Annotated in this window: 400 protein-coding genes, 3 tRNA genes and 2 riboswitches (1 of these 405 running past the window's edge); of the genes, 199 read left to right on the top strand and 204 right to left on the bottom strand. The window is 63.2% G+C overall.

Annotation, left to right across the window (positions count from 1 at the left end):
* Positions 1 to 226: 226 nt before the first annotated feature.
* Complete coding sequence (locus EPJ54_RS18000; RefSeq protein ID WP_135213131.1) at positions 227 to 1747, bottom strand: S41 family peptidase; 1521 nt, start codon at positions 1745 to 1747, stop codon at positions 227 to 229.
* A 137-nt stretch (positions 1748 to 1884) separates the two neighbouring features.
* A complete protein-coding gene (locus EPJ54_RS17995) occupies positions 1885 to 3045 on the bottom strand; it encodes a helix-turn-helix domain-containing protein (RefSeq protein WP_135213130.1) in 1161 nt (386 codons plus the stop codon).
* Between the two features lie 583 nt (positions 3046 to 3628).
* Between EPJ54_RS17995 and EPJ54_RS17990 the strand changes: the two genes are divergently transcribed.
* The 11 genes from EPJ54_RS17990 to EPJ54_RS17940 all read left to right on the top strand — a co-directional run bounded on the left by EPJ54_RS17990 (position 3629) and on the right by EPJ54_RS17940 (position 17051).
* Positions 3629 to 4198: an MBL fold metallo-hydrolase gene (locus EPJ54_RS17990; protein WP_167755819.1), complete on the top strand. Its 570-nt coding sequence runs from the start codon at positions 3629 to 3631 to the stop codon at positions 4196 to 4198.
* A complete protein-coding gene (locus EPJ54_RS17985) occupies positions 4199 to 4474 on the top strand; it encodes a hypothetical protein (protein WP_135213128.1) in 276 nt (91 codons plus the stop codon). It begins immediately after the preceding gene.
* A gap of 222 nt (positions 4475 to 4696) precedes the next feature.
* The gene (locus EPJ54_RS17980) at positions 4697 to 6229 is read left to right on the top strand and encodes a carboxylesterase/lipase family protein (protein ID WP_135213127.1); all 1533 of its coding nucleotides are present in this window, start codon (positions 4697 to 4699) and stop codon (positions 6227 to 6229) included.
* 7 nt (positions 6230 to 6236) lie between these two features.
* Positions 6237 to 7010 carry an SDR family NAD(P)-dependent oxidoreductase gene (locus EPJ54_RS17975; RefSeq protein ID WP_135213126.1) on the top strand — a complete coding sequence of 258 codons (774 nt, stop codon included), beginning with the start codon at positions 6237 to 6239 and terminating at the stop codon, positions 7008 to 7010.
* Between the two features lie 148 nt (positions 7011 to 7158).
* Positions 7159 to 9258 (top strand): TonB-dependent receptor, encoded by a 2100-nt coding sequence (locus EPJ54_RS17970; RefSeq protein ID WP_135213125.1) that lies wholly within the window; start codon positions 7159 to 7161, stop codon positions 9256 to 9258.
* Between the two features lie 4 nt (positions 9259 to 9262).
* Positions 9263 to 10666, top strand: a complete 1404-nt coding sequence (locus tag EPJ54_RS17965) for an FAD-binding oxidoreductase (RefSeq protein ID WP_135213124.1) — start codon at positions 9263 to 9265, stop codon at positions 10664 to 10666.
* Between the two features lie 4 nt (positions 10667 to 10670).
* Complete coding sequence (locus tag EPJ54_RS17960; RefSeq protein ID WP_135213123.1) at positions 10671 to 11651, top strand: alpha/beta hydrolase; 981 nt, start codon at positions 10671 to 10673, stop codon at positions 11649 to 11651.
* Positions 11652 to 11717: 66 nt separating this feature from the next.
* A complete protein-coding gene (locus tag EPJ54_RS17955) occupies positions 11718 to 12467 on the top strand; it encodes a helix-turn-helix transcriptional regulator (RefSeq protein WP_135213122.1) in 750 nt (249 codons plus the stop codon).
* A gap of 9 nt (positions 12468 to 12476) precedes the next feature.
* Positions 12477 to 13211, top strand: a complete 735-nt coding sequence (locus EPJ54_RS17950) for a FadR/GntR family transcriptional regulator (protein WP_135213121.1) — start codon at positions 12477 to 12479, stop codon at positions 13209 to 13211.
* Entirely contained in the window at positions 13198 to 14490 is a 1293-nt protein-coding gene (locus EPJ54_RS17945; RefSeq protein WP_135213120.1) for an MFS transporter, read from the top strand. Before EPJ54_RS17950 ends, EPJ54_RS17945 begins: the two co-directional genes overlap by 14 nt.
* Before the next feature lie 641 nt (positions 14491 to 15131).
* Positions 15132 to 17051: an alkaline phosphatase D family protein gene (locus EPJ54_RS17940; protein ID WP_239591017.1), complete on the top strand. Its 1920-nt coding sequence runs from the start codon at positions 15132 to 15134 to the stop codon at positions 17049 to 17051.
* 188 nt (positions 17052 to 17239) lie between these two features.
* Here the strand turns inward: EPJ54_RS17940 and EPJ54_RS17935 are convergent, their stop codons facing one another.
* On the bottom strand, positions 17240 to 17527 hold the full coding sequence (locus EPJ54_RS17935) for a hypothetical protein (protein ID WP_135213118.1): 288 nt from the start codon (positions 17525 to 17527) through the stop codon (positions 17240 to 17242).
* 345 nt (positions 17528 to 17872) lie between these two features.
* On the opposite strand from EPJ54_RS17935, the gene EPJ54_RS17930 reads away from it, so the two are divergent.
* The 5 genes from EPJ54_RS17930 (at position 17873) to EPJ54_RS19950 (ending at position 20619) form a co-directional block, all read left to right on the top strand.
* Positions 17873 to 18151 (top strand): type II toxin-antitoxin system ParD family antitoxin, encoded by a 279-nt coding sequence (locus EPJ54_RS17930; protein ID WP_135213161.1) that lies wholly within the window; start codon positions 17873 to 17875, stop codon positions 18149 to 18151.
* Complete coding sequence (locus tag EPJ54_RS17925) at positions 18148 to 18459, top strand: type II toxin-antitoxin system RelE/ParE family toxin (protein WP_135213117.1); 312 nt, start codon at positions 18148 to 18150, stop codon at positions 18457 to 18459. The genes EPJ54_RS17930 and EPJ54_RS17925 overlap by 4 nt, the downstream gene beginning before the upstream one ends.
* A gap of 149 nt (positions 18460 to 18608) precedes the next feature.
* Positions 18609 to 19163, top strand: coding sequence for a zincin-like metallopeptidase domain-containing protein (locus tag EPJ54_RS17920; RefSeq protein WP_135213116.1), 555 nt, complete (start codon positions 18609 to 18611; stop codon positions 19161 to 19163).
* Positions 19150 to 20034 (top strand): DUF7146 domain-containing protein, encoded by an 885-nt coding sequence (locus EPJ54_RS17915; protein WP_135213115.1) that lies wholly within the window; start codon positions 19150 to 19152, stop codon positions 20032 to 20034. The genes EPJ54_RS17920 and EPJ54_RS17915 overlap by 14 nt, the downstream gene beginning before the upstream one ends.
* 441 nt (positions 20035 to 20475) lie before the next feature.
* On the top strand, positions 20476 to 20619 hold the full coding sequence (locus EPJ54_RS19950) for a hypothetical protein (protein WP_167755818.1): 144 nt from the start codon (positions 20476 to 20478) through the stop codon (positions 20617 to 20619).
* Between the two features lie 85 nt (positions 20620 to 20704).
* On the opposite strand, the gene EPJ54_RS17910 is transcribed toward EPJ54_RS19950, so the two are convergent.
* Entirely contained in the window at positions 20705 to 21415 is a 711-nt protein-coding gene (locus EPJ54_RS17910) for a hypothetical protein (RefSeq protein ID WP_135213114.1), read from the bottom strand.
* A complete protein-coding gene (locus EPJ54_RS17905; protein WP_135213113.1) occupies positions 21412 to 22155 on the bottom strand; it encodes a hypothetical protein in 744 nt (247 codons plus the stop codon). The genes EPJ54_RS17910 and EPJ54_RS17905 overlap by 4 nt, the downstream gene beginning before the upstream one ends.
* A gap of 303 nt (positions 22156 to 22458) precedes the next feature.
* On the opposite strand from EPJ54_RS17905, the gene EPJ54_RS17900 reads away from it, so the two are divergent.
* Entirely contained in the window at positions 22459 to 22863 is a 405-nt protein-coding gene (locus EPJ54_RS17900; protein ID WP_135213112.1) for a helix-turn-helix domain-containing protein, read from the top strand.
* A gap of 2 nt (positions 22864 to 22865) precedes the next feature.
* Here the strand turns inward: EPJ54_RS17900 and EPJ54_RS17895 are convergent, their stop codons facing one another.
* Together EPJ54_RS17895 and EPJ54_RS17890 are read right to left on the bottom strand one after the other, a co-directional pair.
* Positions 22866 to 25517, bottom strand: a complete 2652-nt coding sequence (locus EPJ54_RS17895) for an AAA family ATPase (protein WP_135213111.1) — start codon at positions 25515 to 25517, stop codon at positions 22866 to 22868.
* A 3-nt stretch (positions 25518 to 25520) separates the two neighbouring features.
* Complete coding sequence (locus EPJ54_RS17890; RefSeq protein WP_135213110.1) at positions 25521 to 26255, bottom strand: Crp/Fnr family transcriptional regulator; 735 nt, start codon at positions 26253 to 26255, stop codon at positions 25521 to 25523.
* Positions 26256 to 26381: 126 nt separating this feature from the next.
* On the opposite strand from EPJ54_RS17890, the gene EPJ54_RS17885 reads away from it, so the two are divergent.
* Positions 26382 to 27179: a hypothetical protein gene (locus EPJ54_RS17885; protein WP_135213109.1), complete on the top strand. Its 798-nt coding sequence runs from the start codon at positions 26382 to 26384 to the stop codon at positions 27177 to 27179.
* A 1-nt stretch (position 27180) separates the two neighbouring features.
* On the opposite strand, the gene EPJ54_RS17880 is transcribed toward EPJ54_RS17885, so the two are convergent.
* From EPJ54_RS17880 to EPJ54_RS17870, 4 genes are all read right to left on the bottom strand, one after another.
* Entirely contained in the window at positions 27181 to 27972 is a 792-nt protein-coding gene (locus EPJ54_RS17880) for an SAM-dependent methyltransferase (protein ID WP_135213108.1), read from the bottom strand.
* A gap of 63 nt (positions 27973 to 28035) precedes the next feature.
* Positions 28036 to 28206: a hypothetical protein gene (locus tag EPJ54_RS19945; protein WP_167755817.1), complete on the bottom strand. Its 171-nt coding sequence runs from the start codon at positions 28204 to 28206 to the stop codon at positions 28036 to 28038.
* Complete coding sequence (locus EPJ54_RS20285) at positions 28203 to 29687, bottom strand: flavin monoamine oxidase family protein (RefSeq protein WP_135213107.1); 1485 nt, start codon at positions 29685 to 29687, stop codon at positions 28203 to 28205. Before EPJ54_RS20285 ends, EPJ54_RS19945 begins: the two co-directional genes overlap by 4 nt.
* 94 nt (positions 29688 to 29781) lie before the next feature.
* The gene (locus tag EPJ54_RS17870; protein WP_135213106.1) at positions 29782 to 31017 is read right to left on the bottom strand and encodes an MFS transporter; all 1236 of its coding nucleotides are present in this window, start codon (positions 31015 to 31017) and stop codon (positions 29782 to 29784) included.
* A gap of 158 nt (positions 31018 to 31175) precedes the next feature.
* Between EPJ54_RS17870 and EPJ54_RS17865 the strand changes: the two genes are divergently transcribed.
* The 3 genes from EPJ54_RS17865 to EPJ54_RS17855 all read left to right on the top strand — a co-directional run bounded on the left by EPJ54_RS17865 (position 31176) and on the right by EPJ54_RS17855 (position 32766).
* Positions 31176 to 31427: a hypothetical protein gene (locus tag EPJ54_RS17865; RefSeq protein WP_135213105.1), complete on the top strand. Its 252-nt coding sequence runs from the start codon at positions 31176 to 31178 to the stop codon at positions 31425 to 31427.
* Between the two features lie 125 nt (positions 31428 to 31552).
* On the top strand, positions 31553 to 32164 hold the full coding sequence (locus tag EPJ54_RS17860; protein ID WP_135213104.1) for a thioredoxin domain-containing protein: 612 nt from the start codon (positions 31553 to 31555) through the stop codon (positions 32162 to 32164).
* Positions 32165 to 32271: 107 nt separating this feature from the next.
* Positions 32272 to 32766, top strand: coding sequence for an Lrp/AsnC family transcriptional regulator (locus tag EPJ54_RS17855; protein WP_135213103.1), 495 nt, complete (start codon positions 32272 to 32274; stop codon positions 32764 to 32766).
* On the opposite strand, the gene EPJ54_RS17850 is transcribed toward EPJ54_RS17855, so the two are convergent.
* Positions 32763 to 33638: a C13 family peptidase gene (locus EPJ54_RS17850; protein ID WP_135213102.1), complete on the bottom strand. Its 876-nt coding sequence runs from the start codon at positions 33636 to 33638 to the stop codon at positions 32763 to 32765. The two genes, EPJ54_RS17855 and EPJ54_RS17850, sit on opposite strands and share 4 nt — an antisense overlap.
* Before the next feature lie 107 nt (positions 33639 to 33745).
* Between EPJ54_RS17850 and EPJ54_RS17845 the strand changes: the two genes are divergently transcribed.
* On the top strand, positions 33746 to 35014 hold the full coding sequence (locus EPJ54_RS17845) for a DUF3754 domain-containing protein (protein ID WP_135213101.1): 1269 nt from the start codon (positions 33746 to 33748) through the stop codon (positions 35012 to 35014).
* A 2-nt stretch (positions 35015 to 35016) separates the two neighbouring features.
* Here the strand turns inward: EPJ54_RS17845 and EPJ54_RS17840 are convergent, their stop codons facing one another.
* From EPJ54_RS17840 to EPJ54_RS17825, 5 genes are all read right to left on the bottom strand, one after another.
* Entirely contained in the window at positions 35017 to 36594 is a 1578-nt protein-coding gene (locus EPJ54_RS17840; RefSeq protein ID WP_239591015.1) for a sensor histidine kinase, read from the bottom strand.
* Positions 36595 to 36596: 2 nt separating this feature from the next.
* Positions 36597 to 37301, bottom strand: coding sequence for a response regulator (locus EPJ54_RS17835; RefSeq protein ID WP_135213160.1), 705 nt, complete (start codon positions 37299 to 37301; stop codon positions 36597 to 36599).
* Positions 37302 to 37363: 62 nt separating this feature from the next.
* Positions 37364 to 37525, bottom strand: coding sequence for a hypothetical protein (locus EPJ54_RS19940; RefSeq protein ID WP_167755816.1), 162 nt, complete (start codon positions 37523 to 37525; stop codon positions 37364 to 37366).
* A 150-nt stretch (positions 37526 to 37675) separates the two neighbouring features.
* Positions 37676 to 38836, bottom strand: coding sequence for a CaiB/BaiF CoA transferase family protein (locus EPJ54_RS17830; protein WP_135213099.1), 1161 nt, complete (start codon positions 38834 to 38836; stop codon positions 37676 to 37678).
* On the bottom strand, positions 38836 to 39993 hold the full coding sequence (locus tag EPJ54_RS17825) for an alpha/beta hydrolase family protein (protein WP_135213098.1): 1158 nt from the start codon (positions 39991 to 39993) through the stop codon (positions 38836 to 38838). The genes EPJ54_RS17830 and EPJ54_RS17825 overlap by 1 nt, the downstream gene beginning before the upstream one ends.
* A gap of 112 nt (positions 39994 to 40105) precedes the next feature.
* Here EPJ54_RS17825 and EPJ54_RS17820 point away from each other — a divergent pair, with 112 nt between their 5' ends.
* Positions 40106 to 40789 carry a VOC family protein gene (locus EPJ54_RS17820; protein ID WP_135213097.1) on the top strand — a complete coding sequence of 228 codons (684 nt, stop codon included), beginning with the start codon at positions 40106 to 40108 and terminating at the stop codon, positions 40787 to 40789.
* A 14-nt stretch (positions 40790 to 40803) separates the two neighbouring features.
* On the opposite strand, the gene EPJ54_RS17815 is transcribed toward EPJ54_RS17820, so the two are convergent.
* Positions 40804 to 41991 (bottom strand): glycine C-acetyltransferase, encoded by a 1188-nt coding sequence (locus EPJ54_RS17815; RefSeq protein WP_135213096.1) that lies wholly within the window; start codon positions 41989 to 41991, stop codon positions 40804 to 40806.
* 3 nt (positions 41992 to 41994) lie between these two features.
* Positions 41995 to 43020, bottom strand: coding sequence for an L-threonine 3-dehydrogenase (gene tdh / locus EPJ54_RS17810; RefSeq protein ID WP_135213095.1), 1026 nt, complete (start codon positions 43018 to 43020; stop codon positions 41995 to 41997).
* A gap of 147 nt (positions 43021 to 43167) precedes the next feature.
* Here tdh and EPJ54_RS17805 point away from each other — a divergent pair, with 147 nt between their 5' ends.
* Positions 43168 to 43572 carry an OsmC family protein gene (locus tag EPJ54_RS17805; protein ID WP_135213094.1) on the top strand — a complete coding sequence of 135 codons (405 nt, stop codon included), beginning with the start codon at positions 43168 to 43170 and terminating at the stop codon, positions 43570 to 43572.
* Here the strand turns inward: EPJ54_RS17805 and amaB are convergent.
* Together amaB and EPJ54_RS17795 are read right to left on the bottom strand one after the other, a co-directional pair.
* A complete protein-coding gene (gene amaB, locus EPJ54_RS17800) occupies positions 43569 to 45089 on the bottom strand; it encodes an L-piperidine-6-carboxylate dehydrogenase (protein ID WP_135213093.1) in 1521 nt (506 codons plus the stop codon). The two genes, EPJ54_RS17805 and amaB, sit on opposite strands and share 4 nt — an antisense overlap.
* A 290-nt stretch (positions 45090 to 45379) precedes the next feature.
* The gene (locus EPJ54_RS17795) at positions 45380 to 45718 is read right to left on the bottom strand and encodes a hypothetical protein (RefSeq protein WP_135213092.1); all 339 of its coding nucleotides are present in this window, start codon (positions 45716 to 45718) and stop codon (positions 45380 to 45382) included.
* Between the two features lie 305 nt (positions 45719 to 46023).
* Here EPJ54_RS17795 and EPJ54_RS17790 point away from each other — a divergent pair, with 305 nt between their 5' ends.
* The 5 genes from EPJ54_RS17790 to EPJ54_RS17775 all read left to right on the top strand — a co-directional run bounded on the left by EPJ54_RS17790 (position 46024) and on the right by EPJ54_RS17775 (position 51310).
* Positions 46024 to 48153: a TonB-dependent siderophore receptor gene (locus tag EPJ54_RS17790; protein ID WP_135213091.1), complete on the top strand. Its 2130-nt coding sequence runs from the start codon at positions 46024 to 46026 to the stop codon at positions 48151 to 48153.
* A 17-nt stretch (positions 48154 to 48170) separates the two neighbouring features.
* The gene (locus EPJ54_RS17785; protein WP_135213090.1) at positions 48171 to 48761 is read left to right on the top strand and encodes a hypothetical protein; all 591 of its coding nucleotides are present in this window, start codon (positions 48171 to 48173) and stop codon (positions 48759 to 48761) included.
* Positions 48761 to 50302, top strand: a complete 1542-nt coding sequence (locus tag EPJ54_RS17780) for a PepSY-associated TM helix domain-containing protein (RefSeq protein ID WP_167755815.1) — start codon at positions 48761 to 48763, stop codon at positions 50300 to 50302. Before EPJ54_RS17785 ends, EPJ54_RS17780 begins: the two co-directional genes overlap by 1 nt.
* Before the next feature lie 615 nt (positions 50303 to 50917).
* Positions 50918 to 51094: a hypothetical protein gene (locus EPJ54_RS19935; protein ID WP_167755814.1), complete on the top strand. Its 177-nt coding sequence runs from the start codon at positions 50918 to 50920 to the stop codon at positions 51092 to 51094.
* Between the two features lie 27 nt (positions 51095 to 51121).
* On the top strand, positions 51122 to 51310 hold the full coding sequence (locus tag EPJ54_RS17775; RefSeq protein ID WP_135213088.1) for a hypothetical protein: 189 nt from the start codon (positions 51122 to 51124) through the stop codon (positions 51308 to 51310).
* A 543-nt stretch (positions 51311 to 51853) separates the two neighbouring features.
* On the opposite strand, the gene EPJ54_RS17770 is transcribed toward EPJ54_RS17775, so the two are convergent.
* A tRNA-Ala gene (locus tag EPJ54_RS17770) sits at positions 51854 to 51929 on the bottom strand.
* A gap of 85 nt (positions 51930 to 52014) precedes the next feature.
* The gene (locus tag EPJ54_RS17765) at positions 52015 to 52506 is read right to left on the bottom strand and encodes a TIGR02300 family protein (RefSeq protein ID WP_135213087.1); all 492 of its coding nucleotides are present in this window, start codon (positions 52504 to 52506) and stop codon (positions 52015 to 52017) included.
* Between the two features lie 133 nt (positions 52507 to 52639).
* Here EPJ54_RS17765 and aroA point away from each other — a divergent pair, with 133 nt between their 5' ends.
* Together aroA and EPJ54_RS17755 are read left to right on the top strand one after the other, a co-directional pair.
* Entirely contained in the window at positions 52640 to 53947 is a 1308-nt protein-coding gene (aroA, locus tag EPJ54_RS17760) for a 3-phosphoshikimate 1-carboxyvinyltransferase (RefSeq protein ID WP_135213086.1), read from the top strand.
* Positions 53948 to 54034: 87 nt separating this feature from the next.
* A complete protein-coding gene (locus EPJ54_RS17755; protein WP_135213085.1) occupies positions 54035 to 56323 on the top strand; it encodes an ATP-binding protein in 2289 nt (762 codons plus the stop codon).
* Here the strand turns inward: EPJ54_RS17755 and EPJ54_RS17750 are convergent.
* From EPJ54_RS17750 to EPJ54_RS17740, 3 genes are all read right to left on the bottom strand, one after another.
* Positions 56320 to 57570 (bottom strand): dicarboxylate/amino acid:cation symporter, encoded by a 1251-nt coding sequence (locus EPJ54_RS17750; RefSeq protein WP_135213084.1) that lies wholly within the window; start codon positions 57568 to 57570, stop codon positions 56320 to 56322. The genes EPJ54_RS17755 and EPJ54_RS17750 overlap by 4 nt on opposite strands.
* Before the next feature lie 61 nt (positions 57571 to 57631).
* Positions 57632 to 59134: a flavin-containing monooxygenase gene (locus EPJ54_RS17745; RefSeq protein WP_135213083.1), complete on the bottom strand. Its 1503-nt coding sequence runs from the start codon at positions 59132 to 59134 to the stop codon at positions 57632 to 57634.
* 107 nt (positions 59135 to 59241) lie between these two features.
* On the bottom strand, positions 59242 to 60738 hold the full coding sequence (locus EPJ54_RS17740) for a tetratricopeptide repeat protein (protein WP_135213082.1): 1497 nt from the start codon (positions 60736 to 60738) through the stop codon (positions 59242 to 59244).
* Positions 60739 to 60836: 98 nt separating this feature from the next.
* Between EPJ54_RS17740 and cmk the strand changes: the two genes are divergently transcribed.
* From cmk to EPJ54_RS17725, 3 genes are all read left to right on the top strand, one after another.
* Positions 60837 to 61460, top strand: a complete 624-nt coding sequence (cmk, locus tag EPJ54_RS17735) for a (d)CMP kinase (RefSeq protein ID WP_135213081.1) — start codon at positions 60837 to 60839, stop codon at positions 61458 to 61460.
* A 197-nt stretch (positions 61461 to 61657) separates the two neighbouring features.
* Positions 61658 to 63349, top strand: a complete 1692-nt coding sequence (rpsA, locus tag EPJ54_RS17730; RefSeq protein ID WP_135213080.1) for a 30S ribosomal protein S1 — start codon at positions 61658 to 61660, stop codon at positions 63347 to 63349.
* A 150-nt stretch (positions 63350 to 63499) separates the two neighbouring features.
* Complete coding sequence (locus tag EPJ54_RS17725) at positions 63500 to 63790, top strand: integration host factor subunit beta (protein ID WP_135213079.1); 291 nt, start codon at positions 63500 to 63502, stop codon at positions 63788 to 63790.
* 162 nt (positions 63791 to 63952) lie between these two features.
* Here EPJ54_RS17725 and EPJ54_RS17720 read toward each other — a convergent pair whose 3' ends face one another.
* Complete coding sequence (locus tag EPJ54_RS17720) at positions 63953 to 64561, bottom strand: cytochrome b family protein (protein WP_135213078.1); 609 nt, start codon at positions 64559 to 64561, stop codon at positions 63953 to 63955.
* A 29-nt stretch (positions 64562 to 64590) separates the two neighbouring features.
* Here EPJ54_RS17720 and EPJ54_RS17715 point away from each other — a divergent pair, with 29 nt between their 5' ends.
* Positions 64591 to 65169, top strand: coding sequence for a TetR/AcrR family transcriptional regulator (locus tag EPJ54_RS17715; RefSeq protein WP_135213077.1), 579 nt, complete (start codon positions 64591 to 64593; stop codon positions 65167 to 65169).
* On the opposite strand, the gene EPJ54_RS17710 is transcribed toward EPJ54_RS17715, so the two are convergent.
* Positions 65166 to 66197, bottom strand: a complete 1032-nt coding sequence (locus EPJ54_RS17710) for a hypothetical protein (RefSeq protein WP_135213076.1) — start codon at positions 66195 to 66197, stop codon at positions 65166 to 65168. The genes EPJ54_RS17715 and EPJ54_RS17710 overlap by 4 nt on opposite strands.
* A gap of 126 nt (positions 66198 to 66323) precedes the next feature.
* On the opposite strand from EPJ54_RS17710, the gene mscL reads away from it, so the two are divergent.
* The 6 genes from mscL to EPJ54_RS17680 all read left to right on the top strand — a co-directional run bounded on the left by mscL (position 66324) and on the right by EPJ54_RS17680 (position 71865).
* A complete protein-coding gene (gene mscL, locus EPJ54_RS17705) occupies positions 66324 to 66758 on the top strand; it encodes a large-conductance mechanosensitive channel protein MscL (protein WP_135213075.1) in 435 nt (144 codons plus the stop codon).
* A gap of 43 nt (positions 66759 to 66801) precedes the next feature.
* Positions 66802 to 67434 (top strand): phosphoribosylanthranilate isomerase, encoded by a 633-nt coding sequence (locus EPJ54_RS17700; RefSeq protein ID WP_135213074.1) that lies wholly within the window; start codon positions 66802 to 66804, stop codon positions 67432 to 67434.
* 8 nt (positions 67435 to 67442) lie between these two features.
* Positions 67443 to 68657: a tryptophan synthase subunit beta gene (gene trpB / locus EPJ54_RS17695; RefSeq protein ID WP_135213073.1), complete on the top strand. Its 1215-nt coding sequence runs from the start codon at positions 67443 to 67445 to the stop codon at positions 68655 to 68657.
* A gap of 112 nt (positions 68658 to 68769) precedes the next feature.
* Positions 68770 to 69579: a tryptophan synthase subunit alpha gene (trpA, locus tag EPJ54_RS17690; protein ID WP_135213072.1), complete on the top strand. Its 810-nt coding sequence runs from the start codon at positions 68770 to 68772 to the stop codon at positions 69577 to 69579.
* 13 nt (positions 69580 to 69592) lie between these two features.
* Complete coding sequence (accD, locus tag EPJ54_RS17685) at positions 69593 to 70582, top strand: acetyl-CoA carboxylase, carboxyltransferase subunit beta (RefSeq protein WP_135213071.1); 990 nt, start codon at positions 69593 to 69595, stop codon at positions 70580 to 70582.
* 2 nt (positions 70583 to 70584) lie between these two features.
* The gene (locus EPJ54_RS17680; protein WP_135213070.1) at positions 70585 to 71865 is read left to right on the top strand and encodes a bifunctional folylpolyglutamate synthase/dihydrofolate synthase; all 1281 of its coding nucleotides are present in this window, start codon (positions 70585 to 70587) and stop codon (positions 71863 to 71865) included.
* Here the strand turns inward: EPJ54_RS17680 and trxA are convergent.
* From trxA to tsaE, 6 genes are all read right to left on the bottom strand, one after another.
* Complete coding sequence (gene trxA / locus EPJ54_RS17675; protein WP_135213069.1) at positions 71862 to 72182, bottom strand: thioredoxin TrxA; 321 nt, start codon at positions 72180 to 72182, stop codon at positions 71862 to 71864. The two genes, EPJ54_RS17680 and trxA, sit on opposite strands and share 4 nt — an antisense overlap.
* Positions 72183 to 72245: 63 nt before the next feature.
* Positions 72246 to 75653, bottom strand: a complete 3408-nt coding sequence (addA, locus tag EPJ54_RS17670) for a double-strand break repair helicase AddA (protein WP_135213068.1) — start codon at positions 75651 to 75653, stop codon at positions 72246 to 72248.
* Positions 75653 to 78616, bottom strand: a complete 2964-nt coding sequence (gene addB, locus EPJ54_RS17665) for a double-strand break repair protein AddB (RefSeq protein ID WP_135213067.1) — start codon at positions 78614 to 78616, stop codon at positions 75653 to 75655. The genes addA and addB overlap by 1 nt, the downstream gene beginning before the upstream one ends.
* A complete protein-coding gene (locus EPJ54_RS17660) occupies positions 78613 to 79344 on the bottom strand; it encodes a nucleotidyltransferase family protein (protein WP_239591013.1) in 732 nt (243 codons plus the stop codon). Before EPJ54_RS17660 ends, addB begins: the two co-directional genes overlap by 4 nt.
* Positions 79341 to 80426, bottom strand: a complete 1086-nt coding sequence (locus EPJ54_RS17655) for an aminoglycoside phosphotransferase family protein (protein WP_239591012.1) — start codon at positions 80424 to 80426, stop codon at positions 79341 to 79343. Before EPJ54_RS17655 ends, EPJ54_RS17660 begins: the two co-directional genes overlap by 4 nt.
* Positions 80413 to 80883, bottom strand: a complete 471-nt coding sequence (gene tsaE, locus EPJ54_RS17650; RefSeq protein WP_239591011.1) for a tRNA (adenosine(37)-N6)-threonylcarbamoyltransferase complex ATPase subunit type 1 TsaE — start codon at positions 80881 to 80883, stop codon at positions 80413 to 80415. The genes EPJ54_RS17655 and tsaE overlap by 14 nt, the downstream gene beginning before the upstream one ends.
* A gap of 89 nt (positions 80884 to 80972) precedes the next feature.
* Here tsaE and EPJ54_RS17645 point away from each other — a divergent pair, with 89 nt between their 5' ends.
* Together EPJ54_RS17645 and EPJ54_RS17640 are read left to right on the top strand one after the other, a co-directional pair.
* Positions 80973 to 82208 (top strand): NAD(P)/FAD-dependent oxidoreductase, encoded by a 1236-nt coding sequence (locus EPJ54_RS17645; protein WP_135213066.1) that lies wholly within the window; start codon positions 80973 to 80975, stop codon positions 82206 to 82208.
* Positions 82209 to 82214: 6 nt separating this feature from the next.
* Complete coding sequence (locus EPJ54_RS17640) at positions 82215 to 82535, top strand: 2Fe-2S iron-sulfur cluster-binding protein (RefSeq protein WP_135213065.1); 321 nt, start codon at positions 82215 to 82217, stop codon at positions 82533 to 82535.
* Here the strand turns inward: EPJ54_RS17640 and EPJ54_RS17635 are convergent.
* Positions 82532 to 84112 (bottom strand): methyl-accepting chemotaxis protein, encoded by a 1581-nt coding sequence (locus EPJ54_RS17635; protein ID WP_135213064.1) that lies wholly within the window; start codon positions 84110 to 84112, stop codon positions 82532 to 82534. The two genes, EPJ54_RS17640 and EPJ54_RS17635, sit on opposite strands and share 4 nt — an antisense overlap.
* On the bottom strand, positions 84105 to 84449 hold the full coding sequence (locus EPJ54_RS17630; RefSeq protein WP_135213063.1) for a hypothetical protein: 345 nt from the start codon (positions 84447 to 84449) through the stop codon (positions 84105 to 84107). Before EPJ54_RS17630 ends, EPJ54_RS17635 begins: the two co-directional genes overlap by 8 nt.
* Positions 84450 to 84565: 116 nt before the next feature.
* Here EPJ54_RS17630 and EPJ54_RS17625 point away from each other — a divergent pair, with 116 nt between their 5' ends.
* Positions 84566 to 85960, top strand: coding sequence for a M20/M25/M40 family metallo-hydrolase (locus EPJ54_RS17625; protein ID WP_135213062.1), 1395 nt, complete (start codon positions 84566 to 84568; stop codon positions 85958 to 85960).
* A 15-nt stretch (positions 85961 to 85975) separates the two neighbouring features.
* Here the strand turns inward: EPJ54_RS17625 and EPJ54_RS17620 are convergent, their stop codons facing one another.
* The 3 genes from EPJ54_RS17620 to EPJ54_RS17610 all read right to left on the bottom strand — a co-directional run bounded on the left by EPJ54_RS17620 (position 85976) and on the right by EPJ54_RS17610 (position 89965).
* Positions 85976 to 86341, bottom strand: coding sequence for a hypothetical protein (locus EPJ54_RS17620; protein WP_135213061.1), 366 nt, complete (start codon positions 86339 to 86341; stop codon positions 85976 to 85978).
* Between the two features lie 318 nt (positions 86342 to 86659).
* On the bottom strand, positions 86660 to 89104 hold the full coding sequence (locus EPJ54_RS17615; RefSeq protein WP_135213060.1) for a sensor histidine kinase: 2445 nt from the start codon (positions 89102 to 89104) through the stop codon (positions 86660 to 86662).
* Positions 89105 to 89275: 171 nt separating this feature from the next.
* Complete coding sequence (locus EPJ54_RS17610; RefSeq protein ID WP_135213059.1) at positions 89276 to 89965, bottom strand: energy transducer TonB; 690 nt, start codon at positions 89963 to 89965, stop codon at positions 89276 to 89278.
* 145 nt (positions 89966 to 90110) lie between these two features.
* Here EPJ54_RS17610 and EPJ54_RS17605 point away from each other — a divergent pair, with 145 nt between their 5' ends.
* Complete coding sequence (locus tag EPJ54_RS17605) at positions 90111 to 90464, top strand: c-type cytochrome (RefSeq protein ID WP_135213058.1); 354 nt, start codon at positions 90111 to 90113, stop codon at positions 90462 to 90464.
* Positions 90465 to 90571: 107 nt separating this feature from the next.
* Positions 90572 to 91051, top strand: coding sequence for an Hsp20/alpha crystallin family protein (locus tag EPJ54_RS17600; protein WP_135213057.1), 480 nt, complete (start codon positions 90572 to 90574; stop codon positions 91049 to 91051).
* 105 nt (positions 91052 to 91156) lie between these two features.
* On the opposite strand, the gene EPJ54_RS17595 is transcribed toward EPJ54_RS17600, so the two are convergent.
* Both EPJ54_RS17595 and EPJ54_RS17590 read right to left on the bottom strand, forming a co-directional pair.
* Positions 91157 to 91792, bottom strand: a complete 636-nt coding sequence (locus EPJ54_RS17595; protein WP_135213056.1) for a hypothetical protein — start codon at positions 91790 to 91792, stop codon at positions 91157 to 91159.
* A gap of 98 nt (positions 91793 to 91890) precedes the next feature.
* Positions 91891 to 93051 (bottom strand): S8 family serine peptidase, encoded by a 1161-nt coding sequence (locus EPJ54_RS17590; protein WP_135213055.1) that lies wholly within the window; start codon positions 93049 to 93051, stop codon positions 91891 to 91893.
* Between the two features lie 98 nt (positions 93052 to 93149).
* Here EPJ54_RS17590 and EPJ54_RS17585 point away from each other — a divergent pair, with 98 nt between their 5' ends.
* On the top strand, positions 93150 to 93653 hold the full coding sequence (locus EPJ54_RS17585) for a sigma-70 family RNA polymerase sigma factor (RefSeq protein WP_135213054.1): 504 nt from the start codon (positions 93150 to 93152) through the stop codon (positions 93651 to 93653).
* A complete protein-coding gene (locus EPJ54_RS17580; protein ID WP_135213053.1) occupies positions 93650 to 94339 on the top strand; it encodes an anti-sigma factor family protein in 690 nt (229 codons plus the stop codon). Before EPJ54_RS17585 ends, EPJ54_RS17580 begins: the two co-directional genes overlap by 4 nt.
* Positions 94340 to 94473: 134 nt before the next feature.
* Here EPJ54_RS17580 and ahcY read toward each other — a convergent pair whose 3' ends face one another.
* The 11 genes from ahcY to EPJ54_RS17525 form a co-directional block, all read right to left on the bottom strand.
* A complete protein-coding gene (gene ahcY / locus EPJ54_RS17575) occupies positions 94474 to 95871 on the bottom strand; it encodes an adenosylhomocysteinase (protein WP_135213052.1) in 1398 nt (465 codons plus the stop codon).
* 17 nt (positions 95872 to 95888) lie between these two features.
* A riboswitch (S-adenosyl-L-homocysteine riboswitch) is annotated at positions 95889 to 95968 on the bottom strand.
* A 46-nt stretch (positions 95969 to 96014) separates the two neighbouring features.
* Entirely contained in the window at positions 96015 to 96506 is a 492-nt protein-coding gene (locus EPJ54_RS17570; protein WP_135213051.1) for a hypothetical protein, read from the bottom strand.
* Positions 96507 to 96749: a helix-turn-helix transcriptional regulator gene (locus tag EPJ54_RS17565; RefSeq protein ID WP_275574766.1), complete on the bottom strand. Its 243-nt coding sequence runs from the start codon at positions 96747 to 96749 to the stop codon at positions 96507 to 96509.
* Between the two features lie 112 nt (positions 96750 to 96861).
* Positions 96862 to 98100: a mechanosensitive ion channel gene (locus EPJ54_RS17560; RefSeq protein ID WP_135213050.1), complete on the bottom strand. Its 1239-nt coding sequence runs from the start codon at positions 98098 to 98100 to the stop codon at positions 96862 to 96864.
* A gap of 144 nt (positions 98101 to 98244) precedes the next feature.
* Positions 98245 to 99099 carry an N-acyl homoserine lactonase family protein gene (locus EPJ54_RS17555; protein ID WP_239591009.1) on the bottom strand — a complete coding sequence of 285 codons (855 nt, stop codon included), beginning with the start codon at positions 99097 to 99099 and terminating at the stop codon, positions 98245 to 98247.
* Between the two features lie 52 nt (positions 99100 to 99151).
* Positions 99152 to 99427, bottom strand: a complete 276-nt coding sequence (locus EPJ54_RS17550) for a SemiSWEET family sugar transporter (protein ID WP_135213049.1) — start codon at positions 99425 to 99427, stop codon at positions 99152 to 99154.
* A gap of 18 nt (positions 99428 to 99445) precedes the next feature.
* Positions 99446 to 100246 (bottom strand): thioesterase family protein, encoded by an 801-nt coding sequence (locus EPJ54_RS17545; protein WP_167755813.1) that lies wholly within the window; start codon positions 100244 to 100246, stop codon positions 99446 to 99448.
* 2 nt (positions 100247 to 100248) lie between these two features.
* Complete coding sequence (locus tag EPJ54_RS17540) at positions 100249 to 100524, bottom strand: HPr family phosphocarrier protein (RefSeq protein WP_135213047.1); 276 nt, start codon at positions 100522 to 100524, stop codon at positions 100249 to 100251.
* Positions 100525 to 100549: 25 nt separating this feature from the next.
* A complete protein-coding gene (locus tag EPJ54_RS17535; protein WP_135213046.1) occupies positions 100550 to 100957 on the bottom strand; it encodes a PTS sugar transporter subunit IIA in 408 nt (135 codons plus the stop codon).
* 111 nt (positions 100958 to 101068) lie between these two features.
* On the bottom strand, positions 101069 to 102703 hold the full coding sequence (locus EPJ54_RS17530) for a sensor histidine kinase (protein ID WP_135213045.1): 1635 nt from the start codon (positions 102701 to 102703) through the stop codon (positions 101069 to 101071).
* Positions 102672 to 103370: a response regulator transcription factor gene (locus EPJ54_RS17525; protein WP_135213044.1), complete on the bottom strand. Its 699-nt coding sequence runs from the start codon at positions 103368 to 103370 to the stop codon at positions 102672 to 102674. The genes EPJ54_RS17530 and EPJ54_RS17525 overlap by 32 nt, the downstream gene beginning before the upstream one ends.
* Before the next feature lie 244 nt (positions 103371 to 103614).
* Here EPJ54_RS17525 and EPJ54_RS17520 point away from each other — a divergent pair, with 244 nt between their 5' ends.
* Both EPJ54_RS17520 and EPJ54_RS17515 read left to right on the top strand, forming a co-directional pair.
* Entirely contained in the window at positions 103615 to 104709 is a 1095-nt protein-coding gene (locus tag EPJ54_RS17520; protein ID WP_239591008.1) for a DNA glycosylase AlkZ-like family protein, read from the top strand.
* An 11-nt stretch (positions 104710 to 104720) separates the two neighbouring features.
* The gene (locus tag EPJ54_RS17515; protein WP_135213042.1) at positions 104721 to 105092 is read left to right on the top strand and encodes a hypothetical protein; all 372 of its coding nucleotides are present in this window, start codon (positions 104721 to 104723) and stop codon (positions 105090 to 105092) included.
* Here the strand turns inward: EPJ54_RS17515 and EPJ54_RS17510 are convergent.
* The 4 genes from EPJ54_RS17510 to EPJ54_RS17495 form a co-directional block, all read right to left on the bottom strand.
* Positions 105089 to 105487 (bottom strand): GFA family protein, encoded by a 399-nt coding sequence (locus tag EPJ54_RS17510; protein WP_239591007.1) that lies wholly within the window; start codon positions 105485 to 105487, stop codon positions 105089 to 105091. The two genes, EPJ54_RS17515 and EPJ54_RS17510, sit on opposite strands and share 4 nt — an antisense overlap.
* Positions 105484 to 108363 carry a DNA polymerase I gene (gene polA / locus EPJ54_RS17505; RefSeq protein ID WP_135213041.1) on the bottom strand — a complete coding sequence of 960 codons (2880 nt, stop codon included), beginning with the start codon at positions 108361 to 108363 and terminating at the stop codon, positions 105484 to 105486. Before polA ends, EPJ54_RS17510 begins: the two co-directional genes overlap by 4 nt.
* Before the next feature lie 584 nt (positions 108364 to 108947).
* The gene (locus EPJ54_RS17500) at positions 108948 to 109850 is read right to left on the bottom strand and encodes a DMT family transporter (RefSeq protein ID WP_135213040.1); all 903 of its coding nucleotides are present in this window, start codon (positions 109848 to 109850) and stop codon (positions 108948 to 108950) included.
* A gap of 46 nt (positions 109851 to 109896) precedes the next feature.
* Positions 109897 to 110697 carry an isocitrate lyase/PEP mutase family protein gene (locus tag EPJ54_RS17495; protein WP_135213039.1) on the bottom strand — a complete coding sequence of 267 codons (801 nt, stop codon included), beginning with the start codon at positions 110695 to 110697 and terminating at the stop codon, positions 109897 to 109899.
* A gap of 146 nt (positions 110698 to 110843) precedes the next feature.
* Between EPJ54_RS17495 and EPJ54_RS17490 the strand changes: the two genes are divergently transcribed.
* The gene (locus EPJ54_RS17490; protein ID WP_135213038.1) at positions 110844 to 112838 is read left to right on the top strand and encodes a DUF3857 domain-containing transglutaminase family protein; all 1995 of its coding nucleotides are present in this window, start codon (positions 110844 to 110846) and stop codon (positions 112836 to 112838) included.
* Here EPJ54_RS17490 and EPJ54_RS17485 read toward each other — a convergent pair.
* Positions 112832 to 113062 (bottom strand): zinc-finger domain-containing protein, encoded by a 231-nt coding sequence (locus EPJ54_RS17485; protein WP_135213037.1) that lies wholly within the window; start codon positions 113060 to 113062, stop codon positions 112832 to 112834. The genes EPJ54_RS17490 and EPJ54_RS17485 overlap by 7 nt on opposite strands.
* Positions 113063 to 113161: 99 nt before the next feature.
* On the opposite strand from EPJ54_RS17485, the gene EPJ54_RS17480 reads away from it, so the two are divergent.
* Genes EPJ54_RS17480 through EPJ54_RS17455 form a run of 6 tightly spaced genes read left to right on the top strand, consistent with a single transcriptional unit; the run spans position 113162 to position 116994 of the window.
* Entirely contained in the window at positions 113162 to 114106 is a 945-nt protein-coding gene (locus tag EPJ54_RS17480) for an ABC transporter ATP-binding protein (RefSeq protein ID WP_135213036.1), read from the top strand.
* Entirely contained in the window at positions 114103 to 115086 is a 984-nt protein-coding gene (locus EPJ54_RS17475; protein WP_135213035.1) for an aldo/keto reductase, read from the top strand. Before EPJ54_RS17480 ends, EPJ54_RS17475 begins: the two co-directional genes overlap by 4 nt.
* Positions 115087 to 115093: 7 nt before the next feature.
* On the top strand, positions 115094 to 115300 hold the full coding sequence (locus EPJ54_RS17470; protein WP_135213034.1) for a tautomerase family protein: 207 nt from the start codon (positions 115094 to 115096) through the stop codon (positions 115298 to 115300).
* A complete protein-coding gene (locus EPJ54_RS17465) occupies positions 115297 to 115881 on the top strand; it encodes a phosphorylase family protein (protein WP_135213033.1) in 585 nt (194 codons plus the stop codon). Before EPJ54_RS17470 ends, EPJ54_RS17465 begins: the two co-directional genes overlap by 4 nt.
* Positions 115878 to 116354, top strand: coding sequence for a DMT family transporter (locus tag EPJ54_RS17460; protein WP_135213032.1), 477 nt, complete (start codon positions 115878 to 115880; stop codon positions 116352 to 116354). Before EPJ54_RS17465 ends, EPJ54_RS17460 begins: the two co-directional genes overlap by 4 nt.
* A 19-nt stretch (positions 116355 to 116373) precedes the next feature.
* Entirely contained in the window at positions 116374 to 116994 is a 621-nt protein-coding gene (locus EPJ54_RS17455; protein WP_135213031.1) for an HAD hydrolase-like protein, read from the top strand.
* Here EPJ54_RS17455 and EPJ54_RS17450 read toward each other — a convergent pair.
* The 3 genes from EPJ54_RS17450 to EPJ54_RS20150 all read right to left on the bottom strand — a co-directional run bounded on the left by EPJ54_RS17450 (position 116991) and on the right by EPJ54_RS20150 (position 120021).
* A complete protein-coding gene (locus EPJ54_RS17450; protein ID WP_135213030.1) occupies positions 116991 to 117983 on the bottom strand; it encodes a hypothetical protein in 993 nt (330 codons plus the stop codon). The genes EPJ54_RS17455 and EPJ54_RS17450 overlap by 4 nt on opposite strands.
* Positions 117984 to 118084: 101 nt before the next feature.
* Positions 118085 to 118489 carry an HU family DNA-binding protein gene (locus EPJ54_RS17445; protein ID WP_239591006.1) on the bottom strand — a complete coding sequence of 135 codons (405 nt, stop codon included), beginning with the start codon at positions 118487 to 118489 and terminating at the stop codon, positions 118085 to 118087.
* Between the two features lie 347 nt (positions 118490 to 118836).
* Positions 118837 to 120021, bottom strand: coding sequence for an outer membrane protein assembly factor BamD (locus EPJ54_RS20150; protein WP_239591005.1), 1185 nt, complete (start codon positions 120019 to 120021; stop codon positions 118837 to 118839).
* Between the two features lie 73 nt (positions 120022 to 120094).
* On the opposite strand from EPJ54_RS20150, the gene EPJ54_RS17435 reads away from it, so the two are divergent.
* Positions 120095 to 120775 carry a lysoplasmalogenase family protein gene (locus EPJ54_RS17435; protein WP_135213028.1) on the top strand — a complete coding sequence of 227 codons (681 nt, stop codon included), beginning with the start codon at positions 120095 to 120097 and terminating at the stop codon, positions 120773 to 120775.
* Positions 120776 to 120778: 3 nt separating this feature from the next.
* Here EPJ54_RS17435 and EPJ54_RS17430 read toward each other — a convergent pair whose 3' ends face one another.
* The 3 genes from EPJ54_RS17430 to EPJ54_RS17420 all read right to left on the bottom strand — a co-directional run bounded on the left by EPJ54_RS17430 (position 120779) and on the right by EPJ54_RS17420 (position 123345).
* Complete coding sequence (locus EPJ54_RS17430; RefSeq protein ID WP_239591004.1) at positions 120779 to 121687, bottom strand: alpha/beta fold hydrolase; 909 nt, start codon at positions 121685 to 121687, stop codon at positions 120779 to 120781.
* Between the two features lie 78 nt (positions 121688 to 121765).
* Entirely contained in the window at positions 121766 to 122353 is a 588-nt protein-coding gene (locus EPJ54_RS17425; RefSeq protein WP_135213027.1) for a methyltransferase family protein, read from the bottom strand.
* Positions 122350 to 123345 (bottom strand): NADPH:quinone oxidoreductase family protein, encoded by a 996-nt coding sequence (locus tag EPJ54_RS17420; protein WP_135213026.1) that lies wholly within the window; start codon positions 123343 to 123345, stop codon positions 122350 to 122352. Before EPJ54_RS17420 ends, EPJ54_RS17425 begins: the two co-directional genes overlap by 4 nt.
* Before the next feature lie 85 nt (positions 123346 to 123430).
* Between EPJ54_RS17420 and EPJ54_RS17415 the strand changes: the two genes are divergently transcribed.
* The 5 genes from EPJ54_RS17415 to EPJ54_RS17395 are packed head-to-tail and all read left to right on the top strand — an operon-like array spanning position 123431 to position 125768.
* Positions 123431 to 123718 (top strand): hypothetical protein, encoded by a 288-nt coding sequence (locus tag EPJ54_RS17415; protein ID WP_135213025.1) that lies wholly within the window; start codon positions 123431 to 123433, stop codon positions 123716 to 123718.
* Between the two features lie 34 nt (positions 123719 to 123752).
* Positions 123753 to 124610: an isoaspartyl peptidase/L-asparaginase family protein gene (locus EPJ54_RS17410; RefSeq protein ID WP_135213024.1), complete on the top strand. Its 858-nt coding sequence runs from the start codon at positions 123753 to 123755 to the stop codon at positions 124608 to 124610.
* A gap of 11 nt (positions 124611 to 124621) precedes the next feature.
* Entirely contained in the window at positions 124622 to 124918 is a 297-nt protein-coding gene (locus EPJ54_RS17405; protein ID WP_167755812.1) for an MliC family protein, read from the top strand.
* 17 nt (positions 124919 to 124935) lie between these two features.
* Entirely contained in the window at positions 124936 to 125256 is a 321-nt protein-coding gene (locus EPJ54_RS17400) for a hypothetical protein (protein WP_135213022.1), read from the top strand.
* On the top strand, positions 125256 to 125768 hold the full coding sequence (locus EPJ54_RS17395) for an RNA methyltransferase (RefSeq protein WP_135213021.1): 513 nt from the start codon (positions 125256 to 125258) through the stop codon (positions 125766 to 125768). Before EPJ54_RS17400 ends, EPJ54_RS17395 begins: the two co-directional genes overlap by 1 nt.
* Here the strand turns inward: EPJ54_RS17395 and EPJ54_RS17390 are convergent.
* Positions 125765 to 126001: a DUF805 domain-containing protein gene (locus EPJ54_RS17390; RefSeq protein ID WP_239591003.1), complete on the bottom strand. Its 237-nt coding sequence runs from the start codon at positions 125999 to 126001 to the stop codon at positions 125765 to 125767. The genes EPJ54_RS17395 and EPJ54_RS17390 overlap by 4 nt on opposite strands.
* Before the next feature lie 101 nt (positions 126002 to 126102).
* Here EPJ54_RS17390 and rlmN point away from each other — a divergent pair, with 101 nt between their 5' ends.
* Both rlmN and EPJ54_RS17380 read left to right on the top strand, forming a co-directional pair.
* A complete protein-coding gene (gene rlmN, locus EPJ54_RS17385) occupies positions 126103 to 127263 on the top strand; it encodes a dual-specificity RNA methyltransferase RlmN (protein ID WP_135213020.1) in 1161 nt (386 codons plus the stop codon).
* Positions 127260 to 127772, top strand: a complete 513-nt coding sequence (locus tag EPJ54_RS17380) for a GNAT family N-acetyltransferase (protein ID WP_135213019.1) — start codon at positions 127260 to 127262, stop codon at positions 127770 to 127772. Before rlmN ends, EPJ54_RS17380 begins: the two co-directional genes overlap by 4 nt.
* 160 nt (positions 127773 to 127932) lie before the next feature.
* On the opposite strand, the gene EPJ54_RS17375 is transcribed toward EPJ54_RS17380, so the two are convergent.
* Complete coding sequence (locus tag EPJ54_RS17375; RefSeq protein WP_135213018.1) at positions 127933 to 128202, bottom strand: hypothetical protein; 270 nt, start codon at positions 128200 to 128202, stop codon at positions 127933 to 127935.
* A 39-nt stretch (positions 128203 to 128241) separates the two neighbouring features.
* Complete coding sequence (locus tag EPJ54_RS17370; protein WP_135213017.1) at positions 128242 to 129360, bottom strand: ketoacyl-ACP synthase III; 1119 nt, start codon at positions 129358 to 129360, stop codon at positions 128242 to 128244.
* A gap of 145 nt (positions 129361 to 129505) precedes the next feature.
* Between EPJ54_RS17370 and EPJ54_RS17365 the strand changes: the two genes are divergently transcribed.
* Entirely contained in the window at positions 129506 to 129913 is a 408-nt protein-coding gene (locus EPJ54_RS17365; RefSeq protein ID WP_135213016.1) for a hypothetical protein, read from the top strand.
* Here EPJ54_RS17365 and EPJ54_RS17360 read toward each other — a convergent pair.
* The 3 genes from EPJ54_RS17360 to murI all read right to left on the bottom strand — a co-directional run bounded on the left by EPJ54_RS17360 (position 129910) and on the right by murI (position 134336).
* A complete protein-coding gene (locus EPJ54_RS17360; protein WP_135213015.1) occupies positions 129910 to 131631 on the bottom strand; it encodes a DUF4332 domain-containing protein in 1722 nt (573 codons plus the stop codon). The two genes, EPJ54_RS17365 and EPJ54_RS17360, sit on opposite strands and share 4 nt — an antisense overlap.
* 88 nt (positions 131632 to 131719) lie before the next feature.
* Positions 131720 to 133381: a DUF262 domain-containing protein gene (locus tag EPJ54_RS17355; RefSeq protein ID WP_167755811.1), complete on the bottom strand. Its 1662-nt coding sequence runs from the start codon at positions 133379 to 133381 to the stop codon at positions 131720 to 131722.
* A 124-nt stretch (positions 133382 to 133505) separates the two neighbouring features.
* Positions 133506 to 134336, bottom strand: a complete 831-nt coding sequence (gene murI / locus EPJ54_RS17350) for a glutamate racemase (protein ID WP_135213013.1) — start codon at positions 134334 to 134336, stop codon at positions 133506 to 133508.
* A gap of 221 nt (positions 134337 to 134557) precedes the next feature.
* Between murI and EPJ54_RS17345 the strand changes: the two genes are divergently transcribed.
* From EPJ54_RS17345 to EPJ54_RS17315, 7 genes are all read left to right on the top strand, one after another.
* Entirely contained in the window at positions 134558 to 135508 is a 951-nt protein-coding gene (locus tag EPJ54_RS17345) for an MBL fold metallo-hydrolase (RefSeq protein ID WP_135213012.1), read from the top strand.
* A gap of 105 nt (positions 135509 to 135613) precedes the next feature.
* A complete protein-coding gene (locus EPJ54_RS17340) occupies positions 135614 to 137092 on the top strand; it encodes a DUF1800 domain-containing protein (protein WP_135213011.1) in 1479 nt (492 codons plus the stop codon).
* Between the two features lie 2 nt (positions 137093 to 137094).
* Positions 137095 to 138276 carry a DUF1501 domain-containing protein gene (locus EPJ54_RS17335; RefSeq protein ID WP_239591002.1) on the top strand — a complete coding sequence of 394 codons (1182 nt, stop codon included), beginning with the start codon at positions 137095 to 137097 and terminating at the stop codon, positions 138274 to 138276.
* Between the two features lie 49 nt (positions 138277 to 138325).
* Positions 138326 to 139120: a DUF3108 domain-containing protein gene (locus EPJ54_RS17330; protein WP_135213009.1), complete on the top strand. Its 795-nt coding sequence runs from the start codon at positions 138326 to 138328 to the stop codon at positions 139118 to 139120.
* Positions 139117 to 140373: an RsmB/NOP family class I SAM-dependent RNA methyltransferase gene (locus EPJ54_RS17325; protein WP_239591001.1), complete on the top strand. Its 1257-nt coding sequence runs from the start codon at positions 139117 to 139119 to the stop codon at positions 140371 to 140373. Before EPJ54_RS17330 ends, EPJ54_RS17325 begins: the two co-directional genes overlap by 4 nt.
* 57 nt (positions 140374 to 140430) lie before the next feature.
* Entirely contained in the window at positions 140431 to 141093 is a 663-nt protein-coding gene (gene rpe, locus EPJ54_RS17320) for a ribulose-phosphate 3-epimerase (RefSeq protein WP_135213008.1), read from the top strand.
* 53 nt (positions 141094 to 141146) lie between these two features.
* A complete protein-coding gene (locus EPJ54_RS17315) occupies positions 141147 to 142781 on the top strand; it encodes a heparinase II/III family protein (RefSeq protein WP_167755810.1) in 1635 nt (544 codons plus the stop codon).
* Here the strand turns inward: EPJ54_RS17315 and EPJ54_RS17310 are convergent, their stop codons facing one another.
* Complete coding sequence (locus EPJ54_RS17310) at positions 142782 to 143420, bottom strand: class I SAM-dependent methyltransferase (protein WP_135213006.1); 639 nt, start codon at positions 143418 to 143420, stop codon at positions 142782 to 142784.
* Between the two features lie 155 nt (positions 143421 to 143575).
* Here EPJ54_RS17310 and purH point away from each other — a divergent pair, with 155 nt between their 5' ends.
* Both purH and EPJ54_RS17300 read left to right on the top strand, forming a co-directional pair.
* On the top strand, positions 143576 to 145162 hold the full coding sequence (gene purH / locus EPJ54_RS17305) for a bifunctional phosphoribosylaminoimidazolecarboxamide formyltransferase/IMP cyclohydrolase (RefSeq protein WP_135213005.1): 1587 nt from the start codon (positions 143576 to 143578) through the stop codon (positions 145160 to 145162).
* 26 nt (positions 145163 to 145188) lie between these two features.
* Positions 145189 to 145995, top strand: a complete 807-nt coding sequence (locus EPJ54_RS17300) for a dienelactone hydrolase family protein (protein ID WP_135213004.1) — start codon at positions 145189 to 145191, stop codon at positions 145993 to 145995.
* A 100-nt stretch (positions 145996 to 146095) separates the two neighbouring features.
* On the opposite strand, the gene EPJ54_RS17295 is transcribed toward EPJ54_RS17300, so the two are convergent.
* Positions 146096 to 150967 (bottom strand): NAD-glutamate dehydrogenase, encoded by a 4872-nt coding sequence (locus EPJ54_RS17295; RefSeq protein WP_135213003.1) that lies wholly within the window; start codon positions 150965 to 150967, stop codon positions 146096 to 146098.
* A 456-nt stretch (positions 150968 to 151423) separates the two neighbouring features.
* A complete protein-coding gene (locus tag EPJ54_RS17290; RefSeq protein ID WP_167755809.1) occupies positions 151424 to 152494 on the bottom strand; it encodes an AI-2E family transporter in 1071 nt (356 codons plus the stop codon).
* Positions 152495 to 152568: 74 nt separating this feature from the next.
* On the opposite strand from EPJ54_RS17290, the gene EPJ54_RS17285 reads away from it, so the two are divergent.
* A complete protein-coding gene (locus EPJ54_RS17285; protein ID WP_135213001.1) occupies positions 152569 to 154110 on the top strand; it encodes a helicase HerA-like domain-containing protein in 1542 nt (513 codons plus the stop codon).
* Positions 154110 to 156089: a TonB-dependent receptor gene (locus EPJ54_RS17280; RefSeq protein WP_135213000.1), complete on the top strand. Its 1980-nt coding sequence runs from the start codon at positions 154110 to 154112 to the stop codon at positions 156087 to 156089. The genes EPJ54_RS17285 and EPJ54_RS17280 overlap by 1 nt, the downstream gene beginning before the upstream one ends.
* Here EPJ54_RS17280 and EPJ54_RS17275 read toward each other — a convergent pair.
* Positions 156075 to 156551 (bottom strand): DUF1203 domain-containing protein, encoded by a 477-nt coding sequence (locus tag EPJ54_RS17275; RefSeq protein ID WP_135212999.1) that lies wholly within the window; start codon positions 156549 to 156551, stop codon positions 156075 to 156077. The genes EPJ54_RS17280 and EPJ54_RS17275 overlap by 15 nt on opposite strands.
* A gap of 76 nt (positions 156552 to 156627) precedes the next feature.
* Positions 156628 to 157734: a cell division protein ZapE gene (gene zapE / locus EPJ54_RS17270; protein ID WP_135212998.1), complete on the bottom strand. Its 1107-nt coding sequence runs from the start codon at positions 157732 to 157734 to the stop codon at positions 156628 to 156630.
* Between the two features lie 151 nt (positions 157735 to 157885).
* Here zapE and EPJ54_RS17265 point away from each other — a divergent pair, with 151 nt between their 5' ends.
* Both EPJ54_RS17265 and EPJ54_RS17260 read left to right on the top strand, forming a co-directional pair.
* Complete coding sequence (locus EPJ54_RS17265) at positions 157886 to 158833, top strand: GNAT family N-acetyltransferase (RefSeq protein WP_135212997.1); 948 nt, start codon at positions 157886 to 157888, stop codon at positions 158831 to 158833.
* A gap of 62 nt (positions 158834 to 158895) precedes the next feature.
* Positions 158896 to 160122 carry a tetratricopeptide repeat protein gene (locus tag EPJ54_RS17260; protein WP_135212996.1) on the top strand — a complete coding sequence of 409 codons (1227 nt, stop codon included), beginning with the start codon at positions 158896 to 158898 and terminating at the stop codon, positions 160120 to 160122.
* Here EPJ54_RS17260 and EPJ54_RS17255 read toward each other — a convergent pair.
* The 5 genes from EPJ54_RS17255 to EPJ54_RS17235 all read right to left on the bottom strand — a co-directional run bounded on the left by EPJ54_RS17255 (position 160119) and on the right by EPJ54_RS17235 (position 164854).
* Entirely contained in the window at positions 160119 to 160475 is a 357-nt protein-coding gene (locus EPJ54_RS17255) for a response regulator (RefSeq protein WP_239591000.1), read from the bottom strand. The two genes, EPJ54_RS17260 and EPJ54_RS17255, sit on opposite strands and share 4 nt — an antisense overlap.
* A 2-nt stretch (positions 160476 to 160477) precedes the next feature.
* Complete coding sequence (locus EPJ54_RS17250; protein WP_135212994.1) at positions 160478 to 162013, bottom strand: sensor histidine kinase; 1536 nt, start codon at positions 162011 to 162013, stop codon at positions 160478 to 160480.
* A gap of 61 nt (positions 162014 to 162074) precedes the next feature.
* Positions 162075 to 162857 carry a succinate dehydrogenase iron-sulfur subunit gene (locus EPJ54_RS17245; protein ID WP_135212993.1) on the bottom strand — a complete coding sequence of 261 codons (783 nt, stop codon included), beginning with the start codon at positions 162855 to 162857 and terminating at the stop codon, positions 162075 to 162077.
* 54 nt (positions 162858 to 162911) lie between these two features.
* Positions 162912 to 164336, bottom strand: coding sequence for a cell envelope integrity protein CreD (gene creD / locus EPJ54_RS17240; RefSeq protein ID WP_135212992.1), 1425 nt, complete (start codon positions 164334 to 164336; stop codon positions 162912 to 162914).
* 110 nt (positions 164337 to 164446) lie between these two features.
* The gene (locus EPJ54_RS17235) at positions 164447 to 164854 is read right to left on the bottom strand and encodes a hypothetical protein (RefSeq protein ID WP_135212991.1); all 408 of its coding nucleotides are present in this window, start codon (positions 164852 to 164854) and stop codon (positions 164447 to 164449) included.
* Positions 164855 to 164973: 119 nt separating this feature from the next.
* On the opposite strand from EPJ54_RS17235, the gene EPJ54_RS17230 reads away from it, so the two are divergent.
* A complete protein-coding gene (locus EPJ54_RS17230; protein WP_135212990.1) occupies positions 164974 to 167076 on the top strand; it encodes an AsmA family protein in 2103 nt (700 codons plus the stop codon).
* Here the strand turns inward: EPJ54_RS17230 and EPJ54_RS17225 are convergent.
* Both EPJ54_RS17225 and EPJ54_RS17220 read right to left on the bottom strand, forming a co-directional pair.
* The gene (locus EPJ54_RS17225) at positions 167073 to 168434 is read right to left on the bottom strand and encodes a polysaccharide biosynthesis protein (RefSeq protein WP_167755808.1); all 1362 of its coding nucleotides are present in this window, start codon (positions 168432 to 168434) and stop codon (positions 167073 to 167075) included. The genes EPJ54_RS17230 and EPJ54_RS17225 overlap by 4 nt on opposite strands.
* A gap of 194 nt (positions 168435 to 168628) precedes the next feature.
* Positions 168629 to 169381: an inositol monophosphatase family protein gene (locus EPJ54_RS17220; RefSeq protein WP_167755807.1), complete on the bottom strand. Its 753-nt coding sequence runs from the start codon at positions 169379 to 169381 to the stop codon at positions 168629 to 168631.
* Positions 169382 to 169467: 86 nt separating this feature from the next.
* Here EPJ54_RS17220 and EPJ54_RS17215 point away from each other — a divergent pair, with 86 nt between their 5' ends.
* The 5 genes from EPJ54_RS17215 (at position 169468) to EPJ54_RS17195 (ending at position 172448) form a co-directional block, all read left to right on the top strand.
* The gene (locus EPJ54_RS17215; protein WP_135212987.1) at positions 169468 to 170847 is read left to right on the top strand and encodes a hypothetical protein; all 1380 of its coding nucleotides are present in this window, start codon (positions 169468 to 169470) and stop codon (positions 170845 to 170847) included.
* A 135-nt stretch (positions 170848 to 170982) separates the two neighbouring features.
* On the top strand, positions 170983 to 171231 hold the full coding sequence (locus tag EPJ54_RS17210; protein ID WP_135212986.1) for a hypothetical protein: 249 nt from the start codon (positions 170983 to 170985) through the stop codon (positions 171229 to 171231).
* The gene (locus EPJ54_RS17205) at positions 171215 to 171574 is read left to right on the top strand and encodes a hypothetical protein (protein WP_135212985.1); all 360 of its coding nucleotides are present in this window, start codon (positions 171215 to 171217) and stop codon (positions 171572 to 171574) included. The genes EPJ54_RS17210 and EPJ54_RS17205 overlap by 17 nt, the downstream gene beginning before the upstream one ends.
* Before the next feature lie 126 nt (positions 171575 to 171700).
* Positions 171701 to 172051: a hypothetical protein gene (locus EPJ54_RS17200; protein WP_135212984.1), complete on the top strand. Its 351-nt coding sequence runs from the start codon at positions 171701 to 171703 to the stop codon at positions 172049 to 172051.
* Positions 172052 to 172103: 52 nt separating this feature from the next.
* Positions 172104 to 172448, top strand: a complete 345-nt coding sequence (locus tag EPJ54_RS17195; RefSeq protein ID WP_135212983.1) for a zinc ribbon domain-containing protein YjdM — start codon at positions 172104 to 172106, stop codon at positions 172446 to 172448.
* On the opposite strand, the gene EPJ54_RS17190 is transcribed toward EPJ54_RS17195, so the two are convergent.
* The 4 genes from EPJ54_RS17190 to EPJ54_RS17175 are packed head-to-tail and all read right to left on the bottom strand — an operon-like array spanning position 172445 to position 175282.
* Positions 172445 to 173500 (bottom strand): glycerophosphodiester phosphodiesterase family protein, encoded by a 1056-nt coding sequence (locus EPJ54_RS17190; protein WP_135212982.1) that lies wholly within the window; start codon positions 173498 to 173500, stop codon positions 172445 to 172447. The genes EPJ54_RS17195 and EPJ54_RS17190 overlap by 4 nt on opposite strands.
* A complete protein-coding gene (locus EPJ54_RS17185; protein ID WP_135212981.1) occupies positions 173497 to 173886 on the bottom strand; it encodes a DUF5367 family protein in 390 nt (129 codons plus the stop codon). Before EPJ54_RS17185 ends, EPJ54_RS17190 begins: the two co-directional genes overlap by 4 nt.
* Positions 173883 to 174146 carry a hypothetical protein gene (locus EPJ54_RS17180; RefSeq protein ID WP_135212980.1) on the bottom strand — a complete coding sequence of 88 codons (264 nt, stop codon included), beginning with the start codon at positions 174144 to 174146 and terminating at the stop codon, positions 173883 to 173885. The genes EPJ54_RS17185 and EPJ54_RS17180 overlap by 4 nt, the downstream gene beginning before the upstream one ends.
* Complete coding sequence (locus tag EPJ54_RS17175) at positions 174143 to 175282, bottom strand: acyl-CoA dehydrogenase family protein (protein ID WP_135212979.1); 1140 nt, start codon at positions 175280 to 175282, stop codon at positions 174143 to 174145. Before EPJ54_RS17175 ends, EPJ54_RS17180 begins: the two co-directional genes overlap by 4 nt.
* Before the next feature lie 129 nt (positions 175283 to 175411).
* On the opposite strand from EPJ54_RS17175, the gene EPJ54_RS17170 reads away from it, so the two are divergent.
* The 4 genes from EPJ54_RS17170 (at position 175412) to EPJ54_RS17155 (ending at position 177425) form a co-directional block, all read left to right on the top strand.
* Complete coding sequence (locus tag EPJ54_RS17170; RefSeq protein ID WP_135212978.1) at positions 175412 to 175672, top strand: hypothetical protein; 261 nt, start codon at positions 175412 to 175414, stop codon at positions 175670 to 175672.
* Between the two features lie 70 nt (positions 175673 to 175742).
* Complete coding sequence (locus EPJ54_RS17165) at positions 175743 to 175997, top strand: hypothetical protein (protein WP_135212977.1); 255 nt, start codon at positions 175743 to 175745, stop codon at positions 175995 to 175997.
* Positions 175998 to 176145: 148 nt separating this feature from the next.
* Complete coding sequence (locus EPJ54_RS17160; RefSeq protein WP_135212976.1) at positions 176146 to 177030, top strand: DMT family transporter; 885 nt, start codon at positions 176146 to 176148, stop codon at positions 177028 to 177030.
* The gene (locus EPJ54_RS17155) at positions 177027 to 177425 is read left to right on the top strand and encodes a PaaI family thioesterase (protein ID WP_239590999.1); all 399 of its coding nucleotides are present in this window, start codon (positions 177027 to 177029) and stop codon (positions 177423 to 177425) included. Before EPJ54_RS17160 ends, EPJ54_RS17155 begins: the two co-directional genes overlap by 4 nt.
* Here the strand turns inward: EPJ54_RS17155 and EPJ54_RS17150 are convergent.
* From EPJ54_RS17150 to EPJ54_RS17140, 3 genes are all read right to left on the bottom strand, one after another.
* Positions 177422 to 179422: an elongation factor G gene (locus EPJ54_RS17150; protein WP_135212975.1), complete on the bottom strand. Its 2001-nt coding sequence runs from the start codon at positions 179420 to 179422 to the stop codon at positions 177422 to 177424. The two genes, EPJ54_RS17155 and EPJ54_RS17150, sit on opposite strands and share 4 nt — an antisense overlap.
* 131 nt (positions 179423 to 179553) lie before the next feature.
* The gene (locus EPJ54_RS17145; RefSeq protein ID WP_135212974.1) at positions 179554 to 180063 is read right to left on the bottom strand and encodes a hypothetical protein; all 510 of its coding nucleotides are present in this window, start codon (positions 180061 to 180063) and stop codon (positions 179554 to 179556) included.
* 11 nt (positions 180064 to 180074) lie between these two features.
* On the bottom strand, positions 180075 to 181001 hold the full coding sequence (locus EPJ54_RS17140; protein ID WP_135212973.1) for a pirin family protein: 927 nt from the start codon (positions 180999 to 181001) through the stop codon (positions 180075 to 180077).
* Positions 181002 to 181211: 210 nt separating this feature from the next.
* Here EPJ54_RS17140 and EPJ54_RS17135 point away from each other — a divergent pair, with 210 nt between their 5' ends.
* Positions 181212 to 183146, top strand: a complete 1935-nt coding sequence (locus EPJ54_RS17135; RefSeq protein ID WP_135212972.1) for a methyl-accepting chemotaxis protein — start codon at positions 181212 to 181214, stop codon at positions 183144 to 183146.
* On the opposite strand, the gene EPJ54_RS17130 is transcribed toward EPJ54_RS17135, so the two are convergent.
* Positions 183143 to 183859 carry a phosphatase PAP2 family protein gene (locus EPJ54_RS17130; protein WP_239590998.1) on the bottom strand — a complete coding sequence of 239 codons (717 nt, stop codon included), beginning with the start codon at positions 183857 to 183859 and terminating at the stop codon, positions 183143 to 183145. The two genes, EPJ54_RS17135 and EPJ54_RS17130, sit on opposite strands and share 4 nt — an antisense overlap.
* Before the next feature lie 134 nt (positions 183860 to 183993).
* On the opposite strand from EPJ54_RS17130, the gene EPJ54_RS17125 reads away from it, so the two are divergent.
* Complete coding sequence (locus EPJ54_RS17125) at positions 183994 to 184239, top strand: hypothetical protein (protein WP_135212971.1); 246 nt, start codon at positions 183994 to 183996, stop codon at positions 184237 to 184239.
* A 72-nt stretch (positions 184240 to 184311) separates the two neighbouring features.
* Here EPJ54_RS17125 and clpB read toward each other — a convergent pair whose 3' ends face one another.
* Positions 184312 to 186906, bottom strand: coding sequence for an ATP-dependent chaperone ClpB (clpB, locus tag EPJ54_RS17120; RefSeq protein ID WP_135212970.1), 2595 nt, complete (start codon positions 186904 to 186906; stop codon positions 184312 to 184314).
* A 112-nt stretch (positions 186907 to 187018) separates the two neighbouring features.
* Complete coding sequence (locus EPJ54_RS17115) at positions 187019 to 187864, bottom strand: universal stress protein (protein WP_167755806.1); 846 nt, start codon at positions 187862 to 187864, stop codon at positions 187019 to 187021.
* A gap of 131 nt (positions 187865 to 187995) precedes the next feature.
* Here EPJ54_RS17115 and EPJ54_RS17110 point away from each other — a divergent pair, with 131 nt between their 5' ends.
* The 6 genes from EPJ54_RS17110 to EPJ54_RS17085 all read left to right on the top strand — a co-directional run bounded on the left by EPJ54_RS17110 (position 187996) and on the right by EPJ54_RS17085 (position 193332).
* A complete protein-coding gene (locus EPJ54_RS17110) occupies positions 187996 to 189438 on the top strand; it encodes an NAD-dependent succinate-semialdehyde dehydrogenase (RefSeq protein WP_135212968.1) in 1443 nt (480 codons plus the stop codon).
* Between the two features lie 260 nt (positions 189439 to 189698).
* Complete coding sequence (locus tag EPJ54_RS17105; RefSeq protein WP_135212967.1) at positions 189699 to 189998, top strand: GIY-YIG nuclease family protein; 300 nt, start codon at positions 189699 to 189701, stop codon at positions 189996 to 189998.
* Positions 189999 to 190007: 9 nt separating this feature from the next.
* Positions 190008 to 190907, top strand: coding sequence for a PhzF family phenazine biosynthesis protein (locus EPJ54_RS17100; protein WP_135212966.1), 900 nt, complete (start codon positions 190008 to 190010; stop codon positions 190905 to 190907).
* A 14-nt stretch (positions 190908 to 190921) separates the two neighbouring features.
* Positions 190922 to 191767 (top strand): sterol desaturase family protein, encoded by an 846-nt coding sequence (locus EPJ54_RS17095; RefSeq protein ID WP_167755805.1) that lies wholly within the window; start codon positions 190922 to 190924, stop codon positions 191765 to 191767.
* Between the two features lie 58 nt (positions 191768 to 191825).
* Complete coding sequence (locus EPJ54_RS17090) at positions 191826 to 192929, top strand: aromatic ring-hydroxylating oxygenase subunit alpha (protein WP_239590997.1); 1104 nt, start codon at positions 191826 to 191828, stop codon at positions 192927 to 192929.
* A 145-nt stretch (positions 192930 to 193074) separates the two neighbouring features.
* Positions 193075 to 193332, top strand: a complete 258-nt coding sequence (locus tag EPJ54_RS17085; protein WP_135212963.1) for a YjhX family toxin — start codon at positions 193075 to 193077, stop codon at positions 193330 to 193332.
* Between the two features lie 56 nt (positions 193333 to 193388).
* Here EPJ54_RS17085 and EPJ54_RS17080 read toward each other — a convergent pair whose 3' ends face one another.
* The 3 genes from EPJ54_RS17080 to EPJ54_RS17070 all read right to left on the bottom strand — a co-directional run bounded on the left by EPJ54_RS17080 (position 193389) and on the right by EPJ54_RS17070 (position 194595).
* Positions 193389 to 193574 carry a hypothetical protein gene (locus EPJ54_RS17080; RefSeq protein WP_135212962.1) on the bottom strand — a complete coding sequence of 62 codons (186 nt, stop codon included), beginning with the start codon at positions 193572 to 193574 and terminating at the stop codon, positions 193389 to 193391.
* 194 nt (positions 193575 to 193768) lie between these two features.
* Entirely contained in the window at positions 193769 to 194119 is a 351-nt protein-coding gene (locus tag EPJ54_RS17075; RefSeq protein ID WP_135212961.1) for an MmcQ/YjbR family DNA-binding protein, read from the bottom strand.
* Positions 194120 to 194154: 35 nt separating this feature from the next.
* A complete protein-coding gene (locus EPJ54_RS17070) occupies positions 194155 to 194595 on the bottom strand; it encodes a hypothetical protein (RefSeq protein WP_135212960.1) in 441 nt (146 codons plus the stop codon).
* A gap of 267 nt (positions 194596 to 194862) precedes the next feature.
* Here EPJ54_RS17070 and EPJ54_RS17065 point away from each other — a divergent pair, with 267 nt between their 5' ends.
* The 3 genes from EPJ54_RS17065 (at position 194863) to EPJ54_RS17055 (ending at position 197688) form a co-directional block, all read left to right on the top strand.
* Positions 194863 to 195273: a helix-turn-helix domain-containing protein gene (locus tag EPJ54_RS17065; RefSeq protein WP_135212959.1), complete on the top strand. Its 411-nt coding sequence runs from the start codon at positions 194863 to 194865 to the stop codon at positions 195271 to 195273.
* Between the two features lie 78 nt (positions 195274 to 195351).
* The gene (gene hisN, locus EPJ54_RS17060; RefSeq protein ID WP_135212958.1) at positions 195352 to 196140 is read left to right on the top strand and encodes a histidinol-phosphatase; all 789 of its coding nucleotides are present in this window, start codon (positions 195352 to 195354) and stop codon (positions 196138 to 196140) included.
* 87 nt (positions 196141 to 196227) lie between these two features.
* Positions 196228 to 197688, top strand: a complete 1461-nt coding sequence (locus EPJ54_RS17055; RefSeq protein WP_135212957.1) for a flavin-containing monooxygenase — start codon at positions 196228 to 196230, stop codon at positions 197686 to 197688.
* Here the strand turns inward: EPJ54_RS17055 and EPJ54_RS17050 are convergent.
* Genes EPJ54_RS17050 through EPJ54_RS17035 form a run of 4 tightly spaced genes read right to left on the bottom strand, consistent with a single transcriptional unit; the run spans position 197685 to position 200768 of the window.
* A complete protein-coding gene (locus EPJ54_RS17050) occupies positions 197685 to 198347 on the bottom strand; it encodes a DsbA family oxidoreductase (RefSeq protein WP_135212956.1) in 663 nt (220 codons plus the stop codon). The two genes, EPJ54_RS17055 and EPJ54_RS17050, sit on opposite strands and share 4 nt — an antisense overlap.
* Positions 198347 to 199183 (bottom strand): N-carbamoylputrescine amidase, encoded by an 837-nt coding sequence (aguB, locus tag EPJ54_RS17045; protein ID WP_135212955.1) that lies wholly within the window; start codon positions 199181 to 199183, stop codon positions 198347 to 198349. Before aguB ends, EPJ54_RS17050 begins: the two co-directional genes overlap by 1 nt.
* On the bottom strand, positions 199183 to 199785 hold the full coding sequence (locus EPJ54_RS17040; protein ID WP_135212954.1) for a 2-hydroxychromene-2-carboxylate isomerase: 603 nt from the start codon (positions 199783 to 199785) through the stop codon (positions 199183 to 199185). The genes aguB and EPJ54_RS17040 overlap by 1 nt, the downstream gene beginning before the upstream one ends.
* Positions 199782 to 200768 carry an agmatine deiminase family protein gene (locus tag EPJ54_RS17035; RefSeq protein WP_135212953.1) on the bottom strand — a complete coding sequence of 329 codons (987 nt, stop codon included), beginning with the start codon at positions 200766 to 200768 and terminating at the stop codon, positions 199782 to 199784. Before EPJ54_RS17035 ends, EPJ54_RS17040 begins: the two co-directional genes overlap by 4 nt.
* Positions 200769 to 200895: 127 nt before the next feature.
* Here EPJ54_RS17035 and EPJ54_RS17030 point away from each other — a divergent pair, with 127 nt between their 5' ends.
* The gene (locus tag EPJ54_RS17030) at positions 200896 to 202446 is read left to right on the top strand and encodes an ArnT family glycosyltransferase (protein ID WP_167755804.1); all 1551 of its coding nucleotides are present in this window, start codon (positions 200896 to 200898) and stop codon (positions 202444 to 202446) included.
* Here the strand turns inward: EPJ54_RS17030 and edd are convergent.
* Both edd and zwf read right to left on the bottom strand, forming a co-directional pair.
* Complete coding sequence (gene edd / locus EPJ54_RS17025; protein ID WP_239590996.1) at positions 202443 to 204272, bottom strand: phosphogluconate dehydratase; 1830 nt, start codon at positions 204270 to 204272, stop codon at positions 202443 to 202445. The two genes, EPJ54_RS17030 and edd, sit on opposite strands and share 4 nt — an antisense overlap.
* A complete protein-coding gene (gene zwf / locus EPJ54_RS17020) occupies positions 204272 to 205738 on the bottom strand; it encodes a glucose-6-phosphate dehydrogenase (RefSeq protein WP_135212951.1) in 1467 nt (488 codons plus the stop codon). The genes edd and zwf overlap by 1 nt, the downstream gene beginning before the upstream one ends.
* A 122-nt stretch (positions 205739 to 205860) precedes the next feature.
* Here zwf and EPJ54_RS17015 point away from each other — a divergent pair, with 122 nt between their 5' ends.
* The 5 genes from EPJ54_RS17015 (at position 205861) to eda (ending at position 210153) form a co-directional block, all read left to right on the top strand.
* Positions 205861 to 206934 carry a LacI family DNA-binding transcriptional regulator gene (locus tag EPJ54_RS17015; RefSeq protein WP_135212950.1) on the top strand — a complete coding sequence of 358 codons (1074 nt, stop codon included), beginning with the start codon at positions 205861 to 205863 and terminating at the stop codon, positions 206932 to 206934.
* A gap of 137 nt (positions 206935 to 207071) precedes the next feature.
* Positions 207072 to 207713, top strand: coding sequence for an RpiB/LacA/LacB family sugar-phosphate isomerase (locus tag EPJ54_RS17010; protein ID WP_135212949.1), 642 nt, complete (start codon positions 207072 to 207074; stop codon positions 207711 to 207713).
* Positions 207714 to 207746: 33 nt separating this feature from the next.
* On the top strand, positions 207747 to 208505 hold the full coding sequence (kduD, locus tag EPJ54_RS17005) for a 2-dehydro-3-deoxy-D-gluconate 5-dehydrogenase KduD (RefSeq protein ID WP_135212948.1): 759 nt from the start codon (positions 207747 to 207749) through the stop codon (positions 208503 to 208505).
* Positions 208506 to 208525: 20 nt separating this feature from the next.
* Positions 208526 to 209521: a sugar kinase gene (locus EPJ54_RS17000; RefSeq protein WP_135212947.1), complete on the top strand. Its 996-nt coding sequence runs from the start codon at positions 208526 to 208528 to the stop codon at positions 209519 to 209521.
* Positions 209518 to 210153: a bifunctional 4-hydroxy-2-oxoglutarate aldolase/2-dehydro-3-deoxy-phosphogluconate aldolase gene (eda, locus tag EPJ54_RS16995; protein ID WP_135212946.1), complete on the top strand. Its 636-nt coding sequence runs from the start codon at positions 209518 to 209520 to the stop codon at positions 210151 to 210153. Before EPJ54_RS17000 ends, eda begins: the two co-directional genes overlap by 4 nt.
* Here eda and EPJ54_RS16990 read toward each other — a convergent pair.
* Positions 210150 to 211433, bottom strand: coding sequence for an NAD(P)/FAD-dependent oxidoreductase (locus EPJ54_RS16990; protein WP_135212945.1), 1284 nt, complete (start codon positions 211431 to 211433; stop codon positions 210150 to 210152). The two genes, eda and EPJ54_RS16990, sit on opposite strands and share 4 nt — an antisense overlap.
* A 1-nt stretch (position 211434) precedes the next feature.
* Positions 211435 to 212796 (bottom strand): glutamine synthetase family protein, encoded by a 1362-nt coding sequence (locus tag EPJ54_RS16985; protein ID WP_135212944.1) that lies wholly within the window; start codon positions 212794 to 212796, stop codon positions 211435 to 211437.
* Between the two features lie 295 nt (positions 212797 to 213091).
* On the opposite strand from EPJ54_RS16985, the gene EPJ54_RS16980 reads away from it, so the two are divergent.
* On the top strand, positions 213092 to 213772 hold the full coding sequence (locus EPJ54_RS16980; protein WP_135212943.1) for a GntR family transcriptional regulator: 681 nt from the start codon (positions 213092 to 213094) through the stop codon (positions 213770 to 213772).
* A 110-nt stretch (positions 213773 to 213882) separates the two neighbouring features.
* Here EPJ54_RS16980 and EPJ54_RS16975 read toward each other — a convergent pair whose 3' ends face one another.
* The 8 genes from EPJ54_RS16975 to EPJ54_RS16940 all read right to left on the bottom strand — a co-directional run bounded on the left by EPJ54_RS16975 (position 213883) and on the right by EPJ54_RS16940 (position 223086).
* The gene (locus tag EPJ54_RS16975) at positions 213883 to 215259 is read right to left on the bottom strand and encodes an aspartate aminotransferase family protein (protein ID WP_135212942.1); all 1377 of its coding nucleotides are present in this window, start codon (positions 215257 to 215259) and stop codon (positions 213883 to 213885) included.
* A gap of 33 nt (positions 215260 to 215292) precedes the next feature.
* A complete protein-coding gene (locus EPJ54_RS16970; protein WP_135212941.1) occupies positions 215293 to 216054 on the bottom strand; it encodes a gamma-glutamyl-gamma-aminobutyrate hydrolase family protein in 762 nt (253 codons plus the stop codon).
* Positions 216055 to 216066: 12 nt separating this feature from the next.
* Positions 216067 to 217137 carry an ABC transporter ATP-binding protein gene (locus EPJ54_RS16965; RefSeq protein ID WP_420823048.1) on the bottom strand — a complete coding sequence of 357 codons (1071 nt, stop codon included), beginning with the start codon at positions 217135 to 217137 and terminating at the stop codon, positions 216067 to 216069.
* Between the two features lie 109 nt (positions 217138 to 217246).
* A complete protein-coding gene (locus tag EPJ54_RS16960; protein WP_239590995.1) occupies positions 217247 to 218131 on the bottom strand; it encodes an ABC transporter permease in 885 nt (294 codons plus the stop codon).
* Complete coding sequence (locus EPJ54_RS16955) at positions 218131 to 219036, bottom strand: ABC transporter permease (protein WP_135212939.1); 906 nt, start codon at positions 219034 to 219036, stop codon at positions 218131 to 218133. The genes EPJ54_RS16960 and EPJ54_RS16955 overlap by 1 nt, the downstream gene beginning before the upstream one ends.
* A gap of 158 nt (positions 219037 to 219194) precedes the next feature.
* Entirely contained in the window at positions 219195 to 220301 is a 1107-nt protein-coding gene (locus tag EPJ54_RS16950) for an ABC transporter substrate-binding protein (RefSeq protein WP_135212938.1), read from the bottom strand.
* Between the two features lie 71 nt (positions 220302 to 220372).
* The gene (locus EPJ54_RS16945; RefSeq protein ID WP_135212937.1) at positions 220373 to 221746 is read right to left on the bottom strand and encodes a glutamine synthetase family protein; all 1374 of its coding nucleotides are present in this window, start codon (positions 221744 to 221746) and stop codon (positions 220373 to 220375) included.
* Positions 221743 to 223086 carry a transaminase gene (locus EPJ54_RS16940; protein WP_239590994.1) on the bottom strand — a complete coding sequence of 448 codons (1344 nt, stop codon included), beginning with the start codon at positions 223084 to 223086 and terminating at the stop codon, positions 221743 to 221745. Before EPJ54_RS16940 ends, EPJ54_RS16945 begins: the two co-directional genes overlap by 4 nt.
* 132 nt (positions 223087 to 223218) lie before the next feature.
* On the opposite strand from EPJ54_RS16940, the gene EPJ54_RS16935 reads away from it, so the two are divergent.
* The 5 genes from EPJ54_RS16935 (at position 223219) to EPJ54_RS16915 (ending at position 228292) form a co-directional block, all read left to right on the top strand.
* On the top strand, positions 223219 to 225243 hold the full coding sequence (locus EPJ54_RS16935) for a penicillin acylase family protein (protein ID WP_135212935.1): 2025 nt from the start codon (positions 223219 to 223221) through the stop codon (positions 225241 to 225243).
* Positions 225244 to 225308: 65 nt separating this feature from the next.
* Positions 225309 to 225560 (top strand): HP1242/YdcH family protein, encoded by a 252-nt coding sequence (locus tag EPJ54_RS16930; RefSeq protein WP_135212934.1) that lies wholly within the window; start codon positions 225309 to 225311, stop codon positions 225558 to 225560.
* A gap of 51 nt (positions 225561 to 225611) precedes the next feature.
* Positions 225612 to 226934, top strand: a complete 1323-nt coding sequence (aptA, locus tag EPJ54_RS16925) for an omega-aminotransferase AptA (RefSeq protein ID WP_135212933.1) — start codon at positions 225612 to 225614, stop codon at positions 226932 to 226934.
* Positions 226931 to 227431 (top strand): GNAT family N-acetyltransferase, encoded by a 501-nt coding sequence (locus EPJ54_RS16920; RefSeq protein WP_167755803.1) that lies wholly within the window; start codon positions 226931 to 226933, stop codon positions 227429 to 227431. Before aptA ends, EPJ54_RS16920 begins: the two co-directional genes overlap by 4 nt.
* A gap of 63 nt (positions 227432 to 227494) precedes the next feature.
* The gene (locus EPJ54_RS16915; RefSeq protein ID WP_239590993.1) at positions 227495 to 228292 is read left to right on the top strand and encodes a DUF1295 domain-containing protein; all 798 of its coding nucleotides are present in this window, start codon (positions 227495 to 227497) and stop codon (positions 228290 to 228292) included.
* On the opposite strand, the gene EPJ54_RS16910 is transcribed toward EPJ54_RS16915, so the two are convergent.
* Positions 228285 to 230312 (bottom strand): ATP-dependent helicase, encoded by a 2028-nt coding sequence (locus EPJ54_RS16910; RefSeq protein ID WP_135212931.1) that lies wholly within the window; start codon positions 230310 to 230312, stop codon positions 228285 to 228287. The genes EPJ54_RS16915 and EPJ54_RS16910 overlap by 8 nt on opposite strands.
* 41 nt (positions 230313 to 230353) lie before the next feature.
* Complete coding sequence (locus tag EPJ54_RS16905; RefSeq protein WP_135212930.1) at positions 230354 to 230794, bottom strand: DUF2834 domain-containing protein; 441 nt, start codon at positions 230792 to 230794, stop codon at positions 230354 to 230356.
* A 60-nt stretch (positions 230795 to 230854) separates the two neighbouring features.
* Between EPJ54_RS16905 and EPJ54_RS16900 the strand changes: the two genes are divergently transcribed.
* The gene (locus EPJ54_RS16900; protein WP_135212929.1) at positions 230855 to 232177 is read left to right on the top strand and encodes an MFS transporter; all 1323 of its coding nucleotides are present in this window, start codon (positions 230855 to 230857) and stop codon (positions 232175 to 232177) included.
* A gap of 13 nt (positions 232178 to 232190) precedes the next feature.
* Here the strand turns inward: EPJ54_RS16900 and EPJ54_RS16895 are convergent, their stop codons facing one another.
* Both EPJ54_RS16895 and ald read right to left on the bottom strand, forming a co-directional pair.
* Entirely contained in the window at positions 232191 to 233000 is an 810-nt protein-coding gene (locus EPJ54_RS16895; protein WP_135212928.1) for a hypothetical protein, read from the bottom strand.
* 257 nt (positions 233001 to 233257) lie between these two features.
* Positions 233258 to 234370 carry an alanine dehydrogenase gene (ald, locus tag EPJ54_RS16890; RefSeq protein ID WP_135212927.1) on the bottom strand — a complete coding sequence of 371 codons (1113 nt, stop codon included), beginning with the start codon at positions 234368 to 234370 and terminating at the stop codon, positions 233258 to 233260.
* 119 nt (positions 234371 to 234489) lie between these two features.
* Here ald and EPJ54_RS16885 point away from each other — a divergent pair, with 119 nt between their 5' ends.
* The 5 genes from EPJ54_RS16885 to EPJ54_RS16865 all read left to right on the top strand — a co-directional run bounded on the left by EPJ54_RS16885 (position 234490) and on the right by EPJ54_RS16865 (position 238817).
* Entirely contained in the window at positions 234490 to 234969 is a 480-nt protein-coding gene (locus EPJ54_RS16885; RefSeq protein WP_135212926.1) for an Lrp/AsnC family transcriptional regulator, read from the top strand.
* A 78-nt stretch (positions 234970 to 235047) separates the two neighbouring features.
* Entirely contained in the window at positions 235048 to 236997 is a 1950-nt protein-coding gene (gene acs / locus EPJ54_RS16880) for an acetate--CoA ligase (RefSeq protein WP_167755802.1), read from the top strand.
* Complete coding sequence (locus EPJ54_RS16875; RefSeq protein ID WP_135212925.1) at positions 236994 to 237641, top strand: SMI1/KNR4 family protein; 648 nt, start codon at positions 236994 to 236996, stop codon at positions 237639 to 237641. Before acs ends, EPJ54_RS16875 begins: the two co-directional genes overlap by 4 nt.
* 50 nt (positions 237642 to 237691) lie before the next feature.
* Positions 237692 to 238462: an alpha/beta fold hydrolase gene (locus EPJ54_RS16870; protein ID WP_167755801.1), complete on the top strand. Its 771-nt coding sequence runs from the start codon at positions 237692 to 237694 to the stop codon at positions 238460 to 238462.
* Positions 238463 to 238487: 25 nt separating this feature from the next.
* Positions 238488 to 238817, top strand: a complete 330-nt coding sequence (locus EPJ54_RS16865; RefSeq protein ID WP_135212923.1) for a hypothetical protein — start codon at positions 238488 to 238490, stop codon at positions 238815 to 238817.
* A 4-nt stretch (positions 238818 to 238821) separates the two neighbouring features.
* Here EPJ54_RS16865 and EPJ54_RS16860 read toward each other — a convergent pair whose 3' ends face one another.
* From EPJ54_RS16860 to EPJ54_RS16850, 3 genes are all read right to left on the bottom strand, one after another.
* A complete protein-coding gene (locus EPJ54_RS16860) occupies positions 238822 to 239013 on the bottom strand; it encodes a hypothetical protein (protein WP_135212922.1) in 192 nt (63 codons plus the stop codon).
* Positions 239014 to 239120: 107 nt separating this feature from the next.
* Positions 239121 to 239330, bottom strand: a complete 210-nt coding sequence (locus EPJ54_RS16855; RefSeq protein WP_135212921.1) for a cold-shock protein — start codon at positions 239328 to 239330, stop codon at positions 239121 to 239123.
* Between the two features lie 228 nt (positions 239331 to 239558).
* Positions 239559 to 240167 carry a 1-acyl-sn-glycerol-3-phosphate acyltransferase gene (locus tag EPJ54_RS16850; protein ID WP_135212920.1) on the bottom strand — a complete coding sequence of 203 codons (609 nt, stop codon included), beginning with the start codon at positions 240165 to 240167 and terminating at the stop codon, positions 239559 to 239561.
* Between the two features lie 206 nt (positions 240168 to 240373).
* On the opposite strand from EPJ54_RS16850, the gene EPJ54_RS16845 reads away from it, so the two are divergent.
* Both EPJ54_RS16845 and EPJ54_RS16840 read left to right on the top strand, forming a co-directional pair.
* A complete protein-coding gene (locus EPJ54_RS16845; RefSeq protein ID WP_135212919.1) occupies positions 240374 to 242278 on the top strand; it encodes a tetratricopeptide repeat-containing sulfotransferase family protein in 1905 nt (634 codons plus the stop codon).
* 19 nt (positions 242279 to 242297) lie between these two features.
* Positions 242298 to 244634, top strand: coding sequence for a TonB-dependent receptor (locus EPJ54_RS16840; protein WP_135212918.1), 2337 nt, complete (start codon positions 242298 to 242300; stop codon positions 244632 to 244634).
* Between the two features lie 54 nt (positions 244635 to 244688).
* On the opposite strand, the gene EPJ54_RS16835 is transcribed toward EPJ54_RS16840, so the two are convergent.
* Both EPJ54_RS16835 and EPJ54_RS16830 read right to left on the bottom strand, forming a co-directional pair.
* Positions 244689 to 245207 (bottom strand): GNAT family N-acetyltransferase, encoded by a 519-nt coding sequence (locus EPJ54_RS16835; protein WP_135212917.1) that lies wholly within the window; start codon positions 245205 to 245207, stop codon positions 244689 to 244691.
* Positions 245204 to 246151 carry an aldo/keto reductase gene (locus EPJ54_RS16830; protein ID WP_239590991.1) on the bottom strand — a complete coding sequence of 316 codons (948 nt, stop codon included), beginning with the start codon at positions 246149 to 246151 and terminating at the stop codon, positions 245204 to 245206. The genes EPJ54_RS16835 and EPJ54_RS16830 overlap by 4 nt, the downstream gene beginning before the upstream one ends.
* 68 nt (positions 246152 to 246219) lie before the next feature.
* On the opposite strand from EPJ54_RS16830, the gene EPJ54_RS16825 reads away from it, so the two are divergent.
* Together EPJ54_RS16825 and EPJ54_RS16820 are read left to right on the top strand one after the other, a co-directional pair.
* Complete coding sequence (locus EPJ54_RS16825; RefSeq protein ID WP_135212916.1) at positions 246220 to 246567, top strand: DUF423 domain-containing protein; 348 nt, start codon at positions 246220 to 246222, stop codon at positions 246565 to 246567.
* A 41-nt stretch (positions 246568 to 246608) separates the two neighbouring features.
* Positions 246609 to 247832, top strand: a complete 1224-nt coding sequence (locus EPJ54_RS16820) for a mechanosensitive ion channel family protein (RefSeq protein WP_135212915.1) — start codon at positions 246609 to 246611, stop codon at positions 247830 to 247832.
* Here the strand turns inward: EPJ54_RS16820 and EPJ54_RS19930 are convergent.
* A complete protein-coding gene (locus EPJ54_RS19930) occupies positions 247829 to 247975 on the bottom strand; it encodes a hypothetical protein (RefSeq protein ID WP_167755800.1) in 147 nt (48 codons plus the stop codon). The two genes, EPJ54_RS16820 and EPJ54_RS19930, sit on opposite strands and share 4 nt — an antisense overlap.
* 107 nt (positions 247976 to 248082) lie before the next feature.
* On the opposite strand from EPJ54_RS19930, the gene EPJ54_RS16815 reads away from it, so the two are divergent.
* From EPJ54_RS16815 to EPJ54_RS16790, 6 genes are all read left to right on the top strand, one after another.
* A complete protein-coding gene (locus EPJ54_RS16815; RefSeq protein WP_135212914.1) occupies positions 248083 to 248793 on the top strand; it encodes a hypothetical protein in 711 nt (236 codons plus the stop codon).
* Between the two features lie 241 nt (positions 248794 to 249034).
* Positions 249035 to 250885, top strand: coding sequence for a phosphomethylpyrimidine synthase ThiC (gene thiC, locus EPJ54_RS16810; protein WP_135212913.1), 1851 nt, complete (start codon positions 249035 to 249037; stop codon positions 250883 to 250885).
* A gap of 162 nt (positions 250886 to 251047) precedes the next feature.
* A complete protein-coding gene (locus EPJ54_RS16805; protein ID WP_135212912.1) occupies positions 251048 to 251737 on the top strand; it encodes a hypothetical protein in 690 nt (229 codons plus the stop codon).
* 39 nt (positions 251738 to 251776) lie between these two features.
* On the top strand, positions 251777 to 252082 hold the full coding sequence (locus EPJ54_RS16800; protein WP_135212911.1) for a type II toxin-antitoxin system ParD family antitoxin: 306 nt from the start codon (positions 251777 to 251779) through the stop codon (positions 252080 to 252082).
* On the top strand, positions 252079 to 252432 hold the full coding sequence (locus EPJ54_RS16795) for a type II toxin-antitoxin system RelE/ParE family toxin (RefSeq protein ID WP_135212910.1): 354 nt from the start codon (positions 252079 to 252081) through the stop codon (positions 252430 to 252432). The genes EPJ54_RS16800 and EPJ54_RS16795 overlap by 4 nt, the downstream gene beginning before the upstream one ends.
* Before the next feature lie 10 nt (positions 252433 to 252442).
* Complete coding sequence (locus EPJ54_RS16790) at positions 252443 to 252964, top strand: hypothetical protein (RefSeq protein WP_135212909.1); 522 nt, start codon at positions 252443 to 252445, stop codon at positions 252962 to 252964.
* 132 nt (positions 252965 to 253096) lie between these two features.
* Here EPJ54_RS16790 and EPJ54_RS16785 read toward each other — a convergent pair whose 3' ends face one another.
* The gene (locus EPJ54_RS16785; RefSeq protein WP_239590990.1) at positions 253097 to 253462 is read right to left on the bottom strand and encodes a hypothetical protein; all 366 of its coding nucleotides are present in this window, start codon (positions 253460 to 253462) and stop codon (positions 253097 to 253099) included.
* 176 nt (positions 253463 to 253638) lie between these two features.
* Here EPJ54_RS16785 and EPJ54_RS16780 point away from each other — a divergent pair, with 176 nt between their 5' ends.
* The 3 genes from EPJ54_RS16780 (at position 253639) to EPJ54_RS16770 (ending at position 258014) form a co-directional block, all read left to right on the top strand.
* Entirely contained in the window at positions 253639 to 253923 is a 285-nt protein-coding gene (locus EPJ54_RS16780) for a hypothetical protein (RefSeq protein ID WP_167755799.1), read from the top strand.
* Positions 253924 to 254225: 302 nt separating this feature from the next.
* A complete protein-coding gene (locus EPJ54_RS16775; protein ID WP_135212907.1) occupies positions 254226 to 256175 on the top strand; it encodes an ATP-binding protein in 1950 nt (649 codons plus the stop codon).
* 39 nt (positions 256176 to 256214) lie between these two features.
* On the top strand, positions 256215 to 258014 hold the full coding sequence (locus tag EPJ54_RS16770) for a long-chain-acyl-CoA synthetase (RefSeq protein WP_135212906.1): 1800 nt from the start codon (positions 256215 to 256217) through the stop codon (positions 258012 to 258014).
* On the opposite strand, the gene EPJ54_RS16765 is transcribed toward EPJ54_RS16770, so the two are convergent.
* From EPJ54_RS16765 to efp, 7 genes are all read right to left on the bottom strand, one after another.
* Positions 258011 to 258775, bottom strand: a complete 765-nt coding sequence (locus tag EPJ54_RS16765) for an ABC transporter ATP-binding protein (RefSeq protein ID WP_135212905.1) — start codon at positions 258773 to 258775, stop codon at positions 258011 to 258013. The genes EPJ54_RS16770 and EPJ54_RS16765 overlap by 4 nt on opposite strands.
* Positions 258772 to 259737 carry a FecCD family ABC transporter permease gene (locus tag EPJ54_RS16760; RefSeq protein WP_135212904.1) on the bottom strand — a complete coding sequence of 322 codons (966 nt, stop codon included), beginning with the start codon at positions 259735 to 259737 and terminating at the stop codon, positions 258772 to 258774. The genes EPJ54_RS16765 and EPJ54_RS16760 overlap by 4 nt, the downstream gene beginning before the upstream one ends.
* Positions 259734 to 260540 (bottom strand): ABC transporter substrate-binding protein, encoded by an 807-nt coding sequence (locus tag EPJ54_RS16755; RefSeq protein WP_167755798.1) that lies wholly within the window; start codon positions 260538 to 260540, stop codon positions 259734 to 259736. Before EPJ54_RS16755 ends, EPJ54_RS16760 begins: the two co-directional genes overlap by 4 nt.
* Before the next feature lie 25 nt (positions 260541 to 260565).
* A riboswitch (cobalamin riboswitch) is annotated at positions 260566 to 260744 on the bottom strand.
* A 36-nt stretch (positions 260745 to 260780) separates the two neighbouring features.
* A complete protein-coding gene (gene arsC / locus EPJ54_RS16750; protein WP_135212902.1) occupies positions 260781 to 261134 on the bottom strand; it encodes an arsenate reductase (glutaredoxin) in 354 nt (117 codons plus the stop codon).
* Positions 261134 to 261433 (bottom strand): hypothetical protein, encoded by a 300-nt coding sequence (locus EPJ54_RS16745; protein WP_135212901.1) that lies wholly within the window; start codon positions 261431 to 261433, stop codon positions 261134 to 261136. Before EPJ54_RS16745 ends, arsC begins: the two co-directional genes overlap by 1 nt.
* 27 nt (positions 261434 to 261460) lie before the next feature.
* A complete protein-coding gene (locus EPJ54_RS16740; RefSeq protein WP_420823046.1) occupies positions 261461 to 261919 on the bottom strand; it encodes an AAC(3)-I family aminoglycoside N-acetyltransferase in 459 nt (152 codons plus the stop codon).
* 37 nt (positions 261920 to 261956) lie between these two features.
* A complete protein-coding gene (efp, locus tag EPJ54_RS16735) occupies positions 261957 to 262532 on the bottom strand; it encodes an elongation factor P (RefSeq protein WP_135212900.1) in 576 nt (191 codons plus the stop codon).
* A 145-nt stretch (positions 262533 to 262677) separates the two neighbouring features.
* On the opposite strand from efp, the gene epmA reads away from it, so the two are divergent.
* From epmA to EPJ54_RS16720, 4 genes are read left to right on the top strand one after another with little or no spacing between them, the layout of a single operon-like run.
* The gene (gene epmA, locus EPJ54_RS16730) at positions 262678 to 263601 is read left to right on the top strand and encodes an EF-P lysine aminoacylase EpmA (protein WP_135212899.1); all 924 of its coding nucleotides are present in this window, start codon (positions 262678 to 262680) and stop codon (positions 263599 to 263601) included.
* Positions 263598 to 263978 (top strand): DUF7079 family protein, encoded by a 381-nt coding sequence (locus EPJ54_RS20145; RefSeq protein ID WP_239590989.1) that lies wholly within the window; start codon positions 263598 to 263600, stop codon positions 263976 to 263978. Before epmA ends, EPJ54_RS20145 begins: the two co-directional genes overlap by 4 nt.
* A complete protein-coding gene (locus EPJ54_RS16725) occupies positions 263975 to 264466 on the top strand; it encodes a GNAT family N-acetyltransferase (RefSeq protein ID WP_239590988.1) in 492 nt (163 codons plus the stop codon). The genes EPJ54_RS20145 and EPJ54_RS16725 overlap by 4 nt, the downstream gene beginning before the upstream one ends.
* 2 nt (positions 264467 to 264468) lie before the next feature.
* Positions 264469 to 265461 (top strand): lysine-2,3-aminomutase-like protein, encoded by a 993-nt coding sequence (locus tag EPJ54_RS16720; protein WP_239590987.1) that lies wholly within the window; start codon positions 264469 to 264471, stop codon positions 265459 to 265461.
* Here EPJ54_RS16720 and EPJ54_RS16715 read toward each other — a convergent pair.
* On the bottom strand, positions 265458 to 266648 hold the full coding sequence (locus EPJ54_RS16715; protein WP_167755797.1) for an MFS transporter: 1191 nt from the start codon (positions 266646 to 266648) through the stop codon (positions 265458 to 265460). The genes EPJ54_RS16720 and EPJ54_RS16715 overlap by 4 nt on opposite strands.
* 195 nt (positions 266649 to 266843) lie before the next feature.
* Positions 266844 to 267911, bottom strand: coding sequence for a DUF3298 domain-containing protein (locus tag EPJ54_RS16710; protein ID WP_167755796.1), 1068 nt, complete (start codon positions 267909 to 267911; stop codon positions 266844 to 266846).
* Between the two features lie 123 nt (positions 267912 to 268034).
* Between EPJ54_RS16710 and EPJ54_RS16705 the strand changes: the two genes are divergently transcribed.
* Both EPJ54_RS16705 and EPJ54_RS16700 read left to right on the top strand, forming a co-directional pair.
* Positions 268035 to 269450, top strand: coding sequence for a protein adenylyltransferase SelO (locus EPJ54_RS16705; protein WP_135212894.1), 1416 nt, complete (start codon positions 268035 to 268037; stop codon positions 269448 to 269450).
* A gap of 62 nt (positions 269451 to 269512) precedes the next feature.
* The gene (locus tag EPJ54_RS16700) at positions 269513 to 271570 is read left to right on the top strand and encodes a PhoX family protein (protein WP_167755795.1); all 2058 of its coding nucleotides are present in this window, start codon (positions 269513 to 269515) and stop codon (positions 271568 to 271570) included.
* Here EPJ54_RS16700 and EPJ54_RS16695 read toward each other — a convergent pair.
* From EPJ54_RS16695 to EPJ54_RS16685, 3 genes are all read right to left on the bottom strand, one after another.
* On the bottom strand, positions 271567 to 273399 hold the full coding sequence (locus EPJ54_RS16695) for a RyR domain-containing protein (RefSeq protein ID WP_167755794.1): 1833 nt from the start codon (positions 273397 to 273399) through the stop codon (positions 271567 to 271569). The genes EPJ54_RS16700 and EPJ54_RS16695 overlap by 4 nt on opposite strands.
* An 84-nt stretch (positions 273400 to 273483) precedes the next feature.
* Positions 273484 to 274026, bottom strand: a complete 543-nt coding sequence (locus EPJ54_RS16690) for a glutathione S-transferase family protein (RefSeq protein ID WP_135212891.1) — start codon at positions 274024 to 274026, stop codon at positions 273484 to 273486.
* A 24-nt stretch (positions 274027 to 274050) separates the two neighbouring features.
* Positions 274051 to 274410 (bottom strand): glutathione S-transferase N-terminal domain-containing protein, encoded by a 360-nt coding sequence (locus tag EPJ54_RS16685; protein ID WP_135212890.1) that lies wholly within the window; start codon positions 274408 to 274410, stop codon positions 274051 to 274053.
* Between the two features lie 129 nt (positions 274411 to 274539).
* Here EPJ54_RS16685 and EPJ54_RS16680 point away from each other — a divergent pair.
* The 6 genes from EPJ54_RS16680 to EPJ54_RS16655 all read left to right on the top strand — a co-directional run bounded on the left by EPJ54_RS16680 (position 274540) and on the right by EPJ54_RS16655 (position 278829).
* A tRNA-Arg gene (locus EPJ54_RS16680) sits at positions 274540 to 274616 on the top strand.
* A 52-nt stretch (positions 274617 to 274668) separates the two neighbouring features.
* Positions 274669 to 275064, top strand: coding sequence for a DUF2946 family protein (locus tag EPJ54_RS16675; protein WP_135212889.1), 396 nt, complete (start codon positions 274669 to 274671; stop codon positions 275062 to 275064).
* Positions 275065 to 275153: 89 nt separating this feature from the next.
* Positions 275154 to 277169, top strand: a complete 2016-nt coding sequence (locus tag EPJ54_RS16670; protein WP_135212888.1) for a TonB-dependent receptor family protein — start codon at positions 275154 to 275156, stop codon at positions 277167 to 277169.
* Between the two features lie 16 nt (positions 277170 to 277185).
* Complete coding sequence (locus EPJ54_RS16665; RefSeq protein WP_167755793.1) at positions 277186 to 277668, top strand: copper chaperone PCu(A)C; 483 nt, start codon at positions 277186 to 277188, stop codon at positions 277666 to 277668.
* Positions 277658 to 278299, top strand: a complete 642-nt coding sequence (locus tag EPJ54_RS16660; protein ID WP_135212886.1) for an SCO family protein — start codon at positions 277658 to 277660, stop codon at positions 278297 to 278299. The genes EPJ54_RS16665 and EPJ54_RS16660 overlap by 11 nt, the downstream gene beginning before the upstream one ends.
* Positions 278296 to 278829 (top strand): YcnI family copper-binding membrane protein, encoded by a 534-nt coding sequence (locus tag EPJ54_RS16655; RefSeq protein WP_239590986.1) that lies wholly within the window; start codon positions 278296 to 278298, stop codon positions 278827 to 278829. Before EPJ54_RS16660 ends, EPJ54_RS16655 begins: the two co-directional genes overlap by 4 nt.
* 5 nt (positions 278830 to 278834) lie before the next feature.
* On the opposite strand, the gene EPJ54_RS16650 is transcribed toward EPJ54_RS16655, so the two are convergent.
* Positions 278835 to 279395: a DNA-3-methyladenine glycosylase I gene (locus EPJ54_RS16650; RefSeq protein WP_135212885.1), complete on the bottom strand. Its 561-nt coding sequence runs from the start codon at positions 279393 to 279395 to the stop codon at positions 278835 to 278837.
* A gap of 88 nt (positions 279396 to 279483) precedes the next feature.
* Between EPJ54_RS16650 and EPJ54_RS16645 the strand changes: the two genes are divergently transcribed.
* Genes EPJ54_RS16645 through EPJ54_RS16640 form a run of 3 tightly spaced genes read left to right on the top strand, consistent with a single transcriptional unit; the run spans position 279484 to position 281892 of the window.
* Entirely contained in the window at positions 279484 to 281286 is a 1803-nt protein-coding gene (locus tag EPJ54_RS16645; protein WP_135212884.1) for a gamma-glutamyltransferase family protein, read from the top strand.
* The gene (locus EPJ54_RS20280) at positions 281286 to 281411 is read left to right on the top strand and encodes a hypothetical protein (RefSeq protein WP_275574765.1); all 126 of its coding nucleotides are present in this window, start codon (positions 281286 to 281288) and stop codon (positions 281409 to 281411) included. The genes EPJ54_RS16645 and EPJ54_RS20280 overlap by 1 nt, the downstream gene beginning before the upstream one ends.
* Positions 281389 to 281892, top strand: coding sequence for a thermonuclease family protein (locus EPJ54_RS16640; RefSeq protein ID WP_167755792.1), 504 nt, complete (start codon positions 281389 to 281391; stop codon positions 281890 to 281892). The genes EPJ54_RS20280 and EPJ54_RS16640 overlap by 23 nt, the downstream gene beginning before the upstream one ends.
* A gap of 207 nt (positions 281893 to 282099) precedes the next feature.
* Here EPJ54_RS16640 and EPJ54_RS16635 read toward each other — a convergent pair whose 3' ends face one another.
* From EPJ54_RS16635 to EPJ54_RS16610, 6 genes are all read right to left on the bottom strand, one after another.
* Positions 282100 to 282984, bottom strand: coding sequence for an RNA polymerase factor sigma-32 (locus tag EPJ54_RS16635; protein ID WP_135212882.1), 885 nt, complete (start codon positions 282982 to 282984; stop codon positions 282100 to 282102).
* Between the two features lie 158 nt (positions 282985 to 283142).
* A complete protein-coding gene (locus tag EPJ54_RS16630) occupies positions 283143 to 283670 on the bottom strand; it encodes a CarD family transcriptional regulator (RefSeq protein WP_135212881.1) in 528 nt (175 codons plus the stop codon).
* Positions 283671 to 283905: 235 nt separating this feature from the next.
* Positions 283906 to 284247: a ferredoxin FdxA gene (fdxA, locus tag EPJ54_RS16625; RefSeq protein ID WP_135212880.1), complete on the bottom strand. Its 342-nt coding sequence runs from the start codon at positions 284245 to 284247 to the stop codon at positions 283906 to 283908.
* Between the two features lie 50 nt (positions 284248 to 284297).
* Positions 284298 to 284591, bottom strand: coding sequence for a S4 domain-containing protein (locus EPJ54_RS16620; RefSeq protein WP_135212879.1), 294 nt, complete (start codon positions 284589 to 284591; stop codon positions 284298 to 284300).
* Complete coding sequence (locus EPJ54_RS16615; RefSeq protein WP_135212878.1) at positions 284588 to 287101, bottom strand: helicase-related protein; 2514 nt, start codon at positions 287099 to 287101, stop codon at positions 284588 to 284590. Before EPJ54_RS16615 ends, EPJ54_RS16620 begins: the two co-directional genes overlap by 4 nt.
* 239 nt (positions 287102 to 287340) lie before the next feature.
* The gene (locus EPJ54_RS16610) at positions 287341 to 288138 is read right to left on the bottom strand and encodes a DUF3108 domain-containing protein (protein ID WP_135212877.1); all 798 of its coding nucleotides are present in this window, start codon (positions 288136 to 288138) and stop codon (positions 287341 to 287343) included.
* A 212-nt stretch (positions 288139 to 288350) separates the two neighbouring features.
* On the opposite strand from EPJ54_RS16610, the gene rpmB reads away from it, so the two are divergent.
* Both rpmB and EPJ54_RS16600 read left to right on the top strand, forming a co-directional pair.
* Complete coding sequence (gene rpmB / locus EPJ54_RS16605) at positions 288351 to 288647, top strand: 50S ribosomal protein L28 (protein WP_135212876.1); 297 nt, start codon at positions 288351 to 288353, stop codon at positions 288645 to 288647.
* 134 nt (positions 288648 to 288781) lie between these two features.
* The gene (locus EPJ54_RS16600; RefSeq protein ID WP_338062134.1) at positions 288782 to 289360 is read left to right on the top strand and encodes a site-2 protease family protein; all 579 of its coding nucleotides are present in this window, start codon (positions 288782 to 288784) and stop codon (positions 289358 to 289360) included.
* A gap of 28 nt (positions 289361 to 289388) precedes the next feature.
* On the opposite strand, the gene EPJ54_RS16595 is transcribed toward EPJ54_RS16600, so the two are convergent.
* From EPJ54_RS16595 to EPJ54_RS16575, 5 genes are all read right to left on the bottom strand, one after another.
* Positions 289389 to 289730, bottom strand: a complete 342-nt coding sequence (locus EPJ54_RS16595; protein WP_135212874.1) for a hypothetical protein — start codon at positions 289728 to 289730, stop codon at positions 289389 to 289391.
* Positions 289731 to 289957: 227 nt separating this feature from the next.
* Positions 289958 to 290950, bottom strand: coding sequence for an esterase-like activity of phytase family protein (locus EPJ54_RS16590; protein WP_135212873.1), 993 nt, complete (start codon positions 290948 to 290950; stop codon positions 289958 to 289960).
* Positions 290950 to 292848: a cobaltochelatase subunit CobT gene (cobT, locus tag EPJ54_RS16585; RefSeq protein ID WP_135212872.1), complete on the bottom strand. Its 1899-nt coding sequence runs from the start codon at positions 292846 to 292848 to the stop codon at positions 290950 to 290952. Before cobT ends, EPJ54_RS16590 begins: the two co-directional genes overlap by 1 nt.
* A 27-nt stretch (positions 292849 to 292875) precedes the next feature.
* On the bottom strand, positions 292876 to 293859 hold the full coding sequence (gene cobS / locus EPJ54_RS16580) for a cobaltochelatase subunit CobS (RefSeq protein ID WP_135212871.1): 984 nt from the start codon (positions 293857 to 293859) through the stop codon (positions 292876 to 292878).
* Between the two features lie 89 nt (positions 293860 to 293948).
* Entirely contained in the window at positions 293949 to 294575 is a 627-nt protein-coding gene (locus tag EPJ54_RS16575) for a J domain-containing protein (protein ID WP_135212870.1), read from the bottom strand.
* A gap of 42 nt (positions 294576 to 294617) precedes the next feature.
* On the opposite strand from EPJ54_RS16575, the gene EPJ54_RS16570 reads away from it, so the two are divergent.
* From EPJ54_RS16570 to EPJ54_RS16560, 3 genes are read left to right on the top strand one after another with little or no spacing between them, the layout of a single operon-like run.
* Positions 294618 to 294917, top strand: a complete 300-nt coding sequence (locus EPJ54_RS16570; RefSeq protein WP_135212869.1) for a BolA family protein — start codon at positions 294618 to 294620, stop codon at positions 294915 to 294917.
* A gap of 23 nt (positions 294918 to 294940) precedes the next feature.
* Positions 294941 to 295525 carry a DUF1214 domain-containing protein gene (locus EPJ54_RS16565; protein WP_167755791.1) on the top strand — a complete coding sequence of 195 codons (585 nt, stop codon included), beginning with the start codon at positions 294941 to 294943 and terminating at the stop codon, positions 295523 to 295525.
* Positions 295525 to 296067 carry a DUF1254 domain-containing protein gene (locus EPJ54_RS16560; protein ID WP_135212867.1) on the top strand — a complete coding sequence of 181 codons (543 nt, stop codon included), beginning with the start codon at positions 295525 to 295527 and terminating at the stop codon, positions 296065 to 296067. The genes EPJ54_RS16565 and EPJ54_RS16560 overlap by 1 nt, the downstream gene beginning before the upstream one ends.
* Here the strand turns inward: EPJ54_RS16560 and EPJ54_RS16555 are convergent.
* Positions 296054 to 296482 (bottom strand): MmcB family DNA repair protein, encoded by a 429-nt coding sequence (locus EPJ54_RS16555; protein ID WP_135212866.1) that lies wholly within the window; start codon positions 296480 to 296482, stop codon positions 296054 to 296056. The two genes, EPJ54_RS16560 and EPJ54_RS16555, sit on opposite strands and share 14 nt — an antisense overlap.
* Positions 296483 to 296581: 99 nt before the next feature.
* Here EPJ54_RS16555 and EPJ54_RS16550 point away from each other — a divergent pair, with 99 nt between their 5' ends.
* A complete protein-coding gene (locus EPJ54_RS16550) occupies positions 296582 to 297421 on the top strand; it encodes a hypothetical protein (protein ID WP_135212865.1) in 840 nt (279 codons plus the stop codon).
* A 56-nt stretch (positions 297422 to 297477) separates the two neighbouring features.
* Here EPJ54_RS16550 and EPJ54_RS16545 read toward each other — a convergent pair whose 3' ends face one another.
* On the bottom strand, positions 297478 to 298638 hold the full coding sequence (locus EPJ54_RS16545) for a ferritin-like domain-containing protein (RefSeq protein ID WP_135212864.1): 1161 nt from the start codon (positions 298636 to 298638) through the stop codon (positions 297478 to 297480).
* A 163-nt stretch (positions 298639 to 298801) separates the two neighbouring features.
* On the opposite strand from EPJ54_RS16545, the gene EPJ54_RS16540 reads away from it, so the two are divergent.
* A complete protein-coding gene (locus EPJ54_RS16540) occupies positions 298802 to 299203 on the top strand; it encodes a metallopeptidase family protein (RefSeq protein ID WP_135212863.1) in 402 nt (133 codons plus the stop codon).
* Here the strand turns inward: EPJ54_RS16540 and EPJ54_RS16535 are convergent.
* The 6 genes from EPJ54_RS16535 to EPJ54_RS16510 all read right to left on the bottom strand — a co-directional run bounded on the left by EPJ54_RS16535 (position 299200) and on the right by EPJ54_RS16510 (position 304752).
* Positions 299200 to 299826 (bottom strand): hypothetical protein, encoded by a 627-nt coding sequence (locus tag EPJ54_RS16535; RefSeq protein WP_135212862.1) that lies wholly within the window; start codon positions 299824 to 299826, stop codon positions 299200 to 299202. The two genes, EPJ54_RS16540 and EPJ54_RS16535, sit on opposite strands and share 4 nt — an antisense overlap.
* A 201-nt stretch (positions 299827 to 300027) precedes the next feature.
* Positions 300028 to 300576 (bottom strand): RNA 2',3'-cyclic phosphodiesterase, encoded by a 549-nt coding sequence (gene thpR, locus EPJ54_RS16530; RefSeq protein WP_135212861.1) that lies wholly within the window; start codon positions 300574 to 300576, stop codon positions 300028 to 300030.
* 2 nt (positions 300577 to 300578) lie between these two features.
* On the bottom strand, positions 300579 to 301637 hold the full coding sequence (locus tag EPJ54_RS16525) for an aldo/keto reductase (RefSeq protein WP_135212860.1): 1059 nt from the start codon (positions 301635 to 301637) through the stop codon (positions 300579 to 300581).
* A gap of 398 nt (positions 301638 to 302035) precedes the next feature.
* Positions 302036 to 302485, bottom strand: a complete 450-nt coding sequence (locus tag EPJ54_RS16520) for a c-type cytochrome (protein ID WP_135212859.1) — start codon at positions 302483 to 302485, stop codon at positions 302036 to 302038.
* Between the two features lie 51 nt (positions 302486 to 302536).
* Positions 302537 to 303817, bottom strand: coding sequence for a hypothetical protein (locus tag EPJ54_RS16515; RefSeq protein WP_135212858.1), 1281 nt, complete (start codon positions 303815 to 303817; stop codon positions 302537 to 302539).
* A 71-nt stretch (positions 303818 to 303888) separates the two neighbouring features.
* Positions 303889 to 304752, bottom strand: a complete 864-nt coding sequence (locus EPJ54_RS16510; protein WP_135212857.1) for an MBL fold metallo-hydrolase — start codon at positions 304750 to 304752, stop codon at positions 303889 to 303891.
* Between the two features lie 87 nt (positions 304753 to 304839).
* Here EPJ54_RS16510 and EPJ54_RS16505 point away from each other — a divergent pair, with 87 nt between their 5' ends.
* The 6 genes from EPJ54_RS16505 (at position 304840) to EPJ54_RS16480 (ending at position 309010) form a co-directional block, all read left to right on the top strand.
* Positions 304840 to 305166: an ArsR/SmtB family transcription factor gene (locus tag EPJ54_RS16505; protein WP_135212856.1), complete on the top strand. Its 327-nt coding sequence runs from the start codon at positions 304840 to 304842 to the stop codon at positions 305164 to 305166.
* Positions 305163 to 305696, top strand: coding sequence for a rhodanese-like domain-containing protein (locus EPJ54_RS16500; RefSeq protein WP_239590985.1), 534 nt, complete (start codon positions 305163 to 305165; stop codon positions 305694 to 305696). Before EPJ54_RS16505 ends, EPJ54_RS16500 begins: the two co-directional genes overlap by 4 nt.
* Positions 305697 to 305698: 2 nt before the next feature.
* Positions 305699 to 306469 (top strand): sulfite exporter TauE/SafE family protein, encoded by a 771-nt coding sequence (locus EPJ54_RS16495; protein WP_135213139.1) that lies wholly within the window; start codon positions 305699 to 305701, stop codon positions 306467 to 306469.
* Between the two features lie 9 nt (positions 306470 to 306478).
* Positions 306479 to 306856: a nuclear transport factor 2 family protein gene (locus tag EPJ54_RS16490; RefSeq protein ID WP_135212855.1), complete on the top strand. Its 378-nt coding sequence runs from the start codon at positions 306479 to 306481 to the stop codon at positions 306854 to 306856.
* A 41-nt stretch (positions 306857 to 306897) separates the two neighbouring features.
* On the top strand, positions 306898 to 307383 hold the full coding sequence (locus EPJ54_RS16485; protein ID WP_135213138.1) for a GNAT family N-acetyltransferase: 486 nt from the start codon (positions 306898 to 306900) through the stop codon (positions 307381 to 307383).
* A 322-nt stretch (positions 307384 to 307705) separates the two neighbouring features.
* Positions 307706 to 309010, top strand: coding sequence for a tyrosine-type recombinase/integrase (locus tag EPJ54_RS16480; protein ID WP_135212854.1), 1305 nt, complete (start codon positions 307706 to 307708; stop codon positions 309008 to 309010).
* Positions 309011 to 309420: 410 nt separating this feature from the next.
* Here EPJ54_RS16480 and EPJ54_RS16475 read toward each other — a convergent pair whose 3' ends face one another.
* From EPJ54_RS16475 to EPJ54_RS16405, 15 genes are all read right to left on the bottom strand, one after another.
* Positions 309421 to 310668, bottom strand: coding sequence for a type II toxin-antitoxin system HipA family toxin (locus tag EPJ54_RS16475; RefSeq protein WP_135212853.1), 1248 nt, complete (start codon positions 310666 to 310668; stop codon positions 309421 to 309423).
* Entirely contained in the window at positions 310665 to 310988 is a 324-nt protein-coding gene (locus tag EPJ54_RS16470; RefSeq protein WP_135212852.1) for a helix-turn-helix domain-containing protein, read from the bottom strand. Before EPJ54_RS16470 ends, EPJ54_RS16475 begins: the two co-directional genes overlap by 4 nt.
* Positions 310989 to 311071: 83 nt before the next feature.
* Complete coding sequence (locus EPJ54_RS16465) at positions 311072 to 311674, bottom strand: DUF6088 family protein (protein ID WP_275574764.1); 603 nt, start codon at positions 311672 to 311674, stop codon at positions 311072 to 311074.
* Between the two features lie 103 nt (positions 311675 to 311777).
* Positions 311778 to 312311: a hypothetical protein gene (locus EPJ54_RS16460; protein WP_135212851.1), complete on the bottom strand. Its 534-nt coding sequence runs from the start codon at positions 312309 to 312311 to the stop codon at positions 311778 to 311780.
* Positions 312298 to 313386 (bottom strand): TraB/TrbI/VirB10 family type IV secretion system protein, encoded by a 1089-nt coding sequence (locus EPJ54_RS16455; protein ID WP_135212850.1) that lies wholly within the window; start codon positions 313384 to 313386, stop codon positions 312298 to 312300. The genes EPJ54_RS16460 and EPJ54_RS16455 overlap by 14 nt, the downstream gene beginning before the upstream one ends.
* Complete coding sequence (locus EPJ54_RS16450) at positions 313383 to 314120, bottom strand: TrbG/VirB9 family P-type conjugative transfer protein (protein ID WP_167755790.1); 738 nt, start codon at positions 314118 to 314120, stop codon at positions 313383 to 313385. The genes EPJ54_RS16455 and EPJ54_RS16450 overlap by 4 nt, the downstream gene beginning before the upstream one ends.
* Before the next feature lie 149 nt (positions 314121 to 314269).
* Entirely contained in the window at positions 314270 to 314953 is a 684-nt protein-coding gene (trbF, locus tag EPJ54_RS16445) for a conjugal transfer protein TrbF (RefSeq protein WP_135212848.1), read from the bottom strand.
* Positions 314950 to 316002, bottom strand: coding sequence for a P-type conjugative transfer protein TrbL (trbL, locus tag EPJ54_RS16440; protein ID WP_135212847.1), 1053 nt, complete (start codon positions 316000 to 316002; stop codon positions 314950 to 314952). Before trbL ends, trbF begins: the two co-directional genes overlap by 4 nt.
* 12 nt (positions 316003 to 316014) lie before the next feature.
* Positions 316015 to 316734 (bottom strand): P-type conjugative transfer protein TrbJ, encoded by a 720-nt coding sequence (trbJ, locus tag EPJ54_RS16435; RefSeq protein ID WP_135212846.1) that lies wholly within the window; start codon positions 316732 to 316734, stop codon positions 316015 to 316017.
* Positions 316735 to 316746: 12 nt separating this feature from the next.
* The gene (trbE, locus tag EPJ54_RS16430; protein WP_135212845.1) at positions 316747 to 319206 is read right to left on the bottom strand and encodes a conjugal transfer protein TrbE; all 2460 of its coding nucleotides are present in this window, start codon (positions 319204 to 319206) and stop codon (positions 316747 to 316749) included.
* Positions 319207 to 319218: 12 nt separating this feature from the next.
* Positions 319219 to 319482, bottom strand: a complete 264-nt coding sequence (locus tag EPJ54_RS16425; protein ID WP_135212844.1) for a VirB3 family type IV secretion system protein — start codon at positions 319480 to 319482, stop codon at positions 319219 to 319221.
* A 12-nt stretch (positions 319483 to 319494) separates the two neighbouring features.
* The gene (locus tag EPJ54_RS16420; RefSeq protein WP_135212843.1) at positions 319495 to 319803 is read right to left on the bottom strand and encodes a TrbC/VirB2 family type IV secretion system protein; all 309 of its coding nucleotides are present in this window, start codon (positions 319801 to 319803) and stop codon (positions 319495 to 319497) included.
* On the bottom strand, positions 319800 to 320741 hold the full coding sequence (gene trbB / locus EPJ54_RS16415) for a P-type conjugative transfer ATPase TrbB (RefSeq protein ID WP_135212842.1): 942 nt from the start codon (positions 320739 to 320741) through the stop codon (positions 319800 to 319802). The genes EPJ54_RS16420 and trbB overlap by 4 nt, the downstream gene beginning before the upstream one ends.
* Entirely contained in the window at positions 320738 to 321190 is a 453-nt protein-coding gene (locus tag EPJ54_RS16410) for a hypothetical protein (protein WP_135212841.1), read from the bottom strand. The genes trbB and EPJ54_RS16410 overlap by 4 nt, the downstream gene beginning before the upstream one ends.
* Before the next feature lie 5 nt (positions 321191 to 321195).
* Entirely contained in the window at positions 321196 to 323214 is a 2019-nt protein-coding gene (locus EPJ54_RS16405; RefSeq protein WP_135212840.1) for a type IV secretory system conjugative DNA transfer family protein, read from the bottom strand.
* Positions 323215 to 323460: 246 nt separating this feature from the next.
* Here EPJ54_RS16405 and EPJ54_RS19925 point away from each other — a divergent pair, with 246 nt between their 5' ends.
* The gene (locus EPJ54_RS19925) at positions 323461 to 323619 is read left to right on the top strand and encodes a hypothetical protein (RefSeq protein ID WP_167755789.1); all 159 of its coding nucleotides are present in this window, start codon (positions 323461 to 323463) and stop codon (positions 323617 to 323619) included.
* A gap of 12 nt (positions 323620 to 323631) precedes the next feature.
* On the opposite strand, the gene EPJ54_RS16400 is transcribed toward EPJ54_RS19925, so the two are convergent.
* From EPJ54_RS16400 to EPJ54_RS16385, 4 genes are all read right to left on the bottom strand, one after another.
* Positions 323632 to 324126, bottom strand: a complete 495-nt coding sequence (locus EPJ54_RS16400; protein ID WP_135212839.1) for an SOS response-associated peptidase family protein — start codon at positions 324124 to 324126, stop codon at positions 323632 to 323634.
* A 311-nt stretch (positions 324127 to 324437) separates the two neighbouring features.
* Positions 324438 to 325874 carry an efflux transporter outer membrane subunit gene (locus EPJ54_RS16395; RefSeq protein ID WP_135212838.1) on the bottom strand — a complete coding sequence of 479 codons (1437 nt, stop codon included), beginning with the start codon at positions 325872 to 325874 and terminating at the stop codon, positions 324438 to 324440.
* 3 nt (positions 325875 to 325877) lie between these two features.
* Positions 325878 to 327368: a DHA2 family efflux MFS transporter permease subunit gene (locus EPJ54_RS16390; protein ID WP_135212837.1), complete on the bottom strand. Its 1491-nt coding sequence runs from the start codon at positions 327366 to 327368 to the stop codon at positions 325878 to 325880.
* Positions 327365 to 328468, bottom strand: a complete 1104-nt coding sequence (locus EPJ54_RS16385) for an HlyD family secretion protein (RefSeq protein ID WP_167755788.1) — start codon at positions 328466 to 328468, stop codon at positions 327365 to 327367. The genes EPJ54_RS16390 and EPJ54_RS16385 overlap by 4 nt, the downstream gene beginning before the upstream one ends.
* Before the next feature lie 96 nt (positions 328469 to 328564).
* Between EPJ54_RS16385 and EPJ54_RS16380 the strand changes: the two genes are divergently transcribed.
* Positions 328565 to 329509, top strand: a complete 945-nt coding sequence (locus tag EPJ54_RS16380) for a LysR family transcriptional regulator (RefSeq protein WP_135212835.1) — start codon at positions 328565 to 328567, stop codon at positions 329507 to 329509.
* Positions 329510 to 329802: 293 nt separating this feature from the next.
* Here the strand turns inward: EPJ54_RS16380 and EPJ54_RS16375 are convergent, their stop codons facing one another.
* From EPJ54_RS16375 to EPJ54_RS16360, 4 genes are all read right to left on the bottom strand, one after another.
* Entirely contained in the window at positions 329803 to 330441 is a 639-nt protein-coding gene (locus tag EPJ54_RS16375; RefSeq protein WP_135212834.1) for a TetR/AcrR family transcriptional regulator, read from the bottom strand.
* Positions 330442 to 330673: 232 nt separating this feature from the next.
* Positions 330674 to 332188: a DHA2 family efflux MFS transporter permease subunit gene (locus tag EPJ54_RS16370; RefSeq protein WP_239590981.1), complete on the bottom strand. Its 1515-nt coding sequence runs from the start codon at positions 332186 to 332188 to the stop codon at positions 330674 to 330676.
* A gap of 7 nt (positions 332189 to 332195) precedes the next feature.
* Complete coding sequence (locus EPJ54_RS16365; RefSeq protein WP_135213136.1) at positions 332196 to 333287, bottom strand: HlyD family secretion protein; 1092 nt, start codon at positions 333285 to 333287, stop codon at positions 332196 to 332198.
* A complete protein-coding gene (locus tag EPJ54_RS16360) occupies positions 333287 to 333661 on the bottom strand; it encodes a MarR family winged helix-turn-helix transcriptional regulator (RefSeq protein WP_275574763.1) in 375 nt (124 codons plus the stop codon). The genes EPJ54_RS16365 and EPJ54_RS16360 overlap by 1 nt, the downstream gene beginning before the upstream one ends.
* 185 nt (positions 333662 to 333846) lie before the next feature.
* Between EPJ54_RS16360 and EPJ54_RS16355 the strand changes: the two genes are divergently transcribed.
* Positions 333847 to 334707, top strand: a complete 861-nt coding sequence (locus EPJ54_RS16355) for an alpha/beta fold hydrolase (protein ID WP_135212832.1) — start codon at positions 333847 to 333849, stop codon at positions 334705 to 334707.
* Here the strand turns inward: EPJ54_RS16355 and EPJ54_RS16350 are convergent.
* A complete protein-coding gene (locus tag EPJ54_RS16350) occupies positions 334704 to 335183 on the bottom strand; it encodes a MarR family winged helix-turn-helix transcriptional regulator (RefSeq protein ID WP_167755786.1) in 480 nt (159 codons plus the stop codon). The two genes, EPJ54_RS16355 and EPJ54_RS16350, sit on opposite strands and share 4 nt — an antisense overlap.
* A gap of 120 nt (positions 335184 to 335303) precedes the next feature.
* Between EPJ54_RS16350 and EPJ54_RS16345 the strand changes: the two genes are divergently transcribed.
* Positions 335304 to 337961 (top strand): TonB-dependent receptor, encoded by a 2658-nt coding sequence (locus tag EPJ54_RS16345; protein ID WP_135212830.1) that lies wholly within the window; start codon positions 335304 to 335306, stop codon positions 337959 to 337961.
* Positions 337962 to 338248: 287 nt separating this feature from the next.
* On the opposite strand, the gene EPJ54_RS19920 is transcribed toward EPJ54_RS16345, so the two are convergent.
* Both EPJ54_RS19920 and EPJ54_RS16340 read right to left on the bottom strand, forming a co-directional pair.
* Positions 338249 to 338392 (bottom strand): hypothetical protein, encoded by a 144-nt coding sequence (locus EPJ54_RS19920; protein WP_167755785.1) that lies wholly within the window; start codon positions 338390 to 338392, stop codon positions 338249 to 338251.
* 187 nt (positions 338393 to 338579) lie between these two features.
* Entirely contained in the window at positions 338580 to 339374 is a 795-nt protein-coding gene (locus EPJ54_RS16340) for a hypothetical protein (RefSeq protein ID WP_167755784.1), read from the bottom strand.
* Positions 339375 to 339620: 246 nt separating this feature from the next.
* On the opposite strand from EPJ54_RS16340, the gene EPJ54_RS16335 reads away from it, so the two are divergent.
* The 4 genes from EPJ54_RS16335 to EPJ54_RS16320 all read left to right on the top strand — a co-directional run bounded on the left by EPJ54_RS16335 (position 339621) and on the right by EPJ54_RS16320 (position 341286).
* Positions 339621 to 339935: a single stranded DNA-binding domain-containing protein gene (locus tag EPJ54_RS16335; protein ID WP_135212828.1), complete on the top strand. Its 315-nt coding sequence runs from the start codon at positions 339621 to 339623 to the stop codon at positions 339933 to 339935.
* Positions 339932 to 340237, top strand: a complete 306-nt coding sequence (locus EPJ54_RS16330; RefSeq protein WP_135212827.1) for a hypothetical protein — start codon at positions 339932 to 339934, stop codon at positions 340235 to 340237. The genes EPJ54_RS16335 and EPJ54_RS16330 overlap by 4 nt, the downstream gene beginning before the upstream one ends.
* 72 nt (positions 340238 to 340309) lie before the next feature.
* Positions 340310 to 340711 (top strand): hypothetical protein, encoded by a 402-nt coding sequence (locus EPJ54_RS16325; RefSeq protein ID WP_135212826.1) that lies wholly within the window; start codon positions 340310 to 340312, stop codon positions 340709 to 340711.
* Between the two features lie 143 nt (positions 340712 to 340854).
* On the top strand, positions 340855 to 341286 hold the full coding sequence (locus EPJ54_RS16320; RefSeq protein ID WP_135212825.1) for a GFA family protein: 432 nt from the start codon (positions 340855 to 340857) through the stop codon (positions 341284 to 341286).
* Here EPJ54_RS16320 and EPJ54_RS16315 read toward each other — a convergent pair.
* The 6 genes from EPJ54_RS16315 to EPJ54_RS16290 all read right to left on the bottom strand — a co-directional run bounded on the left by EPJ54_RS16315 (position 341283) and on the right by EPJ54_RS16290 (position 346474).
* Entirely contained in the window at positions 341283 to 341903 is a 621-nt protein-coding gene (locus tag EPJ54_RS16315) for a class I SAM-dependent methyltransferase (protein WP_135212824.1), read from the bottom strand. The genes EPJ54_RS16320 and EPJ54_RS16315 overlap by 4 nt on opposite strands.
* A complete protein-coding gene (locus EPJ54_RS16310) occupies positions 341900 to 342544 on the bottom strand; it encodes a class I SAM-dependent methyltransferase (protein WP_135212823.1) in 645 nt (214 codons plus the stop codon). Before EPJ54_RS16310 ends, EPJ54_RS16315 begins: the two co-directional genes overlap by 4 nt.
* A gap of 59 nt (positions 342545 to 342603) precedes the next feature.
* Positions 342604 to 343821, bottom strand: coding sequence for a sterol desaturase family protein (locus EPJ54_RS16305; RefSeq protein ID WP_167755783.1), 1218 nt, complete (start codon positions 343819 to 343821; stop codon positions 342604 to 342606).
* 53 nt (positions 343822 to 343874) lie between these two features.
* On the bottom strand, positions 343875 to 344918 hold the full coding sequence (locus EPJ54_RS16300; protein WP_135212822.1) for a helix-turn-helix domain-containing protein: 1044 nt from the start codon (positions 344916 to 344918) through the stop codon (positions 343875 to 343877).
* A 125-nt stretch (positions 344919 to 345043) separates the two neighbouring features.
* Positions 345044 to 345676 carry a tyrosine-type recombinase/integrase gene (locus EPJ54_RS16295; protein WP_135212821.1) on the bottom strand — a complete coding sequence of 211 codons (633 nt, stop codon included), beginning with the start codon at positions 345674 to 345676 and terminating at the stop codon, positions 345044 to 345046.
* Positions 345677 to 345979: 303 nt separating this feature from the next.
* Positions 345980 to 346474 carry a hemerythrin domain-containing protein gene (locus tag EPJ54_RS16290; RefSeq protein ID WP_167755782.1) on the bottom strand — a complete coding sequence of 165 codons (495 nt, stop codon included), beginning with the start codon at positions 346472 to 346474 and terminating at the stop codon, positions 345980 to 345982.
* Positions 346475 to 346657: 183 nt separating this feature from the next.
* Here EPJ54_RS16290 and EPJ54_RS16285 point away from each other — a divergent pair, with 183 nt between their 5' ends.
* Positions 346658 to 348880 carry an adenosylcobalamin-dependent ribonucleoside-diphosphate reductase gene (locus tag EPJ54_RS16285; protein WP_135212819.1) on the top strand — a complete coding sequence of 741 codons (2223 nt, stop codon included), beginning with the start codon at positions 346658 to 346660 and terminating at the stop codon, positions 348878 to 348880.
* Position 348881: 1 nt separating this feature from the next.
* On the opposite strand, the gene EPJ54_RS16280 is transcribed toward EPJ54_RS16285, so the two are convergent.
* From EPJ54_RS16280 to EPJ54_RS16240, 9 genes are read right to left on the bottom strand one after another with little or no spacing between them, the layout of a single operon-like run.
* Positions 348882 to 349430 (bottom strand): hemerythrin domain-containing protein, encoded by a 549-nt coding sequence (locus EPJ54_RS16280; protein ID WP_135212818.1) that lies wholly within the window; start codon positions 349428 to 349430, stop codon positions 348882 to 348884.
* Positions 349427 to 349726 (bottom strand): hypothetical protein, encoded by a 300-nt coding sequence (locus tag EPJ54_RS16275; protein WP_135212817.1) that lies wholly within the window; start codon positions 349724 to 349726, stop codon positions 349427 to 349429. Before EPJ54_RS16275 ends, EPJ54_RS16280 begins: the two co-directional genes overlap by 4 nt.
* Positions 349723 to 350595: a peptidylprolyl isomerase gene (locus EPJ54_RS16270; RefSeq protein WP_135212816.1), complete on the bottom strand. Its 873-nt coding sequence runs from the start codon at positions 350593 to 350595 to the stop codon at positions 349723 to 349725. Before EPJ54_RS16270 ends, EPJ54_RS16275 begins: the two co-directional genes overlap by 4 nt.
* Complete coding sequence (gene narI / locus EPJ54_RS16265; RefSeq protein WP_239590980.1) at positions 350592 to 351299, bottom strand: respiratory nitrate reductase subunit gamma; 708 nt, start codon at positions 351297 to 351299, stop codon at positions 350592 to 350594. The genes EPJ54_RS16270 and narI overlap by 4 nt, the downstream gene beginning before the upstream one ends.
* A gap of 6 nt (positions 351300 to 351305) precedes the next feature.
* Positions 351306 to 352508, bottom strand: coding sequence for a hypothetical protein (locus tag EPJ54_RS16260; protein ID WP_135212815.1), 1203 nt, complete (start codon positions 352506 to 352508; stop codon positions 351306 to 351308).
* Positions 352505 to 353182: a nitrate reductase molybdenum cofactor assembly chaperone gene (narJ, locus tag EPJ54_RS16255; protein WP_135212814.1), complete on the bottom strand. Its 678-nt coding sequence runs from the start codon at positions 353180 to 353182 to the stop codon at positions 352505 to 352507. The genes EPJ54_RS16260 and narJ overlap by 4 nt, the downstream gene beginning before the upstream one ends.
* A gap of 2 nt (positions 353183 to 353184) precedes the next feature.
* Complete coding sequence (gene narH, locus EPJ54_RS16250; RefSeq protein ID WP_135212813.1) at positions 353185 to 354705, bottom strand: nitrate reductase subunit beta; 1521 nt, start codon at positions 354703 to 354705, stop codon at positions 353185 to 353187.
* Positions 354705 to 358433, bottom strand: a complete 3729-nt coding sequence (locus EPJ54_RS16245) for a nitrate reductase subunit alpha (RefSeq protein ID WP_135212812.1) — start codon at positions 358431 to 358433, stop codon at positions 354705 to 354707. The genes narH and EPJ54_RS16245 overlap by 1 nt, the downstream gene beginning before the upstream one ends.
* 12 nt (positions 358434 to 358445) lie before the next feature.
* The gene (locus EPJ54_RS16240) at positions 358446 to 361187 is read right to left on the bottom strand and encodes a nitrate/nitrite transporter (RefSeq protein ID WP_239590979.1); all 2742 of its coding nucleotides are present in this window, start codon (positions 361185 to 361187) and stop codon (positions 358446 to 358448) included.
* Between the two features lie 267 nt (positions 361188 to 361454).
* On the opposite strand from EPJ54_RS16240, the gene EPJ54_RS16235 reads away from it, so the two are divergent.
* From EPJ54_RS16235 to EPJ54_RS16135, 20 genes are all read left to right on the top strand, one after another.
* Positions 361455 to 362252, top strand: a complete 798-nt coding sequence (locus EPJ54_RS16235; protein ID WP_135212811.1) for a cyclic nucleotide-binding domain-containing protein — start codon at positions 361455 to 361457, stop codon at positions 362250 to 362252.
* Positions 362245 to 362853 carry a molybdenum cofactor guanylyltransferase gene (gene mobA / locus EPJ54_RS16230; protein ID WP_135212810.1) on the top strand — a complete coding sequence of 203 codons (609 nt, stop codon included), beginning with the start codon at positions 362245 to 362247 and terminating at the stop codon, positions 362851 to 362853. The genes EPJ54_RS16235 and mobA overlap by 8 nt, the downstream gene beginning before the upstream one ends.
* Entirely contained in the window at positions 362850 to 363842 is a 993-nt protein-coding gene (moaA, locus tag EPJ54_RS16225; protein ID WP_135212809.1) for a GTP 3',8-cyclase MoaA, read from the top strand. Before mobA ends, moaA begins: the two co-directional genes overlap by 4 nt.
* Positions 363839 to 364093, top strand: coding sequence for a MoaD/ThiS family protein (locus EPJ54_RS16220; protein ID WP_135212808.1), 255 nt, complete (start codon positions 363839 to 363841; stop codon positions 364091 to 364093). The genes moaA and EPJ54_RS16220 overlap by 4 nt, the downstream gene beginning before the upstream one ends.
* A gap of 3 nt (positions 364094 to 364096) precedes the next feature.
* The gene (locus tag EPJ54_RS16215) at positions 364097 to 364834 is read left to right on the top strand and encodes a sulfite exporter TauE/SafE family protein (RefSeq protein WP_135212807.1); all 738 of its coding nucleotides are present in this window, start codon (positions 364097 to 364099) and stop codon (positions 364832 to 364834) included.
* The gene (locus tag EPJ54_RS16210; RefSeq protein WP_239590978.1) at positions 364831 to 365289 is read left to right on the top strand and encodes a molybdenum cofactor biosynthesis protein MoaE; all 459 of its coding nucleotides are present in this window, start codon (positions 364831 to 364833) and stop codon (positions 365287 to 365289) included. The genes EPJ54_RS16215 and EPJ54_RS16210 overlap by 4 nt, the downstream gene beginning before the upstream one ends.
* Positions 365286 to 365828 carry a molybdenum cofactor biosynthesis protein B gene (gene moaB, locus EPJ54_RS16205; RefSeq protein WP_135212806.1) on the top strand — a complete coding sequence of 181 codons (543 nt, stop codon included), beginning with the start codon at positions 365286 to 365288 and terminating at the stop codon, positions 365826 to 365828. Before EPJ54_RS16210 ends, moaB begins: the two co-directional genes overlap by 4 nt.
* A gap of 2 nt (positions 365829 to 365830) precedes the next feature.
* Complete coding sequence (moaC, locus tag EPJ54_RS16200; RefSeq protein ID WP_239590977.1) at positions 365831 to 366316, top strand: cyclic pyranopterin monophosphate synthase MoaC; 486 nt, start codon at positions 365831 to 365833, stop codon at positions 366314 to 366316.
* Positions 366313 to 367500: a molybdopterin molybdotransferase MoeA gene (locus EPJ54_RS16195; RefSeq protein WP_135212804.1), complete on the top strand. Its 1188-nt coding sequence runs from the start codon at positions 366313 to 366315 to the stop codon at positions 367498 to 367500. The genes moaC and EPJ54_RS16195 overlap by 4 nt, the downstream gene beginning before the upstream one ends.
* Positions 367501 to 367580: 80 nt before the next feature.
* Positions 367581 to 368906 (top strand): oxygen-independent coproporphyrinogen III oxidase, encoded by a 1326-nt coding sequence (gene hemN, locus EPJ54_RS16190; RefSeq protein WP_135212803.1) that lies wholly within the window; start codon positions 367581 to 367583, stop codon positions 368904 to 368906.
* Positions 368907 to 368912: 6 nt separating this feature from the next.
* On the top strand, positions 368913 to 370094 hold the full coding sequence (locus EPJ54_RS16185; protein WP_135212802.1) for an NnrS family protein: 1182 nt from the start codon (positions 368913 to 368915) through the stop codon (positions 370092 to 370094).
* A 54-nt stretch (positions 370095 to 370148) separates the two neighbouring features.
* Positions 370149 to 371312: a 5-demethoxyubiquinol-8 5-hydroxylase UbiM gene (gene ubiM / locus EPJ54_RS16180; protein ID WP_135212801.1), complete on the top strand. Its 1164-nt coding sequence runs from the start codon at positions 370149 to 370151 to the stop codon at positions 371310 to 371312.
* Positions 371313 to 371333: 21 nt separating this feature from the next.
* Positions 371334 to 372866, top strand: a complete 1533-nt coding sequence (locus EPJ54_RS16175) for an acetolactate synthase large subunit (protein ID WP_135212800.1) — start codon at positions 371334 to 371336, stop codon at positions 372864 to 372866.
* The gene (locus EPJ54_RS16170) at positions 372863 to 374242 is read left to right on the top strand and encodes an FAD-binding oxidoreductase (RefSeq protein WP_135212799.1); all 1380 of its coding nucleotides are present in this window, start codon (positions 372863 to 372865) and stop codon (positions 374240 to 374242) included. The genes EPJ54_RS16175 and EPJ54_RS16170 overlap by 4 nt, the downstream gene beginning before the upstream one ends.
* The gene (locus EPJ54_RS16165) at positions 374242 to 374988 is read left to right on the top strand and encodes a carbonic anhydrase (RefSeq protein ID WP_135212798.1); all 747 of its coding nucleotides are present in this window, start codon (positions 374242 to 374244) and stop codon (positions 374986 to 374988) included. Before EPJ54_RS16170 ends, EPJ54_RS16165 begins: the two co-directional genes overlap by 1 nt.
* Before the next feature lie 421 nt (positions 374989 to 375409).
* Positions 375410 to 375778, top strand: a complete 369-nt coding sequence (locus EPJ54_RS16155) for a hypothetical protein (RefSeq protein WP_135212796.1) — start codon at positions 375410 to 375412, stop codon at positions 375776 to 375778.
* Positions 375765 to 376340 (top strand): RNA polymerase sigma factor, encoded by a 576-nt coding sequence (locus EPJ54_RS16150; protein WP_167755781.1) that lies wholly within the window; start codon positions 375765 to 375767, stop codon positions 376338 to 376340. Before EPJ54_RS16155 ends, EPJ54_RS16150 begins: the two co-directional genes overlap by 14 nt.
* Complete coding sequence (locus tag EPJ54_RS16145) at positions 376309 to 377316, top strand: FecR family protein (protein WP_135212794.1); 1008 nt, start codon at positions 376309 to 376311, stop codon at positions 377314 to 377316. Before EPJ54_RS16150 ends, EPJ54_RS16145 begins: the two co-directional genes overlap by 32 nt.
* Positions 377317 to 377419: 103 nt before the next feature.
* A complete protein-coding gene (locus EPJ54_RS16140) occupies positions 377420 to 380359 on the top strand; it encodes a TonB-dependent receptor plug domain-containing protein (RefSeq protein ID WP_135212793.1) in 2940 nt (979 codons plus the stop codon).
* A complete protein-coding gene (locus EPJ54_RS16135) occupies positions 380359 to 382413 on the top strand; it encodes an Atxe2 family lasso peptide isopeptidase (protein WP_135212792.1) in 2055 nt (684 codons plus the stop codon). The genes EPJ54_RS16140 and EPJ54_RS16135 overlap by 1 nt, the downstream gene beginning before the upstream one ends.
* Here EPJ54_RS16135 and EPJ54_RS16130 read toward each other — a convergent pair.
* The 8 genes from EPJ54_RS16130 to EPJ54_RS16100 form a co-directional block, all read right to left on the bottom strand.
* Positions 382402 to 384231: an asparagine synthase-related protein gene (locus tag EPJ54_RS16130; RefSeq protein WP_135212791.1), complete on the bottom strand. Its 1830-nt coding sequence runs from the start codon at positions 384229 to 384231 to the stop codon at positions 382402 to 382404. The genes EPJ54_RS16135 and EPJ54_RS16130 overlap by 12 nt on opposite strands.
* Before the next feature lie 4 nt (positions 384232 to 384235).
* Positions 384236 to 384865, bottom strand: a complete 630-nt coding sequence (locus EPJ54_RS16125; RefSeq protein WP_135212790.1) for a lasso peptide biosynthesis B2 protein — start codon at positions 384863 to 384865, stop codon at positions 384236 to 384238.
* Between the two features lie 52 nt (positions 384866 to 384917).
* Positions 384918 to 385037, bottom strand: a complete 120-nt coding sequence (locus tag EPJ54_RS20480) for a hypothetical protein (RefSeq protein ID WP_420823045.1) — start codon at positions 385035 to 385037, stop codon at positions 384918 to 384920.
* 70 nt (positions 385038 to 385107) lie between these two features.
* Positions 385108 to 385227: a benenodin family lasso peptide gene (locus tag EPJ54_RS16120; protein WP_135212789.1), complete on the bottom strand. Its 120-nt coding sequence runs from the start codon at positions 385225 to 385227 to the stop codon at positions 385108 to 385110.
* A 95-nt stretch (positions 385228 to 385322) separates the two neighbouring features.
* Positions 385323 to 385946 carry a GntR family transcriptional regulator gene (locus EPJ54_RS16115; RefSeq protein WP_135212788.1) on the bottom strand — a complete coding sequence of 208 codons (624 nt, stop codon included), beginning with the start codon at positions 385944 to 385946 and terminating at the stop codon, positions 385323 to 385325.
* A 1-nt stretch (position 385947) separates the two neighbouring features.
* Positions 385948 to 386823 carry a phytanoyl-CoA dioxygenase family protein gene (locus tag EPJ54_RS16110; protein WP_135212787.1) on the bottom strand — a complete coding sequence of 292 codons (876 nt, stop codon included), beginning with the start codon at positions 386821 to 386823 and terminating at the stop codon, positions 385948 to 385950.
* Between the two features lie 15 nt (positions 386824 to 386838).
* Entirely contained in the window at positions 386839 to 387468 is a 630-nt protein-coding gene (locus EPJ54_RS16105) for an acyl-homoserine-lactone synthase (RefSeq protein ID WP_135212786.1), read from the bottom strand.
* A gap of 90 nt (positions 387469 to 387558) precedes the next feature.
* Positions 387559 to 388296 carry a LuxR family transcriptional regulator gene (locus EPJ54_RS16100; protein ID WP_135212785.1) on the bottom strand — a complete coding sequence of 246 codons (738 nt, stop codon included), beginning with the start codon at positions 388294 to 388296 and terminating at the stop codon, positions 387559 to 387561.
* A gap of 292 nt (positions 388297 to 388588) precedes the next feature.
* Between EPJ54_RS16100 and EPJ54_RS16095 the strand changes: the two genes are divergently transcribed.
* The 8 genes from EPJ54_RS16095 to EPJ54_RS16065 all read left to right on the top strand — a co-directional run bounded on the left by EPJ54_RS16095 (position 388589) and on the right by EPJ54_RS16065 (position 395742).
* Positions 388589 to 390475, top strand: coding sequence for a ParB/RepB/Spo0J family partition protein (locus EPJ54_RS16095; RefSeq protein WP_135212784.1), 1887 nt, complete (start codon positions 388589 to 388591; stop codon positions 390473 to 390475).
* Between the two features lie 78 nt (positions 390476 to 390553).
* Positions 390554 to 391456, top strand: a complete 903-nt coding sequence (locus EPJ54_RS16090) for an ArdC family protein (RefSeq protein ID WP_135212783.1) — start codon at positions 390554 to 390556, stop codon at positions 391454 to 391456.
* Positions 391443 to 392327, top strand: a complete 885-nt coding sequence (locus EPJ54_RS16085) for a DUF7146 domain-containing protein (RefSeq protein WP_167755780.1) — start codon at positions 391443 to 391445, stop codon at positions 392325 to 392327. The genes EPJ54_RS16090 and EPJ54_RS16085 overlap by 14 nt, the downstream gene beginning before the upstream one ends.
* Before the next feature lie 305 nt (positions 392328 to 392632).
* The gene (locus tag EPJ54_RS16080; protein ID WP_135212781.1) at positions 392633 to 392977 is read left to right on the top strand and encodes a single-stranded DNA-binding protein; all 345 of its coding nucleotides are present in this window, start codon (positions 392633 to 392635) and stop codon (positions 392975 to 392977) included.
* Positions 392978 to 393057: 80 nt separating this feature from the next.
* Positions 393058 to 393420: a DUF6876 family protein gene (locus tag EPJ54_RS16075; RefSeq protein ID WP_135212780.1), complete on the top strand. Its 363-nt coding sequence runs from the start codon at positions 393058 to 393060 to the stop codon at positions 393418 to 393420.
* Between the two features lie 84 nt (positions 393421 to 393504).
* Positions 393505 to 394011, top strand: a complete 507-nt coding sequence (locus EPJ54_RS16070; RefSeq protein ID WP_135212779.1) for a S26 family signal peptidase — start codon at positions 393505 to 393507, stop codon at positions 394009 to 394011.
* 157 nt (positions 394012 to 394168) lie between these two features.
* A complete protein-coding gene (locus EPJ54_RS20275; RefSeq protein WP_275574762.1) occupies positions 394169 to 394294 on the top strand; it encodes a hypothetical protein in 126 nt (41 codons plus the stop codon).
* Between the two features lie 230 nt (positions 394295 to 394524).
* Positions 394525 to 395742 carry a relaxase/mobilization nuclease domain-containing protein gene (locus EPJ54_RS16065; protein ID WP_135212778.1) on the top strand — a complete coding sequence of 406 codons (1218 nt, stop codon included), beginning with the start codon at positions 394525 to 394527 and terminating at the stop codon, positions 395740 to 395742.
* Between the two features lie 181 nt (positions 395743 to 395923).
* Here the strand turns inward: EPJ54_RS16065 and EPJ54_RS16060 are convergent.
* Positions 395924 to 395998, bottom strand: a tRNA-Val gene (locus tag EPJ54_RS16060).
* Positions 395999 to 396109: 111 nt separating this feature from the next.
* Positions 396110 to 396472, bottom strand: coding sequence for a cell cycle two-component system response regulator CpdR (gene cpdR / locus EPJ54_RS16055; RefSeq protein ID WP_135212777.1), 363 nt, complete (start codon positions 396470 to 396472; stop codon positions 396110 to 396112).
* Positions 396473 to 396617: 145 nt separating this feature from the next.
* Between cpdR and EPJ54_RS16050 the strand changes: the two genes are divergently transcribed.
* From EPJ54_RS16050 to EPJ54_RS16040, 3 genes are all read left to right on the top strand, one after another.
* A complete protein-coding gene (locus EPJ54_RS16050) occupies positions 396618 to 397529 on the top strand; it encodes an N-formylglutamate amidohydrolase (RefSeq protein ID WP_135212776.1) in 912 nt (303 codons plus the stop codon).
* A 362-nt stretch (positions 397530 to 397891) separates the two neighbouring features.
* Positions 397892 to 399733 carry a translational GTPase TypA gene (gene typA / locus EPJ54_RS16045; RefSeq protein WP_135212775.1) on the top strand — a complete coding sequence of 614 codons (1842 nt, stop codon included), beginning with the start codon at positions 397892 to 397894 and terminating at the stop codon, positions 399731 to 399733.
* A 38-nt stretch (positions 399734 to 399771) separates the two neighbouring features.
* Positions 399772 to 399965: the start of a VOC family protein gene (locus EPJ54_RS16040; protein WP_135212774.1), read on the top strand. It continues 259 nt past the right edge of the window; the window shows 194 of its 453 coding nt (coding positions 1–194); the start codon lies at positions 399772 to 399774; the stop codon falls past the right edge of the window.

The following is a 399965-nucleotide window of genomic DNA, read 5'->3' as shown; positions in this document are numbered from 1 at the left end:
ATAGCGGCCTCAGCCTAGGGCGAGCACGCACTACCGGGCGGCGCGAGCCGCCGGGCGATGAACTTCGACGAAAGCCTCCGACACAACAGGAGGGGCCGAAGACCTCTCGGACTTTTTCAACAGCATCCGCCGATAACGGTCACTGGGTGACAAGTGAATGCCCACTACGAACTGCCTAGATGCAACCCATAGGGCGCGGCAATCCGCGCCCTCCGAATTGACCTGATCATCGTTGAGATTCGAGCGCTACTGACAAGGCTCGATCAAAGCGATCGCGGAAGTCGCGCACGGTCTCACGTACCTCCACGTCAGGCGTGACGCCTCCGTCCGGGTCGGGCGAGCGCACATCCATCAGGTTCAACGCCAGCGGCACACGAACGACGATGCCGCTATTGGGCAGAGCCACATTGAAGATTGTCCCGGCGGTCGGACCTTCGGCGCTGCCGCCGCTGCGAGCGCCCACGAGTGTCACACGATCCATGTCGCGAAGTTTGGCGATAGTCATGGTGGCGCCGGACGCATTCGCCGGACCAATCAGCACCGTGACCGATCCCTGGAACGCATAAGGTGCTGGCTGACGCAGCATCAGAACGTCCGGAGCAAGATCGGGACGCAGATCGAAGCGGCCATCGGCCGTAGGCACAAAATTTTCCATTGGCGGATTGAACAGCGCCTCGCGATCGCCCCAGGTGGAGATAAAGCTCGGCAGATCACCGTAGCGCACTGCACGCAGACGAACCGCACGCTGGTAAGTGTATGGCTCGCGCGCCAAGGCATCGAGCAAAGCTAGAGAGGCGTCGTTTGACCCGCCGCCATTTTCGCGCAGATCAACGATTAGACTGCTTGCGCCCACGGCCTGGAGTTCGCGCAGCGCGCGTTCGAACAGCGCGGCCGCATCCGTCGGATTTCGATAATTGACGAAGGTACGCACCGAAAGATAGCCAACGCCATCGTCCAGCATACGCCATTCGGTGGCCTCCGAAAAATTCTCGCGAAAGCCGACGCCGTCATTATCCAAGCGAACCCAGTTGCGAAAGCTGATGGGCGCAAGGCGCACCGTGCGGCGCGGAGCACCCGCTCGGTCTCGAACGGTCAACCTGAACTCAGAGGCAAAGCCGAAAACATAAGGATAGAAGTGATCGAAATCCGCTCCCATCAGATCGCCGTCATCGGCCAGATAGCTGGCGCGAGACCACGTCGTTGCGCCGTCAATTGGTACATAAGCGCCGAGCGTCTCGACTAAATGGCTGACACGGCGTCCATTGATGGAAAGCACCTCCGTCCCCCGCGCCAAGGCGGCCTGATTGGGGTCGGACGACACGACCAGCATACGGCCTTCGACGATGCGAAAACGCAACGGTAAGTGGGTTGGATTGTCGGTGCGCCACGTCTCCATCGCGTCTGTTTGCTCGGCCTTGGTGTGGGTGCAGCGCACCAGCGCCAGTGTAAGCGAGACGCGCCGGTAGAGTTCAGCGTCGGTAATCGGTTCGTCGAGCGAGCGCTCAAGGTCCGAAAACGCCCTGTCCATCGCCTGCCGGGACGTGTACCGGTAAAGACCCGGGTGGATCGTCTCCAAGGCCCGGCGCATGAGGGCAACGTCGGCCCGCGCTGCTTCAGCTGTGAGCATACCCACTGGTGCGGCGGCGACGACAGCGCCTTCCTGCGCATGAACGGGCGGCGCAAGACCGAACGCGCCCCCTATCAACGCCCCCGACGCGAGCGCAACAGACACAAGCAATGACCGCATTTTGCTTTTCTCCTGGCCACCCGATGCGGCGATGAGAAGAGCGATGTCGGAAAGCGTGTCCGGAAGCGCCTCAATAGGCGATAGCCACTCCAATATTTGCAGAGTGAGACGTCTCAACCTACGAAAGCCGCCTCTTTTTACTGTTTGAGACGCGCGGCCTGGCGAAATGCGCTCGGCGTCATCCCGGCAATGTCGGAAAAAACGCGGTTGAAGCTTGCTTTCGACCTGAACCCCACCTCAAAGGCGAGGCTCATCAAATCTCGTGTTTCGGCCTGATCGGCAAGCAGCCGTTTCAGCGCGTCGACCCGGCGGCGGTTGACAAAGTCATGGAATGAAACCCCCAAGCCCTCATTCAACGCCTTCGACACATAGGCTGTGTTGGCGCCCACGGCGCGGGCCATAGAAGCAAGCGACACGTCGGGGTCGCGCCAAAGCTCAAGGCGCTCGATCTCATCGGCCCAGGCCGCGCCCTGCTCGGCCCAATTTCGATCAGCATTCCGCGCTGGCGCATCTGATGTTGCAGCATCCGGCGGCGAAGCATGGGTCATGGACGGATAGACTTGACCGGCGTTTCGCCAACCCTCAACACCGAGATAGATCGCCAGCAGCCCAAACCCTACATACAGCCAAAACTGGTCGAAATAGTCGCGCGCGGGATCGAGCGCGTTGGCGATCGCGAACCCCGCCCAGACCATCGCGACAAGCGCCACCGCGTAGAGCGCATTTCGGATCCAAGTAGGGTCGAAGCGCTCGCCGTCGGCCCGGTTGTTTCGAAGCCATTCCTTGTAGGCCCGATAGCGACGCCAGCTCAGCCAACCATAGGCGCCCAACGAGACAAAGGCCGCAACTGTGAAGAATGGATCGACCAAAGGCTCATGTGCGATCGTGTTCCACCAATTCTTGAACGAGAGCGGCCATGGAAAAATGATCGCCTGCGAGAGAAACTGCGCAGAAAAAGGCGCAAAGTGCCAAAGCCGGTTTTCGCCCAGTCGCCCGCCGGTCAGGGCAAGCGTGTGCCAATAGAACAATGGCCCAAAGATCAGCGTCACATCGAAAGGCGCAAAACTGAGCCAAGGCAATCGATCATAGAGACCGCCATAGCCGATGATGAACGGCGTCATATAGAGCGCCACAGAAAGGATCAGCGCAGCGAGGCAACGGTTTGCCGTCGTATTGTGTGGCGAGAGCGCCAACATGCATGCAAGCACAACGCCTTGGCCGGCGCTCACCAACAATGTGACGTTCAAAACATTGAAATCGAACATTGTCGACAAGCGCCCAGCTTCAGCTTGCGCCATTTCTAGCGTCGCACGCCAAAGGTCAAGAACGCGATCGACGACCGGCCTACTCTCCCGATTGCGGTTAGTCGCTTAGCGCGTGCAGAAACGGCGTGTTCCCGATCAAGGTGCGTGAAGATGAAAACACGTTTTGGTTCGTCGGCGCCAACCAACGTGACATTCTCGATCGAGAAGCCAGTAGGCTCCAACTCCCGATTCACGGACCTGCACTCGATCGGCCCGACGAGACCGGTCGACTCGGTTCGCGAGGGCGGCTCTTGGGTGCATGCCGCCAAAGCAAGCAACGCGCTGGCAAGAAGAACTCTCATTCGTAACCATCCGCATGCTTCGACCGAGAGGGGATAGTGTGAGATACTAGATGCTGCATTAGGCCCTTCCCGCGTTCGTGCCCCACAGCGGACCCCGGCAGATGGTTGATCGCCGATTGAAGCCATTGAGCCATCGCGCACTCAGTCAATACAACCAACGCGACACCCCAGCTATAACCCTGTAGCCTCAATCTCAAATGCGACGCCCCATACTCTTCGCCGCTCTCGGCGCCCTTGCGCTTCTCGCTGCATTAGCGGTCGGCGGGATCTGGCATTTGTTTTACGACAACGGTTCGACCGAGCAGACGTACGCAATCGACCTTGCCGGCATCCGTGCTGAAGCCGGACGTGTGGAGGGCCCGTCGCCCGAGCGCATTGAGGTTGAGATTGTTAGCCACCAAAGTGCGCCTGAGATCGCCATGGTCACTGGCGCAAGTTGGACAGGGGTCGATCTTGTGCGAACAAGCTATCGCCTAGTTTGGGCGAACTCGGATGCCGGAATTATCGATACGACATACGATCGCGCTACCGCGACACAGGCGGACTCATTCGACGACGACGCCTTTTCTCGCATCACGCAAGCCATGCGTTCGGCACGCTTCATCGTCGTCACCCATGAACATTCGGATCATCTTGGTGGTCTCATTTCACTGGCGCGCACGGATCCGTCGATTGCCACGCGCGCGCTCTTGACGCCCGAACAGGTGGCGTCGCCCGAGGATGCAACGCCGCCTTGGTCACCCGATGCGCTTCAGCATTTGAGCCTCGTCCGATACGCGGGCTACCGCGCCATTGCCCCTGGCGTTGTTCTCATCAAAGCGCCTGGGCACACACCCGGTTCATAAATGGTCTATGTCCGTCTCAGCACCGGCCGCGAATACATCTTCATGGGCGACACCGCCTCGATGGAAGCTAACGTCACCACGGGTCACATCCGCTCACGTTTGGTCACCAATTGGATCTCACATGACGATCGCGCCGCGGTTCTCGCGCAAGTCGAAACGCTACGGGTTCTGCAGGCCGACAATCCAGGTTTAGTCCTCGTACCCGGTCACGAGGCCATCGCGATCTCGGCCCTCGTTGAGGGCGGAGCCCTTCACCAAGGTTTCGCGCAGCCATAGCCAAAGGCTCGATGCTGGGCGGCGCGCCCTCACGCGGCGCTCCATCCCAAAAGCCGACTCTGGTTGATCCCCGCTTCATAACGGAAATCGCCGAATGCGGCGCGGCGCGGAGCTCGGGCTGACGTCACCGCAACGGGGTCGCGATAGCGCGGCATCGAACCCGTGCCGATCCGCACAATATCAGGCGTTCAAACGCTCCGCATTCGCTTTAGGGTAGCGTTTATGCCAGAATCTCTGCGTTCCATCCCGACCGCCGATCCGGTGACCGTTCAGACGCCAACTGGCGCGCTGCAAGGTTTGCTGCTCGGCGACGTGCGCCGCTTTCTGGGCGTCTCCTACGCGGCCCCACCTGTCGGCGCTTTGCGTTTTGCACCTCCCGCACGGGTAGCGCCATGGGATGGCGTGCGCGATGCGACCACGCGCGGCTTCATCGCGCCACAACCGGTTCCGACGCCGGCAGAAATGGAAAAGGCCCTTCCGGGCCTCGATATTCAGCCCTTGATCGGCGGCGATCAGGCTCAAGGCGACGACTTCCTCGTGCTCAACATCTGGACGCCCGCCAACCCAAGCGGCGCGCCGGTGATGGTGTTCATTCACGGCGGCGCGTTCACTGGCGGCGCCGGCGCGGCGGACGTGTATGACGGCACGGCGTTCGCGCGCGCCGGAATTGTATACGTCTCCATTAATTATCGCCTGGGCGTCGAGGGGTTCCTGCCAATTCCCGGCGCGCCAACAAACCTTGGCCTCCGCGATCAAATCGCCGCGCTCCGCTGGGTGCAGGACAACATCGCCGTCTTCGGCGGCGATCCGCGCAACGTCACGGCATTCGGCGAATCCGCGGGCGCCATGTCGGTCGCCAATTTGGTTGCTTCGCCGCTGACTAAGGGCCTCTTCCAGCGCGCTATCGTACAAAGCGGCCACGGCGACATGGTGCGGCCGATCCCGGTTGCAGAGCGGCTGGTGAACAAGCTCGCGAAGCTGCTGCGCGTGACGCCAACGATTGAGGGCTTCCGTAGCCGGTCCGTCGCCGAGTGCCTGCAAGCGCAGCGCAAGGTTTCACTGCCAACGGCAAACATCGATCTACGCAATCCGGACAAGCGCGAACCCGCTTTCGGCCTGAGCCGCTTTCTGCCCGTCTACGGCGACGACGTTCTGCCCGAACACCCCATCACTGCGCTGCGCAATGGAATCGGCGCCGACATCGAACTAATCGTCGGCACCAATGCAGAGGAAATGAACCTCTACTTCGTGCCGAGCGGGGTGCGCAAAAAGATCGGCAAATTCCTCGCGAACTTTATCACCAAGCGCGCGGAGCCAAGGGCAACGGAGATTCTCAAGGCCTACGGCATCGACGATCGCACCAAGCGACCGGGCGATGCGTTCACCGAAGCGCTCACGGATCTCGTGTTTCGCCTGCCCGCGCGCCGTTTCGCCGCCGCGCACAAGGGCCGCACGCATGTGTACGACTTCTCTTGGCGATCGACGGCGTACAACGGAGCGCTCGGCGCCTGCCACGCGATCGAGCTGCCGTTTGTATTCAACACGCTTTCGACCGTAGACGGCGACAAGGGCCTCGCGGGCGCCAATCCGCCGCAAGAGCTTGCGAATCGCATGAATAAGATCTGGGTCGATTTCGCCAAGAGCGGCGCGTTGCCGTGGCCCCCCTACGAGGCTTCAACGCGCATCGTTTACGACCCCGCAACCGATAAAGCCGCGCCTGAAGCGCCGCTGGTCGCTGAACGCTTCCTACCCTGAGGACGTGATGTATCTCGAAAAGTTCAAGCTGACGGACCGCGTCGCTGTCGTGACGGGCGGCGCAAGCGGCATCGGACTCTCAACCGCTGAAGCGCTCGCCGAGGCCGGCGCGCGTGTGATCATCGCCGATCGAGACGCCGCCTCGATCGATAAGGCGCGTGGCGCTCTCAGCAAGCTGGGCTATCACATCGACGGAATCGTGATGGATGTCACCGATTCCAAGCGCGTCGCCGAAGTGGCCGACGAGATCGTTGTGCGTGAGGCGCACATCGACATCCTGGTCAACAATGCCGGCATCGCCCGGAGCGAGACGCGCGCCGAAGACGTCGCTGACGAGCACTGGCTTAATGTGCTCGACGTCAACCTGAACGGCGCCTTCTGGTGTGCGCGCGCCTTCGGCAAGCATATGCTCGCGCGCGGTCAAGGTGCGATCGTGAACGTCGGTTCGATGTCGGGCTTCATCGTCAACCGGCCGCAGCCGCAGAGCTATTACAACGCCTCAAAAGCCGCCGTGCACCAGCTCACAAAGTCGCTCGCCGCTGAATGGGCGCCACGGGGCGTACGCGTGAACGCCGTGGCGCCAACCTACATTCGCACCCCACTCAACGAATTCGCCGACAAGACAAGCGAGATGTATCGCCGTTGGATCGACGGCACGCCGATGGGACGGCTGGGCGAGCCCGAAGAGGTCGCGTCGGTGATCCTTTTTCTTGCTTCGGACGCAGCCAGTCTGATGACCGGCAGCATCGTCTTGGCGGACGGCGGCTATTCCTGCTGGTAGGTTGGCGAGCGGCTCGGCCAAGCCTCGGAGCCGCCTGGCACAGCATTGCTGGCTACCAGACCTTTCAGATAGGTCGCACAGGAGCGTAGATTTCGTCCTAACGACGCGGACTCGAAGACATTAGTCCCGCGCTTGGGGAGGAATAAACATGCGGCGCATTCATCAATTACTCGCCGGCGCGGCTCTGGCGTTCGTGACGCCCACCATGGCGGTTGCTCAGGAGGCAGGCGCGAGCGCGGCGAATGACGAGGAAGTCGTGGTCACCGCCCGTAAGCGCGAAGAGCGCCTGCAGGACGTGCCAGTCGCCGTCACCGCGCTTACCGCCGATACGCTAGAGCGCGAACAGATCAACACAGTGCGCGAGGTCGCAGCGCTGTCGCCAGGCCTCAACATCTCGACGGACGCCGTTGGCCGCGCTTTCATGTCGATCCGCGGGGTTGGCACGACCCTCATCGATACGGTTCAGCCGGGCGTCGGCATTTTCGTGGACGGCATCTACCAGCCGAACTCGTCCTATCTGAACAATCCCGTCGTCGATGTCGCACGCATCGAAGTGCTGCGCGGGCCGCAAGGCACGCTGTTCGGCAACAACACATTGGGCGGCGCCATCAGCGTTATCACTCGCGCGCCGACGGATGAATTCACTGGCCGCGTCTCGGCCTCGCTCGCAGACCCGGACAATTATCAAACCTTCGCCGGGAGCGTCAGCGGCCCGCTTGTCGAAGGCGTCCTGCGCGGGCGTCTCGCCGCGAGCTATCACACACATGATGGCTTCTCGACCAACACCATCACCGGCAACGATGCACGCCCGGTAGAGAATGAATCCATCAACGGCACGCTGGCCTGGGACATCTCGTCCGGCGCCGAGTTGACGGTCAATACCTACTTCAACAGCGTCACCGGCTCGCAGACCGCCTATTCCTCCCCCGGCGGACCGACCGACTATGTGCAGGATACAGCCCTCAACGTCGATAGCGTCGCCACATTCGAATACTGGGGCGTCAATCTGCGCGGCGAGTTCGACATCACCAGCCATACGACGATGACCGCCATCGCCGCTTACGACGACAAGTCTGGTGAAGCGGTCGGCGACGCCGACTTCACCAATGTCGATTTCGCCCGCACTCTGCAGGGCAACAACTCGCAAGAGACTTACACTGGCGAACTGCGCTTCGACACCGAATGGGGCGATCGAATGAGCACTTTGATCGGCTTCTTCGCCAACGACTCACAAACGACGAACGCCAACACCCAGCTCATCGTGCCGTTCGTGCTGACCGCCTCGCAGTCGCAGACGATCGAGCAGAACTCGCAGGCCTTCTTCGCCAACATCTTCTACGATCTCACGGCTACGCTCGAGCTCTCCGCGGGAATCCGCTACGATCAACAGGAAGTCACCGCGACGGGCACGGCAGGCAGCTATTCGGCCGAGGAGTGGCAGCCGCGCATGGCCCTGACGCAGCGCTGGAGCGACAATCACATGTCGTACATTTCGATTGCGCGCGGCTTCCGCGGCGGCGGCGCCAACGCGCCAGCCGCGCCGCTTCAATTCTATCAAGGCGACTCGGTCTGGACCTACGAGCTCGGCAACAAGTGGACCAGCGACAACCGCGAATGGACCATCAACGCGGCGCTCTATTACAACGACTACCAGCACTATATCGGCCAGAACTCGCTGACGCCGGCGCCGGGGCCTGTTGCCGTCAACCTCAATACTGGCGATGTCGTGAGCTATGGCGCTGAAATCGAAGCGGCATGGTCGCCGAGCGAGTGGTTCAGCCTCCAAAGCGGCGTCACCTACAATCACGCGCGCATCACCGATGACAGCGAGTTCGAAGCTGTCTTCCCAGGCGGCCTTGCGTCGGACCGCATCCTCTTCCAGCCGGATTGGAATTTCTTTGTCACGCCCACCTTCACCTGGGGCGTCGGCGCCGATGCGGACGTCATCTTCAACACGACGATCAGCTATAAGGGCGATCGGGCTGGCTCGAGTCTCGATCCCACCTTCCAGCCGCAGCTCGAAGGCTATTATCTTGTGAACGCCAACCTGGCCTACCAACGCGATAATTGGGAAATTGCGCTGTGGGGCACGAACCTCACCGACTCCGAATATTACGAGTCCTATCTCGATGACTCGCTGCTGGGCGCCATCTTCGGCCCAGCGGGCCCCATGAACCCGATCACGCGCGATCTCGGCATCATGGGCGAAGGCCGCCGCATCGGCGTCCGCGTCAGCGCGCGGTTCTAGAGCGATGGGCGCGCCTGCACTCAGCGCGCGCGCTCCGCTCGCGCCGGCCTTCGTCGAGGTATTGCGCGGAATCTTCGGAAGCCGGCTCCACCTCGGCGAAGCCATGCGCGCCCAGCACGGCGGCAGCGAAACACACTTCGCCACCGCCTTGCCTGATGCGGTCGTATTCGCGCATTCCACTGAAGAGGTCGTCGCCGCTGTGAAAGCTTGCACGGCAGCCAACGTACCGATCGTTGCGTATGGCGCCGGAACCTCCGTCGAGGGCAACACCACCCCCGTGCGCGGCGGCATCTGTGTCGATCTCTCGGAGATGAACAAAATCCTCGAGGTCAATCCGGACGACTTCGATTGCACCGTGCAAGCCGGCGTCCGGCGCGAAGAGCTCAACATCGCCCTCCGCGACAAGGGGCTCTTCTTCCCAATCGATCCAGGCGCCAACGCCACTATCGGCGGCATGGCCTCCACGCGCGCTTCAGGCACCAACGCCGTGCGCTACGGCACCATGCGCGAAGCGGTTCTCTCCCTCCGTGTCGTCACGCCGGATGGCCGCGATATCCGCACCGCGCGGCGCGCACGCAAAAGCGCGGCGGGTTACGATCTAACGCGCTTGATGATCGGCTCGGAAGGCACGCTCGGCATCATCACCGAGGTGACGCTTCGACTGCACGGTATTCCAGAACAGATCTCCTCTGCGGTCTGCGGCTTCAGTACATTGGCCGGCGCCGTCGATACCGTTGTCCAGGCGATCCAGCTCGGCATTCCCTTGGCGCGCGTCGAAATCCTAGATGACGTGCAGATGCGCGCAGTGAACCAACACGCGAAGCTTGATTATCCAGAACTGACAACGCTCTTCTTTGAATTTCACGGCAGCGAGCATGCGGTCAAAGAACAGATCGCCACGATCGGCGATCTAGCGCGCGAAAATGGCGGCGGTGAATTCCATTGGTCCAACTTGGCCGAAGAACGCGCCAAGCTCTGGAAGGCGCGCCACCAAGCCTTCTACGCCGCCACCGCTATGCGCAAAGGCGCGATCGGTTGGCCGACGGACGTGTGCGTGCCGATCGGGCGGCTGGCCGAATGCATCAACGAGACCAAGAAGGATTTGGAGAAAGCCTCGTTCCCCGCGCCGATCCTCGGTCACGTGGGCGACGGCAATTTCCACGTCATCTTCGTGATTGACCCGAACAATCCAGCCGAGCACCGAGAAGCGGAAGCGCTCAACGAGCGCCTCGTGCAACGGGCGCTCGATATGGACGGCACCTGCACTGGCGAACATGGCATTGGACTCGGCAAGCAGGATTGGCTCGTGCGCGAGCTCGGCGAAGATGGCGTCGACATGATGCGCACGATCAAAAGGGCGCTCGACCCGAAAAACCTGTTCAACCCGGGCAAAATCTTCGCGGAGTAACTTCATGGACACGCGCAAGCTCGTCGATCCCGCACTGCTTCCGGTGCTGGATGTTTTCCCGACGATTGCGCTGACCAGCGAACTTCTGGCGCCGATGCGTGAAGCGGAACGCTTCGCGAAACTACCAATCGTTGCGCCTGCGGAAATCACCGACGCAGTCGCGCAAACAATTCGCAGCGTTCCCGGCCCCGCCGGCGCGCCGGATATCACGCTCACCATCTATCAGCCGCGCAATGCGCCAGGCGCCTTGCCGTGCATCTATCACATCCACGGCGGCGGTTATGTCGGCGGCGCGGCGGGGCAGCTTGAACCGCTGCATCGTCCGGCGGCCTACGACCTCAATTGCGTCATCGTGAGTGTCGACTATCGACTGGCGCCGGAGAATCCCTACCCCGCTGGCATCGAAGATTGCTATGCTGGGCTCGCCTGGACCTTCGCAAACGCTGACGCGCTCGGCATTGATCGCAATCGTATCGGCGTGATGGGCGAAAGCGCAGGCGGCGGCTTGGCCGCAGCACTCGCGCTGCTCGCCCGCGATCGCGGCGAACACCAGCTCGCCTTCCAACATTTGATCTATCCGATGCTCGACGACCGCACTTGTGTCGCCGAGCCAAACCCCGTCGCCGGGGAATTCATCTGGACGGCGCACAACAATCGCTTTGGCTGGACCGCACTCCTCGGTCACGAGCCCGGCCAGGCTGGCGTTTCGCCCTACGCCGCTCCAGCGCGGGCGCCGGACCTATCCGGCTTGCCGCCAGCCTTCATCGCCTGCCCGACCCTGGATCTCTTTATCGACGAGGACATCGCCTATGCGACCCGCCTGTTGCGCGCCGGCACGCCGGTCGAACTCCATGTTTATCCAGGCGGATTCCACGGCTTCGATATTTTCGGCGGCGACGCGCCGATCTCCGCCCGCGCCCGCCGCGACAGCCTCGAAGCTCTGAAAAGCGCACTGCACCACGAGGCCAAAAAACCTATCAGATAGGTTCTTGCCATACCTATCTGAAAGGTGCAGACTGTCCTCAACAACCAGAATAACTGGGTGAGGAACATGCGCGAATTCGTCGAAGTCTCAGCGGAGATGACGCTGCTTCTGGGTGCTGGTCCGCTCGGTGGCGTGCCGATGCCGCCCAATTACATCGCGCTTGCCTTCGACGCGGACAGCGATGCGCCTTCGATCGCATTCGATCTGTCACCGAGTCTTGCTTCGCTATCTAACGAGACACGACTGACATTGGTGATTGAACGCGCCGCTTTCCTTCGCGTCGGCGGCGTCATGCCGACAGGTGTTGAGTTTCACCTCCCCTCCGCCTTGCGCGCAATTGTGCGCTCCATTCGCGAAGCCGAACTGAGCGGGGAAACGCTGACAATCTATCGCCTCGGCAAGAGCATCGAACTGCTGTGCGAAACCATCCAATTGCTTGCGGGCGACGAATTGTTGCCGCTCACCGGTGAAGGGGCGCTCTCACTTGAAGACACACGTCGTGTCGTCGCCGCGCGCCGCATCATTGATGAGCGCTGGAACGAGAAGCTCACGCTCGACACCATCGCACGCGCTTGCGGACTCAACCGCGCAAAACTCACGCGCGGCTTCCGCGATATGTTCAAGTGCAGTATCGCCGAAGCGATCGCCGAACAGCGCCTCAGCCGAGCCAAGCGCATGTTGCTCACGACGAACCTGCCGGTGTCGTCCATTGGCTACGAAAACGGCTATCTCAACAATGCGAGCTTTGCGCGCGCATTTGGGCGCCGCTTCGGCGTCTCGCCCTCTGATTTACGCGCGTGCGCAGCCGCGGCGTAAGGAGCACCGATGTCGATCCCCACCACATCCTTGCGTGCAAGCGAAGGCAACTCGCTCGTTCAATCCGCGATGAACGCGGTCACTGACTACATCCGCGACCATCGTTTGCGTGTTGGCGACACGCTGCCTGGCGAAGGCCATTTCGCGGAAGTGCTCGATGTCAGCCGCGCGGTGATGCGCGAAGCGTTCGGCGCGCTCGCAGCGCTCAGGGTCATCAATGTGGGCAATGGTCGAAAGCCTCGTGTTGGCGCACTCGATGGGTCCGTGATCGCCACCTCATTGCAACACGCTGTCTCCACCGCGCAAATCACGGTGCCGGATGTATGGGACGTGCGCCGCACCATTGAACAGCGCACCGCCGCCCTCGCCGCGACAGCACGCACGGACGCCCAAGCCGCACGCATCGTTGCGCTCGCTGAAGCGATGGCCACTGACAAAGACGATCTCGCCAAACGCACGGCCCACGATATCGCGTTTCACAACACCATCGCCGAAGCGAGCCACAACGCCCTCTTCATCCAGATCGTTGCTTCGTTTGCACCCTTGATGGAAGTGGCGGTGCCGACGGCGTGGAGCACGCGCATCGCCAAGAGCCGCAGGCAAGTGATGATTGATCGCCACCGCGCCGTCGCGGCCGCGATACTGAAGCGGGATCCGGACGCCGCGGCGGTCGCTATGGCGCTACACTTCGACGACGCCATCGGCGATCTCTTGAAAGCCGAGGCCAACAATGGCGCAGATTGACGTCGTCGTCGCCGATGGCGGCGTAACCGCCCCCGCCAAACGGACCCGCGTGCTGACGTCGCTGCTTCTGCTCGCAACCACCATCGCCAGCGCCTCGGCGATGCGCACTGTGTTCAGCCCCGTGCAAGAGGTCGCCGCCACCGACCTGCACCTCAACGATTTTCAGATGAGCCTGCTGCAGGGGCTCGCGATTTCCATCCCGATCGGCCTTCTCGCCATCCCTGTCGGCCGCATGACCGACCGCGGCAATCGCGCCAATCTCCTCTTCAGCCTCGCCATGCTCTGGACGATCGGCACTGCGCTTAGCGTTTTCGCCACGGAGTTCTGGCAGATTTTCGCGGCGCGCATGCTCGCCGGCATTGGCGCCTTCTCTTCGCTCACGGTTGCAATCTCACTGGCGGCTGACCTGAGTTCGCCGTCGACACGCGGCCGTTCGCTGATGCTGCTTTCGCTCGGCAACATGGTGGGCGCCGCCGCCGCCTTCGCCTTCGGCGGAGCGCTTCTCGGCTATTACGCAAACGCAGCCCCGCTCATCGAAGGCCTTTCGCCTTGGCGCAATGTGCTCCTGGTTTTTGCTGGCGTCAGCCTCGTCCTCTCGCTGCTGTTGCTGACACTGCGTGAACCCACACGGCGGGAAATCAGCGAATCCAACCCCGCGCTCTCCGTGGCCTTGCGCGAATTGTGGGAAAGGCGCGGCCTGCTTGCACCGCTCTTTCTTGGTCAAGTCACAGTGGTGATGGCTGACGCTGCCGCAAGCATTTGGGCAGCACCCGTGCTGGAACGTCATTACAATCTCACGCCCGAGCAATTTGGCGGCTGGATGGGCCTCGTCATCCTGGGTTCAGGCGTGATCGGCGCGCTCGTTGGCGGCTTTGCCGCCGACTTCGGGCACAAGAGCAAAATCAAGGGCGGTATCTTGATCGGCGCAGTTATCGCCGCCGCACTGTCCATCCCAGGCGCATTCTTTCCCTTGATGTCGGATGCAGCAGGTTTTGCCTGGCTGCTACTCTTGCTGCTGACGTGCGGTGCGATCACCGGCCTCGTCACCGCCGCCGCCATCGCCGTGCTCGTCCCCAACGAAATCCGCGGCGTATGCCTCGGCGCCTTCATCGTCGTCGGCGCGATCATCGGCTTTGGCGCCGCGCCAACCATGGTGACACTGATCGGAGACGCAATCGGCGGCCCGGACGCACTGCGCTACGGCCTCGCCTATTGCGGCGCAGCCACCAGCATCGCCGCCACACTCGGCTTCGCCACGGCTCTGATCAAAGCGCGCTAATGGGCGCTGCGCTCTCGGCAGTCTGCCTTCCGCCCGATGAAGCGCGCCCCGGTGAATCCGAAGGCTCCCCTTTGAGACGACAGCGCCTGATGAATAGACGCTCGCTATTTAGCGGGTGCTGGCACGCCCCACTGAAGCGCCTCGCATCGCTTGGGTCCTCTGCGAACATTGCTGGCCTTCATGCTATTTGCGGTAGCTAGAATTTGGGCGCCTCGGCCCTCGCCGAGCGCGCTTGCGTCGCGTGCCGCGATGGAGCCGCACGCCTGCGTGCGTCTCCACCCTTCGGGCTTTGATCGCTGGCGCGCGCTTGCCCTCAGCGACTTCAGGTGATGAAGGGGAGCGAAATCCCAATAAGGGCCCTTCCGGCTTGAACGCCGTAAACCGGACGCCAGCCGTCTGCTGATCGGCGAAACCGGTCGCCTATCCCCTCCGCTCTGTCGATCTTCGATTGCTCCTCAGCGCGCGAGGGGAGGTCCTACAAGACGCGATCATGTGGAGAGAGATCAATGGGCGCAGCATCGACACGCCGAACGCTAATGAAGCAGGCGGCCGCTCTGGGCGCTGCGCTTGCTTTCGGCCAAAGCTGCGCGCACGCCCCGTCGGGGCCCCGCGTCGAACGGCGGGCCCTCTACCCTCAAGGCGTGGCTTCAGGCGACCCGGCGCCCGATAGCGTCATCTTGTGGACGCGCCGTGAGCCGGACGAAGGCGTGAGCGCGCATCGCCTTGTCGTCGAGATTGCCAGCGATGAGGCGTTCTCCCGAGTCGTAGCGCGTGGCGATGTAGAGGTGAGTGCGGCCACCGACTGGACCTGCCGCTTCCTAGCCGCAGGCCTGCGGCCCGCGCGCGAATATTGGTATCGCTTCGTCGACGAGGCGGGAAATATGAGCCGCGTCGGCCGCACGCTCACCGCGCCAGCGGAGAATGACGATCGCCCAGTGCGCTTTGCGTTCGTGAGTTGCCAGGACCCGACCATCGGCGCGCTCAACGCTTATCGGCGGATGATCTACGAAGACGTGCGCCGTCCGCGCGCTGAGCAACTCGGTTTTGTGCTGCACTTGGGCGACTTTGTCTATGAAATTGTAAAATATCCAGAAGATGCACCAGATGGACGAGATCGCGGCCGTCGCCTTCGCGAGCTTTTCCGATATCCGAACGGCAAGAAGGTGCGCAACTTTCACTTCCCGACCGATCTTGGCGATTATCGAACCATCTATCGCGCCTATCTCACAGATCCCGACTTACAGGATGCGCGCGCACGTTGGCCGTTCGTGCCGGTGTGGGACAATCATGAATTCTCGTGGAATGGCTTCCAAAGCCAGTCGCAAATCTTCAACGATCCGCCAGAGCCGGCGCAAAATCTGAAGGTCGCGGCCAGCCAAGCCTGGTACGAATACCAGCCCGCGCGCGTCGTCAAACCAAGCGCGGGCGATGCGTTCGAGGCGCCCGCCGTGACGGACACGCCATTGTCAGATTTTGACGGGCGCGGCCTCAGTCGCGAGCCTAACAATCTCGTAGCCATCCACGCACTGCGAATTCACCGCGCATTTCGCTATGGCCGGAACGCTGAACTGATCCTCACCGACAACCGCTCCTACAAGGCGGGACCAAACCCGCAAAACACTTGGTTCGAAATGAGCATGCCGCCCAACATGCTGCCAGAAACGGCGCTCGACATCATTGACCAGGGCCGCGAGTACAATAACGGCGCGCCCCCTGCGACCATCCGCTTCGGGGCCGAGGAAATTCCAAACGAGTGTGTCAGCGCCACGCCGGACGGCTATTTAGGGCTTGATCAAATCGCCTGGTTCAAGGATCGCCTGCGCGCCTCATCCGCACCGTGGAAGATATGGGGTCATTCCTTGGGCACGCTCACTTTGCGCGCCGATCCGCAGAATTTGCCTGCGCCGCTCAATGAGCGTTGGCCCGACGATGATTACGCCGTTTTCAACGCAGGTTACGCTGTCGAGCATGGCGAGATTTTCGACATGGTCCGCCAAGAAGGCGTCACCGGCTTTGCAATCGTCGCCGGCGACAAGCATTCGTTTTGGGCAGGCTATCCTTGCAAGACATTGCCGCCACGCCCCTTCGACCCCGTCGGCGTGGAATTCATCACCGGATCGATCACGGCCCAAGGTCACGCCGAAGTGGTCGCCAACGGTATGCGCCGAGATCATCCCTACCGCGCGCTCTACATCCGTGACATGCCCGATGGCGCAACGCAGTGCGCGACCAACATGACGATCCTACACGGTGTGCGCTCTTCGCTCATGCTTCAGGAGACTGGCGATGTCGCCGCTGCCCGCGCCGTGCGAAATCCGGATGTCTCGCCGAACCTCAAATTCGCCGATTATGGCGGATATGGTTACGCCACCGTGCGCGCTTCGCTGGATGCGTTGGAGACTGAGTTCGTCTGCATTCCGACGCCGTTTGAACGCGCCGAAACAGTAGACGGCGGCCCGCTACGCTACCGCGTCGTGCACCGCGTCGCGCACTGGGCGCGGGGTGAGCGGCCGCAGTTACAGCAAGAAGTGGTTGAGGGGGACGTCGAGCTTTCGATTTGAACTTCGAAACTGGGCTAGATAGTGATGGGCTCCGCAGTCCTCTCATGACCACTTGGCGCGACTGTCGGTCGACCGCGGGATCCCAGAAACAGAAGTAAGCGAGATGGTTCTCAACAACAGACCTTCACTACAAGTGTCCTGAAGATCCACGGTGCTACATGTGTGGTTGGGAATGATGCGGCGCTGATCTACTTACCGCTCACTAGGCGGACCTGCGACACGCCCGGCATAACCTCTAGTCGCCACCTGAGCGTTTCGCCCTGGCGCGCATTCATGCCGCGGGCATTGACGCGTAAACGCATGCGCTCGCCTACCACCTCTGAAGCAATCGATGTCACCTTTGCCCGAGCGGTCGCGAGCAAATTTAGCACCCGTACGACAATGCCGAGGTCCGGTGCGCATTCCACATCGATGATGTGATGCCGCGCCCCGCGATCCTGGGGTTCATGGGTTAGGCGCGTAGTGTCGTGACGCATGTGGCTCTCCTAGAGTGCCAGACACGCGTATTTGATCCCGCGGGCCTGGTTGGGCACGGGTGGGTAAATCTAACGCTGTTGAAAATAACGCGCGCTATCACCGTCCCGCAGGGACGATAATAATGCTGGCGATCTGGGGCCGGATGGCGCGCGTCATGCGGTTTGTTTAGTGCATCCATACGCGAAAGGAAAGTGGCCTCGCCTCCCCGCTAGCGCGCCACGCGAGCTGCGTGATCCCAATAACAGCCCTCCACGATGCGGCGCCGCAAAGCGGACGTGAGCGCTGAAATCGGGCCGAACTTGACATTTTTCTTAGTAGGATTAAATCCTACTGGCGAGGACATTATGCGATCCACAAAGCAGCTAAGCGTCACCCTCCCCAACGAGATGGCCAAGGAAGTCGCTCACAAGGTCGCTACTGGCGAATACGCAAGCGAAAGTGAGGTCATTCGCGACGGTCTTCGAGCATTGCAAGCCCGCGACAAAGCGATCGAACACTGGCTCCGTGGCGAAGTCGCAGCGACGTATGATCGGATGAAGGCAGATCCCAGTCGCGCGCGCTCAAGCGCGGATGTTAAGGCGTCGCTGGCTCGTGTTCACAAGCGCAACTCCAAACGAACATGAGCCGGCCGAAAGAGGTCGTCTTCTCTCCTGAAGCGGAAGCGCAGATCATCGCGCTTTACGAATATATCGCGGCCAACGCTTCTCCAACCATTGCCGAGAGCTACACCGGCGCAATCGTTGAGCGTTGCGAAAGGCTCGGCGCAACGCCCCTCGCTGGCGCCGCACGGGACGATATCCGACGAGGTCTGAGAATGACCTTCTTCCGCAGACGCGTCGCGATTGCCTATTCGGCGCTCCCGAAGGTAGTTACCGTTCTCGGCATTTTCTACGGCGGTCAGGACTACGAGAGCCTTTTGCGCGAAGATTAAACGAGGCGCAGACGTCGGGAAAATCCCAATAACGGTCCTAAGCGTTTGCCCGCCGCAAAGCGGAAGTCGGATTTCCGAAAGCCATCCACTACGGACAACTCCATTCCCGATACGGCCTAGGGCAGCGCGGCCCAGCGCCAGGCGAGACAATGGCGCGCTTCCTCAAATCCTACATTGTCTTCAACGCCAACCAGATCGAGGGACTGCCCTCGCACTTTCATCCCGCACCAATCTTCGACGCCGCCTCGGCTGCCGGCGCGCATGAGGCCTGGTTTCAGCGTCTGGACATCGAGCGCACCCTCTCGCGCGACATCGCCTGCTACATCCCAAGCCGCGACATGATCGCCATGCCGCCGATCGCCGCCTTCGATTCCTTGGACGCCTACGCTGCGACCTTGAACCATGAATGCGTGCACGCCACCGCCGCTCCCCACCGTGTCGGCCGCGATCTCTCCAAGCGCTTTGATCGTGCAGCTTACGTCGTCGAGGAATTGATCGCCGAAATCGGCGCAGCCATTCTGGGCGCGCATTTAGGCATGCCGCCCGGTCACATCGCAGATCATTCCGCCTATATTGAAAGCTGGATGAAAGTGCTCGAGCACGACAAACGCGCGTTTTTGTTTGCTGCAGCGCAAGCGCAGAACGCCCTCGATTGGCTGGTGGACAAAAGCCCCGCGCCGGAGGAAATCCATGTCGCGGCTTAAGCGCATCGTCGACGCCATGGGCGGTCAGCTTATGGACGGCGGACGCCGAGCCCTGATCCGCGGTCCTGGGCATGGGGCCGCGGATCGCTCTGTCTCTCTCTTAGAGACCGAAGATGGCCGCGTGCTCATCCATTGTTTCTCACCGCGTGACGATTGGCGCGCCGTGCGAGCTGAACTCGCCGACCTTGGTCTTCTTGAAGAAGACCGCGATCAGCATGAAGATTCATCCGAACAGATTGTGCGCGTCCATTCTGAGCCGCGTGACGAAGAGCGCATGGCGCGCGTGACCCGGCTTTGGGCTGAATCGCAGCCCATCGCCGGCACGGTGGCCGAGCGCTATCTGCGCGCCCGCGCCATCGAGGGCGAATTGCCCGGCCCTGACGTGCTGCGCTTTCACCCGCGTATGACAAGCCTTGATGATCGTCTTCGACGACCAGCGCTTATGAGCGCGCTCGTCGATGCGGACGGGGCGCTGCAAGGCGTGCAAGTCACGCTGCTGACGGCGCATGGCGCCGGCAAGGCGCCGGTCGCGACGCCGCGCCGGACCATCGGGCGCCTGATGGGCCATTATGTGCGCATTGACGCGCCTGGCCACACGCTGGTGATCGCCGAAGGTCTAGAGACCGCATTGTCGGCGCGCCGCGCGCTCGCCGCCGGCGCATGGGCCTTCCTCAGCGCAGAGAATTTGGCCCAGTTTGAACCCCCGCCAGTCATCGACCGATTGATTATCGCGGCTGACAGAGACGCTGCCGGTAAAGCCGTTGCAGCACGCGTGCTGCAACGCGTGGCGGGCGCGATTGCGTGCGAAATCGCTTTGGCCCCCGACGGCTTTGGCGATTGGAACGATTGGGCTCGCGCGCTCGGCGCTTAAGCGGCTAGGCGCGCGTTGGGGCCACGCCGCATGCAGCACAGCCTGACGCAGCGCGCGAGCAATCCGCTTGATGAGCCCGCACTGATTTCCGCCTACCCTCCGTCGCAGAACAAGATGCGTCGCCCGACGCCCGCCCGAAATGCTGGATCATCGCCGGCTCGCGTCTCTAAGGTGAGGCTGCCTAGTTTTCAGCGGGCGCTAAGGTTCGGCTCACTCCTCTCGCGCGTCATCTCGCCCACGCCGTCGCCAATCCGCCCGGCCCCGCGTCGTCCCGACAAGTCCAAAATCGTTTCCCCGCGCGCGCTGAGCGCGCGTCGCTTTGCGACCCTACGGGCGCGGGCCCCACCATTTTGAACTTGCACGCCGCCGCTGCTGGGCTGGGCGCGGGAGCGCCGTCGCGGGCGATCTCCCGCGCGCCCTAGAGCCAGCAGGAGCTACCCCATGATAAACCAAGTCATCCTCACCGGAATTCTCGTCAACGATCCAAAGACGCGCCGAATCGAACATGGCGGCGCCAGCCACGACATCGTCTCGCTCTGGCTTGAAGCGCCGAGCGGTCATAAGCGCCTAGCGCCGAGGCTGTGAGGAAGCGGCCAATCAAGTCGCGTCAAACGCCGAAGCGCCCGCGCCTCAACGCTGAGCGCGTCGCACGAGAGGTGATGTGCGCTGCTCAAACCGTGTCAGCGACGTTCGCGTCCAGCCACAAGCGTTTCTCATCCTCGCTCAGGCTGGAACTCTCGATGGCTTGGGCAAAACTCTGCGTGGGACTTCGTCGCCTAAAAAACGCAAGCACGCCGCGCTCTATGTCCACCGGCGCACCACGAACAGCGCCCTGAAGAATTTGTATCAGCGCTTTTTTTGAGTGCGCTCCGCTTTGCTCCGCGCCCACATTTCGCACCACGATTTCGCTCATAAGCTCAAAGCATCGGAGCGGAATATCCTCGGCGGGCTGAATGCATCTTCGATCGAGCTTGCTCATGATCGCCCTATCCAGTCCGCAAGCGCGCGCAAAGCGCGCTTCATCCAAACCAAAGTTTCGCAAAATTGCCGATAAGCGCAGCGGCCCGTCGGCTCCGACTTGATCCGTGCAATGTCTTTGGGTGAGCAGCGCCAGAGCCTGGGCCAAGCCTCGCGCGCACACGCTTTGCCGGCGATTGTCTAATTCTTCGCTCGTTTCTTCGGGCGCATCGCCGCCGCCGAACTCCATCTGCTCGCGCCATGTTTCGAAAAATTCGTAGAATTCCTTTCTCCAACGGGGATGGTCTTGGCACAATTGAGAGAGTCGCGCGGGCGTTGGCTCATCGTCGAGAATGACGATTTCGCTCAAAATGTCTTCTAGCAGAAGCTCTTCCAATCGGGCGTCGCGTTCTGATCGCATCATGCTTCTCCGAGCGCGTGTTTGACTTGTGAGGACGCGATCGCGATCCAAGCGTGAATCTGACGCTTGGACATGTTGAAGCGCGCCACGAGATTAGGCTGTCCGGCCTTTTCACTCTGCACGGGCCAGCCGCGCAATTTGTGCAGAATGAACGCCTCCCGGTGACGGCGATCCTTGATTGCCTTCAAGACGCGCCGCAACTGGATGGGCGCTGTCTCTTCGTGCGCATGGACAAGAGCATGGGGATCGGCGATGTCGCTTGCGGCGTCGCCGCCCTCCCGGCTCTGAGCGAAATCCTTCGGTCGCGGCCGATCACGGCGCTTGGACACTTCGCGAAGGGTCAATTGCTTGATGACGCGGGCGGCGTTGATCTCGAGGAATTCCGCCGTGCTGGTGGGTTCGGCGGCCAAGAGCAGCGCCACAAGGCGTGTCACCACGGCGGCTTCAATTTCCTCGCCGTCTGCGAGTGAAAAGCCTTTCGACCATCGCGCGATTATCTTATAGGAGCGCGCCAGGATCATCTCGACGAATTGGCCGCACGCGCCGTGATCGCCCGCAACCGCTCTTTGGCGCGCCAAATAGACCAGGGCCTCCAGACCCAATTGGCTCCAATCGCGGCCCTCCAATCGCCAAACCGCATCCATCTGTGCGGCGAGGGCGGCTTGGATTTGCCCTTCAACCGCAGCCGGACGCCGATAAGGCGCGCCCGTCTTTGTGCGATGTGTAAGCGCAGCGAGCGCCATTAGCCGTCCTTCATGCAAATCCAAGCAGCCCCAGGACGGTTAAAGACAATCGGTCCTGAAAGTGTGCGGTGCGCCATTAGAAAATGTGCGATCCGGAAAAATCAGGACGACGTCTAATTGTGATTTGTGGGCCTTATGCGCCGCTTCGGCGCCGCGCTTGTGTTGCAGAACGGGGGGCGCTGGATCTGGGATTGGCGCCGCTCTTGTTCACCGCCGCCAGCCTGACCCATTTTGTGGCCCGCCTGGATTGCTCAACGCCTGCGCGCATGACAAAGATCGACGATGACCAGGAAAGAGAGCGGCATGGCCAAATCGGCCTCCACCAGCCCGCGCACAGCCACCCGCGTCGATATCGAATTGGGCGCGCGGATTCGCGCCCGCCGTAGCGAACGAAAAATGTCGCAAGAACAATTGGCCGCCGCGATCGGGGTCACCTTCCAGCAGGTTCAAAAGTACGAGAAGGGCGTCAATCGCGTAGCCGCGAGTACACTCGTCGATATAAGCGACGCCTTGGATATAGCGGCCGGCGAGCTTTTGCCTTCAGCGATCGCGCGCGCGGATTCCAGCGTGCTCGCCAGCGACGACTTGATCGAGCTCACGCGGATCTTCTCGGGTCTCGATGGCGAAGGACGCGCCACTCTGCTCAATGTTGGACGCGCCCTGCACCGCGACGCCAAACGCGCAATCGCCAAGCGATCAAAAGCTTAAAGTCAAAGCTGCAACACCCGTCGGGCCCCTTCCTCCAAGAGCACCTGACCGCCCCGACCATCGTCGCCCGCGCGTGGCGGCGTCTTGGTCAATTGCGCGAACCTTGCGCTCAATTCGCCCAAGTCCGCGCCAGCCAGAACCTCGCGCAATCTCTCCGCCGCCTGATCGTCGCCAATTTCCATCTCAACCTGCAAAAGCGCCAACAATGCGCGCGCCACCAAAGGCTTTGAGCGCAATTCCAAGGCCACCCGCACCGCCGTCAACAATTCTGCTTTCGCACGCGCACTGTCGCCGGCGACGTGGGCGGCAAGGGCAAGCTCAATAGCTGCATAGCAACCGCCGCGCCGATCCCCCAGGGTCCCAGCCAAAAGCTGCGCCTCATCGAAAAAGGCATGCGCACGCGCCCGATCTCTGGCCAAATTGGCGACGGCGCCCATACGCAGCAAAAGACGCGTGCGGAATGCGGGATGTTCAATCAAGGCGTCGAGTTCAAGCGCGCGCTGAAAGTTGATCTCCGCTTGCTTATGGCGACCTTGGGCCAAGAGGGCCTCGCCGGCAAAGAAGTGGGTGTGGATCATAGCGACCGGGTGGGCATGCGCATCATTAAGCGCGTCCACCAAGATTTGGCCGACGGCGGCCGCATGCCCACGCGCCAAAGCGAGCGCGGCCATAGACATGATTGTATAATGCGCGCCGATGCGATCATGAAGATCGCGCCTTATTGGCAGCGCCGCAGCGTAAAACTCTTCCGCTTCATCGAAATCGCCGCGCGCATGCGCTAGATTGCCCAGCGCATGCAATCCGTGTGCGCGCGTCAAGGCGTCAGAACTGGCGCTCGCCGCGGCCGCCAGCTTTTGAGCGGCCTCTCCCTCATGGGCGTGCACCAAACAATTGGCGCGCAAAGCGGATATGTAGAAACCCAATTCGCCCTCGGCGTCTCGCGCCGCGAACAATGAAGCGCCTTCTTTGAAGAGGCCTGCAAAGGCGCACCAATAGAAGAGTCGCTCGCCGGCCGCTTGCAATTTCGGCTCCGGCCAAAAGCGACGCGCCAACATCCACGCTGCTTCCACCTCTGCAATCGGCACATGTCCTTCCCCACGCGGGCGCGGCGCCAGCATGGGCGCTGAGAGAAAATATTCCGCATGGGCTTGGGCGGTATCGAAATTCGCCGTCTTCGCCTCGGCCATTTCAGCCAAGAGCGGATGCAAGATGAAACAGCGCTCCGCCGCCCTCTCCACCAATCCGCTTTCCTCAAACTTGATCAATTCGCCAAGTTCGACGCCCGCCACTTCGGCGGCCGCCGCGGCGGAGAAAGCGGTGCGAAAGATTGAGAGACGGCCGATTTTGTCGCGCACATCAGGCGACAGAGCCGCCCAAGTGTCTGCGAAGATAAAGCCAAATTCGCCCCGATGCTGCGCCAAGCGCTCCACCACCGCATCCAATGGCAAATAACGCAACCACGCTGCGCTCAGTTGCAGCGCCAACGGCAGACCGCCAAGCGCGTCGCATAATCGGGCGAACAAAGACGCCGTTCGGTCGTCAGCTTCAAGGCTTGCGCCGGCGTGTGCGGCTTCGCGCGCGAACAAGCCATAGGCGGCGTTCTCGGCCAGCGCCTCCCTTCCCGGCCCAGGGGCGGCGAGTCCTTTCACACGCAAGCGCGTATGGGCAATTTCCAAGGGCCAGCGGCTGGCGCAAACTGCATGGACGTGACGGTGCGTCGCAAGGAACTCGCCGAACGCAGTCAAGGCGTCAGGGCTTGCGCGCTCAACGTTGTCGAGCACCAGAAGTCGGGGCCGAACCCGCAGGGCCTCGCTAATCGCCTCCGCGGTCAAGGCGGCGCCTAACGCTGGAAGATTCAGCGCACGCGCGAGCGCCCCGATCAGATCTTCCCCGTCGTGCAGCGATGCAAGCGGTAGATATAAGACGGGTTGGGTCTGGCTGAACTGATAGGCCGCTTCTTGCACCAAACGGGTTTTGCCGACGCCCGCTGGTCCCACCACATTGATAATGCGCCCCCCCTCGGGCGCTGCGATAAGTTCTGCTAATCGCGCCAATTCTTGCGCGCGCCCGAGCAATGGCGCCATGGGTTTTGGCAAATTCGCGTGCGCCGCCGCTTGGCGGCGCACGCGCGTGAAAGGAGCGCCCCGCAAAGCCTCGTGATCAAGGCCAAAGATTTGCACGGGCGCTTCCACGCCCTTCAACAAGACCGCACCGAGGTCGACGAAGCGCGTGTGCGCCGGCGCGCCATAGGCGCTCACCGCTTCGACACTCGCCACGATCTGACCACCCGCGGCGCAATCGGCGATACGCGCCACACGATTGGCCGCGATGCGCTCGGCAATCGCCCCCGCCCCCTCTGACGTCGCCGAGGCGCTCGCATGCACGCCCACACGCACGCGCAAGCCTTCAGTCAATGGCCACGCTTCACGTGCGAAAGCCAGTTGCAGATCGAGCGCGCACGCTAGGGGATCTCCCGTCTCGAAGATGGCGAAAACGCTGTCGCCGACATGGTCATGAATGAACCCGCCATGGGCGGCGATCAATTCCGCAAAAATGGCGTCGTGGCGACGCATGGCGGCCTGCATCGCAAATCCAGCGCGCTCCCATTTTTGCGTGCTGCCGTCGATGTCGGAGAAGAGGTATCCGCGTTGCACAGGTTACTCAAAACCGGTCTGCGGCGACGATCCCGCGCGCTTGGCGAACATGTCGGTCAGACGCGCCATGTCGACGATGAGAATGCCGGCGCGCTCGATCAGGAGCACCCCCTCGCGTTCAAGATAGTTTAATTCAAGCGTTACAGCCTCGCGTCGGGCCCCGATCATTTCGGCGAACTCCGCGTGGGTGGGCGCCGGGGCAATAGTTGCTGCATTCAGGCCGGTGCGCACCGCCAAACGCAACAATTGACCATAAAGGCGAAAGCGCATTTCAAGCGCGGCCAACTCATAGACCCGTTCGGTGAGATGAACGACGCTGCGCGCCAGATCAACAGCGAGGGCGGCGGCGAACCCTGCTTGGGTCTGCAGCAGGCGCTGGAAAATCGTTTCGCCAAGCGCGCCGACAACAACATCGCCGGTCGCCACCAATGTCACGCTGCGCCGAGCGCCCGTAAGCGGCGCCAACTCGCCAAAATGCGCGCCAGCCTGCAAACGCCGCACACGCACGCCGCGCCCAATGGGGCTATCAAGCCGCGCCTCAAGCTCGCCTTCACTCAAGATGTAGAATTCTCGCGATTGGTCGAGATGAGAAAGAATTTGCGCCCCAGGCTCGAAGGCGCTCCATACAATCTCGCTGGCGATCACCGCAATCGCGTCGGCATCGAGCGCTGAAAACACGCCGATTGCACCCAGCCGGCGCGCGCTCTCTTGCGCTTGGAAACGCACACGCCGGCTCACGCGTCATACCCCTTCGTCGCGAACGTCGCAGATTGCGTCGGTTATAATGTGTAATATCGCACATGGCGAGCCTGAGCGCCCTGCGCCAGACACTGGATCAGTGTTTGACAAAGCAGGCGCACGCTCATGAATGCCCTCGTCACCCATGCGCCCTTCAGCTTGCGCCAGGATAAGCCGGTGCGACACGTATTGGAGGCGCTGGAATCCTGCCGCTGCGCAATCCAGGCCGAGGCTTTGGCAATCGCCTACACTGAGGGGCAAGATCAATGGCGCATCGCCTGTGCGGGGCCAAGCGCTGACGCGCTGGCCCAAGCTTTCCATGACGCCATGTCAGGCCCCCTGCAACAGCACCCCAAGCTCCGTCTCCACCCGCTTGGCGGGCTTGAGCGCAGCTTCCTCATCGCCTGGTCAACGCGCGTAAGCTCTGCGGCTTTTGACGCGCTCGCGCCCTTCGCCGCCCTCGCGCTGCAACAGGAGCGCGACCGGATCGCAGCGCTCACCTACCCGTTCATGATGTTGGACGCGCTGCCCTTCGCGGCGCTGCTCGTGGACCGTAACCTGGAGATCAAATCGGCCAATGCGCGCGCACGAACCTTGTTGGACCGACGCTTGAGTCTGTGGTCCGATCGCGAGCGTCTTACCTTTGCTGAAGACCGCGACGCGCAAAGCATCGCCGATTGTATGGATCGTGCATTCAATTCAGGCGATGGCGCCCGGCCTGCGCTGACGCGACTGCGCGACGGCGCCCAGCCCTACCCCGTCGCCGTGCTTGCCGCTGGGACCCATGGCCTCATCATCATTGTCGATCGCGAAGACGATATGCGCGCGCTGTGGCGTGGCATGATGGAATTGGACGCAGCCGAATTGCATCTGGCGAGCGCCATTCTCGCCGCCCGCGAACTTGGCGCAGTGTTCGGATCGTAGGTCAGCAATTGTCCTCAGCGAGCAGGCGCTTCATCAAACGGGCGCGGGAAGTTGACAATGCAGGACCACGCAGCGCCGGCACATAGAGCGTCGTTTCTTGGGCAAACTGGGCGCGCTCCAAATTCGCAAGCGTAAGCTTCTCGATACGCGCGGACTCGTCCATACGCACAGCCGCCTCATAAAGTATAATTTCGTGGCTTGGCGGATAGATCTCCATGAGGGCCGCCGCCAAGGCGCGGATGGCGCCAAGGCGAGAGTTAAAACCCGACAGCGCCGCCTCATCGACCACAATGGGTTGCCAAAGCACGAGCGGCGCGGTGGCGTCGATCTGGCGCGCGTGCACGAAGAAGTCGCGCGCCTCGTAAGATTGCAGCCCGCTCTGGCCTGGATCGACGCCAAGATCAGCGAAGAGACAATCTTCGGCCGACACGCCTGGCAACATCACCACGAGGAGCCCCTCTTCAGCAGCGCGTCCACACGCAATATGAGAGGGCGACACAAACACCCCGGGATGGCCGTAAAACGCCGCACAAACCCGTAAGCCCCGCCGCACCGGCGCCAGCATGGCCTCAGCCATGGCCGCATAAGCGTCAAGCCGTGTGGCGCGACCGGCATAGAAATCTTGAAGCGAGAGGGTTCGGCCATTGAGCTCGCGCACCCAAGCCAGCATGTCAGCCTCGCCCGCTTGCACGAATACAATGTCGGCAGCGATAAGCGCGGCGCGCGCTTCCAACGTGCATTGGCCCGGATGCAGGCCAAGCCCCGCGATAATCAGACAACCTTCTTGCGTCATTCCGTTTGCCTCATTGAAGAAAGGGGGCGGCGCCGACCCAGTGAGGGCCGACGCCGAGGGGCTTTAGACGTGCGTGATCAGCGCGTGCACGATCTTCGGCTGAGGCGCGCCAGCGTGCACAATCTTAGGCGCTGGCAGCGCATCAGCAGAGCGTACGCGCCGCGCCGCACCGACTCGGCGCAAATGGGCGGCGCGCGCAAACGGGTCCATCGCCATGATGTGGGGGCTTGTCATGAGATATTCCTTTCTCGTGAAATCTCGAACGTGGTGTGTTCACGCAGCCAATGCGGCCGCGTCATGCCGAAATGCCGTTCGAGAACCATTTCGGCGGAACTCAATGCGCCTTCCACCCAGCCTTGCGGGGCCGCAAACGCCTCGCCGCAAATGAAGAGCGCTTTATCGGGATCAGGACGCATGATGCGCACCCGCGTCGTCGCCGCGTCGGCGCCGACCGACCAGGCGTGCCAGGCAGCACCTTCACCTCTACGCGACCACTCAATCCACCAGGAGGCGACAGGCGCGCCGAGCCTCTGGCCGAGAGCCCACTCGAGCTCTCGCTGCGCTGCAACGATCGCCTCTGGACTGGCCGGGGCGTCGCTGGCGCCCGCAAAGCTCGCCCAAAAGTGCGCGTTCTCCCCGTCGGCAAAAATCGTGAATAATTGTGCGCCCGATGGGTTGGCTTCACTCAAGACCAGCGCGAGCGGCGCGTCCGCAGAGAATGTGTGGATGACCCGCGCCGCGCCTGCGTCCGAACGCGATGACTGCTCAAACAGTAAAACAAGCTTGCTTGCCTCGATGGCGGCGACATCTGCGCACGCCGACGCCACATGAGAGGCGAATACTTGATCGTCAAACTCAAGCGCCTTCAGCGCAGCTGGCGGGCATGTGAGGATGACGATTTCGGCGTCGAACACTTCGCGCGCCCCGCAATCACGACGGATCGTCAGTTGAAAGCCCGTCCCGTGCGTCGTGACGCGCTCAAGCGTGCTCGAAAAATGATAGACATCGCCGGCCGCGGTCTCAGCGTACAGACGTGCGCCAAGCGCTGAAAACCCGCCCGTCAAGGCAAAATGCGTTTGTCCGGGTCGCATCTCCCACAGCAAGGTAAAAATCGCGCCCGCCGCTTGGGTGGCGGCGACACAAGAGCGAAGCCCAAGGCAATCGCGCACAAAGGCGCAAGCCTCTGGAGGAAGCTTGGCCGCAACCAATGGCCAAAAGCCCCATTGCGACAATGCACGGCCATCGACGACACAATTTTGCAGGTACCGGAGGAGCGCATCGTCATCGCGCCAGTATCGCGCAAAGTCGGGCGCGACCACGCCGACCAATGTGAGTAGAAGAGCATAGGCGTCGCCGACGGCGCCTTCGTCCCCAAGACCGTAGCGTGAACGCACAACTGCCTGATCGGCGCCGTCGGAACGTGCGCCGCGCAAGGCAAAGCCCGCGCGCACGAACGCGAGCTCATGGCGCTTCAAGCCCAAATGCGCGCAAAGCCCACTGACATGTGGGTGGGCGTCGCTGAAACTTAGCGCGCCCAACGCGACCTCGGCTCCGAGCACACCGATTTGACGATCATGCATGCGCCCGCCGACGCGTGCGCGCGCCTCAAACACACGCACATTCTGAAAGCCCGCCTCTTGCAGACGATAGGCGAGATAGAGCCCGCTTACGCCGGCGCCGATGATGGCGATGGATTGATTGCGATCGACGCGCATAAGGTGTCTCCGTTGAAGAGAAGACGCCAATGCATCAGGTGTGCGGCCAAGACATGCATGCCGACACTCGCATTAGTGCGGGCGATGACGCACCCTATTGGCCGCTGTTGCGCACCTCGGGCGCCTTAAGTCGCGCGCTCGCAAACAACGCGACGCCCGCCAGCGAACAAAGGATCGCGGCGAGATAGAAGAAGGCGCGATAATCGCCAAAGGTGTCGTGCATGCGCCCAGCAATAACGCCGCCCAATGCCACGAACACAGCAAAGATCAGACTGAGCGCGCCTGAGATCACGCCGAAATGCGCCACGCCAAAATAGCGTGCGGTGAAAAACCCAAGGAAGTCGCTTTCAGCACTCTGCGCGCAAGCGATCAGCGCAAGCGCAACGATGATCGCCAATGCTGGCGCTTGGGGCCAAGCCAACCCAAGGCATCCCAACACAGCCGCCAGAAACGCCGTAAGCCCAAGCCAGCCCGGCTCCATGACATCGAGCAAGGCTCCCACCGTCACGCGCGCAACGATCATCACCACGCCCAGCAGGCTGCCGAGCCAGGCGGCGCGCATGGGATCAAAGCCGCTCTCGGTGAGGAAAGGTTGCGTGTGCGCGCTTACCCCCACCAACGCACACCCGCCCGATGCAAAGCAGAGCGCAAGCAACCAAAAGCGGGCGTCGCCCAAGGCGCGCGCTAGAGCGCCCCATTTCGACGCGCCAGAGGAGGCTTCGGTTTGGCGCGGCGGCGCGGCCTTGCGCAAGAGCACAAAGCTGATGGCGCCGATCATCAACGCAAGTCCTGCAAGCATGTAATAGCCCGCGCGCCAGCCAAAGCTCGCAATCACGTATTGGGTAAGCGGCAGCATCAAAGCCGCCAAAGCCGTCGAGCCGCTGAGGCAAATCGACAGCGCAAGCCCTCGCGTCTTGGTGAAATGGGCCACCACGACCCTGGAATAGATGAGCGGCGATGTCGCTGGCGCTGCAATCAAGGCGACAAAGCCAAGGATGGCGAGATAGCGCCAAAGCTCGCCGTTCATGGTAGCCAGGGCGACATAAGCGCAGGCAAATCCGATTGCGCCTACGCCCACAAAAATATGAGCGCCGATCCGATCGGCCGCGACGCCAATGAGCGGCGCCATCAATCCCATGCCCAAGAGAATAAAACTCGAAAGCGCGATGTCGCCGCGTCGCCATAGAAAGGCCGCCTCAAGCGGCGCGATGAAGAGCCCGCCCAACAGCACAAACATCGCGACCCCGCCGCCCCAGCCCAAGGTGGCCCCAACAAGTATCCCGATCTGCCGCAGCCGCCCTGCTCCAGCCTGCGCCTCGATGTGATTCATGCCCCGCCCAAACTTGATTGCGGCCGCCCTCGCCAGCCTTGAGGTCCTCGAACGGCCTCAACATACCGCAATGTTAAATATCGCACATGGAAAGCCCGGACGAGGTGTTTTCTAGTCGCGATGGTCCACTTGCTCGGGCCGCCGCTCAGAAATTCGCCATGACCGACACGCCCGCCTCCACCCACGTTTCAGCGCCGATCGAAATCGGCGCTGAGTTGATGTCTCACCCCCCTCACTCACGGGAAACTCTGGTCGGTGTGGTGGGTCTGGTGCGCGCGGCGCAGGCGGCCGCGGATCTCTTGGTCCAGCGCGATTCACTCACGTTTTTAGAGCTCACTGATGCGCTGGCGGAAGCTGAGATCAGCGCATTGCGCTTGATGGCTGAAGAAACGCAGATCTCGAGCTGTTGATTGCGCCGGCTAAGCTGGCGCTTCATAACGCCGAGGTCGGGAGTTCAATTCTCCCCCCCCACCACCATTCCTTTCCCCGGTGGCGCCACAATCGACGCGCATGCAGCGCGTTCGGGAGGGAAAGCATGCTAGATCGGCGTACCTTTACGATTGGCGCAGGCGCACTGGCGCTTACAGCAGGCGCGGCGTGGGCGCAGAATTCGGACGAGATGTTCACATTGGGCGCGGCGAACGCGCCGCTACATCTGGTCGAGTACGCTTCGGCCACCTGCCCCCATTGCGCGCATTTCCATGAGACCAATTGGGCGCGGTTGAAGAGCGGCTACATCGACACTGGCCGCGTGCGTTACACGCTGCGCGAAATGGTGACGCCGCCGCCGCCCGTGGCCGTCGCGATGTTTCAGGTCGCGCGCTGCAATGGCGCGGACGCTGCCGAATATTATCGCCGCCTCGGCATCCTGTTCGAGCGCCAGCGCGCCATCCTCTCCAGCGGCTCGATGGCTGGCGTGCGCGACGCGCTGTTTGCCGTCGGTGCGGAATGGGGCCTTAGCAACGAGCAGATCTGGGCCTCGATCACCGACCAGGCGGGCGCCGCGCGCGTGGGCCGATCGATCCAGGAGGCCTCAGCGCGCGGCGTGAACTCGACCCCGACCTTCTACCTGAACGACCAGCACCTAGCCGACCCCACCTTCCTCACCCCGGATGGGATGGCCGCCATTTTGGACGCCGCCGGCTAAAATCGGCAAAATCGTTTCCTCCAAGGGCAGGTATTGGCTTGCTTGAGGGCAAAATCGCCTCCATTCTTGGGGTCAATTATCCCAGCGCAAGGCTGCGGGAGGAAACATTGTCCGAAGAGTTGGACGCGGTCGATGCCCGCATCCTGGATTTGCTGCAGCGGGACGCCAGCCTATCCATCGCAGAAATCGCTGAAAAAGTTGGCCTTTCATCGTCGCCGGCATGGCGGAGGATCGAGCGGCTGAAAAAGGCCGGGGTGATCCAGAAGCAGGTCACCCTGCTCGATCAAGAAAAGCTCGGTTTCAACTTCGAGGTCATGGCCTCGGTGAAGCTGCAATTGCCCTCGCGCGAGAACCTCGAAAAGTTCGAGAACGCCGTGAAGGAATGGCCGGAGGTGGTCGATTGCGCCACCGTCACCGGCGCCGTCGATTACATGATGCGGATCGTGACGCGCGACATGCACGCGTATGATGATTTCCTGCGCGACAAGATGCTGGCGCTTGGCTTGGTCTCAGACGTGCAATCACGCATCGTCATGCGTGTCTCAAAGCGTACGACGGCGGCGCCGCTTGAGCTTGTGCTCGGCGATCTGAAAGAAGGTTAGCGCGCGGCGCGTTCCGCGCGGCGCAGCATATCAGCAGCGCGCGCACCGACATGGCGTTGCGGGTTCGAGGCTGGCGTCAGACGCTGCTCGCGCTCCCAACGCTCAATCAGCACCTTGGCGCGATCAAACGCTTCGAGAAGCGACTCGCCATTGCGCAGATTGTGGCTGAACAAGGCGTCGCCGAAGAAGGTCCAATCACGCTGCGGCTGACAACCAAATGACGACCGATCGTGCTGCGCGGCAGTAAGGATGATCGTGTTGTCGTCCATCAAAGGCGCAATAAACGCGCCGCTAAAGCAGGCCGAGACGATTATCACGCGATTCCGGATGCCGGCGGCGTTGAGCATGTCACGCAAATGCGTCGGTCGCATCGAGGCGCCAAGGCGATTGTGTTCGCGGAGCGCGATCGAACCATCGGGCGAACCATGTGACGTCAGGAACAACACGACCAGATCTTCATTCGGATCAATGGTCGCGCCGATCTGGCCGATCGCGGCGGAGAAATTGTCCGGGGTCGCGGCCGGATAATTGCGCGCGCCCTGTCCGCCCGCGCTCAAGACGATGGAGCGCCCCTGCGCCGCTTCACCGAAATGCGCGCCAAGAATTTCCGCCGCTTGCGTCGTCTCGCGCTCGAAGACCGCGTCGCTCCAGAAGCCGGCGCTGATCATGTACACATCGAGCTGGCCCGGACGCTGCGCCGCGAGGCCATTCAGGGAATCGCCCATGAGCTTGGCCAGACGCGCGGCTTCCGCCGGCGGCGCCGCGAGCTCGATGACGCCAAACTGCCCGTTGAACGGATCGCGCTGCTGCTGTGCATAAGCCGGCGCCGAAAGCGCCAAGACCGCAGCAATCAACATCCAGAAACGGGCCATGCATCAGCTCCCTTCGCGAACCGGGCGAGCATTCCGCATCCGGCGCTTCCCCGCAATCCCGACCAGCCGGATAGCGCGGCGGCGCCCGCTGGGCTAGCACTGGGCGCATGTACGAGGGGACCAATCCATCGAGCCGCCGGGACGGCTTCATCGCCGCGCGCAAGGGCCAATTGGCCGAAGCGATAGCCGCCGACCCTGACTTGCCTGCGGGCGATTCCGCTGTTTTACCAGACCTGTTCCGTCTGCTCGGCGCATACCTGCACCACGAATCGCACGAGCACCTCGACGAATTGAAGGCGCTCTATTTTCCGCTCGACCCTGACGCCGCGCCATCGCTGCGCGACACCAGCTCCGGCGCGTTCGATACGTTCGAAGCCGCTTTCATCGAAGCGCTCGGCCGCGCGAACTTTGTCGAGATCGATCCCGACACGGTGCAAACCCGCGAAGCGACCAAGCGGCTGACAGGGCTGGCGATCAAGCCGTCACACGCCGGCATTCGCCGCATCCGCTATTTCGCGCGCGGCGCACGCAGCGAGACCATCGAGGTGAAATCCTGGTTCGGCCTGCGCAAGCATGCGATCGAAACGCAAGTCATGAACGATGTCGTGGTGCTCGTGGGCTTCAAGGCGAGTGACGAGATCGAGCGGACGGATCGTAAAGCGTTCGCGGCGACGCGGAGGGGCGTGCGGCCGGGCGCTGCGCTGATGAAGCATTTCCGAAATGTGGCGTCGCCCGAATTGGTGACACTGCATCCGGGCGCGCGGCCCTCGATGCGCCCGCGCGATCAAGTGTTCTTGGCCGCACCCGCGGTGGCGACGGGCGTGCCGGTGCTGCTCAATCTTTGGCCAGCGATCACCGTGCTGTTCGCTGTGATTGCCGCCTATTTCGGCGCGCAAGGCGTGATCGAGGAAAACGAATTGAAGCGCGCGATTGCGGCGATGTCCGGCTTGATCGCGGTGGGCGCCTTCATCATGCGCCAGCGCCTGAAATATGAAGCGACGACGTTGCGCTATCAAAAGCGCCTCGCCGACACCGTCTATTTCCGCAACCTCGCCAACAATGCCGGCGTACTCGATCTTCTGGTGGGCGCCGGCGAGGATCAGGACGCCAAGGAAGCGATCCTCGCCTACGGCCTCCTCCGCCGAGCTCAACGTCCGCTCGCGAAAGGCGAGATCGACAATTTCGCCGAAGATTATCTGCGCGAGCGCTTCAACCTCGAAATCGATTTCGAAATCCACGACGCGCTAAACAAGTTAGAGCGACTGGGCCTCGTCACGCGCGAAGGCGAAACCTATACGCCGATCGCGCCTGAGGAAGCACTGCGCAAAGTGGATGCAGCATGGGACGGCCTCTTCAGCTTTTCAGCGCGGCGCTAGGTCTAGGCGGTCTGCGCGATCGGCAGCCTGACCATGAATATCGCCCCGACTTCGCTCTCCTCAAGCGTGATGTCGCCGCCGTGGGCGCGGAGCAGTGCGCGGACGATGCCGAGGCCCATGCCGGTGCCGCCTTCGACACGGCGTGTGGTGAAGAAGGGATCGAAGATGCGATCGCGGTTGCCGGGCGAGACGCCAGCGCCATTGTCAGCGACGCGCACATAGAGCGTGCCGCCCTCTTCGTGTGCGCTGATGCTGACTTGAGTTGCGCCGTGACGAGCGGAATTGTCGAGCAAATGGCCGAAGACGATTTGCGCATTGTCGGCGGCCATCGCCATCGCAGGCGTTTCACTTGCGTTGAAGGCGATGTCCAGATGCTCGAAGCGCTCACGCAGCGCCGGCTCGATCTCGGCCAGGAGCGCCGCGCCGCCCGTCGTCGGATTATCGGCGCGCGCCATTTCGCGCAGGCGATCGAGCAAGGCACTGATCCGATCAGTATCGGCGAGAAGATTGGAAAGGAAGCGCTCGCGCTGTTCAGGCGTCATCGCGCTTTCGGAATCGCGGATGAGTTCGGCTGCACCGCGGATGGCCGTGAGCGGTGATTTGAGTTCGTGCGACACGTGATTAGCGAAGCCGGAGAGATAGGCCGAGCGATCCGAGAGCCGCTTCGCCATCGTCATGAAGCTCTCGGCGAGACTGGCCAATTCGCGCGTGCCGTTGCGCTTGAGCGGGCCGATGGCGTCGGCGCGCCCAGCGGTGATGTCTTCCGCCTTTGCGGCAAGCTCGCGCATTGGCCGCGCGATCGTGCGCACGAACACAAAGCCGATGGCGCTCGCGACAGCGAGCGCCAGGATCACGGCGGCAAAGACTTTGCTTTGCTCGCGATAAAGTGCGCGCAGGATGTTGTCGGGCGTGCGCGAGAGGAACACCACGCCGCGCACATGATTGTCGACGAACACCGGCATCGCCACGAAGACACGGATCTTGGTGCCGCGGCTGATCGAATAGATCGGCGGCGGTTCGCTGAGTTCATCGCGCACCCGCATGATGGCGCTAAAGCGCCCCTGCATCGCTTCGCGCACCTCCTCCATGTGCGCGAAGGAAAGACCCAGATCGCCGCGCCCGCCTATGGCTGTTCCGTTGGCGTCGAGCAAGCGGAAGCCCGCGAGTGTGGTGCGCTGCGTCGCTTCGGTAATCTCAGTAAGCTCGCGGCCTATCTCGAATGCCTGCGCGTTCGATTCAATCGTCGCCTGCGCTGCTTCAGGTCGCGCGCGCAGAATGGGCGACGATGCAAGATCGAGCGACGGCAGAATCGGCGTGTAGCGGCCGTCGATGGCGATGGAGGGATCATGCGGTGGACGTGGCGCGCCGATCGGAAACGCCTCCGGCGCATGCTCGATCTCACGCGCATAAACGGCTGACAGCATCGCCGCTTGGGCGATCAGCTCGGATTCGGTCTGCCGCACCAATTGGTTTTCGAACACGCGGAAGAAGAGCAAGCCGACGAGTGGCAGCACGAGCACGCTGGCGATCACGGCTGCGGTGATCACGCCGATACTGGGCCGCCATTTCTCTTGCGTCACGTTCAGGCCTTGGTGAGGTCGCCGAGGCGGAATCCTACGCCATGAACGGTTTCAATCACAGAGGCGCACCCCAGTGCGGCGAACTTCGCGCGGATGTTTCTAACGTGGCTGTCGATGGTGCGGTCCGAGACGTGGACATTGTCCGCATAAGCGGTGTCCATGATCTGATCGCGGTTAAAGACGACGCCTGGCCGCTGCGCCAGCATGCGCACGATGGCGAATTCGAGCGCTGTGAGCGCGACGGGCTGGCCGCCATATTCCGCCTGGAAGCGTGGCGGATCGAGCGTCAGCGCGCCGTGGCGCAGCACGTTGTGGTCCGCCGGCTGCGGCGCTGGCGCGCTGCGCTTCACGCGATTGAGGATGGCGCTCACGCGCGCCACCAGCTCGCGCGGACTGAACGGCTTGGTGACGTAATCATCGCCGCCAAGTTCGAGGCCGACAATGCGGTCGATCTCGTCGCTGCGCGCGGAGAGGAAGAGGATTGGTGTGTCGCCATGACGGCGAATGCGGCGGCAGACTTCGAGCCCGTCCATTTCCGGCATGCCGATATCGAGCACGACAAGATCGGGCGGCGCGGCTTCAAGCTTGGACAACGCCTCGGCGCCATCCTGCGCGGTCACGGCGTTCATGCCGGCTTTTTCAAGCGCGTAGCAGATCACGTCGCGGATGTGCGGATCGTCGTCGACGACAAGGATACGATAGACCATGCGCTCGCTTTCGCGGGCGATGATAGGCGGCTGCGGCAGCACCGTCACCATGGGGGCAGCCCCTAGAACAGGTCGTCGAAACGGCCAACGCGCGGGGTGGGGCGCTGCGGCTCGGGCTCGGCGTGGCCGGGATGGCGCGCAGGCTCAGCCGGACGCCAGCTTTCGCCGATCGTATCGGGGCGCGACGGAATGGGCTGCGGCCTGCTGGAGGAAATTTTGTCCATAAGCGCCACCCTGCCCCAAGCGGGCGCAGCGTGTGTGGCGCGCCCGCGCAGGGCCGCCACAGCTTTCGTGCAGATTTTGTGCAGGGGCGCCTAAGAACCGCTGGACACACAGAGGCGGACTTGGCGGGGGATCGCGTGCAAAGGCTGAGATTAACCACCCATGCCAAGCCAACGCTGCAGGATTTCGCGGGTGTCTTGCCCCACGTCGCGCGGCGCGGGGCGGCGGATGCAGCCGGGGGTTTCCGAGAGCTTCGGGAAGATGCCCTGCATCGTCGTGGGGCCGAGCACGGGATCATTCACGGTGACCAGTGCGTTGCGCGCGGCGAAGTGCGGATCGTTGAGCATGTCTTCGGCGTCGTAGATGCGGCCGGCCGGTACGGACGCTTCAATCATCTTGGCCTCGAGTTCGGCGATCGTGAGCGTTGACGTCCACGCCGCGATTTCCGCGTCGATCTCTTCCATCCGCGCGCCACGCGCTAAATGCGTTGCATAGCGCTCGTCGCGCGCCAGCTCCGGCCGCCCCATTACGTCGCACAGGCGCAAAAAAATTGCGTCCTGATTTGCGCCGATCAGATATTCGCCGTCCTTGCACGGATACACATTCGACGGCGCAATCCCAGCGATGGTTGAGCCGCTGCGTTTGCGCTTCCATCCATTGACCTGAAATTCCGGCACCATGGATTCCATGACCTGCAGAACGGATTCATAGAGCGCACTATCTACAATCTGGCCGCGCCCCGTTTGGTTGCGATGATGCAGCGCCGCGAGCGCGCCCATGCAGCCGTATGTCGCTGCCAATGAATCGCCGATCGACACGCCCATGCGCGCGGGCGGTTGGTCCGGATAACCGACAATGCCGCGCCATCCGCCCATCGCTTCACCGACGCCGCCAAAGCCCGCGCGCTGCGCGTAAGGCCCATCCTGGCCGTAGCCGGAAATGCGCACGACGATGAGCTTAGGATTGGCCGCGCACAAATCTTTCGGGTCGAGATTCCAACGCTCCAACGTACCGGGGCGAAAATTCTCGATGAGAATGTCAGCGGCGTGGATGAGCTGGCGCGCGGTCTCTTGACCTTCCGCGGAGCGCAGATCAAGCGCGACTGAGTATTTGTTGCGCGCGATCACGCGCCATGCGGTCGGCGTGCCGCCCTGGCCCCAATTGCGCATAGGGTCACCTTCGCCGGGCGGTTCGATCTTGGCGATCTCGGCGCCCATGTCGCCAAGCAGCTGGCCACAGAATGGGCCGGCGATCAGCTGTCCCATCTCGACGACGCGGATGCCGGCGAGCGGGCCAGCGGTGTCCTCCGTCATTACACAAACCCTCGCGCATCGAGCCACGCGCCAATTGCGCCGACGGCTTTCGGCAACAGATCGCGGCGTTCGATGTAATAATGGTCGGCATCCTTGATGTGGACGATTTCTTTGTCCGCCGAGGCTAGCGCCGCGAACAAGCGCGCCGCGTGGCTTGGCGTGCAAGCAAGGTCAGCCGTGTTGTTCACGACAAGCGCGGGACAGGTTACGCGCGCGGCGTTGCGCTCGCCATGCGCGCGGCTTTCATCATAGCTCCATTGCGACAGCCAGGAGCGGAGCGTGGTGAAACGGCCAAGGCCGACAGGACCATCGTTAGCGATTTTCGGATCGCCCAGATAGCAGGTGTACGGCTTGCGGTCGGAGGGATCTTGCGTCGGATCGGTCCACCGCACGTCGCACATCGTGCCTTGCACGACAAAGCAGCGTTCTGCATCCGGTCCGCCGCTCGCCTTCAATCGCGCAAGCTCGGCTTTGGCCCACGCTGTGATGCGCCGATTGCGCGCGATCTGCGCTTCGCGGAAGCGCGCGACAAAGGCCGCGTCATAGGGCGGCTGCGCGGGGCAATCGGGATCATAAATGTTCAGCCCCCGATCGCGTTCAAATGGACGCGCTTCGTCCATGATCGAAGGATCGAGCCATTCGGTCATCGTCACCGAGCGGCTCAGATGCGCCGCCAGCAAGAGCACGCCATCCGCTGGCTGCAGCTTGGCGTCGTGCAAGCCGACATAATCGCCAGCGGGCGTTTCATCGATCGTCGGCTGCGTCGCTTGATCCTGATAGAACAGCGACAGCGAGCCGCCGCCGGACCAACCGCCGAGCACGACCTTGCCATAGCCGAAGCGCTGCTTCAGATCGGCGACGCACGCGCCGAGATCGAGCAGGCACTTTTCCATAATCAACGCAGTGTCATTGCCGCGATAACGCGGATTGCAATAGATCACGTGCCGCCCCGCCGCCGCGAGCGCGCTCACCAGCGGTAGAAACGATCCCCCGCCGATCGGGTGCGAGAACAGGATGACAGTCTTGGATTCACCGGCGACCGGGCGAACGCGCATACATTCGACAAACACCTGCCCGGACGGCCCGCCATACACTTCCTTGAGCCGGCTCGTGTCCGCATGAACAAAGCCGTACGGCTCGCGAACGACACTCGTCATCGGCCTCTCCCTTGGTCAGTATTGCGCCCGTGCGCCTTTGGCGGCAACCTCATTGATCTGAAAGTGGCGCAGTCGCCGCCACGGAAGGCAATAAGCAAGACGGGACACGCCGATGACCCAACCAAACGGCATTCATCACGTCGCTTTCATGGCGGCCGACATCAAGAAGCACATCGCGTTCTTCTCCGATGTCGTGGGCTGCCCGCTGGTCGCACTGTTTGACATGCACGGCGTGCCAGGCGGTCTGCACGCCTTCTTGCGCTTGAGCGAGACGAGTTATTTCTCGATCGTGCAATTGCCCGACGTCGACAAAATTCCGATCCAGCTTGGCGTGACGCACGCCGGGCGCGGCGAGAAGCCGTCAGCGGCCGGTACGTTGCAGCACATCGCATTTGGCGTCGGCAGCGAAGATGCATTGATCGCGATGCGCGACCGCATTCGCGGCAATGGCGTCAACGTGATCGGCCCACTCGATCACGGCTTCTGCAAATCGATCTATTTCGCCGGCCCCGACCACATGACGCTGGAAGTCGCGACGCCTGTGCGCGGGTCAATTGATCCGAAGCGCTGGATTGATCCGTCCGTGCTGGAGCGCGCGGGCATCTCGGCGGCAGAAGCCGAACGCTTCAAAGCGCCCGCGCCCTATTCAGGCCCAAGCCCCGCGCCGCAACCTGCTTACGATCCAAGCAAGCCGCACATGCCGTACCCGCTTGAGCAATATAAGCAGATGCTCGCGACGCCGGATGAGATCATCACCAAGGTGGCGTCGTATGTGGAGCCGCCGGTACCGGCTTAGGGCGAAGTTGGCCGTCAGCCGATTCGCTTCGCAGCGCTTGCGAATGCGGCCACCGCGCGGTCGATCTCTTCGCGTGTGTGCGCGGCGGAGACTTGGGTGCGGATGCGAGCTTTGCCTTTGGGCACGACGGGATACGAGAACGCGATCACGTAGACGCCGTCTTGCAGCAATGCTTCGGCGAGCGCGCCGGCCTTCTTCGCGTCGTAAAGCATGACGGGGATGATGGCGTGCTCGCCCGGCAGTAGATCGAAGCCGGCTTGCGTCAGGCCTTCGCGGAAGCGGCGCATGTTGTCACGCAGCTGCGCGCGGAGATCGTCGCCACTTGCTGCGATCTCTACCGCCTTGCGCGCGCCTGAGACAATTGAAGGCGGCACGGTGTTGGAGAAAAGATACGGGCGCGAGCGCTGGCGGAGGATTTCGATGATTTCCTTTTTGCCGCTGGTGAAGCCGCCGCTGGCGCCGCCGAGCGCTTTGCCGAGCGTGCTCGTGAGGACGTCGATCCGATCGATGCAATTGCAGTGCTCAGCTGTGCCGCGTCCACCTGGGCCGACAATACCGGTCGAGTGGCTGTCATCGACATGGACAAGCGCGTTGTAGCGCTCGGCCAGATCGCAAATCTTATCGAGCTGGGCGATCACGCCGTCCATCGAGAAGACGCCGTCGGTTGAGATCAGCTTGAAGCGCGCGCCTGCAGCGTCGGCGGCTTTGAGCTGTGCTTCGAGATCGGCGAGATCGTTGTTCTTGTAGCGATAACGCTGCGCCTTGCAGAGACGGATGCCGTCGATGATCGAGGCGTGGTTCAATTCATCCGAGATGATCGCATCTTCAGCGCCAAGCAGCGTCTCGAACAAGCCGCCATTTGCGTCGAAGCATGAGGGATAGAGGATCGTGTCCTCCATCTTCAGCCAGGCCGAAAGCTCCGCCTCGAGCGCCTTGTGGTTTTGCTGTGTGCCGCAGATGAAGCGCACCGAGGCCATGCCATAGCCCCAACGCTCCAAGCCCTCGCGCGCCGCGGCTTGCACGCGTTTGTCTTGCGCGAGGCCCAGATAATTGTTGGCGCAGAGATTGAGCAGGTGTTGGCCGGAGGCGACCTCCACCTCGGAACCTTGCGGCGTCGCGATAATGCGCTCGTTTTTGTAGAAGCCGGCCTCGCGAATGCCGTCAAGCTCATTCTGCAAATGCTTTTGAAACGCGCCGTACATGGCTCAATCCCAATTCAGAATGATCTTGCCGGACTTGCCCGCGATCATGGTCTCGAAGCCCTCTTCGAATTCTTGATACGGCAGGCGATGCGTGATGATAGGCGAAAGATCGAGGCCCGATTGGATCATCACGCTCATCTTGTACCAGGTCTCGAAGATTTCGCGGCCGTAGATACCTTTGATCGTCAGCATGTTGAAGACGACCTTATTCCAATCGACCTGCATATCGCCCGACGGAATGCCTAGCATCGAAATCTTCGCGCCGTGGCTCATATTGTCGATCATGTCTTTCAGCGCATTTGGCGCGCCGGACATTTCAAGGCCGACATCAAAACCCTCGGTCATGCCGAGATCTTTCTGCACGTCGCTCAAGGTTTCGCGCGAGACGTTCACTGTGCGCGTGGCGCCGAGCTTCTTGGCCAGCTCCAGACGATAGTCGTTTACGTCGGTAATCACGACGTGACGCGCGCCGACGTGTTTGGCGATTGCCGCGGCCATCGCGCCGATGGGACCAGCGCCCGTGATCAGCACGTCTTCGCCGATCATATCCCATTGCAGAGCCGTGTGCGTGGCATTGCCGAAGGGATCGAAGATGGCAGCGATGTCGAGATCGATGCCGTCAGCATGGTGCCAGACATTGGCGTTCGGGATGACGATGTATTCGGCAAAGGCGCCATCGCGATTGACGCCGACGCCGCTCGTGTGCGGACAGAGGTGGCGACGGCCGGCCATGCAATTGCGGCAGCGGCCGCAGACGATGTGGCCCTCGCCGGAGACGATCATGCCGGGCTTATAATCGTTGACGTTCTCGCCGACCTCGACGATCTCGCCGACGAATTCGTGGCCAGCCGTCATCGGCACCGGGATCGTCTTCTGCGCCCACTCGTCCCACTTATAGATGTGCACATCCGTGCCGCAGATCGCAGTGCGCTTGACGCGGATTTTCACATCGTTCGGGCCGGCTTCAGGCTCCGGCACGTCTTCCAGCCACAAGCCCTTTTTGGCTTCGCGTTTGACCAACGCCTTCATTTGGTATGCCTCGGCAAATAAGGAGATTTCTTGCCCCTCCCGTAGCGCCAAGCCCCCCGCTTTACAACCGCGCCAGAGCGCTTAACTGCGTGTTCAAGACAAGCGGGCGGTTGCGAACTTTGCGCCTGCGAAACTGGAGACGGATCGATGGCTGGCGCTCACGTGCGCGCGAAACTGGGCGCGCCGAATTACCGGGTGGAGATCAACGCCAACGAACATGCGCTCGTCGCAGATGAACCGCCGGAGCTTGGCGGCGGCGATGCCGGACCCTCGCCGTTTGCACTGGTGCTCTCGGGCTTGAGCGGCTGCACACTGATCACGCTGAAGATGTACGCCGACCGCAAAGCCATGCCGGTGACAGGCATCGAGGTCGAACTGCGCCTCCACGCGGGCGATCCGAAACGCCGCATTGAGCGCCACGTCGATGTCAGCGGCCCGCTCAGCCTCGAGCAGATCGCGCGCTTGCGCGAAATCGTGGAACGCACGCCCGTCACACTCGCGCTCATGCACGGCTTTGATATCGAGACAACGCTGGACGGCGGTACGGCTTAGTCGAGATCGAATTTGACGCCCTGCGCCAGCGGCAGGGTGCGCCCGTAATTGATCGCGTTGGTTTGGCGGCGCATGTAGGCTTTCCAGGAGTCCGAGCCGCTTTCACGGCCGCCGCCGGTTTCCTTCTCGCCGCCGAACGCGCCGCCGATTTCGGCGCCGGATGTGCCCATGTTCACATTGGCGATGCCGCAATCAGAGCCGGCGGTGGAGAGGAATTGCTCCACCTCGCGCATGTCTGTCGCAAAGATCGATGACGACAATCCCTGCGGCACGTCGTTCTGTAGCCCGATAGCCTCGTCGAGCGTGCGATACTTCAACACGTAGAGAATGGGCGCGAAGGTTTCCTCGCGCATGCACGGCGCTTGCGTGTCCATCTCTACCAAGGCTGGCCGGACATAGAACGATTGATCGCCGTTCACATGGACACGCGCGCCGCCATGCACGCGCCCGCCAGCGCCGCGCGCAGCGTCGAGCGCCCTTTTCATGGCGTCGAAAGCGGCTCCATCGATCAACGGCCCGACGAGCGCATCGGAAGACAACGGATCGCCGACGCTGATCCGTTCATAGACGCCAATGAGTTTCGGCACGAGCTGATCATAGACAGATTCATGTACGATCAGACGGCGCAGCGTGGTGCAACGCTGACCTGCCGTGCCCATCGCGCCGAAAGCCACCGCGCGCAGTGTGAGATCAAGGTCGGCCGAGGGCGTGACGATCGAGGCGTTGTTGCCGCCGAGTTCGAGAATGGTGCGACCGAAACGCTGCGCCACGCGCGCACAGACGTCGCGCCCCATGCGTGTTGATCCCGTTGCCGAGATCACCGGCACGCGCGGATCGTCCACCAACACTTCGCCCAGCGCGCGGCCGCCGATAAGAACGCTTGAAAGGCCAGACGGCGCGTCGGCGCCGAAGCGTTCAATCACACGATTCACGAGCGCACTCACGGCCAGCGCTGTCAGCGGACTCTTCTCCGACGGCTTCCACACCACGCTGTCGCCGCACACGAAAGCAAGCGCAGCATTCCAGCTCCACACCGCGACCGGAAAGTTGAAGGCGGAGATCACGCCGACGGGCCCGATCGGATGCCATTGCTCGGTGATGCGATGGTCGCCACGCTCCGAGGGTATGCACAGGCCATAGAGTTGACGCGAGAGACCGACGGCGAAGTCGCAGATGTCGATCATCTCCTGCAGTTCGCCCCAGCCCTCGGAAAGCACTTTGCCAACCTCGATCGAAACGAGCCGCCCGAGCGCGTCCTTGTGCGCGCGCAGCTCTTCGCCAAGCAGTCGCACAAACTCACCGCGTCGCGGCGCAGGCACAGAGCGCCAAGCCAAGAAAGCCTGATGCGCTGCCGCGATCTGCGCGCGCGCCTCTTCGACGTTCGTCTCGCGAACGTGCGCGAGCACCTCGCCATTCACTGGCGAGCGCACAACAAGCGCACCGCCGTCGAGTGCGGCTTCGTCAACGCCTAAGCTATGGAGAATTTTGCGCGCCTCGGCGCGGAGAGCGAGTGTCATCGGAGCGCTTTAGCGAGCGGGGCCGATTTTGCCGAGACCTTAACCGACGAATTCTAGACCTTCAGACCAGCTGAGAGCGGTCCCACACGGGACAAGCGCCGGCGCCCGCGTAGAGCGAGGCTCTACGCGGTCCGTGGCGTCGTTGAAGATGCCGGCTAGGAGCCGGCGATCGGGTCAGGAGAAATCCGCGCTACGCACTTCTGGCATGGCGAGCGTGCGCAGTGCTTCGGCGACGCAGGGGCGCGTGAGTATCTGTTGCAGACGCGTGAGGGGACGGGCGAGTTGTGGGCTCAAGACGCGCGCGAGTTCATCGAGGTTGTCGAGCGCGTACATGAAGAGCCGAAGCGCGTGCGCAGGTCGCGATGGCGCAGACATTTGCGCAGAACAGAGCCGCGCGCGGCGCGCACAGCGCGTTGCGGACGTGCATTTGTGTGCAGGCCGGGGCGCGGGTTTTGTTGCAAAAGCCCTGATGCGCGCAGATGTGGCTTGTCGGCGAGTGCGCGCATCAAAATGAGATTGCCGATATAGCGCGCGAAGCGATTGGCGTCGCACAGCGGATAGCGCGTGCGCATGTGACGGCGCGAGACCCGGCGCTCGGCGAACATCACCGCACTCAACCACACAAGCATCAGCCTGCCCCAGGCGATAAGCCTGGCGCAGCGATGTGCTGTCAGCGGGGTTGCGGGGATGTGTTTCATGCGCGGGAGTGTAGGCGCAGCGCGCGAGTGTAGGATGGATTCGGGCGCGGGCGTAGGAAACGCTGGCGTTTAAACGTGCCGGCTGTGGGATAAGCCGCGCCCGAAACCCAGCGGTACTCCAGAAAATTGAGCGCGATCAAAAAGAAGGCCCAACATCCTCGCTACATTTTTGCTATTGCGACTGACTCGCATTCGTGATTAGTGGCCGCCAAATTCGGGGCCTTGGGGACATCGACATGGGTTTGAGAAGCATTTTGCTGACCGGCGCGGCGGTCATGTGCGTTGCCGGGCCAGGTTACGCACAGGAAGCTGCCGACGGTGACGATATCGTGGTGGTCGGCCGCTATACGGTCGATGAGCAGATCGATACCGCCACCGGCCTCGGCCTTACGGTGCGCGAGACGCCGCAATCGGTCACCGTCGTGACGCAGCAACGCATCACCGACCAAAATCTCCAAACCATCGCCGATGTCGTGCGCAACACGGCGGGCGTGTCGATGGTTGAAGTCGATGATGTGCGCAACGTGTTCAACGCACGCGGCTTCGAAATCACCAATTACCAAATCGACGGCGTGCCGCTCTCGTGGAGCTTGGCCGGCGACGCAGCTGAAACACTTGCTGATGTTTCGATCTTCGAACGCGTGGAGTTCGTGCGCGGCGCGACAGGCTTGCTCACGGGCGCAGGCGACCCGTCCGCCTCGATCAATCTCGTACGCAAGCACGCGGACGCGCGCGATCTAGAGGCGTATATTCGCGGCTCGTTCGGCAGTTGGGAAAATCGCCAGATCGAAGCCGACGTGGCCAGCGCACTCAACGCAAGCGGCTCGATCCGTGGGCGGTTCGTCGCCAAATACGAAGAAGGCGAATCTTACATCGATCTCTTTAATTTCGATAAGACCGTCTTCTATGGCGTCATAGAAGCGGACGTGACAGACGCCACCACAGTGCGAGTCGGCGCCAGTCAGCAAACCAACAATCCAACAGCGCCGCTCTGGGGGGCATTGCCGACCTTCTACACCAATGGCGAACTCACCAATCTGCCGCGCTCACAAAGCACTTCGGCGAACTGGGCCTATTGGGACACGCAAAACACCAATTATTTCGCCAACATCGACCACGAATTCGCGAATGGTTGGCGCCTGACTTTCAATTACAACCGCCTGATCAACGGCGCAGAAACCGAAATCCTTTACCTCTACGGCGCCATCGATGAGGCCACGGGCGTTGGTCTCGCGACCTGGCCCTACAAGAGCGACGGCGAGAGCGTTCAAGACAGTTTCGACATTCAACTGCGCGGTGACTATACGCTCTTTGGCCGCGTGCATGAATTCACCGTCGGCGCACTGCACTCCCAGCAAGACGCCGACACCCACGCCTTCGCCGCCACCGGCCCGAACGCGTTCCTGCCGGCGACGAGCCTTTACACGTGGGACGGCGCTTTCCCGCGTCCTGAATTCTCGACAGCAGGCACACACGATCAGGCGATCGAAACCGAGCAGAGCGGATATTTCGCCGCGACCCGCATCAATGCGACCGATGCGCTGAGCGTCATCGCCGGCGCCCGCGTCTCGTCATGGGAGCGCTCGGGCACGGAATACGGCGTCATGCAGAATTACAGCGCGGATGATGTCGTCATCCCCTATCTCGGCGTGCTGTATAATTTGACGCCGACGCATCGGCTCTATGCCAGCTACACGGAGATCTTCCAGCCGCAGAATCTGCGCACGGAAACGGGCGCGACGCTCGATCCGATCGTGGGCCAAGCCTACGAGATCGGCCTGAAGAGCGCATTCTTGAACGACGCGCTGCAAACCTCCTTCGCCATCTTCAGCATCACGCAGGACGGCTTAGGTCAACCCACCGGCGGCGCCATCCCTGGCACCAACCCGCCGGAATTCGCCTATCGCGCCGCCGAAGGCGCGACCAGCGAAGGCCTCGAGTTCGAGGTGCTCGGCCGCGTCACCGAGAATTGGAACGTGAGCTTGGGCTACAGCCAGTTTGAGATCGAGGACGCCAGCGGCGGCGAGGTCAACACGGACCAAGCCCGCCAAAGCTTCACGCTCTTCACCACGTACAGCTTCGACGGCGCACTCGACGGCCTCACGCTGGGCGGCGGCGCGACGTGGCGCAGCTACGCCTACACCAACGCCACCAACCCGGTGACTTTGGCTCCGACGCGGATCGAGCAAGATGAATACGCCCTCGTCAACCTGATGGCGCGTTACGATCTCACCGATCAAGTGTCGGTGCAGGCCAACGCCGATAACGTGTTTGACGAAACCTATTACAGCCAGATCCGCTATTTCAGCCAATATCGCTACGGCGCACCGCGCAATTACACCGTCGCTTTGACGTATCGGTTCTAGGCACAAACAGGCGGCGCATGGACATTGCTTTGCAGATTTTGGGGATGATGGTTCAGGTCGCTGGGCTTGCGATCCTCTATTTGCACTGGCGCGCAAAGCGCGGGCTTGGCGGTGCGGTGTTGGTCGCGGGCTGGGCGCTGATCGCGCTCGGCGCACTGCCATGGCTGATGCATGTCTCGATTGAGCGCGGGCTCGCCCTTGCGATGCTCGCGCCGATGGCGGCGGGATTGTTCCTGCTGGCGCCCGACGCGCTTGCGCGTGTCGGCAATAGCGCGACACCCAAGAAAGCGCGCGCCGCGCAAGAGTCGCTTGAAGCCGAGAGCACCTCCCCCGGCCGGTTGAGCCGAAACGTCGCGCGCTGGATCGGCGCGCTCATCGCAGCGCCAGCTTTGGCGTTGGCGGCGATGGCGGCGTGGCAGGCGTTCGTGCCAGGGGTGAACGCTGATCGCTTTGCCTTCAGCATTTTCGCGCTCATGATCGTGTGGACGGCGGCCACGCTCTGGCTGCTCGCAACCATGCGCCCATGGCGCGCGACGCTCGTCACCACATTCGCGGCGTTCGTGCTCGGCGGCGGGGCGTATCTTTTTGTTTTGGGCGGAGCAGCTTGATGGCCGGCGCACAAAAACCGATCTGGCCGCGCATGCCGTCTGGCTTTGTCAAAGGCCAATTGCTGGCGCACAAATTGCTCGGCTTGGCGCTGGCGTCGGTGATGTATCTCGTCTGTATCACCGGCGCGATCGCTGTATTCTACGCCGAGTTCGAGCGCTGGGAGCGGCCGGGCGCGCCGGAAATGGCGCAAGCCTCGCCGGAGGCCGTCGGCCGCGCTGTCGCCTACGTGCGCCAACACATTGCAGAAACTGGCGCTGCGCCGACGGATGTGTACGTCATCACGCCGGGCGCGGAGATGCCACGCCTCGTCATCGATTACGAAGAGGACGTGCTCGCCTTCGATGCAAACGGCGCCTATGCCGGGCCCGGCGCGCACGAACTCACGCACTTTCTCACCGAACTGCACTATGCGCTGCACCTGCCCTGGCAGATCGGCTTCATAGTCATTGGCGTGCTGGGCGTGTTGTTGGTCGCGCTGATCGTGGGCGGCGCGTTGGCGCTGCCGCGCATGTTTCGTGACGCCTTCACGCTGCGCCTCGATGGCGGCCGCCGCCTCTCGCGTGTCGATATTCACAATCGTTTGGCCGTGTGGGGCTTGCCGTTCCATTTCTTGGTTGCGGCGTCCGGTGCGGTGATGGGGCTCGCGCTCGTGGCGATGAGCGTGGCGGGCCCGATGATGTTCGGCGGCGACAGCGCGCGCGCCATGGGCGAGATGTACGGCGACCCTGCCGCGATCGCGGCGCAGGCGCGTGAAGCGGGTGCGCCGGCAAACACGCTCCCCGAAGCGCAGATTGTGGCCGCGCTGGAAACGCTCGCGCGCGAACGCCCAGACAATCCGCCGATCTATATGGCGCTCAATCAATTCGGCACGTCCGACGAGATTGTCTCGATCGGCGCCGGCCATCGCGATCGCTTGATCTATAGCGAGACCTATCGCTTCGACAGCGCCGGCGGCTTGATGAGCGCGGATGGCTACGCCGAAGGCGATGCTGGGCGCCAAGTGCTGGCCAGCATGTTCCGTATTCACGCGGGCGCCTTTGGCGGTTTGGCAGTGAAGCTTCTCTACCTGGCGTTTGGGCTGGCGCTCAGTTTCATCTGCACGACGGGCGTCGATATCTGGCTTGCGAAAGCCGCCGCGCGTGGCCGCGAACATCCCCGCATTCAATCGGCCTGGACGAGCTTCGTGTGGGCGACACCCGCCATGCTCGCACTCGCCAGCACGCTCTACATCCTGTGGACTGTGCCGGCCGAGCCTGTGTTCTGGGCGGGTCTGCTGTTGCTGAGCCTCGCCGGCGTTTGGATTCCGCAACGCGTTGTGCACTGGCTTGCACCGTTCGTGACTGGCATCCTGACGCTGGCGCTTCCGATCGCCCACATCGCGCGCTTCGGCGCCGATGCGTTGTCGCCGGCGGGAATTTGGATGAATGCGAGTCTTGCCTTGAGTGCGGTGTTTCTCATCGCACTCGGCGCCCGTAACCGCGCGCGCGGCGCATCCCCGCTCGCGCTTGCGCAAGGCGTGCCCGCGCCCGCCGATGCGTGAGTGGGGCGGCGTTGCGCCAAAGCATTGATTCACCGTGCCCGACATGGCGCATCGCAAATCTGGCGACACCTTCTCCAAGATTTGAGCAAACACGTCCGAACGCTCATCCTGGCCGAGCTTGAAGCGTGCTTCTTGGCGGCCGACCCGGATTGGTCAACGCCGCTTCGCAGAAGGCTGAGGGCAGCGCACCCCATGTGTGGACGACGCCTTGCTGGCAAGGAAAATCTCTAATCATGCTCGGCGGCAGGTAACGCCCATGTGTCCGGCCTGTTTGTGCGGCGCGAACACCGCTGGCCTTCATGCCGTCGCCTACAGCTGGACTAAGGGCGCGTCGCCTCCGCTCAGGCTCCACGCAGGACTTCGCCGCCGAGAAGCAACCACGCTTGCCCCACTCCTGTCTCGCCCCGTCGTCCGGGCTTGCGGTCGTACCGGCGCGAGTGGCGCACATGGCCAAACGTCCCGCACATCCGTCACAAGGGGGCGTGCGGTATGCAGGCCAGCACGAGCGCATCAGCGACCAAGAACTGTGGGACACGGTGCAAACGCTACGGGCGAAAATGCGCGGCAAGGGGCGCATGCTTCATCGGCAAGGTGTTTGACTCACTGAACAATCCAATGAGCCCCAGCACCGTGTTGAAGACCAAGGTGCGCTATCGCTTCTACGTCACCCGAAAGCACGGGCTTGAAGGCCCGCGAGGCGCTGTGCATCGGGCGCCGATGGCCGAATATAAGGCGGCGGTCGTGGAAATCGTCACCCCTCGCCTCGCCCCGAGTTGGGAGCCTGACACGTGAGAACGGTCGGTAGAGGCCGTTCAGCGGGTGCGAATCTTCCCAACCGAGTTGCTGATCGAAGCGGCGGCAGAGGCTTTGGGCGGGGAAGCCGAGGCCGAGCCGGTCACGCTGCGCTGCCCGGACGCCTTCGAGCGGCCGCGGAATTCAACCGCCCTGATCCGGGCCGGCGCGCCGCTCTCCGCCAAATGGATCGTTCACTGGTGCGCGCCGTGGTGATGGCGCGGTCCTGGGTGAAGCGCCTGGAAGCAGGTCGCCGATCTCGATAAAAGCTCTGGCGCGCAACGAGGGTCTTTGCATCCTGCACACCGCCAAGCTCTTGCCGCTGGCATTTTTGGCGCTGGATCTGGTGGCGCAAATCTTGGAAGGGCGTCAGCCGCGCACGCTGACGCTCACGGCGTTGATTTCTGAACCACTGCCGCTCGATTGGAGCGCGCAACGCGAACGCTTTACCACAGCGCACGAGGCGCCTTCGCGACATCACCAATGCGCATGTGTGTGCGGCGTCTTGTTTGCGCTGTACGGATTCGTATGCATTCACTGCACAAAGCGATCGCGTGTATGCGCCTCACTGCATCAACACGTACACACGATGAAGCAGACGTGCGCGAAGAGCTAACTAATCCCAAACGGCGAGAGATAGGCCGCGCAAACGCGCAGATTGGTGAGCGCTTCGCGCCGCTCTCTCGTTGGCCGGCGCGACAAGACAGCGCCAAGTGTCCGGATTGAGAAAAATCCCTGCAAATACAGGAGCGCAGAAGGTGGTGGACCCTAGCGGGATCGAACCGCTGACCTCCTGCATGCCATGCAGGCGCTCTCCCAGCTGAGCTAAGGGCCCATCGTCGCTGGCGCTTCGACACGCGAAGCCCCCGGACTCAAGGAAGCGCGGAAACTAGCCCCCGCGCTTAATTCGTCAAGCAGCCTTATCGGTTGCTATCGTCGTCATCGCCACCCGGGACGCCAAGTTCGTCCTCATCGAATTCTTCTTCGTCGTCGATCAGCGGCACGGTGTCGTCGTCAGCGTCAGCGACATCTTCGCCGTCATCTTCCGAGAAGCCTTCCGGCAGATCGTCGTCGCCGCCCTTGGCGGTGTCGTCGGCGTCGTCGTCGTCGCTGTCGAGCGTAGCGACTTCGACCTCTTCGGAATCGAGCGCCTCGGTCTCTTCGGCCTCTTCGTCCTCATCCTCGTCGTCGCCGCTCTTGTTCTTCTTAGCGTCGACTTCATCCTCATCGTCCTCGAGGGCCGGGTCGTGCGCGGCTACGCGGCCGCGGCTGCGACGCGCGCGGAGGCCCTCTTCGGCGGGGTCGAAAGCGGTGGTGCATTTCGGGCAGACGGCCGGACGCTTACGCAGGTCGTAAAATCGCGCGCCGCAATTGGGGCAGACTTGCTTGTCGCCCAAGTCGGTCTTGGCCAAACGCCTCTCCATTCGCCTTTTCGCCAGAGATTCCACACCCCTGACGCGGGGCGCTCGCTTGCCACCGTCCGGCGCGCCTGTCAAAAGCTTTGTCGTTCCCTTTTCAGTCTCCCCGCAGAGAGGGCTTTCTCCCATGCGTCTCAGGGCGCGTTCCGTACGCCTGCTCAATGGCCAAGTCCGCCCGCCGAGCGACAAATCCATCTCCCATCGGGCGTTGATTTTCGGGGCTTTGGCCACCGGCAAGACCGAGGTGACGGCGCTTTTGGAGGCGGCCGACGTGCTCAACACGGCCGAGGCCGTGCGTCAGCTTGGGGCGAACGCCGAGCAAATCGAGCCGGGCCGCTGGCTGGTCACGGGCGCCGGCGGCTTCCGCCAACCGGCCGAGACCATCGATTGCGGCAATTCCGGCACCGCGGCCCGCCTGCTCTTGGGGGCGGTCGCCGGTTACAAGCTGAGCGCCCGTTTCGACGGCGACCAATCTTTGCGCAAGCGGCCGATGAACCGGGTCGTCGCCCCGCTCTCGCAGATGGGCGCACGGTTTGACGGGGTGGAAAACCGCCTGCCGCTGATCGTGCATGGCGGCCAGCTCAAGGGCATCACCTACCGCTCGCCGGTGTCATCGGCGCAGATTAAGTCAGCCGTGCTGTTGGCCGGCTTGCGCGCCGAGGGCGAGACCGTGCTGATCGAGCCGGAGCGCTCGCGTGACCATACCGAACGCATGCTGGGCGTCTTCGGCGCCAATATCGACACGGTCGAAATCGAAGGCAGCCTTTGCCCGCGCGTCCGCGCCAGCGAGCTTAAGGCGGCGAACGTCTATGTGCCGGCCGATCCATCGTCAGCGGCTTTCCCAGTGGCGGCGGCTTTGATCACCGGCAAGTCTGAAGTGCGCGTGCAGGACGTGCTGATCAATCCGTTGCGGCTTGGGCTCTATGAGACGCTGCTCGAAATGGGCGCCAAGCTGCGCTTTGAAGAACGCCGCGATCCAATCGGCGAGCCGATCGCCGACATCGTCGTCAGCGGCAGCGAATTGGTGGGCGTGACGCCGCCGCCGAAGCGCGCGCCCTCGATGATCGACGAATTCCCGATCCTATCGGTGATCGCCGCCTTCGCCGACGGCGAGACACGCATCACCGGCGCAGCCGAGCTGCGGGTGAAGGAAAGCGACCGCATCACACTCATGGTCGAAGGCCTGCGCGCGTGCAGCGTCGAGGTGGAGGAGCTCTCGGACGGCCTGATCGTGCGTGGACGCGGGCGGAAGAGCGTCCGCGGTGGCGCGCAAATCCGCACCATGGGCGATCACCGCGTGGCCATGTCGTTCCTGGTCATGGGCTTGGCGTCGAAAGAGCCGATCGTAGTCGACGAGGCCGACATGATCGCCACCTCCTTCCCCGGCTTCACCGATTTCATGCGCAGCCTGGGCGCCGACATCGCGCCAGCGTGAGCGTGTAGTAAATCTCAATTTTACCTAATGATTAGGGCGCTCCCTTAACGCCCGTTCGGCATCATCGCCTGAAAACAGGTGGGGCTGATGCTGGCCAATATGATGCGCACGCTGCGAGCGTGCGCGCTCGTCGTTTGCTTTGCGGGTGCGGCGCACGCGCAGGAAAGCGCGGACTGGGTTGTCCGCGGCGAAGCGCTGGCGCGCCGGATCGAAGCCGGCAATCTTTTCATAACGCCAGGCGTCCGCAGCGCACGGGAGGCCGAGGCGGCGCGACTGCGGGGCGACGCGCGGCTTCAAGCACTCTACGATCTCGCCTCCGACGATTATGTCGCGTCCGATGCCGAATCCGCGGTGCACTCGCTGCGCGCCCTCGAAGAGGAAGCCAACGCGCAGAACAGCCGCCGCTTCAGCGCGATGGCGGGCGTGCTCCGCGCCTATGCGCCGGCGCTTGATGGCGATTACGTCGCCGCGCGCCGCAACCTCGAACAATTGATGCCAAACGTGCAGGACCCGCTGGTCCGCGCCGCCGGCGAGCGTTTGCATTCGTACGCGCTCACCGATCTTGGCCTCTTCGGCAACGCGGTCGAAGCGGCGCGCGCCGGTTTGGTCGGCCTACCTGACACGCCGGCCACCCGCACGCTGCGCTCCGGTCTGCACGACGCGTTGGCCTACAACGCCACCAGCATCGGCGATTATCGCACAGCGCTGCAGCATCTCCAGACCACTGTCGAACTCGACACTGAGAGCGGCAAACCGGTCGATGGCTCTGTGATTGTCAACAATCTGGCCGGTATGTTCGCCGAAGCGGGCGCGCACGACGAAGCTCTACGCCTTGCCGCCATTCATCGCCGCATCGCCGAACGCGGCGGTCAGCAATCCGACATCTTCTTCACGAGTCTGCTCTGCGCGCGCGTGAACTTCCTTGCGTCGAACTACCAGGCCGCTTTGCGCTGCGCCGAGACTGGCCGCGCGATCACCAGCGCGCCGCCGGAGTACATGAGCCGGCTTCTGGTTTACCACGTGCACGCGCTCGCCCGCTTGCAGCGCTCAGACGAAGCACGTCAAGCGTTCGATAGCGTGCGTGCGCTCGCCACCTCGCGCGGCGACCCCTATCTCACCGAACAGCTCGACATGATCGAGCCGGAAGTGCTCGCCGCCGAAGGTCGGCACGTGGAAGCGTTCTCCGTGCTGCTTCGCGCGCATGAAGCCGCGGAGGCGCTCTCGCGCACGCGCTTCAATGACGGCGTTCGCGAAGTGCGCGCCAATCTGGAAAGCGAAGTCGCGGCCGCCGAACAACGCGCCGAAGCGCAGGCCATGCGGTCCGAAATCCAGTCGCAGGCGCTGCAATTGATGACGCTGGCGATCATGCTTGGCGGCGCACTCTTTGCGGGCCTCCTCGTGATTGCGCTGCTGATCTATCGCAGCCGCCGCTCGATGCTGCACCTCGTGGGCCGCGCCGAGGAAATTCTCGCCAGTCGCGGCGACAAAGCCGAAATCGCCGCCAACGATCGCAAGCGCGAGCGTCCGACGGAACGCTTGCGCAACATTATGGACGAAATCGAGCGCCGCGACGTGGCGTTGAAGCAAGCCTTCAACGAACTCGACACGGCGCGTGTCGCGGCCGAGGAAGCCAACATCGCCAAATCGCAATTCCTGGCCACCATGAGCCATGAGCTGCGTACGCCGCTCAACGCCATTATCGGCTACGGCGAAATGCTGATGGAATCGGCTGACGATCGCGGCGATGCCGCCGATCGTGGCGATCTGGAGAAAATCCACGGCGCGGCGCATCGCCTGCTCGCCATGATCAATGACGTGCTCGATCTGTCGAAGATCGAAGCGGGCGGCGCGGCGCTGGCGATCGAGGCCGTCAATCTCAACGCGCTTGCGCAAGAGGTCGTCGCCACCGTCGCGCCGACTGCGGCCGCGAACGGCAATTCCATCTCGCTGGACATACCGGCGCAATTGGGCAGCGCCGACACAGATGGCTTCAAGCTCAGCCAATGCTTGCTGAACCTGATGGCCAACGCGGCGAAGTTCACCAAGCACGGCCAGATCAAATTGCGCGCGCGCCGCGAAGATAGCGACGGCGCGTCATGGGTTGTGTTCGAAGTGCTCGACACCGGCATCGGCATTTCGCCAGAGGCGCAGGCCCGGTTGTTCCAGCCGTTCGTGCAGGCTGATGCGAGCACGACGCGCGCATACGGCGGCACCGGGCTTGGCCTCGCCATCACGCGCCGCCTCGCGCGGATGATGGGCGGCGACGTCACGCTGAAGAGCGCGCCAGGCCAAGGGTCCGCGTTTACGCTGCGTATCCCCGCGCGCGCGCCACAGAACGTGGCCAACGACACGAGCGTTCAGTTCGAAGCCGCCTAAGCGGCGCTTTCCTCGCGCTTTTCGTTGCGTGACAGGATTGTCGTCGCCGCGAGATCGCCGGTGACGTTGCCGAGCGTGCGGAAGATGTCCGGAATGATCTCGACCGCGATGAGGATGCCCAGCAATTCCGTCGGCACGCCCATCGCCAAGCAGATCGGCGCGATTGAGGCGATGAACGACACCTGCCCCGGCAAACCGACGGCTGCGATCGATACGGCGTACGCGACCACCAAACCGACGCCGATTTGCATCAAGGTCGGCTCGATGCCGTAGAGGTGGGCGCAGAAATAGACGACGGCCAAATTCGCCACAGGGCTGGTGAAGCGAAACACGGCGACCGCGAGCGGCAGCACGACGTCCGCAATGCGCGCCGGGATTCCCAACCCACGCAGCGCCGCATCCAGCATCGCCGGCAACGACGCGAGCGACGATTGCGTCGACACCGCGATTGCCCACACGGGTGCTGCGGCCGCCGTGAAACGCCCGATCGGCTGTCGACCCCAGGTGATCGCGAGCAGATACGCGACGATCGTGATGCCCAGCGTCGCGGCGGATACGATGATCACGTATTGCGTCAGCACGCCCGCAGCTTCGAAGCCGGCGCGCAATCCAACGCCGGTCGCCAACGCGAATACGCCGAAGGGCCCCGCGATCAGCACCCAGCGCACGATCACGATCATCGCTTCCGACACGGCGCGAAAGAACGTCACGATCGGGTCGCGCAAGCCCGCATCGAGCTTCGTCACGGCGAAGCCGAAGAAGATCGAGAACACGACGACTTGCAGCACAGCGTCTTCCGCCGCCGCCGTCACCGGATTGGAGGGCGCAAGCCCTTGCAGCCAGGATACGAACGTGGGCGGCTCGGTGATGGTCACCGCATTGCCGCCGACACTGGCCACAAATGCTTCCGCCACCGCGCGATCTACGGGCCAGAGTTCGAGCATGCCGAGCGTCGCGGCTGTGGTGAACGCGCCCGCGAGAAAGATCAGAAAGGTGAAGAGCACCACGGCGCGCGCCACCAGACCGCCGGTCTTGGTCGTGTCCGCCACCGAAGCGACGCCGACGATCAGAAGCGACACCACAAGCGGCACGACCGTCATGCGTAACGTATTCAGCCAAAGCCCGCCGAACGCCTCGATCACCTCAACGGCGCTCACCACAGTCGGATTGCCACTCGCCTTGGCCAGCTCTCCGACAATGATGCCGGCAATCAGGCCTGCGAGTACGAGTAAGCTGATACGTTTCAAGCGCGCCCCCGGCGAAGTCCGCTAGCGTGGTAGCTTACGCTTCGAGCGCGCGCTAGCGCGGTCAGGCCACGGGTTCCGCGCGCGCGGGCCGCGCGCTCGCTTCGACGGCAGTCGGCTTCTTCTTGAACTCCAGCACGCCATCCTCCAGCGCGCCGTACCGCAGATCCATCATGTCGTGCATATAGGATTGGTTCTGCTTCCAGGGCGCTGTTGTGGTTTGCTTCGGCAAGAGATGCTTGGCGCGCTGGAAATAGCCGGACGAGAAATCAACGAACGGCTTTTCTTCGACGTGCTCAAGCGTCATCCGCGGCGTCGCTTGGTCCAGCTTATAGTCATCAAGATAATTGATCAGGCGGCAGGCATATTCGCTGATCAAATCGGCACGCAGCGTCCAGGACGCATTGGTGTAGCCGAACACCGAAACCAAGTTCGGCACATCGGAGAACATCGCGCCTTTGTAAGCGTAAGTCTTGCCGGTATCGACCTTCTCGCCGTCGACCACCAATTCCGTGCCGCCCATCATTTGAAGATTGAGGCCGGTGGCGGTGACGATGATGTCCGCTTCCAGCTCCTGGCCGGATTTCAGCTTGATGCCCTTCTCCGTGAAGCGGTCGATGTGATCGGTGACGACGGAAGCTTTGCCTTCCTTGATCGCCACGAACATGTCGTTGTCCGGCACGAGGCAAAGGCGCTCTTCCCACGGATTGTAGCGCGGCGTGAAATGCGTATCGAGGTCGTAGTCCGGCCCGAGTTGCTCACGCAGCAGCCCGAGCAAGCGCTCTTTCGTCTTCGCCGGCCGCGCGCGCGCCAAACGGAAGAAGAGCTGCTGGAACACGACTTTGCGGAAACGCGTGATGTCGTACGCGACGCTCTCCGGCAGCACGCGGCGCAGCCAATTCGCCGCCGCATCCTCGGCCGGTTGCGACACCATGTAGGTCGGCGAGCGCTGCAGCATCGTGACGTGCGCGGCTTTGTCGGTGAGCGACGGCACCAAGGTCACCGCCGTCGCGCCGGAGCCGATCACGATGACGCGCTTGCCGGCATAATCCAAATTCTCCGGCCAATGCTGGGGATGGATGAGCTGGCCTTTGAAATCACCGACGCCCTCGAAATTCGGCGTAAAGCCTTCGTCATATCGATAATAGCCGGCGCACATCATCACGAACTTCGCGGTGAAATTCTTGCGCTCGCCGTTCTGCTCGGCCTCGATCGACCATCGGCCGTTTTGCGTCGACCACGACGCGCGCTTCACCTGATGGCCAAAGCGAATGTGCTCATCGATGCCATTCTCGCGCGCCGTCTCATTCACGTATTTGCGGATCGAAGGCCCATCGGCGATCGCCTTCTGCTCGGTCCACGGTTTGAAGGCGTAACCCAGCGTGTACATATCGCTGTCGGAGCGAATGCCGGGGTAGCGGAACAGATCCCACGTCCCGCCGATCGCCTCGCGCCCTTCGAGAATAACATAGCTCTTGCCGGGGCACTTCTTCTGCAGGTGGTAAGCCGCACCGATGCCGCTTAAGCCAGCGCCCACGATCAGGACGTCGAAATGTTCGCTGGCCATCTGCTGGCGCTCCCTATGTGGTCTTTCTAGGTAGTAAATCGTGACGCGCCGTCACTCGCAAGTTTGACACGCGTCAACGTAGATTCTCTGAGCAGCCGCAAGCGCGCTTAGAAATCACCCCAATACACGCCCCGTAACGGCACCTGCTCTACGCGCCCGACAGCTTCGATGGCTGCGCGCACGTCTGCGCGATCACGCACCATTTCCAGGCGCTGACGTAGGATGTCTTCGCGGGGAAACACGGCGTCTGAGCGCTCTGGGTAGTCCTGCAGCGCAAGCAGGGCGTCCGCTCGTGATTCTTCGTCTGCAAGGCGACGAATGTAGGCCGCTGCGGCCCCCTCAATGTCATTCACGCAAAGAAGCGCGCGCGCGGCGGCGGCCCGATTGTCAGCTTCGTGTTCGCGGACGAAGGCAAGCGCCTCATCGCGCAAACGGCGATTGCCCGTTTGATCTGCTGCGCAAACCCGCACCGACGCCACCCACATATCGCCGTAGGGCGAGGCTCGTCCGGTTGTCCGCAGAACCTCCAAAGCGTCAGCGCCCCGACCCTCCGATTCAAGCATGGATGCGAAGTTGATGACTTGGCTCACGCTCCATTCGCCATTCTCGCCAACGGCGATTGAGAGGCCAAACGTCTCACGTGCTTCAGCAGCGCGGCCAAGGTCATAATAGACGTAAGCAAGTTCGTTCAGCGCCCAGTTCAGCTGCTCTTCGATGTCGGAATAGACGGATGGGCCGTCAGCCGATTGCGCACGTTTTATGTGGCGATCGAGCAAAGCTCGAGCCTCTTCGAAGCGGCCGAGAGCACGAAGCGCCTGCCCCAACTCCACCACTAAGGCCAGTTTGCGGGCGTCGGCCGTTTGAGCGCGCTGCGCGCGCTCAAGGTCAGCTTCAGCGGCGGCCAGGACATCTAGCCGGCCCTGAAACGCCTCGGTGCGCAACGCATCAAATGTACGATCAACACGCATCGTCATGATGAGACGTGGTGAGGTGATCGTTTCAAGTCTAACTGACGCGCGCTCGTTCATCCCAGCCCGGAGAAGAAGACGCGCATGATCCATGCGGAGGTAATCATCGTTGGGGTTTTCGGGCGGCAGATAATTGGTGCGAGCCAGTATGTCATGGACACGCAACGCAGCAGCGTCGTCTTCATCGAGCTTCTTGGCAGCGCGAATAACGCCCCACGCAAGACGCGATGGCAATTCCGACAGTGCGCGCTGATTGTTCTCTGACAGCGCTAAGAACGAGTCGACCGTGAGTTGATCGTCCTCGAACGACATTCCAATATATGTGAGCAGAAGGTCGGTCCACGGCGCTCCAAGCTCGCCAGCGGCCCGCGCCGCCTCCACCGCGGCCCTTTGATCGCGCAATTCCCAGGCGCATCGCACAATCTCACGCAAAAAATCCGCGCGCGCCGACTCAGGCAGCGTGGAGAAGTCTGTACTGCGCCAAAACTCGCGCGCAGCGGGCAGAGCGACTTCGCACTGCCCTTCCTGCAGCATTTGGCCGTACAGCGTGCGGGCTCGCGAAAGAGCATACTCATTGGCGGAGGCGCCGGTCGCTGCCGCCCACAGCACCATCACCCCAAGAATCCAGCCGCGCATCCCCCCTCCATCGCACAACCCGAGGTCACGATAGCGCAGACCCAGACAATCGGAAGCGCTGACTTCCCACCGCTCCCGTTCGCACATAAACCGCCTGCATGATTATCGCCGTCGATGGACCTACTGCTTCCGGCAAGGGCACCGTCGCCAAACATCTGGCCGCCCGGTATGGGCTGAAGCTTCTGGACACCGGCACGCTCTACCGCGCCGTGGGTTTGGCCGTGCTCGACGTGGGCGGCGATCCCGCCGACGAGGCCGCAGCGCTCGCCGCCGCCCAAGCGCTCAATCTGGCCGCGATCGACCAGGACCGCATCCGCTCCAGCGCCGCCGGCGCCGCGGCCTCCAAAGTGGCCGCCCAGCCCGCCGTGCGCGCCGCCCTGCTCAAAGCCCAACGCGATTTTGCCGCCGACCCGGCCGGCGTCGTGCTCGACGGCCGCGACATCGGCACCATCATTTGCCCCGACGCCGACGTGAAGCTCTTTGTCACCGCCTCGCTCGAAGCCCGCACCACGCGACGGCTGGCCGAGCTTCAAGCTCGCGGCGAGACGCTCGATTTCGAGACGCTCAAAACCCAAATCCAAGAACGAGACGCCCGCGACATGGGCCGCACCGACGCCCCCCTCCGCCAAGCCCCGGACGCGCATCTGCTGGATACGACGGAACTCAATGTTGAAGAGGCGGCGGAGGCAGCCTCCCGCATCGTGGATGCCGCGCGCCGGTGATGCGCCGCCCCCAGCGCCCCCACTTGCTGCCCAGGCCCACGACGCCTATAGAGCCCGCACGACCCAGGGCCTAAGCGGCCCTCGGGCCGTTTGGCGTTGCCAAGCTAAACCCACCCAGAGGACGGCCGCATGGTGCAGCCGAGACCGCCGGAGCCAACCGGTCGGCCCTTTTTGATTGTATCGGAGTAAGTACACGTATGGCGGTAGAAGCCCTCAATCCGAGCCGTGATGATTTCGCGGCTCTCCTCTCTGAAAGCCTCGGTTCGCGCGGCATGGTCGAAGGCCGGGTGATCCCGGCGACCGTTGTCGCAATCGAGCACGACTTCGTAGTCGTCGATATTGGCCTCAAGACCGAAGGCCGTATCCCTCTCCGTGAATTCCTCGTCGACGACGGCGCGGGCCAACCGAAGCCCGGCGACATTGTCGAAGTTTATCTCGACCGCATCGAGAACGCGCTCGGCGACGCTGTCGTCAGCCGTGAGAAGGCGCGCCGTGAAGAAGCTTGGACGCGTCTCGAAAAGTCGTTCGCCGCTGGCGACGCCGTGAACGGCGCGCTCGTTGGCCGCGTGAAGGGCGGCTTCACCGTCGACCTCGGCGGCGCCAACGCGTTCTTGCCGGGTTCGCAAGTGGACATTCGTCCGGTCCGCGACGTCGGCCCGCTGATGAACATCGTGCAGCCGTTCGCGATCCTGAAAATGGACCGTCAGCGCGGCAACATCGTCGTCTCGCGTCGCGCCGTGCTCGAAGAGAGCCGCGCTTCGGAACGCGCTGAAATCGTCGGTCAATTGAAGGAAGGCGAAATCCGCGAAGGTGTTGTGAAGAACATCACCGATTACGGCGCCTTCGTTGATCTCGGCGGCATCGACGGGCTGCTGCACGTCACCGACATGAGCTGGAAGCGCGTCAACCACCCGAGCCAAGTGCTCAACGTGGGCGACACGGTGAAAGTCCAGATCGTGAAGATCAATCCGGACACGCAGCGCATCTCGCTCGGCATGAAGCAGCTGCTGACCGATCCGTGGGATGGCGTGGACGCCAAGTACCCGGCTGGCGGCAAGTTCACCGGCCGCGTCACGAACATCACCGACTACGGCGCTTTCGTTGAACTCGAAGCCGGCGTTGAAGGTCTGGTGCACGTCAGCGAAATGAGCTGGACCAAGAAGAACCTGCACCCGTCGAAGATCCTGAGCACGTCTCAGGAAGTCGACGTGCAAGTGCTCGACGTGGACGGCGAAAAGCGCCGCATCTCGCTCGGCATCAAGCAAGTGCAAGCCAATCCGTGGGACGCGTTCATCGCCGAACACCCGGTTGGTTCGGTGATCGAAGGCGAAGTGAAGAACGTGACCGAGTTCGGTCTATTCGTCGGCCTGACGCCGGAGCTGGACGGCATGGTCCACCTCTCTGACATCGCGTGGGACGCCCAAGGCGAAGAAGCCCTCACCCGCTTCAACAAGGGTGATGTGGTTCAAGCCAAGGTGCTCGACGTCGACGTCGAAAAGGAGCGCATCTCGCTCGGCATCAAGCAAGTCGCCAACGACCCAATCTCGGATTCCGAGTTCAAGCGCGGCCAGATCATCACTGTCGAAGTGGTGGACGTGGCCACGGGCGGCATCGAAGTCGCCTTCGGCGAAGGCAATGCCGCACGCAGCTTCATCCGCAAGTCGGACCTGTCGCGCGATCGCCAGGAGCAGCGCGCTGACCGCTTCTCCAAGGGCGACCGTATCGACGCCATGGTCACCGGCTTCGACCGCGCGAGCCGCAAGGTCTCGCTGTCGGTCAAGGCGATGGAATTGGCCGACGAGAAGGAAGCAATCGCGCAGTTCGGCTCGTCCGACAGCGGCGCTTCGCTCGGCGACATCCTCGGCGCGGCTTTGAAGAACAAGCAATAAGCGACTACCGGCATCAATTATGTCAAGAAGGCCCGGCGCGGACCCCGCGTCGGGCCTTTTCTTTCAAAGTTTCAAGTCGATGGACGGTTGACGCCGGCGCTTCCAGACGGCTCTATCTGGGCAGGACGGGCAATAGGGGAACCACCGGCCATGCTGCGCTCGGAATTGGTCGCCAAGCTTCAAGAAGAAATGGCGCCGCTCAAGGCCGCCGAAATCGAGCACGCCGTGGACGTGGTGCTCGATGAAATCTCGACCGCGCTCGCCCAAGACGGTCGCGTCGAGCTGCGCGGCTTCGGCGCATTCTCCGTGCGCAAGCGCGACGCCCGCACCGGCCGCAACCCACGCACGGGCGATGCCGTGAAAGTCGCCGCCAAGAAAGTGCCCTTCTTCAAACCCGGCAAAGAGCTGCGCCTCAAAGTGAATGGCGGCGAAGAGCCGTAGGCTCAACACCCATTCCCGGATTGGCGCGCAGCGACAAGTCCGGGACCCATAAACTCTACGAGCTGAAATTTACGCGCGCGTGTCGATCGTACGTGTGCTGCCGCCGTCTTGGTTTATGGGTCTCGGGCTCGATGCTTTGCATCGCCGCGGGAATGGGTGGAGTCAGGATACGGCCCGCTGCGGCGCACGCTTCTTCATCCAAACAAACACCTTCAGCGCAGCGGCGCTTCCCAAAAGCGTGAGCGCAGGGATCGCGAGCCAGGGCTTCTCGTCCAGCCGCCCCAAATATGAAACCGTGAACACGATCGCGATGGCGAGGCCGCCGAACGTGTGCAGCATCTTCCAATTGCGCGGGCCAAGCTTACGCACGGACCAATCGTTCGACGTCAGCGCCATCGCAGCGATCAACACATAGGTGAAGCCGCCGCCATAGATGGTCTTCGCACTCGGCTGCGCCGCAAACACGCACACCGCAATCAGCAGCGCCGCGAAATGCACGAAATGCGCGGCGGCGAAGCTCAAGCCAATCGCGCGCCGCCTGCGCAGCATCACGCTCCGCCAGCCACCGGGCCAGAGCGTCGCCAACGCGGACGCGGACCACGCCAGGACGAAGATCGGAAATGAGAAGCGCGCCGTGTAGCGCGCCGCTGCGCCCGCGCCGTCCGCGTTCCAGCCGCCATACTCGGCATAGCCATAAGCGACGACGCCCAGCACAGCTAAAGTGGCCAGGCCGATAGTCGTGGGCGTGGAGAAGGAGCGAGCGCTTGTCATACTGAGAGTATGAAGATCATACTCGAAGTATGACGTCAACGGGAAATCGCGAACGCCTGGTCGCCGCTGCGCGCAAGCTCTTCAGCGCGCGCGGCTTTGCCGATGTGTCGGTGGATGAAATCGCCGCCGCCGCCGGGCTCACCAAGGGCGCGGTCTATTATCAGTTCGCCGACAAAACCGACCTCTTCCGCGCCGCCTGCGAAAGCGTGCTCGACGACATCATGGCGCACGTCACCAAGGAAACGATGGGCCATGTGGCTCACCTCGCCGACGAGATCGTCACCGGCGGCGACATCCTATTCGATGCCTACGAGAGCAAAGACGCGCGCCGCCTCCTGCTGATGGACGGGCCCTCGGTGCTGGGCCACGTCGAATGGACGGCGATGCAAGAGAAATTGCGCATCGGCCTAGGTGAGCATGCGCTCGGCCATCTCGCCGATGACGGGCTCATCCCCAAACGCATGATCCCGATGCTCGCGCATCTGCTCTTTGGCGCGTTCACGCAAGGCGCGCTGCAGATTGCGACGTCCGACGATCCCGCCAACGCCAGCAAACAGGCCCGCGCCGCCTATAAGAGACTAGCGCAAGGCCTGCTCGCGAAAGTCTAGCGCCTCTGGCGCGCCAGCATTTCGTCCTGCTGCTGGACGATCCGCTCCCAGGTTTGCGCATTCGATCGGAAGGATTCTAGCTGGCTGCGCGCCAGCGACTCGAAATCCGCCTGGTGCTGCGGCAGATAGAAATAGCTGGCCACAGGCTTGCGCGACGCCACCTCAAGGAAGCGCTCGTGCCCCGCCACCGCAGCTTGCGCGGACGCGAGGTTGTCGCGCGACGTGGCGCCATTGGTGATCTGCATCAACTGCACGCGCGCCACGTCCCAATACGCGAACGGCATGTCCGGATCGATGGCGCGCGCTTCGTCATAAAGCGCAAAGGCCTCTTCGTTCGATTCCATATTGCGCGCGGCGATCACCAGCATGGCCGCGTCGCGCCGCGAACGGCCAACTTCAATCATCTGCGCCATCAGCTGATCGCGCGTCAGACTCATCCGGCCCGCGTTGAAATAGAGTTCTGCGGCGTCGAGCTTGTTCGGCGTATGGCGGCCATAGAGCTCCTGAATGGAATCCCACGCAGCGGCATTGTCGCGCCGCACCATGTTGTAGATCCAAGCATTGCGGAAAAAGTCCGCCGCTGAGCGCGGATTGCGCACCAATTCCGCCGAGGACGTCACATCACGAATGGCGGTGGCGTCTTCGCGGATCGCGCTGACATCTTCTTGGATCAAGCCAAGTTGCGTGCCGATCCGTTCAGTTGCCGTTGTGCCTTGGCCGGCCAGCAGCAACAGCACGACGCCCACGCTGGCAAACAGCATGACCCGAAACGCATCGCACTCGCGACACTGGATCGCTTCTTCCTGCACGGCCGCTTCCGCGCCGGCGGGAACCTTGCTCACCTGGCCCAAGCAGAACCATGAGAGCAGGCCCGCAAGGCCAACAGCCGGCCAGACCAAGATTTGCGGCGAGGCGATATTGCCGAGAAAGCTCGCGAAATCGCCGGCCAGCGAAACGATGCCGCCGACGACAACGAAAAGCGGCCCGCGCTCAGGCCAAATCACACGCCACAGCGTTCCAAAGTTCATGTGCTAGCCCCTTCCATCGTCCCGCGCACAATGTCCGGATGCAGGGCGAGCCTGTCAACTTTTGCGAGGCTGGAAACTTACGGCGAAGCCTGTCATGCAATCGGCGGAACAAAGCGGAGTTTGCTTATGTCGGTGTTCAAAGAGTTCCGTGAGTTCGCGCTCAAGGGCAACGTGGTCGATCTCGCCGTCGGGGTGATCATCGGCGCCGCATTCGGCACGATCGTCTCTTCGCTCGTCGACGACATCGTCATGCCGCCGATTGGCTTGCTGCTCGCGGGCATCGACTTCTCGACGCTGAAGCTCGTGCTGAAAGAAGCAACGGCCGCCGTCGGCGCGGAGGGCGCGGCAAACCACGTTCCTGCGGCGCCAGAAGTTGCGATCAACTACGGCAAGTTCATCAATTCCGCGATCAAGTTCGCGATCGTCGCTTGGGTGCTCTTCCTCGTTGTGAAAGGCATGAATGCGATGAAGCGCAAGGAAGAAGCCAAGCCCGCGCCCGTCGCCGAAACACCGCCGGACATCAAGCTACTCACGGAAATCCGCGATCTGCTGAAGAAGTAAGTCGCATTGCGCGGCGTTCGCGCCGCGCCTACCTCTCTCGTCCATGGCTGAATCCAAAATCTGCGGCATCACCAGCGCCGACGCGTTGGACGCGGCGCTGGCGGGCGGCGCGCGGTATGTCGGCCTCGTGTTCTTCCCGAAGAGCCCGCGCCACGTGGCGATGGCGCATGCGGCGGCGTTGGCGCGGCGGGTGAAGGGGCGTGCGGACGTAGTCGCCGTTACCGTGGACGCTGACGACGAGCTGTTGGCCGAGATCGCCGAAAAAGTGCGCCCCGACTGGGTCCAGGCCCACGGTGACGAGAGCCCGGCCAGGACAGCCCAGCTGCGCCAATTCGCCCAGCGCGGCGTGATCAAGGCCCTCGGGATCGCCCGAACGGACGACCTGGCCCAGGCAGCCGCCTTCGAGCCGGCGGCTGAAATGCTCTTGTTCGACGCCAAAGCGCCTCCAGGCGGGCTTCCAGGCGGCAATGCGCTGGCGTTTGATTGGGCAATCCTGGCCGGGCGGCGCTTTGGCCGGCCTTGGTTCTTGTCTGGCGGGCTCAATCCGGAGAACGTGGCAGAGGCGATTGCAGCTTCGGGCGCCAGCCTTGTGGACGTGTCCTCTGGCGTGGAAAGCGCCCCCGGCCTAAAGGACCCGAACAAAATCGCCCAATTCTTGGCGGCAGCCCGAGCCTAAGCTACCCGATGGACGCGAGACGTAACTGGCAGGACTTGCCCGACGCTGATGGCCGCTTCGGCCAATATGGCGGGCGCTTCGTGGCCGAAACCCTGATGCCGCTGATCCTCGACCTGGAGCGCGCCTATCGCGAAGCCCAGGCCGACCCGGCGTTCGCCGCGACGATGGCGGATTTCTGGACCCATTATGTGGGCCGCCCGTCGCCGCTCTATTTCGCTGAGCGCATGACCGCGCATTTCGGCGGCGCGAAGATTTACTTCAAACGCGACGAGCTCAATCACACCGGCGCGCATAAGATCAACAATTGCCTCGGCCAAGTGCTGCTCGCGCTGCGCATGGGCAAGACGCGCATCATCGCCGAAACCGGCGCCGGCCAACACGGTGTCGCCACCGCCACCATTTGCGCGCGCCTGGGCCTGCCCTGCGTCGTGTTCATGGGCGCGACCGACATCGAGCGCCAGAAGCCCAACGTCTTCCGCATGAAGCTGCTCGGCGCCGAAGTGCGCCCCGTCACCAGCGGAAACGCCACGCTGAAAGACGCAATGAACGAAGCGCTGCGCGATTGGGTCACCAACGTGCACGACACGTTCTATTGCATCGGCACCGCCGCCGGCCCGCACCCGTATCCAGAAATGGTGCGCGACTTCCAAAGCGTGATCGGTCGCGAAGCGCGCGCGCAAATGCTCGAACGCGAAGGCCGTCTGCCGGACGCGGTGATGGCGTGCATAGGCGGCGGCTCCAACGCGATCGGCCTCTTCCATCCGTTCCTCAACGACGAGAGTGTGAAGCTCTATGGCGTCGAAGCGGCGGGCTTCGGTCTCGACGTTTACAACAAGCACGCGGCGGCGATTAATGGCGGCAAGCCCGGCGTGCTGCACGGCAACCGCACCTATCTTTTGCAAGACGAAGACGGCCAGATTCTCGAAGGCCATTCGATCAGCGCCGGTCTCGACTATCCCGGCGTCGGCCCCGAACACTCCTATCTCGCCGACATCGGCCGCGCGAAATATCTAAGCTGCACTGACGACGAAGCGCTCGAAGCCTTCAAACTCTGCGCCCGTCTCGAAGGCATCCTGCCCGCGCTCGAACCTTCGCACGCTTTGGCGCGCGTCGGCGAAGTCGCGCAAGAGATCGGCAAAGGCGGCCTCCTCATCCTGAACCTCTGCGGCCGCGGCGACAAAGACGTGTTCACCGTAGCGGATGCGCTTGGGGTGAAGATATGAGCGGCGCTCACTCATCTTCCCCCGCTTGCGGGGGAAGTGGAACGCGGCGCAGCCGCGAGACGAAGGGGGACGTTGCCCACGCCCCCTCCCCTCGTAAGCGGGTGAGGATTTGATGACCCGCCTCTCCACCCGCTTCGCATCGCTCAAGCGCGAGGGCCGCGCTGGCCTCGTCGCCTACATCATGGCGAGCGATCCTGATCATGAGACCTGCTTTGAAATCCTGCGCGGGCTACCCGCCGCAGGCGCGGACGTGATCGAGCTTGGCTTTCCCTTCTCCGATCCGATGGCTGACGGCGTTTCGATCCAACTCGCCGCACAACGCGCGCTGAAAGCGGGCGGCTCTCTGCGCAAGACGCTCGATCTCGCGCTCCGCTTCCGCGCCGAGGATCAAACCACGCCGCTCATCCTGATGGGCTACGCCAATCCCGTTGAGCAAATGAGCTACGAATTGTTCTCGCGCGAAATGACGAACGCCGGCGCCGATGGCGCCATCATCGTCGACCTGCCGCCGGAAGAAGATTCCCCGCTCCGCGCCGCTTTCGCGCCCAATGATCTCTCGATCATCCGCCTGGCCACGCCGACCACCGACGATAACCGTTTAACCAATGTGCTCGAAGGCGCCTCCGGATTCCTGTATTATGTCTCCGTCGCAGGCGTCACAGGCGCGAACGCAGCGACATCCGAAGACGTGCGCGCCGCGGTGGAGCGCATCAAGCGCGCCACGGAATTACCCATCGCCGTGGGCTTCGGCGTGCGCACACCGGAAGCGGCGCGCGCCATCGCCCAAGACGCTGACGCCGTCGTCGTCGGTTCGGCGTTTGTTGATGAAATCGCGGCTGGCGGCTCTGAGCAAGCCGTCGAACGCGTCTTGCGCAAAGTGAAACAGCTGAGCGAAGCTGTCCGCACTGCGCGCGGGCAATAAAAGGGACACCCGCATGAACTGGCTGTCAAATTTCGCGCGACCGGGCCTCGCCAAGAAAAAGGGCGACGAGGAAAAGCGCGACACGCCGGACAATCTCTGGATCAAGGACCCGCTGAGCGGCGAATTGATCTATCGCTCGGAGCTGGAAGCCTCCGATTGGGTGACGCCCTCGGGCTTCCATATGCGCATCGGCCCCGACGCGCGCTTCAAGCAAATGTTCGACGACCAAGCCTGGCAGACGATCCTGTTGCCAAAGGTCGCCGCCGATCCGCTGAAATTCAAAGACGATAAAAAATACGTCGACCGCTTGAAGAGCGCGCGCGCCAAAGTCGGCCGCGAAGATTGCATGGCCGCTGGCTATGGCCGCATCGGCGGCGCGCATGCTGTCGTGCTGGTGCAAGATTTCGAATTCATGGGCGGCTCGCTCGGCATGGCCGCCGGCGAGGGCTTCGTCACTGCCGCTGAAGCCGCCGTGCGCCGCAAAGCCGCGATGATCATGGTTACGTCCTCCGGCGGCGCGCGCATGCAGGAAGGCATACTCTCGCTGATGCAGATGCCGCGCACGACGCTGGCAATCCAAATGCTGCGCGAAGCAGGCCTGCCTTACATCGTCGTGCTCGCCGACCCGACCACGGGCGGCGTCACCGCGTCGTACGCGATGCTTGGCGACGTGCATCTCGCTGAGCCCGGCGCTTTGATCGGCTTCGCTGGCCCGCGCGTGATCGAACAAACCATCCGTCAGAAATTGCCGGAAGGATTCCAGCGCTCGGAATATCTGCTCGACAAAGGCATGGTCGATCTCGTCGTCGATCGCCGCCAACTGAAGGCGACGATCGCCACGCTGCTCTCGGTGCTGATGCACAAGAATGCAGCCAAGCAAGGCGATAGTGGCGAGACGTTTGAGCTGACTGACATCGCGGCGGCGGATGAAGAAGCCGATGCGCCGCGCAGCGGTAAGCGTAAGCCGAGCGCGAAGACAGTGCGCGCGAAGGCGGCGGAGTAAACTTGCGCGATTCCGCGCTTGAGCACTTCGACGCGCTCTTCGGCCCAGAATTCGGCCACGGCAAAGCGCTCGATCTTGCGCCGCTGCGCGCGACGCTCGCCGCCCTCGGCAATCCGCAAAGCAAGCTGCCGCCGATCATCCACGTCGCCGGCACCAACGGCAAAGGCTCCACCATCGCCTTCATGCGCGCCATCGCCGAAGCGGCGGGCCTGCGCGTGCACACCTACACGAAGCCGCATCTCTTCAAGCTGAACGAGCGCTTCGTGGTCTCGGGTGCGCCCGCAAGCGAAGAAGCGCTCATTCTTGCCGCCGAGCACATCGCCGCAATCTCCCGCGACCTCACCCAATTCGACGCGCAGGTCGCCGCCGCCTTCCTGCTCTTCAGCGAAACGCCTGCCGACCTCGTTCTGCTCGAAACGGGTATGGGCGGGCGCGATGATTCGACCAATGTCGTGACGCCCGCGCTCAGCGCGATCACGCCCATCGATCTCGATCACCAAGACGTTCTCGGCGCCACACTCACCGAAATCGCCACGCACAAAGCCGGCATCATCAAACCGAACACACCCGCCATCATCGCGCGTCAACCCGATGAAGCCTGCGACATCCTCGTAGCGCACGCCGCACACGTTAACGCGCCACTCCTGCAGCACGGCCAAGATTGGGACGCTTACGCTAATGCCGGCCGCCTCGTCGTGCAGACCGAAACCCGCGCGCTCGATCTGCCGCTGCCCGCGCTCGCCGGCGCGCATCAAATCGAAAACGCCGGCCTCGCCTGCGCCGCGCTCATGCGCTGGCGCCCCGATCTTTCTCACGACGCATTCGCAAAAGGCATCGCCGACGCCACATGGCCGGCGCGCTTGCAGCCACTCACACGCGGCGCTCTCAGCGCACCGATCCGCGCGATTGGCGGCGAAGTATGGGTTGATGGCGGCCACAATGCGCACGCGGGCGTCGCGCTTTCCTACGCGATGCAAGACATGAAAGCCCGACGCGGCGGCAAGAACATCGCCATCGTCGGTCTGCGCAAGCGCAAGGACGCGACACTTTTCATCGCCGCTCTCGCACGCTTCGCCGATCACATCATCGCCGTGCCGCTCGCGGACGATCACGTCTCGACGAACGAACTCGCAGCCCTTGGCGACAAGCTTGGAATCGACAGCACCACGGCGCCATCCCTCGCCATCGCCATGCAAAACGCGGCGCAGTTGCCTGCGCCGCGTGTGTTGATCTGCGGATCGTTTGTGCTGGCCGCCGAAGCTCTAGCGGCAGAGAACGCTTAGACGCTCTCGTTCAGCCATTCGACGATCTTCGACTTCGGCATCGCGCCAACTTTCGTGGCCGCGACCTTGCCATCCTTGAACACCATCAATGTCGGGATGCCGCGCACGCCGTACTTGCCCGGCGTCATCGGATTATCGTCGATGTTCAGCTTCACGACCTGAACGCGATCGCCCATCTCGGCGGCGATCTCTTCAAGTGCGGGGCCAATTTGCTTACACGGGCCGCACCATTCCGCCCAGAAATCGACAAGCACAGGCGTGCCAGACTTCAGCACATCGGCGTCGAAACTATCGTCGGTAATCTTGGTGGTCGCCACGTAAGAATCTCCTGCTTGGACAGCGGAATCGTGCACCGGATGTAGGTGGGAAGTCTTAAGGTTTCAACCGGCGGCGAAATTCGCGAAAACAGCATCCAAACGATCTTCCGGCAGGTCCATCAAATACGGCGCTTCCGTCCAAAGCAAGGCGCAAGACACGGCCTTTGCTGGGAAAATCTTGCGCAAAACGGCGCGATAGAGCGCAAGTTGTAAGACGTAAGCATCGGGCGCCGCGGCCGGATCGGTGGGCGCCGGGCGATCGGTTTTGAAGTCGAGCACGAGCACGCGCGAATCTTCCACGACGATGCGGTCCACAATACCGCGCACCGGCTTGCCCGCCGCGTCGCCGACGATTGGCGCTTCGGCGCGGCTGTTCGGCCCGAACACCGGCGCGAAGCGCTTATCCGCCGCGACGCGCATCGCCTCGCGCGCAAACTCCGCGGCCTCGGCATCATCGACGCCCTGCCGCGCCAGCCACGCCAACGCCGCCGCTTCGCGCCGCGCTTCCTCGATCTCGGGCAGACGTTGCAGCAGGCCGTGGATCATCTGCCCGCGCCGAAACCTTTTCTGCCCATCGCCGCGCGGCGAAAACAAAGCCGGGTTCACGCGCGCCACACGCGACGGCGCGGCAATCTCCACACGCTTGCCACCCGGCGCAGGCGTGCGCGCCCAAACTGGCAGCACGGATTCAACACACGGCGCTATTGTCTGCGCATCAGCAAACAGCGGCTTGCCATAGCGCAAACCTTCACCGAACGGCGTCTCAAAAGCTTCAGCGCCAAGCTTGGATAAACCTTCCTGCACAGCAGCCCGCCAGCTTTCCGGCGCTTCACCAAGCTTCGCGTTGCCGAATTGCGTGCCACACACGATCAGCCGATCGCGCGCGCGCGTCATCGCCACATAGAGCAAGCGCCAATGCTCGCCCAACATGCGCACTTCATGCGCAGCGCGCGCACCGGCAACAGCGCGATCATCGTCCTTGCCTCGGAACGACACGAACGGCCCATCCTCGTCATCGAAGATCAAGCCATTGTCTGGCGCATCGGCGACGTCGCCGGTCGCGTCCGGCAAAATCACCACCGGCGCCTCAAGCCCCTTGGCGCCGTGCACCGTCATCACGCGCACCGCGCCCGTCTCGGCCTCCAGCTCGCGCTTTACCTGCCCCGCGTCGAGCTCAATATCATACAAGAAGCGCTGCAAAGTCGGCGCAACGTGCCCCGCGGGCTTCAACGCACGCTGCAACAATTCTTCCAACGGATCGCGCGTCTCCGGCCCCAGCCGCGCAAACACGCGCGCCCAGCCAGACGGCCCGCCGCCCTGCTGCGTCTCCAGCGCCCAGCTCAGAAACGCAAACGCATCCGCGCCTTTGCGTGCGATCAACTCCGTGACGAAGGCACGCGCGGCGGCATACTTTTCTTCCGTGCTCGCCATTAAGCGATCGATCAGCCGCTCGCCCTTGTCGCGGCCGTACGCCAGCGGAAACAGATCCGCGTCGTCATCAACGAGATTGCACCACGGCCCCTTCAGCACGCACGCCAACGCCAAATCGTCGGCCGGATCGAGCGCGACTTGCATCAGCGCCAAACAATCCTCGACCGCCAATTCATCGCGCAACACCATGCGGTCGGCGCCCGCCACCGGCAGGCCCGTACGCTTGAACGCTTTAATCAGTTCGCGGAACATGGCGCCGCGCGTGCGCACCAGCGCCAACACGTCGCCCGCACGCACCGGTCGCAACGCACCCTTGTCCCAGACGGCTTCGCGCGTCTCGATCATCGTCTTGACGCGCTGCGCGATCGCTTTGGCGAGGATCGCGTGCACGCTGGCGCCGGTCTCGACATCCTGCGGCGCGTCCCAAGGCTTGGCGTCCGCCACGATTGGACGCGGCGTCCATGGCCACACTTCAACGACGCCGCTTTCCTTGGCACGCGCCGCCAAATGCTTGATCTCGTCATGCGCGCCAGGATTGCCAGCAACAAGCGGCTTGCCGGCCATCGTCGCGTCCACCGCCTCCAGCACTTCGGGCGCCGTGCGGAACGACGTGCGCAATTCCGGCGCGACGAACAGCATTTCCGCCCTATGCGCGCGCCGCGACAGCTCTTGCGCTTCATTCAAGAAGCGGCGCGGATCGGCGCCTTGGAACGCGTAAATGCTCTGCTTGGGATCGCCGACCGCAAAGATCGTGCGCGGCATCTCACGCGCGCCTGCGCCAGCGAAGAATTCATCCTGCAGCGGCGCGATCAGATTCCATTGCGTGGGACTCGTGTCCTGCCCTTCATCGATCAGAATGTGATCCAAGCCACCGTCAAGCTTGTAGAGCACCCAAGGCGCGGCCTCGGAGCGCTGCAACAGCGCCTGCGCGTGTTCGATCAGATCGTCGAAATCGAGCGCGCCGGCGCGCTTCTTCGCGTCGGCATACGCTTGGTCGAGTTTCAGCGCGAGCGCAAGCGCGGCGATCGAATCTTCCGCACGCTCGATCGCATTCAAACGATCTCGTGCATCTGCCGTTGCCTCGGACAGCTCACGCACAAGAGGCTCAAGCCAAGGATGCGCCTTCTGCGTCGGCTTCGTCGCGAAACTCGCACGCAGCGCGCCGTCGCCGGTCAGCGCCAGCGCGAAACAGCCGGCCATCGCGCCCGCATGATCGTTGCGCTCCACGCACGCCAGCACTGCGCGTAGGCGCTCCCCAGTCGCGACATCTTGCGTGCTGCCCTCGGCCAGCTTCGTCGCCGCTTCGCGCAGATCATTCCAGCGCCACGGCCGTAAGAACTCGCGGATGAAATCTTCCGCGCTCTGGGTGACGCCGTGCCGGTCGCGCAGGGATTGCTGTGCGAACAACTCGCCCTGGTAGCGTTGCGCGTAATTGTGAAACTCGCCGCGGCGCAATGCCAAGCGATCGAGCAAACCTTCCAATGCCTCGCCATGCAGCCGCGCCGCGAAACGCCGGAACGCCTCGCGCGGCGCATCAGGCGCCAAGGCCGCATCCGCACGCGCTTGCCCCAACAACGCCGCCGCGCGCGCTTCGTCGGCAATGTCAAAGCCCGGCGACACGCCAGCTTCCAATGGGAAGCGCGCCAACACGCGTTCACAGAAGGCGTGAATGGTTTGAATCTTCAAACCGCCCGGCGTTTCCAGCGCCTGTGCGAACAGAGCGCGCGCTTGACCGAGATTGGCGTCTGGCGCCCCGAGCTTCGCCAGCTCCGTTGCGAGCGTTTTGTCGTCGGCGACGCACCAACCGCCGAGGCGTTCGAATAGTCGGCGCTGCATCTCAGCGGCCGCGGCCTTCGTGTAGGTGATGCAGAGAAACGCGGATGGCTTTGAACCCTCGAGCAGCAATCGCGCGATGCGATCGACCAGCACCTTTGTCTTGCCAGATCCTGCGTTCGCGGTGACGAACACGGAGTATGACGGGTTCGCCGCCAAGCCCTGGCTGGCGTTCGCTTCTTGTAGGGCGTCAAGCGGGGCGTTCATTACTCATCGCCCTTTTCGTCGGCCCATTCCTTGCGCCGCGCGAGATGATCATACTCCGCATACGGCTTGATGAATTGCACGCGCGGCTTGGAAAGAAACGCTTGGGCTTCGTCCGCATAACGCGCGAGCAAACCGCGCAACGAAGAGAGCGCCTTCTCGCCGGCTTCATGCGGGCTATCCTCGAGACTGACCGCGCGTGGCGTGGGATCGGAATTGCCGAAACGCCAATAGATCAGTTCGGTGACGTCAGCGCGCGGCACGACGATCCCGCGCGCTTCATCTTTAAAGACGCCCCGCGCGAGCATTGCCGCTTCGAGCAAAAGCTGTGGCGACAAGCCCGTACTGACTTGCTTGTCGGTCGGCGGCGCACCTGTTTTGAAATCGAGGATCGCGGCGTGCCCTGCGCCAATCTCGATGCGATCCGCGATGCCACGCAATTCTACGCCATCGACGTCCATCTTGCCGAAGACTTCGCGAAACACGGTTGCGTTGCGCGCGCGTCGTTCATCGAACCACGCGATCAACGCCGCGACCGATACGCCTAGGCGCTCCCGCTCAGCCGCGCGGCGTTCGGGTGAAATGCCGTGCAAGCGCAGCGCCTCATCCAGCAGCCACGTGAGCTTCGCGGGATCGTCGCCATCCTCAAACTTCTCGATCGCCGCATGCACGGCTGTGCCGCGCTCGGCGGGCCCTGCCGGCGCACCGATCGGCAGGAGATGATCCAGCTTTAAAATCCGCCGCGCATAGACTGCATATGGATCGCGGATCAACGTCTCCACCGTCGTCACGCTCACTTGCGTCAAGCGCTTGCCGGCCGGTGGACGTGGCTTGGGCGGCTTTGCGGGATTAATCGCGGCGGGTTTATCGAGTGCGCGGGCGTACTCGATAAACTCGTTGGCCGATTGCAGCTCCGCTTGCGCGCCCTGCACCAACGTCTTCAAACGCCACAGCCAGCGTGACGCGAGCGTCGGCGACCCGTCGCGCCGCAGGGCGCGCGACAGCACCACGTTCGGCGCGTTGGCGAGCTGCGCGAAATCGTGCGCGGCCAAGCCAATGCGCGCATCGACGGACAGCAAGCCCAATTTCGCCCGCATCGCGCGCGAGAGGAACGGGTCTTCGCCGGGCGGCGCCGGCCACACGCCCTCGTTCAGGCCGGCCAGGATCATCAAATCGCGCCGCTGCAATCGCGCTTCGAGCAGCCCCCAAATCGCCACGCGCGCATCGCCGCTGGTTTGCAGCGGCGGCACTTCGCGACCATCCATCAAGCGCAACATCACGCGCGGCGCCGCGTGCGCTTCCATCTCGCCAAGTTCGCCGCCATGCTCGTTCGCTTCGCGCAATAGCGTCGCCACCGCTTCGCCGTCGCGGCCTTGCCAGACGTCGAACGCTGTTAGCTTCTCGGCCGATTGCGTGAGTGCGTCGGCAAACTCGGCGAGCGAGACTTGGCGATGCGACATCAGCTCGGTGAGCGGCTTCAACGCTGCAGCGACCATCTCCACAATGCCGCGCGCGCCGTCCCACGCTTTGATCTCAACGCGCTGATCGAGCGTCGCGAGTTCACCGAGTGAATCATAACGGCGCGGCCCGCGCAGACCCTTGTGCTCCAGCACCGTCAACGCCGCCGCGTCTCGCGCCAAGCCGACACGCGGATGCTTCAGCAACGCCGCCAGCGCCACCGGCTCGCCGGGATCGCGCGCCAACTCGCAGAGCAACGCCACCAAGCGCCCTGCATCAGTCTCGCGCAGCGGCAGGCCATGCGAGACGTTCGGCTCAATACCCCAGCGCGCGAGCTTAGATTCGATCCGCCGCGCCAAAGCCGCATCCGGCGTCACGATGGCCGCACTGCCGTCCGGCTTCTCCAGCGCCTCGCGCACCAGAAGCGCGATCGCCATCGCTTCTTCGTCTTCGGTCGCGGCTTCGAGCAGGCGCAAACCGCTCGCGCCTTCACGCACGAAATCCGTGCCGCCAGCCGCATCCAAGCGCGCAAGCCAATCCGCTGTCTTCTCCGCCGGCGCTAGAGCTTCGCGCATCAACACACGCCGTGCGCGGCCGCGTTCATCCTCCAGGCGCAACAGCGGCACGGCATCGCGCTCCACGCCAAGCGCCGACAGCGTCGCCTTCAACGCGTGTTGCGGATGCTGATCGCCGACCATGCGCCACGAGCTGTCATCCAGATCGACATCGATCCCCGGCAGCACGACCACGCCGCGCGGCAAGCGCGACACCACGCGCATCAGCTCCCGCGTCGTCGCGATCGAGCCAGTCGAACCCGCGATGATCACAGGCCGCGTCGGCGGCTTGGCTTTCCAGCGCGCCGCGAGCGCACGACGCAACGCCGCGCCATGCTCGACCGGATCGCTTTGGCCGCGCTCCTTCAGATGCTCCGGCCAAAAGGTGGCAATGATATCGAGGAACGCGGCGGAGCTTTGCCAATGCCGCGCAAGTTCGATCTCTTCGACCAGCTTCGGCAGCTTCTTCCAATCGACGTGATCCACAGTCGAGGCGCTGTCGAGTAGCTTGCCCAGCTCATCGGCCAGCGCCAAAGCGCGCGCTGGATCTTCGACGCCGTTCTCGGACTTGTCGCGCGCGCGGATCAACGCGGCGAGTTGCATGCGCCGCTGCAGCTTGTTGATCGGCGGCAGAATATCGTCCGCGATCGGATCGGCGCCCCAAACGTCCGGATCGTCGTCGGCGTACGGATCGTTCAACGGGCGCATCGCCGGTAACAACGCCGCGCCGCCCAAACGCTTAGCGAAGGCGTCAATCAGCCCACGCGCGGCGCGGCGGTTCGGCAGCAGCACCAGCGCATCGGCCAGCGCGAACGGATCGCGCTCCGGCGAGAGTTCGGCGACCAATGCGTCCGCCAACACATCGAGAAATGGCGCCGACGCGGGCGCACAGCGCAGGCGCGGCGCTGGGCCGCCGAACAAAGGTTCGGGCAGCCCGAGCGAGAGCATGCTCATGGACTTGGCGCCGCCGCCGCCGTCAATCGCGCTTCAGCCTGTTCGCGCGCTTCGGGATCGCCGACATGCATCCAATAGCCGCCAAGCGGCGCGCCGTGCAGCCGCCCTTCGCTCGCCAATCTGCGCCACACGCGCGTGAACGAGAACGGTTCAAGCGGTTCGTCATCGACAATGCGCGGATCGATAATCTGCGCGCCAATATACGCCCACGGCGCACTTGGACGCTGATCACGGAACGCAAGCGCGCCTGCATCGTCCATCACGAAATCACCGGCGCCTTCGTAGCCGAGCTGCTCATCCATCGCCGCCAACATCAGGCGCGCGCCCATGCGTGAGGCGTCGAAACCAGCACACAAACGCGCGACCGCCGAACCGTTCGGCTCCTCCCAAACGCTATCGATATTGCAGACGATGATTAGATCGTCGCCAAGCAAAGGCCGCGCCTGGCGCACGCCGCCGCCGGTTTCCATCAGCTGCGCACGCTCGTCGGAGATCACGATCTCGATGTCGGTGCGGCGCTTCACATGCGCTTCGAGCAAATCGGCGAACGCATGCACGTTCACGACCGCGCGTTTCACGCCGGCGCCGATCAGCCGATCGAGCACATGATCGATGAGCGCGCGACCGCGCACATGCACTAGAGCCTTCGGCCGATCATTGGTCAGCGGCCGCATGCGGGTGCCAAGGCCAGCGGCGAGCACCATGGCAGTGTGCGGTGTGGCGCTCACGCGGCTTTCTCCAGATAAGGACGCGCCACGCTCTCGACGAAATCGCGCGTGTCTTCGAGTGCGGGATGCTGCAGCGTGCGCGCCAGATGGCCCCACTCGCGCGGCATGAAGGAGAGATAACGCTGTTTGCCGTCACGACCTGCAAGGCGCGAGAAGACGCCCAGGATGCGCATCGCGTTGATCGCACCGAGCACCGCCAGCTCGCGACGGAAATCGGCGTCGTTCGCGCCCGTCGCGTCGAGATACGCGCGGATCGCGGCTTCGTGCGCCGCAGGGCTCACGTCGCGCCGCGCATCATGCAACAGCATCGCGAAATCCCACGCGCGCCAACCGCGTACCGCGTCCTGGAAATCCAACAGGCCGACGCGTTGCAAGCCGTAGCGCTCCGGCAGCCAGAGTAGATTTTCCGCATGATAATCGCGGATCGTGAACGCGCGCGGAAAACCCAGCGCTTTCACGATCAGATTGTCGCGCACCTGCTCCCAACGCGCGCGCGCCGCATCGTCGATGCGCACGTCTGCCGCGCGCGGGAGCCATTCGACGAACAGATCCGCGTTCACTTCCAGAGCGAGCGCGTCGTAATCGAGCAACGGCCAAGAAGCGCCGCCCGCACCCTCCAACTTCGACGGCGGGCGCGCTGCATGCACGTGCGCAAGCACGCGCGCAGCTTCTTGATAGAGCGCGATCTCGTCGACACCGTCAGGGATGACGTTGGCGTAGAGCCCGTCGCCCAAATCCTCGATCACGGCGTAACCGGCGTCGCAATCGGCGCCATAAATACGCGGCGGCGCTAGGCCCAGGCTTTCGAGATACGCGGCGACCGCAACGAAGGCTTCCACGCGCGAAGCCGCCAGGCGCGAGGTCGCGTTCCAACCCATGGTGCGGCGCTCGGCTGGCGTGGCGCCCGGCGGGCACGGCGCGCTTTCCGCACTCTTCGGCGCATCCATCAGGATCGCGCGACGATGTGGCAGCGTCAGGCGCTCATAGCGGCGCGTTGAGGCATCGCCTGCGAGCGGCACGCGCTCGGCGTCGGCGAAACCAGTCTCGCCAAGCAATTTCGCCAGCGCTTCAGATCGTTCCAAGCTTCTCTCTCCAAGCGCCATGCGCATTGAGCTTCGCCGTACGCCCTTCGTCTGCCGGCGTGAGTGCAATGTCGAGCCGATCGCGTGGCAGCTGCGCGCCCAGGCGCTCTGGCCATTCGATCAGACACGCGGCGTAAGCGAATGCGTCCTCCAGCCCTAGCTCCCAGGCGTCGTCCGGTTGCTTCAGTCGATAGAGGTCCACATGCCAGAGTTCGCCGCGCGGGCCATCATAGGTCTGCACTAAGGTATAGGTGGGGCTGGGCGCGTCTTCCGCCGCGCCCGTCCAGGCTTCGATCGCCCCGCGGGAGAGCGTGGTCTTGCCGGCGCCCAGATTGCCGAACAGGCAAACCACGTCGCCCGGCCCTATCCTTTCGCCTAGGCGTCGCCCGAGCGCGACCGTCGCCGCCGCGTCGGGCAGCGCGATTTCTCGCGAATCAACAAGGTTCTGGGCGGTCACGGCGGCGGATGCTGGCCTAGCGGCAGCGCGGCATCAAGGGCGCCTTGCGCAAGCCGCGCAGAGGCCGCAAAAGCTAAGCCGCTGTGACTATGAACGAAATCAAACGCGTTATCATCATCGGCGCCGGCCAGGCCGGCGGCGAGACGGCTCAACGCCTGCGCCAAGGCGGCTTCGCGGGCGACATTACGCTCATCGGCGAAGAGCCGTACGCGCCTTACCAGCGCCCGCCGCTGTCGAAGAAATACCTCGCCGGCGAGCTGGATATGGATCGGCTGCTGCTGCGCCCGGCCAGCGTCTATGGCGAAGAGAACATCGCGCTGCTGACGTCGCTGAAAGCGGTCTGGATAGATCGCGCCAGCAAGAAGGTGCGCGTCGAGGGCGGGCGCGAATTGAGCTACGACGCGCTTGTCCTGGCGACAGGCTCGCGGCCACGCAAGCTACCGCTCGCGGGCGCCGACCTTGCTGGCGTGTTCACGCTGCGCACAGCCGCTGACATCGATGCGATGAAGCCGCATTTCGTGCAGGGCAAAAAGCTCGTCGTCATTGGCGCGGGCTATATCGGCCTGGAAGCCGCCGCTGTCGCGCGCCAGCTGGGACTCGACGTCACCGTGGTGGAAACCGCCGTCCGGCCGCTCGCACGCGTGACCAGCCCCGAGGTCGCTGGCTTCTTCCTGGATGAACACACGCGCCAAGGCGTGCGCTTCGTGCTTGGCGGCCAGCCGGCTCTGATCAAAGGCAGCGATCACGTGACCGCCGTCGGCCTCACCGACGGCACAGAGATTCCGGCCGATATCGTGCTCGCCGGCATCGGTGTGAATCCCGAAATGACGCTCGCATCGCAATGCGGGCTCACCACCGAAAACGGCGTCATCACCGACGCCCAATGCCGCACGTCCGATCCGAACATCTTCGCCATCGGCGATTGCGCCGCGCGCCCGATCAGCTTTTTTGACAATCGTCTATGCCGGCTCGAAAGCGTGCATAACGCGATCGAAGGCGCGAAGATCGTGGCGGCTGCGATTACCGGCGGCAAACCGCCCGCCCTTGAGGCGCCATGGTTCTGGTCGGATCAATATGATCTCAAACTGCAGATCGCCGGTCTTTTTAACGGCTATGATCACATCGTCTTCCGTGGCGTCATGACTGACCGCGCCTTCGCGGCGTTCTATTATCAGGGCGAAAAATTGATCGCGGTCGATGCGGTCAACAAGCCGGCCGAGTATTTGGGGGCGAAGATGCTGATCCAGACGGGGCGTTCGCTGCCGCGGGACGTCATCGCCGACGAGACAAGGCCAATGAAAGAATTGGTCGCAAGCGCGAAATAGGGAATCATGCCGAAGATCACTTACATCGAGCACTCCGGTAAGGAGCATGTTGTCGACGCGCCGAACGGCCAGACCGTGATGGAAGCGGCGGTGAAGCACGCGGTGCCTGGCATCGACGCCGATTGCGGCGGCGCCTGCGCTTGCGCCACCTGCCACGTCTATGTCGATGCGGCCTGGGCCGATAAGACGGGCGAAGCCGGCTCGATGGAGCAATCCATGCTCGACTTCGCCAACGACGTTGAGCCGACCTCGCGCCTCTCCTGCCAAATCAAAATCAGCGACGCCCTCGACGGCCTCGTGGTGCGGCTACCAAAGAGCCAGCACTAAGCGCTGCGGCGGAGCGGTTCGTCGGCAATCCGGAAGCGGCCGACTTTTTGCGCGAGGCCGGCGGCTTCATCCGAGAGCGCGTGGCTGGCGGCGGCGGATTGCTCGACCATGGCCGCATTGCTTTGCGTGACGCGATCCATCTCATCGACGGCGGCGTTGACCTGCACCAGGCCTGACGATTGCTGCGCGATCGATTCAGCGATGTCCTGCACGAGCGTGTCGATCTGACCGACGCTAGAGGCGATGCGCGTGAGCGCCTCACCCGTCTGGCCCACGAGACCGACGCCGGTGTCGACCAGGCCTTCTGAATTCTGAATGAGCTCCTTGATATCGCGCGCGGCGCTGGCGGAGCGCTGCGCGAGTGCGCGAACTTCCGTGGCGACGACGGCGAAGCCACGGCCCGCCTCACCGGCACGCGCAGCTTCAACACCGGCATTGAGCGCGAGCAAATTGGTTTGGAAGGCGATCTCATCGATCACGCCGATGATCTGGCTGATCTGTTTGGACGAGCCTTCGATCGCGCGCATGGCTTCGATCGCATCGGCGACGACGGCGCCGCTCTTGTCCGCATCGCTGCGCGCCGCACCCATGGCGTCGGCGACCTTCTTGGCGTTGTCAGCCGTGCGGCGGACGTTCACCGTGATCTCATCGAGCGCGGCTGAGGATTCTTCCAGGCTGGCCGCCTGGCTTTCGGTACGACGCGACATCTCGTCAGTGGCTTGGCTGATGTCGCCAGCGCCGGAGCGCATCGTATCCACGGCGCCGCTCAGATCGGCCATCGTCTCTCTGAGCTGGCGCAAAGCGGCGTTGAAATCGCCACGGAGCTTTTCGTAGCCGGACGGGAAGGCGCTGGTGATCTGGGCGGTGAGGTCACCTTGCGCAAGGCGCTCGAGCCCGCTGGCGAGGCGCGCGACGACATCGGCCTGTTCATCCTCGATGCGCTTCTGCAGCGCCGCGCGTTCAGCGGCGGCGTGTTGTTCCGCGATGCGGGCGCTGGCTTCGGCGGCTTGCGCTTTGTTGGCTTCGGCACGCGCGGCTTCGGCGCGCTCCAGCGTCTCGGCGGTGGCGGCGAACATGCCACTGATATTGTGAGCGACGCCCATTAGGATCACGGCTTCAACAATAAGGATCACGGCGTGCACGACAACGCGCCAGAAATCGCCGCCGCCCGGAAACACCGCGGCCGGGATGAGGAAGTTCAGCGTGAGGTGATGCACGGCGACAACGCCGGCGCCCGCGAGGATCGCGCGCCAGTCGCAGAAGATCGTGAGCACCGCGAGCGCTGCGAAATAGGTCATGTGCATATCGATCTGCCAGGCGTGGCCGGCATGGGCTGCGACCAGCAACGAAACTTGCGCCATGAGTGCTGCGGACGCAGTGAGCCGCCCGGCTTCGCCGCCGCCGAAGCGCATGACCAAGCTGGCGAAACCCGCGACGCACGTCGCAGCAATGGCGAGGCCGAGCCACGCGTCGCCCAGGAAAAAAGCGGCCGCCCCAATGGTCGGCACGAACAGCCAATTGGCGGCGCTGACGAGTTTCGCGCCGAAGACGCGCTGATCGGCAAGGGTCTTAAACATCTCTTTGATCCTCGGCGCAGAGACCGGTGAGACTTGGGTTGAGTTGCAGAAGCGCGCCGGCTGCGTTGAGGCGCGCGGGCAATTGGTCATCGTCAGCGACGACGATCACGATGTTGCGGGCGCCGCCGATGGCGGTGACGGCGCCAGCGTCGGACGCCGCTTCGAACACGCGCGCCGGCGACCACCAGGGTGGAAATACCGCCGCGACTTGGCGCGGCGTGCGCGGGCCGACTTCAAACGCCACGGCCGCGCCGAGGCTGGCGAAGGTCAGCGCCAACGCAGGCGCAAACGTAAGCAAGAGCTTACGCGCGGACGCGACGGGGGCGGAACCAGACATGGTGAATTCCATGCCCTGCGCGCGGTTAATCTCGCGTTGTTCCTGATGGACCCAATTTGGGTCGCGGATTGAACCTTGGTCAGAACTTGTTCATTCATGACCTGACGGAGGGGTTCATGCGGGCTTGGGTTTTGGCGGCCGCGGTCGCGTTTGTGGGATTTGGCGCGCGCGCGGAGGCGCAAGAGCTGACGCCTGAGCGCGCGGCGTTTCGCGCGATCTATGAAGAGCTCGTCGAGATCGACACCTCGCCGAGCACGGGCTCGTGCACGCGGGCGGCGGAAGCCATGCTCGTGCATCTGCGCAATGCCGGTTTCTCCGAGGCCGATGCGCAGGTGATCGTGCCGGACGGCGCGCCGGGCGACGGCAATCTCGTTGCGCAAATTCGCGGCACGTCGCGCCAGCGCGCGCTGCTCCTGCTGGCGCATATCGATGTAGTTGATGCGCGGCGCGAGGATTGGGAGCGCGATCCGTTCACGCTCTACGAAGAGAACGGCTTCTTCTACGGGCGCGGCACGGCGGACGACAAGGCGATGGCGGCGGTGTTCGTCGACATGCTGGTGCGCATGCGCCGCGAGAATTATCGCCCGCGACGCACCATCCGCATGGCGCTGACCTGCGGCGAGGAAACCTCGAACCGCGTCAATGGCGTCGATTATCTGCTGCGCAATCATCGCCAATGGCTGCAAGCCGATTTCGCGATCAACGAAGGCGCGGGCGGCATCCTGGGCGCGAACGGCCCGGTGGCGCTCAATGTTCAAGCCGGTGAAAAAATCCACCAAGTGATGACGCTCACGGTCACCAATCCGGGCGGCCATTCTTCGCGGCCCGTGCCCGACAACGCGATCTATCGCCTGAGCAATGGGCTGACGCGGCTGGCCGCGTATCAATTCCCAGTCGAACTCAATCCGGTGACGCGCGCCTTCTTCGAGCGCATGGCGCCGATCGTGGGCGGTGAGATGGGTACGGCCATGAGTGCGCTTGCGCGCAATCCGAATGATGCGGCGGCCGCGGCGCGCGTCGCGCAAGATCCGAGCTTCAATGCGATGATGCGCACGACGTGCGTCGCCACGGAGCTCGACGCGGGCCACGCCGCCAACGCGCTGCCGCAACGCGCAATGGCGACGCTCTCGTGCCGTGTGTTGCAGGGCCATACGCCGGAGGAAGTGCAAGCCGAGCTGCAACGCGCTGTTGGTGATGCGCAAATCGAGGTCGGCATCGTGCGTCGCCGCGATGGATCGAGCCCGCCGGCGCTGACGCGCGAGATCATGGGCCCAGTCGAGCGTGCCGCCGCACGGCTTTGGCCGAACACGCCGATCGTGCCGACGATGACTGTCGGCGCCACGGACGGTCGCTTCCTCAACAATGCCGGCATCCCGACCTACGGCATGAGCGGTATGTTCTCGCTGCCCGGCGAAGGCAACGCACACGGCCTCAACGAAAAGATCCGCGTGCAATCGGTGTTCGAAGGGCGGGAGTTTCTGGAGAGCATCGTGCGGGATTATGCGCGGTGAGTAGCGCTCCCCTCCTCACGCAGTGGGGAGGGGCGGGGGTGGGGATGGCGTCGCCAACACCAGATGCATGGGCCCGCCGCGAAGTTTGCGTGTCAGCTGTGCGATGTAGCGTTCGGCATGATTGAACACATGCAGCGCATGCAGGATGCGCACGTAGAAGCTCGCATTGCGCTTACGGAAGCTGCGCGCGAGCAGGCGCGGGTGGGCTTTGTGAGCGCGCACGCCGTGGGCGATGTAGAGCTGCGCGCGCACGTTAAAGCGTTGGCGCGAGAGTGCGACGCAGATGAGATGCGCGTGGACGAAGCGCTCGCATTTGCTGATCACGCGTTCGAGGCTTTTTGAGCGATGCGCGTTTGTGCCCAGGCGCAGAACGAGCATCACGGCCCAGCAGCCACAGGAAGAGCGAGCGCTGTTGGCGCTCGAGATCCTCTCTGGTCAGGGTGGAGTGGGCGATGTGTTTCATGCGCGGGAGTGTGCGCGCGGTTTGAACTCGGTCGGATAGATTTTTTGCCGTTCGGACCGCGGGCTTCCAGCCGGCACGGTGGAAGGCCAAGGCACTCAACGGTTTTGCTTTGTCCAAAATGAAGATGCCGGCTGGAAGCCGGCGGTCCGAGGTGTGGGATAGAGGCGCGCTCTATCCTCGCTTTGACGGAGCTATCCCCGCCCCTGCCCCTCCCCGCGCGCGGGGAGGGATGCGTGTTAAGCCGCGCGTTGCTTTACGCCGGGCTGCACTGGCGGCGGGCCGGCGGCGGGGGCGGTAGCGGGCAGGTGGCACGTGACGGTGACGCCGCGGCCTGGCTCGCTTTGCAGTGCGACCCAACCGCCGTGCATTTCCACGAATGAGCGCACGAGGGCGAGGCCGAGGCCCGCGCCGCGACGATCGCCGGATTGGAAGCTGTCAAACGCGCGCGCTTGTTGATCGAAGCCCATGCCTTTGCCGGTGTCGGCGACGGTGAGGCGCACGATGCCGTCGAGGCGTTCGGCGGACACTGTGATCGTGTCGCCGCGCTCGGTATGGCGCAGCGCGTTCGAGAGCAGATTCACGATCACTTGCGTGATGCGCTTTTGATCGGCTTCGATGTCGCCGATCGAGGGATCGCATTTGATGCGGATCGGCACTTCGGTGTCACGCGCTTTCGAGGCGGCCATCTGCACGGATTCACTGATCGTGTCGTAGATGTTCACGGGGCCGAGATCGAGCTGCACATTGCCGGCTTCGACCATCGCCACATCGAGAATGTTGTCGATCAGTTTGGAGAGATTGCCGGCGGCGTCGATGATCGAGCCCACCTGCTCGACCTGGCGATCATTGAGCGGGCCGAACACGCGATGCTGCAACAGCTCGGCGTTGCCGAGAATGGCCTGCAGTGGATTGCGCAGCTGGTAGGACACGTTCTCGACGAATTGGCCCTTGAGCTTGTCCGCTTGCTCGAACGCTTCCGCGCGCTCGCGCAGCGCTTCTTCCACGCGGCGATCGGCGGTGATGTCCTGGAAGGCCACGAGCGTTGCGCCGTCCGGCAGCGGACGGGTCAGGAATTTCAGCACCGTCTCGTCGCTGCGGCGCATTTCGGCGCGATACTCAGTGCGCGCTTCCGGCGACGGGTCCGTGATGCGCGCGCGCACCTGCGCCCACATCGCCTTGTCGTGGAAGAGCGGCTGGCAGAGTTCCACCACGCGATCGAACGGCATTTCAGGCTGCAGCTGATCGGCTTCGAGCTTCCACACCGATTGGAACGCGGCGTTGGACAGCTTCAAGCGCCCATCGAGACCAAACACGACGACAGCTTCATGCAGCTTGTCGAGTGCGGCCTTCTGCGTTTGCAGCAGCGCGTCGTACGAGCTCTTCAGCGATACTTCGTTGGTGATGTCGGAGAAAATCAGCAGCATGCCGCCGTTCGGGTGACGCTGGCGCGCGATGCGGAACATGCGGCTGTCCGGCAACACCCAAAAATCTTGCGGCAGATCGTTGTGCTCTTGGTAGAGCGCCAGTTCGCGCGCGCGCCATTCGGCGTAATTCGCGTGCGCCGGCAGCTTGCGCTTCTCTTTGAGATAATCGAGCCACGCCGCGTGCGCGGGGCGATCCTGCAGGAAGCCCGCATCGAGATTCCACATCCGCTCGAAGGCGAGATTGTGAAACACGAGGCGCTTTTGCGCATCGAATACGGCGATGCCTTCGGCGAGGAAGTTCAAAGTCTCGTCGTGCGCGCGCTGTTGGCGGGCGATCTGATCGCGCGCGGCTTCTTGTTCGGTGACGTCGATCGCCATGCCGGCGGCGCCGCCGGCGACGGGCGACACGCGCAGACGGAACGTGCGCAGCTCGCCGCCGCGCACGACGACGGAGCGGGTTTCTTCAACCGCTTCGCCGGTCTCGATGGCTTTGCGCGCAAGTTCGACGGCGCCTTGGTCAAGCTGAAGATTGCGCGCGAGCGCTTGGTCGAGCGATTTGGCTTCAAGTGCCGCCAGATATTCCGGATTCGCCCATTCGAGCTTCATCGCGCCATTGACGCGCCAGGCCATGAACGGGGCGCCATTCCACATTTCGAGGAAGGCGGCCGGATCGCGCGCGATAACTTCGTGGCCGATGCCGATGCGACCGCCGGCTGCGCCCTCTTCGACGCCGCGAACGCTGGCATCCATGATCCAAGCGACAGCGCGCGCGCCCGCGGTGCGGCCGTCGACTTCGACGAAGACGCCATCCGGCGTGGAAATTTTGAGCGAGAACGCGGCGCCCTCACGGCGCAAACGCGTCAGCGCGGGCGACAGACGCGTGGCCGCGCCCGTAGCGTCGGTCGCGTCGAAAACGGAGAGCCCTTGCAGGATGCGCACGGCGGGCGATGCAGCGACCGCCGCGTCCGAGAAACGCAGCAGGCTCGCGAGCGCGAGCGGGCTGCCGTAAATGCGTGGCGCGCCCCAATCGCCGTCGGCGTCGGCGGTGATGTCTTCCCAGATCAGCACCACGCCCGGGTGCGCGCCGAAAATCGCGTCCGCCCAGGCGACTTTGTCCTCAAGTTCGCGCGCGCGCTTCTTCCACGCGTCGACGCCGCCGCGCGCGCCATCGGTCACGCGCATCGCCCAGATGAGCGACGCAATCGCGATCGACGCGGAGCCGCCCGCCACCAGCAGGCTTGCGAATTCGCCGTCCAATACCGACCCCAATTCCATCTTAGCGGCGAAACGAATCGCCGGACCCCGCAGGCATCATCCCGCAGGGACGCAGCCAGGGAAACGCCGCAGGCTGCGCGCAAGCGTTAACAACAGCTTAAATTGGTGAACGCGCGGTTAAGTTAAGAAAGTTCAATGCGTTAACGCGCGGGGTCAGCCGGTGCGGCGGAATTTTTCCACAGCTTGCTGGGCCGCCTGTAAAGTCGGGCGGAGTTTGCGGGCGCGTCGGCCCTGCTCTTTCAACTTCGCGGCGCCCGAAATGCGGAACACGAACGGGATGCGATAGCTCGCGCCGTAACGGACATGAACGTCGAATTTGGGCTGGAAGCGTACGTGTTCCAGGGCTTCGCGGGCGGCATCATAGAAGACATCGGACGGCCAAGCATCGACGCAGGAAATGTTCTTGGCGCGGCCCTCGGCGCTGACTTCGAATTCGGCGATGGCGACGCCCTCGACACCCATGCGCCGCGCCAGCTTCGGATAGCGCGCGCGCAATGGCCCGACGACTTCCCACGGCATCGCGTCGTCATCTTGATCCACCGTGGTTTCCGGCGCGCGCCAGACGACGCACATCGGCCCGCCCGGCAGGCGTTGGCGCATACGCTCCATTTCGCGCCGCCCCGCCCGCCATTCGCGGACGCGTTCGAGCAGATTGAAGAGCACGAGCACGAGACCCAGCACCGCGCCGCCGGAGGCGGTCAGCGCCAGGCCGCTATTCCAGCCGTGCTCGCGTAGCGCCGCGGACAAGGCCAGGTGAAGCAGCACAACGAAAACAAACAGCCCGCCATAGACCAAGGCTCTGGTGGTCAGCACCGAAACTGTGCGTTGGGCCCAAACCAGCATGGCGGCGGCATCTCCTCGCGAGGGCCGTTTACTTGCACGCCTCGGATGACAGGTTCAATGCGCCCAAGGGCGCCAAGCTTGGGATAGTTGCGTTCGATCAAGGCCAGCGCGCGCCGGGGCGCGATGCTTCAAGCGGGAGAAGGCCATGAGACATGTGAGCTTCGTGATCGTCGCGCTGGCGCTGGGCGGATGCGCGAGCTGTTTGGCCGAGCCTGCGCCGAGGCGTGCGGAGACGCCGAGCGTTGAATCCGGCCGGCATCTGGCGGAGCTGAATTGCGCAACCTGCCACGCCATCGGCGCGACGGGCGAAAGCCGCCACCCGATGGCGCCGCCCTTCCGCACGCTTTCACGCGACTATCCCGTCACTGCGCTGGAAGAAGCGTTCGCCGAAGGTATTCTCGTCGGCCATCCTGACATGCCGGAGTTTCGCTTGGCGCCAGCGCAGATCGACGATCTGCTCGCGTACATTGAAAGCGTGCAAGAACGGCGCGGCGGTTGAGGCAACGCAATGTCTTGAAGCGCGCTAAGCGTTTTCTAAATGCGTGCGCATGAGGGCCGGCGTGAACGGTCGCGCCGACCCACCGCACAAATGGTAAGGAGCATGCGATGACTGACCTCGTACCGGGGCGTCGCTTCCGCGCGCCCGACCGGCCCAGCGATGTGAGCCCGTTCTTCGCGCTGCAGCGGGAGATGAACCGCCTCTTCGACGATACGTTCAACGGGTTTGGGCTTGCGCCGTTTACGCGCGAGCAGAACAGCTTTGGCTTTCCGTCCGTTGAACTCACGGAGACCGACAAGGAATTGAAGGTCACGGCCGAGCTTGCCGGCCTCGATGAGAAAGACATCGAGATCAACATCCAGGACGACGTGCTGACACTACGCGGTGAAAAACACACCGAAACGGACGATAAGGAGCGCCGCTATAGCGAACGCTTCTATGGCCGCTTCGAACGCCGCATGGCTTTGCCGGCGCAAGTCGATGAAGACCGCGCCAAAGCAAGCTTCAAGAACGGCGTGCTGACGGTGACGTTGCCAAAGCTGGAAACGACGAAGCCGACCACGAAGCGGATTCAGATCGGCAAATGAACGCAGGCGAAGGCGCCGTTGGGTGGGGGCAACGGCGCCTTGCTTAGGCGAGCGGCGACGCGTTTGGGCGGGGGAGTAAGCGCCGCCGCTCTTTCGATCGACGCGTCAGTCCGGAGTACTGGTGACGGTATCGTCGGCCGAATCTGTGTCGCCCGAAGCTGCGGGCGCATCGCTCGCTTGCGTGCGGCCGGCCGAGGCCGAGCCATTGGCGCTTACGCCACCCGTCGCAGAGACGTTGGGTGATACACTTTGCGCGCGCTCGACGGCGCCTTGGGCTGCGCCACGGGTGCGGTTGGCGGCGGTGCGCGTCGTGGTCGTGGCGCTATTCACCGTCGGGCCCGGGTCGATCATAGCGCTGCCCGAGCCTTCGGCAGAGCCATTGCCTTGCGCCGACAGCGGCCCGGCGCTCAACGCGCCATCGAGCGCGCCGCCGCCGCCCGCATCAACGCTGCGCGGCTGGCTCGCGTGTTCCTCAGCAGCGCGTGCGGCGCGGCGGGCTTCACGAGCGGCGCGACGCGTTTCGCGTTCAGCGCGTTGGGTGGCGCGATCGACGACGCCTGTATCGGCACTCAGATCGCCGGCGCCGCTGACGGAGCCGCCGATTGAGCCCGTGGTGTTGTTGATCGTGCCGCCGAGGCCGCCGCCAACGGAACCGCCGCCGCCAAGAATTTGCGCGGACGCGGGCGCGGCGCAGAGCATCGCGGCAAGGGCAGTCGTGGCGATCAGAAGTTTCGTCTTCATGATGGTGTCTCCTTCGGGTTGGCGCCGTGCTGAAGGCCGGCTTCGAAGAGACAACGAACGGGAACCTGCGTTTCTTCCAAAATTCTTCGAGAATGCTTTCAGGGCGCAGCGATGAGGCCGTAACCATACACATCGTCACGCCCGCGCGCGCCGAGATCACGCGCTTGGGTGCGCATCGCGTTCACCACGTTTTGCGCGTTCGTCACGTTGGGCGCAGCGAGTTGTGTGGCAAGACGCGCGGCGATGATAGGTGCGGCATACGAGGTTCCACGTGTGCGCCCGTGCACGCCGAGCGCTGCGAAATCCACCTGTGCGCCCCGCCCTGCTTCAATGAGCACACGATCACGCGCATCAACGCCGGTGACACCAACGACGCCCTCGTATGACGCAGGAAAAAGCGGCGCTGCGGCCGGGCCGTCATTGCCAACAGCGGCGACGATAATGAAGCCGCGCGCGACCATGCGCGCGATCACGGCTTCCACCACGCGATTGCGTGGGCCGACGAGACTCACATTGATCACGGCGACGTTCTCTTGCGCGAGCCAGCCCAGGGCGCGCGCCAACGCCGAAGAGGCGCCGCCGGTTGGCGCGCCTCCGAAGATGTCCGCGGCATAGATGCGCGCGCCCGGCGCTGCGCTACTTATGAGGGCTGCGACATTGGTTCCGTGGGGGCCGACGACCGGGGCATTGCTCGCGAACGCGCGTTGCGCGGCGACATTGGCGCCGACGCCGCTATCGATCAGGCCGACGCGTGGGCCCGCGGAAGCGGCGCCACTCTGCGCGAACGTCGGCAGCGTAAGCGCCGCGCCGCTTTCGAGATGGAGGTGGTCGAAATCATACGTGCCGTTTGGAACGGTTTCGCGCAGGCGCCGCAGTGCGCGGCGCGTCGACATACCCTGCGGCGTACGCAGCGTGACCATGCTGGTCGCCTCATCGATCGGGTCGGTGCGGACGATTTCGAACCCTTGCGCGCGCGCCGCCTCGAGCGCGGTATTGCTCATGCCGAGCGCGAGGATTTGGCTGCGGACGATCGGCTGGCCGGCCGGATCGGCTTCCAGCTCGCGGCGATGCGTGCGCAGGAGATCGCGGATCTGCAGGCGTCGGACATCTTGTAGTGGGCGCTCCAGCGTGTCGCGGGTCCGGCCCAGCACCTCGCCCACCGCTGGGACCTCTGGCAGCGGCACGCCCAATTGCGCCCGCGCGGCGGGAGCCGCGGCCAGGGCGCTGATCAGGAACAAAAGGGCGAAAGCACGCTTCATGTTCGCAGAACGATTGACCCTGTTATTTTCGTCCCTTCCACTATGAAGCGATTTTCCGCGGAAGAAACCGCCCGTCCCAGTCGTTTGATCCAGTGAAGATGACGAGCGCCGCCGACCAAACCCGCTCAGACATCGTTGCGATGTTGCCGCGCCTGCGGCGCTTCGCACGCGCCCTCACGGGGCAAATGGCGGACGCGGACGACATCGTACAGATCGCGGTGGAGCGCGCCTTGATGCGGATGGATCAATATCAGACCGGCACGCGGCTGGATTCGTGGCTCTTTAGCATTGTGCGCAATGCGTGGATCGACGAAGCGCGCTCACGGACGCGGCGCGGCAAGGTGTTCGCACCGGCCGAGCTCGGCGAACAGGTCGGCAATGATGGCGAGGCCGAGATGCACGCCAAGTTGGAAGCCGACGATGTTTGGAGCGCGATGCGCAAGCTGCCGGACGAGCAGCGCGAGGCGGTGGCGCTCGTGTGTGTGGAGGGTCTCGCCTATCGCGAAGCCGCCGACGCACTGGGTGTGCCGATCGGCACGCTGACCAGCCGCTTGGCGCGCGGACGCGAGGCGCTGCAGGTCATGTTAGGAGGCGCGTCATGAGCGTCGACGATGAAAGATTGATGGCGTTCGCCGATGGCGAATTGAGCGGTGCGGAACGCGCCGAGGTGGAGGCCGCGCTCGCCCAGGATGCGAGCCTGCGCGAGAAGCTGGCGGCGCATCAGCGTTTGCGAACACGGCTTTCGTCGGCGTTTGATGGCGTGCTGGATGAGCCGGTGCCGGCCTCGTTGCTGGCGGCGGCGCCGCGCATGGCCGAGGTGGTGAATTTGGCCGAGCGGCGCGCGACGCGCTGGTCGGTGCGTGAATGGAGCGCGATGGCGGCGAGTGTTGTGCTTGGGCTGTTCGTGGGCGTTGGCGTGATGAACACGCAAGCGCCGCTAATTGCGCCAAGCGAGGGCGGCTTGATTGCACGCGGCGCGCTGGCGGACGCATTGCAGACGCAGCTGGCTTCGGATGAGGCCGGCGCTGTGCGGATCGGCTTAAGCTTCCGCGATGCGGACGGCCGCTATTGCCGCACGTTCGATCTCACCGAGGGCGGCACAGCTGGCCTGGCGTGCCGCGAAGGAGATGCTTGGAACGTGGCGATGACCGTCGCTGGCGCGGGCGGCGGCGAAGTGCGCCAAGCGGCGGCGTCAGAGCAAATCTTGAGCGCCGTCGATGCGATAATCGTCGGGGAGCCGCTCGATGCGGCCGGCGAAACGCAAGCACGCGACGCGGGCTGGGAATAAGCGCGCGCCGCACGCCTCGTCATTCCGGGGCTTCGCGAAGCGAAGAGCCCGGAATCCAGGGCAAACAACGGAGCGGCCGCCCTGGATTCCGGGTTCGCTCTTGCTGCGCAAGACCGCCCCGGAATGACGAAGACTTAGTAGCGATAATGGTCCGGCTTGAACGGGCCTTCGGTGGAGACGCCGATATAATCGGCTTGGCCCTTCGACATTTTCGTCAATTTGGCGCCGAGCTTTTCGAGGTGGAGGAAGGCCACCTTTTCATCGAGGTGCTTCGGCAGCGTATAGACTTCGTTCTTGTATGCCTTGCCGTTGGTCCAGAGTTCGATCTGCGCCAGCGTTTGGTTCGTGAACGAGGCGGACATGACGAAGCTCGGGTGGCCAGTGGCGTTGCCGAGGTTCACGAGGCGGCCTTCGGACAGAAGAATGATCTTCTTGCCGTCCGGGAATTCCACGTGGTGGACTTGCGGCTTGATCTCGTCCCACTTGAAATTCTTCAGACCAGCAACCTGAATTTCGGCGTCGAAGTGGCCGATATTGCAGACGATGGCGTTGTTTTTCATCGCCCGCATGTGATCGACGGTGATGACGTCTTTGTTGCCGGTTGCGGTGACGAAGATGTCGGCGGTGGGCGCCGCATCTTCCATGGTCACGACCTGGTAGCCTTCCATCGCCGCCTGCAACGCGCAGATCGGATCGACTTCCGTGACCATCACGCGCGCGCCGCCTTGGCGCAGCGACGCGGCAGAGCCTTTACCCACATCGCCGTAACCAGCAACAACCGCGACCTTGCCCGAGAGCATGACGTCCGTGCCGCGGCGGATCGCGTCGACCAGCGATTCACGGCAGCCATAGAGGTTGTCGAACTTCGACTTGGTGACGCTGTCGTTCACGTTGATGGCCGGGAACGGCAGTTCGCCCTTCTTGGCCATTTCGTAGAGGCGGTGCACGCCTGTGGTCGTCTCTTCCGAGACGCCCTTCACGCTGTTGCGGATGGCCGAATAGAAGCCCGGCTTTTCCTTGCAATACTTCTTGATCATCGCGAAGAGCGCTTGCTCTTCTTCGTTCGAATGATGTTCAAGGAAGTCTTGGTCCTGCTCCGCCTTCGGGCCGAGCACGCAGAGCAAGGTGGCGTCGCCGCCGTCGTCGAGGATCATGTTGGCGTATTCGCCGTTCGGCCATTCGAAGATGCGGTGGGCGTAGTCCCAATATTCTTCGAGCGTCTCGCCCTTCACCGCGAACACCGGCGTGCCCTTGGCGGCGATCGCGGCGGCGGCGTGGTCTTGTGTCGAGAAGATGTTGCACGAGGCCCAGCGCACTTCGGCGCCGAGCGCTTGCAGCGTCTCGATCAGCACCGCGGTTTGGATGGTCATGTGCAGCGATCCGGCGATGCGCGCGCCCTTCAGCGGCTGCTTCGGGCCATATTCGGCGCGAATAGCCATGAGGCCCGGCATTTCGGTTTCGGCGATTTCGATTTCCTTGCGGCCCCAGGCGGCAAGGCTCAGGTCCTTTACGACGTAATCTGTTGCGCTCATCGCGCGCCCTCCTTCGAAAGCGGCGAGCGTCGTTTTCCAAGTGGGAAACCCGTCGAGCCTGGCGGCAAAGCTTGCCGTCGCAACGCTCCTCGGCGGGCGGCAGGGAAATAGCAAAGCCCGCCCGCCGTTGCAAATGCGTGAGGTTAATCCTCCAGCGGCGGCTCCTGCTCCCATGCCAAAAACGCGGCCGGCAAAGTGAGGCTGAGGATAATCGCACCCCAGAACAACGCGTTCCAGTGCTCTGGCGTGACCGGCGCCCAGAGATCGAAACGATCGATGAAATCCAAGCGCAGGTTCATGTACAAAAGCCCGAGGGCCACCAAAGAGGCGAAAAGCGAAAACGCGCGGTAGGTTGCGCGATTACGCTGCGCCAGTTCCCGCTCATCAAGCTTGGCGTCCGGTTCCTGCGCTTGGCGTTGGAAACTCGAGCCCGCGAGGATCGCAAAGGCGAGCATCGCGAACGCGACCATCAGCAGGCCGACAATGCTCGTGATTGGCAATTCATCGCCCGCATCGGGCCCGAGCTGAAGAATGCAGCCAATCGGATAAAGCGTGTAAAGCGCGATAAACAGGCCGCGAGCGAGCCGCGGCGACATGGCGCTGCCCATCGGGCGACGACGCGTGCGGACGTACATTCAATCCTCTCCCTTGTTGCGCATGCTCTGCGCCAAGCTCGGAAACGGCTTTAGCGAGAACACCATCTCGACGGGCGCGCTAAAGACGCCCGCGATCTTCAGGGCCAACTCGACAGAGGGGGCGTAATCGCCGCGTTCGAGGTAGCCAACGGTCTGTGGGTTCACGCCAATTGCCTCAGCCAAGTCCTTGCGACTCATGCCGTGCTCTGCGCGGAAAACTGATATTCTATTGTGTATTGCCATTGTTATATTGTCTATACACAACCCTTTATTGGATGTCAACTACGATGGCGACCAATGGAAAAGGGCCGCCCATCAGGGACGGCCCTTTGTTTTCATTCGGAGTTTTGAGTGGTTAGCGGCCAGACCAGCGGTCCAGCAGTTTCTTGGCCGCATCCCGCCCACCGATCCCGAAGGCAATGGCGACAGCCACGGCGACGGACCCGAGGATCAAGCCGAAGGCCAGGACGATGATGTCGTTGGCCAAGCCCATGAAGCGCAGGCCGACCGCCGTCGCCAAGGCGATGACGCCCCAGCGCACCAAGGTCGAGATGATCTCCGACGAGGGCTTGCCTTCCTTGGCGGAGGCCGCCGCTAGGATGTTGGCCAGCAAGATGCCAAGCGCGATGATGACGGCGCCGAACAGCACGCGCGTCGCCAAGGTCAGCACTTCGGCCAGCATCGCCGCCATCGCGCCAAACTCCAGCATGCGCGCCGCCTCGACTGCGGCGAACAACACGATGCCGATCAGCACCGCGAGGCCGATCATGCGCGACGGCGGGAACGCGCTGAAGCGTGCCGTGTCGACGCCCGGCGTCAGATCCATGCGCTCACGGCCGACACGCACCGGCTCAGCGTTCGCGATGGAATTGATGATGTCGTCGAAGCCGATCGATTTCAGGCCCTCTTCCGTCAGCGTCATCACCCAGCGGCCGATGACGTAGGCAATGAAGATGATGAGTGCTGCGCCGATCACGCGTGGGATCGTCATCAGGATGTTGTTGAGCATCGCCGTGGCTGGATCGGAGATGGCGCTGATGTCGAGGATATCGAGCGCCGCGATCGCCACGGGAATGATAATCAAAGTGAAGGTGAGGATGCCCAGCAGACGTGCGAGACCGGGGCCGCGCGGCGTGTGCGTGAGGCCGGCGTCGACCAGGCGCCGATCGAGCTCCATTGCTTCGACCGCGGCTTCGACCATGCGGCGCACGATCGTCGCCAACACGAAGCCGATGAAGAAGATGAGCGCTGCGCCGACGACGGCCGGCAGATAATTCAGGAAGCCGCGCACCATGTCATAGAGCGGTGTGACCACGGCTTCGAGACGCAGCACCGTAAGCGCGGCCATGAAGCCCAAGAGCCAAACCAGCCAATAGCCGACTTCGCCGACGCGCTCGCCGACATCGACCATCGGCTTTGCAGTCGATGGGCTTGCACCATCGCGGCGCGCAAAGAACGGCAGGCGATCGACACCTTTCGCGATCGTCCATTTCACGGCTTTCGCCGCGAAATGCGCGACGATCAGAATAATGATCGCGCCGCCAATGCGGAGCACCCAATCCTGGGCGACCGCGTAATCAATGGTCATCGGCATGAGCAGCCCTCCTCACGAGGCCATGTTCAAAGATCGCTTAGTGTTCGGGCTGAAAGTGCGGAATGCAAAGGTTTTGCACGCGCGAGGCGTGCTTTCGCGTTGTTGCGACTGCGAAAAGCACGCCCTTGTCTGCGTTAATGCGCCTTAGTTGAGCGCGGCCGGGAACACTGGCAGCGCCTCGAAATCCTCCGCCACATGCTGGCGCACGATGCGTGCGCCCGTTTCGGCGGCGAGTGCTTCGATCTTATCCATCGAGGCGAGCGTTTGCGCGCGGTCGACGTTGAACGCCGGCACCAAACGGCGCTCGCGGCTTTCGCTCATGTGCCACATATCGCCGGTGAGCAGAACGGGGCCGGAATTTGGCAAGCGCACGAGCAAGATATTGTGGCCGGGCGTGTGGCCGGGCGTTTGGATGATGGTGACTGAACCGTCGCCAAAGACGTCGGTGTCGCCGTCGCCTTCAAGCGTGCGCGTCGGCGCGTTCTCGATCGGCGCGATCAGCGCAAATTCTTCAGCAGCGCGCGCTTCCTGCCGGAACATCCAAGTGCGCTCGTCCGCGTCCAGCAGCCAGGTGGAGCTGGTGAACAGAGCAGCGTTGCCGACGTGATCGAAATGGCTGTGCGAGATCGAGACGAACTCGATGTCGGCGGGCGTCAACTGCAATTGCGCGAGTTGATCGGCGAGGCGATTGGTGACGCGCAGCGTAAATGGCCCGTTGACGACACGGCCCTCCGGCGCATCGGCGACGCCGTCGGGCAACCCCGCATCCCACAACAGATCGCCATCGGGGTGACGGATGAGGAAGCACGGATCGACGACTTCGCGCGCTTGCCCATTGAGCGAACCATCATCGGCGAACATGCCCGCATCGCTGATCGAGATACGGCCGCAATCGAGCGCATGGAGCTGCACCGCAGGCGCTTCCGGCGTTTGCTGCTGCGGCTGGCCGCACGCGGCGAGTGCTGCGAGCGCTACAAATGCGAGCAAAGTCTTTTTCATGTTGGCTCTCTCCCCTTCATGTCCCGCCATGTGAGGGCACGAAGGGCAAGGGTCAAGCAGAAGGCTTCGGACGACGCGAAAGTTTCAAGATCAAGACGAGTGCTGCGAGCGATGCAGCGACGACGTTCCAAAGAATGATTGAAGGCGCGCCGCGGCACATTCCATACGCGGCCCAGAGCACCGCACCTGAAAGCACCATCGCATAGGTCAAACTGGAGACGCCGTTCGCGTCGCGATCGCGAATGATCTTGAACGCCTGCGGCGCAAACGCGAATGCGCCAATGAAGCCCGCGATCAGACCAAGCACTTCAACGGAATCGGATTGCATAAAAACTCCGCGCGAAGATCAACCGCGATGGATAGCGAGTTGTTCGGTTGTGGCGAGCAGCGCGCCTTGCGGGCTCCAGAAGGTGGCGGAATGATCCCAGAAGCCGCCCTCGATGCGTCGGCCGCGCGCTTCGGTGAGCACGTAGCCTTCGCCCACGGCTTCGATCTCTTCCATTTTGGCGTGGAAATAGACGGTCATTGACAGCGTCGTCGATGGCACGAAGCGTTGCGCAACGTAAAACACGCGCGGTGGCACGAAATCGGCGAGAAAGGCGAGCGAGGCGATGTCTAGCTTCTGACCCGCGGCGATGCGTGACCAGAACAGCGAGCGTTCGGGATTGTCACCTTGAAACGGCGCGCCCTCGATCCAGCGGGCTTCGAGTTCATCGCCGAACGGCGCCGGCGGCGTGAAGCGGATGAGACCAGGCGTATCCGGATTAAGTGCGGCCGGCATGGTGGAAGCCGTGTGCGCCTGCGGATCAGGACGGAGTTCGCCCGCCGTGATCATGGCGTGCGCGCAGACGATGTCATTCTGGATCATCTCCGCTTGCCAATAGGAGACGCTGCGGCCTTCACGCATCGGCGTCGCGCGCACGAGCACGGGGCCTGTGGCGACGGCGTTGAAGAAATGCGCCACGAGCGCACGCGGATAATGTGTGGGTTTGGCTTCGCCCATCACCGCCTTCAGCATCGCCGCCGCAACCCAACCGCCGAACTGGCGCTCTGCGCCGTTGCTGAAATGCGGATCGGCTTCACCGCGCCAGCGATGGGCTTCGTCACGCGCCAGCGTGATGCGCTCGGCGAAATAGGGCGCGGTCAAATCTATTCTTCTTCGTGGAATTTCGCGGCGATCAGCGCTTCGAGCGCATCAAGGGCCTGTTCGGCGTCGGGGCCTTTGGCTTCGATCTCGATTTCCGAGCCGATGCCGGCGCCGAGCATCATCAAGTCCATCAGCGAGCGCGCGTCGGCTTCTTCGCCCTCACGGCGCACCAGGATCACGGTGTCCTCGTAGCCAAGCGCGAGTTCCGCGACCTTGCGCGAGGCGCGCGCATGCAGGCCACGAATGTTCGTGATCGGTACGATGCGCTTCAGCCCCATCCCCAGGCCTTATTCTTCTTTGTTGTTAGGCCGGGCCGCCGGCCAGTTCCACGGAGGCGACACGAATGTAGCGCCGGCCAGCATCTTGCGCGGCGAGTGCGGCTTCGGGAAGCTTCATTTTATCGCGCACTTCAGCGAGCTTGATCAACATCGGCAAATTCACGCCGGCGATCACTTCGATCTTCACTTGATTGATCACCGAGATGGCGAGGTTCGACGGCGTGCCGCCGAACATATCGGTGAGGATCACGACGCCGTCGCCGCGCTCCACGGCGCGCACAGCGTCGAGAATATCGGCGCGGCGTTCTTCCATATCGTCGTCGGGGCCAATGGCCACGGCGCGCATTTGGTCTTGTGGTCCAAGTACGTGCTCAGCCGCGGCGACGAATTCGTCAGCCAAGCGACCGTGCGACACCACGACGACGCCGATCATTCCCTACTCCCGCCACCCACCCGGTGGACTCGCGTAAAGGTCGGCAACAATACCCTTTCGCGGTTGCGAGAAAAGCCAAACCCGCACAGCCGACGCAGTTTTCGACGAGCGTTAGTGACGCGGCGAGCCGGCCAGCGGGAATTCAACTATCAGGCGAGCGCCGCGCACGCCATGGACCCCGCCGCCGATGTTCTCAGCCCTGATGGCGCCGCCATGCGCTGTAACAATCTGGCGGGCGATGGAGAGGCCGAGGCCGGAACTGCCGCCGAACGCCGTGCCTTTGGGGCGCTGGGTGTAGAAACGCTGGAAAATGGTCTCGAGGTTTTCCGGCGGAATGCCGGGCCCCTCGTCCTCGACCATCGCGCGCACGACCTGGCCGTCCTTGGTTTTCACCACCGCGACCGAGACCGCCACCGTGCCGCCCTCGGGGCTGAACGAGCGGGCGTTGTCGATCAGATTGCGGAACACTTGGCCGAGCGGACCGGCTTGGCCGATCACCAAAGCGCCGTCTGGCCGAGCGCCCTTGAACACCACATGAGCATGCGAGGTCTCGCCGGGCGGCGTCTCGTAGGCGCGCGCGATCTCAAACAGAAGCGTGCCGAGATCGACTTGGCCGAGATCGCCGCGCGCGGTTTCGGCTTCGATGCGGCTGGCGCGGGCGATATCGGTGATCAGGCGATCGAGACGCACCACGTCCTGCGCGACGATGCTGAGCATCTGGCTTTGTTGCTCTGGCGATTGCGCCGAACGTGCCGACGCCACAGCCGAGCGAATCGAGGCGAGCGGGTTCTTGATCTCGTGGCTGACGTCGGCGGCAAAGCGCTCGTTGGCGTCAATACGATCCGCCAGCGCGTCGGTCATTTGTTCGAGCGAATGGCTGAGCGCGCCGATTTCATCCTTGCGCTTGCTGATCTCTGGCAAAGCCAGACGCGTCGAGCCGGTGAGGCGCAAGCTGTCGGCGGCGGCGGAAAGCCGGCGTAGCGGGCCGGCGATGAAGAGCGCCAGCAGCAGCGACGACAAGAAGATCACCACCGTGGCGCCGACCACGAACGGGATCATGCTCGCGCGCTCGGCGACGAGGATGCGCTCCACGTCAGCACTTTCCAGCGTCACGACGCCGAGCACGGCTTGCACGCGGCGCAACGGCAGCGTCACCGAGACAACGCGCTCGCCCTTCTCGTTCAGCCGTTCGCCGCGCGAAATTTCACCGCGCAGACCACGCGCGAGCTCTTCTTCTGTGGTGATGCTGGGCCGCCAGGGCGTGATGCGCAAATATTCCACACGCCGCGCAGCGTTCTCGATACGCGCGCCGATCGTACTTTCCTCGCCAACCGCCAAGGGTTGTTCTTCAAGCCGATCATAGATCACGTCCGTATCGGCGATGACACGACCATCCTCGGCAAACACGCGCACACGTGGTCCGCCAGCGCCTGGTCGACCGCCCTCAGCTATCGGCGGCAACAAACGGCGCAGCACTTCGCGGACAGCCGATTCATTGATGTAGGGGTACGGATCGCCCTGCACCGTGCCGGTTTCGATCAGCAGATTGGTGATCAGCTCGCCTTGCGTGCGCAGATTGCGGAATTGCGCGTCGGTGAGGCCGGCGCGCATTTCCGTAAGCAGGAGCACGCCGATCACCAGAATGGCGAGACCGGCGAAATTCCAGATGAAGATGATCTGCGCGATCCTGGAGCTCAGGACCGCGCGGAGACCTTCACGCTTCGTTGTATCTGTAGCCGACGCCATAGAGGGTTTCGATCGCGTCGAAGGTGTCGTCGATGTCGCGGAATTTCTTGCGGAGTCGTTTGATGTGGCTGTCGATGGTGCGGTCGTCGACATAGACTTGGTCGTCATAGGCAGCGTCCATCAGCTGATCGCGGCTCTTCACATAGCCGGGGCGCTGAGCAAGCGCTTGCAGGATCAAAAACTCGGTGACGGTGAGGCGAACTTGTTCGCCCTTCCACGTGCACGCGTGACGGTTGGGATCGAGCGTCAGCTCGCCACGCACGATCGGCTTCTTGTCGCCTACCGCTTCCGCACCCGGCGCGCCCGCACGCGTGCGACGCAGCAGCGCCTTCACGCGCTCGTTCAACAGACGCTGCGAGAAGGGTTTGGTGATGTAATCGTCGGCGCCGACGTTGAAGCCGACGACCTCGTCCATCTCATCGTCCTTCGAGGTGAGGAAAATGACCGGCAGGTTAGAGCCCTGGCGCAGACGGCGCAGCACTTCAACGCCGTCCATACGCGGCATCTTGATATCGAGGATGGCGATATCCGGCGGCGTTTCGGAGAGCGCGGCAAGCGCTGTCGCGCCGTCCGTATAGGTGCGGACGATGTAGCCCTCGCCTTCAAAGAAGACTTTCAGGGAAGCGAGGATGTTCTCGTCGTCATCGACAAGGGCGATCGTTGCCATAGGGGAGCCGGACTTTCCTAACCTAACCGTAATAAAGCAATAATGGCAGTCTTAGACGCCATTGTGGCGGAGATAAACTGGAGGGGCGCCTATTCCAGCCTCAAAGCGCCGCATCACCTAGTTTTGTTTCGCCGCGCTGGATAGCCTTTCCCCAACAAAGATGGGGAGGATTGCCGGTGGGCTGGCGGGTCGCCTTAGCGGCGCTTTTCAATCCGGCGCCGCGCCCGGCGCAAGCTTGAGCAAAGTGACCCGACCCTCCCCCACCATCTCGGCGCTTCGCCATTATGCGGTGACGCGGACCCTGTTCGCGCCCACGACTCTGGCGCGGGCCATCGACAAACTGGGTTTCGTCCAAGCTGATCCCATCCGTGCGCCCGCGCGCGCCCAAGACCTCACTCTGCGCCATCGGGTCCGAGACTATCGCGCGGGTGATTTGGAGCGTGCGTATCCGCGCCTCGCGATCGAAGAAGACTTCTTCGTCAATTACGGCTTCGTGCCCCGCAAAGTTCACGCGCTCATGCACCCGCGCACAGCGCGTAAGGCCTGGCCGAACTCGCGACGCGACAAAGCAGACGCTGTGCTCGAATTCGTACGCGCCCAGGGCGTCGCGCACCCACGTGACGTGGACGCCCACTTCCAGCACGGAAAAGCGCGCAATTGGTTCGGCGGGTCCAGCAACGCCAGCACCCAATTGCTGGACGAAATGCACTATCGCGGTCTGGTGCGCATCGCGGCGCGACAAGGCGGCGTTCGACTCTATGCCGCGCGCGAGATCACGCCGCCGCCAATTGATGTGCAACGCGCGATGGATGCGCTGGTCAGCGTGATCGTAAAAAAATATGCGCCCCTGCCCGAGCGCTCGCTCGCGGAATTGATTGCGAGGCTGCGCGGCGGCGCACCGCAATGGGCCAATCAGACGCGCGCCGCGCTTGATCGTGCACGTGCATTTTATCCATCGACCGAAATTGATGGCGTTCGTTGGTTCTGGCCCACGAAGGACTCGCCGTTCGCGACTACGGCGCGCGACAGCCCCGAAAGTGTGTGTCTTCTTGCACCCTTCGATCCGCTCGTTTGGGATCGTCGCCGTTTCGAATTGTTTTGGGGGTGGGCCTATCGGTTCGAAGCGTATGTACCCTCCACGAAACGCGTACGCGGGTACTACGCTTTGCCCCTGCTATGGCGCGACGAAGTGATCGGTTGGGGCAACCTGTCGATGATCGACAACCGACTCAACGCCGAATTGGGCTATGTGAAGGGTGCGCCGCCGCGCGGCGCGGCTTTCAAGCGCGCGCTTGATGACGAGCTTCAACGCTTTGAGCAATTTCTCGGTCGCAACTAAGGAGTGAGCAGATGGGCTGGCGGGTGCTGTTCGCCTTGGCGGCGCTTTATAATCTGGTGGTTGGGGGGACGATGCTGGCGACGCCGTCGGCGCTTGCGCCGCAGCTTGGCGTCGAAGGCCCCGGCGCCCCGTTCGCGCTGATGATGTCAGGCTTGCTGATCGCGATGTTCGGCGTCGGTTACGCGCTGGTGGCGCGCGATCCGGCGGGCAATCGCGGCATCGTTTGGATCGGCATGATCGGCAAAATCGGTGCGGCGGCTTTGGGGACGATCCAATACCAAGCCGGCATCGTGCCGTTTTCGACCTTCGCACTCGGCATGGGCGATCTGGTGTTCGTGGCGCTGTTTGCGTTCTTCCTCTGGCGCGGGCCGCGACCGGCTTAGTCGTCGTAGCGACTGTTTTGAAAATTCGGCAGGCCGTCGCCGAACTTCACCCAGGCGAGATCGTGACTGAGCCAGGAATGATGCGTCGGCGGGGAGGCATTCGGATCGTCGAGCGTTGCGGTGGCGACATCGAGGAATGAATCATCGTCGTCGCGCGCGTAGGTGAGCTGCGCGCCGCATAGGCTGCAGAATTGGCGCGAGATCCCCGGCGATGATGCGTAGTGCGCGGGCTTGCCTTTGGTGATGGCGAAAGCGTCGGGATCGACGCTGACCCAGGCGACCACAAGCGCGCCGCTGACACGCCGGCACGTGGCGCAATGACAGATCATGCTGCCCATCGGCGCGGCGGAAAGCGCATAACGGATCGCGCCACAATGACAGCCGCCGGTGATCAATGCGCCGCTCCCCACGTCGCGCCCGCTTTTGCTTCCACTGTGAGCGGCACACTGAGCACAGCCGCCGGCTCAGGTGCGGCTTCCATCACGGTTTTCGCGAGCTTGCAGAGGGCGTCGGCTTCTTCTTTCGGCGCTTCGAACACAAGTTCGTCGTGCACTTGGAGCAGCATGCGCGCGTGCAAGCCGCTGCGCGCGAGGGCGTCGGGGAGGCGCACCATCGCGCGGCGGATGATGTCGGCGGCAGCGCCCTGGAGCGGTGCGTTGATCGATTGGCGCTCGCCGAAGGCGCGTTCTTGGGCGTTCTTCGATTGCACGCCTTTGACCCAGATGCGGCGGCCGAAAATGGTTTTCACATAGCCATTGGCGCGCGCGAACGTCTTTGTGGTTTCCATGTAATCGCGGATGCCGGGGAAGCGTTCGAAATAGCGCTTGATATAGGCGCCCGCTTCCTCGCGGCCGATGCCGAGATTGCGCGCGAGGCCGAAGGCGGAAATGCCGTAGATGATACCGAAATTGATCGCCTTGGCGTTGTTGCGGATTTCCTTCGGCATGCCTTCAACGGGCACGCCGAACATCTCCGACGCGGTGCGCGCGTGAATATCGACGCCATCCGCGAAGGCTTGCTTCAGCTGTGGGATGTCAGCGACGTGCGCGAGCAAGCGGAGTTCGATCTGCGAATAATCGGCGCTGATCAGCACATTGCCCTTCTCGGCGATGAACGCCTCGCGAATGCGGCGGCCTTCTTCGGTGCGGATCGGGATGTTCTGCAGGTTCGGATCGTTGGAGGAGAGACGACCCGTTGTCGTGGAGGCGAGCGCGTAGCTTGTGTGCACGCGGCCAGTTTGCGGATTAATCGCTTGGCCGAGCGCTTCGGTGTAAGTGCTGCGCAGCTTGGAGAGTTGGCGCCATTCGAGCACTTTGGCGGGGAGTTCGTGCTGCTCGGCGAGGTCTTCGAGGATGGTCGCGTCGGTGGACCAGGCGCCGGTTTTGGTTTTCGAACCGCCTTGCAGCTTTAGTTCATCGAACAGAATTTCGCCGAGTTGCTTCGGCGAACCCAGATTGAATTCCTTGCCGGCGAAACCATACGCCTCCTGCTCATATTGCAGCATACGTTGTGCGAAATCGCCGGAGAGACGCGAGAGCATGTGCGGATCAATCTTGATCCCCTCGCGCTCCATCGACGCCAGCACCGGCGGCAGCGGGCGCTCGAGTGTTTCGTACACGGTGACGAGCCGTTCGCTGGCGAGTTGCGGCTTGAGTTTGCGCCACAAACGGAGCGCAGCATCCGCATGTTCGGCCGAATAGAGCGCTGCTTTCTCGACGGGTGCAGCCTCGAAGCCGATCTGCGCTTTGCCTTTGCCGATAACGTCCGCGAGTGACGCCACTTGATGGCCGAGATGCTTTTCGATCAGCGACGCCTTGTCGTGATCGTCGAGCCCGCCGAACAGCGCGTAGGAGATCAGCATCGGATCGTCGTAGGGCGCGAGGGTGATGCCGTGCTTGGCGAAAAGCGCGATATCCCATTTGATGTTGAGGCCGATCTTTTGGACTGACGCGTCCTCCAGCAACGGCTTCAACGCGGCAAGCACCGACGGCAGTGCGATTTGCGGGCCGCTATCGCCAGCCGCCGCGCCTGGATCGGGCTGTTCGGCGGCGAACAATTCACCGGCGCGCGGATCGGCGCCGCGATGGCCAAGCGGGATGTAGACCGCGTCATTGGCAGCGAGGGAGAGTGAGATGCCAACGAGATGCGCACGTGCGGCGTCGAACGAATCCGCTTCGGTGTCGAGCCCGATCGCGCCAGCTTTGCGCGCGCGCGCGATATAGGCTTCAAGCGTCGGCAAATCGCGGACGATTTTGTACCCGTCGCGTTTGAACTGGGTCTCAACTTGTTCGAGCACCGGACCACTGCCCGCTGTCGTCACAGCACTTTGCGGCGCGCTGGCGCCCGCCGCGTACTGCGCGACGATCTGGATACCCTTCTCTTTCGCATAGTGTTCGCGCACGCGGCGGGCGAGCGTACGGAATTCCATCGTGTCGAGGAAGGTGAGCAGCATCGAAGGATCGGGATCGCGGACGGCGAAGGCCTCCCACTTCTCTTCGACCTCGACATCATCTTTCAAAGTGACCAGCTCACGCGAAAGCCGGATTTGATCGGCGAAATTGATCAGCGTCTCGCGGCGCTTCTGCTGCTTGATCTCGCCTGCGCGTTCGAGGATGGCGTCGAGCGAGCCGAATGTATTGATGAGTTCAGCCGCTGTCTTCGGGCCAATGCCGGGCGCGCCGGGGACGTTGTCGGTGCTGTCCCCGATCAGGGCTTGCGCGTCGATGACCCTATCCGGCGTGACGCCGAATTTTTCCATCACCGCTTCAGGACCGAGCGCGCGGTTCTTCATCGGATCGTAGAGCTGGATTTGGCCGTCCACGATCAGCTGCATCAAATCCTTATCAGAGGAGACGATCTTCACCTGCGCGCCGGTCGCTGCCGCTTGGCGCGCGTAGGTGGCGATGAGATCGTCCGCTTCGAAGCCGCCCATTTCGATGCAGGGCAGATTGAACGCGCGCGTCGCGTCGCGGATCAGCGGAAATTGCGGCACCAAATCTTCAGGCGCCGGCGGGCGATGCGCTTTGTATTCGGGATAGAGCTTGTTGCGGAACGTGATCTCACTCTTGTCGAAGATGACGGCGAGGTGCGTCGGCGCCTCGCTCCCCTTCATCTCCTCCAGGAACTTCCACAGCATGTTGCAAAAGCCCGCGACGGCGCCAACCGAGAGCCCGTCGCTCGCCCGCGTCAGCGGCGGCAGCGCGTGATAGGCGCGGAAAATGTAGCCGGAGCCGTCAATGAGGAAGAGCCGGGGCGATGTACTTTTAGCCATGCCCCTATCTAGGCATTTCCCGTGTTTGAGCCACCCCTGAATCGGCGCAGCACGTCGCATCGAGACGGCAGACCGTGCGAACGTCAGCGCGCGCGGCGAGCGCGACACAGGTCAGCTCGGCCGCGCTAAGCGAGCCCGGCTCGCGATCTGGATACCGCAGCGCGGCGCTCAGAGGCGTATCACCATGCAGATTGAGCGCGCGCATCTCACATTGCGAAAGATAGGGCTGCGATAGGCCAAAAAGCCAAACCAGCGCGTGCCGCCACTCATGTAGTAGCAGCCAGCGTCCAAGCCGGCCCCTTCGCAAGAATCTCGATAAACAGAGAGTTCAATATCGTGCTGATCCTGTATCGCCCAAGGCGATCCTGAATAGCCAGGCGGATACGGCTCGTGTGCGCTACATTGCGCGCTCGCAGGCAAAGCCGCGTAATTTGCATCGGATTGTTCCAAAACTGGCCGCGCCGCGAGCCAAAGCACAGAGGCCGACATGAAGACAATCGCGCCTGTCAAAGCCAAGGCGGCAATGCAGATTCGGACAACCCAGGACCACCTCTCATGAGCTTAATGCCGGTTTCGGATCGTCTCTAGTCCGGCAGCGGCGGGGCGCGTTTCTTGGCGAGCATGGATTCGCGGATGGTGATGAAAAGCGTCGAGCCGATGACGATGGCGGCGCCAACGATGGTCCAGATGTCGAGCAATTCGTGGAAGATGAGCAAGCCCGACAAGGCGGCCATCGGCAGGCGGGTGTAGTCCATCAAGGCCATGAGCGAGGCGTCGCCCGCAGTGAGCCCGCGCGTAAAGCAGGTTTGCGCCAAAACGCCGGACACGGCGAGCAAAAGAAAGATGCCCGCATCGCCCCAGCCGGGCATTGTCCAACCGAACAATGCCAGCGGCAGTCCGAGCACGGTCGTGGCTGCATTCATCCAGAGCACGAGCGATAATGTCGAATGATCGCGCGACAAGTCTTTGATGGTGACGACCGAATAGGCCATCAGCAGCGCCGATGTGAGCGCGGCGAGTGAGGCTAGAGTGAATTGCATCTCCGTCGGCCGCGTCATCACCAGCACGCCGATGAAACCGACAATGAGCGCGCCTTGGCGCCACGGCCCTACCTTTTCGCCCAACAAGAGCATCGCCAGCAGGACGACAAAGAGCGCGCGTGCGAATGAGAGCGATTGCGCGGTGGCGAGCGGTAGATTGGCGAAGGCGTAAAACGCCAGCAGCACGCCGATGGCTGAGCCGATGCAGCGCCGCGCCATCACCCAAGGCCGGGGCGTCGCCCAAGCGCTCGGCCCCGAGCGGAGCACCGCCGGCAAGAGCAACACGACACCAGCGGCGCAGCGGAAGAACACCATCTGCGACTCGGCGTAGCCCTGCTGCGCCAGATGCTTGATGCAGGCGGTCATGATCGTGAAGCAGGCCGCGGACGCCAGCATCCACAACACGCCCCGCATGTTTCCAGAGAGTGTGACGCGCGCGGCTGTCATGAGCGCGGCTTTGGTGCGCGCCGCCGCCCCGCGCGTCAAGGCCGAGCTAGGCGCCGAACAGTTTGTTGTAGTTGAGCTGCTCGCCCCGGCGCGGCCAGAGCGTTTCGGACGAGCCTGACGCTAGGAAATCGACCGTAGCAGCGCGCAGACCTTCCATCGCAGCGGCGAAGGTCGAGGTGCCAGCGCTCAGGCGCTTCACGCCGAGCGCTTTGAGCTTGGCGGCGTCCGGCAAGCGAGGCCACGCGATGACGTTAAGCAGCATGCCGCAGCGTTCAGCGATGGTCGCGATCTCGCTTTCAATCACCACGCCGGGCGCGAACAGACCGCTGGCGCCGGCGTTCTTGAGCGCGGCAGCGCGGCGCAGGGTTTCCTCAACCGCTTGCTTGGCGGGCACGAGCTGCTTCAAGTACACGTCCGTCCGCGCATTGATATAAAGATCGATACCCGCCCGCACCGCCGCTTCGCGCGCGGCTTCGATTTTGCGCACGTGCAGATCATGCGCGGCCGCGCCGTCTTCGAGATTGATACCGACCGCGCCGGCGTTGATCAGCGCCGTGACGTTTTCGGCGACGTGCTTTGGATCGTCGGTATAGCCGCCTTCGGCGTCGGTGCTGATCGGCACGCTGACGCTCCGGGCGATGTCCTCGATCACGGTGACGAGCTTAGCGATCGGGAAACGATTGCCGTCCGCATAGCCGTGCGCCCAGGCGACGGCGGCGCTCGATGTGGCGATGGCTTTAGCGCCGTGCTCCTGCGTGAGCCGCGCGGACGCTGCATCCCAGGCATTGGGCAACACGAGAAAGTCTTGGTGCAGGGCGTGGAAAGCGGCGGCTTGAGCTTGGCTCATGTGGGGCGTCTCCTCTGCCGCTCACATAGGGATGACGCGCCGCGGGCGCCCGCCAAATTCGGACACTAGCTTTTTCTTCATGTTCCGCCGCCCGCGCACGTTGTCCGGCTTTCGGGGCCGGGCTAAGCCGGTAGCCGAGGTGGGGAATGGATCAACAAACAATTGGCTACCGGGAAATCACGCCCGGCGCACGGGTGGCGCCGCCGGCGGATTGGGTGGACCTCGCGCCCTATACGGTGCCGCAGACCGCTAACCCGCATTTCATCGCGCAAGGCGTTTGCGTCCTCTTGGACGATTCCCAGATCGACCTGGCGGGCGAGGATCGCGCCTGGTTTTATCGCCGCGCCGAATTGGTGACCGCGCCTGCGGGCGCCGAGCGCGTGGCGCAATTCAGCGTCAATTTCGATCCAGCGTTTGAGCGCGTCGATGTACACTCGATCGCGGTAATCCGCGGCGGCCAACGCATTGAGCATACCGCCACCGCCTTCTTCGAAGTGCTGCGCCGCGAGCGCAACATGGAGCGGCTACAGTTCGACGGCCGCCTCACGGTGCATTTCACCATTCCCGACGTCCGCCAGGGCGACGTGGTGGAAACCTCTTACACGCTGTTCGGCCAACGCAAGTCGCTGCTGGGCAAGCACGGCGCCTTCATTGGCCTGGAGTGGGGCGTGGGCATCGTTGAAGTGCGGCTGCGCCAGCGCACGCCGAAGGATCGCGTGGTGTTCGAACGCGCGTTCAACAACGCGCCGGTCGGCGAGCAGACCGAAGCGGACGGCGTAATCGATCGCCGCTGGCGCATGCTCGAGCGGCCAGGCATTCGCGGCGAAGCGCTGACGCCGCCTTGGACAATCCAGACGGCGGCGCTGCAGCTCTCGGAATGGCGCGATTGGGCCGAGGTCGCAGATGCCTTCACCCCGCTTTACGCGCATGAAGGCCCGCTGCCGGACGAGGTCGAGCAGGAAATCGCGCGCATCCAAGCGACGGAGACCACGCCGGAAGGTCGTGCGGCGGCCGTGCTGCGCTTTGCGCAGGGTGCGGTGCGTTATCTCGCGATCTCGATGGGCGAAGGCGGCTACACGCCGCGCTCACTCGCCGACGTGTGCGCAGCGCGTTACGGCGATTGCAAGGACAAATCGAAGCTCTTCACGCAAATGGCGTTGCGCTTGGGCCTCGACGCCTGCCCTGCGCTCGTCAACACGTTCGACGGCTACGCGCTGGATGAGCGCCTCCCCTCCGCGCAAATGTTCGACCATTGCGTTGTGCGCTTGGCGATCGGCAAAAAAGTGTATTGGCTCGACGCGACGCGCCAAGTGCAAGCGAGCCCGCTCGACAAGCTCACGCAATGCTATTTCGGCTGGGCGCTGCCGATGCGTGCGGGCGTGACGGCGCTGGAGCGCATGCCCGATCCGAACCTGCCGCACCTCGTGGAATCCTACGAGAACGTGCAGCTGCGTGCGTTCGACGAACCCGTGCGCTACGAGTGGAAGACGATTTATCGCGACGCGCGCGCCGAAGCGATCCGCGAGCAATTCGCGCGTGAAGGCGCTGTGAGCGTGTTCAAGGCCTATGCCGAAGACGTGCAGCGCACCTGGCCGAAGGCGCAAGTCGTCAGCCAAGACATCATCGAAGACGATGTCGTCAACAACACCTTCACCGTGCGCGAAGTGTACGACATCCACGACGCTTGGACGCCGGCAGGGCCTGCGGCGCACAATTTCGCGACGCGTGATCTCGCTATCGCCGGCTCGCTGCTGCCGCTCGATCCAGGCGATCGCAAATATCCGATTTATCTGGGCCAGCCCGGCAAACGCACGCGCCATGTCGAAGTGCGGACGATGAAGCAACATGAGGGCGGCTGGACGCGCGATCAGCGCGCGTCAACGCTGCTGCACTCGGACGAGATGAAGGTGAAGGACGGCGGCAAGCTCCTGGTGATCGACCAGGTGCTCGACATCAAAGCGCTGACGCTGCCGGCAAAGGAAGCCGAGGCTTACCGCAAAGTTGTCGCCAATCTCAGCAACAATGAATTGGTCGTGACCGAAACCGATCTGAAAGCCGGCAACAAGCTCAGTGTCTGGACGCTGATCGGCTGGCTCATCGCCGGCATCATCGTGCTCTACTCGTTTGTCAGTCGTCAGTGACCGTCAGCGCCGTCGGCCAGGACAAAGCGGCGGTCGCAATAGAGGCATTCGACGAAATGCTCTTCGCCCATGTCGTAGAACACGACCGGGTGGCCGAGCGCGCCGCCGCCGCCATCGCACTTCACGCGCTTCGAGGTGACCGTGATCACTTCCGGCGCGGGTAGCGCATCCGGGTCGCCGGGTGTCGCGGAATCGGTGCGCGGATTATGCTGGAGCTTACTCATTTATCGGCCGGCGGGTTGAAGCGGATTACCGGGGCACGTACCTAGAGCGCATCGCGCGTCCGCGCAATGCGACCTCCCGGCCAAGGCACACAAGCACACATGCTCGCACCCTCAACGCCGCCCGAATACGCTATCGAAGCGCGCGGCCTCGATAAAACCTACGGGGCCCAGGGTAAGGGCAAACCGACCCACGCTTTGAAGGCCGTCGATCTGGCCATACCGCGCGGCTCGTTCTTCGGCCTGCTGGGGCCGAACGGCGCCGGGAAGTCGACCTTCATCAACATCCTGGGCGGGCTGGTGAAGAAGTCGGGCGGCGCGGCCTCGATCTGGGGCCATGACATCGAAGCCGATCCGATGAATGCGCGCGGCGCCATCGGCATCGTTCCGCAAGAATTGAACATGGACCCGTTCTTCTCCCCCGCCGAGGCGCTGGAGATTCAGGCCGGCTATTACGGCGTGCCCAAGAGTGAGCGGCGCACGGAAGAGATTCTGAAGGCCGTCGGGCTTTGGGAAAAGCGCGACGCGTATGCGCGCACTTTGTCCGGCGGCATGAAGCGGCGCCTGCTGGTGGCGAAGGCGATGGTGCATGCGCCGCCGGTGCTGGTGCTGGATGAGCCGACCGCCGGCGTTGACGTCGATCTGCGTCGCCAGCTTTGGGAATACGTGCGTTCGTTGCACGCCAGCGGCGTGACCATCGTGTTGACCACGCACTATCTCGAAGAAGCCCAGGAGCTCTGCGATACGATCGCCATCATCAACCACGGCAACGTCATCGCCTGCGAGCCGACGCACAAGCTGATCTCGCGGCTGGATCGGAAGACGCTGGTGGTCACGCCGCGCGAGGCGATCGCGCTGCCGATCACGGGCTTTGAAGACGTCACGTTTGCCATGCGCCCGAGCGGTGCGCTGGCCGTGACCTACAGCACCGGCGCCCATTCTGTGGAAGAAATGCTCGACCGCGTGCGCAAAGCCGGCATCGCGATCAAAGATCTCTCGATCGAAGAACCGGATCTCGAAGACGTGTTCGTGGAGCTAACAGCATGAAATACGTCAATCTCGGCAAGAGTGGCCTCAAAGTTTCGCGCATCTGCCTCGGTACGATGGCGTACGCGGACGGCGCGGGCGGCGGGCATCCCTGGGCGCTGAACGAAGAGGCGTCGCAGCCCTTCTACAAGCTCGCCTTTGAAGCCGGCATCAATTTCTTCGACACCGCCAACGTCTATTCATTCGGTACGAGTGAGGAATTTCTCGGCCGCGCCGTGAAGAAATACGCCAAGCGCGAAGAAGTGGTGATCGCCACGAAAGTGCATGGCGAGATGCGTCCCGGCGATCCGAACGGCAAAGGCCTGTCGCGCAAAGCCATCTTCACCGAGATCGATCACAGCCTACGCCGCCTCGGCACAGATTATATCGACCTCTACCAAATTCATCGCCTCGATCCCGAAACGCCGATCGAGGAGACGCTGGAAGCGTTGAACGATGTCGTGAAGGCCGGCAAAGCGCGCTATATCGGCGCCTCCTCCATGTTCGCTTGGCAATTCATGCAAGCGCTGGCGCTGCAAAGCGCCAATGGTTGGGCGCGCTTCATCTCGATGCAGAACCACGTGAACCTGCTCTATCGCGAAGAAGAGCGCGAAATGCTGCCGCTCTGCATCGACCAAGGCATTGGCGTCATCCCGTGGTCGCCGCTCGCGCGTGGGCGGCTGACACGTCCTTACGGCGACACGACCGAACGCAGCGAGACCGACAAGTTCGGTACGTTCCTTTATCGCAAGACGGTCGAGAGCGATAAACAAGTGATCGATCGCGTTGGTGAGATTGCCGAAGCACGCGGCCTGCGGCGCGCGCAAATCGCGCTCGCGTGGTTGTTGGCGAAGCCGGGAATCACCGCGCCGATCGTCGGCGCAACGAAGCCTGCGCAATTAGAAGATTCGATCGCCGCTCTCGACGTCACGCTCAGCGCCGAAGAGATTAAGCGGCTCGAAGAGCCCTACGTGCCGCACGAAATTTCCGGTCACACCTGAGGATGATATGCCTTACGTCAACATAAAGATCACCAAGACTGGCGCGACGGCCGAGCAAAAGGCCGAGCTGATCAAGGGCGCGACAGAATTGCTGCAGCGCGTGCTCAACAAGAACCCCGCCACCACTGTCGTCGTGATCGATGAAGTCGAGACCGACAATTGGGGCGTGGGTGGCGAAACGGTCACCGCACGCAATGCTAAAGCGTCGCGATGAACCCGCGCCCGCTGATCGCGATGGCGCTCGCGGTTGAAAGCGAAGGATTGATCGAAGCCGCCGGCTTTGACGTCGTTTACACCGGGCTCGGCAAGATCAACGCCGCCTACGGCCTGATGAAAGCGCTGACGGACGCAAAGGTGCGCGAGGTAACTTATCCCTACGTGCTCAATCTCGGCTCTGCTGGAAGCCATGAATTCGCACGCGGCGTGTTGGTGGAAGCTGATCGCTTCGCACAGCGTGATATGGACGTGACGGGGCTTGGCTTTGCGCTAGGCGCGACGCCGTTTGAAGACGTGCCCGCGACGCTCGAAATGCGGCGACGCTTCCCTCATTTGGCGAGCGCAACATGCGGCGCCGGCGATTCATTCCTGCAGGGGCAATCGCCCATTCCGTGCGGGCTGGTCGATATGGAAGCTTACGCCTACGCGAAGGTCTGCGCGCTTGAGGGCATAGCGTTCGCGTGTGTGAAATTCGTCACCGATGGCGCCGATGACGCCTCTCACCAAGATTGGCAAAAGCACGTGACGGACGCGCCGCACGCGTTCGCGCCGCTGCTCAAGGATTATTGCGCAACATGAATACGCAAACGCTCGCCTTCTACGCCGCACTTTCCATCGTCGCGGGCGTGCTGATCCCGATCATGGCGGCGTTGAGCGGCGCAATGGGGCGGACGTTCGACAATCCGCAAGTCGCTGCGCTGATCGTTGTCGGCGGCGCGTTTGCGATGGTGGCGGCGTTCACGATCGCTACGGGTGGCGCGGCGTTCGATTGGCGCTTGCTGAAGAGCGCGACGCCGCTGCAACTCGTCGCCGGCTTTGGCATGGCGTTTTATTTGCTCTCGGTCACTTTCCTCGCGCCGCGCTTTGGCGTCGGCAATGCAGTGATGCTGGTGGTGGCTGGCCAGATCGCCTCCTCCGCCATGATCGACCATTTCGGCCTGTTCGGCGCGCCGCATAAGCCGATCGATCTGATGCGCGCAGCGGGCTTGGCGATCATGGTCGTCGGCGTCGTCATCGCGCAGATGGCCGCGAACCGGCCGGCTGTGAATTAGAAATTCCCAACGCCTCATCATGCGCTATCAGCTCTTCATCTTCGATTTCGACGGCACTCTGGCCGACAGCGGGCCTTGGATGTTCGAGGCGATGAACAAGGTGGCGGCGCGGTTTGGATTGCGCCAGCTCAGCCGCGAACGGATCGAGGAGTTACGCGGTAAGGACAATCGCACGATCATGCGCGAGGTCGGCGTGAGCTTGTGGCGGCTGCCACAGATCGCGACCTATGTACGCCGACTGGCTGACGAGGCGCCACCGCCGCCCCTGTTCGACGGCGTGCCCGAGATGTTGCGGACGCTGCATGACGCGGGCGCCAAGCTGGCGATCGTGAGTTCCAATTCTGAAATAACGATCCGACGCGCCTTAGGCGCGGAGAACGCGGCATTGATCTCGCGCTTTGCCTGCAATGCGTCGATGTTCGGCAAGGCTTCGAAGTTTCGCGAAGCGCTCAAGCGGACTGGCGTGAGCGCCGCGCACGCCATAACGATTGGCGATGAGACGCGCGATATCGAGGCGTCGCGAAAGGCCAAGATCGCCTGCGGCGCGGTCGCTTGGGGCTATGCGACGCCGGCTCTCCTGCGCGCGCATGCGCCAGATCACCTATTCGACACGCCCGCAGAAATTGCCGCACTCGTCTAGCGCAACGCGCGCTCCAGCATGGCGGGCAGTGTCTCAGCACCATCGCCGAAGGCGTGGCGGCGCCAGCGCGGGCCGGCGATGCGATCAAGCGCGAGGGCGAGCGCGATGCCTTCATTCTGCGACCACCAGCGGCCACGTCGCGCAAAATGCGCCATCGCGATCTCTTCGGAGATGTCGCCGCCATTTGGATCTATCAGCCAACGATAGCCGGCCCATTGACCGGCGCCTTCAAGCGTCAGCCAGATGTACTCGGCTTCGCTGAGATAGGCGTCGTCACCCACGAACCAACGCGTGTGGCGCGCGTGCATGAGCGCCAGCGCCTCGCCTGCATATTGGCGGGCGCCAGCCCGATCCGGTGCGGCGGCGGCTTGGAACAACAAATCTGTTTCGCGCGCGATCGACGCTTCGAACGCCGGATCATCGCCAAAGCGATATTGGATCGTGTCGTCGTTGAAATCCTCGGGGAGCTGATTGAACTCGACCAATGCACTCATGCGCGCGCCATAGGTGTCAACCTGGGCCAGGTGCGCGCCTTCGTGCAGCAACACGGCGACCATCATGGTCTCGAGCCCCAGCGCGTCATTGCGCACGCCAGCCGCCTCCCAGAGGCTCGGCGTGGACATGACGAAGAAATCGTCATCCCCGCCGGCATCGGCGAACGAGGTGACGCTGGCTGGCATTTTATCGCCATTGGGCAGCTCGATCTCGCCATCATGCGGCGTGGCCGTCCAGATGATGGCGTCGAGACTTTCGGCGGTGAGCGCATTGGGGCTGACCAGGACGCAGGCTTCATCAAAGAACACGGTGTCGAAGGCTTGGCTGACCTTGGCGCCGGTGATGGCGTCTGCGCTGTAGCGCCAGGCGCCGAGCGCACGATTGATCCAGGCGCGATCGGCGGCGGAGACATCGCACGCAGCGGGTTCAGCGCGCGCGCCGGACCCGACAAGCGCCGAAGCGGCCAAAGCTGCTGCAATCAGGATTGCCCGCACGCGCGCTTCTCCACTCCACGAAAAACGGCCGGCGCTTCGTAGCACGCCGGCCGTCTCGACAACCCGAAAGGGTCATTTCAATTTGCGTCGTCGCGCCGCCCTTAGCGGGCGACAGCGGCCTTCATCACGGCCGACTGGCGGAACGCCAGCTTCTTCGACGCCTTGATCTTCACCGGCTCACCCGTTTGCGGGTTGCGGCCCATGCGGGCCTTGCGGGCGCGGATCATGATCATGCCGATGTCGCCGATCTTAACCTTGGCGCCCTTCATGACGTAGGCCTTCACGACGTCGAGGTAGCCTTCGGTCAGCGCCTTGGCTTCCGACTTCTTCACGCCGAGGTGGTCGGCGACCGTTTGCAACAGGGCCGACGCGGTGACCGTCTTGCCGGCCGTCGCGGTGACCTTCACGGCCTTCGGCGCCGGCGCAGCGGCCTTCTTCGCCTTCTTGGCCGGGGCCTTCTTCGCAGGCGCCTTCTTCGCGGCCTTCTTCACAACTTTCTTCGCCATTTGCATTCCTCTCTGAAAAGGTTGTCGTGCGTTAAACTCAACGAAATCGCCGATAATGCGCGGTTCTAATGACCTCTACTCACCGGCGACGTCCCGAGTGATGACACTCAAATCTTGATGGAGCGTGACTACGCTTCCCCACAAGTGCGTCAAAAACCCCTGTTTTTCGGGCTTTTTGCACGTCTGCGCGGATTCCCTGACACGCCCCCCTCTGAGTCGCAATGCAAAAAAGCTGATTTACCGGGGTTTTGGCCGTTCGCGACGCAGCGCCGCAGGCGCAGTGTTGCGCGAAAACCCAGGTTTCCGCGCGAAACCGCGCTGCTTTGGCACGCTCACCTCTCCGACGATCAAGGTTCGTTCGTCGTGATTCCAGTGCTGTGCGGATCCGTTTGCTGCGCCGGTGGCGGTGGAGGTGGAGGAGCTGGTGGTGGTGGTGGTGGTGGTGGTGGTGGTGGTGGTGGTGGTGGCGGTGGTGGCGGCGGTGGCGCAGCGGGCGGCGACGGCGGTGCTGGCGGTGGCGTCACAGGCGGACGCGGGCGCGGCGGATTGTTGCCGTGTTGTGGCGGTGGCGGCGGTGGGTTCGTGTTTGGCGGAGGTGGAGGCGGTGGCGTAACTGGCGGTGGTTGCGGAGGCGGATTGTTCTGCGTTTCCTGCAATTGGCGAATACGGCGACGCGCATCGTCGCGATAGCGACCGTCGCGCTGGTTGCTCAGATAGAATTCGTAGGAATCGATCGTGTCGCGGCGTGTGGCGCGATCCCAAGCGTTCCGATCCTCGGCGCGGAGATAATAGATGCGCTGTTCCGCATCGTAACGGTGCACACCATCGGAATAATCACGCAGATAATCCTCGTACTCGCGAATGCTGTCGCGACGGCGCGCTTGATCCCAAGCGGCATCGTCCAGGAAGCGGAAATGATCGAGCGCGCGACGGGCTTCGATCGCATAGGGCGAGCGCGGATAAGCGCGCAGGAAATCGGCATAGCCGCCGGGCGCATTGAGCCGGCGCGCGCGAATCCAAGCGCCTTCGTCCGTGTTCCAGAGATAATTGAGCCGCGCCTGCGCCTCCTCGGCGTTCGCGCCGCTCGGCCATGCATTGAGAAAGCCTTCATAGGCCTCGATCCGGTCGATGCGCGCCGCTTCCGCCCATGCTGCGCGCTCCGCAGCGGCTAAACGCGGCGCCGCCAGTGCTGCGCGACGGGCTTCGGCACGGCCGGCGTCCAGGCCCCAAGCATAGAGCGAGAGATAATTCTCGTAGGCCGCCTCGGTGTCGATCTGCGACGCGCGGGCCCACGCTTCACGCTCCTGCGCCATCAAGGCCGCCACGCGCGCACGGGCGCCTTCGGCGTTCGGCCATGTGCTGTAGGTGCGGAGATATTCTTCGTAGGCGAAGGGCGAATCTTGGCGTTGGGCGTTGAGCCAGGCCTGCGCCTCAAGTTCTTCCGGCGTCGTCGGCGGCGTGGCGCACGCGGCCAAGAGCGCGGCGACCGAAGCCGCGGCCAACATTTTTATGCGCCAAAGTGGAGACGCCATCACTACCCCCTATGCCCTCAATTCAATGTAACATCGCTCTACCTGAACGGCGATAGAATCGAAGGGCCATTTGATGGGTATGGAATTTGGTCCGGCGTTTTGGGGGCTCGCCGCTTTAGGCACGGCCGCGGCGATCGCGTACGGCACATATTTTCTGAACCGACCGCATGGCTGGTTGCGGGCCAGCGTGAAGACGCTGTTCATGGCGGCGTTCGCAGGCGCACTCCAGGTCGCAGGCGCGCCGGCGCCTTTGATCTTGGCGGTGATCGCGTCGGCGTTCGGCGATTTCTTCCTGGCGTTCGACAAGAAATGGCTGCTGCCGTTCGGCATCCTCTCCTTCCTGATCGCGCAATTGCTTTACGTGCTGATCTTCGGCGCGGTGTGGTTCTTCTCGGGCGACAATGCCCCCCTGCTGCCGCGCTACATTGCGATGGCTCTCGTGATCGCGACAGCGATTGGGTTCTTGATCTGGATGGCGCCGAAGCTGGGCTGGATGGCGCTGGGCGTCGTGCCCTATGCCCTGGCGATCACTTTGATGGGCGTCGCGGCCATGTGGTTGCCTTGGCCGGGTTGGCCCGCGATGATCGGCGCGCTGAGCTTCCTGGTGAGCGACTTTGTGCTCGCGGCGGAGCTTTTCCGCTTGCCGCCAGATTCACCGGCGCGACGTGTCACCGCGCCGGTGGTGTGGTGGACCTACGCCGCTGCGCAAATCCTGATCATCTGGGGCGTGCTGCGCCTGGCGCAGACGATGTGAGCGTCACTCGGCGAGGAAGGTGCGTACTTCGCCCATGAAGCGATCGAATTGATCGATCATGATGAAATGGTAGCTCTCTTCAATCTTCACGATCCGCGCTTGCGGCACGCCTGCGTATGAGATGCGCATGTACGCATCGTATTGCTCGGGTGTGATCGGCGCTTGCGGCGGGATGACGTAAAGCACCGTCATGGGTTGTGTGATGTTGCCAAGCTCTGGGCGCAGATCGGTGACGATCAATTCGTGGAACGCGTTGGCGATGGTGGGCACGTTGCTGGTGCGGGCATGTTCGATGATGGCCGGGCGTGCGGCTTCGGTGCGAACCATGCCGTCGATGGTCTGGCGGGTTTGCTCCGACACCACGCCTTGCGGCGACAAGCGCATGATCGTGCGGATTTGATCCGCCATCGGCGTCACACTTTCGGCCGTGGCATTCGCGCCGCCGAACATGGCGCCCATGAACGGAAACATGTCGACGACCATCAGCTTGCCGACCAGATCGGAATGGCGCGCCGTGAGCATCATCCCCATCGTGCCGCCCATCGAATGGCCGATCACGGCCGGACGCTGCAGGCCTTCTTCGCGAATGTAGCGCGCGATCTCTTCGGCAACGGGCGCCGCCACCGGGCCATCGCCATTGGCCCCGACCGGTGCGCCGGCAAAGCCGTTCACTTGCACCATGTGCACGCGATAACCGTCGCCCAACGCCGCGACGGTCGTGTTCCAGACTTCGCGCGAAGAGCTGAGACCCGGGATGAAGATCACATCGCGGCCTTCGCCTTGTGTGGTGATGCTGATGCGCTCGGAGGTAAAGCCGGCGGACGGCGCGTCTGACGCGGCTGGTGTGCTCGCACAAGCGGCCAGCATGGAAGCGGCCATCACAAGGCCAGCCAAAAAACCGCGTCGTTTCATTCTAAATCTCCGAGATCGGGTTCGACCTAAGCGGCGCGCGCCATCATGGCAACCCGCTCCCTCCTATCCGCCGCCGCTTCAGCGCTCGGATGCGGCCGGCGAAATTTTTGTGAATGGCAAAAGCATCGGCACGCGACGGCGGTAAGCAGCGTATGCACCGTCGCCCAGATCGCGGCGCAAGAACCGCTCTTCCAACTTTGCGCGCAGCGACACGCCGGCGATCAGCACGAGCGCACCCGCGATCGCCTCGATGCGCCCGCGTTCCGCCGCTGTCGCCATCGCCGCAAGCAGAAGCCCCGCATACACGGGATGGCGCACGATGCCGTAAGGGCCGGTATCGACGATGCGATGGGCTTCAGTCGGCGCGGAAGTGCTCGACCATAAGGGGCCGAGATGCAGCCGCGCGGCCCATGTGAACAAGAGCCCCGCAGCCACGAGTGCAAACATCGCCCAGCCCAGAGCGGCGGGCGTCGTCCACAACACTGCGAAGCCGACGGGATAATAAGACGCGATCAGCATCACGAGCGCGGCGAGCGTCAGCACCCGGCTGGGGCTTTCGGCGCCGAGATCGTGATGCGACGCAGTGCGCGCGCTCCATCCCGCGGCCATGACCCATGTGACCAACCACAGGAGCCATGCCGCGACGATGGCCGCGCCCGCACTCATTCCATCGTCACCACGAGCTTGCCCGTGGCGGTGCGATCCATCAGTGCGCGAATGGCTTTGCCGCCTTCGGCCAAAGGGAAACGCGCCGAGATGCGCGGCTTGATTTTGCCGTCGGCATAGAGCTTGAACAATTCCTGCATGTTCGCCGCGTGGCCCTTGGGATCACGCGCAACCGCAGCCCCCCAGAACACGCCAACGATCGACGAGCTCTTCAAGAGCGTGAGATTGAGCGGCGGCGTTGGGATGCCGGCCGGGAAGCCGATCACGAGATAGCGGCCCTCCCAATTCATCGCGCGCAGAGCCGGCTCGCAATAATCGCCGCCGACCGCGTCATAGACGATGTCGGCGCCGCCGCCGGTGGCTTTCTTGAACGCCTCTGCGAGGTCCTTGCCCTGCTGCTTCGACATGCCGGAGGCCGGATAGATCACCGTCTCGTCGGCGCCGACGCTCTTGGCGAACGCGGCCTTCTCCTCGGTCGATACCGCGCCGACGACTTTCGCGCCCATCGCCTTCGCGAGTTCGATTGCCGCGACGCCGACACCGCCCGCGGCGCCGAGCACAAGTACGGTCTCGCCGGCCTTGAGTGCGCCGCGATCTTTCAGCGCGTAATACGAGGTGCCGTAGGTGAGCACGAAGGCGCTCGCTTCATCGAACGGCATGCCTTCTGGAATTGGCGAGGTGCGATCAGCCGGCGCCTTCACTTTCTCCGCATAACCGCCCCAGCCGATCGAGCCGATCACGCGGTCGCCGACTTTTACGCGCGTCACGCCCTCACCGACGCTTTCGACAATGCCGGCGATCTCGCCACCCGGCGCAAACGGGCGCTCGGGTTTGAATTGGTATTTGTCTTCGATGATCAGCGCGTCTGGGAAGTTCGTACCGGCGGCCTTCACCGCGATCACGACTTCGCCCGGCCCGGCGACGGGATCGGGCAGCTCGGTCAGTTCCAGGCTTTCCGGCGGACCAACTTGTTTGCTCAGCAGCGCTTTCATCGTGACTCCCTCGCGGCCGGGCTCGGCCGACGTCGTACGTACAATTCTTCTAGCCGGCTTGGCGCCGAGGGTACAAACTAGCGCTATGACGCGGCGTGGCTACTTCATCCGTTTGGCATTTTCGGTCGTCATCGACCTCTTTGACCTGACCTTGGGGCGCATCCCCATTTTTGGCACGGTCACGGAGGGCGTCGGCACGGTGGTGTTGTTCGCCATGTGGGGGCCGGCTGGCCTCGTGAACCTCTGGGAAATGGTCGACTTCACCGACCAGGCCGATGGTTTCATTCCTACCGCCACTTTGGTCGCGCTTTATGTCGGTTGGCGCGAGGGGCGTCTGACGGGAAAAACCCAGCTGCCCGCCGAGCGCCCATAGCGCAAATTCCGTGGAGGCAGGCTATAGAGCCGCCATGAACGGAAACTGGGCCATCGCGCTACATGGCGGCGCCGGCGCGATCGCAGAACGCGCCTATCAGCAGGAAGAAGAACATATGGCCGCCCTGCTCGATCGGGGCGCGGCCATGCTCGCCAAAGGCATGTGCGCGCTCGACGTGGTCGTGGCGATGGCCGGCGCGCTGGAAGCGAGCGGCTTGCACGTCGCCGGCAAGGGCGCTGCGCCGAACGCGGCCGGTGTCGTGGAGCTTGATGCATCGGTGATGGATGGCGCGACGCGCGCGGCGGGCGCGGTGGCGGCGTTGCGCGGCTTTATCTCGCCCGTGCGCGTGGCGCGCGGGGTGATGGAGAATACATCACACGTGCTGCTGGTCGGCGATGGCGCCTCGGCGTTTGCCGGCGAACAAAGCTTCGAGCGTGTGGACGACCCGAAGAGCTATTACGTTCCGGCTGAGAGCGGCTTGCCGGGCGCTGGCACCATCGGCGCGGTGGCTTTGGATACGAGCGGCAAGCTGGCGGCGGCGACCTCGACGGGCGGCTTGCATGGCAAGATGCCCGGCCGCGTCGGCGATACGCCGATCATTGGCGCCGGCTGCTGGGCCGATCAACGTGCGGCCGTCTCCTGCACCGGGCTTGGCGAATATTTCATGCGCGTGAACGCCGCCGCCGATGTATCAGCGCGTATCGCCTACGCTGGCCAAACGCTGGAAAGCGCTGCGGCGGCTGTGATCGAGGACGTGCGCGGCCTGGGCGGCTATGGCGGATTGATCGCGGTGGACGCGGCCGGCAATGTCACCGCGCCGTTCGCCAGCCAAGGCATGAAGCGCGGGCTCGCCAATGCGCGCGGCTTGCGTGAAGTGAAGACGTTTAGATGAGAGGTCCCGCCATGAAGAAACTTGTTCTGGGCGTTGCGCTGCTTGCGCTCGCGGCCTGCGCCAGCACTGGTCGCGCGGGCGGCCCGCGTACGGATTGGCGTTGCACGGGCGGCGCGGCGTTCTCGGTGCGGTTTGATGGCAATTCGGCGGAAGTGTTCGCAGGCGGGCAACTTTACAATCTGCCCGTCGCGCAATCTGGCTCCGGCGCGCGCTATTCGAACGGCAGCGTCGAATATTGGGAACACCAGGGCGAAGCCACGCTGAACGGCGCGGCTGGCGGGCCCTACACGAATTGCCGCCACGGCTAACACGGAGAGAAACTCCAATGCGGAAGATCATTGTGCTCGGCGCGGCGTTGCTGACGCTCGCCGCCTGCCAAAGCGCGCAGAGTTTGAGCGAGGGCGAACGCCTGAATTGGCGCTGCGCCAACGATAAGGCGTTCAGCCTACGCTTCGCGGCGGGCGCCGCGGAAGTGTACGCTGGCGGCGAAACGCACCGTCTGCCGCAAATGGGCGAAGGCGCGTATTCGAACGGCACCGTGATTTATACCGAAGCCGGCGGCGGCGCATCGCTCACCGGCGTGCATGACGGCCCGTACGAAAATTGCCAACGCCGCCGCGGCGATTGGTGGCTCAGGCTCTGGTAATGCGCGGCTATTTCGGGATTGGGGCTGAGGGCATTTCGAAGCCGATGAATGTGGGCGCGCTGATGCGCACGGCGCATGCGTTTGGCGCGAGCTTCTTCTTTACGATCGACGCGCATCCGAAAGTGCGTGAGGCCTACAATAGCGACACGTCACGCAGCTTCGATCACGTGCCCTATTATACGTGGGACAATTTGGAAGCGATGCGGCTGCCGAAAGGCTGCGCGCTGGTTGGCGTTGAGCTGACGGATGACGCCGTGGAGCTGCCGCGGTTTCAGCATCCGCAGGCGGCTGCTTATGTGTTGGGCCAGGAGCGCGGCTCGCTCTCGCCGGAGCTGGTGAAACGCTGCGCCCACATTGTGCAGATCCCGACCAAGTTTTGCTTGAATGTCGGCCTCGCCGGCGCGCTCGTCATGTATGATCGCCTGCTCGCGCATGGCGGCTACCCCGCCCGCCCGATCATGCCAGGCGGGCCTCCGCCAGAGATGACGGAGGCCCTACGCGTGAAGCGTTAGGATTGGGCTTTCTTGAGCGCCGGCCAGTCCGCGAACGCGAACCAGATGATGACGATGAAGTTCACGATCGGCACGAGCAGCAGAAGCGAAAGCCAGCCCGAGAAGCCGGCCTTCGAGAAGATTTTCCAATAGAGGAAAATGAAGAAGACGATGACGGCGAGCCAGACCAGGCCCATCGCGCCCATTATGCCGGCCATCGCGGCCGTCGGATCGCCGCTGCTATAATCATTCATGGTTTTGCTCCCTCCCTCATGGGAGCCGGAACCTAAACCTGCAAAAACATGGCCCGCAAGGGTTACCGCGCCCGCTCACGAGAGGGTTAGGGATTGCGGCGATGCAGCATCATCCCCATAACGCCGCCATGAGCGTTGCTCTGCCCTCTCTCGCCGGGCTTTCCAAGCCGGCTTTGGCTGAAAAGCTTGTCGCCATTGGCGTCGAGCCGAAGAAGGCGCGCATGCGCGCCGAACAGCTGTGGCGTTGGATTTACCATTATGGCGTCACCGATTTCGCGGCGATGACCAATGTCGCCAAGGAATTGCGCGCAACGCTCGCGGAGCACTACACGCTCGCGCGCCCGGAAATCGTCACCCAGCAGATCAGCACCGACGGCACGCGCAAATGGCTGATCCGTTTGGGGCCGGGCACCGAAGCGGAAGCCGTGTTCATTCCGGGCGTCGGCAAGGCGGGTGCGCTCTGCGTATCGAGCCAAGTCGGCTGCACGCTGAATTGCACCTTCTGCCACACCGGCACGCAAAAGCTGGTGCGCAATCTGACCGCCGCCGAGATCGTCACGCAGGCGATGATCGCGCGCGATGCGCTCGGCGAATGGCCGACGCAAGAGCGCCCGCTCAATGACGGCGACCGTGAGCTCACGAACATTGTGTTCATGGGCATGGGCGAGCCGCTCTACAATTTGGACAATGTCGCTGAAGCGATCGACACGATCTCGGACGGCGATGGCATCTCGATCGGTCGCCGCCGCATCACGGTATCGACGGCGGGCGTCACGCCGAAGATCAAAGAACTCGGTGAGCGCACCGGCGCGATGCTGGCGATCTCGCTGCACGCGACGAATGACGAGCTGCGCAATCAGCTCGTGCCGCTGAACAAGAAATACAATCTCGAAGAACTCTTCGCCGCGATCCGCTCGTATCCAAGCCTCGGCAACGCCAAGCGCGTGACGTTCGAATACGTGATGCTGAAGGGCGTGAACGATTCACTGCCCGAGGCGAAGGCGCTGGTGAAGCTGCTCGCTGGCGTGCCGGCGAAGATCAATCTGATCCCTTTCAATCCGTGGCCCGGCACGAATTACGAATGCTCGGATTGGGCGACGATCGAAGCGTTCGCCGAAGTGCTGAACCGCGCCGGCTATTCCTCACCGATCCGCACCCCGCGCGGCCGCGATATTCTCGCCGCCTGCGGCCAGTTGCGTAGTGAGAGCATCAAACAACGCGCCAGCGAACGATTGAAGGCCGAAGCAGAAGCCGCGCAATGAGCGCGCCAAGACTTGAAAGGCCGGGCATCGTGCTCCGTGCGCTTGAGCTTGGCGACGCCGACGCGCTATTCGCTGCGCATGGCGACGAACGCACACACCATTATTGGTCAAGTCCCGCGCATAAAAGCGTGGAAGAGACCGCGACCTATATTCAGGGCACGCTCGACATCGCCGGCGCGCATGCCTGGGCGATCACAACAGATGGCGGCCAGGCGCTCGGACGGATTGGATTGTTCGTGGAGCGTGAAGGCGTCGGCGAGATCGGCATCATCCTGCGCCCGGATGCGGCGGGGCGTGGCTTCGCTTCGAAAGCGCTCAATCTTGTCGTCGCTTATGGTTTCGAAACGCTCGATCTCCACCGCATCGCCGCCGACATCGATCCTGACAATACGGCATCACTCAACCTCTTCCTGCGCAACGGCTTCGAACGCGAGGGCTTGCTGCGCGGCAATTGGAAGACGCACATCGGCATCCGCGACACCGTGATGCTCGCCAAATTGCGCGGCTGATTAGGGCGCTGTCGCCGGCGCCTGATCTGGCGTTGGCGTGCATTGCGAATGCACCGCCATGCAAGCACTGCCGCCACGCGCGCGACATCCGCCAATCGCCGTGCGCACCGCGTCGTCCTGCCCGTGCGCCCACGCCAAACCGCGTGCGCGTTCCGGCCGGCTAATCGCAATCGCCGCGCGCAAGCAGCACGTTCGAGCGCAGACGCAGCGCGTCGTTCTGCGCGTCGAGATCGATGGATTCATTGAGCGCCATGAGCGCCGCAGCTTGATCGCCACTTTGATAGGCGGCTTCAGCTTGGGCGAAGAGCTCGCGCGCACGCGCCCGATCAACGTCGCTCGGCCCAGGCCAAATGCCCAGCAACACCAGCGCCAACACGCCGCAAGCGATAAGCACCAAGGCGCCTGCCGCGAGCTTCAGCCAAATGCTCATGGCCTCCCCCGAGCCCACAAAACCCTAAATTGCAGGCCCTTACATTTGCTCGATGAAGGTCAAGCCGTGCAGGCCGGCTTTCGAGGTGTCCCGATGTTTGCGCGCGCGGATGTCTTGCACCATGTCGAGCGCGCTTTTCTTTACGGGTGGAAGCTCGGCATCGCTCAGCGCCAGCGGCGTGACGCGATCGCCCCAACGCACCAAATGCGCACACACCGTGAGACCCGCGCCGAAGGCCGGCATCAACACCAGCGCGCCCGGTTTCATACGGCCCTCTTCCAGCGATTCAGCAAGGGCGACGGGCACGGTCGCTGCGCTCATATTGCCGTAGCGCTGCACGGTGAGCATCACCTTCTCCATCGGGATGCCGCTGCGGCTGACGACCGCGTCGATGATGCGCAGATTGGCTTGGTGCGGCACGACGAGATCGATGTCGTCTGGCGTGACGCCGCACTTCTTCATCACCGCTTGGCTGGCCTGCACCATGCCCTGCACCGCGCGCTTGAAGATTTCCTGGCCGTCGAAATCCCATTCGGTGTCGCCCGAAGTGACGCCGCGATTGGTGTAGGCCGTGCCCATGCCGCGTACGCGCAGCGTTTGGCGCGCATCAGCGAGGCAGCCGAGCTCTTCGCCGAGGATGCCTTCTTGCTTATCCGTCGCCTGCAGCACAACAGCGGCGCAGCCGTCACCAAACAGAACCGCGACGTTGCGATTGTCCCAATCCATGAAGGGCGAGATGAGTTCGACGCCGATCACGATGGCGGTCTTTGCAACGCCGGTGCGGATCATCGCAGTTGCGGCGGTTAAGCTGTAGAGAAAGCTCGTGCACGCCGTGTTCAAATCCATCGACGCGGCTTTGGTCGCGCCGATGGCGACTTGTACGCCCGAAGCGCAATTCGGCACCTGCTCGTCATTGGAGCACGAGCCATAGATGATGAGATCGACTTGCCCGCCCTCGATGCCGGCGCAGGCCAATGCGCGCTTGGCGGCGATCACGGCCATCTCGGTGGCGGAGACGTGACTGACGCGCCGCTCCTTCATGCCGGTGCGGCTGACGATCCATTCGTCGTTGGTGTCGAGAAACTTTGAGAGGTCTTCGTTGGTGAGCGTGGCCGGCGGCATGCATTTGCCCCAGCCCGTTATCGCGGCGTAAGTCATTGGTCGCCTTTGTTCTGCTGCCGCATCGCTAGCAAGCCCCGACCCCGCCGTCACGCGCTCTGACGCAGCCAAACCACGCTGCAGCGCAGCGAAACCGGGATTTTCGGCCCAAGCCGGCCTTTCCGACTCATGCTAAGCGCGGGCCATGCAAGCTGTCGCTCAGGCCACCTCGATTGTTCTCTCCGGCGCCGCGCTGGGTTGGATCATCCTGTTTTCGTTCGTGCTCTCTCCGGTTGCGTTCAAAACCTTTGACGCGGGCCGGGCCGAGCGGATCGTGAAAATGGTGATGAATTCCGGGCACGGGATTTTGGGTCTGATCGCGTTTGCGGCAGGCGGGGCCGGATTTCTCTCCGGCGCGATTGCGGGCGGTTCGGTTGCGGCTGTCGGCGGCGCGTTCGCCTTCATGTGCAAGTTCGCGCTGGCGCCGCGCGAAGACAAGCCGATCAAAGGCCACCGCGTGGTGAAGACGGCGCGCATCGTCGCCTCCGGCCTAACGGCCTTCATCATGCCTGTGATGTTCGCCGCAATCGTGCTGACGATGCTGGGGATCTAGGCCGCAACCGTCGCGCTAGTGTTCTGCAACGCACGGCGCGCGCGCTCGATCCAAGTGGCGATGTCGTCTTCGGTTGGCGCGGGCGCTGTGCCCCAGGCGCGCTGACCTTCATCTGTCAAGCCCCAACGCGCGACGCCGTCGCACAGCTCGGTCGCATCCATCTCAATCAGGTCATGTGCATCGCGTACGCCACACGCGACGAGCGCTTGCGCTTCGCGTGATTTGAGACCGGGCACGGTGCATGCCAGCAACGCTTGGCTCTGCCAATCGCGGATCATTTGCGCCGAGATGTGGCGCGCGTCGATTTGCTTCGACGCTTCGTCCGCTTTGGCGGCGATCAGATCGGCGATGGTCCGCACCCCGACAGCTTCAAGGCGCTTGGCTGTCTTCGGGCCGATCGACGGCGCTTGCACGACGGGCGCATTTTGGTTGAGCGTAAAGCGCGGCAGCGATTTTTCCTGTTTCGCCCGCGGCGCGCCGACAGGCAGCTCACGCGGCACGATTACTTCCTTTGCAGGCTTCGGCGCGGGCGTTGGCGTTTCCACTACTACAATAGGTGCTGCCGGCTCTACCGGCTCGGCGACAGGCGCGACGGCCGCAAGCTTCGGAGCCTTTTCAGCCTTGGGCTTCGGTGCGGGCGCTGACTCCACTTGCGGCGCCGGCGTCGCAACGGCGACGGGTTTTGGCTTGGGCGCAGGTTTCGGTGCGGGCTTCGGCGCAGACTTTGCCCTCCCACGCGCGGGTGCGCCTTCACCGGTTTGGGCGCCAATCTCGCGCGGCCATTTCGCGTCCAGCGATGACAGCGGCGTCTTGCTCACTTCGGCGGCGTAAAGCGCGCGCACGACCTTGTCGTCTTCGCCGAGCGTGTTGCGCACTTTGCCGGTGCGGCGGAATTCTTCGTATTGCGCTTCGACTTCTTTGCGCGCCGCCGCATCGTCCATCAGCTTGAGCACGGCTTGGATCGGCGCTTCCAACGCGAGGAAAAACGCTTGCAGCGCCCCGCCCACTTTCGGCGGCGCAACGGCGGCTTCTTCGAAGGCGCGATCTAGAATGCGCGAAAAGCCAACGGCCGCATGCCCAACGAGCTTGGCGATCGTGTCCTTCAATTCTTGATCGAGACCTGCCGGCGGATCCTTCACGCCTTTCGCGAGGTCGTAATGATCGATCACCAATTCGTAGTGGGGGTTCGACGCCTTCGCGCCGGCCAGCACCATCTCGGCCAGCCATTTGTCGCCTGACGGCACAGCCACATCAGGATAGCCGCCGAGATCGCGCTCAAGAATTTGCTGGAAGGTCTTGTACGATTTCGAGAAGCTCCACTCGACCGCGCGGTGGATGACGCCCTCTTCTTCCGTTTGGTGCGTGTGGAACGGTTGGATCGGGTCGGCGTAATAATGGCTCATCACGCCGGCCGACCACGCGGCCTGCCGCCAGTCCTTCGCGGCGAGCGCGCGCACTGTGCGGCGATACCATTCTTCGCACGCCTCAACCGCGCCGCCCCAATTGCCGTCGCGCACGTGAAGCACGTGGTTTTTGAAGTCCTTGAACACTTCGTCAGGCGCCTTCGCGCCTTTGAGATATTCGTCGTGGTAGTGGAGCAAGAGGTTGCGCCAATCCTCGGCCGCCGGCGCGCGCAGATGGCGCAGCGCGTCCACCGCGATGCGATGGTGGTTGGATCGGCAGCGGGTCGCGAAAACGACCGCGTACAGCAACGACATAGAGAGCGCCCCTCGCCCCAGGCATGAATGCGAGGTTAAAAATTGGCGCGGGTTTGGTTAGCGAGTGGTTAAGGCGGTGCGGCCCGCTTCAGTCGTCCGCGCGCACCAGGCCCCAATCCTCGCATAGGATGCGCACCAGCTCTTCGTGGCGGTGCTCGATCACGTCGAGCGTCCATTCATCGACATTGGCGATGGATTTGGTCAGCGCATGGATTGGCGCGCCTGGCCAATTGAAAAGAATGCGCTTCTTCTCCGGGAACGGCTTGTTGTCGGCCACCTTGTTCTGCTCGTAGGTGATCAGGGTCAAATTGCCCAGCAAATGGCAGAGTTCGCCGCGCAGCGCCGAGTCCGGGAAGCGCTCGTTCCACCAATTGGTGCCGCTCTTGGGCATGATGTGTTCGACGGTGGCGTCGTCCGTCATGGTCAGCACGCTGCCGCCCGGCATCGCCGCTTCGACCCGGATCAGCAGCAGGCGACGCTGGCGGTCGCGCTTGCGCGAGCGATTGAGCGTCGCGATGAATTTCAGATGCTCGGCGTGGCTAAGTTCAAGCGCGCCCTTCTCGCCATGGAGCTGCTTGTCGTCGCCCACGCCTTTAACAGCACGCTCGTAGCGCTTTTCCTGCACCCGGTTGTCGATGACGCCGAGTTCGCAGGCGAAGGCGTAGCGATCAAGCGCTTGGAAGAATTTGCGCGCGCGTTCGTGCTCGCTGGCGTGCTCGGCCAGAAACGCGATCGCGGCAGGCGCCCAATCCCATTCCTCGACCTGCTTCATCATCTTCACGCGCCGGTTTACCTCGGCGCTGTACGGGCCGACATCGATCGAGCCGGTGAAGACGGCGCGCAGCGCCTCGGCATAACGCGGCAGCTGATCGAACAGGAACGTGCGCACGCCGCCGGCGCGGTCCACCGCCGTGCGGAACGCCGCGAGATCGCCCGGCGAAAGCAGCGGCTCGCCCGTGAGCAGAAACGGCATCATGTAGAGCAATTTCGCGAAATTCTCGCGCTCGAACATATCCTCGATCTGCTCCCATTTGCGGGCGGCAGCTTCGGCCTCGGCGTTGGAGAGCTTCGAGTTTTCGAGGAGATCGCTCTTGATGATGTCGGCATGCGAGAGCGGCGAGCCGCGCTTGTTGAGCGTGTTGAACACGGTCTGCGCGCAGCCGCGCTCGTCCGCATCGACCACGTTCAGCGTGCAGGCGCGGGCGACGTAGGAGATGAAGGCGTCGAGTTCGCGGTCATCCAAGCGCGCGAGTTCGCTTTCGATGGTGCGCGCGGCGCCGACGAGCAAATCCTTTGAATCGATGCCGATCTCAGCGTGCTGCGCCAGCGCCGACATCTGGCCCGGCTCCTGCACATAACCGCGATAAAAATTCGCATCTTCTTCACGCAGGAAAAGCCTAGGCTGGTCGCCATCCATGATAAGCGCCTGGTAGTGCCGCGCGCGCCCCGGCAAGCGATCGCGCACGTACGCAATAATCATGGTCAGCGTGGAAAGACGCTGCTGACCGTCGGAAATCTCAAGCTTGCCGGCGTTCTTCACCAGCACGATCTGGCCGATGAAATAGAATGAGGCGCGGCGCTGATAGGCGCGCCACAAATCCTGGATCAGCTGGCGCACTTCGCGCTCGCCCCAGGTATAGGGGCGCTGATAGCGCGGCACTTTAAGCGCGGCTTTGCGCGTCAACACCGAGGCCAGATTTAAAATCTGCGAACTGAGCCCCAGCGGTGTGTCGCCGAACGCGTGCGTCATGCTCTTCCCCGCCCCGATCATGCTTGTCGTTGGCGCATCGTTACTAGCTCGACACGATCGTGCAATGCGTCGTGCCGATGCTCACAGCGCAGGTCGCGCAACAGTCGCTGAAACGACACGCATTTCAGACCGATGCAAAATCGGAAAGCAGCTGCACGTCGAAATGCGGCGCGCCGGAAACCGCGGCGGCAGCGGTAAAGCCGCGTGCTTGGAATGCCGGGAACAATTCGCTCGCGGCGGCGGCGTCCGTGAACGCGGCGCGATGCGTGCGCGCTTGTCCGGGACTGGAGATCAGGACATTGGCGACGCGGCGCGCGATCGCTTCGCCGCTGTCGAGCCAGACGCACGACCGCGGCGCTGCGGCGGCAAGCTCCTGCGCCAGGAGCGGAAAGTGCGTGCAGGCAAGTGCGACGACATCGATCTCACCACCGCCCGGCGCGCCAAACAGCCCTTCCATCGCCTCTGTGATCGCAGCTTCGCCCGAAGGCTCGCCGCGCAATTTGCTCTCGGCCGCTTCCACGAGCGCTGACGAGCCGAACCGCACCACCCTCTTATCGGGCGCGAATTGGGTGATGAGGTCGTTGGTATAGGCGCGGCGAACCGTGGCCGGCGTTGCGAGCAAGCCGATGACGCCCGTGCGGGTGAGCGCGGCCGCGGGCTTGATCGGCGGGACGACACCCACCACCGGGATCGCCAGCGCGCTGCGCACGGCATCGAGCACAATGGTGGAGGCCGTGTTGCACGCCACAACCACAAGCTCCGGCGCCCATTGCTCCACCATCCGCGTCAGCAAAGCCGGCACGCGCGCGCGCAATTCGGCGTCGGACTTTAGCCCGTAGGGCAGCCACGCATTGTCGGCGACGTAGTCCAATTCGAGCGCATGGCCCGACGCCGCGATCGCGTCGAGCACGGAGAGCCCGCCGACGCCAGAGTCGAACACCAAAACGCGCTTCATCGCGTTAACCATTTAGGCCGAACGCCATAATCCGAGCGCGTTAACCAATATGATGATTTTCTCATGTTTTTTGCATTCGTTTCGGCGCTTGTGAGCACGCAGCACATAGCTGTGGAAACCACTCCTTAACCGAGTTTGCGCGACTCATACTTTGGGTTAGTGACGCTGGATGGGGTTAACGTCAACGCGCCGCGGCGCGCGTTTGAACGGGGTCGGAAATCATGAACGCGATCGGCAAATCATCTGCGATCTTCGTGACGCTTTCGGGTTTGTTTTGGGGCGGCTGGATTGTCGGCTCGCAAACGCCTGAGGGTCAGGAAGCCATCGCGCGCGCCTACGCTGCCTATGAGGAGCAGCAGGCTACAGCGAACGAAAATCTCTTCGACACGACAGCGCTACGCGCCATCGTCTGCGGCGACCCGACATCGGTCGAGCAAAAGCCCTGCTTGGCGGTTGTGGCTGCGGGCCGTCTCTTCATCGTCGACGCCGGCACGGGCGCTGCGTCCTCGCTGAGCCGCCGCAACATCCCGATGGATCGTTTGGGCGCAGTGCTGCTAACAGACGCTGACATGCCCCAAGTCGCGGATTTGGCCGCCGTCTACAACGCAGCCTCGCGCAATGGCGGCGCGGTGCTGCCGGTCTACGGCCCAGCCGAAACGCAACGCCTGGTCGACGGCTTGAATCAAGCTGGCGGCTTCGATGGCGCCAGCAGCGGCCTGCAAGCCTGGGGCCCGTCGCCGGAGCCAGGTCGCTCAGTGATCGTGTTCGAGGCTGACGGCTTGGTCGTCTCCGCCTTCACGACGCAAGAGGACGCGTTCAGCGGCCGCGTCGCCTATCGCTTCGATTATCGCGGTCGTTCGATCGTGGTCGGCGGTGACGGCCAGGTGGCCGGTGCGGCCGCCGCGCGCGACGCCGACGTCGTGCTGCAAAATGCCACCAGCGAGCGCCACGCGACGATGAACGGCCCGGCCACTGCGGCACAGATCGCAGCGCAAGCCAGCGCCTCCAACACCGGCATGGTCGTACTCACCGGCGCCGACACACCGATCGCGGCGCAGATGCAAGTGGCCGAAGCCCGCGCCACGGGCTTTGACGACGTGCAATCCGCACGCGTCGGCATGATGGTCGAGCTGCCGCTCGAAAACATGGAGATCAACGTCCGCCCGCTCTGAGCCGGCGCGACATTCGAAGTTCCAAAGGGGAGCCCAACGGCTCCCCTTTTTCTTTGCGACGGATGCGGGCGGGTTTTGCGTTAGACTGAGATCGGAGAGGCGCCTATGCCCGATCTCAATCTCGCGGTCATCGCCGCGCACCGCTTCGGCTTCGGCCCACGCCCCGGCGAATTGCGCGCCATCGCGGGCGACCCGCGCGGCTGGGTGAAGAGCCAATTGAGCCAGCCCACGTCGTTGCCGGCGCAAATCGCGGCGCTGCCGCCGGCGGAGGACGATCTGCTTGCGTTTGGCCGCTGGCTCGCGCGCCGCCGGCTCAACGGCGGCAACGCCGCGCGCATTGAAGAGCGCGCCGAGCGCCAGGGCGTGACGCAAGAAGAATTGCGCCGACTTTCGGTCGAAGAGGATTTCGTCGAGAATTTTCGCGAACGCGCTACCCGCGCTGTCGCGGCACGGCTCGAAGCCGCAATCACCAGCGAGCGCCCCGTGCACGAGCGGCTGGTGCATTTCTGGTCGAACCATTTCACGGTCTCGACGGCGAAGCCCGCCGCGATCGCTTTGCCGCCCTCGTTCGAGAAGGACGCGATCCGCCCGCACGTGAGCGGCAAGTTTGCTGACATGCTGCGCGCGTCGAGCAAACATCCCGGCATGATTGTCTATCTCGACAATTGGCTCTCAATCGGCCCGAACAGCCGCGCTGCGCAAAATCCGCGTCGCGCGCGACGACTCCCCGGCGGCGGCAGACCGACCGGGATCAACGAAAACCTCGCTCGCGAAATCCTTGAATTGCACACGCTCGGCGTCAATGGCGGCTACGGCCAAGCGGACGTACAGGCGCTCGCCGCCATCATCACCGGCTGGACGTACGAACGCGCGCGGCTGCGTGATTACGTGAGCGACGCACAAGGCGAGCGAAACGGCGCGCAACTCTTCGAGTTTGACGCCGACGCGCACGAACCTGGGCCGAAGACATTGCTAGGCCGCACCTACGCGCAGGAAGGCGTGGCGCAAGGCGAAGCGGCGTTGAACGATCTGGCGCGCCACCCCGCCACCGCGCACTTCATCGCCACGAAACTCTGCCGCCATTACATCGCCGATACGCCGCCCGAAGCGGCAGTCGCGCGTGTGGCGCGCACGTTTCAGCAAAGCGACGGCGATCTGCGCGAGACCATGGAAGAGTTGGTCGATAGCTCCGAGGCTTGGGACACGCCGCTCGCGAAATTCAAGCGGCCGGAAGAATACGCGATCACCCTGCTGCGCGCCGTCAACGCGCGCGAATTGCCGCCGGGCGCCGGCATCGCTGCGCTCGCGGCCATGGGCCAACGCCCCTATTCAGCGCCCGGGCCGGATGGTTGGGCCGATAGCGCCGACGCCTGGCTCACCGCCGACCTCGTCTGGAAGCGCCTCGAATTTGCGCAAGCGTTCTCCACGCGGATCGCGCGGGCGGACGTGAACCCAATCGACCTCGGCGACGCCTGCCTTGGGCCGGCGATGAGCGACGAGACTCGCACCGCCATCATGCGCGCCGAAAGCCCGGCGCAAGGCTTGGCGCTTCTGTTCGGCGCGCCGGAAATGCAACGGAGATGAGCATGCTGAACCGTCGCACGCTTCTGGCTGGCGCCGCCGGCGCCGGCGCACTCTCCTTCCCCGCGTTCGCTTTTGGCCAAGCGCAAGCGACAGACAAGCGCCTGTTGGTCGTCGTGCTGCGCGGCGGGCTCGACGGGCTCTCGGCCATCGCGCCGATTGGCGATCCCGCTTATGCAGGCTTGCGCGGTCGCCTAGCGATCGCGCGCAGTGCGGCGCTGCCGCTCGACAGCACGTTCGCGCTGCATCCCAATCTCAGCAAAATGCACGCGCTCTATCGCGCCGGCGAGTTGCTGCCGATCCATGCTTGCGCCACCGCCTATCGCGAGCGTTCGCATTTCGATGCGCAGAATGTGTTGGAAACCGGCGGCGTGCGCCCGTTCGCGCGCACGGAAGGCTGGCTCAACAAGGCGCTCGGCGCACTGCCCCGCTCGCGTCCAGAAATGGGCATGGCGCTTTCGGCGCAAGCGCCCTTGATCCTGCGCGGGCCGACGCCGGTTTCCACCTGGTCACCCTCCACACTGCCCGACGTGAACACCGACACTATGGCGCGCATGCTGGCGCTCTACGAAGCGCGCGATCCCGCGCTCGCCAACGCGCTCGAATCCGCCATGAGCGCGAACGCCGTGGCGATGGAATCCGGCGCAGGCGACATGAACCGTGTCGGCCCACGCGCCATCACGCCGCTCGCGCAGATCGCGGCGCGCTTCCTGAAAGATGAGAACGGCCCAATCGCGGCCGTCATGGATGTCGGCGGTTGGGATACGCATGCGAACCAAGGCTTGGAGCAAGGGCCACTCGCCCGCGGCCTCACCTCGCTCGACGACGGCCTCGACGCCTTCAAAACCGAAATGGGCCCAGCGTGGGCGAACACCATGGTGATCATCGCCACCGAATTCGGCCGCACCGCTGCACCCAACGGCGCCAATGGCACCGATCACGGCACGGGCGCCGCGGCGTTTCTTGCCGGTGGCGCCGTGCGCGGCGGGCGTGTGCTGGCCGATTGGCCGGGGCTTTCGCGCGGCGCACTCTATGAAGAGCGCGATCTCCGCCCAACCACGGATCTGCGCGCCGTGTTCAAAGGCGTGCTCGCCGACCATCTGCGCGTGGCGAGCACCGCACTCGAACGCGACGCCTTCCCCGATAGTGCAGCCGCGCGCGCCATGCAGGGCCTGATTAGCGCCTGATCTGCCAGCCGGTGATGGACTCGCAGCGCTCCCCCACTAAGGTCGGCGCATGCGTCTCATCCTCTCTGCCCTTGCCGCATTGTTCATGTTCGCAACGCCCGCGGCGGCTGAGCGCTTTGTGTTGCGCTACGAGGGCGTTGGACTTGGTGTGGTGCCGCTAGGCGGCATTACAGTAGACGCCGATGTGCGCGAGGATGGCTACGATGTCGCCGCCTCCATGCAATCGAGTGGCTTCATCAATGTGTTCGAGCGCACGGCGATTGAAGCTTCTGCATCGGGCGACATCCGCAACGGCGCGGTGTTCTGGCGGCGCTATGATCTGGATCATCATTACAGCCAAAAGCGCAGGCAGATCGGCATGCAGGTTGGCGATGGCGGCGCGGTGATCGCGGAGATCACTCCGAACTATCGGCTCTGGGGCCAGCCGGCGACGAATGACGAGCAACGCCGCCTCTCGCGCGATCCGCTTTCTTCGATGGTGGCGATGTCGATCGATGTCGGCCAAACCCGGCGCTGCACCGGCGCCTACCCCACGTTCGACGGCCGCTTCCACTATCTGCTGGAACTGGCCGGCGGTGAGATCGATCGCTTCGATGACGCGGGCTACCAGGGCGATGTGCTGAAATGCTCCCTCGCCTACATCGCCGTGGCCGGGTATGAGCCCCGCGATGCTGGTCGCACCCGTATTCCGCATGGCGAGGTTTGGTTCGCTTTGATGCCCGACACGTCCTTCGCGCCGGTCGTGCGCATCGCCACGCCCTGGCCGCGCCGCTCCGTGATCCGCCTCACTGAATTCCGCAGCGCGCGTGTGGACGTGCAATACACGAACGCGCCCACACCTTGAGCGCCCGCCGCGCCGCCACTGACTTGCTCGTCGCCGTGATGGATCGCGGCCGCGCGCTTGAAGACGCGATGGCTGAGACGCCAAGCTTCAATGCACTCGAAGGCCGTGATCGCGCCTTTGCGCGCGCGCTCGTGACGGCGGGCCTGCGCCGCCTTGGCAGCGTCGACACTGTGCTCTCGGAATTCCTGCAACGGCCGCTGCCCGATAGCGCCGAGCACGCGCGCGCGCTGCTGCATCTGGGCGCCACGCAATTGCTCGTCCTCGGCACGCCCGCGCACGCCGCGGTCGGCGAGACGGTGGAGACAGCGAACCACATGCGCGAGGCGCGCGGCTTTGCGAAACTGATGAACGCTGTGCTGCGCAAGGTCGCCGGCAATGGCGCCGAGATTCTCGCGTCGCTGCCGCCGGGCGCCGATCTGCCGGCCTGGCTCTATACACGCTGGCGCGCGACCTATGGCGAAGCGGCGCCGCGTATCGCGCAAGTGCTCGCGCGCGAAGCGCCGCTCGACATCAGCGTGAGGGAAGACGCAGCAGGCTGGGCCGGGAAGCTCGGCGGCGTGCTGACGCCAACGGGCACCGTGCGGCTCACTGATCCCGCGCCGATCGACACCCTGCCCGGCTTTGATGAGGGCGCGTGGTGGGTGCAGGATGCGGCGGCGGCGCTGCCTGCGAAGCTGCTGGGCGATGTGCGCGGCAAACGCGTGCTCGATCTCTGCGCCGCGCCCGGTGGCAAGACGCTGCAGCTGGCGGCCGCTGGCGCTCACGTGACCGCGGTGGATAAGTCAGAGGCGCGCTTGAAGCGCCTGCGCGAAAATCTGGCGCGCACCAAGCTCAAAGCCGAGGTGATCTGCGCCGACGCGCTCGAATTCCGCGCCGAGCCGTTCGACGCTGTGCTGCTCGACGCGCCCTGCACGTCCACCGGCACGCTCCGCCGGCACCCAGATGTCGCCTGGCTGCGCCGGCCCACCGACGTGCGCGCTTTGGCGGAGCTACAGGCGAAGCTTGTGGCCGCCAGCGCCAAGCTGTTGAAGCCCGGCGCGCCGCTGCTCTACGCCGTCTGCTCGCTGGAGCCGGAGGAAGGCCCTGGAATCGTTGCGGAAGCGCTACGCAATGGCTGGCGCCGCAACGCACTGACCAGCGAAATTCCCGCCGAATTCATCACCGCCGACGGCGACATGCGCACGCATCCGGGCTTTTGGCCCGAGCTTGGCGGCCTCGACGGCTTCTACGCCGCCCGTTTGCTACGCACTTAATCCACAAGGGAACCAGCTCGCCTTGCGCCCAGGCGCCGGCGCGGGGTACGACACATCATGACGCGCACGCTCATTGCACCTTCGATCCTTGCAGCGGATTTTTCCAAATTGGGCGAGGAAGTTCGCGCGGCGGAGGCCGCCGGCGCCGACATGATCCATGTCGACGTGATGGACGGCCACTTCGTACCGAACATATCGATTGGCCCAAGCGTGGTGAAATCGATCCGCCCAAACTCGAAACTGCCGTTCGACGTGCATTTGATGATCGCGCCGGTCGATCCCTACATCCAAGCGTTCCGCGACGCGGGGGCCGACATCATCACCGTGCATCCCGAAGCCGGCCCGCACGTGCACCGCACGCTGCAAGCTATCAAGGCGACGGGCGCGAAGGCGGGCATCTCGCTCAATCCGGGCACGCCGACGGAAGGCATCGATCCGGTGATTGATCTTATCGACCTGGTGCTGGTGATGAGCGTGAACCCTGGCTTCGGCGGGCAGAGCTTTATCGAAACCGCGCTGCCGAAGATCGAGAAACTGCGAAAGAAGATCGACGCCACCGGTCGCGACATCATTCTCGAAGTCGACGGCGGCGTGAACGCCAAGACCGCGCCGCGCGTGATCGCCGCTGGCGCCACAGCGCTTGTCGCGGGCACCGCTGTTTATGGCGGCGATCCGAGCGCTTACGCTGACAACATCGCGCGCTTGAGAGCGCCGGCCTGAGCGCCATGAACGCTCCGGTTTCCCCTCCCCGCCGGCCGGTGAGGCCGATCCCGGTGAGCGACATCTGGCGCGCGAACCCGTTTCACCGCATGCGCTTGGGCGACATCAATGCGCCCGACCGCATCAATCAATGGGGCGACGATCCGCGCGTGGGCGATGCCGAACGCGGACGCGAACTTGGTCGCGGCCAATGGCGCATCGCCGCTGAACGCATGGCTGGCGAACACGCCCTGCCGTGGCGCGCGCCGCATCCGTCACGACATTTCACAGCGCGGCTGCATTCGTTTTCGTGGCTGATCGATCTGGCGTCCATCGGCGCCTCCGCGAATGGACGCATCGCGGATCTCATCGATTCCTGGATCGCGGATTTCGGCGAATGGGACGAACTCGCTTGGGATCCTGAGCTTACCGCCGAGCGCTTGTTTGCGTGGCTCTGTTGGGGCCGGCCTGCGTTTGAGATGGGCGCGCCGGAGCAACGCGCTGCGCTGATGCGCTCCGCTGCGCGGCAAGCGCGCATGCTGATGCTGGCGCAAAGCGAATTGAACGAGCGCCATCTGGGTTCAATCAAAGCTGGCGCTGCGCTGATCCTCGCCGGCGCCGCTGGTTTTCCCGATGCGATCCGCCTCGCCGAGCAAGGCGAGGAAATGCTGATTGAGGCGTGCGCCAAGCAATTCTTCTCCGATGGCGGTCACCTCTCGCGCTCGCCCGAAGCCTTGGCCGATGCGCTTTGCGACATGGTCACGGCGTGCGAGATGCTGGAAGACCCGCCGCAGCTCGTGCGCGACACGATGCCGAAGCTCGCCAACATGCTGCGCATGTTGCGCTTGGGCGATGGCGGGCTCGCGTGCTTCCACGGCGGCTCGGAAGATTCCGCTGCTTCGGTTGACGCCGTGCTCGCGCGCGTAGGCGGAGAGCCGCGCAATTTTCAGTTCGCGACGCATACCGGCTATCAGCGCCTCGAAGCCGGGCCATTGCGCGTGATCTTCGATGTCGGCACGGCGCCGCCGCTCGCGTATTCCGAGCGTGCGCATGCTAGCGCACTTTCGTTTGAGCTTTCGAGCGAGAACGAGCGGATCATCGTCAATGTCGGCGCGACGCGCGAATTGGAGCCGGCCGCGCGCATGGCCGCGCGCGTTACCAACGCGCACTCCACACTCGTGCTCGCAGATTCGCTTTCCGCAGCACTCGAAGAACCACGCCGCGGCAAGGGCCCCTCGCGGATCTCCGGCCCCACGCTCGATGACGTGCGCCGCTCGTCCGACGAGAGCGGCATCACCGTGCAGGGCCGTCATGACGGCTATCGCGACAAATTTGGCCTGCTGCATCGGCGCTATCTCTTCATCGACCACGACGGCAAAAACCTGCGCGGCATCGACGAAATGATCCGCCCGGTGAAGCTCAAGGGTCCGACCTGGAAGAAGGATATTCCCTACGTCGCGCGCTTCCATCTGCACCCGGACGTGCGCGCCAAACTGGTCGAACACCAAATGGCGCTGCTGGAAACGCGGAACGGCCAACGCTGGCGCCTGCGCACCGACGCGCCGGAAATCAGCATCGAACCATCCATCTATTGGGGCGGCCCCGCCCCGCGCGAGAGCACGCAAATCGTGCTCACCGGCGCAGCAGACCCCATGGGCCACGGCCTCGCCCCACCCAACCGTATCCGCTGGGCGCTGGCGCGGGCGTAGTCACATCTTCCGCGCGACGATGAACGGCCGCACGTCCTTGCCTTTCGTGCCATGCCGTGCGCGCTCGATGATCTCAAAGCCCGCATCACTGATTGCGCGCTCCAATTCGTCGGCGGAGAAGAACGCCACATAGGGCGCTTTGCCGAAAGCTTGCATAAGCGGCACCAGCAAACGGATAGCGGGATTCATCTCCGCAAGGCACGGCGTCTTGGAGATAAGCAAGCCCCTTGGCTTGAGCAGACGATGCACGCCGCGCAAGGCAGCGTCCCGCGCAGCTACGAGGTGGAGCACATTGAAGCCGAGCCCGACATCAAACGCCGCTTCGGGAAATTTCGAGGCGTCCGGCGTGGCGACTTCAAACGAGACGTTCGCCACGCCCTCCGTCGCCGCCTTCGCGCGCGCAATGGAGATCATCTCGCTGGAGATGTCGGTCGCCGTCAGGTGGCCAACAGAGGGCGCGAGCCTGAGCGCGGTGGTGCCCGTGCCGCAGCCAAATTCAAACGCGGAATCGCTCGGCTTCAGATAGCGGCGCGTCTCCTCAAGTGTCCGCTCATAGCCCGCCATATCCGCGATCGGATCCTTGGCGTATTTGCGCGCAATGCGGTCCCAAAAACGTGCGGCTTTATTGGCCTGCGGCATGTCGCGTCTCCCTGGGCGCGCCTCTAGCACACCCCGAAGCGTCGCCCTTATGAAATCGCGCGCCAGACCGGCAGCCCGTCGCATTGACCACACGGCGAGTCGAGGCCATGCACAGCCCAACAAATTCGTCACATTAACGGCCGAAAGGTCCCACCATGACCAACATTCTCCCCATCAAGCGCGCCCTTATTTCGGTGTCGGACAAGACTGGCCTGATCGATCACGCCAAGGCGCTCTCGGGCCTGGGCGCAGCGCTCATCTCCACCGGCGGCACCAAGAAGGCGATCGCCGATGCGGGGCTGAGGGTCGATGACGTCAGCGCTGTCACCGGTTTTCCGGAAATGATGGATGGCAGGGTGAAGACGCTGCACCCGAAAGTGCATGGCGGCTTGCTGGCGCTGCGCGACAATGCCGAGCACGCCGGCGCCATGAAAGAGCACGGCATCGAAGCGTTCGACGTGCTCTACGTGAACCTCTATCCGTTTGAAGAGACGGTCGCGCGCGGCGCCGATTTCGACACCTGCATTGAGAACATCGACATTGGCGGCCCAGCGATGATCCGAGCCGCCGCAAAGAATTACGGCTTCATCGCCGTCGCCACCGATGCGGACGACATGGCCGCGATCCTCGAAGAAGCGAAAACGCATGGCGGCACCACGCTCGCGCTGCGCAAGAAGCTCGCGGCGAAAGCCTTCTCTCGCACCGGCGCGTATGACGCGGCGATTTCGTCTTGGTATGCGGATCAGCTTGGCGAGACCACGCCCATTTGGCGCTCGCTCGGCGGCAAGCTGAAGCAAACCTTGCGCTATGGCGAAAACCCGCACCAGCATGCGGCGTTCTACACAACGGCCGAGCAACGCTTCGGCGTCGCCACGGCCAAGCAGCTGCAAGGCAAAGAACTCAGCTACAATAACCTCAACGACACCGACGCTGCGTTCGAATTGGTTTCCGAGTTTGATCCCAGCGAAAGTGCCGCTGTCGCCATCATCAAGCACGCCAATCCATGCGGCGTGGCGACGGGCGGCAGTCTGCTCGAAGCATATCAGCGCGCGCTGGAATGCGATTCCACGTCGGCGTTCGGCGGCATCGTCGCGCTCAACCGCCGCTTGGACAAAGCGGCTGCGGAAGCGATCGCCGATATCTTCACCGAAGTCGTGATCGCGCCGGAAGCGGATGAAGATGCGGTCGCGGTGTTCGCGAAGAAGAAGAACCTTCGCTTGCTCGTCACCGGCGGTCTGCCTGATCCGGCCACACCGGGCTTGTCGATCAAGACCATCGCTGGTGGCTTCCTTGCACAAAACCGCGACAATGGCCGAATCAAAGCCGCCGACCTTAAATTCGTCACGAAGAAGCAGCCGACTGACGCCCAAGTGCGCGACATGATCTTCGCGTTCAAGGTGGCCAAGCACGTGAAGTCGAACGCGATCATCTATGTGAAGGACGCCGCCACTGTCGGCGTCGGCGCGGGCCAAATGAGCCGCGTGGATTCCGCGCGCGTGGCGCGCTTGAAGGCAGAGGATGTCGCCCACGCCAATGGCTGGCGCGAACCGAAGACGATCGGTTCGGTCTGCGCGTCCGACGCATTCTTCCCCTTCCCCGACGGCTTGCTGCAAGCCGTGCAAGCGGGCTCGACGGCGGTGATCCAGCCGGGCGGTTCGATCCGCGACGACGAAGTGATCAAGGCCGCCGACGAAGCCGAGATCGCGATGGCCTTCACCGGCATGCGCCATTTCCGGCACTGACGCGCATGCGGCCTTGTTTGCGCCGTATGAGTTTGGGCATCATCGCGCTGATATGGGCGCTGATGGGTGCAAGCATGCCGGCCGCCGCCGAGACATTGCAGGATCGCGTTGAGCTGCTGGCGCCGCATTTCAGCGTGACCCGGCCCGAGGGCGACGGCCCGTTTCCGGTTCTGATCATGCTGCATGGCTGCGGCGGGCCGCGTCCGTTTCTGGATCACACCGCCGAGGCCGCAATGCGGGCGGGTGCTGCCGTGATCAATGTCGATTCATATCGGCCGCGCCGCATCAGCCGTGTTTCTGCGCTAGCGACCGTCTGCACCGGTGCACGGCTGCAAGGCCGCGAACGCGCCGGCGATCTTTACGCGGCGATGGCCTGGGCGCGTCAGCAAAGCTGGGCGGATCGCACGCGCCTCTCCGCGATCGGCTGGAGCCACGGCGCCTGGACCATCATGGATGCGCTTGCGCTGCGCTCCGGCGCTGAGATGCAACGCGCAACGGGGCTAGAAGATCTGCCCGATGAACCGCTTGAAGGCTTGAGCGCCGCGCTGATCGTTTATCCCTACACAGGCATCGGCTCGTTCGCCGGACGTCGCGAGTGGCGGCTTGCGCCGCGCAGCACGGCGATCATTGCGCAGCACGATTATATCGTCGGCCAAACGCGCAGCGCACTGGAGCGGCAGCGCCTGCGCAGCCCTTCGCTTGATCTGGTCCTCTTCGAAGGCGCCACGCACGCCTTCGAAGACCCGCAAGCCAGCGACCCGCGCGTGCGCTACAATCCCGCTGCAACCGCGCGCGAGCACACCATGATCCGCGATATGATCGCAGCGATGTAGCGCTTCGGACCGCCGGCTTCCAGCCGGCACTCCGTTTCAACGTGCACCAACGGCGCTGGATTGAACAAAGATGCCGGCTGGAAGTCGGCCGTCCGATGTTTTAGCGTACCGCGCTTGTGAGTGCGTTGAACTCGGCTGAGATCAGCATCAGCTTCGCAAACGTCCACGGCCCTTGCGCGTTCAGCTCGGCAAACGCCGCATGCGCACGCATCGCCGGCTGACCAAGCGAGCCCAGCCATTGCTTAGCCGCCTGCGCCACCGACGCAGCATCCGCTTGCTTGGGCGCACCGATCGCCTTCGCGGCGGCTTCAGCCAGCTTCAACTGCATCTCGCCGAAATCGTCAGCGGCGCGACGCACCACCAATCGATCCCAGTGCTGATCGAGGCGCATGTTCATCGCCGCATCTCGCAGCGCGTCGAGGCCAAGCTCGGCGCCGATCACGCAATGCAACGTCGACGCCGGATGGATCGGCCAAGACGCCCGCCGCGCCAGATCGGCCACGTCGAGCGAGAGCGTGAGCGGCGAAAGAAGTGCAGCCTCCTCCGCCAGATCAGCCGGTGCGCCGAGATCGAGCAGGCTCTTGCGACGCGTATCGACGCGCTGCTGTTCGATCGCGGAAAGGTCATCGAGCAACGTCTTGCGCTGCGCTTCGACCGGCTCGCGATAGAGCTTCACCACGTCGAGGATCGACGGCGGATTGTCGCGATCGAAGCCGCCATTGCGGGCCAGATAGATCGTGCCACGGCGAAGTGCGCCACCAACACGTTGGTGCAACGCGATTTGCGCGGCAGCCGGCGCCTTGTTGTCCAGCGCGTTGATGCGATCGACCAAGGGTTCGAGATCGAAGATGCGGCGCGTGGCTTCAAACGCGCGCGCCACCGTGACAGCGTCGGCGCGCGAAATATCGCGAATGCGATCCACGAAGGACGGCCCGGCGCGGTTGACGACGTCATCGGCCCATTTGGTAGCGATGATTTCGCGTCGCAGACGGTGTGTCTGCATTTGCGGCTCGAACCTCCAGAGTTCTTTCGGGAAGTACGCTTTGAGCGGCTCCCTGAACGCCGGATCGTTCGGCGCGTCAGACGCCACGATCGCATCGAATAGATCGATCTTGGCATAGGCGACCAGCTTCGCGAGTTCGGGGCGTGTCAGCCCCTGCTTGGCGGCGCGAAGCGAGGCGATGTCAGCCGTCAGCGGCAAACCCTCGACGCGGCGCGAGAGTTTGCCTGCGGCCTCTAGGCGCTGAATGAAGCGCTCGTGGCTATCGAGATCGGCCGCGGCGCTGGTTTGCGCGATGCTGATGGCGCCGGTTTGGTTGTAATTGTCTTCCAGCACCAGCGCACCGACTTCGTCGGTCATCGATTCAAGCAATTTGTCACGTGCATCGGCTTTCAGCGCGCCACTGCGGATCGCATCGCCCAAGAGGATCTTGATGTTGACCTCGTGATCCGACGTATCGACGCCGGCGCTATTGTCGATCGCGTCCGTGTTGATGCGCCCCCCATTGCGTGCGAACGCGATGCGGCCCTTCTGCGTGACGCCAAGGTTCGCGCCTTCGCCGATCACCTGCGCGCGCACATCTTCGCCATCGACACGGATCGCGTCATTGGCTTTGTCGCCGACCTCGGCATGACCTTCGCTGCGCGCCTTGATGTAATTACCGATGCCGCCGAACCAGAGCAGCTCGCATTGGCTGAGCAACAGCGCGTGCATCAATTCCGTGGGCGTCACGGACGGCTTATCGATGCCTGTGAGCGCGGCGATCTCGGGCGAAATGTCGATCGCCTTCAGGCTGCGCGAGAACACGCCGCCGCCCTTGGAAATCAGCGCCTTGTTATAATCCTGCCAGGACGTGCGCGGCGTATCGAACAGGCGCTTGCGCTCCACCCACGTCGCTTCAACATCGGCCGGATTCGGATCTATGAAGATATCGCGGTGATCGAACGCGGCGAGCAATTTGATCTTGCGCGACAGCAACATGCCGTTGCCGAACACGTCGCCCGACATGTCGCCGACGCCGATGACGGTGAATTCTTGCGTGTGGATGTCCTTGCCGATTTCGCGGAAGTGACGCTTCACCGCTTCCCACGCGCCCTTGGCGGTGATGCCCATCGCTTTGTGGTCGTAGCCAACCGAGCCGCCCGACGCGAACGCGTCGCCCAGCCAATGGCCGTATTCGGCGCTAACACCGTTGGCGATGTCGGAGAAGGTCGCGGTGCCTTTGTCGGCGGCGACGACGAGGTAAGCGTCATCGCTATCCCAGCGCACCACTTTTTCCGGCGCCTTCACGCCTTCGCCGACAATGTTGTCGGTGATGTCAAGCAAGCCGCGCAGGAACGTCTTGTAGGCTTCGACGCCCGCCTCTTGAAAGCCAGGCGCGCCGCGTGCGGGCAGGCGCTTCGGGAAGAAGCCGCCCTTCGCGCCGACCGGCACGATGATGGCGTTCTTCACTTGCTGCGCTTTGACGAGATCGAGCACTTCGGTGCGGAAATCGTCGCGGCGATCGGACCAGCGCAAGCCGCCGCGCGCCACTGGGCCGAAGCGCAGATGCACACCTTCGACCTGCGGGCTGGCGACCCAGATTTCTCGGTACGGTTTCGGCGCCGGCAATTCGGCAACGGCGTGGCTGTCGATCTTGAACGACATATACGCCTTCGGCTGCCCATCGGCGCCCGGTTGATAATAATTCGTGCGGCGGGTCGCTTTCACGAGCTGCGCTATACGGCGCAGCGCACGATCCTCATCCAAGCTGACGACTTCGTTCAGCGCCGCTTCGATCAGGAATTCGAGTTTCGAGCTGCGTGACTCGCGCGTCTCCATCGTCTCCGGCAAATTCGGATCGAAGCGCGCTTTGAAGAACGCGAGGATAAGCGCTGCGATCTTCGTGTTGTTGGCGAGCGCCTGCTCTTGTACCGCTTGCGTCGGATCAAGGCCGGTTTGTTGGCGATAGCGCGCCAAAGCCCGCACGAGCGCCGCTTCGCGCCATGAGCACGGCAGCGCCAGGATCAGACGGTTGAAGCCGTCATTCTCGGCCTTACCCGTCCAGATAGCAGCGAAGGCTTCTTCGAATTGCTTGCCGGCGCGGGCGAGATCGATCGGCTTGCCATCGGCGGAGCGCGTTTCGATGTCGTGCACATGGATGCGTTGGCCTGGATGCAGCGCATCGGCCTTCAGCTGCAGCTCGAAATTCACTTCCGAGTCGACGAAGAGGCCCATGTTCTCAAGGATCGGCACCGTGGCCGAAAGCGCCAACACATCGCCGCGCGCATAGAATTTGCAGCGCATCGTGTTTTCGGCGTCGTCGGCAAGGCGATAGGCGCGCGCGCGGATGATCTCGTCATCGCCCGCCGTCAAAATCTGCGCCGTGTCGATCAAAGCCTCGTTGACCGGATAACGCTCGCGGTAGGCCGCCGTGAACGCGCCATCGAAGCGGCTCTCGACTTGCTCGCGCGCGGCGGCGCTGAACAAGTCTGTGCGCAACAGCGCGTCGTTGAACGCATCGTCCCAGGTGTGTGTGAGCGCCGCCACCTCGACATCGAGCGCCTGGGCATCCGGATCGGCGCGCGTCTTGTCGATGTCGCCAATCACGAACAGCACGCGCGCGAGTTGGCCTTCGCCGAGTTGCGGCTGGAAACTTTCGACCACGCCGCCATAGCGCCGCGCGATCGCCTCGCCGACACGCTCGCGCAGTTCGGAATTGAAGCGATCTTTTGGAATGTAAGCGAGCGCCGTGGCGAAGCGGTTGAAGCGATCGCGGCGGGTGAACACGCGGGCGCGCGGGCGATCGAGCAAATGCAGAATGCCACGCGAGATGGCGAGCAGATCCTCGCGCGACATCTGCCAGAGCTCTTCGCGCGGATAATATTCGATGATCTTGCGCAGTGTCTTCGAATTGTGACCGCCGGCCGCGAAACCTGCCTGCTCCATCACCCATTCAGCCTTGCGGCGCAGGATCGGAATATTGCGCGTCGGCTCGGTGAAGCTCTCGCTGGTGAAGAGGCCCACGAAGCGCACTTCGCCAATCGCCTCGCCCTTGTCGTTGTAGCGCTTCACGCTCACGAAATCGGCGGTGGTGCGGCGGTGCACGCGCGCGCGGATCGTGGATTTCGACACGACAAGCGGCGTGGGCTCATCCATCAGCCGGCGCAATTCCGGCGTCAGCATCATCGGCTCGGCGGAGCTGCGCAGCACATAAAGCTCAAGATCGCGCAGCACGCCGAGGCACGTCGCAGAAAGGATTTCCGGCTCATCGGCCTTGTAGCTGCCGTCCGGCAGACGCTGATATTTATAATCTCGAGACCCGAGGAAGGTGAATTTGTCGGCCGCGAGCCAGCGCAACAGAGCCACCGATTCCGCGACCTCTTCAGCCGGCGCATTGGTTCGCGCGCCTTCAAGTTCCTCCGCGCATTCCAGCATACGCTGGCGCATGCCTTGGAAATCTTTCACCGCCGCGCGCACGTCGCCCAACGAGGCGCGCACCCCGTCATGCAGCGCCTTCGCGCGCTGCGGTGAGAGGCGCGGCAGGTGCACTTGAATGAGTGACTCACGGCCCTGCCCGCTCGGCGCCGGCGCTAAGGGGTGGAACATGGCGAGGGCGGCGATGCCTTGGTCGGCCAATTCGCCCATCACCGAGTCAACGAGGAACGGCATGTCCGGGCCGACGATCTCGAGAATATCGCGATCGAGCGCGCGACCGCCGGCGCCGATGCCGGGGCGAATGCGTGTCGATTGCTGCTCCGGCGTCCGCTCACCACGCCAAAGCCAGAATTCGTGCGCCAGAGCTGCGAGATCGGCGAGCGTCAGATCGCCCAATTCGTCGGCGGAGGCGTCATCATAGAGCCCACGGAGGAAAGCTTCGGCGGCCGGATCAATGACACCGTTGACACGAAAGGCCGGCCAAGGGCCCTGGGTTGCGGTTGAAATGAATTGGTCGGCGGTTTGCGGAAGTTCCGCACGCGCAGCGGCGTCCATGAAGCGTTTCCTGAGAGCGGTTCGCGCCGCAATTCGAACAGGCGCGAAGCACGCGTTAGATTTTGGCGCGAACCTAGCCTCCCCAGCGGCAGGCGCAACAGCGGTACGGCCAATCTTCGACCGCAAAGTCGGCCAAGCGGCCTGCGCTAGCGCATGGCCGGATCACATCAGCGCGATTTCGAAAATTGGCGGCGCCGTCGGACGGGGACAAGCTGTCCGACGGCGCCTGCAGGCCTCGCAGCAGGCTGGGTGGGGGACGCACGCGGAGGCCTGGTCCTGTGGACGGTCACGGTCCGCGTGAATGAAGCCCCCCGCTTGAGCCCACGCATTACGGATCGATACGTCGAATGACGTTCGAGCGCGCGCCGGTGCAAGTGTCGTTAGTAGCTAGAAACGTCCCAAGCCCCGGCGACGTTCGTAACAAAATCGATACATGCTTGCCGCCGATTCGCAAGATCAATTTGATCCGGACTCGGCGCTTCTTGGCATCTCTGCGTCGGGTGTCGGTTTTCCGTCTGCGGACAGCAGAATGGCGATCCATTTCGTCGTTGGAAATTGCGCCAATACAATCATCAACATCACCGTGAGCGGCGCTGCGAGAAACGCGCCAACGATGCCCCACACCAAGCCCCAAATCGCCAGTGCAAGCAGAACGACGACTGCAGAAAGATTTAATGACTCTCCCGTCATGCGCGGCTGAATGAAATTGCCGATGACGAATTGCCAAACGCTAACCCCGGCAAAAACCGCGACTACAGGTCCGAGTGTGGGAAATTGTACAAGCGCGACGGCTGTCGTCAGGACAACAGCGGCGATTGAGCCGATGGTTGGAATGTAGTTGAGAAAGAATATCAGGAACGACCAAAACAGCGCGTTCTCAAGACCAATGATGGTCAGCGTCGTGAACGTGAGTCCGGTGATGATCAGGCTCATCACTGTCTGAACCCAAAGATAGCGCTCCATTGAAAGGCGAATGCGCGCGATCACGTCACGCGCCGCCTCGCGCTTCCCTTTGCCACGGAAGATCAGATCGAGCTTGTCTGACATAACGCCCGCGGCTGGAAACAGGAAGGCCAGGAAGATCAGCGTGAAGATCGTGCTGGAGACGAGGTTCTGCAGGCTCTCGCCGATCTCGCCCGCGAGCCGCGCCGGATCGAGATTGGCGATCAAATCGCGCACCGTCGGCGAACGCCCCGGCACGCCGAGCGCTTCATGTGCTTGGCTGAGCACCTGGTTGAGCCGGAATTCGTAGCGCGTTTGATCGGCCAGGATGGCCGCAACATTGTTGACCACGACAACGCCAACGAAGGCGATGATGCCCAGCACGATGATGATCGCTGCCGGCAGCGCGACCCAGCGCGGCGTAAACGGGATGCGCTTGTCCAAGGTCTCGGCCAGTCCGTCGATCGCGAGCCAGAGGATGAGCGCCATTGCGAACTGGGAGAGCGGCTCGCGCAGAAAGTAGAGGCCGGCAGCCATGACGCCCGCCGCAATTATCCACAGCGCGCCCCGTTGCGACAAATCCATCTGCCTCTCCTGCCCGGCTTGCGCCATAAACACCCGATGCGCCAAGCTGTTGCGCGAAGCAAGGAGCCCGACGAATGGCGGCAAACATCGAGATCGGCGCGTCCCCCGAGGGGGTGCAGAGCATGGCTCTGAAGCGCGCCAACCGCCACGGCCTGATTGCCGGCGCCACGGGAACCGGCAAGACCGTTACGTTGCAGGTGTTGGCCGAGGCGTTCGCGCGCGAGGGCGTCAACGTCCTCGCCGCCGACATCAAGGGCGACCTTTCCGGCTGCGCCGCGAATGGCGATCCGGCCCCGGCGTGGGCCACAGCACGCGCCGCGGAAATCAATCTGCCGCTGACGCCCGAAGCGATGCCGGCGGTGTTCTGGGACGTCTATGGCGAACTCGGCCACCCCGTCCGCACCACGGTGACGGAAATGGGCCCGGTGCTGATGGGCCGCGTGTTGGAGGCGACCGACGCGCAAGCCGGCGCGCTGACCATCGCCTTTCGTATCGCCGACGATTGGATCAAGGCCGGCAAGAACGAGGGCCTGCTGCTCGATCTCAACGATCTGCGGGCGCTGCTCACGTATCTCTCGGAAAACGCGGACGAGATCGGCAAGCAATACGGCCTCGTCACCCCGCAATCGATCGCCGCCCTCCAGCGCAAATTGTTGCAGCTTGAGATGGACGGCGCCGACCATTTCTTCGGCGAGCCCGCGTTCAAGCTCGAAGAGCTGCTGCGCACGCGCGAAGACGGCAAAGGCACGATCAACATCCTCGCCTCCGAGCGCCTGGTGCAGAGCCCGCGTCTCTATTCCGCGTTCCTGCTCTGGCTGATGAGCGAGCTTTGGGAAGAGCTGCCGGAAGTCGGCGATCAGGATAAGCCGAAGCTCGTCTTCTTCTTTGACGAAGCGCACCTACTCTTCCGCGATGCACCGAAGGAATTGGTCAATCGCGTCGAGCAAGTCGTGCGCTTGATCCGCTCCAAGGGTGTCGGCATCTATTTTGTCACGCAATCGCCGGCCGACGTGCCGGAGATCGTACTCTCCCAACTCGGCAACCGCTTCCAGCACGCGCTGCGCGCATACACGCCAAGCGACCAGAAAGCCCTGCGCGCGGCAGCGCAGAGCTTCCGCGCGAATGAAAACGTCGATGTCGCGAAAGAAATTCAGGAATTGAACGTCGGCGAAGCGTTGGTCTCGACGCTCGACGAAAAAGGTGCGCCAACGCCCGTCGCGCGCACGAAAATCCGCCCGCCGAATTCCCATGTCGGCCCGATCTTGCTAGCCGAACGCCAAGCCATGATGCGCGCCAACACGGCCGGCCGCGCCTACGAAACAGCGGTCGACCGCGAAAGCGCGCACGAAATCCTTGGCCGCCGCGCCCAACAAGCCGCCGAAGCCACAGCGCGCGAAGAAGAACGTGAGGCGCGCGAGAAAGAAGCCGCGCGCGCCTCGCGCAGCACAGGCTCCCGCTCCAGCAGCGGCACGTCACGCGCCAAATCCACACGCAGCTCCGGCTCGCGCACCACCGCCGTCGAGCGCCAAACCGGCCGCGTCGCCAGCGGCATGATGAACACACTCGTCCGCGAACTCATGCGCGGCATACTCGGCACGCCACGCCGGCGGCGTTGATGGACGCCGCAAGCGAAGAGATCATCGTCGTCACCGCACCGCGCTTACCGGAAGCGGCGGGTGAGCAAGTGTATTCGACGCTGCCGATCGATCCCCGTGCGGTGGAGGATGCCGTGCGTTTGGATCGCGCGCTCGCGGTCGCGCCGGCGGCCAATCTCTTTCGCCGCAACGATAGCGGCGCGGCGAACCCTACAGTGCAGGGCTTGTCGCTGCGCGCAATTGGCCCCTCTGGCGCGGGCCGCGCGCTTGTCACGCTCGATGGCGTGCCACAGCACGATCCGTTTGGCGGCTGGGTGATTTGGGGCGGTTTGCCACCCGAATTAATCGAGCGCGCCAACATCATTCGTGGCGCCGGCGCTGGGCCTTATGGCGCGGGCGCGTTGACCGGCGTCGTCGCGCTGGACGAACGCAGTTCACAAGGCTTCTCGCTCCGCGCCGAACATGGCGACCGCGATTACACGCGCACCGGCGGCGTAGGCGTCGCCAATGGCGATGCGTTCAACGCGCTCCTCGCCGCAAGCGTTGAGCATGACGACGGCTGGATTCCCACACGCGAAGGCCGCGGCGCCGCCGATACGCCGCTCGCACGCGACGCCATGAGCGGCGCTGTGCGGGTGCAGCGCATGCAGGACAATGCGCTCATCTCCGCACGCCTTTCCGCTTACGGTGAAGAACGCAGCTCCGGCTTGGTCGGCGCAAACTCAACAGCCGATGGACTCGCCGCCAGCCTCACGCTTGTCGCCCAACCAAGCGCCGATGCGCCGGGATGGCGCCTGCAAGCGTGGGCGCGCGAGAGCGACATGAGCAACAGCTTCGTCAGCGTGGCGCCTGGCCGCAACGCAACAACCCCGGCTTCCGTGCAAGACGAAACGCCTGCGTTTGGCTGGGGCGCGAACGCGGCGCTGCGCTGGAGCAATGCCGAAATCGGCTTCGACGTGCGCGCCGCCGATGGCGAAACGCGCGAGCGTTTTAATTATAGCGGCGGCACGTTCCTGCGCTCTCGCATCGCCGGCGGCGAAACTCTGAGCGCTGGCGCGTATGCCGAGGGCTGGCGCAGCTATGGCGACACGCTCGTCTCAGGCGGCGTTCGACTGGATTGGTGGCAGGCGAGCGAAGGTCAACGGCTTGAGCGTTTGATCTCCACGGGTGCGCCGACGCTCGATGTCGAAGCCGAAGATCAAGAAATCTGGGCGCCCAATGCGCGCGTTGGCGTGCGCCACGATTTCGGCGCGCACTACGCCCGCGCCGCCGCATACGCCGGCTTTCGCCCACCGACGCTCAACGAGCTCCACCGCCCCTTCCGCGTTGGAAATGACATCACGGAATCGAACACGTCGCTGGAGCCGGAACATCTCTATGGCCTCGACGCCACGTTCGGCGATGACAATGGCGATGTCGCGTGGAGCGTAGGCGTGTTCGCTGTGCGCCTGGTCGATCCAATCACCAATGTCACGCTCGGCGTCGGCCCCGGCACATTTCCGCCCGGTGTGTTCGTGCCCGCGGGGGGCGTATATCGGCAGCGCCAAAACACTGGCCACATCAATGCATTCGGCGTCGAAGCCGACGCGCGCGGCGCGCTAAGCGATGTGCTCTCCTGGCGCGCCGCGCTCTCTTACACGGACGCCGAGGTCAACGGCGGCGATGATGCGCCACAACTCACCGGCCTCCGCCCCGCGCAAGCGCCGAAATGGAGCGCCACAACAGGCCTCGCGTGGCGCCCCTGGGCGAGCGGTGAGTTTAGCGCCGACGCGCGCTACGAAAGCGCCCGCTTCGATGATGATCTGAACACACGCCGCCTCGGCGAAGCGCTGACGCTTGATCTACGCTTCGAGCAAGACATCACGCCCCACGCGAGCGCCTTCATCGCGCTCGACAACGCGCTCGATGCCGAAATCGAAACCGGAGCGACGGCGGACGGCGTCACACTTTACGGCGCGCCGCAAGCCGCGCGGATTGGAATTCGCCTAACTGGCCGCTGAGGCGCGATCAACACGGTATTGGAAGCAACCGAACTTCGACCTGATGTGCACGTACGCGACCGATGGGTCGCTCAAGATCGACTCGCATACGTCCTTCAGATCGCCGCCGCGCACGATCTGTCCGGTTTCGTAGCGAATCCAATCGTCAGCATCGTATCCGCGAACCGCCGCAGGATCGAGAAAGTGGAACCATGCCGGCAAGCCCGCGCCTTCGAACCGCACGCATGTTTCGTTGTGCAGAAAGATGGGGCCGGTCTCCGCATAAGGCTGCGCACAGGGAAAGGGACGACAATTGAGCACCAGCTTGTCGGCGCCCGGCGTAATGAGCTGGAGGCAGTGCCGGCACGGATTGGCTGCGCCCTCAGCGACGCGCGCTAGGGGCGCTTGTCCGTTCGCATCAAAGCCGTCGTTACGAAGTTGATCAAATTCCGCCGTTGGAATTCCGCTCACACGCAAATTCATGACATCCTCCTACCGCGTGGGAGAAGGTCACGGATTCCATTTCGGAGCGCGCCGCTTTCGGACTTGGCGCCAGAAACTAATCCACGATCCCGCTTTTCCATTCCGCATCGCGACGCGGCAGCGCGAGGTAGCTTTCGCTGCGCATTTCCATTAGGCGCGAGGCGGTGCGTTCGAACTCGAAGCTCTGATCGCCCGCCGGGTACAACGTTTGCGGCGGCGCGTCCGCGGAGGCCACGAGCTTCACTTTTGCTTCATAGAGCGCATCGATCAACGTGCGAAAGCGCGCCGCTTCTTCGCGCATTGAGGGCGAGAGCTTTGGGATGTTCTCCAGCAGCACGGTGTGGAAGCGCTCGGCGATTTCTAGATAGTCCGCCGCACCCAACGGCCGCGCGCAGAGTTCTTCAAAGGTGAAGCGCGCCACGCCGGCCGCCTCGCGCTCCACCTTCAGCGCGCGCCCGCCGACATCGAGCATCACCGATTGCGGCGCCGCACCCAGCGTTAAACGCTCCCACGCGCGATCCATGGATTCTTCGGCAGCCGGTCCAAGCGGCGCGTAATAGACGGGCGCCGCCATTAAGCGCTCAAGCCGATAGTCGCGCGGCCCGGCGACGGAGATCACGTCGAGCTTCTGCTTCAATTGCTCAATGAACGGCAAGAAGAGCTGGCGATTGAGGCCGTTCTTGTAGAGCTCATCCGGCGGCCGGTTCGAGGTGGCGACGATAGTGACGCCGCTTTCGAACAAGCGCTCGAACAAGCGGCCCAAGATCATGGCGTCGGCAATGTCGGTGACTTGCACTTCATCGAAGCACAAAAGCTGCGCGCTATCGGAGACGCGTTTGGCCGCCTGCGCGATCAATTGATCTTGGCCCGCGCCGGCCGCACGCGCGTCGCGCATCGCGGCGTGCTGGTCGAGCATGAATTCATGGAAGTGCACGCGCCGCTTCTTCTTCACCGGCGCCGTTTCGAAGAAAAGATCGAGCAACAGCGACTTGCCGCGCCCGACCGGGCCCCAAAGATACAGCCCACGCGGGGCAGCGCCCTTGCTGAACCAGGCGTCCGGATTCCAGCGCTTCAGCGCCTCGGCCAGCGCGTCCAGACGCTCGGCGGCGCGGGCCTGGTCCGGATCGGGCACGAGATCGCCCGCTTCGAGGCGCCGGCGGTACGCGGCAAGCGGCGATGACATCGAGACTCAGTACTCCGGCGGCGGCAGCCGCTTTAGAACCGGCCCAGGCGGGCCAACGCAAGTGCTGGACGGCTCTTTTCGCCGCCCGCGCCGCATGCTTCCCTGCCGGTAGCAGCGCCGACTCGGAAACGAGCGCTGGGGGCGGAGCCCGATGACGCAGATAGACGCCACGATAACGACCCAGCCGGCGCGCGCAGTCGCGCCCGCCAAGCATATCGTCGACGTGCTGATTGAAGAGCGTGCGCCGAAGCTTTCGTCAGGGCCGATCTGGCCGGTCGTGCGCCCGCCACTGTTCACGATCCTGAACTACCAAAAAGCCGTGCGCATGGCCGACATGATCGCGCCAATGGCCGGGGCGGAGGCGTTGGAATCGATCTCCCAGCTCTTGTCGGTGAAGCTTGATGTCAGCGGCTTGGAACGCGTACCGCGCGATGGCGCGTTCATCGTGCTGGCCAATCACCCGACGGGCATCACAGACGGCATTGCGCTTTACGATGCACTCAAGGGCCCCCGGCCGGATGTGATGTTCTACGCGAACTCGGATGCGCAGCGCGTGTGTCCGCGTTTCGATGACGTGCTGATCCCGGTCGAATGGGTGCTGGCCAAGCGCACACGTGAACGTACGCGCGTGACGCTGAAGATGACGGATGAAGCGTTCGCGCAAAATCGTCCGCTGGCGATCTTCCCGGCAGGGCGACTCGCGCGCATTCGCGACGACGGCAAGCTCACCGATCCGGAATGGATGCCGACCGCGATCAGCCTCGCGCGCAAATATGAGCTGCCGATCCTGCCCGTGCACATGAGTGGGCCCTACTCGTTTTGGTTTCACACCTTCTCGAAATTCTCGGCCGAACTGCGCGACATCACGCTGTTTCACGAGCTGCTCAACAAGCAGGGCAAAACGTACAAGCTCACCTTCGGCCCACTCATCCCCGCCGAGCAAGCGGTGGGTGACGGCGTCTCGATCACGCGGCGCATCAAGCATTATGTGGAGCGCGAACTCGAACACGCGCCGGACAAGCCCTTCGATCCGGGCGGCCCAGAATGCGCCTGGCGCGATCCCCCGCCCGCGCAACCAATTGTGAAAACTTCGCCATAGACGCCGGTCACGGCGCAGCGCAGGATACTCTGCGAGGGACGGGTATCGGATGGGAGTGAGCCATGCGCGCCCGTATTTTGGCGCTCGGATTGTGGGTGGGACTAACGGCGACGAGCATCGCCATCCCTTACATTCCGCCGCCGCAACCAGTGTATGAAGCGCCCATCGATCGCGCCCTGGCGAATGTCAGCGCAATGGAGGGTGTCGATCCCGCGCAACGCGAGCGCCTGCTGGGCCGGCTCAACCTTCTCGCTTACGCGCGCGACAACGCGCCTTTCACCTACATGCGCGAGAACGACAATTTCGTCGAAGCTGGCAGCATGCTCTGCCGTGACGTGCAGCCGATGGGCCCACCCATGGAGGAAGAGGAGCGCGAGTTCGGCCCGAACGATCGCTGCGCCGCGTACAATTTTCATCTGGGCCCACAAACCGAAACGCCGGCCAACGCGCCGCAAAATCCGAGCGCCGGCGCGCGTGCGCGGCTGGAAGCGGCGCGGGGCCATTATGCGCGTGCGTTGGAAATCGACCGGACCAATCTGCGCGCGCGATTGGGCTACGCTTATGTGCTCGATCGCCTTGGCCGCACCAATGATGCGCGCCGCGAATTGCGTCACATTTTGAAGCGCGGTCTGTCACGCTTGGCTGGCCCGCAATCGGAATGGGAAGATCACGCGGTGCTCACCGAAACCGCGGCGCACCTGGCGCACCTCGCGACCTCGCACAGCGATCGCGCACGTATGGATCGCTTGCGCCAGCGTTTGGAAGCGAGCCAGCCGATCATTTACGTGACGCCTGTCGTCGTGCCGCTCGCGGATCGCCCATTCGAGCGCTTGGTCGACAACGGTTCGCGCGTCGCATTCGATTTCGCAGGCACGGGCGATGCGCGCGCGCAAGGCTGGCTGACGCCGGATGCGGCGTGGCTGGTGTGGGATCCCGAATGGCGCGGCGAAGTGCGCTCAGGCTTCGACATGATCGGCCAGCGCACCTGGAGCGTGTTCTGGAGCGATGGCTTCGAGGCGCTGCGCGCGCTGGACGATGATCGCAACGGGGAACTCACCGGCGCCGAACTCGGCGGGTTGGCGCTCTGGCGCGACGAAAACCGTAACGGTGTCAGCGATCCGGGCGAAGTGATGCCGGCCAACGTGCACGGCGTGACGGCGCTTTCCGTGCGCGGCGAGACCACGCGGCCGGGCCTGATGACGGCGCCGAACGGCGTGCGGTTTGAGAATGGCCACACGCGGCCGCTCTATGATTGGACACCGGGGCTCGGGAACGCGCCAGTGAGCTAAGCGCGCACTTCCGCGATTGCCGCCGCAAGCTGATGCGGCTCGAACGGTTTGGGCAGCACGCGCACGCTCTTCCACGCCTCATCGACGCCGCCGGAGCCATAGCCCGTCGCGAAAATGAAGGGCACGCCGCGGGCACGCAGCGTTTCAGCGATCGGGTACGTGTGTGTGCCGTTGAGATTGAGATCGAGGATGGCGAAATCGATCGCCGAGTCTTGTGCGAGCTTCAGCGCCTGCTCGACACGGCCGCTGACGGCCACGACCTCGTGCCCCAAATCGTTCAACACATCTTCGATGAGCATCGCCACCAGCGCCTCATCCTCAACGATCAGAAATTTCAGCTGAGCCCCCGCCAAATCTAGCTTTCCCATTGATACACAAGCCGACGCTCCACCGGCGTCGAGATGAATGCTTCCACGCCTTCAGGCCGATACTCGATCCGCGCCTCGCCGTTCAGCTCGAACGCCAGATTGCGCTCGATCAGCCGTGAGCCAAAGCCCGCGCGCGTCGGCGGCGACACAGGCGGGCCGCCGCTCTCGCACCACGCAAGCTGCAGCATGTCGGCGCCGCTCTCGCCGCCAACGTCCCACTTCAGTGTGACGCGACCGCTTTCGTTGGAAAGCGCGCCGTACTTTGCAGCATTGGTCGCTAATTCATGCAGCGCGATCGACAACGCCAGCGCCTGCTTCGGCGTGAGCCGCACCACCGGGCCGCCCACCTCAACGCGCGCGCCGGCCGCGAACGCTTTCAGCGCGCGCTCGACTACTTCGCGCAGATAGGCGCCTTCCCAATTCTCAGCCGTTAGCAAATCATGGGCACGAGCCAGCGCGGTGAGCCGTGCATCGATCAAAGGTCGCGCATCGGCGCTGCGTTCGGTTGTCCGCAAGGTTTGCATCACCAAGGATTGCACCGTCGCCAGCGTGTTTTTTACGCGATGGTTCAGCTCATTGATGAGCAATTGCCGCTGTTCGTCGGCGCGCTTGCGTTCGCTGATGTCGCGCGCGATTTTCGAGGCGCCGACGATGCGACCGCTCGCATCCTTCACCGGCGAAACTGTGAGAGAAATATGGATGCGCTCGCCGTTTTTGCGCACACGCTCGGTTTCAAAGTGCTCCAACCGCTCGCCGCGCGAGACGCGCGCAATAATGCCGGGCTCTTCATGATGCAGCTCAGGTGGAATGAGCGTCAGCACAGAGCGACCGATGACCTCGTCCGGCGCGTAGCCGAACAAACGCTCGGCGCCCTTATTCCAGCTATTGATGATTCCGCTCAAATCTTTCGAGATGATCGCATCGCTCGAATTCTCGACGATCGATTTCAGCAATTGGCCTGTCTGATCGACGCGCGCACGCAGCGCGCGCGCAATGTCCCGCTCCAGATAGAAGCCGACCTGATGCGCGATCGTGTGCGCGACATCCAATTCTTCCGCGCTGAAATTATGCGGCGCATCGTGATAGACCATGAATTTGCCGGCGACGCCGCCATGCGCCATCAGCGGCACGAACGCCATCGCGCATATGCCCTCTTCGCGCACCGCCGCCTTCAGTGCCGGCGTTTCATCCGACGCCTCGATATCGCAGAGCGTGATCGGCTCAGGCTGCGGCTCGCCTTGTCGCCAGGGCGTGTGCCCGGAAACCGCGTCGCGGTAGCGCAGCGAAAGCCCACGCGAGGCCACGAAGCTCAGTTGCCCGCGTTCGTCGAACAAAAGAATGGATGCCCGGTCGCAGCCCAGCGCTTGGAAGATCGCGTCCAGCGCCGCTTCGTAAGCTTGCTGGGATGTCGCCGAACGAAACAGGCGATCGGTCAGGCGGAAAAAAACCTGCGCGGCGATGGTCGATGGCGGAGCGTCGTCGCCTTCCTTATCCACCGCATCCGCCACCAACGACTCCCGCACGCCTTGCGCCGAAGCCCGTCAACGCCGCAGACGGGAACTTTGTTCCCGCCCATGTGCGGACCTAAACCTTGCGCTCCACCATCGCCTTTTTGATCTCGGCGATGGCCTTGGCCGGGTTCAGACCCTTGGGGCAGACCTGGGCGCAATTCATGATCGTGTGGCAGCGATAGAGCTTGAACGGGTCTTCAAGCGCATCGAGGCGCTCGCCCTGGTGCTCGTCGCGGCTGTCGGCGATCCAGCGATAGGCTTGCAGCAGCGCCGCCGGGCCCATGAAGCGGTCGCTATTCCACCAATAGGACGGGCACGAGGTCGAGCAGCAGGCGCACAGGATGCACTCGTACAAGCCGTCGAGCTTGGTGCGCTCTTCTGGGCTTTGGCGCCATTCGGCGTCCGGCTCGGGCGTCTCGGTTTGCAGATAGGGTTGGATCGCGGCGTATTGCGCGGTGAAGTTCGTCAGATCCGGCACCAGGTCCTTCAACACCGGCTGGTGCGGCAGCGGCGAGATCGTGATCGCGCCGGCTGGATATTCATCCATGCCCTTGGTGCAGGCCAGCGTGTTGCGGCCGCCGATGTTCATGGCGCAGGAGCCGCAGACACCTTCGCGGCACGAGCGGCGGAAGGTCAAAGTCGGGTCGATGTCGTTTTTGATCGAGATCAGCGCGTCGAGCACCATAGGCCCGCAGCTATCCAAATCGACCTGGTAGATGTCCCAGCGCGGATTTTCGCCCGTCTCGGGATCGTAGCGGTAAATCTTGAACTCCCGCGTGCGCTTGGCCCCCTTTGGGGTCTCGTGGCGCTTGCCGGTTTTGACCTTGGAATTCTTGGGTAGTGTGAGTTCGACCATGGCGGGCGCGAACCTGACGAGCGCCGCAGCGCCCGTCAAGCACGCGAAATGCCCCTATTCCGTCGTCGATCCGGCAGGAGCCGCCCGGCCGTACCAATCGATGCGGCGTGTGGCGATCATGGTGGCGGCAATGACCGCGAAGGCGACCACGGAGCCGGCCAGGAGGGCGAAATCCTCCAAGGTCATCAGCACGTACATGGCGCCGTAGAGACCGCTGAGCCCCAAGAGCGCCTTGAAGCCCACGGCCGCGGAGCGGAAGGACGCCCCAGCGTAATAGGAGAGCAGCAGCACGGTGGCTGCGGCGGCAATGGTGAAGGCCTGGGTGAAGCCGATGATCTCGGTGATCGAGAGCAGCAGCAGGTAGAAGACGCACTGCGCCAGGCCGACCAGGATGTATTGGGCGGCGTGGGCCTTCTTGCCGCTGACGGCCTCGAATACGAGCGTCGCCAGGAAGACGATGCCGATGAACATGATGCCGTATTCGATGGCGCGGCGGACACCCTGGTAGATGTCGTCGGCGGCGACGAAACTCACGGCCATGTCGTGATTGGCGATGTCGCCCAGATTGAACGAGGTCAGATTGGCCGCTTTCGGCATGTTGCGCGCCACGAACGGCACGCGCCATTGCGCATTGAAGCCCTCGCCCGTCAGCTCCACGCCTTGGTTGGTTTGGAAATAGCCTTGCGCGCGAGTGGCCGTGGCGTCGCCGGCGATGGTGACGGCGGTGTCCTGTGCGAAGGCGGCGACGGCAAAGCGCTGCGCCCCGCCCAGCACGATGCGCGTGTCGACCACGAACGGCTCCGGCGCATCACCCAATGGCGCGGGCGCGGCGAAGGCTTGCAGCGAACGGAACGCCTGCGCCGGCGGCGAAGCGCTGTAGTCCCACTGCCCTGCCGCAATGGCGGCTTGGCCGAAGTCGAAATCCGAGGTCGGCTCCAAGGTGGCGGTGTCGCCATTGGCGAAGCGCAGTTCGGCGGCGTCGCGAATGGTGCGGCTGTCGCCGACGAACATCACCAATTGCGCCTGCGCCCAATCGAACGTGTAGGACGGATCGAGCCCTTCGAGCGCGGCGGCGGGATCGAACTCCGCATGGAAATTCGTCGTCGCGTCGAAGGAATCGGCGCGATAAATGCCGAGACGCCGCTGCGAGACAGCCAGCTGTGAGTCCGCCGTGCCGTTCTGTGCGAACACGATGTAGCGGCCGCGTTCGATGCTGGTTGAAACTTGGCCTTCCGTTGTGGTGACCTCAATCGTGCGGCGATACGGCACCACCAGCATCGGCCCGCCGATCACTTGCTGACCGCCCGCCTGCGCGCCGATCTCGGCCGTGACTTGGCGAGCCCGCTGTTCGCGGCCCTCCATCAAAGCGCCGACCGTCATTAGCGGAATGCCCATCGCGAGCACGAGCGCGCAGACGAGCAAGAGTTTAAGGCCCAACGATCCGCGCGGGATCAGGCCGGATATGGGATTGGAGGTCATGCATTCTCCCCGAGTGACAAACGCCGATGCTTTGAGCGCATCGCGGGCACTGCGCGGGGAGCCCCGCCCGATTTATCGCTCAGGCGCTTGGGAGATTTTGTGCAGAGCCCCTATGGGTCCATTTCAATGACGACCGCGTTCGGCGGCGGCACCCAATCTTCCTCGGGCGCAGCAGGCGGCGTCGATGTGAACGCGATCACAAACGCCGCCGCACCCGCAAGCGCGCAACCGAACGACCACAGAAGCGCAAACCAATCATAGCTCGCGTTGGTCTTCGCTGAGTCTTGGCCGCGCGCGATGCTCGCTTGCCGGCGCGCCTCGATCAGAAAGAAGCCGATCAGAAACACGAAGGGCAGCGCAAAACCCCACGGCGCAACCGTAAGCATCCAGGGCCGCAGGAAAAGTCCGAGCGAGCCGATGACAAGCCCGCCCAGCACCAGAAATTCCATGATGGCTTGGCCGCGATCGCCGAGGCTTGCGCGCAAGCGCCGCCGCCGCGCGCCCAATTCAGCGAACATTGCAGAGAAGAATCCACCCATGCCTGGGAAATAGCCCAAGGCGGCGGAACCGCCTAGGGCGCGGTACGTCTCGATTTTGTCGTGCGGGAACACTAGGTTGTGATCGAAGAGGACGTTTCATGGCGCTCAGCATCAAGGCCCTCAATCTGAAGACGATCGGCATCGCCGTTGGCGCGCTCGTAGCGCTGCTCGTGCTGGCGGTGGTGATTTTCTTCGTTTTCTTCCCGAAAGATTTGGCCGCCGCCGAAGCCGAGCGCCGCATCGAGGAAGCCACCGGCCGAGATCTCACGCTTGGCGACGATATCCAGATCACCTTCTGGCCCGCGCTCGGCTTTTCCGTGAATGACGCGATGCTCTCCAATCCCGAAGACTTCCCCTCCGACGAAGCCTTCCTCGCCGCCAATCGCATCGTGTTCGCCGTGAAGGTGATGCCTCTGCTGCGCGGCGCGATCGAGGTGAAGGAATTGATCCTCGATGGCGCCGAAGTGCGACTCCGCGCCGAGGATGACGCAGCCGCCAACAACAATTGGACCTTCCCGACCGAAAACAATTCCCAGCAGGAAAACACGCTCGAAGATCTGCGCCTCGATGATGTGCGCATGATCGACAGCATGATCTCGTTCCAAGGCGCCGAGGGCGAGCCGCTGGTGTTGCAAGACGTCGATGCGAGCCTGGCGCTGCAATCGCTCGATCTACCGGCGCAGCTGCAAGCCGCGTTCGATTATCGCAACCAGCGCATCAACCTTGAGAGCAATATCGGCCTGCCGCGCGCCGTGTTGGAGCAAGGCGAAACGCCCTTCTCCGCCGCTGTACGCTCCGATCCCCTGCAAGCCAATTTCGAAGGCGTGTTCCATTCGGCCACCGGCGCGCTGACCGGCGGCGTCGACGCGAGCGGCAATTCACTGCGCGCGCTGATGGCTTGGATAGGCACGCCGATGGCGGCCGGCGGCGGCTTCGGCCCGTTCAATGTCGAAGGCCAGATGGCTCATGAAGGCCAGCAAACGGCGCTCACCGACGCCACACTGCGCCTGGACGATATCAACGCCAACGGCAGTCTTACGCTGATCACGCAAGAGAGCGGCCGCTTGCGCGTCAATGGCGCGCTCAGCTCCGCCGCGATCGATCTCAACACCTACCTCCCACCGCCGGCGCAAGCCGGCCAAGAAGGCGTCGAGGTCGACACCGCCTGGAGCACATCGCCGCTCGATCTCTCCGGCCTGCGCGCGCTCGATGCGGATTTGCAGCTCAATCTTGGCTCGCTGCGCTTCCAGCGCATGAGCTTTGCCGATGTGGCGCTGGCGCTGCGCGTCGCCAATGGCGCCGCCGACGCCCGACTCACCCGCATTTCCATGTATGATGGCGGCGGCACGGCGCGCTTGATCGCCGATGGCTCGGGCGCGACGCCGCGCATCGCGTTCGAGATTGATGCGCAAAACGTCCAAGCCGAAACACTGCTGCGCGACGCGATCGGCTTCGACAAGATCGTCGGCCGTGGCCGCCTCCGCGCTTCGCTCGTCGGCACGGGAACATCGCAAGCAGCGCTCATGCGCTCGCTGCACGGCAACGCCTCGTTCAATTTCAATGACGGCCAATGGAAGGGCGTGAACCTCGCGCAGATCGCGCGCACGGTGCAATCAGCGCTCACGGGCCAGGCCGCGGGCGAAGGCTCGTCCACCGATTTCGCCGAGCTCTCGGCGACATTCGCTGTCGCCGATGGCGTAATGGCCACCAACGACATGCGCATGCTCAATCCCTATGTGCGGCTCGAAGGCAGCGGCTTGGTCAATATCGGCGCGCAAACCATCGACATGCGCATCGCGCCGCGCGCCGTGAACAACGCTCAAGGCCAAGGCGGCGACGCTAGCGTCGCAGGCCTCGGCGTGCCGTTCCGCATCAGCGGGCCGTGGTCGCGCGTGAGCTTCCGCCCCGCACTCGAAGAAGTGGTGCAAAACCAATTGCGCGACATCCTCTCGCGCCAAGAGCAAGGCAGTCCGCTCGCAACGCTCGGCGAAGCCCTGTTCGGCCGCACGCCCGCCGCGACCACGCCGCCGGCAACGGAAACGCCAGCGTCCAGCGACGGCGAAACGCCCGCCGCTGAAACGCCTGCGCAAACGCCGGCTCAACAAGAGCCAACGCGCTCAACCAATCCGCTCGAAGAAATCCTCCGCCGCGCCCGCGAACAACGCGAGCAAAAGCAGACGACGCCAGCGCCGACGCCTTAAGCGAGTTTGAGTTCGGTTTCGGCCGTCTCGGCCACAGTCGCCACTGCGGCGAACAATTCGGCGGTCAGTTCGACCTCTGCGCCCTCGCGCGCGAGGAGCGTTAGGCGCTCCATCAGTTCATGCAGTTCGCCCAGACCACGCGGTGGCGATTGCGCAGCGATCAGGCCATCGGCTGGGCCGGCTTCTTCGGCTTCGTCGGACGCGATCAGGCTCTCGTGCAGCTTCTCACCCGGGCGCAAGCCGGTGAAGACGATGCTGACGTCTTCGTCCGGCCGCTGACCGGAGAGCCGGATCGTCTCGCGCGCCAATTCCACGATCGAAAGCGCTTCGCCCATGTCGATCGTGAGCACCGCGCCACGGCGCTCGTCCGCGAAACTCGCGGCGGCCGCGTGTAACAGCGCGTCCGCTGCTTGCGGGATCGAGATAAAATAGCGCGTGACCTGCGGATCGGTGACCGTGAGCGGGCCGCCCATGGCGAGCTGCTTCTCAAAGATCGGCGCAACGGAGCCGGCCGAGCCCAACACATTGCCCAGACGCACGGGGATGGCGCGGCGCGGGCCACGGCGATCGAGCGACTGGCAATACATTTCGCCCAGGCGCTTCGAAGCGCCCATCACGCCGGAGGGATCAACCGCCTTGTCGGTCGACAAGAACACAAGCTCCGCATCCACCAGTTGCGCCGCTTCCGCGACATTGCGCAGACCGTTCACATTGGTGAGCACACCTTCACTTGGGAAGGCTTCGACAAGCGGCACCTGCTTCAGCGCCGCCGCGTGGAAAACGATCTGGGGCCGCTCGCGTGTGAACCAACGACGCACCGAAGCGGCATCGCGCACGTCCGCCATAACAATGCGCGCATCGCGCAATTCGTTACCGATGCGGAAGAGATTGTATTCGGAGCTATCGAGCAGCGTGAGTTGCGCCGGATTGCAAACCGCCAATCGGCGCGCGAGCTCCGAGCCGATCGAGCCGCCGCCGCCTGTGATCAACACACGCTTGCCGGCAAACGTGTTGGCGATGCGGGCGGCGTCGATATCCGCCAGCGAGCCGCCGATCAGATCGCGAAGCGCCAGTGGCCTCAGCAGCCCACCTTCGATCAATTCGATGCGCATCCGCGCGTTGGCGGCTTTGTGCAGCAAATCACGCGACAACGCGGCTGAGCGCGGTGGCTCAGCCAGCACAAGTGTTTGGCACCCTAAAGCGTCAGTATTCAGCGCATCCCAGGCGGGAAGTCTTGCTATCAGCTGCGGTTCAACTTCGCCGGGGCCGATAACGACCGCGCCGTGCAAAGTCATTCCGCGGGCGCGCCAAATATCGCGCGCGGACCAAGCGTCACGCACGGCGGAGGCGGAACCCATTATGATCGCCGCTAGCGTCATCCCCTCGCTCGCCGACCCAAAACCGACCAACACCCTCTCGCCGAATCAAACCGCCCTGTCCACCGCATGCTTCAGCAGAGGTTGTAACGATTCCCTGATCGAACGCGGCTGTACAGTCTTTCCGTCGAAAAACTTGCGCATGCCCACGAAATCGCCATGCGTTGAGCTGGGGATTAGTCCGGCAATGTGACACGTGCGTTACATGCGGCCACTTCGAGTGGACGGTCGAGACGACCACCGCTGATACGGAACTCTCCGCCCGCCGCCTTCACCAATGCGCAACCGGCGGCCACGTCCCAAATCATGGAACCTGATTCACGGTACGCTTCGGCGCGTCCGGCCGCGACATACGCCAGCGCAGAGGCAGCCGAGCCGATCATCCGCACTTTACGCCATGTTTTCAGACGCTCTTCGAACAGAAGCATCGATTCTGGCGTCGCGCGCGACGGAACTCCAGTCTGCAAAATGCCGCTCGACGGCGCGTCGATCTGCGACACGCGCATCGGTGCGCCGTTCAGCCAGGCGCCTTCGCCGACGATGCCGGTGAAGCGCTCGTTTAGAGCAAAGCAATCGACGACGCCCAGGATGGGCTGGCCATTATCGAGCAATGCGATCGAAACCGCGCAATGCGGATAGTCGCGCAAATAATTGACGCTGCCGTCAAGTGGATCGACCGCCCAGATAAAGCGATCGCCGCGCTCGGTCGCGCGCACCCAGCCGGCCTCCTCCGAGATCACGGCATAGGGCGAGGCTTTCTCCAAAGCGGCGAGGATCAAGGCTTCAGCATGCTTGTCAGCGTCGATTTTGACCTCGCGGCCCTCCTCGGCGGCGACCACGCTCCAGGCGGTGCGATGGGTCTTCAAAGCGGCGCCTGCCTCGATGGCGGCGGCTACGGCGATAGCCAAGAGATCGCGTAAATCGCTCAAGATGTGCTCCCGATGGCGTGATAGCGCCCCCGCTGCTCTTGGAGAAGCGCCGGTTCCGCGCTTTAGTGCCGCCCCGGGAGCGGGCGATGGACGGCGGCGGGCAAGCCAGGGCCAATGAGCGCGCGGCCAAACCGCCGCAAGGCTTCAGCACTTCGGCGCTGGAGAAGCGGCTCCATCTCCGCAAACGCGCCCGCGAGGACGCCGCCCACAATTCCCCGCGCCACGATGCCGAGGATCTTTCTAGCGCCGAGCGCGCCGTATTGGAGGCGGTCGCCGCCGAACGCGCGCATGTCGATCAAGCCCGCAACGAAGCGAGGGCTGAAGCGGAACGTCGCTTACGCGCACTTGCGCCAACGCCACAGGATTTCGCCGGCCCAGCACTCGATGCGCGGCTGGCGCTGAAACAAGCCGCCGGCCGCGTCGGCCATGATTGGGGCGAGGCCGCCGACCGCGCTGCGCAAGCGCGCGCCGATCTCGATGCATTCAAGAAGGCCAACCAATTGCGCCGCGGCGCCGTCTATCCGAGTTCGACGCTGTTGCAGGCGGGGCTGCTGTTGTGTGCTGCGGTGTTCGAAGCTTTGTTCAGCGCCGCACTCTTCGCCGAGGACGATGCGCGCGGCTTGCTGGGCGACGCCATCACCGCGATTGGGCTCTCCGGCGCAAACGTCACGCTCGGCTATCTCGCGGGCTTTTTGGGCCTGCGTTACCTGCAGCACATCAAGCTGCCGATCAAAGTGTTGGGCGGATTCGCGTTCGCGCTGTTCACCGCGCTGGCGTTGATGCTCAATCTCTTCGCCGCCGATTGGCGCGATCAGATGGCGGCGATGGCCGGGCGCGAAGTGGACTTGGGCTCCGGTGCGAGCTTCCGTTTCTGGTCGCTGCTGCAATTGGATTCACCGCAAGCCATTATCCTGTTGATGCTCGGCGCCGGCGTCTGGGTGTTCGCCACGCGCAAAGGCTATTCCGGCTTCGACGATCCCTATCCAGATTTCGGCAAGATGGACCGCGCGGCCCAGGACGCCGCGCATGCACTCTCCGATCTCCGCGCCGAAGCGCGACGTGAGCTGGAGGCGCCGATCGAGGCCGCGAAAATCGCGCTGGCCGCGCGGCTCGAAAAAATGCGCGCCGAGTACGAGGCGATGAGCAAAGCCTTCGACACCGCCGCGCTCAAAATGGAGACGCTGGATTCCAAAGCGCGCGCGCTTGATGAGGCCGCAGCCGGCGCGATCCACATCTATCGCCAAGAAAACGCCGCCGTCCGCACCACGCCGGCGCCGCCCTATTTCAGCGTGCCGCCACCCATCGTCGGCCCCTCGCTCGATGCGCTGGGCCCCTCGGCGTCGATGATCGACGATGCGCGTGCGCGCCTTGAAGAGGCGCAGAAGCAATCGACGCAGGCGTTGGAAGGCCTGCTGCGCGATCTCGAAGACGCCGCTGCACGTCTCGACGCGGGCGCGGCCGCATGAGACGCGGGCGCGGCGTGGGCGGTCGCAACGTGCTGGGCGTCGTGCCCATCATCGCGGCGATGCTGGTGTTGGGGGCTTGGGCGCGGCGACGTTTTTCCTGCGCCCCCACCGACGGACGAAGAAACGCTCTGCCGCATGGACGCACCACTTCAAGCGCACACGATCGTGCTGGTGGATTCCACCGATCGTTTTGAGGCGCGCCATCGCCGCAAATTGCGCGCTGTGCTGGCACGAGAACGCGCGCGGCTTGGCCAATATGATCGCCTCACGATCATGCGACTCAATGTGCGCCGACCGCAGGAGCCCGCGATCCTCTTTTCGCGCTGCCTGCCGCGCCCGCCCGAGCAAACCAATCCGCTGTTTGAGAATGCGCGCATGGCGTAGCAGCGTTGGGACGACGATTTCGCCGGCGCGCTCGATAGCGCGTTGTGCTCGGCGCAATCGGGCGGGCCTGCGCGCCTCGCCGATCATCACCAGCCTACGCGCCGTCGCCGCCGATCCTGATTTCGGCGCCGAAATACCGAGCCGTCGTCTCGTGCTGATGTCCGACCTGCTGGAGCACGATCCGCAAGGCTATTCGCTCCACGCCGAAGGCGCCGCGTTCAGCGCGTGGCGTGCGTCTTCTCCACAAGGCCCGCGGGATTTCGCGCGCGTCGATGTGCGCATCGTGCCGATTGATCGCCCGGATCACGCGGAACGCCAATCCGTTGCGCTTGCGGAATTTTAGCCAGAGTTATTCGACGCTTCTGATGTCCAAACCGTAAGCTTCGATCCCGCGCCCTAACGCCTAGCCTTCGTACCGCGCCGACTCATATTAGAGTCACATTCGGGTAGGCGTTCCTGGAGGGCATGGGTGAGCACGAACACGTTTTCTTGGCAGGGCGGCACGGGCCGTTGGTACGAGTTCGAGATCGTGCGCGCGCAACGCGCGTGGGAGCCCGTGGGCGGAATCTATATGTTCGTGAAGCCGCAAGAGCAGCAGCAAGATTGGGGCGGCCCAATTTCGCTGTTCGTCGCCAAGACCGATGATTTCTCCACCACGCTGGCGCGCCACGATATGTGGCAGGCGGCGCAAAATCTCGGCGCGAAGGAAATTCACATCCTCGTGGTGAAAGACCCGCAGACGCGTGAACGCGTCGAGAAGGACGTGCTCGAAGCGCAAGCACCGATCCTCAACCGCAACATGCTGCGCCGTGTCGCTTAAGCGGACCACACGCCACATTCCAAAGTGCTGACTCGGGCGGTAGGAGCTTTTCATGAGCACCCTGCCGCCTTGCCCGAATTGCGCGTCCGTACTCACCTATGAAGACCCGCCGCTCTTCATTTGCCCTGAGTGCGCGCATGAATGGTCGGCCGAAAGCACAGCTAATGCCGCGCAGGATGGCGACGCCGTTATCCGCGACGCAAATGGCCAAGTGCTCGCGGATGGCGATACCGTCGTCGTGATCAAGGACCTCAAGGTCAAAGGCGCGTCACAAGCGCTCAAGGTCGGCACCAAGGTCAAGAACATCCGCCTAGTCGGCGGCGATCACGACATCGATTGCCGCATCGACGGCTTCGGCGCGATGAAGCTCAAATCCGAATTCGTGCGTAAAGTTTAGCCGCGCGCGGCGACCGCCGCCGCCGGATCGTCGCTGAACACGCCATCGACACCTACCGCGATGAAAGCGCGGATCTCGCGTTCGACGTCGCCGCGCATGGCGAGGTAGGGGGGCGAGCTTGCGTCGCCGGCGCGCATGTCGTTGGCCAAGAAATAATTCTCCGGCCTGAATGTCCACGGATGCACGACGAGGTTCGCCGCATGCGCACGCGTCACAAGATCGGTGGGCGCCAGCATGAGATTTTCCGCGCTCCGCGGGATCACGAGCGACTTCTCAGGGCCGAGACCGCGCGCGTACTCGGCGACGCGGCGTAGGCCGTCATCGCTCAGCATCTGCGCATAAGTGAGATCGCGCCGATCCCACGGTCCGCCTTCGGACGACACAAGCTGCACGCACTGCCAGCGGAGCGACGACATCTGCGCCAGCAGCGGCAGCGGCCAAATCTCAAAGCATTGCACGAACAGGCGATCGGCGACGCGTTGCCCACCGGCCTCGCGTACGGCGGCGATGAAAGCAGGCACAGGATCAAGCCCCTGCTCGCGCAGGAAGGTCGGGTGCTTCAATTCAGGATAGGCGCCGACATTGTGCTCAGCCGCAAGCGCCAGCACTTCGACAAACGTCGGGATTTGCTCCTGGCCATTATAGGCGGTGTTGGCTTGGCGGAGTTGCGGGATGCGCTCGATGCAACGCAGCGTCTTCAGCTCGGCCAGCGTGAAATCTTCCACCCACCAGCCGGTCGCGGTGACGCCATCGACCACCTTCTCCTTGCGGCGGTCGGCAAACTCAGCTTGCTGCGCCACATCGGTCGTGCCGGAGATTTCGTTCTCGTGACGGCAGACGAGCACGCCGTCGCGTGTCATCACCAAATCCGGCTCGATGAAATCGGCGCCCTGCGCAATCGCCAGACGATACGCCGCCAACGTGTGCTCCGGCCGAAACGCGCTGGCGCCACGATGCGCGATCACGATGGGCCGCGTGTGCGTGGTCGATTCACTCATGCTCGCGCATCCCGCCAGCGTCGCCGCGCCCAACACCACATCGCGCCGCCTCATACGCGCTCATCCTGCGGCGCAAGCTTCGTCGTCCACAGCCCCATGAACAGGATCGACGCGCCGAACAGCAGCGACCATGCGCCAAACGTGGCGTCCAGCGTGGCGTCAAGATTCGGGAAGGCGGTTGGAAATTCGTGCGTGAGGAAGCCGTTGAGCATCAGCACAGGAAGCGTCAAGCCGATTGCGGCTTCACCTTCGTCACCGCGCGCCTCACCCAAAAGCTTGAGCGCCACCAGCGCGCACACCACGCCGACAACCGGCGCTGAGAGAAACGTGATCAGCCGCAAGCCTTCGTCCGGCAGGAAGAAATATTGGCCGCCCAACCGAAACGCCGCTGCGATCGCAAGCCACAGCAAAAAGCCCAATCCCATTGCGCGCATAATCATGATTGCGTGTCTCCACCTGCGCCCAGCGCCATCAAGAGGTCGACGACCTTGGCCAGCTTTTCGTCCGAAACAGGGCAGCCGATCGCTTCGGCCGCCGTGACACGGAGATAGTCGGCGACCATCTCGCGCGGCTTGCGCTCAATCAAGAGACGCAAGACCGACGGCACGTAATCATCATATTCGTCGGCAGGTACGCCACATCCGATCGGGTCCCAATCCTCCCAGAGGATTTTCCGGACCGACCGGAAATCGACGCTCATCCCCGCAACATTTCACGCGAGATGATGACGCGCATGATCTCGTTGGTGCCTTCGAGAATCCGGTGCACGCGAAGATCGCGGACGATGCGTTCGACTTCGTAATCGGCCAGATAGCCGTAACCGCCATGTAGCTGCAGTGCTTGGTCGGCGACTTTGAACGCGGTGTCGGTCACGAAGCGCTTGGCCATCGCGCAATACTTGGAGGCGTCCGGCGCCTTCGCATCGAGCTTACGCGCCGCCGCATACAGGAGCGCGCGCGCGGCGGCGAGTTCGGTTTCCATATCAGCCAGCACGAATTGCGTGTTCTGAAAATCGGCGATGGGTTTGCCGAATTGCTTGCGCTCTTTCACATATTGCAGCGCACGATCCAAAGCGTCCTGCGCGCCACCCAAGGCGCAGGCCGCGATATTCAAGCGCCCGCCATCGAGGCCCTTCATCGCGTATTTGAAACCCTCGCCTTCGGGACCGACGCGATTGTCGACTGACACGCAGCAATCTTCGAAATTCACGATCGCAGTCGGTTGCGCGCGCCAACCCATCTTGTCTTCAGCTTTTCCGAACGAGAGGCCCTTCGCGCCATTCTCGACCAGCAGCGTCGACACGCCCTTCGGCCCGTCATCGCCGGTGCGGCACATCAGAACGTAAAGATCGGAAAAGCCCGCTCCCGAGATGAACGCCTTCGAGCCGTTGACGACGTATTGGGAATTGCCGTCCGGCTTCGCTGTCGTGCGCAACGCAGCAGCGTCCGAACCCGAACCCGGCTCGGTCAAACAATAGGACGCGATCGTTTGCATCGTCGTCAGCTTCGGCAGCCAATGCGCGCGTTGTTCGGCGCTGGCGAAGCTGTCGATCATCCACGAGCACATATTGTGGATCGACAAGAACGCCGCCGTCGAAATGCACCCGCGCGACAGCTCTTCAAAGATCAAAGCCGCATCGAGCCGCGTGAGCCCCGAGCCGCCGTGCTCCTCGCCGACATAAATGCCGGCAAAGCCCAGCCCTGCGAGTTCCTGCAGCACGCCGCGATCGAGGCCCTCCTCTTCCCAGCGGGCTGCGTTCGGACGCAATTTTTCTTGCGCAAAGGCGCGCGCGGTTTCGACAATAAGTTGTTGGTCTTCCGTAAGTTCGGCGGACATTGTTCCCTCGTTTGCTCGCCTTATAGCCCTCCATTGCCGCAATTCCAGCGTTCCTGGGCAGGAACCGTCCACATCCTCAGGTGTTTGAGTGTGCCGCCCGGCGCTCGGGGGCGCGAAATGGAGACGATTATGCGTAAGACTATCGCCACGGCGATTGCGGCGGCCGCGATGCTGAGCTTGGCCGCGTGCGGTGAGAACAACGCGGAGCAATCCGGCGAAAATCTCGATTCCGCCATCGAAGAAGCGACGCAAGGCAACGAAAACCTTGGCGACGGCCCGCTCGAACAGGCTGGCGAGTCGATAGATGAAGCCACCGGCAACGAACAGAACAACGATCTCGGCGATGCCGTGAACGACGCCACGGACGGCGACGCCAGCACCAATCCGTAGGAACCGTGTTCTGAACAACACGTTCACTCAGTTGGCGGCGCACGCCGTCGGAGACCAACAGGAGACACCAATGTTGAAGTCCTTGCTGGCCGCCACCGCGGCGGCTGCGTTGCTGAGCGTCGCCGCGTGCGGCCAAGGCGCCAATGAAGAAGCGGGCGAAGCGGCTGACACCGCCTACGAACAATCCACCACTGGCTCCACCGATCTGGGCCAAGGCCCGATGGAAGAAGCCGGCGAAGCCATCGATGAAACGACGGAAGGCGCGCCGTCGGGCACGACGCCGACAGCGCCGCCGGCTGAATCGCCACCCGCCACGACCCCGTAACGCGATCCTCGATTGCGTTGCAGCAACGCCCTTCGCGCCCTCGGTGCGGAGGGCGTTTTCGTTTGTCCGGCGTGCAATCCCCTACATCGAATAGCGATTGCCGCCGCGCGCAGGCTGCGCCACAACCCCCGGCCCTTGGGGAGTCACGATGTTCAGCCGCTTGCCGCCAGCGCTTGTGTTGACAGGCGCCATCGTCGCCGGTTCGGCGATGGACGCGACGATCAAGTTTCTGTCGATGACCAACCATGTTCTGTTGGTCGCATTCGGTCGCTATTTGTTTGGCGCGCTGTTCTCATTCGCGATTTGGCAGCGCGCCGGCATGCCGGTGATTACCAAAGAGATGTGGCGCGCACATGGGCTACGCGGCTTCGTCATCGCGGCGTGCGCGGTGCTCTTCTTCTGGTCACTGAGCATTTTGCCGCTCGCCGAAGCAGTGACGCTCTCCTTCATCTATCCGCTGCTCGCGCCTTTCGTAGCGGCTGTGATCCTGAAGGAGCGCATTCGGGCGTCGAGCCTGATTTGCGCGCTTGTCGGGTTCGCTGGCGTCATCATCGCGATGCAGGGCGCGCCAGGCACCGCCGACTCGCCGCAGCATGCGATTGGCGTGACTGCTGTTCTGGTCTCCGCCGCCTTCTTCTCCATTGCGATGGTGCTACTGCGCGAGCGCGCGCAGAAGGATGGCGCCCCGATCGTTGGGCTCATGACGAGCTTTATCCCTGGGGTAATCCTTCTCATTCCCACCATCGCGTTCGCGACGCCGCCAACCTTGAGCGACTGGCCGTTCTTCTTCCAGCTCGGCGCGTTGGCGGCGGTGTTCATGTATCTGATGGCGCAAGCGTACGCGCGCGCCGAAGCGCAACAGCTCGCGCCGATCCACTACACCGAACTGTTGTGGGCCAGCGTGATCGGCTACATCATTTTCCGCGAAACGCCACGCCCAGAGATTTACGCGGGCGCAGCCCTCATCGTCGCCGCGTGCTTGTACGCAGCTTATGACGAGCGCCGGCTGACGCGCCTGAAGGAGCAGACATGAGCAATCTCGCCGCCACCATGCCGTTCGCGACTTTGATGGGCGTGGAGATCGAGGACGCGACGCCGGATCGCGTCGTTGGCGCGCTCCTCGTGCGCGACGATCTCTGCACCGCCGGCGGCATTCTACACGGCGGCGCGATCATGGCGTTCGCGGATTCGTTGGGCGCCATCGGCGGCTTTCTCTCACTACCCGAAGGCGCAATCGGCACGACGACGCTGGAGAGCAAGACGAATTTTCTCGGCGGCGCCAAAGCGGGCAAAATTGTGCGCGGCGAGACGACGCCTTTGCATCGCGGCAAGCGCATGAGCGTGTGGCAAACCAAGATCACCAGCGAAGACGGCAAAACCGTCGCGCTGGTGATCCAAACGCAGATGGCGCTGTTCGCGGGCGGCTAAGCCGCCGCGTGCTGCGCCCGTTTCGCGACATCATCGGCACGACGCCCCGTCAGCTCGACCATGTGATCGAACTCCGCTTCGTACGTCGCCAAGCCTTGCGTCATTGAGCGCAGCTCGATGATGAAATTCTGCCGCTCCGAATGCGGCAGATACGCTTCGACCTTATCCCAACCAGGCCAGCCTTCGCGCGGCTCGAAGCCGAGGATCTGGCCGTTGTGCGACGACACCGCCGAATTGATTTTCGGCGTACCGGCGCTCGGCGTGTAGATCGTGAGCTTCTCGACCGGCTCCAGGATCACGGAATCGCATTCGGCCAGCGCTTCGCTCATGCCGAGGCGGCCGGCCATCTGGAACGCAAGCTCGCTTGAATCCACCGAATGGAACGAACCGTCGATCAGCGTGACTTGCACATCGACGACCGGGAACCCTTTCGGTCCCTTCGCCATCGCGTCCTTTACGCCTGCTTCCACCGCCGGAATCCACTGACGCGGAATGGCGCCGCCCGTGATCTTATCGACAAACTCAAAGCCCGAGCCGCGCGGCAGCGGCTTCACTTGGATCACGCAATCGCCGAACTGGCCGTGACCGCCCGTCTGCTTCTTGTGCCGCCCGCGCTTTTCGGCGCTACGGCGAATGCTCTCCTGATACGGCGTGCTCGGCCGTTGTGCGGAGACTTCCACGCCGAAACGCGCCTTCAATCGGTCCAGCACCGTGCGCAGATGCGGCTCGCCTTGGCCCTGCAGCAGAATCTCGTGCGTCGTTTGATCGTGCACAACCGCCAGGCCGGAATCTTCCTCGACCAATTTCTGCAGCGCGCCGGAGAGACGCACATCGTCTTTCCGATCCTTGGTGGCGATCGCCAGCTGATAGACCGGGAAACGCTTCTCGAAGGGCATCTTGATCTTCGCCGCCGGCGCGCCCGCGCCCAGCATGTCCCCGGCCGCCACTGGATCGAGCTTGCCGATCGCGATGACATCGCCTTCGCGCGCATCGCTGATCTTCTTGGTCTGCCCGTTATTCACGGAAAAGAGCGCGCCCGGTCGCTGTTGCGACCCATCGCTCAGCGTGATCTGCGTGCTGTCCGCCAACGCGCCGCCAAACACGCGCGCATACGCAAGCTTGCCGGCCTGCCCTGCGTGCGAGATTTTCATCACGTATGCGCCGGCGCCGTTCAGCCCCAAGCGCGCGGCCGCATGTTGCGGCTCCGGCGTGTCATGGCGCAATGCTTTCAGCAGCCGGCGAATGCCCGCGCCCTGCGCGGTGGCGCCAAAGAATACTGGCGCAATCAACCCTTCGCGCGTCTCGCGCACAAGATCGGCGAACACAACATCCTGATCCGGCGTCACATCCGACAGCAGGCTTTCCATCAGTTCGTCATCAAAGTCAGCAAGCTGTTCGAGCATGTGAAACCGCGCTTCGGTTTCGCGCTCGGCCAGGTCCGCCGGAATATCGATGCGCTGCGACGGCTTGCCCTGCTGATAGAGAAACGCCCGCTCCATCGCGAGATCCACGAAACCCGAGACGTGATCGTCTTTCCAGATCGGAATCTGCCGCGCCACCAAAGGCAATGCACTCACGCCTTGCAGCACTTCCAACAAATCGCGGATACGCCCGCGCGCGGTGTCGATCTTGTTGATGAACAGCGCGTGCGGAACTTTCAGCTGTTCGATCGCTTTCAAGAAGGGTTGCAACAGCACGGCTTTGTCTGGATCAGGATCGGCGACGACGATCGCTATGTCGGCGGCGGGTAAAGCGAAATCCGCGTCGGCCAGAAAGTCGACAGCGCCGGGCGCGTCGATGAGCGCGTAATGGTCGCCCATATAGTCGATGGCGGTGAAGCCGGTTTCAGTGGATTGGCCGGCGGCGTTCGGGACTGCGCCCGAACCGCCCGAGGCGGCCGATGCCAGAGCTTGGATCAACGCCGTCTTGCCCGCCCCGGTCGGACCGACGACGGCGATTGCCCTCACGTTGTGATTGCTCGATTTATGCGCAGCCATGGCGCTGCCTCCCTTTCGGTTCGGGCGGCGCCCCATGCGCGGATTGTGCGGCGGGCGCCGCTTCTCGCTTATGGCGGCCTGTCGAGGCCGTGCATTCACTGTTTCACGAACAGAACGAGGCGCCAAGCGCCTTAGGTCGGCCACACCAGATCAAATCTTTTGCCGGCTGGTGCAGCCATCCATTCCTTCGCAAACGCGGCAATGCGCGCGCGGATTGAAGCGATCGTTTCGTCATTGAGCGCAGGGCACGGCACGAACGAATGCGCGCACGCGACGGACGCGATTTCGCGAAACGTCTCGTTGTCCGCTGGCGCGCCCCAGAAATCCGCTTCGAAACATTCGACGACGCGCTCGGCTTGGATCAGCTCGACGATATCCGCAGACGGAATTTCCGCGCGCGATGCGCTCGCGTGCCCGCCTGCTTTCGCAATCTCCTGAATATCGCCAGGCGCCACGCCCTCCGCGATCATGCCCCAGAAGCCGCGTTTGAGACCCAGCGCCTGTTCGACAGCCAGATGCACGAAGTCGTGAGGGATCGGCCCCTTCTTTGGAAACTCAAAGCGGGACGCGCTGATACCTGCGCCAGCGATCTCGACCGTGTCCTGTGTGGCGCCTTTGGTGAGGCTGATTGTGAGAGCCATTGGTAAGCGCTTCAGTGATCCGGCAGCGGGATGAATTCCTTGTCGTCGCCCGGCACGGTCCCGAATTTACCGGCTTTCCAATCTTCCTTGGCCTGCTCGATCCGGTCCTTACGGGACGACACGAAATTCCACCACATGTGGCGCGGGCCGTCGAGCGAGGCGCCGCCGAGCAGCATGAAGCGCGCCGGACTGTTGGCTTTGATCGTAATGCGGTCGCCGGGTTTGAACACCAGCAAGCGACCGGCTTGAAACTTATCGCTCGCGATCTCGATTTCACCTTCTGTGATGTATAGCCCGCGCTCCTCATATTCCGGATCGAGCGGCAGCGTGGCGCCTGCGCCCAATTTGACGTCGGCGTAAAACAAATCTGAAAGCACAGCCGCAGGCGAGCGCTGGCCATAAAGCACGCCCGCGATGAGCCGGACACTCTTGCCCTCGCCCTCGATCACCGGCAGTTCGGCCTTGCCGTAATGGGCAAAAGTCGGCTCGCTCTCTTCCTTGTCCGCCGGCAGCGCCACCCAGGCCTGCAAGCCAAACAGCGGATGAGCGCCCGCGCGCACGTCCGGGGCCGTGCGCTCCGAATGCGCGATGCCGCGCCCTGCGCTCATCCAATTCAGATCGCCCGGCCGGATCGCCTGCGACGACCCTAATGTATCGCGGTGATAAATCTCGCCGGCATAGAGATACGTGACCGTCGCCAGATTTATGTGCGGGTGCGGACGCACGTCAACGCCCTTGCCGGCCGCGAACTCGGCCGGCCCCATCTGATCGAGAAACACGAACGGGCCGATCATGCGCCGCTCGATTGCCGGTAACGCGCGCCGCACTTCGAATCCGCCGAGGTCTTTCGCACGCGGTACGATCACAGTTTCAAGGAAAGCGCAGGCGCTCACGTCGCCGCTTGCAGGATCGATATCGTCGCCAGGTCGTATGCTCATGCCGCTCACTCTATTCCGTTCGACATAGAGAGCAACGCAAATGCAGCGTGTTTTGTTTGTCCTTGTTTAATCTGGATTTCCCAGGTCTTGCCGCAACTGCATTTCGCGAAAACTTCGCAGCCGCATTATGACCTAGTTAAACCGCATACCGCATTCCTTCCCCCCGAACGCGCGGCAATCTCCGCCGCATCACGCTTTGGGGGCAATGCCGTGTCGCTCGATAATTTGAAAATCTCGCGGAAGCTGATCATCGCTTTCGCCCTGCTGATCATCACATCCGTGGCCGCCAGCACCTTAGTGTTCCTCGGCCTGAACGACCTTGAGTCCAAGATCGCACAAGTCGATGCGGTCAACGAACGCACTTTGATGGTGCAAGGCGCCTACACACAATTGGTCGAGCAACAATCGGTCATGAGGGGCTACGCGATGGATGGCGACGCCTCCCGCTTAGAAGACTCCGCCAATTACGCGCAGGTGTTCGACGAGCGCATCACAGCCTTCCGCGACGCGACGCTCAATCCCGAACAACGCGAACGCGCTGAGCGTCTGATCGGCATGGTCGCCGAATTCCGCGCCACCATCGACCAGGGCGTGGCGCTCGTGGCGAACCCAGCCACCCGCGCCCAAGGCGCTGACATCATCTCAGGCGCGCGCCTGGGCGACATGCGCACGCTCGTGCAAGAAATCGTCACGACGCAGGAAGAAATGCTTGTCCTGCGCGGCGAAGAGCAGCAAGCGGCCGTTGCCGCCGAAAAGATGGTCTTACTCATAGGTGGCGCGCTGACCGTTATTATCGCCTTCGCGATGGGTTGGCTGCTGTCGCGCTCAATCGCCACGCCAGTCACGCAGATGACCGCAACGATGGGCAAGCTCGCCGCTGGCGACAACAATGTCGATATCCCGGGCGTGGGCCGTAAGGACGAAATCGGCGACATGGCCGCCGCGGTCCAAGGGTTCAAGGACGCCGCGATCGAAAAGATCCGCATGGAAGGCGAAGCCGCCGCGCAACGCGCCGCCGCCGAAGCCGAACGTGCGCGTAACGAAGAAGCGCAGAAGAAGTCCGCCGCCGAGCAAGCCATCGTCGTCAGCGGCCTGGCTGACGGCCTGACGCAACTCTCGAGCGGCAACCTCACCTATCGCATCACCCGCGACTTCCCGGGCGAGTACAAGAAGCTGCAAGACGACTTCAACGACGCCATGAGCCAACTCATGGAAACGATGAAGGTCATCAGCGCAGCATCACAAGGCATCCGTTCGGGCGCGGGCGAAATGAGCGGCGCCGCCGACGATCTCTCCAAGCGCACCGAGCAACAAGCGGCGTCCTTGGAAGAAACCGCGGCCGCCCTCGATGAAATCACCGCCACGGTGAAGCGCGCGGCTGACGGCTCACGCCAAGCGCACGCTGCAGCCGCCAATGCCCGAACCGACGCGGAAGAAGGCGGCGAAGTGATGCGCGGCGCGATCGCCGCCATGCAGGCGATCGAACAAAGCTCCTCTCAGATCGCCCAGATCATCGGCGTGATCGACGAGATCGCCTTCCAAACCAACCTCCTCGCCTTGAACGCCGGCGTCGAAGCTGCGCGCGCGGGCGATGCGGGCCGCGGCTTTGCGGTCGTCGCCTCCGAAGTGCGCGCTCTGGCGCAACGCTCGGCGGAAGCGGCCAAGGAGATTAAGGGCCTTATCTCGAAGAGCACCGAGCAAGTCGAAAGCGGCGCCAAGCTCGTCGGCGATACGGGAGCATCGCTCCAACGCATCATCGGCCGCGTGGCCGAGATCAACGAACTCGTTCGCGAGATCGCCTCGTCCGCCGAAGAGCAAGCCGTAGGCTTGAGCCAAGTGAACACAGCCGTGAACCAGATGGACCAGGGCACGCAGCAAAACGCGGCCATGGTTGAGGAAAGCACGGCGGCCAGCCACGCGCTGGCGCACGAAGCGCGCGAACTCGCCAACCTCGTGGCCAAGTTCAACATCGGCAACGAGCCGCTGGTGGAAACCTACAAGAAGCCAGCAGCGTCCAAGCCGGCTGCGAAGCCCGCCGCTGCACGCCCTGCCGCTGTGAAGCCGGCGACGCCCGCCCCGGCACGCGCACCGGCCATGTCCGGCAACAACGCACTCGCCCCGTCAGCGGATTGGGAAGAGTTCTAAGAAGCGGACGTCTCCGTCCGACGCGAAAGCCAAGTGGCGATGCTCCAACAGAGCATCGCCCAGGCCGCGCCTAAGCACCAACCGGCCATCACATCCGTCGGCCAGTGCACACCCAGATAGATGCGGCTCACGCCGATCAGCAGCGTCACCAAGATCGCGGCGCCTAAAATATAGCCGCGCAAGCGCCGCTTCTCCTGCGTGTGCGCCAGCAACGCCCCAAGCGTGAGATAGGTCACCGCCGACAGCATCGCGTGCCCGCTCGGAAAACTCATGCTCGTGGTCTCCACCACATGCGCGACAAGATCAGGCCGCGGACGATTGAAGCCCAGCTTCAAGCCTTCGCTGATCGCCGTACCGCCAAGCGTAGCAACCAGCAGCATCAGCGCGCCGCCCCATTTGCGCTGCACTGCAAGGTATCCGCACGCCAGCAGCGCCACCAGCGCGAGCACAGCAAAGCCGCCAAGCGCCGTAATGTCGGCGACGGATTGCTCGAACCATGCAGGCCCAATCGGGTCAGCCGGATCGCTCGCACGCAACGCTAACAACAAGCGCGTATCAAACGCGCGCGTATCGCCCTCACCGACATCGTCAGCAATTTCAGCGAACGCGAGCAATAACAAGGCGATGCCAAGCATTCCCGCGATCGGCGCGATATCGCGCTGCGCCAGAGCAAGCCAAGTGCGCGGATTGAGATACGAGCGTGCAGGTTCCATCGGAGGTGGAGAGCGCGTCACCTCGAAAAAGGTTCCCATGCACGCGCGAAATAAATTCGTTTAACGCGAGGCACGCGCGCGTTAGGTTTCGGACGCCGCAACCACAAGCAGCGGCTCTGGTGGAGGAACCCCTTATGAGAATTCTACTCGCCATCGCCGCTGCCGCGGCTCTGGGTCTGGCTGGGTGCAGCCAAGCTGAAACCGATCAAGCCGGCGCCGACGCCGAACAAGCCGCAAGCGAAGCGGGCGCAGCCCTCGAAGAAGGCACGGACGCTGTGGGCGACGCTGCGAACGAAGCCGGCGAAGCGGTTGAAGGCGCTGTCAATGACGCCGCGACCGAAGTCGAGCACGCGACGGACGACAATCCGGCGACGAACTAAGTTTCGCTGACGCGAAAAGAGAACGGGCGGAGCTTCGCGGCTCCGCCCATTTTGTTTTTAAGCCGCTTGTTTTTAAGCCGCCGCCTTCTCGCTGGCGCCGTTGAACAGGAAATCATTCCCGTCGAACGTCACGGCGACACGGTCGCCATCCTTGATGCGGCCTTCCAGAATAAGCCGCGCAAGCGGGTCTTGCAGATCCTTCTGGATCACACGCTTCAGCGGACGCGCACCCCAAGCCGGATCATAGCCACGCTTGGCCAACTCGCTCTTCGCACGCGGGTCGAGATCGAGCGTCATCGTGCGCGCGGCTAGCAGCCTTTCCAGCCGCTTCAGCTGCACATCGACAATCGCACTCATCTGCGCGCGCTCCAAGCGCTTGAACAGAATGATCTCATCGATCCGGTTCAAGAATTCCGGGCGGAAGCGCGCACGAATCTCACCCATGACCAAATCGCGCACGTCATCGACATCGGCGCCGTCCGGCTGTTCGGCCAAGAATTGCGCGCCTGCGTTCGACGTCATGATCAGGATGACGTTCTTGAAATCGACCGTGCGGCCCTGGCCATCGGTCAGGCGGCCATCGTCGAGCACTTGCAGCAGGACGTTGAACACGTCCGGGTGCGCCTTCTCGATCTCATCGAACAGCACGACCTGATATGGCCGGCGACGCACGGCTTCCGTCAGCGCACCGCCCTCTTCGTAGCCAACATAGCCCGGAGGCGCGCCGATCAAACGCGCGACCGAATGCTTCTCCATGTATTCCGACATATCGACGCGCGTCAGCGCGCTTTCGTCGTCAAACAGGAATTCAGCGAGCGCCTTGGTGAGTTCGGTTTTGCCGACGCCCGTTGGGCCCAAGAACATGAACGAGCCGATCGGCCGGTTCGGGTCCTGCAAGCCCGCACGCGCACGCCGCACAGCGTCGGCGACAGCGCGCAACGCCGGCTCCTGGCCGATCACCCGCTTGCGCAGCTGATCTTCCATCGCCAGCAGCTTGGCCTTCTCGCCCTCGAGCATTTTCTCGACCGGCACGCCGGTCCAGCGCGAGACAACCGCCGCAATCGCTTCGGCGTCCACGACTTCTTTCACGAGCCCGCCGCCTTCGCCGCCCGCCTTCTCAGCGTCAGTGATTTGCTTTTCCAACTGCGGAATGCGCCCGTATTTGAGCTCCGACGCGCGCGCGAGATTGCCGCTGCGCACCGCTTGCTCGTACTCGGTCTGCAGCTTTTCCAGCTCTTCCTTCGACTTAGATGTGACCTGGAGCTTCTGCTTTTCAGCCGACCACCGCGCCGTCAACTCCGCCGAGCGCGTGTCGATCTGCGCGATTTCCGCTTCGAGTTTGGTGACGCGATCTTTCGAGCCGGCGTCCTTCTCTTTCTTCAGCGCTTCGAGCTCGATCTTCAGCTGCAGCGCCCGGCGATCCAATTCGTCCAGCTCTTCCGGCTTGGAATCGACTTGCATACGCAGGCGCGACGCCGCTTCGTCCATCAAATCGATGGCTTTATCCGGCAAGAAGCGATCGGTGATGTAGCGATGCGAAAGCTGCGCTGAGGCGACGATCGCGGCGTCCGAGATGCGCACGCCGTGGTGCTGCTCGTAGCGATCCTTCAGGCCGCGCAGAATCGAGATCGAATCCTCGACGCTTGGCTCATCGACAAACACCGGTTGGAAACGCCGCGCGAGCGCCGCGTCCTTCTCCACGTGCTTGCGATATTCATCGAGCGTGGTCGCGCCGACACAATGCAACTCGCCGCGCGCCAGAGCCGGCTTCAAGAGGTTCGACGCATCCATCGCGCCATCGGCTTTGCCAGCGCCGACCAGCGTGTGCATTTCATCGATGAACAGGATGATGCCGCCTTCGGCCGCCGTGACCTCGTTCAGCACCGCCTTCAAGCGCTCTTCGAACTCGCCACGGAATTTCGCGCCAGCGATGAGCGCGCCCATGTCGAGCGCGAGCAATTTCTTGTGTTTCAAGCTTTCCGGCACGTCGCCATTGATGATGCGCAGCGCCAAGCCTTCCGCAATCGCCGTCTTGCCCACGCCCGGCTCGCCGATCAGCACCGGATTGTTCTTGGTGCGGCGACTCAGCACTTGGATCGTGCGGCGAATTTCTTCGTCGCGGCCGATGACCGGATCGAGCTTGCCCTTCTTGGCGTCCTCGGTGAGATCGCGCGCGTATTTCTTCAGCGCGTCGTATTGATCTTCCGCCGACGAGGATTGCGCCGTGCGGCCTTTGCGCAGCTCAGCGATCGCGGCTTCGAGCTTTTGCGGCGTGAGCCCGGCTTTCTTCAAAATCTCCGAGGCTTTGCCATCGGCAATCGCCAAGCCGAACAGCAAACGCTCCGCCGTAACATAAGAATCGCCCGCCTTTGTCGCGGCTTGATCCGCAGCGTCCAGCGCACGCGTGAACGACGTCGCCGCATACATGCGATCGCCCCCGCCCTGCACTTTCGGCAAGGATTGCACGGCCTTGTCGGCCTCGTCCGCCGCCTGGCGTGCATTGGCGCCCGCGCTCGTTAGCAGGCTCGCCGCGAGACCTTCGCGGTCATCGAGCAGCGCTTTCAGAAGGTGTTGTGTTTCGAGCTGTTGGTTCTGCTCGCGGATCGCGATTGTCTGCGCCGCCTGCACGAATCCACGCGCACGCTCGGTGAGCTTTTCCATATCCATGTCCGACCCCTAAGGCGTCCCATGTCGATCGCCCGAAGCACGACCAACACACTGTTGTGCCTCTGACGTAGGTGTGGCCCGAATGGCACACAAGGGCCGGCGGGCCGGATTTTTAATGGGCCATCAGCAGCGGAATTGTTGCTGTGCGCAACAGATCGCGCGTCGCGCCGCCGAACACCAATTCGCGCAGCCGCGAGTGTGCATAGCCGCCCATGACGACCAGATCAGCGTCGAGCGCCTGCGCTTCCTCCAGGATCGCCAGCGACGCCGAGCGGCCCATTGAATCCACATTCCGCACTTCCGCCGGCAGGCCGCGCCGCGACAAATGGCCGGCGATATTCGCGCCCGGCTGATCGCCGTGGCCGAACATTTTCGGCTTCGCGTCCACAGTGATCACTGTGACCTTGTCGGCCTTGTCCAAAATCGATTGCGCTTCGGAGAGCGCGCGCGTCGCCTCACGGCTGGCGTCCCACGCCACGACCACGCGCTTGCCAATCGTGCCGCCCTTCCAATTGGGCGGCGCGATCAAGGCCGGGCGGCCCGAGTGAAACAGCACGCCCTCGATAATCTCTTCGCGCAATTCGACGCCCGTGCCTTCGGTCGGCCGCGTCATCACCGCGACATCGGCGTAGCGCGCGTGCACGGCGGCCACGCGGCCCAGGTCGCGCGACAGCGCCTCCGCATTGCGCAGCTCGCACGCCTTCTCGAATTGCTTCAGCCGCGCCTCGACCTTCTTGCGCTCGACGTCCGCCTCCTTGCGCGCGCGGCTCAAAAGCTCGGCCCACACGCCGGCGACCACGGTCGGTTCATAAGCCAGCGGCTCATCCGGCAGCGGCGTCAGGAAGGCGGCGGCGAGGTGGCAATCGGAGCATTGCTGCGCCAGCGCTTCGGCCAGCTTCAACGCCGGCTCGTCCGCTTCGGCCTCAGAGACGATGACCAGGATGTCTTTCCAGCTCATGGCGGTTCTCCGTACCTCCATCATACGCCGTGCGCGCGTGTCGCGCCACAATTCCGGCCCATGTTGAGCCACGGGGCTTGCGGCGGCGTTGAGGCTGCGCAATCTCCCGTTCAGATTCAAGGAACACCAGAATGAGCCCCACGTTCCGCTCCGACGCTTATATCGACGGCAAATGGCGCGCCTCCGCCAAGCGCTTCGACGTGTTCAATCCAGCCAACCAAGAGGTCATCGCGCACGTCCCGGATTTCGGCGCGGCCGAGACCGAGGAAGCGGTCGCCGCGGCGCATCGCGCCTTTCCGGCTTGGGCGGCGAAAGCGGCCAAGGAGCGCGCCGCGATCATGCGCGCCTGGTTCGATCTGATGATGGGCGACCTCGATCGCCTCGCGCGCCTCATCTCGCTCGAGGGCGGCAAGCCAATCGCCGAAGCCAAGGGTGAAGCGGCCTATGGCGCCTCATTCGTCGAATGGTTTGGCGAAGAGGCCAAGCGCGCCTACGGGCGCACTATCCCCTCCACCACGGCGACGCGGCGCTATGTGACCATCCGCCAGCCGATCGGCGTCAGCGCTGCGATCACGCCGTGGAATTTCCCGCTCGCGATGATCACGCGCAAAGCCGCGCCCGCGCTCGCCGCCGGCTGCACCTTCGTGGTGAAGCCGCCGTCGCAAACGCCGCTGACAGCTCTGGCGCTGGCTGAGCTTGCGGAGAAGGCCGGCATCCCGGCTGGCGTGTTCAACGTCGTCACCACGCACGATCACACCGCCGATGTCGGCAAGGTGCTCTGCGAAAGCCCGCTCGTGCGCAAATTCTCCTTCACCGGCTCAACCGGCATCGGCAAGAAGCTCGGCGCCGCGTGCGTGGCGTCCACCGTGAAGAAGGTCTCGCTCGAACTCGGCGGCAACGCGCCGCTGCTCGTCTTTGCCGACGCCGACCTCGACCTCGCCGTCAAAGGCGCGATCGCGTCCAAGTTCCGCAACGCCGGCCAAACCTGCGTCTGCGCCAACCGCATTCTGGTTGAAGATTCGGTCTACGACGCGTTCTCGACGAAGATGACCGAAGCCGTCGCGAAGCTCAAAGTTGGCCCGGGCGATTCCGATGGTGTCGAAATCGGGCCCTTGATCGATCAAACGGCGATCGAAAAAGTAGAGCAGATGGTCGGCGAAGCTTTGGCATCGGGCGCGGTCGCGCTCACCGGCGGCAAGAAGCATGCGGCCGGCGCGCAATTCTTCACCCCGACCGTGCTTGCCAACGTCACCCGCGAGATGCGCGTGAACCAGGAAGAAATCTTTGGCCCCGTCGCGCCCTTGATCCGCTTCAAGGATGAAGACGAGGCCGTCGCAATCGCCAACGACACGCCGTTTGGCTTGGCCGCCTATTTATTCACCAAGGACGTCAATCGCGCCTGGCGTGTGGCTGAGCGCATCGAAGCCGGCATGGTCTCGATCAATGACGGCATCTTCTCCAACGAAGTCATCCCGTTCGGCGGCGTCAAAGAAAGCGGCCTCGGCCGCGAAGGCGGCGTCGAGGGTTTGGACGAATATCTGGAAACCAAGTTCGTAAACTTCGGCGGGTTCTAGATGGTTAGAAACGAGACGCTTGATCGAATTTGCACAGCCGCGATAATTTTCGGCTTTCTGAATTTCATGGCTTTTTGGCTGATCGCCGTGACTATCGGTGGCGACGCGATCAATGGTCAGATGACCGACGGCCGCTTCTATTTGTACAACCACGGGGTACTGACCGAAGTTTCCGAGCCCGTTTTTCGATACAGTTACGCTCATGCGATTAGCGTCTGGGTGACACTTCCTGTTTCTGTCCTGGCTGGGTTGATTCAGCGGTGGGGTCGCAGGGTGTGACGCGCGCGGAGTGCGGCTTCGTCTACGTCCTCGGCTCCGCTCGCGGCGACGACCGGCGCACCTATGTCGGCTGGTGCGTTGATCTCGACCAACGGCTGAATGCCCACAATGCCGGCCACGGCGCGCGCTCCACGCGGGGGCGCGCTTGGGTGCTGCTCTACGCCGAACGCTTCTCAACTCGCCGCGAAGCCATGAGCCGCGAGGTCTCGCTGAAACGTGACCGAAAGTTTCGCGCGACCCTAGCGCTTTTGTTGCAGGCGGAGACGACGGCTCTGGGTTAGAACAGCGCGATGCAGCTCCCCTTCGCCACCTACGACGTCTTCACCGACACACCCTTCGCCGGCAATCCGCTTGCAGTCGTCTTCGATGCTGACGGCTTAAGCGACGCGCAGATGCAAACCATCGCGCGCGAATTCAATCTTTCCGAGACCATCTTTGTGCGTAGCGCCGAATACGCGCAACACGCCGCCAGCGTGCGTATCTTCACGCCGACCAAAGAACTCCCCTTCGCCGGCCATCCCACGATCGGCTGCGCTATCGCTTTGGCGGAGCGAAACCGCAACGGCGACAACCCACGCGATCTGCTGCTCGTGCTCGAAGAGCGCGTCGGCCCAGTGCGTTGCGGCGTGAAGCTCGCCACCGATGGTGCAAGCTTCGCCGAATTCACAGCACCCAAACTCTCCGCCCAAGCCGGCGCCGATCCAAGCATCGAGGTCGCCGCAAAAGCGCTCGGCCTTGCACCAAGCGACATCGGCTTCGACAAGCACACGCCCTCGCTCTTCTCTGCCGGCGTACCTTTCGCGATGGCGCCGGTCGCCAGCCTCGACGCATTGCGACGCGCACATCTCATTGACGCGAAATCCTCCTTCACGCTCGGCGCAACGGAAGTCTTCGTTTACACGCGCGCCGAACCGAACGCCGCGCATTCGTTCCGCGCGCGCATGTTCGCACCCGAGATCGGCATCGTCGAAGATCCCGCCACGGGCGGCGCAGCGGCCGCGTTCGCGGGCGCACTGGCGCGCTTTGAGCCGCTCGGCGAAGGCTGGACAACGCTGCCCATTCTGCAAGGCGTCGAAATGGGCCGGCCGTCGCTGATTGGGCTAGAAGTGAACATCGAAAACGGCGCACTCGCGGGCGCGCGCATCGCCGGCAAGGCGGTAAAAATTAGCGAAGGCGTGCTATTCGTCTGACGAGGGCGATAGAAGTGAACACGTTCTTAACAGACAGCGCTGCCGCCTTGTGGGCGGCATCGAGCAATTTGATCGCACCAGCGATCGTGTTCGCGCTGATCGCACTCGCCATTCGCGGCTTCGCGTCACTGAAAACCGCGCGAGACGCTGCGCACGAGGTGCGCTTCAACATCGCCGCGTTCGTGCTCGACATCGTGTTCGTCACGCCGATCATCGTGCTAGCGATCAACGCCGTGCACCTGACACTACAGAGCAATCACCTCATTCTGCCGCTGGCGCAAACCTGGGCAGCCTTACCGGCGGTGCTCGTTCTCTTCATCGCCATCTTCCTCGGCGATTTCGTCGCCTATTGGCGCCATCGTCTCGAACACACCGATGCGCTCTGGCCGAGCCATGTGATGCACCACAGCGACACGGCGATGACGTGGACGACGGGCCTGCGCTTTCACCCGATCAATCGCCTCACCACGTCTTTGATCGACACCACGTTTCTCGCGCTGCTCGGCCTCCCGACCTGGGTTTTGGTGCTCAACAATCTTGTGCGCCACCACTATGGCCTCTTCATCCACATGGATCTGCCGTGGACCTACGGCCCGCTCGGCCGGGTCTTCGTGTCGCCCGCCATGCACCGCTGGCACCATATCCGCGACGCCAACGGCGCCGGCGTGAATTTCGCCACGGTGTTTTCGGTGTTCGACCAAGCCTGGGGCACCTATCACGTGCCCGGGCCCTGCAATGTCCCGCTCGGCGTGCGCGAGAACATCGGCGCCGGCCTCGTGGCGCAATTGCTCTGGCCGTTCAAAGTGGTGTGGCGTGCGCTCACCCCCGAACGCCGCGTAACGGCTGCCAATTCGGACTAAATCACGCCGCCTTTGTGCTTTGCGCGACTGGCGCTAGCATGGGCGCATGCCGACCCCGATGTCCCTGCCTGCCTGGCTCTATACCGACCCGCGCTTCTTTGAATTGGAGCGCGAGAAGGTGTTTCGCCAAGCGTGGCACATCATGGGCCACATCAACGACGCGCCGAACACTGGTGATTACTTAACTCTAGATATCCTCGGCGAACGCGTCGTCACCGTGCGCGGCGAGGATGGCAAACTGCGCAGCTTCCACAATGTTTGCCGCCACCGCGCCGGCAAGATCGCCACCGAAGCGCGTGGCGCCTGCGGTCATCGCCTCGTCTGCCCCTATCATGCCTGGAGCTACAAGCTCGACGGCAGCTTCGCCGGCGCGCCGAAATGGCAGGGCTTCGATGGGCTCGATGCGAAAGGGCTCGGCCTCAAGCCCGTCGATCAAGAGATCGCGTTCGGCTTCATCTTTGTACGCTTTGCGCAAGGCCTGCCCAGCGTCGCCGAGATGATGGCGCCCTATGCGGACGAACTCGCGGCGTTCGAACTGGAAAAACTCGTGCCCAATGGCCGCGTCACGCTGCGCCCGCGTCCGGTGAATTGGAAAAACGTCGGCGATAATTATTCCGACGGCATGCACATCCCGGTCGCGCATCCCGGACTTTCGCGCCTGCTCGCAGGCACTTACAAAATCGAAGCCAAGGAATGGATCGACAAAATGTGGGGCGAGATCACCGAAACCCCGTCGAACCATTGGCCCGAACGCCAATATCAGAAACTGCTCGGCACGTTCGATCACATCCCGGCCGAACGCCGCCGTTTGTGGGCGTATTACAAACTCTGGCCCAACGTCGCGTTCGACATCTACCCGGACCAGGTCGATTTCATGCAATTCATCCCGGTCTCGGCCGGCCAAACGATGATCCGTGAAATCGCCTACGTGCACCCGAATGCGAGCCGCGAAATGAACGCGGCGCGCTATCTGAACTGGCGCATCAATCGCCAAGTCAACGCCGAGGACACGGTGCTGATCGAAGGCGTGCAGCAAGGCATGGAAAGCTCCAGCTACACGACAGGCCCGCTCTCCGAGAGCGAAGTTTGCCTCATCTCGTTCGGCAACCGCATGCGGTCGCTGATCCCGGAAGCGAACCTCGACGCGGCGCCTGCCGCTTGACCTTGCGCGCTTAAAGCGCCAAACACCGCCCGCCTATGACGACCGAGATTGCATGACGCTGCGGGCCGCGTGAGCAACGCCAGCCCGCTCTGAACCGCGCCAAACGCGGCGCGAACACGCACGTTCAGATCAGGCGATCTTTCCAGTGAACATTTCAAAGTACGAGCAGCGCACGCTGCACGCGCTCGCCCAAGGCGGGTGCATCCATCATTATAAAAACGACAAGGGCGATATCATCGCGATCGATTGCCTCAACCGCGACGGTTGGCGGCTGAATGATTGCACGCTCGAAATCTTCAAGAAACTGCGCCGGCGTCGTTTCATCCGGAGTGAAAACGGCGGCCCCTATCGCATTTCCCGCGATGGTTTGGCCGCCGTGCGCGCGCAATTGGATAACCGGTGAAGCTCCAAGGCGCCGGGCCAGATGGTCCGGCGTCGCTTCCCCAGCGTCGCCTGCGCCTAGAGCGCATATTGCGGCGGGCCGAACGCGGCCAGCGCCTTGTCCTCGTCCTTGGCCAGTTCGAACGACGAACAGCACCGCGCGCAAAACGCAACGTCGCCGACGATCGTGCGGAACGTGGAGCGTCGACGCTGCAACGGCGTCGAACAGGTTGGGCAAGGCTCGCCAATTTTCTTTTCGAGCATTGGACTTCTCCGAGCACCGAAAGGCTGCGCTTGATTGCTAAACAAAACCTTTCAGCGCGTTCACATGCACCTCAACGCGAGGGGATGCGGCTGGGCTCCACGCCGGATGCGTTCACACCCCGATGTGATGGGCCCCGCAGCCACATCAGGAAGGCTGCGCTGCTTCGCGGCGATCGCAAACTCTATCGGATGGCCTAGCTGCGTTTGGCTGTGCGCTTTGCCTTTTTCGGCGCAGGTTTTGCCAAAGCGTGGGCAGCTTTGAGCGCGGAAAGGAAAGTCGCTTCGTCCGCGGCTTTCAGGTCACACACAGTGATTCCCTTCCGGCCCCAACCGCCGCCCATCACGGAAAACATGTCCGGCGCCTGCTCGCAGAAGAATTCCTGCGTCGCCACGTCGAACATGAGATTCACCGCCTGCGCGTCGGGCGGCACGGTGGCGAAGATCTTGCGCGTGGTGCGGAAGGCCGGGCGATCGACGTGCACCACCTCGCTCGCGCCTTCGAGCGCCAGCGCGAGTTTACGGGCACGAGCCTTAGTGATCGCCATGCCGGCAGCGTGCCACGCCGCCGCCCAGCGTCAAACTAGTTCGCGGCAGGCGCGGCCACGACCACGCCACGGCGCCATTCCTCACGACGCGCGTTCACCTCGTTGCGGACGCTTACGCCCGGCTGACAGGTGTAGCGGATCTCGCGCATCTGGTCGGCGCCCGTCACTTCGGTCGCGCCGCAGCCGATCTGGTTAAGCACGGCGTTCGCGGCCGCCCCCCAAGTAAGAATGCCCGGCGATTGATCCCCGGCGCGCACCGTCATGTTCTGCGCCAGCATCTGGCCAAGCGGCCGCGGCTCGCCCCGTTGCACCAGCACCGTCGGCTGGCTCTCGTGAAACCATATCTGATACCGCTCGCGCCCCACCATCACGTCGGCGTCGGACCAACCGGCCGGATAAGTCAGCAAGCTTTGCGTTGAAGCGCAGCCGCTCACCACAAGGGTCGCCGCAATCAACAGAGTTCGAATTCGCATCATAATGTCCCACAATCTAACGATCGCCACCCTAAGGGCGAACGTGCGCCTCGCGAGGCGATGCAATGACGAAAAAGAGGCGCGCCGCGTTCACCAAATCGCCGGCGCCATTTCGGTGCGAAACTCACCTCACGCGCGCAAATGAGCGTGGTTGAGCGTGTGTGAACGGGGCGCCACGCGCCCAAAAGCTGTGGCGCAAGCCTTGCTGATCCCCCCTTCGCAGAAAAGGCGGGCCCAATGGGGGAACCGCCGCGAATAAGGGCGCTACTCATGGCTAACGCCATTGACCTCCATGTCGGCAAGCGGCTTCGCCGCCGTCGCCGGCTCCTGGGCCTCACCCAACAACAATTGGCTGAGTCCATTGGCATCCGCTTCCAGCAGATCCAAAAATACGAATGCGGCGCCAACCGCGTGACCGCGAGCCGTCTGTACGAACTCGCCGTCGCGCTGAACGTGCCGGTGAACTACTTCTTCGAAGGCCTGCAGGCCGCTGCTGCTCCGGCGACGCCGGGCGCGCCGGGCGCACCTGCCAACGATCGCGATTTGATCGCGGCCGATGTGCTTTCACAGAAAGAAACGCTTGAGCTGATCCGCGCGTACTACAAGCTCGGCGAGCGTCCGCGTCGCCGCCTGCTCGATCTCGCGAAGGCGCTGCAAGACGAAACCACCGACGCGGCCTAATCCGCTAGAGCGGATTGGGACCAGGGGAATCGGGCTCGCCTATGGCGGGCCCGTTTTCGTTGTGCTTGAAGGAACGCGATGACCGCGCACGACATCCCCCGCCTTCTCGCTTTCGCCGACATGTTGGCCGACGCGGCGCGCGGCGCGATCCTGCCGTTCTTTCGCAATGCGCACTCGATCGACCACAAAGGCGGTGACCGCTTCGATCCCGTCACCGACGCTGACAAAGCCGCCGAAGCCGCCATGCGCGCTTTAATCGAGCGCGACTTTCCCGATCACGCCATCCTTGGCGAAGAATATGGCGAGCGCGCCGGCGCGAGCGGCTATCAATGGGTGCTCGATCCGATCGACGGCACGCGCGCCTTCATCTCGGGGCTTACGTCCTGGGGCGTGCTGATCGGCCTCTATTACGAAGGCCGCCCGCTGATCGGCATCATGGATCAGCCCTATCTGGACGAGCGCTATCGCGGCTGGAACGACGGCGCGAACGTCACCGCGCGCGGGCAAACACAAGCGATCAAAACCCGCCCTTGCGCCAGCCTCGCCCAAGCGCTCGCCTCCACCACCGATCCCTATCTCTTCAGCGGCGCTGAAGCCGAAGCCTTCGCGCGCGTGCGCAAAGCCACGAAGCTCACGCGCTATGGCTATGATTGCTACGCCTATTCCATGGTCGCGGCTGGCTACCTCGATTGTGTCGTGGAAAGCGGCTTGAAGCCGTTCGACATCGCGGCCCTCATCCCGATCATTCGCGGCGCCGGCGGCGATGTCGTGTCCTGGCGCGGCGGCGATGCCGCCCAAGGCGGTCAAGTGCTGGCCGTGGGTGACGTCGCGCTGAAGCCCGCCCTATTGGAAATGCTAGGCGCCTAACGCCGGGCCGGCGCCCCAACGGCACGGATGCGCCGCCGATAGCTTCGTACTAGGCTCCCGCAAAACAGAACAAACGGGAGGAAGCGCATGCGCGTAGCGATCATCGGCGCGGGTCTTGGCGGGCTTTGCGCGGCGATTCAGCTGAAGCAGGCCGGCTACACCGACATCACCATCCTGGAAAAATCCGACGGCGTCGGCGGCACTTGGCGCGACAATCTTTATCCCGGCTGCGCCTGCGACGTGCCGGTCGCGCTTTACCAATTCTCATTCGCGCCGACGCCAAAATGGAGCCACCTTTACGCACGCGGCCCAGAAATTCGTGAATACGCCAACGATCTCTGCGATTGGTTCCAACTCCACCCGCACCTGAAGCTCAACGAAGAGCCGATCAGAGCCGTGTGGGACGATGCGAAATCTTCGTGGGCGCTCACCACGCGCACTGGCGCCACGTACGAAGCAGATGTGATCGTTTCCGCGCTCGGCCAACTCAACCGCCCGCAATGGCCGAACATTCCCGGTCGCGACACGTTCAAGGGCGCCTCGATGCATTCGGCGCGCTGGGATCAGAGCGTGAGCCTCAAAGGCAAGCGCGTCCTCTGCATCGGCTCAGCCGCCAGCGCCGTGCAGCTCATTCCAGAGGTGGCGAAGGAAGCCGCGCACCTCACCGTCTTTCAGCGCACGCCGAACTGGTGCATCCCGCGCATGGATCAGGCCATCACCGACGAAGACAAGGTCCTGATGATGACCAATCCCGAGATCGCAATGAAGCTCGGCGCCATGACGCGCGAATTGATCTATGAGCGTGCCGATCATTTCTTTTGGCAGGCGTTCGAATGGACGCCCGAAGGCCGCGCCGCCCTCACCCGCCAATCGCTCGACCACCTCGCTGCGCAAATCCCGAACGAAACCCTCCGTAAGAAACTCACGCCGGACTATCCGATCGGCTGCAAGCGCGTGCTGATCGTGGATGATTTCTATCCGGCTTTGATGCGCGATAATGTTGAACTCGTCACCGAACGCATCGACCGCATCAGCGAGAACGGCGTCGTCACCAAGGATGGCGTCACACACGAAGGCGATGTCATCATCTACGCCACGGGGTTCGAGACCACCGATTGGCATTGGTCGCTTGATATGTATGGCCGTGGCGGCGTGCATTTGAGCGAAGCCTGGAAAGATGGCCCACAAGCCTATCTCGGCCTGCTCACCGCCGGCTTCCCCAATATGTTCATGCTCTACGGCCCCAACACCAACCTCGCGCACAATTCGATCACCTTCATGATCGAGCGCCAGGTCGAGTACATCGTCAAAACGCTCGCCGCCACGCGCGCGCAAAACGCCCGCTCCGTCACCGTGCGCGACGACGCGCAAGCGCGCTTCAACGCAGGCCTACAAGAGAGGCTCGCGAAAACCGTTTGGGCCGATCCGCACTGCGCGTCGTGGTATAAAAACGCCGCCGGCCGCATCACCCAAAACTGGGGCTCGCACACGCGCGATTACGCGAAGGCGACGGCCGAGCCGGTGTTGGCGGATTTGGAGCTGCGTTAGCTTGCTTCGCGCCCAGTGCCTGCGACGATCTCGCGGATCGCTTGTTCGAACACTTGTGGCGGCTGGCCGCCTTGGATCAGCCAGCGTTCGTTGAAGATCACCGATGGCACGGCTTGAATGCCGTTGCGCCGCCATTGTTCTTCCTCGGCGCGCACCTCAGCTGCGAATTCGTCCGACGCCAAAATCTGGCGCGCGCGTGCGGGATCGAGGCCCGCTTCCGCCACAGCATCCGCCAGCGCATCCGCATCATTCGTCGGCCGCTGATCGGTGAAGTTCGACTTAAACAGCGCTTCCTTCAGCGCGAGCTGCTTGCCTTCAAGCCCCGCCCAATGCAGCAGCCGGTGCGCGTCGAATGTATTCCAGATGCGGCTCTCCGGCCCGTAATTGAACGTAAAGCCAAGCTGCGCGCCGCTGTCCTTGATCGCTTGGCGCGAGGCGGCCGAACGCTCCGGCGAGGCGCCGTATTTCCTCTGAATGTGCTCGGTCGTGTTCTCGCCTTCCGGCGCCATGTTCGGATTGAGCTCGAACGGCTGGAAGCGGATCTCCGCCTTCACCTGATCGCCCACCGCATCCAGCGCCTGCAACAAAGACCGCAAGCCCACCACACACCAAGGGCACGCCACGTCAGAGACGAAATCGATGCGAAGGGTTTGGGTCATTACCGATAAAACTCCGTCCGCCGGTCGCGGAAGAAACCCCAAGCGGCGCGGTGGCGGTCGAGGAAATCGCGTTCGAATTCGTGCACGAGCACGCCTTCGTCTTCGCGCTCGAAGCTTTGCACCAGATCGCCGCGATGATCGGCGATGAAGCTGGAGCCGTAGAATTTCTGCCCGCTCGCTTCCGTGCCGATGCGATTGCTCGCCACTACCGGGATCACGTTCGACACGGCATGGCCTTGCATCGCGCGCCGCCACGGATCGCGCGTGTCGAGCGAGCTATCGTGAGGCTCGCTGCCGATCGCAGTCGGGTAGAACAACACTTCCGCGCCTTGGATCGCCATCGCGCGCGCGCACTCGGGAAACCATTGATCCCAGCAAATGCCCACACCGATGCGGCCGAACGCGGTGTCCCAAACTTTGAAGCCGGTATCGCCGGGGCGGAAATAATATTTCTCCTGATAGCCGGGGCCGTCAGGAATGTGGCTCTTGCGATACACGCCGAGCTGCTTGCCATCCGCATCCAGGATGACGATCGAATTGTAATAGAGCGGCCCGTCGCGCTCGAAGATCGAGACCGGCACGACGACGCCCAGCTCCTTCGCCACAGGCGCCATCGCGACAACACACGGGTGCGTCGCCGCCTCGTGCGCCGTGCCGAACCATTTCTCTTCCTGCGTCGTGCAGAAATACGGGCCCTGATAGAGCTCCGACGGCAGGATCACTTGCGCGCCCTTGCCTGCCGCTTCGCGCACGAAGCGTTCGGTCTTTTCGATATTGGCTTTCAGGTCTTCGCCGTAGCTGGTTTGGATCGCGGCGACTTTAATCGTACGTGGCATTAGAGATGTCCCTGAACCGCCCAATCGAGCGCGGCTTCCAAGCGGTCATTGCCCCAGAACAATTCCTTGTCGGCGGTCACGAACGTTGGCGCGCCGAATATGCCGAGCGCCTGCGCTTCTTCGGTAGACACACGCAAAGCCGTTTTCACGTCATCGCTCTGCGCCAATTCCACCATCGCCGCGTCGAGCCCGGCGCGGCGGAGCGCTTCTGCTGCCGTCAACGGGTCCGAAATGGTGCGGCCTTCGCCGAATTCAAGTTGATAGACCGCCTGCGCAAAGCGCGCGCGCAGCGGGCCCTCTAACGCCGCCGCGATGCGCGCGCAGAGCAAGCCGTTCTGTGGGAACGGATTCGGCATCGTGAACGGCAGATCGAGCGCAGCGCAGGTGCGTTCCAAATCACGCACCATGTATTTGCCCTTGGTCGGGTAGATGTTGAACGGCGAGTCCTGCCAACCCTGCGAGGCGAACACCGGCCCCAGCAAGAACGGGCGCCATTCCACGACAACGCCGCGCGCCTTCGCCGCCGCCTCGATGCGCATCGCCGCAGGATAGGAATAGGTTGAGGCGAACTCGAACCAGAATTGGATCACAGGCGTGCTCATGCCGGCTCCTGTTGCGTGATGCAGTGGAACGAGCCGCCGCCGGTGAGAATGGCGTGCGACGAAAGCCCCACGACTTTGCGGCCTGGGAAGAGCGGCGCGAGCGCGTTCACGGCGTCGTCGCCACTGCCCGAATAGATCGGCACCACCACTGTCGAATTCCCGATCAGGAAATTCATATGGCTCGCCGGCACCGGATCGTCGTCTTCATCGACGACAATGCCCGGTGACGGAATGCGGATCACTTCAAGCTTGCGGCCCGCAGCGTCCGTCATCGCCGCCAACGACATCGCGATCTCTTCCAGCACCTCGAAGTTCGGGTCTTCGCGCCCGAACGGCGCTTGGCACACGACCTTACCCGGCGCAACAAAGCGCGCGAGATTGTCGATGTGGCCGTCGGTGTGGTCGTTCTCCAAACCTTCATCGAGCCACAATATTTTTGTCACACCGAGCGCCTTCTTTAGCGCGACCTCGGCGCCTTCCTCCGTCCAGTGCGAATTGCGGTTCGGATTGAGCAGGCATTGGCGCGTCGTCATCAGCGTGCCTTCGCCGTCCATCTCGATGGCGCCGCCTTCCAGAATGAAGTCGTGCTGCTTGAAGCCCGCGCCGGCCAGCAACGCCACGCGCGCGCCGACTTCATCGTCGTGCGGCAATTGATACTTGCCGCCCCAGCCATTGAACTTGAAGCCAAGCGCTTTGCCGTCCGCCGTGAAAATCGGCCCCGTGTCGCGAAACCAGATGTCGCCGAACGCGCCCGGAATGATTTCCGCATTCTGGCCGAGCGCGAGCTTTGCCGTCGCTTCCGCTTCGCGCCCATGCGCCAGCACGCGCATCTTGTCGCCCTTACCGCCATCGGCGAGCGCGCGGATCATCGCCGCGACCTCGGCGCGTGCGGGCTCCAAATCTTCTCCCCAAAGATCGGCGGCGGAGGGCCAGGCCGTCCAGATCGCTTTGTGGGGCTGCCATTCGGCTGGAATCGTCGTCATGGCCGCTCCTTAGCGCATGCAAACGACGCCAGATAGGCGTTTGCGGCCCGCGCGCAAGATGCGCCGCGCTTCTGGCGCCCTCCGCCCCGTTCGGCTAAGACCCAGGCGGGGAAATTCCGAGACGCTTATGACGCCGTTCCAGGCCGCCTTCGACCGCGCGAGCCTCGCCTTCGCAGCCGTGCTGATCGCGATGACCGCGATCCGTATCAATCTGCTCTTTCTGAACCCCGTCGGCCTGGGCGTCGACGAAGCGCAATATTGGGCGTGGTCGCGCAGCATCGAGTGGGGCTATTTCACCAAGCCGCCGATGATCGCCTGGGTGATCGGCGCGACGACCGCGATTTTCGGCGACGTCGAATGGGCCGTTCGCCTTGGCGCGCCGCTCGCACACGCCATCGCCGCCACCGCGCTCTATCTGCTCGGCCGCTCGACGCATGGCGCGTGGCCCGGCTTCTGGGCCGGCTTCAGCTGGCTGATGCTGCCTGGCGTCTTCTTCTCGTCGAGTCTCATCTCAACCGACGCATTGCTCCTGCCGCTGTGGAGCGTTGCACTCTTCGCGATGTGGCGCTTGATGAACACGCGCGCGATGATCTGGGCGATCGTGGTCGGCGTGTTCGTCGGCCTCGGCGTGCTCGCGAAATACGCGATGCTCTATTTCATAGTCTGCACCGCGCTCGCAGCACTTTGGCTCGAGCCGATGCGCCAAGCTTTGGCGCAAGGCCGCGCCTGGGTCGCGGGCCTGATCGCCGCTGTGATCGTGGCGCCGAATGTCTATTGGAACGTGCAGAACGGCTTCGCCACCGCGCGCCACACCGCGTCGAACGCGAGCCTCAACCTCGACGATATGTTCCATTTCGACGAGCTGTTCGAGTTCATCTTCGGCCAAGCGGCCGTGCTCGGCCCGCTCATCTTCTTTGCTCTGATCTGGCTGATCTGGCGCACCATTCGGCGTAGCGACACCAATTCGGTCGAAGACAAATTCCTCTTCGCCTACATCCTGCCACCCTTCGTCTTCATCTCGATCATCGCTTTCATCTCGCGCTCGAATGCAAACTGGGCGGCTGTGGCGTATCCCGCGATCGTGGTGTGGCTGACGGGCGTTCTCTTCGCCACGCGCAACGGCCGCGTCGTGCTCTTCAACGCGATCGCCATCAATATGGCGCTTGGCATTTTTGTGGCCGGCATATTTGCGTTCAACCCGGCGCAAGCCACGCAATTCAAGAACATCCGCAATGCGCTCGGCTGGTCGGAAACCGCAGCGGCAATCGCCGAACGCGCCAGCGTCGCGCCGGGCGAGCCGCCCTTCACCGCCATCATGGTCGATGACCGCGATCTCTATTTCGAGCTGAATTATCATTGGCGTGATCTACGCCGCGACGGCGTGCCGCTGCCGCCGCTGCGCATGTGGCTGCTGCACGGTGAAGCTGAAAACTCCGCCGAACAGCGCGACCCGATGCGACCGGAAGAAGGCGCGCGCGTGCTCGTCGTGCACCAACGCGCCGCGTACATTCCCTTCGTGGCTGGCGATTTCACCGTGTTCCGCACGGTGGAGCATCTCTCCGTGCCGCTTGGCGGCGGGCGCAATCGCGATCTTGAAATCTCGGTCGGCGAGGGCTTTGCGCCCGTGGTGCGCGACGAAGCGTTCCGCGAACGCGTGATGCGCCGCGACGACGATTAGATCGGATCGTAGTCCGGAAACGCTGAGCCGCCGCGCTCTGCCGAGCATGCGTTATGACGGAAGAGCGCGAACAGCTCACGCCCCATGCCGCGCGCATTGGCGGCGAGATTGAGCTGCGACGGCGCTCGCTCGCGCCAATCCGCTGGCGCCAACACCTCAAGCGCGCCCGCCTCGCCATCCACGCGGATCAGATCGCCGTCGCGCACTTTCGCGATCGGCCCGCCTTCCGCCGCTTCCGGCGTCACGTGGATCGCCGACAGCACCTTGCCGCTGGCGCCCGACAAGCGACCGTCCGTCACCAGCGCCACCTTGAAGCCGCGGTCCTGCAGCGCACCGATCAGCGGCATCAGCTTGTGCAGCTCCGGCATGCCATTGGCGCGCGGGCCTTGCCCACACACCACCAGCACACAATCGCGATCCAGATCGCCGCGCTTGAAAGCCGCCTGCACGTCCGCCTGTGAATCGAACACCAAAGCCGGCGCTTCCACCACGCGCTTGTCTTCCGCCACCGCGGACACCTTCACGCACGCACGCCCCAAGCCGCCCGCCATCAAGCGCAAACCGCCATCAGCCGAGAACGGCTTACGCACGCCGCGTAACACGCTTTCATCGCCGCTCACCGCCGGCGCATCGCGCCAGCTCAGCGTTTCACCAGCGAGGAATGGCTCTTGCGCGTATGCAGCCAAACTCCCGCCGCCCACGGTCACGATATCGCCATGCAATAAGCCCGCATCGAGCAATTCGCGCACCAGAAACGCCATGCCACCCGCATCGTGGAAATGGTTCACGTCGGCCGAGCCGTTCGGATAGATGCGCGCCAGCAGCGGTGTGACGTGCGACAGCTCCTCAAAATCGTCCCAATTGATCTCGATGCCCGCCGCCAGCGCGATTGCCGGCAGATGGATGAAATGATTGGTCGACCCGCCTGTCGCCATCAGGCCGATCATGGCGTTGACGATCGCCTTCTCGTCCACGACGCGCCCGATCGGGCGATAATCGCTTCCAAGCCCCGTGATCTCCGCCGCGCGCTTCGTCGCCGCAATCGTCAGCGCATCGCGCAACGGATTGTTCGGCGGCACGAATGCAGCGCTGGGCATGTGCAAGCCCATCATCTCCATCATCATCTGATTGGAGTTGGCTGTGCCGTAGAACGTGCACGTGCCCGGCGCGTGATAGCTCTCCGCCTCGGCTTTCAACAATTCTTCGCGGCCAATCTTGCCTTCCGCAAATAGCTGACGCCGCGCCGCCTTCTCCTTGTTCGGCAAACCGGATGGCATTGGTCCGGACGGCACGAGGATCGCCGGCAACCACGGAAAGCGCAGCGCACCGATCAGCAAGCCCGGCACGATCTTGTCGCAAATCCCCAAGAGCAGCGCCGCGTCAAACGTCGCGTGTGAGAGCGACACCGCAGTGCTCAGCGCGATTGCATCGCGCGAGAACAGTGAAAGCTCCATGCCCTCGAAGCCCTGCGTGACGCCATCGCACATCGCCGGCACCCCGCCGGCAACTTGCGCCACCGCGCCCGCTTCGCGGGCCGCTTTACGGATCACATCAGGAAAACGCTCATACGGCGCATGCGCCGAGAGCATGTCGTTGTACGCGGTCACGATCCCAATCGACGGCCATTTGCCGCCGAGCAATTGGATTTTATCTTGCACGGCGCATCCGGCCGACGTGTGCGCCTGGTTGGCTTCCGCCAATTTCACCCGCGCCGGCCTGGTCGGATCATACGCATCGATCAGATCAAGATAATGCCGCCGCCGCTTCGCGCTGCGTTGCGCGATGCGTTCGGTGACTTGGGCGATTGTGCTGTTGAGCGCTGCCATCAATCCGGATCCCACCACGCGCGGCCGTCGCGATCCATCAGCAGCGCCGATTGCGTTGGCCCATTGGAACCCGCAGCGTACGGATAGGGCTCCGCGCCGTTCGCGTCCCACGCCGCCAACAATTCATCCGCCCATTTCCAGGCCGCGTCGACTTCATCGCGGCGCATGAAGAGTGCGAGATTGCCGCGCACCACATCCATCAGCAGCCGCTCATACGCATCCGGGTAACGCACGCCGAAGGCATCCTCGAACGTCAGATCAAGGGGCGCCGCCTTAATGCGCAAACCCCCCGGCCCCGGCTCCTTCATATTGAGCCACAGACGCACGCCTTCATCCGGCTGGATGCGCAACACGAGCCTATTCGGCACGCCCGCATTCGCGCCAAAGATCGGCACCGGCGTATCCTTGAACTGCACCACGATCTCGGAACGGCGTGCACTCATGCGTTTGCCGGTGCGCAGATAGAATGGCACGCCAGCCCAGCGCCAATTGTCCACCTGCGCCTTGATCGCCACGAACGTCTCGGTACGCGACGGCTTGCCGACTTCATCCGCGTACGCCGGCGCAGGCTTCCCATCCACCAAGCCAGCGCGATATTGGCCGCGCACTGTTTTGCCCGCGACATCCATAGGCCCAATACGGCGCAACGCCGAAAGCACCTTCAGCTTCTCGGTGCGGATTGCATCCGCATCCATCGAGTTCGGCGATTCCAGCGCCACCAAGCACAGAAGCTGCAGCAAATGGTTCTGCACCATGTCGCGCAGCGCGCCGGACTTATCGTAATAGTCCGCGCGACCTTCGACGCCGAGTTCTTCCGCCACCGTGATCTGCACGTGATCGATGTGCTCACGCGACCACACAGGCTCCACCATCATATTGGCGAAGCGCAACACGAGCAGATTCTGCACCGTCTCCTTGCCGAGGTAATGGTCGATGCGGAACGTGCGCTGTTCATCGAACACGCGGCCCACGCCGTCATTGATCGCGCGTGACGACGCCAAATCGCGGCCGATCGGCTTTTCCAGCACGATGCGCGAATTGGCCGTCGCTAAGCCTGTCTCCTGCAGTCGTTCAGCAATGGTCACAAACAGCGACGGCGCGGTGGAGAGATAGAAGATGCGGACATTGCCATTGCCGTTCGCCAGCAAATCCTTCAGCGCCGCCCATTGCTCCGCCGGCGCGCTCGCATCGACGCGCGCGTATTCCACGTGCCGGACGAAATCCTCGCACTTGCCCTCATCCACACACGCGTTCGGTGAGAACTTGCCCCGGCTCTCGCGCACCATGTTGCGGAAGCTCTCGGTGTCGAGGTCAGATCGCGCCACGCCGATAATCCGCGATTGCGCCGGGATCTGCCCGTCCAGGAACCGGTGCAACAAAGCCGGAAAGAGTTTTCGCAGCGAGAGATCGCCCGTGGCGCCGAAAACGACCAGATCGAACGGGGGGACGGGGATGAACTCTGCCATGCGCTCTCAAACTAGTGTTCGCGCGCCGGCGCAAACAGGGCGCCAACGCTTTGTCTATATGTCATTGTCCCGCGACAATTACATTGCCAATCCGCGCCCGCGGCGCCTAAGGTCCGCGCACAATGGCTGATGACGATAAAACGCCCCCGCGACGCGGCCTGGGCGGGGAAAAGAAACCCACGATCAACGATGTCGCGCGCCTTGCCGGCGTCTCGAAGAAGACGGTCTCGCGCGTCATCAACCAATCGCCGTTCGTCAAAGAAGAGACGCGCGAGAACATCAACCGCATCATCGCTGAGATCGGTTTCTCGCCCGATCCGCAAGCGCGCGGCCTCGCCTTCCGCCGCTCGTTCCTGATCGGCCTCGTCTATGACAACCCGAACCCGCAATATGTCGTGAACATGCAGCTCGGCATGCTCGATGCGATGCGTGGCTCCGGCTACGAACTTGTCGTGCATCCGTGCAATCGAGGAAATCCCACGTTTCTCGCGGATTTTCGCCGCTTTATCGAACGCCAAAAACTCTCCGGCGTGGTGCTGACGCCATCCGTCTCGGAAGATGATCGCGTCAAAACTATCCTCGATGAAGTCGGCTGCGCCTATATCCGCATCGCCTCGGTGCCGGTGGACGAACCCCAGCACATCATCGTCTCGAACGACCGCCAAGGCGGCCGCGCCGCCGCGCGCCATCTGGCCGAACTCGGCCATACCCGTATTGGCTTCATCTCCGGCCCGCCCAGCTTCCGCTCCTCGCACGAACGCCACGGCGGCTTCGTCGAAGAGCTCAAGGATCGCGGCCTGAAGCTGGATGAGGACAACATCATCCAGGGCGCCTACACGTTCGAGACCGGCCTCTCCTGCGGCGCGGAATTGCTGAAGCGCTCGCCCCGCCCGACCGCCATCTTCGCCGCCAACGACGAAATGGCAGCCGGCGTGCTCCATGCCATCCGCCGCGCCGGGCTGACCTGCCCGAACGACGTCTCGGTGGTGGGTTTCGACGACTTCCAAATCGCCTCCTCCGTCTGGCCGCCGCTGACCACAGTGCGCACGCCCACCCGCGAAATCGGCCGCATGGCCGCCGAAAAGCTGATCGGCTTCTCCGAGGCCGACGAGGACGAGACCCCCGCCCGCGAAGCCGCCCCCGCCACTTCGCCCGCCCTGGTCGTCCGCGACTCCACCGGACCCGCACCACGCTGAGCGCGGGCCGGAAAAGCCGCTTGAATCGGATTCTGACACCGGTTACCAAGAAGATCAAATTGCTCTCACGCGGCGGCGACCTCGCGTACCGTCTGACCAAGCCAGCCCTGAAGCTCTAAGCCAAACAGGATCAGCCCATGAAAATCGCGCTCATCATCGAAAACAGCCAAGCCGCCAAAAGCAGCATCGTGCACGACGCGCTGAAATCGGTCGCTGAGCCGCTCGGCCACCAAGTCCATCACTACGGAATGTACACCGCCGAGGACAAAGCCTCGCTCACCTACGTGATGAACGGCTTGCTCGCCGGCATCCTCATCAATTCAAAGGCCGCCGACTTCGTCGTCACCGGCTGCGGCACTGGTATGGGCACGATGCTCGCGGCCAATTCCATGCCGGGCGTGTTCTGCGGTCTCATCATTGACCCGACCGACGCGTTCCTGTTTGGCCAAATCAATGACGGCAACGCCATCGCCATGCCGTACGCCAAAGGCTTCGGCTGGGCCGCCGAACTCAATCTGCAAGATTGCTATCGCAAGCTCTTCGACGGCGAGCGCGGCCTCGGCTACCCGAAAGAGCGCGCGCAGATCATGGCGAAGAACCGCGGCATCCTGAAAGAGGTGAAAGCCGCGTCGTGCAAGGACATGCTGACGGTGCTGAAGTCGGTTGACCAAGAGCTGCTGAAGTCAGCGATTGCCGGCGAGCGCTTCGAAGAACTCTTCTTCGCCAATGCGCAAGACACGGCCATCGCCGATTATTTGCGCCGCGTGCGCGCTTCGTAAGCGGTCCGCGAATAAGAACAATCCGAGGGAGCCATGAGCGCCAACCTGTTCAGCCTCGCCGGCAAAACCGCGATCGTCACCGGCGGCAATGTTGGCCTCGGCCAAGCCATCGCGCTGGCGTTGGCGGAGGCTGGCGCCGACATCGTCTCCACAAGCCGCCGCCCGGCCGAGGAAACCGGCGCAAAGGTGAAAGCGCTCGGCCGCCGCTTCGTTTCGATCGAAGCCGATCTCTCCTCCACCGCGCCCATCGCCGGCATCGTCGAGCGCACGGTCTCCGAGTTCGGCAAAGTCGACATCCTTGTGAACAACGCCGGCATCATCCGCCGTAACGATTCCGTCGACTTCACGGAGGAAGATTGGGACGCGGTGATCGACACCAATCTCAAATCCGCGTTCTTCCTCGCGCAAGCCGTCGGCCGTCACATGATCAGCCAAGGCCACGGCAAGATCATCAACATCGCCTCGATGCTCTCCTTCCAAGGCGGCATCCGCGTGCCCTCGTACACGGCCAGCAAAAGCGGCCTCGCCGGCATCACCAAATTGCTCGCCTGCGAATGGGCCGGCAAAGGCGTGAACGTGAACGCGATCGCGCCCGGCTACATGAGCACCGACAACACCGAGGCGCTGCGCGCGGACCCAAAACGCAACGCACAAATCCTCGACCGCATCCCGGCCGGCCGCTGGGGTGAATCGAGCGACATGGGCGGTGCGGCTGTGTTCCTGGCCAGCGCCGCGTCAGATTACGTGCACGGCGCCATTATCCCGGTGGACGGGGGCTGGCTCGCGCGCTGAGCCGGCATTAAGAGGATCACGTGACCCGCTTCGTTTGTTTCGGCGAATTGCTTATTCGCCTGTCGCCGCCCGGCCGCGAATTGCTGCTGCAAACGCCGCAGCTCTCGACCCATTACGGCGGCGCCGAGGCCAATGTCGCGATTTCGCTCGCGCGGCTCGGTCATGATGCGCGCATGGTCAGCGTCGTGCCCGACAATGCACTCGCGCAAGGCGCACTCGGCGAACTCCGCCGCTACGGCGTCGACACAAGCGCCGTGCAAAATGGCGCGGGTCGTATGGGCCTCTACTTTATGACGGCCGGCGCCGGCCAACGTCCGTCCGATGTGCTTTACGATCGCGCGCAATCCGCATTCGCGCTCGCCGCACCCGATGCGATTGATTGGAAAGCCGCGCTCGGCGGCGCCGATTGGCTGCACGTTTCCGGCGTCACGCCCGCCGTCAGCGCCAACGCGGCGGAAGCCGCACTGCGCGCTGTGAAGGCCGCGCGTTCGTATGGCGTTAAAGTCTCGTTCGACGCCAATTTCCGCGCCAAGCTTTGGGAAGTGCGCGGCGACGATCCGCGCCCGACCTTGAATGCACTCTTCGCCGAAGCCGATCTCATGTTCGCCAACGCGCGCGACATCACGCTCGTCACCGGCGACAAATGTGGTAGCGACGATGAAGCCGCGAAAATCGCCTTCGCGCGCTATCCAAACTTGCAACGTGTCGCCGCCACGGAGCGCAAGATTGTCAGCTCCGATCACCATGAACTCTGCGGTCTGATGTTCACCCGCTCTGGCGCCACGCGCACAAAAAACAACGAAATCACCGGCATCGTCGATCGCATCGGCGGCGGCGACGCCTTTGCTGCTGGCCTGCTACACGGCCTCGCGAACGGCGCCGACGATCAAAACATGCTCGACTTTGCCGTCGCTGCCGCGTGCCTCAAGCACACCATTGCTGGCGATTTCAATCTCGCCAGCGAAGCCGACGTGATCTTCCACCTTTCCGCCTCAGGATCGGATGTGCGCCGATGAGCGAGAAGCTGACGTCCGCCCACGTGATGTCGCTGACGCCGGTTCTGCCGGTGGTTACGATCGAGGATGTCGGCCATGCCGAACCGCTCGCGCGCGTTCTGCTCGCCAGCGGCATCAACACGATCGAGATCACGCTGCGCACGCCGGCGGCGCTCGGCGCCATTCGCGCGGTTGCGGACGCTGCGCCCGAGATGATCGTCGGCGCCGGCACAGTGCTCAGCGAAGATGATCTCAAGGCCGCGATCGATGCCGGCGCGCGCTACGCGCTCTCGCCCGGCGGCACCAAGAAATTGATGAAGGCGGCGGAGCACGCATCGATCCCGTTCATTCCCGGCGTCGCCACGGCCAGCGAAACCATGCGCGGCCTCGAACTCGGCTACACGCATTTCAAATTCTTCCCGGCCGAACAACTCGGCGGCGTCGCCGCCATCAAAGGCATCGGCGCGCCGCTGCCCGCCGCGCGCTTCTGCCCGACGGGTTCGATCACGCTCGAAAAAGCGCCAGCCTATCTCGCGCTCAACAATGTACTCTGCGTCGGCGGCTCGTGGATCGCGCCGAATGACAAGATCAAAGCCGGTGATTGGGCGGCGATCGAAGAGGCAGCAAAGAAAGCCGTGGCGCTAAAGCGCTAAAGCCGGTCGCGCAGCGCGTACCAGAGCATGCCCAGCACATAGAGCGGCGAGCGCAACGCCGCGCCACCCGGAAATTCCGGCGGCGCGAGGCCTGCCAGCACATCGAAACGCTCGGCCGTACCCGCCATCGCTTCAGCGAGCACCTTGCCCGTCAGTGCTGGCAGCAACACGCCCAACCCCGAATAGCCGTGCGCGAAGAAGAGATCGCCCGTGCGCCCAATGTGCGGCAGCCGCGACATGGTGATCGACACCAGACCGCCCCATGCATAATCAATGCGCGCATTGCAGAGTTGGGGGAACACTTTGAGCATGTGCCCCCGTGCGAACGCGGCCATGTCTGCTGGCGGTTCCGGCGTGTAACGCTCGCCGCCGCCAAAGATCAGGCGATTGTCCGCGCTCATGCGGAAATAGTTCACGACGAAGCGGCTGTCGCTCACGGCCAAATCATCGGCGATAAGTTCGCGCGCATTCGCCAGCGGCTCTGTCGCCACCAAATAATTCGCCACTGGCATGATGCGCTTGGCGACGCGCGGCTCCAGACCGCCCAGCAACGCATCGCACGCCAACACGCCATAGCGCGCCCGAACGACGCCCGATTCCGTGCGCGCGACAACGCCGTTGGTCGTTTCCAACGACACAGCGCGCGAGTCTTCATGCAACACAACGCCAGCGCCGCGCCCCGCCTCGGCCAATCCCAGTGCATAGTTCAGCGGATGCACATGCCCGCCGCACTCATCGAGAAAGCCGCCATGAAAGCCCGGCGCGTTGAGCTTCGCGCGCGCTTCGTCCGCGTTCAGCACATGCGCATTCGGATAAGCCATCACGCGCGCCAGCACGTCCGCCTCTTCGCGCATCCAGCTTAAGTCGGCAGGCTTCGCAGCGACCGTCAAATGCCCGTTCACGCGCAGATCGCAGGCGATGTTGTGTTTGGTAATGCGCTCGACGCTGAGATTTCGCGCCTCCATCGCCATGTCGAACAGCGTGCGCGCCTTCGCTTCGCCATAGCGTGCGACGAGATCGGCGGCGCTCTTGCGCCAACCGGGGATCATCTGCCCGCCATTGCGGCCCGACGCGCCCCAGCCGATACGACCGGCCTCCAACACGATCACCGAGAAGCCGCGCTCGATCGAGTTCAGCGCCGCATGCAAGCCGGTGAAGCCACCGCCGATGACCACGACATCAGCGTGCGCTTCGCCTTCAAGCTTCGGCGCTCGTGCGAACGGATTGGCGGTCGCCGCATAATACGACCGCTCCATGCCGAGGCCGGAATTGAAGCTCATTTCAAACCTTGAGCAGCAAGTGGTCGCGTTCCCAGGACGAAATCACGCCCTCGAAATTGCTGAGCTCATGCGCCTTGATCATCTGGAACGCCGTGCAGAAATGCTCGCCCAGCAATTCGATCACCGGCTGGCACGTCTTGAAGCGATCGAGCCCTTCGCTCAGCGTGCGCGGCAGGGTGCGCGCCCATTTGTACGCGCTGCCCTGCACCATCTCGTTCGGCGCGATCTTGTCGCGAATGCCGATATAGCCGCACACCAGCACCGCCGCGATCGCCAGATACGGGTTCGCGTCCGCACCCGGCAGGCGGTTCTCGATGCGACGATTTTCCGGTCGCGAAATCGGCACGCGCAGACCGCACGAGCGATTGTCGTAACCCCATTGCAGATTGATCGGCGCGGAAAAATCCGGCCGCATCCGGCGGAACGAATTCACGTTCGGCGCAAACAGCGGCGTCACATCGCCCAGGTATTTCTGTAAGCCGCCGACGAAGTGTCGGAACATATCGGTGTTGCCATCGACGCCTTCCGCCTTCTCGACGCCGAACAGATTATTGCCCTTCTTCGCGTCCACTACTGAGACATGCAGGTGCATCGCCGAGCCTGGCTGGTTCTCCATGGGCTTGGCCATAAACGTCGCATAGACGCCATGCTTCAGCGCGACCTGGCGCACGATGCGCTTAAACACCAACACCTGATCCGAAACGTGCACCGGATCGCCGTGATTGAAATTGATCTCGAGCTGCGCGGTGCCGCTTTCGTGGATCATCGTATCGAGATGCAGCGACGCGGCTTCCGCATGCTCATAAATCGTCTCGATCAGATCTTCGTATTCGGTGATTGCTTCCAAGCCATAGGGCTGCGGCGACGTTTCCGAACGCCCTGAGCGCCCTGCCGGCGGCATCAACGGCAAATCCGGATCGGTGTTCACCTGCGTTAGATAGAATTCCAATTCCGGCGCCACCATCGGCCGGAGCCCCAACTTCTCATACAGCTCGACCACGCGCTTCAGCACATAACGCGGCGCGATATCGTAGGGCTCGCCGCTGGTGTGATACGCGTCGGCGAACACGAACGCTGTCGGCGTTTTGTAACCGGGCGCCACGCAGAGCGTTTCGAGATCGGGGCGCAACACGACGTCCGGGTCCTGCATCGACAATGCTTCATCCGCGTCGTCGGCATACTCGCCCGTCACCGTGAGCAGATAAATGCTCGACGGAATCCGCAACGAACCATCGCGCTCGCTCTGCAGGAATTTCTGCGCCGGGAACACCTTGCCCCGCACCACGCTGTTGAGATCGGGCACGAGGCATTCCACCTCGGCGATGCCGCGTTCCTTGATCCAATTGGCGAAACTCTTTTCCATATATCACACTTCGGTTTGCAGGCGTGCACGCGCAAACGCGCCGGAATGGCGCGCGAAAACCGCACATGAATTTCTTTCAAACGAGCGCGGCGCGATTAAGTGCGTGCAGCGGAGAGCCACTCGCAGGCCACGCCCATCGGCCCTCTGACGAAGGCTGCGGGAGCGCATAAGTCACCTGATGTCTCAGTATGCTGGGGCGCCCAATGGCAAGTCAAGCCAACGCACAGATGGATTGAGCGACATTCGCCTGACGTTTTTCCGTGCTTTTCAAGGCGCCATCTGGTTAAGCTTCAGAATGGACCGCGAACTCGAAGACGCCGAAGAGGGCCTCAATACGGCCGTTTACGCTGAATTGCGGACGCGTCTCGTGACCGGCCGCATGGCGCCGGGACATGAACTTTCCACGCGCGGCATTGCCGCCGAATTGGGCGTGAGCCAAACCCCGGTGCGCGATGCGTTGTCACGATTGTCGGCCGAAGGCGCGGTCTCCATTCGCTCCAAGCGCCGCGTGCGTGTGCCGCCGATGACGAGTGAGCGGTTCGAAGATTTGCTGCGTTGCCGCTTGATGTTGGAGCCGGAAGCCGCAGCGCTCGCACTGCCGCATCTTGATGCAGCGCACATCGCGCGTTTGCGCGAAATCGATGCCGCGCTCGACGCGGCAATCACCAGTGGCGATACTGACGCGTACATGAAGACCAATCACGATTTCCACTTCACGCTCTATCGCGCCACCGGTCGGCGGACGATGACGCAATTGATCGAAACGCTCTGGCTGCAATTCGGCCCATTCATGCGCGTCGTGCACGGCCGCGTCAGCGGCGCACATTTGAACGACAGCCACCAAGCCGCCATCCGCGCCGTCGAAGCGCGCGACGCCAGCGCACTCCGCACCGCCATCGCCGCCGACATCTCCGACGGCATGGGCCTAATCGGCCGGAATGGTTTGGCCACGACGCACGAAGCGCTCACCGCGTAACCGCTCACCCGTTTAAGGGGGAGCTGTCGCGTAAGCGACTGAGAGGGCTTGGCGGCACGTCCCCCTCCCCGTCGCTTCGCTCCGGACCTCCCCCGCAGGCGGGGGAGGAGCTAAAGCGCGCGCAATTCGGGCTCAGCCTCACGCAGCGATCGTCCGATAATGTCGATCATCCGATCGATCTCGGCTTTGGTGATGATCAGCGGCGGGCACATCACGATCGAGTCGCGGATGCCGCGCACCATCAGGCCGTTCTTGATGCAATGATCGCGCACGATCGGCCCAGCCTTGCCCTCTTCGCCGGTGAAGCGCTCGTTCGTACCCTTCTTCGACACGATCTCAACCGCGCCAATCAGACCAAGCGAACGCACTTCACCAACGATCGGATCATCCGCGATGCGCTTTAGCGCTTCGGCGAAATACGGGCCGATGTCGTTCTTCACGCGCCCGACCAAACCTTCGCGCTCGATGATCTCGATATTCTTCAGCGCCACCGCCGCCGCCACCGGATGGCCAGAATAGGTGTAGCCGTGAATGAAATCGCCGCCCTTCTCGCGCAGCACCTCGACGATCTTGTGCGACACGCCGACCGCCGAAATCGGCAGATAGCCTGACGACAAGCCCTTCGCCATCGGCACGAGATCGGGCGTCACGCCGAAATGCTGGAAGCCGAACCACTCGCCCAGGCGGCCAAAGCCGCAGATCACCTCGTCCACGACCAGCAGGATGCCGTACTTTTTGCAGATCGCATCGACGCGCTTCCAATAGGACTTCGCCGGAATGATCACCCCGCCCGCGCCCTGCACAGGCTCACCGATGAACGCGGCGACATTCTCCGGGCCTACTTTAAGGATGCGATCCTCGATCTCCTGCGCCGCGCGCGCCGCAAATACCTCTTCGTCTTCGCCGAAACCTTCGCCGAACTTGTACGGCTGCATCACATGCTCGACGCCGGGGATCGGCAGATCGCCGATGGCATGCATCAGCTTCATGCCGCCGAGGCTCACGCCGGCAACCGTAGAACCATGATAGGCATTCCAGCGGCTAATGAAGACGTTGCGCTTCGGCTGGCCCAACGACTTCCAATAATGGCGCACCATGCGGAACACGGTGTCGTTCGCTTCCGAGCCTGACGAATTGAAGAACACATGCTTCAGATCGCCGCCGAGCTTCTCCGCAAGCTTTGCCGCGAGCAGCACGGTTGGCGGCGTCGCCGTCTTGAAGAACGTATTGTAGAAAGGCAGCTCGCGCATTTGCTGCGTCGCCGTTTCCACTAATTCTTCCCGGCCATAGCCGACATTCACGCACCAGAGGCCAGCCATGCCGTCGAGCAGCGCGTTGCCGTCGCCGTCATAGATGGTCGAGCCTTCGGCGCGCGTGATGATGCGGCTGCCACCAAGGCTGACGATCTCGGCGTAGTTTGCCTGCGCCGGCAGATGGTGTTCGATGTCGAGACGACGCAGTTCAGGAATATTATAATTGCGGGCCATGAGTTTCCTCGATCGTATGTTCTTGTTGGCGCGTTAAGCGCTGAGTTTGTCGCCGCGCAGCGCGCGGCCGAGCAATTGGAAGAAAACCTGGCTCTGCGGGTTTTCGTTGGCTTTCCACTCCGGGTGCCATTGCACTGCGAGCACCGGAGCGCCGTTCACCTGCGTCGATATCGCTTCGACGACGCCATCCGGCGCGACGGCTTCCACCTTCAAGCCAGATCCGAGTTTATCAACGCCCTGATAGTGCACGCTGACAATATCGATCTCGTCTTCCTTGTAGGCATTGTGCAGCACTCCACCCTCGATGAGCCTTACTGGGTGAATATGCTCGAAGAATTCGCTGAAGCTTTTGTCGTCGGGCGCGTGGTGCGGAATGAGCTCGGGATGCTCGGCCATGTCACGGCGCAGCGTGCCGCCGAACGCGACATTCAATTCCTGAAAGCCGCGACAAATGCCGAACACAGGCTTGCCAGCCTCGAGCATCGCCTCGATCAAACGCGCCGTCATCTCGTCGCGGTCCGGGTCGAAGGGACCGGGCGCGTCGTCCACCAATTCGCCATAACGCTTGGGGTCAAGGTTCGACGGCGTGCCCGTGAGCAACAAGCCATCAAGCCGCGTCGCCACCTCTTTCGCATGCATCAAGCCCGGCATCGCCGGCACGAGTAGGCCCGCCGCATCAGCGTAGGTGAGCGCGGAGACAAGATAACGCGTCATCACCGCTTGCGCGGCCTGTCCCTCGACATCGCGGTTGCAGGAAATGACGCCCAGAACGGGACGTTGTTGGTCGCTGTGCATGATCACTTCGCTTTAGGACAGCAGCACCGCCGGCGAGCACGCGTGCCACGCCAACCATACCGGCTCATCCCAGGTGAAATCTTCCTGGTCGTAGCGCGTCAAATTCGAGCGGAACGTCTTCACGCGCCGCCCGCTTTCGAGCTCCACTTCATATATGGTCTCGCTACCGAGGTAGACGATGTCGCGGATGATGCCGCCAACCACGTTGGTGCCGGCCGGCGCGTCTTCCATCTTCATGCCGGAGACGCCCGCTTCGCGCTTGTGCATCTCGATTTTCTCGGGCCGCAGCGCCACCCACACAGTCGAGCCGCGCGCGCCCGTCACGCCATGATCGAGATAAACCGGCGCCGTCAGCTCCGGCACCTGCACCAGAGCATGACCTGGCTCGTCTTCCGCCAATGTGCCTTCGAACATATTCACGCTGCCGACGAAGTCCGCGACGAAACGCGAGTTCGGGAATTCATAGAGATCGGCGGGCGTGGCCACCTGCGTCAGCACGCCGCGATTCATCACGGCGCAGCGTGTGGCGATAGCGAGCGCTTCGTCCTGATCGTGCGTCACCATAATGAAGGTGATGCCCACCTTCTCTTGCAGGCTCGTCAGCTCCGAGCGCATCTGATCGCGCAATTTGGCGTCGAGCGCTGAGAGCGGTTCGTCCAGCAGCAGCACGCGGGGCCGCTTCACCAGCGCACGCGCCAGAGCCACGCGCTGCCGCTGACCACCCGAAAGCTGATCCGGCATCCGCGCGCCCAAGCCGCCGAGCTTCACCAGCTCCAGCGCCTCTTCGACGCGCGTTTTGATCTCGCCGCCCGGCACGCCATCCATCTTCAGGCCGTAGGCGACGTTGTCGGCCACCTTCATGTGCGGAAACACGGCATAGGATTGAAACACCATGTTCACCGGCCGCTTGTTCGGCGGCAGCGCTGCCACATCCTTGCCGTCGATGAGCACGCGGCCTTCGGTCGGCGTCTCGAACCCGGCCAGCATGCGCAGCAATGTGGTCTTGCCGCAGCCGGACGGACCGAGCAGTGCGAAAAACTCGCCCTCGCGAATTTCTAGATTCACATTGTCAACCGCGACCATCTTGCCGAAGCGCTTGGTGATGCCTTCGAACTTGATGATGGCGTTCTCTTTGATGTGCGGCGCGGCCTTCGGCGCGGGGGCGTTAGAGTGCGCAATATCGGTCATTGCATCAAGCCTTCTGATCCGCGGGCGCCTTGTTCTGCATTTGCAGACCAATCGCCGTGAGAACCACAGTGAGAACAATCAGGATCGTCGAGGCGGCGTTGACCTCGGGCGTCACCGAGAAGCGCAGCATCGAATAGACCTTCACCGGGAACGTGATCGTGTCCGGCCCAGCGGTGAAGAAGGTGATGACGAAATCGTCCAGCGACAAGGTGAAGGCCAGCAATGCGCCTGCAATCAGGCCGGGCTGCATATGCGGCACCAACACGTCCCAGAACGTGCGCCATTCGCTCGCGCCCAAATCCTTGGCCGCCTCCTCCAGCTCGCGATTGAAGGACGCCAGCCGCGCCCGCACCACCGTCGCCACGAACGGGAACGCAAACGAGATGTGCGCAATCGTAATGGCGCCCAAATTCAACGGCCACGGCAAACCCATCGGCCACGGGAAAACGCGGGCGAAGAACACCAGCATCGCCACGCCCATGCAGATTTCCGGCACCACGATTGGCAGCGCCATGCCGCCTTCGACGGCCGTCTTCCCCGGAAAGCGGAAGCGCCACAGCATCACGGCCGCCAACGCGCCAAGGATCACAGAGAAGATCGTGGTGAAGAAGGCAATCGTCAGCGAATTCACGAACGCCTGGATCAGCGAGTCGTTCTGAAACACTTTCTCGTAATATTTGAGCGTGAAGCCGTTCCACACGATATTGCGGCGGCTGTCGTTGAAGCTGAACACCATCAGCGTGATCAGCGGCAAATAGAGAAACAGCAACGTCGCGCCGACGATCACGCGCAGCGGCCATTGCCGCATATATTCGAGCGGCCCCGGCTTTTCCCTTTTTGGACGCGCAAGCTTGGGCGTCGGCATCGAGGTGAGCGCTTCGTCGGCCATTACGCTCTCCGATCCGAACGACGCTGCATCATCGCCTGCACGAAGATCGCGATCACCGTGAGATACATGAGCAGGAAGGAAAGTGCGGCGCCAAACGGCCAATCATTGGCCCGCTTGAATTGCCGCTCGATCACGTTGGCGATCATCTGACTATCGGTGCCGCCCAACAGGTCCGGCGTCAGATACGAGCCAAGCGCTGGAATGAAAGTGATCAGCACGCCCGACGCGATCCCCGGCCCCGCCAACGGCACGACGACAGACCAGATTGTGCGGAAATGCCCAGCGCCCAGATCGAGGCTCGCTTCCATCAGCGAACGATCCATGCGGTCGAGCGCGGAATAGAGCGGCAGCACCATGAACGGCAGGTGCACATAGACGAGGCCGACGATGACCGCGAAATTATTATAGAGCAACGTCAGCGGCTCGAATTCACCGAGCGGCTGCATGCCCACCATCGTCATCAGCGATGAGGTATTGTTCCAGAACCATTCGAGCGTGAAATTCACGTAGCCCTGCTCGCGCAGCACGGCGATCAGCGCGAACGTCCGGATCAAAAGATTGGTCCAGAACGGCAGCATGATCAGCAGCAGCAGCCATGCTTTCAACTTCGGCGATGCGAACGCGATCGCCAACGCCACCGGGAAGCCAATCACCAAACACAGCAGCGTCGTAGCACCCGCGATGATGATGCTCTTCCAGAAAATCTGCAGATAGAGAGGTTCAAGCGCGCGCGCGTAATTCGCGAACGTGCCTGTCAGATCGATGGTGACGGGACCAGTGTTCTCGCCAAACGAGTACGCCCAGATCACCGCGAGCGGCACGAGGAAAAACAAGAACAGCCAAGCGATCGGCGGGATGGCAATCGCCGCGAACGCCGCTTTCGCGTTTTTCCAAGACTGCTCCATACGCTCCCTCGCTTGGCCTTCTCCCCTTGTGGGAGAAGGTGTCATCGCGAAGCGATGACGGATGAGGGGCACCGGCTCATCCGGCAGGCGCCGCGCCTGCACCCCTCACCCGGCGCTTCGCGTCACCCTCTCCCACAAGGGGAGAGGGTCGAAACGCATCACGCCGCGTTGATGCGCGTGAAGATTTCTTCGTACTGACGTGACTTATCGTCACCTTCGAACGCGCCGTATTCGCTGACGGCCATCACTTCGGCCGGCGGGAAGATCACGCGATTGCTTTGATATTCAGGCCCCATCAAAGCTGCGACCGCCGCGTTCGGCGTCGGGTACTGAATTTCTTCGGTAATCTTTTTGCCGGCTTCGGCGTCGAGCAGATAATTGATGAAAGCATGCGCGTCATCAACGTGCGGCGCGCCCGTCGGGATGCACAAGCAATCCGAATTGATCAACGTGCCTTCCGTGGGCACCACGAAGTCAAACGCCTCGCCGCCGGGGCCAGCCATCAGCTGCGCGATGTCGCCATTGTATTCGAGCACGATGTCCACTTCGCCCGCGGCCAGCAAATCCTGACCATCGTCTTCGTGGAACGCTTTGATATGCGGCTTCTGGCGGATCAGCATTTGCTCGATCTCAGCCAGCATCGCGTCCGGAATGCCATTGACCGAATGGCCCTTGTATTTCGCGCACAGACGGATGAGGTCCGCCGATTCCGAGAGCAGCGCGAGGCGCTGCGAGAATTGCGGGCTGTCGAACAGATAGCGCCAGGAATTCGGCACGAAACCGGCCGGCATGCGGTCCTTGCGATAGGCGATGCCGAGCACGAGCCAGGTATAAGGCATCGAATAGCGACGGCCCGGATCGAACGCGGCGTCTTGGAATTCCGGCAGCAAATTCGCCATGTTCGGGATCTTCGAATGATCCAATTCCATCAGCATCTGCGCTTGGCTCATGCGCGTCACGAATTCGTTCGACGGCACGATCACGTCAAAGCCCGGATTGCCCGCACGCAAACGTGCGAACAATTCGTCGTTCGTTGCGAACAAGCTCATCTCGACGCGCGCACCAGCAGCGGCCTGGAAATCTTCCAACGTCGTTGGGCCGATATACGTATCCCAATTGTAGAAGTTCACGACGCGCTCGGAGCCGCCGCCTTGGCGGCCGCACGCCGAAAGCCCGCCCGCAAACGAGATGCCGATCGCGGCGGCGCCGAATTGCTGAAGTAGCGAGCGGCGCGAGGCGCCTCGGATGTACTTACCCTTCGACATGGAACTGCCCTTTCCTGATCCTGCGCCACCCTAACGAGCGGCCCCCCCGTGATTGCGACCACAGCTAGCCGCTAACAAGCACGCAAATACCAGTCATAATCAACATCTGTGATCACGCTTTGGAAGCGTTCTTGCTCCGTGCGCTTTACGATGGCGTACATGCGCACAAAACGGTCACCCAGATAACCCTTGAGCACCGCCGAATCCGCGAAGCGATCGACCGCCGCGAACCAATTTGTCGGTATCCGCTCGCCGCCTTCCGATTGCGCGTAGCCGTCGCCGACGATCGCGGGGCCTGGATCAATCTTGTTGGTGATCCCGTGATGCACCGCAGCAAGCAATGCTGCGAGTGCGAGCGTCGGATGCGCATCGGCGCCGGCGACGCGGTGCTCGATGTGACGCGTGTTCGGCGCACCGGCCGGTACGCGGAACGATACGGTGCGATTGTTGACGCCCCATGTCGGCGCGACCGGCGCGTATGAGTTCGCCTTGAAGCGGCGATACGAATTCGCATTCGGCGCATAGATCGCCATCGAATCCGCGAGCAACGCTTTCATGCCGCCAACGGCGTGCGCCAACACTGGCTCGCCTTCCGGTTTGTCGGACGCGAACACGTTCTTGCCGGCCTTATCATTGACGCTGACGTGCAAATGCATGCCCGAGCCCGCGAGATCGGCGAACGGTTTCGCCATGAACGTCGCTTCGCAGCCGTGGCGCAGTGCAACACCCTTGGCCGCACGCTTATAGAGCACCGCATCATCGCCCGCGCGCTGCGCATCGGCGTGGTGCTTCAACGTCAATTCCAATTGGCCCGGCGCATATTCGCTGATCGCGCCTTCAAGCGGCACGCCCATCGCGTCGGCCGCGGCCCAAAGCTCGCGCAGGAAAGGCGCCGCCTCCTCCACTTCGCGCAGGCCATAGACTTGATGCTGCGTCGGCCGATCGCCCGTCAGCGGCGAGGGCGGCAATTGAATTTTGCCATTCGCGGTGCGCCGCGCATCGACCAGATAATATTCCAGCTCGCACGCCACCACCGGCACGAGCCCATCGGCAGCGAAGCGATCGATCACGCGTTGCAGCACATGGCGCGGGTCGAGATCGTGCGGCTTGCCGTCAAGCTCGTACATCGACACCGGCACTTGCCCGACGTCCGGGCCCAACCACGGCGCGGGCGTCAAGCGCCCCGCAATCGGCCGCGCCACACGATCGGCGTCGCCATCCTCCCACACCAAGCCGGTCGCTTCGACGTCCTGGCCGGTAATATCGTTCACCAGGATCGAGCCCGGCAGGAAGCGCCCCTGCGCATACACAGCCTCGATCTCGTGACGGCGCAGGCGCTTGCCGCGCGGCACGCCCGCCATGTTCGTGAAGAACACTTCGAAGAATTGGATCTCGGGATGGGCGTCGAGGAAGGCTTTGACTTCCTTCGGATCGGCAATGCTCATGTAGCGCTTTCTTGGGAATATGCAGACGCGAAGCTATCGACCGCCGCGACGAGGCGGTCAATCTGTGCGCTGGTCGTCGCAGGGCAGACCAGCATCATCATGTGAAACGGCGCGATCAACACGCCGCGATTGATCAGATACAAATGGAGCGCATGGTTCAGCTCATGCTGCGCTAACGCTGGCCGCATCTCGGCTGCGTTTTTTGGCGGAACTGAAGCAAACACGATTTCAATTCGCGCGCCTTGATGAATCACGCACCAAGGCAGATCGTGCTTCTTGATAACGGCCCAAAGCGCCTCACCCAGTTCAAAGCCGTTCCGCGTCATCGTCTCGTATGCTTCCGGCGTCGCCAATTCGCGCAAAGTTGCGCCGATGGCCGCGATTCCCATCGCGTTGCCAGATAGCGTCGTGCCAATTCCGGAGCGACCTGAGCTGCGTGGAACGGCGGCTATCTTCTCAGCCAACTCCGATGTGACACCCCAGACAGCCGCGGGAAAACCTCCCGCTATCGCCTTGCCGACGACTAACGCATCCGGTGTCAAGCCGCGCTCTTTGGCAGCCCCCGCCCAACCAACCGATAACGTATGGGTTTCGTCTATAATCAGCAGCGCGCCGGCCTTCTTCGCCAACGCCTGCGCGCGCTTCCAGAAATTCTCTTCCGGCAGGATCATGCCGCAATTGGTCATCGCCGGCTCGGCCAACACCGCTGCCACATCGCCCTGCGCCAACGCCGCTTCCAGCGCGCCTATGTCATTGAACGGCACCGCGCGCGTCGTGCGCGTGATGTCGAGCGCTTGACCTACGAGCCCCGCATCAGAGCGCGTCCGCCCATGTCGCAGCTCGACGAAGCAATCCTCGACCATGCCGTGATAACAGCCATCGAACACGACGATCACCGGCTTCTTCGTCACCGCCCGCGCCCAACGGATCAAAGCGCGGTTCGCATCGGACGCTGAAAGCGTCGTCTGCCAAAACGGCAGCCCAAAACGCTCAGCCAACAGTGCGCCAACTTCAGCCGCCTCTTCCGTTGGCAACATAAAGGTCGCGCCGCGCGCCGCTTGTGCCGCCACTGCGCGCGCAATCTCCGGCCGCGCATGGCCAAACATGCCCGGCGTGTCGCCGAGGCAAAAATCGTCATACGTGTTGCCGTCGATATCGGTGAGCGTGGCTCCCTCGCCGCGCGCCGCGACGATCGCGGCGGGTGCGGCCCAATCCTTCATCCAATGGAATGGCGCGCCAAACAGCCAATGCGCCTCCAAAGCGCCGGCCTCGGCCACGCTCTTCGCGTGCGTGTCGCGAAAGCGCGCCTCCTCGCGTGCAATGATCCCGGCCAAGCCCATAAACGCCTCTACCATCCCTAAAAGCGCCGATCCAGTCTGTGATCACAAGCCTATCTGGACTATCGAAGTAGTCACGCCGCCGCGCTTGCGGCCCTGATCGGGTCCAGCCACAGTGCGCGCTTGGGGGAAAACATGAAACGCATCGCGGCGCTGCTCGTCACACTCGCGTTCGCGGCCTGCGCACCCGCGCCCGCCGCCCCCAACGTCACCTATAACCCCACCATCACGCGCGACGCCTACGGCGTACCCAGCGTGCATGGCGCCACTGACGCCGAAGCCGCTTACGGCCTCGCTTACGCCCACGCCGAGGACAATTTCGCCACCATCCAGCTCGTCATCCTCGCCGCACGCGGTCGCCTTGGCGCCCATCTCGGCGAAGAGGGCGCGCGCGGCGACTTCCTTTGGCATCTGATCGACGTCGAAGGCGCGGTCCAAGCCGGCTACGAGCGCGATCTCTCACCCGAGTTCCGCGATATCATCGAAGCCTACGCCGCCGGCCTCAACGCCTACGCCGCCGAGCATCCTGACGAAGTGCTGCCCGGCGCGCGCAACGTCACCGGCCGCGACGTCGCCGCGGGCTCAGCGCTCACCGTGCCGTTGTTCTGGGGCTTCGAACGCACGCTCGGCCTCGTTGCTGACGAGAGCGCGCATCCGTGCGCCGCTGAACAAGCGCAAGCGCCCTCGATCGATTGGGGCTCCAACGCCTTCGCCGTCGCGCCCTCGCGTTCAGACGACGGCCACACCAGACTCATCGTCAATTCGCACCAACCTTGGGCCGGCCCCGTCGCCTGGTATGAAGCGGGTGTTTCCAGCGACACTGGCTGGCGCATGCATGGCGGCCTCTTTCCCGGCGCGCCCTTCCCCGTGCTCGGCACGAACGGCCATCTGGGCTTTGCCGCCACGGTCAATCTGCCGGACCTCGCCGACATCTACCAACTCACCACCGACGACGCGCATCGCGATCAATATTTCTTCGACGGCGCATGGCGTCGCTTTGAGACGCGCACGATCTGGCTCTGGGTGAAGATGGGCTGGTTCACCATCCCCGTGCCGCGCACTTTGCGTTATTCCGTACACGGCCCCGCCTTCGAAACCGCCGATGGTTGGGTCGCGGTGCGCTACGCCGCCGCCGGCGAAATCCGCGCGATGGAGCAATTCTATCGTATGGGCCGCGCCGAGAATTATCAGCAATGGCGCGAAGCGATGGCGATGCGCGCCATCCCTTCGTTCAATTTCATGTACGCCGACGCCACCGGCCGCATTGGCTATCTCTACAACGCCGCGATGCCCAACCGCGCGCCCGATCAGGATTGGTCCGGCTGCCTCCCCGGCGACGTCAGCGCCAACGTCTGGGCCCACGACGATCTGATCAATGTGCCCGAATTGATTGATCCAAGCTCCGGCTGGATCGCCAGCACCAACGGCGCGCCGTGGTATTCGACTGATGAGGCCGCCAACATTCAGCCCTCAGACTTCCCGGACGCTGCGCCCTTCATCGAAACCTACATCACCAATCGCGGCTATCGCGCCGTCGAAATCCTCTCGCCGCTGCGCACGATCAGCGACACACAATTGCTCGCCGCGAAATTCGATCTTGTCTCCAGCGAGCGCTCGCGGACCGTCGAGATGGTCAACACCATCCTTGCGGCAAACGCAGCCAACGATTCCGAACTGGCCGAGATTCAAGCCCTGCTGCGCAGCTGGGATCGCCGCGCCGCCAATGATAGCCCCGCCGCCGCGCTCGTCGGCCTAAGCTTCATCCCGATTTACAACGCGCGCCGCGAGGGCCGCCCGCTGCCGGACGCGCTCGAAAGCGTGCGCGTCGCCGCCACGCATCTGCGCACCCATTTCGGCCGCATCGATCCCCCGCTCGGCGAGGTGCTGCGCTTGCGCCGCGGCGACGTCGATCTCCCGCTCGAGGGCGCGCCCGACACATTGCGCGCGCTGCGCTGGGCCGAAGAGCCCGACGGCCGCCTCAACGCCGATTTCGGCGACGGCTTCATGATGGTGATGGATTGGGCGCCCGATGGCGCACTCTCCACGCGCGTCATCCATCAATGGGGCGCCAGCGAACACCCCGAGAGCCCGCATTACAACGACCAGAGCGAGATGTTCGCCGGCTACCAATGGCGCACGCTCGACCTCGACGGCCGCTGAGTTTGCTTCGCCTCAAAACGGCGCATCGCCCGATCCGCTAGCGTGCCCCTCCGAATGGAGGATGCATGCAAGTCGAACATCTGGACCAAGCCCTGGCTGAAGAATTCGCCGGCCACGGCGAAACCATCCACAAGCTCAAGATCGCCGATCCGCACTTCAAAACGCTGATGGAAAAGAACCACCAGCTTTGGACCCAAATCCAGAACATCCAAAACGGCCTGACGCCCGCCTCCGACGTCACGCTTGAGACGCTGGAGAAGCAGCGCCTGCATCTGCTGGACGAAATTGCAGCATGTGTGCGCAAAGCCGAAGTCTGATCTGCTGTCACACCCCTTGCGGTCGGGCGCGGCGCGGTCGCACAATAGCGCATGCCTGATACACCGCGCCCGAACTCGCTCGAATCTTTCTGGATGCCGTTTACGCCGAACAAGGCGTTCAAGGCGGACCCGCGTTTGGTCGCGCGCGCGGAGGGCATGTATTACTACACGCCGGACGGCCGCCAAGTGCTCGACGGCACGGCCGGCCTCTGGTGCTCCGCGGCCGGCCACGGCCGCAAGCAGATCACCGAAGCCATCCAACGCGCCGCCGCCGAACTCGACTTCGCGCCGACCTTCAACATCGCGCACCCGACCGCGTTCGAGTTCGCAAATCGTCTCAGCGAAATCCTGCCCGACGGCATGGATCGCATCCACTTCACCAATTCCGGCTCCGAGAGCGCCGACACCGCGTTGAAGATCGCGCTCGCCTATCAAAAGGCGCGCGGCAAGCCCGGCAAGTATCGTCTGATCGGTCGCGAGCGCGCCTATCACGGCGTCAATTTCGGCGGCATCAGCGTTGGCGGCATCGTGCGCAATCGTATGGGCTTTGGCCCGATGGTCGGCGGCGTCGACCACCTGCCGCATACGCTCGACATCGCGCGCAACGCCTTCTCGCGCGGCGAGCCTCCGCATGGCGTTGAATTCGCCGATGCGCTCGAACGCCTCGTGCAATTGCATGACGCAAGCACGATCGCCGCTGTCATCGTCGAACCCGTCGCCGGCTCCACCGGCGTGATCATGCCGCCCAAGGGCTATCTGAAGCGCCTGCGCGAGCTCTGCGACAAGCACGACATTCTGCTCATCTTCGACGAGGTCATCACCGGCTTCGGCCGCTTGGGCGCGCCGTTCGCGTCGCAATATTTCGACGTGAAGCCCGACATCATCACGATGGCGAAGGCGATCTCGAACGCGGCCGTGCCGATGGGCGCCGTCGCCTGCTCGCGCGAAATCTACGACACCATCCTGGCCAATTCCGAAACGCCGATCGAGCTCTTTCACGGCTACACCACGAGCGGCCACCCGCTCGCTTGCGCCGCCGCCCTCGCCACGCTCAACGTCTTCCGCGACGAACAACTCTTCGAGCGCGCCCGCGATCTCTCGCCCTATTGGGAAGAGGCGATGCATTCGCTGCGCGACGCGCCGCACGTGATCGACATCCGCAATCTGGGCCTCATCGGCGGCGTCGAACTCGCCCCGCGCCCCGGCGCACCCACGCAACGCGCGCTCGAAGTCTTCCGCTACGCCTTCGACAAAGGCGTCCTCATCCGCTGCACCAGCGACATCCTCGCCTTCTCCCCGCCGCTCATCGTGGAGAAGCACCAGATCGATCAAATCGTCGACGTGGTGCGCGAAGCACTGAAGACAGTGGCGTGATCGAACTCGTTGAAGACGCCGGGGCACTCGCACGCCTCGCGCCCGACGACATCGCGCGTCTTACAGACTCCGCCACCGCCGCCACCTTTTACGCCGCGTCGCTCAGCGACGAACAGATCGCCGCCAACAAGCGCATCATCACGATCAGCACCGCTTCCTGCGCAGCCGCCGCCGCGAACCCACACCAAGCCTTCATCGCCGCTTTCGACCACGACCGCCTCGCCGGCTTTGTCATCTCCACCCGCCACGCGGAAAACGACCGCGAACTCGATTGGCTCATGGTGCACCCCGATTTCCACGGCACGGCGGTCTCTCGCTTGCTCATGGAGCGCGGCATCGCTTGGCTCGGCGCCGATCAGCCGATGTGGCTCAACGTCATCGCCTTCAACCACCGCGCCATTCGCTTCTACGAGAAATTCGGCTTCGCCATCGACGCAGCAGCCCGCACGCATCATCTCGTCCCCCACGTCATCATGCGCCGGCCAGCGATTGCCTAGCGACGCCAATTTCTATTAGCTTCGCACTCGCGCGCGCCGCAGAGCGCGGCCCGGAGGCGACGCGTGAATCTCATCCTCGACATCCTCGCCACAAACCTCGCCATCTCAGCGGCGTTCTTCGCCGCGCTCTGGCTCATCAGCATTCGCCTCAAAGACCCGAGCTTCATCGATTCATGGTGGGCGCTGGGGGTGATCGTGTTGAGTTGGAGCACGTACGCCCAACTCGACGCGCCCGGCCCGCATGCGACGGCGCTGATGTTTCTCAGCACCGCGTGGGCGGTGCGGCTTGGCGTGTACCTGCTCTGGCGTTGGGGCAAGCACGGCAGGGATCGCCGCTACGAAAAACTCGCCGAACGCGCGCGCGCCAAGCACGGCTTGAACTTCGCGATGTTCGCATTGCTTTGGGTGTTCGCTCCACAATTGCTGTTGCAATTTTTCATGGCGCTGCCCGCCATGCTCGGCCAAATCCCCGCAACGCAAACCTTTGGCGCACTCGCCACCACCGGCCTCTGGCTCGCCATCTTCGGCATCCTCTACGAAGCCATCGCCGACGCGCAGCTCGCGCATTTCAAATCGCAGAGCGAGAATAGCGGCAAGGTGATGGATCGCGGTCTCTGGCGTTACTCACGCCACCCGAATTATTTCGCCGAGATGGTGACGTGGTGGGGCTTATGGCTCATCGCGCTCGATGCCGGCATGGGCCTCTGGAGCATCGCCGGCCCGATCCTGCTCACGTATCTCCTGACGCGCGTCAGCGGCGCACCCACCACCGAACCGCATCTCGCACGCACCAGGCCCGAATACGAAGCATACAAGAAACGCACCAGCGCGTTCTTCCCGCTTCCGCCAAAATCTAGCTAAACCGCCCGCGCGCTTTCGCGGCGAGATCGATCTTCGGCAACGGCCCGCGCGGGTACGGCGCTGTGCTATGCGTTTCGCTTTGCTGCGCCCACGCCTTCTGCTCAAACTTATCCAGCACCTTGCTCGGAATAAACCGCGAGCGATTGGCATAGACGTGCTTATCGCCGCCCTTGCTTTGCTGCGTGTGATAGAAACGCTGCGGCGTGATCAGGTGCAGATTGTCCTTCGCACGCGTCATTGCCACATAGAGCAGCCGCCGCTCCTCCTCCAATTCCGCGTTCGAGCCCGCGCCAAGATCAGACGGCATACATCCATCGACGACGTTCAGCACAAACACGTTCTTCCATTCCTGACCTTTGGCCGAATGGATCGTGGAGAGGATGAGATAATCGTCGTCTTTCAACGCCGGCCCGCTTTCGTCGCTGGTTGAGTTCGGCGGATCGAGCGTGAGATCGGTGAGAAAGCTTTGCCGCGCCGCGAACGTGGCGCCGATGCGTTGCAGCTGCTCGATGTCGGCCTTGCGCACGCGCGCGTCCTCGTAATGCTCCTGCATCAGCGGCTCATACCAGCGCGCGACCAGATCGAGATCGGCCGGCCACGCCGTCGCGCGCGTGAGTTCGCCCAGCATATCCTTCAGCGCGCCCCACGCTTCGCTTGCGCCCGCTGGCGGCGCGGTGTTGCGCACCGCGCCATAGGCGCCGCTTTCATCCATCGCGTCGAGAATACGCGCCGCTTTCGCTGGCCCCACGCCCGGCACCAGCTGCAACGTGCGGAAGCCCGCCAAGCGATCGCCGCCATTCTGCGCCCAACGCAGGATCGCAAGAAAATCCTTCACATGCGCGGCGTCGAGAAATTTGAGCCCGCCGAATTTCACGAACGGAATATCGCGCTTGGCCAGCTCCAGCTCCACAGGCGCGGAGAAATCCGCGGCGCGGAAAAGTACGGCCTGGCTCTTCAGATCAAGCCCGCGCTCGCGCGCTTCCAGCACGTGCTGGGCCACATAAGCCGCCTGCGCCGCCTCGTCGCGCACACTCACCAAATAGGGCGCGCCGCCGCCGCTACGCGTGGTGCGCAGATTTTTCGTGAAGCGCTCGCTCGCCAGGTCAATCACCGCGTTCGACGCTTCGAGGATCGGCCCGGTCGAACGATAATTCTGCTCCAACGTTACCAGCTGCGCGGGCGGCGTGAACGCCTTCGGAAAATCCAGAATGTTGCGCACGTCTGCGGCGCGGAACGAATAGATCGATTGCGCGTCATCGCCGACGACGGTGACGCCGCGCCCATCCGGCTTCATCGCCATCAGGATGCGCGCCTGCAATTTGTTGGTGTCCTGATATTCGTCGACCATCACATGATCGAAGCGCGCGCCCACCTCTTGCGCCAATGCCGGCTCTTGCATCGCCTCGGCCCAGAGCCAAAGCAGATCGTCGTAATCCAACACGTTCTGCTTTTGCTTGGCTTCCACATAGGCCGCGAACAGCGTCTTCAGCTCCGCTTCCCATTCGCGGCACCACGGAAACGCCGCAGCCAACGCATCGCTCACGGTTTCGTCCGCGTTCACGACGCGCGAATAGATGGCGAGGCACGTGCCCTTCATCGGAAAGCGCTTCGCGCCCGTCGCCACGCCAAGCTCTTGTCGCACCATGCCCATCAGGTCTGCGCTATCGGTGCGATCATGGATCGTGAATTCGGGATCAAGCCCGATCACCGGCGCCAATTCGCGCAACAGCCGCGCGCCGATGGCGTGAAACGTGCCCGCCCACGGAATCCGCACATCGCCAGCCATCATTTTGCCGACGCGCGCGATCATTTCGCTGGCCGCGCGACGCGAGAACGTGAGCAACAAAATTCGCGACGGATCGGCGCCGTTCGCCACTAAATGCGCCACGCGATGCGACAGCGTCTTGGTTTTCCCCGAGCCAGCGCCCGCGATCACGAGCAACGGCGCCAAGCCATGCTCCACCGCCGCGCGCTGCGCTTCGTTCAATTCATCCAAAGCCGACGCACTGATTCGCGACATCGAAACAGGCTGCCGTGTTTCGCCTTTGTTCGCAACGCGGCCTAGCTCAACACAAACCAGCTAAATCCAGCGATCGCAGCGGTAACGACAAGTATCCCCGCGACGTCCACCGCCTTCAGCGTCCATGCCCCGCCGAGCTCTGGCGTCTTCGCGATCCGCAATTCGCGCGCGATCATGAAGAGCGGAAACGTCACGCTGATCGCGACCATGAATCCCAACACAATGTAGAGCCACACGAAGCGCACGCCCAAGCGTCGCGCTTCGATGAACATGAACGCTACTGCCGCAAGCAGCAGGAGCAAGAGATCCACCGTGATCGAACGGCTCGCCGGATTGACGCGCGTCGCATTCAAAAAGGCGAGGCCCGCATCGCCGGTCTGATCCGGACCAAAATACGCAAGGTTCTGGCTCCACGTCGCGACCAGCGCCACGACAGCGATCAATGCATAAAAGCCAGTCAACCAGCGCTGCTGTTGCGTCATGGCGTTCCTCCCGCGCCGCGCAGCATGAGCTTGCTTCGTGGAACCGGCAAGCTAAAGGCTATGGCCAAACAGGGGGCAGCCATCACCACGACCGCCATCAACACGCCGCACACGCGCCGCGTGCTCACCGCCAGCCTCGTCGGCACCGCGGTCGAGTTCTACGATTTCTACATTTACGCGACGGCCGCCGCCCTCGTGTTTGGGCCACTCTTTTTTCCGTCGGACTCCCCGTCCGCGCAGCTCATGTCCAGCTACGCCACGTTCGCCATCGCCTTTATCGCGCGACCCGTGGGCGCTGTGTTCTTCGGCCATTTTGGCGACCGCATCGGGCGCAAATCCACGCTCGTCGCCTCGCTTATGCTGATGGGCGGCGCCACCTTTGCGATCGCGTTTCTGCCGACCTACGCGCAAGTCGGCTGGATCGCGCCGTTCTTACTTTGCGTGCTGCGCTTCGGCCAAGGCTTCGGCCTCGGCGGCGAATGGGGCGGCGCGGCTTTGCTCGCGGTTGAGAATGCACCGCCTGGCTGGAAAGCGCGCTTCGGCATGTTTCCGCAATTGGGCGCGCCTGTTGGCTTCCTTGCCGCGAACGGCTTCTTCCTGTTGCTCGGTCTTTTCCTCACGCAAGAACAATTCACGACCTGGGGCTGGCGCATTCCATTTTTGGCGAGTGCAGCGCTTGTGATCATCGGCCTCTGGGTGCGCTTGAAACTCACGGAAACGCCGGAATTCAAAGAAGCGCTTGAGAAGGCGCCGCCGCCGCACGCGCCGCTTGGCGAAGTGTTGGTGAAGCATTGGCCGCAAGTGCTCGGCGGCACGCTCGGCGCTGTCGCCTGCTTCGCCACTTATTATGTCGCGACCGCGTTTGCGCTCGGCTACGGCGTCGGCACGCTCGGCTATTCGCGCGAGACGTTCCTGATCGTGCAGCTCATCGCCATTCTCTTCTTGGCCATCGGCATCATCTGGGCCGGCGTGTGGGCCGACAAATCCAACCCGCGCACAGTGCTGATGACAGGCTGCGTGCTTACCGTACTCGCCAGCTTTGCGCTCGCGCCTTTGATGGGCTCGGGCTCATTGCTGTTGATCGGACTTTTCCTCGCGCTCGCGCAATTGCTCATGGGCTTCGTCTATGGCCCGCTCGGCGCTTGGCTGCCCGGCCTCTTCCCCGCGCGCGTGCGCTACACGGGCGCCAGCATCGCCTTCAATGTCGGCGGCATTCTCGGCGGCGGTCTGACGCCGTTGATCTCTGCTCAACTCGTGGAGCTGGGCGGACTCACCTATGTCGGCTTCTACCTCGGCGCCGCAACGGGCTTAAGCTTCCTCGCGCTGCTCTTCCTGCGCCAACGCAAACAGGAAGATGCTCCAACGCTGACGCCTGCGGTCTGATGCAACAGTGCGCTCAGGACGGGCAAGCCTCATCGCTCCTATCGGGATCGCGCGCCCAACCCGACACACCATTGGCGCGGGTGAGCTGAAGCCAGAAACCTTCCTGCGGATGGCGAGTCGCCGGCGGCTGATCCCAACGCACGACGACGTCATCAGGACTAAAGTCCGACATTTCACCGCGCCGCCAGAGCCCGACATACCCTTCGCCTTGGTAGGCCAGCTGGTAGATCACCTCGCCCGCTTCAAAGCGGTCGGTTGTTTCCAGCACGATCCCGCGCAGCGGCGCGGCGCGCAATCGGTATTCACCTGGCTGGACGCACGCACCGATAGAGACCGCGCCTATGATTCGCGAGGATGCATCGGGCTCCGCATAGAGAGGCCTCGCGACATTGAGCTGGATCGGCGGCGGCGTGCAGGTTTCGTCGAGGCAGTCGTTCGTCGCCTCGAACCCGCCCTCGTAGATGGGTTCAGGCGGCGGGATGTCTGGGCCGATCACGCGCGGATGCGTAAGCGCTGGGCTCCAACGCAAGGCCGGCGCGTCCGGCGCGATCGCCCATTTGTGGCAGAGCGGGCGCCCGTCCGAGGAGGCCTGCCCCAAACCACCAAAACAGGAATCGTCGCGAAAGCACTGCGCTTCGCGTCTAGCATAAGCTGGCGCCCAACTCCCATCGTACAGGTTTTGTACAAAGCACCGCGCCTGCGCCGCCTCTTCAGCCGTTGGCGCCTGCATCTCTGGCAGGATGACCTCAGGCTCCGCAATTGGCGCGCATGCGGACAGCGCCAAAGCGCCAAGCATCGAAGACAAAAGCGCGCGTAGTTTCATCCCGCCCCCCCAAGCCTAAGGCATGGGCGCGAGGAATCGCATCCTTGTCAACGCGAAGCGCGCGACGATTCTCCCAGGTCTTGAACCCGGCCTCGCTCCTCCTCGATGGAGGAGCTATCAGCGCGCAGCGGTGACTGAGGAGGTGTGGCCAATGGTCTAGACCAGTGAGCCTCCCGAGGCACATTCGTGACCACCGAGCACGAACCTCCTCCGCCGCTGCGCGGCGCCTCCTCCATCGAGGAGGAGGCTGGTCGTGCTTAGCCCAACCAATCCGGCCGCTTGAACGGCTTGCCGAGATCGCGCGCCACCGCTTCGTGCGTGATCGCGCCTTCATAGACGTTGAGGCCGTTCGCCAAATGCGGATCGTCCTGCAGCGCCTTCTTGTAGCCCTTGTTGGCCAGCGCCAGCGCAAACGGCAGCGTCGCATTGTTGAGTGCAAACGCCGACGTCCGTGACACCGCGCCTGGCATGTTGGCGACGCAATAATGCACGATGCCGTCGACCACGAAGGTCGGTTCGGAGTGTGTCGTCGGCTTCGAGGTCTCGAAGCAGCCGCCTTGGTCGATCGAAATATCGACCAGCACCGAGCCCGGACGCATCGTCTTCAACATCTCGCGCGTGATCAGCTTGGGCGCGGCAGCGCCCGCCACCAGCACGGCGCCGACGACGACGTCCGCTTCCTTGATCGCTTCGGCGATCGCGGCGCTCGTTGAATACACCGTCTCCAAACGGCCGTTGAACTCGCGGTCGAGTTCTTCCAGACGCGCCGGGTTCTTATCGAACACCTGCACGCGCGCGCGCATGCCCACCGCGATCTGCGCGGCGTTGTAGCCGGAGACGCCGGCGCCCAGGATCAAAACGCTCGCCGGCTGCACGCCCGGCACGCCGCCCATCAACACACCGCGCCCGCCATGCGCCTTCTCCAAGAAGTACGCGCCAACTTGGATCGACATGCGGCCCGCGACTTCCGACATCGGCTTCAGCAGCGGCAAACGCCCATCGCGATCCGTCACCGTCTCATACGCGATGCAGGTCGCGCCCGATTTCATCAGACCCGCCGCCTGCTCCGGGTCCGGCGCTAGGTGGAGATACGTGAACAGCAGGTGGTGCGGCTTCAGCCGCGCGATCTCGACTGCCTGCGGCTCCTTCACCTTCACGATCATGTCGGCTTGCTCAAACACGGCGTCCGCGTTCGGCAGGATCTTCACGCCGACCTTCTCGTACACGCTATCCGGCGCTCCGATGCCTTCACCGGCTTTGGTCTCCAGAAATACCTCATGCCCGGCGCGCACCAATTCGGCCGCGCTCTCCGGCGTCAGGCCGACGCGATATTCATGGACCTTGATTTCCTTCGGGCAGCCGACGCGCATGGGAATTTCTCCGCGAGAATGGGATTTTGACGCTCAAATATCCCATTTCTCGTGCACTTTCTTCCAAATACCGCTATTTTGAGGGCTCCACACGCCAATTTTCGAGCGCCAAACGCCAAATGTCGGAAAAATCTCCCAGCCGGCTCGACGCCTTCGACCAGAAGATCCTATTCGAGCTCGAGCGCGACGGCATGATGACCGCTGCGACCCTGGCCGAACGCGTCGGCCTTTCCCCCTCAGCGTGCCATCGGCGCGTCAAAGCACTCGAGGCTTTGGGCGTGATCGAAGGCTACGCCGCGATCCTTTCAGAAAACGCATTAGGCCGCAGCGCCACCGTGTTCGTCGCGGTGACGCTGGAGAATCAAAAGCAAGAAACGATGGCCGCCTTCGAACGCGCCGTCGCCAAATGCCGCGAGGTGCAAGACTGCCATCTGATGACCGGCGAGAGCGATTACCTCCTCCGCATCGTCATCGCCGACGACGACCGCTACGAGCGCGTGCACCAAGAAACGCTCTCGCGTCTGCCCGGCGTGCGCCGCCTCGTCAGCAATTTCACCATCCGCACCGTTTTCCGCCGCGCCGCAAGTGTGGCGCACTAATCGGTGTAGGCGCTTGAAACGCCGCGCTGCATCGCGACAATCGCCCCCAACTTCAAAGCCTCCCGAGGAAGCGCGCCCATGTCCGATCCCATCGTCATCCCCGTCCCCAAGGAATGGGCCGAGCGCGCTTACGTGGATGACGTCAAATACCGCGCCATGCACGCGTCAGCCTCGAACGATCCGGAAGCCTTCTGGGGCGTGCACGGTCAGCGCCTCGATTGGATCAAGCCGTATACGAAGGTGAAAGACACGAGCTTCAACGAAGCCGACTTCCACATCCGCTGGTACGAAGACGGCATCCTCAACGTCTCCGCAAATTGCATCGACCGCCATCTCGCGACGCGCGGCGATCAAACCGCGATCATCTGGGAAGGCGACGACCCCAGCCAATCGCGCCACATCACCTATCGCGAGCTGCACGCCGAAGTCTGCAAATTCGCCAACGTGCTCAAAGCGCGCGGCGTCACCAAAGGCGACCGCGTCACCATCTATATGCCGATGATCCCGGAGGCGGCGTATGCGATGCTCGCCTGCGCGCGCATCGGCGCCATTCATTCGGTCGTGTTCGGCGGCTTCTCGCCTGAAAGCCTCGCCAGCCGCATCAAGGATTGTGATTCGCGCTGCGTGATCACCGCCGATGAAGGCGTACGCGGCGGCAAGGTCATTCCACTGAAGCACAACGTCGATGAAGCGCTGACGCACGCGCACACGCCGACCGACGTGAACACGGTCATCGTCGTAAACCGCACCGGCGCCGGCGTGCCGATGACGGAAGGCCGCGACGTCGTCTATGAAGACGCCGCCGCCAACGTCAGCGCCGAGTGCCCGCCCGAGCCGATGAGCGCGGAAGATCCGCTCTTCATCCTCTATACGTCCGGCTCAACGGGCAAACCCAAAGGCGTGCTGCACACGACCGGCGGCTATCTCGTCTATGCGTCGATGACGCATCAATACGTGTTCGATTATCACGACGGCGACATTTATTGGTGCACCGCCGACGTGGGTTGGGTCACCGGCCATTCCTACATCGTCTATGGCCCACTCGCGAACGGTGCGACCACGCTCATCTTCGAAGGCGTGCCGAACTACCCGACCAATTCGCGCTTCTGGGACGTGATCGACAAGCACAAGGTCAACACCTTCTACACCGCGCCCACCGCCATCCGCGCGCTGATGCGCGACGGCGAAGAGCCGGTGAAGCGCACCTCGCGCGCAAGCTTGCGCCTCATCGGCACGGTCGGCGAGCCAATCAATCCCGAAGCCTGGCTCTGGTATTATCGCACGGTCGGTGACTCACGCTGCCCCGTGGTCGATACCTGGTGGCAAACCGAAACGGGTGCGGCCCTCATCACCAACCTACCCGGCGCCACAGCGATGAAGCCCGGCAGCGCCACACGCCCCTTCTTCGGCATCAAGCCCGCGCTCGTCGACGACAAAGGCAATTTCCTCGAGGGCGCCACAAGCGGCAATCTCGTGTTGCTCGATTCATGGCCGGGCCAGATGCGCACCGTCTATGGCGATCATCAGCGCTTCTTCGACACCTATTTCCGCACTTATCCCGGCACGTATTTCACCGGCGACGGCTGCCGTCGCGACGAGGATGGCTATTACTGGATCACCGGCCGCGTCGATGACGTGCTGAACGTCAGCGGCCATCGCATCGGCACCGCCGAAATCGAAAGCGCGCTCGTCGCGGACACGAAAGTCGCCGAAGCAGCCGTCGTCGGCTATCCGCACGACATCAAGGGCCAAGGCATCTATTGCTTCGTCACCTTGAAGCAAGGCGTCGAGCCGAGCGACGATCTCAAACGCGAACTCGTCCAATACGTCCGCCGCGAAATCGGCCCAACGGCGACGCCCGACATCATCCAATGGGCCCCCGGTCTGCCCAAAACCCGCAGCGGCAAAATCATGCGCCGTATCCTGCGCAAGATCGCCGAAAACGAACTCAGCAATCTCGGCGACACCAGCACGCTGGCGGACCCAAGCGTGGTCGATGATCTCGTGCGTAATCGGGTGAGCGGGTGAGCGAACCTATCGCCGAGAGCTTCGCGCGCATTCTGCGCTGGGCCGATTCCAATCTCCCTTTGCTGCGTGACTCACTACGTCCACCCGCAGGCGAGCGTGAGATCGCTGCACTCGAAGCACTGATCGGCCAAACTCTGCCGCAAGATGTGCGCGACCTCTATCGCCTTGCTGACGGGCAGATCCCGTTTCAATTCGGACGCACGCCGCACTATCCCGGCTTCTTCGTGAGCCTGCCGTTCAATCCGATAGAAATCGTCATCCGCCATTGGCAATTCGCGCGCGAGCTGGAAGCCGATGATCTCGGCGGCGAGGAATTTCCAAGTTCTTTCCCGCCTGGCGCCGTCAAAATCCAAGAGACCAATCGCGCCTGGATTCCCATCTCCGACGACGCCGGCGGCAATCACATCGCCATCGATCTCGATCCCGGCCCGACAGGCAATATCGGCCAGATCATCATCACCGGCACGGACGAACAAGAACGCGTCCGAATCGCTTCATCGCTCAGCGCTTTCCTGCATTGGGTCGCAGGCGAGTTCGAAGCCGGGCACTTCGCCGGCAACGGCGAAGAATGGCGCTGGCGCAACGAAGGCCATCTCCACGACGGCCTACGCACCTATCTGAAAGCCGGCGGCCAGATCGGCTAGCGCACCCGCCGCTCCGGCGCATCAGCCGCATTGCCGATGACGTTCGCCTGATGCACCGCTCGGAGATGGATTTTGTCTATTGTCACGGCCTGCCTGGCGCGCCGACAGAATTACGCGCCTTGGCGCCGGCAGAGCACCTGCGCGGCGCGCGGCTTCTCGACCGGCTGACACAACAGCCCGCCGCCTATGCTGACCGCGTGTGCAGCGGCTTCGACGCGCTCAATACCTCAGAGCCTATCGATGTCGTCGGATTTTCGCTTGGCGCCATGGCCGCGACGCACATCGCAGCCTATCGACCAACGTTGGTGCGCACGCTTGTGCTGATCTCGCCGGCGGCGCCGCTGGAGCTTGGCGATTTCCTTCCTACGATGGCCGGACGACCCGTCTTCGAAGCTGCGCGGCGCGGCGCCCTTTCATTGGGGTTGCTCAGCAGCATCCAATCGATCTTGGCGTCCCTCGCGCCTGACTTGATGCTCAAAACCATGTTCGCCACCAGCAACGCGGCGGAGCGCGATCTGTTGGCCAATCCGGCATACTCCGCGATGGCCCTTGAGGCGCTCAAGCGATGCCTCGGCGCGCAACAAGCCGCCTATCGCGCAGAATTGGAAACGTATGTGCGCCCCTGGGCGCATGTTCTCGACGCAGTGAAGTGCCAGACAGAAATCTGGCAAGGCGATGAAGACACTTGGACACCGACCGACATGGCCCGTGCAATGGCAACGCGCTTGCAGTCGCGCGCCACGCTCAACATCCTCGAAGGCTTGGGGCACTACACAACATTGCAGGCTGCGCTGCGATCGCGCTCAATGGCTAGCTTGTGACGGCGAGCCACGCTAATCCCCTCGCATGGCGCGCGCGAAGAACCCCACTGAATTTGAGATCAAGGTCGAGGGCGAGTTCTATATCTGGCGCCTACAGCGCACGCCGCAATGGTCCAACAATCCCACGCAATGCCACGGCAAGGCGATCGCCGTGCGTCACAAGGAAGGGCAGCGCGAAGCCATCATAGAATTTCCGGCCGGGCCCCCGCCGAAATTCGGCGCACCGCCTTTGAAGCCGTCGCAGATTCCGACGTCACTCGTGACGCGCGCCATCCTTTCCGCCATCGCTGCCGGTTGGGATCCCATGTCCCGCGGAAAACCCGTGCCCATCGTCGTCGACGAGACCGGCGCTTGAGCCCTCAAGCCGCCGCGAGATGCATTTCGTCGATCACGCGCTCAAATTTTTCCAGATCGCCTTTGATCCGGTAGAGCGTCGGGCCATCGCCGTTCGGCATGGCGGCGACGATGTGATAGGCGCCCTCGGGAAAGCGATAGCGCTTGGAAACCGCGACAGAGACACTTTGGCCAATCGTAAAAAGCGGGGCGTTCATCGCGACTCCTGATGTGATTCAAAACACGAGGCGGGCCGGCCCAAGCCGACCCGCCTCGCAAAAGATAAAACGTATGCGCCAAAGCTCACGCCAAAGCGCAAAGCGCTTTAGGCGGCCACGAGTTGGCCTGCCGACATCTTGCCGCTGCGGCTGTCTTTTTCGCTTTCGAAGCCAATCTTCTGGCCTTCAGTCAGCGAGGACCAGCCAGCGCGTTCGACGGCTGAAATGTGGACGAAAACGTCCGGGCCGCCATTGTCCGGCTGGATGAAACCAAAGCCCTTTTGGCCATTAAACCACTTCACGGTGCCGATAGTCATGAGAGTACCTTACGTATAACAAAATTCGCGCAGCGCAGATGCGCTACGTGACCAAGCTCGAGAATGGCGAAGGGTAGGTCCGGGGGCCGCGCTATGCTCAAAGAGCTGCGCAGACAAAGGAAAAACCGAACCAAGTACGAATTCGATGAGCCTGCATAGGCTGAAAGCGCGCCAATAGCAACGCAATTCGCTGCGCACGGCATTCTACGCACCCGGATCAGCGCTTTACTAAGCTGCGAATTTCTCCGCATGCTTGCCTTTCACGCCGACATAATGCGCGCGGATGAGCGCCAAGTCCGCCGCGTAGTCTCCGCTCGGCTCGATCACCGCCGCCAAGCTCACGGTCTTCGTTCCATAATCCAACACGCTGATCACCAGCGGCACGCCGGCGCCGTGGGCGATGTGATAGAAGCCGCTCTTCCATTCGCGCGCCAGAGTGCGCGTGCCTTCGGGCGGGATCGCCAGGATCAGCCGCGCGCGCCGCGCAAACGCTTCACGCATCACGTTGACGACATCGTTGCTCTGCGAGCGATCGATCGGCACGCAGCCCATCGCCTTCAACACCCAACCGAATGGGCCTTGCGTCAAACTCTTCTTGCCCATCCAGGCGAGCTTCACGCGATAGAAGCCGGCCGTCGCCAACATATTGAGCCCGTCCCAATTCGACGTATGGGGCGCCGCCACCAACACGGCCTTGTCCACACCCGGCCAATCGCCGCGCACCTTCCAACCGGCGAGCGTGAGATACGCGGAAGACAGCCAACGCACGATTTCCGAGCCCAAGCCGCTGTAAGGCGCCGGGCGTGCGGTTGATCCATCGATCAGAGTCTCACTCATGGCGCCCGCCTACACGAACGCGCAGCAATGGTCGATTGCCGCCCCGTAATGCCGGCGACACTTCCCTTAGCAGATGCGGCGCCGCCTGCTCGCGAAACGGGCGTCGGCGCCACAAGCGTCGACTTTCGGCGCTTCACATCGCTGACACATTGACAGGTTCCAGCGGCGCAGCGCTGACTGTGATGGCACTTGAAGAGGGAGGCCGAATGTCGGCCATGACCGGGGACCAGCTGGGCACAGCGGACGCCGCTTTGGCGAACGCGATGCGTTTGCTGCGTCCCCGCCCTGACCTTGCGGCAGAGCAAGCGCGCGAAATCATCGCCGTCACGCCGCGATACGGTCGCGCGCATTTCGCGTTGGGCTTGGCGCTCGCCGCGCAGGGCGATCATGTCGCCGCAATCGCCGCGCTTCGTCACGCTACGGCGCTGGAGCCAAAGCTGAGCGCGGCTTGGCGCACGCTCGGCGACCAGCTCACGATCCTCGACGACAATACCGGCGCCGACGCCGCCTACGCGCAATCGATCCGCGCCAGCGTAACCGATCCGCGCTTGATGGAAGCCGCGCGCGCGCTTTGCGAGAACAAGCTTTCGATCGCCGAGCACACCTTGCGCACGCATCTCAAAGCGCACCCAACCGATGTCGCCGCCATCCGCATGCTGGCGGAGGTGGCCGCGCGCCTCGGCCGCCTGGAAGATTCTGAGAAGTTGCTCCGCCGCGCACTTGAGCTTGCGCCCAGCTTCCTTGCCGCGCGCCACAATTACGCGCTCGTGCTGCACCGCCAGACCAAAGCGCCGGAAGCGCTCGCGCAGATCGATCTGCTGCTCGCCGCCGAGCCGGACAATCCAAGCTATCGCTTCCTGCAAGCTTCCGCGCTCACCCGCATCGGCGAATACGACCGCGCCATCGAGATTTACGAAGCCGTGCTCGAACGCCACGGCTCAAACGCGCGCGGCTGGATGAGCTTGGGCCACGCCCGCAAGACCGCCGGCTACACCCAACCCAGTATCGACGCGTACCAAAGCGCCATCGAACACGCGCCGTCTTTTGGCGAGGCCTATTGGAGCCTCGCCAACATGAAGACCTATCGCTTCTCTGAAGCGATGATCGCGCAAATGGAAGCGCAGCTGCAACGCGAGGACATCTCGTCGGAAGACCGCTTCCACCTGCATTACGCGCTCGGCAAAGCTTGCGAGGACGCGGCCGATTATGCGGCCTCGTTCCGCCATTACGATCTCGGCGCCAAGCTCCGTCGCGACGCGATCAGCTACAGCGCTGACGACACGACGACTTTCACCGATCGCCAAATCGCCTTTTTCACGCCGCAGCGCCTCGCCGCGCACGCTGGCCAAGGCCATCCCACCCGCGATCCGATCTTCGTCGTCGGCCTGCCGCGCGCCGGCTCGACTTTGATCGAACAAATTCTCTCCAGCCATTCCGCCGTCGAAGGCACGATGGAATTGCCGGACATCATCGCCATCGCCAAACGCATCGGCGGCGGCCATCTGCACGGCGCTTCCTACCCCGATGCGCTCGCCAGCTTCACGCCAGAGCAATTCCACGCGCTCGGCCAAGAATATCTCGATCGCACCCGTGTCCAGCGCAAAACCGATCGGCCGTCCTTCATCGACAAGATGCCGAACAATTTTCAGCACGTCGGCTTCATCCATATGATCTTGCCGAACGCCAAGATCATCGACGCCCGCCGTCACCCGATCGGCAATTGCTTCTCAGCCTTCAAGCAGCATTTCGCGCGCGGCCAAACCTTCAGCTACGATCTCGATGATCTGGGCCGCTATTATTGCGATTATGTGCGCCTGATGGCGCATATGGATGCCACGCTGCCCAGCCGAATCCATCGCGTGCAATACGAAGACTTGATCGCCGATCCCGAAACCCAGATCCGGCGTCTGCTCGAGTATTGCGGCCTACCCTTCGAGGCGGCCTGCATGTCCTTTCACACCAACACGCGCGCCGTCCGCACGGCGTCATCCGAACAAGTGCGCCAACCCATCTACGGCGACGCCGTCGAGCAATGGCGCAATTACGAGACTTGGCTTGAGCCGCTGAAAGCAGCGCTGAAGCCGGTGCTGGACGGGGGTCCAGGAGTCTAGGTCGAGCGAGGGGTAAGAGATGAGTACGAAAAGACGCGGGCTCTCCCGCAAAATGGCGTTCAACACGTTGTTGCTCGCAACAACCGCAATCGGCGCCGCCTTCACCACGCCCGCGCTCGCGCAGGATTCAGAAGGCGGGCTCGACGACATCATCATCACCGGCACCAAGCGCGAGGAAAACCTCCAAGACGTGCCGATCAGCGTGCAGGCGCTCGGCGAAGAGCGCTTAGAGCAACTCGGCATCACCGATTTCGCCGATTACGCTCAGCACCTGCCGACGCTCTCGTACGCGGCCAGCTACGGCCCCGGCTACAATCGCCCGTTCATGCGCGGCGTCGCCAGCGGCGAAAACGGCAACCATTCGGGTTCGATGCCGAGCGTCGGCACCTATCTCGACGAACAGCCGATCACCACAATCGTCGGCAATCTCGATCTGCGTCTCTACGATATCTCGCGCGTCGAAGTGCTCGCCGGGCCGCAAGGCACGCTCTATGGCGCAAGCTCGCAAGCCGGCACCGTGCGCATCATCACCAATCGCCCCGATACGTCGGGCTTCAGCGCCTCGTATGACCTCGAAGTCAACACGATGCCCGAAGGCGATTGGGGCCAATCGGTTGCGGGCTACGTGAACATTCCGCTGGGTGACCGCGCCGCTGTGCGTATCGTCGCCTGGCAGGAGCATGCGGGCGGCTACATCGACAACGTCGAAGGCACGCGCCTCTATCCGGAATCCGGCGTGCTCGACGAAAACTCTGACGTCGCCGAAGACGATTACAACGACGTCGACACGATCGGCGCGCGCGTCGCACTCGGCATCGACCTCAACGAGAATTGGACCATCACGCCGCAGATCATGGGTCAGGCCCAGGAATCCAACGGCATCTTCGCCGAGCAGCAATCGCAGGGCGATCTCGAAGTGATGCACTGGTTCCCGGAATGGAATGAGGACACCTGGATCCAGGGCGCGCTGACGGTCGAAGGCCAGATCAGCAATTTCGACATCACCTTCGCCGCCTCACGCCTCGAACGCGATGTCGATAGCAATCAGGACTACGCCGATTACGGCTATTTCTACGACACGTATCTGGGCTCCGGCGCCTACTTCACGGACAGCGCCTTCAACGTGATCAATCCCGCGCAACAAGTCGAAGGCCGGGACAGCTACAATCGCGACACCTACGAATTGCGCATGGCGTCGCCTGCGGAAAATCCGCTGCGCTTCATCCTCGGCGCCTTCTACCAGCACTCCGAGCACCGCATCCACCAGCGTTACATCATCGAAGACTTTAACGATGCGCACGAGGTGACCGGCTGGCCGGATACGATCTGGCTCACCGAGCAATTGCGCACAGACGAAGAAACCGCGCTGTTCGGCGAAGTCGCCTTCGACTTCACGCCGAACCTCACAGCCACGCTCGGCATGCGCGCGTTCCAGACCGAAAACTCGCTTCGCGGCTATTTCGGTTTCAACGACACGTTCGCCGCCTTCTACGGCCTCGCCCCAGATTATCCGGGTGAACAGACCTGCATCGGCCCCGCCAGCGTCGGCAACGAGCCCTGCACCAATCTCGATAAGTCGACTGAAGAGGACGGCGAACTCTATCGCGCCAACCTCACCTATCGGATCGACGACGATCGCATGATCTATGCGACCTACTCGGAAGGCTTCCGTCCTGGCGGCATCAACCGCCGCGGCACGCTGCCGCCCTATGCCTCCGATTTCCTCGACAATTACGAGATCGGCTGGAAAACCGAATGGGCCAATGGCCGCTTGCGCTGGAATGGCGCGGCGTTCCTCGAAGTCTGGGAAGATTTCCAATTCGCGTTCCTGGGCCTCAATGGTCTGACCGAGATCCAAAACGCCGGCGATGCGGAAATCCGTGGCGTCGAAACCGATCTCACCTGGGCGCCGACGGACAATCTCACCATCAACGCCGCCGCCACTTGGCTCGACAGCGAACTCACCAGCGCTGATATCGCCGACACGGTGTCGGGTACGGCGCTACCTGTCGCGCCAGAGCTCAAGCTCGATTTCGGCGCGCGCTACGAGTTTCCATTCTTCTCGTGGCAGGGCTTCGCGCAGGGCAACGCGTCTTATGTGGGCGAACGCTCCGTCGATATCCGCCAAACCGAAGCGGGCCTCATCGGCACGCTGCCGGAATATTGGCTGGTCGATGTGTCGGTCGGCTTCGAGGCCGAGAATTACAATCTCAGCCTCTTCATCGACAATCTGTTCGACGAGCGCGCCATCACCGGCCGCTACACCGAATGCGCCATCACCACCTGCTTCGGCGAACAATACGACGTCGTCGCTCGTCCAATGATGATCGGGTTGCGTTTCGGGCAGAGCTTCTAAGCTTTGCACTGAGCAAAAAGCCAAAGGGCCTCGTGAAAGCGGGGCCCTTTTTCTTTAGAGCTCCAACCGCATCGCGCAGCGCCGTTCGGCCGGTAGACCATGCGCGATCTCGTTGGCCAAAATGCCGCGCAGCCGTTCGCACAGCGCTTCGTCTTCAAGCACGCGAAATCCCGATTGCGCATAGAATGGCGCGTTCCACACGACGTCGCGGAACGTCGTCAGCGTCACGGCCGGCGTACGCCGCGAGCACGCTGTCTCAATCACCGTGTTCAGCAAGGCGCGACCAAGCCCGTGCCCCTGCTCACCACGCTCCACCGCCATCTGCCAGATATGCATCGCCTCCGGCAGCGTCTCCACCGCGATGAAGCCAACAATGCGCGCCTCCTTCACCGCCACCCACACGCCGCCCGCTTCGATCAGCGGCGCGTGCTGCTCGGCGCTCATCACCGCATCATCGGCGATCCAGGCCAAGTCCGGCACAGCGCGAAACGCCTCGCCGGACGAGCGCTCGATGTCCGGCAAGAATTGCGTATCCTCCAACGTGGCGGCGCGTATCCAGGTGTGCGCGCTCATGCACTCGCCGCGTCAAGCGCCGCCACATCTTCCGCGCTCAAACTCAGACGCAACGCGCCCATCAGCTCCGTCAGCTGCGCCACGCTCGTCGCCGACGCGATCGGCGCGGCGATCGCGGGCTTGGCCATGATCCAAGCAAGCGCAACTTGCGCCGGCGTTGCGCCATGCTTCGCGCTCACCGCATCGAGCGCCGCCAACACCGCCGGGCCTTTGCCAGCCGCATATTTATCCATGCGCCCAGAGCTCGCGCGCGCGCTCTTCGCATTGTCCGCAGCGCTACGATACTTGCCCGTCAGATACCCGCTCGCCAGCCCGTAATACGGCGTGATCGACACGCCCTCGCGCACGCACAACGGCACAAGCTCGGCTTCGATCTCGCGGTTCATCAGATTGTATTCCGGCTGATGCGCCACAAAGCGCACGCCACGCCGCGCGCCTTCTTCCAAGCCTTCGGCAAACCGCGCCGGCTTGAAGTTCGACGCACCCGCGGTGCGCACCTTGCCCGCGCGCACCAATTCCTCCAGCGCGCCGACATATTCGTCCGCCGACGTCGCCTCGTCGTCGCGATGCAGCCAATAGAGATCGATCGTCTCGATCCCTAAACGCCTCAACGAGCCTTCGCACGCCTCGATGATGTTCTTGCGCGAGATGCCCAATTGCTTCGGCCACATGCCGACCTTGGTGCCGATCACGACACGATCGCGCTTGCCACTGCGCTTCAACCAAGCGCCCAGCAGGTGCTCGCTCTCGCCGCCCTCGTGACCAGGGACCCAAGCCGAATACACATCCGCCGTATCGATCGCATCGCCGCCTTGATCCACGAACGCATCGAGGATCGAAAACGATGTCGTCTCATCCGCCGTCCAGCCCAACACGTTGCCGCCGAACATCAGCGGCGTGATCTTCAAACCAGAGCGGCCGAGTTCGCGTTTCTGCTGCATCATGTCGCTCCTCAGCGCGGCTGGACGCACGCGCCTGCAATGTCGAGAATGCATGCAATTTAGGACCGCCCATGCGCCTGCTCAACATCTTCGCCGCACTTTCCGGCGCGCTCGCGCTGATCATGCTGGTCATGGTCGCGCATTTCTTGCCGCTGACGCCGGAGAATGCCGAACGCATCCAGCTGGGCGCCTTCATCCAGCTCTTCGCCGCCGCTGCCGGCCTCGCCATCGCCAATCGCGCCGCGCGGCTCAATCTTATCGCCGGCGCCATGATCCTTGGCGGCTCTGCGATCTTCTCCGGCACGCTCTACGCACTCGCCATCACGGAGAGCCGCAGCTTCGTCATGCTCGCGCCCGTCGGCGGGATCACGCTCATTTTAGGCTGGATCGCGCTCGCGTTTGCAAAACCTGGCGCATGAAGCCTCGAAATCGGCGGCGCGCGCTCTAATATCGCGCCAACATGATTCAAGCACCGACACTCCCTACGACGCCGCCGAGTACCGAACCCGCGGCTCCCGCCGCACCTGCTTCCGCCACCGTCGACACTCTCATCGCGCACGCACAGGATTTCCTCAGCGGCTTGTTCGCGCTCGATCCCGAGCAAGCCCTGATCCGCGCCGGGCTCACCTTCCTCACCATCCTCGGCGGCGCGCTGCTCGTGTGGGGCCTGCGCACATTGCTGAAAGCGCTCACCGAACGCGTCGCGCCGGAACACGCTGCTGATCCGAACAAGAAGCGCGTGCCGATCGGCCGCTGGACCATCCGCATCGCCCGCTTTGCCATCGGCGTCGCGGTGGTGCTGGCCATTCTGCGCATCTGGGGCTTCGATTACGCGGACCTGCGCGAAGGCCCGCTCGGCGCCGTTTTCGGCATCGCCACGCGCGTTGCGCTCATCCTGTTCGTGAGCTTCGCCGCGATCGAAGTGCTCAACCTCGCCATCGCCAACATCTTCGCGCGTATCGCCAAGCGCGCCCGCAACGCCCGCCGCGCCGCACAAGTGCGCACGCTCGCGCCGTTGCTGAGCGGCATCATCACTACGCTCTTCGTGCTGATCGCGGCGATGATGACGCTCTCGGAATTCGGCGTCGAGATCGGCCCGCTCATTGCCGGCGCCGGCATCGTCGGCCTTGCCGTGGGCTTCGGCGCGCAGACCTTGGTGAAGGACTTCCTCACCGGCATCTTTCTGATTGTCGAAGATACTGTTTCGATCGGCGACATCATCGGCATCGGCGAGTTCGGCGGCGTCGTGGAGGACATGTCCCTCCGCACCATCAAGCTGCGCGATTTCGACGGCACGCTGCACGTCTTTCCGTACAGCGAGGCGCAAGTCATCCACAACCGCACCAAGAGCTTCTCGTTCGCCGTGTTCAATCTCTCCGTCGACTATTCGGCCGACATTCCGCGCGCCATCGATGTGATGAAGGAAACCGGCGCCGCGTTGCGTGCCGATCCCGATTTCGCTTCGCTCATCATCGACGATATCGAGGTGGTCGGCGTCGATCAGCTCGCCGATTCCGCCGTCGTTCTCAAAGCGCGCATCAAGACGCACCCGGCCAAGCAATGGGCGGTGCAACGCGAATACCTGAAGCGCGTGAAAGCAGCGTTCGACGCGGCCGGCGTGGTCATCCCGTTCCCGACGCTGAAGCTCATTCCGCCGGACGGGCCAGCGCGCGAGCGCGACTAAGCCTCTGGGGGCGTGTCCTCGCGTTCGCGCTTCAGCGCCGCCAGATCGCGCTGCACTTGGCCCAGCCGATCAAGCACGGTCCACAGGCCGACGCCCAACGCGACCAGCAGGACGAGAATGGTGAGTTCGGCCGGTGTCGGCATCTGGGGCGCTCCGCGGCCAAGATGATGACGGAGATTGTGGCGCGTAAGGGGCGCCGCGACGCCCTGCGTCACTGGCGCGCGCCGCCGGCCCGCGCCAAAATGCGCTCATGCGCACTCTGACCATCGACGCTCGCTTCAACGGCCCGCCCAATTCCGGCAATGGCGGCTATGTCTGCGGACTCCTGGCGCGCGACATCGACGGCCCCGCCGAAGCCGCGCTCCGTGTCCCGCCGCCGCTCAACACGCCGCTGACACTCAGCCGCGACGGCGCCCGCGTTCTCATGCATGACGGCGACACACTGATCGGCGAAGCCAAGCCCACCACGCTCGATCTCGAAGCGGCCCCCGCGCCCAGCCTCGCCGACGCGCGCGACGCAGCCAAACGCTACGCCGGCCTGCATCACGCCTTTCCGACCTGCTTCGTCTGCGGCGCCTCGCGCGCCAAGCACGACGGCCTCGACATTTTCACCGGCAAGCTCCGCGATCGCGACATGGTCGCCTGCACCTGGAGTCCGGCCGCCGATCTCGCCGGCACGGACGGCTGCGTCGCGCCTGAATTCATCCACGCCGCACTCGATTGCCCAGGCTATTGGGCCTTGCCGGGCGCCGGCGAAGTCGTCGCCGTGCTCGCGCGCTTCAGCGTCAGCATCGACGCGCCCCTGCCGCGCATCGGCGAAGAACTCATCGTCGCCGCCTGGCCCCTCTCCAGCGACGGCCGCAAATACAAAGCCGCCAGCGCGCTCTACGATGCCAACGCCGCCGTGCTCGCCCGCGCCGAAGCGCTCTGGATCGAACTGAAGGAACCGCCGCCGCGTTGATTTGCAAAGCGCGCGCCGGCGGCTTACACCACGCGCACATATCCCGGGGGGCCGCGCAGCGCGCGCTCAGGAAAAGTGGACCCGGTTTTCCGTCCGAGCGCGCGCTCACTTTGAAGTGGGTCGCATTCCGGGCGGGCCGGTTTCCACTCCGCCTGAATGCGACCAGCGGCTGAGATTGAGCAATTCCGCTCTGACCCGTCGAACCTGAACCGGTTAGCACCGGCGGAGGGAGGAGCGCTTTATGAATAAGCCCGAAAACCAAGCCGCGTTCGCACCACAAGTGACGACCGGCCCGCTCATCGGCTCGCGCAAAGTGTATGCGGCCGGCTGCGCGCATCCTGATCTGCGCGTGCCGTTCCGCGAAGTCGCGGTGCATCCGACGGCGAACGAACCGCCCGTCACCATCTACGATCCCAGCGGCCCCTATACTGATCCCGACGCGATCATCGACATCAATGCAGGCCTCGCCCGCACCCGCGCGGCATGGGTGAAAGCGCGCGGCGATGTCGAGGAGATCGACGGTCGCGAAGTGAAGCCGGAGGACAACGGCAACGTCTCAACGGAAAAGCTCACGCCGCCGTTCCCGAAGCAGCCCCGCGTGCTGCGCGCGAAGGCGGGCCAAGCCGTCACGCAGCTTGAATACGCGCGCCGCGGAATCATCACGCCGGAGATGGAATTCGTCGCCATCCGCGAAAACATGCGCCGCGAAGCGACGCAGCCCTTCATTCGCGACGGTGAGGATTTCGGCGCCTCCATCCCCGATTTCGTCACACCGGAATTCGTGCGCCAAGAAATCGCGCGCGGCCGCGCTATCATCCCGGCCAACATCAATCATTCCGAACTCGAGCCGATGATCATCGGCCGCAACTTCCTCGTGAAGATCAACGCCAATATCGGCAATTCCGCCGTCACCTCATCGATGGCGGAAGAAGTCGACAAGCTCGTCTGGGCCATCCGCCACGGCGCCGACACGGTGATGGACCTCTCCACCGGGCGCAACATCCACAACATCCGCGACTGGATCGTCCGCAATTCGCCCGTCCCAATCGGCACCGTGCCGCTCTATCAAGCGCTCGAAAAAGTCGGCGGCGTCGCCGAAGACCTCAGCTGGGAAATCTATCGCGACACGCTCATCGAGCAGGCCGAACAAGGCGTCGACTATTTCACCGTCCACGCCGGCGTGCGCCTGCCCTTCATCCATCTCACCGCCAAGCGCGTCACCGGCATCGTCTCGCGCGGCGGCTCGATCATGGCCAAGTGGTGCCTCAGCCATCACAAAGAGAGCTTCCTCTACACGCACTTCGCCGAGATCTGCGAAATCATGCGCGCCTACGACGTGAGCTTCTCACTCGGCGACGGCCTGCGCCCCGGCTCCATCGCCGACGCCAACGACGCAGCCCAATTTGCCGAACTCGAAACCCTCGGCGAACTCACCAAGATCGCCTGGGCGCACGGCGTGCAAACCATGATCGAAGGCCCCGGCCACGTGCCGATGCACAAGATCAAAGAGAACATGGACAAGCAGCTCGAAGTCTGCGGCGAGGCGCCCTTCTACACGCTCGGGCCCCTGACCACCGACATCGCGCCCGGCTACGACCACATCACGTCTGCGATCGGCGCGGCCATGATCGGCTGGTTCGGCACGGCGATGCTCTGCTACGTCACGCCGAAGGAGCATCTTGGCTTGCCCGATCGCGACGACGTCAAAGTCGGCGTCATCACCTACAAGCTCGCCGCGCACGCCGCCGACCTCGCCAAAGGCCATCCCTACGCGCGCACCCGCGACGACGCGCTCTCCCGCGCGCGCTTCGAATTCCGCTGGGAAGACCAATTCAATCTCAGCCTAGACCCCGACACCGCCCGCCAATATCACGACGAAACCCTGCCCAAAGACGCGCACAAAACCGCGCACTTCTGCTCCATGTGTGGGCCTAAGTTTTGCTCGATGAAGATCACGCAGGACGTCCGTGATTACGCCGCGAAAAAAGAAGAAGCCGAACGCGGCATGGAAGAGATGAGCGCGAAGTTCAAAGAGGTTGGGAGCGAGATTTACGTGCATCCGACGGGCGAAAAGCGCGAAGCGATCGACTAGCGCGATCGCCCCCTCTCCCGCAGTGCGGGAGAGGGTTGGGATAAGAGACGGCGCAGGCATTTACAGATTGGAGCACCGTGCTCCCACCCATTTCTCGCCGGCAAGGTCGGTAAGGTGAAAGCGCGGCTGGCTAGGCCATCATCTGATTGTAATACTGCACTGATGAGTGAGCGAGTAGCAAAAGGGAAAGCCATCGCCGAAAGGCTGCGTGACGAGGCGAAGGCCGCCACCCGATCTTGGACTTTGGTTGAGGCATTCAATGGCCGCGATGAAAAACATCGCGAAGAGTTGCGTCGTTCTTTGGATCGGCTGGGCCTAGGGACGACCACCAATGTCGTGCTTCGATCTTTAGTGAGGGATACCCTCGCTTCCCTTTTCAGAATTTCAGACGACGCTGGCGATAAAGCTGATCGTCAAACTTTCTGTGCACTCGTGCCGCTCATTGAAGATTCAACCGTCGTCGCCGCATTGGAAGACGACGCTCGTACCCCTCAATTTCTTGAGCGTGAAAACGTGGCGCTCGTCCAGAGGTCAATAGCCCATATTAGGGAATGCGTTCCGGCCCGTTGGAAGCAAGGACCACCCACAAACTCAACACTCTTTGATCTGCGCCAAAAGCTGCGGCCAGTTCGTGATGCATTACTCTCGCACGCTCTGGATTACGCAAATATTCAGCAGGCCACCTTTGGCGAGACCAGAGATTTTTTGCGGATCACGAACGAACTGGAAGCCTCCGCCTCGGCCGCGTTTCATTGTCTGTCCGAACCGCTGCAGGCGCGTTGGGACAGTTCATTGGCACATGCCCATCGGTTTTGGGACGTCGTTGAATTGGGAGCAAAAGGGGCGGGTTGAGCCCTTGCCAATCTTTGCCAACTGCCCCATCCTCCCCTCATGGCCACGCGCAATATCAACCTCACGGACGAGCTGGACGAGTTCGTCACCGCCCAGATCAAGACGGGCCAGTATCAGAACGCGTCCGAGGTGATGCGCGCCGGCCTGCGCCTGCTCTACGCGCAGCAAGAGGAGCGCGCCTTCAAGCTCGCCGCGCTGAAGGTCGCGATCCAAGAAGGCATCGATTCCGGGCCTGGTATTGAGATCGACGATGTCGACGCCTTCTTCGACCAGATGATGGACGAGATTGACGCTGAGGTTTCGGCGGAAGAAGCCGCCGCAGCGGCGCGCACGCCCGCTGAATGAGAAAACTGATCGTCAAGCCGCGCGCGCTCTCTGAGCAGCGGCAGACGTTGCAGTATTCGCGTCGCAAATTCGGCACACGCGCCGCGCGCGCCTACGAAGCGCTTATCCGTCGCGCCTTCCAGCTGCTACGCGCCGATCCCGCGCGCGCCGGGGTTAGGCAACTCGAAGAGCTTGGATCAGACTTTTCGCTCTTCCACCTCCGCCACGCCCGAACACACGGCGCAGCGCCCAAGCACGCGCGCCACATCATCGTCTTCACCTATGATGACATGACACTCACCATTCTCCGCGTGCTCCACGATTCAATGGACATCGCCGAGCGCGTTGGCGACGATGCAAACGAAGCATAAGGGGCAAACCATGCGCGCCGCGCTCATTCTCGCAACCGCGATCCTGCTCGCCGCCTGCGCGCCCGAAGCGCCAGCGCCAGCCGAAACACCATCAGCGGAAATCGCCGACGCAAACGCGCCCGCCCCCAATTACGCGCTCCTCTCCATCGCGCCGCAAACCGGTACGTGGTCGTTTCAGGCGGACGGCGCCACGCACGCGGCGGGCTTTGGCGCGCCGGAGAGCGAGTATCAGCTCGTGCTCATCTGCAATCACGGCAGCGGCGCCGTCACGCTCACCAGCGCGCACGAGCTCGCGCCCGATCAAGCGACCACGCTCAATCTCATCACGCTCGACGCCAACCGCGCGCTGCCGGCGCAAAGCTTCAACGAAGGCCTGCCCAGCGTCACCGCCGAACTCGCGGGCGACCAAGCGCGCGACATCGCCACGCTGCTCACCGCGCCGCAAGCCAATATCGGCATCGACGTCGCCGGGGAAGTTCACGTGTATCCGTGGAGCGCCGAAATCGCGCAGGCGTTAGAGGGTTGCCGCTAACTCACCCCTCCTCACGCAGTGGGGAGGGGCAGGAGTGGGGACAGCTCCGTCACCAAAGATCGCGCGCAAACGCATCCACCGCGCAATCCCCTCCCTAACCCTCCCCGCTTTCGCGAGGAGGGAATCGCGCACTCAGCGCACCGCATTCCAATTGAACAGAAAATTCCGGTGCTCGGCCCAGGTCTGTCCTTCGACATGATCGCCGACGAGACACGCGGCTGAGTGATACGGACCGACGCCGTCTGTCGTGCGGAAGCTCACGCACGTGCGGCCGCGATCGGTGCGCCAGCGGCCAGCTTGAATTTCGCTTTCATAGAACGAACCCGTCACCGTGCCATCGGCATGAAGCGCAAGCTGCATCGGCCGCGTGTAGGGCGTGCCTGGCTCGGTCGAGAGATCGACGACCCAATCGCCGTCCAATCGCGGCGGCGTCTGCGCCTGCGCCGCGCATGCGCCCAAAGCCAACGCCAAAATCAATCCCGCTGCCCGCATCATCATGCTCCCCAATATGAGCCTGATACGCGCGACACGCGCCGCTAGCTCACCCCTCCTCGCGCAGCGGGGAGGGGCAGGGGTGGGGACAGCGCGATCATCAAAGATCGCGCACAGCCGCATCCACCGCGCCATCCCCTCCCTAACCCTCCCCGCTTTCGCGAGGAGGGAATCTTGACTCTATGCGCCCCCCCCCCGACCTATCTTTCATGCTGGATGCCAAACCCGCACCGACAACACACGCGCCGCCGGCCCGACGCTGGCGCAATTTTTATCGCGTCTATCACGTGCTCAGCCTCTACCGACTCGGCACAATTTTTCCCGGCGTGCATGGCGGGCCAGACGTCTTCCCGTCGAAAGAGATCGCCGAAGAGCGCGCCCATTCCTTCATTCGCGCGATCAATCCGCCCGGTCGCTATTTCATGGAATTCGCCGGCGCGTTTCCTGAGGACGATGCTGCGAATTAGCGCGCCCCGATTCAAGCTGATCGCCTCGAAATCGCCCCAAGTGCGAAACGCGCCCGCAACATCGCTGCAAACAGCGATGCGTACACCCCTGCGCGTCATCAGACGGAGGGATACATGAGCGGCCAAGCCTATTTGATCACATTGTTTTTAGCGATCCTGCCCGCGTTCGCGGCGCTCCAGGGCGCAATCGCCTAAGTTCCCGAATTGCCGCGCGGCGACGCGCCCCCTAAAGTCCGGCCGCGAGGTCGGATTTTTTGCAATTTTTTCAAAGTTTACGTTCGAACGCGTTGATCGCGGCCGCCTTGGCGTTGCCGATCGTTCTGCTCGTCGTGCTGCAGATCGTGCTCACGCTCGATCGCGAGCGGCAGGACGTCGAAAACTTTGCACTCGGACGCGCCGAACGCATCATGGCGCTGGCCGATGCGCAGGTGCAATCCGATGTCGCCGTGATGCGCGTCTTGGCCACGGCCGAGATGCTCGAAGCGCACAATTGGCCGCTGGCCTATGCGCGCGTGCGCGAAGTCGCTTCGCTCAACCCACATTGGCGCAACGTGATCATCGCCGATCGCAGCACCAACGAAGACGTGCTCAGCCTATGGCGGCCGTATTCCAGCGACGGCGCTCCGCTCGACGCCGCACTCGTCGAACAGGAGACCATCGTCCGCGAAGGTCGCGGCTGCCCGTGCCTCTATCTGTACCAGCCCATCGGCGCCGATGGCCGCTACGAACTCATCGTCGCGATCGCGCCGGAGACGATGCGGGATCTGTTGATGCGGCATTTGCCGGAAAACTCGATCGCCGCCATGGTCGACCGCGACGGCGATTTCATCGCCCGCAGCCAACAGCAAGACGAACGCGTCGCAACGCCGGCCACTGAATTTGTCCGCAACGCCGTGGCCAGCGGCGAACCCTCCGGTATCTACGAGGGCGTCACCTACGAAGGCTTCCGCAATCACAGCGCCTTCGTCGTCTCGCCCCTCACCGGCTGGTCAACCCACGTCGCGATCGCATCCGCCCTGATCGAACGCCCACGCGCCTATTCGAACGCCGCGATCATCGCCGGCATCGTGCTCGCCCTGATCCTCGCCGGCGGCGTCATCGCCTGGGCGCTCCGCGATATCGCGCAACGTCGCCTGGCCGAACAACGTATGGCGCAAACGCAGAAGCTCGAGGCCATCGGTCAACTCACCGGCGGCGTCGCGCACGATTTCAACAATCTGCTCACCGTCATCATCGGCGGCCTCAACATGCTGCTGAAGCGCATCGAGGATCCCAAGCAACGCGAAATCGCCGAACACATGCTCGACGCGGCCAAACGCGGCGATAAGCTCACCAAGCAATTGCTCGCCTTCTCGCGGGGCAAACGCATGGAGCTTGTGTCGATCGATCTCCACCAATTGGCGCCGGGCATGGAAGAATTGCTCCGCCGTTCCGTCGGCGCGGACGTAACGATCGCGTTCGATCTCGCGGCCGATGCGCGCTGGGTGCGGTCTGATGCAAACCAGCTCGAGCTCGCCATCCTCAACATGGTCATCAATGCACGCGACGCGATGCCCGATGGCGGGCGCATCATAATTTCAACACGTCCGTCGGTTACGCGTGACGACTTCATCGAGCTCTCCGTCACAGACACAGGCCTTGGCATGTCGCCGGACGTGGTCGAGCGCGCGATGGAACCGTTCTTCACGACAAAGCCCGCTGGCAAGGGCACCGGCCTCGGCCTCGCGCAAGTGTTCGGCGCCGCGCGCCAATCCGGCGGCGATGTCGAGATCGACAGCGCACCGGAGCGCGGCACCACGATCCGCCTGCTGCTGCCGCAAATCGAAGCGCCGCGCGAAACAAGCGCCGCCAGCGAAGCGCCCGCGGCGCCCACCCCACGCGGCAACGGGCAGAAGGTCTTGGTCGTGGACGACGAGGCCGGTGTGTTGGAGTTCGTGTCGCATGCGCTCCGCGACGCTGGCTTCTCGGTGCGTGAAGCGGCCGATCCTGGTGCAGCGTTGCGCATCGTGGAGAGCGAACAGATCGATTTGCTGGTCACCGATTATTCGATGCCAGCGATGACAGGCTTGGAGTTGGCCGAGCGCAGTAGCTCCAAACAGCCGGACATGCGCTTGCTCATCATATCCGGCTGGGCTGATGCGGAAGCGCTGGAAAAATCCGCCGCGCGCCCAGGGCTGCTGCGCAAGCCGTTTGACGAACACGCGCTGCTCGACGCCGTGCGTGCGGCATTTGAGCGGCATGAGGTTTCTTAAGGGCGCGAACACTATTATCTATCGCAGCGGAGGCGATGGATGAGTTTGACGGGTGTGATCAGGCGCGAATGGCGGTTCTTGCAGGGCGTGTCGCGCACGCTTTGGTCCGTGCGCGAGATCAAGCCTGACTCGAAAGTGCTCGTCTGCGACGATTTCGAACGCGCGGTCGATGAATTCGCCGACCACACCGCGATGGTTTTCGAGGGCGAACGCTACACGTACCGCCAGCTCGATGCGCTCGCCAATCGCTTCGCCGCATGGGGCGATGGCCTGGGTCTGAAGCACGGCGACACCGTCGCGCTCTTGTTGCCGAACCGAGCTGAATACATCCCGGCCTGGATGGGCCTCGCCAAAATCGGCGTCGCCACTGCGCTGATCAACAACAACTTGACGGGCGCCGCGCTCGCCCACTGCCTCTCGATTTCGAACGCCGATCACGTGATCACCGACACCGAGAGCCTGGAGGCGATCGATACGATGCGCGCCGTACTCGCGCGTCCGCTGACCTATTGGTCCATCGACGCGACCGGCCCGCTCGAAGACGGCCGCCGCGCGCTCGATCTCAAAGAACCGCGCCTCGCACCCGAGCGCCCACTCGCTTCGCACCGTCTTGGTCTCACCGCGAACGACGTAGCGCTTTACATCTTCACGTCGGGCACCACCGGCATGCCGAAGGCCGCGAAGATCACACACATGCGGGCGCAACTCTACATGCGCAGCTTTGCGGCCGCGACCAACGCCCATGCCGCCGACAACATCTATTGCGTTCTCCCGCTCTATCACGCGACGGGCGGTCTCTGCGGTGTTGGCGCGGCTTTGCTGAAAGGCGGCACGGTCGTGCTGCGCCGCAAGTTCTCGACAACGCATTTCTGGGACGACGTCGCCGACAACAATTGTACGATGTTCGTCTACATCGGCGAACTCTGCCGTTACCTCGTCAACGCTGAAGAGCATCCGAAAGAGCGCGCGCATCGTCTGCGCTTGGGTTTCGGCAATGGCTTGCGCCCTGAGGTTTGGGCAGAGTTTCAGCAGCGCTTCAACGTACCGCGCATTCTGGAGTTCTACGGCTCGACCGAAGGCAACGTGTCGATGTTCAATTTCGACGGTCACGCCGGCGCAATTGGGCGTGTGCCGCCCTATCTGCAGCGCAATTTCGCCGTGCGCTTGGTGAAATTCGACGTCGAAGCCGAGATGCCGGTCCGCGACGAAAACGGCATGTGCGTGCTCGCCGATTTGGGCGAACCAGGCGAGGCTGTTGGCCTCATCAAGAACGACGCGCGCCACAATTATACCGGCTACGCGGACAAAGCCGCGTCCGAGAAAAAGATCCTGCGTGACGTGATCGAGAAAGGCGATGCGTGGTTCCGCACCGGTGACCTCATGCGCCAAGACAAGGACGGCTATTTCTATTTCGTCGATCGCATCGGCGACACGTTCCGTTGGAAGGGCGAAAACGTCTCGACCACTGAAGTCGCGCAAGTGATCGCGCGGTATCGCGGCGTCGATGAAGTGAACGTCTATGGTGTCGGCGTCGGTAAACTCGACGGTCGCGCCGGCATGGCCGCGATCACGCCGGGCGAAGGTTTTGAGCTAGGCGGCTTACGCGGATTCCTCGCGCGCGAATTGCCAGCCTATGCGCGGCCGATCTTCATTCGCATTCAGCCTGCGATCGAAACGACGGGGACGTTCAAGTATCGCAAGGTGGATCTCGTGCGCGACGGCTTCGATCCGCACAAATGCGAGCATGAAATCTGGTTCGACCACCCTGAGCGGCACGAATACGTGCGCGTGACGCCAGAGCTGTACGACCAGATTCAGGCCGGCGCGTTCAAGCTTTAGCGAAACACAGCGGCGAACGTATCGCCAATCCGTTCCAATTTTCCCGGCCGGCCATACGCGACTTCCAACGCATCGCGCGTTAGCGCCTTTTCCGGCTCGCCTTCTGCCAACATGCGACCCTCGTGCATCAGCACAACGCGATGCGCGGCGCTGGCCGCAAGTGCGATGTCATGTGTCGAAAACACAACAGCGCCGTCGGTCTTCGCATGCGTGCGCAGAATGTCGGCCACGGCGAGAGCTTGCGCCGGATCGAGCCCTGCCGTTGGTTCGTCCAACAACAACAGCGGCGCATGTTGCGCCAAAGCACGCGCCAGATGCGCTCGCGCCTTCTCGCCGCCGGAGATTTCATCCATGCCGCGCTTGCGTAGAGCTTGCAGTCCGCATGCTTCGATCGCTGCATCGACGGCGGCTTGATCGTTTGCGCTCAAACGATCCGGCGCAGCGCCATGCGCGAAGCGGCCGAGTGCTACAAGCGCCTCGACACTGATCGGCCAGATCGATTGCGGGCGTTGCGGGAGATAGGCGACCTGGAGTGCACGTTCGCGGTTCGTGAGCCTTGTCGGATCACCGCCGCCAAGAGATCGCACGCCTTCAGCGGGCACGAGGCCAAGCGCCGAACGCATGAGTGTCGTCTTGCCGGCGCCATTCGGCCCGAGCAGCGCGATGACTTCACCTGGACGCACGTTGAGCGATACGCCCTTCAGTGCATGCGTCGCGCGAAGTTTCACGCTGACCTTGTCGAGTTCGAGCAGCGCGCTCATATATCGCCTCCTCGTGACGCGAGCCGCGCGGCGATCAGCGCAAACACCGGCCCACCGATGAGGGCTGCTGCGACGCCGAGTTTGAGTTCAGTGTCGGTCGGCGACAAACGCACTGCGATGTCGGCGCAAACCAACATCGCGCCGCCGGCCAGCGCGCTAGGCAACAACAAGCGCGCCGGATCGTGCCCCGCGACGGCCCGTACAAAGTGCGGTGCGGCAATGCCGACGAAACCGATAATGCCGGCGACCGCGGTCGCGCCACCGGTGCACGCGGCAGCGCCAAGTACGACGAGCGTGCGCGTGCGCATGATATTGGCGCCGATCGCGGCGGCGGATTCTTCGCCGAGCGTCAGCGCTTGAAGGCCACGCGCCGCGGCGAAAATGAGACCGGCGCCTACGATAGTAAGAAAGCTCACGAGCGCGACGTGCTCATAGGAGCGCGCCTCGACGGAGCCGAGAGTCCAATTCACGAGATCAGCGAGCGCGCCGGGATTTGGTGCGAGATTCAAGGCCAGTGCGATAAGGCCGCCGGCGAAGCTGGAAAGGCCCACGCCAATCAACGCCAAACTCGCCGGCCCACGCGCGGCCCAACCGAGCGCGACGACGATGAGCGACGCGCCGAGTGCGAACAGCACGGCAAGCACCGGCGCAAAATTGGCAAAGCCAAACGCAAACGCAATAACAGCGCCCAGAGCTGCGAAGCCGGAAAGGCCGAGCACACCGGCATCCGCGAGCGGGTTGCGAAGCAAACCTTGAAGCGCTGCGCCGGCAAGACCGAGCGCTGCGCCGACGAACCAAGCGGTCATCGCGCGCGGGAGGCGGATGTCCCAGACGATGGTCCGCGTCGCCTCATCGGAAGCGAACGGATTGGCGAGCGGCGTCGGCCCGAGCCAAAGCGCTGCAAAAAATGCGGCGAGGCTGAGTGCCATCAGCGCGAGATTGGTACGTAGAGAAGCACTCATGGCGCACGCAACGCAGCTGCAATCGCCTCAGCCGCATCGATCGCGTACCAAGCCTCGCATGAGATCGATGCCGCGGGCAGATCAATTGTACGCGCGTCAGCCAGCGCGCGCTGAACAGCTGGGTGGCGCGCTGGCGACCAGGCGTTTACGGCGCTGCGGCCGGTGTCGAAGAAGCCGAGTGCAATCAGAGCTGGTGGCGCCGTGATCATGCTTTCGAGCGGCAGCACGGTCCAACTCGCATCGGTTCGCACGTTACGACCGCCGGCCTGTGTGATGACATCATCCATCAAAACGCCCGATCCAGGCACGCCGCCGTAGGACGAGAGATACATCACCGCCTGACGTTCGCGCGGCGCGTTGGCGCGTAAGCGCGCAAGACGAATATCGAGATCGCGCGCGATGGCTTGACCGCGTTCGGCATGGCCAAGAGTGCGCGCCGCATCGACGACGTCTTCGCGCGCTTGCGCGAATGTTGGCGTGTCGCCGACCTGAAGAACCGGAATGCCGAAGCGCGCATAGACCTGCTCGGCGTCCCACGGCCCGCCCCAATTGCGCACCACGAGATCGGGCCGCAGCGCGAGCACTTCTTCAAGGGTGCCGCGAGTTTGGCGAATACCCTGCGCGCGAGCGCGAAAATAGGAATCGTCGCGCTGCGAGCCGCGAGAGAGCGCTGTGATCTGATCGCGATCCGCGAGTGCGAGCACGAATTGGTCGGCGCAATAATCGAGCGACACGATACGCTGCGGCTCAGCCCACGCGGGCGACGCACAGACAAGCGCTAACGCGCAGAGAACCCAACGCACACAACCTCCTTCGGCCCCATCCCGGACCAAGAGTTTCGCGTCGGCAGGTCTTCTGGCTTCGCGGGTCGTTGTTCTTTGGCCCCTTCCCGCTTGCGCAGTGGATTGGCCTCGAACTCGCCGCTTACAGCTGCGGGCGCAGCCGCGGATTTGCACCGCGTTCCCTTTTGATCCCCCGGAAAGGGAACCGACGTGATTGGCTTACAGGAGGAAGATGCCGGCTGGAAGCCGGCGGTCCGAAGGTTAGAGGATTTCTTGCACGCGTTCTTTTGGGCGTGCGAGCAACGTGCCCTTCGCCGTGACGACGAATGGGCGTTCCACGAGAATGGGATGCTCGACCATCGCATTGATCAGCCTAGCGTCGCTCACTTTCGGGTCGAGCAAACCAAGCTCCTCCGCTTCGGCGGCTTTGGTCCGGAGCGCTTGGCGGGCAGTGAGACCAGCGGCGGCGAAGAGCTCTTTGAGCTGCTTCTTGGTCCAGCCAGCGTTCAGGTATTCGACGACTTCTGGCTTGTAGCCAGCGGCTTCGATCATCGCAAGCACCTGGCGCGAGGTGGAGCATTTCGGGTTGTGATAGATGGTCGCCTTCTTCGCCATCAATAGTCCTCCTCGTCTTCATCGCTCATCGGGAAGAACGAGAAATTGTCGTCGATGTCGATGGGCTCCGCGACCTGTTCGACCTCTTCGAACACGATACGCGGTTGCAGATCGCTCCAATCGCCGGGCGGCGGTTGCAGATCTTCATCTTCGAACAGAAGCTCGGAGCACAACGCTTCGGCTTCGCCTTGCGTCGGTGCTTCGACATAGCGCGTCGTGTAGAAACCGACGATCTCGACATTGTTGTCGAGGATGACCGGAAAATCCTCACCGCAAGCGAACAGGCGAAACCAAGCCATTTGTGTTTCTCGTAGAGCTGACGGCGCCTATTTAGCCGGATCGATGTCGAAGTGCATCACGTCTTCGCGGCGGCCGAGTTTGGTGTAGAGCGCGATCGCGGGCTCATCGCCATAATCGGCCTGGACGTAGAGCACCCAGGCGCCGCGCTCGGCCGCAATTTCGCGCAGGCGTTTGATCAACGCGGTAGCGACCCCACGGCGGCGATGCGTTTCGGCGACGGCGAGGTCGTAGATATAGATCTCGCTGCGCGCCTGTTCGAACTTTACCAGTTCATACGCCACCAGCGCGCCGACGATCTCGCCCTGCTCGATCGCGACAAGTGGGAACACGGTGTCGTTGCGCAGCAGCGCTTCGACATAAGCATCGCTCGGCGGCGCGGTGGCATAGCTGTCCGGGTCTTCGAACACGGCTGCGAACAGCGCGTTCATCGCGCGAAACCGCGCGATTTCGCCACTTTGCAAACGCTCAACGCTGAAACTCATCATCCGCCTCCAGCCGCTCCGGCCCAAAGGCGGAGCGCGATCAATCCTTCGCGCGCTCGACGTACGAGCCGTCTTCAGTCGAAATGACGACACGCGTGCCGGCGTCGATGTGCGGCGGCACCATGGTCTTGACGCCGATATCGAGCATGGCCGGCTTGTACGACGACGACGCCGTTTGGCCTTTCACCACCGGTTCGGTGGTTTCGATTGTGGCCACGATGCGCGGCGGCAATTCGATCGACAGCGCTTGGCCTTCGTACATGGTCAGATCGACCACCATTTCCGGCTGCAGGTACGCGATGGAATCGCCCACCATGTCCCGCGAGAGGTGCACCTGGTCGTAGTTCGACGGATTCATGAACACGAGACCAGCGTCGCCGTCGTCATAGAGGTACGTGTGCTTGACCTGCTCGACGAAGGCCTTCTCCAGGCCGTCCGTCGTTTTATAGACGGCCGTCGTCTTCACGCCGTCGATGATGCGACGCATGACGATCGTGGTCGTGGGCGTGCCCTTGCCTGGACGGAAGGTTTCGTGGCTCATGACGACATAGAGCTTGCCGTCTTCGTGCTCGAGCACGTTGCCTTTGCGGACGTCGCTGGCGATGACCTTAACCACGTAAACCTCACTTGCCGCCGGGTCGCCCGGGGCGCTCTCTCATGTCAAAAGGACCGGAATTGGCCGCCTCTCTAGCTGGGTTTGCCGCCCTGGCCAAGCCGGGGCAGGCGCCCGTAAACCTCGATTTCGCGAGTAAAACTCAGAAATGACCATACCTTCCCCCTTCTGGGACCGGGCTCGGCATCAGGACCGCCAGGGCTTCCTGCATAAGCGGGCGGCGATCCTGCGCGCTGTGCGGGAATGGTTCTGGGCGCAGGGCTTCGTGGAGGTGGAGCCGACGATGCTGACGCTGTCGCCCGGCGCGGAGACGCATATCGATGCGTTCGAGGTGGACGGCCGATACCTCCACACCTCCCCCGAATTCGCGATGAAGAAGCTCCTGGCGGCCGGCGAGAAGAACATCTTCTTTCTGGGCAAGACCTGGCGGCGCGGTGAGACCGGGCCGCTGCACGCGCCTGAGTTCACAATGATCGAATGGTATCGCGCGGGCGCGCCGTACGAGGCGATCATGGACGATTGCGTGGAGGTCGTGCGCGTGGCGGCGAAGGCGGCAGGCGCGTCGGTCTTCGACTGGGCCAAGCGCAGCTGCGATCCGTTCACGGCGGCGGAGCGGCTGACGGTGCATGACGCGTTCGAACAACTCTCGCCGGTGCCGATGCCGGATAATGGCGATGCGTTCTCGGCCGCGCTTGTGCAACACATCGAGCCGCAACTCGGCGACGGCGCACTTACGTTGCTGACGGAGTATCCGATCCGCGAGGCCGCACTGGCTCGCCGTTCACCGCGCGATGCGAGCGTGGCTGAGCGGTTTGAGCTTTATGCGTGTGGTGTGGAGCTTGCCAACGGTTTCGGCGAACTCACCGATCCAGTCGAACAACGCAAACGCCTGATTGAAGCGATGGACGAAAAGCAGAAGCGCTACGGCGCGCGTTGGCCGATCGACGAGGATTTTCTGGCAGCACTTGCGCACATGCCGCCCGCGAGCGGTGTTGCGCTGGGCTTCGATCGCCTAGTGATGCTGGCAACGGGCGCGCGGCACATCAACGATGTGTTGTGGACGCCGGGATGAAAACACCTTTCACCGAGGCCGAGATCACACGTCGAAAACCGGTTTGGATCGGGCTGTCTGATGTTTTTCTCGATACGGATGTCAGCCTTTTCGATGCGCGACTTTCAAAGACGCTAAAGGAATCTGGTTTCGACGCGGACGAAGTCGAAAAGATACTTCGAGAGGAGGTTGGCCCTGTATTTTTCACCAATCTAACGGTCGTGGCAGGCGAATGGGCCGGGTGGCCGGATGAATGGATCGTCAGCGAAGTCACCAAGTATCTGTCGAAGACCGAGGTCTTGCGCATCGCGCAAAAGCTTCGCAGCAAACCCGTGGTGGACCAATTGGTGAAGTCCGACTGGCTACGCGTGAAAACACTCACTTGGGGCGCCACGTGATCCGCTCTGCCACCGAACGCGACTACCCCGCGATCCGCCAGATCATCCGTCATGCGTTCAATCAGGACGATGAAGCGAATCTGGTCGATCAGCTGCGCGCCGATGGCGAGGCGCTGGTAGAACTCGTTTCGGCGACGGACATCGCGTTGCAGGGCCATATCCTCTACTCGCCGCTCAAAATCGAACGCGACGGCGAGATTTTATCAGCGGCGGCGTTGGCGCCGGTTTCCGTCCTTCCGGCCTTCCAACGAGCCGGGCTAGGCAAGGCGCTGATCGAAGCCGGCAACGCCGCCTGCGCTGATCTTGGCCTGTCGGCGATCATTGTTTTGGGCCATCCGGACTATTATCCACGCTTCGGCTTCTCGGCGGCGGCGGCGGAATCACTGCAAGCTCCGTTCTCGGGTCCGGCCTTTATGGCGCTAGAGCTTCGGCCCGATGCGCTGAAAGCCGGTGGTCGCGTGCGATACGCGAAGGCTTTCGGAGTTTAGTTTTGAGCGCCAAACCGAAACCCGATCCGCTCGACCAGGTGGCCGCGCGTTACGCCGTGGCGATTACGCCGGCGATGGACGCGCTGATCGATCCGACAAATCCAGACGACCCCATCGCCGCACAATTCCGCCCGGACGCGCGCGAACTCGAAATCGCGCCCGACGAATTGAGCGATCCGATTGGCGATGAGCCACATACGCCGGTGAAAGGCGTGGTGCACCGCTATCCCGATCGTTGCTTGCTTAAGCTGGTGCATGTCTGCCCGGTCTATTGTCGCTTCTGCTTTCGCCGCGAGATGGTCGGCCCTCAAGGTGACGGCACGCTGAGCGGCGTGGAGCTCGATGCGGCGCTGGCGTACATCGAAAGCCAGCCCGGCATCTGGGAGGTGATCCTCACTGGTGGCGATCCATTCCTGCTTTCGGCGCGCCGCGTGCGCGAAATCACCGAACGGCTAGCCGCGATCGCGCATGTGAAGATCATCCGCTGGCACACTCGCATACCTGCCGTTGATCCGCTGCGGGTGACGCCGGATTTGGTGGCGGCGCTGCGCGCTGCGGGCGCGACCACGTATGTCGTGCTGCACACTAATCATGTGCGTGAGTTGACCGACCAAGCGCGCGCAGCGATTGCGCGGATCGTCGATGCTGGCGTGCCGATGCTGTCGCAAACGGTGCTGCTGAAAGGCGTCAACGATAGTGTTGAGGCGCTGGAGGATCTGATGCGCGGTTTGGTCGAAGCGCGGGTGAAGCCGTATTATTTGCACCATCTCGATAGGGCGCAGGGCACGTCGCATTTCCGTTGTTCGATCGAACGCGGGCAAGAGCTGGTGCAAGAGCTGCATCAGCGCGCCTCCGGCGTGGCGCAGCCGACTTACGTTCTGGATATTCCCGGCGGTCACGGCAAAGCGCCGCTGGCGAGCCCAAGTTTGCGCGACGATGGCGAAGCGTACGAAGTACGCGATCGCGACGGCGTTTGGCGCAAATACAGCGATTAATTGCTACCGACGACTTCCTTCGCCGGCTCGCCAAGCGCCACGAACAAAGCACAGAGGATCAGCACCGCGCCCGCGACGAATGGTGCACCGGAACTATAAGCGTCGAACAACGCCCCCGCGCCCAACGGTCCAGCTACACGGCCAAGTGCACCGGCAGATTGCGACAAACCCATCACCGCGCCGCGTTCGTGCTCCGAAGCTTGCGCCGCGATTAGAGAATTGAGCGCAGGCGTCGCCAAGCCAAGACCGATAACCAGCGCGATCAGCGATGCAGCCGTGGTCGAAACCTCGTGCGAAACCGCAAGCCCGCCAAGGCCGGCGGCGAAAAGCGCCAAGCCAATAAACAACGTCATGCGCTCACCCAGCGCGCGCGATGCAGCGCCTGCGCCGCCGCCCTGCAACAGCACCGCGCCGAGGCCGAGCGACGCCAACGTCCAACCGACTTCGCGCGGCCCCCAACCAAGTTCAGCATCGGCCCACAGGCCAAACACCGTCTCCATCAGGGCCTGAGCTGCGATCATCAAAAACATCACCGCGACGAAGCGCGTGAGCGCAGGCCGCGAGACCAGCATTTGCATCCGCCGCGGGCGATCAACACCAGCGGGCAAACGCGCCTCAGCCGGCAGTGTTTCGCGGAAAAACAATAGCGCCGTAAGCGTCGCCAGCGCACCGAGGCCGGCGCTTGCGTAGCAGACGCGCGCGAAGCCTTCGCGGCTCGGTTCGTCGCCGATCAAGAACGCGCCAAGCGCCGGGCCCGCGATAAAGCCAAAGCCCACCGCCGCGCCGAGCAAGCCCATGTTACGCGCACGCGTTTTGTCGTTGGCGAGATCAGCCGCCGCCGCGAACGCCGCACCGACATTGCCGGCCATCAGCCCACCGAACAGCCGCGCGGCGCCAAGCTCTTCCACGCTGCGCGCTTGCGCGATCCAGATGTACGAAAGCACGCCGCCGATAAGGCCCGCGATCAGAATAGGTTTGCGGCCAACGCGATCACTCAATCGGCCCCAGAATGGCGACGAGATGAGCTGGCCCAGCGAGTACGCGCCCATCGCGATCGTGGTCAGTGTCGGCGTCGCGCCGATCTCGAGCGCCAGGAACGGGAAGATCGGCAAAAACACGCCGAAGCCCGTCATGCCGATCAGCACGACGCCGACAAGGGCGACCAGAGAGCCGTGCGCTGATTTCATCCGACGCTGATAGCGCATCGCTCTGCGTCAAGGCAGCGCGACATACTACCCATTCCCGGATGCGCGCAGCGCAGTCCGGGATCCATAGACACAGACTTGCAAAGCTTTCGCACCAATAGCGGCCACTCACATATCGCCCGTGTTTATGGGTCCCGGGCTCGCGGCCATGCCGCGCCTCGGGAATGGGTGCGGCGCTTATGCGCTTGGCCGGATCGGCGCGGGTGCTGCGGGGTTCAGATATTGGCGCAGATCCGCCCAAGGGATCACGACTTCCGTGCCGCCCATGACGTACGGCGCGCCGAACGAATAGGGCGGGAAGAGCAACGTCAGGCCCTGCTCCGTGATCAGCCACAGATGCGGCTTGGTCGCGCTCTCCTGCACGTCGCGCTCGGGCGGCACGAAGCCGTCTTCGCGATATTGCCGCGAGATTTCAGCCACGGCGCGCTGCGTTAGGAAGCGCTCCCAGCCCGTGCCCGCGCGGAAAACGTCGGTCGCGGCAAGCGCGCGGCCTTCGTTCATGAGCACAGTGACAGCCTTCGACGTGTTGTTGCCGTGTGCGGCGCCCAACGTGTCGTTCGACATATCGAAGCGCACCGAAATGAGCTCGGGGCCGGCATACGCAATGCGATAATCGACGACCTCGTTGGTCGCGTCTTCGAGCCGGAATTGCGGCGACTGCGCGACGAGCTCGTTGAAGCGCTGGATGGCCGGCGTTTGCTGACCGTCGATGCGCGGGAAGCGGATGTCGCGCAGCACGGCAGGCGGCGCATCATCGCCAAGCCCAGTGGCCGAGGCGACCTCCGCCGTCACCGGCGTCGCATCGACCAATTCCATGCGCTGGAAGGTATAGCCGCCGATGTCCTGCACCGCGTTCTGCGCATCTTCCAAGCGCGCGCGATATTCGGATTCGAGACAGGCTTGTTGCTCAGCCGTCGGTTCGGCCTCGGGATCGATGATGCCGCAGGCGATGCGCTGCGCTTCGCGCCAGCGGGTTTGGTTCTGCACCAGCATCTGCGCGCCAGCGTCCGAAACATTGGCTGACGCAGCGACAATGGCTTCGCGGACATTGCCATCAAGGCTGGACAGGGTCTGGTTTTCGCAGACGTGCTGGGCGAACTCGCCGCGCCCTTCGGCGCACACGTCGAGGGCCGCCGAGATGCGCTCGGCAGAGCTTTGATCGGTCTTGTCTTCGCCGCTACGGTCACCACAGGCGACCAGTGCGAGAAGAACAAGAGATGCGCCGGCAAACCGGACTCCGCGCATCGTTTTGTCCTCGTTTCTACGCGTCCCCGACGCAAACCAGTGCCACAGAAGAAAGGCGCCGTCACGACCCGTCGCGCGTTGCGGCGGCATGACGCGCAGCGTTCGCGCGCCTAGATACAAATCATGCCTGTGACCGCCTCCTATCGCCCCGATCCCCTATTCTCGAAACTGGGGCCGGAATTCGCCGATCCGGTGGCTCCGTCACGATTTCCCCAGCATATTTTGCGGCGCCGCAACCAAGCTTGGGCGGCGCGCGTGGGGCTGGGCGAACTCACGGAGGCGGAATGGGAAGCGCATTTTGGGCGCTTTGAGCCGCTGCCGGGGAACATGAGCGAGCCCTTGGCCATGCGCTACCACGGCCATCAATTCCGCAATTACAATCCGGAGATCGGCGACGGACGCGGCTTTCTCTTCGCACAATTGCGTGACAGCGGCGGCCGCCTGCTCGACCTGGCGACCAAGGGCTCGGGGCAGACGCCGTATTCGCGCTTTGGCGACGGACGGCTCACGCTCAAAGGCGGCGTGCGCGAGGTGCTGGCGGCGGAGATGCTCGAGGCGTTGGGCGTCTATACGTCGAAGGCGTTTTCACTATTTGAGACTGGCGAGCAGCTCACGCGTGGCGATGAGCCTTCGCCCACGCGTTCGTCCGTACTGGTGCGACTCTCGCACAGCCACATCCGCTTCGGCACGTTTCAGCGGCTCGCCTTCTTTGAGCGCCCCGATCTGATGCACCAACTGATCGAGCACGCGGTCGCAGCTTATTATCCGCGCCACATCAATCTCGATGCGGAAGCACGCGCCGCGGCGTTGTTCGGCGAGATCGTGGAGGCGAATGCGCGGCTGGCGGCGAGCTGGATGGCGGCGGGCTTCGTGCACGGCGTGCTCAACACCGACAATCTCAACATCATGGGCGAGAGTTTCGATTACGGCCCGTGGCGTTTCGTGCCGACAAGCCAACCTGGATTCACGGCGGCGTATTTCGATGAGAGCGGGCTCTATGCGTTTGGCCGTCAACCCGAAGCCGTATCATGGGCGCTAGCGCAACTCGGTGGTGCGCTAACGCTGGCGTGTTCGCAGAGCGCACTGGAGACCGAGCTCGCACGCTTCGGCCCGGCCTATGGGGAAGCTCTGCGCCATGCGATGTTCGAACGGCTCGATCTCGTGCTCGGCGATCACAATGCCGATCTCGCCTTCCTGCAGACGATGCTCGATTGGATGACAGAGAGCCAGGTCGGTTGGGATCAATTCTTCCATGATTGGGTCGGCGGCGAAGCCAGTGCGGCGCGCGCCAAGGACAGCCCGGAAGCCATGCGGTACAATGAGGCCGCGTTCGCGCCGATCCGCGCGGGGCTGGAGGCGCGCACCGGCGGCGGCGCGCGCGATTACCGCTTACGCCCCTATTTCCAACGGCCAGATCCCGTCAGCCTCGTCATCGATGAGGTGGAGAAGGTGTGGGCGCCGATTGCGCAGGACGATGATTGGACGCTGTTCGACGCGAAACTTCGTCACATCCACGAGCTTCGGGACGCTGTTGCATAGGCTGTCATCGGAGTGTCGCACGGCCGCTTTAGGGCTCGCGCGATTCCAGACGGGAGATGCGGGTGAGCCGTTCCAAGCACATCAACGAATTGATCGCCTCGCGCCGCGCGCTGCTGGGCGGCATGGTCGGTCTGCCGCTGCTGAATCTCGCCGGGTGCGCCACGGCCACCCAGGGCGGCGACGCTGCTTCGGGGTCGGCGAGCGCGAACTTCACCAGCGTGCCGCCGACGAACGCAGACACGGTATCGCTGCCGCCCGGCTATAGCTGGCGCAAATTGATCGCGTGGGGCGACGCGTTGTTCGACACGGTGTCGCCCGTGTTCGATCCGAACACGCTGACGCGCGCCGAGCAAGAGCAACGCTTCGGCCAGAACAACGACATGCTGGCGCTGTTCGCCGCCGAGTACGCATTCCCGCCGCCGCGCAATCAGGATCGCATGATCCTCTGCGCCAACAACGAATACACGTCGTCGTCACTCGCTTTCCCTGGCGTACGCACGCCGAGCGAATTCACGGCCGAGCAAGTGGCCGCACTTTATGCCGCCGTCGGCGTCAGCGTTGTGGAAGTCGAGCGTACAGGCCAAGGCTGGCACGCGTTGCGCAATCCCGCACCCGGCCAAGGCCGTAACCGCCGCATCACGCCGTTTACGCCGGTCACCTTCTCCGGCCCTGCCGCGAACCATCCCTGGATCGCGCAAGGCGCCGCGGTGACGAACGAAGCCGAACCCGGTGCGCCGGCCAACACGGTGGCGTGCGGCACAGGCGCGAATTGCGCTGGCGGTTTGACGCCGTGGGGCACGTATCTAACGGCGGAAGAAAATTTCGACGGCTTGTTCGTCGGCTCCGATCGCGCGCAGGCGATGCGCGATGCGCGTCAAGACGATTCCTATGCGCTCGATTCCGCGTCCTTCGGCTATCCGAGCTATTACGAACCCTTCTCGTCCTCACTGGCGCCGCGCCAATTCCAGGTCTCTGAGAACCCCTACGGGCCGTCGCTCTATGGCTGGGTGGTCGAGATCGATCCATATGATCCGAACTCGACGCCAAAGAAGCGCACAGCGCTTGGCCGCAAGAAGCAGGAATGCGCCACCACCGCGCTGACACGCGACGGCCGCGTCGCCGTCTATATGGGCGACGATCAGCGCAACGAGTACGTCTACAAATTCGTGACCGACGGGCGCTTCAATCCGAGCGATCGCGCGGCGAACATGGATTTGCTCGACCACGGCAAACTCTATTGCGCGCAATTCCACGAAGACGGCGGCGTGTGGCTGCACATCACGGCAGAAGCGGCGAACGCCGCTGCCGCGGCGCAAGATTCACCGATCCGCTTCCGCGATCAAGGCGACGTGCTGATGCGCGTGCGCGAAGCTGCGCGCCTCATGGGCGCCACGCCAATGGATCGCCCGGAGGATGTGGAAGCTGTTTGCGATGCCAACTGGCGCGGCCTTGGCCCGGTGCTGATTGCATGCACCAACAATAGCGAACGCGGCTTCGAACGTCCTGGCAATCCGCGCCGCGAAAGCGAGCGTCCCAACAGTGCGCAAAGCAATCTGGCTGGCCACGTCCTGCGCATCGATGAAGCCGGGGGCGATTGCGGCGCCGAACGCTTCACCTGGGACATATTCGCCATGGGCGGCGATCCGAATGCCGAGACTCTGACCACGACCACGCGCGGCGGCATGCCCGCGCACATCTCGACGAAGATCGATGGCGTCGAGACGGTGAGCGGCGACAAGTTCGCCTGCCCCGACAATCTCTTCATCGATTCCACGCACCGCGTTTGGATCGCGACCGACGGCAATGACGGCGTGTTCGCCGATTGCAACGACACGATCATGGTGGCGCCGGGCCAAGCCGAAGGCCCACGTCCGATCAAGCGCTTCCTCGTCGGGCCGCCCGGCGCGGAAATCTGCGGGCCGTTGATGACACCAGACGAACGCGCCTTCTTGTGCGCCATTCAGCATCCGGGCGCGAACGATGTCGCTGGCGCTGAGTTTTCAGTATCACGCTGGTCGGGCGCCCCGGTGCCGTCACACTTCCCGGACGGCGGCGAGTCCTGGCCGCGCTCTGCGGTCGTGGTGATCACCCGCGACGATGGCGGCCGCATCGGTGATTAAGCGCGCGGCACGAAGCCTTCCTTGTGTAAGAGGCGCGCGACGTTCATCGCTGCGCGCACTTGTACCGCATCGTTGTTCTTATCGGCCTCGGTGAGCGCATCCCACGGGATGAGCTTGTTGTGCGCCATGAGATCGTTGTTGCGGGCTTCGCCCTCAAGCGTAGGCCGCCAACCTGACATCAAACGCTCCGCCATCCAGCGATCATGCTCGCGTTTGGCCATGCGCTCCTGCAGATCATCCGGCACGGTGGGCGACGTATCGCCTTTCAGACCATCCTCCTTGGTCGCAGGCCGCCAACCAGCGTCCCAGACTTTGGTCATCGCAGCATCCGAAACGGCGCGATTTGCCGCGCGATAGGTTTCCAGCACGTCGGACCAGTCGCGCGTGGCCGCTTGCAGCTCCTTCATGCTCATCTCGTCGCGTTCGCCGAGACCTTTCTGATAATGCTCGTGCGCAATAGCGGCGCCGCGATCGAGCCAGCCATCGAGAATACGCGCGCGCGTCGCATTGATCTGATGCGAGCCGAACGCTTGCAGATAGGCGTCGAACTCCTCGGTGTCGTCGCCCTTGGCGTATTGCTGCGAGAATTCGGACTGGCTCGATTCGCGCATGAAGATCGGCACAGGCCAGCGCAGGCGATGATTGCAGGCACGCTTGAGCGCGATCGCCAGATGGATGTTGCCCGGATCGGAGCCGATTGAGACGACGAGCGCCGTCGGCTTGCCGCGGGCTTGCTCAACTTTGTCGAGCACGTCGTGCCCGATCGATTCCGCATCCCAATCAAACGACATGAAGCTGATATCCGCGCTCCAGATGTGCGGGTGCGCGAAGGCTTCGCGGTGGCGGGCGCGGAAGCCGGCTTCGGCGATGTCGGCATTTTGCGTCAGCACGGTGAGGCGCGGCGCTTCGAAATGCGCCGACCAGAGGCTCATCAGCACGCGTTCCGCCACGGCCTCGGCGCCGCCGTCAAAACCGAAGAACACGACATGCACACGGTCCTGGCCGAATTGTTGCGCAAGGCCGAGCACAGTTTGGCTTTGCGTTTGGATCAAAGCACGCGCGGACATCTCCTCCAGCGAAAACGGCTTCGGATCGATGTTCATGACCGCCTTGCCGGAGCGCATTTGTGCCGAACGCATCTCGCGCGCTTCCTTCAGCAACATCGCAGAACGCGTCGCCACGTGCACGCCGATCGGCGGCTTGCGCTTCGAGGCGCCAACAAGGCGACGCACCGCCGCTTCGATTTGCAGATTCGCGGTATCGTCCGGCTCGAACGCGACAACATGCGCGGCGTAATGAGCGCGCGCGGTGCGTAACGTTTCCAAATGCGTCGCGTCGCCTTCCAACACAATCACGCCTTTGCGGCGTAGCCCGAGCGCGGTTTCATCTGGCAACGCCTGTGCAATCAGGATCACGGCGTCTTTGTGCTTGCGGCAATCGAGCGCGAGCGAAAGTGCAGCCGGACTATCACCGGCGATCACGACATGGTGCTTGGCGCCGAGATTGAAGATGCGCGCGAGTGAACGCCCAAGCTGACCGGAGAACGCGAACAACAAGCCGACAGCGGGCGCGGCGATCGCCGCGAAGCGCACGAGTTCTAGAAGCGGCGCTTCGGCGTCGAAGTATTTATCCCACATCGAGACGGCGCTCAGCGTGCGATAGATCGCTTCAAGCGCGCCCTCGCCACGCCAAAGGTAAAGTCCTCCGCCAATCCAGATCAGCGAGAGCAGAAAAACGACGCCCCAGCGCATCGCCCCGGCGCGAGTGTGTGAAATAGCCGTCAGCCAAGCGGCCGCCCGCGAACGGGTGTTGGCGTAGGTATGGGCCATGACGCGTCTCCCCCGGCTCCCCAGCCGCGCCATGATGCGGCGACGGACGGCTCCGGTCTAGCGCGAAGGGGGCCTCAAGGCCGACTACGCCGCCGGCGACACCCAAAAACCTGCGCGCGGAAAGTGGACAATGACCTCGCCCGCGCCCTCCGCCTGGCGGCGCACCGCTACTTCCTGTGGAGACACAAACGTAATCTCGCCGACCACCGGATTGCGCCCATAATCGTCGGGCATCACCGAGACGCGCATGCCCGGCGCCAAGCCTTGCCCATCATTGCCGAACGAGCCCGCTGGCATCTCCGGCGTCGCACGTGCAGCAATGTCGAACGCCGCTTCCGCACTCATGTCCCTGGGATTGCCGTGACCGAAGGCGGCCATCCTTTGCTTCCACGCAAGCAGATGCGGCATCCCTGCCGTCAGTTGCGCAAAGGCGCCCGGATCGCCGCCCTGCAAGAACCAGATGCTGAGATAGGCGGCGAGGTCCGCCGCAGTGACGTGCGCGGCAAACAGAAACTGGCCCGCAGTCGCCAGTTGCGATTCAACGATGTCCGCGTTCGCGCGCCATTGCCCCGCCATGAGTGGCGCGGCGGCTTTGAGCGCGTTGACGTCGAACGGACGTCCGGACAATTGCTCGCGGTCCTTGATGAAGTCCTACGGCACGCTCTCGCCACGCGCGCCAAATACGATCGCGACGGTCGCTGCGAACCACGCACGCTCGGCCCAATTGCGCATCGCCCACACGGCGCCGGATGCTTGCGCCGACGTCAGCGGCGGATCGGGAAAGCGTCGATCGATCTCGCGCAAGATCACGCCCGTGTCGCAATAAATGTCGGCCCCGATCTGCATCACCGGAATGCGGCGATACCCGCCCGTGAGCGGCGTGAGGTACGGCCGCGGCATGATGTTCGGCTGCTCAACGCGCCGCCAAGCTAGCCCTTTGACGCCAAAAGCGGTGCGCACGATCTCGGCGTACGGCGAGGTTGCATATTGGTGCAGAACGATTTCGGCCATACGCAAGCCTAGCGCGCCGCGCTAATCCGGCAACGGCGCCCAAACGGAAACGGCGCAGGCGCACGCCCTTCTGTGGCGGGCGCACCGCATTGCCTTTGCGTGATGTTTTACTTAGGCATGCGGCCACGCGGCCCCGTAGCTCAGCTGGATAGAGCAGGTCCGTCCTAAGGACACGGTCGGGAGTTCGAATCTCTCCGGGGTCGCCATGCGGCGCTGCGCCGCCGCGCGCTTCACTCGAATATGGACTAGATGCGGCGCATGAACGGGGGCGGCATACTTCGGCGCTTGCGGACGGCGGGGCTTACGCTCGCGCTGTTTGCGCTGACGTTTAAGGCGCTGCTGCCGCCGGGCTTCATGCTCGACACGAGCGGCGAGCGCATTGCGATTGCGCTCTGCAACGGCGGCGCGGCATTCTTCGACACCACTACCGGAGAGATCAGCCACGAGCGCGATGGCGCGCCGTCCGATAACACCAGCCAGCATTGCCCGTTCGCCTTCGTTGGCGCTCCAACGTTGACCGACACTGTGGGCGCAGTCGCACCCGCGTCACGCTTTGCCATTGCCACAAACGCGGCGCCTGCGCGCCAAGCGATCGGCGTCCACGATGCGACCGGCCCGCCGCTGCCCGCACGCGGCCCTCCTCTTCACGCCTAAGCACACTCGCGGCCCGCTGTTTCAACCGTGCGGCCTCATCTGCGTTCGACGGCGCCGCAAGCGCGCCGCGTAAACTTAGGCTATGGATTATGAAAATCTCTCTCCCGCTCTGCGTGAGCGCGCTCGCGCTTATGCCGGGCATGGCGCTGGCTGAAAGCGCCGACAACGAAACCATCATCGTCACCGCGCGTCCGAATCCGGAAGACCCGCCCGTGGTCGCGGCGGCGCGCGACGATCTCTCGCGTACGCCGGGCGCCGTCTCCGTCGTCGCCAATGAAAGCTATGAAACGCGCGCCGCGACGGGATTGACCGATTTGCTGCGCGACGTGCCCGGCGTGCTGGCGCAACGGCGTTACGGTGAGGAATCGCGTTTCTCGATCCGCGGCTCGGGCCTAGATCAAAGCTACCACCAGCGCGGCGTGTTGTTTGCGCAGGACGGCGTGCCATTCGCCGACGCCGACGGCTTCTCGGACTTCCAGAAGCTAGATCCCCTGACCGCACGGTACGCCGAAGTTTATCGCGGCGGCAACGCGCTGCGCTTTGGCGGTGCGCAATTGGGTGGCGCGGTGAACCTGGTCACGCCGACGGGGCGGACGGCGCAATCAGAGAATTTACTTCGCGCCGAAGCAGGATCGTTTGGCTTTGCGCGCGCATCAGGCCAGATCGCGCGCACGTGGGGCGATTGGGATGCGTTCGCGGCGCTCACGGCGATGCAGGGCGACGGCTATCGCGAGCATGCCCAGCAAGATCAATTGCGCGGCACGTTCAATCTCGGCCGTAGCTTTGGCGAAGACCGCGAAGTGCGGCTCATCGTTTATGGCGCCGACATCAATCAGGACGTGCCCGGCACGCTGACGCTTGTGCAAGCGCTGACCAATCCCGAAGCGGCGAGTGGCGCGGCGGCGGCGTTCGACTGGCAACGCGATCAAGAAGTATTCCGCACCAGTTTGCAGACGCGCTGGCGCTTCAATGATGCGCTGCTGTTTGAAGGCGGACTCTACGCGACGACGACCGATCTCTATCACCCGATCTCGCTGTTGATTGATCAACAGATCGTAACACAAGGCGTGTTTGGGCGTTTCGATTGGCAGGGCGAGATCGCCGGCCGTCGCGCCGATTTGTATTGGGGGGCCTCGTATCGTCAGGGCCATGTCGATCAGATTCTCGGCCCGGTGATGTTTCCCATCGCGGGCGACAGCCGGCGTGAGGCGACGGGGATGGAGCTCTTTGCCGAGGGTCGTCTCTTCGTGACAGATGCGCTCGCGCTTGTGGCCGGCGGCTCATATGGCCGCTTCACGCGCGATTATGATGACCGCCTGAACGCCGCGAACAATGACTCGCTTGACGACGGTTGGTTCGCGCCGCGCATTGGCTTGCTTTGGGAAGGTGAGAGCGGTGTGCAAGTGTACGCCAATATCACCAATTCGGTGGAGCCGCCGCATTACGGCGCACTGGTGCAGGCGCCCTATCCCGGCTTCGTGCCGGTGGAACCGCAAGAGGCGTGGACAGGCGAGATCGGCACGCGCGGCCGCACTGACGCATTCGTGTGGGACATCACGCTCTATCGCGCGGAGCTAGAGAACGAACTCCTGAGCTTCAATCCGGCAACAGGCGTGCCGGCTGCCTTCTTCAATGCTGATGAGACGGTGCACCAGGGCATCGAGTTTGCGCTCGATTGGGAAATCGCCGCCGATTGGGTGCTGCGCCAGAGCTATACCTACTCAGACTTCTTCTTCGACGGAGATCCAATCTACGGCGACAATCAAATCCCGGTCGCGCCCGAACATCAGTACCGCGCCACGCTGCGCTACACGCACCCGGCGGGCTGGTTCGTCGCGCCAAGCGTCGAGTGGCGACCGAGCGATACGTGGGTCGATTACGCCAACACCTTGCAAGCGCCCGGCTACACGATCTGGTCGCTCAATGCGGGTTGGGATTTCGACACTGGCGTCACGCTCTTCATCGATGCGCGCAATCTAACCGACGAGGCCTACGTACCGGAATTCGGCGCAATCGTCGATGCCAGCGCCATCGGCGCCAACACGGCTGTCTTCTATCCCGGCGAAGGCCGCGCCGCGTACGGCGGCGTTTCGTATCGCTTCTAATCAGGAGAACACACTCATGTTCCCGCAAAAAATCCGTGTCGTCGCCGCCAGCATCATGCTGGCGGCGCTCGCCCTGGCGCCGGAGAGCGCCGCGCAACAGCGCGTCGGCGCGATCACAATCGAAGATCCTTGGGTGGCGACGACCAATCCCGGCGCCGAAGTCGCTGGCGGTTACGTCACATTGCGCAATGCCGGCCCGCAACCCGATCGCTTGATCTCGGCGGATAGCACGCGCGCCGCCCGCGTCGAGCTGCATGAGATGAATATGGACAATGGCGTCATGCGGATGCGCCAGGTCGAAGGCATCGACGTGCCCGCGGGCGGCGTTGCGACGCTGCGCCCGGGCGGCCTGCACATCATGTTCTTCGACATCGATGCGCAATTCCAAGAGGGCCAGCGTATTCCGGTCGTGCTGCACTTCGAGCGCGCCGGTGATGTGCGCGTGGACTTCGTCGCGCGGCCCCGCCTCGCGCCAGGGGCGCACAATCATGAACACTGACGCGCGCCGCCAATTCCGCTGGACGGACTGGCCTGTCCTCTTGCTAGCTGGCCTTGTCGGAGTGCTGGCGGTCCTCGTGGTGCTTTACGTCGTCACGAAGCCCGGCGCGCCACCGCAGGAGAACGCGTACGCAGCCTTCGCGCGCGACATCGATGATGTCGCGCTCGTCGGCGCCGACGGCGCGGAGCTGCGTTGGGGCGATCTCAACGGCAAACCACGGCTTGTATTTTTCGGCTTCACGCGATGCGCGGAAATCTGCCCCACTACAGTCGCCGAACTCAGCGCCGCCATCGATGCGCTGGGCCCGGACGCAGCGGATGTCGAGGTGACGTTCATCAGCGTTGATCCCGAGCGAGATACGCCCGAGGTGCTCGCCGCTTATTTCTTGAGCTTTGGCCCGCGCTTCCACGGCTATACCGGCGAGCGTGCGGAGATCGACCGGATCGTGCGCGCATTCCGGGTGTTTTACGAGCACGTCCCTACGGACGGCGGCGACTACACCGTCAATCACACCGCGATCACCTATCTGGTGACCGCCGACGGCGAGGTGGTCGACATTATCGGTTATGGCAACCCCCACGACCGCACCATCGCGCAATTGCGCGCCTTCCTCAATTCACGGAGAGCATGATGCTACGCTCCTTCGCGGCCGGCTGCGTGCTGGCGATCGCCCTCACATCTTCAGCCTATGCACACGTCGTATTTGCTGAGCCGGAAGCGGCGCCAAATTCCTATTACGCCGGCTTTCTGCGCGTCAGCCATGGTTGCGGCGCGTCGCCTACGCGGTCCGTGCGCGTCGAGATTCCCGCGGGGATCAACATCGCGCGACCACAGCCGAAACCCGGCTGGACGCTTGAGATCGAACGCGCACCCTTGGCCGCGCCGATCGCCTCCGAGAGCGGCCCAATAACAGAGCGCGTCACCGCCATCACATGGCGCGGTGAATTGCCCGCCGATCAGTTCGAGCAATTCGGCATCATGATGCGCCTGCCCAATCAAAGTGGGCCGCTTCATTTCCCAGTGATCCAAACCTGCGCCGATGGCGAGCAACGCTGGGAGCAAATCCCTGCCGCCGGCGCCGCTTGGCATTCCGTGCCCCGACCCGCGCCCGTGCTCACACTGCAAGCGCCGCAGGCGGACGAACACGCGGGACATCACTAGTCAGCTCACACCTCCTTGCGGCGGAAGCAGTGCGCGGCGTGATCATTCACCATGCCAACAGCCTGCATCCACGCATAGACGATCGTTGGCCCGACGAATTTGAAGCCGCGCTTTTTGAGATCTTTGGAGATGTCTTCCGAGAGTGGCGTGCTCGCGGGCACAGTCTTGCCGTCGCCCTTCAGCACTTTGCCTTCAGTGAACGACCAACAATAGTCTGCGAAATCCTCGCCGCCCTTTTGCATGTCGAGATAGATCTGCGCCGCGGTGATCGTCGCTTCGATTTTGGCGCGTGAGCGGATGATGCCGGGATCGGCGAGCAGTCGCTCGATGTCCTTCTCATTGAAGCGCGCGACCTTGGCGGGATCGAAACCTTTGAAGGCTTTACGAAAAGCTTCGCGCTTGCGCAGCACCGTGATCCAGGACAATCCGGCCTGGAACCCTTCCAGCATGAGCATTTCCCAGAGCATGCGGCCGTCATGCTGCGGCACGCCCCATTCTTCGTCGTGATAGGCGACGTAGAGCGGGTCTTCGCCCGGCCAGCGGCAGCGTTGTTTGGCTTTGCTCATGCTCTCCCCCGCCACCTCGACGGAATGTCGTTGCGCCAGCTACACTTTGGTTGTTTGAGTGCCAACACAAGACCTTAGGGAGATCGCGATGCGGGTTGGGACGCCGCGTGCGCTTATGGGCGCGCTTTTGAGTTTGACGCTGTGGGCCACCAGCGCAAGCGCGCAAGATACGCCGGCGCGCGATCCCAATTTCGGGCGCGGCGAGCGCGTGTCGGGCCTGCCCTTTGCGACGCGTTCGCCCGTCGTTGCGCCGCACGGCGCGGCCGCAACGGCGCACCCGCTGGCGACGCAAACCGCGATCGACGTGCTGCGCAATGGCGGCACCGCGATCGATGCGGCGATTGCCGCCAACGCGATGCTTGGCTTGGTCGAGCCCACCGGCAACGGCATTGGCGGCGACATCTTCGTCATCGTCTGGGATCCGCGCACGCAGCGTCTCCATGGCTACAATGGCTCGGGGCGCACACCGCGCGGCATGTCGCTGGCCGAGATGCGCCGCGAAGCGCGCCGGCGTGGCAACCCGAACGCGGTGCCAAGCTTCGGCGCGGCGAGCGTCAGCGTGCCTGGCACGGTTGATGGCTGGTTCGCGCTGCACGAACGCTTCGGCCGCACGCCCATGGCCGACTTGCTGGCGCCAACAATCCGCTACGCCCGCGAAGGCGCGCCGATCCCGCAGACCATCGCGATGTATTGGGCGAACAATCGCCGGCGCTTGGAGGCTGAGTTCACGGCAAGACGCCTGCAAGAAATCACGAACGCACGCAGCACCTATTTCTGCCAAGACAATTGCGCGCCGATGCGCGCGATGCCGGACGGGCATGGTCTCTTTGCCAATCCCGACCTCGCCAACACGCTCGAACTCATCGCCCGCGATGGCCGCGACGCCTATTATCGCGGCCCGATCGCGCGCACGATCGATAGCTACATGCGCCGCATCGGCGGCTGGTTGCGTTATGACGACCTCGCGCGGCACGAAGGCGAATGGGTCGATCCGATCTGCACGCCGTATCGCCACGTTGACGTGTGCGAATTGCCGCCGAACTCACAAGGCGTCGTAGCGCTGCAAACTCTGCGCCTACTTGAGGCGTTCAATCTGCGCGAAATGGGTTTCCTCTCCCCGGACTCACTGCATACGCAGATCGAAGCCACGCGCCTCGCCTTCGCCGACCGCGCGCAATTCTATGGCGACCCCGCCTTCACACACTTCGACACTCGGCGACTACTTACGGATGAATACACCGCCCAACGTCGCGCGATGATCTCCAATGATCGCGCCATGCCGCCGCCGCCACACGCGGAGCTGCGTATCGATGGCGACACAACTTACCTCACCATCGCCGATTCCGACGGCATGATGGTGTCGCTGATCCAATCCAATTATCGCGGCATGGGCTCCGGCCTCGTACCGGATGGTTTGGGATTCATGCTTCAGGACCGCGCCGAATTGTTCTCGCTGCAGAGCGGGCATCCGAATGTGTACGCACCGGGCCGTCGCCCCTTCCAAACGATTATCCCCGCGTTTGCACTGCGCGATGGTCAGCCCTGGCTTTCGTTCGGCGTGATGGGCGGTGACATGCAGCCGCAAGGTCATGTGCAGATCATCGTCAACCTGATCGACTACGACATGGATTTGCAGGCCGCCGGCGATGCGGCGCGCTATCGTTTCTACGGCGGTGCGGAACCAACTGGCGATCAGCCGGACGGCGTTGGCTTCGTTGCGATGGAAAACGGCGTGCCGCCGGAAGTACGCGCCGAACTCGAACGCCGCGGCCATCGCATTCGACCGGCCGACGGTTCATTCGGCGGCTACCAAGCCATCATGCGCCATCCGAACGGCGTGTATGAAGCCGCCACCGAGATGCGCAAAGATGGCAGCGCGGCGGGCTATTGATGCGCCCTCTGCTCTTCGCAACATTGCTCACGCTCGCCGCCTGCGGACCGCAGATCGGCGATCTGGAGCGCGGCGAGGAAGCGCGCGTCGTGCGCACCTATAGTGGCGACACGCTGGAGCGATAACGGCTTGCGCGTGTTCCTGGCCGAGATCGACGCACCGCGCGGCGAAGAAGACTACGCCGCGCAGGCGCAAGGCGAACTCGAAGCACGAGCACTACATCGCGAGGTGCTACTGGCCTATGGCGGCACGCGGCGTTGGGCTGGCCGCGCGCGCGAGGACGGCACGACCAACGAAGCGGCAATCGCGCATGTGTTCGTGAAGAGCGAGGGTGGGCGCTGGTTTTGGCTGCAGCACGAATTGGTGTCGCGCGGCGCGGCGTTCGTAAGACCGCGACCAGATAATCATGCGCGCGCTGAAGAATTGATCGCGCTCGAAGCGCAAGCACGCGACGCCGAGCGCGGCATGTGGGCGCGACGCGCGTATCGGCCGCTGAGCGTACGCGCGGCGACCGAACAAGCGCTGGCGGCAAACGCGAGTTGTTTGCGCGGCGCGGCGCCCCATCGCGTGCTCGAAGGCCGCGGCGCGGAGGCGCGTGTGCTTTAGAGCCGTGCGGCGCTGACCATGGAAGGCTCTAACGCGGAAGCGCCGTTTACCTGGTCGTGTTCGGCAAAAATTTCGGCGCATGGGATGGGCCAGCGCTTTCGTCGCTCACCGGCGCGCGGGTGCGAGCGCACGGGCCGTTGGGGTGTACCGCGAAGCGCCGCAGCTCTGCTTAGAGCACGGTTCACAGCTCGAAGTGCTAACGGAAGATCAGCCGACGTAACCGGCCGCCACTGGATCGCCGACGCGCGCGATCAAAGCGCGACGAAGCTTCTCAAGCGCATTGCCCTCGATCTGACGCACGCGCTCCTTCGAGATGCCCAGGCGTTCGCCAAGCGCTTCGAGCGTCACGGCTTCTTCCTCAAGCTTGCGCTCACGGATGATTAAGCGCTCGCGATCGGACAGATCGCTCATCGCGGCGTGCACCAGAGCGGAGCGCGCGATGCTGTCGTGCGCGTCCATCACTTCGGCTTCAGGGCCCGCCGCGTCGTCGGCGAGCATGTCTTGCCACTCACCTTCGCCGTCTTCCGCGAGCGGGGCGTTGAGCGAGCGATCCGGCGAGGACAGACGCGCGGCCATGTTGTCGACCTCATGCTCGGCGACGCCCAGCTGATGCGCCACACGCGCGCGCGATTCAGAGCTCATGGCGCTGTCGCTGATGTCGCCAATGCGGGCGCGCAAACGCCGGAGGTTGAAGAAGAGCGCCTTTTGCGCCGACGTCGTGCCGGTGCGCACAATCGACCAATTGCGCAGCACGAAATCCTGCATCGCCGAGCGTATCCACCACGACGCGTACGTGGAGAACCGCACCTCGCGCTCCGGTTCAAAGCGCGCGGCCGCTTGCATCAGGCCAACATTGCCCTCCTGCACCAGATCGCTCATTGGCAGGCCATAATGGCGGAATCGCGAAGCCATCGCGACGACGAGGCGCAAGTATGCCGTAATCAATTCATGCAGGGCGCGCTCATCGCCTTCATCACGCCAGCGCCGCGCGAGTTCGCGTTCGTGATCGGCCGCGAGCAAGGGCGCACGCATAGCCGTTCGGAGGTAGCGCTGAGCGCCGCGTTGCAGCTCGGATGTTTCAGAGACCGCCATGTTTAATACTACGTCCGAGCCTGTGTCAGGTTTTGTTCAGGGACGTCGCAAGACGACCAATGCCCATCACGAACGCGTGAGGAGGGCTCTGGGCGCCAAAACAAAAGGCCGGGCTTATGGGGCCCGGCCTTGGTTCGATCTGAAAGTTCCGTGACGCTTTAGGCGGCCGCGGCCTGTTTCTTCGAGGCCAGCGAGGCCGTCACCTTCTGCACAGCGTCATCGCGGCTGACCTTTTCCACAGCCGCGAGCTCCCGGGCCATACGATCCAGGGCGCTCTCGTAGAGTTGGCGTTCGGAATAGGATTGCTCAGGCTGGTCCGACGCGCGGTGCAGGTCGCGCACGACTTCCGCGATCGAGACGAGGTCGCCCGAGTTGATCTTGGCCTCATATTCCTGGGCGCGGCGCGACCACATGGTGCGCTTAATCCGGGCGCGGCCCTGCAGCGTCTTCATGGCCTGATCGACCACGGCGCCAGAGGCCAGCGGGCGCATGCCGCAGGATTTGGCCTTCGTCGTCGGGACGCGGAGGGTCATTTTGTCTTGTTCGAAGGAGATAACGAAAACGTCGAGATCGATGCCGGCCACGGATTGCTTTTCCACGCCCATGACCCGGCCAACGCCGTGCGCCGGATAGACGATATGGTCGCCAGGACGGAAAGCAATTGAAGGTGTGGCGGTCATGGTCATCAAGAGCTCCTGGTCCCAACACAAATTTTGGCAGCCAAAGCTTTCCGCAAACGTCATCCGCGACAGACACAGCAAAGCGGACGGTTCGCCCCGCCCGCGACTTTCCGTGCCTGTGCGCAATCAAATGAGCGCTATGGATTGATCCAGCTGTGGCGCGCTAACCGCGCCGAATTCCGATTGTTGAGAGTATATAACACAAAATTCGGCGGATTTGAAGCGGCCTTACTGTGGCAAGTTATTCGCCACGTCCGGGAGCCGGATTAAAGTATTTCTCGAATTTACCCTTTTCGTCCTTCATGGCCTCACGGTCTTCAGGGGGCGTGCCCTTCACCGTAATGTTCGGCCATATCTTGGCGTACTCGGTGTTTATCTTGAGCCACTTGCCATCCGGCTCATCTTGGCTGTCCGGCTTGATCGCGTCGATGGGGCATTCCGGCTCGCAGACGCCGCAATCGATGCATTCGTCCGGGTGTATGACGAGAAAGTTCTCGCCCTCATAGAAGCAATCGACGGGGCAGACCTCGACGCAGTCCATGTATTTGCAACGCACGCATGCGTCGGTGACGATGTAAGTCATGTCGGCCCAGTTCCGCTCCGGGGTTCAGATGGCTAAAGGGCGCGTAAGCGTCAACCCACGGACTCTGCGTCAAGTTCAGCGTAAAGCTGCCTTGCCTCAGCGGATGGCCCGCGCCGCGCGCCAATCCCCTCCACCCGCACAGCGATCAGGCGCCCGCGTTGAGGGAACACGAGCGCATCACCCGGCGTGACCTCGACCGACGGTTTTTCGATCCGCCGCGCCATGCCGCCGTGCACCAGCCGCACCCCGCCCTCGCTGATCAGGCGCGCGGCGGCAGCCCGCGTTTTGGCGAAGCGGGCGCGATGCAGCCAAAGATCCACGCGTTGCCGTAGCTCGACACTCATGCGCGACGCTTCCGGCGACGCGGCGGCTGATCGGACGCCGGCAAGAGATTCGCCAGTTCGGCGAAGGCGTTGTCTGCGGGTGGCGGACGTGGGCGCGGCGGTTTGCGCTGGCGCTGACCGAGCACCCAGCGGCGCGCCGCCCCCTCTTCAGCTGACGCTTGCTTATAACCGAGGGAGCCCAGGATCACCGGCAGTTCGCGCACCGGCCGACCGACGAGCCGCGCCAGCGCACCGTCGGCGGGCGGCGGTTCTGCGACCAACGCATCGGCCAAGCGCTCGATAATATCGAAGCGCACCGCAATACGTCCGCACGCGCGATAGCCGGCGGCGGCGCATTCACCCCATTGCCGATGGCGATCGAGTTGCACACTCAGCGCACCTGGCCTCGCGACGAACACGCTGCGCGGCTCACCGGGATGCGTCGCATGCCACAGGATCGCGAGCGTTTGTGCGGCATGCGGCTTCAGCAGCGACGGCATGAAGATGTTGTGCCGCCCCACGCGCACGCCGGCCTTCGCCAACGCCGCTACCGATTGATCGCTCACATGCGCGATGTCTTCTTTGGCGCGATCGAGCGCGCCGGCATTTTCGATCAGGCGAAACGCAAGTCCCCGCGCGTCTGACGGCAGCTCGCCATCGCGCCACGCCGCTTCGAGCTGCACTAGTGGTCTCAGATCGTGCGCCACCATCTGCGCCAGCCAAAGCTCCAGCCGCTCGTGCGCGGCGCTGCGTTCTTGCGGCGAGGCATCCGCGGCGCCCACGAGTTCAAGACGCGGTTTCAACACCGATTGGCGTGGCATGAGACGAGCAATCACCGCACCATCAACGCGCACGCGGCCATCGCGTTGCAGAACGATCTCAGAATTCGCCGCCGCCGCGATCCGCGCCAAGCGCCGCGCAACTTCGGGCCGCAGCGCGCGCATCGCAGCATTGCGCAACGCGCGGCCTTCGACGCCCCCTGTCGCACGCGGGTCGGGTCGGAATTCCAGACCTTCAAGCTGACCGACGAAATGGCCCTCGACGGTGACTTCGCCCTCTTCCGAAACGCCCGCGAGCATCTGATCTTCGCGCTTCAGCCCCTTCAGTAGCGCGCTGGTGCGGCGATCGATGAAGCGCTGCGTCAGCGCCGCGTGCAGCGCATCGGAAAGTCGATCCTCAACCTCGCGCGTGCGCCCGCGCCAAAACTCCGCATCATCCAGCCAATCGGCGCGGTTAGCGGCATAGGTCCAGGTGCGGACATGCGCGAGCCGCGCTTGCAGCGCATCGAGATCGCCGTCGGGCCGATTGAGCTTCTCGATCTCCGCTTCGGCCCATTCCGCCGGAATGCGGCCTTTGCCGGAAAGAATGTAGTTCGCGATGCGGCCCACCAGTGTCGCATGCTCGTCGGGCGTCGCCTTGCGGAAATCCGGCAGCTGGCACGCTTCCCACAGACGCCGCACATCAGCGACACCGTTGATGCGATCCATCAGATCGTCATCGCCCGCCAAGCGCAGCAGCACGCCTTCATCATCGGCGCCGCGGACGCGCACCAAACCCGGCTGCTCCGACGGCTGCGTCAGCGTCGCGATCAGGCGCTCCACGCTCTCGAAGTTCAGCTTGTCGTTGCGCCATTGCACGGCGACCACCGGCTCGAACTCATGTGCTTCGACGCGCTCGACGATATCTTCGTCAAACGGCGCGCATTCGCCGGTTTCGCCGAACGCGCCGTCGCGCATGTAGCGACCGGCGCGACCTGCGATTTGCGCAATCTCATCCGGCCGTAGATCGCGCCAGGAATGGCCGTCGAACTTGCGGCGCGAGGCGAACGCGACGTGGTCGACATCCATATTCAGGCCCATGCCAATCGCATCGGTGGCGACAAGGAAATCCACCTCGCCGCTCTGATAGAGCTCGACCTGCGCATTGCGCGTACGCGGGCTGAGCGCGCCCATCACCACCGCCGCCCCGCCGCGATGCCGGCGCAGCAATTCGGCGATCGCGTAAACCTCCTCCGCCGAGAACGCGACCAAAGCCGAGCGCTTCGGCAGCTTCGTGATCTTGCGATAGCCCGCATAGGTCAGCGTCGACATGCGCTCGCGCCGGCCGAGCTCCGCGTCTGGCAAAAGCTTGCGGATCATCGGCCGCATCGTCTCGGCGCCCAACAGCATGGTCTCGCCGAAGCCGCGCAGATTGAGCATGCGATCCGTGAAGACGTGGCCGCGGTCGAAATCGGTGGCGACCTGGATTTCGTCGATGGCGACGAATTCGACCGCCTTATCCAGCGGCATCGCCTCCACGGTGCAGACGAAATAGCGCGCCGTCTCCGGGACGATCTTTTCCTCGCCCGTAATCAAGGCAGCCAGCGCCTCGCCCTTTGCCGCGACCACCTTGTCGTACACCTCGCGCGCCAGCAGGCGCAGCGGCAGGCCGATCATGCCGCTGACGTGGCCGAGCATCCGCTCGATCGCGAGGTGGGTTTTGCCGGTGTTGGTGGGGCCGAGGACCGCCTTCACGCGGGCGCGTGCGCTCATCAACGGACGATGGGCGGCGGAGGCAGCGATTTCAAGGCGAGCGCAAATACTCGGCTACCGAAAACGCAAGAGAAGAAATCAAGAACGAATCAGTCGCGAATCAGTTGATTTGATTCGTTGGCTGTCTGTTCACGGCCATATCTTGTGGTTAAGACTTAAGTAACACACAAGACTGGTTCAGCGCATGAAAATGGCCGCCGACATCTCTGCCGGCGGACTTCATTTCAAAACCGAAGCGATTAGCGCAGGCGCGTGCCGTTGAAGGTCAGCCGGCGCGCTTCGAGGCGGACAACGCCAACGCCATCCGTCGGCATCTCGATCGTGACCGGGGCCCACATGCCGCTGTCGGTGCGGGCGAACAGGAAGGTCAGGGTCGAGGCCTCCTGGGGGTCGCTGAAACCGGCGATCGGGCGGAATTGGACGCGGCAACGCACGCCCGGCCCCTGATACGCTCGAGAATTGATGGTCACATTGCCATTCGGCGTCATCACGAAGTCGAAACGCGAGCGGCCGTCCATATAGACGCGGAGCGTCTGCGCGCACGGATCGCCGGAGGTCGTGACCATCGCGGCGATGGCCGTGATCTGGTCGATCACGTTGCGGCGCTGTTCGGCCGTAGCCGGCGGATCGCCCATGTTCGGGCGGCCAGGCGTGGCGGTCGTCACCACGTCGTTCGCGCTAAAGGCTGCGCGGATCAGACGGCCATTCGGGCGATCGTCACGGCGGCGGCCGCCCTGGTGCTCGTAAGAAACCGTCCGCAGCGTGCCGTCCGCCGCGACCGTGCCGCTGACATTGTAGCGGTAATCCTGGCTGCGCTGGAGCGCGGCGCCCACCCAGCCCTTCATTTCGCGGGTGGCGCTGGCAGTGTAGGTCGCGCCCGTCTGGTTGAAGCGGTAATTGAAGTCGCCGGCCTCGATGCCGCGGGCGATCACGGCGTAGGATCCTTCAAAGGTGCGGTTGCCTGTCTGCGCCGCCGCCGGGTCGGCCAAAGCCGCCACGCCAAGCACGGCCACGAGGCCTTTGAGCCAATTCTTCATCGCTAAACCCACCTTTGGACGGTCCTGCCGCGCGTGCCAACTCTTACCGGGTGCATACTGATCCAGTCATGAACCAAATCGGGCGGTTTCATGGAGCGCGGCTCAACCCTGCCCGGAATGAGCCTTTAGTTCTGCGCCGTCCTTGACCCCGGCTGGGCCTTCGCGTATCCGTCCGCGCTTCAATTTTCCCTCTGAGCAGAGAGCGCGTACCAATGTCCCGCCGTTGCGAACTGTCCGGCGTCAATCGCCAGATTGGCCACAAGGTCAGCCACTCCAACATCAAGACCAAGCGCGAGTTCCAACCGAACTTGGTGGACGTGACGTTGGCGAGCGAGGCGCTCGGCCAGAACTTCAAGCTGCGCATCACGGCGGCCGCACTCCGCACCGTCGATCACCGCGGCGGCCTCGACCAATTCCTGCTCAAGGCCGACGAAGCCGAACTCTCCACGCGCGCCGCGAAGATCCGCCGCGACCTGAAGAAGAAGCTCGCGGAAACCGCTGCAGCTTGAGGTGGACGCGTGACAGCGTCCATGTCGGCGCCGTCTTTGGCACTCCGATCTTAGTCAAAATTCGGCATGGCTACTAGCACCACTCATATTGGCTATGGCCATATGGGCAGGAAGTACACGCGAGCTCGCGATTAATTTGGCGACCGCGCCGCGCGCACGAACTGGCTCATGCGCAAACGGCGAAAGCGTTTGGGCTCCCCGTTCGCCACATCGCACTCACTTGGTTCGGCGGATTTGCGGAGTTTTGGGTGGCGCCGCAAAGCCGTTGGCGTGAGGCGGCGATTGCATTTGCGGGGCCTGCCGCGAACCTGTTCTTAGCCGCCCTGACCTTCGCGGTCATCGAAGCACTCTTCACTCCGCAGCCAGCGATGCTCATGGAGCAGGGCGGCATCTTTTATCTCTGGTACGATCCGCAATATCGCGCGCCCGCAGTGCAGGCCGCGCTTCAGAAGCTCGCCTATTTCAACCTCGGGATCGGATTGTTTAATCTGCTGCCAGGATTGCCATTTGATGGCGGCCATATCTTGCGCGCGCTGTTGAGCGCTCGCATCAGCCGCGGACGCGCAAGCTGGATCGCAGCTTGGGCAGGCGTCGTGTTTGGCGTTGCCACCATTGCCCTCGCCTTCGTGATCGAGAGTTTGTGGATGGTCGCGATCGGCGTGTTTGTCGTGATGTCCGCTTGGGCGGAGAGGCGCCGCCTTCGCTACGACTAAAGCATTGTTCCGCGCACCGAGACGGTACTTACGGCTGCGGATCTGGCAAATTCTCCGCGCACCATGAGGCTGCGGCTTCGCGTTCGGCCGCGGGATTGGCGCTGAGCGGGTTAACGGAGCTGGCGACGAGTTGAGCGGCTTCTTCGACGCTGTAGCCCTGATCGATGGTGAGGCTCGCCTCCCAACGCATCGCGTTGTCATCAGCGCCGGCGAGACGCGAATAGACGACGCATTCGGCCGCGCGTTGCGCTTCATCCGCGGGGGGGAAGCCCTCGGGCAACACGGACGCGATGTCCGCCTCAGGCTGGTCGCTCGATGGCTGACCACAGGCGGCGAGCGCCATGATGGCGATGACGAGAACGCTGCGCATAGAAATCTCCAACCGAGCTGTTGAGACACGCTAGGCGCCGATGGCGGCGCGCGTCCACTCATGCGGCCAAAAGTGTTGCGCTTCCCTCCCCGCGTGCGGGGAGGGGCAGGGGTGGGGATAGCTCGGCGCCCGATGATGTGCGCGCGTATTGCCGCTGCACGAACTGACGACGGAGCCGTCCCCACCCCTGCCCCTCCCCACTTCGTGAGGAGGGGTGCGGGCCGCGCTCACTCCACCAGATCGAACGCCAGCAACAACGTGCGTTGGCGCGCGCTGAAATTGTCGTCGGAAACGACATAAAGCCGCACGCCGCCATCGGGCGCCCGCACTGCGGCAACGCCTTCAAAATTATCCACCGCGAGCGGTGGTGTGATTTCAGCCAACAGCTCGACGCCCGGCAGCGCCTCGCCGCTTGCATCGAGCGATGCTTCGGCAAAGCGCGTGACGCGCGCGCGAGCGCCGATGATCGGCGCATAGAAGCGCTCGAGCACCACGAAACCGCCATCCGGCAAATGATCGAGGCTGGTCAGCGCAAAGCCATCGCTCAGCGGATAATTGACGCGCTGCGGCGCGGGCGATGACGCATCGAGCGGCGCGACCCAAAGCGGCGTGCTGCGGCGGTTAAGCCCCTCCGCGCCCACCAGCAAGGCGCCCTCACTCGTCACCGCCAGCGCTTCGAGGCCAACATTGCGGCGCAAGCGCGACGTCTCCGCCAGACGCGGCCCACGTTGCGCCGCGCCGAACGGGCCATCGCGATTGAGATCATAAATCAGCATGCGCGGGCGCTGCTCGAAGCTCACCGCAAAGCGCCCATCGGGCAATTGCGCGAGCCCTTCGGAATCGCCGGCTGCCTTGTTCTCGAACGGCAAGCCATCCTCGTCGCGCATCAAAGCAATGCGCGCATCGCTCAAGCCAACAAGCGCGCCCGCTTCGTCCAGATTGAGTTGCGCTTCGAACCAGCGCCCATCATCCGTGATCGCTACAAGCCGGCCATCTTCCAGCACCTCAAGACCGGAAAGCCCACCAAACACATCGTCTGGCGAGACTTGCAGATGCAAGCCGCCGCGAAAGCGCAATTGGCCAACGCTTTCCGCGCCGAACTCAATCTGCGTCACGTTGAGATCGAGCCTGCGCCATTGCTCCGCGATCGGCGCGTCCGCGGCGGATGGCGAACAGGCGGCGAGCGCAAACGCCGCCGCACACGCCCATGCGCGCCACATCAGGCCATCGTCCGGGTGCGTTCGCGCGCTTCACGTGGCGAGCGCGGCGCAACCTTCTCGACCCCCGTCGCCTCTTCGAACAATTCGGCGAGCTTTTCCGTCATGACGCCGCCGAGCTGCTCGGCGTCGGTGATTGTGACGGCGCGGCGATAATAGCGCGTGACATCGTGGCCGATGCCGATGGCGATCAGCTCGATCGGCGAACGCGTTTCGATCCATTGGATCACGGTGCGCAGATGGCGCTCGAGATAATTGCCTGGATTGGCCGAGAGCGTGCTGTCGTCCACCGGCGCGCCATCGGAGATCACCATCAAAATGCGGCGCTGTTCTTGGCGGCCGATCAAGCGATCATGCGCCCACATCAAGGCTTCGCCGTCGATGTTCTCTTTCAGCAGGCCTTCGCGCATCATCAGGCCGAGATTGCGCCGCGCGCGCCGCCACGGCGCATCCGCGCTTTTGTAAATCACGTGGCGCAAATCGTTGAGTCGGCCCGGCTGCGGCGGCCGGCCGGCGCCCAGCCAATCTTCCTTCGAACGCCCGCCCTTCCAGGCGCGCGTGGTGAAGCCGAGGATTTCCACCTTCACGCCGCAACGCTCTAGCGTGCGCGCGAGAATATCGGCGCAGAGCGCGGCCACCATGATCGGGCGGCCACGCATCGAGCCTGAATTGTCGAGAAGCAGCGTGACCACCGTATCCTTGAACGGCATGTCCTCTTCTTGCTTGAACGACAGCGCCGACATCGGATCGATGATCACACGCGTCAGGCGTGCGCTATCCAGCACGCCCTCTTCCAGATCGAAGCTCCACGAGCGGTTCTGCTGCGCCAGCAATTTGCGCTGCAAGCGATTGGCCAAGCGGCCGACAATGCTCTGCAGCGGCTTCAGCTGCTGATCGAGATACGAGCGCAACCGAGCCAACTCTTCGGCGTCGCATAGCTCTTCAGCCGTGATCTGCTCGTCATGCGCGCGCGTGAAGACTTTGTAGTTCGCATTCGGATCTTCGGCATTGTCGCGCGTCCTCGGCCGGATCGGCTTTTCGCCTTGCTCCTCCTGTTCGGAATCCTGCGTGTCCTCCGCATCCATATCCGTGTCCACGGAAATGGTGCGATCGGTGTCGCTATCGATCTCGCCGTCGATCATTTCGAGATCCGCAGGCGATTCTTGCTCTTGCTCGTCGTCGCCGTCGGAATCGTCGCTTTGCGGCGGCGGTGGTTCGTCGGCCTTCGACTCGGTCGTGTCGTCGTTCTTGCTTTCCTCGGCCGTGAGCTCGTCGCCGAGGCCGAGATCGGTGAGCACGTCCTTCATCAGCTTCGCGAACGCCGGCTGATCGTCCGCCACCGCGCCAAGCTTATCGAGCGCTGCGCCCGCGTCGCGCTCGATGTCGCCGCGCCACGCATCCACCATCGCCTTCGCGTTCGCCGGCGGCGCTAAGCCGGTCAGCCGCTCGCGCACCATCAGCGCCACAGCGTCCGCCAGCGGCGCACTTGATTTATCCGTGAGCCGCGACGCGCCCTTTCGCTCGAGCTGATCGGTGAGCGAGGCGGTCAGATTGTTCGACACGCCTTTCATCGCGTTCGCGCCCAGCGCCTGAATGCGCATGTCTTCGACCGCATCGAACACCGCGCGCGCATCCGCGCCTTGCGGGCGATTGCGCACGTGCTGGAGCGCGTCGTGGTGCGCGAGCTTAAGCGCCAGCGCATCGGCTTGGCCGCGAATGCGTTCGGCCTCGGGATCGGAGACTACGCGCGGCGGATGCGGCAGAACGATCTTGCCGGGACTGAGGCGCGGGCCTTCCGCGCCAAACGTCACCTCAAGCTCCTCCTCCGCGCCCGCCAACGCACGCGTCGACTGCGCCAGCACGCGCTTGAACAGCTCCGTCGGGGTTTCCTTGTGGGACATGCGTCCTCTATCGCGCGCGAACGCGAATTAAGCCACCTTCACCCGCGTCGCCGCCTCCGGCAGATCCGCCCCGAACGCGCGTTGATAGAACTCCGCCACGGTCGGCCGTTCCAATTCATCGCACTTGTTCAGGAACGTCATCCGGAATGCGAGGCCCACATCGCCGAAGATCTCGGCGTTTTGCGCCCAGGTGATCACGGTGCGCGGACTCATGACGGTGGAGACATCGCCGTTCATGAACGCGTTGCGCGTCATGTCGGCGACGCGGACCATCGCCATGATCGTGCGCTTGCCTTCGGCATTGTTGTAGCTCGGCGCCTTCGCCAGCACGATCTCAGCTTCGACATCGTGCTCGAGATAATTGAGCACGGTGACGACAGACCAACGGTCCATCTGCGCTTGGTTGATTTGTTGCGTGCCGTGATAGAGCCCGGTCGTGTCGCCCAAGCCGATCGTGTTCGTGGTCGCGAACAGACGGAAGAACGGATTGGCGGTGATGACGCGGTTCTGATCGAGCAGCGTGAGCTTGCCGCTCGATTCCAGCACGCGCTGGATCACGAACATCACGTCCGGGCGGCCAGCGTCATATTCATCGAAGCAGATCGCAACCGGCCGCTGCAGCGCCCACGGCAACATGCCTTCGCGAAACTCGGTGATCTGCTTGCCGTCCTTCAGCACAATCGCGTCCTTACCGACGAGATCGATACGGGAGACGTGGCTGTCGAGGTTCACGCGCACCATCGGCCAGTTGAGGCGCGCCGCCACCTGCTCGACGTGCGTCGACTTCCCCGTGCCGTGATAGCCCTGCACCATGACACGGCGATTGAAGGCAAAGCCGGCGAGGATCGCGAGCGTGGTTTGCGGGTCGAAGCGATAGGCCTCGTCCACCTCGGGCACATATTCCGTGCGCTTCGAAAAGGCCGGGATTTTCATGTCGCTATCGACGCCGAAATCGCGGGCCGAGACCTGCTTATCGGGCTTTGCGGAAAGGAGATCGTCGGCAGTGCTCATATCGTCTCTTATCGTTCTGGCGCGGCCAGCTTACCGCGCCGCAGCATGGCGGGAAAGGCGGCGAAATGACGATTGGCTTGACCTAGGGGTCAGACCAGACCAGCGGATTTGAGCACCTGATAGCCCTTGATCACGCGCTGGAGCTGCTCCTCGGCGCCACGGTCGCCGCCGTTGGAGTCCGGGTGCCAGCGTTTGACCAATTCGGCGTATTTCGCGCGGATGGTCGCTGCGTCAGCCCCCTCGTCCAGGGAGAGCGCCTCAAAGGCCAAGGTTTGGAGGCGGGTCAGCCTGCGGCGCGGCTTGGCGGCGGCTGGCGCGCTCGTGTTGGCGCCTTCGCTGAACATCCCGAACGGGTCGTGGCTTTGGCCGGCGCGGAAGCCGCGCATGGCCGCCGAATGCTTGTCGAGCCGGCCGGAGCGGAATGTCCAGGTTGGGCGATGGCCGATTTCCTCGCGCGCCTGATACTCAGCCCACTGGCCTTCGTTCATGCCGGCGAAGTAATTCCAGCGCTTATTGTAGTCCGAGGCGTGCGCCGCGCAGAAATGCCAAAACTGGCCTTCAAGGTCGCGGCCTTTCGGCGCTGGGTGGAGTCCAGGCCTGCGGCATCCTACATGATCACAGGCGCGCTCGCTCGGCGCGCGCTCCGCCGTTTCCGCGCTAGGTTTCTTGACGCGGATATCGACGAATTTCGGCTTATATTCGAACGCGCCTGACATGGATCGTTGAGTATGGGCGCCAAGGGTTAAGCGGACAAGGAATTGACAGACACCAAATCGCATCTTTCGCGCGCCGACCGCATCGAAAAGCTGTTGGCAGCGCAATTCGCGCCACACGAATTCGTGTTGGAGGACGACAGTCGCAAGCACGCCGGGCACGCGGGCGCGCGGCCGGGCGGCGAAACGCATTACCGCCTGCGGCTCGTCTCAGTGGCGTTCGCCGGACTTTCGCGCGTCGCGCGTCAACGCTTGGTGTACGACGCGCTTCGTGAAGAATTCGACACGGGCTTGCACGCGCTCTCGCTCGACCTCAAAACGCCAGAAGAGGTTGCGGGCGCGTAAACGCAATCCGGGGGTGACACGTGGTGGGGCGCATATTCGCGTGGGCGGCGGCGATACTGATCGGCGTGGTGCTGGGCGCTGCGAGCGCCTGGGGCGCGCTTGAGATCGGCCGCACCAATTTCGCTGAACAATACGGCGCCTGGCATTTCAATCACGCTGCGGGCTCGACGGCGGCTGGCCCGTATAGCCGTGCTGTGATCGCACGCGACGGCTTGTTGGCGCTGAGCGCGCGCGAGGCGCTCTACTTTACGATTTTCACCGACGACCAAGGCCGCCCGCTCAGCGAAAGCTGCGTCTATGAGATGACTGGCCGCGATCTCGACGCGCGCTGGTGGTCGGTGACGCTTTATGCCGACGATAGCTTCCTGGCGATGAACAACGACCATGCGCATTCGGTCGACGCCTCGCGCATCTCCTACAGCGCCGACGGCTATTGGCGCACGCGCATCTCGCCGGTGAAAGGCGATGCGATCAATTGGGTCTCGTCGCGCGCGGCGCGGCGCGGGTTTTCGCTGACGCTTCGGGTTTACAACCCACAGCGCGATTTCCGGCCCAGCGCTGACTCGCTGCCGCAACTCACTACGCTCTCGTGCGCGGGAGGAGCGTGATGGGCGGCGAGCATTTACGCAAATACGTTTGGGCGGTGCTGATCAGCGCGGTGCTGACGCATGTCGCGATCATCTATGCGGTCCCGAATGTTCTGATGAACGTCGCGATCTCGCGGCTGAGCGATATGGGACTCAATCGCTGGCAAGTGGCGCCGCGCGTGACTGAACAATCGCGCACCATCGTGCGCCCCTCGCCCGACTTCGCGTACTCGGCCTGCACCTATGATCTGTCGCGCGGGCCGCTTGTGATCAGCGCGGCGCCTTGGCGGGAGTATTGGTCGCTTTCGCTCTATGCCGACAACAGCGACAATTTCTTCGTCATCGACGATCGCGAAGCGCACTACGGCGCGGAGATCACATTGGTGCAACGCGGACGTGCCCATCCCGAGGGCGCACCGATGGTGGTGGAAAGCCCGAGCGCGCGCGGCATCGCTTTGATCCGCCGCCTTGCGCCAACACCAGAAGAATACAGCGCCGCCGCGCAGGTCGCGCGCGAAGACGTGTGTGCGAGTGCGGCCTCGCTCGCCGCTACAGGCCGGTAAGCCGCATCGCCGCGATACGCGCAAAGAGCAGTGTCACCGCTTTGCGCCGCGCGCCTGCGAGCGGACGCGTTGGGCTCTCACGCAAAATCGCGCCGCCAAAACCGTCAGCGACGATGAGGCCGACATCTTCTGGGATGAGATCGCGCGGAAAGTCTTCGGTGACGCCAAAGAAAAAGCGATCGCAATACTCAACGTAATCCGGCCATTTTGAATCAACGGCGAAATCGGCGAGGCATGATTTCGTCTCAATGATCCAGATCTCACCGCTCGCCGTCAGCGCCATTACATCGGCGCGTCGCCCGTTGGCCAATGGCACTTCCAACACCGACACAAGCCCATGATCGGCAAGCAAACGCGTCACGCCGCGCGCAAGCGCGAGCGTCGTGTCAAGCCGGGAAAGCGGCAGCGCGTCCATGCGCACATTTTGGCGCCGGCCGCGCGTGGGAACAAGCGCGACCGGAACATGCGCCGCAGCGTGCGCGTTCGCCGCGGGTCAAACGGAAGGACATATTCCATGCGCAAGTTGAGCTTCCTCGCCGCCGCAGCGGCGGCTGCTTTGCTGGCTGGCTGCGGCTTCGGCGCGCCGGCCTATCCTGAATTCTCCGAAACATCGTATCGCATCGAAGGCCGCACTGCGTCGCTCGATACCGGCGCCACCACACAGACGGTGATCTATCGCGACGGCCCGAAAATGCGTGTGGAAGCAACGCTACCTACCTACGGCCAAGCCACGATCGTGTTCGATGAAAGCACCAATGCCGCCTATGTGCTGAACCCCACCGGCGCTGTGCCGACAACGCCAGTTCCCACCGCGCAACCGAGCGCCGCGCCAGCGGCCGCGCCAACAACAACGCAGCCTGCGCCAACCAATCCGGCAGCTGGCGCACCAGCTGCTCCTCCAGCCGCCGCGCCCGCGCCGCAAGTGATCGGCGTCGCCGTTCGCATTCAAGACGCCGACGCGCCGCAGCCGCTTGAAACCGCGTGGGCCGCACTTGGCGCTGACAACGCGCGCTCAACCGGTCGCTGCGAAGTCGCTGGTGAAGAAGGCCATGAATGGACGCCGCGCGAAGCCCCCGCGCCTGGTGTAGAGCGTACGGCGTGCATCACAAGCGACGGCATCGTGTTGCGGGTGCGTGAAAATGAGCGTGTGCTCTGGGAAGCGACATCGCTGCAACGTGGCGAGCAAGACGTCGCACTGTTCGGCGTGCCGGCCGGCTATCAGCTGATCGATCCGCAAGCAGTTGCGGAGCAAGTCGGCGAAAACCTGCAACAGCTCGACAGCGTTACCGGCGCCACGACCGCGCCAGCTGCGCCCACCCCCGCCCCGCAACCCGCGCCCGATCCGCGCGGCTGATCACAAAACAAAACGCCCCGCCAGTCGGCGGGGCGTTTCAGTTCGGGAAAATGTTTTTATTCAGCGGCGACCGCGGCGGCCTTCACGTCGTCGAGCGCGCCGGTGTTGATGCCGAAATTGATCGTCTTCAGATATTGAATGCCTTCGTCAGCGATCGCATCGCCGACCATCTCTTCGCCTTCAGCCTTGAACTCTTCGAAGTTCACGTAGGTGGCGTAGAACGGCGCAGTGCGATCCGTGATGATGCCGGCGTTCCAGAGCGTCTTCACCAGCACGCGGAAGATGTTGGTCGCTTCCTTCATGTGCTCGCGACGCTCTTCGTCGGTCGCGACCGCTTGGAAGCCTTCCATGACCTTTTGCGGATCGAGGCCGAATTGCTCGTAAATCGCCGTCATTTGGTGCGGCGCGACGAGATTGAACAGCAGCGTCTGGAAGCAATGCGCGGCCCAGTTCTCGACGATCTCGTGCTCTTCCTTCGACAGTTTCGGGATCGTGCGGTCAGCCCAGATCTTCCCGAACTTGTGGTGAAAGGCTTCGTCCGTCATGACGAGCTGCGTCAGCTTCTTCGCCAGCGGATCGTTCCATTCCTTGAAGATCGTCGCGAAGGCGCCCATGGCGAGACCTTCGACCAGCATCTGCATGCCAATAATCTTCTTATAGACTTCCGGCGCGTGCACGATCTCTTGCAGCAAGCCGGCAAGGACTGCGCCGCACGGCAGCGGCGAACCCCAACGGGCGATAATGTATTTCGCGAACGCCGTGACGTGACGGCCTTCTTCGCGCGTTTGGTTGGCGGCGTATTCTTGCGCGCCCGGATCGCGCAGAACATGGCAGAGCGAGGCCGAAAGATTCAGCGCGCCTTGCTCACCGTGCAGGATCGCCGACATCTGCCAACGCGCCATCTGGCTCTTGAAGCGGATGCGCTCGGCCGGCTTGTCGGCGAAGAAGTTAGTTACGTAATCGGTCTGCAGCGCCGGGATCATGTGATCGGGCACGAAGTCCGTGGTGTCCGCGTCGAAATCATCGTTGAAATCGATATATTTCTTGTCGAGCGGATCCCAGAAATGGTCGTGGGTCGCTGAGATGATCTTGTCGAAGGCCGACGAGCGATTGAGGTGCCGCGTCATGTCCAACATGGCGGCGAAATCGGTCGGCGCGACCGCGTCGTACACTTCGTCTTTGGTGATCTGGCGAATTGGAGCGGCGGAATCGGCCATCGCGTCGTCTCTCCCGGTTGCGGCCGCACGCACGCGGCCATCGTTTTAAAGGTTGCACGATACAGGCGAATTTGATCTCGATCAAGAAAAATGACGCCGCCGTCAACTTGCCTCACCGATTTTTTTCCGTGGGCGGCCGGGCCACCCCATATAAACGCCCACGATGAACCCGCTTTTGCCCCCTTCCCTCGACGATTTGGAGCGCATGGCGCAGCGCGCCTGGGCGGCGCTGCCAGCTGAATTCCGGGCGCTGGCGGGGGACGTCATTTTCCGGATCGAGGACTTTGCGGACGAGCAGACCCTGGCCGACGTCGGCCTCGGAGACCCACTCGAGCTGACCGGTCTCTATTCAGGCCCAGACCTCACCGAGCGCTCGATCATGGACCCATCGCCCAGCGCGCCGATGGTCATGCTCTATCGCCAAGCCATTCTGTTCGAATGGGTCTCACACGGCGATGTGCCGTTGGACGAATTGGTCGAGCACGTGCTGGTGCACGAGATCGGCCACCATTTCGGCCTCAGCGACGACGATATGGACGCGCTTTCCGAGCAGGCCGACAATTAGCGCCGCACGCGCTGCAGGCGACTTTCCGGAATAGCGTCGCGGCTGCTCATGCCGAGCGATTGCGAGCAATAATCTTCCGGCGAGTCCAATTGCGGACGCATCGGATCGCGCTCGTACACCGCCTGCACCGACGAGACGCAGCGATCCCACGCGCGGATATCTTCGTTGCGTTGCTCGCGTGAGCGGAAATCGCCATCGGGCGCACGCACTTGTTCGCGCGCTTCGCCCGGCACCACGATGTCGTCGTCATCCGAACGCGGACGCGGCGGCGGCGTAGTGGACACCGGCACGCGCACCTCAGGCGCAGCGACCGGCGGCGCGGTCGGCGTCGGCGCGGGCGTGGGCGCGACTTGCGGCGGCGTGGTGAGTGCGGCTGAGCGTTGCGGCGGCGCCACTGCGGCGGGCGGTGTAGTCAGCGTCGGGCGCGGATCGGCGGCAGGCGCGACAACCGGGCCCGCATTGGCTTGCGGCGGCTGCAGTTCAACGCTGCGGACAGGCGGCGGCGCGGCGCGTTCAGCAGATGCGGCTTGCGGCGCGCGCGACGCGTTGCGGCCAGCGGATTCGATGTTGGCGCAGGCGCCCAGCGCCACCAAGCTCACCGCCATCACCAAACGTCCGAACATGCGCTGCTCCCTCAGATCTCAATCCTACCTAGGGCCGAAAGCGCCTGCCGCCTAGTGAACTCTGCGCGCGCATGCCGGCATCGCAAAGCGCACGCGCGCCGCGAACATCATGACAACGCCTCCATGTTCCGCGGCAGGTCTCACTCAGCATTTCGCCGAAACCGCGACAAGGTCTCGCTCGTCGGGTTTGGGCAGGCAAACTTATCCGCGCAACGGGTACTGGGCCTCGAGCCTATAAAGGCTCGGCGCCAATTTGCGTGTGAAGCTCGAATAAAGCCCGAAGCTCTCTACCCGAAAGGGCGGCGTCTCAAATAAGGCAAGGCGCTGTTCGAAGGATTGCACGCGATCGAGCGGCGCATTGTTGAGGTACGCCATCGTCACGTGCGGCTTGAACGCGTGCGCGTCCGGTTTGAGCTTCGCCCGCCGCGCCGCACGCTCACAATCGGCGGCTAGTTTTTTCAACGGCTCGCTTGCTGTCACGCCCATCCATAACGCATGCGGATCGGCGCCGCCGAACGTGCCGGCGCCCTTCAGCGCAATCTCGAACGGCGCATGGTTCTCCGCGATCGCCGAGAGTTCGCCATCGATATCGTCGGCGACGGGCTCGGCGACTTCGCCGAAGAAACGCAGCGTGACGTGAAGATTTTCGCGCGGCCGCCACTTGGCGCCGCCTATGCCCTTCTGCAGCGGCAAAAGGCGTTCGGCGATGTGGTCAGGAATGTCGAAGGCGGCGAAAAGACGAAGACTCATATTTAGGGGCAAGGATCGGGATGGCTTGCATGCAACGCGTTGACGCGCGTTTCCATGTCGTCGGTCCAGGTTACATCGAAAGCGGCGAGGTCTTCTTCCAGTTGGCGCACGGTGCTGGCGCCAATAATCGTGCTGGTCACCCACGGGCGCGTGTCGACAAATTTGAGCGCAAGCTGCACTGGCGTGACGCCAAACTCACGCGCGGCCTTCACATACGCCACGGTCATCTCTTCCGCGCCAGGGCCTTCGTAACGCTGCAGACGATTATAGAGTTTGCCGCGCGAGCCTTCAGGCTTTGCCCCACCGAGATATTTGCCAGTAAGCACGCCCTGCGCCAGCGGCGAATACGCCAGCAAGCCCACCTGCTCGCGCAGCGCCACCTCCGCCAAGCCGCCGGTTTCAAAACGGCGATTGAGCAAATGGTACGCGTTCTGGATCGACGCCATGCGCGGCAGACCACGCGCGTCGCTCTCAGCCAGATAGCGCATCACACCCCACGGACTCTCGTTCGACACGCCGATCGCACGGATGTTCCCTTTGTCGATGTGACGGCCAAGCGCCTCGAGAATGTCGCCGAAGGCGATGAAGTCTTGCGGATAGTCTTTGTACATTTGAAAGCCGAAGCCGCGATAGAGGCGATCCGGCCAATGCACTTGGTAGAGATCGAGATAATCCGTCTGCAGACGCTTCAAGCTCTGCTCGACGGCGTAGTCGATCTGCGCGCGCGAGACGCGCACTTGGCCATCTTCGAGACGCTCTTCCGGCCTGATCCATTTCATGTCGCGCGTGCGGCCCGCCACCTTTGACGCGAGCACGATCTTGTCGCGCCCGCCGCGCGCCTTGAGCCACGCGCCGATCACACGCTCGGTATTGCCTTGCGTCTCCGCTTTCGGCGGGCTCGAATACATTTCCGCCGTGTCGAAAAAATTCACGCCGCGCGCCAACGCCAGATCCATCTGCGCGAAGGCGTCGCTCTCAGGCGTCTGATCGCCGAACGTCATGGTGCCGAGACAAATCGACGACACTTTCACGCCAGTGCGGCCAAGTTCACGAAGCTGCATGTGATCCCCTCTTCACTGAGGAGATAGGAACAGCGCGGTTGATCGCGCCAGAGCAAAAAAACGCATAAAGAAAGGAAAAATCGCGCATCGCCTGGCGTTGCCGATTTGTTCGCTCATACATCACCATACGCTGAAACGTCGCCTGACGCCGGCCGACCTCGACTGGCCCGCATTCCCTGCAGCACCATTGCTGCGCGCGGTACTTTTTCGTCGAACGGGAAGACAACTTGGCGCGCGCCGTGGCCCTGGTGTTGTGTGCTGCAAGAGCTATTGCAACGGGAACCGGCAACGGCGCCGATGTCTTCCGACACGCATAGGCAACACCCAACACGCACGCGCGTCAAGCTTCATTGCGTTCACGATTTCATGTCAGCGTTACGCGCGTTACGCGCGGAACGTCATTCGCCCGGCGGCGTTGTCGCCGTCGCTTCGCCCGCAACGGGCAGCGTCGCGATATACGCCGTGATCGCGCGCGCATCGTCGTCGTTCAAACGATACGCAGGCATCGGCGGCAGCGGACGCGAACCATCCGGGCGCACGCCCGTCTGCAAGAACGCCGCGAACTGCTCTTGCGTGAAGTGACTGGGAATACCCGCGAGCGGCGGCGCGACCGGCGCCCACGGCATCGGCATGGTCGGCGCAAAGCCGAGCGTCGCGCCTTGCAAGGATTGCGTCATGTCTGGACCTTGCGGGGTCATCGGCGTGTGACAATCGTTGCAGCCGCCGATCGCGGTCACGAGATATTCGCCGCGCGCGACGATCTGCTCTTCGGTCAATTCCGCAGGCGCTTGCTGCGCGCACGCGCCCAACGCCGCTAGCGCCAAGGCGCTGATCACAAACTTACGCATATCCTCTCCCCAGAGTTGCTGGTCGCTGCTTTACCGTCATTCGGGCGCAGATCAAGATGGCGGCGGGCTGGGCGGCGTGACGCCGGGCAAAAATTCCGACGCCCGCGCATTCGGAATGATCACCAGCACATCGAAGCTCGCGATCAGCTGGCGCGCATCGGCCGAGAGATGCGCCCAGCGCCGCGGACGAAGTTTCCAGGCGCGCAAATCGAACACCGTGATCTCATCGGCGCTCACGTAAGGCGCAAGGAACGACCAGCTTTCGTTGAACCCTTCATCACACGGCGTTGGCGGGCCGGCAAAACCAGCCGTCGCGCCGCCTGGTCCGCACGCGGCGTAGATCGAGAGTGACTGGCCGCCACTTTGAATGGCGAGTTCATTGACAAAGCCGCCGAGCCCCTGCGCCATCGTCGGCGTGGGGCCGCGATACATGTGATAGCCGCCGAACTTCAGCAGCACGCGCGGCGGCGCGCCGTCCGCACGTTCCGCTGCGCGATAGTGCGCGAGGAAGTTTTGCTTCATCAGCGTCTCCCGTTCGACATTCGCGAACCAGGATTCGCCGCTGCCGCCGCTGAACGGGCGATAGATACGCTGCGATTGGATCATCGCATCGACAAGTTCCGCGAAGCGCGCATCGCGTCGATGCGTAAGACGCGCGCGCAATGCTTCAAGCGGCGCCGTTTCTGATTGGCCGAGCCAGCTCAGATTCCCGCGCGCCGCATCCGCCAGCTGCGCCGCCATCGCGCGCGCTTCTGGATCGCGAGCATTGGTCGCAATCTCTGTGAGCAGCCAGGGCGTTGCGCCGAGGAACACTTGGTCCAAGCCCCACAAAGCCGGCTCACGACGCGCGCGCGACGTATCCACGATCGTATCGGCGAATTGCGCTTCGGCGTCCCAGCTGAAGAACGGCGCGACCACGGCGCCGCCGCGCGGTTCGATGAAGCGCGCCCACGCAGCGCTATCGCCCGCGCGCAGTTCGCGCTCCATCGCTTCCGCCACCCACGGATCGACCTCGATGGCGGCGTAGTTGAAGCCGACCGCATTGAGATCGCGCCAATAGGCTTCGGCGAATTGGGCGATGCCGGCATTGCCGTGCTCTTCGCCAATCGCAACGAATTGGGATTCAGCACCAAGCGTGCGCAGAAGGTCGGCCCCGGCGCCTGTGAGGCGGCCATTCTCCAACCGCGCGGTGCTGCGCGAATGTTCGATCAGCGCCGGCAACAATGTCTGCGGCTCGGCGCCTTGTGGCGCGGGCGGCGGAGGTGTTGGCGGTTCAGCAAACGCAACGCCCGTTGCAAACGCCAGCGCGGCCAGACTTACGGCAAATTTCATGAGGCTCCCTCCCGTTCTTATCGAGAGGGATGCACGCGCCGACGGCTTTGGATGCCGCCCAAGCGCGATTTTCAGAGCGCGTCGAGCGGCAGCTTCAAATAGCGGACGCCATTTTCTTCCGCCGGCGGCAATTCGCCGGCCTGAATGTTCACCTGGATCGACGGCAGGATCAGCGCCGGCATCTCCAGCGTCTTATCGCGCGCCTCGCGCATGGCGACATATTGATCCTCGCTCACGCCATCGCGCAGATGCACGTTCTGCTTCTCCGCCGCGATCGTCGTTTCCCATGCATAGACGTCGCGTTCTGGCGCCTTGTAGTCGTGACACAAGAACACCCGCGTGCTCTCGGGCAAAGCGAGCAGTTTGTTGATCGACCGATAGAGCGTGCGCGCATCGCCACCTGGAAAATCGCAACGCGCTGTCCCATAATCCGGCATGAAGAGCGTGTCGCCGACGAACACCGCGTCGCCGACGAGATAGCTCACGCACGCAGGCGTGTGCCCCGGCGTGTGCAACACCTTGATCTCAAGCTCACCGAGCTTCAACACCTCGCCATCGCGTACAAGGCGATCGAACGGGCGGCCATCCGCTGTCACGTAGCCAAGATTGAAGACGCCCTTAAATACTTTCTGCACGGTCTTGATGTGCTCACCGATGAGGATCGGCGCGCCAGTCGCTTGCTTGAGGAACGGCGCCGCTGAGAGGTGATCCGCGTGCGCGTGGGTCTCGAGCAGATACTCGACCTTCACGCCCTCGGCGCGCACCGCATCGAGAAGCGCCTGCGCCGAAAGCGTGCTGGTGCGACCCGACTTTTGATCGAAATCCAGCACGCTATCGATGATGGCCGCCGCCTTCGTGGCGGGGTCCCACACCAGATAGCTCACCGTGAACGTGGGCTCGTGGAAAAAGGCGCGAACTTGCGGGCTAGCGGCCATGGCTGGACTCCATCTGTAACTCGATCTTGCGCTTATATTAGCATTCGCTATATTAGCTTCAACTGATATATGGTCGCACCGATGGCAATGGCTGATCTATCCCCCAAACAATTCGCCGCCAAGGCTGGAGAGGCGGCGGCGCTCCTCAAGGCGCTGGCGCACGAAGCCCGGCTGATGGTGCTCTGCCAACTCGTCGAAGGCGAGCATTCGGCGGGCGCGCTGCAGGAGATGTCCGGCCTTTCGCAATCGGCGCTCTCGCAACACCTCGCGCGACTGCGTGAGGATGGCCTGGTCGACACGCGCCGCGAGGCGCAGACCATCTATTACAGCCTCGCCGACGATAAAGCCGCGCGCGTGCTGGAAACTCTTGCGTCCATCTATTGCCCCCCAAATAAGAAGAGGTCTCCCAGGTGAGTACGCTTAAACCCATCGACGCACGCGCTTTGAAGCAAAAGCTCGACAGCGGCGACGCCATCCTGATCGATGTCCGCGAGACGGACGAACACGCGCGCGAGCACGTGATTGGCGCGCGCCTGGCGCCGCTCAGCTCCATCGACTCCCACGATTTCGACCGCGACCACGGCAAGATCGCCGTGTTTCACTGCCGCTCAGGTATGCGCACCCAAGCCAACGCGGCCACCCTGCTCGGGCGCGGCTTCCGCGAAGCCTATTATCTCGACGGCGGCATCGAGGCGTGGAAAAGCGCCGGCTACCCGGTGCACACCAACGCCAAGGCGCCGCTGGAGATCATGCGGCAGGTGCAGATCATCGCTGGCGGCCTCGTCGTCACGGGCGTCGCACTCGGCCTGCTCGTACACCCTGGCTTCTTTGCGCTCTCCGCCTTCATGGGCGGCGGTCTCTTCTTCGCAGGCGCAACAGGCTGGTGCGGTTTGGCGTTGCTGCTGAAGACGATGCCGTGGAATCGGCCCACCGCTAATCCATAGTGATCGAACTTGCTGACATTCTGGCCGTGATCAGCGGCGCACTGGTTGGGCTGGTGCTGGCGCTGATCGGCGGCGGCGGCTCGATCCTGGCGACGCCGGCGTTGCTCTACGTTGTCGGCGTCTCCAATCCGCACATGGCGATCGGCACCAGCGCGCTCGCCGTCTCGATCAACGCGTTCGCCAACCTCATTCCACACGCGCGACGCGGCAATGTGAAATGGCGCTGCGCGGCCGTTTTCGCGGGCTCCGGCGTTGCCGGCGCGGCGCTGGGCGCTTCGATCGGCAAGCTGACCGACGCGAAAATCCTGCTGCCGCTCTTCGCGCTCGCCATGATCGTGATCGGGATCTTGATGCTGCGACCGCGCAAGAGCGAGGGCGACAGCGACGTCGTGCTCAGTCGCGAGAACGCGCCAAAGCTGATGGGCTACGGCCTCGCCGCCGGCGCTGTCTCCGGCTTCTTCGGCATTGGCGGCGGCTTCCTCATCGTGCCAGGCCTCATCGCCGCCAGCGGCATGAGCATGATCCAAGCCGTCGGCTCGTCGCTCTTCTCGGTCGGCACGTTCGGCGCGACCACCGCCGCCACCTATGCGCTCGACGGCCTGGTCGACTGGCGCGTCGCCGGGCTCTTCATTTTTGGCGGCGTCGTCGGCGGCATGATGGGCGCGGGCCTTGCCGAGCATCTGGCCAAACAGCGCGGCATGCTGCAGCGCGTCTTCGCCGGCGTGGTGTTCGTCGTCGCGATCTATATGCTCTACCGGTCCTTCACTGGTTAGGAGCCGCCCATGAGTGCGTTGGAAAAATGGTACGCCTACGCCAAGAGCCACGACACAAAGGCGCTGTGGGATTTGCTGGCGCCGGACGCCGTGTTTGAAAGCCCCGTCGTGCACACGCCGCAACGCGGCCGCGAGATCACCTTCAAATATCTCGACAGCGCGCTCAAAGTGCTCGGCGGCGACGGCTTCCGCTACATCGGCGAATGGAAAAGCGCCAACGGCGCCGTTCTTGAATTCGAGCGCGAGATCGATGGCATCCGCATCAATGGAATCGACATGATCAGCTGGAACGACGACGGCCAGATCACGCATTTCAAAGTGATGATCCGCCCGCTGAAGGCGATCAATCTGCTGCATCAACTCATGGGCGCGCAGCTGCAGAAGTGACGCTCCAGCTCCGCATCGCCACCCCCGCTGACGATCCGGCAATGCGCGTGCTGATGAACCGCGCCATCGCTGAATTGCTGAGGCCCTATTTGCCGCCCGAAGGCGTCGCCGCGTGCTTCGAAGTGATGGGCATCGATACGCAGATCATTGCCGACAACACCTATTTCGTCGTCACCGAACACGACGCAATCGTCGGCTGCGGCGGTTGGAGCCGGCGCGCCACGCTCTTCGGCGGTGACCACACCAAAGGCCGCGACGCAGCCCTGCTCGATCCCACACGCGATTCCGCCCGCGTGCGCGCGATGTATACAGACCCCGCGCACGTCCGTCGCGGCATCGGCCGCATGATCCTCGACGCATGCGAAGCCGCCGCTCGCGCCGAAGGTTTCACAAACGTCGAACTCGCCGCCACCCTCGCGGGCGAACCGCTCTATCGCGCGTATGGTTTTGAGTTAATCGAGCCGATCACGTCACGCATAAGCACCGGCGTTGAAGTGCCGTTGCTACGGATGGGAAAACGAATTTAGCCGACGCCAGCAGTCGCCGCGGGTCAGAAAATGGTGGGCGCGACAGGGATCGAACCTGTGACCCCTACGATGTCAATCGCAATTTTGCCGTTTCACACTGCTTCAGCTTCGTTCTACCTGGTATTGGCACGACTACGCATTTTCCCTTATATTTAGCGGGAAAACGTCGATTGAGACGACATGAGACGGAGGACCGCCGCACCGCCCCAGCGCACCGGATTCGCTACCGCGCCGCTACCAAATCGAGGGCTTCGTGACCCTCGGCGCAAAAACGAAAAAAATCGACCGATTTGGTAGCCGTCCGGAAGCGACTTGGAAGCGGATGCGGGTCGGCAGCGAAGGCGATATGGTTCGCAAGAGCGCTTCAGCCAACAAGCCCTTCACTGACTTACGCGTGCGCGCGCTGGTCAAGGGCCCACCACGCGATCATTTGGATGGCGCGACGCCTGGCCTGTTCTTGCGGGTCGGAAAGCGCAGCGCCAGTTGGTCATTGCTCTATCGCGTGACCGGCCATGGCGGCGAGAGCGAATCAGGACACAAGACCAAGGGGCCGATGCGACGGATACATATTGGCGACTACCCGCATGTCAGCCTCGCCGCCGCACGCGTGAAAGCCCACTCGCTTATGCAGATCGCCGAGGGCGGCGAAGATCCCAAACGAGAAGCGACGCGAACCACCAGCAGCTCAAGGACGCTTGCGTGGTTGGTCGATCAATATGTCGAGCAATACGCCACGAAGGCGCTCGCTTCGGGGCAAGTCGGCGGCTGGGTGCTGAAGCGGCATTGGACCCCCCACTTCGGAAAGCGCGCCTACGCCTCGATCACCCGCTCAGAACTAACCGAACGGCTCAAGCTCATCGCTGCATCGCCAGATCACGGCCCTGGCGCAGCCCTTGAGGCCCGGCGCTGGATCATGGGTCTCTATAGCTGGGCGATCAAAGAGGAGCTGGTCGCTCACAATCCGGCCGTTGGCCTGATTGGCCGCGAAGGCCTTCGACAGAGACCTGAAGATCTGCGGCCGCGCGAACGTGTGCTGGCAATCGATGAAGCGCGCGCAGTCTACAAAGCCACATTCAAAATGCCCGCCCCATGGGGCGAGCTTGCGCGTGTGCTGCTGCTGTCGCTATCGCGGCTCAGCGAGTTTTCGAAGGCCGAACGAGGATGGTTTGACCGTGCCGGCCGAAACCTCGAGGTCCCGGGTACGGGCCACAAAAATCGGCACCCAAAAACGATCCCGCTAACAGATCTGACTTTTGTGATCCTCGAACAGAGGCCCGTCGGCGAGAGCGGTCCGTATCTCTTCTCGACCACGGACGGGGAGAAACCCACCTATAGCTTCGCCGACAATTACGCGAACAAGCTTCGAGAACTCACGGCCGTCGAACTGGGGCGCGAGCTGCCGCATTTCACGCTGCATGACTTTCGCCGGTCTGGCTCAACTCATTTGACCGGATTGGGCGTGAACGAAGAAGTCGTCGAAATGCTGCTAGGCCACAAGATTAAAGGCGTACGCGGCATCTATATGAAGCACAAATTCCTTGAAGAGCGACGCAACGCGCTGCGCCTATGGGAAAGCATCCTGACCGCGCCGACCCCTGCCGTTGATATCAAGCATCGTGCGCAGTGAGGGACATCGCCCCGGTGATGGCGTGCAATCTCACCGTTGGAAAGCGGCAAGATCGTAATCGTGCTTCTACCAAGCATCGAAGAGGTCATCGCAATTTTACTTACGTCATCAGTTTGCGGGCATGCCAAGCTGCTTGGTAACCAACGGCAATCGGCAAACGCCTGGGGATTCCCCATTGGCCTGCAATGGGGAGACGATTGGCGCTGCCCATTGAACTACCCATTGGGGACAACCAACTTCGAACAGCGGCCACTTGGCTCGGCGACGCCAGAGCTGCGAAACAGACCCGTCACATACTTCCCCTGCTGCCGATCAAGCCCGCTCACGCCATCGTGTCAGCGATTGTCATGCCTGCACTCTTCCGCTTGCGGTGTTGAGCACTGATCGGCTTCATCGCCGTGCTGTCAGAATCAAAATGTCTCCAAGACACGCGCATGCGCTTGCGCAACTAGTTTTCTTGACACAGCACTCACGCCAGCGCTCTTGGCCACCGCCTCCCAATCGGATATCGCGGCGCGTACTTCATCGATCGCAGCGGTCGTCTGCTTGTCGGACAGGCCGTGGCGTTTCGCGAGGTTCTCGATATGGGCTCGCGTTGGCCTGCGCCCCTCTCCTTCGACATCGAGATAGTGCTCGCCGCCGGGACCAGCGGCATAGGTCAGATCATAGGCCGGCGCTAATCGCCAATCGCCCGACTCATCCATCAAGAATGCGTGCTGGCGCGTGTGGTCGTCGCGATTGTGCGCAAGAACATTGAACACCATGCGCCGGAACGCGGCCGCAACGTCATCCGCTCGACGCGTGATAGCGCGCGTGGCCCGCAGCAGGGTATCGTAGCTCGACGGTGTTTGCGGCGGAGATTCGATCGCGCCCGACAGGGAGAGCATGTGGAGGCGCGCGCCCGGTTGCGGCCGATCAAAGCGACGCGTCGCAAAATAGCCCGGCCCCTTCTTCGATGCGATGAGCTTGTGTTCGGGGACATCGATGCCCGCCGCACGCGCCATGGATGCGTAGGCGTATTCGAGCGGCCCGATATCAATGGGATCCTCGGGCGCGCGAAATTTTACGATCCAAGCGGTGTGGCCCGGCGCTATCTCACCCGATCCAACGGAAACATTGCCCGCATCGTCAAAACCTACATGAACTTTGGGCCGCGCGCCGCCCGAGCCGCCGGCGAGCTTCGCCAAAGTTTCAGCGAGGTCTCCATCGTCGCCACTCAAGATCAATGCTGCTTCATCCGCCAGCGCATCGAGGTCGAGCGTCTCAACCTCGTCGCTTGGCGTTGTCGCCGGCTCAAATACGAGCGCGCCCCTGCCGGTCTCGCCGACAAGCGCGAGTTGCTCAGCAGCGGTCAGCGAGGCGATGTCAACGTCAAGCTTGGCGACGCGTTTGCGCATTACGAGATAGCCCCAACCTTCGGGCAATGCGTCGGCCAAGAAACCGTGCAGGCCGTTGAAGTTCCGTGTGCGCGCCGCGTGAAGTCCGGGCTCCGGCGGATAGTAGAGCCCCGCCGGATTAAGCGTGCTCGCTATGAGCTCCGACGACCATTCAAGTTGTCCGAGAGAGTCACTCATGGCGAGGCGCCCAACCGGCAAGCGCGAACGCGTCACGTTGAATTCAAGCGCGATGTTGAGAGGTGCGCCGCGAGGCAGTCTCATGGTCGCTTCGCCTTGCGGGCACGCGCGCGCTGAGGACGCTTGAGTTCGACGGCCTCACGCTGCTGCTGCAGCAACTCATCCATGCTGCGCGCGGGAGGCAGAGGGAAAAGATCGCCAAGTCTGTCCTCGCACCGCAGCGCGATCGCGACGTTGATCAGACTTTCGATCGTACCCTGCCCCTCCGTCTCCATCCGCCTTAAAGTCCGCACCCCAATTCCGGCGCGGCGAGCCGCCTCCTGCTGGGAGTAGTTAAAGGCGACCCGGCGGGCGCGAATGGCCTCGCCCAGGTCGCTCAGAAGCTCCGCAGGAACCTTCAACATGGGGTCAAATATGGCCCATTATCTGCCGAATGTCAACTCAAGAGGCCATATTTGGCCGGTAACCAGCCCGGCGACGCTACCCTTCAGGCAGCCAACGCGACACGATTCCGCAAGATCGCGCGCGCAGGTCCAAGCGCCCACACGGGCAGGCGCCGCAGATTGGCGACGAGCGCGGATGTCGCCGCATCGGAGGCGGTTCGCGCAATCTTCGCGGCCGCTTCATCGAGGTCGAACCCGCTGTCGCGCGCCCAAGCCAAAGCCTGCACGATCACGGCCGCATCTGTATTGAGAAGCGGCGCGAGCTTTGCGCCGCTGGGCCGAAACTTGACCCGCAAGCCCCCCACCGTGCGGTCGCCAAGCTTTCGGCTGGCCATGTAGGCGGGCCGCGACAGCACGGCTGTGGTGAGCCCCAGAGCATTGGCCGCCGCCAAATTGTCGGGAGCGGCGGTCGCGCCGACGCGGCGGGCGGCGGCGGCGGCGACGTCATCGGCGGCGGCAGGCGCATCGCCGCCCAAAAGCTTGCTTTGGCGCGGCCAATCATAGAGCCCTCGCCCCACCCGGCGCAGGGTTTTGGCTTTAACCAGGCGCGACAACGCCTGGTCGACCGCGGCCCGAGCGCCAAGGTCCACAAAGTCGGCTGGAGTAAAGATCATACCCCCTCGACCATGACCCCGCACGCGCCTCATTATTTTCGCTGGTAAATCCATTATTTATCTGTCTTACAGGCACCCTCTTGTGTCAGAAATAAATTGATTTTTTCTGACATTGCAAGAGCGTGTTTCCACCCACTTAGAGCCGCCCCGCCGGCTGGCGCGGGCGGTGGCGCAGAGCCAGGAGCAACCATTTCAGCTGAACCCGATCGAAGCGGCGCACCGCGGCGTCCTCCATCACGCTGGAGCCAGCCATTCGGACGCCGGGGACAAGACCCTCGCGCAGACGCCGCGCCACCGTCGCGCGCGACACGCCGAACAGGCCTTGGATGTCCTTGTACGTGAACCAGAGCTGGGATGGCGGCAGCGCTTCGAGCGCCGCGGCGACACTCTCATGCGCTTCGTCCGAATAGGCAGGCATGTCACCCACGCAAAGCACGCGCGATGGCCGCTCATCGATCACCCGCGCACCGGCGCGATTCAAAGCGGGCCTTGCCGCGATAGGTTTGACCGGCGCCTGCAGCTTGATCTCGGCGGGCGGCGCAAGCTCTTCAGTGAGCTCCGCATCAAACAATGAGAGCTGCCTTGACCGCGCACTTTCCTTGGCGCGGTCGCGCGCGCGGCGCCCCGGCGCGGAATCACCCTCGATGGCGTCGCGCTCACCCGCCACCATCTCGGTTCTCACGATAAGGACGAAGGCCGATGTCGCGCATGACCAGCACGCGCACGGGCGCGCCGGCGCGCACACGCAAGGTTGGACGCACCGAGAGTTCGCGCTCGACAAGCCTGTCGCCCGTGCGCGCCGCTTCCTGCGCCGCCGCGTCGCCCAAGCTCTGCGACAACGACGAGCCGTCATCCTCATCCTCGGCATTGTTGGCAACGATGCTAATGATAGCCGAGAGCGCAATGGCGCCGGCGAGACGGTCGAAGTGATTATCCGTTCTGTCGCGAAGCCCCGCCGCGCCCCCGGGATCGGCGCCCTGCATGTTTTGAAGATTGATGCTCCAGCCATTCGGCAGGATGAGCCGATTCCAGACCAAAACGAGCCGGCGATCGCCATAGGCGACGGCATTGTCGTACGTGCCGATGAGCCTGGAGCCCTGCGGGATGAGAAGGTGCGCGCCGGAGACCGTGTCGAAGACAGGCGCGGTCACCTGCGCGATGACCCGCCCCGGCGCATCTGAGTTCAGCTCCGTTGAGAGCGCGGCGGCGATAACGGAGCCTGCCATGATCTCATAACGCGAGCGCGGCGGCAGAAGCCGCGAAGGCAAACGATCGGCTTCTTCGCTTTCGCGCGCGCCTCCGGCTGACGGGTTGAACAGAATAGGCGCTGCGCGCGCGATGTCCTGGGGCTCGGGTTCAGAAGCGGCCGGCGCAGGCGCTCGCTGCGCCTCCTCACCTGACCACATTGCATCTGTTGGCGGCGCCAGCACATCATCCGAATAGGCGCCCTCACCGCCTCCATCCTCGGAGAATCCGGCGCCCAAATCAGCGCTCGCATAATCGGCCGGCGCGCTTTGGATCGTTTCTGGCGGACCGCCCGCTGTGGCCTGCGCATCAGCCTCGCGCCCAAATCTATTGGGCTGGGCACTCAGCCCAAACAGTAACGCCGCGGAAACAATTGCAGTCAGAGTGACCGCGCCGCCCAGCAGCACTTTGCGTGAGAGCCGCTTCGGCGACGGCGGGCGCGCGCGGATCGAAAGATCGGGTTGCGGCGCGGGCGCGTCCGGTTGAACCGCCGCGCTCATGGCCGGCCCCGCCGCGGACGCCGATGCGAAGCGATCGATTCGACTCGCTCGATGCCTACGATTTGCGGGGCGCGCACGCCCAAGCGCAGTTCCGCGCGATCAAATACGCGATCGACGATATAGCGCCGCCCATTGATACGATAATTGACGAGTTCGGCGCCCTCGCTGGTGATGACGAAAAGCGGCGGCAGTTCGCCTGCCTCGGTCGCCTCAGCAAATTCGATCCAGGTGCGGCGTCCATCGTCGAACACACGCAATGGCGTCCAAGCCGGGCGCACACCACGCAGAACGCGCACGCGGTAGTCGAAATTGAGCGCGCCTCCTTGCGTGTGCGCTGATTGCTCAGCGTCCGGATAGCACCAGGCGATCTCGGCCGAATAAGCATCGCCCGCTTGCGAGACGGCTTCGACCAAATAGGTGCGCCGATCCGTGACCAGCACGATATTGGTGCGTAAGCCGGCCGCTGCAGGCTTGACGAGAAGGAGAGTGCGCAACCCAAGCGAACCTTCGGCGATGGCTTCACTCACCTGCCAACGCGATGTGTCGCCCGCCGCGATGGTGTTGAGTGTCTCCCCCTCCTCCAACAGGATCGTGGAAATGAAGTTCGGGTTGGCGACGAGCTCGAAGATGGCGCCTGGCGCATAGGTGTAAACGTAGCGTGCGGCCTCAAAGCCCTCGCGCTCTGGCCGCTGCCGTGCGCCGCTATTGGCCTCGACCCAGGCTTGTCCGGACACCCGCGCCCTGCGCTCAGGCGCGGATTGCGGCGCCAATGTCAGAGGACGGCAACTTGCCACATTCTCGTCCGCGGCCGCGTCTTCCTGCGCGAAGGCTGCCGAATGGAATAACAGGAGAGCGCCGCAGATGCTCACGGATACAAGAGTTCTCATCGCACCCGGCTCCATGAGAAATCGGAGATCAAGAGACCCAGCGGATTGACCGCAATGTCATCGGCATTGCGCGGCGGCCGTGTCGTCACGGTGAAAACGCCGCTATAAGCCTCCCCGGCATTCGAGCCCGAGCCGTTGGTGCTGCGCTCAATCCAGCTCACTTCGTAGGAATTGTCCGAGCGCGCGATGATGGAGCGAATGTGGACCGTGCGTCCGACACGTCCGAGCGAGAGGAACGGATCGTCCTGGCGCGCGATCTCGGTCAGTTGCGCCGCGGCCTGCGGCGTCAGGAACCTGTACGCTTCAAGCCAATTCTCGCGCAGCACCACGCCATCAGTTGGCAGCGAGCGCACGAGGCGCACGAATCGTCCGATATGATACGCGGTCTGCGCTTCGTTTGGCGTCCAATGGCGCTCGGCCGCGCGCACGCTCAAGACCTGTCCCTGCGGATCGACCTCAACGACATGCACATAGGTGCGCTGCTGCAGCGCGATCGCGGTAGCGCCAATCATTGCGAGCGCTGTGGCGCCCAAAGCAGCAAACGCAATGCGCCGCCAGCTCCGCGCCGACAGAACCGCGCTGCCCATGCGCGCATCCCATTCCGCCTGCGCGCGGCGATACGGCGTGTCCGCAGGCTCTGGGGCAAAATTCTTCACCGGCGCTCTGAATGGAAAGCTCATGGTTTGCCTCCACTTCCGGGCGGCGAGCTTGGCCGTGCGCGCATGCCCGCATAATTGATCGGCGGTTGCGGCTGGGCGCGGCCGCCGCCACCGCCACCTCCACCACCGCGCCCGCCGCTGCGGCCAGGTCGGCGCGCGCCGCCTGCCAATGCGCGGCCACCTGCCACGAGGGCACCGGCGCCCTTGACGGCGCCCCAACCGGCGAGCGCCGTTGCGCCGACGGCGCGCACGGCGGCGCCTTGGCCTGCCCGCATCGCGTCGGCGCCGGAGAGATGCGGCTGGCCCTGCACGACTTCCGTTGCGAGATTGGGCGCGAACCAGGCGAGCGACATCACGGTCAGCCCGAACAGCATCACGTTAAGCGCCCCGCCCTCATCCAGGGTGAGTGTTGCGGGCAAGCTGTCGACGAAGGTCACCGAGATCGACGCGACGAAGGCGAGCACAAAGAGGCGCACGGCCGAGCCGACCACCCAGCCGATCGGACGCTCGGCGACCCAGGAAGTGCCGCTGAAAACGCCCCATGGCAGCGCGACGAAAGCCGCGAGCGCGCCGAGCTTGAACGCAATAAGCGCCACGAACACTTGCAGCGCGAGAAGAAAGAAGCCGAGCATCGCAGTGAAGGCGGCGACATAAATCGCGATGAGCGGACCGAAATCGGTGATGATGTTCATGCCCTCGCCCAATGCAGAGGTGCGGCCGAACATTTCGACGCCGATCTCGGCGACACGTCCTGGATTGTGCAGATCGGCCATGGAGATGCCGTCGCCGCCGGCTTTGAGGCCCAGCATCGCGCCCGATTGATTTATCGCGGTCGAGAGCGCGTCCCAATTGTTGATGAGAAACGCAAAGAGCCCGACGAACAGAACCTTCCGGAAGAAGGCTGCCATCGGCGCTTCCTGCGCCAACGCCCATTGCGCGCCAGCCAGCGTAATCGAGATGATGATGAGCGCGTTCAACACGAAGGCGATGTCGCCAGCGATCAGGCCGAAGCCCGAATCCGCGACCGCGAGGAAGCGATCGAGGAAGCCATTGAGGGTTTGCGGCTCCATCGCGGCTGGTCCTCAGAAAGCGCTGCGCGCGGGATCGGGCGCCGTGCGCCGTTCAGCCGGAAATGCGCGCCGGCGGATTTCTTCCGCGCGTTGTTCGCGTGCGAGCCGCTCCATGCGTTCGGTTTGCAGCGCCCGGCCTTGAGCGACGAGCAGCGCATGGATTTCCGTGAGCTGACTGGCCTGTACGCCCAGCAATTGATTGCCGGCCTGGATGGCGCCGGTTTGTCCTTCAGCGTCCGATGACGAGCGCATGGCGCGGTCGATCTGGCCTTGCGCACTTTCAATCGATGCGGTGGCGCGCGCTTCGGCTTCCATGGCGCGGCGAATGCTGGCGCGGCTTTCATCAAGCCAGCGATCCGATCGGCCCAGCACATCAGCAAGATCGTACTCTTCCCAGGTTTCGGGATAGAGCGTGCGCAAATCCTCCCCGAGAGCTTCCGCCTCGAAGGCGAGGCCCTCGACGCGCGTGAATAAGGCGCGCGCTTCACCAATGGAGCGGGTGAGCTCCGGCGAGAGTTGAAGCGGGTTTTGGCGCAGCATCGCGGCCGCCTGCTCGATTTGAGACACTTGGTTTCTGAGCTGCTCGACCATGTGCGAGACCTGGGTAATGCTCTGCGCAAGATTGGCGGGATCGATGACTAACCATTGGGCATGCGCCGGACGCGCTGGCGCGCTCGCCAGCATGAGTGCGAGAGCGAGAGCGCCGACCATCTTGAATTTCGGCAAGGCCATGACGTCGTCCTCCTATTCCGCCGCGACCGCATCGGTGCGTGTTGCGAGCGCATCGGCGGCTGCCACAAACCGGCGCGCCGCGTCGGCAGCCGCGCCCTGCCCGCGCGCTTCCAGCCAGGCGGCGAGAAAGGCGCGGCCCGGCGCACGCGCCAACACTTCATCGATTTTGGCATGGTCTTCGGGCTTCGAAGCCGAGACGAAGGCGAGCGCCGCGGGACCTAGGCCCAATTCAAACAGACGCGCGCCGTCCCGGCTCACGACATAATAATCGCGCTTCGGTGTTGCGTTGGCGACCAGCGCGATCTGGCGGCTGTTGAGACCAAGCGCTTCATAGAAGGCGCGCGAGCGCGGTTCGCGGGCGCGATCGTTCGGCAGATAGATTCGCGTGAGGCACGCCTCGATGATGGTGGAAGCAATCGGGCTTGCTTCGACGTCCGCCAATTCCTGGCTCGCGAAGACGACGGCGACATTGCGTTTCCTGAGCGTCTTCAGCCATTCCTGAATTTGAGCGGCGAAGAAGGCGTCGCGAAGGAAGAGCCAGGCCTCGTCCAGAATGAGCAAGGTCGGGCGTCCGTCGAAGCGGGCTTCAAGCACGTGAAAGAGCGCGGCCAGGACAATTCCGGCGGCCTCGCCCCGGCGCATCAATGCGTTCATTTCGAATGCCTGCACGCGGGCTTGCGCCAGCGTCGTGCATTCATGGTCGAGGATGCGCCCAAATGGGCCTGCATACGTGAAGGGCAAAAGTGCTGCACGCGCCGATGCGTCCTGCAGCAGCGCCGCGTAGAGTGTGAGTGTGCGGTCTTCCGGCGCGCGTTGGCCCAGGAGTTCAAGCACGCGCCAGAGTTCGCGCTTGAGTTCGGGCGTGAGCGTGATGCGGGCGCTGGCGAGAATTCCCGCGATCCAGTCGAGCGCCCAGGCGCGTTCGCCCGGATCATCGGCGCCTTCGAGCGGCTTCAAGCCGAGGGCGCCTTCCTCGCCCAGATCGAAGAAGTCGCCGCCTAGTCCAAGCACCGTCGCCCGGACCGAGCGCTCCTTATCGAAAATGAAGACCTGCGCGTTTTCGTAGCGCAGCCATTGCGCGGCCAGTGTGGCGAGCAGCACCGACTTGCCGGCGCCGGTCGGCCCGACAACAAGCGTGTGCCCAACATCGCCGACGTGGGTTGAGAGCCGAAACGGCGTTGCGCCATCGGTAGCAGTGAGCATGAGCGGCGGCGCGTTGAGATGGCCGTTGCGTTCGGGGCCTGCCCATACCGCCGAGAGCGGCAAAAGGTGCGCAAGACTTGGCGTCAGGATGATCGGGCGGCGTGCATCGGCGTAGGCTTGCCCAGGCAAGCTGCCGAGCCAGGCTTCCACGGCGTTGACCCCTTCGACCTCGGTAACAAAGCCCATGCCGTCGGTCACTTGGACGACGCGTTCGATACTTTCCTTCAGCGCCTCCTCGCTCTCCTCGGCAAGCGTGACGGTGAGCGTGGTAAAGCCCGCCGCGACCGCGTCTGCGCCAAGCTCCTGCAGGGCCGCATCGGCGTCATCAGCTTGATTGGACGCGTCGTTGTCGAAGAGCGCCGATTCCTCCCTGAACAAAGCCTCGCGCAATAACGTCATGATGCCCTTGCGCTTGGAGAACCAGCGTTTGCGAATCTTTTCGATTTCGCGGCGGGCCTCTTCGCGATCGAGCGGCAAGAACCGCGTCACCCAGCGATAGCTCATCGGCAGGCGGTTGAGCGCGTCCAGAAGCCCAGGCTCGGTCTCGCTGACATAGGCGCGCACCGATACGATCGCGAGATGGCTGCGGCCGAGCTTAGGCTTCAAGCCGCCGATCAATTCCGTGTCGCTGATCAGGCTGTCGATATGGAAGGGCGTGTTCGGGACAGCGACCCGATGCGGCGTGTCGGAGACGCAATCGTGCAGATAGGTGAGCGTCTCTTCATCGGTAAGCCAGCGCGCCTCAGGCGCCACAGTCTCCAGTAGATTGAGCAGCGCGTCGGTCTCGGCTTCGAAAAGCGCAAGCATGCGCCGATAATCGACGCCCTGCGCCGGCGCCTCGCCGCCTTCGAAAAGCACGCTCTCAAGTTGGCCCTGGCGCTCCGCCGGCGGCAGCCAGGTGAGCGTGAAGAAATAGCGGCTCTCAAACCGCGCGCCCGCGCATTCAAACACGGCGCGTCGCTCTTCATCGATCAGCCACGAGAGCGCATCGGGCCATTGCGCTTCGGGATAACCGGGGGCCGGCGAGCGGCGCGCTTCGACATGGAGACACCAGCCCGAGCCGAAACGCCGCAACGCATTGTTGAGGCGCGCACTCACTCCCATCAATTCCGACGGCGTCGAGGAATCGAGGTCGGGGCCGCGGAACTGAAGCGTGCGCTGAAAGGCGCCGTCCTTGTTCAAGACGATGCCGGGCGCGACAAGGCCCGCCCAAGGCAGATAATCGCTGAGACGCGCGGCCCTGTTCTTATAGGGACGGAGGTCAAGCATAACGCGCCTCCATCAGCTCGAAAAATAGATCGGCTTGGCGAGATGGCGCGGCCAGGTTTCAAGAAACCAGGGATCGCGCGCGGCCGCCCACGCCGCGCTCGCCTGCAGCACCATCCAGAGTGGCGCGCCGATCAAAGGCTGCTGCAAACCAAAAGCGATCGCCGCGCAGAGCGTGCCATTGAGAATAGCGAAGCCGCGCGGCACGCCCGCCATCAGAATAGGACGTGTGAGCGACGTCCGCAGCGGCATGACATAGTTTTCCGGAAGCTCATCCATAACCGGCGCTCCTCAGATCAACGCGCCGCCGGCGAAGCCGAAGAAGGTGAGTCCCCAGCTCACGGCGGCGAACATGATGGCGATGCCAAGACCCGCCCAAGCGAGCTTGCGCACCCCGCCGCCGCCTTCGGAGAAAGCGATGGTGACGCCTGCAATGACGATGGCGATGACGCCGGCGGCGCGCGCCACCGGGCCGGTGATCGAATCCACCACCTGCTCAAGCGGACCTTCCCAGGGCATGCCGGACCCGGCGGCGTACGCCGGCGCGGCGATGCTCATCGTGACCACGGCGGCGGCGAACATCCATGCGTGCTTTCTCATCGCGCCCTCCTCTTGGATTGCTTCAAGTCGACGATGTCAGTGATGGCTCGTCCGCGTTCGGTGCGTGCGATGAAGACGACCATGTCGATCGCCGCTTCGATCAGTCGCTTGGCTGGTTGCGCGCGCGCCTCCATGCAGAGATCCTCAAGCCGCGTCAGCGCGTCCGCTGCTGAATTGGCGTGAAGCGTCAAGAGACCGCCGGGATGTCCGGTATTCCACGCCTTCAAAACTTCGAGCGCTGCGCCATCGCGCACTTCGCCGACGACGATCCGGTCGGGGCGAAGGCGTAACGTCATCTGCACCAGGTCACGCATACCGACCGCCGGCGCGCTGACCTTGGTCAGCAATTGGACCACGTTCGAACCGGCGCATTGGAGCTCGGCGGTGTCTTCGAGAATGACAACGCGCGATTGGTTGAAGCCGGGCTCGGCCAGGAGCGCGTTGAGCAACGTCGTCTTGCCCGAACCCGTGCCGCCGGCGACGACGATATTGCTTTTCTCCGCAACGGCCTTGGCAAGGCGGTCGGCTGCAGATTGGGCCGCAATGCCGTCGCGCACATAATCTTCGAGCCGATAGATAAGGCGCGGCCGCTTGCGGATGGCGAGGACCGGCGCGCGCGTCAGCGGGGGGAGCATGGCCTGCACGCGCGCCGCGGTCTCGGGCAGGATCGCGGCGAGCTGGGGCCGGTCCTCGCCAATGGAGAGTCCGGCCTCATGCGCGATGAGGCGGATCGCCGTCTCGCGATCATGTGCGGACAAAATGTGTGGGGTGCGCTCCAAACCGCGCCCGATGCGATCGATCCAGACGACGCCATCTTCATTGACGAGCGCCTCGACCACATCATCGGCTTCAAGTGCTGCGGCGACGCCCCGGCCCAGAGCGCGCTCCAAAGCGGAACGCCGGCGCAAGCTGCCTATCGACTGGATGGCTGCAGTCATGGGCCCTGCTCCATGACCACCGGCCTTGCATTATCGCCGTCAGGATGCAGCGCTGGCGTCACCAATTCGCGCGAGGCGACGGATTTGCCTGGCGCGAGGCCTTGGGCGACATAATCGAGAAAACGCTCGAAGCGCGCATCGGCGCTGGCGGCAGCACTTTCCTCGATGCTTGGATCAATCGGCGGATTGTGCTCAAGCCACACCCGCACGAACAAAAGCAAGACCTCTTTCATGATGAGCGCCTCACCGATCGCCTTATCGAGCCGTGCATCGGTGCGCATGCGCTCGCGCTCTGCGGTGTTCGTCGTCTCAGGGCTCCGCTTGTCGAAGCGCGCTTTCACCGCATCCGCGATGAGGCTCGATTCCGAGCAATGCCGCTCCTTGGCGATGGCCGAAATGCGCTCTTCGAGTGCTGGCGGCAGATACACGGTGATGCCGGAACGGGGCATGCGCGTCAGATCCCCTTTGAACGACGGCGCGCGGTCGTGTCAGACGCCGCCTCGAACAAGCTTGATGATTGCGCGTGGGGCATGGCGTTCGCACCGCGGCCGGGCGGCGGCAGGATCTCCCCGTCAAGCCCGCGAAACCCAGCAAGCGCTCGTTCGGAAATGCTTGGGCTCTTCACCGCGGCTTGCTCGAAGAGATCAGGCTGGGCTTTGAGCCCCTCCTTGGCGAGCGCGGGTTTGGACCGCGCAGCAGCGGGCGGCGTTTTGGGGATGAAGCCGAGAGCGCGCACCGTCTGCCAATCATGTGCAACGCTCAAAATCGGGCGTTCGCCTGAAGCCGGACGTAGGCGCGCGCGAAAGACGCGCTCTTGATCAAACTTGAGCTTCTTCGCGCGAATGGGTTTGGCGCCCGAGACAAACATCAATTGCTCGTCGCGCGGCAACGCCCGCACTTGCGCCGCCGTGATCAGCGGGCGGCGTTCCTCGCGCATCGTGAGCGTGCGGCGTCCCCAACCCAGCAGAGGGCGCGGCGTGCGCTCGGTCAGGCTTTCGCGCAGCTCCCATACCTCGCCCGCCATCTTCGAGATGCGCTCGCTGGTGTCGTCATCACTGGCCGCGAACGCAGTGACGATGTGGCAATTGTCGAGAATGACGTTTTCGCGGCCGTAAGCCTTGGTGATGTGATTGAGCGATTGGCAGACGAGCGAGGCCTTCAGGCCATAGCCCGCCATTGCGCCCATCATCACTTCGAAGAAAGGCATACGCCCGAGCATCGGAAACTCGTCGAGCAGCAGCAGCAGGCGATGACGCTTGAGGCGTCCCTGCGCATCGTGCGTCTGGCTCTCCATCAGCGCGCGCGCGAACTGATTGATGATGAGGCGCATCAGCGGCGTCAGCCGCAGCGCATCCGATGGCGGTGGCTGCAGATAGAGCGTGACCGGGCGGTCGCCGCACATGAGGTCGCCGATGCGAAAATCGGAAGACGCGGTCTTCGCCGCCACGATCTCGTCGGCGAAGAGGCCAAAGAACGATTCTGCCGTCGCCTTGATGCCCGATTGCATGCGTTCTTCGCCGGCGAGGAAGCTTTCGGCGGCGTGTAGCACTGCGGGATGGATTTCGGGCGCGCCGGTGGTGGGCGAGATGCGGTGATACACAGACTTCATCTCGAGCGCGGTCGCATCGAGATCGCGCAGCTTCTCGCGCACAACGGCAAGCGTCTTGCGTTGCGGCGGCTCGACATAAAGCACGTGCAGGATAAGGCCGACGAGGACGTGTTTGGCCGAGCGATCCCAGAAATCCTGGTGACGGCCGTCTCCTGCGGGATCGACGAGGATTTCAACGATGTTCTGGACATCACGCACTTCATTGGGGCCGCGCCGCACTTCAAACAGAGGGTTGAAGCTCGCCGAGTCCGCGCGCGTCGGCGCAAAGCGCAGCACCGGTCCTATCGTTTCGCGAAAGCCCGCCGTGCCGGGAAAGCCGTGGCGTTCGTCGCCGTCGGCGAGTTCGCCCTTGATGTCGAGCACCAGCGCCGAGTGCGGCCACGCGAGCAAAGTCGGCACGACGTGCCCCCTACCCTTGCCGGAGCGCGAGGCGCCGATCAGCAACTGGTGTTCAGGACCGTCAAAGCAGAGCACTTCGCCATCGAGCTTGCCGAGGACGGCGCCGGCGCGGGCGAAAAGTCCGCAGGCGGCCGCATCATCGAACCCGCCCCACGCGCCATCGGCGAACGGCTTCATTGCGTGATCGCGGCGCATGATCAGAGCAGCAGCGATGCAGGCGAAAACGAAACCGCCGAGCGCTATGAGCTGCGCCGCCGCGAAGGGCCGTGGAAACGCCTCGCTCCAGCGCGCGCTCCACTCGAAAACACACCAAGGCGGATAAAGCCTTGCGCCTCCGATAGAGATCGCAGGCGTGCCCAATGCTGGTTGATGGCCGAAGGTGTCGGCGATGAACGATGAGGCCCAGACGCACGCAGCGACACTGATCGCACTTCCCGCGCCCATCGCTGCCCAACGCTGCTGCATCGAAACGCTCCGGAGATATCGTCTGGTTCGAGTTGACGATCTCAGGTGGAAGCAGATGCTCTTGCGGCCCCGGGCTCAACGGGTCCCGCGGGACCTCTTGATCAAGAAGATGCTTTGTGATCCGAGCATGACAAAATCGCGCGTTTGGCGAAGTACGAAGGCGCTTCGCGCCAAAGAGGCAACGACGGAGGAACTAAGGATATGTTCGGTGGGACGTCGAATGTCGCGCTCGCGTAGAGTGCGATCGTGAGTGAGTATTGCGATCCTCGCCAACCACGACCGGAGATGCCGCCAAGGCGCAACACGCACCAGCGCCAATCGACTTTGTCGATGGCGATGGAAGCGCTCGGCGGCGGCCTGGTCATCGCCATGATCGTGATGGGCATCGCGCGGTTGATCACATGATCTGCGGCGCGCTCACTTGAGATAGCCGCTCGCATATTGCGCCACTTCGTCAGCCGATACGATTTCCAGTGCGTCTCTCGCCAATACGCGCGCCTGGATCGCTTCAATGTCCGCAACGGGCGCTTGAAGCCATTCTCTCTGTTCGGCCTCCCTGCCCAGAATGACCGGCGTCGCCTTGGCGTGGACCGGCCGCACCAATTCGTTGGGCTCCGTGGTGAGAAAGCTGAAGATGCGTCCGATATGGGACTCGTTCTTGGAGCCGTAATCGCCTTCCCATTGGCGCCAGATGCCGGCGAAATAGACAAGATCGCGATCAATCGGCGCAAACCAGCGGATCTGCTTTTTCCCTTTCGGCGAGGCGTCTTCGTATTCGCTGAAGGCCGTGAACGGAACGAGGCAGCGATGGGCAGGGCCTAGAAGCGGTCGCCAGTGCGGACTCTTCACATTGCGGATATTGGTGACTGGCGCCCCCCCGAATTGCGGCGGACCGGGTAAACCTCTGCGCATGTTGGACCATTGACGCTCGCAGTTCTTGTCGAGCTTGAGGATGGGACCGAGACTCTTCGGAAACACTTCAAGCACCGCGTTGCCAAGGCCACGATGATGTTTCGGCAATCAGACGCGCTAGGACCTGTTCCCGCACGACGCTGGTGTGGAGCGTGAATTCTCACCGCGCTTTGCGGGCCAGCTCCATTATGAGCACATCAGTCACGGTCAGATTTTGGACGAGGGCGCAACCAGGGTCTCGACTATCTCGGCGTGCCCCTGCTCTATCGCTTCGACACGGACTCTGCAGAATAAGCCGCGGTGACCGAGGCTCAACCGCCCTCTGCGCGCCAATCGCTCGCCGTTGCGACAAAGAGCGCGGCGATGTCGCGGCGCAATTGGGCATTTGCCTGGATCAGGCCCAGCCGCGCGCGCTGCGACTGACGTTGCGCGTCGATCACCTGCAGCAGCGTGCCCGCGCCATTTTCGTAAGCAAGCTCCGCGAGACGCGCATTCTCAGCCGCCGCGGCCGCAGCGCGGATTTGCGCTTGCACCAGTTCCTGGTCCTGCGCCACAGCCTGCAGCAAGTCCGACACCTGCACGAAGGCGTTGAGCACAGTCTGCTCGTAGCGGGCCATCGCTTCGACCTGCGAGGCTTGCGCGCCGCGCCGCTGAGCGCGCAGCGCGCCGCCATGAAACAGCGGTCCAGTCAAGGACGGGCCAAGCGACCAGCCTGCGCTCTCATAGTTGAACAGCGTTTCGGGTTCAAGCGAAGCGACGCTGAAGGCCGCCCCCAACGAGATGCGGGGATAGAGCGCGGCGGTTGCGACGCCGATATCGGCTGTAGCGGCGTGCAAATCCGCCTCAGCGGCAAGTATGTCGGGGCGCGCGCGTACGAGCTCGGATGGCAAAGACACCGGAATGCGCTCCGGGATGTTCATTGCCTCGAGCGTAAGCTCCGGCGCCGCCCATTCGCTCGGCGCGTGTCCCAGCAACGCCGCCAAGGCGTGACGCGCTTGTGCAAGCTGGATCCGCAGCGGAGGCAAGCGCGCTTCGTCCTCGGCGAGCTGCGCTGCCGCGGCGGTCTCGGCCGAAGCCGGCGCGCCGCCCGCGGCGATCGATCGGCGGATCATCTCGATCACGCGTCGATCATCGGCGACGATCCCTTCGGCCGCCGACAACTGTGCTTGCAGCGAGCCAATGTCCACGGCGCGCGTGACCACCTGCCCGCTCAGCGACAGGTACGCCGCGTCGGTGCGGCGGGCCTGCGCCTCGGCGCGCGCGGCTGCGCTTTCGATGCGCCGGCGCTGCCCGCCGAACACGTCGAGATCGAACGCCGCGCTCGCACCGACCGAATAGAGTGAGATTGTGGGGCTCGGAAATCCTTCGATGCCAAAGGCGGCCGTATTGACACGCTCGCGTTCGGCGCCCGCGCTGTAATCGATCTGCGGGGCTGCGCCGCCGCGCGCGGCGCTAAGGACAGCTTGCGCACGCGCCAGCGCCGCGTCGGCGGCGGCGAGCGTCCTGTTCTGGCGGAGCGCTTGCTCGACGAGTCGGTCGATGTCCGTGGAGGCGAAACTGCGCCACCATTCACGCGCGACCTCATTGCTCGGAGTCAAGGCAACCAGAGTGGGCGCAGGTAGATCGCCCGTCATGGCGTAATTGGCCGCGGGCGGCGGGGCCGGGCGCTCGTAGTCCGGGCCGACGGTGATGCATGCCGATGTCATGGCGGCGCCGACAAGCATGGCGGGGAAACGGATTCTCTTCATCGATCAGACCACTATTCTTTTTGTCCGCATCAGCAGAACCAGCGGCGCGAGCGCCACACACATCCAGAACAACAGATGAAAGGCGTCGATATAAGCGACCATCGCCGCCTGCCGCGCGATCGCCTGCATCATGGCGGCCAGCGCGCGCACGCTCGCGAAATCAACGGCGCCGGCGGCGATTGGATTATCCGGCGTCACATGTTCGACGAGCTGCGACTGCACGATCTTGGTGTTGTAGATTTGCAGCGCGCCCACAAACGAAATGCCGATGCTGCTGCCGACGTTACGGACGAGCGTGAACAGCGAAGCAGCCTGCGTTCTCAGCTGAGGAGCGATTGTGGTGAACGCGAGCGCCGACATGGGCACAAAGATGAGGCCAAGGCCCAAGCCCTGCAGCAAACCCGAGATCAGCACCAAGCCCTCGTCCATCTGAAGCGAAAAGCGCGACATCTCGGCGTACGACCAACCGGTAAGCGCCAAGCCGGCCAGGACGATTAATCTCTGGTCGATGCGACCGTGCAAGCGCCCGACAAGGACCATCGACAAAAGCGTGCCCACCCCACGCGGCAACTGAACAACGCCGCTATGCAGGACAGGATAACCCAAGAGGCTTTGAAGCAAAGTGGGCAACACCGCCATGCCGGCGAACATCAGCATGCCGATGAAGAAGATCATGATGCTGGCCGTCAAGAAATTGCGGTCGACCCATATCTGGCGATCGAAGATCGCCTTGCGCGCCGTGAAGGTGTGAACAAAAAACAGATAAAAGCCGAGTAGACCCAGCCCGAATTCGATCCAGATTTCGCTCGAAGCGAACCATTCCTGACGCGGTCCGCGATCGAGCATCAGCTGCAGACCGATCAGGCCGACCGCGAGCGCCCCAAATCCAAATGCGTCGAACTTGTGGATTTCCACTTCCTCGTGTTTCGGCAGCGCGGCGGCGACCATGAAAAAGGCCACGGTCGCTAGGGGCACGTTGATAAAGAAGACCCATCGCCAAGTCAGGTTTTCGGCGAGCCAGCCGCCGAGCACAGGCCCGATGATCGGTCCCAACACCGCGCCGATGCCCCATAACGCCATTGCTTGGCCGTGGCGCTGCGGAGGATTGATGTCGAGCAAGATCGCCTGCGACATCGGAATGAAGACGGCGCCGAAGGCGCCCTGGGCCAAACGGAAGAGCACGAGTTCGACGATGCCGGTCGCCAACCCGCACAGCATTCCCGACACCGTAAAACCGACGATCGAGGCGAGCAGCAGATGGCGGCGGCCAAACTTCTGTTCCAGCCAACCGAGCGCCGGCGTCACAACCGCGCCCGCCAGAATGAACGAGGTCAGCACCCAGCTGATCTCGTCCTGCGCGGCGCCAGTGCTCGCCCTGATCTGAGGCAGCACCACATTGGCGATGGTCGAGGCGACCGTGGACAGGATCGTCGCCAGGATCAGCGCGAACGTGATGGCGCTGCGCTGCGCTTCGCCAATCGAGCTTTCGGTCACCGCGCTCGCCCGCGCAACGCGTCTCCGTGATCGCGGGTGTTCACGTCCACGCGCGCGCTCAGACCCATGGCGAACGCAGCATCAGGCGGCGCTTCGTCGAAAGCGATGCGGACGCTCAGGCGTTGTACGACGCGCACCCAATTGCCGGTCGCGTTCTCGGCCGGCAGCACTGCGAAGCTGGAGCCCGTGCCCGGGGAAAAGCTCTCGACATGACCGCGAAACGCTTCGCCTGGGAAAGCGTCAATTCGAATGCGCACCGGCTGACCCGGGCGCAGGTTCTCAATCTGATTTTCCTTGAATGCCGCCTCGATCCAGGGTTCGCCAGAGACAACATAAAAAAGGGTCTGGGCGGGCTGGACGTAAGCGCCGAGCTGCACCTGACTTATGCGCGCGACAACGCCGTCAGCCGGCGCCTTGATCTCTGTGTCGGCCAGATCGCTGCGCGCGTCTTCAAGGGCGGCAAGGGCCTGCATGACCAAGGGATGAGAATCAATGTGGGCGCGCGGGTCGCCGCCGAGATTGGCCAAAGCGATCGCCTCGCCTTCAGTCGCGGCCGCGGCTTGACGGGCGGTCACGTCGGCCTGGACACGAGCGCCATCGAGATCCTGGCGCGACACCACCCCTGCCCTGAACAGGTTCTCCTGCCGTCTGGCTTCCGCCCTGGCGTGGGCGGCCGTGGCTTGTGCGGCGCGCCTGCCCGCGATCGCTTCCTGATAGGTCGCACGCAAGGCCGACACCTGAAGCCGGGCCGCCGCCAAGCGCGCTTCGGCCGTGGTGACGGCCCGCTGGAAATCACCTTGGTCGAGCCGGACCAACGGATCGCCGGCGCGCACGGGCTGATTGTCGCTGACAAGTATTTCGACAACGCGGCCACGCACGCTGGCGCTGATCGGCGCCCGGGCGGCAGTCACGGTTGCGTTGTCGGTGCTGACCGCGCCTGCAGACGCCAGCAGCCAGACCGCCACCGCCGCCAACACCAGAACCGGGGCGCCAACCATCAACAAAAGCCGGCGCCGGTCGGCGGTTCGCATCCGCCGTATTGCTTCGCTGGCGAAACTGCGCACGCGCGCCGTTGCCGTATTGGCGAACGAGCCATCCATCCGATTTGTCCTCGCGCGGGCGGCCCCGCGTTCACATCGATCGCACAGATAGGTTGACATCTATTGTGAGCAAAATGGTATTTATGCACACGCAAAATGAACAACGCTCAATTTAGCGCTCTCGACCTTAATCTGCTCAAAGTGCTGATGGCGCTGCTGGCGCGGCGCAGCGTAACGGCCGCCGCCTCCGACCTCGCACTTAGCCCTTCGGCCGTCAGCCATGCGCTCAACCGCCTGCGAACGGCGCTTGACGATCCCTTGTTCGAGCGCCGGGCCGGCGGTCTTGTTCCCACCGCATACGCCATCGACGTCGGCAGGCGCGCGGGCCCTGCGCTCGAGCAGATGCGCGCCGCCGTCGCAAAAACCGCCTTTGACGCGTCTAGCGCAGAGCGCGAGTTTGTCATCGCCGCCGGCACCTATGCAGCTTCAGTGCTGTTGCCGCACGCGCTCGCGCGCATTCATGCGGCAGCGCCTGGGGTGACCCTTCGCGTCAAGCGCATCGACGCCCACTACGTCGACGATGTCGAACAGCGGCGCGTTGACCTTGCCCTCGGCGTGCCGAAGCTTACGCACCGAAGTGTGCAATGGCGCCCATTGCTGGCGGACGGCGTCGCGTGGGCGGCGCGGCGCAACCATCCGTTCATGCGCGAGCCGGTGACAGCGCAGATGCTGGCAGGAGCACGCCATGTCGTTCTCGACCGTTTCCAGTCATTGCTCAGCGCCGAATCGGATGCACCATCGCCTCTGCCGGACGTAGGCGCCCAACTCAGCGCCGCGTATTCAGCCGTCATCGCATCCGGACGCGGCCTGGCGCCGGTGGCGATTGTCTCGGACATGGGCCAGGCGATCGATCTTGTGCGCAGCTCCGACTTCGTCACCCTGACGATGCGCAAGTTCGCGCTGGCGCAGCGTCTGCCCGACCTCGCCGTGCTTGAGCCACCCCACCGTGGAGCGGATTTCGAGATCGGCGCTGCTTATCATCCGGCCCGGCTGCATGATGGCGGCCTCAGCTGGCTGCTCGAGACCGTGGCTGGACAATGACGTCTCGCGCCGCGCTGGCAAAGGCGCTGTCGGCCGCGTGAACGTGCGCCGCGATAGACGGCATGGGAGCGGGCTCCCCGCCTCTCGAGTCAAGTTCGCAGAAGCGGAATTCAGAGCTTCTCCCGCCAGCACCGCGCCCGCTCGGGCCGTCACTCCAACGTGCGCCGGAAGCGCGCCAGCGCGAGCGCGCCGACGACGACAAGAATGATCGATAAACGGGCGAGATCGCCGCCGATGTCCGCAAGACCGGGCTTGCGCCCATCAGGAGCTGCAGGACGTCAATGGCGCAAGGCTCAGCCTCTCGTGACGGCGCCATTGAGCAGAAGCGATACCGCGGCGCGGACGTGCAGGGCGACCTCCGCGTCGCTCAGATCATAGCCGTCATCGAGAATGGCGCGGTACTGATGCGGGCCGCGCACGAGCGCGAAGAAGGCGAGCGCCGCAGCATCAGCATCTGAGAACGCCACCCGCTCGATCCCCGCGCGCGCGCGCAAATACTCCGCCACGGTCTCGGCGACCCGGTTGGGACCAACGCGCAGGCATTCCTTCGCCGCCTCGGGAAACTCGGCGCTGGCGGCGCAGATCATCCGGAAGAACCGGCGCGACTGAATCGTAAGCGCTTGGCGCAAATAATGCTCGCCGATCCGCCGCAGGCCATCGCCAAGACCAAGGCTGTGATCGACCACAGGGCAAAGTGCGGAGGCAAAGCGCGCGTTGCACTCCTCGAGCACCGCCAGGAACAGGCCCTCCTTGCTGCCGAACTGCGTGTAGAGAGTCGCCAAAGAACCGCCAGCTTCGTTCACGATGGCGTTGACATTGACCCCGGCATAGCCGCGCTCGCAGAAGACGTTGACAGCGGTCTCGAGGAACACCCGCCGACGCACAATCCCTCGATCGGTGTGGTGCTGTGGTGGAGAGGCGCGCTCGGGCATCGACCTTTTCCTCTAAGATTCGACATTACCGCCGACCGCGCGCAGGCGCGAGCGCAATCCCTGGCTTAAGGGCTCTAGCGCCCCCCCCCTGGCGAGAGCGCGCGAGGGGCCATCGCGCCCGGGCGTCGGCCACGACGCGAGCAGCGGTGACGCGCACGGGGCCGGCCGCGCCGAAGATGGCGCACCCGACGCCAGCCATGCCGCGGCGACTGCGCCCGAGAGCGCAGCTGCTCTATTCCATGGCATGAACCGCTCCGCCCTGGGACGCTGCGCGCGCAGGCCGCATGAGGAAGGCGATCGGCATCGCCAATATAGTCAGCAGCATGATCAGATGAAAATCGCTGACATAGGCGACCATGGCGGCTTGGCGCGCCACTTCTGGGGTCCAGGCGGCGAGCTGTTCGGGCGTGGCTGCGGCAGCGCCCAGCACCGGATTGTCTGCTCTCAGATTCTGTACAAGTTCGGAATATGAAGCCTGCCAGTTGATCAAGAAGATGGCCTGCATCACCGAGATGCCCAAAGCAGAGCCGATGTTGCGCACAAGCGTGGTGATCGCCGCGCCGTCCGTGCGCAATGCCCCAGGCACGGTTGAGAAGGCCAGGGTATTTGAGGGGATGAAGACAAAGCCCAGGCCAATGCCCTGAATGAGGCTCGACCAGATGATCAAATGCGAATCCATATCGAGATTGAAATGCGTCATCTGCCAGGCGGCGATGGCGTTGAGGCCAAAGCCGAACGCCATGAGCCAGCGGGAATCGAGCAAGCGCATCAGGCGGCTAATAACCACCATTGCGGCGAACATGCCGATCCCGCGCGGCATGGTGACCAGCCCCACTTCGATCACCGGATAGCCCATCAAGTTCTGCATCATGGGCGGCAGCAGAGCGAGCGAGGCGAACATAAGCATGCCGACGACAAACGTCGCGAGCGCGCCGACGACGAAGTTGCGATCGCCCAGCAGCCGCCGATCGAAGAACGGACGCTCCGCCGTCAGCGTGTGCAGGGCGAACATGTAGAGGCCAGATAGAGCGATGGCGGCTTCGATTCTGATCTCCCAGGACTGTAACCAATCTTCGCCTGGACCTCGATCAAGCATCAGCTGAAGCGCGGCGACGAACAAAGACAAGGTGGCGAACCCCGTGAAGTCGAAGCGCGGCGGTTGCAGCTTAGGCGCCTTGGGCAGGAAGGCGTAAACCCCGAGAAAGGCCAACACCCCAAGCGGCAGGTTGATCAGAAAGATCCAGCGCCAGCCCGAGTTCTCAGTGATAAAACCGCCGAGCGCCGGACCGATAATCGGCCCAAGCACGATCCCCGCGCCAAATACCGACATCGCCTGGGCGTGCTTGTGAGGTGGATTGATGTCGAACAGGATCGCTTGCGAGAGCGGGATGAACGACGCCCCGCCTATGCCCTGCAGCACGCGAAAGGCGATCATCTGCTCCAAGTTCTGCGCCAGGCCGCAGGCGATCGAGGCGCCGACGAAGACGATGATGGAAACCAGCATCAGACGCCGTCGCCCGATGCGCACGGCCAGCCAGCCGACCAGCGGCGTCATCAGCGCCTGCGCCACAATGAAGGAGGTGAGCACCCAGGTAATCTGATCGATGCCCGCCGAGAGCCCGCCTTGCATGTGGGGCAGCGCCACGTTTGCGATCGTGCTGTCGATGGTGAACATCGATGCAGCCAGCATGATCGACGCGGTGAGCGGCCCGCGCCGGACGCTGCCCGGATGCATAGGCTCGGACATAGGTTCTCTAACGCCCGCGCAGTCGATCAGGGATGGAACGTGTATCGACCCGCGCGTGCGCGCTGAGCCCGGCGCGCAGCACAAGATCGGCGGGCGGGTCCACCAAGGTGAGGCGCACCGGAACACGTTGCACCACTTTCACCCAGTTGCCCGTGGCGTTTTGGGCAGGCAGCGGCGAGAACACGGCGCCTGTGCCCGGGCTGAAACTGACGACGCGCGCTTCGTACTCTCGCCCACCGAACGTGTCGATGCGCACGCGCGCGCGTTGGCCGATCTGCATGCGGCCGATTTGATTTTCCTTGAAGTTAGCCTCGATCCATGGCTCGCCAGCGACGAGCCAGAACAAGGTCTGCCCCGCATTGACGAAGGTCCCAACCTGTACCTGGTCTACACGCGTCACCACCCCGTCCTGAGGGGCGATGACTTCGGTGTAGGAGAGCGCAAGTCTTGCCCGCTCCAGTCTCGCGGCGGCTTCCCGGACAGCCGGATGCTGATCGACATCGATGTTCGGATCGCCGCCGAGGTTCGCAAGCGCCGCGCCTAGCGCTTGTTCAGCGGCTAGGCGCTCCGCTTGGGCTTGCTCCAACGCGTGCTGGGCCGCCTCGACATCTTGCTGAGATCGAATCCCCTCCTGCCCTAACGCGCGGGTGCGTCTCAATTCCGCCTGGGCGAAGCCGACGCTTTCGCGGCGCGCTCTCAGATTGGCTTGTTGCGAATGGAATTCGGCCCTGAGCGTGAGGGCGCGCGCACGCGCCGAGGCCAATGCCGCTTCGTATTGCGCGACGTCCGCCGCAGGATTGGCCCGATCAAGACGAAACAACACTTGGCCGGCGTGCACCTGTTGATTTTCAATCACGCGCATGTCGACGATTCGCCCGGTGATGCTGGTGCTGATCGGCACCCGCGCAGCCTGCACGTAGGCGTTTTCGGTCTCTTGGAACCGCCCCCCCGTCACCATCATGAAAAGCAATACGACCAGCCCCGCCGCGGGCACGCCGTATATGACCAACAGCCGGGTCCTACCGGTCATCCGCGCCCGCAAACGCGCAATCAAGTTTGGCGCCGCCTCTTCGGCGTCCGCTGGCGCTTGGGCGTCCATCACGATGCGTCCGCGGATTCGCTGATCATGATCGCGGCCCGTTCGCGTAAGCGGTCGAGCAGGCTTCGCAGCGCTTCGATCTCGTCGTCGGAGAAAGCGACGCTGAGTTCATCTTCAAACTCGCGCACCATGTTCAGCAGCGGGGCGACTTCGGCGTGCATGCGCGCCGACAAAAACACCCGCCTGCGGCGTGCGTCGGACACATCTCGACGCCTCTCGATATGGCCGGCTGCTTCGAGTTGATCCAGAATCTGGCCGACGCCAGCCCGCGTCAGTTCCAGGAGTTGGGCCAACTCGGTCTGACTGAGCCCATCCTCGCGATAAAGATAAGCAAGCACGCGCCAACTCGAGCCACGCAAACCAGCGCCTCGCATGCACCGGCCTAACGCCCCGCGCATAAGCCGGGTGGCGTCGGCTAGGGCAAAGCCCACACCCGCCCATCGCGTTGGGACCAAGTCGACCTCACGTTGGACCCGCGCGCGCATGATCTTGCCTTGCCATCCTGAATTTTGTAAAGCACTTTACTATAACCCTGTTTCCAAAAGAAGCGCTTAACGCCATGGGCCCCGAAAATCTTCGCTTCGCCGTCGCGGAGGGCGTTCAGTTGCTGGGCGACTGCCGAGGGAGCGGCGTACGCGGAACGATCCTACTCGCCCACGGCGCGGGCCAAACGCGGCATGCCTGGGCGGGCACGGCGACCCGCCTTGCCGGGCAAGGCTGGCGGGTCATTTCACTCGACTTGCGGGGGCATGGAGACAGCGATTGGCCAGCAGACGGAAACTATCGCCTCACTGCGTTCGCGGATGATCTCGCAAAGGTCGCCCAAACCCTTGCCGAAAATGCACCACGCCCGCATCTCGTGGGCGCCTCGCTCGGCGGCTTGGCGGGGCTGATGGTGGAAACCCATGTTGCGCCGGGCGTTTTCGCATCGCTCACGCTGGTCGACATAGTCCCGCAGATGGACCCCCGCGGCGTCGAACGCATCATGGCGTTTATGACCCAAAATGCTGATGCCGGATTTGCGAGTGTCGAGCAGGCAAGCGCGCTGATATCCGCTTATCTGCCGCATCGACCGAAACCGCGCGACCTCAGCGGCTTATCCAAGAACCTGCGCCTAGGCGGCGACGGTCGCTATCGCTGGCATTGGGATCCGCGATTTGTCGCAAGCGTTCGCGAAACAAGACAGGAGCATAATCTCGAAGAATTCGAGCAGAAACTCGCAGGACTCTCGCTTCCGTTGCACCTTGTCCGTGGGCGCATGAGCGAACTCGTGCCTGAAGACGCCGTTCGATCTTTCCTCGCTGCCGCGCCTAACGCCCATTTCACCGACATCGCAGACGCCGGCCATATGGTCGCTGGCGATCGCAATGATGCCTTCTGCGATGCCGTGGCGGAGTTTCTGTCAAGGCTCGGAGGTTAATCGCTCCCGGGACCGCCTTTGCGCGCCGCGCCCGGAAGCGTCCCAAGGTGATCGCGCAAGCGACCAACCAGATTAGCCAATAGCGCCAAATCCTTCTCGTTGAAGATTGCAAAGCACTCCGTCTCAATTGCGTATGAGGCACGCATGAGTTCCCCGACCGTCTCATGCGCCTGCGGACTTAAATAGACCCCCCAAGAGCGTCGATCCGCAGGATCGGAACGACGTTCAACGAAGCCGCCGGCTTCCAGCCGGTCGATCATCTGGCCGATGGCGGATCGGCTCACTTCCAACAGATCTGCGAGCTTGGTCTGCGTCAGTCCGTCTTCGCGATAAAGATAAGCGAGCACGCGCCAGCTTGCGCCGCTTAACCCCTTTGCGCTCAAGCGCGCATCATAGATTGTCCGCAGCAGCCGCGTCACGTCCGCCAGCGCAAAACCCAACAACGCCTGTGGCGACAAAGCCTCATGCTTGGACACGCGCGCCTTGGCGCCGGATCTAGCGCTTGCCGGGCGTCGCGACATATGTAAACTGCATCATTGTAAAGCTCTTTAATAACCTCGGACGCAAGTGCGAACCGGGGACGAGGGGGGATTGCAATGAGAACAAAGTCAACACTCGCGCTCTTGTCAGGCGTGTCGCTCGCCGCAATAGGCGTATTCAGCCCGGCATTCGCGCAAGACGAACCCGAAACGTCCGAGGAGATCGTCGTCACGGCAACTGGTCGGGCCGCCGCCATCCAAGACGTCCCGCTCGGCGTCACCGCCGTGAGCGGCGAACAACTCACCAATGCCGGCGTCCAGGAATTGCGCGACGTCACACAGCTTGCGCCGTCGTTCCAACTCGGCACCGGCCAATCAATCGCGGCCAGCACCGCGCGCATCCGGGGCATCGGCACGGGCGGCGACAATGTCGGGTTCGAGTCGGCTGTCGGCATCTTCATAGACGGGGTCTATCGCGCGCGCGCGGGTGCGGCGCTCGCCGATTTGCCGGACGTGGAGCGCATCGAAGTGTTGCGCGGACCGCAGGGAACCCTGTTTGGGCGCAATACCTCCGCCGGCGCGATCAGCGTTGTGTCCGCTGGCCCGGATTTCGAGCCCGGTATGTATATCGAAGGCATGTTCGGCCTCGACGATCTGGAAGAAGCTGGGCTTCGCACCGGCGTCAACATCGCGGCGAGTGACAGTTTAGCCTTCAGGCTGGACGGCGCGATTAGAGCCCGGTCTGGATATATCACGGACCTCATTTCAGGCGACGACCTCAACACCCGCGACCGCTGGACAGCGCGCGGGCAAATGGAATGGGACATCAGCCCTGATGCAAGCTTGCGCGTCATCATTGACGCTGCAGAATCCGACGAGGTTTGCTGCGGCGTGACCCCCTTCCTCTACGGGTCGACCCAAGCCGCAGTGACAGCAATCGTGGGGCCCGCCGGCACGCCGGCGATCAATCCCGAGGGGCGCTTCATGACCGTGACCGGCGCGTTGCCGGGGCTGCCGTCCTTGGGTCCCGGCTTGCCGGCGCAACCGCAAACAGAAGCACGCGACTTTTCAGACGTCACCGAGGATCTGGGTTTCTCCGCCCAGCTCGACTGGGACGTTGGCGGCATGAACTTGACCTCGATTACCGCATATCGCGACTGGCAGCAAACGCGCGGGCAAGATATCGACTTCAACCTGATCGACATCGCCTATCGCGACGGCGTGGAAGTCGGCGTTGAGAACTTCACCCAGGAATTCCGTCTGCAAGGCGAAGCGGGGCGTCTCAACTGGCTCGCGGGCCTGTTCTACTCAGACGAGACCGTCACCAACAACGACCGCATCCGTATTGGCGCGCACGCAAATCTCTTCGCCAACGCCCTGGCCCAAGGCGGCACGGCTCCTCTTGCCGCCATTGGCGGCCCGGCGGGCGGGTGCCAGTTGTTCGACTCCGGCGCGCCGAACGCAGAGCCAGACTCAATTCCGTCATTCTTTTATTGCGTCAGCGACAATCCGGCGACACCAGTGGTGTTCGACCCGAACCCGGCCCTCGCGAACTTCTATCTACAGGGCAACGTAGCTGGGGCGGGCCAGCAGCGCGACGATTGGCAGGCCGATACTCAGAGCTGGTCAATCTTTACGCACAATGAAGTCGATTTGAGCGATCGGCTCGTGCTCACGCTCGGCGGACGCTACACCTCCGAAACCAAGGACGTCACCGCCGATCTTTTGTCTGTGTCGCCTGCGTGCGATGCATTACGCGCTATTGAGATCGGCACCGACCCGTTCTTCGGCGGAGCGGCGGACGGCGTTGGCTTCATCGAGGTGCTGCAATCCACCGCAAGCGCGGGCGGCTTGATGAATATTGCGTGCAGCCCAGCCGTGAACCCAATGGCCAACGGACATTGGGAAGGATCGTCCGAGGAGAACGAATTCAGCGGCACCATCTCGCTTGCCTACCATCTCTCGGACGACGTGATGCTCTATGGCGGCTATTCGCGCGGCTATAAAGCCGGTGGCTATAATCTCGACCGCCAAGGCATGGCGCTGCGTCCTGACACAACCAGCGCGGCCACGCTGAACATCGAGCAGACCCACTTCGATCCCGAGTTCACGGACGCCTACGAGATCGGATTAAAGTCAACGGTCCTTGGCGGCACGACGACCCTCAATCTCTCAGCCTTCTATCAGCAAATCCACGATTACCAGCTGAACGCGTTCAACGGCTTCAATTTCATCACCCGCAACGTGCCGGAGGTAATCAGCCAAGGCGCTGAGCTCGAGCTGTCGTCGTCGCCTATGGAAGGCCTCACGATCAGCGGCGGCGTGAGTTACATCGACGCGTTCTTCGACAGCGAGGTCCGCTTCAATCCGCTGACGGCGGGGCTCGGCGCCAGCGATCCAAACGCCGTGTTCAGCGGCGACCCGCTTGCGCTCTCGCCGGAATGGACCGCCACCGCAGCAATCGCTTACGAAATGCCGTTAGGCAATGATATGCGCGCGCTGTTCTATCTGGATGGCCGCTGGAACAGCGAGTACCGCACACAGACGCTCGGCCGTGATCCGCTTGGACGCACCGACAATCAAGCCTATGCGGTGTTTAACGGTCGAATTGGCCTCGGCCCTGAGGACGAACGCTGGTCGGTGGAATTCTGGGGGCGCAACCTCGCCGACGAATTCTATTATGTCGGCGCATTTCAGGCGACGCTGCAGAATACCTACGTCATCTATCCCAGCGAACCGCAAACCTACGGGGTCACGCTGCGGGCGCGCTACTAATAATAAGAAACTCCTCCCCTCATCAGTCGCCTCCCGCGGCTGGTACACGACGCGGATGCGCCCTCCCAGGCCCCGCGGTCGCTTCAAGCCCCGGTTCCTTTGTGGACCGGGGTCTTTTTTCACCATCCAACCGGCGCCGGAGGCGGTCAAGCCGCCGGGAGTACATTTGCGCTGCTTCGGCCACGACGGTTCAATCGAGGCGGAAGCGGGGATCGTCGTCTTCGGGCTTGGGCGGAAGCGGAATGGTGGGGCGGGGCTTGCCGTGATGGCTGGAGACCCAATGGCCCTCAAGGCGGTGTGGGGATGTCGTGGCGCTTGCAGAGCTTTTTGAGGCCGACATCGGAGAGGCCAAGCTCAGCAGCGAGCTTGTTTAAGGGCTTCGACCAGATGAGCTGGTGGAGCTCTGTCCTGGTGAAGGCATGGGAAGGCATGGGTCTCTGGAGAGAGACGCTTGGGGAAGATGGATTGAGCAGCGGGAGGGAGAATTATTTGGGCGTCGCCCGCTTCGCGGGCCGCGCTCTTGTCGCTTCGCGATCGAGCCGCGCGCGTGATGAAAGAGAAGCGCGTCTCGACCCTCCGGGCGGCGATCGCTGACGCGCCTCTGCGGTCGCTCGTGAGCTAGTTCGGATGCTGTTGCTGTTCGGCGGTTGGTGGCGGCAGCGATGAAACATCGACCGTCGATGACGAGACCTGCGGAACGACCTTTGACGGCTCAAACGTGGAAATGCGCCGTAGCGCCTGATTCACTTTCACGAGCAGTTCAAACGAGGCATCGGCGCCCTTCGACACTGCGGACTTCGCATCAGAGATCGTTTTGAATGCCTCAAAGCAATCATTGAGAGCACCCGAGGTCCTGATTTTCGCCCACCAATCAGAGCTGCGCCACGTTGAATTCGAAATCGAATTGCGCGTAGCACCATGGAGCAGTTCAAGCGCCTGCTGCACCTTAGGCTCGGCTTGAGCCCACGCCGTGTCGATGAAATCCTTCTTCGAGGCTGCGTCCTCGTAAATGTTGAGAGAGCCATCGTTTTGGAAGAAGCCGAGCTGCATGAGCTGATAGCGGCTGATGTTACGAAGCTGCCGCTTTGACTCCTCGGCGCTATCGACAAGTTGCGCTTTGATCCCGTCATAGGCTTCCTGCGCGGAGGCTGCGGCATCCTCGAGCGAGCGCAAGCGGCCGGCGAACAGCAAGGGTAGCAGGACCGTCGCCCACGCGGCGCCCAGCAAGAAGATGAACTGCGCCAAAATCGTCGCTTGGGCATCGGACAGATTATTCCAGTATGGCACCAGCCAGTTCGATAAAACGAAACCCTGAACGCCGACATAGATAAGCGCACCCGTGATACCCGTCAGCACTAGGGCTAGCAGGATTAGGCCGACCGGCGCGCGCCGTTTGAATTTTGTCTCCGCCATGCCCCACCTCCTTTGAGAGGTTAGGTCGGAATACGCCGCGCGTTCAACCGGAATCGATTGAACGACCGCGAGCGCTAGCCACCCGCTCCTACCCTCGTCGCACGCGGTCGGGCGCACGCAAGGCCAAGCCTTCGGGCGCGCTGCGCGCGCGCCTTGCGCACGCCCTCTTCCCGCGTGCGCGCACGATTTGCGTCGCGGGAGGTCTCGCGGCGCGCTGCCGGCGCGATCCGGTCCGAGCTTGCTTCAATGCTTCATTTTGACCTCACCGGCTCGATCGGCTGTGTGCTGACGACCGCGCCCGATGAGCTGACGCTCGCGATCTCGTCTGTCGTGAACCGCGACGGCGCAGCGCCGCGCATTGCCTGGATCTTGTGCGTTGCGCGCGAGCCGCTGCTCCGAGCAACAATCCTGCAGCATTTGCGGGAGGGCGATCTCGTCCGCATCGAGGGCGAAATCGAACAGCGGCGGCGCCAGGTCGGCGACCTTGCGTTTCATAGCGTCGGCTTCATCGCGCAATCGATTGAGCGGCTGCCACCTCCTGACGAGGGGGACGCAACGTGACGCGGCTCTATCTGACCCGGCGCGAATACGATGCCCTGTTCGATGCTCAAGGCGGAAAGTGCTGCGTGAGAGGCTGTAACGCGCGCACAGACCTGATCGCCGAGCACTCCACACCAAACGCGCTGAATCCTGGAAAGCCGGACCAATTGATGTGCGTAGCCTGCCACAAGGTAAAAACGCTGAGGGACGTGAAGGCGATCGCCAAGGTGAAGCGCCTCAATGCTCAGACGATGAGCCAATATGAGCGACGCAGGAAGTTTGGATCACGGCTACGCGGACGGCGTTTCGAGAAGCGCGACTGATCTTGCGCCCGGCGTCAAGAGGTCCAGCGGGACCTATTGCTTATCTCGCCCTCCTGGAACGTCTATCCATGCATGTCGGCGCTGGCGCTCCCTCTTCTGGCCTTCGTGCTTGCTTGGCTCGTCTACACGGTCACGACCTATGCGCTTCCGTGCCTTGCTGGGTTGGCGGCTGCGCGATACGCGTTCGAAACGGGTTCGGGATTGTTTGGGGCGTGCGTCGTCTTTGGTCTGACGGCGATAACGGTGTTCGGCCTCATCCGCTGGCTCTTTGCCGTTGTCGAGCACCCTACTGCCCGAATCATGCTCTCGACCGCGTTTGTCACGCCCGCCGTGTTGAGCAGCTATTTCTTTCTTGAAAGTCTGAGCGCCGGGCACATTCCATCGGAAACATGGAGGCAGGCGCTCTGCGTACTCGGAGCAAGCATTGCGGGGCTAGCGGCGTTTGGGAAGCTGGCTGCGCCGGAGCAGGCGTGAACCGTCAGGAGCATCCCACAAGCAGAAATCAGCGCCTTCTCACCACAAAGCGGAAGGCCGCCTTCCGCTAAGCGCGTCAAGCCGACATCCGCGCCTAGCGAGCGGGCCGAATATCAATACGATGCGATCAATCGGAGCGCGCCATGGCCGAAATCTATGAGGGTCGCTGTTTGTGCGGCGACATTCACTTCAAGGCGACCGGGAAGCCCAAATGGGTGCTCTGGTGTCACTGCCAGAGCTGCAGGCGCCATAGTGGCGCGCCGGCTTCTGTGTTCGTTGCCTTCGCGGACGATGCCGTTTCGCTCACAAGCGGCGTGATCGCAAAATTTGAATCGTCGCCCGGCGTCGAGCGCGGTTTTTGTGCGCGTTGTGGCTCCACGCTTACCTGCAGCAATCCGAAATTGCCGGGCGAGACGCACTTCCACATCGGCGCGTTCGAACGCGCCGATGAGCTGACGCCGACGGGCTCGTTTTTTGCTGAAGAGCGCGTGCCGTGGTTCGACACACGCTCCGGCCCTTTCGACGGGCTTTCCGCACTGGCGCAAGTCGCCTTGAAACGCGAGCGACGAGATTAAGCCGCGCGTGCGGCGACCCAAAAATTGTAGCCCGCCCATTTCGGTGATTTCGGCAGGTACATCGTGTCGAGCTGCTCGATCCTGAAGCCCGCCGCTGCGATGAGCGCCGGAATGTCGCGCGACAGGTGACAGCCGCCGCCGACGACTTTCCATATCGGCTCGATGCGCCTCTGCCAGCGTTGCACGCCTTGGTCAGGCGAGAGGCCGTGTTCGCAGAACAACAATCGTCCATTAGGCTTCAAGGCCTGACGCGCGCTCTCAAGGGCGCTCACAGCGCCAGGGATAGTGCAGAGTGAATACGTCACCAGCACGGTGTCGACGCTCTGGGGGCCGAGCGACATGTTCTCCGCCGTCTCCGTCAAGATCTCCACGTCGAACGGCGCGCTCTTCACGCGGTCCCTCGCGCGCTTGACCATGCCTGGCGACGGCTCCAGTGCATAAAGCTTGCGCACCTTGGCGGCGTCATAGTGCGGCAGGTTGAGGCCCGCGCCGAATCCCAGCTCCAGCACCACGCCTTCAGCAGCCGGCACGATCTTCTGGCGTTGCTTTTCGATCGGTGAACACGAGCATGCGCTCGTCACAAATGCTGGAAGCAGAAAGCGCTCGTAGAGGTTCATGAGGCGCTGGGTCCTTTGCGGCTGAAAAGATGATAGCGAAACGCCTGTTCGGCGCCCCACGGCGTCAGATGGATTTCGCCATGCGTTTCCATCAGCTGAAACGCATCACCCAGAAGTTTCGAGAGACTGGCGGCATCGTGCTGGACAATCTCCAGTCCGCTGCACTTGGCCGGGCCGCCCGGCGCGAACCCGGCGATGATCGCCCAACCGTCGCTTTCGAGCGCAACGCGTAGCGTTTCAGCATAGGCCGCTTGCGCCGCGGGCTCGGTCAGAAAATGGAGAACCGCGCGATCATGCCAGAGCCGGCGCTTGCGCGCTGGCCGCCACGTGGTCACGTCGTGGACAAGCCATTCGACGCGTTCTGCTTTGGCGCCGAGCCTCGCCTTAGCCTGGTCAAGACCCGGAGCCGCAATGTCCAGGACGCTGACATCGTGATAGCCGCGGTCAAGGAGATGATCGACGAGCGTTGAAGCGCCGCCGCCGACATCAACGATCGGCGCATCGAGGCCGACGCCTGTGCGCGCGATCAGCTTCAGCGAAAGCGTAGGCTCTTGCTGGCGCCAGCTCACGTCTTCGGCGCGCTTTTCAGTATAGACGCGATCCCAGTGTGCGCCTTGTGCGGGAGCGTGCGGATCCGTCATTGCCTGTCCTTCTTCGCGAACTGCAACAAACTTGGGCGCTGAATTATCCTCGTGCAATGTCATGGCCGAGGGATCGAGTCTAAGCGGCGCCATATTTGGGTCTGGCAGAACGGACCCGCACAGCCGCGCAAGCGCAGGATGTCGCCGTCCAAGTTGATCGTGCCACGATAGGTGCGCCCGTCCTCAGGATTGCTGACGCTCCCCTCGCGCCAGGCGCCGCGCTCGAAAACAAAGTCACGTAGGATCATCGTCCCGATAGCGCCGCCGCCAGCGTCCGTTGGATCCCAAACCCAGATCAAGCGGCCGCACAGGCGCGATGCATTCGCGCACGGCGCAAGACGAACCACGCCGCCCAGTCCAGGCGTCGCCCAATCATCATGGATGCGCTCCTGCGCCCGCGCGTCGGTGGCGCTGAGGACAAGAGCGATCGCGAGCGCGGCCGCGCCTGATTTGACGGCGGACGCCTTCAGCGCGCACACGCGGCGCGTCGCTGCTTCGAAGCGCGCATAATAGTCCGGGTGTTCTGTGCCCATGAGACGGTCCCACCACGTGAAATAGAGCCCAAAATTCCAGCGCGCCTCTCCATGATGGAGATCGTGGTGGGTGACCGTGGTGAGGAAATCGAAAAGCGGCTTGCCCCGCGCATTGGCTGGGAAGAGTTCGTAACCGCAATGGCCCATCGTGTTGCGCACGATCTGGTGCAGCATGAAGAAGCCGACCACGGCCCATTCTGTCGGCACGACGACCATCCAGATCGGCACGAAGAGCGCCTGTATGGCCGCTTCCGCGATATCAAAGCTGTAGGCCGTGAACGGAGAAGGATTGTGCGACTTGTGGTGGCGACGGTGAAAAGTCCGAAAGAGCCGCGGATCATGCACCAGGCGATGGGTCCAATAGAAATACGCATCGTGGCCAATCACCATCAGAACGAACGAGGCAATGGCCCAGCCCCAACCCCAGTTCGTGGCCAGCGCCGGACCCGGCAGGTACCCTGCCCGCTCGACCATGAAGAGCAGCGCGCCAATTGTGGAGAAGACGGCAAGCGAGCGCAGCGAGATCATAAACTCCAACGCCAGCTGACGCGCGGGCGGCTTCTCGGTTCGGATTTTGCGGCTGGCGAGCAAAGCGCCGAGCAGCACCCACACGACGAGCCAAAAGCCGATCGCGAACATCGCGTATTGGGAAAGATCGTGGGTTAAGCTGCGCTGCCAGCGGTCGGCGAAAGCGATGAGATCGGCGATCATGTAATCCTCCTCGATGGAGGCCAGCATCGTCATGGAACGGGGGCTTGCGTCTCGCCAGGGCCGAAAAACACCGGCCAGTTTCAAAATCAGCCAGGATTTTCCGGAATCGGAGAGCCTTGTCCAAGCTGAATTTTCCGCCACTCGCTCGGCGTTTGACCGGTTGCTTCCTTGAAGGCGCGGTTGAAGGGACCCAGCGAAGCAAAACCCAGATCGAAGGCAATCGCCGAAACCGGTGTTCGCGCATCGGCGGGATCGGCGAGCCGCTGTTTGGCTGCCCCGATCCGATAAACGTTCACGAAGGCGACGAAATTGCGGTGACCGAGCTGGTCGTTGATCAAGCGGCGCAGGCGATGCTCGGGCACGCCGATCTCTTCGGCGAGCGCGCCGATCGTCAGGCCTTCGCGCCGCCAGGCGGCGCCCTGGATCATGACTTCCTCCAGCCGATCAAGGATGTGCTGGTCGCCGGCGTCCAGCCGAGCTGACGGCGTCTCAGCCGGCCTCGCCGCACCAAAGAGCGCGGGCTGGGCCTGGAGGAAAACGGCGGCGCCCGCCGTGCAGAATATGGCGAGCGCGCAGGCGCCGAGCAGCTCATACCAATCGGCCTCGACCCCAAAGGCTTCGCCGATCTCAAAGCCGGCGAGCACGACGACGAAGAGCGTTACCGCGCCCAGGAAGGGCCCTCTCAGCCGCCGACGCGCCTCGACCAAATCACCGCGCCAGCTGCGTACAATGACAAAGAGTGCGTGTGCCGCGAATGCGACCTCGATCAAATTGTGAATGATCCAAACGCCAGGCTGGAGATTTCTGGGTCCGAGCCAGCCGAACAGACCGAGCAGCGTCAGTCCGGCGTACGGCGCCAATGTCGTGGCCGAGATTTCGCGATCATCGAACAGCGCCACTATAAAGAGCCAGAACAGACCGCTGCCGCCCAAGGCGAGGAAATGAACGATTGGCTCAAGCGAGCCGATCGCGAGGCGGGATTCGGCAGACGATTGCAGCGTGTACGCAAGAACCGACACGGAGAAGAGTACGCCAGCCAAGCGCGCGGAATGCCCTTTGCCCGCGCGCCATAACCCGGCTGCCGTTGCAATCAGCGCGCCAATGGCGACGCCGCGTAAAATCAGCTCCATGTCATCGCCCTTTGATCTTGGGACTCCCGACGGGCCCAGCGAATGCAATGGCAGGGAGCTGCGCGGCAAATCAAGCCGTCAACCGAGACGCATCAACCTAGACGTCTCGTGAGAGATGCCGCAAGCTAGACGTCGATGCTCTCAGCGATGGCCAAAGCATCCTCCACCTCGACGCCCAAGTATCGCACAGTGCTGTCGAGCTTTGTGTGACCTAGGAGCAGTTGCACGGCTCGGATGTTGCCCGTCTTTCGATAGATCAACGCCGCTTTCGTTCGTCGCAACGAGTGCGTACCGTACGCAGAGGGCACAAGCCCGATCGCAGCGATCCATTCATCGACGAGTCGACCATATTGGCGCGTCGTCATCGGGTGGGCTCGATCCACGCGACTTGGGAAGAGCCAGTCATTCCCCTTCAAGTCTTTGCCACGCACCCAGGCCGCGATCGACGCGCGCGCCTGCTCGGTGATTTCGAATTGGACCGGGGCGCCGGTTTTGCGCTGCGACACGAGGGCCCGTGTACGCACCTGGTCGGCTTGCATCACGTCTTCGACGCGGAGATGCACCAGATCACATCCGCGCAGCTTGCTATCAATCGCGAGATTGAAAAGCGCCAAGTCGCGCACGCGATTTGAGATTTGAAGCCGCACGCGGATTGCCCAAACTTCGCGCGGCTTGAGCGGCGGCTTTTGGCCCGTCACCTTGCCTTTGTTCCAGGGCACAAATGGCTTGTGCGATTGTCCGAGAGTTTGAGTCTCCATGATTGTCCTCCTTCATTGGAGGACTGGAATAGCGGCGCTTATGCGACGGCGAGTTCAAGCGGATACACCCGTACTCGCGCCTACAGATTGATCCCAGTTCCCGACTCTAGCACGCAACGCTCCCATAGCGAACGCGAGCGCCCACGGCGCCGCCACAACCGCGCAAAAAAAAATGGCGGCCGCGGGTGCGGCCGCCAAGCTAGGGAGAGACGGCGCCCGCCATGACCAAGCTGGCGCAGCCACGCGCGCACAATGCACTCACCTCGACGATCGCCCAATGACAAACATCAAGGCGCCGATCCGCTATTCAAACATCGGAAACAACACTTCATTCTCTAGCGCGATATGCGCCCGCAGGTCCTCATGGAGCTTGGCGCACCCCGCATAGAGCGCACGCCACGTGCCGCAGGCGTCTTCTGGCGGCAAAAACGCGTTCGTGCGCGCGCTCAATTCTTCCAGATGACGTTCGTGCCCCTCATGCTCCATACGCATGCGCCGCATCGCGAACGGCGCGCAACCTCCGCCACCCGCGAGCAAGGTCGGAAACAGCACTTGCTCCTCCCTGCTCATGTGATCCTCCAAGTCGCTCAACATGGCGACGAGAAACGCCGTTAGACCATGCGGCGCGGTCGGATGCGTCGCGTGCACAGCTTCTACTTTGCGCGCAAGATTACAGAGTTCGGGCAGTTCGCGGCGATGCGTGGCGTGATATCTTTCTCGGATGAAGGGAATGAGCGTCTGCGGCGTCCTCGGTGTGGTGTCCGCGCTGGCGCATTCATCAATCGTGTCGAACGTCATCGCATTACTCCTTGCGGCGATCATCTAGCGCGCGGCCCACTGGCCAGGTTTGATGAACATCAATGCGCGTATTGATCCAAAGCAACATCTGCGCTGCGTTGTCGCGACCTTGTGTAATTTACCTCCGCCTTACCTTCGACTCATGGAGACTGACGTACGATCACGAATGACTGGAGCAAGGACATGCCTTTTGACGCCGCCATTTCCGCCGAAATCTGGAACGCGAAATATCGCTTCCGCCCCGATGGAGACGGCGGCGACGAAAGCGTCGAGGCGACATGGGCGCGCGTCGCTGCTGCGATTGCCGAGGCAGAACCCTCGCGCGCACGCCGCTATTGGCGCGAGCAATTCGAGGATGCACTGAGTGATTTCAAGTTTCTGCCCGCAGGCCGCATCATCGCCGGCGCTGGCACCGGGCGCGCCGTCACCTTGTTCAATTGCTTTGTCATGGGCGCGATCCCTGACAATCTTGACGGCATCTTCGAGCATTTGCGCGAGGCCGCGCTCACCATGCAGCAAGGCGGCGGCGTGGGCATGGATTTTTCCACCATCCGCCCCACGGGCGCCCCGGTGCGCGGCGTCGGCGCCCAGGCTTCTGGCCCGCTCTCTTTCATGGATGCGTGGGATGCGATGTGCCGGACGGTGATGTCCGCAGGCCAACGCCGCGGGGCCATGATGGGCTGCCTGCGCATAGACCACCCAGACATCGAAGCCTTCATCGACGCCAAGCGCGATCCAGCACGGCTGCGCAATTTCAACATCTCGGCGCTCGTCACGAACGATTTCATGGCGGCCCTGGCCGCCGATCAGGATTGGCCGCTTCAGTTCAATGGTCAGATTTACAAGACGGTGCGCGCGCGCGATCTTTGGGCGCGCCTCATGCGCTCCACCTATGACGCCGCCGAACCCGGCGTCATCTTCATCGACCGCGTGAATGCGGAAAACAATCTCGCCTATTGCGAGACCGTCTCGGCGACGAATCCCTGCGGTGAACAGCCTCTCCCGCCCTATGGCGCGTGCTTGCTCGGGTCGATCAATCTATCGCGCCTCGTGCGCCGCCCCTTCGATGTGGAGGCGGAGATCGATCTCGAAGAATTGGAACGGCTCACCACGACATCGGTCCGCTTCCTCGACAACGTGATCGACGTCTCGCGCTATCCGCTGCGCGAACAAGAACAGGAGGCCAAGGCCAAGCGGCGCATCGGGCTTGGCGTCACCGGCCTGGCCGACGCGCTCATCTTCTGCAATGCGCGCTATGGCGGCGCGGACGGTGTGGCGCTGACAGAGAAATGGCTGAGCGCCATCCGAACAGCCGCTTATCGCGCCTCCGCACTGCTCGCTGCCGAGAAAGGCGCTTTTCCGGCGTATGATTCAGCAATCCTTGATCGGCCGACACTCGCCTCGCTCGACGCGGAGACCCGCTTGCTGATTGCCGAGCACGGCTTGCGCAACGGCTGCCTGACCACAATCGCGCCCACCGGCACGATCTCCCTCTTGGCCGGCAACACATCCTCCGGGATCGAGCCTGTATTCGCCTTCTCCTACCAGCGCCGCGTACGCCAACCGGACAATTCATTCATTGAAGAACCGGTGCAGGACTATGCGTTGACGATGTGGCGGCGCACGCATGGCGAAGCCACGCCGCCGGAGCACAGTTTCGTTAGCGCACAAACACTGACGCCGGCGGACCACCTCGCCATGCAGGCCACGGCACAGCGCTTCATAGACAGCTCGATCTCCAAGACGGTGAATTGCCCCGAGGACATTCCGTTCGAGGAGTTCGCCGATATCTACGCGCGGGCCTTCGATCTGGGCTGCAAAGGCTGCACCACGTATCGGCCGAACGCCGTCACAGGCTCCATCCTCTCCGTTGAAAAGCCAGCTCAGCAAACGCCAGCCACGGCGCCGCCGCTGCCGCTGACAGCGCGGCCGGAAACCTTGATCGGCTCCACCTACAAGATCAGATGGCCCGAGAGCGAGCATGCGCTTTACGTCACCATCAACGATCTCGACGAAGGCGGCGTGCGCCGACCCTTCGAGATTTTCATCAACTCCAAGAACATGGAGCACTATGCCTGGACGCTCGCGCTCACACGCATGATCTCCGCCGTCTTCCGGCGTGGCGGAGATGTGTCGTTCGTAGCCGAAGAACTCAAAGCCGTGTTCGATCCGCGTGGCGGCGCTTGGCTGCATGGGCGCTACGTGCCCTCTTTGCTCGCTGCAATCGGCGACGTCATCCAGCGTCACCTGGATAGCGACACCATCGCCGCGCCGGTCACAGCGACCGATCCAGCGCCGGTCGCCAAATCGCGTCCGCGTTTCTGCCCGAAATGCAACGCCGCCGCCCTTGTCCGCGCCGAAGGCTGCGACAAGTGCCTGGATTGCGGTTACTCGAAATGTTCGTGACCTATTCGTCCGTCGCCGCCACCCGGCGGCGACGGGCGATCAATCTGGCGCTCAGGAAGCGCAGATCTGCGGCGCTGAACCGCCGCCGGGCGAGCGGCACGATGACGGCGTTCTCAAGCGTGAGGTGCTGCATCTCGTGATGCGCGAACGCCCGTAGCGCCTCAGGACCGCCTTCAATGGCGTGCGGCGGCTTGCGTACAATCAGGCAAGCGTTCAGCACGTCGCGCGCGCGGGTGGAGAGCGCTTTGTCCTCCGCATGCTCCTCGGTCAGCCGATCCAGGACTTCGTCCACCTGGTCTTCGGGCAGGCAGCGTTTACGAAGCAGAGGGAAAACGTCTTCCTCTTCATCAATCACATGCAGCGTGAGGTCGAAGCGGATGAAGTCGAGCAGACCGGTGATGCGCGCGGCGTCGAAATCCTCCATCATCGCCAGGCGCTCAAGCGCCCTGCACATGCGACGGTGGTTGAGATGCTCCGCCAGAAGAAACTCAATCGGGTCGTGCGGCGTAACGGCGCGTGCGCCGTCATCGGGTTCGGCGCCAGCGTTCATGCGGAGCCCTCCAATTGAAGCCTGAACGCGGTCATTCGCGCCAGGCACGCAGCACCCGGATCGGGCGCATCCCGGATCGCTGACACCAAGCTAGCCCACGTTTCCTCGTCCGCCTCAGCTAGAAAATCGGCCACCGCCACGCGGACGAATTCCGAGAGCGATTCATCGCGTCGACCAGCTTCATCGCGCATGCGCGCGGCCAATACCGGGTCGTGCGCGTTCAGCCAGACGCCGAGTTCGGCACTCGAACGTCGGCCGAGCGCCAGCAGATCGCCAAGCTGGAGCGTATTTGTCATGCAGCGCCCAACGACAGATCAAGGCCTTCAATTTCGGCATGCTTTGCGAGCTCAGCGACATAGCGCGCCGAGGCGGACACCATGGCGCGCTCGCGCAGGCGCGCCCGAATGGCGGGCTCCACCGCATCGAATGGCAAAAGCTGCGCTGGCGCATGGCGATCGAGACGCACGATGTGCCAGCCGTGGCGGGTGCGCACGGGCGCTGCGGCCACCTCGCCTTCTCGAAGCGCAAGCAGAACGCGCTCCATGTCTTGCGCGATATCGCCAACCGCCAATTGACCGAGAGCGCCGCCACCAGCCCCTGTGGAGCAATTGGAGTGCGCACGCGCGAGCTCGGCGAAATCTCCGCCTTGCTGAATCTGACGACGCAGGGCCACCGCCTTACCGTGCGCAGCCACCCATGCCTCGGCGCCTGCTTGCTCCGGCGCACATAGAATATGCGAAGCCTCGTAAATCTCCATCGTGGTGAAGCTCTGGGGCGAGGTCGCGTAGACACGCCGACATTCCTCAACTGTCGGCTCGCGCGGCGATGCTTCCAATTCGAGAACCTGGCGCACAAGCGCCTCTTGCGAGGTCTCTTCCCGGTTGGCGTCATCGCGAGATGGCGTCGCCTCAAGCCCAAGCGCCGCCGCACGCTGCAAGAGCAATTCCCGGATCACGAGCGCGCGCGCCGCAGCTGCCCGCGCTTCAGGACCGGACGAGGCGCGGTGGTTTTGCGTTTCAAAGGCAATGTCGGCTTCGCTGATTGCGACACCATTGACGAACACCGGCGGCGCGTTGCGTGTCCGTTTGGCCGCTGGCGCGGGGCCATGTCCGCACCCGCCGAACGCTTCTTGCGGCTCCTTGGCCTGGATGAGCGTGTGTTTCATCGTGCGCTCCGCGCCGCGAGCTTCTTGGAGCGCACGATCTGCCAGCCGCGTCGGTTGAGATACCAGATCGGCGCCGACAGCATGTGCACCAGCCGCGTGAATGGAAACACGAGCAGGATCGTGAGCCCGAGCGTCAGGTGCGCCTTGAATATCCAATGCGCGTCAGCAACGTAGTTGGCGGCGCCGGGTTGGAAGGTGAAGATGCCTTGCGCCCAGTGCATGAATTTCACCATCTCCTCGCCGTCACGGTGCTCTAGCGAAATCGGAATGGTCGCAAGGCCTAGGCACAATTGCATCAGCAGGATCGCCAGGATCGCGGTGTCGCCGAAGCTTGAATTGGCGCGGATACGCGGGTCGAACAGGCGCCGGTGCAGCAGCAGAAGGCCGCCAGCGAGGCAAAACACGCCCGCGACACCACCCGCCACGATGGCGAGCATTTGCTTGGCGCCATGGGTCACGCCCAGCGCCTCCCACACGACAAGCGGCGTCAGCAAGCCCACGAAATGACCTGCGAAGATCGCCAGGATGCCCAGGTGAAACAATATCGAGCCGAGCACCAATTGCCTGCGCCGCAACAATTGCGATGAGCCCGTGCGCCACGTGTATTGCTCGCGGTCAAACCGTAGGATCGAGCCGATCACAAGTACGGCGAGCGCGATGTAGGGATAATAGCCGAAGACCGCTTGATTGAGCCAATCCATCATCAAACCTCAGAGCCTATACTCAAGCGCGAGCCAAAACTTGGTGCGATCCGCAAAACGCGGATCTTGCCCATGAAACACCGCCGCCTTCGCCTCAAGCGACAGGTGCGCATTGAACGACATGCGCGCGGAGGCGTCCCATTCATCGCCGAACGCCGTGTCACCGGCATCGTCAGCGAAGTCATGGTAGGCGATGCTGAGGGTCACCGGCTGCTCACCCGGCCAAGCCGGTGTCGTGAAGCCCGCATTGGCGTAGAGATCACGGATACCGTCGGGCGGTGTGGTCAAGAACACGTCGGCCCAGCCCTGAAAGGCATGCAGCGTCGCGAGCGGCGTTGCGAAGCCGCGCGTGTCGTCGCCTTCGAGGCGCTCGCCGCCGAGCGTGACGTTCCACGATCCGCGGCGCAGGCCGAATTCCGCGAGTTGGTACCCCAGATTGAAGTCGGCGTTATTGTCGCCGTATTCGCTCTGTGTCGCGGCTTCGAGCGCGAGGCGTGGGCGATACGCGCCGGCCTCCCATTCGTGCTGCCAGCGCGCGCCATAGGTCTGGCTCGATTGCGCGGGGGCCTCCGCGAAATCCAGCGCCAGCGCGTAGGCGCTGAGCTGGCCCAGCGGCAAGCTGATATCGGCTCGCGCGATGTGCGAGTCGCTGTCCCACTCGCCTTGCGCGCTGTCGTCGCCGAAAATACGGCGCACTCGGTCGATATAGATGTAGGTCAGCGTCGTGTTCTCGAACACGCGACCCCAAACACGGACGGCGTCGAAGGTTTGCTCGTTCTGGCGGAAGCCGACATTGCCGACGAAGCGGGCGTTGCCGAGCACAATGCGCTGGCGACCAAGCACGGCGCTGCGTCCATGGGCGCCGGACCATGCGAGTTGAAGGCGATTGAGTTCAAACGCTTCCGGATCGGCGACGACAGGATAGGTCGTGTGACCGTTCACGGTGTCGTTGAAATCGTCGGTGATCTGAGCGACGCCTTCGAGCTCGGCGAGCGCCCGCCAGCCGCGCCACGCGTGCGTTTCATAACCCAAGCGCACCCGCGCGGTGAGCGCCTCGGCGTCATCCAAGCCATCCTGGGATACGCTTTCGTAGCGCAGCCGCGAATCGAAGATCCAATCGTCCTGATCCGGCGGCGTTTGCGCATGCGCCCAGGACGCAGTTAGCGAAACACAGGCCGCAAAGACGGAAAGAGAAGGCACGCTCCATCTCATGCTGCGCTCTCCTTCATGCGCCCGAGCAACGCCTCGGCTTTAGGACAGCCCACTTGATCCGGGCCGAACGTCACCTGTTCTTCGGCCCATGCCTTATCGAGCGCTTCGAGATCATCCGGATTGTCGTCTGGCTCCTGCAACAGCGCCTTGACGGCTTCCGGGTTGCGGTCCGCCTCGACGACGGCAACCAGCACATCGAACACACGCGCATAGATGGATTGGCGCTTGTTCAGACGTTCGCGCAGCGCCTCCAGCACGTGCGCCGCTTGCCCCAGAAGCGCCGCCGCTTCGGCTTGCGGCTGCGTTGAGAGAAACTCCAGGAACACCGGCAAGTGATCCGGCAATTCCTTTGCGGTCAGCTCCAGGCCATGCGCCGAATAGAGGTTCAGCAACTCCACCATCGCCTGGCCGCGATCGCGGCTTTCCCCGTGCACGTGCTCGTAGAGCTGCAGCGAAAGCGAACGGGTGCGATCGAACAAATCGACGTAGCGCGCTTGCGCCTCGTAGAGGTCGTCGCGCGAAAGCTCGAAGGCGAGCGGCGTCAGGTCGCGCACGAGTTTGCGCGGCGCGATCTTCTCCGCCGCCAGCGTTTCCAACACCGCCGGCATCAGCGCCGCGTTGTCGGTTGTGGGATAGCTCAGCAGGATTGCGAACGCACGATAGGTATTGGCCATGCTCACGCCTCCATCGGGTTCTTGGCTTTGCTGTTCTTCGTTGGACCGAAGAGACCCAGCTCCGTGCGCCCGCCTGACGCCTGGTTGCCGAAGCTGAAGCCGCATGACCCGCGCAGCTGGTAGGCGTCTTCGGCGCCTTCGCGATGCGTGGTGGGGATGACGAAGCGATCTTCGTAATTGGCAATGGCCATGATCTGATACATCTCGTCAATGGCGGCGGCCGTCAGCCCGACGCGTTCGGCGACGCCATGATCGATTACGCCGTCGATCGTCTTGGCCCGCATGTAGGAGCGCATGGCGAGCATACGCTCGAGCGCGGTGACGACCGGCGCCTCTTCACCAGCCGTCAGCATGTTGGCGAGGTACTTCACCGGAATCCGCAAGGAGCGGACGTCCGGCATCACGCCGTCATGCTCGATCGCGCCCATCGCCGCCGCCGATTGGATCGGTGAAAGCGGCGGTACGTACCAGACCATTGGCAGCGTGCGATATTCCGGATGGAGCGGGAAGGCGACCTTCCACTCCATCGCCATCTTATAGACCGGGCTGCGACGCGCCGCCTCGATCCACGCTTCCGGCACGCCATCGGCGCGCGCTTGTGCGATCACCGCCGGATCGTGCGGATTAAGGAAGACGCCGAGTTGGGCGTCGTAGAGATCCTTTTCGTCGACGCTCGCCGCCTGCTCGATGCGATCGGCATCATAGAGGATCACGCCAAGGTAGCGAATACGGCCGACGCAGGTTTCCGAGCACACGGTCGGCTGCCCGACTTCGATGCGCGGATAGCAGAACGTGCACTTCTCGGATTTGCCGCTCGACCAATTGTAATAGATTTTCTTGTAGGGGCACGCCGACACGCACATGCGCCAGCCGCGGCACTTGTCCTGATCGATCAGAACGATGCCGTCTTCCTCGCGCTTGTAGATCGCGCCCGAAGGACACGCCGCCACGCAGGTTGGATTGAGGCAGTGCTCGCACAGACGCGGCAGGTACATCATGAAAGTGTTTTCGAACTGCCCGTAGATATCCTTTTGGACGTTCTCGAAATTGGCGTCCTTTGAGCGCTTCTCGAACTCACCGCCAAGAATCTCCTCCCAATTGGGACCCCATTCGATCTTTTCCATGCGCTGGCCGCTGATCTGTGAGCGCGGCCGCGCGGTTGGAAACGCCTGCATTTCCGGGGCTGTTTGCAGATGCGCGTAGTCGAAATCGAACGGCTCGTAATAATCGTCGATCTCGGGCAGATCGGGGTTGGCGAAGATTTTCGCCAGAATACGCCATTTCGGCCCCATCTTCGGCTGCAGCTTGCCGCCACGCGTCCGTTCCCAGCCGCCATTCCAACGCTTCTGGTTTTCCCATTCGCGCGGATAGCCGACACCCGGCTTGGTTTCGACGTTGTTGAACCAGGCGTATTCAACGCCTTCGCGGCTGGTCCAGACGTTCTTGCAGGTGACGGAGCAGGTGTGGCAGCCGATGCACTTATCGAGATTGAGCACCATGCCGATTTGAGCGCGAACTTTCATCAGCGGCTCCCCTTCGCGGCGAGCGGCTGTTCCAGCCAATCGACCTTCTTCATTTTGCGGATGATGACGAACTCGTCGCGATTGGCGCCGACGGTGCCGTAATAATTGAAGCCATAGGCCAGCTGCGCGTAACCGCCGATCATGTGCGTGGGCTTCAGCACCGTGCGCGTCACCGAATTGTGGATGCCGCCGCGTTGACCGGTCAGCTCAGAGCCGGGTGTGTTCACGATCTTCTCTTGCGCGTGATACATGAGGGTCATCCCCTCTTTCACACGTTGCGAAACCACTGCGCGCGCCGTGAGCGCACCATTGGCGTTGAAGACCTCGATCCAATCATTATCGACGATGCCGGCGCGCTGGGCGTCCTTTTCGGAAATCCAAACCACTGGTCCGCCGCGATTGAGCGTCAGCATCAGGAGATTATCGGTATAGGTCGAGTGGATGCCCCATTTCTGGTGCGGCGTGATGAAGTTGAGCACAATCTCCAACTCGCCGTTCGAGCGCTTGTTGTGCAGTGGCGCGACCGTCTTCAGATCGACCGGCGGCTTATAAACACATAATTGCTCGCCGAACGCGCGCATCCAGAGGTGATCCTGGTAGAGCTGCTGGCGACCCGTCAGCGTGCGCCACGGGATCAGCTCATGCACGTTGGTGTAGCCGGCGTTGTAGCAGACCTTCTCGCTCTCAAGGCCTGACCAAATCGGCGACGAGATGATCTTGCGCGGCTGGGCGACGACATCGCGGAAGCGGATTTTTTCGTCTTCCTTGGGCAGAGCCAGATGCGTGTGATCGCGACCCGTCTGCTTGCCGAGGGAATCCCAGGATTTGACGGCGACTTCGCCGTTCGTCTCCGGCGCCAGCATGAGAATGGTCTCGCAAGCGTCGATCTCGGTTTCGATCTTCGCCAAGCCTTTGGTCGGCCCATCCAGCACCTCGCCATTGAGATGCTTCAGCAGCTCCACCTCGTGCTCGGTATTCCAGCCGATGCCTTTGCCGCCATTACCCACCTTCGTCATCAATGGGCCAAGCGCGGTGAAGCGGCGATAGAGATTGGGGTAGTCGCGCTCGACGATGCTGATCTGTGGTCCGGTTTTTCCGGGGACCAGATCGCATTCGCCTTTCCACCAATCCTGCACGTCAAACGGCTGCGCCAGTTCGGCGGCGCTGTCGTGCTGGATCGGGGTGAGCACCACATCCTTCTCGACGCCCAGCACTTCGGGGCAGACATCGGAGAACGCCTTTGCGATCGCCTTGAAGATTTCCCAATCCGGCTTTGCCTCCCATACTGGATCCACGGCGGCGGTCAGCGGGTGGATGAAGGGGTGCATGTCCGACGTGTTGAGATCGTTCTTTTCGTACCAGGTCGCGGTCGGCAGCACGATGTCACTGTAAACGGCCGTCGTGGACATGCGGAAATCGATGGTGACGAGGAGATCGAGCTTTCCCTCTGGCGCTTCATCGCGCCATTTCACGTCAACGGGTTTGCGGCGCCCGGTGTCGCCAAGATCCTTGCCAAGCACGCCGTTCGACGTGCCGAGCAGATGCTTCAAGAAATATTCATGGCCCTTGCCAGAGGAGCCCAGCAGATTGGAGCGCCACACGAACATATTGCGCGGCCAATTGTCGGGGTGGTCGGGGTCCATGCAGCTCATTTCGAGCCGTTTCGAGGCAAGCTCACGCGCCACATATTCGCGCGCGTCACCGCCGGATTTCTCCGCCGCCTTGGCCACATCGAGCGAGTTGGACTTGAGCGCCGGCGCCGAGGGCAGCCAGCCCATGCGCTCGGCCTTGGCGTTGTAGTCAATAAAGGTCTGACCCCAATCGCCTTCCGGCGCCGTGGGCGAGAGGATTTCCTTCACGTCGAGCGTCTCATAGCGCCATTGATCAGTGTGCGCGTAGAAGAAGCTGGTGGAATTCTGCTGCCGGGGCGGCCTGATCCAATCGAGCGCGAACGCGAGCGGCGCCCAGCCCGTTTGCGGGCGCAGCTTTTCCTGACCCACATAATGCGACCAGCCGCCGCCGGATTGGCCGATGCAGCCGCACATCGCGAGGAGATTGATCACCCCGCGATAATTCATGTCCATATGATACCAATGGTTCATCGCCGCACCGATGATCACCATCGACTTGCCATTCGTCTTTTCGGCATTGGCGGCGAAGCCGCGCGCCACGGCGATGATTTGGTCGCGCGGTACGGTGGTGACCTGCTCGGCCCAAGCCGGCGTGTACGGTTCCATGTCGTCGTAGCTCGCTGGCATGTGCTCGCCGCCGAAGCCTTGATCAACGCCATAATTGGCCATGAAGAGATCATAGACAGAGGCGATCAGAGTCTCACCGTCCTTCAGCGTCATGCGCTTCACCGGTACGCGGCGCATCAAGGTGTCGGGGTGATCGGTGGAAGCAAATCCGTTCGACGCCGTGTTGGCGAAGTACGGAAACAGCACCTCCGCGACATCATCGTGCGCGCCTTTCATGCCCACCCGCAATTTGACGTCGGCGTTGTTGGCGTCCTTCTCTTCAAGGTTCCACTTGCCCTGCTCGCCCCAACGGAAGCCGATCGAGCCCGTCGGTACGACTGGCGCGCCGCTGGACTCATCAATGCCAACAGTCTTCCAGTCCGGATTGTTGGCTTGGCCCAAGCCGTCGGCGAAATCCGACGCACGCAGCAAGCGCTCCGGCACGTAGCGGTCGCCCTGTTTCACCAGCCGCACCAGAAGCGGCATGTCGGTGTAGCGGCGCACGTAATCCTTGAAGTACGGCACCTCGCGGTCGCGATGGAACTCAGTGAGCACAACGTGGCCCATCGCCATCGCCAACGCCGCGTCCGTGCCTTGCTTCACTGAAATCCAGAGATCGGCGAATTTCGAGGCTTCCGAATAGTCCGGACAAATGACGACGGACTTCGCGCCCTTGTAGCGCACCTCGGTATAGAAGTGCGCGTCGGGCGTGCGCGTCTGCGGGACGTTTGAGCCCCACACCAGGATGAATCCCGAATTGTACCAATCCGCCGATTCAGGGACGTCAGTTTGTTCGCCCCAGGTTTGGGGGCTCGCCGGCGGCAGATCGCAATACCAATCGTAGAACGAGCCGCAGACGCCGCCGAGCAGCTGCAGATAGCGCGCGCCGGCGGCATACGAGATCATTGACATCGCTGGGATTGGCGAAAAGCCGAATACGCGATCCGGTCCGTGCTTCTTCACAGTGTAAGCGTTCGCGGCGCCGATGAGTTCAGTGACCTCATCCCATGTCGAGCGCACAAGGCCGCCGCCGCCGCGCAGCGCCGTGTAGTGCTTGCGTTTTTTTTTGTCTTCGACGATCGAAGCCCAGGCCTGCACCGGCGATTTGGATTTGCGCGCCTCGCGCCACAATTTCAGCAAACGCCCGCGCACGAGCGGGTACTTCACCCGATTGCCCGAATAGAGATACCACGAATACGACGCGCCCCGCGCGCAGCCGCGCGGTTCGTGGTTCGGCAGATCGGGACGCGTACGCGGATAATCGGTCTGCTGCGTTTCCCAAGTGACGATGCCGCCCTTGACGTAAATCTTCCAGGAACACGATCCGGTGCAATTCACGCCGTGCGTGGAGCGCACGATCTTGTCGTGCTGCCAGCGGCGTCGATACGCCTCCTCCCATGAACGATCCTCGTCGTTCATGACGCCGTGACCCTTGGAATAGAGCTCTGTCTTGCGCGTGAAGAAGGCCAGGCGGTCTAAAGTGTGGCTCATGCTCTTCCCCTCTTAGCTCGCTGCTTTCGCCGCATCGGACGGCGCGCCGCGTTTGTTTTCGACATCGAATAGGAGCCCGCCCGGTCGCGCATAGACGAACCAAGTGATGGCCAGGCACGACACGTAGAAAATCAGGAAGCCGACGAGCGCGGCGCTGGCGCTGCCCGTCTCCGCAATCGAGAACCCGAAGCTCTTTGGAATAAAGAAGGCCCCATAGGCGGCGATCGCCGAAGTGAAGCCTGTGATCGCCGCCGATTCCTTCTCGGCTTGCTTCAATTGATCCGGCGCGGGGGTTTGGGGTGACAGACGCGCGATCTCCTTGCGCATGATCGCGGGGATCATCTGGAAGGTCGACGCATTGCCCACGCCACTGGCGAAGAACAGCAGCATGAAACAGGCGAAGAAACCGGTGAAGGCGCCAGGCTGATCCTTCGCGCCCAGGAAATAGATCACACCGATCGTGCCCAGCATCATCAGCGCGAACACTGCAAGCGTGACGCGCGCCCCGCCGAAGCGATCAGCGACCCAACCCGTGAACGAGCGCGAAAGCGCGCCAACCAGCGGGCCGAGGAAGGCGATCTGCAACACGTTTACCTCTGGGAATTGTGTGCTGGTCAGCAACGGGAACGCGGCAGAGAAGCCGATGAACGAACCGAATGTGCCCGTGTAGAGCCAGCACATGATCCAGTTCTGCTTGCGTGTGAAAATTACCGATTGCTCGGCGAATGACGCCTTCGCGGTCGAGAGATCGTTCATGCCGAACCACGCCATGAAGGCCGACGCGACAATGAACGGGACCCAGATGAAGCCGGCGTTCTGCATGAACAAAGTGTCGCCGGCGCTGGTCGCCTGGCCCGCCCCGCCAAAGCTGCCGAACACAGCCATGGTAATGGCGATCGGCACCAAGAATTGCATCGCACTGACGCCTAGATTGCCGAGACCGGCATTTAGCGCGAGCGCATTGCCCTTTTCATTGCGGGGGAAGAAGAAGCCGATGTTTGACATCGAGCTTGCGAAATTCCCACCACCCAGGCCGCACAGGAGCGCGAGGCCCAGCATGATCCAGTACGGCGTTTCCGGGTTTTGCACGGCAAAGCCGATGCCAAGCGCCGGCGCCAGCAAGGACCAAGTTGTCAACGTCGTCCACAGGCGACCGCCGAACACTGGCACCATAAAGGAATAGAAAATGCGCAGCGTCGCGCCCGAAAGGCCGGGCAGCGCGGCGAGCCAGAAGAGTTGATCGGTTGAGTAATCGAAGCCAATCAATGGCAGCTTCGCCACAACCACGGACCACACCATCCACACGGCGAACGACAAGAACAGCGACGGGATCGAGAGCCAGAGATTGCGGCTGGCGATCTTGCGCCCGCTCTCGTTCCAGAACACCGGATCCTCGGGACGCCAGTCGGCGATGAGACCCGGCGCCGTCGGCTTGTGCTTGGCCGGCTCGTGGATCGGCTGCATTTCCGGGAATTGCGGCAGACTCTCGAGTTGCTTGCCGACCGCCTCGCGCTCCATCTGACGGATCGCAAAGTGCATCCAGAGCAGCGAACCCGACACGATAAAGAACAGCAGCATGAAGCAACTGGTCCAGATACCGGTAAGATCATTCAGCACACCGAACGCGATCGGCAGAACAAAGCCGCCAAGCCCGCCGATCATGCCGACCAGACCGCCGACCGAGCCCATGTCTTTCGGATAATAGACCGGAATGTGTTTGAAGACCGCGGCCTTGCCCAGGCTCATGAAGAAACCGAGCACAAACACCAGCACCGTGAACGCAACGAGGCCGGTCTCGAGTCTGAAGGCGATTGGCCCCTCGATGCCGTCGATGACATAGCTCGTGGGCGGATAGGAAAGCAGAAACGTCGTCGCGATTCCAACCAGAAAGGTCCAATACATGACCTGCCGCGCGCCGACTTTGTCTGAAAGCACGCCGCCATAAACACGGAAGAGCGAAGCCGGCACGGAGAATGCCGCCGCGACCATGCCGGCTGTCTTTAGGTCAAGGTGATAAACGCCAACGAGATAGCGCGGCAGCCACAGGGCCAACGCAACGAACGCGCCGAACACAAAGAAATAATAGAGCGAGAAGCGCCAGACCTGGACGTTTTTCAGCGGTGCGAATTGCTCGGCCATGCTGCGCGGCTTCACGCCCTTGGCGCGGCGTGCGGCAAGTTCGGGATCGTCCTTCGTAAACAAGAAGAAGAGCGCGGCGATCGCAACAAGCCCAGCGGCCCAAATCTGGGCCACAGCCTGCCAGCCCATGGCCAGCAACACGAACGGTGCGAGAAATTTCGTGACCGCAGCGCCGACATTGCCGGCGCCGAAGATGCCAAGCGCCGTCCCTTGCTTGGCCGATGCATAAAACTTCGAAACGTACGTTACGCCTACCGCGAACGTGCCGCCCGCGATGCCCACGCCAAGCGCGGCGATCAGGAATTGTGGGTAGGTTTGAGCGTAGGAGAGCAGAAAGGTGGCGAGCGCCGCAGCGAGCATCACCAGCGGAAAGACGACCCGGCCGCCATATTGATCAGTCCAGACACCCAGAAATAGCCGAATGATCGAGCCCGTCAGAATGGGCGTACCGATCAGTAGTCCGAACTGCGTTTCGGTAAGTCCGAGATCTTGCTCGATCTGCACGCCGATAATCGAGAAGATTGTCCATACTGCAAAGCTGGCGGTGAAAGCGAGCGTGCTCAGCCACAAGGCCCCGCCAGCGCCCGCGCTTTCTCTTACGTCTTGTCCCACCATGAATTCGGCCCCTGCACGCGTGGTGATGCGCATGCAGAAAGAGGCAAATTGGATCGGAAGCGTTTGATGTGGATCAAGCGTCCCGCCTTCCTACAGAGATTTTTCCAGCGCTGACCTTTTCACTTGATCATTGTCGGGGCTCTATCGCGAAAAATATCAAGCCAAGTCCGCAGGATACGCGACAAAGTACGCAGACTTGATTTCCATCAATTCGCGATTGCATGATCTGCGTCATCACTTGCCACGCTGCACTCGGGAGGTTGAGGCGTGCGCACAAGCGATGTCGAACGCGTAAAGGGCTTGCCGCTCTTCGCTGATGCGGCGCCGGAGACGCTGCGCGTCGCAACCGCTGGCGCGCATTTGCAGCGCTTCCCCGCCAATACGATGCTGCTGCTCGAGGGCGATCCGGTTGATTTTCTTTACGTACTGCTCGATGGCCAAGTCGAACTGCACGGCACTTGGAATGACCGCGAGACGACGTTGGCGATCTTGCGTCCGGTCTCAACCTTTATCCTTGCGGCCGTTGTGCTCGACGCTGAAGCGCTGATGTCGGCGCGCACACTTGATCGCTGCGAAATCCTCATGATCCCCGGCGATGCGATCCGCACCGCGATGCGCCTCGACCCGCGATTCGCGATGGCCGTCTCGCGCGATTTGGCGGGATGCTATCGGGGGTTGGTTCGCAACATCAAGAACCACAAGCTCCGCAACAGCACGGAGCGTCTCGCGAACTATCTGCTGCAGCTCCGCGCGGCCGACAATTCAGGCGGCGTGGTCCGTCTGCATCACGAGAAACGCATTCTTGCTTCGCTGCTTGGCATGACGCCGGAAAATCTCTCGCGCGCGTTCGCCGCGCTGCAGCGTCATGGCGTCAGCGTCCACGGCGCCGTTGTCACGCTCGGCAATATTGGCGCGCTTGAGGCCTTGGCCAAGCCTGATCCTTTGATTGACAATCACGCCCCGCGCATCGGCGACATCATTGCCGACGCCGACGCCGAGATCTGGTCGTCGGAATGGTACAAAACCACCGGCCCTGGGGCTGAGGCGGCCAAACGACATGGATAGGCTTTGCCCTCTTTCTCTCAGCACGGGCGGACTCCTGCTCGCGGGCGGACGCTCCAGCCGCTTTGGGGCCGAAAAAGCCGTTGCGCCCTTTGGCGGCCGCTTGATGATGGATGCAGTGCTCACGCGCTTCAGCGCCCTCGCCGCATGCGCGGTAAGTGCTCGTCCCAATTCGCCAACAGCAGCCCATGCGCAATCACTTGACCTTGAGATCTTGCACGATGAGCCCGATGCGCCGGCCGGTCCGCTTGCCGGCATCGCCGCCGGCCTAGCTTGGGCGAAGACCGCCAATTTCAAAGTGCTGGCGACCGCACCCTGCGACGCCCCTTTGCTGCCGCCGGATCTCTTCCCCGTGTTGCTGGCGTCTATCGGAAATGCGCCGGCTGCGTTCGCCGTGACAGACGCGGGCGAACACCCGCTTTGCGCGGTGTGGCGTGTCGAGATGGCCGACTACATTGCTGCGGAATTTGTCGACGGTCGACATCCTCCGGTACGTGCGCTCCTCGCTGACCATCGGGCCCGACGCGTTCACTTCAAAGATGTGCGCGCGTTTGCCAACGCCAACACACGCGATGCACTTGAGGCGCTGGAGCGCGCAGCATGAGGCCGCTTGTCGATCCCTTCGGGCGCACGATCTCCTATCTGCGCGTTTCAGTGACGGATCGTTGTGACCTGCGCTGCATCTATTGCATGAGCGAGCGCATGCGCTTTCTTCCGCGCAAGGATCTGCTTTCGATTGACGAGCTTGATCGGCTGTGCGCCGCCTTTGTCGCGCGTGGGGTGCGACGACTCCGCTTTACCGGCGGCGAGCCCTTGGTTCGGCGCGGCTTTTTGGACCTTCTTGAAGCGGTGTCGCGTCATCTGGGCCAAGGGCTTGATGAAATCACGCTCACCACGAATGGCGTTCAACTTGCTGACTTCGCACAAGACTTGGCGCGCATCGGCGTCAAGCGCGTGAACGTGTCGGTCGACTCATTCGATCGCGAGACATTCGCCCGCATTGCCCGGCGCGATCGCCTCGGCGACGTGCTCGGCGGTATCGAAGCCGCGGTCGCGGCGGGGCTGAAGGTCAAGATCAACACGGTCGCGCTTAAGCACGACAACGCGCATGAAATTCCGGACCTCATCCAATGGGCCCACGCGCGGGGCCACGACATCACCTTGATCGAAACCATGCCGCTCGGCGAGATCGACGAAGATCGTACCGACCAATTCCTCTCGCTTGCACGTGTGCGCGAAGATCTCGCCTCCTATTGGCGCCTCACCGACTTGCCGGATCGCACGGGCGGCCCGGCGCGCTACGTCCGCGTCGAAGAAACAGGCGGCCGCTTGGGGTTCATCACCCCACTCACGCACAATTTTTGCGAGGGATGTTCGCGGGTCCGTCTGACTTGTACGGGACGGCTCTATCTTTGCCTCGGCCACGAAACAGCGGCGGATTTGCGTGCGCCGCTCCGCGACGACGCCTCCGACGTTTCACTGCAGGCCGCGATCGACGCCGCGATCGCTCTGCGCCCCAAGGGGCATGATTTCCAGATTGAACGTCTGCGGACGCCGGCGACGGAGCGCCATATGTCGGTGACGGGCGGATGACGCGCATCTTGTTCTTCGGTCGCCTCCGCGACCTTGCCGGCTATGCCGAGCGCGATTTGGAAATACCCGATACCGTCGCTACGGTCACGGATTTGCGCGCCCTGCTCAGTGCGGACGATCCCGAACTGGGTGACGCCATCGCCGCGCGCGGCGTCCGCGTCGCGGTCGATCAGAGCTTCTGCCTCAACGAACTGGCCTCCGTGCGCGATGCGCGTGAAATCGCCTTTATGTCACCGCTGAGCGGAGGCTGAGCCATGGGCGAGAGCATGATCCTCTATCTCGCCCTGGCCATAGCGTCGGCGGCGGCCCTCTATTCCTCCGTCGGTCACGGCGGCGCCTCCGCCTATATCGCGCTCATGGCGTTAGCGGGCCTGGCGCCTGACGACGTGCGACCAGCCGCGCTCGTCCTCAATATCGTTGTAGCCGGCCTCGGCGCATTCCGCTTCATCCGCGCCGGCCGCTTTGACTGGCGCGTCTTCTGGCCGTTCGCAATTGCAGCCATACCGGCCGCATTTCTTGCCGGACGCATTGATGTGCCGGAGCACATCTATCGCCCACTGCTCGCGTTCGCCCTCGCCGCGGCGGCTTTGCGCTATCTCGTCTGGCCCCAGATTGACGCCGTCAAGCCGAGTGCGCCGCCATCACCGCTCGTCGCGCTCCCCGTCGGCGCCGCTCTAGGCGCGCTCGCCGGCCTCACCGGCATTGGCGGGGGCGTCTATCTCTCGCCGCTGCTTGTGTTCGCCGGATGGGCCGATCCCCAACGCGCCACTGGCATCGCCGCATGTTTCATCGTTGTTAATTCGCTGGCGGGTCTTGCCGGTCGCGCGTCTTTGTTTGCGACTCTGCCCAGTTTTCTGCCTTGGCTTGTCGGCGCAGCGAGCATTGGCGCCTTGATCGGCACAACGTGGAGCCTGAGGGGCTTAAACCAAGCGGGCGTCCTGCGCGTTCTCGGACTCGTGCTCGGCATTGCCGCGGCGGCGCTCATCGCATGATGCATGTTGTCGTCACCGCCGAACCATTCGCGCCCGCCCACGAGGTCGCGCGCTTCGCTGCAGTGCGAAGCGATCAATGTGGCGCATTAGCGAGCTTCGTCGGCTATTGCCGGGGCCACGCGGGCGAGAGCTCTGTGACCGCACTTGAGCTGGAGCACTATCCTGGCTTCACCGAAGGTGAGATCGAGCGGCTCGCCCAGCAGGTGGGCGCCAAGCACGCGCTTGATGCACTCCTGGTCATCCACCGGGTCGGAATTATTCCCGCGGGTGAAGCGATTGTGCTTGTCGCGGCGCAGAGCGCCCATCGCGCCAACACCTTCGCCGCCGTTGAAGAAATGATGGATTATCTCAAGACCGACGCGCCGCTCTGGAAACGCGAATCTGGACCGGACGGCGCGCGCTGGATCGAACCCACAAACGAAGATTACGCACGCCGTCAGGAGCATGGCGCATGAGCCCGCACGCTTGCCGCATTGATGAAAACCTTCCCTTCAAGCCGGTGCATGTCGCCGTCCTGACGATTTCCGATACACGCGATATCGAAAGCGACACCTCAGGCGCGTTGCTGGCCGAACTCGCGCAGCGCGATGGACACCGCATAGGCGCGCGCGCGTTGGTGCGCGACGATGTCGGTGAAATTCGCGCCCAGGTAAGCGCCTGGCTCCAAGACCCGCACATCGATGTGATCGTCTCCACAGGCGGCACGGGCCTCACCGGGCGCGATGTCACACCAGAGGCGCTACGCCCCCTCTTCGAGAAAGAGATCGATGGGTTTTCAGTCATCTGGCACATGCTGAGCTATCAAGGCGTCGGCCTCTCCACGCTCCAGTCGCGGGCGTGCGCTGGTGTGGCCAAAGGAAAATTCATCTTTGCTCTCCCCGGCTCTAACGGCGCCTGCCGCGATGGTTGGGAGAAGATCATCCGCTGGCAATTGGATAGCCGCCACACGCCCTGCAACATGGTCGAGATCATGCCACGCCTGCTGGAACGATGACGATGAACGACCGCCTCACCCACCTTGATGCCGAAGGCCGTGCGCGCATGGTCGATGTCGGCGACAAGCCCGCCACTGTGCGCGAGGCTGTCGCACAAGGTCACATCCGCATGGCGAACGCGACCTTGCAGCGCGCCATGAGTGGCGACACGCCTAAGGGCGATGTCCGCGCGATCGCCGAAATCGCCGGCGTCATGGCAGGCAAACGCACCGCAGACCTCATCCCGCTGTGCCACCCCATCGCGCTTTCGAGCCTGAAGGTCGACGTAGCGCCAGATGAGAAGGCGCCAGGCTTTCTTGTGACGGCCCGCGCGAGAACAACCGGTCAAACCGGCGTTGAGATGGAAGCGCTCACCGCGGTTTCGGTCGCGTGCCTCACGCTCTACGACATGCTCAAGGCGATCGATCGCGGCATGGTCATCGAAGGCGTCGGCTTGATCGAAAAGCACGGCGGCGCCAGCGGCTCTTACGTGCGCGACGCATCATGATTGGCGTAGCCCAAGCCCAAGCCCTCATGCTCGCCGCCGCCAATCCGGTGGAGACCGAACAAGTTCCCTTACGATCGGCGCGCGGACGAACGCTCCGCGAAGATATTGTCGCCGCCCGCGCCCAACCACCGTTTCGCGCCTCGGCGATGGACGGCTATGCCCTCCGCGCCGCAGACACACCGGGCGTCTTGCGCATGATCGGCGAAACCAGCGCCGGCCGCGCACTTGATCGCGCGCTCAACCCCGGCGAATGCGCGCGCATCTTTACTGGGGCGCCGCTTCCGGATGGCGCCGATTGTGTGCTGATCCAAGAGGACGCTGTTCGCGACGGCGATCAGGTAACATCGCCGCCAATCGCAGCAGGGCGCCACGTACGCGATGCCGGTGTGGATTTCGAAATCGGCGACGTACTGCTCCGCACCGGCCGTCTCATGGACGCCGCCGCCATTGCGCTGGCGGCGGCGGCTGGACGCGCGTCGCTCCAGGTCGCGCGCGCGCCGAAGGTGGCTGTCTTGAGCGGCGGCAATGAGATAGTCCCTCCAGGCACGCTCCCGGCGCCTGACCAAATCTTTGACTCCATGAGTTACGGCATCGCTGCTCTTGCCGAAAGCTGGGGCGCCGGCGCCGACACGCGCGCTCCGTTCCGCGACGACGCCAGCGCAATCGCCACGTCCGTCGGACAATCCATCGATACGCACGATCTTACGATCATCGTCGGCGGCGCCTCGGTGGGCGACCATGATCACGCGCGCCCTGCTTTGCGGCGGCTTGGCGCGGAATTCCTGTTTGAGAAGGTCGCGCTGCGACCCGGAAAGCCGACCTGGTTTGCGCGCATTGGCGAAAAGCTCGTGCTCGGGCTGCCGGGCAATCCGGCGTCCGCCTTTGTCTGCGCCCGCTTGTTCTTGCGGCCGCTCCTCGACCAGCTTTGCGGACGCGATCCGACAGCGTCGATGCGCGCCACAAGCGCACGCACCCGGACGCCTCTGGCGACAAACGGTCCACGCGCGACTTATCTGCGCGCGCATGTCGAAGCTGACGCCAGCGGACAGCTCTGGGCGCGCGCGCCACACAATCAGGATTCATCGCTGATCTCTGTATTCGCAGGCGCCAATGCGTTGATCGTACGTGCGTCGGACGCACCGGCGGCGCCGGAGAGCGCGCTCGTCGACTTGATCTACCTCTGACTACTTCTGTGCGCTTGCGCCGCATCGGCGCTTGACCAACGTCAATCGTCTCCGCGCCATCCCGCGTGATGATCACTACTATGGATCCGCATCTCCTCCCCTACGCGGAACGTCAAGCGCCGCGTTACACCTCATATCCCAGCGCGCCACATTTCAGCGCGGATGTCGATGGCGCGCTCTATCAGTCCTGGCTTGGCGCCTTGCCTGAGAGAGCCGCTCTCTCGCTTTACTTGCACATCCCCTATTGCAAGCAGCTCTGCTGGTATTGCGGCTGCAATACCTACCTCACGCGCGGTGGCGACATTCCCGATTTCGTCACGACGCTGATGACCGAGATTGATCTCGTCGCCTCCGCGATCGGCTCGCACAATGTGAGCGAGATCCATTGGGGCGGTGGTACGCCAAACATCCTTTCTCCGGATGAATTTCTGCGGTTGCAGCATCATCTGGATTTTTGGTTCGATCTGGCGCCGAACTTGTCACACGCTATTGAACTTGATCCCCGTCATATCACGCGCGCGCTGGCGGCCAGCTATATTCAAGCGGGCGTTAATCGCGTCTCGCTCGGCGTTCAGGACCTCAACCCGCATGTGCAAATGGCGATGGGCCGGGTTCAGCCGCAGGCGCAGGTCGCTGAAGCCGTCGCTATACTCCGTGGGGCGGGCATCACGGACCTCAGCTTCGATCTCATGTATGGTTTGCCCCATCAAACCGTTCAGGATGTCGCCCACACGATCCGTCTTGCGGCAGACTTGGCGCCCAATCGCATCGCTCTGTTCGGCTACGCGCATGTGCCTTGGTTCAAGCGCCGCCAGCGCCTGATCGACGCCGACGCCTTGCCAGATGCTGAGGCGCGCTTCGAACAGGCGGAGCTCGCGCGCACCCTTTTGTGCGATCTCGGCTACGAGAGCATCGGCTTGGACCATTTCGCCAAGCCGGAGGACCCACTGGCCAAAGCGGCGCACGCCCGCACGCTCCATCGCAACTTTCAGGGCTACGTTCCAAGCAGTGCGGACGCCCTGATCGGCTTCGGTCCCTCCGCGATTTCGCGCCTGCGCGAGGGCTACGCGCAAAACATCCCCGCAGTGCGAACGTGGGCTCGGGTTGTGGAGTCCGGTCGCTTGCCGACCGTGCGCGGTCACACGCAGAGCGCCGACGATGCGCGCCGCGAGGCCATTATTGAATCGCTCATGTGCGACTTAGAAGTCGATCTTGCGCCGTTTGGCGGCGCCGCCGCCTTTACCGCCTCCCTCACCGCGCTCGCGCCGCTTGCATTGGACGGGCTGGTCGAGATCAACGGCGATATCATTCGCGTGCCGACAAATATGCGAGCGTTTTGCAGGCTCGTCGCCTCCGCGTTTGACGCCTACGCCAATGCCGGCACGCAACATTCAAAGGCAATCTAAGACGCGATGACAAGCACCGCGGAACGCTATCGCACCTATCAAGGGCCGGCTCTCTTCAGCATGGGCTTTCGCCCGTTCTTTCTGCTCGCGGCTTTGTGGGCGGCGATCGCCGTTCCGATTTGGGTGGCGGCGTTTAGCGGCTGGCTGCCTGCGGAGCATTTCAATCGCGACTGGCACGCCCACGAAATGGTGTTCGGCTATTTGAGCGGCGTGATTGCCGGCTTCTTGCTGACAGCCGTGCCGAATTGGACCGGAAGGCTGCCAGTCACGGGCGCGCCGCTCATGGGGCTGGTTACGCTCTGGTGCGCGGGCCGTGTCGCCATGCTGGCGCCTGACTTCGCTTTGGCGCCCGTATTCGACGCATCGTTTCTGTTTGTGTTCGCGCTGGTGATCGCGCGTGAGATTATCGCTGGGCGCAATGTGCGTAACATCCCGGTGCTAGCGCTCCTCTGCGTGCTCGCAACCGCCAACCTGCTCTCACATCTGGGGTCATTCGATCCTGATTTGGCGCTCCTTGGCGAGCGCATCGGCATTGGCGTGGTCTCGATGTTGGTGGCGCTGATCGGCGGACGCATCGTGCCGAGTTTTACCCGCAATTGGATGGCCAAACAGCGTATGGCGCCCGAGCCCGTAGCGTCATCGCGGTTTGATGCGATTGCGCTTGGCGTGGCGGCCATCGCACTTAGCCTCTGGGCGGCGATGCCGACGCACTTTGCTACAGGGCTCATGCTCACACTGGCGGGCGTGCTTCATTTGGCGCGGCTTGCGCGCTGGCAAGGCTGGCGCACGCACGCTGAACCCTTGGTGCTCGTGCTGCATGTGGGCTATCTCTGGCTCTGCCTGGGCTTGCTGTTGAGCGGCATGGCTATTTTGCCGCTTGGCGTCGTGCCTGCGGCGAGCGGGCTGCACGCCCTAACCGCCGGCGCCTTCGGCGTCATGACGCTTGCGGTCATGACGCGCGCCAGCTTGGGGCACACTGGCCAGCCGCTCACGGCCGGCCCGCGCATCAGCGCCATTTATTGGCTGGTCAATCTGGGCGCTGCCTTGCGCGTCGTCTCCCCGTTTTTCCCTGACATGTACGCGCCCATGCTCGCCGCATCAGCGTTCGCGTGGAGCGGCGCGTTCGTTTGGTTCGTCGCTGTCTATGCGCCGCTCTTGCTGCGCCGCCGCGTGACAATCTCCCGGTGAAATCATCTTGCGCCATCTCAAAACCAGCGCGACCTCGAACGGTATGAGAAAGCCATGAATGAGTATGATCTCATCATCGTCGGCGCCGGGCCGGCCGGCCAGAGCCTGGCGGCGCGTCTCGCACAAGCGCCCTTGCGGATCGCCTTGATCGACGGTGAGTCAAAAGCCACGCTGGCGGCGCCAGCCTATGACGGACGCGAAATCGCACTCACGCAAACCTCGATTGCACGCCTGAAGCAACTTGGCGCCTGGGAGCGTCTGGCGGAAGCAGAGGTCGCCCCACTTACGCGCGCGGAGGTACTGAACGGCCAATCGCCCTACGTGCTGAGCTTTGCCGATCAACCCGGAAACGCGCTTGGTGCCCTTGCGCCAAATTCCGCCATCCGGCGCGCCTTGTTTCACACGATCGCCGGCCAAGAGAATTGCGACTTTCACACCGGCCGCGCGGCGACACTTGACGCGATTGACGCGAAGGGCGCGCAGGTGCGTCTCGCGGACGGCGCCATCATCCGTGGTAAAATGGTCGTCGCCGCCGATACGCGTTTTTCCTTGCTCAGGAAGGGCCAGGGCATCAGCGCGCACATGCTCGACTTTGGCCGCACCATGCTGGTGTGCCGCGTACAGCATGCCCAGCCGCAGAACGGCGTCGCCACTGAATGGTTCGGCCACGGTCAGACGGTCGCCATGCTGCCGCTCCGTGGCGATCAGTCGTCCTTTGTGCTGACGCTCAGCGCCCACGCCATGCAAAGCGTGATGGCGCTATCTGACGTGGATTTCGCGCGCGATGTCGAGCGGCGCACCCAAGCGCGCTGGGGCGAAATCACGCTCACAAGCAGGCGCCACGCCTATCCGCTGGTGGCCGTCTATGCCAGCCGCTTCGTCGGGCGCCGCTTCGCTCTCATCGGCGACGCCGCCGTCGGCATGCACCCTGTCACGGCGCATGGCTTCAATTTTGGTCTTCGCAGCGCCTACGCGCTCGGAGACGAAATCATGCGCGCGTTGAAGGCAGGCCGCGACATCGCCGACCCGCGAGGCTTAGCACGGTATGAGCGCGGGCATCGCCGCGCCACGCTTCCCCTTTACGCCGCCACCAATGCGATTGCGCAGCTCTACAGCGACGAACGACCATTTGCGCGGGTCGCACGCACGGCGGGCTTGCGTCTGATGAACCTTGCACCAGGCGCGCGCCGCCTCGTCGAGGCGAGTTTGCGCCATTAAGAGCGCCCCAGGGAGAGACACATGAAGGCAGCGCAAAGATTGCTCGAATTGGCGGCGCAAGAAGGCGTGCGCGCCTGCTTCGCCAATCCCGGCACTTCGGAGATGCACCTCGTCGCCGCGCTCGATGCAGCACCTTCCATTCGCCCAGTGCTTTGCTTGTTCGAAGGCGTCGCCACGGGGGCGGCAGACGGGTACGGCCGCATGACACAAACGCTGGCGCTTACGCTGCTGCACTTAGGTCCAGGCCTCGGCAACGGCTTTGCCAATCTGCACAACGCCTATCGCGCGCGCACGCCCATCGTCTCACTCGTCGGCGAACACGCGACCTACCACCGCGCCAACGACCCACCGCTCGCCAGCGACATTGCCGCGATCGCGCGACCTGTGTCCGCATGGCTTGAGACGGCCGGGTCGGCCAAGGACTTAGTGCGCTGCGGACGCGATGCGATCGCCGCAGCGAAGCGATTGGGTCCGGCGACAATCATCCTACCAGCGGACGTAGCCTGGAGCGACGACGAGCCGGATGTGCCTTCGCCCGTAGCGGACATTGAGCCTCAAAATGGCGTGTGGGTGGAATCCGCGGCGCGCGCCCTTGGCCCGCGCACCCTGCTCTTGCTGGGCGGGCGCCACCTCACCGCTAGCGCCTGCGACGCAGCACAGCGCATCGCGGCGGCAACCGGCGCGCTGGCGCTGATCGAGACCTTCCCCGCACGCGTACGTCGAGAGGGCGCCGGTGCAGACTTAAAGCGCTTGCCCTATCTCAGCGAAATGGCGGCGGCCACGCTGGCACACATCGATACCCTGATCCTTGCCGGCGCCGCTTATCCAGTGGCGTTCTTCGCACTACCGGGACGACCCTTGCGTCTCGCGCCAGACGGCGCACGCGTAATTGAACTCGCGGCGGCCGGCGCCAATCCAGAGACGGCGCTGCTCGCTCTTACCGATCTGCTGAACGCGCCCGAGCTTGCCTCGCGTCATGCAGAGCCGCCGCCGAAACCAGACTCAGAGGGCGCACTTGATCCGATGTCGCTTGCGCAATGCATCGCGGCGACGCTGCCCAACAACGCCATCGTCTGCGATGAATCCAATACGGCCGGCCTCTTCTGCTACGACGCCTGCGCCACCGCGCCGCCACATGATTGGCTCACGCTTACGGGCGGTTCGATCGGCCAAGGACTGCCGCTGGCCACCGGCGCCGCCATCGCCTGCCCGGACCGGCGCGCGCTCGCGCTCGAAGCAGACGGCAGCGCGCTTTACACGATCCAAGCCTTGTGGACGCAAGCACGCGAGCGCTTGAACGTCACCAATGTGATCTTGAACAATGGCGCCTACGCCATCTTGCGGCTTGAGATGATGCGCGCCGGCGTCAACACGCTCTCGGACGCGGCCAACTCGCTCTTCGACCTGCGCCATCCATCGATCGATTTCTGCGCCATTGCGACGGGCTTCGGCGTACCCGCGCAGCGCGTGGCCTCGCCGCAGGCCCTTGTCGCGGCGTTAGAGCGCAGCTTCGCCGCCCCAGGCCCTTCCCTCATCGAGGTGATGCTCCCATGATTCCGCTCTCAGACTCGCTGCAATCGGAATTGCGAGAATTGCTCGGTCCGCGTTTCAGCACCGCCGCCGCCATCTGCGATCAGCATGCCGGCGGCGGGATGCATCTACCCCCACTGCCGCCGCAAGCCGTGGCCAGCGTCGAAAGCCTCGACAAAATCGTGCGCGCCTGCGCAGCCCATGGCGCGCCGATCATACCCTTTGGCGCGGGCACTTCGCTTGAGTGCCACGTGGGCGCGCCGCGCGGGGGCGTATGCATGGATGTCTCCGCCATGAAGCGCGTTCTGCGGCTCAGTCCAGAAGATCAAGATTGCACCGTCGAGGCGGGCCTCACGCGCATCGCGCTCAATGAACATCTGCGTCACACTGGGCTCTTCTTTCCGGTCGATCCAGGCGCTGACGCCACCATCGGCGGCATGGCGTCCACGCGCGCCTCCGGCACAACGACGCTGCGTTATGGCGGCATGCGCGAGAACGTGATGGCGCTCACCGTGGTCACACCGGACGGACGCGTCATTCGCACCGCCCAGCGCGCGCGCAAATCCTCGGCGGGCTATGACCTGACGCATCTGTTCGTTGGCAGCGAGGGCACGTTGGGCGTCATCGCAGACGTAACACTACGCCTGCACGCGGCGCCCGAAGCAACCAGCGCCGCCGTGTGCGCCTTCAAATCTCCCTTCGGCGCCGCCTCCACAGCGATCGACGCGGTGCAGTGCGGCCTTCCGCTGGCGCGCGCCGAATATCTGGATGCCGTAAGCATGCGCGCCGTCAATCGCGCTTTCTCCACCGCCTACGCCGAAGCGGACACGCTCTTTCTCGAGTTCCATGGCTCACCCGAGGAGGTCGCCTACTATGCAGAGCGCGCACGCTCCATCGCCAACGAAAACGGCGGGGGCGCCTTTCAGTGGGCGATCGAGACCGAGGCGCGCAACGAACTCTGGAAAGCGCGCCACAACGCAGGCTTCGCCACGCTTTCGCTGCGACCCGGCGCACGCCCATGGTCGACCGACGTGTGCGTGCCGATAAGTCAGCTTGCGCGTTGCATCGAAACCACCAAGCGCGACATTGCCGATCTGCCCTTTCCGGCGGCGGTGCTCGGCCACATCGGCGACGGCAATTTTCACGTGATCCTCTTGGTCGATCCAGAATCCGCCGATGAACGCATCACCGCGCAGCGCTTCAATGATCGTCTCGTGGCGCGAGCGATCGAGGCGGAGGGAACGTGTACGGGCGAGCACGGTGTTGGCCTCGGCAAACGAGAATCACTGCGCCATGAATTGGGCGAGGCCGTCACGCTGATGCGCGACATCAAACGCGCCCTCGACCCCCGCGACCTGATGAATCCCGGCAATATCTTTCTTCCTGACGAGGCCGCCTGATGCCATTGCGCGATTTGTTCGATCGCAATGTCGCCTGGGCCGAGGGCAAGACGCGCGCCGATCCGGATTTCTTCCGCCGCATGGCCGAGCAACAATCCCCGCATTATTTGTGGATCGGATGTTCTGACAGCCGCGTCACCGCCAACGACGTGCTCGGCCTCGATCCGGGCGCTGTCTTCGTACAGCGCAATATCGCCAACATCGTGCACACCAGCGACATGAACCTGCTGTCCGTTCTGGAATATGGAATCGCGACGCTTGGTGTCGAGCACATCATCGTTTGCGGTCACTACGGATGCGGCGGCGTCGAGCGCGCGCTGGGATCGGAACGCTCAGCCCTTGTTGATCATTGGCTTCAGCCGATCGTCATGCTCTACCGCAAACACCGCGCCACGTTCGACGCCATAGAGGACCCGAGAGCGCGCGCGGCGCGTATGTGCGAGGTCAATGTTCAGATGCAAGTGCGCCGAGTGGCCGCCATCCCGTCGGTCGAGAACGCTTGGGCGCGGGGCCAAACACTGCACGTGCATGGCTGGGTTTACGGCATGCACGATGGATTATTGCGCGACGTTGGCCCCACCCTCAGCAACATTGCCGATCGCGACGCGCTCCCCAGCATCGACGATTGCGTGCTGGCCGAGAGCAGCCCGCTTAGCGCGCTGCAGATCCAAGCGTTAGAAGCCTTTGGCGCCAATTCGAGCGATGATCGGCGAAATGCTGATCTTCTCTCCCTGTCTAGAGTTTAGTTTGCGCAAGCCCAGCCTTGGGCCACATGAACTTCCGCTTCCGGGCTTTCATGTGGGGACTGGATGTCTCTTCGTGCCCCGCAACGGTCATCCCTTCTTGCGCCGGGCGGCGGGAATTTCCTTCAGCAAGTCCGCCAAGAATTTGCGTTCATCGAGCTCAAGTGCTCTCGACCAGTCAACGAGTTGCACGAAGTCCAATCGGCGCTCGAAGATTTCGACCTTGCTGACGAATGACCGGGATTGCCCGAGTCTGTCAGCTAGCTCGCGCTGACTGACATCAAGCCGGTGGCGTTCATCGACGAGTCGAGAAATGACGGCTCGATACCTTGGATCTCGCAGGCTGTTTCGCACCGGTGTCCACCTGAAACGATGGACACCCCGGCTAAGCACATTTAGGGTTGCACCCTAATAGGGTGCATTGTTGAACGCCGCTGGATCACACACACTGGCGACCACGCCCGCAGCCAACGCGCTAGAAACAGCTTTCGGCGCGATGGGGCTGAACGTGATCGCACGTGTCAGTGACTCCGAGCAGACCACCGATCTGGCCATCGCTCTGAACACTCCTCGTTTGGCCGTCATTCGCTGCGTCGAACGCGCCGCGCCCAAAGATCAAACCGCCCTCGCAACAATGGTCTCCGAGGGTGACTTCATCTGGGGTGCGGTGGTCTATGAGCAGGGTGAGCCGCCGAATTCTCCGGGTCTGATCGAGAGCTTCCATGTCAGCCAGCTGGATCAGCTGGTGGCCCGTCTCATTGAGCTTCGGGAGGCATGCCGTGAAGCCGGCTGATCTCGCCCGCCTCTTCGCCTCTGAAGGCCCGCGTCTGCTACGAAGGCTGCGGCGCTTCCGCGGCCGGGTGGCCGAGGAGGACGTGGTGCAGAGCGCATTCGCCAAAATGCTGGAGGTGGACATGTCCGGAATTGCTGATCCGCGCGCTTATTTGGCCCGGCTGGTGCGGAACCTGGCGGTCGATGAGGTGCGGCACCAGGAACGCGTCAGAGTCGCCTCCGTCACCGACGAGGACCTGGAGGCATTGTTGGCCAAGCGGCCCGGCCCGTACGATCGGCTCGATTTGACGCCGGAGGAAATGCTGATCGCCGGCGAGCGGTTCGCGCACATGACCGCTGTGGTGCTTGGGCTGCCCGAGCGGGAGCGCAAGGCGCTGGTGCTCTTCAAGTTCGGCGGGCTCTCCCACGAAGAGATCGGCGCCCGTCTCGGCGTCTCGCGGCACAGCGTGCCCGGCCTCCTCGCCCGCGCTTTGGCGAAATGTGCTAAGGCCATGGCGGCGTTCGAAGACGGCGCACTCAAAGAGATCGCCCATGAGATGGAGACGAAGCGAAAGGATCGCTGACGAGGCCGCCCGCTGGGTGGTGCTGATCGATAGTGAGCTTTTCGACGCCGCTGCCGCGGCGCGCTTTAAGCGCTGGATCGCCCGCTCTGATGCGCACCGGCCGGCGTTCCTGCTGGCCAGCCGGGCTTGGGGCGAACTCGACGGCCTGCAAAAGCTCAAAATTTATCCCGACATTGTCGCGTTGCTGGAGGCCGGCGCGGGAGCGACGCCGCACCAGGGCTCTGAAGCATCCGCGCCGGACCGTCGCGCGTTGCTGCTCGGGGCGGGGGTCGCGGGCATCGGACTCTGCTTGGTTGGCTACGTTGCGGTGAACCCGGCGGCGGCGGAAACTTTTGAAACCGGCGTCGGCGAACAGCGCGAAGTGGATCTGGCCGATGGCACGCGGGTTTTACTGAACGCGAGTTCGCGGCTCGAGGCGCGCATACGTGATGATCGGCGCGAAGCGCGGCTTCTGGCAGGCGAAGCGCTCTTTACGATCGCCGAGAGCAACGCCGGCGTGTTTTCGATCGCCACGCCATCAGGAGAAATCGAGGCCGCCGGCGGCGAAATCCTGGTGAAGCTGCTTCCAGAAGGCGCGCGCGTCGCTTTGCTAACCGACGGCGCGCTTGCCTCTCGGCGCACATGGATCGGACAAACCTCCCGAGTTGCGGCGGGCGTGAATAGCGAAATCGTCATTGGCCGCGAAGACGTGGCCGTTGACGCCTCCACCGCGGAACAACTTGCGCGCCGCACGCTATGGCGCGAGGGCATGCTCGCCTTCGACAACACGCCGCTCTCCGAGGCGGTCGCGGACGTTACGCGGCAAAGCGGCGTACGCTTTGTCTTCGCAGATCCAGCGCTCGCCGACCTGCGCGTCGGCGGCCTCGTTCGTGCGGACGATCTTGACGCGTTCCTTCAGCTCCTCCGCAACAACCTCGCCATCAACACTGAACAGCGTGATGGCGAGATCCTGCTGAGTTCGACGGCCACGCTTTAGCGTGCATTCCCCGAAATATTTTCTGACGGACTGCTAAATCCGGCCTCCTCCCGCGTCCCTCCCCTCGAAGCCGCCCGCTTGAGAGCGGCGAAGGGGGAAGACAATGGTGGATTTTTCGGCGCGGATGCGCCGCGATGGCGTACGCTCACTGCTGGCCGTGGCGCTGGCTTCTGTTTCAAGCTTCGCGTTGAGCGGTCCTGCTCACGCGCAATCTGCTGACGCGGCCGCGCGCACCGCGCGTGCGGAGCGCGAGTACGATATTCCGGCGCAACCCTTGTCGTCGGCGCTCGTCCGTTTCGCCGAACAATCAAACCTGCAAATCCTCTTCTCAGAGGACGCCGTGTCGGGATTCACGTCGCGACCGCTCAGCGGCCGCAGGACGCCAGAAGCGGCGTTGATGCAGATGTTGCCGTCTGGCGCGCCTCGGATCGAGATCGCCGGCGACCGCATCGTCCAAGTGGAGCCGCCCGCCCGCCCCCAGTACGCGGCGACTGAGAACGACGAAGAAATTGTCGTGACCGGCACACGCATCCGGGGCGCCGTACCCGCAGGCGCCAATCTGCTCACGCTTGATCGATCAACAATCGAGGAAACCGGCCAAAGCACGATCTTTGAAGTGTTACGCACGCTGCCGCAGAATTTCCCTGGCAGCCAGAGCGAGGCGACGCAGCTCAACTCCGCCAACAACAATCTTTCCTTCGGGTCGGCCATCGACCTACGCGGCTTGGGTTCTGACGCGACGCTGACATTGGTGAATGGTCGCCGTTTGGCACCCGCAGGGTTCGGCAATTTCGTTGATGCGAGTGCGATCCCGCTCGCGGCCGTCCAGCGCATTGAGGTGCTCGCGGACGGCGCTTCAGCCACTTATGGCAGCGACGCCGTCGGCGGTGTTGTCAACATAATCACCCGCACCGATTTTGAAGGCGGTGAATCCGCACTGCGTCTTGGCGCGGCGCAGGGCGGCGCCGAGGGGTTCAATTTCAGCCATACATTCGGCTGGCAATGGGCCGGCGGCCACGCCGTGCTCGGTTATGAATATCGTACTCGCAATGCGCTCGCGTCATCCGATCGCGCCTTCGCCGCCAACAGCGATCTCAGATCCTTGGGCGGTGACAATTTCTCACGCGCCACCTCTAGCCCGGGCAACATCACCCGCATCGGCGCCACCAGTGTCGTGCTTGCCATCCCCGACGGCCAAGATGGCATCGGCCTTACGCAAGCAGACCTCCTCGCCGGCGTGGTGAACTATCAGAACACGCGCGAGGCGACGGACGTCTTGCCCGAACAAGACGCGTACTCCCTCTTCTTCTCCGGCCGGCAAAGCTTGACCCGTCGAATTGATGTCTTCGCCGACATGTTCGCAAGCGAGCGCGACGCCTTCATGCGCAACAGCGCGATCATGTCGAACATCACGGTCCCACAGACCAACGCCTTCCGCGTCGCCAACAATCTCTTTCCCGGGCAAGGCAACATGGTGATCGCCTATTCCTTCGTCGGCGACGCTGGGCCCACAACCTATGAGACGCGCGCGCGCACATTCTCTGGCGTCCTGGGTATCGAGGCTGATCTTGCTTTCGATTGGCGCGGCGAGGCGTCTTATTCCTATGGACGCCATCGCGATCACGTGCGCTTCGGCAATTCCATCGACACAGCGGCGCTCAATATTGCGCTCGCCTCGTCCAACACAGCCACGGCGTTCAATCCCTTTGGCGATGGCGGCGACAACGCTCACATCATGGACGCCATTCTGCGCCACCAAATCACCGACAACGATTCTCGCCTCCAGGCGCTCTCGCTCAAAGCGGACGGGCCGCTTTTCGATTTGCCAGCGGGAGCCGTGCGCATGGCGTTGGGGCTCGAGCGTCGCACGGAATCGTTTCGCGTGGATCGCATCACCTATTCGAACGCGGGGGTCCCGACGATCGTCGCCACCCCGGCCCCCGGTGAGCGCGACACGGACGCTTGGTTTGTCGAGATCGCCGCGCCGCTCTCACGGACCATCGACCTCTCGACCTCAGTGCGAGAGGAGTATTCAGAGGATTATGGGCGCGCACTTACGCCCAAAGTGGGTTTGGATTGGCAGCTGCTGGAGGCGTTGCGTGTGCGCGCGACATGGGGACTTTCCTTCAAGGCGCCGCGCTTTGACCAAACCCTGTCGTCGATCGGCGGCAGCTATCTGACGCTCACGCCCGCGCAAGATCCGCTTGCCGATGGCGGTTCCACCGGACTGCTCTCAATCGCGGGCGGCAATCCTGATCTTGAGCCCGAGGAAGCCGAGAGTTGGACGGCAGGCTTCGAATATCGGCCAGATTGGCTGGCGGGGGCATTCTTCTCAGCCACATATTTCGACATCGATTTCGCCAACCGTATCTCGGTCCCCGGCGATGTGCTCAGCGCCATCGCCAATCCAGCGCCCTATAGCGCGGTGCTCATTCGCGATCCCGACGCGGCGACGCTTGCGAGCTATCTCGCCATCCTTGATCGTTTGGGCGGCGTGACGCCAGCAGACGGGGTCGAACTCATTTGGGACGGTCGCGTCACCAATCTCTCAAGTCTGCGTGTTCGCGGAATTGACGCGAGCGCAACCTACGCCTTTGAGACAGACCTCGGCAGGTTTGACGCCTCATTAAGTGCAAGCCATCTGCTGCAATTCGATCGCCGCTCCAACCCGAGCGCCCCGGGCGAGCAATTGCTCAACACCATCTACAATCCCATTGATTGGCGCCTCCGCGCCGGACTCTCATGGTCCGCTGGTCCTTGGCGCGCCAGTGGGTTCGCGAACTATCTCGGCGGATACGACGATACCATCTCGAACCCAGATCGAGAGATCGATGCGTGGACCACCTTCGACGCCCGTCTCGGCGTTTCGTTGTCCAACGGTGAAGCCGCGGAGAGCCCCCGCACAGAGCTGGCCTTCAACATCACCAATCTTTTCGACGAAGAGCCGCCGTTCGCGAACTCGTCCGAGGGCTTTGCTTACGATAATCGAAACGCCTCACCGCTCGGCCGGTTTGTGTCCCTCGAAGTACGGCGGCGTTGGTAATGCGTGGCCGCTGGACTGGGCCAACGATCAGCGCTCTCGCCTTTGCCTGGATGTCCGCGGCTCCTGCGTACGCCCAGGTTTGGGACCTTAGCGCAATCCCAAACGCCGTGGCGGCCAATCTCGACATCAGGGAGCTTGGCGGCGCCGATGGCGGTCTAACGTTGTCGCCCGATGGACGCTACCTTGCCGTGATCGAACGATCGCTCGATCTTGAGGCGGACGCCTATACCCACACCCTGATACTCATCGACACGCGCACGGGCGAGACCAGGGCGCTCGCCGATGCTGGCGGCTTTATACATCACTCATCAGCGAATGGACGCCGCCAGGGCGCAGCACTTCTGCGCCGCGCTGTGTGGTCGCCGGACGGGCGCCGCATCGCCTATCTCTTCGGCGGCGCCGGCGATCGGGTCTTCTTGGACGTCGCTTCGGTGAACGGGGACTCGGTCAGGCGCTTGTTCGATGGCCCGGGCGAGGTTCATCGCTTTGCCTGGATCGATGACACGCATCTGCTGATTGAGAGCGGCGCCGGACGCGCTAGCATCGAGGCCGCTGCTGCCGTCGCTAGAAGAGACGGCTTTCTCCTGGACGCGCGGCTCGAACCATTGATGGGCCTGATGCCTGAGCATGATCCACGCCTTGGAAGATGGTATACGCTGGTTGATGTCGAGAGCGGCGCGACCTCCGTTGCCGACGAGACGACACACGATCAGCTCTCCGGCGCTTTCGCAGGCGCGCCCAGCCGCGCCTCGCTACGACGCGCTCCGAGCGAAGCCGGCGAGGTCGCGCTCATTCGAGCTCTGCCGGCCCTGGGCAGCCGCGCCCCATTGCAGCTCGTCTTCACAGACGCCGCGGGCGTCGAAAGAGTGTGCGCGCACGCTGAATGTACAGGCGAGATCTCAGGTCCCTGGCTTGCGCGCGGACGCGTGCTCTTCCTACGCGTAGAGGCTCCGACGCGCACCACAACAGCCCTCTACGAATGGGATCCTCGCTCTAACGCTCTGCGCCGCGTGCGTTCATCGGAGGAATTGCTGGTTGAGTGCGTGTACGCAGCGCACTTGATGTGTTTGCGCGAAGCGACGCTTTCGCCGCGTACGATCGTCTCCATCAATCCGCACTCCGGTCGATCGCGGACGCTGTACGACCCCAACCCCGCATGGCGGGATCGACGCATGCCACACGTGGACCGGCTCGATGCAACCGACCGCTTCGGCAACCCCACTTTCGCCCATCTCGTCTATCCGTTGCGCTATGATACGCGTCGCTCCTATCCGATGGTGATCGTTCAATATCGCTCTCGCGGGTTTCTGCGCGGCGGCGTCGGCGGCGAAATACCGATCCATGCGCTGGCGGAGCGCGGGTACTTCGTTCTGAGCTTCGAGCGCCCACAGCATGTCGCCGACCGCACGACCCAATCCAATGCCGCCGCGCTGGTGCAGGAGGAGCTGGAAGGGCTGGAACGAGGGAGCAAATTGTCGGCCCTCTACGCGCTCGTCGACATGGCGCTGACGCACGCATCGATCGACCCCGCACGCATCGGTCTGACGGGTCTCAGTGATGGCGCGGAAACCGCCTATTGGGCGCTGCAGGATTCAGATCGCTTCGCGGCCGCGGTGATTTCCTCGCCCCCACTCGATCCGATGTCCTATTCGCTGGTCAGCGAGGAATTCACCAATAGCGCGCGGCGCCTGCGCGATCGCGCAGGCCCATGGCCTGACACCCAAGATCCGTGGGCATCACATTGGCGCGACAAGCCCGCCGTCAATCACGTCGAGCAGATTCACACCCCTATCCTGTTGCAGCTCGCCGACCGGGAGGCCCTGCCCGCATTCCCGTTTTACCGACGCATGCGCGAGCACGATCGGGCAATCGAGATGTTCATCTATCCCGACGCCTATCATGTGAAACATCGACCGCGCCAATTGCTCGCCGCCCAGATGCGCGCACTGGCCTGGCTGGATTTCTGGCTGCGTGACGTGGAGGTCATAGATGACGCCGATCCGGCGCGCATTGGCCGCTGGCGCGCGTTGCAGGCGCAGGCATCACGTCGTTGACGCGGTCGTGGGCGCATCCACCTTCTTGGCTTCTCGTCCAGCGCGCTCCACACTGCGGAGCCAAAGCTCAGCGCATATCAGTGGTGTCAGCGCGCTGGGTTGCGTCGCATCTGGTCGGGCGCTGGCGCTAATCATGTCTACTACGGCCTCGCCGTCGATAAGTCCCCGCTCCGCCAGCCGCCCCCGACGCAAGACATCGACAAGAAAGTCTCGGTTGCGCCGCAATATCGCCGATACAAATCGCGTGGTTTGCCCCTTGGTCCTTCGATAGACGATCTCTGTCGGCAGTTCGTTGGCGAAGGCACTGCGCACCAGCCCGCGATCCAGACCATCGGCGTTCATTGCATAGCTCGGTATACGAAACAGCGCCTCAATCACGGGCTCAAAGAGCACAGGCGGCGCCAATGGGAATGAATCGGCGAGCTGCGAAGGTCCGAAATAGGTTTGCGCATCCGCCAACAATAGTGCGCGATGCACAGCGCCAGGATGGCGTTTCCGATAGCCTTCAAGCCAAGGCAAGGCCCCATGTTCGCGCGCGGTCAAACGCGCTTCCGCCTTGGCTTGACCTTCGCGGGCCAGATGCCGCGGGAGATCGAACGCCCCGTGCAGAGGGCCTGTGCGCACAGACTCAGGCAAAATGCTCCACACCGACACGCGTGATCTGCGGGCGCTTGTCATGGCCTCGCGCCAGAAGCCGCTCAATCCTGAGCCATCGCGCCATGCATCTGCAGGACCGCAAGAGCCCCGGCCACGATAAAAAACATGGTCGCCGCCCTGGCCTGACGTCACGAGCGCGTCCTCCAGTCCCGCGCTCAGAACGGAGGAACGTGCATTGGCCCATGTCAGCAGGGTTGGCGCTGGCGCCGCGGCAAGCGGCATATCCAGCATCCGCGTGTAATCGACGTCTCGCGGATCGATGTGGTTCTCAATCAGCTTCACCCCGAGATGCCGCGCCACCAAGCGAGCATAGGCGCGCTCGTCGCCTTCGCCTGGACCGATGCCGTAATCATGCACCGCGACCAGAGCATCCGGCGAGGCGGTGCGCTTCAGCATCGAGAGGACGACGCTTGAATCGAGACCGCCCGACAGCCGGTGCAAGATATTGGGGCGTGCCTTCGCGAATGCGCCGCAAACATCCTCCAATGCGCGACGTAAGTCCTCGGCGTTGCGCGCTGTGTCGACGCGCGCGGCGTCAGCATGAGGCGGGCGCCAGAGTGAGCATGTGCTCTGCCCTTCTCTGGGCAACGTAAGGCAGGTCCCCGGCAAGATCCTACGTACATCGCGAAATCCGGTCGCGCTGGTGAACCGGTTCGGATAGCGCAGAAACGCATCGAGTTCGGGCGCATCTATGTTCAGAGCGCCGCCAATGTCCGCGAAAACTTGAGCGCTGGCGAAGACGGCGTATCCACCGCTTATCGGGGCAGAAAACAGCGGAAAGGCCCCTGTTGGGGACGGCACGACGTGAAGGTGATCGCGCCCCTTATCGACAAGGAACGCCGCATAGGCCCCCCAGATATCGCGGATGAGCTTTTCGCCGCCGCTCTCAGCCCAATTCGCCGCGTCTTGCGCCTCTACAGATTGAATGCGTCCTTCAGATGGGGCCTGCCGACGAAAGGCCATTCCAAATAGAACACCACGGCCGTTCGGCAGAAGCACAGGCGAGAAATCCAAGCCGTTGGGTCGGGCCATGATCAACATGCCACGCCAGTCGAGCAGGCTTTCATAGCCGTGCTGCTCGGCCAGGGCAGCGTGCGCGCGAAGCTTAGTTTCTCGTTCCTTGTCGATCGGTCGCCAGCGCAGAACCAGAAAATCGCGCATGACCTCAGAGCCTGCAAATCACAACATAGGACGCGAACTGGCCAGTGAGATCGAGCAGCACCTCTTGTTCAGACTCCACCCAACAATGGGCGGAGAATGGCCGCGTGCGTACGCCGAAGACGATCTTCGCATCGCGCCCCTCGCTCAGAAGGAAGCGCGCTAACGTCAGGCTGTCGAATAGGCACACTTGGTCGCCAGGCCATAGCGGCCGCATTTGCTCGAACCGTGCGACCGCCTCACCGGCGTCCTGCGTTGACGCCTGCCTTGAACGGAGTCGCACGAGCGTCCGTCTGGCCACATCCAAACGACCGGTGGATACAACCCAGCGGGCCCAAAGACATGCGATGAGAAAACGCCCCCAAGCCGCCGCATCGAGCGTTGGCGCTTTGCATGGTGGCGTGTGCGTGATGCGCGCCGCGCTCCGTATAGCCTGGCCGATTTGCGCCTGCGGCGGCGCAAGCGCACGCAGCGAGCCGCAATTGAGCAGCGCTTCAATGGCCGGAGTTGGTTCAGGGCGAGAAAGAGCGTCCGCGTCCAGCGCCCAGTACCGATTGTTCGCAAGATCGAGGACGACCGCAAAGCCTTGGTCAAACGCCAGATATGCGTCAGGTCCCGGTCCGAAATGAAATGTCATGGCATACCAATGGAAGCTCCGCCCCGCTCACGCTGGGCGGAGCTTCGTTGCGTCACGCGATCTCTTCGGTCTGCATGTCCGGATCTTCCTGATCCGGACCAGGGTCGCCGAGCGTCAGTTGAGACGCTGCGCCCAAGTCGATGAGATCGGTGCAAGGTTCATCGTTCCGCATGTTTGATACTCGCTCTAGAATTGAACGACGACTTGAGCGCGCGTTGTGGCGAGCGCTCAAGTCGCGGCGCTCAGGCGACTTCCTCCGTCAAGAAGTCCGGATCTTCTTGATCAGGGCCGGGATCGCCGAGCGTCAGTTCGCTGGCGGCGCCGAGGTCGATCAGGTCGTCGTGCTTTTGCTCTTCGCGCATGTTTCACTCTCCATTGGGTGATCCATCACCCGCCTGGAGTATGCGCGCGCTCCGTTTGATCACCGAATTGATCAACATGAAGATCTGTTTGGTGATCAGCGCGGCTCGCCATTCTGCGAGAGCGCTTTCATCGCCACATGCGCACGCAGCGCTTCTGCGCTCTGCACCCGGCGGCGGATATAAGATTTGAGGATCGTGTTTGTGCGCCGGGATCGCTCGGCGATCGCGCCTACGAAGGTTTCGAACTCGCCTTGCACATCGCCCAGGACTTCTTCCTCAATCAAGCGCGCCGCATGCAGCCTATCGTCCGCATTGGCGGCCGCCCGCCGCAGGTTGGAATTGGCGCCGTCCTCCAGCAGACGCATGACACTGGACACAGCCTGCGCATAAGGCTGGGTTCGGGCTAAGCGCATCACGTCGGACCCCGCCGCGTTCGACGGCAGCACGAGCGTCAGCAGGGCGCCACGCCACTCGTAGAGATGCGCCAATTCTGTCGCGGACCATAAAGCGACCTCAAAGGCCGAGTGCTTTCCCGGCCGAACGAGCCGCTCCCAGGTGAGGAGGCTCAACGCCTGACGCACGGGCATGGAACTTACGCCGAGCTCGCGCGCTAGCGCTTCCATATCAATGCGCGTGCGCACAGGTAGGCGTCCATCGAGCACGCGCGCCTTGATTTCCTCGTATGCGCGCTGCGCGGCGCTGGTCGCTTCCGGCGACATATCAATCGTCAGCGGCCGCCATCACGGCCTTCAGTTCAGCGGCGATCGCCGGCGGCAGCGCGTCGCGATGCGGTCCGCAAGGGCCATCATCGCCCAGGTACGCGATCGGGTCCTGGCCTTCCCAATTCCCGAGATTGGGACGGTGATGGCGATAGCCGATGAGGCGCTGCAGCTCGATTGGAAATTCACGCGCAACCTCTCGGGGATAAGCGAGAAATTGCTCCTCGTAGGTGCGCAACCATCCGGCGCAATAGCCGATGACGAGCCCTGTGCGGTCGCCATCCGATCGGTTGGCGCCGCCGCTGTGCGTCAGACCGCCAAGATAGATGAGCGCGGAGCCCGCGCGCATGACGCCCTGGATCGCCTGGCTTGGATCCGGCGAGCGACCGAGGCGATTGACGTGGCTCTTGGGCCAAAGCCTTGTTGCGCCATTGGCCTCGGTGAAGTCGCTGACCGCCCACATCACATTGAGCGACCACACCTGCCCGCTCGGCTCGGCGGGCCACATCTCCTCATCACGGTGCGGCGCTTGCGCCTTTTGACCAGGATGAATGCGAATTGCCTGAGTCATGTTGAGGCGAATGCAATCGCACGCCGGCGCGAGCACGGCTTCGGCAAACGCAAGGATGCGCGGATGGAGCGCAAGCCGCTGCGCCGCCGGCGCTTTCGACAAGAGTCCATTCACGCGTGTCGTCGACCAGCCGTGGAAGTCGCCTTCGCAGCGCGGCGTGCGCTGGAGCCAGGGCTCTAATTCGTCAGCGACCGATCTCAATTCCTCGGCGTTCAGCAAGCCGTGGAGAACGAGAAATCCGTCATGCTGCAGCGCTTCGAGATCGCTGGCGAGCGTATCGTCGGAAGTGGGTGAGATGAGAGTCATTACGCTCTTCCCCGCTTAGGCCGCACGCGCCGGCTCGGCCGGCGCAAATCGCGTCAATGGCGCGCTGATGTTGAAGGTCTGACGCACGCGTCTGAGCCCATCGGCGTTGATCGTCGCGGCGAAAGCTCGGATCTTATCGCGCCCCTTTCCGCGTCCCGCCCCCAGCGCGCGCACCTGCCATCCCGCCTCTTCGGCCATCGGCGCCAACGCGGCGCTCGCCACGTAGGTCACCTCGTCAATGCCAAACAGGAGCGCGGTCTCCATGATGCCGGCAATGATGCGCCCCAGCATCAGCCGCCGCGGCGCGCCGGATGCTGTATCGGGCGCCGGGCAGAACCTGGTGGCTTCCCACACATTGGGACCGGAAGGCGGCGACGCTTCGCAGAGATCGCGGAATTGTTCGATCAACAAATGCGGACGATCTGTCGGGAGGAGCCGCGCGGAGACACTGATCCCTCCTCGCGGCGTCGCCGCCTCGATCAGATAGATCGCGTCTTCACTGTCATAGGCGTCGATTTCGAGCCCTGCACTCTCCTCAAGCCGCCACTTGAGTTGATCGATGAACACCTGTTTGCGCTGGCGATGCATCTCCGTCAGCAAGTGATAGAAGCGCCGCCTGTTTTCCGCCGAGACGATGTAGATCATGTTGCCTCCGACCAATCGCGCGGAGGGTGCCGCTCTGAGGCGAACGACGTAACGGGTCCCGTGGGACCCGTTGACAAGCGACGAATCGATTTAGTTCGACAAATCGTCGAGCATGATCTGTCCGTCAAACACGGCGCGCACGACCGCTTGCACGCGGTGCGACACGCCATAGCGCTTCTTGGCGCGCTCGATGGAATTGTGGGCGGTGCGGGCGTTGATGCCCAGGAGTTCGCCTATCGCCCAATCGCTCTTGCCCCGTCCTGCAAGCGCCAGGCACTGGCGCTCGCGTGACGGCAGCACGACCGGTTCGACCAAGGCATTGGGATTAAGCCGTCTATGCATCGCGCCATGTCCATAGATGACGACCATCAGGGTGTGCGCCAAATCGAGCGGCTCCACGCCGTCAGCGCCCGCGACCAGCGAACACGATGCGGGGAGGACATCGGGTGAGCGGAGCGGAATAGTCATGCCCCCGGTCAGGCCATAGGCAGCGCCTTCGGCAAGCACACGCTTCTGCGCGCGATCGAGGCGCATCTTGGAGATACACTCATCCCAGTTGAATGGCGCGGTCATGATGCGCGCGGCGAGAAACACCGGATCGATGAACGCGAAGTTCTCGGCCGAATATTGCTGCAGCCAGGCCATGGGATAATTGACGATGCTGACCGTGCCCGGCCGCGGTCGCAGCGGATCGACGTGCGACGCGCAGGCGATGTGCTCGTAGCCGAGCGCATTCAGTGTCGCGATAAAGCGATCTTCGATCATCGAAGGATCGGTCTGCTTCTCGCAGAAGTCGATAAAATCGAGCGCCAGCTTGGCAGCAGGCATCGCATCCTCCCGCTGTAGTCTCGACTACTAAAAGCAACTTTGGCGTGCAGCGCAAGCAAAAGCAGTGTGCCTCGCCAAAATCAATGCGCGCGCCTCGCGCGCGGGCGCGCTTGCGCAACGCCGAGCATTGCCCGCGCCGGGGCCCTGCGTCGAGGGACGCTCACGCTCTCGTCTCGACGAGCCCTCGACCCAGGCCCCCTCACGGCGCGGGCGTGAACGGGATGCGCGTCGCGCAAGCGATCCCGCGCAGCACTTCCGCAACGCGGGGCTCCCTTCAAAGGCTCGAACGCCCATGTCCGCACTTCAACTCATTCCGCTCAACAAACTCGTCGAGAGCGAAGACAATGTCCGCCGCACCGAGCGCAAACGCGACATCGATACGCTTGCCGCATCGATCGCCGCCCACGGCCTTCTGCAAAACCTGACGGTCACCGCGCGCGAAGACGGCAAGTTCGCGGTCGTCGCCGGAGCGCGCCGTCACGCCGCGCTCAAGCTTCTCGTTCGCCAAGGCGAACGCCCAAAGGACTGGCCTACGCCTTGTCAGGTCGTCGCATCCGCTTCCGCCGCCGAAGCCTCGCTGGCGGAGAACGTCCAGCGCGTCGAGATGAACGCCATGGACGAGGTGGAAGCCTTCGCAGCACTTATCGCGGCGGGCCAGTCGCCGGAGGATGTCGCGCAACGCTTCGGTACGACACTCCGCCATGTCGAACAACGGCTGGCGCTGGCGCATTTGAGCCCGCGCATTCGCGCCGCTTATCGACGCGGCGAACTCACGCTCGATGTCGCGCGCGCCTTCTGCATCGGCGATCACGAGGCGCAGGAGCGCGTCTTCAAGGGATTGGCCAAGCCAATCACCAGCGCTCACGCCGTTCGCGGCGCCCTCACCCAGGGCCGCACACCTCTCAGCGATCGTCTCGCGCTCTTCGTCGGCGTTGATGCGTATACGGCCGCGGGCGGACGCATCGTGAAGGATCTGTTCGAGGACACCATCGCCTTCCTTGAGGACGGTGAAATCCTGCAGCGTCTCGCCTTGGAGAAGGCCGAGGCGCTTCGCGACGCGCTTCTCGCCGACGGCTGGGGCTGGGCCGAACTCAATCTCGCCGGCGGCCATCTCGAAGGTTTCGCCGCCGAGCGGCTTCGCCCCGGCGAGCGCAAGCTTACGGCCAAGGAAAAGCGCCGTCTTGCAGCCGTCGATGCCGAGATCGAGCGGATCGACAGCGAACTCGAAGGCATCGAGGACGGCCCAGAGGCTGACGCTCTCTGGGATCGGCGCGAGGCGCTCGATGGCGAACGAGACGCCATTGCCGAAGCCGCGCGCATTTACGATCCCGCTTTGATGGCGCACGCAGGCGCGATTGTGGGCGTCGATCGTGACGGCAAGCCGACGATCCAACGCGGGCTCATTCGCCGCGCCGATCTGAAGGCGCTCGATAAACTGCGCAGCAAGGCAAAGGCCGGCGAGGACAGCGGCGAAGACGATGCGGACGAAGGCGCCCCCGCCGGCGCGTCACTCAGCAAGGCGCTGACGCGCGACCTCACGCTGGCGCGCACTCGCGCTATACGCGCGGGCGTCGCCAGCGACGTACATGTTGCGCTTGCGCTCCTGGTCTGCACGCTCGCGCAGCAGAGCGCGGGGTCGGGCGATCTGGTCGGGCCTGAAATCAACGCCACCGCACGTGACTTCGGTGATGACGAGGTCTTTGCGACCCTGCGCTCCGCGCGCACGTTCCCGGAGACCTTTATCGAGGCGTTGGCCCTCGATGACGAGACGCTGCTGTCGTGCCTCGCAATTCTTGTCGCCGAGACCATCGATCTCCACCACGAGGGCGCGAGCGCTCAGGACCGCGAACGTCAGCGCTCCGCCGACGCGATCGCCGCCGCAATCCGGCTCGACATGAGCGCGCATTGGTCGCCCGACAGCGCCTTCTGGCAGCGCACCTCGAAGCAATATGCGCTCGACGCTTTGGCGGAAGGCTCAGATTTTGCCGATCTGCCGGAGGCCAAGAGAAGCGTCAAACTGAAGGCGCTGGCCAAGCTGAAGAAGCACGAATTCGCGGACGCGGCCGCCAAGGCATTCGCGCAATCGCGCTGGTTGCCCGATTGTCTGGTGACGCCGCTTGGCGAAGGCGCGCTGGCGCTGACCAACGCCGCTGAGGCCTCGCTCGCCGCCCAGCACTGATCACCCACGTCCACTCATGGCCGATCGGTCCCGCGCCGCGGGGCCGATCGCGCCCCGGACACTCAAGTGAGACAATCCATGACGACTTCCGCACACGCGCGGCGCGACATCGCCGCCGATATCAGCACACGCATCCTCGCTTCTTTGGAACAAGGCGTGATGCCATGGCGCAGGCCTTGGGATGGCGCGCGCACTGGTCCCGTCCTGCCCCGCCGCGCAACCGGGGAATGCTATCGAGGCGTCAATACCATCATGCTCTGGCTCGCTTCCGCCGCCCACGGCTATGCCTCGCCTTATTGGCTGACCTACAGACAGGCCGCCAAACTCGGCGCTCATGTGCGCAAGGGAGAACGCGGCGAACTTGTCGTCTATTATGGAATCGCCCAACGTCGCGAGGCGCGGAGCGAGACCGGCTCAAGCGATGAAACATTCCGCTTCCTGAAAGCCTATGTGGCCTTCAACGCCGACCAGATCGAAGGCTTGAGTGAGGCCTTTCATCCGCGGGCCGAGCACAGCGCCATTGCGCCGATCGCGGCGCATGAAGACTGGTTCGCCGGATTAGACATTGCCCGCATGCTCTCGCGTGACACAGCCTGCTACATCCCGAGTCGCGATGTCATCGCCATGCCGCCGCTTTGCGCTTTCGACAGCCCGGAGGCTTACGCCGCCACTTTGAACCATGAAGCCGTGCATGCAACAGCAGCGCCGCACCGGGTCGGGCGCGACCTATCCAGGCGCTTCGACAAGCAAGCGGTCGCGGCAGAAGAATTGGTCGCCGAGATTGGCGCCGCGATCCTTGGCGCCCATCTTCGGCTGCCGCCCGATCACATCTTCGATCACGCCGCCTATATTGGACACTGGATGTCAATTCTCCGTTCCGACAAGCGCGCGTTCTTCCACGCGGCCGCGCAAGCGCAATTGGCGGTCGATTGGCTGCTCGACAAGAGCCCGCCGCCCGGAGCGGGCGATGTCGCGGCTTAAGCGCATCGTCGATGCGATGGGCGGCGTCCTGCTCGATGGCGGACGACGCGCGCTCGTGCGCGGGCCGGGACATGGGCCCGCCGATCGCTCGGTCTCGCTGCTGGAGACTGAGGACGGCCGTGTCCTCATTCATTGCTTCAGCCCGCGCGATGATTGGCGTGCGGTGCGCGACGAGTTCGCGGATTTGGGACTGCTCGACGAGGACGATTCACAAACGCCGCCACCGAGCGAGCCAATCGTGCGGCTTAAGCCCGAGCGTGGCGATGAAGATCGCCACGCTCGCATGCTCAGACTCTGGAATGAGAGTAAGCCGCTCGCAGGCTCAATTGCCGAGCGCTATCTGCGCGGGCGCGCCATCGAGGGCGAACTGCCAGGGCCCGACGTGCTCCGCTTCCATCCACGCATGACAAGCCTTGAAGACCGCGACCGCCGGCCGGCGCTCGTTGCGGCGCTGGTCGATCCGCAGGGCGATATACAAGGTATACAAGTCACACTGCTCACCGCGCACGGCGCGTCCAAAGCCGCGCTTGCAACACCGCGGCGCACGATCGGCCGTTTGATGGGCGCTTATGTGCGGATCGATGCGCCTGGCGACACGCTTGTCGTTGCTGAAGGCTTGGAAACCGCGCTCTCAGCCAGACGCGCGCTTGGCGCCGGCGCCTGGGCCTTCTTGAGCGCGGAAAACCTCGCGCAGTTTGAGCCGCCGCCCGTCATCGACCGGCTCATCATCGCCGCTGACAATGATGAGGCGGGCCTTGCGGCAGCAGCGCGGCTACGCGCGCGTGCAGAGAGTTCGATCGTTTGCGACGTCGCTTTACCGCCGAGCGGCTATTCCGATTGGAACGATTGGGCGCGTGCAGAAGCCCATTAGCGGACCCACGTCCCCCCACACAGCGAGCTAACTGAGCGCTCGGATCGCATCACGCGCTGTCTCAGCTTGGCGGCTTGAAGTCCGCCGCACGACCTCACCCACGCCGTCGCCATCTCCGCCCGGCCGTCGTCGCCCACAAGGACAAAATCGTTTCCCCGCGCGGCTTCGCCGCCTTCGGTCCTGGCGGACGCGGGCCCCACCATTTTCTCCTTGCAGCCGCCGCCTCATGGCCGGGCGCGAAAAGCGCCGTCGCGGGCGAGCTCCCGCGGCTCCGCTCTCAAGCGGACAAGCAAAGGAGACACCCCATGAACAACCGCGTCACGCTCACCGGCAAATTGCTCGAAGATCCGAAAGTCCGCACCCTCGAATTTCGCGGCAGCACAACCGACATTGTCTCACTCTGGCTCGAAGTGCCCAGCGGTGAGCGCAAGGATCGCTTCACGGTCGAGATTTTCTGCCCAGCGCAACAAGAAGCCGCCAAGGCGATGCGTAAGGGCGTCCTGGCCGAAGTCACCGGCGTCCTGCGCCACGATCGCTGGAAGGATCGCGCGACTTCGCGCTGGGTCGGCAAAGTCTTCGTCGCCATTGATCCCGCTGAGGGCAAGGTCAAGTCGCTCGGCATGGCCGAAGCTGACAGCGAAGCCGCCTGAAACGCAAAGCGCCGCTCCCGCTGATGTGAGGGAGCGGCGCACCCCGCCAACATCTTCACACTTCACGGGAGACGAACATCATGTCGTCGAAACCCCTTCGCGCGAGCGATCTTCTCAGCTTCACCGGCAGCGAGCACTGGTATCGCCATCCGCTCTGGCCCTCGATCACCTATACGGACGGCGCACACTATGTTGCTGAAGCCGGCGGCGCCTATTGGCTCTTGGACGCCATCGCCTCGCATCAGCACGATCCACGCGTCCGCGCCGAACCCTTTCAGGTCTGGATGCTGAAGGTCGCCGAAAACCGAAGCGCTGTTCTCACGTGCGAGGATGGCGACCACACTTGCGTGACGTCTCAGGTCATCTCATTCACCGACTTTCCGTTGCCGGAAATCACGCTCTGGCTCCAGAACGACGTCATTTTCTTGCCGAGTGAATACTAAAGACCTTCCCGAGTCCGCGCGCTTCGCGCGGGCTCGGGCGCCCCGACCGCGTGCATTGAGTTGGCGACTCTCTCGGCGCAACACATGCTTGCGCCCATGCGACGTCGATGGCCGATAGTTGCCGTCGTGAGCGCGGCGGCGCTCGCCGCCTTGGCTGCGCTGGCACTGCCAGCGGTCGAGGATCGTCTCCTTTATAATCACACGCCCTCTGTTCCGGTCGGATTCTACATCCGCACCGATGAGCCACTCGAACGCGGCTCGTTTGTTACGGTGCGCGCCATTGACGTCGCCCCTGCGGCGGCGGCGGCCCGCCGCTTCAACGGTCCCCGCGACAGGTTCATCAAACGCGTCGCAGCATTGGCTGGCGACCATGTCTGCGCGCGCGGCGATGCGGTGACGCTCAATGGCGGCCTTTCCTATGAGCGGCGCGCCTATGACAGCACCGGCGCTGCGCTGCCGGCTTGGGAGGCGTGCCGCGTCCTTGGTCCCAACGAAGTTCTGATCCTGGGCGACACCGCCGATTCCTTCGACGGGCGCTATTGGGGACCAATCGATGTCCAGACAATCGAGGGCGTCTGGCGACGGCTTTGAAGGACCGCCAGGCAGCGTATAATGACCCACCACGGCGACACGCTTGGCAGGAACGCAAGAGCCATGACCGACGACTCCGAATCTCGCCGTCGATATCGCCAACCGCATCAACGAGGTTATGCGTCACTTGCCTGACCACGTGCAGCCTGGCGATGTCTTGACCGCGCTTGCCGCGGTGAGCGCGCGATTGCTGACGACGCTGCGGCCCCAAGATCGTGAAGGCGCCTACCAATATCTGATGACGACGGTACGCGCGCATTCGGGTTTGGCGCCGCTGCAATAGCGATCGCGGCGTAGAACTCACGTCTTGATGCAACATCACTTGAGACGGCTTGCGACAGCGAGGTTGGGAGCGTGTGAAAAAATGTGGGCGATGGCTAGATAAAGGGTGAGTCACCTCTTTCGCCACGCACTTGAAATGTCTCGCACAAACACAAGGTGTGAAGCATGATCGCAGGGTGCGGGACACCCCACCTGCACCCTACTTGCACCTCACCCTCGGATTTCTCGCGCATGTCGCAGCCTCCGACGAACAACGAACGCTTTCGCACCAGCAAGCTGCTTCGCGGTGCGCTGGGCAAAGACGTGATCACGCCAGGCTCGCGCTTGCGCATCACCCGCCCCCTTGATGCAGAGAGTCTCATCGGCCGTCACGAAGGCGGCGCGCGCCGCGGCGCCGGAAGCGACAGCTTGTCATCGCGACTGCAGAAGCGGATCGGCTCTTCTCGCGCGCTGGCAAGGGCGTTCGCACGCAAGCGCACGCCGCGCACGCCCTTTGCGTTCGACGGCCGTCAGAGAGCGGTGGTGAAGTTGCATTACTTCGGTCACGCCAAAGGCGGAGGCGGCGCGCTCAAAGCTCATGCGCGCTACATCGCGCGCGATTCCGCCGCGAAGGCCGAGGAGATCTGGCTCTCAAAAACTGAGACGGAACGAGACGGCGCCCAGAGCCGGGATGAAAGCGATCGCCGCCAAGCTCCGCGCCAGGAGCATTGGGTGTTCTACGACGCCGCGCGCGATAGCGTGAGCGGCGCGCGCCTCGCCGAGCATTGGGCGCAGTCTGACAAACGCCATTTCCGGATCATCCTGTCGGCCGAGAACGGCGGCCGCCTCGGCGACCTCAAAACCTACACGCGCGACGTGATGGCGCGGGCCGAGACCGCACTCGGCACCAAGCTCGAATGGTTTGCGGTTGATCACTTCGATACCGACAACCCGCACACGCATATTGTCTTGCGCGGCGTGCGCGACGACGGGCGCGACCTCGTCATTCCAAGGGAGTTCGTCCAACACGGCTTTCGCAACGCCGCCCGCGAGGCGGCGACCGATCGATTGGGACAGCGAACGCGCGACGATGCACGCCAGGCGCTGCAGCGCGAGGCGCTGGCGCATGCGCCGACACGGCTTGATAAGCTGATCGCAGGCCATCTCGATGCGACTGGCCAAGTTCGCCTCGCCGAACTTCGGGCGCCCAACGGTTCACCGGACATGACCGACGCGCTCAAGACGCGCGCGCGCGAACTGAAGAATCTGGGGCTCGCACAGGAAGTGAAGCGCAACGTCCTTTGCTTCGAGCCAGGCTGGCGCGACGCGCTCAAGGCGATGGAGCTGCACCTCGATATTCGCAAATCCTTGATGCAGGCGCGCGCTCAAGACGTGGCGCGCACGCTCGCCAATCCGACACGCATGCCCGCGCCGAAGGAATTGCGTCTGCCCTTCGGGCTCGGCTTTTGAGGATCGCGCGTGTTGAAGGTGCGCGCCTGACGCGGCCTGCGACGTCTCAGGGCGGCGCAAACCCGTATCATCACATCGCAAGACGTGGCGGCGACTTCGCTACCAAATCGCTACCAAATTTTTTGCGCGGGCAACGAACGTGCGCGCTGTCTGCATAACGCTTTGATTTAAGAGAAGAAAATGGTGGGCGCGACAGGGATCGAACCTGTGACCCCTACGATGTCAACGTAGTGCTCTCCCGCTGAGCTACGCGCCCGAACCGTTTAGGGTCCGGCGATATAGACCGGGTGCGGTGTCCGCCGCAAGTTCGGGTTTCGGGATTATCGGCCAGAGATTGGATTGAGCGCAGCGCCCACACCAAACCCTTTTAAGCAGCGGCGATGACGCGCTCGATCTCCACAACCAGATCCTTCAGGTGGAACGGCTTGGACAGCACCTTCGCGTCCTTGGGGGCTTGGCTCTGGGCCGAGAGGGCGACAGCCGCGAAGCCGGTAATGAAGACGATTTTCATGGCCGGATCGGCCTCTGCGCCGCGGCGCGCGAGCTCTATGCCGTCGAGGCCCGGCATGACGATGTCGGTCAAAAGCAGGTCGAACGTGCCCAATTCCAGCGCTTCCCAGGCGGCGTCGCCATCGCCATAGGCGGCGACGTCATGCCCTGCGCGGCTGAGGCTCGTCACCAGGAAACCCCGGAGCGAGTCATCGTCTTCGGCCAACAGAATACGCGCCATGCGCTTGCTCCGGATCGCCCGGCCCCCGTTCTTGAACCGGTAACGTCTAGCACAGGACCGGTAAAGGGCCGCTGAAGGCCCATGCCAAAAGCTAAGCATGTGCAAACATTGACGCACCCGCGGGCTACAGCGAACAATGGCGGCAATGGACTCCTCCGATCTGGGACAGGGCGCGGCGTATGCGCCAGCTGAGGGCGCAAGCCTCCCCGACGCACGCCCGGAGCCGCCTTTCGTGCTGGTGGAGCCGCTGCACAGGACGAGCCCGCTCATCTTTGCCTCACCGCATAGTGGACGGCGTTATCCGGCCGAATTGCTGGCGGATGCGCGCGTGGGGCTGATCTCGCTGCGGCGAACGGAAGACGCGTACGTGGACGAATTGTTTGCGGGCGTGGCGGCGCACGGGGCGAGCTTGCTCTCGGCCACGTTTGCGCGTGCGTATGTCGATCTCAATCGCGACGCGGCGGAGCTTGATCCGGAGATGTTCGACGAACGCCCGCCCGCTTCGGTGCACACGACATCAGCGCGCGTGCAAGCGGGTTTAGGCGCTATTCCGCGCGTCAGCGGCGACGGCCAGGCGATCTATCGACGCAAGCTTTCACTGCATGAAGCGTCGCGCCGCATCGATGCGGTGCATCGGCCCTATCACGAAACGCTGCAAAACTTGCTGTTGGAAACGAAGGCGCAATTTGGCTGCGCGGTGTTGATCGATTGCCATTCGATGCCGTCGAACGCGCGCGGCGCGCATGCGCCGGATATCGTGCTGGGCGATCGCTTTGGCGCCTCGTGCCATCCGTCGGTGACAGCGTTGGCGGAAGCGACGTTGCGGCGGATGAATTATCGCGTCGCACGCAACGCACCGTTCGCCGGCGGACATACCACGCAAACCTACGGCCGCCCCGCGCAGCGCGTGCATGCGCTGCAGATCGAGATTAATCGCGCGCTTTATGTGGACGAGCGCACGCTGGAGCGCACCAATGGCCATACGCGCGTACGCGCCGATATGAGCCGATTGGCCGAAGCGCTCGCCGCGGCGACGCTGCATAAAAGCTTGGCTTAAGCCTCCCCCGCCACCGGTGACACGGCCGCGCCATTCAGCGCAAAAAGAAAGCCGCGGGGGTTAGCCCGCGGCTGAAGGTCAATAGGGAGGAAACGCCCGATAGGGCGGGTGCAACGTCGCGAAACGCTGCAACACGATCAAACTAGTGTGCAGCGCAGCAAAGCGCAAGCTGAATTGGCCGTCACATTCCCGTAATCAAAAGTACAAATCTGTTTTTATTGACTTTTTCTGATTGTCTTGTCATATTGCGCTGCACACATGCAAAAACGCATGGATAGTGCATAAGGAATTTCCACACGTGCCGTTGATGCAGGCGCCAGGGCCGGGCAGAACGCGCCACCACCTATACAGAAAGCGTCAAAATGGCCGAGCGCCTTAGGAATCTGGCGATCATCGCCCACGTCGACCATGGCAAGACGACGCTCGTTGACCAGCTGCTCTCGCAAGGCGGCGCCTTCCGCGCGAACGAAGCGCGCCAAGAGCGCGCCATGGATTCGAACGACCAAGAGCGCGAGCGCGGCATCACCATCCTGGCCAAGTGCACCTCGATCCTCTGGGACAAGGGCGGCGAGGAATATCGCCTCAATATCGTCGACACGCCCGGCCACGCCGATTTCGGCGGCGAAGTCGAACGCATCCTCGGCATGGTGGATGGTTGTGTGATCCTTGTGGACGCCAGCGAAGGCGTCATGCCGCAAACCAAGTTCGTGCTGTCGAAAGCACTGAAGCGCGGCCTGAAGCCGATGGTGGTGCTCAACAAGGTCGATCGCCCGAGCGCGAACCCTGACAACGCACTCAACGAAATCTTCGAACTCTTCCTCGCGCTCGGCGCCACCGACGAGCAAGCCGATTTCCCGATCCTTTACGCTTCCGGCAAGGAAGGCTGGGCGAAGACGGAAATGAGCGCCGAGAACAAGGACCTCACCCCCCTCTTCGAACTGATCGTGCGCCACGTGCCCGATCCTGAGCCGGTCTCGCGTCGCGACGAGCCATTCGGCTTCCTGGTGACGATGATCGATTCCGATCCGTTCCTCGGCCGCATGCTGACAGGCCGCGTTGAATCCGGCCGCGTGAAAGTGGGCGATCCGGTGCGCGCGCTCACGCGCGAAGGCAAAGAAATCGAGCGCGGGCGTTTGACCAAGCTGCTCTCGTTCCGCGGCTTGAAGCGCGTGCCCGTCGAAAGCGCCGAAGCTGGCGACATTATCGCTATCGCTGGCCTCGTTGACACAACGGTCGCCGACACGATTGGCTCGCCCGATCTTGCAGCGCCGATTCCGTCGACGCCGATCGATCCGCCAACCTTGGCGATCACCGTGTCGATCAACGATTCACCGCTCGCTGGCCGCGCCGGCGATAAGGTGCAAAGCCGCGTCATCCGCGCCCGCCTGATGGCGGAAGCGGAATCCAACGTCGCCATCCGCGTGACCGAGACGGGCAACAAGGACGCGTTTGAGGTCGCCGGTCGCGGCGAATTGCAACTCGGCGTGCTGGTGGAAACCATGCGCCGCGAAGGCTTCGAACTTTCACTCTCGCGCCCGAAGGTGCTGACGCGCAGCGAAAACGGCCAAACGCTTGAGCCGGTCGAAGAAGTCGTCATCGACGTCGACGATGAATACACCGGCGTCGTCATCGAAAAGATGAGCATCCGCAAGGCCGAGCTGCAGGACATGCGTCCGTCAGGCGGCGGCAAGACGCGCATGGTGATGTACGCGCCATCGCGCGGCATGGTCGGCTATCACGGCGAATTCCTCACCGACACGCGCGGTTCGGGCGTGATGAACCGCCTGTTCCATTCGTGGGCGCCGTGGAAGGGCGAGATTCCTGGCCGCCGCAACGGTGCGCTGATCTCGAACGACAACGGCCAATCGACGGCATACGCGTTGTGGAATCTGGAAGAGCGCGGCCAGATGTTCATCGCTGACGGCGAAGACGTCTATGAAGGCATGATCATCGGCGAAAACTCACGCGGCGAAGATCTCGATGTGAATCCGCTCAAAGGCAAAAAGCTCACCAACGTGCGCGCCTCGGGCAAGGATGAATCGATCCGCCTCACGCCGCCACGTCGCATGACGCTTGAACAAGCCATGGCCTGGATCGAAGATGACGAGCTGGTGGAAGTCACGCCGGCCGCCATCCGCATCCGCAAAGCCTATCTCGACCCGAACGAGCGCAAGCGCGCCGCGAAGGCCAAGGAAGCGAGCTAAATCGTGTTATGCTGCGCCTCTCATCAGGGAGGCGCGGCATGATCGATCCCAACGGCATCGCCCACATTCAGTTGACGGTGCGCGACGTCGCGGCGAGCCGGCCGTTCTACTATCGGCTGCTGCACGAGACGTTCGGCATGCGCGTGCAATACGATCATGCCGAGGTGTTCTATTGCATCGGCGGCCGTACCGGCGTGCTGATCCGCGCAGCAAGCGCCGAACATCGCGACAC

The organism is Vitreimonas flagellata, from assembly GCF_004634425.1.
GTDB lineage: Bacteria > Pseudomonadota > Alphaproteobacteria > Caulobacterales > Aquidulcibacteraceae > Vitreimonas > Vitreimonas flagellata.
Note: the sequence above shows the minus strand (reverse complement) of the source record. Positions and strands in the feature narration are given on the sequence as shown.

Excerpts from the sequence above, each read along its gene's own strand:
- EPJ54_RS18000 (WP_135213131.1), bottom strand. The coding sequence starts at position 1,747 with ATGCGGTCATTGCTTGTGTCTGTTGCGCTCGCGTCGGGGGCGTTGATA.
- EPJ54_RS17995 (WP_135213130.1), bottom strand. The coding sequence starts at position 3,045 with ATGGCGCAAGCTGAAGCTGGGCGCTTGTCGACAATGTTCGATTTCAAT.
- EPJ54_RS17985 (WP_135213128.1), top strand. The coding sequence starts at position 4,199 with ATGGTCTATGTCCGTCTCAGCACCGGCCGCGAATACATCTTCATGGGC.
- EPJ54_RS17980 (WP_135213127.1), top strand. The coding sequence starts at position 4,697 with ATGCCAGAATCTCTGCGTTCCATCCCGACCGCCGATCCGGTGACCGTT.
- EPJ54_RS17975 (WP_135213126.1), top strand. The coding sequence starts at position 6,237 with ATGTATCTCGAAAAGTTCAAGCTGACGGACCGCGTCGCTGTCGTGACG.
- EPJ54_RS17970 (WP_135213125.1), top strand. The coding sequence starts at position 7,159 with ATGCGGCGCATTCATCAATTACTCGCCGGCGCGGCTCTGGCGTTCGTG.
- EPJ54_RS17965 (WP_135213124.1), top strand. The coding sequence starts at position 9,263 with ATGGGCGCGCCTGCACTCAGCGCGCGCGCTCCGCTCGCGCCGGCCTTC.
- EPJ54_RS17960 (WP_135213123.1), top strand. The coding sequence starts at position 10,671 with ATGGACACGCGCAAGCTCGTCGATCCCGCACTGCTTCCGGTGCTGGAT.
- EPJ54_RS17955 (WP_135213122.1), top strand. The coding sequence starts at position 11,718 with ATGCGCGAATTCGTCGAAGTCTCAGCGGAGATGACGCTGCTTCTGGGT.
- EPJ54_RS17950 (WP_135213121.1), top strand. The coding sequence starts at position 12,477 with ATGTCGATCCCCACCACATCCTTGCGTGCAAGCGAAGGCAACTCGCTC.
- EPJ54_RS17945 (WP_135213120.1), top strand. The coding sequence starts at position 13,198 with ATGGCGCAGATTGACGTCGTCGTCGCCGATGGCGGCGTAACCGCCCCC.
- EPJ54_RS17935 (WP_135213118.1), bottom strand. The coding sequence starts at position 17,527 with ATGCGTCACGACACTACGCGCCTAACCCATGAACCCCAGGATCGCGGG.
- EPJ54_RS17930 (WP_135213161.1), top strand. The coding sequence starts at position 17,873 with ATGCGATCCACAAAGCAGCTAAGCGTCACCCTCCCCAACGAGATGGCC.
- EPJ54_RS17925 (WP_135213117.1), top strand. The coding sequence starts at position 18,148 with ATGAGCCGGCCGAAAGAGGTCGTCTTCTCTCCTGAAGCGGAAGCGCAG.
- EPJ54_RS17920 (WP_135213116.1), top strand. The coding sequence starts at position 18,609 with ATGGCGCGCTTCCTCAAATCCTACATTGTCTTCAACGCCAACCAGATC.
- EPJ54_RS17915 (WP_135213115.1), top strand. The coding sequence starts at position 19,150 with ATGTCGCGGCTTAAGCGCATCGTCGACGCCATGGGCGGTCAGCTTATG.
- EPJ54_RS19950 (WP_167755818.1), top strand. The coding sequence starts at position 20,476 with ATGATAAACCAAGTCATCCTCACCGGAATTCTCGTCAACGATCCAAAG.
- EPJ54_RS17910 (WP_135213114.1), bottom strand. The coding sequence starts at position 21,415 with ATGATGCGATCAGAACGCGACGCCCGATTGGAAGAGCTTCTGCTAGAA.
- EPJ54_RS17905 (WP_135213113.1), bottom strand. The coding sequence starts at position 22,155 with ATGGCGCTCGCTGCGCTTACACATCGCACAAAGACGGGCGCGCCTTAT.
- EPJ54_RS17900 (WP_135213112.1), top strand. The coding sequence starts at position 22,459 with ATGGCCAAATCGGCCTCCACCAGCCCGCGCACAGCCACCCGCGTCGAT.
- EPJ54_RS17885 (WP_135213109.1), top strand. The coding sequence starts at position 26,382 with ATGAATGCCCTCGTCACCCATGCGCCCTTCAGCTTGCGCCAGGATAAG.
- EPJ54_RS17880 (WP_135213108.1), bottom strand. The coding sequence starts at position 27,972 with ATGACGCAAGAAGGTTGTCTGATTATCGCGGGGCTTGGCCTGCATCCG.
- EPJ54_RS19945 (WP_167755817.1), bottom strand. The coding sequence starts at position 28,206 with ATGACAAGCCCCCACATCATGGCGATGGACCCGTTTGCGCGCGCCGCC.
- EPJ54_RS20285 (WP_135213107.1), bottom strand. The coding sequence starts at position 29,687 with ATGCGCGTCGATCGCAATCAATCCATCGCCATCATCGGCGCCGGCGTA.
- EPJ54_RS17870 (WP_135213106.1), bottom strand. The coding sequence starts at position 31,017 with ATGAATCACATCGAGGCGCAGGCTGGAGCAGGGCGGCTGCGGCAGATC.
- EPJ54_RS17865 (WP_135213105.1), top strand. The coding sequence starts at position 31,176 with ATGACCGACACGCCCGCCTCCACCCACGTTTCAGCGCCGATCGAAATC.
- EPJ54_RS17860 (WP_135213104.1), top strand. The coding sequence starts at position 31,553 with ATGCTAGATCGGCGTACCTTTACGATTGGCGCAGGCGCACTGGCGCTT.
- EPJ54_RS17850 (WP_135213102.1), bottom strand. The coding sequence starts at position 33,638 with ATGGCCCGTTTCTGGATGTTGATTGCTGCGGTCTTGGCGCTTTCGGCG.
- EPJ54_RS17845 (WP_135213101.1), top strand. The coding sequence starts at position 33,746 with ATGTACGAGGGGACCAATCCATCGAGCCGCCGGGACGGCTTCATCGCC.
- EPJ54_RS17835 (WP_135213160.1), bottom strand. The coding sequence starts at position 37,301 with ATGGTCTATCGTATCCTTGTCGTCGACGACGATCCGCACATCCGCGAC.
- EPJ54_RS19940 (WP_167755816.1), bottom strand. The coding sequence starts at position 37,525 with ATGGACAAAATTTCCTCCAGCAGGCCGCAGCCCATTCCGTCGCGCCCC.
- EPJ54_RS17830 (WP_135213099.1), bottom strand. The coding sequence starts at position 38,836 with ATGACGGAGGACACCGCTGGCCCGCTCGCCGGCATCCGCGTCGTCGAG.
- EPJ54_RS17825 (WP_135213098.1), bottom strand. The coding sequence starts at position 39,993 with ATGACGAGTGTCGTTCGCGAGCCGTACGGCTTTGTTCATGCGGACACG.
- EPJ54_RS17820 (WP_135213097.1), top strand. The coding sequence starts at position 40,106 with ATGACCCAACCAAACGGCATTCATCACGTCGCTTTCATGGCGGCCGAC.
- EPJ54_RS17815 (WP_135213096.1), bottom strand. The coding sequence starts at position 41,991 with ATGTACGGCGCGTTTCAAAAGCATTTGCAGAATGAGCTTGACGGCATT.
- tdh (WP_135213095.1), bottom strand. The coding sequence starts at position 43,020 with ATGAAGGCGTTGGTCAAACGCGAAGCCAAAAAGGGCTTGTGGCTGGAA.
- EPJ54_RS17805 (WP_135213094.1), top strand. The coding sequence starts at position 43,168 with ATGGCTGGCGCTCACGTGCGCGCGAAACTGGGCGCGCCGAATTACCGG.
- amaB (WP_135213093.1), bottom strand. The coding sequence starts at position 45,089 with ATGACACTCGCTCTCCGCGCCGAGGCGCGCAAAATTCTCCATAGCTTA.
- EPJ54_RS17795 (WP_135213092.1), bottom strand. The coding sequence starts at position 45,718 with ATGCTTGTGTGGTTGAGTGCGGTGATGTTCGCCGAGCGCCGGGTCTCG.
- EPJ54_RS17790 (WP_135213091.1), top strand. The coding sequence starts at position 46,024 with ATGGGTTTGAGAAGCATTTTGCTGACCGGCGCGGCGGTCATGTGCGTT.
- EPJ54_RS17785 (WP_135213090.1), top strand. The coding sequence starts at position 48,171 with ATGGACATTGCTTTGCAGATTTTGGGGATGATGGTTCAGGTCGCTGGG.
- EPJ54_RS17780 (WP_167755815.1), top strand. The coding sequence starts at position 48,761 with ATGGCCGGCGCACAAAAACCGATCTGGCCGCGCATGCCGTCTGGCTTT.
- EPJ54_RS19935 (WP_167755814.1), top strand. The coding sequence starts at position 50,918 with ATGAGCCCCAGCACCGTGTTGAAGACCAAGGTGCGCTATCGCTTCTAC.
- aroA (WP_135213086.1), top strand. The coding sequence starts at position 52,640 with ATGCGTCTCAGGGCGCGTTCCGTACGCCTGCTCAATGGCCAAGTCCGC.
- EPJ54_RS17755 (WP_135213085.1), top strand. The coding sequence starts at position 54,035 with ATGCTGGCCAATATGATGCGCACGCTGCGAGCGTGCGCGCTCGTCGTT.
- EPJ54_RS17745 (WP_135213083.1), bottom strand. The coding sequence starts at position 59,134 with ATGGCCAGCGAACATTTCGACGTCCTGATCGTGGGCGCTGGCTTAAGC.
- EPJ54_RS17740 (WP_135213082.1), bottom strand. The coding sequence starts at position 60,738 with ATGCGCGGCTGGATTCTTGGGGTGATGGTGCTGTGGGCGGCAGCGACC.
- cmk (WP_135213081.1), top strand. The coding sequence starts at position 60,837 with ATGATTATCGCCGTCGATGGACCTACTGCTTCCGGCAAGGGCACCGTC.
- rpsA (WP_135213080.1), top strand. The coding sequence starts at position 61,658 with ATGGCGGTAGAAGCCCTCAATCCGAGCCGTGATGATTTCGCGGCTCTC.
- EPJ54_RS17725 (WP_135213079.1), top strand. The coding sequence starts at position 63,500 with ATGCTGCGCTCGGAATTGGTCGCCAAGCTTCAAGAAGAAATGGCGCCG.
- EPJ54_RS17720 (WP_135213078.1), bottom strand. The coding sequence starts at position 64,561 with ATGACAAGCGCTCGCTCCTTCTCCACGCCCACGACTATCGGCCTGGCC.
- EPJ54_RS17715 (WP_135213077.1), top strand. The coding sequence starts at position 64,591 with ATGACGTCAACGGGAAATCGCGAACGCCTGGTCGCCGCTGCGCGCAAG.
- EPJ54_RS17710 (WP_135213076.1), bottom strand. The coding sequence starts at position 66,197 with ATGAACTTTGGAACGCTGTGGCGTGTGATTTGGCCTGAGCGCGGGCCG.
- mscL (WP_135213075.1), top strand. The coding sequence starts at position 66,324 with ATGTCGGTGTTCAAAGAGTTCCGTGAGTTCGCGCTCAAGGGCAACGTG.
- EPJ54_RS17700 (WP_135213074.1), top strand. The coding sequence starts at position 66,802 with ATGGCTGAATCCAAAATCTGCGGCATCACCAGCGCCGACGCGTTGGAC.
- trpB (WP_135213073.1), top strand. The coding sequence starts at position 67,443 with ATGGACGCGAGACGTAACTGGCAGGACTTGCCCGACGCTGATGGCCGC.
- trpA (WP_135213072.1), top strand. The coding sequence starts at position 68,770 with ATGACCCGCCTCTCCACCCGCTTCGCATCGCTCAAGCGCGAGGGCCGC.
- accD (WP_135213071.1), top strand. The coding sequence starts at position 69,593 with ATGAACTGGCTGTCAAATTTCGCGCGACCGGGCCTCGCCAAGAAAAAG.
- addA (WP_135213068.1), bottom strand. The coding sequence starts at position 75,653 with ATGAACGCCCCGCTTGACGCCCTACAAGAAGCGAACGCCAGCCAGGGC.
- addB (WP_135213067.1), bottom strand. The coding sequence starts at position 78,616 with ATGAGCATGCTCTCGCTCGGGCTGCCCGAACCTTTGTTCGGCGGCCCA.
- EPJ54_RS17645 (WP_135213066.1), top strand. The coding sequence starts at position 80,973 with ATGAACGAAATCAAACGCGTTATCATCATCGGCGCCGGCCAGGCCGGC.
- EPJ54_RS17640 (WP_135213065.1), top strand. The coding sequence starts at position 82,215 with ATGCCGAAGATCACTTACATCGAGCACTCCGGTAAGGAGCATGTTGTC.
- EPJ54_RS17635 (WP_135213064.1), bottom strand. The coding sequence starts at position 84,112 with ATGTTTAAGACCCTTGCCGATCAGCGCGTCTTCGGCGCGAAACTCGTC.
- EPJ54_RS17630 (WP_135213063.1), bottom strand. The coding sequence starts at position 84,449 with ATGTCTGGTTCCGCCCCCGTCGCGTCCGCGCGTAAGCTCTTGCTTACG.
- EPJ54_RS17625 (WP_135213062.1), top strand. The coding sequence starts at position 84,566 with ATGCGGGCTTGGGTTTTGGCGGCCGCGGTCGCGTTTGTGGGATTTGGC.
- EPJ54_RS17610 (WP_135213059.1), bottom strand. The coding sequence starts at position 89,965 with ATGCTGGTTTGGGCCCAACGCACAGTTTCGGTGCTGACCACCAGAGCC.
- EPJ54_RS17605 (WP_135213058.1), top strand. The coding sequence starts at position 90,111 with ATGAGACATGTGAGCTTCGTGATCGTCGCGCTGGCGCTGGGCGGATGC.
- EPJ54_RS17600 (WP_135213057.1), top strand. The coding sequence starts at position 90,572 with ATGACTGACCTCGTACCGGGGCGTCGCTTCCGCGCGCCCGACCGGCCC.
- EPJ54_RS17595 (WP_135213056.1), bottom strand. The coding sequence starts at position 91,792 with ATGAAGACGAAACTTCTGATCGCCACGACTGCCCTTGCCGCGATGCTC.
- EPJ54_RS17590 (WP_135213055.1), bottom strand. The coding sequence starts at position 93,051 with ATGAAGCGTGCTTTCGCCCTTTTGTTCCTGATCAGCGCCCTGGCCGCG.
- EPJ54_RS17585 (WP_135213054.1), top strand. The coding sequence starts at position 93,150 with ATGACGAGCGCCGCCGACCAAACCCGCTCAGACATCGTTGCGATGTTG.
- EPJ54_RS17580 (WP_135213053.1), top strand. The coding sequence starts at position 93,650 with ATGAGCGTCGACGATGAAAGATTGATGGCGTTCGCCGATGGCGAATTG.
- ahcY (WP_135213052.1), bottom strand. The coding sequence starts at position 95,871 with ATGAGCGCAACAGATTACGTCGTAAAGGACCTGAGCCTTGCCGCCTGG.
- EPJ54_RS17570 (WP_135213051.1), bottom strand. The coding sequence starts at position 96,506 with ATGTACGTCCGCACGCGTCGTCGCCCGATGGGCAGCGCCATGTCGCCG.
- EPJ54_RS17565 (WP_275574766.1), bottom strand. The coding sequence starts at position 96,749 with ATGGCAATACACAATAGAATATCAGTTTTCCGCGCAGAGCACGGCATG.
- EPJ54_RS17560 (WP_135213050.1), bottom strand. The coding sequence starts at position 98,100 with ATGCCGATGACCATTGATTACGCGGTCGCCCAGGATTGGGTGCTCCGC.
- EPJ54_RS17555 (WP_239591009.1), bottom strand. The coding sequence starts at position 99,099 with ATGAAAAAGACTTTGCTCGCATTTGTAGCGCTCGCAGCACTCGCCGCG.
- EPJ54_RS17550 (WP_135213049.1), bottom strand. The coding sequence starts at position 99,427 with ATGCAATCCGATTCCGTTGAAGTGCTTGGTCTGATCGCGGGCTTCATT.
- EPJ54_RS17540 (WP_135213047.1), bottom strand. The coding sequence starts at position 100,524 with ATGGGGCTGAAGCGCATCGTACCGATCACGAACATTCGTGGCCTGCAT.
- EPJ54_RS17535 (WP_135213046.1), bottom strand. The coding sequence starts at position 100,957 with ATGATCGGCGTCGTCGTGGTGTCGCACGGTCGCTTGGCTGACGAATTC.
- EPJ54_RS17530 (WP_135213045.1), bottom strand. The coding sequence starts at position 102,703 with ATGGCGTCGGCTACAGATACAACGAAGCGTGAAGGTCTCCGCGCGGTC.
- EPJ54_RS17525 (WP_135213044.1), bottom strand. The coding sequence starts at position 103,370 with ATGGCAACGATCGCCCTTGTCGATGACGACGAGAACATCCTCGCTTCC.
- EPJ54_RS17515 (WP_135213042.1), top strand. The coding sequence starts at position 104,721 with ATGGGCTGGCGGGTGCTGTTCGCCTTGGCGGCGCTTTATAATCTGGTG.
- polA (WP_135213041.1), bottom strand. The coding sequence starts at position 108,363 with ATGGCTAAAAGTACATCGCCCCGGCTCTTCCTCATTGACGGCTCCGGC.
- EPJ54_RS17500 (WP_135213040.1), bottom strand. The coding sequence starts at position 109,850 with ATGACAGCCGCGCGCGTCACACTCTCTGGAAACATGCGGGGCGTGTTG.
- EPJ54_RS17495 (WP_135213039.1), bottom strand. The coding sequence starts at position 110,697 with ATGAGCCAAGCTCAAGCCGCCGCTTTCCACGCCCTGCACCAAGACTTT.
- EPJ54_RS17490 (WP_135213038.1), top strand. The coding sequence starts at position 110,844 with ATGGATCAACAAACAATTGGCTACCGGGAAATCACGCCCGGCGCACGG.
- EPJ54_RS17485 (WP_135213037.1), bottom strand. The coding sequence starts at position 113,062 with ATGAGTAAGCTCCAGCATAATCCGCGCACCGATTCCGCGACACCCGGC.
- EPJ54_RS17480 (WP_135213036.1), top strand. The coding sequence starts at position 113,162 with ATGCTCGCACCCTCAACGCCGCCCGAATACGCTATCGAAGCGCGCGGC.
- EPJ54_RS17475 (WP_135213035.1), top strand. The coding sequence starts at position 114,103 with ATGAAATACGTCAATCTCGGCAAGAGTGGCCTCAAAGTTTCGCGCATC.
- EPJ54_RS17470 (WP_135213034.1), top strand. The coding sequence starts at position 115,094 with ATGCCTTACGTCAACATAAAGATCACCAAGACTGGCGCGACGGCCGAG.
- EPJ54_RS17465 (WP_135213033.1), top strand. The coding sequence starts at position 115,297 with ATGAACCCGCGCCCGCTGATCGCGATGGCGCTCGCGGTTGAAAGCGAA.
- EPJ54_RS17460 (WP_135213032.1), top strand. The coding sequence starts at position 115,878 with ATGAATACGCAAACGCTCGCCTTCTACGCCGCACTTTCCATCGTCGCG.
- EPJ54_RS17455 (WP_135213031.1), top strand. The coding sequence starts at position 116,374 with ATGCGCTATCAGCTCTTCATCTTCGATTTCGACGGCACTCTGGCCGAC.
- EPJ54_RS17445 (WP_239591006.1), bottom strand. The coding sequence starts at position 118,489 with ATGGCGAAGAAAGTTGTGAAGAAGGCCGCGAAGAAGGCGCCTGCGAAG.
- EPJ54_RS20150 (WP_239591005.1), bottom strand. The coding sequence starts at position 120,021 with ATGGCGTCTCCACTTTGGCGCATAAAAATGTTGGCCGCGGCTTCGGTC.
- EPJ54_RS17435 (WP_135213028.1), top strand. The coding sequence starts at position 120,095 with ATGGGTATGGAATTTGGTCCGGCGTTTTGGGGGCTCGCCGCTTTAGGC.
- EPJ54_RS17430 (WP_239591004.1), bottom strand. The coding sequence starts at position 121,687 with ATGAAACGACGCGGTTTTTTGGCTGGCCTTGTGATGGCCGCTTCCATG.
- EPJ54_RS17425 (WP_135213027.1), bottom strand. The coding sequence starts at position 122,353 with ATGAGTGCGGGCGCGGCCATCGTCGCGGCATGGCTCCTGTGGTTGGTC.
- EPJ54_RS17420 (WP_135213026.1), bottom strand. The coding sequence starts at position 123,345 with ATGAAAGCGCTGCTGAGCAAACAAGTTGGTCCGCCGGAAAGCCTGGAA.
- EPJ54_RS17415 (WP_135213025.1), top strand. The coding sequence starts at position 123,431 with ATGACGCGGCGTGGCTACTTCATCCGTTTGGCATTTTCGGTCGTCATC.
- EPJ54_RS17410 (WP_135213024.1), top strand. The coding sequence starts at position 123,753 with ATGAACGGAAACTGGGCCATCGCGCTACATGGCGGCGCCGGCGCGATC.
- EPJ54_RS17405 (WP_167755812.1), top strand. The coding sequence starts at position 124,622 with ATGAAGAAACTTGTTCTGGGCGTTGCGCTGCTTGCGCTCGCGGCCTGC.
- EPJ54_RS17400 (WP_135213022.1), top strand. The coding sequence starts at position 124,936 with ATGCGGAAGATCATTGTGCTCGGCGCGGCGTTGCTGACGCTCGCCGCC.
- EPJ54_RS17395 (WP_135213021.1), top strand. The coding sequence starts at position 125,256 with ATGCGCGGCTATTTCGGGATTGGGGCTGAGGGCATTTCGAAGCCGATG.
- EPJ54_RS17390 (WP_239591003.1), bottom strand. The coding sequence starts at position 126,001 with ATGAATGATTATAGCAGCGGCGATCCGACGGCCGCGATGGCCGGCATA.
- rlmN (WP_135213020.1), top strand. The coding sequence starts at position 126,103 with ATGCAGCATCATCCCCATAACGCCGCCATGAGCGTTGCTCTGCCCTCT.
- EPJ54_RS17380 (WP_135213019.1), top strand. The coding sequence starts at position 127,260 with ATGAGCGCGCCAAGACTTGAAAGGCCGGGCATCGTGCTCCGTGCGCTT.
- EPJ54_RS17375 (WP_135213018.1), bottom strand. The coding sequence starts at position 128,202 with ATGAGCATTTGGCTGAAGCTCGCGGCAGGCGCCTTGGTGCTTATCGCT.
- EPJ54_RS17370 (WP_135213017.1), bottom strand. The coding sequence starts at position 129,360 with ATGACTTACGCCGCGATAACGGGCTGGGGCAAATGCATGCCGCCGGCC.
- EPJ54_RS17365 (WP_135213016.1), top strand. The coding sequence starts at position 129,506 with ATGCAAGCTGTCGCTCAGGCCACCTCGATTGTTCTCTCCGGCGCCGCG.
- EPJ54_RS17360 (WP_135213015.1), bottom strand. The coding sequence starts at position 131,631 with ATGTCGTTGCTGTACGCGGTCGTTTTCGCGACCCGCTGCCGATCCAAC.
- EPJ54_RS17355 (WP_167755811.1), bottom strand. The coding sequence starts at position 133,381 with ATGACGCACGCGTTCGGCGACACACCGCTGGGGCTCAGTTCGCAGATT.
- murI (WP_135213013.1), bottom strand. The coding sequence starts at position 134,336 with ATGAAGCGCGTTTTGGTGTTCGACTCTGGCGTCGGCGGGCTCTCCGTG.
- EPJ54_RS17345 (WP_135213012.1), top strand. The coding sequence starts at position 134,558 with ATGAACGCGATCGGCAAATCATCTGCGATCTTCGTGACGCTTTCGGGT.
- EPJ54_RS17340 (WP_135213011.1), top strand. The coding sequence starts at position 135,614 with ATGCCCGATCTCAATCTCGCGGTCATCGCCGCGCACCGCTTCGGCTTC.
- EPJ54_RS17335 (WP_239591002.1), top strand. The coding sequence starts at position 137,095 with ATGCTGAACCGTCGCACGCTTCTGGCTGGCGCCGCCGGCGCCGGCGCA.
- EPJ54_RS17330 (WP_135213009.1), top strand. The coding sequence starts at position 138,326 with ATGCGTCTCATCCTCTCTGCCCTTGCCGCATTGTTCATGTTCGCAACG.
- rpe (WP_135213008.1), top strand. The coding sequence starts at position 140,431 with ATGACGCGCACGCTCATTGCACCTTCGATCCTTGCAGCGGATTTTTCC.
- EPJ54_RS17310 (WP_135213006.1), bottom strand. The coding sequence starts at position 143,420 with ATGCCGCAGGCCAATAAAGCCGCACGTTTTTGGGACCGCATTGCGCGC.
- purH (WP_135213005.1), top strand. The coding sequence starts at position 143,576 with ATGACCAACATTCTCCCCATCAAGCGCGCCCTTATTTCGGTGTCGGAC.
- EPJ54_RS17300 (WP_135213004.1), top strand. The coding sequence starts at position 145,189 with ATGAGTTTGGGCATCATCGCGCTGATATGGGCGCTGATGGGTGCAAGC.
- EPJ54_RS17295 (WP_135213003.1), bottom strand. The coding sequence starts at position 150,967 with ATGGACGCCGCTGCGCGTGCGGAACTTCCGCAAACCGCCGACCAATTC.
- EPJ54_RS17290 (WP_167755809.1), bottom strand. The coding sequence starts at position 152,494 with ATGGATTTGTCGCAACGGGGCGCGCTGTGGATAATTGCGGCGGGCGTC.
- EPJ54_RS17285 (WP_135213001.1), top strand. The coding sequence starts at position 152,569 with ATGGCGGCAAACATCGAGATCGGCGCGTCCCCCGAGGGGGTGCAGAGC.
- EPJ54_RS17280 (WP_135213000.1), top strand. The coding sequence starts at position 154,110 with ATGGACGCCGCAAGCGAAGAGATCATCGTCGTCACCGCACCGCGCTTA.
- EPJ54_RS17275 (WP_135212999.1), bottom strand. The coding sequence starts at position 156,551 with ATGAATTTGCGTGTGAGCGGAATTCCAACGGCGGAATTTGATCAACTT.
- zapE (WP_135212998.1), bottom strand. The coding sequence starts at position 157,734 with ATGTCATCGCCGCTTGCCGCGTACCGCCGGCGCCTCGAAGCGGGCGAT.
- EPJ54_RS17265 (WP_135212997.1), top strand. The coding sequence starts at position 157,886 with ATGACGCAGATAGACGCCACGATAACGACCCAGCCGGCGCGCGCAGTC.
- EPJ54_RS17260 (WP_135212996.1), top strand. The coding sequence starts at position 158,896 with ATGCGCGCCCGTATTTTGGCGCTCGGATTGTGGGTGGGACTAACGGCG.
- EPJ54_RS17245 (WP_135212993.1), bottom strand. The coding sequence starts at position 162,857 with ATGGTCGAACTCACACTACCCAAGAATTCCAAGGTCAAAACCGGCAAG.
- creD (WP_135212992.1), bottom strand. The coding sequence starts at position 164,336 with ATGACCTCCAATCCCATATCCGGCCTGATCCCGCGCGGATCGTTGGGC.
- EPJ54_RS17235 (WP_135212991.1), bottom strand. The coding sequence starts at position 164,854 with ATGTTCGCTGAATTGGGCGCGCGGCGGCGGCGCTTGCGCGCAAGCCTC.
- EPJ54_RS17230 (WP_135212990.1), top strand. The coding sequence starts at position 164,974 with ATGGCGCTCAGCATCAAGGCCCTCAATCTGAAGACGATCGGCATCGCC.
- EPJ54_RS17225 (WP_167755808.1), bottom strand. The coding sequence starts at position 168,434 with ATGGGTTCCGCCTCCGCCGTGCGTGACGCTTGGTCCGCGCGCGATATT.
- EPJ54_RS17215 (WP_135212987.1), top strand. The coding sequence starts at position 169,468 with ATGGACGGCGGCGGGCAAGCCAGGGCCAATGAGCGCGCGGCCAAACCG.
- EPJ54_RS17210 (WP_135212986.1), top strand. The coding sequence starts at position 170,983 with ATGGACGCACCACTTCAAGCGCACACGATCGTGCTGGTGGATTCCACC.
- EPJ54_RS17205 (WP_135212985.1), top strand. The coding sequence starts at position 171,215 with ATGCGCGCATGGCGTAGCAGCGTTGGGACGACGATTTCGCCGGCGCGC.
- EPJ54_RS17195 (WP_135212983.1), top strand. The coding sequence starts at position 172,104 with ATGAGCACCCTGCCGCCTTGCCCGAATTGCGCGTCCGTACTCACCTAT.
- EPJ54_RS17190 (WP_135212982.1), bottom strand. The coding sequence starts at position 173,500 with ATGAGGCGGCGCGATGTGGTGTTGGGCGCGGCGACGCTGGCGGGATGC.
- EPJ54_RS17185 (WP_135212981.1), bottom strand. The coding sequence starts at position 173,886 with ATGATTATGCGCGCAATGGGATTGGGCTTTTTGCTGTGGCTTGCGATC.
- EPJ54_RS17180 (WP_135212980.1), bottom strand. The coding sequence starts at position 174,146 with ATGAGCGTCGATTTCCGGTCGGTCCGGAAAATCCTCTGGGAGGATTGG.
- EPJ54_RS17175 (WP_135212979.1), bottom strand. The coding sequence starts at position 175,282 with ATGTCCGCCGAACTTACGGAAGACCAACAACTTATTGTCGAAACCGCG.
- EPJ54_RS17170 (WP_135212978.1), top strand. The coding sequence starts at position 175,412 with ATGCGTAAGACTATCGCCACGGCGATTGCGGCGGCCGCGATGCTGAGC.
- EPJ54_RS17165 (WP_135212977.1), top strand. The coding sequence starts at position 175,743 with ATGTTGAAGTCCTTGCTGGCCGCCACCGCGGCGGCTGCGTTGCTGAGC.
- EPJ54_RS17160 (WP_135212976.1), top strand. The coding sequence starts at position 176,146 with ATGTTCAGCCGCTTGCCGCCAGCGCTTGTGTTGACAGGCGCCATCGTC.
- EPJ54_RS17155 (WP_239590999.1), top strand. The coding sequence starts at position 177,027 with ATGAGCAATCTCGCCGCCACCATGCCGTTCGCGACTTTGATGGGCGTG.
- EPJ54_RS17150 (WP_135212975.1), bottom strand. The coding sequence starts at position 179,422 with ATGGCTGCGCATAAATCGAGCAATCACAACGTGAGGGCAATCGCCGTC.
- EPJ54_RS17145 (WP_135212974.1), bottom strand. The coding sequence starts at position 180,063 with ATGGCTCTCACAATCAGCCTCACCAAAGGCGCCACACAGGACACGGTC.
- EPJ54_RS17140 (WP_135212973.1), bottom strand. The coding sequence starts at position 181,001 with ATGAGCATACGACCTGGCGACGATATCGATCCTGCAAGCGGCGACGTG.
- EPJ54_RS17130 (WP_239590998.1), bottom strand. The coding sequence starts at position 183,859 with ATGGAACCTGCACGCTCGTATCTCAATCCGCGCACTTGGCTTGCTCTG.
- EPJ54_RS17125 (WP_135212971.1), top strand. The coding sequence starts at position 183,994 with ATGAGAATTCTACTCGCCATCGCCGCTGCCGCGGCTCTGGGTCTGGCT.
- clpB (WP_135212970.1), bottom strand. The coding sequence starts at position 186,906 with ATGGATATGGAAAAGCTCACCGAGCGTGCGCGTGGATTCGTGCAGGCG.
- EPJ54_RS17115 (WP_167755806.1), bottom strand. The coding sequence starts at position 187,864 with ATGAGCTGGAAAGACATCCTGGTCATCGTCTCTGAGGCCGAAGCGGAC.
- EPJ54_RS17110 (WP_135212968.1), top strand. The coding sequence starts at position 187,996 with ATGAGCCCCACGTTCCGCTCCGACGCTTATATCGACGGCAAATGGCGC.
- EPJ54_RS17100 (WP_135212966.1), top strand. The coding sequence starts at position 190,008 with ATGCAGCTCCCCTTCGCCACCTACGACGTCTTCACCGACACACCCTTC.
- EPJ54_RS17090 (WP_239590997.1), top strand. The coding sequence starts at position 191,826 with ATGTCCCTGCCTGCCTGGCTCTATACCGACCCGCGCTTCTTTGAATTG.
- EPJ54_RS17080 (WP_135212962.1), bottom strand. The coding sequence starts at position 193,574 with ATGCTCGAAAAGAAAATTGGCGAGCCTTGCCCAACCTGTTCGACGCCG.
- EPJ54_RS17075 (WP_135212961.1), bottom strand. The coding sequence starts at position 194,119 with ATGGCGATCACTAAGGCTCGTGCCCGTAAACTCGCGCTGGCGCTCGAA.
- EPJ54_RS17070 (WP_135212960.1), bottom strand. The coding sequence starts at position 194,595 with ATGATGCGAATTCGAACTCTGTTGATTGCGGCGACCCTTGTGGTGAGC.
- EPJ54_RS17065 (WP_135212959.1), top strand. The coding sequence starts at position 194,863 with ATGGCTAACGCCATTGACCTCCATGTCGGCAAGCGGCTTCGCCGCCGT.
- hisN (WP_135212958.1), top strand. The coding sequence starts at position 195,352 with ATGACCGCGCACGACATCCCCCGCCTTCTCGCTTTCGCCGACATGTTG.
- EPJ54_RS17055 (WP_135212957.1), top strand. The coding sequence starts at position 196,228 with ATGCGCGTAGCGATCATCGGCGCGGGTCTTGGCGGGCTTTGCGCGGCG.
- EPJ54_RS17050 (WP_135212956.1), bottom strand. The coding sequence starts at position 198,347 with ATGACCCAAACCCTTCGCATCGATTTCGTCTCTGACGTGGCGTGCCCT.
- aguB (WP_135212955.1), bottom strand. The coding sequence starts at position 199,183 with ATGCCACGTACGATTAAAGTCGCCGCGATCCAAACCAGCTACGGCGAA.
- EPJ54_RS17040 (WP_135212954.1), bottom strand. The coding sequence starts at position 199,785 with ATGAGCACGCCTGTGATCCAATTCTGGTTCGAGTTCGCCTCAACCTAT.
- EPJ54_RS17035 (WP_135212953.1), bottom strand. The coding sequence starts at position 200,768 with ATGACGACGATTCCAGCCGAATGGCAGCCCCACAAAGCGATCTGGACG.
- EPJ54_RS17030 (WP_167755804.1), top strand. The coding sequence starts at position 200,896 with ATGACGCCGTTCCAGGCCGCCTTCGACCGCGCGAGCCTCGCCTTCGCA.
- edd (WP_239590996.1), bottom strand. The coding sequence starts at position 204,272 with ATGGCAGCGCTCAACAGCACAATCGCCCAAGTCACCGAACGCATCGCG.
- zwf (WP_135212951.1), bottom strand. The coding sequence starts at position 205,738 with ATGGCAGAGTTCATCCCCGTCCCCCCGTTCGATCTGGTCGTTTTCGGC.
- EPJ54_RS17015 (WP_135212950.1), top strand. The coding sequence starts at position 205,861 with ATGGCTGATGACGATAAAACGCCCCCGCGACGCGGCCTGGGCGGGGAA.
- EPJ54_RS17010 (WP_135212949.1), top strand. The coding sequence starts at position 207,072 with ATGAAAATCGCGCTCATCATCGAAAACAGCCAAGCCGCCAAAAGCAGC.
- kduD (WP_135212948.1), top strand. The coding sequence starts at position 207,747 with ATGAGCGCCAACCTGTTCAGCCTCGCCGGCAAAACCGCGATCGTCACC.
- eda (WP_135212946.1), top strand. The coding sequence starts at position 209,518 with ATGAGCGAGAAGCTGACGTCCGCCCACGTGATGTCGCTGACGCCGGTT.
- EPJ54_RS16990 (WP_135212945.1), bottom strand. The coding sequence starts at position 211,433 with ATGAGCTTCAATTCCGGCCTCGGCATGGAGCGGTCGTATTATGCGGCG.
- EPJ54_RS16985 (WP_135212944.1), bottom strand. The coding sequence starts at position 212,796 with ATGGAAAAGAGTTTCGCCAATTGGATCAAGGAACGCGGCATCGCCGAG.
- EPJ54_RS16980 (WP_135212943.1), top strand. The coding sequence starts at position 213,092 with ATGGACCGCGAACTCGAAGACGCCGAAGAGGGCCTCAATACGGCCGTT.
- EPJ54_RS16975 (WP_135212942.1), bottom strand. The coding sequence starts at position 215,259 with ATGGCCCGCAATTATAATATTCCTGAACTGCGTCGTCTCGACATCGAA.
- EPJ54_RS16970 (WP_135212941.1), bottom strand. The coding sequence starts at position 216,054 with ATGCACAGCGACCAACAACGTCCCGTTCTGGGCGTCATTTCCTGCAAC.
- EPJ54_RS16965 (WP_420823048.1), bottom strand. The coding sequence starts at position 217,137 with ATGGTCGCGGTTGACAATGTGAATCTAGAAATTCGCGAGGGCGAGTTT.
- EPJ54_RS16960 (WP_239590995.1), bottom strand. The coding sequence starts at position 218,131 with ATGGCCGACGAAGCGCTCACCTCGATGCCGACGCCCAAGCTTGCGCGT.
- EPJ54_RS16955 (WP_135212939.1), bottom strand. The coding sequence starts at position 219,036 with ATGGAGCAGTCTTGGAAAAACGCGAAAGCGGCGTTCGCGGCGATTGCC.
- EPJ54_RS16950 (WP_135212938.1), bottom strand. The coding sequence starts at position 220,301 with ATGTCGAAGGGTAAGTACATCCGAGGCGCCTCGCGCCGCTCGCTACTT.
- EPJ54_RS16945 (WP_135212937.1), bottom strand. The coding sequence starts at position 221,746 with ATGAGCATTGCCGATCCGAAGGAAGTCAAAGCCTTCCTCGACGCCCAT.
- EPJ54_RS16940 (WP_239590994.1), bottom strand. The coding sequence starts at position 223,086 with ATGGGCTTGGCCGGGATCATTGCACGCGAGGAGGCGCGCTTTCGCGAC.
- EPJ54_RS16935 (WP_135212935.1), top strand. The coding sequence starts at position 223,219 with ATGAAACGCATCGCGGCGCTGCTCGTCACACTCGCGTTCGCGGCCTGC.
- EPJ54_RS16930 (WP_135212934.1), top strand. The coding sequence starts at position 225,309 with ATGCAAGTCGAACATCTGGACCAAGCCCTGGCTGAAGAATTCGCCGGC.
- aptA (WP_135212933.1), top strand. The coding sequence starts at position 225,612 with ATGCCTGATACACCGCGCCCGAACTCGCTCGAATCTTTCTGGATGCCG.
- EPJ54_RS16910 (WP_135212931.1), bottom strand. The coding sequence starts at position 230,312 with ATGTCGCGAATCAGTGCGTCGGCTTTGGATGAATTGAACGAAGCGCAG.
- EPJ54_RS16905 (WP_135212930.1), bottom strand. The coding sequence starts at position 230,794 with ATGACGCAACAGCAGCGCTGGTTGACTGGCTTTTATGCATTGATCGCT.
- EPJ54_RS16900 (WP_135212929.1), top strand. The coding sequence starts at position 230,855 with ATGGCCAAACAGGGGGCAGCCATCACCACGACCGCCATCAACACGCCG.
- EPJ54_RS16895 (WP_135212928.1), bottom strand. The coding sequence starts at position 233,000 with ATGAAACTACGCGCGCTTTTGTCTTCGATGCTTGGCGCTTTGGCGCTG.
- ald (WP_135212927.1), bottom strand. The coding sequence starts at position 234,370 with ATGCGCGTCGGCTGCCCGAAGGAAATCAAGGTCCATGAATATCGCGTC.
- EPJ54_RS16885 (WP_135212926.1), top strand. The coding sequence starts at position 234,490 with ATGTCGGAAAAATCTCCCAGCCGGCTCGACGCCTTCGACCAGAAGATC.
- acs (WP_167755802.1), top strand. The coding sequence starts at position 235,048 with ATGTCCGATCCCATCGTCATCCCCGTCCCCAAGGAATGGGCCGAGCGC.
- EPJ54_RS16870 (WP_167755801.1), top strand. The coding sequence starts at position 237,692 with ATGCACCGCTCGGAGATGGATTTTGTCTATTGTCACGGCCTGCCTGGC.
- EPJ54_RS16865 (WP_135212923.1), top strand. The coding sequence starts at position 238,488 with ATGGCGCGCGCGAAGAACCCCACTGAATTTGAGATCAAGGTCGAGGGC.
- EPJ54_RS16860 (WP_135212922.1), bottom strand. The coding sequence starts at position 239,013 with ATGAACGCCCCGCTTTTTACGATTGGCCAAAGTGTCTCTGTCGCGGTT.
- EPJ54_RS16855 (WP_135212921.1), bottom strand. The coding sequence starts at position 239,330 with ATGACTATCGGCACCGTGAAGTGGTTTAATGGCCAAAAGGGCTTTGGT.
- EPJ54_RS16850 (WP_135212920.1), bottom strand. The coding sequence starts at position 240,167 with ATGAGTGAGACTCTGATCGATGGATCAACCGCACGCCCGGCGCCTTAC.
- EPJ54_RS16845 (WP_135212919.1), top strand. The coding sequence starts at position 240,374 with ATGTCGGCCATGACCGGGGACCAGCTGGGCACAGCGGACGCCGCTTTG.
- EPJ54_RS16840 (WP_135212918.1), top strand. The coding sequence starts at position 242,298 with ATGAGTACGAAAAGACGCGGGCTCTCCCGCAAAATGGCGTTCAACACG.
- EPJ54_RS16835 (WP_135212917.1), bottom strand. The coding sequence starts at position 245,207 with ATGAGCGCGCACACCTGGATACGCGCCGCCACGTTGGAGGATACGCAA.
- EPJ54_RS16830 (WP_239590991.1), bottom strand. The coding sequence starts at position 246,151 with ATGATGCAGCAGAAACGCGAACTCGGCCGCTCTGGTTTGAAGATCACG.
- EPJ54_RS16825 (WP_135212916.1), top strand. The coding sequence starts at position 246,220 with ATGCGCCTGCTCAACATCTTCGCCGCACTTTCCGGCGCGCTCGCGCTG.
- EPJ54_RS16820 (WP_135212915.1), top strand. The coding sequence starts at position 246,609 with ATGATTCAAGCACCGACACTCCCTACGACGCCGCCGAGTACCGAACCC.
- EPJ54_RS19930 (WP_167755800.1), bottom strand. The coding sequence starts at position 247,975 with ATGCCGACACCGGCCGAACTCACCATTCTCGTCCTGCTGGTCGCGTTG.
- EPJ54_RS16815 (WP_135212914.1), top strand. The coding sequence starts at position 248,083 with ATGCGCACTCTGACCATCGACGCTCGCTTCAACGGCCCGCCCAATTCC.
- thiC (WP_135212913.1), top strand. The coding sequence starts at position 249,035 with ATGAATAAGCCCGAAAACCAAGCCGCGTTCGCACCACAAGTGACGACC.
- EPJ54_RS16805 (WP_135212912.1), top strand. The coding sequence starts at position 251,048 with ATGAGTGAGCGAGTAGCAAAAGGGAAAGCCATCGCCGAAAGGCTGCGT.
- EPJ54_RS16800 (WP_135212911.1), top strand. The coding sequence starts at position 251,777 with ATGGCCACGCGCAATATCAACCTCACGGACGAGCTGGACGAGTTCGTC.
- EPJ54_RS16795 (WP_135212910.1), top strand. The coding sequence starts at position 252,079 with ATGAGAAAACTGATCGTCAAGCCGCGCGCGCTCTCTGAGCAGCGGCAG.
- EPJ54_RS16790 (WP_135212909.1), top strand. The coding sequence starts at position 252,443 with ATGCGCGCCGCGCTCATTCTCGCAACCGCGATCCTGCTCGCCGCCTGC.
- EPJ54_RS16785 (WP_239590990.1), bottom strand. The coding sequence starts at position 253,462 with ATGATGATGCGGGCAGCGGGATTGATTTTGGCGTTGGCTTTGGGCGCA.
- EPJ54_RS16780 (WP_167755799.1), top strand. The coding sequence starts at position 253,639 with ATGCGCCCCCCCCCCGACCTATCTTTCATGCTGGATGCCAAACCCGCA.
- EPJ54_RS16770 (WP_135212906.1), top strand. The coding sequence starts at position 256,215 with ATGAGTTTGACGGGTGTGATCAGGCGCGAATGGCGGTTCTTGCAGGGC.
- EPJ54_RS16765 (WP_135212905.1), bottom strand. The coding sequence starts at position 258,775 with ATGAGCGCGCTGCTCGAACTCGACAAGGTCAGCGTGAAACTTCGCGCG.
- EPJ54_RS16760 (WP_135212904.1), bottom strand. The coding sequence starts at position 259,737 with ATGAGTGCTTCTCTACGTACCAATCTCGCGCTGATGGCACTCAGCCTC.
- arsC (WP_135212902.1), bottom strand. The coding sequence starts at position 261,134 with ATGGCGAAGAAGGCGACCATCTATCACAACCCGAAATGCTCCACCTCG.
- EPJ54_RS16745 (WP_135212901.1), bottom strand. The coding sequence starts at position 261,433 with ATGGCTTGGTTTCGCCTGTTCGCTTGCGGTGAGGATTTTCCGGTCATC.
- EPJ54_RS16740 (WP_420823046.1), bottom strand. The coding sequence starts at position 261,919 with ATGATGAGTTTCAGCGTTGAGCGTTTGCAAAGTGGCGAAATCGCGCGG.
- epmA (WP_135212899.1), top strand. The coding sequence starts at position 262,678 with ATGACCATACCTTCCCCCTTCTGGGACCGGGCTCGGCATCAGGACCGC.
- EPJ54_RS20145 (WP_239590989.1), top strand. The coding sequence starts at position 263,598 with ATGAAAACACCTTTCACCGAGGCCGAGATCACACGTCGAAAACCGGTT.
- EPJ54_RS16715 (WP_167755797.1), bottom strand. The coding sequence starts at position 266,648 with ATGAAATCAGCGCACGGCTCTCTGGTCGCCCTTGTCGGCGTCGTGCTG.
- EPJ54_RS16710 (WP_167755796.1), bottom strand. The coding sequence starts at position 267,911 with ATGCGCGGAGTCCGGTTTGCCGGCGCATCTCTTGTTCTTCTCGCACTG.
- EPJ54_RS16705 (WP_135212894.1), top strand. The coding sequence starts at position 268,035 with ATGCCTGTGACCGCCTCCTATCGCCCCGATCCCCTATTCTCGAAACTG.
- EPJ54_RS16695 (WP_167755794.1), bottom strand. The coding sequence starts at position 273,399 with ATGGCCCATACCTACGCCAACACCCGTTCGCGGGCGGCCGCTTGGCTG.
- EPJ54_RS16685 (WP_135212890.1), bottom strand. The coding sequence starts at position 274,410 with ATGGCCGAAATCGTTCTGCACCAATATGCAACCTCGCCGTACGCCGAG.
- EPJ54_RS16675 (WP_135212889.1), top strand. The coding sequence starts at position 274,669 with ATGAACGGGGGCGGCATACTTCGGCGCTTGCGGACGGCGGGGCTTACG.
- EPJ54_RS16670 (WP_135212888.1), top strand. The coding sequence starts at position 275,154 with ATGAAAATCTCTCTCCCGCTCTGCGTGAGCGCGCTCGCGCTTATGCCG.
- EPJ54_RS16665 (WP_167755793.1), top strand. The coding sequence starts at position 277,186 with ATGTTCCCGCAAAAAATCCGTGTCGTCGCCGCCAGCATCATGCTGGCG.
- EPJ54_RS16660 (WP_135212886.1), top strand. The coding sequence starts at position 277,658 with ATGAACACTGACGCGCGCCGCCAATTCCGCTGGACGGACTGGCCTGTC.
- EPJ54_RS16655 (WP_239590986.1), top strand. The coding sequence starts at position 278,296 with ATGATGCTACGCTCCTTCGCGGCCGGCTGCGTGCTGGCGATCGCCCTC.
- EPJ54_RS16650 (WP_135212885.1), bottom strand. The coding sequence starts at position 279,395 with ATGAGCAAAGCCAAACAACGCTGCCGCTGGCCGGGCGAAGACCCGCTC.
- EPJ54_RS16645 (WP_135212884.1), top strand. The coding sequence starts at position 279,484 with ATGCGGGTTGGGACGCCGCGTGCGCTTATGGGCGCGCTTTTGAGTTTG.
- EPJ54_RS20280 (WP_275574765.1), top strand. The coding sequence starts at position 281,286 with ATGCGCCCTCTGCTCTTCGCAACATTGCTCACGCTCGCCGCCTGCGGA.
- EPJ54_RS16635 (WP_135212882.1), bottom strand. The coding sequence starts at position 282,984 with ATGGCGGTCTCTGAAACATCCGAGCTGCAACGCGGCGCTCAGCGCTAC.
- EPJ54_RS16630 (WP_135212881.1), bottom strand. The coding sequence starts at position 283,670 with ATGACCATGACCGCCACACCTTCAATTGCTTTCCGTCCTGGCGACCAT.
- fdxA (WP_135212880.1), bottom strand. The coding sequence starts at position 284,247 with ATGACTTACATCGTCACCGACGCATGCGTGCGTTGCAAATACATGGAC.
- EPJ54_RS16620 (WP_135212879.1), bottom strand. The coding sequence starts at position 284,591 with ATGAGTGTCGAGCTACGGCAACGCGTGGATCTTTGGCTGCATCGCGCC.
- EPJ54_RS16615 (WP_135212878.1), bottom strand. The coding sequence starts at position 287,101 with ATGAGCGCACGCGCCCGCGTGAAGGCGGTCCTCGGCCCCACCAACACC.
- EPJ54_RS16610 (WP_135212877.1), bottom strand. The coding sequence starts at position 288,138 with ATGAAGAATTGGCTCAAAGGCCTCGTGGCCGTGCTTGGCGTGGCGGCT.
- rpmB (WP_135212876.1), top strand. The coding sequence starts at position 288,351 with ATGTCCCGCCGTTGCGAACTGTCCGGCGTCAATCGCCAGATTGGCCAC.
- EPJ54_RS16595 (WP_135212874.1), bottom strand. The coding sequence starts at position 289,730 with ATGCGCAGCGTTCTCGTCATCGCCATCATGGCGCTCGCCGCCTGTGGT.
- EPJ54_RS16590 (WP_135212873.1), bottom strand. The coding sequence starts at position 290,950 with ATGTGGCGCGCATGGGCGTGTGCGGCGGCGTTTGCGCTCGCCGCCTGT.
- cobT (WP_135212872.1), bottom strand. The coding sequence starts at position 292,848 with ATGTCCCACAAGGAAACCCCGACGGAGCTGTTCAAGCGCGTGCTGGCG.
- cobS (WP_135212871.1), bottom strand. The coding sequence starts at position 293,859 with ATGAGCACTGCCGACGATCTCCTTTCCGCAAAGCCCGATAAGCAGGTC.
- EPJ54_RS16575 (WP_135212870.1), bottom strand. The coding sequence starts at position 294,575 with ATGTCAGGCGCGTTCGAATATAAGCCGAAATTCGTCGATATCCGCGTC.
- EPJ54_RS16560 (WP_135212867.1), top strand. The coding sequence starts at position 295,525 with ATGGGCGGCGAGCATTTACGCAAATACGTTTGGGCGGTGCTGATCAGC.
- EPJ54_RS16555 (WP_135212866.1), bottom strand. The coding sequence starts at position 296,482 with ATGGACGCGCTGCCGCTTTCCCGGCTTGACACGACGCTCGCGCTTGCG.
- EPJ54_RS16550 (WP_135212865.1), top strand. The coding sequence starts at position 296,582 with ATGCGCAAGTTGAGCTTCCTCGCCGCCGCAGCGGCGGCTGCTTTGCTG.
- EPJ54_RS16545 (WP_135212864.1), bottom strand. The coding sequence starts at position 298,638 with ATGGCCGATTCCGCCGCTCCAATTCGCCAGATCACCAAAGACGAAGTG.
- EPJ54_RS16540 (WP_135212863.1), top strand. The coding sequence starts at position 298,802 with ATGAACCCGCTTTTGCCCCCTTCCCTCGACGATTTGGAGCGCATGGCG.
- EPJ54_RS16535 (WP_135212862.1), bottom strand. The coding sequence starts at position 299,826 with ATGTTCGGACGTTTGGTGATGGCGGTGAGCTTGGTGGCGCTGGGCGCC.
- thpR (WP_135212861.1), bottom strand. The coding sequence starts at position 300,576 with ATGAGTCTTCGTCTTTTCGCCGCCTTCGACATTCCTGACCACATCGCC.
- EPJ54_RS16525 (WP_135212860.1), bottom strand. The coding sequence starts at position 301,637 with ATGCAGCTTCGTGAACTTGGCCGCACTGGCGTGAAAGTGTCGTCGATT.
- EPJ54_RS16520 (WP_135212859.1), bottom strand. The coding sequence starts at position 302,485 with ATGCGTAAGTTTGTGATCAGCGCCTTGGCGCTAGCGGCGTTGGGCGCG.
- EPJ54_RS16515 (WP_135212858.1), bottom strand. The coding sequence starts at position 303,817 with ATGAAATTTGCCGTAAGTCTGGCCGCGCTGGCGTTTGCAACGGGCGTT.
- EPJ54_RS16510 (WP_135212857.1), bottom strand. The coding sequence starts at position 304,752 with ATGGCCGCTAGCCCGCAAGTTCGCGCCTTTTTCCACGAGCCCACGTTC.
- EPJ54_RS16505 (WP_135212856.1), top strand. The coding sequence starts at position 304,840 with ATGGCTGATCTATCCCCCAAACAATTCGCCGCCAAGGCTGGAGAGGCG.
- EPJ54_RS16490 (WP_135212855.1), top strand. The coding sequence starts at position 306,479 with ATGAGTGCGTTGGAAAAATGGTACGCCTACGCCAAGAGCCACGACACA.
- EPJ54_RS16485 (WP_135213138.1), top strand. The coding sequence starts at position 306,898 with ATGCGCGTGCTGATGAACCGCGCCATCGCTGAATTGCTGAGGCCCTAT.
- EPJ54_RS16480 (WP_135212854.1), top strand. The coding sequence starts at position 307,706 with ATGCGGGTCGGCAGCGAAGGCGATATGGTTCGCAAGAGCGCTTCAGCC.
- EPJ54_RS16475 (WP_135212853.1), bottom strand. The coding sequence starts at position 310,668 with ATGAGACTGCCTCGCGGCGCACCTCTCAACATCGCGCTTGAATTCAAC.
- EPJ54_RS16470 (WP_135212852.1), bottom strand. The coding sequence starts at position 310,988 with ATGTTGAAGGTTCCTGCGGAGCTTCTGAGCGACCTGGGCGAGGCCATT.
- EPJ54_RS16465 (WP_275574764.1), bottom strand. The coding sequence starts at position 311,674 with ATGAGGCGCGTGCGGGGTCATGGTCGAGGGGGTATGATCTTTACTCCA.
- EPJ54_RS16460 (WP_135212851.1), bottom strand. The coding sequence starts at position 312,311 with ATGGTGGCGGGTGAGCGCGACGCCATCGAGGGTGATTCCGCGCCGGGG.
- EPJ54_RS16455 (WP_135212850.1), bottom strand. The coding sequence starts at position 313,386 with ATGAGCGCGGCGGTTCAACCGGACGCGCCCGCGCCGCAACCCGATCTT.
- trbF (WP_135212848.1), bottom strand. The coding sequence starts at position 314,953 with ATGAGCTTTCCATTCAGAGCGCCGGTGAAGAATTTTGCCCCAGAGCCT.
- trbL (WP_135212847.1), bottom strand. The coding sequence starts at position 316,002 with ATGGAGCCGCAAACCCTCAATGGCTTCCTCGATCGCTTCCTCGCGGTC.
- trbJ (WP_135212846.1), bottom strand. The coding sequence starts at position 316,734 with ATGGCCTTGCCGAAATTCAAGATGGTCGGCGCTCTCGCTCTCGCACTC.
- trbE (WP_135212845.1), bottom strand. The coding sequence starts at position 319,206 with ATGCTTGACCTCCGTCCCTATAAGAACAGGGCCGCGCGTCTCAGCGAT.
- EPJ54_RS16425 (WP_135212844.1), bottom strand. The coding sequence starts at position 319,482 with ATGGATGAGCTTCCGGAAAACTATGTCATGCCGCTGCGGACGTCGCTC.
- EPJ54_RS16420 (WP_135212843.1), bottom strand. The coding sequence starts at position 319,803 with ATGAGAAAGCACGCATGGATGTTCGCCGCCGCCGTGGTCACGATGAGC.
- trbB (WP_135212842.1), bottom strand. The coding sequence starts at position 320,741 with ATGACTGCAGCCATCCAGTCGATAGGCAGCTTGCGCCGGCGTTCCGCT.
- EPJ54_RS16410 (WP_135212841.1), bottom strand. The coding sequence starts at position 321,190 with ATGCCCCGTTCCGGCATCACCGTGTATCTGCCGCCAGCACTCGAAGAG.
- EPJ54_RS16405 (WP_135212840.1), bottom strand. The coding sequence starts at position 323,214 with ATGCAGCAGCGTTGGGCAGCGATGGGCGCGGGAAGTGCGATCAGTGTC.
- EPJ54_RS16400 (WP_135212839.1), bottom strand. The coding sequence starts at position 324,126 with ATGCGCAGAGGTTTACCCGGTCCGCCGCAATTCGGGGGGGCGCCAGTC.
- EPJ54_RS16395 (WP_135212838.1), bottom strand. The coding sequence starts at position 325,874 with ATGAAGAGAATCCGTTTCCCCGCCATGCTTGTCGGCGCCGCCATGACA.
- EPJ54_RS16385 (WP_167755788.1), bottom strand. The coding sequence starts at position 328,468 with ATGGATGGCTCGTTCGCCAATACGGCAACGGCGCGCGTGCGCAGTTTC.
- EPJ54_RS16380 (WP_135212835.1), top strand. The coding sequence starts at position 328,565 with ATGAACAACGCTCAATTTAGCGCTCTCGACCTTAATCTGCTCAAAGTG.
- EPJ54_RS16375 (WP_135212834.1), bottom strand. The coding sequence starts at position 330,441 with ATGCCCGAGCGCGCCTCTCCACCACAGCACCACACCGATCGAGGGATT.
- EPJ54_RS16370 (WP_239590981.1), bottom strand. The coding sequence starts at position 332,188 with ATGTCCGAGCCTATGCATCCGGGCAGCGTCCGGCGCGGGCCGCTCACC.
- EPJ54_RS16365 (WP_135213136.1), bottom strand. The coding sequence starts at position 333,287 with ATGGACGCCCAAGCGCCAGCGGACGCCGAAGAGGCGGCGCCAAACTTG.
- EPJ54_RS16360 (WP_275574763.1), bottom strand. The coding sequence starts at position 333,661 with ATGCGAGGCGCTGGTTTGCGTGGCTCGAGTTGGCGCGTGCTTGCTTAT.
- EPJ54_RS16355 (WP_135212832.1), top strand. The coding sequence starts at position 333,847 with ATGGGCCCCGAAAATCTTCGCTTCGCCGTCGCGGAGGGCGTTCAGTTG.
- EPJ54_RS16345 (WP_135212830.1), top strand. The coding sequence starts at position 335,304 with ATGAGAACAAAGTCAACACTCGCGCTCTTGTCAGGCGTGTCGCTCGCC.
- EPJ54_RS19920 (WP_167755785.1), bottom strand. The coding sequence starts at position 338,392 with ATGCCTTCCCATGCCTTCACCAGGACAGAGCTCCACCAGCTCATCTGG.
- EPJ54_RS16340 (WP_167755784.1), bottom strand. The coding sequence starts at position 339,374 with ATGGCGGAGACAAAATTCAAACGGCGCGCGCCGGTCGGCCTAATCCTG.
- EPJ54_RS16335 (WP_135212828.1), top strand. The coding sequence starts at position 339,621 with ATGCTTCATTTTGACCTCACCGGCTCGATCGGCTGTGTGCTGACGACC.
- EPJ54_RS16325 (WP_135212826.1), top strand. The coding sequence starts at position 340,310 with ATGTCGGCGCTGGCGCTCCCTCTTCTGGCCTTCGTGCTTGCTTGGCTC.
- EPJ54_RS16320 (WP_135212825.1), top strand. The coding sequence starts at position 340,855 with ATGGCCGAAATCTATGAGGGTCGCTGTTTGTGCGGCGACATTCACTTC.
- EPJ54_RS16315 (WP_135212824.1), bottom strand. The coding sequence starts at position 341,903 with ATGAACCTCTACGAGCGCTTTCTGCTTCCAGCATTTGTGACGAGCGCA.
- EPJ54_RS16310 (WP_135212823.1), bottom strand. The coding sequence starts at position 342,544 with ATGACGGATCCGCACGCTCCCGCACAAGGCGCACACTGGGATCGCGTC.
- EPJ54_RS16305 (WP_167755783.1), bottom strand. The coding sequence starts at position 343,821 with ATGACGATGCTGGCCTCCATCGAGGAGGATTACATGATCGCCGATCTC.
- EPJ54_RS16300 (WP_135212822.1), bottom strand. The coding sequence starts at position 344,918 with ATGGAGCTGATTTTACGCGGCGTCGCCATTGGCGCGCTGATTGCAACG.
- EPJ54_RS16295 (WP_135212821.1), bottom strand. The coding sequence starts at position 345,676 with ATGGAGACTCAAACTCTCGGACAATCGCACAAGCCATTTGTGCCCTGG.
- EPJ54_RS16290 (WP_167755782.1), bottom strand. The coding sequence starts at position 346,474 with ATGACGTTCGACACGATTGATGAATGCGCCAGCGCGGACACCACACCG.
- EPJ54_RS16285 (WP_135212819.1), top strand. The coding sequence starts at position 346,658 with ATGCCTTTTGACGCCGCCATTTCCGCCGAAATCTGGAACGCGAAATAT.
- EPJ54_RS16280 (WP_135212818.1), bottom strand. The coding sequence starts at position 349,430 with ATGAACGCTGGCGCCGAACCCGATGACGGCGCACGCGCCGTTACGCCG.
- EPJ54_RS16275 (WP_135212817.1), bottom strand. The coding sequence starts at position 349,726 with ATGACAAATACGCTCCAGCTTGGCGATCTGCTGGCGCTCGGCCGACGT.
- EPJ54_RS16270 (WP_135212816.1), bottom strand. The coding sequence starts at position 350,595 with ATGAAACACACGCTCATCCAGGCCAAGGAGCCGCAAGAAGCGTTCGGC.
- narI (WP_239590980.1), bottom strand. The coding sequence starts at position 351,299 with ATGATGGATTGGCTCAATCAAGCGGTCTTCGGCTATTATCCCTACATC.
- EPJ54_RS16260 (WP_135212815.1), bottom strand. The coding sequence starts at position 352,508 with ATGAGATGGAGCGTGCCTTCTCTTTCCGTCTTTGCGGCCTGTGTTTCG.
- narJ (WP_135212814.1), bottom strand. The coding sequence starts at position 353,182 with ATGGCCAATACCTATCGTGCGTTCGCAATCCTGCTGAGCTATCCCACA.
- narH (WP_135212813.1), bottom strand. The coding sequence starts at position 354,705 with ATGAAAGTTCGCGCTCAAATCGGCATGGTGCTCAATCTCGATAAGTGC.
- EPJ54_RS16245 (WP_135212812.1), bottom strand. The coding sequence starts at position 358,433 with ATGAGCCACACTTTAGACCGCCTGGCCTTCTTCACGCGCAAGACAGAG.
- EPJ54_RS16240 (WP_239590979.1), bottom strand. The coding sequence starts at position 361,187 with ATGGTGGGACAAGACGTAAGAGAAAGCGCGGGCGCTGGCGGGGCCTTG.
- mobA (WP_135212810.1), top strand. The coding sequence starts at position 362,245 with ATGGATAGGCTTTGCCCTCTTTCTCTCAGCACGGGCGGACTCCTGCTC.
- moaA (WP_135212809.1), top strand. The coding sequence starts at position 362,850 with ATGAGGCCGCTTGTCGATCCCTTCGGGCGCACGATCTCCTATCTGCGC.
- EPJ54_RS16220 (WP_135212808.1), top strand. The coding sequence starts at position 363,839 with ATGACGCGCATCTTGTTCTTCGGTCGCCTCCGCGACCTTGCCGGCTAT.
- EPJ54_RS16215 (WP_135212807.1), top strand. The coding sequence starts at position 364,097 with ATGGGCGAGAGCATGATCCTCTATCTCGCCCTGGCCATAGCGTCGGCG.
- EPJ54_RS16210 (WP_239590978.1), top strand. The coding sequence starts at position 364,831 with ATGATGCATGTTGTCGTCACCGCCGAACCATTCGCGCCCGCCCACGAG.
- moaB (WP_135212806.1), top strand. The coding sequence starts at position 365,286 with ATGAGCCCGCACGCTTGCCGCATTGATGAAAACCTTCCCTTCAAGCCG.
- moaC (WP_239590977.1), top strand. The coding sequence starts at position 365,831 with ATGAACGACCGCCTCACCCACCTTGATGCCGAAGGCCGTGCGCGCATG.
- EPJ54_RS16195 (WP_135212804.1), top strand. The coding sequence starts at position 366,313 with ATGATTGGCGTAGCCCAAGCCCAAGCCCTCATGCTCGCCGCCGCCAAT.
- hemN (WP_135212803.1), top strand. The coding sequence starts at position 367,581 with ATGGATCCGCATCTCCTCCCCTACGCGGAACGTCAAGCGCCGCGTTAC.
- EPJ54_RS16185 (WP_135212802.1), top strand. The coding sequence starts at position 368,913 with ATGACAAGCACCGCGGAACGCTATCGCACCTATCAAGGGCCGGCTCTC.
- ubiM (WP_135212801.1), top strand. The coding sequence starts at position 370,149 with ATGAATGAGTATGATCTCATCATCGTCGGCGCCGGGCCGGCCGGCCAG.
- EPJ54_RS16175 (WP_135212800.1), top strand. The coding sequence starts at position 371,334 with ATGAAGGCAGCGCAAAGATTGCTCGAATTGGCGGCGCAAGAAGGCGTG.
- EPJ54_RS16170 (WP_135212799.1), top strand. The coding sequence starts at position 372,863 with ATGATTCCGCTCTCAGACTCGCTGCAATCGGAATTGCGAGAATTGCTC.
- EPJ54_RS16165 (WP_135212798.1), top strand. The coding sequence starts at position 374,242 with ATGCCATTGCGCGATTTGTTCGATCGCAATGTCGCCTGGGCCGAGGGC.
- EPJ54_RS16145 (WP_135212794.1), top strand. The coding sequence starts at position 376,309 with ATGAGATGGAGACGAAGCGAAAGGATCGCTGACGAGGCCGCCCGCTGG.
- EPJ54_RS16140 (WP_135212793.1), top strand. The coding sequence starts at position 377,420 with ATGGTGGATTTTTCGGCGCGGATGCGCCGCGATGGCGTACGCTCACTG.
- EPJ54_RS16135 (WP_135212792.1), top strand. The coding sequence starts at position 380,359 with ATGCGTGGCCGCTGGACTGGGCCAACGATCAGCGCTCTCGCCTTTGCC.
- EPJ54_RS16130 (WP_135212791.1), bottom strand. The coding sequence starts at position 384,231 with ATGCGCGATTTTCTGGTTCTGCGCTGGCGACCGATCGACAAGGAACGA.
- EPJ54_RS16125 (WP_135212790.1), bottom strand. The coding sequence starts at position 384,865 with ATGACATTTCATTTCGGACCGGGACCTGACGCATATCTGGCGTTTGAC.
- EPJ54_RS20480 (WP_420823045.1), bottom strand. The coding sequence starts at position 385,037 with ATGCGGAACGATGAACCTTGCACCGATCTCATCGACTTGGGCGCAGCG.
- EPJ54_RS16120 (WP_135212789.1), bottom strand. The coding sequence starts at position 385,227 with ATGCGCGAAGAGCAAAAGCACGACGACCTGATCGACCTCGGCGCCGCC.
- EPJ54_RS16115 (WP_135212788.1), bottom strand. The coding sequence starts at position 385,946 with ATGTCGCCGGAAGCGACCAGCGCCGCGCAGCGCGCATACGAGGAAATC.
- EPJ54_RS16110 (WP_135212787.1), bottom strand. The coding sequence starts at position 386,823 with ATGACTCTCATCTCACCCACTTCCGACGATACGCTCGCCAGCGATCTC.
- EPJ54_RS16105 (WP_135212786.1), bottom strand. The coding sequence starts at position 387,468 with ATGATCTACATCGTCTCGGCGGAAAACAGGCGGCGCTTCTATCACTTG.
- EPJ54_RS16100 (WP_135212785.1), bottom strand. The coding sequence starts at position 388,296 with ATGCCTGCTGCCAAGCTGGCGCTCGATTTTATCGACTTCTGCGAGAAG.
- EPJ54_RS16095 (WP_135212784.1), top strand. The coding sequence starts at position 388,589 with ATGTCCGCACTTCAACTCATTCCGCTCAACAAACTCGTCGAGAGCGAA.
- EPJ54_RS16090 (WP_135212783.1), top strand. The coding sequence starts at position 390,554 with ATGACGACTTCCGCACACGCGCGGCGCGACATCGCCGCCGATATCAGC.
- EPJ54_RS16085 (WP_167755780.1), top strand. The coding sequence starts at position 391,443 with ATGTCGCGGCTTAAGCGCATCGTCGATGCGATGGGCGGCGTCCTGCTC.
- EPJ54_RS16080 (WP_135212781.1), top strand. The coding sequence starts at position 392,633 with ATGAACAACCGCGTCACGCTCACCGGCAAATTGCTCGAAGATCCGAAA.
- EPJ54_RS16075 (WP_135212780.1), top strand. The coding sequence starts at position 393,058 with ATGTCGTCGAAACCCCTTCGCGCGAGCGATCTTCTCAGCTTCACCGGC.
- EPJ54_RS16070 (WP_135212779.1), top strand. The coding sequence starts at position 393,505 with ATGCTTGCGCCCATGCGACGTCGATGGCCGATAGTTGCCGTCGTGAGC.
- EPJ54_RS16065 (WP_135212778.1), top strand. The coding sequence starts at position 394,525 with ATGTCGCAGCCTCCGACGAACAACGAACGCTTTCGCACCAGCAAGCTG.
- cpdR (WP_135212777.1), bottom strand. The coding sequence starts at position 396,472 with ATGGCGCGTATTCTGTTGGCCGAAGACGATGACTCGCTCCGGGGTTTC.
- EPJ54_RS16050 (WP_135212776.1), top strand. The coding sequence starts at position 396,618 with ATGGACTCCTCCGATCTGGGACAGGGCGCGGCGTATGCGCCAGCTGAG.
- typA (WP_135212775.1), top strand. The coding sequence starts at position 397,892 with ATGGCCGAGCGCCTTAGGAATCTGGCGATCATCGCCCACGTCGACCAT.